This window comes from Streptomyces cinerochromogenes, assembly GCF_014648635.1.
Classification (GTDB): Bacteria; Actinomycetota; Actinomycetes; order Streptomycetales; family Streptomycetaceae; genus Streptomyces; species Streptomyces cinerochromogenes.
Genome location: NZ_BMRM01000001.1, coordinates 457349 through 871294, shown reverse-complemented (window position 1 = coordinate 871294; position 413946 = coordinate 457349). Strand labels below are relative to the sequence as shown.

353 protein-coding genes, 7 tRNA genes, 1 other RNA gene, 4 pseudogenes and 1 riboswitch are annotated in these 413946 nt (G+C 72.8%); of the genes and pseudogenes, 185 read left to right on the top strand and 180 right to left on the bottom strand.

The genetic code is table 11. The features are described from left to right. Positions 1 to 100: 100 nt before the first annotated feature. Genes IEZ20_RS03780 through IEZ20_RS03760 form a run of 5 tightly spaced genes read right to left on the bottom strand, consistent with a single transcriptional unit; the run spans position 101 to position 5798 of the window. A complete protein-coding gene (locus IEZ20_RS03780) occupies positions 101 to 1411 on the bottom strand; it encodes a DUF58 domain-containing protein (protein ID WP_189294605.1) in 1311 nt (436 codons plus the stop codon). Continuing rightward, positions 1411 to 2400, bottom strand: a complete 990-nt coding sequence (locus IEZ20_RS03775) for an AAA family ATPase (RefSeq protein ID WP_189294604.1) — start codon at positions 2398 to 2400, stop codon at positions 1411 to 1413. The genes IEZ20_RS03780 and IEZ20_RS03775 overlap by 1 nt, the downstream gene beginning before the upstream one ends. Continuing rightward, positions 2400 to 3581, bottom strand: coding sequence for a DUF4350 domain-containing protein (locus tag IEZ20_RS03770; RefSeq protein WP_373303888.1), 1182 nt, complete (start codon positions 3579 to 3581; stop codon positions 2400 to 2402). The genes IEZ20_RS03775 and IEZ20_RS03770 overlap by 1 nt, the downstream gene beginning before the upstream one ends. 11 nt (positions 3582 to 3592) lie before the next feature. Continuing rightward, positions 3593 to 4381 carry a DUF4129 domain-containing protein gene (locus IEZ20_RS03765; RefSeq protein ID WP_189294602.1) on the bottom strand — a complete coding sequence of 263 codons (789 nt, stop codon included), beginning with the start codon at positions 4379 to 4381 and terminating at the stop codon, positions 3593 to 3595. Between the two features lie 4 nt (positions 4382 to 4385). After that, a complete protein-coding gene (locus IEZ20_RS03760) occupies positions 4386 to 5798 on the bottom strand; it encodes a glycerophosphoryl diester phosphodiesterase membrane domain-containing protein (RefSeq protein WP_189294601.1) in 1413 nt (470 codons plus the stop codon). A 141-nt stretch (positions 5799 to 5939) separates the two neighbouring features. Between IEZ20_RS03760 and mtnA the strand changes: the two genes are divergently transcribed. From mtnA to IEZ20_RS03725, 7 genes are all read left to right on the top strand, one after another. Then, a complete protein-coding gene (gene mtnA, locus IEZ20_RS03755; RefSeq protein WP_189294600.1) occupies positions 5940 to 7085 on the top strand; it encodes an S-methyl-5-thioribose-1-phosphate isomerase in 1146 nt (381 codons plus the stop codon). Between the two features lie 222 nt (positions 7086 to 7307). Continuing rightward, the gene (gene mtrA, locus IEZ20_RS03750; RefSeq protein WP_187279108.1) at positions 7308 to 7997 is read left to right on the top strand and encodes a two-component system response regulator MtrA; all 690 of its coding nucleotides are present in this window, start codon (positions 7308 to 7310) and stop codon (positions 7995 to 7997) included. Position 7998: 1 nt separating this feature from the next. Beyond that, the gene (mtrB, locus tag IEZ20_RS03745; protein WP_189294599.1) at positions 7999 to 10185 is read left to right on the top strand and encodes an MtrAB system histidine kinase MtrB; all 2187 of its coding nucleotides are present in this window, start codon (positions 7999 to 8001) and stop codon (positions 10183 to 10185) included. Continuing rightward, a complete protein-coding gene (locus IEZ20_RS03740) occupies positions 10175 to 12010 on the top strand; it encodes an LpqB family beta-propeller domain-containing protein (protein WP_189294598.1) in 1836 nt (611 codons plus the stop codon). Before mtrB ends, IEZ20_RS03740 begins: the two co-directional genes overlap by 11 nt. Positions 12011 to 12158: 148 nt before the next feature. Further along, complete coding sequence (locus IEZ20_RS03735) at positions 12159 to 13040, top strand: ComF family protein (protein ID WP_189294597.1); 882 nt, start codon at positions 12159 to 12161, stop codon at positions 13038 to 13040. A 313-nt stretch (positions 13041 to 13353) separates the two neighbouring features. Next, the gene (hpf, locus tag IEZ20_RS03730) at positions 13354 to 14046 is read left to right on the top strand and encodes a ribosome hibernation-promoting factor, HPF/YfiA family (protein ID WP_373303887.1); all 693 of its coding nucleotides are present in this window, start codon (positions 13354 to 13356) and stop codon (positions 14044 to 14046) included. 203 nt (positions 14047 to 14249) lie between these two features. Beyond that, positions 14250 to 14996 carry a response regulator gene (locus IEZ20_RS03725; RefSeq protein ID WP_189294595.1) on the top strand — a complete coding sequence of 249 codons (747 nt, stop codon included), beginning with the start codon at positions 14250 to 14252 and terminating at the stop codon, positions 14994 to 14996. A 3-nt stretch (positions 14997 to 14999) separates the two neighbouring features. On the opposite strand, the gene IEZ20_RS03720 is transcribed toward IEZ20_RS03725, so the two are convergent. Together IEZ20_RS03720 and IEZ20_RS03715 are read right to left on the bottom strand one after the other, a co-directional pair. Beyond that, positions 15000 to 16175, bottom strand: coding sequence for a winged helix-turn-helix domain-containing protein (locus IEZ20_RS03720; RefSeq protein WP_189294594.1), 1176 nt, complete (start codon positions 16173 to 16175; stop codon positions 15000 to 15002). Positions 16176 to 16269: 94 nt separating this feature from the next. After that, positions 16270 to 16839 carry a GNAT family N-acetyltransferase gene (locus IEZ20_RS03715; protein ID WP_189294593.1) on the bottom strand — a complete coding sequence of 190 codons (570 nt, stop codon included), beginning with the start codon at positions 16837 to 16839 and terminating at the stop codon, positions 16270 to 16272. A gap of 253 nt (positions 16840 to 17092) precedes the next feature. Here IEZ20_RS03715 and secA point away from each other — a divergent pair, with 253 nt between their 5' ends. Beyond that, positions 17093 to 19903, top strand: coding sequence for a preprotein translocase subunit SecA (gene secA, locus IEZ20_RS03710; RefSeq protein WP_189294592.1), 2811 nt, complete (start codon positions 17093 to 17095; stop codon positions 19901 to 19903). 83 nt (positions 19904 to 19986) lie between these two features. Here secA and IEZ20_RS03705 read toward each other — a convergent pair whose 3' ends face one another. Beyond that, positions 19987 to 20466 carry an Rv3235 family protein gene (locus IEZ20_RS03705; RefSeq protein ID WP_189294591.1) on the bottom strand — a complete coding sequence of 160 codons (480 nt, stop codon included), beginning with the start codon at positions 20464 to 20466 and terminating at the stop codon, positions 19987 to 19989. A gap of 334 nt (positions 20467 to 20800) precedes the next feature. On the opposite strand from IEZ20_RS03705, the gene IEZ20_RS03700 reads away from it, so the two are divergent. After that, a complete protein-coding gene (locus IEZ20_RS03700; protein WP_189294590.1) occupies positions 20801 to 21313 on the top strand; it encodes a DUF6912 family protein in 513 nt (170 codons plus the stop codon). Positions 21314 to 21370: 57 nt separating this feature from the next. Then, the gene (locus IEZ20_RS03695; RefSeq protein WP_189294589.1) at positions 21371 to 22039 is read left to right on the top strand and encodes an HAD family hydrolase; all 669 of its coding nucleotides are present in this window, start codon (positions 21371 to 21373) and stop codon (positions 22037 to 22039) included. 220 nt (positions 22040 to 22259) lie between these two features. On the opposite strand, the gene IEZ20_RS03690 is transcribed toward IEZ20_RS03695, so the two are convergent. Continuing rightward, positions 22260 to 22826, bottom strand: a complete 567-nt coding sequence (locus IEZ20_RS03690; protein ID WP_189294588.1) for a DJ-1/PfpI family protein — start codon at positions 22824 to 22826, stop codon at positions 22260 to 22262. Positions 22827 to 23406: 580 nt separating this feature from the next. Here IEZ20_RS03690 and IEZ20_RS03685 point away from each other — a divergent pair. Together IEZ20_RS03685 and IEZ20_RS03680 are read left to right on the top strand one after the other, a co-directional pair. Beyond that, positions 23407 to 28359 carry an NAD-glutamate dehydrogenase gene (locus tag IEZ20_RS03685; RefSeq protein WP_189294587.1) on the top strand — a complete coding sequence of 1651 codons (4953 nt, stop codon included), beginning with the start codon at positions 23407 to 23409 and terminating at the stop codon, positions 28357 to 28359. Positions 28360 to 28591: 232 nt separating this feature from the next. After that, on the top strand, positions 28592 to 29995 hold the full coding sequence (locus IEZ20_RS03680) for a putative glycosyltransferase family protein (protein ID WP_189294659.1): 1404 nt from the start codon (positions 28592 to 28594) through the stop codon (positions 29993 to 29995). Between the two features lie 43 nt (positions 29996 to 30038). Here IEZ20_RS03680 and IEZ20_RS03675 read toward each other — a convergent pair whose 3' ends face one another. From IEZ20_RS03675 to IEZ20_RS03660, 4 genes are all read right to left on the bottom strand, one after another. Continuing rightward, positions 30039 to 31703, bottom strand: a complete 1665-nt coding sequence (locus IEZ20_RS03675) for a glycosyltransferase family 2 protein (protein ID WP_189294586.1) — start codon at positions 31701 to 31703, stop codon at positions 30039 to 30041. Beyond that, positions 31700 to 33907, bottom strand: coding sequence for a CDP-glycerol glycerophosphotransferase family protein (locus IEZ20_RS03670; protein ID WP_189294585.1), 2208 nt, complete (start codon positions 33905 to 33907; stop codon positions 31700 to 31702). Before IEZ20_RS03670 ends, IEZ20_RS03675 begins: the two co-directional genes overlap by 4 nt. Positions 33908 to 34009: 102 nt before the next feature. Next, positions 34010 to 34909, bottom strand: a complete 900-nt coding sequence (locus tag IEZ20_RS03665; RefSeq protein ID WP_189294584.1) for an ABC transporter ATP-binding protein — start codon at positions 34907 to 34909, stop codon at positions 34010 to 34012. Beyond that, complete coding sequence (locus IEZ20_RS03660) at positions 34902 to 35816, bottom strand: ABC transporter permease (RefSeq protein WP_189294583.1); 915 nt, start codon at positions 35814 to 35816, stop codon at positions 34902 to 34904. Before IEZ20_RS03660 ends, IEZ20_RS03665 begins: the two co-directional genes overlap by 8 nt. 204 nt (positions 35817 to 36020) lie before the next feature. Between IEZ20_RS03660 and IEZ20_RS03655 the strand changes: the two genes are divergently transcribed. Next, positions 36021 to 36659 carry a TetR/AcrR family transcriptional regulator gene (locus tag IEZ20_RS03655; protein WP_189294582.1) on the top strand — a complete coding sequence of 213 codons (639 nt, stop codon included), beginning with the start codon at positions 36021 to 36023 and terminating at the stop codon, positions 36657 to 36659. 87 nt (positions 36660 to 36746) lie between these two features. On the opposite strand, the gene galE is transcribed toward IEZ20_RS03655, so the two are convergent. The 3 genes from galE to IEZ20_RS03640 are packed head-to-tail and all read right to left on the bottom strand — an operon-like array spanning position 36747 to position 40806. After that, complete coding sequence (gene galE, locus IEZ20_RS03650; RefSeq protein WP_189294581.1) at positions 36747 to 37727, bottom strand: UDP-glucose 4-epimerase GalE; 981 nt, start codon at positions 37725 to 37727, stop codon at positions 36747 to 36749. 41 nt (positions 37728 to 37768) lie between these two features. Then, positions 37769 to 39499 carry a glycosyltransferase family 2 protein gene (locus IEZ20_RS03645; RefSeq protein ID WP_189294580.1) on the bottom strand — a complete coding sequence of 577 codons (1731 nt, stop codon included), beginning with the start codon at positions 39497 to 39499 and terminating at the stop codon, positions 37769 to 37771. A 35-nt stretch (positions 39500 to 39534) separates the two neighbouring features. Continuing rightward, complete coding sequence (locus IEZ20_RS03640; protein ID WP_189294579.1) at positions 39535 to 40806, bottom strand: glycosyltransferase 87 family protein; 1272 nt, start codon at positions 40804 to 40806, stop codon at positions 39535 to 39537. A gap of 231 nt (positions 40807 to 41037) precedes the next feature. Between IEZ20_RS03640 and IEZ20_RS03635 the strand changes: the two genes are divergently transcribed. Next, positions 41038 to 42570: a glycosyltransferase family 39 protein gene (locus IEZ20_RS03635; RefSeq protein ID WP_189294578.1), complete on the top strand. Its 1533-nt coding sequence runs from the start codon at positions 41038 to 41040 to the stop codon at positions 42568 to 42570. On the opposite strand, the gene IEZ20_RS03630 is transcribed toward IEZ20_RS03635, so the two are convergent. Continuing rightward, on the bottom strand, positions 42518 to 43009 hold the full coding sequence (locus tag IEZ20_RS03630) for a MarR family winged helix-turn-helix transcriptional regulator (RefSeq protein ID WP_189294577.1): 492 nt from the start codon (positions 43007 to 43009) through the stop codon (positions 42518 to 42520). The two genes, IEZ20_RS03635 and IEZ20_RS03630, sit on opposite strands and share 53 nt — an antisense overlap. Positions 43010 to 43083: 74 nt before the next feature. Here IEZ20_RS03630 and IEZ20_RS03625 point away from each other — a divergent pair, with 74 nt between their 5' ends. Continuing rightward, entirely contained in the window at positions 43084 to 43497 is a 414-nt protein-coding gene (locus IEZ20_RS03625) for an organic hydroperoxide resistance protein (protein WP_189294576.1), read from the top strand. Between the two features lie 66 nt (positions 43498 to 43563). On the opposite strand, the gene IEZ20_RS03620 is transcribed toward IEZ20_RS03625, so the two are convergent. The 8 genes from IEZ20_RS03620 to IEZ20_RS03585 all read right to left on the bottom strand — a co-directional run bounded on the left by IEZ20_RS03620 (position 43564) and on the right by IEZ20_RS03585 (position 58129). Beyond that, complete coding sequence (locus tag IEZ20_RS03620; RefSeq protein WP_189294575.1) at positions 43564 to 45762, bottom strand: bifunctional glycosyltransferase/CDP-glycerol:glycerophosphate glycerophosphotransferase; 2199 nt, start codon at positions 45760 to 45762, stop codon at positions 43564 to 43566. Between the two features lie 6 nt (positions 45763 to 45768). After that, on the bottom strand, positions 45769 to 47970 hold the full coding sequence (locus IEZ20_RS03615) for a bifunctional glycosyltransferase/CDP-glycerol:glycerophosphate glycerophosphotransferase (protein WP_189294574.1): 2202 nt from the start codon (positions 47968 to 47970) through the stop codon (positions 45769 to 45771). A gap of 125 nt (positions 47971 to 48095) precedes the next feature. After that, complete coding sequence (locus IEZ20_RS03610) at positions 48096 to 50309, bottom strand: bifunctional glycosyltransferase/CDP-glycerol:glycerophosphate glycerophosphotransferase (protein ID WP_189294573.1); 2214 nt, start codon at positions 50307 to 50309, stop codon at positions 48096 to 48098. Between the two features lie 156 nt (positions 50310 to 50465). Beyond that, a complete protein-coding gene (locus IEZ20_RS03605) occupies positions 50466 to 51374 on the bottom strand; it encodes a carbohydrate ABC transporter permease (protein ID WP_189294572.1) in 909 nt (302 codons plus the stop codon). 91 nt (positions 51375 to 51465) lie between these two features. Then, entirely contained in the window at positions 51466 to 52809 is a 1344-nt protein-coding gene (locus IEZ20_RS03600) for a carbohydrate ABC transporter permease (RefSeq protein WP_373303881.1), read from the bottom strand. Positions 52810 to 52816: 7 nt separating this feature from the next. Further along, positions 52817 to 54196: an ABC transporter substrate-binding protein gene (locus IEZ20_RS03595; RefSeq protein ID WP_189294570.1), complete on the bottom strand. Its 1380-nt coding sequence runs from the start codon at positions 54194 to 54196 to the stop codon at positions 52817 to 52819. Then, positions 54196 to 54363 (bottom strand): hypothetical protein, encoded by a 168-nt coding sequence (locus tag IEZ20_RS03590; protein ID WP_189294569.1) that lies wholly within the window; start codon positions 54361 to 54363, stop codon positions 54196 to 54198. Before IEZ20_RS03590 ends, IEZ20_RS03595 begins: the two co-directional genes overlap by 1 nt. 172 nt (positions 54364 to 54535) lie before the next feature. Beyond that, entirely contained in the window at positions 54536 to 58129 is a 3594-nt protein-coding gene (locus IEZ20_RS03585) for an FHA domain-containing protein (protein ID WP_189294568.1), read from the bottom strand. A gap of 306 nt (positions 58130 to 58435) precedes the next feature. Between IEZ20_RS03585 and IEZ20_RS03580 the strand changes: the two genes are divergently transcribed. The 4 genes from IEZ20_RS03580 (at position 58436) to IEZ20_RS03565 (ending at position 63903) form a co-directional block, all read left to right on the top strand. Further along, positions 58436 to 60151 carry a serine/threonine-protein kinase gene (locus IEZ20_RS03580; RefSeq protein WP_189294567.1) on the top strand — a complete coding sequence of 572 codons (1716 nt, stop codon included), beginning with the start codon at positions 58436 to 58438 and terminating at the stop codon, positions 60149 to 60151. Positions 60152 to 60262: 111 nt separating this feature from the next. Beyond that, positions 60263 to 61489, top strand: a complete 1227-nt coding sequence (locus tag IEZ20_RS03575; RefSeq protein WP_189294566.1) for a serine/threonine-protein kinase — start codon at positions 60263 to 60265, stop codon at positions 61487 to 61489. 62 nt (positions 61490 to 61551) lie between these two features. Continuing rightward, positions 61552 to 62658 (top strand): peptide chain release factor 2, encoded by a 1107-nt coding sequence (prfB, locus tag IEZ20_RS03570; RefSeq protein ID WP_189294565.1) that lies wholly within the window; start codon positions 61552 to 61554, stop codon positions 62656 to 62658. Between the two features lie 294 nt (positions 62659 to 62952). Further along, positions 62953 to 63903: a hypothetical protein gene (locus tag IEZ20_RS03565; protein WP_189294564.1), complete on the top strand. Its 951-nt coding sequence runs from the start codon at positions 62953 to 62955 to the stop codon at positions 63901 to 63903. Positions 63904 to 64006: 103 nt separating this feature from the next. Here the strand turns inward: IEZ20_RS03565 and IEZ20_RS03560 are convergent, their stop codons facing one another. Beyond that, positions 64007 to 64207, bottom strand: coding sequence for a hypothetical protein (locus IEZ20_RS03560; protein ID WP_189294563.1), 201 nt, complete (start codon positions 64205 to 64207; stop codon positions 64007 to 64009). A 263-nt stretch (positions 64208 to 64470) separates the two neighbouring features. On the opposite strand from IEZ20_RS03560, the gene ftsE reads away from it, so the two are divergent. From ftsE to ssrA, 5 genes are all read left to right on the top strand, one after another. Next, on the top strand, positions 64471 to 65160 hold the full coding sequence (gene ftsE / locus IEZ20_RS03555) for a cell division ATP-binding protein FtsE (protein WP_030610589.1): 690 nt from the start codon (positions 64471 to 64473) through the stop codon (positions 65158 to 65160). A gap of 42 nt (positions 65161 to 65202) precedes the next feature. Then, positions 65203 to 66120: a permease-like cell division protein FtsX gene (gene ftsX / locus IEZ20_RS03550; protein WP_189294562.1), complete on the top strand. Its 918-nt coding sequence runs from the start codon at positions 65203 to 65205 to the stop codon at positions 66118 to 66120. 68 nt (positions 66121 to 66188) lie between these two features. Continuing rightward, the gene (locus IEZ20_RS03545) at positions 66189 to 67373 is read left to right on the top strand and encodes a S41 family peptidase (RefSeq protein ID WP_189294561.1); all 1185 of its coding nucleotides are present in this window, start codon (positions 66189 to 66191) and stop codon (positions 67371 to 67373) included. A gap of 68 nt (positions 67374 to 67441) precedes the next feature. After that, positions 67442 to 67984: an SsrA-binding protein SmpB gene (gene smpB, locus IEZ20_RS03540; protein ID WP_229895860.1), complete on the top strand. Its 543-nt coding sequence runs from the start codon at positions 67442 to 67444 to the stop codon at positions 67982 to 67984. Positions 67985 to 68097: 113 nt separating this feature from the next. Next, positions 68098 to 68467, top strand: a transfer-messenger RNA (tmRNA) gene (gene ssrA, locus IEZ20_RS03535). Positions 68468 to 68532: 65 nt separating this feature from the next. On the opposite strand, the gene IEZ20_RS03530 is transcribed toward ssrA, so the two are convergent. Further along, positions 68533 to 69765, bottom strand: coding sequence for an MFS transporter (locus IEZ20_RS03530; protein ID WP_189294560.1), 1233 nt, complete (start codon positions 69763 to 69765; stop codon positions 68533 to 68535). Between the two features lie 84 nt (positions 69766 to 69849). On the opposite strand from IEZ20_RS03530, the gene IEZ20_RS03525 reads away from it, so the two are divergent. From IEZ20_RS03525 to IEZ20_RS03515, 3 genes are all read left to right on the top strand, one after another. After that, positions 69850 to 70854 (top strand): LysR family transcriptional regulator, encoded by a 1005-nt coding sequence (locus IEZ20_RS03525; protein WP_189294559.1) that lies wholly within the window; start codon positions 69850 to 69852, stop codon positions 70852 to 70854. A 470-nt stretch (positions 70855 to 71324) separates the two neighbouring features. After that, a complete protein-coding gene (locus tag IEZ20_RS03520; protein WP_229895850.1) occupies positions 71325 to 72164 on the top strand; it encodes a hypothetical protein in 840 nt (279 codons plus the stop codon). A gap of 19 nt (positions 72165 to 72183) precedes the next feature. Beyond that, the gene (locus IEZ20_RS03515; protein ID WP_189294558.1) at positions 72184 to 74352 is read left to right on the top strand and encodes a bifunctional polysaccharide deacetylase/glycosyltransferase family 2 protein; all 2169 of its coding nucleotides are present in this window, start codon (positions 72184 to 72186) and stop codon (positions 74350 to 74352) included. Here the strand turns inward: IEZ20_RS03515 and IEZ20_RS03510 are convergent. The 4 genes from IEZ20_RS03510 to IEZ20_RS03495 all read right to left on the bottom strand — a co-directional run bounded on the left by IEZ20_RS03510 (position 74297) and on the right by IEZ20_RS03495 (position 77560). Then, positions 74297 to 74632: a hypothetical protein gene (locus IEZ20_RS03510; protein ID WP_189294557.1), complete on the bottom strand. Its 336-nt coding sequence runs from the start codon at positions 74630 to 74632 to the stop codon at positions 74297 to 74299. The two genes, IEZ20_RS03515 and IEZ20_RS03510, sit on opposite strands and share 56 nt — an antisense overlap. A 63-nt stretch (positions 74633 to 74695) precedes the next feature. Then, on the bottom strand, positions 74696 to 74827 hold the full coding sequence (locus IEZ20_RS03505) for a DUF397 domain-containing protein (RefSeq protein WP_373303880.1): 132 nt from the start codon (positions 74825 to 74827) through the stop codon (positions 74696 to 74698). 123 nt (positions 74828 to 74950) lie between these two features. Continuing rightward, positions 74951 to 76102 (bottom strand): uroporphyrinogen-III synthase, encoded by a 1152-nt coding sequence (locus IEZ20_RS03500; protein ID WP_189294556.1) that lies wholly within the window; start codon positions 76100 to 76102, stop codon positions 74951 to 74953. An 87-nt stretch (positions 76103 to 76189) separates the two neighbouring features. Continuing rightward, positions 76190 to 77560 (bottom strand): nitrate/nitrite transporter, encoded by a 1371-nt coding sequence (locus IEZ20_RS03495; protein ID WP_189294555.1) that lies wholly within the window; start codon positions 77558 to 77560, stop codon positions 76190 to 76192. Positions 77561 to 77911: 351 nt separating this feature from the next. On the opposite strand from IEZ20_RS03495, the gene IEZ20_RS03490 reads away from it, so the two are divergent. From IEZ20_RS03490 to IEZ20_RS03465, 6 genes are all read left to right on the top strand, one after another. Next, on the top strand, positions 77912 to 78496 hold the full coding sequence (locus tag IEZ20_RS03490; protein WP_189294554.1) for a CGNR zinc finger domain-containing protein: 585 nt from the start codon (positions 77912 to 77914) through the stop codon (positions 78494 to 78496). Between the two features lie 217 nt (positions 78497 to 78713). Continuing rightward, the gene (locus IEZ20_RS03485) at positions 78714 to 79298 is read left to right on the top strand and encodes a sigma-70 family RNA polymerase sigma factor (protein WP_079071569.1); all 585 of its coding nucleotides are present in this window, start codon (positions 78714 to 78716) and stop codon (positions 79296 to 79298) included. A 62-nt stretch (positions 79299 to 79360) separates the two neighbouring features. Beyond that, complete coding sequence (locus tag IEZ20_RS03480) at positions 79361 to 80131, top strand: anti-sigma factor family protein (protein ID WP_189294553.1); 771 nt, start codon at positions 79361 to 79363, stop codon at positions 80129 to 80131. A gap of 309 nt (positions 80132 to 80440) precedes the next feature. Continuing rightward, complete coding sequence (locus IEZ20_RS03475) at positions 80441 to 82774, top strand: HelD family protein (protein WP_189294552.1); 2334 nt, start codon at positions 80441 to 80443, stop codon at positions 82772 to 82774. Positions 82775 to 83144: 370 nt separating this feature from the next. After that, the gene (locus IEZ20_RS03470; protein WP_189294551.1) at positions 83145 to 84560 is read left to right on the top strand and encodes an NAD-dependent malic enzyme; all 1416 of its coding nucleotides are present in this window, start codon (positions 83145 to 83147) and stop codon (positions 84558 to 84560) included. 292 nt (positions 84561 to 84852) lie between these two features. After that, entirely contained in the window at positions 84853 to 85134 is a 282-nt protein-coding gene (locus IEZ20_RS03465) for an HU family DNA-binding protein (RefSeq protein WP_014673024.1), read from the top strand. 188 nt (positions 85135 to 85322) lie between these two features. Here IEZ20_RS03465 and murA read toward each other — a convergent pair whose 3' ends face one another. After that, the gene (gene murA, locus IEZ20_RS03460) at positions 85323 to 86663 is read right to left on the bottom strand and encodes a UDP-N-acetylglucosamine 1-carboxyvinyltransferase (protein ID WP_189294550.1); all 1341 of its coding nucleotides are present in this window, start codon (positions 86661 to 86663) and stop codon (positions 85323 to 85325) included. A gap of 276 nt (positions 86664 to 86939) precedes the next feature. On the opposite strand from murA, the gene IEZ20_RS03455 reads away from it, so the two are divergent. From IEZ20_RS03455 to IEZ20_RS03420, 8 genes are all read left to right on the top strand, one after another. Continuing rightward, positions 86940 to 87512: a YqgE/AlgH family protein gene (locus tag IEZ20_RS03455; RefSeq protein WP_189294549.1), complete on the top strand. Its 573-nt coding sequence runs from the start codon at positions 86940 to 86942 to the stop codon at positions 87510 to 87512. Between the two features lie 29 nt (positions 87513 to 87541). Next, complete coding sequence (locus tag IEZ20_RS03450) at positions 87542 to 87829, top strand: DUF3039 domain-containing protein (protein ID WP_189294548.1); 288 nt, start codon at positions 87542 to 87544, stop codon at positions 87827 to 87829. 164 nt (positions 87830 to 87993) lie between these two features. Beyond that, the gene (locus tag IEZ20_RS03445; protein ID WP_189294547.1) at positions 87994 to 89637 is read left to right on the top strand and encodes a beta-N-acetylhexosaminidase; all 1644 of its coding nucleotides are present in this window, start codon (positions 87994 to 87996) and stop codon (positions 89635 to 89637) included. Positions 89638 to 89969: 332 nt separating this feature from the next. Further along, positions 89970 to 90863 (top strand): FAD binding domain-containing protein, encoded by an 894-nt coding sequence (locus IEZ20_RS03440; RefSeq protein WP_189294546.1) that lies wholly within the window; start codon positions 89970 to 89972, stop codon positions 90861 to 90863. Next, positions 90860 to 93049: a 2Fe-2S iron-sulfur cluster-binding protein gene (locus tag IEZ20_RS03435; protein WP_189294545.1), complete on the top strand. Its 2190-nt coding sequence runs from the start codon at positions 90860 to 90862 to the stop codon at positions 93047 to 93049. Before IEZ20_RS03440 ends, IEZ20_RS03435 begins: the two co-directional genes overlap by 4 nt. Continuing rightward, positions 93046 to 95355, top strand: coding sequence for a xanthine dehydrogenase family protein molybdopterin-binding subunit (locus IEZ20_RS03430; protein ID WP_189294544.1), 2310 nt, complete (start codon positions 93046 to 93048; stop codon positions 95353 to 95355). The genes IEZ20_RS03435 and IEZ20_RS03430 overlap by 4 nt, the downstream gene beginning before the upstream one ends. Then, entirely contained in the window at positions 95352 to 95504 is a 153-nt protein-coding gene (locus tag IEZ20_RS03425) for a hypothetical protein (RefSeq protein ID WP_189294543.1), read from the top strand. The genes IEZ20_RS03430 and IEZ20_RS03425 overlap by 4 nt, the downstream gene beginning before the upstream one ends. Before the next feature lie 197 nt (positions 95505 to 95701). Then, a complete protein-coding gene (locus IEZ20_RS03420; protein ID WP_189294542.1) occupies positions 95702 to 96859 on the top strand; it encodes an SUKH-4 family immunity protein in 1158 nt (385 codons plus the stop codon). A 111-nt stretch (positions 96860 to 96970) separates the two neighbouring features. Here IEZ20_RS03420 and IEZ20_RS03415 read toward each other — a convergent pair. Further along, positions 96971 to 97045, bottom strand: a tRNA-Cys gene (locus IEZ20_RS03415). Positions 97046 to 97222: 177 nt separating this feature from the next. Here IEZ20_RS03415 and IEZ20_RS03410 point away from each other — a divergent pair. The 4 genes from IEZ20_RS03410 to dapE all read left to right on the top strand — a co-directional run bounded on the left by IEZ20_RS03410 (position 97223) and on the right by dapE (position 102780). Then, complete coding sequence (locus IEZ20_RS03410; RefSeq protein WP_189294541.1) at positions 97223 to 98680, top strand: MFS transporter; 1458 nt, start codon at positions 97223 to 97225, stop codon at positions 98678 to 98680. A gap of 154 nt (positions 98681 to 98834) precedes the next feature. Continuing rightward, a complete protein-coding gene (locus tag IEZ20_RS03405) occupies positions 98835 to 100634 on the top strand; it encodes a DEAD/DEAH box helicase (RefSeq protein WP_189294540.1) in 1800 nt (599 codons plus the stop codon). A 296-nt stretch (positions 100635 to 100930) separates the two neighbouring features. Next, positions 100931 to 101572 (top strand): IclR family transcriptional regulator, encoded by a 642-nt coding sequence (locus tag IEZ20_RS03400; protein ID WP_030347782.1) that lies wholly within the window; start codon positions 100931 to 100933, stop codon positions 101570 to 101572. 152 nt (positions 101573 to 101724) lie between these two features. Continuing rightward, a complete protein-coding gene (gene dapE / locus IEZ20_RS03395) occupies positions 101725 to 102780 on the top strand; it encodes a succinyl-diaminopimelate desuccinylase (RefSeq protein WP_189294539.1) in 1056 nt (351 codons plus the stop codon). On the opposite strand, the gene IEZ20_RS03390 is transcribed toward dapE, so the two are convergent. Further along, on the bottom strand, positions 102761 to 104458 hold the full coding sequence (locus IEZ20_RS03390; protein WP_229895849.1) for a PucR family transcriptional regulator: 1698 nt from the start codon (positions 104456 to 104458) through the stop codon (positions 102761 to 102763). The two genes, dapE and IEZ20_RS03390, sit on opposite strands and share 20 nt — an antisense overlap. A 103-nt stretch (positions 104459 to 104561) precedes the next feature. Here IEZ20_RS03390 and IEZ20_RS03385 point away from each other — a divergent pair, with 103 nt between their 5' ends. From IEZ20_RS03385 to IEZ20_RS03370, 4 genes are all read left to right on the top strand, one after another. After that, positions 104562 to 105311: a chorismate synthase gene (locus IEZ20_RS03385; protein WP_189294538.1), complete on the top strand. Its 750-nt coding sequence runs from the start codon at positions 104562 to 104564 to the stop codon at positions 105309 to 105311. Further along, positions 105308 to 106417, top strand: a complete 1110-nt coding sequence (gene menC, locus IEZ20_RS03380; RefSeq protein WP_189294537.1) for an o-succinylbenzoate synthase — start codon at positions 105308 to 105310, stop codon at positions 106415 to 106417. Before IEZ20_RS03385 ends, menC begins: the two co-directional genes overlap by 4 nt. 57 nt (positions 106418 to 106474) lie before the next feature. Further along, positions 106475 to 107266 (top strand): YlbL family protein, encoded by a 792-nt coding sequence (locus IEZ20_RS03375; RefSeq protein WP_189294536.1) that lies wholly within the window; start codon positions 106475 to 106477, stop codon positions 107264 to 107266. A gap of 67 nt (positions 107267 to 107333) precedes the next feature. Further along, entirely contained in the window at positions 107334 to 107903 is a 570-nt protein-coding gene (locus IEZ20_RS03370) for a GNAT family N-acetyltransferase (RefSeq protein WP_189294535.1), read from the top strand. A 23-nt stretch (positions 107904 to 107926) separates the two neighbouring features. Here IEZ20_RS03370 and IEZ20_RS03365 read toward each other — a convergent pair whose 3' ends face one another. Together IEZ20_RS03365 and IEZ20_RS03360 are read right to left on the bottom strand one after the other, a co-directional pair. Beyond that, a complete protein-coding gene (locus IEZ20_RS03365) occupies positions 107927 to 109249 on the bottom strand; it encodes a cytochrome P450 (RefSeq protein ID WP_229895848.1) in 1323 nt (440 codons plus the stop codon). Positions 109250 to 109579: 330 nt separating this feature from the next. After that, complete coding sequence (locus IEZ20_RS03360; protein WP_189294534.1) at positions 109580 to 110074, bottom strand: Lrp/AsnC family transcriptional regulator; 495 nt, start codon at positions 110072 to 110074, stop codon at positions 109580 to 109582. 122 nt (positions 110075 to 110196) lie between these two features. On the opposite strand from IEZ20_RS03360, the gene hppD reads away from it, so the two are divergent. Continuing rightward, a complete protein-coding gene (hppD, locus tag IEZ20_RS03355) occupies positions 110197 to 111345 on the top strand; it encodes a 4-hydroxyphenylpyruvate dioxygenase (protein ID WP_189294533.1) in 1149 nt (382 codons plus the stop codon). Positions 111346 to 111355: 10 nt separating this feature from the next. Here hppD and IEZ20_RS03350 read toward each other — a convergent pair whose 3' ends face one another. Beyond that, positions 111356 to 112834 (bottom strand): tetratricopeptide repeat protein, encoded by a 1479-nt coding sequence (locus IEZ20_RS03350; protein ID WP_189294532.1) that lies wholly within the window; start codon positions 112832 to 112834, stop codon positions 111356 to 111358. Positions 112835 to 112925: 91 nt separating this feature from the next. Between IEZ20_RS03350 and IEZ20_RS03345 the strand changes: the two genes are divergently transcribed. Further along, positions 112926 to 114332, top strand: a complete 1407-nt coding sequence (locus IEZ20_RS03345) for an FAD-binding oxidoreductase (RefSeq protein ID WP_189294531.1) — start codon at positions 112926 to 112928, stop codon at positions 114330 to 114332. Positions 114333 to 114349: 17 nt separating this feature from the next. Here IEZ20_RS03345 and IEZ20_RS03340 read toward each other — a convergent pair whose 3' ends face one another. Next, positions 114350 to 114763: an SsgA family sporulation/cell division regulator gene (locus IEZ20_RS03340; RefSeq protein ID WP_189294530.1), complete on the bottom strand. Its 414-nt coding sequence runs from the start codon at positions 114761 to 114763 to the stop codon at positions 114350 to 114352. Positions 114764 to 114998: 235 nt separating this feature from the next. Here IEZ20_RS03340 and IEZ20_RS03335 point away from each other — a divergent pair, with 235 nt between their 5' ends. Further along, positions 114999 to 116621, top strand: coding sequence for an RDD family protein (locus tag IEZ20_RS03335; RefSeq protein WP_189294529.1), 1623 nt, complete (start codon positions 114999 to 115001; stop codon positions 116619 to 116621). 66 nt (positions 116622 to 116687) lie between these two features. Beyond that, the gene (locus tag IEZ20_RS03330; RefSeq protein ID WP_189294528.1) at positions 116688 to 117395 is read left to right on the top strand and encodes an RDD family protein; all 708 of its coding nucleotides are present in this window, start codon (positions 116688 to 116690) and stop codon (positions 117393 to 117395) included. 82 nt (positions 117396 to 117477) lie between these two features. On the opposite strand, the gene IEZ20_RS03325 is transcribed toward IEZ20_RS03330, so the two are convergent. Beyond that, the gene (locus tag IEZ20_RS03325) at positions 117478 to 117714 is read right to left on the bottom strand and encodes a hypothetical protein (protein WP_189294527.1); all 237 of its coding nucleotides are present in this window, start codon (positions 117712 to 117714) and stop codon (positions 117478 to 117480) included. Positions 117715 to 118082: 368 nt separating this feature from the next. Here IEZ20_RS03325 and IEZ20_RS03320 point away from each other — a divergent pair, with 368 nt between their 5' ends. Both IEZ20_RS03320 and IEZ20_RS03315 read left to right on the top strand, forming a co-directional pair. Beyond that, complete coding sequence (locus IEZ20_RS03320) at positions 118083 to 120440, top strand: immune inhibitor A domain-containing protein (RefSeq protein WP_189294526.1); 2358 nt, start codon at positions 118083 to 118085, stop codon at positions 120438 to 120440. Between the two features lie 121 nt (positions 120441 to 120561). Then, positions 120562 to 120882 (top strand): hypothetical protein, encoded by a 321-nt coding sequence (locus IEZ20_RS03315; protein WP_189294525.1) that lies wholly within the window; start codon positions 120562 to 120564, stop codon positions 120880 to 120882. A 20-nt stretch (positions 120883 to 120902) separates the two neighbouring features. On the opposite strand, the gene IEZ20_RS03310 is transcribed toward IEZ20_RS03315, so the two are convergent. Continuing rightward, on the bottom strand, positions 120903 to 121496 hold the full coding sequence (locus tag IEZ20_RS03310) for a nicotinamidase (RefSeq protein ID WP_189294524.1): 594 nt from the start codon (positions 121494 to 121496) through the stop codon (positions 120903 to 120905). Positions 121497 to 121591: 95 nt separating this feature from the next. Further along, entirely contained in the window at positions 121592 to 122938 is a 1347-nt protein-coding gene (locus IEZ20_RS03305) for a nicotinate phosphoribosyltransferase (RefSeq protein WP_189294523.1), read from the bottom strand. A gap of 65 nt (positions 122939 to 123003) precedes the next feature. On the opposite strand from IEZ20_RS03305, the gene clpS reads away from it, so the two are divergent. The 8 genes from clpS to IEZ20_RS03270 all read left to right on the top strand — a co-directional run bounded on the left by clpS (position 123004) and on the right by IEZ20_RS03270 (position 128366). Beyond that, on the top strand, positions 123004 to 123312 hold the full coding sequence (clpS, locus tag IEZ20_RS03300) for an ATP-dependent Clp protease adapter ClpS (RefSeq protein WP_189294522.1): 309 nt from the start codon (positions 123004 to 123006) through the stop codon (positions 123310 to 123312). Between the two features lie 10 nt (positions 123313 to 123322). Further along, positions 123323 to 123928: a DUF2017 domain-containing protein gene (locus IEZ20_RS03295; protein ID WP_189294521.1), complete on the top strand. Its 606-nt coding sequence runs from the start codon at positions 123323 to 123325 to the stop codon at positions 123926 to 123928. A gap of 330 nt (positions 123929 to 124258) precedes the next feature. Beyond that, positions 124259 to 125692 (top strand): amino acid permease, encoded by a 1434-nt coding sequence (locus IEZ20_RS03290; RefSeq protein ID WP_189294520.1) that lies wholly within the window; start codon positions 124259 to 124261, stop codon positions 125690 to 125692. A gap of 209 nt (positions 125693 to 125901) precedes the next feature. Then, complete coding sequence (locus IEZ20_RS03285; protein ID WP_059249782.1) at positions 125902 to 126324, top strand: M67 family metallopeptidase; 423 nt, start codon at positions 125902 to 125904, stop codon at positions 126322 to 126324. A 77-nt stretch (positions 126325 to 126401) separates the two neighbouring features. Beyond that, positions 126402 to 126497 (top strand): putative leader peptide, encoded by a 96-nt coding sequence (locus IEZ20_RS40655; RefSeq protein WP_311737150.1) that lies wholly within the window; start codon positions 126402 to 126404, stop codon positions 126495 to 126497. A gap of 84 nt (positions 126498 to 126581) precedes the next feature. After that, positions 126582 to 126860 (top strand): MoaD/ThiS family protein, encoded by a 279-nt coding sequence (locus tag IEZ20_RS03280; protein ID WP_189294519.1) that lies wholly within the window; start codon positions 126582 to 126584, stop codon positions 126858 to 126860. A 17-nt stretch (positions 126861 to 126877) separates the two neighbouring features. Further along, positions 126878 to 127828, top strand: coding sequence for a PLP-dependent cysteine synthase family protein (locus IEZ20_RS03275; protein WP_189294518.1), 951 nt, complete (start codon positions 126878 to 126880; stop codon positions 127826 to 127828). Between the two features lie 73 nt (positions 127829 to 127901). Beyond that, the gene (locus IEZ20_RS03270) at positions 127902 to 128366 is read left to right on the top strand and encodes a hypothetical protein (protein WP_189294517.1); all 465 of its coding nucleotides are present in this window, start codon (positions 127902 to 127904) and stop codon (positions 128364 to 128366) included. 49 nt (positions 128367 to 128415) lie between these two features. Here the strand turns inward: IEZ20_RS03270 and IEZ20_RS03265 are convergent, their stop codons facing one another. Further along, positions 128416 to 128874: a type II toxin-antitoxin system PemK/MazF family toxin gene (locus tag IEZ20_RS03265; protein WP_189294516.1), complete on the bottom strand. Its 459-nt coding sequence runs from the start codon at positions 128872 to 128874 to the stop codon at positions 128416 to 128418. 238 nt (positions 128875 to 129112) lie between these two features. Between IEZ20_RS03265 and IEZ20_RS03260 the strand changes: the two genes are divergently transcribed. Further along, a complete protein-coding gene (locus IEZ20_RS03260; protein ID WP_189294515.1) occupies positions 129113 to 129865 on the top strand; it encodes an MBL fold metallo-hydrolase in 753 nt (250 codons plus the stop codon). Between the two features lie 73 nt (positions 129866 to 129938). Here the strand turns inward: IEZ20_RS03260 and IEZ20_RS03255 are convergent, their stop codons facing one another. Both IEZ20_RS03255 and IEZ20_RS03250 read right to left on the bottom strand, forming a co-directional pair. Continuing rightward, positions 129939 to 131204, bottom strand: a complete 1266-nt coding sequence (locus IEZ20_RS03255; protein WP_189294514.1) for a PTS transporter subunit EIIC — start codon at positions 131202 to 131204, stop codon at positions 129939 to 129941. Positions 131205 to 131382: 178 nt separating this feature from the next. Next, positions 131383 to 132669, bottom strand: a complete 1287-nt coding sequence (locus IEZ20_RS03250; protein ID WP_189294513.1) for a PTS transporter subunit EIIC — start codon at positions 132667 to 132669, stop codon at positions 131383 to 131385. 155 nt (positions 132670 to 132824) lie between these two features. Between IEZ20_RS03250 and IEZ20_RS03245 the strand changes: the two genes are divergently transcribed. From IEZ20_RS03245 to IEZ20_RS03235, 3 genes are all read left to right on the top strand, one after another. Next, on the top strand, positions 132825 to 133058 hold the full coding sequence (locus IEZ20_RS03245) for a PTS sugar transporter subunit IIB (protein WP_189294512.1): 234 nt from the start codon (positions 132825 to 132827) through the stop codon (positions 133056 to 133058). A 78-nt stretch (positions 133059 to 133136) separates the two neighbouring features. Further along, on the top strand, positions 133137 to 133871 hold the full coding sequence (rph, locus tag IEZ20_RS03240) for a ribonuclease PH (protein WP_189294511.1): 735 nt from the start codon (positions 133137 to 133139) through the stop codon (positions 133869 to 133871). 112 nt (positions 133872 to 133983) lie between these two features. Next, entirely contained in the window at positions 133984 to 134385 is a 402-nt protein-coding gene (locus tag IEZ20_RS03235; RefSeq protein WP_189294510.1) for a prefoldin domain-containing protein, read from the top strand. A 33-nt stretch (positions 134386 to 134418) separates the two neighbouring features. Here IEZ20_RS03235 and IEZ20_RS03230 read toward each other — a convergent pair. From IEZ20_RS03230 to IEZ20_RS03215, 4 genes and pseudogenes are all read right to left on the bottom strand, one after another. After that, positions 134419 to 135042 (bottom strand): annotated as a pseudogene (locus tag IEZ20_RS03230) (DUF1707 SHOCT-like domain-containing protein); the annotation flags it as partial. Between the two features lie 9 nt (positions 135043 to 135051). Next, positions 135052 to 136032 (bottom strand): ABC transporter ATP-binding protein, encoded by a 981-nt coding sequence (locus IEZ20_RS03225; protein ID WP_189294508.1) that lies wholly within the window; start codon positions 136030 to 136032, stop codon positions 135052 to 135054. A gap of 3 nt (positions 136033 to 136035) precedes the next feature. Then, positions 136036 to 136863 carry an ABC transporter permease gene (locus tag IEZ20_RS03220; RefSeq protein ID WP_229895847.1) on the bottom strand — a complete coding sequence of 276 codons (828 nt, stop codon included), beginning with the start codon at positions 136861 to 136863 and terminating at the stop codon, positions 136036 to 136038. Beyond that, positions 136856 to 137656: an ABC transporter permease gene (locus tag IEZ20_RS03215; RefSeq protein ID WP_189294507.1), complete on the bottom strand. Its 801-nt coding sequence runs from the start codon at positions 137654 to 137656 to the stop codon at positions 136856 to 136858. The genes IEZ20_RS03220 and IEZ20_RS03215 overlap by 8 nt, the downstream gene beginning before the upstream one ends. Before the next feature lie 901 nt (positions 137657 to 138557). On the opposite strand from IEZ20_RS03215, the gene IEZ20_RS03210 reads away from it, so the two are divergent. Next, positions 138558 to 141521: a transglycosylase domain-containing protein gene (locus IEZ20_RS03210; RefSeq protein WP_189294506.1), complete on the top strand. Its 2964-nt coding sequence runs from the start codon at positions 138558 to 138560 to the stop codon at positions 141519 to 141521. A 10-nt stretch (positions 141522 to 141531) separates the two neighbouring features. On the opposite strand, the gene sugE is transcribed toward IEZ20_RS03210, so the two are convergent. From sugE to IEZ20_RS03195, 3 genes are all read right to left on the bottom strand, one after another. After that, positions 141532 to 141852 (bottom strand): quaternary ammonium compound efflux SMR transporter SugE, encoded by a 321-nt coding sequence (gene sugE, locus IEZ20_RS03205; RefSeq protein WP_189294505.1) that lies wholly within the window; start codon positions 141850 to 141852, stop codon positions 141532 to 141534. A 36-nt stretch (positions 141853 to 141888) separates the two neighbouring features. Further along, positions 141889 to 141961, bottom strand: a riboswitch (guanidine-III (ykkC-III) riboswitch). A gap of 47 nt (positions 141962 to 142008) precedes the next feature. After that, a complete protein-coding gene (locus IEZ20_RS03200; protein WP_014672972.1) occupies positions 142009 to 142368 on the bottom strand; it encodes a GroES family chaperonin in 360 nt (119 codons plus the stop codon). Between the two features lie 22 nt (positions 142369 to 142390). Further along, a complete protein-coding gene (locus tag IEZ20_RS03195) occupies positions 142391 to 142720 on the bottom strand; it encodes a DUF3618 domain-containing protein (RefSeq protein WP_189294504.1) in 330 nt (109 codons plus the stop codon). A gap of 114 nt (positions 142721 to 142834) precedes the next feature. Here IEZ20_RS03195 and bcp point away from each other — a divergent pair, with 114 nt between their 5' ends. From bcp to IEZ20_RS03175, 4 genes are all read left to right on the top strand, one after another. Next, a complete protein-coding gene (bcp, locus tag IEZ20_RS03190; protein ID WP_189294503.1) occupies positions 142835 to 143302 on the top strand; it encodes a thioredoxin-dependent thiol peroxidase in 468 nt (155 codons plus the stop codon). A gap of 143 nt (positions 143303 to 143445) precedes the next feature. Next, complete coding sequence (locus IEZ20_RS03185; RefSeq protein WP_189294502.1) at positions 143446 to 144108, top strand: HNH endonuclease signature motif containing protein; 663 nt, start codon at positions 143446 to 143448, stop codon at positions 144106 to 144108. Further along, entirely contained in the window at positions 144105 to 144779 is a 675-nt protein-coding gene (locus tag IEZ20_RS03180; RefSeq protein ID WP_189294501.1) for an HNH endonuclease signature motif containing protein, read from the top strand. The genes IEZ20_RS03185 and IEZ20_RS03180 overlap by 4 nt, the downstream gene beginning before the upstream one ends. Continuing rightward, positions 144779 to 144862, top strand: a tRNA-Leu gene (locus IEZ20_RS03175). The genes IEZ20_RS03180 and IEZ20_RS03175 overlap by 1 nt, the downstream gene beginning before the upstream one ends. 49 nt (positions 144863 to 144911) lie before the next feature. Here IEZ20_RS03175 and rdgB read toward each other — a convergent pair. Both rdgB and IEZ20_RS03165 read right to left on the bottom strand, forming a co-directional pair. After that, positions 144912 to 145514 (bottom strand): RdgB/HAM1 family non-canonical purine NTP pyrophosphatase, encoded by a 603-nt coding sequence (gene rdgB, locus IEZ20_RS03170; RefSeq protein ID WP_189294500.1) that lies wholly within the window; start codon positions 145512 to 145514, stop codon positions 144912 to 144914. Between the two features lie 48 nt (positions 145515 to 145562). Beyond that, positions 145563 to 146897 (bottom strand): SGNH/GDSL hydrolase family protein, encoded by a 1335-nt coding sequence (locus tag IEZ20_RS03165; protein ID WP_189294499.1) that lies wholly within the window; start codon positions 146895 to 146897, stop codon positions 145563 to 145565. 196 nt (positions 146898 to 147093) lie between these two features. Here IEZ20_RS03165 and IEZ20_RS03160 point away from each other — a divergent pair, with 196 nt between their 5' ends. Together IEZ20_RS03160 and IEZ20_RS03155 are read left to right on the top strand one after the other, a co-directional pair. Beyond that, positions 147094 to 148407 carry a DUF445 domain-containing protein gene (locus IEZ20_RS03160; protein WP_189294498.1) on the top strand — a complete coding sequence of 438 codons (1314 nt, stop codon included), beginning with the start codon at positions 147094 to 147096 and terminating at the stop codon, positions 148405 to 148407. Positions 148408 to 148467: 60 nt separating this feature from the next. Next, positions 148468 to 150030 carry an MFS transporter gene (locus IEZ20_RS03155; RefSeq protein WP_189294497.1) on the top strand — a complete coding sequence of 521 codons (1563 nt, stop codon included), beginning with the start codon at positions 148468 to 148470 and terminating at the stop codon, positions 150028 to 150030. Positions 150031 to 150041: 11 nt separating this feature from the next. Here IEZ20_RS03155 and IEZ20_RS03150 read toward each other — a convergent pair whose 3' ends face one another. Continuing rightward, positions 150042 to 150533, bottom strand: coding sequence for a hypothetical protein (locus tag IEZ20_RS03150; RefSeq protein ID WP_189294496.1), 492 nt, complete (start codon positions 150531 to 150533; stop codon positions 150042 to 150044). 155 nt (positions 150534 to 150688) lie between these two features. On the opposite strand from IEZ20_RS03150, the gene IEZ20_RS03145 reads away from it, so the two are divergent. Further along, positions 150689 to 151639 carry a GlxA family transcriptional regulator gene (locus IEZ20_RS03145; protein ID WP_189294495.1) on the top strand — a complete coding sequence of 317 codons (951 nt, stop codon included), beginning with the start codon at positions 150689 to 150691 and terminating at the stop codon, positions 151637 to 151639. 30 nt (positions 151640 to 151669) lie between these two features. On the opposite strand, the gene IEZ20_RS03140 is transcribed toward IEZ20_RS03145, so the two are convergent. Beyond that, a complete protein-coding gene (locus tag IEZ20_RS03140; protein ID WP_189294494.1) occupies positions 151670 to 151975 on the bottom strand; it encodes a hypothetical protein in 306 nt (101 codons plus the stop codon). Between the two features lie 149 nt (positions 151976 to 152124). Between IEZ20_RS03140 and IEZ20_RS03135 the strand changes: the two genes are divergently transcribed. Beyond that, complete coding sequence (locus IEZ20_RS03135; protein ID WP_189294493.1) at positions 152125 to 152550, top strand: Hsp20/alpha crystallin family protein; 426 nt, start codon at positions 152125 to 152127, stop codon at positions 152548 to 152550. A gap of 368 nt (positions 152551 to 152918) precedes the next feature. Then, complete coding sequence (locus IEZ20_RS03130; protein ID WP_189294492.1) at positions 152919 to 153398, top strand: DUF2267 domain-containing protein; 480 nt, start codon at positions 152919 to 152921, stop codon at positions 153396 to 153398. 101 nt (positions 153399 to 153499) lie between these two features. On the opposite strand, the gene IEZ20_RS03125 is transcribed toward IEZ20_RS03130, so the two are convergent. Then, positions 153500 to 156643 carry a DEAD/DEAH box helicase gene (locus tag IEZ20_RS03125; RefSeq protein ID WP_189294491.1) on the bottom strand — a complete coding sequence of 1048 codons (3144 nt, stop codon included), beginning with the start codon at positions 156641 to 156643 and terminating at the stop codon, positions 153500 to 153502. A gap of 95 nt (positions 156644 to 156738) precedes the next feature. On the opposite strand from IEZ20_RS03125, the gene IEZ20_RS39485 reads away from it, so the two are divergent. Beyond that, the gene (locus IEZ20_RS39485) at positions 156739 to 157812 is read left to right on the top strand and encodes a YDG/SRA domain-containing protein (protein ID WP_229895846.1); all 1074 of its coding nucleotides are present in this window, start codon (positions 156739 to 156741) and stop codon (positions 157810 to 157812) included. On the opposite strand, the gene IEZ20_RS03115 is transcribed toward IEZ20_RS39485, so the two are convergent. After that, positions 157809 to 158822, bottom strand: coding sequence for a hypothetical protein (locus IEZ20_RS03115; RefSeq protein ID WP_189294490.1), 1014 nt, complete (start codon positions 158820 to 158822; stop codon positions 157809 to 157811). The genes IEZ20_RS39485 and IEZ20_RS03115 overlap by 4 nt on opposite strands. Before the next feature lie 340 nt (positions 158823 to 159162). On the opposite strand from IEZ20_RS03115, the gene IEZ20_RS03110 reads away from it, so the two are divergent. Both IEZ20_RS03110 and IEZ20_RS03105 read left to right on the top strand, forming a co-directional pair. Continuing rightward, positions 159163 to 160167 (top strand): permease, encoded by a 1005-nt coding sequence (locus IEZ20_RS03110; RefSeq protein WP_189294489.1) that lies wholly within the window; start codon positions 159163 to 159165, stop codon positions 160165 to 160167. After that, positions 160164 to 160877 (top strand): TIGR03943 family putative permease subunit, encoded by a 714-nt coding sequence (locus tag IEZ20_RS03105; RefSeq protein WP_189294488.1) that lies wholly within the window; start codon positions 160164 to 160166, stop codon positions 160875 to 160877. Before IEZ20_RS03110 ends, IEZ20_RS03105 begins: the two co-directional genes overlap by 4 nt. 10 nt (positions 160878 to 160887) lie before the next feature. Here the strand turns inward: IEZ20_RS03105 and IEZ20_RS03100 are convergent, their stop codons facing one another. Further along, positions 160888 to 162360 (bottom strand): glycoside hydrolase, encoded by a 1473-nt coding sequence (locus IEZ20_RS03100; RefSeq protein ID WP_189294487.1) that lies wholly within the window; start codon positions 162358 to 162360, stop codon positions 160888 to 160890. 246 nt (positions 162361 to 162606) lie between these two features. On the opposite strand from IEZ20_RS03100, the gene IEZ20_RS03095 reads away from it, so the two are divergent. After that, on the top strand, positions 162607 to 163434 hold the full coding sequence (locus IEZ20_RS03095; protein ID WP_189294486.1) for a class E sortase: 828 nt from the start codon (positions 162607 to 162609) through the stop codon (positions 163432 to 163434). 25 nt (positions 163435 to 163459) lie between these two features. On the opposite strand, the gene IEZ20_RS03090 is transcribed toward IEZ20_RS03095, so the two are convergent. Then, positions 163460 to 164851 (bottom strand): MFS transporter, encoded by a 1392-nt coding sequence (locus IEZ20_RS03090; protein WP_189294485.1) that lies wholly within the window; start codon positions 164849 to 164851, stop codon positions 163460 to 163462. A gap of 219 nt (positions 164852 to 165070) precedes the next feature. On the opposite strand from IEZ20_RS03090, the gene IEZ20_RS03085 reads away from it, so the two are divergent. The 4 genes from IEZ20_RS03085 to IEZ20_RS03070 all read left to right on the top strand — a co-directional run bounded on the left by IEZ20_RS03085 (position 165071) and on the right by IEZ20_RS03070 (position 167781). After that, positions 165071 to 165619 carry a winged helix-turn-helix transcriptional regulator gene (locus IEZ20_RS03085; RefSeq protein ID WP_189294652.1) on the top strand — a complete coding sequence of 183 codons (549 nt, stop codon included), beginning with the start codon at positions 165071 to 165073 and terminating at the stop codon, positions 165617 to 165619. A gap of 35 nt (positions 165620 to 165654) precedes the next feature. Next, positions 165655 to 165978 (top strand): DUF6412 domain-containing protein, encoded by a 324-nt coding sequence (locus IEZ20_RS03080; RefSeq protein ID WP_189294484.1) that lies wholly within the window; start codon positions 165655 to 165657, stop codon positions 165976 to 165978. Between the two features lie 98 nt (positions 165979 to 166076). Beyond that, positions 166077 to 166787: a YidC/Oxa1 family membrane protein insertase gene (locus tag IEZ20_RS03075; RefSeq protein ID WP_189294483.1), complete on the top strand. Its 711-nt coding sequence runs from the start codon at positions 166077 to 166079 to the stop codon at positions 166785 to 166787. A 136-nt stretch (positions 166788 to 166923) separates the two neighbouring features. Then, positions 166924 to 167781 (top strand): fumarylacetoacetate hydrolase family protein, encoded by an 858-nt coding sequence (locus IEZ20_RS03070; RefSeq protein ID WP_189294482.1) that lies wholly within the window; start codon positions 166924 to 166926, stop codon positions 167779 to 167781. Between the two features lie 85 nt (positions 167782 to 167866). Here the strand turns inward: IEZ20_RS03070 and IEZ20_RS03065 are convergent, their stop codons facing one another. The 3 genes from IEZ20_RS03065 to IEZ20_RS03055 all read right to left on the bottom strand — a co-directional run bounded on the left by IEZ20_RS03065 (position 167867) and on the right by IEZ20_RS03055 (position 170404). After that, positions 167867 to 168733, bottom strand: coding sequence for an LLM class F420-dependent oxidoreductase (locus IEZ20_RS03065; RefSeq protein WP_189294481.1), 867 nt, complete (start codon positions 168731 to 168733; stop codon positions 167867 to 167869). A gap of 94 nt (positions 168734 to 168827) precedes the next feature. Further along, positions 168828 to 169331, bottom strand: coding sequence for a heme-degrading domain-containing protein (locus IEZ20_RS03060; protein WP_189294480.1), 504 nt, complete (start codon positions 169329 to 169331; stop codon positions 168828 to 168830). Further along, the gene (locus IEZ20_RS03055) at positions 169331 to 170404 is read right to left on the bottom strand and encodes a Gfo/Idh/MocA family protein (protein WP_189294479.1); all 1074 of its coding nucleotides are present in this window, start codon (positions 170402 to 170404) and stop codon (positions 169331 to 169333) included. The genes IEZ20_RS03060 and IEZ20_RS03055 overlap by 1 nt, the downstream gene beginning before the upstream one ends. A 48-nt stretch (positions 170405 to 170452) precedes the next feature. Here IEZ20_RS03055 and IEZ20_RS03050 point away from each other — a divergent pair, with 48 nt between their 5' ends. The 9 genes from IEZ20_RS03050 (at position 170453) to IEZ20_RS03010 (ending at position 178523) form a co-directional block, all read left to right on the top strand. Then, positions 170453 to 171727 carry an ROK family transcriptional regulator gene (locus IEZ20_RS03050; RefSeq protein ID WP_189294478.1) on the top strand — a complete coding sequence of 425 codons (1275 nt, stop codon included), beginning with the start codon at positions 170453 to 170455 and terminating at the stop codon, positions 171725 to 171727. Positions 171728 to 172045: 318 nt separating this feature from the next. Then, a complete protein-coding gene (locus tag IEZ20_RS40565) occupies positions 172046 to 173086 on the top strand; it encodes a hypothetical protein (protein WP_189294477.1) in 1041 nt (346 codons plus the stop codon). A 184-nt stretch (positions 173087 to 173270) separates the two neighbouring features. Then, a complete protein-coding gene (locus IEZ20_RS03040) occupies positions 173271 to 174026 on the top strand; it encodes a GntR family transcriptional regulator (protein ID WP_189294476.1) in 756 nt (251 codons plus the stop codon). Positions 174027 to 174177: 151 nt separating this feature from the next. Next, positions 174178 to 175302: a TIGR03364 family FAD-dependent oxidoreductase gene (locus IEZ20_RS03035; RefSeq protein ID WP_189294475.1), complete on the top strand. Its 1125-nt coding sequence runs from the start codon at positions 174178 to 174180 to the stop codon at positions 175300 to 175302. Between the two features lie 8 nt (positions 175303 to 175310). Further along, the gene (locus tag IEZ20_RS03030) at positions 175311 to 176075 is read left to right on the top strand and encodes a phosphonatase-like hydrolase (protein ID WP_373303879.1); all 765 of its coding nucleotides are present in this window, start codon (positions 175311 to 175313) and stop codon (positions 176073 to 176075) included. Next, on the top strand, positions 176014 to 176319 hold the full coding sequence (locus IEZ20_RS03025; protein ID WP_189294474.1) for a hypothetical protein: 306 nt from the start codon (positions 176014 to 176016) through the stop codon (positions 176317 to 176319). Before IEZ20_RS03030 ends, IEZ20_RS03025 begins: the two co-directional genes overlap by 62 nt. A 73-nt stretch (positions 176320 to 176392) precedes the next feature. Continuing rightward, positions 176393 to 177172, top strand: a complete 780-nt coding sequence (locus IEZ20_RS03020; protein ID WP_189294473.1) for an HAD-IIA family hydrolase — start codon at positions 176393 to 176395, stop codon at positions 177170 to 177172. A 114-nt stretch (positions 177173 to 177286) separates the two neighbouring features. After that, a complete protein-coding gene (locus IEZ20_RS03015; RefSeq protein WP_189294472.1) occupies positions 177287 to 177847 on the top strand; it encodes a hypothetical protein in 561 nt (186 codons plus the stop codon). A 7-nt stretch (positions 177848 to 177854) separates the two neighbouring features. Further along, positions 177855 to 178523 carry a class F sortase gene (locus IEZ20_RS03010; RefSeq protein WP_189294471.1) on the top strand — a complete coding sequence of 223 codons (669 nt, stop codon included), beginning with the start codon at positions 177855 to 177857 and terminating at the stop codon, positions 178521 to 178523. A gap of 16 nt (positions 178524 to 178539) precedes the next feature. Here the strand turns inward: IEZ20_RS03010 and IEZ20_RS03005 are convergent, their stop codons facing one another. Next, positions 178540 to 179229: a FadR/GntR family transcriptional regulator gene (locus IEZ20_RS03005; RefSeq protein WP_189294470.1), complete on the bottom strand. Its 690-nt coding sequence runs from the start codon at positions 179227 to 179229 to the stop codon at positions 178540 to 178542. 119 nt (positions 179230 to 179348) lie between these two features. Continuing rightward, positions 179349 to 179422, bottom strand: a tRNA-Lys gene (locus tag IEZ20_RS03000). A 186-nt stretch (positions 179423 to 179608) separates the two neighbouring features. Here IEZ20_RS03000 and IEZ20_RS02995 point away from each other — a divergent pair. The 5 genes from IEZ20_RS02995 to IEZ20_RS02975 all read left to right on the top strand — a co-directional run bounded on the left by IEZ20_RS02995 (position 179609) and on the right by IEZ20_RS02975 (position 184917). After that, complete coding sequence (locus IEZ20_RS02995) at positions 179609 to 180688, top strand: peptidoglycan-binding protein (protein ID WP_189294469.1); 1080 nt, start codon at positions 179609 to 179611, stop codon at positions 180686 to 180688. A gap of 70 nt (positions 180689 to 180758) precedes the next feature. Further along, positions 180759 to 181892, top strand: coding sequence for an SPFH domain-containing protein (locus IEZ20_RS02990; RefSeq protein WP_189294468.1), 1134 nt, complete (start codon positions 180759 to 180761; stop codon positions 181890 to 181892). Positions 181893 to 182016: 124 nt separating this feature from the next. Beyond that, positions 182017 to 182622 (top strand): lytic polysaccharide monooxygenase auxiliary activity family 9 protein, encoded by a 606-nt coding sequence (locus IEZ20_RS02985; RefSeq protein WP_189294467.1) that lies wholly within the window; start codon positions 182017 to 182019, stop codon positions 182620 to 182622. A gap of 122 nt (positions 182623 to 182744) precedes the next feature. Next, positions 182745 to 183212, top strand: a complete 468-nt coding sequence (locus IEZ20_RS02980) for a DUF3592 domain-containing protein (protein ID WP_189294466.1) — start codon at positions 182745 to 182747, stop codon at positions 183210 to 183212. A 40-nt stretch (positions 183213 to 183252) separates the two neighbouring features. Beyond that, entirely contained in the window at positions 183253 to 184917 is a 1665-nt protein-coding gene (locus tag IEZ20_RS02975; protein ID WP_189294465.1) for an AMP-binding protein, read from the top strand. A gap of 56 nt (positions 184918 to 184973) precedes the next feature. Here the strand turns inward: IEZ20_RS02975 and IEZ20_RS02970 are convergent. The 6 genes from IEZ20_RS02970 to ehuB form a co-directional block, all read right to left on the bottom strand. After that, positions 184974 to 185047: transfer RNA gene (locus IEZ20_RS02970), tRNA-Lys, on the bottom strand. 117 nt (positions 185048 to 185164) lie between these two features. Beyond that, positions 185165 to 185917 (bottom strand): IclR family transcriptional regulator, encoded by a 753-nt coding sequence (locus IEZ20_RS02965; RefSeq protein WP_189294464.1) that lies wholly within the window; start codon positions 185915 to 185917, stop codon positions 185165 to 185167. Between the two features lie 195 nt (positions 185918 to 186112). Continuing rightward, a complete protein-coding gene (gene ehuA, locus IEZ20_RS02960) occupies positions 186113 to 186895 on the bottom strand; it encodes an ectoine/hydroxyectoine ABC transporter ATP-binding protein EhuA (protein WP_189294463.1) in 783 nt (260 codons plus the stop codon). Next, entirely contained in the window at positions 186885 to 187535 is a 651-nt protein-coding gene (gene ehuD / locus IEZ20_RS02955) for an ectoine/hydroxyectoine ABC transporter permease subunit EhuD (protein ID WP_189294462.1), read from the bottom strand. The genes ehuA and ehuD overlap by 11 nt, the downstream gene beginning before the upstream one ends. After that, the gene (gene ehuC / locus IEZ20_RS02950) at positions 187532 to 188179 is read right to left on the bottom strand and encodes an ectoine/hydroxyectoine ABC transporter permease subunit EhuC (protein WP_189294461.1); all 648 of its coding nucleotides are present in this window, start codon (positions 188177 to 188179) and stop codon (positions 187532 to 187534) included. The genes ehuD and ehuC overlap by 4 nt, the downstream gene beginning before the upstream one ends. Continuing rightward, positions 188176 to 189093 (bottom strand): ectoine/hydroxyectoine ABC transporter substrate-binding protein EhuB, encoded by a 918-nt coding sequence (ehuB, locus tag IEZ20_RS02945; RefSeq protein WP_189294460.1) that lies wholly within the window; start codon positions 189091 to 189093, stop codon positions 188176 to 188178. Before ehuB ends, ehuC begins: the two co-directional genes overlap by 4 nt. A gap of 90 nt (positions 189094 to 189183) precedes the next feature. On the opposite strand from ehuB, the pseudogene IEZ20_RS40650 reads away from it, so the two are divergent. Continuing rightward, positions 189184 to 189390: pseudogene (locus tag IEZ20_RS40650) on the top strand (DUF3830 family protein); the annotation flags it as partial. A gap of 48 nt (positions 189391 to 189438) precedes the next feature. Here IEZ20_RS40650 and IEZ20_RS02940 read toward each other — a convergent pair. The 3 genes from IEZ20_RS02940 to IEZ20_RS02930 all read right to left on the bottom strand — a co-directional run bounded on the left by IEZ20_RS02940 (position 189439) and on the right by IEZ20_RS02930 (position 192939). Continuing rightward, positions 189439 to 190410: a TolB family protein gene (locus IEZ20_RS02940; RefSeq protein ID WP_189294459.1), complete on the bottom strand. Its 972-nt coding sequence runs from the start codon at positions 190408 to 190410 to the stop codon at positions 189439 to 189441. A gap of 48 nt (positions 190411 to 190458) precedes the next feature. Beyond that, positions 190459 to 191865 (bottom strand): amidase, encoded by a 1407-nt coding sequence (locus tag IEZ20_RS02935; RefSeq protein WP_189294458.1) that lies wholly within the window; start codon positions 191863 to 191865, stop codon positions 190459 to 190461. A gap of 120 nt (positions 191866 to 191985) precedes the next feature. Continuing rightward, the gene (locus IEZ20_RS02930; RefSeq protein WP_189294457.1) at positions 191986 to 192939 is read right to left on the bottom strand and encodes a D-2-hydroxyacid dehydrogenase; all 954 of its coding nucleotides are present in this window, start codon (positions 192937 to 192939) and stop codon (positions 191986 to 191988) included. A 387-nt stretch (positions 192940 to 193326) separates the two neighbouring features. On the opposite strand from IEZ20_RS02930, the gene IEZ20_RS02925 reads away from it, so the two are divergent. Both IEZ20_RS02925 and IEZ20_RS02920 read left to right on the top strand, forming a co-directional pair. Then, the gene (locus tag IEZ20_RS02925) at positions 193327 to 194058 is read left to right on the top strand and encodes a maleate cis-trans isomerase family protein (protein ID WP_189294456.1); all 732 of its coding nucleotides are present in this window, start codon (positions 193327 to 193329) and stop codon (positions 194056 to 194058) included. 171 nt (positions 194059 to 194229) lie between these two features. Further along, positions 194230 to 195333 (top strand): LLM class flavin-dependent oxidoreductase, encoded by a 1104-nt coding sequence (locus IEZ20_RS02920; protein ID WP_189294455.1) that lies wholly within the window; start codon positions 194230 to 194232, stop codon positions 195331 to 195333. Here the strand turns inward: IEZ20_RS02920 and IEZ20_RS02915 are convergent. Next, complete coding sequence (locus IEZ20_RS02915; protein WP_189294454.1) at positions 195306 to 197111, bottom strand: putative bifunctional diguanylate cyclase/phosphodiesterase; 1806 nt, start codon at positions 197109 to 197111, stop codon at positions 195306 to 195308. The genes IEZ20_RS02920 and IEZ20_RS02915 overlap by 28 nt on opposite strands. A 376-nt stretch (positions 197112 to 197487) precedes the next feature. Between IEZ20_RS02915 and IEZ20_RS02910 the strand changes: the two genes are divergently transcribed. Beyond that, positions 197488 to 198702 carry a M6 family metalloprotease domain-containing protein gene (locus IEZ20_RS02910; RefSeq protein ID WP_189294650.1) on the top strand — a complete coding sequence of 405 codons (1215 nt, stop codon included), beginning with the start codon at positions 197488 to 197490 and terminating at the stop codon, positions 198700 to 198702. 100 nt (positions 198703 to 198802) lie between these two features. On the opposite strand, the gene IEZ20_RS02905 is transcribed toward IEZ20_RS02910, so the two are convergent. The 7 genes from IEZ20_RS02905 to IEZ20_RS02875 form a co-directional block, all read right to left on the bottom strand. After that, positions 198803 to 198876, bottom strand: a tRNA-Lys gene (locus IEZ20_RS02905). Then, complete coding sequence (locus IEZ20_RS02900) at positions 198867 to 199436, bottom strand: bifunctional DNA primase/polymerase (RefSeq protein WP_189294453.1); 570 nt, start codon at positions 199434 to 199436, stop codon at positions 198867 to 198869. The genes IEZ20_RS02905 and IEZ20_RS02900 overlap by 10 nt, the downstream gene beginning before the upstream one ends. A gap of 111 nt (positions 199437 to 199547) precedes the next feature. Then, the gene (locus IEZ20_RS02895; RefSeq protein WP_189294452.1) at positions 199548 to 199916 is read right to left on the bottom strand and encodes a DUF8844 domain-containing protein; all 369 of its coding nucleotides are present in this window, start codon (positions 199914 to 199916) and stop codon (positions 199548 to 199550) included. A gap of 150 nt (positions 199917 to 200066) precedes the next feature. Beyond that, complete coding sequence (locus IEZ20_RS02890) at positions 200067 to 201404, bottom strand: AAA domain-containing protein (RefSeq protein ID WP_189294451.1); 1338 nt, start codon at positions 201402 to 201404, stop codon at positions 200067 to 200069. Next, complete coding sequence (locus tag IEZ20_RS02885) at positions 201401 to 202990, bottom strand: amino acid adenylation domain-containing protein (RefSeq protein ID WP_189294450.1); 1590 nt, start codon at positions 202988 to 202990, stop codon at positions 201401 to 201403. The genes IEZ20_RS02890 and IEZ20_RS02885 overlap by 4 nt, the downstream gene beginning before the upstream one ends. Beyond that, positions 202981 to 204171, bottom strand: coding sequence for a hypothetical protein (locus IEZ20_RS02880; RefSeq protein ID WP_229895858.1), 1191 nt, complete (start codon positions 204169 to 204171; stop codon positions 202981 to 202983). Before IEZ20_RS02880 ends, IEZ20_RS02885 begins: the two co-directional genes overlap by 10 nt. Position 204172: 1 nt before the next feature. Further along, on the bottom strand, positions 204173 to 205117 hold the full coding sequence (locus IEZ20_RS02875) for a phosphatase PAP2 family protein (RefSeq protein ID WP_189294449.1): 945 nt from the start codon (positions 205115 to 205117) through the stop codon (positions 204173 to 204175). A gap of 200 nt (positions 205118 to 205317) precedes the next feature. Here IEZ20_RS02875 and IEZ20_RS02870 point away from each other — a divergent pair, with 200 nt between their 5' ends. Then, positions 205318 to 205914 (top strand): histidine phosphatase family protein, encoded by a 597-nt coding sequence (locus IEZ20_RS02870; protein WP_189294448.1) that lies wholly within the window; start codon positions 205318 to 205320, stop codon positions 205912 to 205914. Between the two features lie 83 nt (positions 205915 to 205997). Here IEZ20_RS02870 and IEZ20_RS02865 read toward each other — a convergent pair whose 3' ends face one another. Beyond that, the gene (locus tag IEZ20_RS02865) at positions 205998 to 207437 is read right to left on the bottom strand and encodes an NsdA family TPR-like regulatory protein (protein ID WP_189294447.1); all 1440 of its coding nucleotides are present in this window, start codon (positions 207435 to 207437) and stop codon (positions 205998 to 206000) included. Between the two features lie 265 nt (positions 207438 to 207702). Here IEZ20_RS02865 and IEZ20_RS02860 point away from each other — a divergent pair, with 265 nt between their 5' ends. Then, positions 207703 to 208173 (top strand): hypothetical protein, encoded by a 471-nt coding sequence (locus IEZ20_RS02860; protein WP_189294446.1) that lies wholly within the window; start codon positions 207703 to 207705, stop codon positions 208171 to 208173. Positions 208174 to 208220: 47 nt separating this feature from the next. Next, entirely contained in the window at positions 208221 to 209090 is an 870-nt protein-coding gene (locus IEZ20_RS02855) for a spermidine synthase (RefSeq protein ID WP_189294445.1), read from the top strand. An 86-nt stretch (positions 209091 to 209176) separates the two neighbouring features. Here the strand turns inward: IEZ20_RS02855 and IEZ20_RS02850 are convergent, their stop codons facing one another. After that, entirely contained in the window at positions 209177 to 209692 is a 516-nt protein-coding gene (locus tag IEZ20_RS02850; protein ID WP_189294444.1) for a hypothetical protein, read from the bottom strand. Positions 209693 to 209791: 99 nt separating this feature from the next. Here IEZ20_RS02850 and IEZ20_RS02845 point away from each other — a divergent pair, with 99 nt between their 5' ends. The 3 genes from IEZ20_RS02845 (at position 209792) to IEZ20_RS02835 (ending at position 213487) form a co-directional block, all read left to right on the top strand. Further along, positions 209792 to 210511, top strand: coding sequence for a response regulator transcription factor (locus IEZ20_RS02845; RefSeq protein WP_189294443.1), 720 nt, complete (start codon positions 209792 to 209794; stop codon positions 210509 to 210511). Beyond that, positions 210508 to 211908, top strand: coding sequence for a sensor histidine kinase (locus IEZ20_RS02840; RefSeq protein ID WP_189294442.1), 1401 nt, complete (start codon positions 210508 to 210510; stop codon positions 211906 to 211908). Before IEZ20_RS02845 ends, IEZ20_RS02840 begins: the two co-directional genes overlap by 4 nt. A 109-nt stretch (positions 211909 to 212017) precedes the next feature. Further along, positions 212018 to 213487, top strand: a complete 1470-nt coding sequence (locus IEZ20_RS02835) for a glycoside hydrolase family 18 protein (RefSeq protein ID WP_189294441.1) — start codon at positions 212018 to 212020, stop codon at positions 213485 to 213487. Between the two features lie 51 nt (positions 213488 to 213538). Here IEZ20_RS02835 and IEZ20_RS02830 read toward each other — a convergent pair whose 3' ends face one another. The 4 genes from IEZ20_RS02830 to IEZ20_RS02815 form a co-directional block, all read right to left on the bottom strand. Next, positions 213539 to 214969 (bottom strand): GH1 family beta-glucosidase, encoded by a 1431-nt coding sequence (locus tag IEZ20_RS02830; protein ID WP_189294440.1) that lies wholly within the window; start codon positions 214967 to 214969, stop codon positions 213539 to 213541. A gap of 97 nt (positions 214970 to 215066) precedes the next feature. Beyond that, positions 215067 to 215951: a carbohydrate ABC transporter permease gene (locus tag IEZ20_RS02825; RefSeq protein ID WP_189294439.1), complete on the bottom strand. Its 885-nt coding sequence runs from the start codon at positions 215949 to 215951 to the stop codon at positions 215067 to 215069. Then, on the bottom strand, positions 215948 to 216973 hold the full coding sequence (locus IEZ20_RS02820; RefSeq protein ID WP_189294438.1) for a carbohydrate ABC transporter permease: 1026 nt from the start codon (positions 216971 to 216973) through the stop codon (positions 215948 to 215950). The genes IEZ20_RS02825 and IEZ20_RS02820 overlap by 4 nt, the downstream gene beginning before the upstream one ends. Continuing rightward, entirely contained in the window at positions 216970 to 218301 is a 1332-nt protein-coding gene (locus IEZ20_RS02815; protein WP_189294437.1) for an ABC transporter substrate-binding protein, read from the bottom strand. Before IEZ20_RS02815 ends, IEZ20_RS02820 begins: the two co-directional genes overlap by 4 nt. Positions 218302 to 218613: 312 nt before the next feature. Here IEZ20_RS02815 and IEZ20_RS02810 point away from each other — a divergent pair, with 312 nt between their 5' ends. After that, entirely contained in the window at positions 218614 to 219669 is a 1056-nt protein-coding gene (locus tag IEZ20_RS02810; protein ID WP_189294436.1) for a LacI family DNA-binding transcriptional regulator, read from the top strand. 106 nt (positions 219670 to 219775) lie between these two features. Here IEZ20_RS02810 and IEZ20_RS02805 read toward each other — a convergent pair. The 4 genes from IEZ20_RS02805 to IEZ20_RS02790 form a co-directional block, all read right to left on the bottom strand. Next, positions 219776 to 219848 (bottom strand) — tRNA-His (locus IEZ20_RS02805). A gap of 105 nt (positions 219849 to 219953) precedes the next feature. Then, the gene (gene orn / locus IEZ20_RS02800; RefSeq protein WP_189294435.1) at positions 219954 to 220556 is read right to left on the bottom strand and encodes an oligoribonuclease; all 603 of its coding nucleotides are present in this window, start codon (positions 220554 to 220556) and stop codon (positions 219954 to 219956) included. 139 nt (positions 220557 to 220695) lie between these two features. After that, positions 220696 to 221913 (bottom strand): helix-turn-helix domain-containing protein, encoded by a 1218-nt coding sequence (locus IEZ20_RS02795; protein ID WP_189294434.1) that lies wholly within the window; start codon positions 221911 to 221913, stop codon positions 220696 to 220698. A 379-nt stretch (positions 221914 to 222292) separates the two neighbouring features. Then, positions 222293 to 222562 (bottom strand): hypothetical protein, encoded by a 270-nt coding sequence (locus IEZ20_RS02790; RefSeq protein WP_189294433.1) that lies wholly within the window; start codon positions 222560 to 222562, stop codon positions 222293 to 222295. A 315-nt stretch (positions 222563 to 222877) separates the two neighbouring features. Here IEZ20_RS02790 and IEZ20_RS02785 point away from each other — a divergent pair, with 315 nt between their 5' ends. Continuing rightward, a complete protein-coding gene (locus IEZ20_RS02785) occupies positions 222878 to 223405 on the top strand; it encodes a universal stress protein (RefSeq protein WP_189294432.1) in 528 nt (175 codons plus the stop codon). 283 nt (positions 223406 to 223688) lie between these two features. Here IEZ20_RS02785 and glmS read toward each other — a convergent pair whose 3' ends face one another. Together glmS and IEZ20_RS02775 are read right to left on the bottom strand one after the other, a co-directional pair. Next, positions 223689 to 225506, bottom strand: coding sequence for a glutamine--fructose-6-phosphate transaminase (isomerizing) (glmS, locus tag IEZ20_RS02780; RefSeq protein WP_189294431.1), 1818 nt, complete (start codon positions 225504 to 225506; stop codon positions 223689 to 223691). Positions 225507 to 225532: 26 nt separating this feature from the next. Then, entirely contained in the window at positions 225533 to 225790 is a 258-nt protein-coding gene (locus IEZ20_RS02775) for a hypothetical protein (protein WP_189294430.1), read from the bottom strand. Positions 225791 to 225955: 165 nt separating this feature from the next. Here IEZ20_RS02775 and IEZ20_RS02770 point away from each other — a divergent pair, with 165 nt between their 5' ends. Then, entirely contained in the window at positions 225956 to 227521 is a 1566-nt protein-coding gene (locus IEZ20_RS02770) for a purple acid phosphatase family protein (RefSeq protein WP_189294429.1), read from the top strand. 22 nt (positions 227522 to 227543) lie between these two features. On the opposite strand, the gene IEZ20_RS02765 is transcribed toward IEZ20_RS02770, so the two are convergent. Beyond that, positions 227544 to 228416 (bottom strand): DUF4429 domain-containing protein, encoded by an 873-nt coding sequence (locus IEZ20_RS02765; protein WP_189294428.1) that lies wholly within the window; start codon positions 228414 to 228416, stop codon positions 227544 to 227546. Positions 228417 to 228514: 98 nt separating this feature from the next. Here IEZ20_RS02765 and IEZ20_RS02760 point away from each other — a divergent pair, with 98 nt between their 5' ends. After that, positions 228515 to 230113 (top strand): beta-N-acetylhexosaminidase, encoded by a 1599-nt coding sequence (locus IEZ20_RS02760; RefSeq protein WP_189294427.1) that lies wholly within the window; start codon positions 228515 to 228517, stop codon positions 230111 to 230113. A 64-nt stretch (positions 230114 to 230177) separates the two neighbouring features. Here the strand turns inward: IEZ20_RS02760 and IEZ20_RS02755 are convergent, their stop codons facing one another. The 10 genes from IEZ20_RS02755 to IEZ20_RS02710 form a co-directional block, all read right to left on the bottom strand. Beyond that, the gene (locus IEZ20_RS02755; protein WP_189294426.1) at positions 230178 to 231950 is read right to left on the bottom strand and encodes an IucA/IucC family protein; all 1773 of its coding nucleotides are present in this window, start codon (positions 231948 to 231950) and stop codon (positions 230178 to 230180) included. After that, positions 231947 to 232474 carry a GNAT family N-acetyltransferase gene (locus IEZ20_RS02750; protein WP_189294425.1) on the bottom strand — a complete coding sequence of 176 codons (528 nt, stop codon included), beginning with the start codon at positions 232472 to 232474 and terminating at the stop codon, positions 231947 to 231949. Before IEZ20_RS02750 ends, IEZ20_RS02755 begins: the two co-directional genes overlap by 4 nt. Then, complete coding sequence (locus IEZ20_RS02745) at positions 232471 to 233748, bottom strand: lysine N(6)-hydroxylase/L-ornithine N(5)-oxygenase family protein (protein WP_189294424.1); 1278 nt, start codon at positions 233746 to 233748, stop codon at positions 232471 to 232473. Before IEZ20_RS02745 ends, IEZ20_RS02750 begins: the two co-directional genes overlap by 4 nt. Then, positions 233732 to 235198: a lysine decarboxylase DesA gene (desA, locus tag IEZ20_RS02740; RefSeq protein WP_189294423.1), complete on the bottom strand. Its 1467-nt coding sequence runs from the start codon at positions 235196 to 235198 to the stop codon at positions 233732 to 233734. Before desA ends, IEZ20_RS02745 begins: the two co-directional genes overlap by 17 nt. 122 nt (positions 235199 to 235320) lie before the next feature. Further along, positions 235321 to 236175 carry a siderophore-interacting protein gene (locus IEZ20_RS02735; protein WP_189294422.1) on the bottom strand — a complete coding sequence of 285 codons (855 nt, stop codon included), beginning with the start codon at positions 236173 to 236175 and terminating at the stop codon, positions 235321 to 235323. Between the two features lie 64 nt (positions 236176 to 236239). After that, positions 236240 to 237286, bottom strand: coding sequence for an ABC transporter substrate-binding protein (locus IEZ20_RS02730; protein ID WP_189294421.1), 1047 nt, complete (start codon positions 237284 to 237286; stop codon positions 236240 to 236242). A 226-nt stretch (positions 237287 to 237512) separates the two neighbouring features. Next, on the bottom strand, positions 237513 to 238673 hold the full coding sequence (locus IEZ20_RS02725) for an acyl-CoA dehydrogenase family protein (RefSeq protein WP_189294420.1): 1161 nt from the start codon (positions 238671 to 238673) through the stop codon (positions 237513 to 237515). A 5-nt stretch (positions 238674 to 238678) separates the two neighbouring features. Beyond that, on the bottom strand, positions 238679 to 239623 hold the full coding sequence (locus tag IEZ20_RS02720) for a hydroxymethylglutaryl-CoA lyase (protein ID WP_189294419.1): 945 nt from the start codon (positions 239621 to 239623) through the stop codon (positions 238679 to 238681). Beyond that, positions 239620 to 241533: an acetyl/propionyl/methylcrotonyl-CoA carboxylase subunit alpha gene (locus IEZ20_RS02715; protein WP_189294418.1), complete on the bottom strand. Its 1914-nt coding sequence runs from the start codon at positions 241531 to 241533 to the stop codon at positions 239620 to 239622. The genes IEZ20_RS02720 and IEZ20_RS02715 overlap by 4 nt, the downstream gene beginning before the upstream one ends. Positions 241534 to 241544: 11 nt before the next feature. Continuing rightward, on the bottom strand, positions 241545 to 243161 hold the full coding sequence (locus IEZ20_RS02710; protein WP_189294417.1) for a carboxyl transferase domain-containing protein: 1617 nt from the start codon (positions 243159 to 243161) through the stop codon (positions 241545 to 241547). 107 nt (positions 243162 to 243268) lie between these two features. Here IEZ20_RS02710 and IEZ20_RS02705 point away from each other — a divergent pair, with 107 nt between their 5' ends. The 4 genes from IEZ20_RS02705 (at position 243269) to tesB (ending at position 248053) form a co-directional block, all read left to right on the top strand. Beyond that, positions 243269 to 243868 carry an SACE_7040 family transcriptional regulator gene (locus IEZ20_RS02705; RefSeq protein WP_189294416.1) on the top strand — a complete coding sequence of 200 codons (600 nt, stop codon included), beginning with the start codon at positions 243269 to 243271 and terminating at the stop codon, positions 243866 to 243868. A 384-nt stretch (positions 243869 to 244252) separates the two neighbouring features. Beyond that, complete coding sequence (locus IEZ20_RS02700) at positions 244253 to 245845, top strand: metallophosphoesterase family protein (RefSeq protein ID WP_229895844.1); 1593 nt, start codon at positions 244253 to 244255, stop codon at positions 245843 to 245845. A gap of 147 nt (positions 245846 to 245992) precedes the next feature. Continuing rightward, positions 245993 to 247150 (top strand): acyl-CoA dehydrogenase family protein, encoded by a 1158-nt coding sequence (locus tag IEZ20_RS02695; protein ID WP_189294415.1) that lies wholly within the window; start codon positions 245993 to 245995, stop codon positions 247148 to 247150. A gap of 36 nt (positions 247151 to 247186) precedes the next feature. Then, on the top strand, positions 247187 to 248053 hold the full coding sequence (gene tesB / locus IEZ20_RS02690) for an acyl-CoA thioesterase II (RefSeq protein ID WP_189294414.1): 867 nt from the start codon (positions 247187 to 247189) through the stop codon (positions 248051 to 248053). Between the two features lie 82 nt (positions 248054 to 248135). Here the strand turns inward: tesB and IEZ20_RS02685 are convergent, their stop codons facing one another. The 4 genes from IEZ20_RS02685 to IEZ20_RS02670 all read right to left on the bottom strand — a co-directional run bounded on the left by IEZ20_RS02685 (position 248136) and on the right by IEZ20_RS02670 (position 251613). Then, complete coding sequence (locus IEZ20_RS02685; protein ID WP_189294413.1) at positions 248136 to 248324, bottom strand: hypothetical protein; 189 nt, start codon at positions 248322 to 248324, stop codon at positions 248136 to 248138. A gap of 360 nt (positions 248325 to 248684) precedes the next feature. Further along, the gene (locus tag IEZ20_RS02680) at positions 248685 to 249104 is read right to left on the bottom strand and encodes a hypothetical protein (protein ID WP_189294412.1); all 420 of its coding nucleotides are present in this window, start codon (positions 249102 to 249104) and stop codon (positions 248685 to 248687) included. A gap of 64 nt (positions 249105 to 249168) precedes the next feature. Beyond that, a complete protein-coding gene (locus IEZ20_RS02675; protein WP_189294411.1) occupies positions 249169 to 249957 on the bottom strand; it encodes a phosphatase in 789 nt (262 codons plus the stop codon). Positions 249958 to 250059: 102 nt separating this feature from the next. Next, the gene (locus IEZ20_RS02670; RefSeq protein WP_373303878.1) at positions 250060 to 251613 is read right to left on the bottom strand and encodes a PucR family transcriptional regulator; all 1554 of its coding nucleotides are present in this window, start codon (positions 251611 to 251613) and stop codon (positions 250060 to 250062) included. Between the two features lie 173 nt (positions 251614 to 251786). Here IEZ20_RS02670 and IEZ20_RS02665 point away from each other — a divergent pair, with 173 nt between their 5' ends. Genes IEZ20_RS02665 through IEZ20_RS02655 form a run of 3 tightly spaced genes read left to right on the top strand, consistent with a single transcriptional unit; the run spans position 251787 to position 255966 of the window. Further along, positions 251787 to 253247, top strand: coding sequence for a sodium:solute symporter family protein (locus IEZ20_RS02665; RefSeq protein WP_189294409.1), 1461 nt, complete (start codon positions 251787 to 251789; stop codon positions 253245 to 253247). Between the two features lie 56 nt (positions 253248 to 253303). Beyond that, positions 253304 to 254284, top strand: a complete 981-nt coding sequence (speB, locus tag IEZ20_RS02660; RefSeq protein WP_189294408.1) for an agmatinase — start codon at positions 253304 to 253306, stop codon at positions 254282 to 254284. Further along, positions 254281 to 255966 (top strand): thiamine pyrophosphate-binding protein, encoded by a 1686-nt coding sequence (locus IEZ20_RS02655; RefSeq protein ID WP_189294407.1) that lies wholly within the window; start codon positions 254281 to 254283, stop codon positions 255964 to 255966. Before speB ends, IEZ20_RS02655 begins: the two co-directional genes overlap by 4 nt. On the opposite strand, the gene IEZ20_RS02650 is transcribed toward IEZ20_RS02655, so the two are convergent. Further along, positions 255963 to 256172, bottom strand: a complete 210-nt coding sequence (locus tag IEZ20_RS02650; protein WP_189294406.1) for a DUF397 domain-containing protein — start codon at positions 256170 to 256172, stop codon at positions 255963 to 255965. The genes IEZ20_RS02655 and IEZ20_RS02650 overlap by 4 nt on opposite strands. 8 nt (positions 256173 to 256180) lie before the next feature. Beyond that, entirely contained in the window at positions 256181 to 257032 is an 852-nt protein-coding gene (locus IEZ20_RS02645) for a helix-turn-helix domain-containing protein (protein ID WP_189294405.1), read from the bottom strand. A gap of 207 nt (positions 257033 to 257239) precedes the next feature. Between IEZ20_RS02645 and IEZ20_RS02640 the strand changes: the two genes are divergently transcribed. After that, the gene (locus tag IEZ20_RS02640; protein WP_189294404.1) at positions 257240 to 257644 is read left to right on the top strand and encodes an ATP-binding protein; all 405 of its coding nucleotides are present in this window, start codon (positions 257240 to 257242) and stop codon (positions 257642 to 257644) included. A gap of 60 nt (positions 257645 to 257704) precedes the next feature. Here the strand turns inward: IEZ20_RS02640 and IEZ20_RS02635 are convergent, their stop codons facing one another. Further along, the gene (locus IEZ20_RS02635) at positions 257705 to 258061 is read right to left on the bottom strand and encodes a peptidase inhibitor family I36 protein (RefSeq protein ID WP_189294403.1); all 357 of its coding nucleotides are present in this window, start codon (positions 258059 to 258061) and stop codon (positions 257705 to 257707) included. 168 nt (positions 258062 to 258229) lie between these two features. Between IEZ20_RS02635 and IEZ20_RS02630 the strand changes: the two genes are divergently transcribed. From IEZ20_RS02630 to IEZ20_RS02605, 6 genes are all read left to right on the top strand, one after another. Further along, the gene (locus IEZ20_RS02630) at positions 258230 to 259534 is read left to right on the top strand and encodes a hypothetical protein (RefSeq protein WP_229895843.1); all 1305 of its coding nucleotides are present in this window, start codon (positions 258230 to 258232) and stop codon (positions 259532 to 259534) included. 160 nt (positions 259535 to 259694) lie between these two features. Beyond that, positions 259695 to 260618 (top strand): serine hydrolase, encoded by a 924-nt coding sequence (locus IEZ20_RS02625; RefSeq protein ID WP_189294402.1) that lies wholly within the window; start codon positions 259695 to 259697, stop codon positions 260616 to 260618. 74 nt (positions 260619 to 260692) lie between these two features. Then, positions 260693 to 261625, top strand: coding sequence for a serine hydrolase (locus IEZ20_RS02620; RefSeq protein ID WP_189294401.1), 933 nt, complete (start codon positions 260693 to 260695; stop codon positions 261623 to 261625). A 133-nt stretch (positions 261626 to 261758) separates the two neighbouring features. After that, positions 261759 to 265487 (top strand): ABC transporter ATP-binding protein, encoded by a 3729-nt coding sequence (locus tag IEZ20_RS02615; RefSeq protein ID WP_189294400.1) that lies wholly within the window; start codon positions 261759 to 261761, stop codon positions 265485 to 265487. Positions 265488 to 265596: 109 nt separating this feature from the next. After that, a complete protein-coding gene (locus IEZ20_RS02610) occupies positions 265597 to 265989 on the top strand; it encodes a hypothetical protein (protein WP_189294399.1) in 393 nt (130 codons plus the stop codon). 80 nt (positions 265990 to 266069) lie between these two features. Beyond that, on the top strand, positions 266070 to 267485 hold the full coding sequence (locus IEZ20_RS02605) for a S28 family serine protease (RefSeq protein WP_189294398.1): 1416 nt from the start codon (positions 266070 to 266072) through the stop codon (positions 267483 to 267485). Between the two features lie 8 nt (positions 267486 to 267493). Here the strand turns inward: IEZ20_RS02605 and IEZ20_RS02600 are convergent, their stop codons facing one another. Further along, positions 267494 to 269353, bottom strand: a complete 1860-nt coding sequence (locus IEZ20_RS02600) for a glycoside hydrolase family 3 protein (RefSeq protein WP_189294397.1) — start codon at positions 269351 to 269353, stop codon at positions 267494 to 267496. 187 nt (positions 269354 to 269540) lie between these two features. On the opposite strand from IEZ20_RS02600, the gene aroA reads away from it, so the two are divergent. Further along, on the top strand, positions 269541 to 270776 hold the full coding sequence (gene aroA / locus IEZ20_RS02595; RefSeq protein ID WP_189294396.1) for a 3-phosphoshikimate 1-carboxyvinyltransferase: 1236 nt from the start codon (positions 269541 to 269543) through the stop codon (positions 270774 to 270776). Between the two features lie 40 nt (positions 270777 to 270816). Further along, entirely contained in the window at positions 270817 to 271410 is a 594-nt protein-coding gene (locus IEZ20_RS02590; RefSeq protein ID WP_189294395.1) for an RBBP9/YdeN family alpha/beta hydrolase, read from the top strand. Here the strand turns inward: IEZ20_RS02590 and IEZ20_RS02585 are convergent. The 6 genes from IEZ20_RS02585 to IEZ20_RS02560 form a co-directional block, all read right to left on the bottom strand. Then, complete coding sequence (locus IEZ20_RS02585; RefSeq protein ID WP_189294394.1) at positions 271385 to 272626, bottom strand: MFS transporter; 1242 nt, start codon at positions 272624 to 272626, stop codon at positions 271385 to 271387. The two genes, IEZ20_RS02590 and IEZ20_RS02585, sit on opposite strands and share 26 nt — an antisense overlap. 86 nt (positions 272627 to 272712) lie before the next feature. Further along, positions 272713 to 273513: a sugar phosphate isomerase/epimerase family protein gene (locus IEZ20_RS02580; RefSeq protein WP_189294393.1), complete on the bottom strand. Its 801-nt coding sequence runs from the start codon at positions 273511 to 273513 to the stop codon at positions 272713 to 272715. 18 nt (positions 273514 to 273531) lie between these two features. Further along, complete coding sequence (locus IEZ20_RS02575) at positions 273532 to 274473, bottom strand: bifunctional helix-turn-helix transcriptional regulator/GNAT family N-acetyltransferase (RefSeq protein ID WP_189294392.1); 942 nt, start codon at positions 274471 to 274473, stop codon at positions 273532 to 273534. Positions 274474 to 274548: 75 nt separating this feature from the next. Beyond that, on the bottom strand, positions 274549 to 275145 hold the full coding sequence (locus IEZ20_RS02570; protein ID WP_189294391.1) for a dihydrofolate reductase family protein: 597 nt from the start codon (positions 275143 to 275145) through the stop codon (positions 274549 to 274551). Between the two features lie 64 nt (positions 275146 to 275209). Further along, complete coding sequence (locus tag IEZ20_RS02565; protein ID WP_229895842.1) at positions 275210 to 275626, bottom strand: hypothetical protein; 417 nt, start codon at positions 275624 to 275626, stop codon at positions 275210 to 275212. After that, the gene (locus IEZ20_RS02560) at positions 275619 to 276683 is read right to left on the bottom strand and encodes a LacI family DNA-binding transcriptional regulator (RefSeq protein ID WP_189294390.1); all 1065 of its coding nucleotides are present in this window, start codon (positions 276681 to 276683) and stop codon (positions 275619 to 275621) included. The genes IEZ20_RS02565 and IEZ20_RS02560 overlap by 8 nt, the downstream gene beginning before the upstream one ends. A 219-nt stretch (positions 276684 to 276902) precedes the next feature. Between IEZ20_RS02560 and IEZ20_RS02555 the strand changes: the two genes are divergently transcribed. From IEZ20_RS02555 to IEZ20_RS02545, 3 genes are read left to right on the top strand one after another with little or no spacing between them, the layout of a single operon-like run. Then, entirely contained in the window at positions 276903 to 278054 is a 1152-nt protein-coding gene (locus IEZ20_RS02555) for a Gfo/Idh/MocA family protein (protein WP_189294389.1), read from the top strand. Further along, positions 278051 to 279202: a dihydrodipicolinate synthase family protein gene (locus tag IEZ20_RS02550; protein WP_189294388.1), complete on the top strand. Its 1152-nt coding sequence runs from the start codon at positions 278051 to 278053 to the stop codon at positions 279200 to 279202. Before IEZ20_RS02555 ends, IEZ20_RS02550 begins: the two co-directional genes overlap by 4 nt. Before the next feature lie 29 nt (positions 279203 to 279231). Next, entirely contained in the window at positions 279232 to 280032 is an 801-nt protein-coding gene (locus IEZ20_RS02545; protein WP_189294646.1) for a sugar phosphate isomerase/epimerase family protein, read from the top strand. A gap of 173 nt (positions 280033 to 280205) precedes the next feature. Here the strand turns inward: IEZ20_RS02545 and rbsD are convergent, their stop codons facing one another. From rbsD to IEZ20_RS02505, 8 genes and pseudogenes are all read right to left on the bottom strand, one after another. After that, positions 280206 to 280595: a D-ribose pyranase gene (gene rbsD, locus IEZ20_RS02540; protein WP_189294387.1), complete on the bottom strand. Its 390-nt coding sequence runs from the start codon at positions 280593 to 280595 to the stop codon at positions 280206 to 280208. Continuing rightward, on the bottom strand, positions 280592 to 281581 hold the full coding sequence (locus IEZ20_RS02535; RefSeq protein WP_189294386.1) for a ribokinase: 990 nt from the start codon (positions 281579 to 281581) through the stop codon (positions 280592 to 280594). The genes rbsD and IEZ20_RS02535 overlap by 4 nt, the downstream gene beginning before the upstream one ends. Before the next feature lie 81 nt (positions 281582 to 281662). After that, entirely contained in the window at positions 281663 to 283612 is a 1950-nt protein-coding gene (locus tag IEZ20_RS02530) for an ABC transporter permease/substrate-binding protein (RefSeq protein ID WP_189294385.1), read from the bottom strand. Beyond that, positions 283602 to 285134 carry a sugar ABC transporter ATP-binding protein gene (locus IEZ20_RS02525; RefSeq protein ID WP_189294384.1) on the bottom strand — a complete coding sequence of 511 codons (1533 nt, stop codon included), beginning with the start codon at positions 285132 to 285134 and terminating at the stop codon, positions 283602 to 283604. Before IEZ20_RS02525 ends, IEZ20_RS02530 begins: the two co-directional genes overlap by 11 nt. Continuing rightward, the gene (locus tag IEZ20_RS02520) at positions 285131 to 286180 is read right to left on the bottom strand and encodes a LacI family DNA-binding transcriptional regulator (RefSeq protein ID WP_189294383.1); all 1050 of its coding nucleotides are present in this window, start codon (positions 286178 to 286180) and stop codon (positions 285131 to 285133) included. Before IEZ20_RS02520 ends, IEZ20_RS02525 begins: the two co-directional genes overlap by 4 nt. 203 nt (positions 286181 to 286383) lie before the next feature. After that, on the bottom strand, positions 286384 to 286722 hold the full coding sequence (locus IEZ20_RS02515; RefSeq protein ID WP_189294382.1) for a hypothetical protein: 339 nt from the start codon (positions 286720 to 286722) through the stop codon (positions 286384 to 286386). Between the two features lie 1066 nt (positions 286723 to 287788). Then, positions 287789 to 288672, bottom strand: a pseudogene (locus IEZ20_RS02510) (RpnC/YadD family protein). Next, positions 288672 to 289094 carry an ATP-binding protein gene (locus tag IEZ20_RS02505; RefSeq protein ID WP_189294381.1) on the bottom strand — a complete coding sequence of 141 codons (423 nt, stop codon included), beginning with the start codon at positions 289092 to 289094 and terminating at the stop codon, positions 288672 to 288674. Before IEZ20_RS02505 ends, IEZ20_RS02510 begins: the two are co-directional and overlap by 1 nt. A 202-nt stretch (positions 289095 to 289296) precedes the next feature. Here IEZ20_RS02505 and IEZ20_RS02500 point away from each other — a divergent pair, with 202 nt between their 5' ends. The 4 genes from IEZ20_RS02500 (at position 289297) to IEZ20_RS02485 (ending at position 294180) form a co-directional block, all read left to right on the top strand. Further along, entirely contained in the window at positions 289297 to 290148 is an 852-nt protein-coding gene (locus IEZ20_RS02500) for a helix-turn-helix domain-containing protein (protein WP_189294645.1), read from the top strand. Further along, entirely contained in the window at positions 290145 to 290351 is a 207-nt protein-coding gene (locus IEZ20_RS02495) for a DUF397 domain-containing protein (protein ID WP_373303877.1), read from the top strand. Before IEZ20_RS02500 ends, IEZ20_RS02495 begins: the two co-directional genes overlap by 4 nt. A 41-nt stretch (positions 290352 to 290392) precedes the next feature. After that, positions 290393 to 292648 carry an SF1B family DNA helicase RecD2 gene (gene recD2 / locus IEZ20_RS02490; RefSeq protein ID WP_189294380.1) on the top strand — a complete coding sequence of 752 codons (2256 nt, stop codon included), beginning with the start codon at positions 290393 to 290395 and terminating at the stop codon, positions 292646 to 292648. A 242-nt stretch (positions 292649 to 292890) separates the two neighbouring features. After that, positions 292891 to 294180: a citrate synthase gene (locus tag IEZ20_RS02485; protein ID WP_189294379.1), complete on the top strand. Its 1290-nt coding sequence runs from the start codon at positions 292891 to 292893 to the stop codon at positions 294178 to 294180. Between the two features lie 670 nt (positions 294181 to 294850). Here the strand turns inward: IEZ20_RS02485 and IEZ20_RS02480 are convergent. From IEZ20_RS02480 to IEZ20_RS02470, 3 genes are all read right to left on the bottom strand, one after another. After that, positions 294851 to 297139: a heavy metal translocating P-type ATPase gene (locus IEZ20_RS02480; RefSeq protein WP_189294378.1), complete on the bottom strand. Its 2289-nt coding sequence runs from the start codon at positions 297137 to 297139 to the stop codon at positions 294851 to 294853. A gap of 410 nt (positions 297140 to 297549) precedes the next feature. Then, the gene (locus IEZ20_RS02475; protein ID WP_189294377.1) at positions 297550 to 297789 is read right to left on the bottom strand and encodes a heavy-metal-associated domain-containing protein; all 240 of its coding nucleotides are present in this window, start codon (positions 297787 to 297789) and stop codon (positions 297550 to 297552) included. 93 nt (positions 297790 to 297882) lie between these two features. Continuing rightward, on the bottom strand, positions 297883 to 298533 hold the full coding sequence (locus IEZ20_RS02470) for a TetR/AcrR family transcriptional regulator (protein ID WP_189294376.1): 651 nt from the start codon (positions 298531 to 298533) through the stop codon (positions 297883 to 297885). Between the two features lie 165 nt (positions 298534 to 298698). Here IEZ20_RS02470 and IEZ20_RS02465 point away from each other — a divergent pair, with 165 nt between their 5' ends. Both IEZ20_RS02465 and IEZ20_RS02460 read left to right on the top strand, forming a co-directional pair. Beyond that, a complete protein-coding gene (locus IEZ20_RS02465; protein ID WP_189294375.1) occupies positions 298699 to 300966 on the top strand; it encodes an MMPL family transporter in 2268 nt (755 codons plus the stop codon). Between the two features lie 30 nt (positions 300967 to 300996). After that, entirely contained in the window at positions 300997 to 302040 is a 1044-nt protein-coding gene (locus tag IEZ20_RS02460) for a zinc-dependent alcohol dehydrogenase family protein (RefSeq protein WP_189294374.1), read from the top strand. A 241-nt stretch (positions 302041 to 302281) separates the two neighbouring features. On the opposite strand, the gene IEZ20_RS02455 is transcribed toward IEZ20_RS02460, so the two are convergent. Beyond that, positions 302282 to 302482 carry a helix-turn-helix transcriptional regulator gene (locus tag IEZ20_RS02455; protein ID WP_030993109.1) on the bottom strand — a complete coding sequence of 67 codons (201 nt, stop codon included), beginning with the start codon at positions 302480 to 302482 and terminating at the stop codon, positions 302282 to 302284. A 339-nt stretch (positions 302483 to 302821) separates the two neighbouring features. Here IEZ20_RS02455 and iolC point away from each other — a divergent pair, with 339 nt between their 5' ends. Genes iolC through mmsA form a run of 5 tightly spaced genes read left to right on the top strand, consistent with a single transcriptional unit; the run spans position 302822 to position 308955 of the window. Beyond that, positions 302822 to 303772 (top strand): 5-dehydro-2-deoxygluconokinase, encoded by a 951-nt coding sequence (iolC, locus tag IEZ20_RS02450; protein ID WP_189294373.1) that lies wholly within the window; start codon positions 302822 to 302824, stop codon positions 303770 to 303772. A gap of 59 nt (positions 303773 to 303831) precedes the next feature. Further along, entirely contained in the window at positions 303832 to 304716 is an 885-nt protein-coding gene (locus IEZ20_RS02445; protein ID WP_189294372.1) for a Cgl0159 family (beta/alpha)8-fold protein, read from the top strand. Between the two features lie 7 nt (positions 304717 to 304723). After that, entirely contained in the window at positions 304724 to 305563 is an 840-nt protein-coding gene (iolB, locus tag IEZ20_RS02440) for a 5-deoxy-glucuronate isomerase (RefSeq protein WP_189294371.1), read from the top strand. Beyond that, positions 305560 to 307437, top strand: coding sequence for a 3D-(3,5/4)-trihydroxycyclohexane-1,2-dione acylhydrolase (decyclizing) (iolD, locus tag IEZ20_RS02435; RefSeq protein ID WP_189294370.1), 1878 nt, complete (start codon positions 305560 to 305562; stop codon positions 307435 to 307437). Before iolB ends, iolD begins: the two co-directional genes overlap by 4 nt. 15 nt (positions 307438 to 307452) lie before the next feature. Next, positions 307453 to 308955, top strand: coding sequence for a CoA-acylating methylmalonate-semialdehyde dehydrogenase (gene mmsA, locus IEZ20_RS02430; RefSeq protein WP_189294369.1), 1503 nt, complete (start codon positions 307453 to 307455; stop codon positions 308953 to 308955). 70 nt (positions 308956 to 309025) lie between these two features. Here the strand turns inward: mmsA and IEZ20_RS02425 are convergent, their stop codons facing one another. Beyond that, positions 309026 to 309880 (bottom strand): SCO4651 family lipoprotein, encoded by an 855-nt coding sequence (locus IEZ20_RS02425; protein ID WP_189294368.1) that lies wholly within the window; start codon positions 309878 to 309880, stop codon positions 309026 to 309028. Positions 309881 to 310328: 448 nt separating this feature from the next. On the opposite strand from IEZ20_RS02425, the gene IEZ20_RS02420 reads away from it, so the two are divergent. The 4 genes from IEZ20_RS02420 (at position 310329) to IEZ20_RS02405 (ending at position 315827) form a co-directional block, all read left to right on the top strand. Then, a complete protein-coding gene (locus tag IEZ20_RS02420) occupies positions 310329 to 311792 on the top strand; it encodes an APC family permease (protein ID WP_229895841.1) in 1464 nt (487 codons plus the stop codon). Positions 311793 to 312124: 332 nt separating this feature from the next. Then, positions 312125 to 314779, top strand: coding sequence for a CocE/NonD family hydrolase (locus IEZ20_RS02415; RefSeq protein ID WP_189294367.1), 2655 nt, complete (start codon positions 312125 to 312127; stop codon positions 314777 to 314779). Further along, positions 314776 to 315630 (top strand): ABC transporter permease, encoded by an 855-nt coding sequence (locus IEZ20_RS02410; protein WP_189294366.1) that lies wholly within the window; start codon positions 314776 to 314778, stop codon positions 315628 to 315630. The genes IEZ20_RS02415 and IEZ20_RS02410 overlap by 4 nt, the downstream gene beginning before the upstream one ends. Positions 315631 to 315671: 41 nt before the next feature. Then, positions 315672 to 315827, top strand: a complete 156-nt coding sequence (locus tag IEZ20_RS02405; RefSeq protein WP_189294660.1) for a hypothetical protein — start codon at positions 315672 to 315674, stop codon at positions 315825 to 315827. 51 nt (positions 315828 to 315878) lie between these two features. Here IEZ20_RS02405 and IEZ20_RS02400 read toward each other — a convergent pair whose 3' ends face one another. Continuing rightward, positions 315879 to 316277, bottom strand: a complete 399-nt coding sequence (locus tag IEZ20_RS02400; RefSeq protein WP_189294365.1) for a rodlin — start codon at positions 316275 to 316277, stop codon at positions 315879 to 315881. A 247-nt stretch (positions 316278 to 316524) separates the two neighbouring features. On the opposite strand from IEZ20_RS02400, the gene IEZ20_RS02395 reads away from it, so the two are divergent. From IEZ20_RS02395 to IEZ20_RS02380, 4 genes are all read left to right on the top strand, one after another. Further along, positions 316525 to 316923 (top strand): rodlin, encoded by a 399-nt coding sequence (locus IEZ20_RS02395; protein ID WP_189294364.1) that lies wholly within the window; start codon positions 316525 to 316527, stop codon positions 316921 to 316923. 239 nt (positions 316924 to 317162) lie between these two features. Then, positions 317163 to 317405 (top strand): chaplin, encoded by a 243-nt coding sequence (locus IEZ20_RS02390; protein ID WP_189294363.1) that lies wholly within the window; start codon positions 317163 to 317165, stop codon positions 317403 to 317405. Positions 317406 to 317514: 109 nt separating this feature from the next. Beyond that, a complete protein-coding gene (locus tag IEZ20_RS40560) occupies positions 317515 to 318261 on the top strand; it encodes a chaplin (RefSeq protein ID WP_189294362.1) in 747 nt (248 codons plus the stop codon). Positions 318262 to 318341: 80 nt separating this feature from the next. Continuing rightward, positions 318342 to 319637, top strand: a complete 1296-nt coding sequence (locus tag IEZ20_RS02380) for a glycoside hydrolase family 26 protein (protein WP_189294361.1) — start codon at positions 318342 to 318344, stop codon at positions 319635 to 319637. Here IEZ20_RS02380 and IEZ20_RS39475 read toward each other — a convergent pair. The 8 genes and pseudogenes from IEZ20_RS39475 to IEZ20_RS02345 all read right to left on the bottom strand — a co-directional run. Further along, positions 319562 to 319975 (bottom strand): annotated as a pseudogene (locus tag IEZ20_RS39475) (GNAT family N-acetyltransferase); the annotation flags it as partial. The gene IEZ20_RS02380 and the pseudogene IEZ20_RS39475 sit on opposite strands and share 76 nt — an antisense overlap. A 551-nt stretch (positions 319976 to 320526) precedes the next feature. After that, positions 320527 to 321171: a lipopolysaccharide biosynthesis protein gene (locus IEZ20_RS02375; protein WP_189294360.1), complete on the bottom strand. Its 645-nt coding sequence runs from the start codon at positions 321169 to 321171 to the stop codon at positions 320527 to 320529. Further along, positions 321168 to 322325, bottom strand: a complete 1158-nt coding sequence (locus IEZ20_RS02370; protein ID WP_189294359.1) for a glycosyltransferase — start codon at positions 322323 to 322325, stop codon at positions 321168 to 321170. The genes IEZ20_RS02375 and IEZ20_RS02370 overlap by 4 nt, the downstream gene beginning before the upstream one ends. Further along, positions 322322 to 323083: a polysaccharide deacetylase family protein gene (locus IEZ20_RS02365; RefSeq protein WP_189294358.1), complete on the bottom strand. Its 762-nt coding sequence runs from the start codon at positions 323081 to 323083 to the stop codon at positions 322322 to 322324. Before IEZ20_RS02365 ends, IEZ20_RS02370 begins: the two co-directional genes overlap by 4 nt. A gap of 58 nt (positions 323084 to 323141) precedes the next feature. After that, positions 323142 to 325154 (bottom strand): murein biosynthesis integral membrane protein MurJ, encoded by a 2013-nt coding sequence (murJ, locus tag IEZ20_RS02360; RefSeq protein WP_229895840.1) that lies wholly within the window; start codon positions 325152 to 325154, stop codon positions 323142 to 323144. After that, entirely contained in the window at positions 325151 to 326512 is a 1362-nt protein-coding gene (locus tag IEZ20_RS02355) for an O-antigen ligase family protein (RefSeq protein ID WP_189294357.1), read from the bottom strand. Before IEZ20_RS02355 ends, murJ begins: the two co-directional genes overlap by 4 nt. Before the next feature lie 3 nt (positions 326513 to 326515). After that, complete coding sequence (locus IEZ20_RS02350) at positions 326516 to 327925, bottom strand: exopolysaccharide biosynthesis polyprenyl glycosylphosphotransferase (protein WP_189294356.1); 1410 nt, start codon at positions 327923 to 327925, stop codon at positions 326516 to 326518. Next, complete coding sequence (locus tag IEZ20_RS02345; RefSeq protein ID WP_189294355.1) at positions 327922 to 329214, bottom strand: glycosyltransferase family 4 protein; 1293 nt, start codon at positions 329212 to 329214, stop codon at positions 327922 to 327924. Before IEZ20_RS02345 ends, IEZ20_RS02350 begins: the two co-directional genes overlap by 4 nt. A gap of 513 nt (positions 329215 to 329727) precedes the next feature. Here IEZ20_RS02345 and IEZ20_RS02340 point away from each other — a divergent pair. From IEZ20_RS02340 to IEZ20_RS02305, 8 genes are all read left to right on the top strand, one after another. Then, positions 329728 to 329967, top strand: a complete 240-nt coding sequence (locus IEZ20_RS02340) for a chaplin (protein ID WP_189294354.1) — start codon at positions 329728 to 329730, stop codon at positions 329965 to 329967. Positions 329968 to 330138: 171 nt separating this feature from the next. Continuing rightward, positions 330139 to 331347: a hypothetical protein gene (locus IEZ20_RS39470; protein WP_229895839.1), complete on the top strand. Its 1209-nt coding sequence runs from the start codon at positions 330139 to 330141 to the stop codon at positions 331345 to 331347. Between the two features lie 133 nt (positions 331348 to 331480). Then, a complete protein-coding gene (locus tag IEZ20_RS02330) occupies positions 331481 to 331768 on the top strand; it encodes a hypothetical protein (RefSeq protein ID WP_189294353.1) in 288 nt (95 codons plus the stop codon). A gap of 126 nt (positions 331769 to 331894) precedes the next feature. Continuing rightward, positions 331895 to 332401 carry a DUF5949 family protein gene (locus IEZ20_RS02325; protein ID WP_189294352.1) on the top strand — a complete coding sequence of 169 codons (507 nt, stop codon included), beginning with the start codon at positions 331895 to 331897 and terminating at the stop codon, positions 332399 to 332401. Beyond that, positions 332401 to 332985 carry a vitamin K epoxide reductase family protein gene (locus IEZ20_RS02320; protein WP_189294351.1) on the top strand — a complete coding sequence of 195 codons (585 nt, stop codon included), beginning with the start codon at positions 332401 to 332403 and terminating at the stop codon, positions 332983 to 332985. The genes IEZ20_RS02325 and IEZ20_RS02320 overlap by 1 nt, the downstream gene beginning before the upstream one ends. Positions 332986 to 333085: 100 nt before the next feature. Then, on the top strand, positions 333086 to 333601 hold the full coding sequence (locus IEZ20_RS02315; RefSeq protein ID WP_189294350.1) for a hypothetical protein: 516 nt from the start codon (positions 333086 to 333088) through the stop codon (positions 333599 to 333601). A gap of 155 nt (positions 333602 to 333756) precedes the next feature. Next, positions 333757 to 334242, top strand: coding sequence for a tyrosinase family oxidase copper chaperone (locus IEZ20_RS02310; RefSeq protein ID WP_189294349.1), 486 nt, complete (start codon positions 333757 to 333759; stop codon positions 334240 to 334242). Then, the gene (locus IEZ20_RS02305) at positions 334226 to 335092 is read left to right on the top strand and encodes a tyrosinase family protein (RefSeq protein ID WP_189294348.1); all 867 of its coding nucleotides are present in this window, start codon (positions 334226 to 334228) and stop codon (positions 335090 to 335092) included. The genes IEZ20_RS02310 and IEZ20_RS02305 overlap by 17 nt, the downstream gene beginning before the upstream one ends. A 94-nt stretch (positions 335093 to 335186) precedes the next feature. Here the strand turns inward: IEZ20_RS02305 and IEZ20_RS02300 are convergent, their stop codons facing one another. The 3 genes from IEZ20_RS02300 to IEZ20_RS02290 all read right to left on the bottom strand — a co-directional run bounded on the left by IEZ20_RS02300 (position 335187) and on the right by IEZ20_RS02290 (position 337179). Next, positions 335187 to 335501, bottom strand: a complete 315-nt coding sequence (locus IEZ20_RS02300) for a chaplin (RefSeq protein ID WP_189294347.1) — start codon at positions 335499 to 335501, stop codon at positions 335187 to 335189. Between the two features lie 166 nt (positions 335502 to 335667). After that, positions 335668 to 336627, bottom strand: coding sequence for a D-2-hydroxyacid dehydrogenase family protein (locus IEZ20_RS02295; RefSeq protein WP_189294346.1), 960 nt, complete (start codon positions 336625 to 336627; stop codon positions 335668 to 335670). A 243-nt stretch (positions 336628 to 336870) separates the two neighbouring features. Next, positions 336871 to 337179 (bottom strand): hypothetical protein, encoded by a 309-nt coding sequence (locus tag IEZ20_RS02290; protein ID WP_189294345.1) that lies wholly within the window; start codon positions 337177 to 337179, stop codon positions 336871 to 336873. A 1394-nt stretch (positions 337180 to 338573) separates the two neighbouring features. Between IEZ20_RS02290 and IEZ20_RS02285 the strand changes: the two genes are divergently transcribed. Beyond that, entirely contained in the window at positions 338574 to 338921 is a 348-nt protein-coding gene (locus tag IEZ20_RS02285; protein WP_229895838.1) for a tyrosine-type recombinase/integrase, read from the top strand. Positions 338922 to 339008: 87 nt separating this feature from the next. On the opposite strand, the gene IEZ20_RS02280 is transcribed toward IEZ20_RS02285, so the two are convergent. Further along, a tRNA-Arg gene (locus IEZ20_RS02280) sits at positions 339009 to 339084 on the bottom strand. A gap of 321 nt (positions 339085 to 339405) precedes the next feature. Between IEZ20_RS02280 and IEZ20_RS02275 the strand changes: the two genes are divergently transcribed. The 4 genes from IEZ20_RS02275 (at position 339406) to IEZ20_RS02260 (ending at position 346262) form a co-directional block, all read left to right on the top strand. Beyond that, positions 339406 to 341013, top strand: a complete 1608-nt coding sequence (locus tag IEZ20_RS02275) for a dynamin family protein (RefSeq protein ID WP_189294344.1) — start codon at positions 339406 to 339408, stop codon at positions 341011 to 341013. A 753-nt stretch (positions 341014 to 341766) separates the two neighbouring features. Then, a complete protein-coding gene (locus IEZ20_RS02270; protein WP_444545252.1) occupies positions 341767 to 343689 on the top strand; it encodes a YfjP family GTPase in 1923 nt (640 codons plus the stop codon). A 406-nt stretch (positions 343690 to 344095) separates the two neighbouring features. Beyond that, on the top strand, positions 344096 to 344575 hold the full coding sequence (locus IEZ20_RS02265; RefSeq protein WP_189294343.1) for a single-stranded DNA-binding protein: 480 nt from the start codon (positions 344096 to 344098) through the stop codon (positions 344573 to 344575). 328 nt (positions 344576 to 344903) lie between these two features. Then, positions 344904 to 346262 carry a Cys-Gln thioester bond-forming surface protein gene (locus tag IEZ20_RS02260; RefSeq protein WP_189294640.1) on the top strand — a complete coding sequence of 453 codons (1359 nt, stop codon included), beginning with the start codon at positions 344904 to 344906 and terminating at the stop codon, positions 346260 to 346262. A gap of 8 nt (positions 346263 to 346270) precedes the next feature. Here IEZ20_RS02260 and IEZ20_RS02255 read toward each other — a convergent pair whose 3' ends face one another. From IEZ20_RS02255 to IEZ20_RS02240, 4 genes are all read right to left on the bottom strand, one after another. Further along, complete coding sequence (locus tag IEZ20_RS02255) at positions 346271 to 347446, bottom strand: cellulose-binding domain-containing protein (RefSeq protein WP_189294342.1); 1176 nt, start codon at positions 347444 to 347446, stop codon at positions 346271 to 346273. Between the two features lie 116 nt (positions 347447 to 347562). Further along, positions 347563 to 348240: a lytic polysaccharide monooxygenase auxiliary activity family 9 protein gene (locus tag IEZ20_RS02250; protein WP_189294341.1), complete on the bottom strand. Its 678-nt coding sequence runs from the start codon at positions 348238 to 348240 to the stop codon at positions 347563 to 347565. 359 nt (positions 348241 to 348599) lie between these two features. Further along, positions 348600 to 350555, bottom strand: a complete 1956-nt coding sequence (locus IEZ20_RS02245; protein WP_189294340.1) for an NHL repeat-containing protein — start codon at positions 350553 to 350555, stop codon at positions 348600 to 348602. Between the two features lie 26 nt (positions 350556 to 350581). After that, positions 350582 to 351070, bottom strand: a complete 489-nt coding sequence (locus IEZ20_RS02240; RefSeq protein ID WP_189294339.1) for a hypothetical protein — start codon at positions 351068 to 351070, stop codon at positions 350582 to 350584. 516 nt (positions 351071 to 351586) lie between these two features. Between IEZ20_RS02240 and ettA the strand changes: the two genes are divergently transcribed. From ettA to IEZ20_RS02225, 3 genes are read left to right on the top strand one after another with little or no spacing between them, the layout of a single operon-like run. Continuing rightward, complete coding sequence (gene ettA / locus IEZ20_RS02235) at positions 351587 to 353251, top strand: energy-dependent translational throttle protein EttA (protein ID WP_189294338.1); 1665 nt, start codon at positions 351587 to 351589, stop codon at positions 353249 to 353251. A 6-nt stretch (positions 353252 to 353257) separates the two neighbouring features. Further along, a complete protein-coding gene (locus IEZ20_RS02230) occupies positions 353258 to 353671 on the top strand; it encodes an acyl-CoA thioesterase (RefSeq protein ID WP_189294337.1) in 414 nt (137 codons plus the stop codon). Further along, positions 353668 to 354345, top strand: coding sequence for a DUF8185 domain-containing protein (locus tag IEZ20_RS02225; RefSeq protein WP_189294336.1), 678 nt, complete (start codon positions 353668 to 353670; stop codon positions 354343 to 354345). The genes IEZ20_RS02230 and IEZ20_RS02225 overlap by 4 nt, the downstream gene beginning before the upstream one ends. 10 nt (positions 354346 to 354355) lie before the next feature. On the opposite strand, the gene IEZ20_RS02220 is transcribed toward IEZ20_RS02225, so the two are convergent. The 4 genes from IEZ20_RS02220 to IEZ20_RS02205 all read right to left on the bottom strand — a co-directional run bounded on the left by IEZ20_RS02220 (position 354356) and on the right by IEZ20_RS02205 (position 362136). Then, positions 354356 to 355306, bottom strand: a complete 951-nt coding sequence (locus IEZ20_RS02220) for an ABC transporter ATP-binding protein (protein ID WP_189294335.1) — start codon at positions 355304 to 355306, stop codon at positions 354356 to 354358. A gap of 136 nt (positions 355307 to 355442) precedes the next feature. Next, entirely contained in the window at positions 355443 to 358178 is a 2736-nt protein-coding gene (locus tag IEZ20_RS02215) for an FtsX-like permease family protein (RefSeq protein ID WP_189294334.1), read from the bottom strand. Between the two features lies 1 nt (position 358179). After that, positions 358180 to 361515 (bottom strand): FtsX-like permease family protein, encoded by a 3336-nt coding sequence (locus tag IEZ20_RS02210; protein ID WP_189294333.1) that lies wholly within the window; start codon positions 361513 to 361515, stop codon positions 358180 to 358182. 216 nt (positions 361516 to 361731) lie between these two features. Beyond that, complete coding sequence (locus IEZ20_RS02205; protein WP_189294332.1) at positions 361732 to 362136, bottom strand: globin; 405 nt, start codon at positions 362134 to 362136, stop codon at positions 361732 to 361734. A gap of 95 nt (positions 362137 to 362231) precedes the next feature. Between IEZ20_RS02205 and IEZ20_RS02200 the strand changes: the two genes are divergently transcribed. Next, complete coding sequence (locus IEZ20_RS02200; RefSeq protein WP_189294331.1) at positions 362232 to 363209, top strand: methyltransferase domain-containing protein; 978 nt, start codon at positions 362232 to 362234, stop codon at positions 363207 to 363209. A 6-nt stretch (positions 363210 to 363215) separates the two neighbouring features. Here the strand turns inward: IEZ20_RS02200 and IEZ20_RS02195 are convergent, their stop codons facing one another. The 7 genes from IEZ20_RS02195 to IEZ20_RS02165 all read right to left on the bottom strand — a co-directional run bounded on the left by IEZ20_RS02195 (position 363216) and on the right by IEZ20_RS02165 (position 374017). Continuing rightward, positions 363216 to 364931 (bottom strand): FHA domain-containing protein, encoded by a 1716-nt coding sequence (locus tag IEZ20_RS02195; protein ID WP_189294330.1) that lies wholly within the window; start codon positions 364929 to 364931, stop codon positions 363216 to 363218. Between the two features lie 34 nt (positions 364932 to 364965). Continuing rightward, positions 364966 to 366309 (bottom strand): vWA domain-containing protein, encoded by a 1344-nt coding sequence (locus tag IEZ20_RS02190; RefSeq protein ID WP_189294639.1) that lies wholly within the window; start codon positions 366307 to 366309, stop codon positions 364966 to 364968. 118 nt (positions 366310 to 366427) lie between these two features. Next, entirely contained in the window at positions 366428 to 367741 is a 1314-nt protein-coding gene (locus tag IEZ20_RS02185) for a PP2C family protein-serine/threonine phosphatase (RefSeq protein ID WP_189294329.1), read from the bottom strand. Between the two features lie 3 nt (positions 367742 to 367744). After that, complete coding sequence (locus IEZ20_RS02180) at positions 367745 to 370219, bottom strand: serine/threonine-protein kinase (protein WP_189294328.1); 2475 nt, start codon at positions 370217 to 370219, stop codon at positions 367745 to 367747. Next, a complete protein-coding gene (locus IEZ20_RS02175; protein ID WP_189294327.1) occupies positions 370216 to 371496 on the bottom strand; it encodes a coiled-coil domain-containing protein in 1281 nt (426 codons plus the stop codon). The genes IEZ20_RS02180 and IEZ20_RS02175 overlap by 4 nt, the downstream gene beginning before the upstream one ends. Before the next feature lie 41 nt (positions 371497 to 371537). Further along, positions 371538 to 372569, bottom strand: a complete 1032-nt coding sequence (locus IEZ20_RS02170; RefSeq protein ID WP_189294326.1) for a glutamate ABC transporter substrate-binding protein — start codon at positions 372567 to 372569, stop codon at positions 371538 to 371540. 14 nt (positions 372570 to 372583) lie between these two features. Then, the gene (locus IEZ20_RS02165; RefSeq protein ID WP_373303876.1) at positions 372584 to 374017 is read right to left on the bottom strand and encodes a GlnX family signal transduction membrane protein; all 1434 of its coding nucleotides are present in this window, start codon (positions 374015 to 374017) and stop codon (positions 372584 to 372586) included. 244 nt (positions 374018 to 374261) lie between these two features. On the opposite strand from IEZ20_RS02165, the gene IEZ20_RS02160 reads away from it, so the two are divergent. Then, positions 374262 to 374678, top strand: coding sequence for a hypothetical protein (locus IEZ20_RS02160; protein ID WP_189294325.1), 417 nt, complete (start codon positions 374262 to 374264; stop codon positions 374676 to 374678). A 4-nt stretch (positions 374679 to 374682) separates the two neighbouring features. Here the strand turns inward: IEZ20_RS02160 and IEZ20_RS02155 are convergent, their stop codons facing one another. The 7 genes from IEZ20_RS02155 to IEZ20_RS02125 form a co-directional block, all read right to left on the bottom strand. Further along, positions 374683 to 375714 carry an N-acetylglucosamine kinase gene (locus IEZ20_RS02155; protein ID WP_189294324.1) on the bottom strand — a complete coding sequence of 344 codons (1032 nt, stop codon included), beginning with the start codon at positions 375712 to 375714 and terminating at the stop codon, positions 374683 to 374685. Next, positions 375705 to 376970, bottom strand: a complete 1266-nt coding sequence (locus IEZ20_RS02150) for a 6-phospho-beta-glucosidase (RefSeq protein ID WP_189294323.1) — start codon at positions 376968 to 376970, stop codon at positions 375705 to 375707. Before IEZ20_RS02150 ends, IEZ20_RS02155 begins: the two co-directional genes overlap by 10 nt. A gap of 7 nt (positions 376971 to 376977) precedes the next feature. Further along, positions 376978 to 377811, bottom strand: a complete 834-nt coding sequence (locus tag IEZ20_RS02145) for a carbohydrate ABC transporter permease (RefSeq protein WP_189294322.1) — start codon at positions 377809 to 377811, stop codon at positions 376978 to 376980. Positions 377812 to 377814: 3 nt separating this feature from the next. Next, positions 377815 to 378756, bottom strand: a complete 942-nt coding sequence (locus IEZ20_RS02140) for a carbohydrate ABC transporter permease (RefSeq protein WP_189294321.1) — start codon at positions 378754 to 378756, stop codon at positions 377815 to 377817. Beyond that, positions 378756 to 380111, bottom strand: a complete 1356-nt coding sequence (locus tag IEZ20_RS02135; RefSeq protein ID WP_189294320.1) for an ABC transporter substrate-binding protein — start codon at positions 380109 to 380111, stop codon at positions 378756 to 378758. The genes IEZ20_RS02140 and IEZ20_RS02135 overlap by 1 nt, the downstream gene beginning before the upstream one ends. 57 nt (positions 380112 to 380168) lie before the next feature. After that, positions 380169 to 381380, bottom strand: a complete 1212-nt coding sequence (locus IEZ20_RS02130) for an ROK family transcriptional regulator (protein WP_189294319.1) — start codon at positions 381378 to 381380, stop codon at positions 380169 to 380171. 218 nt (positions 381381 to 381598) lie between these two features. Next, positions 381599 to 382426 carry a hypothetical protein gene (locus IEZ20_RS02125; RefSeq protein WP_189294318.1) on the bottom strand — a complete coding sequence of 276 codons (828 nt, stop codon included), beginning with the start codon at positions 382424 to 382426 and terminating at the stop codon, positions 381599 to 381601. Between the two features lie 228 nt (positions 382427 to 382654). On the opposite strand from IEZ20_RS02125, the gene IEZ20_RS02120 reads away from it, so the two are divergent. After that, the gene (locus IEZ20_RS02120) at positions 382655 to 383266 is read left to right on the top strand and encodes a hypothetical protein (RefSeq protein ID WP_189294317.1); all 612 of its coding nucleotides are present in this window, start codon (positions 382655 to 382657) and stop codon (positions 383264 to 383266) included. Here the strand turns inward: IEZ20_RS02120 and IEZ20_RS02115 are convergent. Further along, on the bottom strand, positions 383256 to 383876 hold the full coding sequence (locus IEZ20_RS02115) for a Uma2 family endonuclease (protein WP_189294316.1): 621 nt from the start codon (positions 383874 to 383876) through the stop codon (positions 383256 to 383258). The two genes, IEZ20_RS02120 and IEZ20_RS02115, sit on opposite strands and share 11 nt — an antisense overlap. A gap of 133 nt (positions 383877 to 384009) precedes the next feature. After that, a complete protein-coding gene (locus IEZ20_RS02110) occupies positions 384010 to 385122 on the bottom strand; it encodes a mechanosensitive ion channel family protein (protein ID WP_189294315.1) in 1113 nt (370 codons plus the stop codon). 316 nt (positions 385123 to 385438) lie between these two features. Between IEZ20_RS02110 and IEZ20_RS02105 the strand changes: the two genes are divergently transcribed. After that, the gene (locus IEZ20_RS02105; protein WP_014672759.1) at positions 385439 to 385975 is read left to right on the top strand and encodes an HNH endonuclease; all 537 of its coding nucleotides are present in this window, start codon (positions 385439 to 385441) and stop codon (positions 385973 to 385975) included. Positions 385976 to 386044: 69 nt separating this feature from the next. Here IEZ20_RS02105 and IEZ20_RS02100 read toward each other — a convergent pair whose 3' ends face one another. The 5 genes from IEZ20_RS02100 to IEZ20_RS02080 all read right to left on the bottom strand — a co-directional run bounded on the left by IEZ20_RS02100 (position 386045) and on the right by IEZ20_RS02080 (position 390595). Further along, positions 386045 to 386647 (bottom strand): hypothetical protein, encoded by a 603-nt coding sequence (locus tag IEZ20_RS02100; RefSeq protein ID WP_189294314.1) that lies wholly within the window; start codon positions 386645 to 386647, stop codon positions 386045 to 386047. Next, positions 386644 to 388014, bottom strand: coding sequence for a hypothetical protein (locus tag IEZ20_RS02095; protein ID WP_229895837.1), 1371 nt, complete (start codon positions 388012 to 388014; stop codon positions 386644 to 386646). Before IEZ20_RS02095 ends, IEZ20_RS02100 begins: the two co-directional genes overlap by 4 nt. Further along, the gene (locus IEZ20_RS02090) at positions 388011 to 388784 is read right to left on the bottom strand and encodes an ABC transporter ATP-binding protein (RefSeq protein ID WP_189294313.1); all 774 of its coding nucleotides are present in this window, start codon (positions 388782 to 388784) and stop codon (positions 388011 to 388013) included. Before IEZ20_RS02090 ends, IEZ20_RS02095 begins: the two co-directional genes overlap by 4 nt. Positions 388785 to 388946: 162 nt before the next feature. Further along, a complete protein-coding gene (locus IEZ20_RS02085) occupies positions 388947 to 389990 on the bottom strand; it encodes a zf-HC2 domain-containing protein (RefSeq protein WP_189294312.1) in 1044 nt (347 codons plus the stop codon). Then, positions 389987 to 390595 carry an RNA polymerase sigma factor gene (locus tag IEZ20_RS02080; RefSeq protein ID WP_189294311.1) on the bottom strand — a complete coding sequence of 203 codons (609 nt, stop codon included), beginning with the start codon at positions 390593 to 390595 and terminating at the stop codon, positions 389987 to 389989. The genes IEZ20_RS02085 and IEZ20_RS02080 overlap by 4 nt, the downstream gene beginning before the upstream one ends. 161 nt (positions 390596 to 390756) lie before the next feature. On the opposite strand from IEZ20_RS02080, the gene IEZ20_RS02075 reads away from it, so the two are divergent. The 3 genes from IEZ20_RS02075 (at position 390757) to IEZ20_RS02065 (ending at position 393532) form a co-directional block, all read left to right on the top strand. Further along, positions 390757 to 391008, top strand: coding sequence for a hypothetical protein (locus tag IEZ20_RS02075; protein ID WP_189294310.1), 252 nt, complete (start codon positions 390757 to 390759; stop codon positions 391006 to 391008). Further along, complete coding sequence (gene malQ / locus IEZ20_RS02070; RefSeq protein ID WP_189294309.1) at positions 391009 to 393180, top strand: 4-alpha-glucanotransferase; 2172 nt, start codon at positions 391009 to 391011, stop codon at positions 393178 to 393180. Between the two features lie 70 nt (positions 393181 to 393250). After that, positions 393251 to 393532 carry a hypothetical protein gene (locus IEZ20_RS02065; protein WP_189294308.1) on the top strand — a complete coding sequence of 94 codons (282 nt, stop codon included), beginning with the start codon at positions 393251 to 393253 and terminating at the stop codon, positions 393530 to 393532. Between the two features lie 186 nt (positions 393533 to 393718). Here the strand turns inward: IEZ20_RS02065 and IEZ20_RS02060 are convergent, their stop codons facing one another. Both IEZ20_RS02060 and IEZ20_RS02055 read right to left on the bottom strand, forming a co-directional pair. Next, on the bottom strand, positions 393719 to 394279 hold the full coding sequence (locus tag IEZ20_RS02060; RefSeq protein ID WP_189294307.1) for a TetR/AcrR family transcriptional regulator: 561 nt from the start codon (positions 394277 to 394279) through the stop codon (positions 393719 to 393721). Positions 394280 to 394392: 113 nt separating this feature from the next. Further along, positions 394393 to 395529 carry a hypothetical protein gene (locus tag IEZ20_RS02055; RefSeq protein ID WP_229895836.1) on the bottom strand — a complete coding sequence of 379 codons (1137 nt, stop codon included), beginning with the start codon at positions 395527 to 395529 and terminating at the stop codon, positions 394393 to 394395. A gap of 225 nt (positions 395530 to 395754) precedes the next feature. On the opposite strand from IEZ20_RS02055, the gene IEZ20_RS02050 reads away from it, so the two are divergent. Beyond that, positions 395755 to 397233, top strand: a complete 1479-nt coding sequence (locus IEZ20_RS02050; protein WP_189294306.1) for an FAD-dependent monooxygenase — start codon at positions 395755 to 395757, stop codon at positions 397231 to 397233. Between the two features lie 12 nt (positions 397234 to 397245). Here IEZ20_RS02050 and IEZ20_RS02045 read toward each other — a convergent pair whose 3' ends face one another. Next, positions 397246 to 397746: a MarR family winged helix-turn-helix transcriptional regulator gene (locus tag IEZ20_RS02045; protein ID WP_189294305.1), complete on the bottom strand. Its 501-nt coding sequence runs from the start codon at positions 397744 to 397746 to the stop codon at positions 397246 to 397248. Between the two features lie 114 nt (positions 397747 to 397860). On the opposite strand from IEZ20_RS02045, the gene IEZ20_RS02040 reads away from it, so the two are divergent. The 4 genes from IEZ20_RS02040 (at position 397861) to IEZ20_RS02025 (ending at position 401378) form a co-directional block, all read left to right on the top strand. Next, positions 397861 to 398817: an EamA family transporter gene (locus IEZ20_RS02040; RefSeq protein WP_189294304.1), complete on the top strand. Its 957-nt coding sequence runs from the start codon at positions 397861 to 397863 to the stop codon at positions 398815 to 398817. 119 nt (positions 398818 to 398936) lie between these two features. Continuing rightward, the gene (locus tag IEZ20_RS02035) at positions 398937 to 399848 is read left to right on the top strand and encodes a DMT family transporter (RefSeq protein WP_189294635.1); all 912 of its coding nucleotides are present in this window, start codon (positions 398937 to 398939) and stop codon (positions 399846 to 399848) included. Positions 399849 to 399970: 122 nt separating this feature from the next. Then, on the top strand, positions 399971 to 400903 hold the full coding sequence (locus tag IEZ20_RS02030) for a LysR family transcriptional regulator (protein ID WP_189294303.1): 933 nt from the start codon (positions 399971 to 399973) through the stop codon (positions 400901 to 400903). Between the two features lie 223 nt (positions 400904 to 401126). Beyond that, positions 401127 to 401378, top strand: a complete 252-nt coding sequence (locus IEZ20_RS02025) for a hypothetical protein (protein ID WP_229895835.1) — start codon at positions 401127 to 401129, stop codon at positions 401376 to 401378. Positions 401379 to 401494: 116 nt separating this feature from the next. On the opposite strand, the gene IEZ20_RS02020 is transcribed toward IEZ20_RS02025, so the two are convergent. After that, positions 401495 to 401971 (bottom strand): DUF1203 domain-containing protein, encoded by a 477-nt coding sequence (locus IEZ20_RS02020; RefSeq protein ID WP_189294302.1) that lies wholly within the window; start codon positions 401969 to 401971, stop codon positions 401495 to 401497. A gap of 112 nt (positions 401972 to 402083) precedes the next feature. Between IEZ20_RS02020 and pepN the strand changes: the two genes are divergently transcribed. Then, positions 402084 to 404663 (top strand): aminopeptidase N, encoded by a 2580-nt coding sequence (gene pepN, locus IEZ20_RS02015; RefSeq protein WP_189294301.1) that lies wholly within the window; start codon positions 402084 to 402086, stop codon positions 404661 to 404663. 138 nt (positions 404664 to 404801) lie between these two features. On the opposite strand, the gene IEZ20_RS02010 is transcribed toward pepN, so the two are convergent. Then, positions 404802 to 405821 (bottom strand): aspartate-semialdehyde dehydrogenase, encoded by a 1020-nt coding sequence (locus tag IEZ20_RS02010; protein ID WP_189294300.1) that lies wholly within the window; start codon positions 405819 to 405821, stop codon positions 404802 to 404804. 360 nt (positions 405822 to 406181) lie between these two features. Between IEZ20_RS02010 and IEZ20_RS02005 the strand changes: the two genes are divergently transcribed. Both IEZ20_RS02005 and IEZ20_RS02000 read left to right on the top strand, forming a co-directional pair. After that, positions 406182 to 406730: an RNA polymerase sigma factor gene (locus IEZ20_RS02005; RefSeq protein ID WP_189294633.1), complete on the top strand. Its 549-nt coding sequence runs from the start codon at positions 406182 to 406184 to the stop codon at positions 406728 to 406730. A 1-nt stretch (position 406731) separates the two neighbouring features. Continuing rightward, positions 406732 to 407727, top strand: a complete 996-nt coding sequence (locus tag IEZ20_RS02000) for a hypothetical protein (RefSeq protein ID WP_189294299.1) — start codon at positions 406732 to 406734, stop codon at positions 407725 to 407727. Positions 407728 to 407842: 115 nt separating this feature from the next. On the opposite strand, the gene IEZ20_RS01995 is transcribed toward IEZ20_RS02000, so the two are convergent. Together IEZ20_RS01995 and IEZ20_RS01990 are read right to left on the bottom strand one after the other, a co-directional pair. Further along, positions 407843 to 411139 carry a S8 family serine peptidase gene (locus IEZ20_RS01995; protein ID WP_189294298.1) on the bottom strand — a complete coding sequence of 1099 codons (3297 nt, stop codon included), beginning with the start codon at positions 411137 to 411139 and terminating at the stop codon, positions 407843 to 407845. 154 nt (positions 411140 to 411293) lie between these two features. Continuing rightward, complete coding sequence (locus IEZ20_RS01990) at positions 411294 to 411836, bottom strand: CGNR zinc finger domain-containing protein (protein ID WP_189294297.1); 543 nt, start codon at positions 411834 to 411836, stop codon at positions 411294 to 411296. 123 nt (positions 411837 to 411959) lie between these two features. Here IEZ20_RS01990 and IEZ20_RS01985 point away from each other — a divergent pair, with 123 nt between their 5' ends. The 3 genes from IEZ20_RS01985 to IEZ20_RS01975 are packed head-to-tail and all read left to right on the top strand — an operon-like array spanning position 411960 to position 413755. Further along, positions 411960 to 412406 (top strand): VOC family protein, encoded by a 447-nt coding sequence (locus IEZ20_RS01985; protein WP_189294296.1) that lies wholly within the window; start codon positions 411960 to 411962, stop codon positions 412404 to 412406. A 2-nt stretch (positions 412407 to 412408) separates the two neighbouring features. Beyond that, positions 412409 to 413266 carry a pyridoxamine 5'-phosphate oxidase family protein gene (locus IEZ20_RS01980; protein WP_189294295.1) on the top strand — a complete coding sequence of 286 codons (858 nt, stop codon included), beginning with the start codon at positions 412409 to 412411 and terminating at the stop codon, positions 413264 to 413266. A gap of 9 nt (positions 413267 to 413275) precedes the next feature. After that, positions 413276 to 413755, top strand: coding sequence for an NUDIX hydrolase (locus tag IEZ20_RS01975; protein WP_189294294.1), 480 nt, complete (start codon positions 413276 to 413278; stop codon positions 413753 to 413755). Positions 413756 to 413946: the final 191 nt, after the last annotated feature.

Sequence of the window (413946 nt, the reverse complement as noted above, 5' to 3'; positions counted from 1 at the left end):
AACAATTTTTGGGAAAACCCCCGCATCGGGTCGATGCGGGGGTTTTCTGCGTTCAGGACCCGTCGACTGTCCGTGAACGGACAGCGGCGGATCACGTTCTTCAGAGCCGACCCGCCGCTTTCAAAGCCAGATAGGCATCCGCGAGCGCCGGCGCCAGATTCTCCGGAGTCCCGTCGACCACCGTCACCCCGTGACGACGGAGCTGTTCCGCGGTACGCCGACGCTCGCCTTGGGCCTGCGCTGCGGCCGCCGCCTCGTACACGGCCTCGGCGTTGCCCCGGGCCTGCGCCATGCCGGCGATGTGCGGATCGGCTACCGAGGCGACCAGAACGGTGTGGCGTTGAGTGAGCTGCGGAAGCACCGGCAGCAGGCCCTGCTCGACCGGTGCCGCGTCGAGGGCGGTGAGGAGCACGATCAGCGAGCGTCGCGGAGCGGTTCGGAGGGCCGTGGCGGTCAGGCCACGGGCGTCGGTCTCGACCAGTTCCGGTTCGAGTGAGGCCATCGCGTGGACCAGGGAAGGCAGTACATCGCCGGCCGAGCGGCCCTGGACCAGGGCGCGTACCCGGCGGTCGTAGGCGAGCAGGGCCACGCGGTCACCGGCGCGGGAGGCGAGAGCGGCGAGCAGCAGGGCCGCGTCCATCGAGGCGTCCAGGCGTGGGGCGTCGCCCACGCGGCCGGCCGAGGTACGGCCGGTGTCCAGGACCAGGAGAATGTGCCGGTCGCGTTCCGGTCGCCAGGTACGGACGGCGACGGAGGACTGCCGGGCTGTGGCCCGCCAGTCGATCGATCGGGTGTCGTCTCCGGGAACGTACTCGCGCAGACTGTCGAACTCCGTTCCCTCGCCACGGGTCAGCACGCTCGTGCGCCCGTCGAGTTCACGCAGGCGGGCGAGTTTCGACGGGAGATGCTTGCGGCTGGTGAACGGCGGCAGGACCCGTACCGTCCAGGGCACCTTGTGGGAGCCCTGGCGGGAGAACAGGCCGAGGGGGCCGTAGGAACGGATCGTGACGCGGTCGGCCTGGCGGTCGCCGCGGCGGGTGGGACGCAGCCGGGTCGTCACGCGTCGGCGTTCGCCCGGAGGAATGGACAGGCGGTGCCGGGAGGCTTCGATCTCGGTCCCCGGCTGCCAGCTGCTCGGTGGCCACGCGTCCCGCACCTGGGCACGCAGGGGGCGTCGGGACGGGTTGGTGATCGTGAGCGTGACGTCTGCGGTGTCACCGAGACGGGTGGACGTGTCGCCGGAGCGGGTCAGGAGGAGACGGCGTACCGGTGTGGCCAGGGCGTAGTCGCAGGCACAGGCCAGCGCCAGGGGGCCGTTGATCGCGAGGATGCCCGTCCAGCCCGGTTCGAGGAGGCCGACGGGGATCGAGCCGAGGGCCGCGAGGAGGGCGGCGCGTCCGGTGAGTGCCATCAGCGGGGGACCGGGACGTGGGCGAGGATCGCGTTGACGACCGAGTCGGCGGTCACGCCTTCCATTTCGGCCTCCGGGCGCAGCTGGACGCGGTGGCGCAGGGTGGGCAGGGCGAGGGCCTTCACGTCGTCGGGGATGACGTAGTCGCGGCCGGTCAGCCAGGCCCAGGCGCGGGAGGTGGCCAGCAGAGCGGTGGCGCCGCGCGGGGAGACACCGAGGGTGAGGGAGGGCGACTCGCGGGTGGCGCGGCAGATGTCGACGACGTAGGCGGTGATCTCGGGGGACACGGTCGTCTTGGCGACCGCGGCGCGGGCCGCTTCGAGGTCGGCGGGGCCGGCGACCGGGCGTACGCCGGCGGCGCGCAGGTCGCGCGGGTTGAAGCCCGAGGCATGCCGGGTGAGGACGTCGATCTCGTCCTGCCGGGACGGCAGAGGGATCGTCAGTTTCAGGAGGAACCGGTCCAGTTGGGCTTCGGGCAGGGGGTAGGTGCCCTCGTACTCGACCGGGTTCTGCGTCGCGGCGACGAGGAACGGTTCGGGGAGCGGACGCGGGGTGCCGTCGACCGTGACCTGGCGTTCCTCCATGGCCTCCAGGAGGGACGACTGGGTCTTGGGCGGGGTGCGGTTGATCTCGTCCGCGAGGAGCAGGTTGGTGAAGACCGGGCCCGGCTGGAAGGAGAACTCGGCGGTGCGGGTGTCGTAGACGAGGGAGCCGGTGACGTCGCTCGGCATCAGGTCCGGGGTGAACTGGACGCGCTTGGTGTCGAGTTCCAGCGCGGATGCGAGGGTGCGGACGAGCAACGTTTTGGCGACCCCGGGGACTCCTTCTAGTAGTACGTGTCCGCGGCAGAGGAGGGCGACGACGAGGCCGGTCACGGCGGGGTCCTGGCCGACCACGGCTTTGGCGATCTCTGCGCGCAGGGCTTCCAGGGAGGCCCGGGCGGTGCCGGGGTCTCCGCTCTGCCCGGCGTTGTCAGTGGTCGGGTCCATCATGAACGGCGTACCTCTCTTTCGAGGGCGTCGAGTTGGTCGGTGAGTGCGATGAGGGCCGCGTCGTCGCCGGGCGGCGGTCCGAAGAGGAGGGAGTGCAGGGTCTGTCCGTCGCCGGAGAGGTGGGCGGACAGGGCGGGAAGCAGGGCCTCGGGCGCGTGTGCCTGTGTGGCGGGGACGCCCACGAGGGGGGCCAGGCGGGTGCGGGTGGCGGCGCGGAGAGCGGCGGCGGCGCGGTCGCGGGCGTTGGCCTTGCGGTAGAGACGGGCGCGGCCCTCGGCGGTCTCCGAGGCGCGGATCGCGACGGGGAGTTTCTCGGGCACGAGGGGGCCGAAGCGGCGTGCCCGCCAGAAGGCGGCGAGGGCCGCCGCGATGAAGAGCTGCAGAGTGGCCCAGAGCCAGCCCGAGGGGATCAGCTCAAGGATGCTCTTCCGCTCGCCGGACTCGGTGGCGGCGGAGTCGGACAGCGAGGGGAGGTACCAGACCAGATGGTGTCGGGAGCCGAGGAGTTGGAGGGCGAGCGAAGCGTTGCCCTGCTCGTCGAGGCGGTCGTTGTAGAGGATGTCGGGCGCGCCGAGGACGACGGTGTCGCCGCCTTTGGAGGACGCGGGGATGCGCAGCAGGGTGGCGAGGCGTGCGCTGGGGTAGCAGGAGTCGGCGTCGAGGTGGGTGGTGGTGTAGCGGATACCGCCGGTGTCGGCGGTGCCCGCTCGCCGGGCCTCGGGCAGGGCGCAGTCCGGGGCGAGTGTGTCTGTGCCGCTGGTGGCGGGGTCCGCGGTGACCCCGGGGGCGAGCCGCTCGACGGACCAGCTGCCGGGCGCGACGAGGACGGTACGTCCGCCGGAGGATGCCGTCGCGGCGTGCAGCTCGGTCTGTTGACGGTGGCTCAGCAGGTCGGGCACGGCGACCAGCAGGGTGGTGTCGGGGCCGGCGGCGGCGCGGGCCGCACCGAGCGTGGTGACCACGCGGGTGGAGACGCCCCGTTCGGCGAGGAGTCGGGCGACGGCGCGGCTGCCGTAGGGGTCTGCGGAGCGCGGGTCCAGTTCGCCGTGACGGGCGGTGGAGCGTACGGAGGCCATGGCGACGGCCGCGGCAAGGAGCAGTACGGCGGCGAGCGCGATGCCGCGTGCCCGGGTCCAGAGCTGGCGGCCGGTGGGCGCGAGGGAGGTGGTGGCCGGCATGGTCTCGGTGGTCACTCGGCTGCCCCCTGGCGGGTGCTGTGGGCCGTGCCGGTGGTGCTGGCCGGGTTGTCGGCGAGGGTCGGCTTGGTGCGTTCCAGGTCGCGGTCGAGTTCGGCGAGCCGGTGGTACGACTGCTCACCGGCCCGGCGCCCGCCGTATGTGACGTCGTCGAAGTCGCGGGCGGCGGACCGCAGTCGGTCCGCGTGCGCGGGCAGGACGCGGCCGGCCTCGGCGGCTGCCTCGTCGGCGGTGCGGCCGGGGCGTACGTCGAGCAGGGCGCGTTCCTCCAGGGAGCGGACGAGGGCTCGCATGCGCTCCTGGACGGCCTGGTTCCAGTGGCCCTGGGCCGCGTGTGCCTCGCTGGCGGCGCGGTGGTCGGCGGCGGTGCGCGGTCGCTGGTCGAAGAGGGCGGCGGCTGAGGAGGGCTGTCGGCGGGGGGCGCCGAGGCGCCACCACAGGGCGGCGAGCACGGCGACGACGAACAGGACCACGACGAGCAGGCCGACCGTGCCGCCCGGGGTCGCCGAGGCCGCTGTGCTGAACAGCCGGTCGACCCAGTTCCAGAAGGCGTTCAGGGCGCGCTGGAGCAGGCCGGGGTCGTTCTCGTGGTACATCCGCTTGGACAGCTCGCGCCGTGCCGCCTCCCGGGCGGGATCGCGCGGGATGGTCACCGGCGGCTCGTCTCCCGAGCCGCCGGCCGCGAGGAGGGCTGGGTCCGACGCCCGCAGCAGCCGTCGTACGACGGTGGCGGCGGCGCCCGGTGGGGACGCCGCCGTGAGAACTTCCCCCGTGAGCCTCACCGCATCAGCTCCCGGGGACGGGGCCGGCGGTGCCGGTGCCGTAGCTCTGGACGCCGGCGGCGCGGGCCAGTTCCAGGTCGAGGGCCTCGCGGCGGATGCGCTGGTCGATGTAGAGGAGCACGGTGACGCCGGCGCTGATCGGAAGGGTGAGCGTGGTGCCGATCAGGGAGCCGATGCCCCGGATGATCAGGAAGGTCCAGCCGACGGGTTCGCCGCTGGTGCCGAGGAAGTTGCCCATGCCGTCGCCGCTCACGGCGGCTCCGACGAGGGCGAACGGGATGGTGATGATCGCCGAGATGATGTTGGCGATCAGCCAGGCGAGCAGCTGGATGCCGAGGACGCGCCACCAGGAGCCGCGCACCAGCTTGGCGGAGCGGCTCATGGACTTGGTGATGCCCTGGCGTTCCAGCATGAGGGCGGGGGCGGCCAGGTAGTAGCGGATGGCCAGCCACACCGCGACGATGACGCCTGCGAGGATGCCCAGCGCGAACAGCGCCGATCCGCCGGCGTCGCTTCCGCCGGCGAGCAGGACCAGGAAGCCGGGCAGTGCGCCGGCGACCACCACGCCGACGGTGATCAGGCCGAGCAGGATGAGCAGCCCGGCCAGCTTCGGGATCTGCGGGCGGGCCTCACGCCAGGCCTCGCCGGTGCTGACCGGTTTGCCGAGCACGGCACGGCTGGTGATGGTCGTGAGCAGGGCGGTTGCGACGATGACGGCGGCTGCGGAGATGACGGTGACGATCCCGGTGCCGATCATGGACTCGCGCAGGGCGCGGTACACGTCGTCGGGGGTGGCGGTCCGGCTGTCGAGCTGCGCAGTGCTGAGGGCGTCGTTGAGGAAGAAGCCCTGCACCAGGACGAGGCAGGTGTCCGTGACCGCGGCGACGGCCAGCGCGATGCCGAGGACGCTCCGCCAGTAGGTGCGCATGGTGGACACGGCGCCGTCGAGGATCTCACCGACGCCGAGCGGACGCAGCGGGATGACACCGGGTTTGGCCGCGGGCGGGGGGCCGCCCCAGCCGGGGTAGCCGGCCGGGTGGCCGTAGCCGCCGTGGCCGGGCGGAGGGCCGCCGTAGCCGCCGGGAGGGCCGCCGTATCCGCCGGGACCCGGGCCGCCGGGGTGCTGGCCGCCCCACCCCGGATTACCGGGCTGCTGGCCGCCCCAGCCCGGGCCGGGCGGTGGGGGCGGCGGGGCCTGGTGGGGGCTGGGGGCACCGGTGGGCGCCGACCACTGGCCGGGTGGCGGCTGCTCCTTGGACCACTTCCCGCCTGGGCTCTGCGGGTCCGTGCCCGGCTGCGGCGCGGGCTCGGCGGGGCCGGGGCGGTCGGCGGGTTCGGCGGGGCCGGACGCACCGGGTTCCCGACCCTCGGACGACGGGTCGGATCCGGGCGAGGCCCAGCCCGGAGTGTCTGTCATCGAAGCTCCTTCTCGGTGCCCGTCCGCGGTCGCGGCGGCAGGTTGGCAGCCATCGTGCCATGGGCTGGTCACCGGGGTACCGGCCGCGGTAGGGGGGCGGCCACCTTCAATTGTCCGCCGTATCCGGGGCAGACTGACGGCATGGCTGATCAGCAGGCGCGAACCAGCAGCGGGGACAAGCGGCCGACCGACATACCTGCGATCCGATGGGAGGAACCACCAGAAGGTCCCGTACTGGCCCTTCTCGATCAGACGAGGCTCCCGGCCGAAGAGGTCGAGTTGGTGTGCACGGACGCGGCGGCGCTGGTGGAGGCGATCCGTTCACTCGCCGTGCGCGGGGCGCCGCTGCTCGGGATCGCGGGGGCGTACGGCGTCGCGCTCGCCGCCGCGCGCGGCTTCGACGTCGCCGAGGCGGCGCGGGCGCTGGAGGGTGCCAGGCCCACCGCGGTGAACCTGGCCGTAGGCGTGCGCCGGGCCGAGTCCGCGTACCACGCGGAGCTGGCCAGGACCGGCGACCCCACGGCCGGCGCCGTGGCGGCGCTGGCCGCGGCGCGGGCGCTGCACCAGGAGGATGCCGAGGCCAGTGCCCGGATGGCGGCGCACGGTCTGGCGCTGCTGGACGAGCTGCTGCCCGGCGGCGGGCACCGGATTCTGACGCACTGCAACACCGGTGCGCTGGTGTCGGGCGGGGAGGGCACGGCCTTCGCGGTGGCCCTCGCGACGCACCGGGCGGGCCGGCTGCGGCGGCTGTGGGTGGACGAGACGCGGCCGCTGCTGCAGGGCGCCCGTCTCACGGCGTACGAGGCGGCCCGCAGCGGCATGGCGTACAGCTTGCTCACCGACAACGCGGCGGGTTCCCTGTTCGCGGCGGGTGAGGTGGACGCGGTGCTGATCGGGGCGGACCGGATCGCGGCAGACGGTTCGGTGGCGAACAAGGTGGGGAGCTATCCGCTCGCCGTGCTCGCCCGGTACCACCATGTGCCGTTCATCGTGGTGGCGCCGCTGACGACCGTGGACCTGGACACGCCGGACGGCGCGTCCATCGAGGTCGAGCAGCGTCCCGGCTTCGAGGTGACCGAGGTGATGGCGCCGCAGGTGCCGGTGGCGGGACCGGGTGGCGGGGTTCCGGTGGCCCCTCTGGGGACGCAGGCGTACAACCCGGCGTTCGATGTGACGCCGCCCGAGCTGGTGACGGCGATCGTCACCGAGGAAGGAGCGGCCTCACCCGTGACGGCCGAGTCCCTTGCGGAGCTGTGCGCCAAGTCGCGCCGGGTGACGGCGACCTGATCGGCGAGGTCTGATCCCACTCCGAGACAGCGAGGCGGGGAGGGTGAACGGGCGGGGGCGCGGCTGCCGCGGCTCCCTGCCCACTCTCCGTCACTCTCCCCGCAGGGGCCCGAGAAGTCCGGTGATCGGCGGACGGGGGCAGACAGTGACGGTTCCCTACGACTATCGTCACGGGCCAGTGACCTCCCTCACCAGGGCGCCTGTCGCTGTTATGAGAATGGGATGATGTCGTTTATGAAGGGACGAGTCCTTGTCGTCGACGACGACACCGCACTGGCCGAGATGCTCGGCATCGTGCTGCGTGGTGAAGGTTTTGAGCCGTCTTTCGTAGCCGACGGCGACAAGGCGCTGGCCGCTTTCCGTGAGAGCAAGCCCGATCTGGTGCTGCTCGACCTGATGCTGCCCGGACGGGACGGCATCGAGGTGTGCCGGCTGATCCGGGCGGAGTCCGGTGTGCCGATCGTGATGCTCACGGCCAAGAGCGACACCGTCGACGTGGTCGTGGGCCTGGAGTCGGGTGCCGACGACTACATCGTCAAGCCGTTCAAGCCGAAGGAGCTGGTGGCCCGGATCCGGGCCAGGCTGCGGAGGTCGGAGGAGCCGGCGCCGGAGCAGCTGACCATCGGTGACCTGGTCATCGATGTCGCCGGGCACTCGGTGAAGCGGGACGGGCAGTCGATCGCGCTGACGCCGCTGGAGTTCGATCTGCTGGTCGCGCTCGCGCGCAAGCCGTGGCAGGTGTTCACCCGCGAGGTGCTCCTGGAGCAGGTGTGGGGCTACCGGCACGCGGCCGACACGCGGCTGGTCAACGTGCATGTCCAGCGGCTGCGCTCCAAGGTCGAGAAGGACCCGGAGCGGCCGGAGATCGTGGTGACCGTCCGTGGTGTCGGTTACAAGGCCGGGCCGAGCTGACATGTCCGGGGACAGCGCCGCTTCGGCCCCCGGCGGTTCCGGGGCCCGTCCGGGGCGGCCTGTCGGCCGGCCGGCGGCGGGTGCGCGCTTGCGGGGCCTGTTCGACGGCAGGCTGCTGGAGGGCGGGGTCCAGGGCAGCCCGGTGCTGCGGCTGTTCCTGCGCTGGGTGCGCCGTCCGCTGCTGCCGGTGATGCGGCTGTGGCGGCGCAACATCCAGCTGAGGGTCGTGGCGACCACCCTGCTGATGTCGCTGGGTGTCGTCCTGCTGCTGGGCTTCGTCGTGATCGGGCAGGTGCGCAACGGCCTGCTGGACGCGAAGGTGAAGGCGTCGCAGAGCCAGGCCACGGGCGGGTTCGCGGTGGCCAAGCAGAAGGCCGACGAGGCGGCGAGCGGTACCGGTGCGGGCGCCGGTGACGGCGCGTCGACCGCGGACGGGCGGCAGTCGCAGAACGTCATCCCGTGGATGAGCGACCTCGTGGAGTCGCTGTCCAGCGGCGGTGCGGGCGCCTTCGACGTGGTGACGCTGCCCGTGGGTGACGACAGCGGCGGCGGCCGCAGCCCGCGCGGCTCCGGGAACGTCAACCCGACGTCCAGCGTGCCCGCGGCCCTGCGTGAGCGGGTGAACAGCGGTACGACGGCCGTCCAGAGCAACACGCGGATCGTCTATGACGGCGGTAAGGAGTCGCAGCCGGGGCTCGCCATCGGCAAGCAGGTCAACGATCCCAACGGCCGCCCGTACGAGCTGTACTACCTGTTCCCGCTCACGCAGGAGGAGAAGTCCCTCAGCCTGGTCAAGGGCACCCTCGCCACGGCCGGGTTGTTCGTCGTCGTCCTGCTCGGGGCCATCGCGTGGCTGGTGGTGCGGCAGGTCGTCACGCCGGTGCGGATGGCGGCCGGGATCGCCGAGCGGCTGTCCGCGGGGCGGCTCCAGGAGCGGATGAAGGTCACCGGCGAGGACGACATCGCGCGTCTGGGCGAGGCCTTCAACAAGATGGCGCAGAACCTGCAGGTCAAGATCCAGCAGTTGGAGGACCTGTCGCGGATGCAGCGGCGGTTCGTCTCCGATGTCTCGCACGAGCTGCGGACCCCGCTGACCACCGTCCGGATGGCCGCCGACGTGATCCACGAGGCGCGGGAGGACTTCGACCCGGTGACCGCGCGGTCGGCCGAGTTGCTCGCCGACCAGCTGGACCGGTTCGAGTCGCTGCTCGCCGACCTGCTGGAGATCAGCCGTTTCGACGCCGGCGCGGCGGCGCTGGAGGCCGAGCCGATCGACCTCAGGGAGGTCGTCCGACGGGTGGTGAGCGGTGCCGAGCCGCTCGCCGAGCGCAAGGGCACGCACATACGGGTGATCGGCGACCAGCAGCCCGTCGTCGCCGAGGCGGACGCCCGGCGTGTGGAGCGTGTCCTGCGCAACCTCGTGGTCAACGCCGTCGAGCACGGCGAGGGCAAGGACGTCGTGGTCAAGCTCGCCGCGGCGGGCGGGGCCGTGGCCATCGCGGTGCGGGACTACGGCGTCGGGCTGAAGCCCGGCGAGGCGACCCGGGTCTTCAGCCGCTTCTGGCGGGCGGACCCGGCACGCGCGCGTACCACCGGCGGTACCGGCCTCGGGCTGTCGATCGCCCTGGAGGACGCGCGGCTGCACGGTGGCTGGTTGCAGGCGTGGGGGGAGCCGGGCGGCGGTTCCCAGTTCCGCTTGACGCTGCCCAGGACCGCGGACGAGCCGCTGCGGGGCTCGCCGATACCGCTGGAGCCCAAGGACTCGCGCCGCAACCGCGGCCTCGACGACACCGGCGCGCCCCGCGACGGCGGGGAGAAGCGGGCGACCGTTCCGGTGCAGCAGGCCGGCGCCCAGGCGTCCGCGCTGCCGCCGCGGACCCCGATCGCGCCGCGACTGGCCGCGACGTCGGCCGCCGACCCGACCGCCCTGCCCGGCAACGGCAACGGCGCGCGCGTGGTGCCCCGGCCCACCGGTGGCGCCCGGCGTCCGGGCGACGGACCCGCCGCCCCCACCGCACCCGCCTCGTCGGCGGCGTCGGCGGCGTCGGCGGAATCCGAGGCGTCCCAGGCGCCCGAGGCGGCCTCGGGCCGGCCGGGCGCGCCCGCGCCGCAGGATTCGACAGCGCCGCAGGATTCGACAGCGCCGCAGGACTCGAACGAGCCAGGGGAGGCATTTCGTGGCCGCTGACCGCAAGGGGGGCGCGCGGCGGCGGTCGGCGCGCGCGGCGGCGTACGCCGCGTTGGGTGTCGTCCTGCTGGCCGGTTGCGCCTCGATGCCCGACAGCGGGGATCTGCGGGACGTGGAGTCCACGCCGCGGCAGGACACCGGGGTCCGGGTGTTCGCCATGCCGCCGGCCGACGGCGCCGGTCCGGGCGAGATCATGCAGGGCTTCCTGGAGGCCCTGACCAGCGACGACCCCGAGTACGACACGGCGCGCAAGTACCTGACGGCCGACGCGGCGGACCGGTGGCGGCCGGAGCAGTCGACCACCGTCCTCGCGAACGGGCCGACCATCGAGACCGACTGCCGTCCGGGCGGACGGGAGGAGACCAACAGCGTCACCTGCCTGCTGGCCGGCACCCGGGTCGCCACGGTCGACGCGCAGCAGGCCTACCAGCCCGCCGACGGCTCCTACCGCAAGAAGCTGCATCTGACGAAGGACGCCAAGAGCGGACAGTGGCGCATCGACGGGCTGCCCGACGGTGTCGTCATGGGCAAGTCGGACTTCCAGCGGAACTACACGTCCGTCGACAAGTACTACTTCGCCTCCGACGCGGCGGCCGGGGCGGGCGGGCAGCCGGTGGCGGTCGCCGATCCGGTGTTCGTGCGCAGCAAGGTCGACCCCATGACCCAGATGGTCCGCTCGCTGCTGAAGGGGCCCACCACCTGGCTCGGTCCGGTGGTCAGGTCCAGCTTCCCGACCGGTACGGCGCTGCAGAAGGGCGCGTCCGATCTGGCGCCGGACGACCAGAACAAGCTCACGGTGCCGCTCAACCTGAAGGCGTCCCGGGTCGCCGCGGGCAAGTGCACCGAGATGGCGACGCAGGTGCTGTTCACGCTGCGGAACCTGGCGCCGACGCTGGAGTCCGTCGAACTGCGCGGGACCGGCGACGACCGGCTGTGCGAACTGACCGAGGAACGCGCCGAGTCCGCGGCCTGGCACGGGTCGTCCAAGCACCCGGAGTACCTGTACTTCCTCGACGGCAAGCGCCGGGTGGTACGGATGCAGACGGGCAGCACCGGCACGGGGTCCGTCCCGGTGCCGGGGCCGCTGGGCGAGGGCGGCAAGGGGCTGCAGTCCGTGGCGGTGTCGCGGGACGAGCACACCGCGGCCGGCGTCGGCGACGAGGGCAGGTCGCTGTACGTGACGTCGCTGGCGTCGGGCGGTTCGCTCGGTGAGCCGCAGGTGACCAGCGTCGGTGCGACCCCCGAGCAGCGGCTGACCACGCCGAGCTGGGACGCCCGCGGTGACCTGTGGGTGGCCGACCGCGACCCGCACCGGCCGCGGCTGTTCGTCCTGGGCCAGGGCGTCGAGAAACCGGAGCAGGTCGCCGTCCCGGACCTTCCCGGCCAGATCACGGACGTCCGGGTGGCCGCGGACGGGGCGCGCATCGCGCTGGTCGTGGCGGCGAAGGACGGCAAGCAGTCCCTGTACATCGGCCGGATCCAGCGCGACGACGGGACCGGCCAGGGCATCTCGGTGGACGGGCTGCGATCGGCGGCACCGGACCTGGAGCAGGTCAGCGCCATCTCCTGGGCCGGCGACAGCAGGCTCCTCGTCGTCGGCCAGGAGCAGGGCGGTGTGCAGCAGATGCGGTACGTCCAGGTCGACGGCTCCACGCTCGACGGCCCGGCTCCGGGCGCGCTGACCAGCGTGAAGGCGATCGCCGCCTCCGAGGACGAGCGGGTGCCGCTGGTGGCCTACTCGGAGGACGGGATCGTACGGTTGCCGTCCGGGGCGCAGTGGCAGAAGGTCGACAAGGACGGGACGGCGCCGGTCTATCCGGGCTGACGGGCCGGAGGAGCGGAGCAGCCGAAGGAGCCGGAGGGCTGGACCGCGGCCCTTGGCCGTGCCCGTGGCGCGCGGACGCTCCGAGTTATCCACAGGGCGTTGTCCACAGGGGTGGCCGCCCGGCCCCGGCGTTGGCACAGTGGTGGTCATGCGGGGGTGGTGGCAGGACCTCACCGACCTGGTGCTGCCGGCCGACTGCGCGGGCTGCGGTGCACCTCGTACGGCGCTCTGTCCGCGGTGCCGGGCCACGCTGGACGCGGGTGTTCCCCGGCGGGTGCGGCCGGTGCCGGAGCCGGCCGGGCTGCCGGTGGTCAACGCGGTGGCTCCCTATGCGGCGGAGGTGCGTGCTCTGCTGCTCGCGCACAAGGAGCGGGGCGCGCTGCTCCTCGCGGGAGTGCTGGGTACGGCTCTGGCGGGGGCCGTTCGGGTGGGCCTCGGCGAAGGCGGAGCAGGTTCCGTCGTCGGCGCGGGGCCGGCCGGGGCGCCGGGGCGTGGGCCCGTGCTGCTGGTTCCGGTGCCGTCCAGCCGGTGGGCCGTTCGGGCGCGCGGGCACGATCCGGTGCGGCGGATGGCGCTCGCGGCGGCCGGAGAGCTGCGGCGCACCGGGACGCCGGCCCGGGTGGCGGCCGTGCTGCGCCAGCGGCGGGCCGTGGCGGACCAGGCCGGGCTGGACGCGCGGCGGCGCCTGGAGAATCTCGCCGGGGCGCTGGAGGTGGGCCCGGGCGGTGGCCGGCTGCTCGGCTCGGGCCGTGTCGTGCTCGTCGACGACCTGATGACGACGGGTGCCTCTCTCGCGGAGGCCGCGCGGGCGCTGCGGGAGGCGGCGGTATCCCGTCGCGAGGGTGGATCGGCCGTGTATGAGGCCATAACTCGGGAAGGTAGGGAGGAACGACGGATCGATGTACGGCGGGAGCGGAGGGAGTGGGTGCACGGTGCACCGGAAAAGGCGGCCCCGAACGTCCTCGGCAGGGTGCTCCATGCCGCAGTGATCGCCGCCCCGCGCGATTCTTTCGAAATAGCCAGGAACTGACCGCCGACCTGCATCGTTGCAGGTAGTGAGAGAGATAATTCAGCTGAACGGAGGTACGCCGCAGTAGAGGGTGACGACATCCGTCCGGGCGAGATATGTTCGGGTGTGAGGAAAGGCGCAGGCCACACCTCACTTATACGAATGCCGTGCTGCGGGTTTTTCCGCAATCACCCGCGCCGGTGGGATGGAGCTCTCGCCCATGGGGGAGGAGGAGGTGGAAGTCACCGAGTCCGAGGTCCGGTGATCACCGGACCTGGTGCAAAAGGGAGATGCTCCGCCGATGCGGCGGAGCGATCCGGGAACGGAGTTCTGCGTGGACATCGTCGTCAAAGGCCGCAAGACCGAGGTGCCCGAGCGGTTCCGCAAGCACGTGGCCGAGAAGCTGAAGCTGGAGAAGATCCAGAGGCTCGATGCCAAGGTGATCAGCCTCGACGTCGAGGTGTCCAAGGAGCCGAACCCCCGTCAGGCCGACCGCTGTGACCGAGTGGAGATCACGCTCCGCTCCCGCGGTCCGGTGATCCGGGCGGAGGCGGCGGCCAGCGACCCGTACGCGGCACTCGACCTGGCGGCAGAGAAGCTGGACGCCAGGCTGCGCAAGCAGCACGACAAGCGGTTCTCGCGCCGAGGCGCGCGCCGGATCTCGGCGGCGGAGGTCCCCGACCACGTCCCGGGCGCGGCGACGCTGAACGGCAGTGGCCTCCCCGTCCAGGAGGAGGAGACGGACGGCGTGCCGACCAAGAAGATCGGCTCGCTGGAGGTCAAGGGCGAAGGCCCCCTCGTCGTCCGCGAGAAGACCCACGTCGCCTCCCCGATGACCCTCGACCAGGCCCTCTACGAGATGGAACTGGTCGGCCACGACTTCTACCTCTTCGTGGACTCCGAGACGAAGGAACCGAGCGTCGTCTACCGGCGACACGCCTACGACTACGGCGTGATCCACCTCAGCACGGACCCGATGGTCGCCGAGGCGCAGCCCCCCGCGGCCGGTGGCACGCTGGGCGGTTGACCCACCCGGCTGAAGCTGAGCCGGTGCCCCTGGAGCGCGTGTGCGCCCCCAGGGGCACCGGTGTGCGACCACTTCGCGCCCCGCACGTCACCTCGGTGTCGTCCGGGCATGAAATCATGGCCGCACCGGCCCAACCGGTGGGCCGCTGCCTTGGGTTGGCGATGGCACAGGACCACAGGCCACAGCCTTCAGGGGGAGGAACGATGGCGGACACCTTCGGACCGATGCGGGACGGGGACGCCGACGACGATGTCATCGGCAGGGGCCCGGACGCGGGCTCGTCGCGCGACGAGCCGATCAGGGTCCTGGTCGTGGACGACCACGCCCTCTTCCGGCGCGGCCTGGAGATCGTGCTCGCGGCCGAGGAGGACATCCAGGTCGTCGGAGAGGCGGGTGACGGGGCCGAGGCCGTCGACAAGGCCGCCGATCTGCTGCCCGACATCGTGCTGATGGACGTCCGCATGCCCAAGCGCGGCGGGATCGAGGCCTGCACCTCCATCAAGGAGGTCGCCCCCAGCGCCAAGATCATCATGCTGACGATCAGCGACGAGGAGGCCGACCTCTACGACGCGATCAAGGCGGGTGCGACCGGATACCTCCTCAAGGAGATCTCGACCGACGAGGTGGCCACCGCCATCCGCGCGGTCGCCGACGGGCAGTCGCAGATCAGCCCGAGCATGGCGTCGAAGCTCCTGACGGAGTTCAAGTCGATGATCCAGCGGACCGACGAGCGTCGGCTGGTGCCCGCGCCCCGGCTGACCGACCGCGAGCTGGAGGTCCTCAAGCTCGTCGCCACCGGGATGAACAACCGGGACATCGCCAAGGAGTTGTTCATCTCCGAGAACACCGTGAAGAACCACGTGCGCAACATCCTGGAGAAACTGCAGCTGCACTCCCGGATGGAAGCCGTGGTCTACGCGATGCGCGAGAAGATCCTGGAGATCCGCTAGCGGCTATCCGAGCAGCCCGGCGAGTTCCCTGCCGAGGGCCTCGCGCAGCTCGGGGGCGTCCACGCGCTCCACGCGGACGTTCGTGCAGTTCACCCATGTCGCCGCCTCGACCAGGGCCTGGGCGACCGCCGGGACCGCCCTGGGGCCGTCCAGGGTGACCTGCCTGGCCACCAGCGTGCGGCCCTCCCGGGCCGGGTCGACACGCCCGACCAGCCGGCCGCCGGCGAGCACCGGCATCGCGAAGTAGCCGTGGACGCGCTTGGGCTTCGGCACGTACGCCTCCAGCCGGTGGGTGAAGCCGAAGATCCGCTCCGTGCGCGCCCGCTCCCAGATCAGCGAGTCGAACGGCGACAGCAGCGTGGTGCGGTGCCGGCCCCGCGGCGGCGTCGCAAGGGCCGCCGGGTCCGCCCAGGCCGGCCTGCCCCAGCCCTCGACCTCGACCGGCACCAGCCCCGAGTCCGCGATCACCGCGTCGACCTGCTCGGCCTTGAGGCGGTGGTAGTCGGCGATGTCCGCGCGCGTGCCGACCCCGAGCGACTCGCCCGCCAGCCGGACCAGACGGCGCAGGCACTCGGCGTCGTCCAGCTCGTCGTGCAGCAACGCGTCCGGGACCGCGCGCTCGGCGAGGTCGTACACCCGCTTCCAGCCGCGCCGCTCGACGCACACCACCTCGCCGTACATCAGCGCGCGCTCCACGGCGACCTTCGTGCCCGACCAGTCCCACCAGTCGTTCGTCTTCTTCGCGCCGCCCAGTTCCGTGGCGGTCAGCGGGCCCTCGGCGCGGAGCTGCTTGATGACCTGGTCGTAGGCGCCGTCGGGGAGTTCGTGGTGCCAGTGGGGGCGGTTGCGGTAGGCGCGGCGGCGGAACGCGAAGTGCGGCCACTCCTCGATGGGCAGGATGCAGGCCGCGTGCGACCAGTACTCGAAGGCATGGGCGTCCGTCCAGTACGCGGCCTCCACGGCCTGGCGGCCGACCGCGCCCAGCCGGGCGTACGGCACCAGCTCGTGGGAGCGGGCGAGGACCGAGATGGTGTCGAGCTGCACCGCGCCGAGGTGGCGCAGCACCCCGCGGACGCCCGCGCGCCGGTCGGGCGCGCCGAGCAGGCCCTGGGCCCGCAGAGCGATCCGGCGGGCTTCGTCCGCGGTGAGCGTGGTGGTGGGGCGCGGCTGGGTCGTCATGTTCCGGACGATAGAGGGTGCCACTGACAGCCCGCGAGGCCCTGCGCGTTCACCGGGACCGTCCAGGACGCCCGGGGCGAGGGCCGGCGAGGGCTCATGAACGCGCGGGCAGGTAGGGGGCCGTGGAGGGCAGGCCGAGGTCCGAGGGGAGCAGGGAGCCGACCCAGCAGTCCCGGCGCACTCCCTTGTTGTTGACGCCGGAGCGCAGGGTGCCCTCGACGGTGAAGCCCGCGCGCTGCGCCACCGCGCGGGAGGCGTGGTTGCCGACCTCGGCCCGCCACTCGACACGGTCGACACCGACCTCGGTGAAGACCCACCGGCAGGCGGTGAGGGCGGCCTCCGCGACATACCCGTGGCCGCGGTGCTCCTTGGCCGCCCAGAAGCCGATCTCGGCCGTGCCCAGCGAGCGCATGGTGAGCGCGAGCATGCCGGCCAGCTCCCCGCCGCCGAGGAAGAGGCCGAAGGTGAACATCGACCCCTGCGACCAGCCGTCGGGGACGATCTGCTCCGTGAAGCCGATCGCGTGTTCCGGCAGATAGGGCGAGGGGACCGTCGTCCAGCGCTGGATGTCGGGGTCCTGCACCGCCGCGTACACCGCGTCGGTGTCGGCGGGGCCGACCGGGCGCAGCAGGAGACGGTCCGTGGTGAGCGTGACGGGTTCCATCGGCCGATTCTGCTCGCGACGCCCGTCCGGGGCCATGGATTTTCGCTGGGCGTGAGCGGGTGATCACGTTTCGCGTAATTCCGTGCCTCGATGCGGCACTATCCGCATGCCCCGTCCGTTGTCCTGGGTGAAGCAGCCGTCGCGCCGCCAGGCCTCCCGGCGTGGCCGGGTCCTCGCATACGATGGCCGTTGCTCAGTACGTCAGAAGGAAAACCGACCGTCCCAGGCCCGACCGGCAAGGAGACCAGCCCCCGTGTCCGTCCTCTCGAAGATCATGCGTGCAGGCGAAGGCAAGATCCTGCGCAAGCTGCACCGCATCGCGGACCAGGTCAACTCCATCGAAGAGGACTTCGTCGACCTCTCCGACGCCGAGCTGCGCGCCCTCACCGCGGAGTACAAGCAGCGGTACGCCGACGGTGAGAGCCTGGACGACCTGCTCCCCGAGGCGTTCGCCACCGTGCGCGAGGCCGCCAAGCGCGTCCTCGGCCAGCGGCACTACGACGTGCAGCTGATGGGCGGCGCCGCGCTCCACCTCGGCTATGTGGCCGAGATGAAGACCGGTGAGGGCAAGACCCTCGTCGGCACGCTGCCCGCGTACCTGAACGCCCTGTCCGGGGACGGCGTCCACCTCATCACGGTCAACGACTACCTGGCCGAGCGCGACTCCGAGATGATGGGCCGCGTCCACAGGTTCCTGGGCCTGTCCGTCGGCTGCATCCTCGCCAACATGACGCCGGCCCAGCGCCGCGAGCAGTACGCGTGCGACATCACCTACGGCACGAACAACGAGTTCGGCTTCGACTACCTGCGCGACAACATGGCGTGGTCGAAGGACGAACTGGTGCAGCGCGGCCACAACTTCGCCATCGTGGACGAGGTCGACTCCATCCTCATCGACGAGGCCCGTACGCCGCTGATCATCTCCGGCCCGGCCGACCAGGCCACCAAGTGGTACGGCGACTTCGCCAAGCTGGTCACGCGCCTGAAGCGCGGTGAGGCCGGCAACCCGCTCAAGGGCATCGAGGAGACCGGCGACTACGACGTCGACGAGAAGAAGCGCACGGTCGCCATCCATGAGTCCGGCGTCAGCAAGGTCGAGGACTGGCTGGGCATCGACAACCTCTACGAGTCGGTGAACACCCCCCTCGTCGGTTACCTGAACAACGCCATCAAGGCCAAGGAACTGTTCAAGCGCGACAAGGACTACGTCGTCATCGACGGCGAGGTCATGATCGTCGACGAGCACACCGGCCGTATCCTCGCCGGCCGCCGCTACAACGAGGGCATGCACCAGGCGATCGAGGCGAAGGAAGGGGTGGACATCAAGGACGAGAACCAGACGCTCGCCACGATCACCCTGCAGAACTTCTTCCGCCTCTACAAGAAGCTCTCCGGCATGACCGGTACGGCGATGACCGAGGCCGCCGAGTTCCACCAGATCTACAAGCTCGGCGTGGTCCCGATCCCGACCAACAAGCCGATGATCCGCAAGGACCAGTCGGACCTGATCTACCGCACCGAGGTGGCCAAGTTCGAGGCGGTCGTGGACGACATCGCCGAGAAGCACGAGAAGGGCCAGCCGATCCTCGTCGGCACCACCTCCGTCGAGAAGTCGGAGTACCTCTCGCAGCAGCTCAGCAAGCGCGGCATCCAGCACGAGGTGCTGAACGCCAAGCACCACGAGCGCGAGGCGCAGATCGTCGCCCAGGCCGGCCGCAAGGGCGCCGTGACGGTGGCCACCAACATGGCCGGCCGTGGTACGGACATCAAGCTCGGCGGCAACCCCGAGGACCTCGCCGAGGCGGAGCTGCGCCAGCGCGGCCTCGACCCGGAGGAGCACATCGAGGAGTGGGCCGCGGCCCTGCCCGCCGCCCTGGAGAAGGCCGAGCAGGCCGTCAAGGCGGAGAAGGAGGAGGTCGAGGAGCTGGGCGGCCTCTACGTCCTCGGCACCGAGCGGCACGAGTCGCGGCGCATCGACAACCAGCTGCGCGGCCGTTCCGGCCGTCAGGGCGACCCGGGCGAGTCCCGTTTCTACCTCTCCCTCGGCGACGACCTGATGCGCCTGTTCAAGGCCCAGATGGTCGAGCGCGTGATGTCGATGGCCAACGTGCCCGACGACGTGCCGATCGAGAACAAGATGGTCACGCGTGCGATCGCGTCCGCGCAGTCGCAGGTCGAGACCCAGAACTTCGAGACCCGCAAGAACGTCCTGAAGTACGACGAGGTGCTCAACCGGCAGCGTGAGGTCATCTACGGCGAGCGTCGGCGCGTCCTGGAGGGCGAGGACCTGCAGGAGCAGATCCAGCACTTCATGGATGACACGATCGAGGCGTACGTCCGCGCGGAGACCTCCGAGGGCTTCCCCGAGGACTGGGACCTGGACCGGCTGTGGGGTGCCTTCCGGCAGCTGTACCCGGTGAAGATCACCATCGAGGAGCTGGAGGAGGCGGCCGGCGACCGGGCCGGTCTGACCGCCGAGTTCATCGAGGAGTCCATCAAGGAGGACATCCAGGAGCAGTACGAGGCCCGTGAGGCGCAGCTCGGCTCCGAGATCATGCGTGAGCTGGAGCGCCGGGTCGTGCTGTCGGTCCTGGACCGCAAGTGGCGCGAGCACCTCTACGAGATGGACTACCTCCAGGAGGGCATCGGCCTGCGCGCGATGGCGCAGAAGGACCCGCTGGTCGAGTACCAGCGCGAGGGCTTCGACATGTTCAGCGCGATGATGGACGGCATCAAGGAGGAGTCCGTCGGCTACCTGTTCAACCTGGAGGTCCAGGTCGAGCAGCAGGTCGAGGAGGTCCCCGTCGAGGAGGCCCAGCCGGTGGGCGAGGGCGTCCAGGACACGGTGCCGGCGCAGGCGGGCGCGCGTCCCGAGATCCGCGCGAAGGGGCTGGACGTTCCGCAGCGGCGGGACCTGCACTTCTCCGCGCCCACGGTGGACGGTGAGGGCGGCGTCGTCGAGCGTGACCTGGAGGACGAGGAGCCGGTGCGGTCCGAGTCGGACGGGCTGACGCGGGCCGAGCGGCGGCGGCAGGCCAAGGGCGGCCGGCGTCGGAAGAAGTAACACCGCGTTGTGAGAAGGGCCGGGTCTCCTTGAGGGGCCCGGCCCTTCTCCGTTTCAGCGCAGGCGGACAGTCGGCCCCAGCGCTACGGCGTACCCGTTTCCACCGCTGTGCAGCGCCAGCGGAGGTCCTTGCCGCGTTCCAGGCGGAAGGCCATCGCGCGGAGTCGGTCGCCGGCGGCGATGCGGGCGAAGACCTCGAGGGCGCCCTCGCTGGGGACGTAGTAGCCGATGTCGTGGACGATGGCGCGGGGGCCCAGGGCGCGCAGGGGGCTGTGTTCGGCCAGGCGGGCCAGTTCGTCGTAGGCGCGGCCCGCGGTGTGGCGGAGCATCCAGTGGACGGGGCGCTGGCCGCTCAAAACGGCCAGCAGACGCTCGGCGAAGACGTCGGTGGGCCGGGGCTGCCCCGCGGTCGTCCCGGGCGGCGTACGGACCGTCTGCGCCCGTGTGGCCGCCGGGCGGCTGGGTGTGCGGGGCGGGGCGCCGCCGGGGCGGCGGGAGTCGCGGCGGGTCGGCGGGCGGTGCCGCGGGCGGGGCTGGGCGGTACGGCTCATGACCTTGTTCATGGGGTCCCCGTTCGGCGGGGCCCGGGGATACCGGGCGGTAACTTGCTGGTGGTGGATCTTGTACGGGGTGCCGGAGGGGCAGGCAAGGAGACGGGGACGGCAGGGAGGGGGCCCGGAAGGTTCACCTATCCGAGGGATGCGAGCGGCCCGGAACCCCGTGGGCAGGCGGCGGGAGAGGGTGAAACGACGGCGCGGAGTGGACGCCTCCACGGGGGCGGGCAGGCGCCCGAAAGGGGACGGCGCACGTATCCTGAAGGCCCTTCGGGAGACGCGCCAGCCGCCCTCCCCAAGGCCCCAGCGGAGCCTTCACCAGGAACAGGAAAGAGCGGCCAGCATGCGCGTCTACGTCCCCCTGACCCTCCCCGCTCTCGCCGAGGCGTACAAGACGGGTGAGCTGGGGAGCGGTCCCCTCGTCGCGTACGCCGTCACGCCCGGGCTCCGCGAGTGGTACCTCTCCGAGGACATCGAGGAGCTGGAGTACGCCGCGCTCGGCCGGGCCGCGCTGGCCTCGCTGCGGCTGCTGGCCGCGGACCCGGGCGCGGTACGGCGCCGGGTCGTGGTCGCCGTGGACGTGTCCGACGGCGCCGTGAGCGTCGACCCCGGCCGCGGTCGCGGACCGTCCGCCCTCGGCGAGGTCACCGTGACGGCGGCGGTGCCGCTCGCGAAGGCGGCCTCCGTGCACGTGGACGCCGAGGACGCGGAGCCGGACGTCGCCGCGGCGGCGGACGCGCTGGAGGCGGCGGACGGCGGCGACGACGACGCGCAGTTCGTCGTGGACGAGACGGACGACCACGAGCTGCTGTGGTTCGCCACGCAGGAGATCCCCAACCTCGTCGGGCAGGCCTGACCTGCGCCGATGGGGGTGGCGCCGGGATTGTCAGTGGCGGCGGGTACGGTCTTGGACATGGGGATGCACGGAAGCGCGCACATCGTCTGGGACTGGAACGGAACGCTGTTCCACGACAATGACGCGATCATCGGAGCGACGAACGCGGCCTTCGCCGAGCTGGGACTCGCGCCGATCACGTTGGAGCAGTACCGGTCGCTGTACTGCGTACCGGTGCCGAAGTTCTACGAGCGGCTGCTGGGCCGGCTGCCGACCGACGCCGAGTGGGAGCTGATGGACGGGGTCTTCCACCGGCACTACGCCGAGCACCGGGTGCGGTGTTCGCTGACCGCGGGCGCCGAGGAACTGCTCGCCGGGTGGCGGTCGGCGGGGCACAGCCAGTCGCTGCTGAGCATGTACGGGCACGAGGAACTGGTGCCGCTGGTGCGGGGCTTCGGGATCGAGGCGCACTTCCTTCGGGTCGACGGGCGGACGGGGCCGTCCGGCGGCAGCAAGGCGGAGCACATGGTGCGGCACCTGGAGGCGCTGGCGGGGGTGGCGGCGCCGGAGCGGACCGTGGTGATCGGTGACGCGGCGGACGACGCGGTCGCCGCGCGGCATGTGGGGGCGCGGGCCGTGCTGTACAGCGGGGGGTCGCACAGCCGGGAGAGCCTGGAGGGAGTGGGGGCTCCGGTGGTGGACACGCTGGCCGAGGCGGTGGCGGAGGCGCGGCGGATAGCGGCGTAACCGCAGGAGGGGGCTTCAGCGGCCTGCGCTGCGGCTCCCGGGCTCCCGGGCACGCCGGGAACCGCGCGAGCGACCACGACGGACCGGCAGCCGGCGGCGCACCGCATGCCGCCACGGCACACCCCCGGCCCCCGGGGTCCGTCAGGTCACCGGTGCCCTGACGGACCCGCAGCCGGCGGCGCACCGCACGCACAACGGCGCGCCCCCGCCCCACGGTCCCTCAGGTCACCGGTGCCTTCGTCCGCAGGACGTTCAGGAACTCCCGCATCCACGCCGGATGGTCCGGCCACGCGCGGGAAGAGACCAACGTGCCGTCGACGATCGCCTCGGTGTCCTGGAAGTCCGCTCCGGCGGCCTGCATGTCCGGCTCCAGCGCGGGGTACGCGGTGACGCGGCGGCCCCGGAGGGAGTCGATCGCGGCGGTGAGCAGCGGGCCGTGGCAGATCTGGGCGACCGGCTTGTCCGCGTCGAAGAAGGCCTTGAGGATCTTGCGGAGTTCGGCGTCGTTGCGCAGGTACTCGGGGGCCCGGCCGCCGGGGATGACGAGGGCCGCGTAGTCCCCGGGGTCGACCTCGGAGAAGGCCAGGTCGGCGGGCCAGGTGTAGCCGGGCTTCTCGGTGTAGGTGTCGTAGCCGGGTTCGAAGTCGTGGACGACGAAACGGAGGGTCTTGCGGGTGGGGGCCGCGATGTGGACCTCGTAGCCTTCCTCCAGCAGCCGCTGGTAGGGGTAGAGGACCTCCAGGGACTCCGCTGCGTCGCCGGTGACGATGAGGATCTTCGTGGGCATGTCGGCTCCTCCGGTCGTACTCCGGGCTCTGCGGGTGGGACTCTGGGCACCGTGCCCCCGCCGGGCGCCCTTGCCAAGAGGGCCCGGTCCATTTCAGAGTGCGGCCGGGGGCGTGGCGGCGCGACCGGTTACGTCACGCGCCCCCAGCCCGCCGCTGTGCAGAACGTCAAACTTCACCCCCCGGTTTTGTACACATACGGCTCATGACGGGCCCCCGGTAAGTGGCGATAGCCTTGTGGCGTGATCAGCGCGATAGCTCGCGGGGGCGATCCTGCTCCTGCCCTGCGCCCGGGTTGCACGGAGCACCTCCGTGACCGGGCGGCGGTCGCTGGTCTTCGCGGGCGGGACGGAGGCGCGGACGCCCCCCGGACGCCGAGGACGCTCCGGGACACGGCGGTGCCGAGCGCGGCGTCGCAGTCGACGGGCATGCCGAGAATGGCCGAATACCCCCCGCTCATCTCACCTCGCGGCATAGCGTCGGATCGGACCGGACACCCCGGGCCGTGGCGTCGAGCCGGAGGGAAAGAGACCGTACTTCCTTCAACGTCACGCAACGGCGCGCGACAGGAGCCAGAGGACAATGCAGACCAAGCTGGACGAAGCCAAGGCCGAGCTGCTCGAACGGGCTGCCCGGGTAGCTGAGAACAGCCCGGTCGGGGGGCACCTACCGACCGGGACGACGAGCGAGGGCACCCCCGGCACCCCGGACAGCGAGTCCGTGCTCGCGTTCCTCCAGCGCTACTACCTGCACACCGCCCCGGAAGACCTCGCCGACCGCGACCCGGTCGACGTCTTCGGCGCAGCGGTCTCGCACTACCGTCTCGCCGAGAACCGCCCGCAGGGCACCGCGAACGTCCGGGTGCACACCCCCACCGTGGAGGAGAACGGGTGGACGTGCAGCCACACCGTGGTGGAGGTCGTCACCGACGACATGCCCTTCCTCGTCGACTCGGTCACCAATGAGCTGACCCGGCAGGGGCGCGGCATCCACGTCGTCGTCCACCCGCAGTTCGTCGTCCGGCGCGACCTGACCGGCAAGCTGATCGAGGTGCTGCCGACCAGGTCCACGGAGTTCATCGGCGACCTCCCGCACGACGCGCACGTCGAGTCCTGGATCCACGTCGAGATCGACCGGGAGACCGACCGCTCCGACCTCAAGCAGATCACCACCGACCTGCTGCGCGTCCTGTCCGACGTCCGCGAGGCCGTCGAGGACTGGGAGAAGATGCGGGACGCGGCGACCCGGATCGCCGACGACCTGGAGGGCGAGCCCGTCCCCGGCGACCTGCCCCGGCCGGAGGTCGAGGAGGCCCGCGAGCTGCTGCACTGGCTGTCCGCGGACCACTTCACCTTCCTCGGCTACCGCGAGTACCAGCTGCGCGACGACGACACGCTCGCCGCCGTGCCCGGCACCGGTCTCGGCATACTGCGCTCGGACCCGCACCACGCCGAGGACGACCAGCACCCGGTCAGCCCCTCCTTCGAGCGGCTCCCGGCCGACGCCCGCGCCAAGGCCCGCGAGCACAAGCTGCTGGTGCTGACCAAGGCGAACAGCCGGGCCACCGTGCACCGGCCGTCGTACCTCGACTACATCGGCGTCAAGAAGTTCGACGCGGACGGCAACGTCGTCGGTGAGCGCCGCTTCCTCGGCCTGTTCTCCTCCGCGGCCTACACCGAGTCGGTGCGCCGCGTTCCCGTCATCCGCCGCAAGGTGGACGAGGTGCTGGAGCGCGCCGGGTTCTCGCCCAACAGCCACGACGGCCGCGACCTGCTCCAGATCCTGGAGACCTACCCGCGCGACGAGCTGTTCCAGACCCCGGTCGCCGAGCTGCAGTCCATCGTCACGAGCGTGCTCTACCTGCAGGAACGCCGCCGGCTGCGGCTGTACCTGCGCCAGGACGAGTACGGCCGCTACTACTCGGCCCTCGTCTACCTCCCGCGCGACCGCTACACCACCGGCGTCCGCCTCAGGATCATCGACATCCTGAAGGAGGAGCTGGGCGGCACCAGCGTCGACTTCACCGCCTGGAACACCGAGTCGATCCTGTCCCGGCTGCACTTCGTCGTCCGGGTCCCGCAGGGCACCGAGCTGCCCCAGCTGTCGGACAGCGACAAGGAGCGCATCGAGGCCCGCCTGGTCGAGGCGGCCCGCTCCTGGGCCGACTCGTTCGCCGAGGCGCTGACCGCCGAGTGCGGCGAGGAGCGCGCGGCCGAGGTGCTGCGCCGCTACAACCACGCCTTCCCGGAGGGCTACAAGGCCGACCACAGCCCGCGCGCGGCGGTCGCCGACCTCGTCCACATGGAGCAGCTCGGCGACGGCAAGACCTTCTCGCTGAGCCTGTACGAGCCGGTGGGCGCCGCGCCCGACGAGCGCCGCTTCAAGATCTACCAGAAGGGCGGCTCGGTCTCCCTCTCCAAGGTGCTGCCGGTGCTGAGCCGGCTCGGCGTCGAGGTCACCGACGAGCGGCCGTACGAACTGCGCTGCGCGGACCGCACCACCGCGTGGATCTACGACTTCGGTCTGCGCATGCCGAAGCCGCCCGGCGGCCACAACGGCGACTACCTGGGCGACGACGCCCGCGAGCGGTTCCAGGACGCGTTCGCCGCGACCTGGACCGGCAAGGCCGAGAACGACGGCTTCAATGCGCTCGTGCTGAGCGCCGGGCTGACCTGGCGGCAGGCGATGGTGCTGCGCGCCTACGCCAAGTACCTGCGGCAGGCCGGTTCGACCTTCTCGCAGGACTACATGGAGGACACCCTCCGCAACAACGTCCACACCACCCGGCTCCTCGTCTCCCTCTTCGAGGCGCGGATGTCCCCGGACCGGCAGCAGGCCGGCCTGGAGATCACCGACGCCCTGCTGGAGGAGCTGGACGCGGCCCTGGAGCAGGTGGCCAGCCTGGACGAGGACCGCATCCTGCGCTCCTTCCTGACCGTCATCAAGGCGACCCTGCGCACCAACTTCTTCCAGGAGGCGCTCGGCGGACAGCCGCACGACTACGTCTCCATGAAGTTCGACCCGCAGGCCATCCCGGACCTGCCCGCGCCGCGCCCGGCGTACGAGATCTGGGTGTACTCGCCGCGGGTGGAGGGCGTGCACCTGCGCTTCGGCAAGGTCGCCCGAGGGGGCTTGCGCTGGTCCGACCGGCGTGAGGACTTCCGCACCGAGATCCTCGGCCTGGTCAAGGCGCAGATGGTGAAGAACACCGTCATCGTGCCGGTCGGCGCCAAGGGCGGCTTCGTCGCCAAGCAGCTGCCGGACCCGGGCGTGGACCGCGACGCGTGGCTGGCCGAGGGCGTCGCCAGCTACAAGACGTTCATCTCGGCGCTGCTGGACATCACCGACAACATGGTGGCCGGCGAGGTCGTGCCGCCGCAGGACGTGGTGCGGCACGACGGCGACGACACCTACCTGGTGGTCGCCGCCGACAAGGGCACCGCGACGTTCTCGGACATCGCCAACGAGGTCGCGAACACGTACAACTTCTGGCTCGGCGACGCCTTCGCCTCCGGCGGCTCGGCCGGCTACGACCACAAGGGCATGGGCATCACCGCGCGCGGCGCCTGGGAGTCCGTGAAGCGGCACTTCCGCGAGCTGGGCGTGGACACGCAGAGCGAGGACTTCACGGTCGTCGGCATCGGTGACATGTCCGGTGACGTGTTCGGCAACGGCATGCTGCTCTCCGAGCACATCCGCCTGGTCGCCGCCTTCGACCACCGGCACATCTTCATCGATCCCACCCCGGACGCGGCCGTCTCCTACGCCGAGCGCCGCCGCCTGTTCGAGCTGCCCCGCTCCAGCTGGGCCGACTACAACACCGACCTGCTGTCGGCGGGCGGCGGGATCTTCCCCCGTACGGCCAAGTCGATCCCGCTCAACAGCCACATCCGCGAGGCCCTCGGCATCGAGGGCAAGGTCACCAAGATGACCCCGGCGGACCTGATGAAGACGATCCTCAAGGCGCCGGTGGACCTGCTGTGGAACGGCGGCATCGGCACGTACGTGAAGGCGTCGTCGGAGTCGAACGCCGACGTCGGCGACAAGGCCAACGACGCCATCCGCGTCGACGGCGCGGACCTCAGGGTCAAGGTCGTCGGCGAGGGCGGCAACCTGGGCCTGACCCAGCTCGGCCGGATCGAGTTCGCGCTGCACGGCGGCCGGATCAACACCGACGCGATCGACAACAGCGCCGGCGTGGACACCTCCGACCACGAGGTGAACATCAAGATCCTGCTGAACGGCCTGGTCGCGGACGGCGACATGACCGTCAAGCAGCGCAACAAGCTGCTCGCCGAGATGACCGACGAGGTCGGCGCGCTGGTGCTGCGCAACAACTACGCGCAGAACACCGCCCTGGCCAACGCCCTGTTCCAGGCCAAGGACATGCTCCACGCCCAGCAGCGGTTCATCCGCCACCTGGTCCGCGAGGGACACCTGGACCGGGCGCTGGAGTTCCTGCCCACCGACCGCCAGATCCGCGAGCGCCTCGCCGGGGGCCAGGGCCTGACCGGCCCGGAGACGGCCGTCGTCCTGGCGTACACGAAGATCACGGTGGCCGAGGAGCTGCTGCACACCTCGCTGCCGGACGACGCGTACCTGCGCGGCCTGCTGCACGCCTACTTCCCGACCGCCCTGCGCGAGCGGTTCGCCGAGGCGATCGACAACCACCCGCTGCGCCGTGAGATCACCACGACCGTGCTGGTCAACGACACGGTCAACACGGGCGGTACGACGTACCTGCACCGGCTGCGCGAGGAGACCGGGGCCTCCCTGGAGGAGATCGTCCGCGCCCAGACCGCGGCCCGCGCGATCTTCTGCTCGGCGCCGGTGTGGGACGCGGTGGAGGCCCTGGACAACAAGGTCGACGCCGACGTCCAGACCCGCATCCGCCTCCACTCGCGCCGGCTGGTCGAGCGCGGCACCCGCTGGCTGCTCAACAACCGGCCGCAGCCGCTGCAGCTCGCCGAGACGGTGGAGTTCTTCGCCGAGCGGGTCGAGCGGGTCTGGCAGGAGCTGCCGAAGCTGCTGCGCGGCGCGGACCTGGAGTGGTACCAGCACGTGTACGACGAGCTGTCCGAGGCCGGTGTCCCGGACGAACTCGCCACCCGCGTGGCCGGCTTCTCCTCCGCCTTCCCGACGCTCGACATCGTGTCGGTGGCGGACCGCACGGGCAAGGAGCCGCTGGACGTCGCCGAGATCTACTACGACCTCGCCGACCGGCTCAACATCACCCAGCTCATGGACCGCATCATCGAGCTGCCCCGTGCCGACCGCTGGCAGTCCATGGCCCGCGCCTCCATCCGCGAGGACCTGTACGCGGCGCACGCGGCGCTCACCGCGGACGTCCTGGCCGTCGGAAACGGCACCTCGACGCCCGAGCAGCGCTTCAAGGCCTGGGAGCAGAAGAACGCGGCGATCCTGAGCCGCGCCCGCACCACGCTGGACGAGATCCGCAGCTCCGACTCCTTCGACCTCGCCAACCTGTCGGTGGCGATGCGGACGATGCGGACGCTGCTGCGCACGCACTCGTAGTCGTACGACGCAGCCGTACGACAACAGCCGTACGACAACGGCCGTACGACCAGCGGTACGACACGACAGGCGCCCCCGGCAGTGCACCGGGGGCGCCTGCTTTAGGGTCGACGGTGTGCACACCGCGCCGTCTGACACCGAACAGGTGAGCCCCGCGGCACCGCCGGGCGGCTCCGCGTCACGCGTCGGCCGGGAGCTGCCGCCGATCGCCGCCGCGCTCGTCGTGGTGCTGATGTTCTGGGTCGTCGTCCGCCTGCCCTGGGCGGGCGACCTCGGCATGCACGCGGCCACCGTCCAGCGCCTGCGGCACGACCTGCTGCATCCCGGCAACCCGCTGGTCGACGCCGACACGCCGAGCCCCTACTACTCACCCTGGATGGTGCTGCTCGGCACCGTCGCCAAGGTGACGGGCCTGTCCGTCTTCGTCGTCCTGCGCCTGGCCGCGCTCACCGGGCTGGGGCTGCTGATGACCGGCGTACGGCGCTACGTCCGGATCCTGACCGACCACCGCTCCGCCCCCGCGCTGGCCTTCCTGAGCCTGCTGTTCCTGTGGGGCCCGGTGCTGTTCAACTGGAGCGGCTTCCTCGGGCTGAACTCCCTGGCGCTGACGGTGTCGTACCCGAGCGTGTTCGCGCTGGGCCTCGCCTTCCACTTCTGGTCCTGGCTGACGCGGACGGTGCGCGAGGGGACGGGCGCGTGGGGGGCGTATCCGGGCCTGGGGGTGCTGTGGGCGCTGATCCTGCTGTGCCACCAGTTCACGGGCGTCGTGGCCTCGCTGGGCGGGCTGGCCATGGTGCTCGCGGCACGGCCGGCCCGCGCGGTGCTGCTGCGGCTCGGCGCCGGGCTGCTGCTGGGGCTGGGGGTGCTGTGGCTCTGGCCGTACTACGACTTCTTCGCGCTGTTCTCCGCCGGCGCGGACCTGGAGGCCATCCACCGGCCGCTGTACGAGGACCTGGCCGGGAGGTTCGGGCTCGTCCTGCTCGGGGTGGTGGCGCTGGGGTTCCGCTGGCGCCGGGACCGTCGCGACCCGCTGGTCCTCTTCTTCCTCCTCGGCGCGCTGGTGTTCGCGGCGGGGGGTCTGACCGGGCACTACTCCTGGGGGCGGGCCCTGCCCGCCGCGCTCGTCCCGGCGCAGCTCGCGGCCGCGGTCGAGGTGGTGTCGGCGGGGCGGGCCGCGGTGCGGAGGGCGTGGGCGTGTGTGCTGTTCGCCGCGCTGGCGGTGGGGGCGTGGACGCAGGCCGGGACGCTCGGGTACGTGGTGCCGCGGGACGCGCTGCCGGGGGTGGTCGCGGAGAAGTACCGGGTGCCGTGGGCGGGGTACCAGTGGATCGTGCGGGCGGGGGTGCGGTACGGGGATGTGGTGATGGCTCGCACGTTCCCGGCCCGGCAGATCCCGGCGTACGGGGCGTACACCGTGGCGCCCGGGTATCCCGATGTGTTCCTCCCGGACGCGGGGCGGAGGGAGGCGGCGGTGGAGCGGTACTTCTCGGCGGCGACGGATGCTTCGCAGCGGCGGGGGATCCTGCGGGAGTACCGGGTGAAGTGGGTCGTCGCAGGTGCGTCGGCGAAGGCACCGTGGCTCCGGAAGGCGGCCGTGGGTCCAGGCGGCCAGGTCCTGTACCGAGTGGTGCCCTGAGCCGCGGTTCCCCACGGGCGCGGGGAACCGTGCGACCGCCCCGTCACCTCAACGCACTCGCCACCAGCCGTGCGGCGTTCCGTACCCGGGGCCGGGCGATCCGGCGGACCAGGGGGCGGGTGATCCGGGCCGTGACGCCCACCGGGGTCCAGCGGAGCTGGAGGCGGCCGGGGTTGCGGCCCTCCGGTTCGACGGTGAGGTCGTGGGGGGCGGCGCCGGAGTGGTAGGGGATGCGGACCGTGCGGGTCGGGAAGTCCAGGGGGGCCAGCAGCAGGGCGGAGTTGGCCAGGCCCTGCTGGTCCAGGCGGAGCAGGGGGTGTCGTACGCCCGCGAAGCCGTGCAGCGGGACCGGCGCGGACGCGAGGTCCAGGCGGACCGTGCCTTCGAAGACGCCGGGGCGGACCGGGTCCAGGCGGAACGGGACCGTCATGCGGCGTCTGCCGGGGGTGAGGAGCAGGGACGCGCGCTGCGGGCCGACGGGCAGGCGCAGGCCCGGGTCGTAGGTGCGGATCGTCAGGGTCAGCGAGGCGCCGGGGGCGGGGGTCAGCTGCACGATCTCGTGGCGGAAGTGGGCGGTCGGGAACGGGCGCGTGTCCAGCTCCAGTTCGCTCACGTCCAGTTCGCGGCGGGCGCGGTCCGTGGACGGGACGGTGTCGCCCCAGTAGGGGATGCCCGCCTCGTCCGTCGTCACCTGCCGCGGTGCCACCGCGTGCCCCAGACCGCGTGCCGCCAGCCGGGCCTCGGCCGTGCGGCCGTCCCGCAGCAGCTCCAGCACCACCCGTTCGGCGCGGGGCAGCCGGGCGTACGCGTCGGGGGAGAGCGTGTCCAGGTAGGGGTTCATGATGTCCGCGAAGGACGCCAGCCACTCCTCGTCCCGGTACGGCAGGTCGCCCGCGTACATCCGGAAGTCGTGCTTGAGGAACTTGTAGTCCTTGTCCTCCCGCAGGGCCGCGTGCCCGCTGCTCACCAGGAAGTCGTCGATCAGCCGCTGTACGTGCACCCGGTCGCGCACGTTGGAGATCTTGTGCCGCTGGTTGGAGATGGAGGCGGAGGCCGCCGCGGCGAACGGCTCGATGTACCAGACGTACACCGGGTCCGGGATGATCGTGAACGCCTTCGCCAGGCAGTACGCCTGCGCCGAGAACAGCTGGTCCTCGTAGTGGATGCCCTCGGGGAAGCGCAGTTGGTGGCGGTCGAGGAAGGCGCGGGCGTACATCTTGCTGGTCGACAGGTGCTCGAAGAGGAGGCGGGGATCCTCCTCGATGCCCTCGACCGTGCGGCGCTCGGCGACCAGGTGCGGCATCCAGGTCGAGCGGCGGCCGTTGTCCACGCGGACCCGGCGGACCGCGCCCATGGCGAAGTCCACCTCCCGCTCCCGGTGCGCGGCGAGCAGCAACTCCACCGCACGGGGCGGCAGTTCGTCGTCGCTGTCGAGGAACATCAGGTACGGCGCCCGGGCGATCTCGATGGCCCGGTTGCGCGGGGCGCTGCACCCGCCGCTGTTCTCCGGCAGGCGGATGTAGCGGATCCGGTGGTCCTGGGCCGCGAGTTCCCGGGCCACCGCGGGCGTGTCGTCCGTCGAGTGGTCGTCGCTGATGACGATCTCGATGTTCGCGTGCGTCTGGGCGCGCAGCGAGGCGACCGCGCGGGGCAGGCGGGCCGCGTCGTTGAAGACGATGACCGTGACCGTGACGTCGGGGATGGTCATGCCGTGGCCTCCTCGGGCGTCGGGGCGGGGGTGCGGTCCTCGATGGGGAGCACGGGTGGCAGTGCCTCCTCCGGTTCGCCCAGGAACACCCGGCGTACGACCCGTTCGGCGGCGCGCCCGTCGTCGTACTCGCAGAAGCGGCGCCGGAACGCGGCTCGTGCCTTGGCCGCGCTGTCGTCGCGCCAGGCGCCGGAGACGAAGATCTCGGCCAGTTCCTCCTGGGTGCGGGCGACGTGGCCGGGGTGTTCGGCCATCAGGTCGAAGTAGACGCCGCGGGTGGTGCGGTACGTCTCCCAGTCGTCGGCGTAGACGACGATCGGGCGGTCCAGGTTGGCGTAGTCGAACATGATCGAGGAGTAGTCCGTGACCAGGGCGTCGGCCGCCAGGCAGAGTTCCTCGACGGGGTCGTAGGAGGAGACGTCGATGATCCGGCCGGAGCGGCGCAGGCCGGCCAGCGGGGAGGCGGCGCCGCCGTAGAAGTAGTGGGCGCGGACGAGGAGGACGGTGTTCTCGCCGAGGCGGTCGGCGAGGGCGGCGAGGTCGAGGCGCGGGGTGAAGCCGGCCTCGTAGTCGCGGTGGGTGGGGGCGTAGAGGACGGCGGTCCTGCCGGGGGCGATGCCGAGGCGCTCGCGGGCGGCGCGGACGTCGGCGGCGGTGGCCGTGTAGAAGACGTCGTTGCGCGGATAGCCGTAGTCCAGCGAGGTGTAGCGGGACGGGTAGGCGCGCTCCCACATGCGGGTGGAGTGGCTGTTGGCGCTGACGCTGTAGTCCCACTTGTCGATCCGGGCCAGCAGGGCGGCGAAGTCGAGGCCCTTGGCGGCGGCCGGGTGGTCCATCTGGTCCATGCCCATGCGTTTGAGCGGGGTGCCGTGGTGGGTCTGGAGGTGGATGGAGCCCGGGCGTTTGACCACGGCGTTCGGGAAGTTGACGTTGTTCGTCAGGTACGTCGCGGTGGCCAGGGTCTCCCAGTAGCGGCGGGTGCCGGGCACGACGTGGTCGGTGCCGGGCGGCAGCAGGGCCGCGTTCTCCTTGTTCACCACCCACACGGGACGGATGTGCGGGGCGAGTTCGGCGAGCTTCGCGGCGATCGCGGCCGGGTTGCAGGCGACCCCCCGGTCCCAGTAGGCCGCGAACACGGCGAGGTTCGGGTCCAGCGGGCGGCTGAGGGCGCGCTGGTACTGGTGGTCGCGGACCTTCGCGCCGAGGCGCCGCTTGCGGGTCCGTACGGCCTTGCGGGCGGCGCGGCGGGTGCGGTTGGCCGCCTGGAACGCGCGGTACTTGGTGTAGGCGCCCTCCTCCAGCAGCGCGTACCGTACGCCCTCCAGGCCCGCCGGGCGCCGGTGGCCCTCGGGGCGCCAGCGGACCGCGGCGAGGGAGGCGCGGCGGAAGAACTCGCGGGCCACCGGGTCGGGCAGGTCCTCGCGGGCGAAGGTGCGCAGGAGGTCGCGCACCATCAGGTCGTACAGCACCGTGTGGGGGGCGCGGCGGTCCCGGGTGAGCGGGAGCAGGGCCTCGTAGCGGTCGATGAGCGCGAGCCGGTCCTCGGGGGCGCGCGGCGGCAGGCTCTCGGGGCGCAGCACACGGTGCTCGTACGCCGTCTGGTTCAGGCAGGCGACGCGCTCGGCGTGCAGCAGGGCCGCGTGGGCGGCGCGCGGCTCGTCGTCGGTGTTCAGCCGCTCCTCGTGGGCCCGCCAGAAGGCGGCGCGCAGGGCGCGGTTGCCGAGCAGCGGGGTGAGCCGCAGCAGGTCGGCGGCCTCGTGCAGGGGCAGGGCGGCGCGGCCGACGGCGGCGAGGTGGCGGCCGTCGCGGGAGGGGCGGGCGGCGGTCTGCCAGGTGGTGGTGACGTGGTCGAAGAGGAGGACGTCGACGGGGTCGGAGGAACCGGTGTCGAGTTCGGCGGTCCGCTCGGCGATGAGGCGGGAGGCGCCGGCCGGCAGGCCGTCCTTGGCGTGGACGAAGTGCAGCCAGCGGCCGGAGGCGCGGGCGGCGCCGGCGGCCCGCGCCTCCGGGTCACCCGTGCCGTCCGGCAGCGGTACGACGATCGTCTCGGGGGCGTGGCCCTCGGCCGTCTCCCGGGCCCAGTCGCCGACCGCGGCGACGATCACCTCGGCGTCGGGGAGCGGGTGGGACTCCAGGGAGCCCAGCAGCTCGGTCAGATGCCCCTGTGCGTTCGGCCCGTAGACGATCACACTCAGCTGGGGCATCGCAGTGGACTCCTTCGGCTCGCGGTCTCCGGGCGCACCCTTCATAACATACTGTCACTAAGTAGATGAAAGGGATAACTGCGCTTGGCGTAAGGGCTGGACTCAGGAAGGAAGAGCGACTTTCGGCGCGTCCGGTTGCGGTGTGTCCGCTTTTGTGTCCTCAGTCTTCGTTTTCGTGGCGTCCGGCTTCGGCGCGGGCTTCTTCGGGGCCGGTTTCTTGTCGCCGGTGAAGGCCTCGTACTCCTTCATGACCTCCTCGGTCGGCCCGTCCATGCGCAGTTCGCCGCGCTCCAGCCACAGGACCCGCTCGCAGGTGTCGCGGATGGACTTGTTGTTGTGGCTGACCAGGAACACCGTGCCCGCGTGCCGCCGCAGTTCGCGGATGCGGGCCTCGGAGCGCTTCTGGAAGGAGCGGTCGCCGGTGGCCAGCGCCTCGTCGATGAGCAGGACGTCGTGGTCCTTGGCGGCGGCGATGGAGAAGCGGAGCCGGGCGGCCATGCCGGAGGAGTAGGTGCGCATCGGCAGGGTGATGAAGTCGCCCTTCTCGTTGATCCCGGAGAAGTCGACGATGTCCTGGTAGCGCTCCTTGATCTGCTCCCGGGGCATGCCCATGGCGAGGCCGCCGAGGAAGACGTTCCGCTCGCCCGTGAGGTCGTTCATCAGGGCCGCGTTGACGCCGAGCAGGGACGGCTGGCCGTGGGTGTAGATGTGCCCGCTCTCCACCGGGAGCAGGCCCGCGACCGCCTTCAGCAGGGTCGACTTGCCGGAACCGTTGGTCCCGATGAGCCCGATCGCCTCACCCTTGTAGGCGACGAACGACACCTTCTTCACCGCGTGCACCCGGCGCACGCCGGCCGCACGCTCGGTCTGCTCGCGGCGCAGGATGCGGTTGAGGGCGGCGGTGGCGGAGCCGCGGCCCGCGCCGGTGCCGTTGACCCGGTAGACGATGTCGACGCGGTCGGCGACGACGGTGGGGACCTTGTCGTTCACGTTCTCAGCCACGGCCGTACGTCTCCTCAGCCTTCCAGAAGTAGATGAAGCCGCCGATGCCGGCGAGCAGGGCCCAGCCGGTGGCCACCGCCCACACGTGCGGGGGCAGGGACCGGGCGTGGAAGCTGTCGATCAGTGCGAAGCGCATGAGGTCGATGTAGACCGCGGCCGGGTTCAGCTCCAGCAGGACGGTGACGACGTGCGGCAGGTCGTCCTTCTTGGCCAGCTTGTCGATGCTCCACATCACGCCGGACACGTACATCCACGTGCGCAGCACGAACGGCATCAGCTGGGCGATGTCGGGGGTCTTGGCGCCCATCCGCGCCATGACCATCGACACGCCGGCGTTGAACGTGAACTGGAGCACCAGGGCCGGGAGCGCGAGCAGCCAGGAGGCGGCGACCGGGACGCCGAAGCAGAGCAGGATGACGACCAGCGCGGCCATCGAGAACAGCAGCTGCTGGAGCTGCTGGAGCGCGAAGGAGATCGGCAGGGCGGCGCGCGGGAAGTGCAGGGCGCGGACCAGGCCGAGGTTGCCGGAGATGGCCCGGGTGCCGGCCATGATCGAGCTCTGCGTGAAGGTCCAGATGAACACGCCCGTGACCAGGAACGGCACGTAGTCGGGCACGTTGTGCTTGGTGCCGAGCAGCACGCCGAAGATGAAGTAGTAGACCGCCGCGTTCAGCAGCGGGGTCATGACCTGCCAGACCTGGCCGAGCTTCGCCTGGCTGTACTGCGCGGTGAGCTTGGCGGTGGCGAAGGCGCTGATGAAGTGGCGGCGGGCCCACAGCTGGCGGACGTACTCCGGCAGGGAGGGGCGGGCCCCGCTGACCGTCAGGCCGTGCCGGGCGGCCAGCGCCGCGAGGTCGTCGTCGGCCGGCGCCTGGGTCGGGGGCGGTGTGTGGAGGACCTGGCTCACATCCGCTGCTTTCGCTCGGGGGGAGGGGGTGCTGCGTCCGACTTTCGCCGGGATCGTCGCGTTCGTGGCGGTCGCCCGGCGTTTCCTTACGCTTCTCTTCACGTTCTCTTACGTCGGGACGGGACCGTATCGTCGCAACGCGAGCGTAGGCGCAATGGACGTCGGAACGCAACCGTTTCGTCGTCACGCCCTATGCTGTGCGGTATGACGACGAACGCCGCGGAGTCCGCCGACGAGCCGCCGGCGCGTGCGCGCCGCCGGGCGCCCGCCGGGGCGGCCGTGCTCCGGGAGGACGTGACCGAGGCCATCCGGGCGGCCGTCTTCGAGGAACTGGCCTCCGTCGGCTACGCCCGCATGTCCATCGAGGGGATCGCGCGGCGGGCCGGTGTCGGCAAGACGGCGGTGTACCGGCGGTGGCGTTCGAAGCTGCACCTGGTGCTGGACGTGGTGTCGGCGCTGGCGGTGACCGGGTTCCCGGTGCCGGACACCGGCTCGCTGGAGGGCGACCTGCGGCTGCTGTACGAGGTCACGTCCCGCGCCCTGCGCCACCCCGTGGCGTCCCAGATCATCCCCGACCTCCAGGCCGAGGCGGCCCGCAACCCCGACCTCGCGGACGCCTTCCAGAAGGCCCTGCGGGACGGTCAGGAGGGGGTGGCCAGCCGGATCGTGGCGGCGGCGGCGGGGCGCGGCGAACTCCCCGCGGGACTCGACCCCGAACTGACCCTGGACCTGATCTCCGGTCCGCTGTACTGGCGCTCGGTGGTCATCCGGTCCCCGAAACTGCCGAAGGGCTACCTGGAGAAGCTGGCGCGGGCCACGGCGGGCGCGCTGAAGGCCCTGTGAAGCGCCCGGAAGGGGCACGGGGAACGGCGCGACCAGCCACAGAGCGGGCGCGGTCGGCGACGGACCGCGGCTCCCACGGCGGGTGGCCTACGACCGCGCCGCCTCCGGGTGGAGCCGGAGCCAGCCCTCCCACGCCGACGTGATCATGTCCTGGACGTCGTACTTGGCGTGCCAGCCCAGTTCCGTGGCGATGCGGGTGGCCGAGGCGACCACGCGGGCCGGGTCGCCGGGGCGGCGCGGGGTGACGGTCGGGGGGCGGTTGTAGCCGGTGACCGCGTTGACGCGGTCGATCACCTCGCGGACCGACACCCCTTCACCCCGGCCGATGTTGAAGGTCAGGTCGATGCCCGGAGTGGAGCGCAGCGCGCGGGCGACGGTCACATGGGCCTCGGCCAGGTCGGCCACGTGGATGTAGTCGCGGACGCAGGTGCCGTCGGGCGTCGGATAGTCGTCGCCGAAGATCCGCGGCGCCGCGCCCTGCGTGAGCCGCTCGAAGACCATCGGGACCAGGTTGGACACGCCGGTGTCGGCGAGTTCGGGGGCGGCCGCGCCGGCGACGTTGAAGTAGCGCAGCGACGCCGTGGCGAGGCCGGTGGCCCGGCCCGTGGCGCGCACCAGCCACTCGCCGGCCAGCTTGGTCTCGCCGTAGGGGGACAGCGGCAGGCAGGGCGTCTCCTCCGTCACCAGATCGACGTCGGGCATGCCGTACACGGCCGCCGAGGAGGAGAGGACGAAGGAGGCCACCTGGGCCGCCGTCACCGCCTCCAGCAGCACGCGCAGCCCCTCGACGTTCTCCCGGTAGTAGTGCAGCGGGCGCTCCATCGACTCGCCCACCTGCTTCTTCGCGGCCAGATGGACGACCCCGGTGATCCGGTGCTCGGCCAGTACGCGGCCCACCCGCTCCGCGTCCAGGACCGAGCCGCGCACCAGCGGGACCTCGGCCGGTACGCGCTCGGCGACCCCCGTGGACAGGTCGTCGTAGACGACCGTGCGTTCGCCGGCCGCGGTCATCGCACGGACGACGTGCGCCCCGATGTATCCGGCGCCGCCGGTGATCAGCCAGGTCATGTGCGGCCATCCCTTCGTCGGTCCGTCGGCCGGCCCGTCTCTCAGTGAAGCAGGCGGCGCAGCCTGCCGCGGAGCACCGCCAGCACTCCGCCCAGCCCGGTCGCCACCCGCACCGCCAGGGCGCCGGAGTGCGTGGCGTACGGCTGGACCAGGAGCACGCCGTGCACGGCGCTCGGCACGGCGCGCCGGCGCAGCCGGCCGGCGCCTGCGAGAGCGTGCGCCGTCGCCTCCCGCTCCCCGCCGTCCGCGAAGCGCAGGGTCAGCCGCAGGTCCCAGGTGCCCGAGCCGAGTCCCGCCAGATCGACGGGAACCTCCGCCGTCCAGGAGCCGACGGTGTCCGCGCTGTCGATCGTGGCCGTGCTGTCGGTGGTGGGCGTGCTGTCGGCGGAGTCCGCGCTGTCGGTGGTGTCCGCGCCGGAGGGCGTGAGTGCCACCGTCGTGCGCCCGCGCGTACGGTCGTCGTCGCGCGCGTGCCACTCCACGTCCACCTCGCGCGGGTCCGCCTCGGCCACCCGGCCGTACAGCTCGTGCAGACGCAGGCGCAGCACCGAGGCACGCGCGCGGGGGCGCAGTTCCGCGTCCACCGCCAGCGGGAGCGTGGGGACGGGCCGGGTGAGGAGGGGGGCCAGGGAGACCTGGGGGAGTCCGGGGGACCAGACCGGGGTGCCGTCGGCCGCGCGGGCGTACGGCGGGAGCAGGCGCGCCGGGCGGGAGGCGAGTTCCCGCAGGCGGGGCAGGTCGCGCGGCTCGGGCGACTCCAGGACGACCCGGCCGATCAGGCGGCCGGGGGCGGCGGGGTTCAGCTCCCAGTCGGCCGCGTCGTAGCGCGCGAGGTGCTCCTGGGTGCGCGCCCACCACGCACGCCGGTAGGGCGCGTCGCGCAACCCCAGCTCGCGTGCGTACATCCGCACCTCGTGGTCGAGGAACTTGGCGCGCGCCGCCCGCGCCAGCTCCTTCTGCCCGGCGCCCAGCAGGATGTCGTACGCCAGCGCGCACGCCTCGACGCGCGCCGCCCAGTTGTCGACGTGCCCCCGGTCCAGCGAGAGCGACAGCCGCTCGGCCGACCGGCGCACCTGCCACACGTACACCCGGTCCGGTACGAGCGCGATGCGCGGGCCGGTGGCCAGCACGCGCGCGGTGAAGACGATGTCCTCGTAGAGGAAGCGGCCCTCGGGGAAGCGGATGCCGTGCTCGCGCAGGAAGTCGGTGCGGTACAGCTTGTTGACGCACAGCGTGTCGTGGACCAGGCGGGGGCACTGGGCGGGGCGGGCGAGGACGGTGTGCTCCGTGTACAGGGGCGCCTGCCAGGGCTGTTCACGCTCCGAGGGCAGCTCCCGGCGCACGCACAGGCCGCCGGCCACGTCGGCGCGCGCCGCCTCGGCCGCCGTCAGCAGCGCGTCCACCGCACCGGGTGGCAGCACGTCGTCGCTGTCCAGGAACATCACGTACGGCGCCGTCACCGCGTCGATCCCGGTGTTGCGCGGACTGCCGCAGCCACCGCTGTTCACCTTCCGGCGCACCACGCGCAGCCGCGGTTCGCCGGCGGCCAGCCGGGCGAGCAGCGCCTCACTGCCGTCGGTGGAGCAGTCGTCGACGGCGATCACCTCGGCGACCGCGGGCCCCTGCGCCAGCGCCGAACGCACCGCGTCGCCCACATGGGCGCGGTCGTTGTAGCCGATCACGACGACGGCGACCTGAGGCGCCGGTGCCGGTGTGGGCGCCGGTGTCGGTACCGGGTGCGGGTCTGGCTGTTCTGGATGCATGGGGTCCATGGGCCGGGAGCGTACGAATATTCGGTAATACCCCGTTAGGAGAGGCTTAGTGCTCGCTCCGGTAGACGGTCGGAACCCGGCCGGGGTTGCGTCGTGGGCGCGGACTTTCCGGCCGGCGGCCGCGAGGCCCGCCACAGCCGCGCGAAGGACAGCACGGCGGCGGCCGTCAGCAGCCCGTTGCGGGCCAGCATCAGCAGGACCCCGGCCCAGGTGCCGTCGATCACCTCGCGGTAGTACATCGGGAACACCACGGTGCTCAGCGCGGACGCCGCCAGGACCAGCACCGCCACCGGCCGCTGGCTGGTGTGCCGCGAGGTCAGGCACACGGCGGCGAGCCCGATCAGCCAGACCATGTACTGCGGGCTGATCACCCGGCTGGTGACCGTGAACAGCAGCACCGCGCTCAGCGCCGCGTCGTACGGCGTGGCCTCGGTCCAGTGCCGGGCCCGTACCCGCCACAGCACGAGCAGCCCGAAGGAGACCGCCGTCAGCGCGAGGGAGGCGGTGGCGACGGTGTGCACGTGCGGGCCGACCATCTCCATGGCGCCGTACCGGTAGCGGGCCCGGCCCGGCCAGCCGGCCCGCCGGGCCAGATTGAGCGCCGTACCGCCGAGCGACTCGATCTGCACTCCCCGGCCGCCCTGCTCGCGCAGGAAGGACAGCGGGTGGGTGAAGCAGGCCGCGAGCAGGGCGAGACACGCGCCCCCGGTCCACACCGCCCACGCCCATGCCGTGCGCGTCGGCCGTCCGCGGGGCGTGCCCAGCAGCACCAGCGCCGGCCACACCTTCACCAGCGCGCCCAGCGCCCCGAGCACGCCGCCCGCGCGCGGGGAGCGCGCCGAGGCCAGCAGGGACAGCACGGCCAGGGCGGTGACCTGGACGTCGTACCGGGCGAGCGGCAGGTGCAGCAGCAGGGGCAGGCCGCCGGTCCACAGGGCCGCGCCGAGCAGGCTGCGCCCGGGGCGGGTGCCCGCGCGGAGCAGCGCCGCCACGGTCAGCGCGTCCACGGCCAGGGTGAGCACCACGAACGCCTCGAAGTACGTCAGGCCCGGCAGCAGGCCCGGCGCCAGCAGCACCGCGCCGGCGCCCGGCGGGTACTGCCACAGCGTGTCGTGCACCGGGAACGAGCCGTGCGCGAGGACGCCGTACCAGTGGAAGTACAGCCGCCAGACCTCCCGGCTCACCGAACCGCCGCCGAGCAGCCGGGCGCCGCCGTACGCGAGCAGCCAGAGCATCAGGGCACGGGTGGTGAGCCAGATGGCGGTGAGAGTGAGGACCGGGCCGGGGGTGACGCGCAGACGGTTCATCACATGGGAGCCTAAGTCGTGCGGATGGTGTATCCCTGCTGATACGCCGTCAAGAACCGCAAATATTGGCTAATCGCAAGAGATCGGGCCATGGTGAACGTCGGGCTTCCTGCGAAACCCCAGTGGCGTCGAGCGACTGGAGCGACCACTGGCGTACCGACCGGTGCAACGAGCCAACCCCCGCATCGGGCACCGGCACCCGCCGGGACGGGGCCGAGCCGGGCCGCCGCCATGGGCGTGCCCGCGCTGGTGATGCTCGCGCTCGGGCTCTGGGGGCTCGACCGGGGCGGCACGTGGCGCGACGAGGCCGTCAGCCTCCAGGTCGGGCGGCGTACCGTCCCGCAGATCTGGCACCTGCTGCACGACGTGGACGCGGTGCACGGCCTGTACTACCTCCTGCTGCACGCCGTCCTCGCCGTCCACCCCGGCGAGGTCGCGCTCCGGCTGCCCTCGGTGTGCGCGGCGGCCGGCACGGCGGCGCTGGTGGCCGCGCTCGGCACCCGGCTGGCCCGGCCGCGGGTGGGACTGTGGGCCGGACTGCTCTACGCCGTCACACCGATGGCCGGCCACTACGCCCAGGAGGGGCGCTCGTACGCGCTCGTCGCGGCCGGGGCCACGGCGGCGACCCTGCTGTTCGTCCGGGGCGTCGGGGGCGGCACCTGGTGGCCCTACGGCCTCGTGCTCGGACTCACCTGCTGGCTGCACGAGTTCGCGGTCCTGCTGCTCCTCGCGCACGCGGGGTCGCTCGCGCTGGCGCGGGCGGGGCGGCGGGTGTGGCGGGGGTGGGGGTGCGCGGCGGGGGCGGTCGTCCTCGCGCTGGTGCCGATGGTGGTGGTGTCGCGGGGGCAGGCGGCGCAGGTGGCGTGGCTGCGGGCGCCCACGGCGGAGACGGCGGAAAGGTTGCTGCGGGGGTTTCTCGGGCCGGCGGACGAGGTGTTCTGGGTGTGCCTCGGGCTCGCTGTGGTGGGGCTGGCGGGGTTGGTGGGGCGGCGGGGGGAGGTCACCTGTGCGGGGGTGGGGCTGCCGGTGGTGGTGGTGCCGCCGGTGGTGCTGATGCTGGCGTCGCAGGTGTCGCCGCTGTACGTGGACCGCTATGTGCTGTACGCGCTTTCGGGGGCTCCGCTGTTGGTGGCGGGCGGGGCTGAGCGGGTGGCGGGGGTGGTGGCGCGCCTGCGGCCCGCTGGTCGTCGTTCGGCCGACCGCCGTCGGGCGGGTGCGCCCCCGGTGTCGCGGTCGCCGTACGTCACGCTCACCGGTGTCCTGGCCCTCGCTCTCTCCCTCCTCCACCAGTTCCCCCTCCTCCAGAAGGACCGGGATCCCGGGCGGAGACCCGATGACCTCGCCGCCGTCTCCCGCCTTGCCGCGCGCAGGCTGGGCCCCGGCGATCCCGTGCTGTATCTCCCGGTGCAGATGCGGAACGTGGCGCTCACGTATCCGGGGGCGTTCCGCGGGACCCGGGACGTGGCGCTGGCGGCGGGGGCCGGCGAGTCGGGGACGTTGTACGGGCGGGAGGCCGGGGTGGCCGAGGTGCGGCGGCGGCTGGCGGGGGTGGACCGGGTGTGGGTCGTGGCGGACCGCAGGGTGCTCGCCGGGCGCTGGGCGCCGCGCAACGCCGTGGAGCGGGCGAAGGCGGCCGTGCTGCGGCAGGAGTTCGTCGTCCGGGGGGAAGCCGTGCGGGGCGGGGTGACCGTACGGCTCTACGTCCGGCCGGTCAGCGCGCCGCCCGCGCCTCCGCCTCCGCCGCCGCGTCCAGAGCGCTGGTGAGCTGGTCCAGCCGGGCGCGCAGGTCGACGATCTCGGCCAGGTCGAAGCCGGTCGCCGACATGATCCGGCGGGGCACCTCCAGCGCCCGCTCGCGCAGCGCCGCGCCGTCCTCGGTGAGCTGGACCAGGACCGAGCGCTCGTCCTCGGCGCTGCGCTCGCGTCGGACCAGACCGGCCCCCTCCAGCCGCTTGACCAGCGGGGACAGTGTGCCGGAGTCGAGCCGCAGCTGCTCGCCGAGCTTCTTGACCGGCAGGTCGCCCTGTTCCCACAGCACCAGCATCACCAGGTACTGGGGGTAGGTGAGCCCCAGGTCCTTGAGGATCACGCGGTAGACGCCGTTGAAGGCGCGGGACGCCGCGTGCAGCGAGAAGCAGATCTGGCGGTCCAGGCGCAGCCACTCCGTGTCGTTCATGGCTCCAGGGTAGCTCTTGCGAGCCATTTAGTTGTGCACAACTTAGTTGTGTGCTCTACTTGTGGGCACAACGAACCGCACACCCGAGAGGGATGGTCTTCATGGACGCGCTCTACACCGCCGTCGCCACCGCCACCCACGGCCGCGAGGGCCGTGCCGTCTCCTCCGACGGCAGGATCGACCTCGCCCTCGCCATGCCGGTGGAGCTGGGCGGCAACGGTCAGGGCACCAACCCCGAGCAGCTCTTCGCCGCCGGGTACGCCGCCTGCTTCGGCAGCGCCCTCGGCCTCGTCGGCCGCCAGGCCAAGGTCGACGTCAGCGACGCCGCCGTGACCGCCGAGGTCGGCATAGGCAAGCAGGGCGAGGGCTTCGGACTGAAGGTCACCCTCCGCGTCGAGCTGCCCGAGACGGTGGACCAGGAGACCGGCCGCAAGCTGGTCGAGACCGCCCACCAGGTGTGCCCGTACTCCAACGCCACCCGCGGCAACATCGACGTCGACCTGGTCATCGAGTAGTCACCGGGGGAGTGGTGCGGGAGGGGGCCGCCCCCCGGCGGGGCCGGCCCCCTCCCGCACGCCGCCCTACGCCGACGCCAGCGCGTCCGGTGCCGACGCCTGCCCCGGGATCCGTACCGGCTCACCGGGCAGCGGCTCGCCCAGCAGCAGCGCCCGTACCACCCGCTCGGCGGCCCGGCCGTCCTCGTACGCGCAGAACCGGGACCGGAAGTCCGCGCGCAGCCGCGCCGACTCCTCGTCCCGCCACGCGCCCGAGGCGAACACCCAGGCCAGCTCCCGGTACGAGGTCGAGACATGACCGGGCGGTTCGGCCGTGATGTCGAGATAGGCGCCCCGGCTCGCCGTGAACGCGGGCCAGTCGTCGGCGTGCACCACGATCGGCCGGTCCAGGACGGCATAGTCGAACATCACCGACGAGTAGTCGGTGACCAGCGCGTCCGCCGCGAGCAGCACGTCGGCGAGGTCGGGTTCGTCGGTCGCGTCGACCACGAGCCGGCGCCGGGCCAGCTCCGTGAGACCCATGCCCCGCGCGGGGCCGTTCGCCAGCGACGGGTGCAGCCGGACCACCAGCGTGTGCCCCTCGCCGAGGTCGGCCGCGAACCGGGCCAGGTCGATCCGGTCCACGTGCCCGCCCCGGCGGTAGTCCCGGCGGGTCGGCGCGTACAGCACGACCGTGTGGTCCGCCGGGATGCCGTGCCGCTCCCGGAAGTCGCCGGCGGCGCCGTCCACCAGCACGTCGTTGCGCGGGCTGCCGGTGCGCACCGAGGTGAAGTGGCACGGATAGGCCCGCTCCCAGACCAGCTCGGAGTGGGGGTTGGCGACCAGGCTGTAGTCCCAGCGGTCGGCGCGGCGCAGCATCTGCGGCACGTCGAAGCCGAGCCGGGCGCCCGGCTTGTCGAGCAGGTCGGCGCCCATGTACTTCAGCGGGGTGCCCTGGTGGGTGTGGATGTGCACGCTGCCGGGGCGTTTGGCCAGCGTGCCGGGCCAGTTGACGTCGTTCACGAAGAACTTCGCGCGCGCGGTGACCTCCAGGTAGCGCCGCGAGCCGACGATCACGTGCTCCACGCCGTCCGGCAGCCGCGCGGCCGTCTCCGCGTCCCGCACCACCCACACCCCGCGCAGCTGCGGGGCGATCTCCCGGGCCTTGCGGTAGATCGCCGCCGGGTCGCCGAGCAGGCCCCGGTGCGAGGACGCCGAGTAGACCACGAGCCGCGGGTCGAGCGGCCGGTGCGCGTGCAGGGCCGTCCAGCCGGCGCGGGCCCGCCCGGCGGCCGTGCGGCGCGCCCGCTCCGCCCGCCGGGCCGCCTCCCGCCCGGCCCGCGCCGTCTGCCGCCTGATCCGGTACCCGGCCCAGGAACCGGTCAGCACGGCGACCTCCCCGTCCACCGCGGCGCCCTCGGGCCGGTGCCGGCGGAACATCTCCGCCGTACGCCGGAAGAACTCGGCCTTGTCGGCGGGCGGCAGCCGGTCCGGCTTGGCCAGGATGTCCAGGCAGTGCTCGCCCATCTTGCGGTGCAGGTACGGCCGCCAATCCGCCAGCTCCGGCCGCTCGGCCACGAACGCGAAGACCCGCTCGTACTGGTCGTGGACGTCGAAGTGCTTGCGGCTGGTGGTGGACAGGATGTTGCCCTGCCGGCGCTGCCGGTAGTTCAGGCAGATCCGGTCCAGGGCGGCGATCCGGCGGGCGCTGAGCATGACCGGGAAGGTCCAGGGGGTGTCCTCGTAGTAGCCGGGCGGGAACTCGAAGCCGCCCGCCGTGACGAAGTCCCGCCGGTAGACCTTGTTCCAGACCACCATCAGCAGGTCGAGGATCTCCGGGTACTCCGAGGCGCTGAACGTGCCCTCGCGCCTGAGGAGGTGCGCGAGGACGTTGCGGCGGGTGCCGCCCCACCAGTAGGTGCGCGCGTAGTCGAAGACGAGCACGTCCGGGTCCTCGGCCTCGGCGAGCCGGTCGGCGACGGCCCGCAGCGCGCCCGGGGTGAGGCTGTCGTCGCTGTCCAGGAAGAAGAGGTAGTCGCCGGTGGCGTGCGGCATCCCCGCGTTGCGGGCCCGGCCGAGGCCCACGTTCTCCGGCAGGTGCAGCACCCTCACGCGCGGGTCGCGCTCGGCGTACTCGTCGAGGATCGCGCCGGAGCCGTCCGGGGAGCAGTCGTCCACGGCGATCAGCTCGAAGTCGCCGAAGGACTGGCCGAGCACCGAGTCCAGGCACTCGCGCAGGAAGCCCTGCACCTTGAAACAGGGCACGATCACACTGAAGCGGGGCACGGCGGGTCAGCTCCTCACGAGGGTTGCGGCGGCGGGGGCGGGGATGCGTTCCGCGAGCGGGATCACCGGCGGGACCGCCTCCGGCGGCTCCCCGAGCAGCACCCTGCGCACAACCCGCTCGGCGGCCCGCCCGTCGTCGAACTGGCAGAACCGCTCCCGGAAGGCGGCCCTGAGCGCCCGCGCGTCCGGGCCCGCGTACGAGCCGTCGCGGAAGACCGCGGCCAGTTCCTCCGGGGTCCGGGCGACCGGTCCGGGCGGCTCGGCCATCAGGTCGAAGTACACGCCCCGGGTCTCCCGGTAGACGTCCCAGTCGTCGGCGTACACGACGATCGGCCGGTCCAGGTTGGCGTAGTCGAACATGATGGACGAGTAGTCGGTGACCAGCGCGTCCGCGGCCAGGCACACGTCCTCCGAGGAGCGGTGCGCGGTGACGTCGATGACGCGGTCCGAGCCCCGGGAGCGGCCCCGGTCGTAGAAGTAGTGGGCGCGCAGCAGGACGACGACGTCCTCGCCGGCCGCCGCGCAGAACGCCTCCAGGTCCAGGCCGGGCTCGAAGCCGGTGTGGTGGTCGCGGTGGGTCGGCGCGTACAGCACGGCCGTCGCGCCCTCCGGGACGCCCAGCTCCCGCCGGATCCGGGCGACGTCGGCCGCGGTCGCCGTGTAGTAGACGTCGTTGCGCGGATAGCCGTACTCCAGGTGCTCGTAGGAGCCGGGGAAGGCGCGCTCCCACATCTGGGTGGAGTGGCGGTTGGACGACAGGTTGAAGTCCCAGCGGTCGACCCGGCCGAGCAGCTTGGTGTAGCTGCCGGACCGGGCGGCCACCACCGGGTACGTCGACTGGTCCACGCCCATCGTCTTCAGCGGGGTGCCGTGCTGGGTCTGCAGGTGCACACTGCCCGGCCGCTTGACGACGCCCTCGGCGAAGTTCGCGTTGTTGACCAGGTACGTGGCGCGGGCCAGCAGCTCCCAGGAGCGCCGGGAGCCGATCACCGCGTACTCGACGCCCTCGGGCACGGCGTGTTCCTGGCCGGCCTCGACCAGGAACACGGAGCGCAGGTGCGGGGCGAGTTCACGGGCCTTGGCGTGGATCGCGGCCGGGTTGCAGGCGTAGCCGCGGCCCCAGTAGGCGCAGTACACGGCGAGGTTCGGATCGAGCGGGCGGCGCAGGTCGCGGGCGTAGCGCAGCCGGGTGCGCAGCATCCGCGGACGCGGCAGCCGTCCGGCGGCGCCGCCGGCCACCCGGTTGGCGCCGCGCAGAGCGGCGAACGCGGTGTACGCGCCGGCCGCCAGCAGCCGGTGCTGCACCCCGAGGCTGCCGCCCGGGACCCGGTGGCCGGCCGGCCGGTGCGTCCGGTAGAGGCGGCCCGCGCGGCGGAAGAACGCCCGATGCCCGCGGGACAGCCGCTCCGGCCGGGACGCCGTCTTCAGCACCACGGCGAACAGCTGGTCGAACAGGGGCCCGGTGCGTTCGGCGGGCAGGGACCGCTCGGCCGCCCGTGTCAGCACCCGCTCCACCTGGTCCAGCAGGGTGTGCTGGTGCGGGCCCGGCAGATTGAGCCGGCTGCCCTGGCGGCGCAGCCGGTGCCGTACGACGGTCCGGCGCAGCACCGCGATCCGCCCGGCGGCGACGGACACCAGCCCGCCCCAGCCCAGGTCGGTGAAGTGGCCCTCCGGGAAGGCGAGTTCCTGCTCGGTGAGGAAGGCGCGGCGGTAGGCGGCGCTCCACGCCGGCAGCGGGACACCGGTCAGCGCGGGCCGCTCGGCGGGGGCGAAGGCGGCCTTCGGGGCCCCCGCGAGCAGCGGCGCGGCCGGGTTCGTGGGCTCGCCCTCCCACCAGGGGGCGCGCTCGTGCTCGGCGTACAGCACGTCCACGCCGCCCGTCTCGGACAGCCGGGCGTCCAGCGCCGCGAGCGCGCCCGGCAGCAGCAGGTCGTCGCCGTCCAGGAACAGCAGGTACGTGCCGGTCGCCGCCCGGATCCCGGCGTTGCGCGCCCCGCTGAGCCCGGCGGACGGCGGCGAGTGGACGGGGGTCACCCGGGAGTCCCGCTCGGCGTACCCGGCCGCCACCTCGGCGGCCGGGGCGTCGGGGGCGTCGCAGACCGGGATCAGCTGGAGGTCGCCGAAGGACTGGCCGAGGACCGAGTCCAGCGCCTGGGACAGCCGGCCGGCGACCCCGTGGGACGGGACGATGATGCTGAAGCGGGGCATTCTGTTCTTTCTGTCGTCTTGCGGACGCGGCCGGGCCGTCCCGCCGGACGCCAGGTGGACGGCCGGCTCGGGGTGGGCCGCGTCGAGCCGAGGGGCATGGGAACTCCCGGAAGGACCAACGGTGTTCAGTGGCTCTCGGTGACGGGGAGGGGGCCGGAAGGTTGCGGCACGGTGGCCAGCGGCGACCGCGCACAGGCCGCCGGCGCCGGGGCGCGCTCCGCCAGCGGCACCACCGGGGCCGGCTCGGTCTCGCCCAGTACCACCCGCCGTACGACCCGCTCCGCGGCCCGCCCGTCGTCCCACGGGCAGAACCGTTCCCTAAACGCCGCCCGCAGCTGCGCCGAGCGCGAGCCGCACCAGTGGCCGGTGGCGAAGATGTCGATCAGCTCGTCCTCGCTGCGCGCCACCGCGCCCGGCGGGAACTCCCGCAGGTCGACGTAGGCGCCGCGGACCGCCTCGTACGCCGCCCAGTCCTCGGTGTGCACCACGATCGGCCGGTCGAGGCCCGCGTAGTCGAACATCACCGGCGCGTAGTCGGTGAGCAGCGCGTCCGAGGCGAGGCAGAGCGCGGCCGTGTCCGGGTGGCCGGAGACGTCGATGATCCGGGTGCCCCGGACGGGGACGGGGGTGCGGGCCAGGACCACGAAGCGCGGGCCGAGGCGGCGCAGGATCCGCTCCAGGTCGAGCAGCGGGCGCTGGGTGCGCAGGTGGTCGCGGCGGGCGGGCGCGTACAGGATCGCCACCGCCCCCTCCGGGACGCCCAGCGACGAGCGCACCCGGGCCACGTCCGCCGCGGTCGCCCGCTGGAGGGCGTCGTTGCGGGGCAGCCCGTACTCCAGCGTGGTGTAGCCGCCCGGGTGGACCCGCTCCCAGGTCAGGGTGGCGTGCCGGTTCCCGGACAGCACGTAGTCCCACTGGTCGACGCTCCGCAGCAGCGCCGCGCAGTCCAGGCCGCGGGCCGCCGCCGGGCGCTCCAGCAGGTCGAGACCCGCGTGCCCGAGCGGGGTGCCCTGCTGGGTCTGCACGAAGACCTGTCCGGGGCGTTTGCGCAGCCGCCGCTCGAAGGCCGTGTCGGCGACCAGGTAGCGGGAGCGGGCCAGCGCCGACCAGTAGTCGGCCGTTCCGGGCCGCAGCCGGCGCGGGCCCGGCGGCACCGCCCGCTCCTGCCCGGGCCGGGCGATCCACGCCGTGCTCACCCGCGGCACGAGCGCCCGGAACGCCTCCTCCAGCGCGGCCGGATCGCCGTACCCCTCCTCGGCGGTGAACACCGCCCGGTCCGGGCGCAGCGGCAGCCGCAGCTGGATGCCGTAGTGCAGCCGGAGGGCGCCGGCGCGCAGGGCGCGGACCAGCCGCACCGCGGCCTTCGCCGTCCGCCGGCGGACGGCCGCGGCCAGCTGGAGCGCCCGGAAGGTGCGGTGCAGCCCGAAGCGGACCAGGGTGTGCCGCAGCCTGAGGCGCGCCCCCGGCACCCGGTAGCGGCGGTAGTGGGCGCGGGCCCGGCGCAGGAACTCGCCGTGGCTGCCGCGCGGCAGCCGGCCCCGCTTGGTGAACACCGTCGCGTAGTGGTCGACCATCCGGCGGAACAACTCCGGGCGCCACCGCGCGAGTTCGGGCCGCTCCTCGACGTACGCGAACACCCGGTCGTACTGCTCGAACAGGTCGAAGTGCTTGCGGCTGGTGGTGCCGAGGATGCTGCCCTGCCGGCGCTGCCGGTAGTGCACGCACACCCGGTCCAGGGTGGCGAGCGAACCGGCGGTCAGCAGCACCGGGAAGGTCCAGGGGGTGTCCTCGTAGTAGCCCGGCGGGAACCGGAAGCCGTGCTCGGCGACGAACTCCCGCCGGTACGCCTTGTTCCAGGCCACCATCAGCACCCGCAGCAGCCCCGGCCGGTCCTCCAGCCGGAACGGCGCCGGGCCCTGCTCGGTGAGCTGGGCGGCGAGCTGGTTGCGCACCTCGCGGCCGTCCCAGTAGGTGCGCGCGTAGTCGAAGACCAGCACGTCCGGGTCGCCGGTCTCCTTGAGCCGGTCGGCGACGGCCCGCAGCGCGTCCGGGGTGAGGGTGTCGTCGCTGTCCAGGAAGACCAGGTAGTCGCCGCTCGCCTCGGCGATCCCCGCGTTCCGGGCGCGGCCGAGTCCCTGGTTCTCGGCCAGGCGCACGGGCTTCACGCGGGCGTCGCGGGCCGCGTACTCGTCGATGAGGGCGCCGCAGGCGTCGGGGGAGCAGTCGTCCACGGCGATCAGCTCCAGATCGGGGTACGACTGCGAGAGCACCGAGTCCAGGCACGCGGGAAGATACGCCTGGACCTTGTACGCGGGGACAATGACACTGAACCTGGGCAAGGGACATCCATGGGTCGGTCGGCGCGGGCGTTCTGCCCGGGAACGGCCGGTGGAGTGACTTGGTTACGGCCGGTACGGCATTCGGGGGACACCCGGTGAACGGCAGCGGGGCGGGCCGTCGAAGGCCCGCCCCGCCGAAAACGCCCTGCCCTGCCGCTATTTGACCGCGCCCGCCATCACGCCGGACACGAACTGCCGCTGGAACGCGAAGAACACGGCCAGCGGGATCACCATGGAGATGAACGCGCCGGGCGCCAGGACGTCGATGTTGTTGCCGAACTGCCGTACCTGCGTCTGCAGCGCGACCGTGATCGGCTGCGTGCCCGACTTGGTGAACACCAGCGCCACCAGCATGTCGTTCCACACCCACAGGAACTGGAAGATGCCGAGGCTCGCGATCGCCGGGCCGCCGAGCGGCATCACCACCCGTGCGAACAGCCGGAGTTCGCCGGCGCCGTCGAGCCGGGCCGCCTCCAGCAGCTCGCGCGGGATCTCCGCGAAGAAGTTCCGCAGCAGGAACACCGCGAACGGCAGACCGAACCCGGTGTGGAACAGGATCACCCCGAAGATCGTCCCGAACAGGCCGAGCCTGCCGAACAGTTCGGCGATCGGGATCAGCGCCACCTGCACGGGCACCACCAGCAGGCTCACCACCCCCAGGAACCACCAGTCCCGGCCGGGGAACTCCATCCACGCGAACGCGTACCCGGCGAGCGCCCCGATCACCACGACCAGGATCGTCGCCGGGACCGTGATCAGCACCGTGTTCACCAGGGAGTTGGTGATGTCGGGGTTCTCCAGCAGCTTCTGGTAGCTGTCCACGGTGAGCTGGGACGGCTTGGTGAACACCGTCCACCAGCCGCTGCCGCTCATGTCCTGCGGGGCGCGTAGCGAGGAGACGAGCAGCCCGATGGTCGGCACCAGCCAGAACAGGCCCACGACGATCAGGACCACCCGGACCAGTCCGCCGCCCAGCTTCTCCACGATCCGCGAGCCGACCGACCGCCCGGCCTTCACGGTCCCGGCCGGGCCGGCCTTCCCGATGCTTCCGGCGGTCGCCGTCATCGCCGCACCTCCCGCCGCAGCCTGCGGATGTTGCTGTGCCTTCCCGGGGGGCGACCCCCGGACCCCCGGCCGTCCCGGCGCGTGCTCGGCTTCATCGCCGCACCTCCCGCCGCAGCCTGCGGATGTTGAACAGCATCACCGGGATCACCAGCAGCAGCAGGAACACCGAGATCGCGCTCGCGATGCCCGGCTGGCCCTCCGCGAAGCCCTTGCGGTACAGCTCCAGCGCCAGCACGTTCGCGTCGTCCTGGGAGGAGCCCGGCGCGATGATGAACACCAGGTCGAACACCTTCAGCACGTTGATCATCAGGGTGACGACGACGACCGCCAGCACCGGTGCCAGCAGCGGCACCGTGACCTTGCGGAACACCTGCCACTCGGAGGCGCCGTCCACCCGGGCCGCCTCCAGCAGCTCCCGGGGCACGCCCGCGAGCCCGGCCGCGATCAGCACCATCGCGAAGCCCGCCCACATCCACACGTACGCCCCGATGATCGACGGCGTCACGAGCGCCGGGCCGAGCCAGTCGACCCCGTTGTACGGCTCCCTGAAGTTGCTCGCGGGCAGTCGGAGCCGGGCCCCGTCGGCCGCCGCGGGCAGCGTGAAGGTGCCGTCGGCGGAGGCCTTGGTGGAGGCGACCACCGTGCCGTCCTTCACCGCCTCGATCCGCATCCCGGCATAGCCGACCTCGGACGGGTCCGGCGCGCCGAGCCTGCCGACGCCCTTGCCGCGGGTGAAGTCCTGCCAGGTGGTGCCGGTGACCTTCCCCGGCTCCGGCTTCGCGGCGACGGCCTTCCTCACGCCGTCCGGCAGCTGGTCCGGCGCGACGCCGACGAGGGGCAGGAAGACGGGCTGCCCGGCGTGCACGGCCGCCTCGGTGACGAATCCTCCCCGGTCCGGACGGAGGGGCGAGTCGCGGCCCGGGTGCGCCTTGGGGAACGCCGACGACTGCGCGAACGTGTCGTGCACGCCCACCCACACCGCGTTCGCGACCCCCTTGTCCGGGTCCTGGTCGTACACCAGCCGGAAGATGATCCCGGCGGCCAGCATCGAGATCGCCATCGGCATGAAGACGACCAGCTTGAACGCCGTTCCCCAGCGCACCCGTTCGGTCAGCACCGCGAAGACCAGACCGAGCGCGGTGGACACGGTCGGCGCGAACACCACCCACAGGACGTTGTTCTTCAGCGCCGTGCGGATGCCGTCGTCCGTGAAGAGGGTCTTGTAGTTGTCGATCCCGGCGAAACCGTCGCCGGAGGCGTTGGAGAAGCTGCGGACCAGCGAGTACCCGATCGGGTAGACCACGAGCGCACCGAGCAGCACCAGCGCGGGCAGCAGGAACAGCGCTGCCACCGTCCTGCGGGTACCGGTCACGCTCCTGCGACTGCGGGGTGCGGCGGGGCCCGGTGGGGCCCCGGCCGCCGCTGCCGACGCCATGGCCGGATCAGCCCCCGTTCCCGTACGCCGCCGCCGCGTCCTTCTCCAGCTTCGCCTGCGCGCCCGCCACGTCACCCGGGTTCTTCAGGAAGTCCTGGAGGTCCTTCCACTCACCCTTGCCGGGCGTCCCGCCGAAGGCCTGCGGGGCCTGGTCGGACATGTCGAAGCGGAAGTCGTCGCCGGACGCGATCAGCGCCTTGGCGATCTTCTGCTGCACCGCGTTCGGGTACGCCGAGAGCGGCACGTTCTTGTTCGGCGAGAGGTAGCCGCCGAGCTTGGCCTGGATCGTGGCCGCGTCCGGGGAGGCGAGGAAGGTGGCCAGGGCCTGCGCCGCCTTCGAGTCCTTCAGGATCACCGCCGCGTCACCGCCGGAGACCACCGGCGCGCTCGCGCCGACCGCCGGGAACGGGAACGCCTTCGCGTCCGTGCCCACCTTCGCCTTGGTCTCCCCGATGTTCACCTGCACGAAGTCGCCCTCGTACACCATCGCGGACTTCGGCTGGTCGCCGCCGGTGAAGGTCTGGGTGACCGACTGCGGGAACTCCGTCTGCAGCGCGCCCTTCTGGCCGCCCGCGAGATAGTCCTTCCTGCCCCAGATCCCGGCGAGCGTGGTCAGCGCCTGCTTCACCGACGGATCGGTCCACTTGATCTTGTGCTGGGCCAGCTGGTCGTACTTCTGCGGCCCCGCCTGGGACAGGTACACGTTCTCGAACCAGTCGGTCAGCGGCCAGCCGTCGGCGCCGGCCACGGAGAAGGGGGTGACCCCGGAGTCGTACACCGCCCGGGAGGCGGTCAGCAGGTCCTTCCAGGTCTTCGGCTCCTGGGCGCCCGCGTTCTCGAAAACCTTGGCGTTGTACCAGATCAGCGACTTGTTGGCGGCCTTGTAGTAGACGCCGTACTGCTTGCCGCCGACCTTGCCGATGTCCTGCCAGCCCTGCGTGTAGTTCTTGGCCAGCTCGGCCTGGACGCCGGCGTTCAGGGGCTTCGCCCAGCCCTTGTCGACAGCCTGCTTGATGGCGCCGGGCTGCGGCAGCAGCGCGACGTCCGGCGGCTGACCGCCCGCGATCTTGGAACCGAGGAAGTTGATGATCGGGTCCTGCGCGGGCACGAAGGTGACCTTGGCGCCGGTCCGCCTCTCGAACTCGGCGAGGACCTTCTTGAAGTTGGCCTGCTCCGCGCCGGTCCAGACGGCGGCCACCTCCAGCCTGGCGCCGTTCAGCTTCGGCAGGGTCACGGTGGAGCCGGTGGCCCCGCCGGTCTTCTCCCCGTTGTCCTTCTTGTCGTTGTCGCTGCCGGAGCAGGCGGAGAGCGCGAGGGCTCCCGCGAGCAGTGCGGCGAGTGTGGCGACGGCCCTGTGTGTCCGGAACGTGCTGCTCTTGCTGCGCATCACTTCCCCGTTCGTCGTTCTCCGTTGAACGTCTTGAACGTCTTGAACGTCTTGAACGTCTTGAAGTTCTTGAACGTCTTGAACGTGTTGAACGTCAGAACTCTGTCCCGTGCGGTCCGGTGTACGCCGGGCCGCTCCGGGCGGGCAAGAGCGCCTGCGGTGTCCACGGGCTCATCGTGACCGGCTCGTGACCAGGGGTGTATGCGTCCCGATTTTCCGACAGCGGACGGCGCGTCCGGATCCCCCGCGGGCCACAGGTTCACCTGGAGGGGTGACGCGCTCGCTCGGAGAACGCGATGACGCGCTCGGTCGGAGAAGCCGGAGGCCCGCTCGGAGACGTCAGAGGAGGGAGGGCACCTCCGCCGCCGCGACCTCCCGGGCCGCCCGTTCCACCGCGCTCGCCAGCAGCGCGAGGTCGGTCGGGCCGTTGCCCAGCTCCCGCACGGGCCGGCGGGTGGGCGGGTCGCCCATGCGCTGCCAGTCCAGCGGGACGACCGTGGGCCGCTGCGTCGCGGTACGCGGGATCCGGCCCGTGACCCGGCCGCCCTGGAAGCCCACGGTCCGCCCGTCCGCGGACGCCAGCGTGCCCCGGCCCGGCGCCGGCTGGTCCGGCCCCGGCTGCGGGTCGTCCAGCGTGACCCGCAGGGCCGCCCGGCGCGCCGGCTCGGACTCCGCCGTACGACCCCCGGTCCCGGCCGCCGCGACCAGGTGCACCCCGAGCCGCTCGCCGTCCCGGGCCACCGCCTCCAGCGCCCGTATCACCGACCCGGCGGCGGGCCGGCCCGGTGAGCCGAGTGCCGGGGAGACCAGCGCGTCCAGGTCGTCGACGACCACCACCAGGCGGGGCAGCGGCGGTGCCGCCGCGGCGCGCTGCCGGGCCGCCGCGCCCGGCCGCAGCCGCAGGGTGGAGCTGGGCGGCGACTCGATGTCACCGGAGGCGGCACCGGGCGCCGGAGCACCGCGCTGGGCGGCAAGGCCGCCGGAGCCGGGGGCACGCTGGGCGACCATCCGGCCGGCCACCGCCTGCCCGGCGTGCCACCGGGCGAAGTCCGTCCGGCCCAGCAGCTCCGCCCGGCGCTTCAGCTCGGCGGCCAGCGACTGGGCGAACTCCCGCATCCGCACGGGATCGTTGGCGATCAGGTGCGTGGTGACATGGGGTATGTCGGTGCACACGCGCAGGCCCTCACCGCGTCCGGCGCCCGCGCCGATCCCGTCCCGGCCGTCGAGCAGCACCACGGCCAGCCGGTCCGGCCGCTCGGCGGCGGCCAGCGAGGCGACCACGGTCCGCAGCAGCTCGGTACGGCCGCTGCCGGCCGGGCCCTCGATCAGCAGGTGCGGCCCGTCGGCCACGAGGTCCACGGTGACCGGGCCGCGCGGACCGGCGCCGAGCACCGCCCGGGCCCGCCCGCCCGGCGACTCGGTGTCGTCCGCCGCGTCCGCCCAGCGCGCCATCAGCGACGCCGGGGTGGCCCGGGCCAGTCCCAGCTCGTCCAGCAGCCGTGCCGAGCGGGGCAGCGGTGTCGCCACGCGCGCGTGGTGCTCGCCGGCCGGGCCGTCGGGGCGCAGCGGCGCCAGCGCCCGCGCGAACCGCTCCGCCCAGGCGGCGGAGACGGCGTCGACCGTGGCGAGCGCACCGGGGCCGACGGGACCCCCCGGGGCGACCCGCAGCAACTGGATCGTGGCGGCGACGTCCCCGCTGAGCAGGGCCACGGCACCGCAGTGCCGGAACGTCGGCGTCACCGCGCACGCGGCCTCGTACGTGCGCGTCACCGGGGAGGCCGGCGAGGCGGTCTCCGTCTCGGCGAGACACACCACGTGGATCCCGGCCCGCGGCCCGGCCACGGCCAGCCGCGCGAGCCCCTCCCGCAGCGCGGCGCCCCCGGGATCACCATCCACGACGACCACGGTGTACGGCCCCGCGAACCCAAGGGCGCCGGTGTCGTCCTTGGCCCAGGAGGGGCGGCGGGCACCCGCCTCGGCGGCGGCGTCGGGGGAGTGGGGGGCGGTGCCGTGGAGGGTGCCGGCGGGGGGCCGGGGGCCGGTCGCCGCCGCGGTGGCCGCCGGGCCGGCCGGGGCTGCGGGGGCCGCCGGGGCCGTGTCCCGGGGGCGGGCGGGGTGGGCCGTCGTGCGGCCCGTCGCCGCGTGGTCCTCCAGCCGGCGGAGCAGCTCCTCCGTGCGGGCCGCCGCCTGCTCGCGGTCGTAGGCCAGCAGCAGCCGGCAGTCCTGGCCGTGGCCCGGCCGGACGTGCGGCAGCCAGCCCAGCCAGGCCCACTCGGCCGTGCGGTCCGCCACCGGCCGCGAGTGGTCCGCGCTGATCAGCACGATCTCCAGCAGGTCGGGCGAGTGCAGCGCGGCGAGCTGGGCCAGCACCGCGCGGGCCAGCCCGGACAGCCGGGGGCGCGGGCCGGCCAGGCCCAGCGCGCACGCCTCGCGCAGCGCGGCGGTCACCGGGACCGCGGGCAGCAGGCCCGAGCCGTCCGGGGTGCTCCGGTCGGCCGTGCCGAGCCGCACGGTCAGCGCCTCGGGGTGTCCGGGCCCGCGCTCCCACAGCCGGGGCCCGGGGCCCAGCGCGGTCAGCAGCAGTGCGGCCGGGTCCGGCCAGGTCTCCGGGCGCCGCGGGGCACCGGACGCCGGGGCGTGGGGCGCGCCGGCGGCCGTGCCGGCGTACGCCTCGGGGCCGGCCTGCTGCTCCCCGCGCCCGCCGGCCAGCCGGCGCGCCCAGGCGCCGAGCCCGCGCCGCCGGGCGCCCTGCGCGGAGTCGGCGCCCCTGGGCGCGCTGCCCCTGGGGTTCCCGTCGTCGAAGGGGGCGTCCTCGAGGGAGGTGTTCGCGCGCGGGGTGTCCTCGCGTCCGTACGCCCGGGTGTCCCCGCTGCCGTACGCGGCGGCTCCCGGCAGCCCGTCCGGACCGCCGACGCCGAAGCGCCCCGCGTGGGTGTCCCCGCCGGCCGCCGGACCGGGAGCGCCGCCCCGGCTCTCCACGCGCGGCGCCCCACCCTGCCCGGGCACCACGGCCGAGGGGCCCCGCCGGTGCTCCTGCGCCCCCGCGCTCCAGCCGGCGGACCCATGGGCGTCGTAGGCGTGCTGCACCCCGTCGGGGCCGGCGGCCCCGGAGGGCGCTGTGCCCGCGCCGGGACGTCCGTCGCGGCCGGACACCGTCCCGGCCGCCGGGCCCGGCCCCTGCTCCGGACCGCCCGGACCGCCCGCACCGGCCGGCGCCTGCGGCCCGGCCGGTCCGGAGGGGAAAGCGGAACCCTCCCCGCCCACGGCGACCCGGACGCATCCCTCCCCGTCGGCCACCGTCCGCACCCGTATCCCGGGGCCGCCGGCCGGAGTGACCCGCAGCGCGGACTCGCCGATCCGCAGCAGGCTCCCGGCGGGGACCCGGACCGGCCGGTCCGTCACCCGCACGCCGTCCAGGGTCGTGCCGTTCGTGGAGCCGAGGTCGGTGACCGAGACGCGGCCGTCCGTGCCGACGGTGACCGCGCAGTGCAGCCGGGAGACGTCGGGGTCGTCCAGGGGGACGTCGGCGTCGACGGACCGGCCGACGGTGATCCGGCCGCCGTGCAGCAGGTGGACCCCGCCCGCGTCGGGGCCGGCGACCACGTGCAGCCGGGTCGGCGCGTCGTCCAGCTCGGGGTGCGGCTCCGGGGCGGCGGGGGCGCCCAGCGAGAGCACCGCGCCGTCGACCAGCGGGGGCTCGCCGAGTGTGCTGCGCCGGGGGTCGAGCCGCTCGGTGCCCGCGTACAGCACCACGGACGCGCCGCCGGCCTCCCGTCCCGCGCCGCCCTCGCCGGTGACCGCCCCGGCCAGCGCCGACGCGACCGCGGCCAGCTCCGTGCCCGCCGGTGCCGTGACCAGAACGTCGCGGCTCGTGGCGCGACCCCGCTGCGGTGCCGGACCGAGCGGGTCCACGACGGTCAGCCGGATCTGCATCCCCACCCCAACACGAGCACGTCGGCAAGTACCAGTACTGGAAGGCATCCTCGCACCTGCCACCGACAGCGCGCCCCGAACCCGGTAACAAGTGATCTTGATTGGTCGGCTCTGCCCCCAAAAGTGCCTGACCAAGCGGACGCCGGCGATCAGTTGAGATCGGTCACGTCCGCTGCCGGCAACCAGCGGACCGGGCCGTGCGTCTTCCCGTCGAGCACCTGACGCCGCGAGGGGCGGCACTACAGTGGGTCGGAACAAACGGAATGCAGGCAGACAAGCAACAGCGACCAGCAGGGAGCGCGTGACGTGCGGCCAGTCGGCAGCAAGTACCTGCTTGAGGAGCCGCTCGGACGCGGCGCCACAGGCACCGTCTGGCGTGCCCGCCAGAGGGAGACCGCGGGTGCCGAGGCGGCCGTGCCCGGACAGCCGGGAGAGACGGTCGCGATCAAGGTCCTGAAGGAGGAGCTGGCGAGCGACCCGGACATCGTGATGCGCTTCCTGCGCGAGCGGTCCGTGCTGCTCCGGCTCACCCACCCCAACATCGTCCGGGTCCGCGACCTGGTCGTCGAGGGCGATCTGCTGGCCCTGGTCATGGACCTCGTCGAGGGCCCCGACCTGCACCGCTACCTGCGCGAGAACGGCCCCTTCACGCCCGTCGCCGCGGCCCTGCTGACCGCCCAGATCGCCGACGCGCTCGCCGCGAGCCACGCCGACGGCGTCGTCCACCGCGACCTGAAGCCCGCCAACGTGCTGCTCCAGCAGGGCGACGGCCAGATGCACCCGATGCTGACCGACTTCGGCATCGCCCGCCTCGCCGACTCCCCGGGCCTGACCCGCACCCACGAGTTCGTCGGCACGCCCGCGTACGTCGCCCCGGAGTCCGCCGAGGGCCGCCCGCAGACCTCCGCCGTCGACATCTACGGCGCCGGCATCCTGCTGTACGAACTGGTCACCGGCCGCCCGCCGTTCGGCGGCGGCACCGCGCTGGAGGTCCTGCACCAGCACCTGAGCGCCGAGCCGCGCCGCCCCTCCACCGTCCCGGACCCGCTGTGGACGGTCATAGAGCGCTGCCTGCGCAAGAACCCGGACGAACGGCCGAGCGCCGAGAACCTGGCGCGGGCCCTGCGGGTGGTCGCCGAGGGCGTCGGGGTGCACGCGAACGCCGCGCAGATCGCCGCCGCCGAGGGCGTCGGCGCGCTGCTCGCCCCCGACCCGGCCCCGGCCGCCGTCCCGGGGGTGCCCGGCGCCGCCGACCCCACCCAGGTACTGCCGACGAACGCGCCGCAGGGGGCGTACGGCCAGCACGACCCCAACGCGGCGACCAGCGTGCTGCCGCACACCGGCGGCCCGGCCGGTGCCGCCGACCCCACCGCCGTCCTGCCGAACACGGGCGCGGCGGACCCGACGGCCGTCCTGCCGCCGGTCCCGCAGGGTCAGCAGGGGCAGTACGGGCAGCAGGGCCAGCAGGGGCAGCAGCCGCCCGAGCAGCCGCACCCGTGGCAGACGCAGCTGCGGGCCGCCCGCGACCGCAACGACCAGACGCAGATCCAGTACCTGGACCCGGACGAGGACCCGCTGCGCCGCCGCCCCCAGCGGCAGGTGGCCCGGCCCCAGCAGCAGCCGCGCCCGGCCCCGCAGGCCCGCCCGCAGCAGCCGCAGCCGCGCGGCCGGCAGCGGGCGCCGCAGGCCCCCGGCTACGGCTATCCGCAGCAGCAGCCCCAGCAGTACGCCCCGCCGCAGCAGCCCCAGCGGCCGCCGCGGTCCGAGCGGCCCGCCCCCGAGCCGCGGGCGCCGCGGCAGCGCAGCGCCAACCCGATGAAGATCCCCGGGCTGGGCTGTCTGAAGGGCTGCCTGTTCACGATCGTCATCCTGATCGTGGCGAGCTGGCTGATCTGGGAGCTGACCCCGCTCCAGGACTGGATCGGCACGGGCAAGGGCTACTGGGACCAGATGAGCGACTGGGTCGGCAAGGTCGGCGGCTGGATCAAGGATCTCGGCGGCTCCTCGGGCAGCGGAAACTGATCGCTGGTTTAGGGATTTGTCGACATCTGCCGGGTGATTTCCGTCTCCGCGGTGAAGGTTGGCTCCTCGGACGCGTAGTTTTGGCGACAACACGCGTCTGTAGGAGCAGTCTTGGCACGGAAGATCGGCAGCCGGTACACCGCGAACCAGATCCTGGGGCGGGGGAGCGCCGGCACGGTGTGGCTCGGCGAGGGACCGGACGGCCCCGTCGCCATCAAGCTGCTGCGTGAGGACCTCGCCTCCGACCAGGAGCTCGTCGGACGCTTCGTGCAGGAGCGCACCGCGCTGCTCGGCCTGGAGCACCCGCACATCGTCACCGTCCGCGACCTGGTGGTGGACGGCAACGACCTGGCGCTGGTCATGGACCTCGTGCGCGGCACCGACCTGCGCACCCGGCTGGAGCGGGAGCGGCGGCTCGCCCCCGAGGCGGCCGTGGCGATCGTCGCCGACGTCGCCGACGCGCTGGCCGCGGCCCACGCGGCCGGGGTCGTCCACCGGGACGTCAAGCCGGAGAACGTCCTGCTCGACATGCAGGGCCCGCTCGGGCCGGGCGGCGCCCACCCGGCGCTGCTGACGGACTTCGGGGTGGCCAAGCTGATCGACTCCCCGAAGCGCACCCGGGCCACGAAGATCATCGGCACACCGGACTACCTGGCCCCCGAGATCGTCGAGGGCCTGCCGCCCCGGGCCGCCGTGGACATCTACGCCCTCGCGACGGTCCTGTACGAGCTGCTGGCCGGCTTCACCCCCTTCGGCGGCGGGCACCCCGGCGCGGTGCTGCGACGGCACGTGACCGAGACCGTCGTACCGCTGCCCGGCATCCCCGAGGAGCTGTGGCAGCTGCTGGTGCAGTGCCTGGCCAAGGCCCCCGCGTCCCGGCTGCGCGCCTCGGAGCTGGCGGCGCGGCTGCGCGAGCAGCTGCCCATGCTGGCCGGGATGCCGCCGCTGGACGTCGACGACCCGGGCCTCGCCGAGGACGACCCCGAGGAACCGGCGCCGTCGGCCCCCTCCGGGGGCGAGCCGGTACGACGCCGGGGCGCGGTCTCGCTGGTCCCCGGCGCCAAGCCGGACTCCAACCGCGACACGCACACGTCGATGCGGGTCCCGGCGCCGGACGAGCTGGCCGGCGGAGCCCACGGGACGGCACGCGCGCCCCGCGCCGCCGGCGCGCCCCGTCCGGGCTCGGCCCGCCACCGGGCCGCGGTGCGCAGGCGCCGGGTGACGCTGGCAGTGGCCGGGGTGGTGCTGGCGGCTGTCGTGGGTGTCGGCGCGTGGTGGGCGTCCGCCGACGGCGACTCCGAGCCGCCCCGGCCGTCGCACAGCACGTCGGCCCCCTGACCCGGCAGGTGCCGGGTGCAGCCCGGCCCCCGCCGCTCGGCGGAGCCGTTACGCTGGAAGGCGTGGCAGTCGTCGATGTATCCGAAGAGCTGAAGTCCCTCTCCTCGACCATGGAGTCGATCGAGGCCGTCCTGGACCTCGACAAGATGAGGGCAGATATCGCCGTGCTTGAGGAGCAGGCGGCGGCCCCGTCCCTGTGGGACAACCCGGACGAGGCACAGAAGATCACCAGCAAGCTCTCCCACCTCCAGGCCGAGGTCAGGAAGGCGGAGACGCTGCGCGGGAGGATCGACGACCTGGCGGTCCTCTTCGAGATGGCCGAGGAGGAGGACGACCCGGACACCCGCGCCGAGGCCGAGTCCGAGCTGGCCGCCGTACGCAAGGCGCTGGACGAGATGGAGGTCCGTACCCTCCTGTCCGGCGAGTACGACGCCCGTGAGGCGCTCGTCAACATCCGCGCCGAGGCCGGTGGCGTCGACGCCGCCGACTTCGCCGAGAAGCTCCAGCGCATGTACCTGCGCTGGGCCGAGCAGCGCGGCTACAAGACGGAGCTGATCGAGACGTCGTACGCCGAAGAGGCCGGCATCAAGTCGACCACCTTCGCCGTGCACTCGCCGTACGCCTACGGCACCCTCTCCGTCGAGCAGGGCACGCACCGCCTCGTGCGCATCTCGCCCTTCGACAACCAGGGCCGCCGGCAGACCTCCTTCGCGGGCGTCGAGGTGCTCCCGGTCGTCGAGCAGTCCGACCACGTCGAGATCGACGAGTCCGAGCTGCGCATCGACGTCTACCGGTCCTCCGGCCCCGGCGGCCAGGGCGTCAACACGACCGACTCCGCGGTCCGCATCACGCACCTCCCCACGGGCATCGTGGTCTCCTGCCAGAACGAGCGGTCGCAGATCCAGAACAAGGCCACCGCGATGAACGTCCTCCAGGCCAAGCTGCTGGAGCGGCGCCGGCAGGAGGAGCAGGCCAAGATGGACGCCCTCAAGGGCGACGGCGGCAACTCCTGGGGCAACCAGATGCGTTCCTACGTGCTGCACCCCTACCAGATGGTCAAGGACCTGCGCACCGAGCACGAGGTGGGCAACCCGGAGGCCGTGTTCAACGGCGAGATCGACGGGTTCCTGGAGGCCGGGATTCGCTGGCGCAAGCAGCAGGAGAAGTAACTTTGTCGACATGACAACTGCCGCCCGAGGGGCGGCAGTTGTCATTTGTCTGGGTTTTACATCACACTCACAGCTTTCATCTCCCCGCAAACGCCACCCCACCGGACATTGCGCCCGCAACGCCCTTGACGTTGCTTTGAAAAATGGGAAGGGTGAGGCGCGGCATGCGTGCTTGAGGGGCGCATGTGAACCGGGGGATCGAGTTGACGCTCTTCGTCACCAGCTGCCTCCGTCGATCACGGCACGCCCCACGCGAAGCCTCATTGACGTACAGCTACTGGGGGTAGCAACCATATGACGAAGAAGACGCGGATCCGGGTCGCGCGGATAGCCGCCGGCGCCGTGATCGCGGCCGGTGCGTCGCTGACCGCGGCCGGCGCGGCTTCCGCCCTGGACCTCGATGTCCAGGCGGGTCCGATCAGCCTCGGCGTGAGCGGTGTCGGCGCCGACGGCGGCAACACCGACGGCGGCGGCGACCCTTGCCCGATCGGTATCTGCACCGACGGCGGTACCGACAGCTCGGGCGGCGCGGCTGCCAGCGGCGGCGACGCCGCGACGGGCGGCGACGCGGCCACGGGTGGTGACGCTGCGACCGGCGGTGACGCTGCCACGGGCGGTGACGCTGCAACCGGTGGCGACGCTGCCACGGGCGGTGACGCCGCGACCGGTGGTGACGCTGCGACCGGCGGTGACGCTGCGACCGGCGGTGACGCCGCGACCGGTGGCGACGCCGCGACCGGCGGTGACGCGGCCACGGGCGGCGACGCCGCGACCGGTGGTAACGGCAACTCCGGTGGTAACGGCAACTCCGGTGGTAACGGCAACTCCGGTGGTAACGGCAACTCCGGTGGCAACGGCAACTCCGGCGGTAACGGAAACTCCGGCGGTAACGGAAACTCCGGTGGCGACAGCGGCACCAGCGGTTCCACCGACGGCAGCTCCGGCAACACCGGCAGCACCGGCGGCATCGGCGGCGGCTCCACCGACGGTGGCTCCGGCAGCACCGGCGGTAACCACACCGGGCCCGAGGGCGGCAACAACAACGTGCCGCAGGCCGAAGGCTCCTCCGCGCTGACCGCGACCGGTTCCGACGACTCGGCGCAGGGCGGCGGCAAGCAGCTCGCCGAGACCGGTGCCGGCCAGACCGCGTTCCTGCTCGTCGGCGCGGCCACCATGATCGCCGGCGGTATCGGCTTCCGTGTCCTGCCGCGTCTGGTGAGCGGCCGGGGCGGCGCCGCCGCCTGACCGTAGCCACACGGTCGCGCAGCGCACGCACAGTGCACGGCGAAGGGCCCGGAGCTTGGCGCTCCGGGCCCTTTACGACGCTTGGACGGGGTTTCTCACCCGGTCACACGGTCTGGTGCGCCAGCAGCGCCACCGCGGCGATCAGCACCGCCAGCAGCGCGATCAACGCCATCGGGTTCAGCCCGTTCAGGCCCCCGAGGAAGCCCTGCTGCTGCAGACGCTCGCGGTTGGCACGGCACACCGGGCACCGGCCCTCGTTCACGGGCGCCGCGCAGTTCGCGCACACCAACCGGTCGTACGTCATGCGCTCGCCCTCCTTGCACCGGCCATCACATGTACAACGTTCGCGGCGACGAGAACGTTCCCCCGCGTTCCCGTGCTCCTTCGTTTCCCTTCCACTGTGCCAGGTTCCCGCGGACCGTGCGCGGGGCCTGCCGGGAACGGGCCCGGAGCGGCGGCCGGTACAAAAACGTACAAGTCTTGCCCAACCTCAACCCGCGACTGCACTTGCACACCCGGTTCGCGTATGGTCACGCTCATCTACCCCCGGCGACCCGTGGTGCATCCGTGATCCGATTCGACAACGTCTCCAAGGTCTACCCCAAGCAGACCCGGCCCGCACTCAGGGATGTCTCCCTGGAGGTGGAGAAGGGCGAGTTCGTCTTCCTCGTGGGGTCCTCCGGCTCCGGAAAGTCCACCTTCCTGCGGCTCATCCTCCGCGAGGAGCGGTGCAGCCACGGCCAGGTGCACGTGCTGGGCAAGGACCTCGCCCGGCTGTCCAACTGGAAGGTGCCGCAGATGCGACGCCAGCTGGGCACGGTCTTCCAGGACTTCCGGCTGCTGCCGAACAAGACGGTCGCGGAGAACGTGGCCTTCGCGCAGGAGGTCATCGGCAAGTCCCGCGGCGAGATCCGCAAGTCCGTACCGCAGGTGCTCGACCTCGTCGGGCTCGGCGGCAAGGAGGACCGCAGGCCCGGCGAGCTGTCCGGCGGTGAGCAGCAGCGCGTCGCCATCGCGCGCGCGTTCGTCAACCGGCCGAAGCTGCTCATCGCCGACGAGCCCACCGGCAACCTCGACCCGCAGACCTCCGTCGGCATCATGAAGCTGCTCGACCGCATCAACCGCACGGGCACCACCGTCATCATGGCGACGCACGACCAGAACATCGTGGACCAGATGCGCAAGCGCGTCATCGAGCTGGAGAAGGGCCGCCTCGTCCGCGACCAGGCCCGCGGCGTCTACGGCTACCAGCACTGACCGCACCAGCACCCAGTTCCCGAAAGGCCTGAAGAACCCGCCATGCGCGCCCAGTTCGTCCTGTCGGAGATCGGTGTCGGTCTCCGCCGCAACCTGACGATGACCTTCGCCGTCATCGTCTCCGTCGCCCTGTCCCTGGCCCTGTTCGGCGGTTCGCTGCTGATGAGCGACCAGGTGAGCACCATGAAGGGCTACTGGTACGACAAGGTCAACGTCTCGATCTTCCTGTGCAACAAGCACGACGCGGAGAACGACGTGCACTGCGCCAAGGGCGCGGTCACCGAGGACCAGAAGAAGCAGATCCTCGCGGACCTCAAGCAGATGCAGGTCGTCGAGAAGGTGACCTACGAATCGCAGGACGAGGCCTACAAGCACTACAAGGAGCAGTTCGGCAACTCCCCGCTGGCGGGCTCGCTCACGCCGGACCAGATGCAGGAGTCCTACCGGATCAAGCTCAAGGACCCGCAGAAGTACCAGGTGATCGCGACCGCGTTCAACGGGCGCGACGGCGTGCAGTCGGTGCAGGACCAGAAGGGCATCCTGGACAACCTCTTCCAGCTGCTGAACCTGATGAACCGGGGCGCGCTCGGCGTGATGGCGATGATGCTGATCGTCGCGCTGCTGCTGATCGTCAACACCGTGCGCGTCTCGGCGTTCAGCCGTCGGCGCGAAACCGGGATCATGCGCCTGGTCGGTGCCTCGGGCTTCTACATCCAGGCGCCGTTCATCGCCGAGGCCGCGGTCGCCGGGCTCATCGGCGGCGGCCTCGCCTGTGTGGCGCTCGTGGTCGGCCGGTACTTCACCATCGACCACGGCATGGAGCTGTCCCACAAGCTGACGCTCATCAACTTCGTCGGCTGGGACGCGGTGTTGACCAAGCTGCCGCTCATCCTCGCGACCAGTGTGCTGATGCCCTCGCTCGCGGCGTTCTTCGCCCTGCGCAAGTACCTCAAGGTGTGACGCATGCCAAGGGGGTCGTACGGTCATCCGGCCGTACGGCCCCTTCGCGTTGCCCTAGACTCGCCGCCATGTCAGGCCGTGACCCGTTCTGTCAGCCCCGCCGCGTCCGCCGCGGGGCCGCCCTGACATTGGTCTTCGCCGGTGTGCTGATCGCCGGCGCCGCCACCGGCTCCTTCCCCGAACCCGACGGTTCCGCGCGGAAGACCGCCGTCGGTCCGGCGGGGCCGGCCGCCCGGCACGAGGCCGTCGAGCGGGCCGCCGCCGAGGCGATGGCCGACGGCAAGTCCCCGATGGAGGCCGCCGAACGGGCCGTCAGCCGCAGCGGGGACCGCTGGGCCGCGGTCTACTCCGAGGGCGAGTACGAGGAGTTCCAGGACGCCCTCGACGGCCGCTACACCGGCGTCGGCCTGTCGGCGCGGCAGGCGCCGGACGGCCGGGTCGAGGTCACGCGCGTGCAGCCCGGATCGCCCGCCGCCGACGCCGGGATCCGCACCGGCGACCGGCTGCGCAGCGTCGACGGCCAGGCGGTCGACGGGCGGCCGGTCACCGAGGTGGTCGCGTTACTGCGCGGTGACGCGCTGCGCGGGGAGGCGGCGGACGCCCCGGCCGGTACGACGGTCACCCTCGGTCTGGAGCGCGGCACGCGCGCGTGGACCAGGACCCTGCACCGGGCCAGGCTGTCCACCGACCCCGTGACCGTGCACCGGCTGCCCGGCGGGGTCACCGTCCTGAAGATCGCCGCCTTCACCAAGGGCTCCGCCGACGCGGTCCGCGAGGCCCTGCGCACCACCCCGGCCGACGGCCGGACCGTCCTCGACCTGCGGGGCAACTCCGGCGGCCTGGTCACCGAGGCGGTGGACACCGCCTCCGCCTTCCTGGACGGCGGCCTGGTCGCCACCTACGACGTCGACGGCGCCCAGCGCGCCCTGCACGCCGCTCCCGGCGGCGACACCGCCCGCCCCCTGGTCGTCCTCGTCGACGGCGGCACCATGAGCGCGGCCGAGCTGCTCACCGGCGCCCTCCAGGACCGGGGCCGCGCGGTGGTGATCGGCTCCCGCACCTTCGGCAAGGGCTCCGTCCAGATGCCGACGACCCTGCCCGACGGCTCGGTGGCCGAGCTGACCGTCGGCCACTACCGCACCCCCCTGGGCCACGCCGTCGACGGCCGGGGCATCACCCCCGACCTGGAGGCCGGCACCCACGCGCTGGAGCGGGCCGAGACGGTGCTCACCGGCCTCGGCGACCCGTCGTAGCCTCGCGTAATCGGCTGTACTCGGACCCCCTGTGTGGTGCGAAAATGGTCGGCACTATGAGCAAGGGAATGTACGTACCGAAGGAGTCCCAGCCCAAGCAGGGCGGCGGGGCCGCCAAGGCCCGGGACGGCGAGAAGGGCGGCAAGCGCAAGATCGTCGCCCAGAACAAGAAGGCCCGGCACGACTACGCGATCATCGACACCTACGAGGCCGGGCTCGTGCTCATGGGCACGGAGGTCAAGTCGCTGCGCGAGGGCCGGACCTCGCTGGCCGACGGCTTCGTCCAGATCGACCGGGGCGAGGCGTGGCTGCACAACGCCCACATCCCGGAATACCACCAGGGCAGCTGGACCAACCACTCCGCGCGCCGCAAGCGCAAGCTGCTCCTGCACCGCGAGGAGATCGACAAGCTGGAGGCGAAGTCCCAGGAGACGGGACACACGATCGTGCCCCTCGCCATCTACTTCAAGGACGGCCGGGCGAAGGCCGAGATCGCTCTCGCACGGGGCAAGAAGGAGTACGACAAACGGCAGACGCTGCGCGAGAAGCAGGACCGGCGGGAGGCGGACCGGGCGATCTCGGCGGCGAAGCGCAAGCAGCGCGGCGCCTAGCCGGCCGGCCCCCGGGAATAGGCTGGCATCGTCGGGCGTTGGTCACGTACGATGGCAGTGCACCCCACAGAGGGTGCGCGAACCCTCCACGGAGGGGATTGAAAAATCAACATGGGGATGATCGGTTTCGACAGCGGCTGTCGAAGCAGGGGAAGCGTGTCGAGGAAGCGGCAATGATCTCGTAAACCATATGTCGCAAAAAATAATCGCCAACACCAAGCGCGATTCCTTCGCCCTCGCTGCCTAAGTAGCGACTTGCGAAGTGTCAGCCCGGGGCTGTTCCCGACCCGGATCCTGGCATCAGCTAGGGAACTAAACCTCTAGGCCCGGTCACGGGGTGTAGAGGGAAATCAAACAGTGACTGAGCCCGTCGGAGACTTGTCCGCGTGATCTCCGGGGCCGAGAAAATCGCAGCGGACTGCACACGGAGAAGCCCTGATTCCGCACCGTTGGACGCGGGTTCGATTCCCGCCATCTCCACGAGGCCCCTCCGGGGGTCACACCCCATGTGGGCAAAGGCCCCGTCGCTTCTCGCGGCGGGGCCTTTGTCATGGGGTTCCCCGCACCCCGCCGGTGCGGGTGAGCGAGGCAACCCCCAGCGCGAGGGTGGCCGCCGCCACCGGCACGGCGTACGCCGAGGCGGGGGAGAGGTGCTCCGCCGCCCAGCCTCCCGCCGCCGAGCCGGCCGCGATCCCGGTGAGCAGCCCCGTCACCATCAGGCTCATCCCCTCGTTCAGCCGGTCGGCCGGGGTGCGCTTCTGCACCAGCGTCATCGCCGTCACCATCGTCGGTGCCGTCGCCATGCCCGCGACCAGCAGCGCGGCCGCCAGTGCCCAGAGCGAACCGGCGAGGCCCGCGGCGGCCCACGGCAGGGTCATGAGCGCGGCCATGGCGGCCAGGCACCAGGAGAAGCGCACCCCCTCCGGCTTCCGCGCCCCGAACGCCAGCCCCGCCGCGCACGAGCCGGCCGCCTGGAGCGCGAGCACGGCACCGGCCGCCGCGCGATGCCCCTGGGCGTCGGCGTAGGCGATCGTGACGACCTCCATGGAGCCGAACACCGCGCCGGTCGCGGCGAAGCAGACCAGCAGGGGCGGGATGCCCGGGCTGCGCAGCGGCGAGGGCCCCTGCGAGCGGGGCGTCGGCGGCGGCTCGGTCGCCCGCTGGGCGGTGAACAGCAGCATGCCGGCGAGCAGCAGCACCGCCGCGGCCAGTGTGCCCGCCTCCGGGAAGAACGCGCCGGTCAGGAAGGACGCCAGGGCCGGTCCGAGCATGAAGCACAGCTCGTCCGCGGCCTGCTCGAAGGCGTTCGCGGTGTGCAGGGCGCCCGGTTCGCCGCGCAGCAGATGGGCCCAGCGGGCGCGGGAGAGACCGCCGATGTTGGGGGTGGCCGCGGTGCCGGCATAGGCGGCGAACAGGGACCAGCCGGGGGCGTCGTAGCGGACGCACAGCAGCAGGGCGAGGCTGCCCAGCACCGAGACCACCGTGGCCGGCAGCGCGACGCGGGCCTGTCCGTGCCGGTCCACCAGCCGGGCGAGCAGGGGCCCGGCCACCGCGGTCGCCGCGAGCCCGGTCGCGGTGACGGCACCGGCGAGGGCGTACGAGCCCCGTGACCCGGCGATCATCACGACCGCGCTCACGCTGAACATGCCGATGGGGAGGCGGGCGAGGAGGTTGCCGGCGGTGAAGCGGCGGGCGCCGGGAAGAGCGAAGAGGTAGCGGTATCCGGTGGTGTGCCGAGCGGTGGGTGGTATCTGTCTGTCTTCGGCGGTCTGTTGCGGCATGGCTCCACGGTCCCCCGGAGTGGATCACCGGGTCCAACACCTTCCGCGTGCCGATTCACGCACCCGCGTTGTAAGTTCGTCGGCATGCCCGCTCCCGCTCACATAGACCCCCGCCTGCTGCGCGCCTTCGTGACCGTCGCCGAGGAACTGCACTTCACCCGGGCCGCGGCCCGCCTCTACGTCGCCCAGCAGGCGCTCAGCCGGGACGTACGGCGGCTGGAGCGGGAGCTGGGCGCCGAGCTGTTCGTCCGGACCACCCGGCAGGTCACGCTGACCCCGGACGGCGAACGGCTGCTGCCGCACGCGCGCCGGGTCCTAGCCGCCCAGGACGACCTGCTCGCCGCGTTCGCGGCCGGCCAGGCCCGCCCCCTGCTGGTCGACCTCAACTCACCCGGCATGCTCACCGGCCGCCGCGTCCTGCACCGGGCCCGGGAACTCGCCCCCGACTGCGAGCTGATGGCCCGCTACGAGAGCGGCCTCACCAAAGCCGCCGCCGACCTGCTCGCCGGCCGCCTGGACGTCTCCTTCGGCCGGTTCGCCGGCCTCGACCCGGCGCTCCGCTCCGGGCTGGAGCAGCAGCCGGTGCGGTACGAGCCGATGGCCGTGCTCCTGCCCGAGGACCACCCGCTGGCCGGGTCGGCCGAGGTGCCGCTGTCCGCGCTGGCCGGGGAGACGGTGTACGCCGGTGCCGGCAACCCGCGCACCCGGGAGTGGACCGAGCTGGCCGTACGGCTCTTCGACCGGCACGCCGTCCGGCTCGCCCCGCCCCTGCCGCTGGCCGTCGGGGACGAGGAGTTCCGCCGCGTCATGGCGAAGACCCGGCACCCGGTACTCGCCGTCGTGGACTTCCCGGCCCTCCCGGGCACGGTACGGCGTCCTCTCGTCGACCCGGTTCCGCTGTCGCCCGTCTCCCTGGTCTGGCGGAAAGGGCTGGTTCATCCCGGACTGACCGCACTGCGGACGGCGGTGGCCGAGATCGCCCGGGCGGAGGGGTGGCTGCGGCGGCCTGCCGGGGGGTGGATTCCGGCCATGGATGAGGAGGTGATGAACGACGTGCGCTACATTCATGGCCCGGGCACAGGGTGGTGATGGGGGCGCTCGGACCGGGTGGGGGCCTGGTCCATCGACGGAGGCCCGGATCGTGAGCGCACCCTTCGAACGGTCCCGTGGGGGGATGTGCGCGCGTGAAGAAATGTCCTGAAGACGCCCAACCTGAGCGGCGGGAAGTCGCGTCCGCTAGGACCGCTGCGTCTGCGGACGGGGATGAGGAACGGATGCTTTCGGCCGCGCGTTGCACGGAGCCGACGGAGCCCACTGAGTCGGCTGAGCCCGCTGAGTCGGCCGAGCCCGCTGAGACTGCCGAGTCGGCAGAGGCTGCCGTCGAGTCGGCGGGGGCTGTCGCTGAGGCCCCGGAGGCCGTTGAGCCCCCCGGGGCTTCGGAGCCGACGGAGGCTGCAGCCTCTGCCGGCCCGGCCGAGAGCGCCACCGGGTCTGCCGCGTCGACTGAAGGTGCCGAGGCAGCTGCGTCTGCCGCGCCCGCCGAGGCTGCCGGACCCGCCGTGCCCGCCGTGCCCGCCGTGCTGGCCGAGGCTGCCGCGCCCACCAAGCCGGCCGAACCTGCCGTGCCCTCCGAGCCCGCCGACGGCGCCCCTGAGCCTGCCGACGGCGCTCCCGAGTCCGCCGAGGCTGCCCCTGAGCGCCCCGAGCCCGCCGACGCCACCCCCGGCTCCGCCCAGCCCGCCGCGCTCTCCGGTCCGGACGACGTGACCGTCCAGCTGGAGGACGTCCGTATCGCCCCTGCGGGTCCGCAGACGGCCGTGCACGAGCCGGGGTCGGCCGTGGGTGAGGTCCGTCGGTCCGACGGGCCGGTGTTCGTGGATGCGTCGGGGCGTCGTAGCCGGCGTTTCCGTCGGCTCGGTGTGGCCGTGGGCGTGGCCTGTGCCGGTTACGCCGCCGTCATCGTCGCCACCCTGCTGTCCGGCAACTCCGCCGCCCCCTGGCTGCCGGTGCCGGGCCAGAGAGAGGACAAGCCGGCCGGCAAGGTGGACACCTCCCCGCTGCCCAGCGCCTCCACGACCCCGGCCCCGCCCGGAACCGGCGCGCTGACCGGACCGGCCGTGGGCGCCGCGGCGACCGGCACCGCCGTACCCGGCAGCGGGGCCCCCGCCGACGCCGCCACCGGGGCCGACGCGTCCGCTCCCGCCGAGCCGACGCCCGGCACCTCCACCGCGCCCGGCGCCACGGACTCCGCGTCCCCGGCCGCACCGACCGCCGGCGAGTCCCCGGTCCCGTCCGCCACCGGCACCGCCACCGCTCCGGCGCCCACGCCGACCCCGACGGGCCCCGCGCACACCCCGCCCGGCCGCACCCGGCACCCGCACCCCAAGCTCTCCCTCTGACCAGGCGGAACCCCCTCAGATGGCCTCACACCCCCGGCGCCGTACCCGGCTGCCGCTGCGCTACCTGCTGCCCCTCGTGGTCCTCGCCGCCACGCTGGCGATGCTGATGCTGCGCGGCTACGTGCACAACGAGATCCTCGCGGACCACCGCGTCCGCCCCGCCGCCGCGAACGACGACGTGCCGCGGCGGATCCTGGACGGCGGCCCGGTCATCGACACCCGCCACGACCGCGCCCGCAGCCTGCGCATCCCCGACCACCACATCGTCCTCACCTTCGACGACGGTCCCGACCCGACCTGGACCCCGAAGGTCCTGGACGTGCTGAAGAAGCACCACGCGCACGCGGTCTTCTTCGTGACCGGCACCATGACCTCCCGCCACCCCGAGCTGGTCCGGCGCATGGTCGAGGAGGGGCACGAGGTGGGCCTGCACACCTTCGGCCACCCCGACCTGTCGTACCACTCCACGAAGCGGATCGACTGGGAGCTGTCCCAGAACCAGCTGGCGCTCGCCGGAGCGGCCGGTATCCGCAGCTCGCTGTTCCGGCCGCCGTACTCGTCCTCCGCCGACGCGATCGACAACAGGTCCTGGCCGGTCACGCGGTACATCGGCAGCCGTGGCTACCTCACCGTCGTGGACGACGCCGACAGCGAGGACTGGCGCAAGCCGGGCGTCGAGCGGATCCTCCGCAACGCCACCCCGCACGGCGGCCGGGGCGCGGTCGTCCTGATGCACGACTCGGGCGGCGACCGGCACCAGACCGTACAGGCGCTGGACCGGCTGCTGCCCCGGCTCCAGCAGCAGGGCTACACCTTCCAGACCCTCACCGGCGCGCTGCGCGCACCGAGCGCGGACACCGAGGTCACGGGCCTCGACCTGTGGAAGGGGAAGGCCTGGGTCTTCCTGGTGCGGGCGTCCGACGACATCACCACGGCCCTCGTCGTCGGCCTGGCCGCCGTCGGCGTCCTCGTCCTCGGCCGTTTCGCCCTGATGCTGCTGCTGTCCGGCGCCCACGCCCGCCGCACCCGGCGTCCCGGCTTCCGCTGGGGCGAGGGGCCGGTCACCGAGCCGGTGTCGGTGCTCGTACCGGCGTACAACGAGGCCAAGTGCATCGAGAACACGGTCCGTTCCCTGATGCGCAGCGAGCACCCCATCGAGGTGCTCGTCATCGACGACGGCTCCGGCGACGGCACCGCGGACATCGTCGAGGCGCTCGGCCTGCCCGAGGTCCGCGTGATCCGCCAGGCCAACGCGGGCAAACCCGCCGCGCTCAACCGGGGCGTGGCCGCCGCCCGGTACGACCTGGTCGTGATGATGGACGGCGACACGGTCTTCGAGCCCGCCACGGTCCGTGAACTCGTCCAGCCCTTCGCCGACCCGCGCGTCGGCGCGGTCGCCGGCAACGCCAAGGTCGGCAACAAGAACCGGCTCATCGGCGCCTGGCAGCACATCGAGTACGTGATGGGCTTCAACCTCGACCGCCGGATGTACGACATCCTGCGCTGCATGCCGACGATCCCGGGCGCGGTCGGGGCGTTCCGCCGCTCGGCGCTGGAGCGGGTCGGCGGCATGAGCGACGACACGCTCGCCGAGGACACCGACGTCACGATGGCCCTCCACCGCGACGGCTGGCGGGTGGTGTACGCCGAGAAGGCCCGGGCGTGGACGGAGGCGCCGGAGACGGTCCAGCAGCTGTGGTCCCAGCGCTACCGCTGGTCGTACGGCACCATGCAGGCGATCTGGAAGCACCGGCGCGCGCTGTTCGAGAGGGGTCCGTCGGGCCGCTTCGGCCGCGTCGGCCTGCCCCTGGTCTCCCTCTTCACGGTCGTCGCCCCGCTCCTGGCCCCCCTGATCGACCTGTTCCTCGTCTACGGCCTCGTCTTCGGCCCGACTGGGAAGACGATCGCGGCCTGGTGCGCCGTCCTGGCCGTCCAGGCGGCCTGCGCGGCCTACGCCTTCCACCTCGACCGCGAGCGCCTCACCCCGCTCCTCGCCCTCCCCCTCCAGCAGCTCCTCTACCGCCAGCTCATGTACGTCGTCCTCCTCCAGTCCTGGATCACCGCCCTGACCGGCGGCCGACTGCGCTGGCAGAAGCTCCGCCGCACGGGCGGGGTGACGGCACCGCCGGCCTCTACTCCGGGTGGGCCACCGCTTCCTTCTGCAACTGCACCGCGGCCAGCAGACTGAGCGCCGGCTCGGCCTGCCGCAGCGCCTTGATGGCGGCGACGGAGGTGATGTCCCCGGTGAAGCCGACGTCGGCCAGCCGGGCGCGGACCCAGTCGGCCCGAAGCCGCCCCTCGCCGGCGCCGGCGGTCTCCTCGACGATGGCGACCGCCCGCTCCAGCCCGGCCCGCTCCTCCTCCGAGGCCCCGTCCAAGGCCTCGCGCAGCGCCGCCGCGACGAGGTCGGAGTCCCGGATGACCAGTACGAGGTCCTGCCGCTTGCTGAATCCCGCGAATCCCTTCATACCGATCATGCTCGCCGCCGCGGGCCGCGCTCTCCAAACCACTTGAGCAGTTCCAGAGCCTTGTCAGCGAGCGGATGCTCCGCTTTCGGCCACGTACGGCAGGAACTCGGCCCAGGCGGAGGGGGCGAGGGTGAGGTGGGGGGTGGTGGGGGTCTTGGAGTCGCGGATGTGGATGGTGGTGGGGGTGGTGGCCACCTCGACGCAGTTGGACTCCAGGTGGGGGACAGCCCGCTGGACCGGGGGCCGGGAAGCTGCTGTGGTTCGAGGTGGGGAGCCGGTGAGCCGCGCCTGAGCGGCCCCGGCCTACGCGGCCCCCCGCTACGCGTCCGCGTACTTCGCGTCCGTCGCCGGGTCCAGTGCCAGCCGGTAGCCCCGCTTCACCACCGTCTGGATCAGTTTGGGGGTGCCGAGGGCCGTGCGGAGGCGGGTCATCGCCGTTTCCACCGCGTGCTCGTCCCGGCCGGCTCCGGGCAGCGCGCGGAGGAGGTCGGCCCGGGCGACCACCCAGCCGGGGCGGCGGGCCAGGGCGCGCAGGAGGGACATGCCGGCCGGGGGGACGGGCTTGAGGTCGCCGTCCACCAGGACCGCGTGGCCGCGGATCTCGACGCGGTGGCCGGCGATGGGCAACGCGCGGGCGCGGGACGGGAGTTCCTGGCACAGGAGCTGGACCAGGGGGCCGAGGCGGAAGCGTTCCGGCTGGACCGTGTCGATCCCGCGCGCCTGGAGGGGGAGCGCGGTGACCGGGCCCACGCAGGCCGGCAGGACGTCGTGGGCCAGGGCCGCCAGCAGCTCGTCCAGCAGGCCGCGGTCCTCCGCGCGGGAGAGGAGGGAGGCCGCGGCGGGCGCACTGGTGAAGGTGAGGGCGTCCAGGCCGCGGGTGACGGCCGCGTCCAGGAGGCGGTCCAGCGGGCCGAGGTCCTCCGGGGGCATCCAGCGGTACACCGGGACGGGGACCACCTCCGCCCCGGCCGCGCGGAGCGACTCCACGAAGCCCGGGAGGGGTTCGCCGTGGAGCTGTACGGCTACCCGGGTGCCGTCGACGCCCTCCTCCAGGAGACGGTCCAGGACCTCGGCCAGGGACTCCGAGGAGGGGGACCACTCCTCCGTGAGGCCCGCCGCCCGGATCGCACCCTTGACCTTCGGGCCGCGCGCCAGCAGCCGTGCCCCGCGCAGCCGGCCGAGGAGCTGCTCACCGAGGCCCCAGCCGTCGGCGGCCTCGACCCAGCCCCGGAAGCCGATCGCGGTGGTGGCCACGACCACGTCCGGCACGTGGTCGATGATCTCCTTCGTGGCGGCGAGCAGTTCGCCGTCGTCGGCGAGCGGCACGATCCGCAGCGCGGGGGCATGCAGGACGGTGGCGCCGCGCCGCCGCAGCAGGGCGCCCAGCTCGTCGGCCCGGCGGGCGGCGGTGACGCCCACGGTGAACCCGGCGAGGGGGCCGTGCTCGCGGTGCTGCTCTTCGTCGTACATGGGGCTCTCCTAGCTGACCGGCACGCCGAACGAGCCTGTCAACGAAGCGTGACAGGCTCGGTTCGGCCCGATGTCACCGGTGTTACGTCACACCTCGGCATAACCGAGCCGGGCCTTCTCCTGCGACGCGGCCGCCGTGGCCGGAACCCGCACCGGGCGGCGAAGGTATACGGCCCAGGTGACCGCGAAGCAGACACCGTAGTAGGCGAGGAAGGCGACGAACGCGCCGGTGCCGGAGCCGTAGGAGAGGAAGGACTGGCGGAAGGAGAGGTTGATGCCGACACCGCCGAGCGCGCCGACCGCGCCGATCAGGCCCATGGAGGCACCGGAGAGGCGCCGGCCGTGGGCCACGGCCGCCTCGCCCTCCAGGCCCTTCGCCAGCGCCTTGGCCTGGAAGATGCCCGGGATCATCTTGAACGTCGAGCCGTTGCCGAGCCCGCTCAGCACGAACAGGACGACGAAGACGGACACGAACAGCGGCAGCGACTTCTGCATGCTGGCCACGACGAGGACGGCGGTGGCGGCGGCCATGCCGACGTAGTTCCACAGGGTGATGCGGGCGCCGCCGTAGCGGTCGGCGAGCCAGCCGCCGAGGGGGCGGACGAGGGAACCGAGCAGCGGACCGATGAAGGTGAGGTACGCGGCCTGGAGGGGGGTCCGGCCGAACCCGTTCGTCAGCACCTGGCCGAAGGCGAAGCTGTAGCCGATGAACGAGCCGAACGTGCCGATGTAGAGGAGCGCCATGATCCAGGTGTGCGCGTCCCGGGCGGCGTCCTTGGCGGCGCCGGTGTCGTTCTTCACCGAGGACAGGTTGTCCATGAAGAGGGCCGCCAGCACCGCGGCCACGACGATCAGCGGGATGTAGATCCCCAGCAGCACGCGCGGACCGCCGCTCGCGCCGATGATCGCGAGCGCGGCCAGCTGGATGACGGGGACGCCGATGTTCCCGCCGCCCGCGTTCAGGCCGAGCGCCCAGCCCTTCTTCCGCAGCGGGAAGAAGGCGTTGATGTTGGTCATGGAGGAGGCGAAGTTGCCGCCGCCGATGCCGGCCAGCAGGCCCACCAGGAGGAAGGTCGAGAACGAGGTCCCCGGCTCCATCACCCAGAACGCGGCGACGGTCGGCACGAGCAGCAGGCTCGCCGAGACCACCGTCCAGTTGCGGCCGCCGAAGACGGCCACGGCGAAGGTGTACGGCACCCGGACCACCGCGCCGACCAGCGTGACCACCGACGTCAGCAGGAACTTGTCGGCGGGGGTGAGGCCGTACTCCGGGCCCATGAACAGGACCAGCACGGACCACAGGGTCCAGACCGAGAACCCGATGTGCTCGGAGAGCACGGAGAACCACAGGTTGCGGCGCGCGATCCGCTCCCCGGTCGCCTTCCAGAATCCCTCGTCCTCCGGATCCCACCGCTCGATCCAGCGGCCACTGCGACGGGTTGGGGCTGGGGGTGTCATCACGCCTCCACGGTGCTCCGGCTGCTCGGTCTGCCAACCGCTGACTGAGCCCGAAGGTAGGGACGGCGCGTTTCCGCCCTGTGGCTGCGGGTGACCGGAAGGGAACGTTGCTCTCACTCGGGCGGAGAGCGGTCGGTGAGGGTACGAGGGGTTCCGGCGCTCCCCTCCGGCGGGCACTGTGGAAGCGCACGGGTGGGGCGCGGGGGGAGCCACCTCCGGGCCCACGCCCCGTTCAGCTTCCTCCACAGCCCCGCTCAGCTTCCCGTACAGCCCCGCTCACCTTCCCGTACAGCCCCGGCTCGGCTCCCCGTACAGCCCCCGCTCGCTCCCTGCCCAGGCGGTGACTCGCACATGGCACTCGGTGGCGCACACCCCGCGTACCCCCTCCGGTTCGACGCCGGGCGGGTGAGTCTGGACCTGCTCGCCACCGCCCACCCCGGCGAACGGCTGGACGGGCCGGGCGCGTTGGGCGCGTGGATCCGGGGGGCCGGGCTGGTGCCGGACGGCACGGTGCTCGACCACGCCGACGGGGCCTGGCTCGCCGGGTTCCGGGAACTGCGCACGCACATCGGGGTGTTGGTCCGGGGCGGGGACGCCCTCGCGTACGGGCGGGCGCTTCGGCGGGTGAACGAGGCAGCCCGGGACGCACCCCCCGCCCCCGTCGCCGTACCCGCGGAAGACGGCCGGCTCGTGCGGGAGTTGGCCGGGCCGCCCGGCTGCGCGGCCCTGCTCGCCGCCGTCGCGCGGGACGCCGTCGAGCTGCTCACCGATCCCGTCGCGCGGGCCGCCGTGCGGGAGTGCGAGGCGGACGACTGCCCCCTGGTGTACCTCGACACGTCGCGCGGCCGGCGCCGGCGCTGGTGCTCCAGCGAGGCGTGCGGGAACCGGGAGCGGGTGGCCCGGCACCGGCGGCGCGCCGCGCTGGCACGGGCGTGATTTCTGTTACACCAGGTTTAGTTGGGTCCTACACGGGGATCGCGGGCCGTCCTCGGCGGCGTGTCGGAAATGTAAAGATCGTGCGGCGGGTATGTGCTCCCATGTCCCGCTCGTCACGTCACCCTCGAGAAATCTGTCACTCCGGTTTGAACACCGGGCCGCCCCCGTCCGTACGGGTGGGCGAGCGACCGACTGGGGGAACCCCCGGACACCGGAGGTGGGCGTGCGCAAGGATGCGGCCGTGGCCAATGAACGTGGAACGAGGGCCCGACATCGCATGTCCTCACAGCCCTCGGAACCGGATGAGGAGCTGATGCGTGCGCTGTATCGAGAGCACGCCGGACCTCTGCTCGCGTATGTCCTGCGGCTGGTCGCCGGTGACCGGCAGCGCGCCGAGGACGTCGTACAGGAAACGCTCATCCGTGCCTGGAAGAACGCCGGTCAGCTCAATCGGGCGACCGGATCGGTACGCCCCTGGCTGGTGACGGTCGCGCGCCGCATCGTCATCGACGGCCACCGCAGCCGGCAGGCCCGGCCGCAGGAGGTCGATCCGTCGCCGCTGGAGGTCATCCCCGCGGAGGACGAGATCGACAAGGCGCTGTGGCTGATGACGCTGTCGGACGCACTCGACGACCTGACCCCGGCCCACCGGGAGGTACTCGTCGAGACGTACTTCAAGGGGCGTACCGTCAATGAGGCGGCGGAGACACTGGGCATACCGAGCGGAACCGTCCGTTCCCGGGTGTTCTACGCCCTGCGGTCGATGAAGCTGGCACTGGAGGAGCGGGGGGTGACGGCGTGATGAGCAGCGGGTACGGGGGGATGCAGGGATTCGGACCGGGTGGTCCGGGTATGTCTGGGCCCATGAACCCCAGTCAGGGATCTTCGGTGCCGAGCGAGCACGAGACCGTCGGCGCCTACGCCCTCGGGATTCTGGACGACGCCGAGGCAACCGCTTTCGAGGCCCACCTCGCCGGCTGCGAGTGGTGCGCCCAGCAGCTGGACGAGCTGGCCGGGATGGAGCCGATGCTCGCCGCGCTCGCGGACCTGCCGGGCTCCGGCAGCACGCCCGCGATCGGCGAGTCGCTGTCCGCCAGGCCCAGCCCGCGGGTGGTGGAGAAGCTGGTCGACGAGGTCGCCGAACGGCGGGCCCAGAAGCGCCGGCGCAGCATGTACATGATCGCGGCGGCGGCAGCCCTGATCATCGCCGGTCCGCTGGCCGCGGTGGCGGTGAACGGCGGCTCGGACGGCGGCGGTCAGCAGGTCGCGGCCACGCCCGCCCAGCAGACCTTCCGGACCATGTCCGCCAAGAAGTCCGCCACGGACGCGTCGACGCACGTCAGCGCGACCGTCGCCATGGCGCCGAAGGACTGGGGCACCCAGGCCGTCCTGGAGCTGAAGAACGTCAAGGGGCCGCTGAAGTGCTCCCTGGTGCTCGTCGCGAAGAACGGGCAGCGCGTGACCATGTCGTCGTGGTCGGTGCCGAACTGGGGGTACGGCATCCCGGACGCCAAGACCGAGCAGTCGAAGCAGCCGCTGTACATCGGCGGTGCCGCGGCCTTCCAGCCCGACGAGATCGACCACTTCGAAGTGGTGACCTTCGAGGGCAAGAAGCTCGTGCAGGTGCAGGCCTAGCGCCTGCCGGGGCGCCCGTCCGGCCCAGTCGCGGCCGAACGGGGCGCGCTTCCGTGTGGCGGCCGAACGGGGCGGCCGTCCGGCCGGGTGGTGGCTGAGTGTGCGCCCGTCCGGCCGTGTGGTGGCTGAGGGTCCGCCCGTCCGGCCGTGTGGTGGCTGAGTGGGCGTCCGTCCGGCCGGGTGGCGGTCGCGGGCGCGTCGTGGCTGGTCGTGCGGTTCCCCGCGCCCCGGGGAACCGCCACCCCGTAGCTTTGACGGGTCCCCTTCGCGTACGGTTGACGGCTGCCCAGCACGTCAGAAGGGGGCCCGGTGGCCGCTCAGGTTCAGCAGTCCGCGGTCGGCTCGGTACAGGACGCACACGATTCCGTCCGTGACCGGGAGATCAGCGTCGAACAGGAACACCTGGACCGGGTGTACCGGCGGCTGGAGGAGAAGATCCACGAGGCCGAGTTCCTGATGAACGACGCGGCCAAGCGCGGCCAGGTGGGCACCCCCGGCGCGCTGGCCGAGCGGGACGCGCAGGTCTTCCGGGCCGGCATCCACCTGAACCGGCTGAACAACGAGTTCGAGGACTTCCTCTTCGGGCGGATCGACCTGCTGCTCGGCAAGGACGGCAAGAAGGGGCCCGACGGCGCCTACACCGCCGTGGAACCCGCCGAGGGCGCCGTACGGGAGGACAACACCGCCGACATCGCCGAGACCCTGCACATCGGGCGGATCGGCGTCCTCGACGAGGACTACTCCCCGCTGGTCATCGACTGGCGCGCGCCCGCCGCGGCGCCCTTCTACCGGGCCACGCCCGTCGATCCGGGCCGGGTCGTACGGCGCCGGGTCATCCGCTCCAAGGGGCGCCGGGTGCTCGGCGTCGAGGACGACCTGATGCGCCCCGAGCTGACGGCCCGCCTCGACGGCCGCGAGCTGCCCGTCATCGGCGACGGCGCCCTGATGGCCGCCCTCGGCCAGGCCCGCAGCCACACCATGCGGGACATCGTCTCCTCCATCCAGGCCGAACAGGACCTGGTGATCCGCGCCCCCGCCGCCTCCATCACCTACGTGGAGGGCGGTCCGGGCACGGGCAAGACCGCCGTCGCGCTGCACCGCGCCGCCTACCTGCTCTACCAGGACCGCAGACGCTACGCGGGCGGCATCCTGATCGTCTCGCCCACCCCGCTGCTCGTCGCCTACACCGAGGGCGTGCTGCCCTCGCTCGGCGAGGAGGGCCAGGTCGCGATCCGCGCGATCGGCTCCCTGGTCGACGGCGTGGAGGCCACCCTGTACGACTCCCCGGCCGTGGCCCGCGCCAAGGGCTCGCACCGCATGCTGAAGGTGCTGCGCAAGGCCGCCCGGGGCGCCCTGGAGCTGGGGCAGGCCGCGCCGGAGGGCGAGACCGTCACCGGGCCGCCCTCCCGCCTCCGGGTCGTCGCCTTCGGGCGCCGCCTCGAACTGGAGGCCGAGGAGCTGGAACGTATCCGCCGTACCGCCCTCGGCGGCACCGCCCCCGTCAACCTGCTCCGCCCGCGCGCCCGCAAGCTGCTGCTGGACGCCCTGTGGGCGAAGTCCGGCGCCGCCGGCCGGCACACCGACCCGGAGCTGGCCGCCGAGCTGCGCTCCTCCTTCGACGAGGACGTCACCGGCGAGGACTCCTTCATCGGCTTCCTCGACGCCTGGTGGCCCGAGCTGACCCCGAAGTCCGTGCTCGCCGCCATGGCCGACGAGAGGCGGCTCGGCCGCTGGGCCCGGCGGATCCTGAACCCCGGCGAGGTCCGCAAGGTCGCCCGCTCGCTCAGGCGCGACGGCTACTCCGTGCACGACATCGCCGCGCTGGACGAGCTGCAGGCGATCCTCGGCGCGCCGGCCCGGCCGCGCAGGAAGCGCGAACTCGACCCGCTGGACCAGCTCACCGGCCTGGAGGAGCTGATGCCGGTGCGCGAGGAGACCCAGCGGGAGCGGGCCGAGCGGCTCGCGCAGGAGCGCACCGAGTACGCGCACGTCATCGTGGACGAGGCGCAGGACCTCACGCCGATGCAGTGGCGCATGGTCGGCCGCCGCGGCCGGCACGCCACCTGGACGGTCGTCGGCGACCCGGCGCAGTCCTCCTGGTCCGACCCGGACGAGGCGGCCGAGGCCCGCGACGAGGCCCTCGGCACCCGGCCCAGGCGCCGCTTCCAGCTGACCGTGAACTACCGCAACCCGGCCGAGATCGCCGATCTGGCCGCGAAGGTGCTGGCGCTCGCCATGCCCGGCTCCGAGGCGCCCTCGGCCGTACGGTCCACGGGGGTCGAGCCGCGCTTCACCGTCGTGGAGGGTGCGCTGGAGAAGACCGTGCGGGTCGAGGCCGAGCGGCTGCTCGGGCTGGTGGACGGCACGGTCGGCGTGGTCGTCGCGATGAACCGGCGCGAGGAGGCCCGGCGCTGGCTGGCCGGGCTCGGCGACCGGGTGGTGGCGCTCGGCAGCCTGGAGGCCAAGGGCCTGGAGTACGACGCGACGGTCGTCGTCTCGCCCGCGGAGATCGCCGACGAGTCGCCGGCCGGGCTGCGGGTGCTGTACGTCGCGCTGACCCGGGCCACCCAGCAGCTGACCGTGGTGTCGGGGGAGCGGGACGAGCCGGACGCGGCGGGGGTCCCGGACCTGCTCCGGGACTGAGGGTGCCGGACGGGAATGGCCCTGCCGGATCCGTTTGTTAGCCTGGGTGTGGCACCGGCCCGATCCAAGCCCCCGGGCCCAACCTTCGTCCCTGAGAGGGACCACTTGCCGCGAGGCGAGCATGGCGGGTCGGTGTCATGAGCGTAGAAGAGACCCACGTCACGACCGTGACGTGGGTCTCTTTCCTTGTCTGATCGTTTCTCGTATCGTCTCTCGTATGGTGGAAGTGGTTTTCCAAAATCACGGAACGACCGCGCACCGCCCGTGAACACAACGTCCGCAATCCGGGGCGACTACCACGTACTCCGCGGTAGGTGCGACGATCGGACGGCACAGCTCAGCGACACGGTGAAAGCAGAGGAAGTCGGCCATGGCAACGGCGCCCAGCGTCTCCTACTCGATGACGATCCGGCTGGAGGTGCCCGCGAGCGGAACCGCCGTCTCGCAGCTCACCACCGCTGTGGAGTCCTCCGGAGGCTCGGTGACCGGCCTCGACGTCACCGCTTCCGGTCACGAGAAGCTCCGGATCGACGTGACCATCGCGGCCACCTCCACGGCCCACGCCGAGGAGATCGTCGAGAAGCTGCGCGGCATCGAGGGCGTCACGCTGGGCAAGGTCTCGGACCGTACGTTCCTGATGCACCTCGGCGGCAAGATCGAGATGGCGTCGAAGCACCCCATCCGCAACCGTGACGACCTCTCCATGGTCTACACGCCCGGCGTGGCCCGCGTCTGCATGGCCATCGCCGAGAACCCCGAGGACGCCCGCCGCCTCACCATCAAGCGCAACTCCGTTGCGGTCGTGACCGACGGCTCCGCCGTGCTCGGCCTCGGCAACATCGGTCCCAAGGCCGCGCTGCCCGTCATGGAGGGCAAGGCGGCCCTCTTCAAGCGCTTCGCCGGCATCGACGCCTGGCCGATCTGCCTGGACACCCAGGACACCGACGCCATCGTGGAGATCGTCAAGGCGATCGCCCCCGGGTTCGCCGGCATCAACCTGGAGGACATCTCCGCGCCCCGCTGCTTCGAGATCGAGGCCCGGCTGCGCGAGGCCCTCGACATCCCCGTCTTCCACGACGACCAGCACGGCACCGCCATCGTCGTGCTCGCCGCCCTGACCAACGCCCTGCGCGTCACCGGCAAGGCGATCGAGAACATCCGGGTCGTCATGTCCGGCGCCGGCGCGGCCGGTACGGCCATCCTCAAGCTGCTGCTCGCCGCCGGCGTCAAGAACGCCGTCGTCGCCGACATCCACGGCGTCGTCCACGCCGGCCGCGAGGACCTGGTGAACGCCCCGGCCGACTCGCCGCTGCGCTGGATCGCCGACAACACCAACCACGAGGGCCTCACCGGCACCCTCAAGGAGGCCGTGCGCGGCGCCGACGTCTTCATCGGCGTCTCCGCCCCGAACGTCCTGGACGGCGCCGACGTGGCCGCCATGGCCGAGGGCGCCATCGTGTTCGCGCTCGCGAACCCGGACCCCGAGGTCGACCCGGCGATCGCCCGCCAGACGGCCGCCGTCGTGGCCACCGGCCGCTCCGACTTCCCGAACCAGATCAACAACGTGCTGGTCTTCCCGGGCGTCTTCCGCGGCCTGCTGGACGCCCAGTCCCGCACGGTCAACACCGAGATGATGCTCGCCGCCGCGAAGGCCCTCGCCGACGTGGTGACCGAGGACGAGCTGAACCCGAACTACATCATCCCCAGCGTCTTCAACGACAAGGTCGCGGGCGCCGTGGCCGGGGCGGTCCGCGAGGCCGCGAAGGCGGCCGGGGCGACCGTCTGATCAGGGCGTGCCGTAATGTGCAGGGGGCTGTGAGCATCACCACGGCGGCCCCCCGCACCGGCGCGTCGTGGAACCCCGCGATGCCGGGCGCGCTCTAGGGTGACGGCCGAGCAGGCGCTTTTCGTGTGACTCCCCAGGGTGTTCTCACGACTCCTACGGGTGCCGGATTGGCTTTCCCGCCGCAGGTAGGGGCAGGATGCGTCCCTGGGCGCGAGCGCATCGGCATCGCAGTGCCTCGGGCGGCTCCGCCGCGTGGCACACCCCAACGGCAAGAAAACACGGGAGTAACAACATGAACCGCAGTGAGCTGGTGGCCGCGCTGGCCGACCGCGCCGAGGTGACCCGCAAGGACGCCGACGCCGTGCTGGCCGCGTTCGCCGAGACCGTCGGCGAGATCGTCGCCAAGGGCGACGAGAAGGTCACCATCCCCGGCTTCCTGACCTTCGAGCGCACCCACCGTGCCGCTCGCACCGCGCGCAACCCGCAGACCGGCGAGCCCATCAACATCCCGGCCGGCTTCAGCGTGAAGGTCACCGCGGGCAGCAAGCTCAAGGAAGCCGCCAAGGGCAAGTAAGCGGAAGCGCTCCGCTTCGAACGCGGTCCACAGGAGCGCCGTTCGACTGCAGCGCCATGGGTGAACTGCGGGCCGGTAGTGGCTGGTCGCGCAGTTCCCCGCGCCCCTTCAGGGCGCCCCGGCAGGCGACGCCGAAAAGGGCGGCCCCCCTCCAACGAGGGGGGCCGCCCTTTTGCCGTGCGTGGCGCCTAGCCGAGCGCCTTGCCCGGCAGCTCGACCTTCGCGCCCAGCTCCACGAGCTTCTCCATGAAGTTCTCGTAGCCGCGGTTGATGAGGTCGATGCCGTGGACCCGGGAGGTGCCCTCGGCGGCCAGGGCCGCGATGAGGTACGAGAAGCCGCCGCGCAGGTCGGGGATGACCAGGTCGGCGCCCTGGAGCCGGGTCGGGCCCGAGACGACCGCGGAGTGCAGGAAGTTGCGCGCGCCGAAGCGGCACGCGGAGCCGCCGAGGCACTCGCGGTAGAGCTGGATGTGCGCGCCCATCTGGTTCAGCGCGGAGGTGAAGCCGAGCCGGGACTCGTAGACCGTCTCGTGGATGATGGACAGGCCCGTCGCCTGCGTCAGGGCCACCACCAGCGGCTGCTGCCAGTCCGTCTGGAAACCGGGGTGCACGTCCGTCTCCAGCGCGATGGACTTCAGCTGCCCGCCGGGGTGCCAGAAGCGGATGCCCTCGTCGTCGATCTCGAAGGCGCCGCCCACCTTCCGGTAGGTGTTCAGGAACGTCATCATCGAGCGCTGCTGGGCGCCGCGGACGTAGATGTTGCCGTTGGTCGCGAGCGCCGCGGAGGCCCAGGACGCGGCCTCCAGGCGGTCCGGGAGGGCCTGGTGGGTGTAACCGCCGAGCTTGTCCACACCCGTGACGCGGATCGTGCGGTCGGTGTCCATCGCGATGATCGCGCCCATCTTCTGCAGCACGCAGATGAGGTCCTCGATCTCCGGCTCCACGGCCGCGTTGGACAACTCCGTGACGCCCTCGGCCAGTACGGCCGTCAGCAGCACCTGCTCGGTCGCGCCGACCGACGGGTACGGCAGCCGGATCTTCGTGCCCCGCAGCCGCTGCGGGGCCTCCAGGTACTGCCCGTCCGCCCGCTTCTCGATGGTCGCGCCGAACTGCCGCAGCACGTCGAAGTGGAAGTCGATGGGCCGGCCGCCGATGTCGCAGCCGCCCAGGCCCGGGATGAACGCGTGGCCGAGGCGGTGCAGCAGCGGACCGCAGAACAGGATCGGGATACGGCTGGAACCCGCGTGGGCATCGATGTCAGCCACGTTGGCGCTCTCGACCCGCGTCGGGTCCATCACCAGTTCGCCGGGCTCCTCACCCGGGCGGACCGTCACCCCGTGCAGCTGGAGCAGGCCGCGGACGACCCGCACGTCACGGATGTCCGGAACGTTGCGCAGTCGGCTCGGCTCGCTGCCCAGCAGGGCGGCGACCATGGCCTTCGGCACGAGGTTCTTCGCACCGCGGACACGGATCTCGCCCTCCAGCGGGGTTCCGCCGTGGACAAGCAGGACATCGTCGTTGACGGTCATGAATCTCGCGTTCCGATGAGTTGGTCAGGGGCCGGCCGATCACTGTGCGCGGGGGCCGGGAAGACAGGGTAATCGCCGATCACCCCCCGCCCGTAAGCCCAAGGACCGCCCAGCCACGTCATAGGTGTGTCACAACACGAACCGTTCCCTAACGGACACATGGGGTCACCGGCGCACGGGCGCGCCCCCGACGCCTCCTTCGCGCCCTGAGCTGCTCTCACCCCCGCCCCCCGATTGGCTCCCCACGCCGGGGGAAGATGGGGGATCATGTCTGGCATGACCGAGGTGTCCTCGCTCACAGGGCGGCTGCTCGTGGCTACCCCCGCCCTGGCGGACCCGAACTTCGACCGCGCGGTGGTGCTCCTTCTCGACCACGACGAGGAGGGCTCCCTCGGTGTCGTCCTCAACCGGCCCACCCCGGTGGGCGTCGGCGACATCCTGGAGGACTGGGCGGACCTCGCCGGCGAGCCCGGTGTCGTCTTCCAGGGCGGCCCCGTCTCGCTGGACTCGGCGCTCGGCGTCGCCGTCATCCCCGGCGGCGCGAACGGCGACGGCGCGCCGCTCGGCTGGCGGCGGGTGCACGGCGCGATCGGCCTGGTCGACCTGGAGGCCCCGCCGGAACTGCTCGCCTCCGCCGTCGGGTCCCTGAGGATCTTCGCCGGGTACGCCGGCTGGGGCCCGGGCCAGCTGGAGGACGAGCTGGCCGAGGGCGCCTGGTACGTCGTCGAGTCCGAGCCGGGTGACGTCTCCTCGCCGGCCCCGGAGAGACTCTGGCGCGAGGTGCTGCGCCGCCAGCGCAACGAGCTGGCGATGGTGGCCACGTATCCGGACGACCCGTCGCTCAACTGATGCGTGTGAGCTTCAGTACCCTTGGCGATATGAGCACTCTCGAGCCCGAGCGCGGGACTGGTACGGGGACCCTCGTAGAGCCGACGCCACAGGTGTCCCACGGCGACGGCGACCACGAGCGCTTCGCCCACTACGTCCAGAAGGACAAGATCATGGCGAGCGCCCTCGACGGCACCCCCGTCGTGGCGCTGTGCGGGAAGGTCTGGGTGCCGGGCCGCGACCCGAAGAAGTACCCGGTCTGCCCGATGTGCAAGGAGATCTACGAGTCCATGGGCAGCGGCGGCGACGAGGGCAAGGGCAAGGGCGGCGACAAGTAGTCGTCCCCCTTCCGCCCGCGGACGGCGAGGTCCCCGGGGCGTGCGGCAGGCGCGTCCCGGGGATCTCTGCGTTCTCCGGACGATGAGTGGTCCAGACCTCTTGTGGGCGCCCGTGCCAGTCCCTAGCCTTCGAGGCGTCGCGCAGGGGAGCAGGGGAGGGCCTGATGTCCGTGGAACTGATTCCGGCGCCGCGCGCCGTCGAGGGGGCGACGGGGGCCGTCGTGCCGCTCGGCCACGGCACCACGCTGTGGGCCGGACCGGGCACCGAACGCACCGAGCGCTGGCTGCGCGCCACCCTCGGCCAGGCCCTGGGGCTGCCGCTGCGGCCCGGGCCGCCGGACGCCCCGGACGCGGTGCGGCTGCTCCTGGACGACAGCCTGGCACCGGAGGCGTACCGTCTCGCCGCCGTCGCGGGCCGGGGCGTGGAGATCCGCGGCGGCGGGCCCGCCGGGGTGTTCTGGGGCGCGCAGACCCTGCGCCAGCTGATCGGCCCCGAGGCCTTCCGGCGCGCTCCCCTGCGGCGGGACCCCGCCCCCGGGGTGCCGGCCCAGGTCGTCGAGGACGCCCCCCGCTTCCGCTGGCGCGGCCTCCTCCTCGACGTCGCCCGGCACTTCATGCCCAAGGAGGGCGTGCTGCGCTATCTGGACCTGATGGCCGCGCACAAACTCAACGTCCTGCACCTCCACCTGACGGACGACCAGGGCTGGCGGATCGAGATCGAGCGGTACCCGAAACTGACCGAGATCGCCTCCTGGCGTACCAGGACGAAATTCGGCCACCGCGCCTCGCCGCTGTGGGACGGGAAACCGCACGGCGGTTACTACACCCAGGACGACATCCGGGAGATCGTCGCCTACGCCGCCGAACGCCACATCAGCGTCGTCCCCGAGATCGACGTACCCGGCCACTCGCAGGCCGCCATCGCCGCGTACCCCGAACTCGGCAACACCGACGTCGTCGACACCACCGCCCTCTCCGTCTGGGACACCTGGGGCATCTCCGCCAACGTGCTGGCCCCCACCGACACCACCCTGCGGTTCTACGAGGGGGTGTTCGAGGAGGTGCTGGAGCTGTTCCCCGCGGACGCCGCCGAGTTCTCCGCGTTCGTGCACGTCGGCGGCGACGAGTGCCGCAAGGAGCAGTGGACGGAGTCGGTCACCGCCAAGACCCGCATCGCCGACCTCGGACTCGCCGGCGAGGACGAGCTGCAGTCCTGGTTCATCGGGCACTTCGACGCCTGGCTCGCCGCCCGCGGGCGCCGCCTCATCGGCTGGGACGAGATCCTGGAGGGCGGGCTGGCGCCCGGCGCGGCGGTCTCCTCCTGGCGCGGCTACGCGGGCGGGATCGCCGCCGCGCGGGCCGGCCACGACGTGGTCATGTGCCCCGAGCAGTACGTGTACCTGGACCACCGGCAGGCCCCGGGCGAGGACGAGCCCGTACCGATCGGCTTCGTGCGCACCCTGGAGGACGTCTACCGCTTTGAACCGGTGCCGCAGGGGCTCACCGAGGCGGAGGCCCGGCACGTGCTGGGCACCCAGGCCAACGTGTGGACCGAGGTGCTGGAGGACACCGCGCGCGTGGACTACCAGGCCTTCCCCCGCCTCGCCGCCTTCGCCGAGGTCGCCTGGAGTCCGCTGCCCGCCCCCGCCGAACGGGACTACGCCGACTTCGAGCGCCGGATGACCGCCCACTACCGGCGACTTGACGCCCTGGGCGTCGCTTACCGGCCACCCACCGGACCCCGCCCGTGGCAGAAGCGCCCCGGCGTGCCCGGCCGCCCGATCGAGGGACCGCCCCCCAACCGGTAGCGGCGCGGGGCCGTCACCGGGCGGGTACGTCACCGAACGGGTACGTCTCCGAACGGGTACGTCTCCGAACGGGTACGTCTCCGAACGGGTACGTCACCGAACAGGTAACGCAAAAACCCCGGCACCGTCGCCGAAGAGTGGCAATCGGTGCGCACCGGCGATGCCGTGCGAAAACGGACCATCTCCCTGGTGAGACGGGCGAATGCCTCCTAGCGGACCCCCGCGTTCGGGCGTTGCGAAGATGTGCCAGAGTTGCGTCGTCCGCCCTGTCAGCACGTACCGTACGGCAACACAGGCGGGACCAGGTGGGGCAGCGGGAAGGGGCAGCCGGTTTGACCACGCACGCACCGCAGGCGGCGCAGGCCGTCACCTTGCCCACGACACTGGACGAGGCCGTGGCGGCCCTGGCCGCCATGCCCACCGCCGTCCCGGTGGCGGGCGGGACCGACCTGATGGCCGCCGTCAACTCCGGCCAGCTCAGGCCCTCCGCGCTGGTGGGCCTCGGCCGGATCAGCGAGATCCGCGGCTGGCAGTACCAGGACGGCCACGCGCTGCTCGGTGCGGGCCTCACGCACGCGCGCATGGGCCGCCCCGACTTCGCGGCCCTCATCCCGGCGCTCGCCGCCGCCGCGCGCGCCGCGGGCCCACCGCACATCCGCAACGCGGGCACCCTGGGCGGCAACATCGCCTCGGCCGCCCCCACCGGCGACGCGCTGCCGGTGCTGGCCGCCCTGGAAGCGACCCTGGTCATCGCGGGCCCGGGCGGAGCCCGCCGGGAGATCCCGGTGTCGCACCTGCTGGCCGGCGTGGACATGCTGCGCGGCGGCGAACTCATCGGCTACGTGCGCGTACCGCTGCTGCACGCCCCGCAGGTCTTCCTGAAGGCGACCGGACGCACCGGCCCGGGCCGCGCGCTGGCCTCCGTGGCCCTCGTCCTCGACCCCGCCCGGCGCGGCGTGCGCTGCGCCGTCGGGGCCATAGCGCCGATGCCGCTCAGGCCCCTGGAGGCCGAGCAGTGGGTGGCGCGGCTCATCGACTGGGACAACGACCGCGCGCTCGTCCCGGAGGCCCTGCACGCCTTCGGGGAGTACGTCGCCGCGGCCTGCATCCCCGACCCGGCCCCCGAGCCCGACGGCTCGGTGAGTCCGCTTCCGCCCGCCGTACTGCACCTGCGGCGCACCGTCGCCGCGCTGGCCCGACGAGCACTGGGGAGGGCGCTGTCGTGACCGACGACCAGCACGGAGAGGGCACGCCCCAGGGCGGCGGACGCTGGAACCCGCTGCCCCAGGGCGACTACGACGACGGCGCCACCGCCTTCGTCCAGCTCCCCGAGGGCGGCATCGACGCCCTGCTGTCCGGCGACAGCCCGTTGGCCGCGCCGGGACACGGCTACGTGCCGCCGCGGATCACCGCCACGCACGCCGACGGCGCCGGGGACACCTGGCCCGCGCCCGGGGACGGCGGCCAGTGGCCGGACCCGAACGCCGCGCAGGCACCGCCGCAGGCCGCGGACGACCGGTTCACGTACCAGCCCGCCGCGACCCAGCACTGGACCTTCGAGGAGCCCGCGGCCCCGGCCGCCCCGGGCCACGACGTCACCGGGCAGTGGTCCATCCCGGTCGCCGGCGGCGACCTCCCGGACGAGTCGGGCGAGTACACCTCGTCCTCGCTGGTCGAGCAGTGGGGCGGCACTCCGCCGGCCACGCTGCCCGGCGGCGCGCCGGCGCCCTGGGCGACGGACGGCGCGGGCCACGCGTGGGACCAGGCGGCACCCCGGCCGACCGCCCCCGCGGAGGACGCCGACGACCACACGGCCCACACGGGCCACACCGCCGTACCGGACCACGGGGCCCACACAGGCCACACGGCCGACACGGGCCACACCGCCGCGCCCGACCACGCCGCCCACATCGGCCACACCGCCGCGCCCGACCACGGGGCCCACACCGGCCACACCGGGGCGCACCCGGCCGGGGACGACCCGGTCCCGGCTCCGGACGCGTACGGGTACGTCCCGCAGGACACGGATCAGCCGGACGCGGGGGAGGCCGACACGCCCGGTGGCACGGGCGAGTACTCCGCGGTGCCGGAAGCGGACGCACACGGCCTCGCGGAAGCCCCTGAGCGCCCCGCTGACGCCCCCGCGGGCCACGAGCAGCCGACGGACCCCGCCGACACTCCGGAGCCCGCCAGGACGCCGGACACGGCCGCGGCCGACGCGGGGGGCCCCGAGGCCTTCGCCGACGCCCCGGAGGCGCCCGCGTCCCCGGCCGGAGCCGCCGTACCCGGGCCCGCCGCCGAGGCCCCCGCCCCGGACGCCGCCCCCTCGGAAGGCCCCGGCGCCGACGAGGACCCCGCGCCCACGCACGAGGACGCGCCCACGCACGAGGACGCGCCCGAGGCGCCCGACGGGCCCATGGCCGCCGGTGAGCCGGCCCATGCCGCAGACGCCACCGACGCCACCGACGCCACCGAGGCCGTGGATGCCACCGGCGCCGCCGATCACACCGGGGCCACTGAGGCTGCCGATACCCCCGGAGACGCCGATGCGGCCGGGGCGGACGGGCCTGCCGAGGCGGACGAGGACCAGGACCCCGTCCCCCTGCCGCCCCACGACGACCATCCCCTCGCCTCCTACGTCCTGCGCGTCAACGGCGCCGACCGCCCGGTCACCGACGCCTGGATCGGCGAGTCCCTGCTGTACGTGCTGCGGGAGCGGCTCGGTCTCGCGGGTGCCAAGGACGGCTGCTCGCAGGGCGAGTGCGGGGCCTGCAACGTGCAGGTCGACGGCCGCCTGGTGGCCTCCTGCCTGGTCCCGGCGGTCACCGCGGCCGGCAGCGAGGTGCGGACGGTCGAGGGCCTCGCCGTCGACGGGCAGCCCTCCGACGTGCAGCGCGCGCTCGCCCGCTGCGGCGCCGTGCAGTGCGGTTTCTGCGTGCCCGGCATGGCGATGACCGTGCACGACCTGCTGGAGGGCAACCCGGCGCCGACCGAGCTGGAGACCCGGCAGGCCCTGTGCGGCAACCTGTGCCGCTGCTCGGGCTACCGGGGCGTCCTGGAGGCCGTCAGGGAGGTCGTCGCCGAGCGCGAGGCGTCCCACGCCGGCCCGGAGGGCGAGGGGGACGAGGCACGCATCCCGCACCAGGCGGGCCCCGGCGCCGGCGGCGTCCACCCGTCGGCGTTCGAGGCACCGGGCGCGTTCGACACCCCGCACGCCCGGGAGTCGTACGGCACCCACGAGGCCTACGACACGCCCGACGCGTACGGCACCCACGAGGCCTACGACACGCCCGACGCGTACGGCACGGCGGACGCCTACGACACACCGGACGGCTACGACCCGACGGACCCGTACGGAACGCCACCGGGACCGCACGACCAGCACTACGGCCAGGACGGAGGCCAGGTGTGAGCAACGAAGCCGGCATCGCGACCACCGCCGCGGAACCCGCCCCCGAGGCCGAGCCGTCGCCGCACGGCATCGGCGCCTCCCTGCCGCACGCGGACGCCCGCGCCAAGACCGAGGGCACCTTCCCGTACGCGGCCGACCTGTGGGCCGAGGGCCTGCTGTGGGCGGCCGTGCTGCGCTCCCCGCACGCGCACGCGCGCATCGTCTCCATCGACACCACCCACGCGCGCGAGATGCCCGGCGTCCGTGCCGTCGTCACCCACGAGGACGTGCCCGGCACGCCCCGCCACGGCCGGGGCACGCCCGACCGGCCGGTGTTCGCCTCCGAGGTGGTACGCCACCACGGCGAGCCCATCGCGGCCGTGGCCGCCGACCACCCGGACACCGCGCGGATGGCCGCCGCCGCCGTCATCGTCGAGTACGAGGTCCTCGACCCGGTCACCGACCCCGAGCACGCCTTCGAGGCCGAGCCGTTGCACCCCGACGGCAACCTGATCCGGCACATCCCGCTGCGCCACGGCGACCCGGAGGCGGTCGGCGAGGTGGTGGTCGAGGGCCTGTACCGCATCGGCCGCCAGGACCCGGCCCCGATCGGCGCCGAGGCCGGCCTCGCCGTGCCGCGCCCCGACGGCGGGGTGGAGCTGTACCTGGCCTCCACCGACCCGCACACCGACCGCAACACGGCCGCCGCCTGCTACGGCCTGCCCCCCGATCGAGTGAAGATCGTCGTCACCGGGGTGCCCGGCGCCACCGCCGACCGCGAGGACCAGGGTTTCCAGCTCCCGCTCGGCCTGCTCGCGCTGCGGACCGGCTGCCCGGTGAAGCTGACGGCGACCCGCGAGGAGTCCTTCCTCGGCCACGCCCACCGGCACCCGACGCTGCTGCGCTACCGCCACCACGCCGACGCCGAGGGCAAGCTGGTGAAGGTGGAGGCGCAGATCCTGCTGGACGCGGGCGCGTACGCCGACACCTCCGCCGACGCGCTGGCCGCCGCCGTCTCCTTCGCGTGCGGCCCCTACGTCGTGCCGAACGCCTTCATCGAGGGCTGGGCCGTGCGCACCAACAACCCGCCCTCCGGGCACGTCCGCGGCGAGGGCGCCCTGCAGGTGTGCGCCGCCTACGAGGCCCAGATGGACAAGCTGGCGAAGAAGCTGGCCCTGGACCCGGCCGAGCTGCGCCTGCGCAACGTCCTCGCGACCGGGGACGTCCTCCCGATCGGCCAGACCGTGACCTGCCCGGCGCCGGTCGCCGAACTCCTCCAGGCCGTACGGGACTTCCCGCTCCCGGAGCTGCCCAAGGACACGCCCGAGGAGGAGTGGCTGCTGCCCGGCGGCCCCGAGGGCGCGGGCGAACCGGGCGCGGTGCGCCGGGGCGTCGGCTACGGCCTCGGCATGGTCCACATGCTCGGCGCGGAGGGCGCCGACGAGGTGTCGACCGCGACGGTCAAGGTCCACGACGGCATCGCGACCGTGCTGTGCGCGGCCGTGGAGACCGGCCAGGGCTTCACCACCCTGGCCCGGCAGATCGTCCAGGAGACCCTCGGCGTCGAGGAGGTCCACGTCGCCCCCGTCGACACCGACCAGCCGCCGGCCGGCGCGGGCTGCCGGGGCCGGCACACCTGGGTGTCCGGCGGTGCGGTGGAACGGGCGGCCAAGATGGTCCGCGCCCAGCTGCTCCAGCCCCTGGCGCACAAGTTCGGCATGTCCACCGAGCTGCTCCAGATCACGGACGGCAAGATCACCTCGTACGACGGTGTGCTGTCGACCACCGTCAGGGAGGCGCTGGAGGGCAAGGAGCTGTGGGCCACGGCCCAGTGCCGCCCGCATCCCACCGAGCCGCTGGACGCCGCCGGCCAGGGCGACGCCTTCGTGGGCCTCGCGTTCTGCGCGATCCGCGCGGTGGTGGACGTCGACGTCGAGCTCGGTTCGGTGCGGGTGGTGGAGCTGGCGGTCGCCCAGGACGTGGGCCGGGTGCTGAACCCGGCGCAGCTGGCGGCGCGCATCGAGGCGGGCGTCACCCAGGGCGTGGGCGTCGCCCTCACCGAGAACCTCCGTACGCCCCGCGGCCTGATCCGCCACCCCGACCTGACCGGCTACGCCCTGCCGACCGCCCTGGACGCCCCCGACATCCGGATCGTGAAACTGGTCGAGGAACGGGACGTGGTGGCGCCGTTCGGCGCCAAGTCGGTCAGCGCGGTCCCGGTGGTGACGGCACCGGCGGCGATCGCCTCCGCGGTCCGCGCCGCCACCGGCCGCCCGGTCAACCGCCTGCCGATCCGCCCGCAGGCGGCGGTGGCGGCGGACCGGTGAGCGAGCGGCCGGACGGGCAGCGCCCGGACCTCCCGCCCGGCGAGCCGCGCTACGAACCCGCGCCGGGCGTCGGCAGGCTGGCCCTGTGGGTCCTGCTGTTCGCCGTGGCGGCACTGGCCGTTGTCCTCGGCGGTGTCTACTTCACCTGAGCCGCGACGGCGACCGGGTCCGCGTACGCCGGTCCCGGCGGGCAGGCAACGCCTCCGGCCCACCCGACGTCTCGTCTCGTGAGGGCCGTTGTCAGTGGGGCGGCGTAGTGTGCCGAGCGGTGGGGGCACCTGCCCGGGGGCCGCGTACGACGGTGTGCGCGGGCCCGTCACGCCCAGGGAAGCTCGCAGGGGGAGCGATGAGCACGACCGACGCCGACGTACCGGCGATCACGCTGACCGAGGCGGAGCTGGACCGCTACGTCACGCACGCGCCGACGCGCGGCCTGCTCACGGACACCGGCCTGCCCGCCGTGATCGACCTGCTGACCTTCTCCCCGCTGCGCACCCACGGACTGCGCACGCTCGCCGACGCCGCCGACGGCCCCCTGCACCTGGCGGAGGAACTGCGCGGCCGGCTGGTCATAGGCGAACTCCTCAACCCGGCCGGCATGGAGCGCGAGTCGATCCTGCTCGACGGCGCCACGGGCGAGCTGACCACGGCCTACCTCTTCGACCCGTCCGACCCCCGCCCCTTCGCGCCGTCCCTGGACACCCTGCTGCGCTTCGCCGCGGTCACCGAGGAACTGGCGGGCCTGCGCGGCCGGTTCGCCGCGCTGGCGGGCCAGTACGGCCCAAGGACGGTGACGGAGGCCTCCCGCCGCCTGCTCACCCTCTTCGAGGAGGGCACGGGCGGGCAGGTCCCGCCGTACTGGAAGGCGGCGGCCCTGATCCGCCCGCTCTCCCTCGTCGCCGGCCCCGGTACGGCGTCAGGGCTCACCCTGGACGTTCCGGCCCGCGTCCTGGACCAGGAGTTCGGGCACGGCAGGGTGGCCCGCTTCGAGGAGGTCGACTTCCCGGCGACGCTCACCCACGAGCCGACCCGCCGCTTCCTGCGCGAGACCGGTCTGCCGGAGGAGGCGGTCTTCTTCCACGCCGACACGGACGTCCCGCTGCCGACCCTGCGCGAGTACTTCTCCGAGGAGCACCCCGACGGCCCCGCTGCGGAACTCCCGGCCCACTGCGACCACTTGGTCCGCCTCGGCTGCCTCCCGGAGGACAACAGCCTGCTGGTCGACGGCAGAACGGGCGCGGTCCTCACCTTCAGCGAGCCCGAGGCGGCGCTCCACCCCCTGAACACCGACGTCTCCACCCTGGCGTTCACCCTCTGGCTCATCCACCACGAGCGCACGATCGACCAGCACCTGGGCCACGAGCTGGCGACCCACGCCTACGACCACCTCGTCGCCCTCATGGTCCACACCCTCCGGTCGATCGACCCGACGGGCACGCTCCCGGAGACGACCTGGCACTACTGGACGGAACTCTTCCAGGACGAGGCCGGCGGAGTCTTCTGAGGCCCGCGGCCCGCCGGGCTCCCCCGACGGGCCCGACCCGCCCCCGGCCGGACAGCCCGAAGGGCGGCACCCCGGGGGGTACCGCCCTTCCGTCTCGCCTGGGCGAGCCTCTGGAGGCCGTGACCGGAATTGAACCGGTGTAACTCGCTTTGCAGGCGAGCCCCTCAACCACTCGGGCACACGGCCGTGTTCGTGAGAAGAACGTACGGGCCGTGCGGCAGGGGGCTCAAGGGAAGCGGCGGGGCTGCAACGGGACTGACATGCCGCGTTCATGAAGGAGGGGTGGGAGTACGACCAAGGGCCTAGAGAGGGTGGGACTCCTGACAGGGGCCAAAGGTGGTCGTGGGCCTTACTCTGACGAACATGAGTGCCCTTGAGTCCCGTGACCCCGCTGTTCTCGATCCGGTCGCCGAGCAGGACGGCGGTGTCCTGAGCAGGGCGTACCGGGCGCTCAGTATCGGGATCGTGTCGGTCGTGGTGCTGATCGCGTTCGAGGCGACCGCCGTGGGGACCGCCATGCCGGTGGCCGCGCGGGAGCTGGACGGCGTGGCGCTGTACGCGTTCGCCTTCTCCGGGTACTTCACGACCAGCCTGTTCGGGATGGTGCTCGCCGGGCAGTGGTCCGACCGGAGGGGACCGCTCGGGGCGCTCACCCTCGGCATCGGCGCCTTCGCGGCCGGCCTCGTCGTCGCCGGGACCGCCCAGGCGATGTGGGTGTTCATCCTGGGGCGGGCCGTGCAGGGGCTCGGCGGCGGGCTCGTCATCGTGGCGTTGTACGTCGTCGTCGGCCGTGCCTACCCCGAGCGGCTGCGCCCCGCGATCATGGCGTCCTTCGCGGCCGGCTGGGTCGTCCCCTCCATCGTCGGCCCCCTCGCCTCCGGCGCCGTCACCGAGCACCTCGGCTGGCGCTGGGTCTTCCTCGGCATCCCGGTCCTCGTCGTGTTCCCGCTCGCCCTCGCCCTGCCCCAGATACGGCGCAGGGCGTCCGGCCCGGTGGACGAGCAGGCCGGGGCCGAGCCCTTCGACCGGCGGCGGATCCGGCTGGCGCTCGGCATCTCCCTCGGCGCCGGGCTCCTCCAGTACGCCGCCCAGGACCTGCGCCCGCTGTCCCTGCTCCCGGGCCTGGCGGGGGCGGCGCTCCTCGTGCCGGCGGTGTGCGGGCTGCTGCCCCGCGGTACGTACCGGGCCGCCCGCGGGCTGCCCTCCGTGGTGCTGCTGCGCGGGCTCGCGGCGGGCTCCTTCATCGCCGCCGAGTCCTTCGTGCCGCTGATGCTGGTCACCCAGCGCGGCCTGTCGCCGACCCTCGCCGGGTTCTCGCTGGCCGCGGGCGGCGGGACCTGGGCGCTGGGGTCGTTCGTGCAGTCCCGGGCGCGCGTGGCGCCGTACCGGGAGCGGCTGATGACCGTCGGGATGGTGCTGGTCGCCGTGGCGATCGTCACCGCGCCGAGCGTGCTCGTGCACTCCGTGCCGGTGTGGACCGTCGCCGCCGCCTGGGGGGTCGGCTGCTTCGGCATGGGCCTGGTGATCTCCTCCACCAGCGTGCTGCTGCTCCAGCTCTCCGCCCCGGAGGAGGCCGGCACGAACTCCGCCGCGCTGCAGATCTCCGACGCCCTCTCCAACGTCGTCCTCCTCGCGGCGACCGGCGCGGCCTTCGCCGCGCTCGGCGGCGGCAGCACCGCGGCCCCCACGGCCACCACGGCAACGGCGGCCGGCGGCGGGCATCCCGCCGCCTTCGCCGCCGTCTTCCTGCCGATGGCGGCGGTGGCGCTGGCGGGGGCCTGGGTGACCCGGCGGCTGCGGGAACGCACACCGGCGCGGTGAGTGACCGGCCGGTGATCGAGGGGCGGTTGCGGCCGCTGTGACGTGGCTCCCACCCGGGGGCGACCCGGGGCCGTTCGCGCGTGGGCGGGAGGGCGGCGCCGGTAGGGTGGCCCGGTTGTCATACGTAGCCGCCCGACCCTGATGCACGGAGACCGTGACTACTACCGCCTCCTCCTCCGCTCACTCCCACCACCTCTCGCCCGCCTTCCCGGGCCGGGCCCCCTGGGGTACCGCCAGCAAGCTGCGTGCCTGGCAGCAGGGGGCGATGGAGAAGTACATCCAGGAGCAGCCGCGTGACTTCCTCGCCGTCGCCACGCCCGGCGCCGGCAAGACGACCTTCGCCCTGACCCTGGCCTCCTGGCTGCTGCACCACCACGTCGTGCAGCAGGTGACCGTGGTCGCGCCCACCGAGCACCTGAAGAAGCAGTGGGCCGAGGCGGCCGCCCGGGTCGGGATCAAGCTCGACCCCGAGTACAGCGCGGGCCCGCTCGGCCGGGAGTACGACGGGGTCGCCGTGACGTACGCCGGTGTGGGGGTACGCCCGATGCTGCACCGCAACCGGGTCGAGCAGCGCAAGACCCTCGTCATCCTGGACGAGATCCACCACGCCGGCGACTCCAAGTCCTGGGGCGAGGCCTGCCTGGAGGCGTTCGAGCCCGCCACGCGCCGGCTCGCCCTGACCGGTACGCCGTTCCGCTCCGACACCAACCCGATCCCCTTCGTGACGTACGAGGAGGACAACGCGGGCATCCGGCGCTCCGCCGCCGACTACACCTACGGCTACGGCTCCGCGCTGGCGGACGGCGTCGTCCGGCCGGTGATCTTCCTCTCCTACAGCGGCAACATGCGCTGGCGGACCAAGGCCGGTGACGAGGTCGCCGCGCGGCTCGGCGAGCCGATGACCAAGGACGCGGTCAGCCAGGCCTGGCGTACGGCGCTCGACCCGCGCGGCGACTGGATGCCGAGCGTGCTGCGCGCCGCCGACCAGCGGCTGACCGAGGTCCGCAAGGCCATCCCGGACGCCGGGGCGCTCGTCATCGCCTCCGACCAGGACTCCGCGCGCGCCTACGCCAAGCTCATCCGGGAGATCACCGGGACGAAGGCCACGCTCGTGCTGTCGGACGACGCCGGGGCCTCGAAGAGGATCGACGAGTTCAGCGCGAGCGACGACCGGTGGATGGTCGCCGTGCGGATGGTGTCCGAGGGCGTCGACGTGCCGCGGCTGGCGGTCGGCGTGTACGCCACCACCATCTCGACCCCCCTGTTCTTCGCGCAGGCCGTCGGGCGCTTCGTGCGGTCCCGGCGGCGCGGCGAGACCGCGTCCGTGTTCCTGCCGACCGTGCCCGACCTGCTGACCTTCGCCAACGAGATGGAGAAGGAGCGGGACCACGCCCTCGACAAGCCGAAGAAGGAGGGCGAGGAGGACCCGTACGCCGAATCCGAGAAGGAGATGGAGGAGGCGAACAAGGAGCAGGACGAGGACACCGGCGAGCAGGACATGCTGCCCTTCGAGGCGCTGGAGTCCGACGCCGTCTTCGACCGCGTGCTGTACGACGGCGCCGAGTTCGGCATGCAGGCCCACCCCGGCAGCGAGGAGGAGCAGGACTACCTGGGGATCCCGGGCCTGCTGGAGCCCGAGCAGGTGCAGTTGCTGCTGCAGAAGCGGCAGGCGCGGCAGATCGCGCACAGCCGGAAGAAGCCGGACACCGAGGCGGACCTGCTGGAGCTGCCGGCCGAGCGGCGGCCGGTGGTCACGCACAAGGAGATGATGGAGCTGCGCAAGCAGCTGAACACGATGGTCAGCGCCTACGTCCACCAGAGCGGCAAGCCGCACGGCGTGATCCACACCGAGCTGCGGCGGGTGTGCGGGGGTCCGCCCAGCGCCGAGGCCACGGCGGGACAGCTGCGCCAGCGCATCGCCAAGGTCCAGGAGTGGGCCACGCGCATGCGCTGAGCGCCCGCCCCCGGCCGGGGACGGTGTGCGTATCCGGACGAATGCAGGCAGGCCGGATCTGGTCTTGCCCGGATTCTGGACCAAGACTTCCGCTCAGCGAACCCCCTTCGCTACTGTCCGGCTACGCACACGCCCCGTGGCAGCGCCGCCGCGGAGCGCAGCCGTGAAGCGACTGGGCCCGGAGCCGCCGGGCCTCCTGCCGATCGGCGGCCTCTGAGGCGCGTCGCCGACGGGACTCGGTGACGCATCCGCCACCTCGGGGACCCGCCGACCTCACCGCCGAAGGAGTGGGCGTCGTGACCGCGGAGACCTCTCAGACGCTCGACCGGGGACTGCGTGTCCTCAAGCTGCTGGCCGACACGGACCACGGGCTGACCGTCACCGAGTTGTCCACCAAACTGGGCGTGAACCGGACCGTGGTGTACCGGTTGCTCGCCACGCTGGAACAGCACGCGCTCGTACGACGTGACCTGGGCGGGCGAGCCCGGGTCGGGCTCGGGGTGCTGAGGCTCGGGCGGCAGGTGCATCCGCTGGTACGGGAGGCCGCGCTGCCCGCGCTCAGGTCGCTCGCCGAGGACATCGGGGCGACGGCGCACCTGACCCTCGTGGACGGTTCCGAGGCGCTGGCCGTGGCGGTGGTCGAGCCGACGTGGACCGACTACCACGTGGCCTACCGGGCCGGGTTCCGGCATCCGCTGGACCGGGGCGCGGCCGGCAGGGCGATCCTCGCCGCACGGCAGTCGCCGTCGGCCGACCCCGGGTACACCCTCACCCACGGCGAGCTGGAGGCGGGCGCGAGCGGGGCCGCCGCGCCGCTGGTCGGGGTGACCGGCGTCGAGGGCAGCGTGGGCGTGGTGATGCTGGCGGACGCCGTGCCGGAGCGGGTCGGGGCACGCGTGGTGGAGGCGGCCCGGGAGGTCGCGGAGGCGCTGCGCTGAGGCTGGTCGCCTGGTCGCCTGGTCGCCTGGTCGCCTGGTCGGCGCTCCGGGCTCTTTGGCCGCTCCTCTTTGTCCGCTCCTCCAACCGCAGCCGCCCGACTTTGGCCCATCGGCCCACCCCCGCCGGCCTCTCCCTCCCCATGATCGAGGGCATGACCGCCCTCGATCTCACCGCCGACGTCGTCACCCTCACCCGCGCCCTCGTCGACCTGCCCTCCGAGAGCGGGCGGGAGGCGCGGATCGCGGACGCCGTCCAGGCCGCTCTCCGCGCCCTGCCGCACCTCACCGTGGACCGCGTCGGCAACTCCGTCATCGCCCGCACCGGGCTCGGGCGGGGCGAGCGGGCCCTGATCGCCGGGCACCTGGACACCGTGCCGGCCGCCGGGAACCTGCCCTCCCGGCTCGACGGCGGGCGGGTGTACGGGCTCGGCGCCTGTGACATGAAGGGCGGCGTGGCGGTGGCGCTGCGGCTCGCGGCCACCGTGCCCGAGCCGGTCCGGGACCTCACCTACGTCTTCTACGAGTGCGAGGAGGTGGAAGGCGAGCGGAACGGGCTCGGCCGGATCGCCGCCGCCCGGCCCGGCCTCCTGGAGGAAGCCGGCCTCGCGCTCCTCATGGAGCCCTCCGGCGCCGGTGTCGAGGCCGGCTGCCAGGGCATCCTCACCGCCGACATCGTGGTGAGGGGTGCCCGCGCGCACACCGCCCGCGCCTGGCAGGGCACCAACGCCGCGCACAAGGCGGGCCGGGTGCTCCAGCGGCTGGACGCGCACGTCCCCGAGCGGGTCGAGATCGACGGGCTGGAGTACCGGGAGGGGCTCGGTGCCGTCGCCGTACGCGCCGGGGTCGCCGGGAACGTCGTACCGGACGAGTGCGTCGTCACCGTCAACTGCCGCTTCGCGCCCAGCCGTTCCGGGGAGGAGGCGGAGCGTTACGTGCGCGGGCTCTTCCCGGAGTACGAGGTGCGGGTCACCGAGGTCGTCGACGGTGCCCTGCCGCACCTGGACCGGGTGGGCCCGCTGGTCGACGCGCTCGGGGCCGAGCCCCGGGCCAAGCTGGGGTGGACCGACGTCGCCCGGTTCGCCGCGCTGGGCGTGCCCGCGCTCAACTACGGCCCCGGGGACCCGTCTCTCGCGCACACGGCGGGGGAGTACGTGCCCGTCGCACACCTCCGGCAGTGCGAGGACCGGCTCAGGGCGTGGCTGCGCTGAGCCCCGCCAGCGCCCGCAACTGCAGCCACAGCACCAGCCGTTCGTCGGGGTCGTCCAGGTCGATGCCGGTGTGCTGCCGGAGCTGCCGGAGCCGGTAGCGGCAGGTGTTGGGGTGCACGGCCAGCAGCCGGGCCGCGCCCGCCATGTCGCAGCCGGCGTCGAACCAGCAGATGAGGGTGCGCGCGTACTCGGTGCCGTGCCCGGCGTCGTACGCCAGCACCCGCCGCCACCCGCCCGCGCTCAACTCCCGTCGCCCGCCCATCACCTCGGCCAGCCGCAGCAGCGTCACCCGGGCCCGCACCTCGTCCACCACGGCCACCGGCTGCTCCGCGTCCAGCACCCGCAGCACCAGGTCCGCGTCCGCCCGCGAGTCCGCGAGCCCGTCCGCGCCCGGAACGACCTCGCCGAGCGCCGCCCGCACCGGCACCCTGAGCGCCTGCCCGGCCCGCGCCACGATGTCCTCGGCGAGCCCGCGGTGCCGCTCGCCGGGGCCCGGCAGCACCGCGTACACCGCCCCGTCCAGCAGCACGCACGCGTGCCGGCCGTAGCGGGCCTCGCACTGGAGGCGTACGACGTCCAGCAGGCGCAGCGCGGTGCGTTCGGCGTCCGGGACGCTCGCGGCGGTGTCCAGCACGAAGGCCGCCACCCGGGCCGGGCCGTCGACGCCCAGGCGGGCGGCGGCCGTCGCCGGGTCGTCCGCCGTGCCGTCCAGCAGCCGGCGCAGCAGGTCGCCGCCCCGGTGCCGGGCCAGTTCCCGGGCCGCCCGCGCCCGCAGCAGGAGCAGCGCGGCGGTGGAGGCGCCCTGGGCGAGGGTGGCCTCGGCGTCCGGGGCGAGCGTGCCGCCGTCGATCACCCACACCGAGCCGAGGGTCTCCCCGCCGGCCCGTACCGGCATCGCCAGCCGGGGCAGGCCGGTGCCGGTCAGCGCGGGCAGCCGGACCGGCCGGTCGGCGGCGAACAGCCGCCGGTACTGCTCGGTGTTCTCCGCGCTGGCCGGTACCTGCCGGCCGAGGATGCTCTCCCGGCGGTCCTCGTCCACGGGCTGGCCGGGGACGGTGGAGTAGGCGAGGAGCCGCTGACGCGGGTCCTCGACGGCCGTCGCCCCGCCCGTCGCGACCGCGATGGCGTCGGCCAGCGCGAACAGATCCCCGAGCCCCGCGTCACCGAACCCGCTTCCGCCGAGCCCCGCGTCACCGAACCCGCCTTCGCCGAGCCCGCCCTCGCCAAACCCGGCGTCGCCTTGTCCGCCCTCGCCTTGACCGCCGCTTCCGGTCCCGGCGTCGGGGCCTGTCCCCCCGCTGTCGGCCTGCCGGGTGGTGATCGCCGAGGCCAGCAGCAGATGGACCCGGTGCCAGGGCGCGTCCTCGGCGACCGACAGCAGGGCAACGCCGTGCGCCTCGGCCGTCGCGACCGGCCCGTCGGCGCCGCGCACCACCACCCCGGTCAGCCCGGCCCGCGCCGCCGCTTCCAGCAGCGGTCCCGCGTCCGCCGCCCGCACTCCGACCGCCAGCAGCAGCGCGCCGGGCTGCCGGGGGAGCGGGATGCCTCCCCCGGGGCGGCCGCCGTCGTACAGGACCACCTCGGTGACCGGGGCGCCGAGCCCGGCGGGAGCGGTGTGCAGGCGCGGCGCGGACGCGCCGGCGGCGCCCAGGAGGTCGCCGAGCGTGCAGGCGTTCATGGGAGTCCTCGCGGCGGGGGCTTGGCGGATGGTGCAACGAACGTACGCCCTGCTTGGCCGCACGGACAACACGCGCGCGCCCGGCGGCTCCGAGACTCGTCCCATGACAGCAGGAGCCACCATCCGCACCGTCCACGACGTCGCCGGGCTCGCGGCCGTCGCCGACCACTTCAGCGACGTCTGGCGCACGCCCCGCACCGCACCGCCCTACCCGGCCGAGGTCCTGCACAGCCTGGTGCACGCCGGCGGCGCGGTGCACGCCGCCCACGACGGGCAGCGGCTCGCCGGGGCGGCCGTCGCCGTGCTCGGCCCGGACCGGAGCACGTACTCCCTGGTGGCCGCCGCCGAGCGCGGTCTCGGCCCCGCCCTGAAGCGGGCCCAGCGGGACTGGGCCCTCGCCCTCGGCGCCCGCACCATGCGCTGGACCTTCGACCCGCTGGTCGGCCGCAACGCCCGCTTCAACCTGGTCAAGCTGGGGGCCGTCGGCACCGAGTACCTGGTCGACTTCTACGGCCCCATGGCCGACGGCGTGAACGACGGCGACGAGAGCGACCGGCTGACGGTCACCTGGGACCTGACGGCGCCGGGGACGCCGTACGACGGCGAGCCGCGGGGGCCCGTGCTGCGGACCGCGCCCGACGGCGGCCCGCTCGTCCGGCGGGACGGCGGGCGCCTGTGGTGCCGGGTGCCGCAGGACGCCGTCGCGCTGCGCGCCGCCGATCCCGCGCTGGCGCTGCGCTGGCGGCACGCCGTGCGCGAGGTGTTCCTGGAGGCCTTCGCGGAGGGGCTTTCGGCCACCGGGACGTCCCGCGACGGCTGGTACACCCTCGGCCGGACGGAGGAGGCCGCGTGAGGCTGGAACGCGTGGAGATCGTGCACGTGGCGATCCCGCTGGTCACCCCGTTCCGCACGTCGTTCGGGACGATGACGGCGAAGGACACCTTCCTCCTGCGGGTCGTGACGGACGAGGCCGAGGGCTGGTCGGAGTTCGCCGCCGACCCCGAACCGCTGTACTGCTCGGAGTTCGTCGCCGGCGCCGAGATCGTGCTGCGCGACTTCCTGCTGCCCCGCGTGGCCGCGCTCCCGCACCTCACCACGGCCGCGCTGGCCCCGGCCATGGCGGGGATCAAGGGGCACGAGCTGGCGAAGGCGGCCCTGGAGACGGCCGTGCTCGACGCCGAGCTGCGCGGCCACGGCATGCCGCTCGCCACCTACCTGGGCGCGGTGCGGGACCGGGTGCCCGCCGGGGTGTCCGTCGGCATCAGGGACTCGGTGCCCGAGCTGCTGGACGACGTCGAGCGCTACCTCGCCGAGGGGTACGTCCGCATCAAGCTGAAGATAGAACCCGGCTGGGACGTCGAGCCGGTGCGGGCGGTCCGCGAGCGCTTCGGCGAGGGCCTGCCCCTCCAGGTCGACGCCAACACCGCCTACACCCTCGCCGACGCCGAGCACCTGCGGCGGCTGGACGCGTTCGGGCTGCTGCTGATCGAGGAGCCGCTGGAGGAGAACAACCTGTACGCCCACGCCCGGCTCCAGGAGCGCCTCGCCACCCCGGTCTGCCTGGACGAGTCCCTGCATCACGCCCGGGACACCGCGTCCGCGATCGCCCTGGGCGCCTGCCGGGTGGTGAACGTCAAGCCCGCCCGGGTCGGCGGCTACCTGGAGGCCCGCCGGGTCCACGACGTCGCCCACGCGCACGGGGTGCCGGTGTGGTGCGGCGGCATGCTGGAGACCGGCATCGGACGGGCGCCCAACCTCGCCCTGGCCGCGCTGCCCGGCTTCACCCTGCCCGGGGACACCTCGGCGTCCAGCCGCTACTTCGCCGAGGACATCACCGAGCCGTTCGTCCTCAGGGACGGCCACCTGCCCGTCCCCACCGGCCCCGGCATCGGCGTCGCGCCCCGGCCGGACGCGCTGCGCCGGTTCACGCGGGAGCGGCGGGACCTGTACCCGGCATGAGGAGCGGGCCCCGTACACGGCACCGGGGGCAGGCGCTGGTCACGTTAGATTGAGTCCGTGCTCTCACGTCTCACACGCCCCCAGGCCCTCGCCGTCTGCGCGCTGCCCGTCGTGGCCCTGCTCGCCACGGCGGTGTTCGCGCCGCTGCCGTTCTCGGTGGCGCAGCCCGGCATGACGGCGAACGTGCTCGGCGAGAACAAGGGCACCCCGGTGATCTCCGTGTCCGGCGCGCAGACCCGCAGGACCAGCGGACAGCTGCGGATGACCACGATCGAGGCGACCGGCCCGGACACCCGGGTCTCCCTCGGTGACGTCCTCGGCAACTGGTTCCGCACCGACCGGGCCGTCATGCCGCACGACTCGGTCTACCCGAGCGGCGACACCGTCAGGGAGATCGAGAAGCACAACCAGGCGCAGATGCGGGAGTCCCAGGACGCGGCGACCCAGGCGGCGCTGACGTACCTGGGGATCGGCTCCGACAAGGTCAGGGTCACGCTGAGGCTCGCCGACGTGGGCGGCCCCAGCGCGGGGCTGCTGTTCAGCCTGGGCATCATCGACAAGCTGGACGGCGACGGCAGCGGCGGCGACCTCACCGGGGGCCGCACCATCGCCGGTACGGGGACGATCGACGCCGCCGGGAAGGTCGGCGCGGTCGGCGGGGTGGCCCTGAAGACGCAGGCCGCCCGCCGGGACGGCGCCACCGTCTTCCTGGTGCCGAAGGCGGAGTGCGCCGACGCCGGGGCCGAGCTGCCCAAGGGGCTGCGGCTGGTCCCGGTGACCACGCTGAAGGGCGCGGTCGACTCCCTGGTGGCGCTGGAGAAGGGCAAGGGCTCGGTCCCCAGCTGCTGACCGGCGGGCCGCGCCTGTCCCGGCGTGCCTCGCGGCCCCGCGGTACCCGCGGTGGTGACAATCGGGCATGGCATCGTCCTGGACCGGTGAACGGGTCCGCCTGCGTGCTGTGGAGCCCGACGACTGGACGGCGTTCGCGCGCTTCGCCGCCGACGACGGGCGGCGAGAGGGCCGGCTGGACCTGCCCCGGTCCGCCGAGAGCCACCGTGTCCGGGCGAAGGAGCAGGCGGTCGCCGAGTGCGAGGACGACCGCTTCCTGCTGGCCGTCGAGACGACGGCCGGGAAAGAGCTGGTCGGCTCGATCGGCTCGCACCGCACCGGCCGCTCTTCGGGCTGGTTCGAATTCGATGTCATGATCGGCGCCGAGCACCGGCGCAGGGGCTACGCGACCGAGGCCCTGGCGCTGCTGCTGCGCTTCATGTTCGCCGAGCGGCGCTATCACAAGTGCCTGGGGGCGGTCCTCGCGCACAACGAGGCGTCGTTGGCCCTCACCCGTCGGCTCGGCTTCACCGAGGAGGGGCGCTTGCGGGAGCACGTCTTCTTCGCCGGCCGGTACCACGACCTCGTCCTGATGGGCCTGCTCGCCGGGGAGTTCGGCGAGCGGGGTGAGCGAGCCGGGGTGAGCGACGCCGGGTGAGCAGGCCGGGGTGAGCGAGCCGGTCACCGGGGGCGGGGCTGCCCCGGGGCGCGCGGGGTGGCCCGCAGGCGCAGGCCGTCGGTCGCGAGACCTTCGAACGTGGTGACCCGGTAGCCGGGTTCCGGTCCGGGCGGCTCGCTCAGGCGGTGGCAGCGTGCGGTGTGCGCGGTCAGGAGCGTCAGCGTCGCCATGGCCAGAGCGGCACCCTCGCAGCCGTGCGGTCCGGTGCCGAAGGAGAGGAAGGCCCCGGGGTTCGCCGGCGCGTCCGGACCGTCGAGCCAGCGCTCGGGCCGGAACCGGTCCGGCTCGGGGTGCTCGCGTGCGTCCCGGTGCGCGGTGTAGGGGCAGACGAGGACGGTGGACCCGGCCTCGACGGTGTAGCCGGCGAGCTGGGTCCGCTGTGCGGTCCGCCGGGTCAGCAGCCAGCTCGGCGGGTGCAGCCGGAGCACCTCGTGCACCAGTGCCCGGGTGTAGCGCAGGTCGTCCAGGTGGGTGCTGGTCGTCGCGGCCGGGTCGGCGGGCAGCGAGGCGGCCTCGGCCGCGACGCGGTCCGCCGCCTCGGGGTGCCGGGCCAGGTGGAGGAGGATCCATCCGGCCGCCCGGGTGGGTGCCTCGAAGGTGGCCACGGTGATACCGGGGAGGGTGTCGAGAACGGCCTCTTCCGGCAGTGCGCCGTAGCGTGAGGAGGGCTGGAGCATCTGCCCGAGCACGTCGTCGCCGAGCCGGCCGGAGGAGCGGCGCCGGCGGACGACGGGCCGCAGGGCGTCGGTGAAGGCGGCCTGCTGCCGGGTGCGGAACCGCCGGGCCGGTGTGGGAACCCACCGCGGCCATTCCCAGCGCGAGGGGCGTACGAGCACCTCCCGGGCGAGGAAGAGCCGTGCGGCGAACGGCAGCAGGGCCGGGGCGTCCTCGGAGAAGAGGTAGCGGACGCCGATCTCCGCCAGGGCGTGCCGGGCCGCGGGCAGGACCTCGACGTCCCGGTCCGTGGGCCACCGGGCGGCGAAGCGAGCGGCTCCGGGCGCGATCTCACCGACCCGGGCCGCGACCGCCTGCGCGCGCAGTCCGCGCATGCGGGCGGCGTGGGCGTGCGCGCGCTCCTCCGCCGTCGGTGCTTCGTTCGACCCCTTCAGCGGCGGGAAGAGGGGCGAGGGTGCCTTGGGGAAGTCCTGCGCGCGGCGCAGCACCGCCTCACAGGCTCCGGCCGTGGCGGCCACGTAGACCCCCGGCTCCAGCTGCCAGACGTCCCCGCACTCGTCGGCGCCACGGCGTGCCACCGCCAGCCGGTCGCGGCTCCAGGCCGCGAAGCCGCCTCCGGGCAGACGCGGTGGCTCGTTCGTCCGGCCCATGAGATCGCCCCCGGTGTCGTCCCGGTCACGTCCCCCGCCTTCGTGTCGCCCCCGGTGTCGTCCCCCGCCTTCGTACCTGTCCAGGCCCATGTCGTCGGCGGTGCGGCCGGAGCCGGCGGACGCCGGGGGCGCCCGCCGAGGATGCCGTCAGACTCAGTCGCCGCCGGCGTACGCGTCCCACTCGTGGGCCCCGTACGCACCGTAGTGGCGGACGAAGGACAGCTTGCCCAGCAACTTGGCGATCATGATGTGCTCCTCTCGCCTGTCTGAGCCCTTCCGGCCGAGGGTTCCGATGAACCGCCAGCGCCTTATACCACATTGGCCATTTTCTCACGCATGCCGCGTATGTCGCGAGGGGGCGTCCGCCGCGGCCTGCTCCACCAGCGGGATGATCCGCAGCGGCACCGGGTTCTCCATGACGATCGTCGTCGAGGCCCGGACGATGCCGTCGAAGCCGACGACCCGGTCGATGACCCGCTGGAGATCGGCGTTCGAGCGGGCCACCAGCCGGCACAGCATGTCCCCGCTGCCGGTGGTGGTCAGCAGCTCCAGCACCTCCGGCACGGTCGCCAGGTGCGCCCGTACGTCGGCTCCCTGGCCCTGCCGGATCTGGAGGGTGGCGAACGCGGTGACCGGGTAGCCGAGGGCCGCCGGGTCCACCTGCGGACCGAATCCGCGGATGACCCCGTTCGACTGGAGCCGGTCCAGCCGCGCCTGCACCGTGCCCCGGGCCACCCCCAGCCGCCGGGACATCTCCAGCACCCCGATGCGCGGCTCCTCGGCCAGCAGCACGATGATCCGTCCGTCCAGATGATCGATCGCCACGGGACCCCCTGAGATGGTCATCCTGTACAGAAAGACCGCCGACACGGCCATGCCGCTGGTCAGGTTGCCCAGCGATGAAGCGAACTATTGCGCACCTTGCAGAGCGCGGCCACCCTTCCGCTATGACGCAGACCACACACCACACTCCCGACACGACCGCCCGGCAGGACGACCCCTTCCCGGTCAAGGGAATGGACGCGGTCGTCTTCGCCGTGGGCAACGCCAAGCAGGCGGCGCACTACTACTCGACCGCCTTCGGCATGCGGCTGGTCGCCTACTCCGGACCGGAGAACGGCAGCCGCGAGACCGCCAGTTACGTGCTGGAGAACGGCTCCGCCCGCTTCGTCCTCACCTCGGTGATCAAGCCGAGCAGCACCTGGGGCCACTTCCTCGCCCAGCACGTGGCCGAGCACGGCGACGGCGTCATCGACCTCGCCATCGAGGTCCCGGACGCGCGCGCCGCCTACGCGTACGCGATCGAGCACGGCGCGAAGAGCGTCACCGAGCCGTACGAGGTGAAGGACGAGCACGGCACGGTCGTCCTCGCCGCCATCGCCACCTACGGCCAGACCCGCCACACCCTGGTCGAGCGCAGCGGCTACGACGGCCCCTACCTGCCCGGCTACGCCGCCGCCGCACCGCTCGTCGAGCCGCCCGCCCAGCGCACCTTCCAGGCCGTCGACCACTGCGTCGGCAACGTGGAACTCGGGAAGATGAACGAGTGGGTGGCCTTCTACAACAAGGTCATGGGCTTCACGAACATGAAGGAGTTCGTGGGCGACGACATCGCCACCGAGTACAGCGCGCTGATGTCGAAGGTGGTCGCGGACGGCACCCTCAAGGTCAAGTTCCCGATCAACGAGCCCGCCATCGCCAAGAAGAAGTCCCAGATCGACGAGTACCTGGAGTTCTACGGCGGCGCCGGCGTCCAGCACATCGCGCTCAACACCAACGACATCGTGCAGACGGTCCGCACCATGCGCGCGGCCGGCGTCGAGTTCCTCGACACCCCCGACTCCTACTACGACACCCTCGGCGAGTGGGTCGGCGACACCCGCGTGCCGATCGAGACCCTGCGCGAGCTGAAGATCCTCGCCGACCGCGACGAGGACGGCTACCTGCTGCAGATCTTCACCAAGCCGGTCCAGGACCGGCCCACCGTGTTCTTCGAACTCATCGAGCGGCACGGCTCCATGGGCTTCGGCAAGGGCAACTTCAAGGCCCTGTTCGAAGCGATCGAGCGCGAGCAGGCCAAGCGGGGCAACCTGTAACGGCGGCCCGCTACTCGCTGGGCGGCGGCTCCTCGGACTCGTCGCCCAGCGCCTGCAACGCCTCCCGCGCCACCGGCACCCGCAGCGGCGAGAAGTACGGGTTGATGCGCAGCGCCTCCTCCAGGTACCGCCGCGCGGGCCCGTACCGCTCCAGCTCCGCCTCGATCACCCCCCGGTGGAACGCGTACAGCGCGCTGCGCACCCCGCCCCCCTTCGACTCGTCCGTCGCGGCGGTCGCGTACGTCAGCGCCTCCTGGTCCTCGCCGGACCGGTGCAGCGCCCAGCCCAGCGCGTCGGCCACCTCGATCCCCGGCTGGCGCCGCCACTCCTCGCGCAGCCGCTCCACCGCCTCCCACGGGTCCCCGTGGTCCGCCTCGAACCGCCCGATCAGCAGCTCCTCGTCCACGCCGCCCGCCACCGACCGCCGTACCGCCTCCCTCAGCCGTGCGTACTGCTCCTCCGCGGGCCGGGGCTGGTCCAGCGACTCGTACAGCTCGCCCAGCTCCAGCAGGTCCTCCGGGTCCGGACGGTGGGCGACGACGGCGCGGTACGCGGCCAGCGCCTGAGCCGTACGCCCCTGCGCGGCCAGGGTCCGCGCCCGCCCGACCGCCGCCGTCCGCTGGTCGGGGTCGAGCCGCAGCGCGGCCTCGAAGTGCCGCAGCGCGTCCGGCAGGTCCCCGCGCTCCCACGCCAGCTGCCCCACCCCGGCCAGCCAGGCGGCCTGCTCGGCGGGGGTGCGGGCGGCGGCCGCCGCGTCGGTCAGCTGGGCCACCGCGTCCTCGCGCCAGCCCCGGTCCCGGTAGACCGCCGCGGCCCGCGCCCGCACGGCCGGCCGCTCCGCCGGACCGGTGCGCAACCCCATCAGCGTGTCCAGGGCGGCCCGGGCCTTCTTGTAGTCACCGAGCCCGGTGTACGCGTCGATCAGCGGCGGATACGCCGACCACCGCTTCGGCGCCGCCTTCAGCGCCTGCTCGCCGTAGCTCTTCGCCGCCGGGAAGTCCCGGCGCGCCAGCGCCAGCGCGGTCAGGCCGTCCAGCGCCTCGGTGTTCCGGCCGCCGCGCACCTCCAGCGAGGTCCGCAGCGCCCGCTCGGCCTTCGGGTAGTCCGCCGCGTCCCCCGCCCGGCGCCCCCGCTCCACGTACGCGGACCCCAGCACCGCCCACGCCCGGGCGTCCTTCGGCCGCTCCCGCACCCGCTGCTCCTCGCGCCCGATCAGCGCCGTCAGCCCGGGCAGCGCGGCCGGCACCCCGTAGGTCACCGTGGTCAGCGCCTCCTGCCGGACCCGCGGTGCGGCCTGCGGACCGGCGGCGGGCGGGCGGACCGGCCCGGACCGCCGCTGCGGCTCCTCCGACAGCAGCACCAGCACCCCGCCCGCGAGGAAACCGCCCGCCAGCGCGGCGACCAGCACCTGCCGCAGCACCCGCCGGGAGCGGTGCGGTGCCGGGGGCTCGGGGAGCAGGGACGTACCCACGCACTGCCGGTTGTCCATGGCGCCACTGTGCGCCAGTACGACGAGCACATCCGGGTGGCCCAAGGGCGGCACGGGCGGGGTTCACACCGATGGCCGTGAGTGCCACGCTGTGATCATGAGCCGTATCGAAGCACCGCGCGACGAGCACACGGGCAACCTCACCGACCGGCTCCTGGCCGGCCTGCCGCCCGAGGCGGTCCTGACCGACCCCGACGTGACGGCCTCCTACGGACACGACATGGCGAGCTTCTGCCCGGCCGGCAGCCCCGCCGTCGTCGTCCTCCCGCGCACCGTCGCGCAGGTGCAGCACGTCATGCGCACCGCCACCGAGCTGCGCGTGCCCGTCGTCCCGCAGGGCGCCCGGACCGGCCTGTCCGGCGGCGCCAACGCCACCGACGGCTGCATCGTGCTGTCCCTCACCAGGATGGACCGCATCCTGGAGATCAGCCCCGTCGACCGGATCGCCGTGGTCGAACCGGGCGTGGTCAACGCGGCCCTGTCCCGCGCGGTCGAGGAACACGGCCTGTACTACCCGCCGGACCCCTCCAGCTGGGAGATGTGCACCATCGGCGGCAACATCGGCACGGCCTCCGGCGGCCTGTGCTGCGTCAAGTACGGGGTGACCGCCGAGTACGTCCTCGGCCTGGACGTGGTCCTCGCCGACGGCCGTCTGATGTCCACCGGCCGGCGCACCGCCAAGGGCGTCGCGGGCTACGACCTCACCCGGCTCTTCGTCGGCTCCGAGGGCTCGCTCGGCATCGTCGTCCGGGCCGTCCTGGCGCTGAAGCCCAAGCCGCCCCGGCAGCTCGTCCTGGCCGCCGAGTTCGCCTCCGCGGCCGCCGCCTGCGACGCCGTCTGCCGCATCATGGCGGGCGGACACGTCCCCTCCCTCCTCGAACTGATGGACCGTACGACCGTCAAGGCGGTCAACGACCTCGCGCACATGGGGCTGCCCGAGACCACCGAGGCCCTGCTGCTGGCCGCCTTCGACACCCCGGACCCGGCCGCCGATCTCGCGGCCGTCGGCGCCCTGTGCGAGGCCGCCGGCGCCACCCAGGTCGTCCCGGCCGAGGACGCGGCCGAGTCCGAGATGCTGCTCCAGGCCCGGCGGCTCTCGCTGACCGCGCTGGAGGCGGTGAAGGGCACGACGATGATCGACGACGTGTGCGTGCCCCGTTCCCGGCTCGGCGCCATGCTGGAGGGCGTGGAGCGGATCGCCGCCGAGTACGGCCTCACGATCGGCGTCTGCGCCCACGCGGGCGACGGCAACACGCACCCCACCGTCTGCTTCGACGCCCGTGACCCGGAGGAGTCCCGGCGGGCCCGTGAGTCCTTCGACGCGATCATGGCGCTCGGCCTGGAGCTGGGCGGCACGATCACCGGCGAACACGGGGTGGGCGTACTGAAGAAGGAGTGGCTGGCCCGGGAGATCGGCCCGGTCGGGGTGGAGATGCAGCGGGCGGTGAAACAGGTCTTCGACCCGCTGGGCATCCTGAACCCGGGCAAGCTCTTCTGACCCCTTCCGGGGGCCGTTCACCGGGCGAGCAGCTGGTCGAGCGCGTCGTCGATGCCGAGCCGCCCGCCCTCCGCGCCCGGCGGCACCGCCCGCAGCGTCCGCTCGAGCCAGGCGGACACCTGCGGGGTGGGCGCCTCCAGCAGCGCGTCGCCGTCCGGTGAACTCAGCGCCATCAGGACGACACCGCGCCCGTCCGCCTTCGCCGGCCACACCCGCACGTCCCCGTTCCCGCACGGCCGGAACACCCCCTCCACCAGGAGATCGCGGGCGAACGTCCAGTGGACGGGGTGCTCGGAGTTGATGTGGAAGGCGATGTGGACGGCGTACGGGTCGTCGGAGCGGTAACCGAGCCGGGCCGGGACCGGGACGCTCCGCTCCGGCGACAGGATGAGCCGCAGCTCCAGCTCGCGCTCCACCACGGTGTGATGCATGACCGGCGTTTCCTTTCTGGTCGGGGCCGCTCGGACCGGGCCCGCACCGGGGGAGAGGGGGCGGGGGCTGGGGCATTACGCGGGTTCGGGGAAATTCTTTTCGCCGGCGTGCGACACCCCGGTACGGCGTTGCCCGGAAAGGATTGGGTACGGCGGGACTGGCGCTGCGGGCTGCCCGGGTCTGATAGATGTGGAGGCCCCCATCCCACCCCCGAGCAGATACGGGACGACGGACATGAGCGCCCCAACCCCGGCCCCAGGTGACGACCGGCCCCGCGAGGGCTACTACCCGGACCCGTCCATCCCCGGCTACGTCCGGTACTGGAACGGCGCCTCCTGGGTGCCCGGCACCAGCCGCCCGGCGCCGAAGGACGGCGAGCCGCTCACCCCGCCCCCCGGCGTCCGCCCCGCCCCCGCCCCCGCCGTCGAGGAGACGGGCCCCCACTTCTTCGACGAGGACCCACCGGGCCTGGACCAGCAGTCCGGTGCGGACCGGCAGGGCGCCGCGGGCCCCCAGGGCGACGCGGGACAGCAGGGACCCGCGGGCCGGGGCGCCGGCCGGTGGAGCCAGCCGGGACAGGCCGCCCAGGCCGGTCCGGCGGACCAGTGGGCGCAGGCGGGCCCAGCGGGCCAGGCCGGCCAGGCGGCGCAGGGCGGTCCGGCGCAGGCCGGTCCGGCGGCGCAGGGCGCGCAGTGGAGCCGGCAGGGACAGGCCGCCCAGCCGGGGCAGTCCGGTCAGCCGGGGCAGTCCCCCGCCCAGCCCCGGCAGGGTGCCGGTGGCTGGGGTGCCGATCCCCGGGTGCCGGCCCAGGCGCCGGAACCGGCCGACGGGCAGGCCACCAGCCGTACCGACGGCACCGCGACGATCCCCCCGGCGGAGGACGAGGCCCCGGACCCCGGCACGTTCGTCTTCCGGCGCCCGATCCCCGGCCCGGCGGCAGCCGCCCGTACCGACGACGGCACGATGACCATCCGCCCGGTTCCGTCCGGCACGGAGAGCGGCGGCCCGGCCGGCTTCGGCCCACAGGGACCCGTCGGCGCGCCCGCGAACTCCGGCTTCGCCGCGGGGAAGGCCGCCGCCGCCCGTGCCGCCGCGGCGCCGACGCCCCCGGCACCCCAGCCCGCGCCGGCCGCCCCCGCCGCCGCGTCACCCCCGGCACCCCAGCCCTCGCCGGCCGCCCCCGCCGCCGCGGCCCCCTCGGTGCCGCGGCAGGCCGCCGCTCCCGCCACCCCGCTGACGAGCGGCCCCGGCGGCGGGCAGGCCTCCTGGGCGCAGCAGGTGCACCAACTGGCCGGCGGCGGTGACGAGCAGCCCGTCGCGCCGTGGAAGCCGCCGATGGAGGACCTCTTCCAGGCCGCCGCCCGCCGGCAGGCCGCCGCCCGCCCCGCCGGACTCGGCAAGCGGCTGGCGGCGCGGCTGGTCGACCTGCTGGCCATCGGCGCGATCACGTCCGCCGCGGCGGTCCCGCTCGGCATCCGCGCCGTGGACCACGTCCAGCAGAAGATCGACGCGGCCAAGGTCTCCGGCCACGAGGTCACGGTCTGGCTGCTGGACGGCACGACCGGCACCAGCCTCGGCATCGTCCTCGCCGTCCTGCTCGTGGCCGGTGTCCTGTACGAGGTGCTGCCCACCGTCAGATGGGGCCGCACCCTCGGCAAGAAGCTGTGCGGTCTGGAGGTGCGGGACATCGAGGCGCACGAGCCCCCGACGTTCGGCCCGGCGCTGCGCCGCTGGCTGGTGTTCAGCGTGCCGGGGCTGCTGGTCGTCGGGATCGTGGGCGTGCTGTGGTGCCTGTTCGACCGGCCCTGGCGGCAGTGCTGGCACGACAAGGCGGCGCACACCTTCGTCGCGGGCTGATCCGGGCGTACCCCGTCCGGCGGTCTGCCGGATGCGGAGCCGGGAGGTTCGGGTTCCACTCGGGCCATGAGCAGCGAACCGCCCCCCGGCTCCGGAGAGCAGCCGCCCCCGGAGGACGACCCCTTCAGGAAGCGGCCCCCGTCGGACCAGGGGCCGGGCTCGCCGTACGACGCCCCGCACGGCGGCGCCCAGCCGCCCCCTTACGGCGGTGGCCCGTACGGCGGTGCCCAGCCGCCCCCTTACGGCGGTGACCCGTACGGCGGTGCCCAGCCGCCCCCCTACGGCGGTGACCCGTACGGCGGTTATCCCGCCGACCCGCTGGCCGGCATGCCCCCGCTCGCCGAGAGCGGCAGGCGGACGCTCGCGCGCATCATCGACATGATCCTGGTCGGTATCGTCGTCGCGCTGCTCACGTGGGGGCTCGGGCTGACCTACTACACGGTCGCCGACGGCCGCCTGGAGGTCGGCAGGAACGTCGCCCGGGCCTTCGTCACGGCCGTGCTCTACGTCGCCTACGACACCGTCATGATCAGCAGGTCGGGGCAGACCCTCGGCAAGAAGTGGCTCGGCATGCGGGTGGCCAACCTGGAGAACGGCGCCACCCCCTCCGTGCAGGCCTCGCTGAGCCGCGCGCTGGTGCTGTGGGTGCCGTTCGCCTTCTGCTGTGCCTGTCTCTGGACGGCCGTCTCGGGCGGATGGAGTTTCTTCGACAAGCCGTACAAACAGGGCCTGCACGACAAGGCGGCCAAGACGGTGGTGGTCAGCACCGGTTGAGGGACGGCGGCCGGCGACACGGCGGGGCGGCGGGTCCGGGGCGCACCCCGGACCCGCCGCCCAGTCGTGTCGCCCTGTCGTCTCAGAGGGTCGTGGGGACCCGCTCCTCGTCCGCCGCGCGCCCGGCGGGTGCCGAGGCCGCGCGCGCTGTGGGGGAGGGGACCGTCAGGGCGACCAGCAGGCCCAGCGCGAGGGCCGCGAGGGCGATGACGGCGATCCCGGGGCCCGAACTCGTCTGGGACAGCAGCAGCATGGCGAGCGTCGAGAAGATCACGGTGCAGGAGCCGTAGGCGAGCTGTGCGGCGGTCGGACGAGGCATGGCAATCGTGTCCTCGGCAGTGTGCGGACGATTCGTGGCGTGCCGTTCGAGTCTCTTGGCCTGCATGCCCGACCCGGACGCCGGGTAAGCATGACCTAACCCACAGTACCGGTGCACAGGGGGCGCACAGAGGCACCCCTCGGTCAAACAGGCTTTCCCCGGCGTCCGTTGGCCGGGGCGACACGTGTCCGTAAAGCGAACGTCTCCTCCGCATAGTGCACTTGTCCTGCTCAAGTCAAGGTCTGTCTTTTCTGCTAAACCTCTAGTCAAATGTCGTCACTTGACTACACGCGTTGATCGTGCGCGCACGGAAACCTCCATGACCCGGAACCCCCTGTCCGTGTGCGCGACGCGGGGGAGGAACTCAAGTGACCAGCAGATCCTGGACGTTCAGAGCGGCCGCCATCGGCGTGACGCTCGCGGCGGCCTCCGCCACGTTCGCCACCTTCGCCGTCGCCGAGGCGAGCACCCAGGCCCGGACCGCCGCCGCCAACCGGCACGACCCGGCCCCGGTGAAGCAGCAGAAGCACAACCTGGACGGCCCGCTGAGCAAGACCCAGGAAGCCCAGCGCGAAGAGGCCCTGAACCAGCTCATAGCGGGCAAGGCCACCGCGCAGGAGCGCAACGGCTCCAAGGTCGTCAAGCTCAAGAGCGGCAAGGGCCGCAGCAAGTACGTCGAGCTGAGCCGCGAGAAGACCGACAAGATCTTCACCATCCTGGTGGAGTTCGGGGACCAGAAGGACCCCAAGTTCGGCGGTACGCCCGGCCCGCTGCACAACAAGATCGCCGCGCCGGACCGCAAGAAGGACAACTCGACGGCCTGGCAGAAGGACTACGACCAGAAGCACTACCAGGACCTCTACTTCGGCACCGGCAAGAAGACCGAGTCGCTGAAGAAGTACTACGAGAAGCAGTCCTCGGGCCGCTACTCGGTCTCGGGCGAGGTCACCGACTGGGTCAAGGTCCCCTACAACGAGGCCCGTTACGGCAACAACGCCTGCGGTTCGAAGAACTGCCCGAGCGTGTGGAACGTCGTCTCCGACGGCCTGAACGCCTGGGTCGCCCAGCAGAAGAAGGCCGGCCGCACCGACGCCGACATCAAGAAGGACCTCGCCAAGTACGACCAGTGGGACCGGTACGACTACGACGGCGACGGCAACTTCAACGAGCCGGACGGCTACGTCGACCACTTCCAGATCGTGCACGCCGGTGAGGACGAGTCCGCCGGCGGCGGCGCCCAGGGCGAGGACGCGATCTGGGCCCACCGCTGGTACGCCTTCGGCACCGACGCCGGCGCCACCGGCCCCGAGAACAACAAGCTCGGCGGCACGCAGGTCGGCGACACCGGCGTCTGGGTCGGCGACTACACCATCCAGCCGGAGAACGGCGGCCTCGGCGTCTTCGCCCACGAGTACGGCCACGACCTCGGCCTGCCGGACGAGTACGACACCGCCGGCGGCGACAACTCCACCGGCTTCTGGACGCTGATGTCCTCCGGCTCCTGGCTGGGCACCGGCAAGGAGTCCATCGGCGACCTGCCGGGCGACATGAACGCCTGGGACAAGCTCCAGCTGGGCTGGCTGAACTACGACACCGCCAAGGCCGGCAAGCAGTCCACGCACAAGCTGGGCCCCGCCGAGTACAACACCTGGGACAAGCAGGCCCTCGTGGTGAACCTGCCGGACAAGGCGGTCACCACCACCATCACCGAGCCGGCGCAGGGCTCGGCCCAGTGGTGGAGCGGCAGCGGCAACGACCTGAAGAACACGCTGACCCGTTCCGTGGACCTCACCGGCAAGTCCTCGGCGAAGCTGGACCTGGACGGCTGGTGGGCCACCGAGGCCGGCTACGACTACGTCTACACCGAGGTCTCGACCGACGGCGGCGCCAACTGGACCGCCCTGGACGGCACGGCGGACGGCCAGGCCCTGCCGAAGGACGCCAGCGGCAAGCCGGCGCTGACCGGCTTCTCGCAGACGCACAAGAAGCTGTCGTTCCCGCTCGACGCCTACGCGGGCAAGAAGATCGACCTGCGCTTCCGCTACGCCACCGACGGCGGTGTCGCGGAGAACGGCTTCACGGCCGACGAGATCACCGTGACCGCCGACGGCACGACGCTGTTCTCGGACAACGCCGAGAGCGCGGACGCCGGTTGGACCGCGGCCGGGTTCTCCCGCATCGGCGCGTCCTTCACCAAGGACTACAAGCAGTACTACATCGCCGAGAACCGCCAGTACGTGTCGTACGACAAGACGCTGAAGACCGGCCCGTACAACTTCGGATTCGCGTCGCGTCCGGACTGGGTGGAGCACTACCCGTACCAGAACGGCCTGCTGATCTGGAAGTGGGACACCTCCCAGGCGGACAACAACACCAACAGCGCCAACGGCCACCCGGGCACCGGTCTGATCCTGCCGGTCGACTCGCACTTCAAGGCGCTGAAGTGGGCCGACGGCACGCTGCTGCGCAACCGTGTCCAGGCCTACGACTCGCCGTTCAGCCTGTACGCCACGGACGGCATCACGCTGCACAAGGCGGACGTCGCGCTGAAGATCAAGGGCTCGAAGGGTGTCTCGGTCTTCAACGACCACGCCAGCACCTACTACGACCCGTCGAACCCGACGGGCGGTGTGAAGGTCACTGACACCAACACCAAGATCTCGATCGTCAAGGAGGCCAAGGACGGCTCCACGATCCAGCTCAAGGTTGGTCCCGCGATCAAGTAGTCGGTAAAACCGCAGGTCAGAAGCGTATCGGCGGCAGCCCCTTGGCGGGCTGCCGCCGATCGTGTTTAGGTGCGTCCTGTGGACCGCTTATTGACACCGACCGGAACGGGGATGTGACCGCATGGCCGCAGGAGGCTTCTGCAAACTGCCGAACGGCACGGTGGTCGTCGCGCTGAACCTGCCGTACGACTCCGTCGCGGTGCGGGTGCTCGTGCACGCCCAGAACCGCGCCCGCGCCCTGACCAGGCTCCGCAACCTGGGCCTGCGGGCGGTCTACCTCCGGGGCAACGCCGCGCCCCCGACACCGGACGAGATCACGGCGGTCCTGCACCACCCCGACGGGCTGATATGGCGTACGGCCCCCACGGACAACGGTGTCATCGTCAACGAACTGTGGCACCCGATCCGCGCCCTGCTCCGCGGGTCGGCGGTGGTGCGGTAGGGCGCGCGTTCCCCGCGCCCCTAGCCGCTCACCACGGGCTTGCCTGTCAGTTCCACCCCCGCCTCGCGCAGCTCCTCCAGGGCCCGCTCGGTCGTGCCCGGGGCCACGCCCGCGGTGAGGTCCAGCAGGACCTGTGTGCGGAAGCCCTCCCTCGCGGCGTCCAGGGCGGTGGCCCGCACGCAGTGGTCCGTGGCGATGCCCACCACGTCGACCTCGGTGATCTCGCGGGCGCGGAGCCAGTCGGCGAGGGGGACGCCGTTCTCGTCGGTGCCCTCGAAGCCGCTGTAGGCGGCCGAGTAGGCGCCCTTGTCGAACACGGCGTCCACCGCTCCGGAGGCGACCGCGGGGGCGAAGTTCGGGTGGAAGCCCACGCCCTCCGTGCCCGCGACGCAGTGCGCGGGCCAGGAACGGACGTAGTCGGGGTTGTCCGCGAAGTGGCCGCCGGGCGCGATGTGGTGGTCGCGGGTGGCCACCACGTGGCGGTACCCGGTGCCCGCCGCCTGGCCGATCAGCTCGGTGATGGCGGCGGCCACGTCGGCACCCCCGGCCACCGCGAGGCTGCCCCCCTCGCAGAAGTCGTTCTGCACGTCTACGACGATCAAGGCGCGGCGCATGGTGGGTGTCCTTCGACTGTGGGTGAAGTAACTGAGCCTAGAGACTTCCGGGCCCGGGCGGGAGGGGGTTCGAGGGGGCGGACGGCGGTCCCGCTCTAGCTACCCGAGCGCCCGGTGACGTACTCCGTCGGAATGACGGGTTCTCCCCTGGACAGCTGGGTGGCGGACAGCGGCAGGTTCGCGCGGGCGGCGATGTGCCGGTCCCGGGTCACGTCCAGCGGCTCGCGGGCGACCACCTCACCGCCCTTGACCAGCTGCACCAGCAGCTGCCGGTCGGCCAGCTCGGCCGGGACCGGCCCGGTGCCGACGACCTCGGCCTCCGCGACCCCGTCGGCGTCCAGCCGGCGCGCCGCCCACTTGCGCCCGCCGATGGACGTCTTGCCGCCGCTGGACTTCTTCGCGACCGGCAGCAGCGGGGCCTTCGGGTCGGTGGAGTCGGCGCGGGCGACGAGCTTGTAGACCATGGAGGAGGTCGGGTGCCCGGAGCCGGTCACCAGCTGGGTGCCGACGCCGTACGCGTCCACGGGCGCGGCGGCCAGCGAGGCGATGGCGTACTCGTCCAGGTCGGAGGTCACGACGATCTTCGTCTTCGTCGCGCCCAGCTCGTCCAGCTGCTGCCGCACCCGGTGGGCCACCAGCAGCAGGTCGCCGGAGTCGATGCGGACGGCGCCCAGCTCGGGGCCGGCCACCTCCACCGCCGTACGGACGGCCTCGGCGACGTCGTAGGTGTCCACCAGCAGCGTGGTGCCCCGGCCGAGGGTCTCGACCTGGGCCTGGAAGGCGTCCCGCTCGCGGTCGTGGAGGAGGGTGAAGGCGTGGGCGGAGGTGCCGACGGTCGGGATGCCGTAGCGGAACCCCGCCGCGAGGTCGGAGGTGGTGGCGAAGCCGCCGACGTAGGCGGCGCGGGCGGCGGCCACCGCGGCCAGCTCGTGGGTGCGGCGGGCGCCCATCTCGATCAGGGGGCGGTCACCGGCGGCGGAGGCCATCCGGGAGGCGGCCGCGGCGATCGCGGAGTCGTGGTTGAGGATGGAGAGGATCACCGTCTCCAGCAGGACGCACTCGGCGAAGGTGCCCTCGACGCGCATGATCGGCGAGCCCGGGAAGTACACCTCGCCCTCCGGGTAGCCCCAGATGTCCCCGCTGAAGCGGTAGCCGGCGAGCCACTCCAGGGTCTCCTCGTCGACGATGCCCCGCTCCCGCAGGAAGCCGAGGACGCCGTTGTCGAAGCGGAAGTTCTCCACCGCGTCCAGGACGCGGCCGGTGCCGGCCACCACGCCGTAACGGCGTCCGTTCGGCAGCCGCCGGGTGAAGACCTCGAACACGCTCCGCCGTTCGGCCGTACCGGCCTTCAGCGCGGCGCGCAGCATGGTCAGCTCGTACTGGTCCGTGAAGAGCGCCGTCGAGGGAACATCCACCGGCAGCCCAAGGTCCGCTGTGTTCATGACCAAGGATCGTACTCCCTTTTCGTCGGTGTGACGATTTATGGGGGCCGTGGCAGCATGGCTGTGTGACGTCACCCGCGCCCGTAGAGATCGAACGCACCGAGTCGGCGGAGGAGGTCTTCGCCGTACCCGAGCCCGACGTCCCCTGGGTCACGATCGTCCACAACGACCCGGTCAACCTCATGAGCTACGTGACGTACGTCTTCCAGACGTACTTCGGCTACTCCAAGGACAAGGCCACCAAGCTCATGCTCGACGTCCACCACAAGGGCCGGGCGGTCGTCTCCAGCGGCAGCCGCGAGGAGATGGAGCGCGACGTGCAGGCGATGCACGGCTACGGTCTGTGGGCCACCCTCCAGCAGGACCGGAAGTAAACGCACCCAGATGCCCGGACACTTCGAACCGCTCCCCGGCGGCGGCGCTGCCGTCGCGCTCGACGACGTCGAGATCTCCATCATCCGGTCGCTGGCCGTCCAGCTGCTGGAGCTGATCGGCCCCGGCCCGGGTGCCGACACCCCGGACGACCCGCTCGCCGAGCTGTTCGCCGAGGGCCCCAGCGAGCCGCCCGCCGACCCGGTCCTGCGCAGGCTCTTCCCGGACGCCTACAGCGACCCCGAGCACTCCCCGGGCTCCCCGGCCGAGGCGGAGGAGCGGCGGGCGCACTCCGCCGAGTTCCGCCGCTACACCGAGAACGACCTGCGGGCCGGCAAGCGGGACAACGCGCTCGGTGTGATCCGCTCGCTGGACGCGCTCGCCCCGGTGGACGAGGGCGGTGCGGTGCTGAAGCTGTCCCCGGAGGAGTCCCGGCAGTGGCTCGGCGCCCTCAACGACCTCCGGCTGGCGATCGGGGCCCGGCTGGACATCACCGACGAGGACGACACCGACCTGCTCTACCGGCTTCCGGAGGAGGACCCGCGCAAGCCGATGGTGCTGGCCTATCTGTGGCTGGGCGGGCTCCAGGAGACCCTGGTGTCGACCCTTATGCCGTAGCCCGTCCGTATTTCGCCCCACTCTGGCGTTCGCTCAGAGGACGCTCAAATCCGGATAACGATCCCGTCACCTTTGTGGCCGGTTTTGACGCGTTAGAGCGTTCTTTGTCCGCTTTTCCCTGTGGGATGCGCCACAGGCCTCCTCTGTGATCAGTATTGCGGCCGTGATAAATCTTCACGACCGCCCGGCCAACACCACCCATGTTCGGCCGGGTGCGCCACCGAGCCGACGACCGTCGGCCAGGCAGACAGCTCCATCATCCGGGGGGATCGAGACCCGATCCGAGGCCGACGAAAGGCCCGGGTCGGCATGGAGAAAGGCGCACCACACATGACCTCAGCGCAGGTCGACCAGCACCGCGACGGCAATGAGGCCGTGCGTGCGGAGGGCAGCGAGGGCGAGGGTTATCAGCGCGGGCTCGGCGCCCGGCAGATCCAGATGATCGCCATCGGCGGTGCCATCGGCACCGGCCTCTTCCTCGGCGCGGGCAAGGGTATTTCCAAGGCGGGCCCGAGTCTGATCCTGGCGTACGCCATCGCGGGCCTCGTCATCTTCTTCATCATGCGGGCCCTCGGCGAACTGCTGATGTACCGCCCGGTGTCGGGCTCCTTCTCGGAGTACGCGCGCGAGTTCATCGGCCCGTTCGCCGGTTTCGTGACCGGATGGACGTACTGGCTGTTCTGGGTGGTCACGGGCATCACCGAGGTCACGGCCGCGGCCGCCTACATGACGTACTGGTGGGACATCCCGCAGTGGGTGTCGGCCCTGGTCTTCACGGTCATCCTGTACGGCGCCAACCTGATCTCCGTGAAGCTCTTCGGCGAGCTGGAGTTCTGGTTCTCCATGGTCAAGGTCACCGCCATCATCGGCATGATCCTGATCTGCGCCGGCATCCTCACCATCGGCTTCTCCGACGCCGGTGACACCGCCTCCGTCAGCCACCTGTGGAGCGACGGCGGCTTCTTCCCCCACGGTGTCGGCAACACGCTGATGACCCTCCAGATGGTCATGTTCGCCTTCCTCGCCGTCGAGCTGGTCGGTGTGACCGCGGGCGAGTCCAAGGACCCGAAGACCGTGCTGCCCAAGGCGATCAACACCGTGCCGTGGCGCATCGCCGTCTTCTACGTCGGCGCGCTGATCATGATCCTGTCGGTCGTGCCGTGGACCAGCTTCCACCCGGGCGTCAGCCCCTTCGTGGCCGCGTTCCAGAAGATGGGCCTGGCCGCCGGCGCCGGCATCGTGAACTTCGTCGTGCTCACCGCGGCGCTGTCCTCCTGCAACTCCGGCATGTACTCCACCGGCCGCATGCTGCGCGACCTCGCGCTCAACAGCCAGGGCCCGAAGCTCTTCACCAGGCTGACGCCCAGCGGCACCCCGCTCGTCGGCACGACGGTCTCCGCCGCGCTGATGCTGGTCGGCGTCTGGATCAACTACCAGTGGCCGGGCAAGGCGTTCGACTACGTCGTGTCCTTCGCGACCATCTCCGGCATGTGGGCCTGGATCGTCATCCTGTTCTGCCAGATCCGCTACCGCGCCAAGTCCGACCGCGGCGAACTGCCCCGCTCGGAGTTCCGCGCCCCGGGCGCGCCGTGGACCAGCTGGTTCGCGCTCGCCTTCATCGGCATGGTGATCGTGATGATGGGCATCGACAAGGACGCCCGGGTCTCCCTGTACTGTGCGCCCCTGTGGGCCGTGATCCTCGGTGTCGCCTACCTGGTGCTCAAGCGCCGCAACCCGGAGGCCGCGGCCTTCCGCAAGCGCTGACCCAGACCCTCCGGACCTCCGGATCCTCCGGACCTCCGGATCCTCCGGACCTCCGGATCCTCCGGACCTCCAGATCCTCCGGAAAAGGACGTCCGGCCGCCGGGAGCTCTCGTGGCGCCCCCGGCGGCCGCCGCTCAGGACGTCCGGCATGTGGGCCGTCCCGTACCATCCCTCGGTACGGGGCGGCCCCTCTGCTTATCCTGACCCCCATGCTGACCATCACCCAGGCCCTGTACGACCAGATCGTCGCCCACGCGCGCAAGGACCACCCCGACGAGGCGTGCGGCGTGGTGGCGGGCCCGGCGGGCGCGGACCGCCCCGAGCGCTTCATCCCCATGCTGAACGCGGCGATGTCGCCCACCTTCTACGAGTTCGACTCGGGCGACCTGCTGAAGCTCTACCGCGAGCTGGACGACCGCGACGAGGACCCGGTGGTCATCTACCACTCGCACACCGCCACCGAGGCCTACCCCTCGCGCACCGACATCTCCTACGCCAACGAGCCCGGCGCCCACTACGTCCTGGTCTCCACCGCCGACACCGACGGCCTCGGCGAGTTCCAGTTCCGCTCCTTCCGGATCGTGGACGGCGAGGTCACCGAGGAGGAGGTCAGGGTCGTCGAGGCGTACTGACCGGGATGCGGTCGGCAATCATCCACGATGCGAGATCACACTCCGGGATCCGGACCGGGAATCGATACGATGAGCCCATGGTTCTGAACGACGTGAGCGACAAGGCGCCGAGCGTGCTGCTCGTGGCCCGGCTGCACGTCGACCTGTGCAGGCTGAACAGCGCCATCTGTTGACGTTCCCTGCCGCCGTACGGCCGTGGGCCGCGGCGCGCCGCCGTGTGCCCAGACCCGAACCCTTTCCGACAGGAGCCCGCAATCATGGCCATCGAGGTCCGCATCCCGACCATCCTCCGCCAGTACACCGACGGTCAGAAGGCGGTGGAGGGCAACGGCGACACCCTCGCCGCGCTGTTCGCCGACCTCGAGACCCGGCACGCGGGCATCCAGGCCCGCATCGTGGAGGGCGACCAGCTGCGCCGCTTCGTCAACGTCTACCTGAACGACGAGGACGTCCGCTTCCTGGACGGCATCAAGACCAAGCTGTCCGACGGCGACAACGTGACGATCCTGCCGGCCGTCGCCGGCGGCATGCGCTGATCGGCCGCTGAGCAGCGATGCGCTACGACTCCCCGCTGGCCGCGGTGGGCAACACCCCCCTGGTGCGCCTGCCGCGGCTGTCGCCGTCCCCGGACGTGCGGATCTGGGCCAAGCTGGAGGACCGCAACCCCACCGGCTCCGTCAAGGACCGCCCCGCCCTGCACATGATCGAGCAGGCGGAGAAGGACGGCCGGCTCACCCCGGGCTGCACCATCCTGGAGCCCACCTCCGGCAACACCGGCATCTCCCTCGCCATGGCGGCCAAGCTCAAGGGCTACCGCATGGTGTGCGTGATGCCGGAGAACACCTCGCAGGAGCGCCGGGACCTGCTCGGCATGTGGGGCGCCGAGATCATCTCCTCGCCGGCCGCCGGCGGCTCCAACACCGCCGTGCGCGTGGCCAAGGAGCTGGCCGCCGAGCACCCCGACTGGGTGATGCTCTACCAGTACGGCAACCCCGACAACGCGGGCGCCCACTACGCCACCACCGGCCCGGAGATCCTCGCCGACCTGCCCTCGATCACCCATTTCGTGGCCGGCCTCGGCACCACCGGCACCCTCATGGGCGTCGGCCGCTACCTGCGCGAGCACAAGCCGGACGTGAGGATCGTCGCCGCCGAGCCGCGCTACGACGACCTGGTCTACGGCCTGCGCAACCTCGACGAGGGCTTCGTCCCCGAGCTGTACGACGCCTCCGTCCTCACCAGCCGCTTCTCGGTCGGCTCGGCCGACGCGGTCACCCGCACCCGCGAACTGCTCCAGCAGGAGGGCATCTTCGCGGGCGTCTCCACCGGCGCCGCCCTGCACGCGGCGATCGGCGTCGGCAGGAAGGCCGTCACGGCGGGCGAGAGCGCCGACATCGTCTTCGTCGTGGCCGACGGCGGCTGGAAGTACCTCTCCACCGGCGTCTACACGGCCGCCACCACGGAGGAGGCCATCGAGACGCTCCAGGGCCAGCTCTGGGCGTAGGCCCCGGTGAGGGATCCGCGCGCGCCGGTGGTACGTCACACCCGTACCAGCACCCCGGCAGAAAGGCGGAACCATGCGCCGTACGACGCCCCTCGCCCTTGCGGCGGCAGCGCTGCTCCTCGCGGGCTGCGGCTCCCAGCAGGACACCGGGAGCGGCGGCAAGGTGTCGGCGCCGCCGCGCGGCGGGACCACCCCGTCGCCCAGCCGCTCCGCCGCTGACTGCACGGGCCACCTGGAGCTGACGGCCGCCGATCACGGCCGTACCGTGTGCGTGACCAAGGGCGGCGAGGTCCGGCTGACGCTGGACGGCACCAAGGCCCGGCCCTGGAAGCCGGTCACCGCGAGCGGCACCGCACTGGAGGCCGTCAACGCGGGCTTCGTCCTCCAGCCGGGTGACGCCACCGCCGCCTACCGGGCGGTGGCCGCCGGCACCGTGAAGCTCGCCTCGTCCCGCCCGCTGTGCGCCCAGCCCACCGCACCGGGCCAGGTCTCCTGCGAGGGCATCGAGGAGTGGACGGTCACCGTCCGGGTGAGCTAGGGGGTTTCGTTCGGATCAGCCCGGACCCGGGCCGGTCCGAAGCAGCCCCCTACCCCGCGAGGTGTCTCACCTGGTCCCACAGGACCGGGTCGACCACGCCCACCCGGCGGCGGAAGCCGCTCACCGGTACCTCGCGCAGCTCGTCGGTCTCCAGGAAGCTGGGCCGGCCCTGGGCGTCGCCGACCGCGCCCGGCGGCAGCGGGATCACGCCGCAGCGCTCGTCGTGGTACTTGCTGGTGATCTTCGCGACCGTGGCCCGGTTCCCGCGTACGGCCAGCACCAGGCAGGGCCGGTCCTTCACCCCGGGCCGGTCCTCGTAGGGGACGTCCGCCCACCAGATGTCCCCGGGGGACGGCCGCACGGCGTGGCCCGTCCGCGGGCCCGGACGGCCCGGGGGACGCAGGCGCCGCCCGCCGGGCCGGTGCCCGCGGCCCCAGCCGTCGACCAGCGTGGCGACCAGCGCGAGCAGCACCACCGCGGCGAGGGCCAGCCACCAGGACGTGTCCATACGACGACGTTACCGGCGCGCGCCGTACATCGCGCGCCCTCTGCTTATCCCTGTGCGCCCCACGTCCAGCCGAACCGGTGACAGCACAGGTGAGTTCGCCCACAACGGCCCCTGGCGGAGGAGCGACCCGTGCTTTTGCGCCTTACGCTCGACAAACCGCACGACCCCCGACAGCCCTCCTTCCCGAGTGGTTCCTCGTCCCGATCATCGCTCTCCCGCCAACGGAGGTTTCTGCTTCATGAAGCTCACCGTCGTCGGCTGCTCGGGGTCGTTCCCGTCCGCGGAATCGGCCTGTTCGAGCTACCTCGTCGAGGCCGACGGCTTCCGGCTGCTCCTCGACATGGGCAACGGCGCCCTGGGCGAGCTGCAGCGCCACTGCGGTCTCTACGACCTCGACGCGATCTTCCTCAGCCATCTGCACGCCGACCACTGCATCGACATGTGCGCGTACTTCGTGGCGCGCTACTACCGCCACGACGGCGGCCGGTGCGCCCCCATCCCGGTCTACGGCCCCGAGGGCACCGAACACCGCCTGACCACGGCCTACGCGGACACCCCCACCGCCTCCTCCATGAGCGAGGTCTTCGACTTCCACACGGTCAAGCCGTCCACCTTCGAGATCGGCCCCTTCACCGTGCACACCGAGCGGGTCCGCCACCCCGTGGAGGCGTACGGCATCCGGATCGAGCACGGCGGGAAGTCCCTCGCGTACTCCGGCGACACGGGCGTCAGCGAGGCGCTGGACGCGCTGGCCCGGGACAGCGACCTGTTCCTGTGCGAGGCGGCGTTCACGCACGGCAAGGAGAGCATCCCCGACCTGCACCTCACCGGGCGCGAGGCGGGGGAGACGGCCGCGCGCGCGGGTGCGCGGCGGCTGGTCCTCACCCACATCCCGCCGTGGACCGACGCCGAGGTCAACCTGCGGGACGCGCGCGAGGTGTTCGGCGGGCCGGTGGAGCTGGCCGCTCCGCGGGTGACGTACGAGATCTGACCCCGGACACACGCGAAGGGCCCCGGAACCTCGCCGGTTCCGGGGCCCTGTCGTCGTCCGTGGCGCGGAGCTGTTACTTGGCCTCCGCCTTCTGCAGTTCCGCCAGTTCCTCGTCGGACTCGCGGCCCGGGGTCGGCAGGTTGAACTTGGTGATCGCGAAGCGGAAGACCACGTAGTAGACCGCCGCGAAGCACAGGCCGACCAGGACCAGGCCCCATGGATTGCTCGCGATGCCCAGGTTCAGACCGAAGTCGACCGCGCCCGCCGAGAAGCCGAAGCCGTCCTTCATGCCCAGCGACCAGGTCAGCGCCATCGAGACACCGGTGAGGACCGCGTGGATCGCGTACAGGACCGGCGCGATGAACATGAAGGTGAACTCGATGGGCTCGGTGACACCGGTGACGAAGGACGTCAGCGCCAGCGAGAACATCATGCCGCCGACGACCTTGCGGCGCTCGGGCCGGGCACAGTGCACGATCGCGAGGCACGCGGCCGGCAGGGCGAACATCATGATCGGGAAGAAGCCGGTCATGAACTGACCCGCGTGCGGGTCGCCGGCCAGGAAGCGCGCGATGTCACCGCTCTTGCCGTGGTACTCGCCCGCCTGGAACCACGGGAACGAGTTGAGCAGGTGGTGCATGCCGATCGGGATCAGCGCACGGTTGGCGACACCGAAGATGCCCGCGCCGACCGCGCCCGACCCCACCAGCCACTCGCCGAAGTTGTGCAGCCCGGTGCCGAGGACCGGCCAGATGTAACCGAAGACGATCCCGAGGACCAGGCCGGCGAAGGCCGACAGGATCGGGACGAGCCGGCGGCCGCCGAAGAAGCCCGCCCAGTCGGGCAGCTTGGTGCGGTAGAAGCGCTGGTACAGCAGGGCCACGACGATGCCCATCACCACACCGCCGAGAACCTTCGCGTCCACCGGGGCGCTCTGCATGACGATCTTGCCGTCGACGACGGTCGCGACCTTCGGCAGGTTCTTGTCGGTGAACGTGCCGAGCACGTTCTTGAAGACCAGGTAGCCGACGACCGCCGCGAGGGCCGTGGAGCCGTCCGACTTCTTCGCGAAGCCGATCGCGATGCCCACGGCGAACAGCAGCGCCATGTTGTCGAGGATGGCGTTGCCGCCGGCCGCCATGAACGACGCTATCTTCGTCAGGAAGGCCGGGAAGGACGGGCGGCCCAGCATGTCGGTGTTGCCCAGGCGCACCAGGAGGGCGGCGGCGGGCAGCACCGCGACCGGCAGCATCAGGCTGCGGCCGATGCGCTGGAGCACAGCCATCGCCCCGGCGCCCTTCTTCTTCTCGGCCGCGGGAGCGGCGCTGGCCGTGGTCACAAGTTCCTCCATCGGGCAAGGCGCCGCCCGGGAACCAAGGAAGGGACGGCAGCGTCTCTGGTCTACACCACCTGTGGTGTAGACCTGTTGTAGCACGATGAAGGCGGCATAAGGAACCCACGGATCCGCTACCACGGCACTACGCGCTGTGCGTCCCGCCGCGCCGGGCCGGGCGCCCTCAGACCTTCGTGACGTCCTCCACCTCGTCCACCGGCTCGCGCCCCGGTGTTCTCAGGTCGAACCTCATGATGGCGAAGCGGAAGACGGCGTAGTACACGGCCGCCAGGCACAGGCCGATCGGGATGACCAGCCAGGGCCTGGTCGCCAGGTGCCAGTTGATGACGTAGTCGATCAGGCCCGCGGAGAAACCGAAGCCGTCGTGCGACCCGAGCGCCCAGGTCACCGCCATCGACACACCCGTGAGCAGCGCGTGCACCGCGTACAGCGCGGGCGCGACGAACAGGAAGGAGTACTCGAGCGGCTCGGTGATGCCGGTGACGAACGACGTCAGCGCGACCGACAGCATCAGCCCGCCGACCTCCTTGCGGCGCTCCGGCCGGGCGCAGTGCGTGACGGCCAGCGCGGCGGCCGGCAGCGCGAACATCATGACCGGGAAGAAACCCGACGTGAACTGCCCGGCGTCCGGGTCGCCCTGGAGGAACATGTTGATGTCGCCGTGCACCACCGTGCCGTCCGGCTTGGTCCAGCTGCCGAACTGGAACCAGAGGGGCACGTTCAGGAACTGGTGCAGGCCGACGACGAGCAGCGCGCGGTTGGCCACCCCGAAGACGCCCGCGCCCCAGGCGCCCGCGTCCCTGAGCCACCCGCCGAAGCTCTCCAGCGCCGCGCCGACCGGCGGCCAGACGAACAGGCACACCACGGCGAACAGGATCGCGACGAAGGCCATGACGATCGGCACCAGCCGGCGCCCGTTGAAGAAGCCCAGCCAGTCGACCAGTCTCGTGCGGTGGTAGCGGGCCCAGAAGAAGGCGGTCAGCAGACCCATGACGATGCCGCCGAAGACACCCGGGTTCTGGTAGACGAACGAGGTCACCGTGCCGTCCGCCGCCTGGCAGCCCGTGACGACCACCTTCGCGCCCGCCGGGCACTCCTGCGGGAACTGGCGCAGGACGCCGTAGTAGACGAGGAAACCCGCCAGCGCCGCGAGCGCCGTCGAACCGTCGGCCTTCTTCGCCATGCCGATCGCGACGCCCACGCAGAACAGCAGCGGCAGCCCCAGCTGCCCGTCGAGCAGCGCGCCGCCCGCCCCGCTCATCACCCGGGAGACGTTCGTCCAGCCCAGGCCGTCCTCGCCGAACAGGTCCGGCTGCCCCAGCCGGTTCAGGATGCCCGCGGCCGGCAGGACCGCGATGGGCAGCTGGAGGCTGCGGCCCATCTTCTGCATGCCCTGGAACAGGCTGTTCCAGCGGGCCCTCGCCGGACGTGCCGCGCTCTCTGCACTCATGGGTTTGGCGACCTTCCCCACGGTGGTGTAGACCAGTCGACGGACGGTTCCGCAGTCGTGATCGCCATCATCCGGCACGCACGGCATGACCGCTCGCGAAGAGGGGCCGACTGTGGGTTACTGCGACAAAGCGGTTCGGATCAGGGAGAGGGAACATGGCCAGCAAGGCTGAGAAGATCGTCGCCGGCCTCGGCGGCATCGACAACATCGAGGAGATCGAGGGCTGCATCACCCGGCTGCGCACCGAGGTGTCCGACCCCGACCTGGTCGACGAGGCCGCCCTGAAGGCCGCCGGCGCCCACGGCGTCGTCAGGATGGGCACCGCCGTCCAGGTCGTCATCGGCACCGACGCCGACCCGATCGCCGCGGAGATCGAAGACATGATGTGAGCCGGCCGGCTCACCGGAACAGGGGCTCTTCCCGACGCGGGAGGAGCCCCTTCCGCATGGACGGCTAGGCTCGTCCGCATGTCTCGCATCGACGGCCGTACCCCCGAACAGCTCCGCCCGGTCACCATCGAACGGGGATGGAGCAAGCACGCCGAGGGCTCCGTCCTCGTCTCCTTCGGCGACACCAAGGTCTTCTGCACCGCCTCCGTCACCGAGGGCGTCCCGCGCTGGCGCAAGGGCAGCGGCGAGGGCTGGGTCACCGCGGAGTACGCCATGCTGCCCCGCGCCACCAACACCCGCGGCGACCGCGAGTCCGTCAAGGGCAAGATCGGCGGCCGCACCCACGAGATCTCCCGGCTCATCGGCCGCTCCCTGCGCGCCGTCATCGACTACAAGGCGCTCGGCGAGAACACCATCGTCCTCGACTGCGACGTCCTCCAGGCCGACGGCGGCACCCGCACCGCCGCCATCACCGGCGCCTACGTCGCCCTCGCCGACGCTGTCGCCTGGGCCCAGGGCAAGAAGCTGATCAAGGCCGGCCGCCAGCCGCTGACCGGAACGGTGAGCGCGGTCTCGGTCGGCATCGTCGGCGGGGTCCCGCTGCTCGACCTCTGCTACGAGGAGGACGTGCGCGCCGAGACCGACATGAACGTCGTCTGCACCGGCGACGGCCGCTTCGTCGAGGTCCAGGGCACCGCCGAGGCCGCGCCCTTCGCCCGCGACGAGCTGAACGCCCTGCTCGACCTCGCCGTGGCCGGCTGCACCGACCTGGCCGCGGTCCAGCAGGCGGCGCTGGCGGGCACGCGCGCGTAAAGAAAGCTTCAAGACCCGGGCAACCCGCCGGGTCCTTCCGGCGTCCCTCTGGGTACGGGCGCGCGGCTCACCGCCGCGCGCCCGGCCAGCCGTACCAGGGGAGGAACCCACCATGGCCGCCAGCCGACGCCGAGGCAGGCTCACCGCCGTCGCCGCCGCCGTAGCGACCGCCGCGCTCACCGCCGGCCTCACCACCGGCTGCGACGCCGTCGGCAAGGCGCTGGACTGCGTCCAGACCGCCGACGCCATCGCCGACAACGTCACCGACCTCCAGCAGGCCGTGGAGAACGCCGCCAACGACCCCTCCCAGGCCGACGCCTCGCTCGACTCCATCGACAAGAGCCTGCGCAAGATCGGCGACAAGACCGACGACGCCGACGTCAACAAGGCCGTGGACGACCTGAACAAGGCTGTCGACAACGTGCGCACAGCCATCAAGAACGGCGACGAGACACCCGACGTGAGCCCGGTGACGGACGCGGCGGGGGAGCTGACGAAGGTGTGCGCGTCGTAGGGACGTCTACGCCGTTCCGCGCCGCTTCGGGCCGCGTTTCGCCCGGGGGAGTCCGCGTTCCACGCCCACCCCGCCCCAGAACGCGAAACCGGTGACGACCACGCGGGGAGCACCCGGCTCCGGTGGGCCGTCGTCCCTCGGGTGTTCGAAGGCACCCATCACGCCGATGCCGCGGACGACGACCTCGACGCCCGGCGGGACCGTCACCTGCACCCCGCCCATGATCGCCACACAGTTGATCACGACCTCACGGTCGGCGAAGTCCGCCTCACGCAGGTCGAGTTCGCCACCGCCCATGAAGGTGAAGCAGGAGAACCGCTTCGGCACCGTCCAGTGGCCCCTGCGCTCGAACCCGGACAGGACGGCCACCGCGCCCGTCGAGGTCCCCCCGCCACCGGTGACGCGCCCCGCCCAACCACCGCTCACCGCGGGCTCCTTCGCGAAGGAGACGCGCGGGGCCGCCGCACCGGCCACCGGCAGGTCACGGGTCAGCGGAGCCAGCTGTCCGTACGTCCGCGCCCTGTACGCCGACTCCAGCCGCTCCTCGAACTCCGCCATGTCGAGCCGCCCCTCGGCCAGAGCGTCCCGCAGGACCTCGGCGACCCGGTCCCGGTCGGCGTCGGACGCCCGGAGGTCCGGCACTGCGTCGTCGCTCATGACAGCAGCCTACGAGACCGCCTTCTCCGCGTACATCCTGGCGATGACGGCCTCGATGTCCGGCTCCCGCACCGACAGGTCCACCAGCGGATACCGCGCCGCCAGATGCGCGACGAGCGGCGCCGCCGACTGCCCCGCCGGGAACGCCAGCCACTGCCGCGGCCCCTCCACCCGCACCACCCGCGCCGACGGCACCTCCACCGGCGGCAGCTCCCGCTCCAGGTCCACCACCAGCGTCCGCTCGCTCTCCCCGGCCTCGTGCAGCCCCGCGAGCGAGCCGTCGTACACCAGCCGCCCGTGGTCGATCACCATCACCCGGGAGCACAACTGCTCGATGTCCTGCAGGTCGTGCGTGGTCAGCAGCACCGTCGTCCCCCGCTCGGCGTTCACCTCCTTGAGGAACTCCCGCACCTTCGCCTTCGACACCACGTCCAGGCCGATCGTCGGCTCGTCCAGGTACAGCACGTCCGGATCGTGCAGCAGCGCCGCCGCGATGTCCCCGCGCATCCGCTGCCCCAGCGACAGCTGCCGCACCGGCACGTCCAACAGGGCGCCCAGCTCCAGCAGTTCCACCAACCGGTCCAGGTTCTGACGGAAACGGGCGTCCGGGATGCGGTACATGCGGTGCGCCAGCCGGTAGGAGTCGATCAGCGGCAGGTCCCACCACAACGTGGTCCGCTGCCCGAACACCACCCCGATCCGGTGCGCGAGCCGCGACCGCTCCCGCGCCGGGTCGATGCCCGCCACCCGCAACCGCCCGCCGCTCGGCGTCAGGATCCCGGTCAGCATCTTGATCGTGGTCGACTTCCCGGCACCGTTCGGCCCGATGTACCCGACCATCTCCCCGCGCGCCACGGTGAACGACAGCGCGTCCACCGCCCGCACCTCGCGCCGCTCCCGCTTCAGGAACCCGGTCTTCCGGCGCACCTCGAAGACCTTCTCGACCCTCTCCAGGGCGATGAACCCATCGCCGGCGACGACGTCAGCCACGTCTCAGCTCCCTGTGCTGCGGTACGAACGAAGTCCCGCCCGCCAGGCCAGCCCCGCGAGCGCACAACAGGCCACGGCCACCAGCGGGGGCGTGAACGCCGTCCACTCCGGCAGCCCCAGCGGGTACGGCCGCCCCAGCACGTAGCTCGCGGGCAGCCAGTTGACGAAGGCCAGCGGCAGCACGAACGTCACCCCGCGCACCAACTCCTTCGCGAACACCGTCGGCGGATACTGCAGCAGCGTCGTACCGCCGTACGTGAACGCGTTCTGCACCTCGGCGGCGTCCTGCGCCACGAACTGGAACGCCCCGCCCGCCACGAACACCGCGCAGAAGATCCCGCAGCCGCTCACCACCATCACCGGCATCAGCAGCACCCGGTCCACCGTCCAGCCGATGTCCACCCGGGCCAGCGCCCAGCCCAGGACCAGCCCGCCCTGCGTCACCCGGCCCAGCCTGCGCAGCGCGAACCGGTCAGCCGCCATCTGCGCCAGCACCGGCGCCGGCCGCACCAGCAGCGTGTCCAGCGTGCCGTCCCGGACCCGCCGCCCCAGCCGGTCCATCGACCCGATCACCAGGTCCGCGAGCCCGAAGGAGGTCGCGGACAGCCCGTACAGGAACGCCACCTCCGGCAACGGCCAGCCGCCCAGCGCGTCCACCCGGGAGAACATCAGCATGATCGCGACGAAGTCCAGGAACGTCGCCGCGAAGTTCCCGAACGTGGTCATGGCGAACGACGCGCGGTACGCCATCGTGGACCGCACCCACATCCCCGCGACCAGCCGGTACGCCCGCACACCCGCGACCAGCCGCTCGGCCCGCCCCTCAGCCACCCTGCACCACCACCCGGCGCGTCGCCGCCGACTGCACCAGCCGCCCGGCACCCAGCAGCACCACCGCCCACGCGGCCTGGAAGAGATAGGTCGGTAACGGATCCGCCCGCCCCAGCAGAACGTCCGCCGGCGCCTGCAGCAGCGACGACCAGGGCAGCACCCGCACCACCTCGCCCAGCGCGCCCGGGAACACGTTCAGGGGCAGCAGCATCCCCGAGCAGAAGAACCCCAGCAGCCACGCCATCTGCGCCACCCCCGTGCCGTCCAGCAGCCAGAACGCGCTCAGCGCGACCAGGTAGCGGATGCCGAAGCCCACCAGCATGGCGAGGACCACGGCGATCAGGAAGGCCGCCCAGGTGCCGGCGTCGGCCGGCAGGTACGCCGGGAAGCAGAGCGCGCCGAACAGGAACGGCAGGACCCCCCGCCCCAGCAACTGGAAGAACGCCCGGCCGATGTCCGCCGCCAGCCACCACGCCTGGAGATCGGCGGGCCGGTACAGGTCGATCGCCACGTCCCCCGTACGGATGCGTTCCATCAACTCGTCCTCGACGCCGCCGCCCCCGATCGCGAGGGTCGACAGAAAGGCCTGCCCCAGCCAGACATAGGTGACGGCCTGCCCCTGGTCGTACCCGCCGAGGTGGGGCCTCTCGTCCCACAGCGCGCGGTACGTGCAGACGAGAATGAGACCGAAGACGGTGTTCGTGAACACCCCTGCCGCAGTGGCGGCCCGGTAGGTCGCGTACCGTCGGAACCCCCCTGCCGCGACGGCCGCGTACAACCGTCCAGCGCCCACGCCAGTCGACCTCCTCGGACTGCTCGACACCGAAGCGCAGGAGCCTAGTCCGGAGGCCCGGCGGCCGGCCACGCGTTTTCCGCCGGAAGCGTGCCGGAATCCGGGAACGGAACGCCGGGTGCGAGAGTCTTCAAGCAGGGGGAGCGCAGAAGCGTACGAGGCGTACGGGAACGTACGACGCTGAAAACAGGAGTCCGTGCACGACATGAGCGACGAGCCGCAGCCGCAGCAGCCGAACGACGGCGTGCCACCGAAGAGGCCGCTGCCGGCTGAAGGGCCCGGGACCCCGGGGGGCCGCAAGCCGCACAGCCCGGCACCGGAATCCCCCGACCGACCTCAGCACCCGAGGAGCCCGGGGACCGACACCACCCCGGCCGAAACCGACAGGCCCACCGGGGACGCCCCGCAGCCTGGGAAGGCCGGGGACACCAGGGGCACCGGGGACACCAGGGGCACCGGGGGCACCGGGGGCGCGCAGGGCACCGAGCGGGCCGAGCGGGCCGAGCGGCCTGAGCGGCCTGAGGGTGCCGACCGTGCCGGGCGGGCTGAGCGGCCCGGTGGCGCGTCCCGTGACGGCTCCGGCGCCCCGGACCGGACGGCTTCGGTGGCACGGGCCCGTCAGGCGGCCCGTGGTGCCCGCACGGAGCAGACGGGACCCGTCGGCGCCGGTTCCGGAGCGGCCCCCGGCGGTGCTTCGGCGTCCGGGCGTGGCACGGCCACCGGTCGCGGCTCCGTCCCCGGCCCGGGTTCCGAGCCCGGCAGTGCCGCAGGCACCCCCTCCGGCTCCGGTGCTGCCACGGCCCCCGGTAAGGGAGTCGCAGGCAAGGGTGCCGGCGGCAGGAAGCCGGCCGGCCCCAGTGGCCCGGGTGGGAGCGAGCAGACGCCGGCCGAGAGTACGCAGGTGCTTCGGCGTATCACCCCGCCCAAGGGGCCGAAGGCCGAGAACGCTGGCGACGCCGCCCCGGCGCCCGAGACCACGCAGGTGCTCCGGCGGGTCACCGCGCCCCGCGCGGGTGAGCCCGGCGCTCCCGGTGCCGCCGCCGCGAAGCCGGACCCCTCCGGTCGTACCCCTCGCCCCACCGTGCCCCGCCCCGGCGGCGAGAACCGCGCCACCGGTGCCGGTGCCGGGTCCGGTGCCGCCGCGTCCGCTTCCGGTGCCGGCGCCGCGTCCGCAGCGGGTCCTGCCGCCGGCTCCTCCCCGGCCGCCGCCCGTGCCGCCCGTGCCGCGCGTGCGGCCGGCGCCGCCGGTGCCACCGCGTCCGCGTCCGCGTCCGCTTCCGGTGCCGGCGCTCAGGCCGCCGCCGCGTCCGCAGCCGGTGCTGCCGCCGGTTCCTCCCCGGCCGCCGCCCGTGCCGCCCGTGCCGCGCGTGCGGCCGGTGCCACCGCGCCCGGCGCCGCTGCCTCCTCACCCTCCGGCCCCTCTTCGCCCTCCGGCCCCTCCGCCCCCTCCGCCCCCTCCCCCGAAGACAAGACCACCCTCCTCGCCGCAACCGACGCCGACACCCCCGCGGGCAAGGGGAACGGCAAGGCCAAGGCCAAGAAGGGCAAGCGGCCCAAGCGGACCGGGTGGCGGCGGATCTTCCCGACGTGGCGGATGGTGCTCGGCACCCTCTTCGTCGGCGTCCTGCTGGTCATCGGGCTGTTCTTCCTCGGCTACTCCCTGGTGAAGATCCCGCCCGCCAACGCCTTCGCGACCAAGCAGAGCAACGTGTACCTGTACGCCGACGGCTCGCAGCTCGCCCGGGACGGCGAGGTCAACCGGGAGAACGTCAGCCTCGCCCAGGTCTCCAAGGACGCCCAGCACGCCGTACTCGCCGCCGAGGACCGCGACTTCTACTCGGAGTCCGCCGTCGACCCCAAGGCGATGATCCGCGCCGCCTGGAACACCGCGACCGGCAAGGGCAAGCAGTCCGGCTCGACGATCACCCAGCAGTACGTGAAGAACTACTACCTGGCCCAGGAACAGACGGTCACCCGCAAGGCCAAGGAGTTCTTCATCTCGATCAAGCTCGACCAGAACAAGTCCAAGGACGAGATCCTGGAGGGCTACCTCAACACCAGCTACTTCGGCCGCAACGCCTACGGCATCCAGGCCGCCGCCCAGGCCTACTACGGCAGGGACGCCGCCGACCTCGACCCGGCCCGCGCCGCCTACCTCGCCGCGCTCGTCAACGCGCCCAGCGAGTACGACGTCGTGGCACACCCGGAGAACAAGAAGGCGGCCGTCGCCCGCTGGAACTACGTACTGAACGGCATGGTCACCAAGGGCTGGCTCAGCGAGTCCAAGCGCGCCGGCATGAAGTTCCCCATGCCGAAGGAGCAGACGATCTCCACCGGCATGTCCGGCCAGCGCGGCTACCTCGTGGAGGCCGTCAAGCACTACCTGACCACCAACAACATCATCGACGCCGACCACCTCGCGGCCGGCGGCTACCGCATCACCACCACTATCCAGAAGCACCGGCAGGACGCCTTCGTCAAGGCGGTCGACGACCAGCTGATGTCCAAGCTGGACAAGAAGAACCGCAAGGCCGACACCTACGTCCGGGCCGGCGGTGCCTCCGTCGACCCCAGAACGGGCAAGGTCGTCGCCATGTACGGCGGCATCGACTACGTGAAGCAGTACACCAACGGCGCCACCCGCGGTGACTTCCAGGTCGGCTCCACGTTCAAGCCGTTCGTGTTCACCTCCGCCGTGCAGAACGGGTCCACCACCCAGGACGGCCGGACGATCACCCCGAACACCGTCTACGACGGCACCAACCAGCGTCCCGTCCAGGGCTGGAGCGGCGGCGCCTACGCCCCCGAGAACGAGGACCAGCGGTCGTACGGCCCCATCACCGTCCGCAAGGCCACCGACCTGTCGGTGAACTCCGTGTACGCGCAGATGGCCGTCGACGTCGGCCCCGCCAAGGTCAAGCAGACCGCGATCGACCTCGGCATCCCCTCCGACACCCCGGACCTCCAGCCGTACCCGTCCATCGCCCTCGGCACCGCCACCGCCAGCGTCCTGGACATGGCGGAGGCCTACGCCACGCTCGCCAACCACGGCAAGCACGGCACGTACACGCTCGTCGAGAAGATCACCAAGGAGGGCACCGAGCAGGTCAGGCTGCCCGACGAGCCGGCCAAGCAGGCCGTCAGCCGGGAAGCCGCCGACACCACCACCTCCGTCCTGCAGAGCGTGGTGCAGAGCGGTACCGCCACCGCCGCCCAGGCCGCGGGCCGTCCGGCGGCCGGCAAGACCGGTACCGCCGAGAGCGACAAGGCCGCCTGGTTCGCCGGCTACACCCCCGACCTGGCCACAGTGGTCTCCGTCATGGGCCAGGACCCGGTGACGGCCAAGCAGCAGCCGCTGTACGGGGCACTCGGCCAGGCCCGCATGAACGGCGGCGGCCCGCCCACCCAGATCTGGGCGCAGTACACGCGGAACGCGCTGAAGGGCAAGCCGGTCAGCGACTTCGACCTCCAGCTGGAGCAGGGCGCCGACGTCGTCCAGGAGCCGCCCGCCACCAGCAGCGCCACGCCGGGCACCGACGGCGGCACGGACGACGGCGGCGCCACCGCCACCCCGACCGCCGGCGGCGCGACCGCCACCCCGACCGACGGCGGCGCCACGAGCACCCCGGCCGACGGCGGAGCCACCACCGGCGGAGGCGCCACCACGGACGGCGGTACGGCCACCGACGGGGGCGCCACCACCGGCGGGAACCCGACGACCGGCGGGGGAACCACCACCGGCGGCGGGACACCGGGCGGCGGCACCAACGGCGGCGGGGCGACGACCGGCGGCGGGACGACCGCGGACGGAGGCGGCGGAACCACCGGCACCGACACGGGCTCCGGAGGATTCCCCGGCACCTGACGTCCCGCTGTCAGTGGCCGCTGGTCGCCTTCAGCCCCACCACGGCGACCAGCAGCAGACACACGAAGAAGATCCGGGCGGCGGTGACCGGCTCACCGAGCACCACCATGCCGAGCACCGCCGCACCGGCCGCGCCGATGCCCACCCACACGCCGTACGCCGTACCGATGGGCAGGGACTTCGCGGCGTACGACAGCAGGACCATGCTGGCGACGATGCCGGCACCGGTGAACAGGCTGGGGACGAGACGGGTGAAACCCTCGCTGTACTTCATCCCGACCGACCAGCCGACCTCCAGCAGACCGGCGACGACAAGCAGAACCCAGGCCATGACAGGCACCTCCGAGACACAGTGACTCTTCTTGGGGGTGCGTCGTCTTTGCCTTCGACCCGGTACGGCGCGTCTCGTCGGGTTCCTTCCGAACATAACAAAGGCATGCCGAAGAGGGCCGGTGACGATGGTCACCGGCCCTCACGCTGTGCGGTCCTACAGGTACAGCCCCGTGGAGTCCTCCGACCCCTCGAACCGGTCGGCGGCGACGGCGTGCAGATCACGCTCGCGCATCAGCACGTACGCCACGCCCCGCACCTCGACCTCCGCCCGGTCCTCCGGGTCGAACAGGACACGGTCACCCGGCTCCACCGTCCGGACGTTCTGACCGACGGCGACGACCTCGGCCCAGGCCAGCCGCCGCCCGACCGCCGCGGTGGCGGGAATCAGAATGCCGCCCCCCGACCGCCGCTCGCCCTCACCCGTCTCCTGCCGCACGAGAACCCGGTCGTGCAGCATCCGGATGGGGAGCTTGTCGTGGTGGGGAGTGCTGTGCTCGTTTCTGTTGGCGCTCACGCCTCGAACCTACCTGCCCCGGTCAGTCCCTGCGCCGCCGGGCCCCGAGGGCCAGCAGCCCCACGACCCCGACGACGACGAGGGCGACGGGCACGACCCGCTCCAGGCGAGGCGCCCCCTCGTCGTCCACGAACCGCGTCCGTACCTCGCTCACGACGCGGTTGACCTGCACGTACGCCCGCCCGACCGTGTGGTCGACATGGGCGACGACCCTGGCCTTGGCGTCTCCGACGACGGTCTTCGGATGCACGCGCACCCCGATCTCGTCGAGCGTCTCGGCCAGCACTTCACGGCGGCGTCTGATGTCCGCCTCGATCTGCGCCGGGGTTCTGGTGTCCGACGTGTCCGCCACCGTACGGCCTCCGAAGTCTGCCGAAGTCTGCTGATGCTGGTTGATGGTGTTCTCGAACAGTCTGTCAGCTCGCGGCCGGACCGCACCGCAAGGCCCCCCGGTTACGCTAGTCCGATGAGCGAGCGACTCCAGCCCGGGGACGTGGCCCCCGCCTTCACCCTCCCCGACGCCGACGGCAACGAGGTGTCCCTGTCGGACCACAAGGGCCGCAAGGTCATCGTCTACTTCTACCCCGCCGCCCTGACTCCAGGCTGCACCAAGCAGGCCTGCGACTTCACCGACAACCTGGAGGTCCTGGCCTCCGCCGGCTACGACGTCATCGGCATCTCCCCGGACAAGCCGGAGAAGCTCGCCAAGTTCCGCGAGAAGGAGTCCCTGAAGGTCACCCTGCTGGCCGACCCCGACAAGCGGATCCTGGAGGCGTACGGCGCCTTCGGCGAGAAGAAGCTGTACGGCAAGACGGTCGTCGGCGTCATCCGCTCCACGGTGGTCGTGGACGAGGACGGCAAGGTCGAACGCGCCCTGTACAACGTCAAGGCCACCGGCCACGTCGCCAAGATCATCAAGGACCTGGGCGTCTGAACGGCCCGCTGCACGAACGGCCCGCACCGGGAGCCCCCGGCGCGGGCCGTTTTCCGTTCCCGTGCTTCCGGGCGTGACTGTCCGATAACCGGTTCGTTACTCCGTACGGGCGACGAACGCACGCCCGGAACGGAGGGGACGCGATGGGGGCCGGCACATACCCGAAGGAGCGGCTGGAGGCAGCGGCTCGCGGGGCACGGACGCTCTCGGAAGCGCTGGAGAGGCTGGGGGTGGATCCGAGGAGTCCGACGCGGCGGTACGTGCTCGGGCGGATGAAGAAGCTCGGAGTGGACGTCTCGCACTTCGAACGGGAGGGGGTGAAGTGGACGAGAGAGGTCCTTGAGCAGGCCGTGGCCGCCTCCACCAACCTGTGCGAGGTGCTGCGCCACCTCGGCCTGGAGGTCGTCGGCGGCCATCACACGCACATCAGCCGCAGGATCAAGGCGTACGGGATCGACACCTCGCACTTCACGCCCGTGGTCCGAACCGAACGGATGCGGCACAACCGGCGCCGCCGAACTCCCGAAGAGATCCTTGTCGAGGACACGTCGGCGCACGCGCCGCGCATCCCGAGTCAGCGGCTCAAGAGGGCGATGATCGAGTTGGGCGCGGAGGAGCGCTGCGCCCTGTGCGGTACCGAGCCGATCTGGCTCGGCGAGCGACTCCCGCTGGAGGTCGACCACCTTGACGGCAACTGGCGGAACAACCGCGTCGAGAACCTGCGGCTCCTCTGCCCCAACTGCCACTCGACCACCGACACATACCGAGGGCGCGGCAAGGGCCGTGCCCGGGCAGGTGCCGTATGAGCAGCGGAGTGCAGTACACGCGCGAGCGGTTGGCTGAGGCAGCCGCGCAGTGCGCCGACATTGACGAGGTCATCGCCTTCTTCGGCACCCGGCCGTACGGTCGGCTGCGTGGGTACCTCGTGCAGCGATTCGCTCACTTCGGCATCGACATCTCGCACTTCTCACCCACTGGCAGGCAAGCGCGACCCGCGCCGGACGAGCTGCGGGCGGTGGTCAACGAGTCCGCATCCATCGCCGAGGTGCTTCGTCGCATTGGCCGCACTGACAACGGTGACCAACGTGCGATGCTTCGCAAGTGGATCGCCGAAGACGGCCTCGACACCGCTCACTTCCTCGGCCAGGCGCATCAGCGAGGGAAGCCGGGCACGAATGCCAAGCGGTCGGAAGCTGTCCTGGTGCGGCATGACGGTGCGCACCGCATCGCGACCACACGCCTCCGGCGTGCGCTGCGTGCAGTGGGCGTTCCCGAGAAGTGCGCCAGGTGCGGGGTCAGCCCTGAGTGGCACGGCAAGCCGATGACGCTGGAGATCGACCACATCAACGGCGACTGGCGCGACAACCGGCGGGAGAACCTGCGGTTCCTGTGCCCCAACTGCCACGCGATCACGAGTACCTGGTGCAGGGGCGGCGGAAGGCGGCGAGCAACTCCCGGTACGATGGCAGGCGGCTAGCGGCGGTGGCGCAATGGCGACGCAGCAGACTTAGGATCTGTGGCCCTTGACCGGGCTTGAGGGTTCGAATCCCTTCCGCCGCACATAGGCGGCCTGCGAATCGAAGGATGACTCGCAGGCCGTTTTGTGTCCTCAGCCCAGCAACTCCCGCACCACCGGCACCAGCGCCCGGAACGCCTTCCCCCGGTGGCTGATCGCGTTCTTCTCCTCGGGGCTCAGCTCGGCGCACGTCCGGGTTTCGCCCTCCGGCTGGAGGATCGGGTCGTAGCCGAAGCCGTTCGTGCCGGCGGGGGCGTGCCGCAGGGTGCCGAGCAGCCGGCCCTCAACCACCCGTTCCGTGCCGTCCGGCAGGGCGAGTGCCGCCGCGCAGGCGAAGTGGGCGCCGCGGTGTTCCTCGGCGATGTCGGAGAGCTGGGCCAGCAGCAGCTCCAGGTTGGCCCGGTCGTCGCCGTGCCGGCCGGCCCAGCGGGCGGAGAAGATGCCGGGGGCGCCGCCCAGGACGTCCACGCAGAGGCCGGAGTCGTCGGCGACGGCGGGCAGGCCGGTGGCCTGGGCGAGGGCGTGGGCCTTGAGCAGGGCGTTCTCGGCGAAGGTGACGCCGGTCTCCTTGACGTCGGGGACGTCCGGGAAGGCGTCCGCGCCGACGAGTTCGTGGGGGAGTCCGGCTTCGGCGAGGATGGCCCTCAGCTCGGTGATCTTTCCGGCGTTGCGGGTGGCGAGGATCAGGCGGGTCATGTCCGCCAGTATTCCTCGCCGCCCGGCTGCGGCCGTGCCCCGCCCCGGTTACAGCTCGGCCTGGCCGGCGCCCTTCAGTGTGCGCAGGTCGAAGACGTCGGCCATGGTGCGGTAGCCCAGGTCGCTGGGGTGCAGGTGGTCCCCGGAGTCGTATTCGGGGCGCAGGCGTCGCGGGTCGTAGGGGTCCCGGAGGGCCTTGTCGAAGTCGACGACCGCGTCGTAGACGCCGCCGGCCCGGATCTCGGCGTTGACCTGCTGTCGTACGGCCTCTCGGGCGGGTGTGTAGCCGCGGTGGCCCTGGAAGGGCATCAGGGTGGCGCCGACGACCTTCAGGCCGCGGGCGTGGGCCTGGCGGACCAGTGTGCGCAGGCCGGTGACGATGCGGTCGGGGTCGGCGAGTTTGCGGTTGCGGAGGATGTCGTTGACGCCGAGGTCGATGACGACGACCTTGGCGCCGGTGCGGGAGAGCGCGTCCCGGCCGAAGCGGCCGAGGCCGCTCTGGTTCTCGGCGGGCCGGCCGAGGCCGTCGGCGAGGACCTGGTTGCCGCTGATGCCCTCGTTGACGACGCTGTAGCGCGGGAGTTGCTGCCCTTCCTCCAGGGCGCCGCGCAGTCGTCCGGAGAGGACGTCGGGCCAGCGGCGGTTGGTGCCGGTGGTGGAGGTGATGCCGTCGGTTATGGAGTCGCCGAAGGCGACGATGGTGCCGGCGGCGTCGTTGCTGAGGACGTCGAGGGCGGTCAGGTAGCGCCAGTAGGGGGTCTGTCCGGTGTACGGCGTGCCGGTGGTGTCCTCGGTGCGGTCGCCGTCGGCGGTGTAAGAGACCTGTCGGGCGTGCGGGTGGTAGGTGACCGGTCCGGAGGGGGTCGGGGAGTACGTCGTGACCAGGACGTCGGCGCCGTGCGGGACGGTGACGCGTACGGCGTCGCTGACGGTCTGTCCGCCGGCGGGTATGACGACGCTGGTGCTGCCGCCGAAGGTGAGGCGCCGCATCGTTTCCGCGTCGGCCGCCGCGGTGCCGTCGCCGGTGGCGAGGGCGAGTGAGGCGTGGGTGATGGTGAGGGCCGACTGGCCGTAGAGGTTGGACAGTGTGACGCGGGCACCCGTACCGCCGGCGCTGGTGTGCACCACGTTGCGGATCGAGCGGCCCGCGAGGCCCGCCGTCTCGGTGCCGGGTTCGCCGCCGACGGGGGCGGTGGCCCAGGCGCCGACCCAGGTGCCGGTGGAGGCGGGGGCGGCGTGGGAGTCGCGGTGCGGACGGCCCGTGGCGAGGGTGCCGCGGGGGGTGCCGTCGTCGGCGGCGACGGTGACGTATATGCCGGCGGACACCGCGATGACCAGGGCGACCAGCGCACCGAGCACCGCGTAACCATGACGCTTGGCCACTCTTGTGTTGTTCTCCTCGGGAGATGGGAGCCTGGGGCTCCGATCTTGTTGGGCCCATGATGCGTCATGGGCCGGAGGGGCCTGGCAGGACCCTGCCACTGCCCCCCTCCAGACAGACGCCGGGAACTCCCGTTCCGTTCCGGGAGTCGGTCAGGAAGGGACAATTGTGTGCGGGATCACCGAACGGGTGGAGCTGATGGAACCTAGCGAGACGGGAACACCGGAGCGGGTCGCGTCGTACAAGACGATGACGGCGTTCACCCCGGCCGACGAGGAGCGCCGGCGCGGGGTACGGCGGATGAAGCTCACGGCGACGGGCCTGCTGTTGTTCGTCGCGGTGGTCTACGTCCTGGCGAAGACGGCCGGCGGCGCGGGTGCCGGGCCGTGGGCGGACTATGTCGCGGCGGCGGCCGAGGCCGGCATGGTCGGCGCGCTCGCGGACTGGTTCGCGGTCACGGCCATCTTCCGGCATCCGCTGGGGCTGCCCATCCCGCACACCGCGATCATCCCGAACAAGAAGGACCAGCTGGGCGTCTCGCTCGGTGAGTTCGTGGGGGAGAACTTCCTGTCCGAGGAGGTCGTGCGGGAGCGGTTGCGCGCGGTGGGCATCGGCGGCCGGCTCGGTGCGTGGCTGGCGGAGCCGGAGCACGCGGACCGGGTGACGGCGGAGCTGGCGACGGCGTTGCGCGGGGCTCTGACCGTCCTGCGGGACTCCGATGTGCAGGCGGTCGTCGGCGAGGCGATCACCCGGCGGGTCGGCGCGCAGGAGATCGCGCCGGGTATCGGCAAGACGTTGGAGAAGATCGTCGCCGACGGCGGGCACCGGCGGGTGGTGGACCTGGTGGTGTCCCGTGCGCACGACTGGCTGGTGCTGCACCGGGACGACGTGATGGTGGCGGTGGAGGGCGGGGCGCCGGGCTGGACCCCGCGGTTCGTGGACCGGAAGGTCGGCGAGCGGGTCTACAAGGAGTTGCTGCGGTTCGTCACCGAGATGCGGGACATGCCCACGCATCCGGCGCGCGGTGCGCTGGACCGTTTCCTCACCGATTTCGCCTCCGACCTGCAGTCGGACACGGACACCCGGGCCCGGGTGGAGCGGCTCAAGGGGGAGGTGCTGGGCCGTGGGGAGGTGCAGGACCTGATCGCGTCGGTGTGGACGGCCGTACGGTCGATGATCGTGGCGGCGGCAGAGGACGAGCGCAGCGAGTTGCGGCAGCGGGTGCGGGCGGCGCTGCTGTCGCTGGGTTCGCGGATGGCGACCGAGCCGAAGGTGCAGGACAAGGTCGACAGCTGGGTCGAGGGCGCGGCGGTGCACGTGGTGACGACGTACCGTGCGGAGATCACCTCGCTGATCACGGAGACGGTGGCGGGCTGGGACGCCGAGCACACCACCCGGAAGATCGAGGCGCACATCGGCCGTGACCTGCAGTTCATCCGGATCAACGGCACGGTGGTGGGGTCGCTGGCGGGCCTGGTGATCTACGCGGTGTCGCGTGGGCTGGGGGTCTGACCGGAGTGTTCCGGTGCGCTCCGGGCACCCGATAACCCGCCTCGACGTGGAGGGAGCCCCATGAGTGCAGCAGCCGAAGCGCCGTCGCCGGAGACCGGCCGGACCATCACCACGAACATCCCCGCCCGACTCGACCGTCTGCCGTGGTCCCGCTGGCACTGGACGATCGTGATCGGCCTGGGGACCGTCTGGATCCTGGACGGCCTGGAGGTCACGGTCGTCGGTAACATCGCCAGCCGGCTGTCGGAGCCCGGCAGCGGCCTGTCCATCACGTCCGGGCAGATCACCGGTGTCGCGGCCGCCCTGTACGTGGCGGGCGCCTGTGTGGGCGCCCTGTTCTGGGGCCGGCTGACCGACCGCTTCGGCCGCAAGAACCTCTTCATGATCACGCTGGCGGTGTATCTCGCGGCGACGGCGCTGACGGCGGTCTCCTGGGAGGCGTGGTGGTTCTTCCTGTTCCGCTTCCTGACCGGCTTCGGTATCGGCGGTGAGTACGCGGCGATCAACTCCGCGATCGACGAGCTGATCCCGGCGGCCTACCGCGGCCGGGTCGACCTGGTCATCAACGGCAGCTTCTGGCTGGGGGCGGCGGGCGGGTCCCTGCTGTCGATCGTCGCGCTCGACACCGACCTGCTGGCCGCGAACCTCGGCTGGCGTCTGACGTTCGCGCTCGGCGCCGTCCTCGCCCTGGTCATCCTGCTCGTACGACGGCACGTCCCGGAGAGCCCGCGCTGGCTGCTGATCCACGGCCGGGACCAGGAGGCGGAGCAGATCGTCTCCGGCATCGAGCGCCAGGTGGCCGAGGAGAAGGGGGCACCGCTGCCGGAGCCGCAGGGCGAGCTGGAGATCCACCAGCGGGGGAGCGTGACGTTCCTGGAGATCGCCCGTACGGTCTTCGGCCGCTACCGCAGGCGGGCGGTGCTCGGCTTCTCCCTCTTCATCGGCCAGGCGTTCCTGTACAACGCGATCACGTTCGGCTTCGGCGCGATCCTGACCACGTTCTTCGACGTGCCGTCCGGCCACACCGGTTACTACTTCGCGGTGATCGCGGCCGGCAACTTCTGCGGCCCGCTGCTGCTCGGCAAGCTCTTCGACACGGTGGGCCGCAGGGTGATGATCTCCTCGACGTACCTGTTGTCGGGCCTGCTGCTGTTCGGTACGGCGTGGCTGTTCGACCGCGGTTCGCTGAACGCGGCCACGCTGACGGCCTGCTGGTGCGCGGTGCTGTTCTTCGCCTCGGCGGGCGCCTCCAGTGCCTACCTCACGGTGTCCGAGATCTTCCCGATGGAGACGAGGGCGATGTCGATCGCCTTCTTCTACGCCCTCGGCACCGCGGCCGGCGGTATCAGCGGCCCCCTGCTGTTCGCCGACCTCACCGGCACCGGCAGGGTCGGCGACGCGGTGCTGGCCTTCTGCATCGGCGCGGCGCTGATGTGCGCGGCGGGTCTGGTCGCGGTGTTCCTGGCGGTACGGGCCGAGCGCCGCTCCCTGGAGGACGTCGCCCGCCCGCTGACGGCCGTGGCGGAGCGGGCCAGGTCGACGGCGCGGAACGCCCGCCCCGGTAACCGGGGAGGTACCCGGGGCGGCGGCCCCGCGGCACCGCCGGCGGCGAGCAGGCCGTGACGTCGTAGCGGTCAGGCGCCGGTGGTGGAGCCCGGCCGGACGATCATCAGGACGGTCACGGCGGCCCAGAGCAGGTTGAACAGCCCGGTGACCATGGCGAGCCGTGCGGTCGGTGCGGGCTTCCCTTCGAGGAGGGCGGTCTGCGCCGGCAGCACCAGCGCGACGAGGACGAGGGCGGCGAGCGCGGTGAGGGCGATCGACACGATCAGCCAGGGACTGCCGAGCACGCCCATCTCGCCGGCGGTGGCGAACCCGAAGACGGGGACGACGACGCCTACGACGGCGTAGACGCGGCAGATGCGGTGCAGCAGGCGCAGCGTCCCGGTGGCGTCGGGGGCGTCGGGGGCGTCAGTGGCGTGAGCGGCGGCTGTGGCGTCTGTGGCGGCGGTATTGGCGGCCAGGGCGTGGCGGGCGGCGGGCGGGAACATGCTGGCGGCGACGGCGACGGGACCGATGGCGAGGATCGCGGCGATGACGTGGACGGCGAGGAGGAACTTGGTCACAGGGGGACGGTAGGAGCGGCGGAGACCGCGGAGGAGTGGCAGGAGTGCCAGCTCCCGACGGATTCTCGCCAGGGGGGGTTGAGAGGAAGCCCTACCGGCAAGGCCCTGAGGGACCCCGCGGTGGCGGGATCCTGCCGCCCCCCTACGCTCTCGCCATGCACACCGTGGCCGTACTCGCGCTGGACGGCGTCATCCCGTTCGACCTCTCCGCCCCCGTCGACACCTTCGGCTGGGCCCGGCTGCCGGACGGCCGGGAGCCGTACCGGATCCGGGTGTGCTCGGTGCGGGAGGAGGTGAGCGCGGGTGCCTTCACGGTCCGGGCGCCGTACGGTCTTCAGGCGCTCGCGGAGGCCGACACGATCATCCTGCCCGGGGTCGCGGACCCACCGGAGACCCTGCCGCCCGGGGTCGCCGAGGCACTGCGCGCGGCGGCGGCGAACGGCACCCGTATCGCGTCGATCTGCGTGGGCGCGTTCCTCTTCGCGGCGACGGGCCTGCTGGACGGGCTGCGCGCGACGACGCACTGGATCGCGGCCCCGGACCTGGCCCGGCGTCACCCGGCGGTGACGGTGGACCCGAACGTCCTCTACGTCGACAACGGCCAGTTCCTGACGTCGGCGGGCGCCGCGGCCGCCCTGGACATGTGCCTGCACATGATCCGCAAGGACTTCGGCTCGGCGGTGGCCGCACACGCCGCCCGGATGTCGGTGATGCCACTGGAACGGGAGGGCGGCCAGTCCCAGTTCATCGTCCACGACCTGCCCCCGGCCCCCGCCGGCGCGACCCTCGAACCCCTCCTGGCCTGGCTGGAGGACCACTGCGACCGCGATCTGACCCTGGCGGAGATCGCGGCGAAGGCCGGCATGAGCACGCGTACCCTCAACCGCCGCTTCCGGGAGCAGACGGGCACCACACCACTGCAGTGGCTGCACCGGACGCGGGTACGGCGGGCCCAGCACCTGCTGGAGACGACGGCGCACCCCGTGGAACGGATCGCCGTCCAGACGGGCTTCGGCTCGCCGACGGCCTTCCGGGAACGGTTCCGGAGGGTGGTGGGGACGAGCCCGCAGGCGTACCGGAGGTCGTTCCGGCCCGGGGTGTCGTAGCGGCCGGGGTGTCTTGGCCGGCGGGTCGGTTCAGTCGCCCCGGCGGTCGGCGACGGCCCAGGAGGCGAGGGCGACGGCGCCGGCGACACCGAGGACGGACGGCCAGGCGCCGACCTTCTTGGCGAGCGGGTGGGACCCGGCGAACGCGGCGACGTACGCGGCGCTCAGCGCGCCCGCCGCCTTGCCGCCGGCCCGCGCCCGCCACTGCTGCGCGGCGGCGACCCCGGCGGCGGCCAGGACGACTCCGCCCAACTGCCGCTTCTTGGTCCAACGGGCGACGCCGTAGCCGCCGACGAGTCCGGTGGCGGCGACGACCGCGCTGGGAACCTTGGCCATGGTTGCCTCCTCGTATCCGAGGTCGAGGCTAACGCGCAGGGGGACAGCGGCACGGCCCTGAGTCGAGGCTTGTCAACTTTCCGGCGCAGAGTTATATAAGAAGTCGTAGGGCATCGCACCCCAGTCCCTGAGGAGAGGAGTGACCTGTGATGCTCATGCGCACGGACCCGTTCCGCGATCTCGACCGGCTCACGCAACAGCTCTTCGGAGCGAACGCCCGCCCGGCCGCGATGCCGATGGACGCGTACCGCTCGGGTGACGAGTTCCTGGTCCACTTCGACCTTCCCGGCATCGACCCCGAGTCGATCGAACTCGACGTCGAGCGCAACGTCCTCAACGTCCGGGCCGAGCGCCGCGGCCCCGCTCCCGAGGACGCGGAGATGCTGGTCGCCGAACGCCCCACGGGCACCTTCACCCGCCAGCTGTTCCTGGGCGAGACCCTCGACACGGAACGCATCGACGCTTCGTACGAAGCCGGCGTCCTGACCCTGCGCATCCCGGTGGCCGAACAGGCCAAGCCGCGCAGGATCCAGATCAGCGGCGGGGGCGGCGACCGCAAGCAGATCAGCGGCTGAGCCGACAGGCCCTGACAGGGGTCGACCACCGCCGGTCCGGCCGGAACGCCGGCCCGGGCCGACCACCGCCGGCCCTGAGCGTGACCCCCACGCAGCCCATGCACCCACACGCACGCATGCACACGCACGCGTCCCGGGACCCGCGGGCCCCGGGACGCGGCGGCCTGCCGCGACGCAGCAACACGCACGGGCCGCAGGACGACGGGGACCTCACAGCCCGCACAGACGACCGCACCCCACCCACCAGACCCCCACCACCCCCACGACCCCACCGGCCGCACGTTGGCCGAACTGCCGCTCATGCCCGCTGCATTACGGGGTAACCGGCATCCGGTGCCCCGAAGTGTCCCGGAGGAGGAGCCACCACGATGACCGTGACGACCCCGCAGCCGAGAATGACCATCCCCACCCCGTCCCCGCGTCCGCGCGCCAAGGCCGAGGCGGAGGACGCCGACTGGCTGGAGCTGACCGAGGCGGTGCGTGAGGCGGGCCAGTACCCGACGAGAGCGGAGGCGGAACGCGTCACCCGCATCGTCCTCTCGGCCCTCGGCGGCCACGTCACCGGCGACGAACGCGTGGCCCTGGCCCAGGCGCTCCCCCGCGAGGCGGGCCGAGTGATCGCCTCCCAGATCCCCGCGACCCACCCCCTGACAGCCCGCGAGTTCGTCGAATCGGTGGCCACCCGCATAGAGGGCTCGACCCCCGCAACGGCCCGCTGGGACGTCAGCTCGGTCCTCAGCGCCCTGTCGACCCACATCGGCGAGTCACTGACCACCCGCGTCCTGGACCAACTCCCCCCGGGCTACGCCCTGCTGTTCGGACGGGCGGACCTGGCACCGACGGCCTAGCACGCGACGGGCGCCGCACATGGTGGGGCGGCGCCCGTCACACGCGACCGCGGCTTTCCCCAGTACCTTTGAGGCCTACAGCAGCCCCAGGTCGTAGTCGGTCAACGCGCGGTGATGGCTGAGTACGTCCACACATCGGCCGGAAGCTCGTGCTTGAGGCGCCACGTGATGGCCATGGGCTTGCTTCCCGTGTGCGTCTCATACGTCGCGGGGCCAAGGAGCATCCACGGTTGTGGCTTGCCGGTGTCCGTGTTCTTGTAGCGGCGCATGAACAACAGGACTTCACTGCCGCGCTGCGCGTGCTCTTGGTATCGCTTGCCGGTACTGGAGTCAGCGGCTGTCGAGTTCTGGGACTCCCAGTGGAAGAGTGTCGGGCTCAGCGCGTAGTCCTTGTACCGGACAGTTGGCGAGAAGTCCTTCTCATTCTTCTCCAATGTGATGAGCAGGGCGTCCGTCTGCAACTCCTCGACCCACTGCACGCCCTGCGCGAACGACCTGGGCATTTGGCCGCCGAAGCGCGCCACGCCCAGCGCGGCGAGGATCTCGGAGCGGTTGTAGGCGCTGTGGACCATCATCGGAACGTGGCTGAGGCGGCCCGACAGAGGGATGGGGAAGTGGTCGGCCTGTTCGATGACGTACGACAGCACCTGCCGTAGTTCATCACGGAACGGCCGCTGGGATCGGAGCGACTCCAGGCCTTCCGCGAAGCTGGTGAAACCGCCGGCGTTGTCCCAGATGTTGAAGAACAACATGCGGGCGTACGCCTGGTCGGTCGGCCCCAGATCCGCGTACGGCGGGGCGTTGTCTTCCAGGAGGCGGAGGTAGGCCTGGGCGCGCTCGGGATCGTCCACGTGGAGAAAGGCGTGGACTCTCTTGAGTAGTGCCGCTTCGCCTGCCGGTGCGGCATCCTCGAGTAGTCCGGCCCGGCGGAGGATGGTTGTCCAGGAGCTGTCGTTCCTGTATAGCTCTTTGATCCCCCGTCGGCTCTCGTGGAGGTAGTCCGCGAGGCGTGGCGTGCTGTAGGCCTTGACCTCGCTCACTAGTGTGCGGACATTGGCTCCCAGCTGGCTCCGGATGTTGTCGAGAATGAGGTCCTTGGATTTGCCTTCTAGGAGGATTTGGCAGCCAGACGGCAGTTGGGGAAAGCCATGCTGGATGTGCTCGATCAGTCGGTTCCGTGACAGGTTCGTTAGGGCTCGGAACTGTTCCTCGAAGCGGAACTCCGCTCGGTGCTGTCCGATGAAGTCGAGGACCGTGAGTACCGGCTTGGTCTCCGTACGTCTCAAGCCCCGCCCCAGCTGCTGAAGAAAGATCGTCGCGCTGTTGGTCGGACGGAGGAGGAGAAGGGTGTCGACGTCGGGGATGTCGAGGCCTTCGTTGAACAAGTCAACGGAGAAGATCACCTGTAGCGTGCCGTCACGTAGGTCTTTGAGCGCCTGAGCGCGCACGTCGGCGGGTGAGTCGCTGTCCAGCGCCACGGCCTGGAACCCGGCTCTGGAGAAGAAGTCCGCCATGAAGCGGGCATGCCTCTTACTGACGCAGAAGCCCAGCGCGCGCATCACCGCCGGGTTCGAGACCTTGTCTCGGATCTGTTTCACCACAATCCGGGCCCGCGCGTCGTTGCCCGTGTAGACGTTGTCGAGGTCCTGATCGGCGTACGTACCCTTCCGCCAGCCAAGGTTCCGCAGATCTGTACCGTCCGGGATGCCGAAGTAGTGGAACGGGCACAGCAAATCGTTCTCCAGGGCTTCCCACAGTCGCATTTCGGCGGCGATGCGTCCCTCGAAGAACTCATCTTGGACGTTGCGCCCATCCATCCGCTCGGGGGTCGCTGTCAGGCCGAGCAACTGCTGTGGCTTGAAGTGATCGATGACTCGGCGATACGTGGCGGCGGTGGCGTGATGAAACTCGTCGATGACGATGATGTCGAAGTGATCGGGGGCCAGCTGCTCCAGCCGCCTGATGTTCAGCGACTGAACGCTGGCGAAGACGTGGTTCCCCTCCCGCGGATCCTCCCCTGCGTGCAGCAGTTCCCCGAAGGAGGCGTCGTCCAGCACCTCCCGGTAGGTGCGCAGGGATTGGTTGAGGATTTCCTTGCGGTGGGCCACGAACAGCAACGTGGGCTGCCCGTTGGGTGACTTCTTGCACAGGCTGCGGTAGTCCAGTGCGGCCATCACCGTCTTCCCCGTGCCAGTGGCGGCAACAAGCAGGTTCCGGTTCCGCCCGCGCAGCTCTCGCTCGACGGTCAGTCGTTCGAGCATGTCCCGTTGGTGCGGAAACGGGCGTACTTCCAGACCCGAAAGGTTGATCTTCAGACCCGTGGTGGGGGCGGTGCCGCCTGCCTGAGCGAGTGCGCCATCCAAGCGTTCGCCGTGGAGGTGGGGGTCGTACGTTTCGAAGGCGATGTCGTTCCAATACGCGTCGAACGTCGCCTCGAACTTGTCCAGGACAGCTGGTGTGGTGACCGATGACAGACGCACGTTCCACTCCAGGCCGTCGAGGAGCGCGGCCTTGGACAGGTTCGAACTGCCCACGTAGGCGGTGTCGAAGCCGGTATGGCGACGGAACAGCCAGGCCTTGGCGTGCAGCCGCGTGGAGCGGGTCTCGTAGTTGATTTTGACCGTAGCCCCGAAGTCACGGACGAGGCGGTCAAGCGCGTGGCGGTCCGTGGCGCCCATGTACGTGGTCGTGATGACCCGGATTTCCACGCCCCGGTCTTTCGCGGCGCGGAGAGCGTCCTCCAGGACCCGTATGCCGTACCACTTCACGAACGCGCAGAGCAGGTCGATGCGGTCCGCCGTGGCTAGTTCTGCCCTCAGTTCCGCTCCAAGACTGGGGTCATCCGGAGCGTTGGTGATCAACGCAGTCTCCGACAGAGGAGTGAGCGGGCGAACGGCGAAGACACCCGGAGCTTCTTGCTTGGCCAACGCGAGCAACTGTCGAGGCCCATCCGCGATGGCTTCCACCACCTCGCCCTCCTTGGGGCCAGCAGTGTGGGACGCCAGCGCGCGCATGATCGCGTTCGCTGCGTCGACCTGCTCGTCACGCGGGAGCTGGCTCAGCTGGTTGCGGATCGCTGCGCCGATGTGTCGGGCGAGAACGTGGGCAGTGGACTCTTCGCTCACCTCCGCCTCCACGGCCTTCCAGCCGGCCGCGTCCAATTCCTGCAAGCGGTCCTGCAAGCGACGGGTGACGAGCTCCTCGTACACACCCGCCACCGGCTGAATCTGTTCTGACTGCGCCACGCCCGCCCCCTTGGTCCCGTTGCGACACGACCAGTTGTAACAGGGGCCACTGACAGCCTGTGCTTGCGTCACATTGCGAATCGAGAGTGACACAAGTGATCGATTTGTTTCAGTATGGCGTCGTGGGAGAACGAAAGATCGGTCACATCGACGGCATCGCTCCGGGCGCGGAGTTTCACCGCCGCGTGCAGGTGAAGCGCAACAACCTGCACGGCGACACCGTAAGGGGCATCTCAACCCTTGTAGATGACGATGGCAGTCACATAGCTGATGCCATCGTCCTGCACGGAGGGTACGAGGACGATCACGACGACTGGGACAGCATCCGCTATACAGGCGCCTCACCTGACGTGGACAAGTACAAGATCAAGGGGGTGCCAAGGCTTCGGCGCAGCCAATCCTGGGACTACGCGGACAACGCCGCTCTGAAGCGAAGCTACGAACGGGGCCATCCGGTACGGGTCATCCGCGGTTGGAAGGGTGACAAGCGGTACTCACCGATCGACTGCTACAGGTACGACGGCCTGTACCTGGTCACAGACATCCGCACCGCCGTGGCACACTCGCCCGCCCCCGACGGCTCACCGGTCGACATCTGCCAGTTCGACTTGAAGCGCCTCCCTGAAGATGGTCAGGATCCGACCTCTCTGGAGCACCAGATCGCCGACTTGCTGGAACGGCGCGAGGAGGCGCCCGCCGAAAGCGCAGATGGCGAAGGGACCGCGGACGAGCCAGATGAGGAGGCGGAGACCGAGGAAGAGGCGGTCCAGGGTGAGAAGTTCCCAGAGACGCGGACGGCCCGGGTCCAGCGCCTGGTCCGAGACGACGCGGTGATACGGAATGTGAAAAGGCTCTACGCCGGAGAGTGCCAAGTGTGCGGCCTTCGCTTGCTCGGCCCGGACGGCAAGCCGTACAGCGAAGGCGCCCACATCAGGCCTCTGGGTAAGCCCCACCGGGGCCCTGACGTCGAGCCGAACGTCCTGTGTCTCTGCCCCAACTGCCACGTCCGCCTAGACATAGGCGCCATCGTCATCGAGGACGACTGGTCGATCGTCGTACGGGCAGGGGCGTTCGGCATGGACGTTCGGCCGAAGCTCAAGCGGCACCGACGGCACACGATTCACCTGGACTACCTCCGCTACCACCGGGAGTGGTGGCTGGGCCGCTAGTCCACCCCGTGACACTCCCCGTAACCCAACCCCGCCCCACACCAACACCCCGCCCCCTTCCCCGGCGGCCAAGCCACAGCCCGCCCCCGGGCCGCCAACGTCGTCGCGTACTGGGGGAGCAGGGTGGGGTCGCTCGGTGAAGTGCCCTCCGACGCCGCGAAGGCCTCGTACGACGGGACCGTGCCCGTGACGATGCCGAGGTTGGGGGTGCCGGAGGCGGAGAGTTCGCGGAGGGAGGACTCTATGGTCGACAGGTGTTCGGCGTGGGACGGGTACTCCGCGGACAGGGCGGGGTACGCCGACAGCAGCTCCGACAGTTCCGGGGCCGGCCAGTGCAGCACCGCCACCGGGAACGGGCGGGAGAGGGCCTCGCGGTAGGCGCCCAGTTCGGCGCGGAGGCGGGAGATCTCCGCCTCCAGCTCCGCCGGGTTGTCCGAGCCCAGGGACCACACGCGTTTCGGGTCGTGGAGTTCGTCCAGGGTGACGGAGGACGTGTGGAGGGTGTCGGCGAGGGTGTCCCAGTCGTCGTGGGGCAGGCCCAGCATGCGGCGGACGCGGTGGCGGCCGTAGAGGACGGGGTGGGTGGCGGGAGGGGGTTCCTCCGCGGAGCCCAGCAGGAGGCGGGCGGCCTCCGTGAAGGTGTCCGCCGCCGCCTCCAACTCGTCGTGGGACTCCAGGGCCTCCGCCACGATCACCCAGGGGGCCGGGTCCCGCGGGGACGTCGTGCGGATGCCCTCGATGATCGCCCTCGCCTCGGCCTCGTGGCCGTACTCCCACAGGTTCGACGCCTTCAGGGCGCGGACCAGGGCGGGGTTGTCCAGGCCTTCGGCGGAGGACAGCAGGCGGTCGTAGAGGGCCGTCGCCGCGGGGCGGTCGCCGGACAGTTCCAGGTGGGCCGCCGCCCGGAGGAGGAGGGTCTCGGCGTCCTCCGGGTAGAGGCCGGCGGTCCGCTCCAGGCGTGCCGCTTCGGCGGTGTGGTCGACGTTCTCGGCAGGCGTGTCGGGGCGCATGGGGGACACCGTACTGCCGGGCGGTGACAAAAGTGAGGTGCCCCGGAACCCCGGGGGCGTGCGCTCCGGTGCGGGTATCCGGATATCTTCGGTGCCGACGTCTACACGGGGTGGAGCCGGCATGCGGGAGACGGGTGCGCTGGTCGCGGGCGATCAGGGGGCTGCCGTAGGAGAAGGTCCAGTCGCTGCCGGAGAAGGTCCAGCCGCTGCCGGAGAAGATCCAGCCGCTGTCATAGGAGATCCAGTCGCTGCCGTAGAAAGCGATCAGGTGGCCGGCGGAGAAGACGGTCCGGTGGCCGGCGGAGAAGACGGTCCGGTGGCCGGCGGAGACGGCGATCCGGTGGCCGGCCATAAAGACGATCACGTGGCCGCCGTGGAAGCGGGGGCCGAGCCGCCCCGGTACTGGCCCCTGCTGCTCGTCGGGGCCGCCGTCGTTCCCGGTGCGCTCCTCTTCTTCCTCGGGCGCTGGGGGGACGCCCCGGCCGTCGAGGCGTGGCGGACCGTGTGTCTGGCCGTCGTCGTGCAGGCCCTGCCGTTCCTGCTGCTCGGGACGGCCCTGTCCGGCGCGATCAACGCCTTCGTGCCGGAAGGGGTGTTCCAGCGGCTGCTGCCCCGGCGGGCCGTGCTCGCCGTGCCCGTCGCCGGGGTCGCGGGGGTCGTGCTGCCGGGCTGCGAGTGCGCCTCCGTGCCGGTCGCCGGCAGTCTCATCAGCCGCGGGGTCACCCCGGCCGCCGCCTTCGCGTTCCTGCTCTCCGCGCCCGCCGTCAACCCCGTCGTGCTGACCGCCACCGCGATCGCCTTTCCCGGGAACCCCGCCATGGTGCTCGCCCGGCTGCTCGCCTCCCTCGCCACCGCCGTCGTCATGGGCTGGCTGTGGCTCCGGTTCGGGCGGGCCGAGTGGCTGCGGCCCGTCGTACGGCACACCGGGCACCGGGAGGGAAACAGCCGCCTCGACGAGTTCCGGCGCGGGTTCCAGCACGACTTCCTGCACGCCGGCGGCTTCCTGGTGCTCGGCGCCATCGCCGCGGCCACCTTCAACGTCGCCGTCCCGCGCTCCGTGCTCGACACCTTCGCCGCCGCGCCCTGGCTGTCGGTGCTCTTCCTCGCCGGGCTCGCCGTGCTGCTCGCGGTGTGCTCCGAGGCCGACGCCTTCCTGGCCGCCTCGCTGACCGGGTTCCCGCCGGTCGCGCGGCTGGCGTTCATGGTCGTGGGGCCGATGGTCGATCTCAAGCTCGTCGCCCTGCAGGCGGGGACCTTCGGGCGGGCCTTCGCGGTACGGTTCTCCGCCGCCACCGTCGTCGTCGCCGTCGCGTGCAGCGCGCTGATCGGAGGGGTCCTGCTGTGAAACGGTCACTCCAGGCGGGGCTGCTCGTCCTGTGCGGGCTCGGACTGCTGCACGTCTCCCTCTTCACCGACCTCTGCCTGCGGTACGTCAAGGAGGGCATGCGGCCCCTGCTCATCGCCTCCGGTGTCGTCCTGCTCCTGCTCGGGGTCGCCGGCGCCCTCCTCGACCGGGGTCAGGGGGCGGGTGACGGCCACGGGCATGACCACTCCGGTGTGCCCCGGGTCGCCTGGCTGCTGCTTCTGCCCGCGCTCAGCCTGCTCTTCTACGCCCCACCGGCCCTCGGTGCCTACACCGCCGCCCGGCAGCCGGCGAAGGCCGTCGTCCACGACAGCGACTTCGGTCCGCTGCCCCGCAGCTCGCCCCTGCCCATGACCCTCTCCGACTTCACCAGCCGGGTGCGGCAGGACCGGGGGCAGGCCGTCAAGGGGCGCACCGTCCGGATGACCGGGTTCGTCACCCCCGGGGACGGCGGAAGCTGGGAGCTGACCCGGATCATCCTCAACTGCTGCGCCGCCGACGCCCAGTCCGTGAAGGTACGGGTCTACGGCGGGGCCGCCCTGCCCGCCGACACCTGGGTGACGGTCACCGGGACCTGGCACCCGGGCGGGACCCTGGGCACCGGCTCCGCGGCGGTCGCGCTGGACGCCCGTACGGTCACGAAGGTGCCGCGGCCGACGAACGGCTACCAGGACGCCCTGCCGCTGGGCTGAACCCGGCGGTTCACACCGTCACGCCGTCCACCTGGAGCGTCTGCACCGACTTGGCCGCGAAGGGGACCGCCACCGACTTCCCGCTCAGGTACGTGTCCGAGTGGGCCGTGTAACGGTCGCCGCCCGTCGTGACCGTGTTCCAGCGGGGGACCAGGCCGCCCGGGCCGCCGGTCACGGCGGAGAAGCGGGAGAGGTCGAAGGTCAGGGTCTGGGCGGAGGAGGAGGTGTTCGCGGCGACGATCACCAGGCGCTTCGCCGCGCGGTCCAGGGCCGCCGCCGCGTAGCTCACGCCGGTGTCCAGGATCGTCATGCCGGGGCGGATGTGGCGGGTGAACTGGGCCAGGACGTAGTACTTCGTCTGGACCGCGCCCGGCCGGCCCGTGTTCGGGTCGTAGGCGATCGTCGCCCAGCCCGCGCTCGGGTCCATCACCTGCCAGTACACCCAGGCGGTGGGGTGCAGCCAGCGGAAGTCGTAGAGGAGGTTGCTCGCCGTCGTCAGGCCGGTGGCGTCGCTGTCGCCGGTCTCCGAGTTCCACAGGGCCTTGCCGGCCGTGGTCACCACGTCCGTGTAGAGCAGGTCGCGGCGGCCGCCGGAGCCCTGGTAGCCGTGCACGTTGACCCGGTCGACGTAGCCCTTCGTGGTGGCGGAGAAGGAGTTCCAGGTGGTGCGGGCCAGGTCGTAGCTCGTCTCGTCCGACGCGGAGATCCGCGTGCCGGTCAGGCCGCGTCTGTCCAGTTCGCTCCGCAGGTACGGCAGTACGGCCGCCTGTGTGCCCGCGTCGATGTGGCAGCCCTCCTGGGTGCCGGTGGCCGTCCACCAGGACGAGGACGGCTCGTTGAAGGCCTCCACCGTCGCGAAGGTCACGCCCCAGTGCTGCTTGGCGTACAGGGCGACGGCGGCGAGGTGGGAGGCGTGCTGACGGTGGTTCCAGGACTGGAGGTTGGTGCCGCCGTCGGCCGCGCCGGAGGGGTTGTGGTTGGAACACATCCACCACATGGGGGAGTTGGCGAAGAGTTCCGAGACGGCGCCGCGCTGGACGGCCTTGACGAGCATGGCCCGCTGGTTGGCGTCCGCCGTCCACTTCCAGGCCGCGGAGGCCGGGTCCTCGTTCGTCCAGTCCTGCCAGTAGCCCTCGATCTGCTTGAAGGCGGGGATGTTCGGGGAGACGGCCATCGACTCGCCGCCCACGCTGTTCCAGCTGCACGCGCCCAGGTTGTAGCGGGCGATGTTCAGTCCGAGGCCGGGCAGTGAGGTGCCGTTGTACGTCGTGTTCCTGGTCGTGAAGAAGATGTCGGCGAAGTCGTCCCGCGCGCCGAAGACGTTCGCCCACCAGGCCAGGGAGGTGCCCCAGCCCTCCCACGTCCCGTAGCCGGCGGCCGGGTTCACGGCGATCGTCGCGTCCGCCCGGGCGGTGCCGGTGGCCAGCGCGCCGCCGAGGACGCCGCCGCTCGCGGCGGCCAGCAGTGTTCTGCGTCGGATCATGGGTCGTTCGCTGCCTCTCCGTGCGGCTCCCGGCACCGCGTACCTGGGCGCGGTGCCGGCTCGTCGTCCCCCCGGCATGCCAACAGGAAGCATCGGGGGTGCCGTACGGCGTTGTCGAGGGGTGGGACGGCCCTTTCTCGAACCCCTTTCTCAAACCCGTTGAGAAAGCCTGACCGCCCCTTGTGTATGGCCAGTTGAGGGCGCTGCGCCTAGGGTGCGGGCGGCTCCGGGTGGAGGTGGGCGCGGATGCGGGTCGTGACGGGCGTGCGGGTCGTACGGCACAGCGATCGGCGCAGGAGCGCCCGGCGCAGACGGGTGCTGTGGACCGGTGGCGAACTGCTCGTGACGGCCGGGCTGGTGCTCCTGCTGCTGGTCGTGCACCAGGTGTGGTGGACCAACCGGGAGGCCCGGCGCGGGGCCGAGCACACGGTGGCGGCGCTGGAGCGGGAGTGGGGGAGGGGAAGCGGAAGCGGTACGACTGCCGTCCCGGACGGCGACTCCCCCGGCGACTCCCCCGGTGACTCCGCCACGGCGCCGGTCGTGGCGCCGGGCATCCCCGCGGCCTCCGGCACGCCGTCCCCCGCGCCCCGGCGCCCGTACACCCCCGCGGCCCCGCCCCGGCGCTCCCAGGCGTACGCCGTGCTCACCATCCCCCGGCTGCGTCTGCGCGTCCCCGTCGCCGAGGGCGTGAGCAGGGCGGAGGTGCTGAACAAGGGGTACGTCGGCCACTACCGCGGCACCCAGCAGCCGGGCCGGGCCGGGAACTTCGCGCTCGCCGGGCACCGGAACACGCACGGCGAGCCCTTCCGCCGGCTGCCCCTGCTGCGGCGCGGGGACGCGGTCGAGGTGGAGACGCGCTCGGCGACGTACACCTACGACGTCGACCAGGTCCTGCCGCGCACCTCGGCCGGGGACTCGGGGGTCCTGCGGCCCGTGCCGCGCTCGCTCGTCCGGCCCCGGTACGGGTACGACGACCCGGGCTACTACCTCACCCTGACCACCTGCACCCCCGAGTTCACCTCCCGGTACCGGCTGGTGGTGTGGGCGAAACTGGTGTCCGTGCGGCCCAGGTGAGCCCGGCCCGTCGTGGCGTGTCCCGTCACGCCCGCTCCCGCAGCGCCGGCACGCTCACCGCGCCCGCCGCCGCCAGCCCCGCCGACACCAGCAGCGCGATGTCCGCGCCCCGGGTCAGGCTGCCGGCCGAGGTGGCGACGGCGATGGTCAGGGCCACGCCGGCGCAGGAGCCGACGTAGCGGAAGGTCTGCTGGGCGCCGGAGCCCATCGCGGCCCGCCCCGGCGGCACCGACTCCACGGCGAGCAGCGGCAGCGCGCCGTTGAGCAGGCCGCTGCCGAGGCCGCCGAGGATCAGGCCGGGCAGCAGGCGGGGCCAGGAGCCGGAACCGAGGGCGCCGAGCATCGTCACCACGGCGACCGTGTGCAGGGCGAAGCCGGCGGCGAGCTGGGTGCGCGGGGCGATCCGGCCGGCCAGGTGCTTGACCTGGAGGGCGACGGCGAAGCTCAGCCCGGACCAGAGCAGGAACAGCCAGGCCGTGGCGAGCGCGGACAGGCCGAGCACCTGCTGGAGCAGGGCCGGCAGGAAGCTGAACAGGCCGATCACGGCGAGGCCGGTGAACAGACCGCCCGCCGAGGAGGCCAGGAAGCGGGGGTGGCGCAGCAGCCCCAGGTCGATCATCGGGGTGCCGGTCCGGCGCTCCACCGCGACGAACCCGGCGACCAGGACGACGGCAGCCGCGAACAGCAGGCCGACCGGGGCGCGCAGCCAGCCGTCCCGGCCCAGGGTGAGGGCCGCGACCAGGGCCACCAGGGCCAGGCCGAAGGTGAGCGCGCCGAGCGCGTCCGGCCGGCCGCCGCGCGGGGCGCGTGACTCGGCCAGCGCCCTGGTGCCGAGGGCGGCCACGACGAGGGCGGCGGCGCCGAGGACGACGTAGCCGACCCGCCAGTTCGGCAGTGCGCCCGCGAGCAGCGGGCCGACGGCGATGCCGCCGCTGACGAAGGCGCCCCACACCCCGGTGGCGTGCAGCCGGCCGCGCGGGCTGGGGAAGGCGTGCACGATCAGGCCGAGGGCGCTGGCCAGCAGCGCCGCGCTGGCCGCGCCCTGGGCGATGCGGGCCAGGGTGAACTGCCAGGTCGAGGTGGTGAGGGCGCCGAGGGCGGTGGTGAGGCCGAGGCCCAGGGTGCCGGCGAGGAAGATCCGCCGCCGGCCGTGGTCGTCGGCGAGGCTGCCGGCCACCAGGAGGAGGGCGGCGAGACCGAGGGGCGCGCCGTTCAGCAGCCAGGCCTGGGCGGAGAGCGGGGTGTGCAGGGACCTCGCGGTGTCCGGCAGCGTGACCATCGGGGCCGTGTACGTCATGAGGGCCACGGCGGTGGCCGCGCTGGTCAGGGCGAGGGTGGCGCGGGGGCGTACGGGGGTGTCCCGGGTGGTGACGGTGCGTACGGCCGCCGGGGTGGCGGCGGAGTCGAGCCGGGGCATGGCTGTCCTGTCCTGTCGTGTCCTTCCGGGCCCCGGCCTGGTCCGCCGGGGACGGGCGGTCATACGGGTTCTTTCGGGTCGGTCACACGGTCCGGTCGGTCGTGCGGTGCGGTCGGTCGTGCGGTGCGGTCTTACGGTTCGGTCATTGAACTGACCCCGTCTCCGTCACCGTAGCACCGAAGGTTCATTGAATGAACCCTTGCGCGGTCGGTGGCTACAGTGGACGTCATGGCACTGGGCAAGGACTACGTGACGCAGGAGTGCTCCATCGCCCGCGCGCTGGAGGTCGTCGGCGAGCGGTGGACGCTGCTCGTCGTCCGCGACGCGATCTACGGCGTCCGGCGCTACAACGACTTCCTCGTCCACCTCGGCATCCCGCGCGCCGTCCTCTCGGCCCGGCTCCGGACGCTCACCGAGGAGGGCATCCTCGAAAAGCGCCGGTACCAGCAGTCCCCGCCCCGGGACGAGTACGTCGTCACCGAGCGCGGCGCCGCCCTCTGGCCGGTGCTGCGCGCCCTCGGCCACTGGGGGCGCGAGCACGTCGACGCGACCCGGCTGCGCTCCTTCCGGCACGCGGACTGCGGCGGGGAGGTCGAGCCGTACGGAACATGCGCGGCCTGCGGAACTCTGGTGGCCGTCCGGGACGTTGTCATGGTGCCGGGGCCGGAACTCGACCCTGACCCGGCGGATCCGGTCAGCAGGGCGCTGCTGCGGCCGAAGCGGCTGCTGGAGCCCCTGGAGACCGATCCGGCGCATCTGGCAGACTGACGGACAGTCATACGAAGCAGGAGGGGGGAGCGGTGATGACCGGCCGTGTCGGCGCCGTGCGCGCCCTCGCCCCCCTGCTGCTCCTGGCGCAGCTGCTGCTGCTCCAGGCCGCCCTCCTCGGCACCGGCGGCCTCAGCACCGCCGTCGCCCTCGCCGCGACCTCCACCGTGGCCGCCGCCCTCGCCGCCTGTGCCCTGCTGTCCGCGCGCGGCGTGCCCGCCGTACCGCCGACCCGCGTCCGCACGGCGATACGCGACCGGGCCCGCCGTACGGCGTTCCTGCCCCAGCGCGATCCCGACGCGCCCGGTCGGCGGCGGCCCAGGGCACCCGGACTCGCCGCTCCGGCGACCGCCGCGTAGGGCACCTCCGCACACCTTCCGAGCGCGTGACCCCGCGCGGGTCGTCATGCCGTCTTCCGCTCACTTCCGGCACGACGAGACCCCCGGAGGGCTCACCCATGTCCGTTTTCGCCCGTCTGGTCGAGCAGCTGGCCGACCTGCTGACCCCGCTCTTCCACGCCTCCGCGGCAGCCGCCGCGATCGTCCTGTTCACCGCGCTGGTACGGCTCCTCGTCCACCCGCTGTCCCGGGCCGCCGCCCGCGGCCGGAAGGCCCAGGCCGCGCTCCAGCCGAGAATCGCCGAACTGCGCCGCAAGCACGCCAAGGACCCGCAGCGGCTCCAGCGGGCGGTGCTGGAACTGCACACCCAGGAGAAGGTCTCGCCGCTCTCCGGCTGCCTGCCCAGCCTGCTCCAGGTGCCCGCGTTCTTCCTGCTCTACCACCTCTTCTCCAGCTCCACGATCGGCGGCGAGGACAACGGCCTGCTCGGCCACCGGCTGCTCACGGCCCCGCTCGGCGGGCGCTGGGCCGATGCCCTGACGGACGGCGGGCTGTTCGGCCAGGCCGGACTGGTCTACCTCGGCCTCTTCGCCGTCGTCGCGGCCGTCGCCACCGTCAACTTCCGGCGCGCCCGGCGCACGACGGCCGCACAGCCGGCTCCCGTCGGCCCCGCGGGAGAGGTGCCCGCCCTGGCCGCGGTCACCCGGTTCGCGCCGTTCCTGTCCTTCTTCACCCTCGTCACCGTGGCGGTGGTCCCGCTCGCCGCGGCGCTGTACGTCGTCACCAGCACGGCCTGGAGTTCGGCGGAACAGGCCCTGCTGTCCCGCTGAGCGGTGACGGCCGTCCGGTTACGGTCCAGTACGTGAACAGGGTCTTGCGGACTGGACGGGGGAATTGGAGGATCGGCCAGTCCTCCGATGGCTGCACCCATCGGTCGGGCGCCCGCGATCGAGGGAGATTGTGACCATGAAGCTGCTGCGAGTCGGTACGGCAGGGGCGGAGCGCCCCGCGCTGCTCGACGCCGGGGGAACCCTCAGGGACCTGTCGGGCGTCGTGGCCGACATCGACGGTGCGCTCCTCGCCGACGACACCGCGCTGGACCGGGTACGGGCGGCGGCCGGAACCGGTGAGCTGCCCGCGCTGGACGCGGCCGGCCTCCGGATCGGCCCCCCGCTCGGCCGCATCGGCAAGGTCGTGTGCATCGGCCTCAACTACCACGACCACGCCCGCGAGACGGGCGTCGAGCCGCCGCCCGAGCCGGTCGTCTTCCTCAAGGCGCCGGACACGGTCGTCGGGCCGTACGACACCGTGCTGGTGCCGCGCGGCTCGGCCAAGACCGACTGGGAGGTCGAACTCGCGGTCGTCATCGGCCGTACGGCCCGCTACCTGGACTCCGCCGAGGAGGGCCTCGCGCACGTCGCCGGGTACGCGGTGGCGCACGACGTCTCCGAGCGGGAGTTCCAGATCGAGCGCGGCGGGACGTGGGACAAGGGCAAGAACTGCGAGACGTTCAACCCGCTGGGCCCGTGGCTGGTGACGGCCGACGAGGTCCCGGATCCGCAGCGGCTGTCGCTGAGACTGTGGGTGAACGGGGAACTGAAGCAGGACGGCACGACGGCCGAGCAGATCTTCCCCGTGGGGGAGGTCGTGCGGTACCTCAGCCAGTTCATGACGCTGTACCCCGGGGATGTCGTCAACACGGGGACGCCGGCGGGGGTGGCCATGGGGCAGCCCGAGCCGAAGCCGTACCTGCGGGCCGGGGACGTGGTGGAGCTGGAGATCGGGGGGCTCGGCCGTCAGCGGCAGGAACTCAAGGACGCCTAGAGGGGCGGGAACCGCGCGAGTGCGGCGGCTCCGGGCCGTCGTGGTCGCTCGCGCGGTTCCCCCGCGCCCCTTCGGGGCGATGCGCTCACGCCAGGAGTGAGGCGAGCCTGCGCCATTCCTCCCTCGGCAGGGTGTCGCCGGTGCCGCCGTTCACCACCTGGAGTGCGACGTGGTCGGCGCCCGCCTCGTGGAAGGCGGTGATGCGCTCGCGGATCCGCGTCTCGTCGCCCCAGGCGAAGACGGCGTCGATGAGCCGGTCGCTGCCGCCGTCGGCGATGTCGGTCTCGGTGAAGCCGAGGCGGAGGAAGTTGTCGGTGTAGTTGGGCAGCCGCAGGTAGCGGGCCAGGTAGGCGCGGGCCGTCTCCCGGGCACGGGCCGGGTCGGACTCCAGGACCACCTTGAACTCGGGGGCCAGCAGCGGCTGTTCGCCGAGGATCTCGCGGGCCCGGGCGGTGTGCTCGGGCGTGACCAGGTAGGGGACCGCACCGGCCGCGCGGTCGCCGGCCAGGCCCAGCATCCTGGGGCCCAGTGCGGCGAGCACCCGGCGGTCGGCCGGGACGCCCGCCTTGTCCAGCTCGTCGAGGTAGCCGACCATCGCGGAGTACGGGCGGCGGTAGCCCTGCACCAGCGGGCCGTGGCTCACCCCCAGGCCCAGCACGAAGCGGCCGGGGTGGGCCGTCTCCACCTCGCCGAAGCCGGCCGCCGTGGTGGCGGCGTCCCGCTGCCAGATGTTCTGGATGCTGGTGCCGACGACGATGCGCCGCGTCGCCCCGATGAGCGGGACCGCGTGGTCCAGGGTGCTGCTGCCGCCCAGCCAGACGGCGCCGAACCCGAGTTCCTCCAGTTCGGCGGCGCCCTCGGCGAGTTCGCCGCGCCGGTCCGGATCCTCCGAGCGCAGCTCGTGGCTCCAGATGCCGTAGCGGCCGACGGTCTCCTTCGGTGAAGCGGTCATCGGGGTGGTCCCTCCGGTGGGTGACTGCGCCATGATCATCAGGTCTTCCGCCACAGCCAACCGGAGGGAGTCCCGGCTGATTCCCGCCGTCCGCTCAGCGGGCCGAACGGTCCAGGAAGACCTCCAGCGCTTCCACCACGAACCGGTGGTCCTCCAGCTGGGGCAGGCCGGAGACCGTCACCGCGCCGATCACCCCGGCGCCCTCGACCGTGATCGGGAAGGACCCGCCGTGGGCCGCGTAGGTGTCCGGGTCGAGGCGGGATGACTCCTCGAAGGTCGTGCCCTTCGCGCGGAAGCGGGCGCCGACCAGGTAGGAGGGGGCGCCGTAGCGCTCCACCACCCGGCGCTTGCGGGCGATCCAGGCGTCGTTGTCCGGGGTCGAGCCCGGCAGGGCCGCGTGGAAGAGCTGCTGGCCGGCGCGGTGGATGTCGACGGCGACCGGCGCCTGGCGTTCCCGGGCCAGCTCCACCAGCAGGGAGCCGAGGGCCCAGGCGTCCTCGTGGGTGAACCGGTCGAAGACCAGACGGCGTTGCTGCGCCTGAAGCTCCTCGACGGACGGGACCGGTTCGGGCGTGGTCCGGGGTGTGGTCTGGGACATCAGAGGGTCACCGTCACCTTGTCGCGGGCGGACCTGCGGGCCGCTTCCAGTACGTCGAGCGCGGCGGCCGCCTCCAGGGCGGTCACCGGGTTGGGGCCGGTGCCGCGCAGGGCGGCGGCGACGGCCGCGTAGTAGGCCGGGTAGTCGCCGGGGAGGGTCGGCACCGGGGTGCCGCCGCCGGTCAGCGGGGACTCGCCGGAGCCGATACGACCCCACAGGGACTGGTCCTCGGCGCCCCAGTCGGCGACGGTGCCGGGGCGGCTGCCCTCGCGCAGGGCCGCTTCCTGGGGGTCCAGGCCGTACTTGACGTAGCCCGCGCGGGAGCCCAGCACCCGGAAGCGGGGGCCGAGCTGGGCGGCGGTCGCCGAGACGTAGAGGTGGGAGCGGACGCCGCTCGCGTGGGTGAGCGCGATGAAGGTGTCGTCGTCGGTCTCGGCGCCGGGGCGGCGGACGTCCGCCTCGGCGTAGACCTCGGTGACCGGTCCGAAGAGGACCAGGGCCTGGTCGACGACGTGGCTGCCGAGGTCGTACAGCAGACCTCCGATCTCTGCCGGGTCGCCGGACTCCCGCCAGCCGCCCTTGGGCTGGGGGCGCCAGCGCTCGAAGCGGGACTCGAAGCGCCAGGCGTCGCCGAGTTCGCCGTCCGTGAGGAGCCGGCGCAGGGTCAGGAAGTCGTTGTCCCAGCGGCGGTTCTGGAAGACCGAGAGCAGCAGCCCGCGCTCCTCGGCGAGGGCGGCGAGCGTGCGGGCCTCGGCCGCGGTGCCGGCGACCGGCTTGTCCACGACCACCGGCAGACCGGCCTTGAGGGCGGCCGTGGCCAGCGGGACGTGCGTCTTGTTCGGGGAGGCGACGACGACCAGGTCCAGCGCGTCCGCGCGGTCGAACAGCTCCTCGGCGGTGGCGGCGAGCGTCACGTCCGGGAACTCGGCGCGGGCCTGCTGCTGCCGCTCCGGGTTCGAGGTGACCACGGTGTCCAGGGCGAGGCCCTCGGTGGCGGCGATCAGCGGGGCGTGGAAGACGGAGCCGGCGAGGCCGTAGCCGATCAGGCCGACGCGGAGGGGGGTAGCAGTCATGGCTCCCACTTTGGCAACGCTGTTGCGAAAGTGCAAGCGGTGGGGAGAATGGGGGCTGTGAAGAGGGTGAACGCACCGAGGACAGCGCCAGGGACTGCAGGCACGGCAGGGACCTCAGGGGCAGGAGGGGCCGGAGGGGCTTCGGGGGCGAGGGGCGGTGGGGCCGCCGGGGTGAACCTGGGGGCACTGCGCAGTCACAACGCGGCACTGGTGCTGGGGCTGCTGCGGGACGCCGGGGCCGAGGGCATCAGCCGGCTGGAACTGGCCGAGCGCACCGGGCTGACCCCGCAGGCCGTCAGCAAGATCACCGCGCGGCTGCGGGAGCGGGGGCTCGCCGCGGAGGCCGGACGGCGGGCGTCGACCGGGGGCAAGCCGCGGACCGTGCTCCGGCTGGTCCCGGAGGCGGGCCACGCGGTCGGGGTGCACCTGGACCGCGACGAGCTGCGGGTCGTGCTCGTGGACCTGGACGGGGCCGTGGTGGCGGAACGGTGCGCCGAGCTGGACCTGGGGGCCGGGGCGGAGGCCGTGCTGGGGGCGGTGTCCGCGGCGGTGCGGACCGTGGCCGCGGGCTCGCTCGCGGGCAGCGGTTCCCCGGCTGCCGGAGGGAAGGGTTCCACCGGCGGTGGCGGGGGGCTCGGCGGGGCCGGGACGCTGGTGGGGGTGGGGGTCGCGCTGCCCGGGCCGTTGGACCACGCGCGGGGCGTGCTGCACCGGGTCACCGGGTTTCCCGAGTGGGACGGCTTTCCGCTGCGGGACGCGCTCGCACAGCGGCTGGCGGTGCCGGTGGTGGTGGACAAGGACACCAACGCGGCGGCGCTGGGGCTCGCGGTCTGCGGGGAGACGGGCGGCGCGGGCCGGTCCTTCGCCTATCTGCACCTAGGTACCGGGCTCGGGGCCGGGCTGGTGATCGGCGGGAGCGTGCACCGGGGAGCGCGGACCGGGGCGGGGGAGTTCGGGCACCAGGTGATCCAGCTGGACGGACCGCTGTGCGAGTGCGGGAACCGGGGGTGCGTGGAGGTGCTGTGCCTCGGGGCGGTCGCGCGGGGGGACGTGGGCGAGGCGGCGCGGGTGCTGGGGGTCGCGGCCGGGAATCTGGTGGGGCTGCTGGACATCGACGTGGTGCTGCTCGGGGGGCGGACCGTGGCCGGGGCGCCCGAGGCGTATGTGCGGGGGGTCGGAGAGGTGTTGGGGGCGCGGGCGCGGCGGGAGGGGGTGCGTGGGGGCGCGGTGCCGGTACGGGTCGCTCCGCGGGGTGAGCGGGTGGTGGCCGAGGGGGCCGCCCAGCTGCTGTTGGCGCCGTTGTTCGGGCGGGGGGACGCGTGACGGGGCTTGTACGGCGGCCTGCGCCACGACTGCCCGCGGCACGGGGTGTGACGCCTGCGACCACGTGGGTTCGGTGGAGTGGCGCGCCGTAGCGGCGGGCGGCGTCGCTGAGCCGACGAGCTGCCCGAGCCGACGGAGCCGTACTTCTCCAGAGGCGCGGGGAACTGCGCGACCAGCTCCACTGCGGGTGCGCCCGGCCGGTACCCCTACGGCACTGCCGGCCGCCGACCCCACCCGCTCCGCTGATCGAGCGGACTTCGCCCCACACCCGGAGCGCCGCCGCTCCTCGCCCGCACCGACCGGCATGGTTATGTGTTCATGCGACCGCGCACGCCCCCGTCCCCCCGCCGCACCGCATCCGTCACCGCAGCCCTCGCCGCCGCAACCGTCGTCGTCCCCCCGTCGGCTGTTCCCGCCCTCGCCGCCACGCCGCCGCCCCCCTCCTGCGTCGGCGGCGACGCGCGGGCCTTCCCGCTGTCCACCCGGATCCGCGGCGGCCCCGGCTCCTACGAGGCCGGCGGCGGATACGGCACCTGGTACATCGACCTCACCAACACCACCCCCCGGACCTGCGCCGGCATCCACCCGGTCGTGGTGCTGGTCGACGACAAACGCGCGCTGCGGCCGGACCAGCCCCACCTGGACTTCTACGACGGCGCCCGGAACCGGCCGGTGACCTTCGAGAGCACCGACGAGCAGGAGCTGGTCGGCGTGCTGGACGGCGCCGGCTTCGGCGGGTTCACCGTGCCACCCGGCCGGACGGTGAGCGTCCGCGTCCGGCTGGCGCTCCCCTCCGACGCCGTGGCCGACCAGGTCACCGCCAACGCGGCCGTCGTGCAGCGGCGGGGCGAGGACGGGGACTGGGTCGGCGAGTCCAACGCGTACCGCTTCTCGATCGGCGAGGAGGGGGAGGGCGGGGAGGGCGAGGAGGAGACGCAGGAAGCCGTGCGGGAGGACCAGGCCGTCCAGGAGGCCGAGAACGCCCAGGAGACCGAGGGCCTGCCGACCACCCCGTCCAGCAGCGCACCGGCCACCGACTCCGGCACCGCGGACACGGACGGCACCGACGGTACCGGCGGCACCGGCACGAACGGCACGGATGGCCGTGACGACCCGGATGGCAGTGACGGCCGCTACGACCCGGACGACCCGGACGATCCTGATGGCCCCTATGACCCGGACGACGTGGACGACCAGGACGACCAGGACACCTCCCTGACCCTCGCCCAAGGAGCACGCGAGCTGGCCCGCACCGGCCTCGGCGGCCCCGGCGCCCTCGCCCACGGCCTCCTCGCGGCCCTCGCCGCCCTCGGCTGCGTAGGCGCCGGCGCCTATCTCCTCGTCCGCAACCGCCGCTGACCCCGCGACCACTGGAACCACTGGCCCCGAACCGGTGCGCCCCCGAACCACCGGCCTCCTCCGCCCACCGGCCCCCGACCACCGACCCCTAACCACCGACCCCTAACCACTGACCCCAGACCACCGCCCCCGAGCCGAAAGCCCCCGCCCACCACCCCCGCCCCCCGTCTGCGACGATCCCCCCGTGGACTACCCCAACGACCAGGCCCCCGGCGCCCCCGTCCGCTCCGGTATCCCGGAGCACGGGCGCATCCCCAAGTACTACGCGGTGAAGGCGCGGATCGCCGCGCTGCTGGAGGAACTCGGGGACGGCAGCGTCATCCCCACCGAGCGGGACCTCGCCGAGCGGTACGACGTCGCCCGGGAGACCGTGCGCCAGGCGGTACGGGAGCTGGTGCTGGAGGGCCGGCTGCGGCGGCGCGGCCGGGGGACCGTCGTCGCCGGGCCCAAGCTGGCGCAGCCGCTGTCCCTCGCCAGCTACACCGAGGGCGTGCGCCGGCAGGGGCGGCAGCCCGGCCGCACCCTCGTGACCCTCGACCGGTTCCCGTGCCCGGAGCCGCTCGCCGCCGAGACCGGCCTCACCCGGGGCGAGCCGGTGTGGCACCTGGAGCGGGTGCTGCTCGCCGACGAGGAGCGGGTCGGCCTGGAGAGCACGTACGTCGCCGTCGCGCGGGTCCCCCGGCTGGACTCCGACTTCGACCCGGACTCCTCCTTCTACGGCTATCTCGCGGCCCAGGGCATCACCTTCGGCGACGCCGACGAGCGGATCGAGACCGTGCTGGCCACTCCCCGCGAGGCCCTGCTCATCGGCACCCCGCCCGCCCTGCCGATGCTGCTGATCCACCGGATCTCCCGCGACGCGGAGGGTGCCCCGCTGGAGCGGGTGCGCTCGCTCTACCGCGGTGACCGGTTCTCCTTCACCACCCACCTCCAGGGCTGAAGACCCCGGAAAGCAGGCCGAATCACCCCATCAGGACCTCATTCATTGGTCACGAAAAGATAACGGGTCTAGCCCAAACGCGGTACCTGGTTCACGCTCTCGTTGTCAGCCGGACGTTTCCGGTTCCCGAATCGCGAGGAGCGTTGCCGCCGTGAAAGTGACAGTCGTCGGAGCCGGCGTGGTGGGCACCCTGCATGCCTGGCAGGCAGTGGAGCGCGGCCACCAGGTCGTCCAGATCGAGCGCGAGAGCGAGGCGCGCGGCGCCTCGCTGCGCAACTTCGGGCAGATCTGGGTCAGCGGGCGCGCCGGCGGGGAAGAGCTGGAGACCGCGCTGCGGGCGCGGGAGCTGTGGGAGGCGGTCGGCGGACGGGTGCCGGGGCTCGGCTTCCGCGCCAACGGGTCCCTCACCCCCGTCCGCGGGCCGCTCGAACTCGCCGTCGCCGAGGCCGCCGTGGCCCGCGCGGACGCCGCCGCCCGCGGCTACGAGCTGCTCGCCCCGGGCGAGGCGCGCGCCCTCAACCCCGCCCTGCGCGGCGACTTCACCGCCGCCCTGTACTGCGAGCGGGACGCGGCCGTGGAGCCCCGCACCGCCCAGCTCGCGCTGCGCGAGGAGCTGCTGAAGTCCCCGGACTACACGTTCCTGCCGGGCCGGGAGGTGCGCGAGGTGACCGGCGCCGGGACCGTCCGCGACGACCACGGCGAGGTGCACCGCGCCGACGTCGTCGTCCTGTGCACCGGTGCTTGGCTCGGCGGACTCGTGCGCGAACTGGCGGGCCCGGAGCTCCCCGTGCGCCGCGTCCGGCTCCAGATGATGCAGACCGACCCGCTCGGCGAGCCGCTGCCCACCTCTGTCGCCGACGCCGACAGCTTCCGCTACTACCCGGCCTACGCCTCCCCGGCGCTGGACGACCTCAACGCCCGGCAGCCGCAGGCGGACACCGCCGCCGCGCACCGGATGCAGCTGCTCATGGTCCAGCGCGCCGACGGCGGCCTGACCATCGGCGACACCCACGCGTACGAGCACCCCTTCGCCTTCGACACCGTCGAGGATCCGTACGAGCACCTCACCGGGGTCGTGGAGTCCCTCCTCGGCCGGCCGCTGCCCCGCATCCGGCGCCGCTGGGCGGGGGTGTACGCGCAGTGCACCGAGCCCGGCCGGGTGGTGCACCGGCAGCAGGTGCGCGAGGGGGTGTGGCTGGTCACCGGGCCCGGCGGGCGCGGCATGACCTGCGCCCCCGCGATAGCCGAGACCACCGCGAACGAACTGGGCTGGTGAGCCACCCGATGAACACCCCGAACACCCCGAACACCCCGACGGACACCCCGGACACGCCGATGGAGCCTTCCACCGACCCCGCGGACATCCGGCTCGTCGTCCTCGACATGGCCGGTACGACCGTCGCCGACGGCGGTCTGGTCGAGCGTGCCTTCGAGGCGGCCGCCGCCGAGCTGGGTGTCGAGCCCGGCTCCGCCGAGCACACCGAGCACCTGGCCTACGTCCGTGCCACCATGGGCGAGTCCAAGATCTCCGTCTTCCGGCACCTGTTCGGTGACGAGGACCGCGCCCGGCGCGCCAACACCGCCTTCGAGAAGGCGTACGGCGACCTGGTCGGCGCCGGCCTGGTCGCCCCCGTCCCCGGCGCCCGCGAGGCCGTCGAGGAACTGACGGGCAGCGGCCGTACCGTCGTCCTGACCACCGGTTTCGCCCGTGTCACCCGGGACGCGATCCTCGACGCCCTCGGCTGGCGGGACCTCGTCCCGCTCACCCTGTGCCCGGCCGACGCCGGCGGGCGCGGGCGGCCGTACCCGGACATGGTGCTGGAGGCGTTCGTCCGGACGAAGGCGGCGCAGGACGTACGGCAGGTCGCCGTGGCCGGTGACACGTCGTACGACGTGCTCAGCGGCGTACGCGCCGGAGCGGGCCTGGTCGTCGGCGTGCGTACCGGCGCCCACGGCGACGCGGAGTTCGCCGCCGCGGGCGCCACCCATGTGCTGGACTCCGTCGCCGGCCTGCCCGCCCTGCTCGCCCGGCCCGCCGGGGAGCGGTGAGACGGGCATCCGCTTCGACTCCGTCACGGCCGCCGGCGCCGACGCCCGCGCGCCGGCCCGGCTGGTGGACGGCGTCGAGGTCTTCGAGCCCGACCGGGACGACATCGCGGAGAACCTCACGGCGTACGTCGAGGACCGGAAGGCCGCCACCGGCGGCCGACCGGGGCGCGGAAAGGCCGTCCCCGGTCAGCTGACCGGGGAGAACGGGAGATCGACGGGGTCGGGAACGGCCGGTCCTGACTAGGCTGGGGGCGTCGGTACGCCGTGGTTCCGGCGCCCCCGCTCCCCGACCGTACGTACGCCAGGAGACGCACAGCATGGCAGACCGCAAGCCCATAGAGTCATGGCTCACCGACATGGACGGCGTCCTGATCCACGAGGGCGTCCCGATCCCCGGCGCCGAGGCCTTCCTGAAGAAGCTGCGCGAGTCGGGCCGGCCCTTCCTGGTCCTCACCAACAACTCCATCTACACCGCCCGTGACCTGCACGCCCGGCTGCGCCGGATGGGTCTGGACGTGCCGGTGGAGAACATCTGGACCTCGGCGCTGGCCACCGCCCAGTTCCTGGACGACCAGCGGCCCGGCGGCACCGCCTACGTCATCGGCGAGGCGGGCCTGACCACCGCGCTGCACGACATCGGCTACATCCTCACCGACCACGAACCGGACTTCGTGATCCTCGGCGAGACCCGCACCTACTCCTTCGAGGCCCTGACCAAGGCGGTCCGGCTGATCAACGACGGCGCCCGGTTCATCGCCACCAACCCCGACAACGTCGGCCCGTCCACCGAGGGCGACCTGCCCGCCACCGGCTCGGTCGCCGCCCTGATCACCGCCGCGACCGGCAAGAAGCCCTACTTCGTCGGCAAGCCCAACCCGCTGATGATGCGGGCCGGGCTGAACGCGATCGGCGCCCACTCCGAGACCTCCGCGATGATCGGCGACCGCATGGACACCGACGTGCTCGCGGGCCTGGAGGCCGGGATGCGCACCTTCCTGGTGCTCAGCGGCGTGACCCAGCCGAACGACGTGGACCGCTACCCCTTCCGCCCCTCCCAGGTGGTCGACTCCATCGCGGACCTCGTCGACCTGGTCTGAGCAGGGAACAGACCCCGCCGAAACCCGGCATCACCCGTTCGGAGCAACAAGGCGCCTCCCGAGGATGCGGAGGCGCCTGGGGCGGGGGAGCCTCCAGATAACTGGAGGTTCACGATGGGCTCACTACGCCTCACTGTCTGTACCGGACTCCTCGCCGTCGCCGCCGGCGCCACGGTCGCCCCGGCCGCCCACGCGGCGGACGGCGGCGCCGTCACCGTGACCCCCGCCACCCCGGCGCCGGGCGACGACATCACCCTGCGGGTCAGCGGCTGCACCGGCGCCCAGGGAAGCGCCGCCTCGGCCGCCTTCGTCGCCGACGCCCAGCTGACCGGCGCCCAGGGCAGCCTCACCGGCGAGACCCGGGTCCGCTCCGCCCTCGCGCCCGGCGCCTACACGGTGAAGATCAGCTGCGCCGGTTCCGTGCGTACCGGCACCATCACCGTCACGGAGGCGGGCGGCGCCGGCCGCCCGGCAGAGCCCATGGAGCCGCCCGCCCAGGCCGCCTCGCCGGTCGCCCCGGTCCCCGCGGGCGGCGGCGGCACCGCGCACTTCGCCACCGTGGCCGGCAGCGGATCCGGCCCCGACACCGGGCAGGCGGTGACCGGCCTCGCGCTCGCCGGGGTCGCCGCGGTCGCCGTCGGGCTGCGCGCCCGCCGGAGCCGCGGCCCCCGCTGAACCCGCCATGGCCGACGAGGGGCGCACCACCGGCACCGGGCGGCTGCTCACCGTCCTGACCTGGGCGCTGCTGCTGTGCGGGCTGTGGCTGTGGGGGCGCGGGGTGACCGGCGTACCGGAGGGCACGGGCGGCCCGGCCGCCGGCGGTGTCCTCGCCCTCGGCCGGGACGCCGGCCCCCTGTGGCTGCCGAGCCCGGCGAAGCCCCTGGCCGGCGCGGTGCCCCAGCGCGTCGACATCCCCCGGCTGGGTGTCCAGGCCCCGGTGGTGGCCCGCGGTCTGGACGCCCGTGGCGCGGTCGACCCGCCGCCGTACGACCAGCCGGGCGTGGTCGGCTGGTACGGCGCCGGTCCCGAGCCGGGCGCCGCCGGGCCGGCCCTGCTGGTGGGCCATGTCGACACCGAGACCCGGCCCGCCGTCTTCTACCGGCTCAGCACGGTCAAGCGCGGGGAGACGGTCCGGGTCTTCCGCGCGGACGGCAAGGTCGCCGACTTCACCGTCGACGACGTCCGCGTGCTGCCCCGCGACGGCTTCGACGCCCGGCAGGCCTACGGTCCCCGCGAACCCGGCCGCGCCGAGCTGCGCCTGATCACCTGCGGCGGCTCCTTCGACCGCGCCAGCCGCAGCTACACGGCGAACGTCGTGGTCTCCGCCTACCTCACCGGGACGCGCGGCTGAGCGCCCGCGCGGTGGCTCACCGGTGGGGCACGGCCGCCGGGGTCAGCCGGCTGCGCAGGTTGCCGAAGTGGTCCCGTATGGCCCGCTCGGCGCGCAGGGAGTCACCGGAGCGCACCGCGTCCAGGATCTCCCGGTGCTGGCGGCAGGTGACCCGCGGGTCCTGCGCGACCTCCACGAGGTCCTGCTGCACCCGGTGGAAGGCCTCCCAGAACGCCTCCAGCACCTCGCCGAGCAGCACGTTGTCCAGACCCCGGTACAGGGTGGCGTGAAAGGCGCGGTCGGTCCCGGCGAGCCCGGTGCCCTCGGCGGCCTCCCGTTCCATGCGCTCCACGAGCGCCTCCAGCTCCACCAGGTCCGTCTCCGGCAGCCGCCCGGCCAGCCGCGACACCAGCCCGGTCTCGACGGCCTCGCGCAGCTCCAGCAACTGGAGCAGCGAGTCCTCGCCGCGGTAGTGGCCGGCGACGGTCCGGAAGGCCAGCCCCTCGATCATCGGCGCGAACGACATCGAGCCCACGTACGTCCCGAACCCGTGCCGGATCTCCACGATCCCCATCGCCTGGAGCGCCTTCAGGGCCTCCCGCACCGAGTTCCGGCTCGCCCCGAGGAGCCGCATCAGCTCCGGTTCGGTGGGCAGCGGGGCGCCCGAGGGCAGCCGCTGGTCCACGATCAGCTTCTTGATCCGCTCCTGAAGGTCCCGGGCTGCCATGGCGAGAGGGTATCCGGCCATTCGGGCGGAAGGGATGGAGCGGGGGCGTGCGAGTGCGGGTGTGGGGGAGCCGGGACATGCGGAAGGCCCCCCGCTTTCGCGAGGGGCCTTCCGGTCGGTGCGCCGCCAGGGACTCGAACCCCGGACCCGCTGATTAAGAGTCAGCTGCTCTAACCAACTGAGCTAGCGGCGCCTGCTGACAGGGAAAACTCTACCGGATCTCGAAGGGTGCTCCCGACCACCGGGAGGCGGCGGGAGGGGGCCGCGGAGGGCGGCGTACATCATTCGGACCGTCAAAATGCGCGTTCTGTGCACAGTTGGGAAACTGATCAACGTGCACACTCGCGGACAAAACACCCCCGAATGTGAGGCAGATCGCATGACCGCTCCCGTGTTCGAGGACGTCGACCCGGCGAGCGACTGCGGCTGTCCAGGCTGTGTCCACGGACGGCGGGCGGCTCCCCGCCCGCCGTCCGGCCGCGGCCGGCCGGCGGCCCGCGGCGTGGTGGTCGTGGCCGCCGCGTCCGCCGCCCTCGCCGCCGTCCCCCCGGCCGCCGCCCTCGCCCCCGACCACTCCCCGCACCGCCAGGCCCTGCCCGGCGACGGCGCACCCGACACCCCGCAGGGGGCCAAGGCTCCCCTGCACGGCCAGGCGGGCAGGCCCGGCGGACCCGCCACCGCCCCGATCCCCGCCACCACCCGCACCCAGATCATCAACCGGGCCAAGGTCTGGGTGGCCGCCCAGGTGCCGTACAGCATGTACGCCTTCTGGTCCGACGGGTACCGGCAGGACTGCTCCGGCTACGTCTCCATGGCCTGGGGCCTGCCGAACAACGAATGGACCGGCAGCCTCGGCCAGTTCGGAGTGAAGATCACCAAGGAGGAGCTCCAGCCCGGCGACATCCTGCTGTACCACAACCCCGACAACCCCGAGAAGGGCTCCCACGTCGTGATCTTCGGCGGCTGGACGGACCACACGCACACCTCCTACACGGTCTACGAACAGACGCCCCCGCACACCCGCCGCCAGGCCACCCCCTACCCCTACTGGAGCAACGCCGACAAGTACGTCCCCTACCGCTACAAGGGAGTGACCAAGGCCGCGGCCGTCGCGCCGCCGGCGGCCGGCGGGAAGGCGGTGGCGGCGGCCGGCGGGAAGGCGGTGGCGGCCCACCCGGGCGCGGCCGGCTCCGGTCCCGGCGCACCCGCCTCGCACGGGGTGCCCGGCTATCCCGGCCGGCGGTACTTCCGTCCGGGCGCGGCCAACGACCACGTCACGCGCCTGGGCGCCCAGCTGGTGAAGAAGGGGTTCGGCCGGTTCTACGACCTCGGTCCGGGCCCGCACTGGGGCGATGCGGACCGGAGGGCCGTGGAGGCCTTCCAGCGCGCCCAGGGCTGGCGGGGCGGCGCGGCCGACGGCTACCCGGGCCCGGAGACCTGGCGCCGTCTGTTCGCCTGACCGGCCCGGGCACCGGCCCCCCCATCCACCCCCTGTTCATGACGCGTCTGGCGCGGAGGCTGGAGCACGCATGAGTACGACCACATCCCACACGCCGCCCGAGTCCGAGGGGCAGTCGGACGGCGCGGGCACCGGCCCCTGCGCCCGGCCGGCCCGCCTGATCCAGAACGAGGCGACCACCGAGATCCCCGTCCACCTGCTCTTCCGGGACGACCCCGACCCGGTGAAGGTGCCGCTGCGGCCGGCCGTGGTGGCCCGCCGGCAGGGCACCGGTGAGCAGCCCCGGCTGCGCCGCCCGGTGCCGGTGCGCCGACGTCCGCTGCCGGAGGTCGATCCGGGGCTGGCGGAACGGCCGGCCAGGGTGCTGCCCGGCGCGGCCGGGGTGCTCGCCGGGGCCTGCGGGGTCACCGGCTGTCTGGCCACCACCTGGTGGGCGGGGCTGCTGCCGCCGCTCGCCGCCGAGGCGCTGCGGCTGCCGGCGTCCACGGGCGGTCTCGGTCCCGCGCAGTGGGCCGCGTACGCCGGGGCCGGGATGCTCGGGGCGCTGGGCTTCGGCGGGCTGGCCCGGGGCCGGACCGGTGGGGCCTGGGTGCTCGGGCTGTTCGGGCGGTACCGGGGCACGGTCCGGCGCACCGGGCTGCTGTGGGTGAACCCGCTCGTGCCGCGCCGCCGGGTCGATGTGCGGCTGCGGCACTGGCGCAGCGAGGCGATGCCGGCGACGGACCCGGACGGGGTGGCGTTGCGGGTGGTGGTGCTGGTGGTGTGGCGGGTGCGGGACACCGCGCGCGCCCTGCTCGGCATCGACGACCACGAGACGTACCTGCGCGAGTGCGTGGAGGCGGCGCTGGCCCGGGTGCCGGTGGAGCACGCGGGCGGCGCGCGGGGCGGGACGACGGCGGCCGGGGACGCGCTGACCCGGCTGGTGGCGCAGGAGACCGCGCCGGTCGGGGTGGAGGTGTTCTCGGTGCAGCCGGTCCGGGTGGACTACGCCCCCGAGGTGGCCGCCGCGATGCACCGGCGCCGGATCGCCGCGCTGGACGCCCGGCAGCGGGCCAGCATGCTCAGCTCGGTGGTGGACTCGGTGGAGGACACGGTGACCCGGCTGACCATGCGCGGGCTGGTCGAACTGGACGACTACGAGCGCAAGGTGCTGGTCCGCGACCTGACGGTGGCGTTCTGCTCGGGGCGCTCCGAGCCCGTGTAGGACCGGTCCGCAGCCGGCCTGCGATTGGTATGGACATGTTCAATTCCCAGCAATAATCTGAGACTTGGTCTAGACCTACTCTGCACGGCTCACCGAACTCCCCACGTTCCCCAGGAGCGGCAGTATGCGCACCAAGACCAAGTTGTCCGCGGTCGTGCTGGGCGCGGTGACCGCCGGAGCGTTCGCGCTCTCCACCGGCGGCGCCAGCGGCCACGGCTACACCGACCTCCCCATCAGCAGGCAGAAGCTCTGCCAGAACGGCACCGTCGCCGGCTGCGGCCAGATCCAGTGGGAGCCGCAGAGCGTCGAGGGCCCCAAGGGCTTCCCGGCCGGCGGGCCCGCCGACGGCCAGATATGCAACGCGGGCCTGGGCCAGTTCGCCCAGCTCAGCGCGCCGAAGACGCCGTCCGGCGCGGCCTGGCCGACCACCAAGGTGACGGGCGGTCAGTCGTACACCTTCCGCTGGCAGTTCACCGCCATGCACGCCACGACCGACTTCCGGTACTACGTCACCAAGCCGGGCTGGAACCAGAACCACAACCTCTCCCGCTCGGACCTCAACCTCACCCCGTTCCTGACGGTGCCGTACAACGGGCAGCGCCCGCCGGCCACCCTCAGCCACAGCGGCACCCTGCCGACCGGCCTGAGCGGACACCACGTCATCCTCGCGGTGTGGACGATCGCCGACACGGGCAACGCGTTCTACGCCTGCTCGGACGTCACCTTCTGATCCCCCTCCGGGTACAGCACGGAAACTGAGGTTCCCTTGAGGCCGGGCGCCCCGCGCGGCGGGTAGGTTCCCGCCACACCGCTCGACCAGGAGCGGCGGACCGACCTTCCTCGGGGGACCTCATGTTCGAGTCGCTCTTCTACGCCGTGCCCGGAGTGATGCTGGCGGGCTTCGTGTACGCCGCGTACCTGCTGGTCCGCCGTGCCCGGCGGATCAGCAGGACGTGGGCGCACGGCCTGACCGCCGAGGCGCGCTGCCTGCGGATGTACACGACGACCAGCGGGGGCGGCGGGGACACCTCCGTGCACACGACCCTGCACCACGTCTACGAGTTCACCACCCGCGACGGCCGCACGGTCCGCTTCGAGGAGGAGGACGGCCCCGCGACCGTCCTGGAGGGCGACTTCGTGACCGTCCGCTACCTCCCGGAGCTTCCCGAGCGGGCCACCGCCCGCCCCCCGGCGCGCGGAAGGCTCGCCGCCGGCACCGGCGTCGGGCTGGTCCTCCTCGGTGTGGCGTGCGCCTTCTGCGTCGGCTTCATGGCCGTGGCCCACATGATGTTCACCGAGTCGGGCGGGATGATGCCGTAGCCCTCCTCATCTGACGGCTCGTCAGTTAGCGTGCTGGGCCATGGAGACCACGACGGTCGCCGCGCTCGTCGCGGCGCGCTGGGGCGACCACCGGCCGGGGCTGTGGTGCGAGGACCGGGTGCTGACCCACCACGAGGCGGCCGCCGGCGCCGCGGCCCGCGCCGCGCTGCTGGCCGACCTGCTCCCGCCCGGTGCCGTACCGCACGTCGGGGTGCTGCTCGACAACACCGAGGAGTTCCCGCTCTGGCTCGGCGCCGCGGCCCTCGCCGGAGCGGCCGTCGCCGGGATCAACCCCACCCGGCGCGGCCCCGAACTGGCCCGGGACATCCGGCACACCGAGTGCCCGGTCCTGGTCACCGAGAAGGCCCGCCTGCCGCTGCTGGCCGGGCTCGACCTGCCCGGGGTGCGGTTCCTCGTCACGGACACCCCGGAGTACGGCGCCCTGCTGGCGCCCTACGCCGGCGCCGTGCCCGACCCGTCCCGGGCCGCCCCGGCCGACCGGCTGCTGCTGTACTTCACCTCCGGCTCCACCGGCGCCCCCAAGGCCGCGCTCTGCTCCCAGGGCCGGCTGGCGGCGGCCGGGCAGGCCCTGGTCCGGCAGTTCGGGGTCCGCGCGGACGACGTGCACTACGTCTGCATGCCGATGTTCCACGGCAACGCCGTGATCGCGGACTGGGCGCCCGCGCTGGCCGCCGGGGCCGGCGTGGCCCTGCGCCGGCGCTTCACGGCCTCCGGTTTCCTGCCCGACGTGCGCCGCTACCGAGCGACCTACTTCACCTACGTCGGCCGGGCGATCCAGTACCTCCTCGCCACCGAGCCCCGGCCCGACGACCGGGACCACCCGCTGCGCCTCGGCTTCGGGACGGAGGCGGGCGCGCTGGACGCGGCGGCCTTCGAACGGCGCTTCGGGGTGCGGCTGGTGGAGGGGTACGGCTCCTCGGAGGGCGGCGCGGCCGTCCAGTGGGCGCCCGGGACCCCGCCGGGCGCGGTGGGTCCGGCCGGCCCCGGCCTGGTGGTCCTGGACCCGGCCACCGGGCGGGAGTGCCCCCCGGCCGTCTTCGACGGCACCGGGCGGCTGCTCAACGGCGAGGAGGCGATCGGCGAACTGGTCAACCGGGGCCCGAACCCCTTCGAGGGCTACTGGCGCAACCCGGCCGCCGAGGCCGAGCGGCGCCGCGGCGGGGCGTACTGGACCGGCGACCTCTTCTACCGGGACACCGGCGGCTACCTGTACTTCGCGGGCCGGACCGACGACCGGATCCGCGTCGACGGGGAGAACCTCGCCGCCGCGACGATCGAGAACATCGTGGCCCGGTACCCGGGCGCGGACGCCGTCGCCGTGTACGGCGTGCCCGACCCGGTGACCGGGGACCAGGTGATGGCGACGATCGCCGGGACCTTCGACCCGGCGGCCTTCGCCGCGTTCCTGCGGGCCCAGCCGGACCTCGGCACGAAGATGGCTCCCCGGTTCGTGCGGGTGGTGGAGCGGATGCCGGTGACCGCGACCCACAAGATCGAGCGGGCCCGGCTGCGGCGGGAAGGGTACGCCTGCGCCGACCCGGTGTGGTGGCGGCCGCCGGGGGAGGAGTCGTACCGGCGGCTGACCGCGGAGGACGCCGAAGGGCCCCTCGCTTCCGCGAGGGGCCCTTCCGTAGGGGGTGTGGGTGGCGGAGCCCCCACAACGCGCGGCGAAGCCGCGCAATAACAGAGATGGCGAGCCAGGTCCGCGCTTTCTGCGGACGTAGCTCGCCATCGTCATCGTGCGCCGCCAGGGACTCGAACCCCGGACCCGCTGATTAAGAGTCAGCTGCTCTAACCAACTGAGCTAGCGGCGCATGACTCCCGCCTGCCTCGGATTTTTCCTCCGCGGCCGGCGACGAAGAAAATACTACCTGGTCCCGGGGGGTGCTCGTGACCACCCGGGTGGCACCCCGCGCGGCGGCTGGATCGTCCTAGATCGTCAGTGAGAGGACCACCGGGGTCGCGCTCCGGTTCAGGGTCTCCGCCGCCCGCTTCAGCCGGTGCGCGTGCTCCACCGGGAGCGAGACGGCCAGGCAGCCCACCGCGGAACCCGCGGTGAGCGGTACCGCCGCGCAGACCGTGCCGACCGCGTACTCCTGGAGGTCCAGCACCGGCACCGTCGCCGGCTGCGACTCCAGCCGGGACAGCAGCAGCTTGTCGCTGGTGATGGTCCGCGAGGTGAGGCGGGCCATCTTGTACCGGGAGAGGTGCTCGCGGCGGGCGTTGCGGTCCAGCTGGGTCAGCAGGCTCTTGCCGACGGCGGTGGCGTGGGCGGAGCAGCGGAAGTCCACCCACTCGTTGACCGCCGGGGCGGTCGGCCCGGCGGCGTACTGGGTGACCCGGACCTCGCCGTCGAGGTACCGGCTGAGGTAGACCGCCGCGCCGACCGAGTCGCGCAGCCGGTCCAGGGTGTGCTGGAGCTTGTCCCGCAGGGCCCGCTCCCGGTCGTGCGCCGAGGTGAGCCGGCGCAGGGTGTCGCCGGTGACGTACGCGCCGTCGCCGACCTGCTCGACGTAGCCCTCGCGGCGCAGCATGCGCAGCAGGGCGGTGAGCCGCTCGGCGCCGAGGCCGGTGCGGCGGGCCAGCTCGGTGTCGGTGGCACCGGCGGGGTGCCGGGCCACGGTCTCCAGCACGCGCAGCGCGTCCTGGGCGGAGTGGTACGGGGCGGTCGGCTCGATCCTCATGTCGGTCCCCCTCGGCCACGATCCGGGTCGGCGGATCGTTACCACGATAGCCGTCAAAGGCTGCACGGGGAGAGGGTGTTGGCGAGATTGCGCCCGTGCGCCCCGGCCCCCAACTGGGGCGGTGATCCTCTGGCATATGCCACGGTCATGCCCCAGTCAGCGGACCTCGGCTCTTTCCGCCCGCACGCCCCGCCGTCACAGGACCGCGCTGATGAACTCCCGGGTCCGCTCCCGCTCCGGGTCGCCGAAGATCTTCTCCGGCGGGCCCGCCTCGATGACCCGGCCCGCGTCGAACATCAGCACCTGGTCGGAGATGTCCCGGGCGAACCCCATCTCGTGGGTCACGCACAGCATCGTGATGTCGGTGCTGCGCGCGATGTCCCGCAGCAGGTCGAGCACGCCCGCGACCAGCTCCGGGTCGAGCGCGGAGGTCACCTCGTCCAGCAGCAGCACCCGGGGCCGCATCGCCAGCGCCCGGGCGATCGCCACCCGCTGCTGCTGGCCGCCGGAGAGCCGGGTCGGCTTCGCGTCGCACTTGTCGGCCAGGCCCACCAGGTCCAGCAGCTCCCGGGCCCGCGCCTCGGCCTCGTCCTTCGACAGGCCGAGCACCCGGACCGGCGCCTCGGTGAGGTTGCGCAGCACCGACATGTTCGGGAACAGGTTGAACTGCTGGAAGACCATCCCGATCTTCTTGCGGACCTCCCGGACCTGCCGCTCCGGCGCCGGGAACAGCCGCTGGCCGTCGACGGTGATCGTGCCCGCGTCCGGCTCGGCGAGGGTCATCAGCAGTCTGAGGATGGTGGTCTTGCCGGAGCCGGAGGGCCCGATGAGGGTGACGTGCCGGCCCGCGTCCACGGACAGGTCGAGACCGTCGAGGACGGTGTTGTCCCCGAACCGCTTGGTCACCCCCTCGATGCGGATCAGCTCGGTCGTCGGGGTGCCGGTCACGGCCGGCTGCTTGCTGGTCTCAACGGACAAGGCGTCGCTCCAGGGTGCGCAGACAAACGGAGGCCAGGTACGAGACGACGACGAAGGCGACCCCGATCACCGTCAGGGGCTCGGTGAACTGGAAGTGCTGCTGGGAGACGAGCCGCGCCCGGCCCAGCATCTCCAGCACGCCGATCGTCATCAGCATCGGCGTGTCCTTCAGCATCGCGATGACGTAGTTGCCGAGCGGCGGCACCACCCGGCGGACCGCCTGCGGCAGGACCACCGCCGTCCAGGTGCGCCGCACCGGCAGGCTGAGCGCGGTCGCGGCCTCCCACTGCCCGGCCGGCACCGCCTCGATACCGGCCCGGTAGACCTGCATCGTGTACGTCGAGTAGTGCAGCCCCAGCCCCAGGACGCCGGTGGTCAGCGGCGACAGGGTCACGCCCGCCTCGGGCAGCACGTAGAACAGGAAGAACAGCTGCACCAGCAGCGGGGTGTCCCGCACGAACTCCGTGAGGATCCCCACCGGCCAGCGCACCCACCGGGTCGGCGTGCGCATCAGCAAGGTCCACACCAGGCCCAGCGCGAACGAGATCAGCGACCCCAGGGCCAGCGCCTCCAGGGTGACCAGCAGGCCCTTCCAGAAGTACGGCATGAAGTCGGAGACGGCTCCCCAGTCCCAGTTCACCGGGCCACCTCCGCCTTCAGCCGGCGCTCCAGCACCCGCATGCCGCGGGTGAGCAGGAACGCGATCACGAAGTAGATCAGCAGCAGGTAGGCGTAGATCTGGCCGCTCTGCTGGAGGGCCAGGCGGACCAGGTTGCCGCTGAAGGCCAGGTCGCCCATCCCCGTGATGGACACCAGCGCGGTGCCCTTGAGCAGCTCGACCAGCAGGTTGGAGAAGGACGGGATCATCTCCGGCACCGCCTGCGGCAGCAGGATCAGCCGCAGTCGCTGCCAGGGCGAGAAGCCGAGCGCGATCCCGCCCTCCCGCTGGGCCGGGTCCACCGCCGCGAGGGCGCCGCGCACGATCTCCGAGCCGTACGCGCCGTAGGTGAGGCCCAGCGCGAGCGTGCCCGCCCACATCGGCACCAGCTGCCAGCCGAAGGCGACCGGCAGTACGAAGAACACCCAGAAGATCATCACCAGCGCCGAGATGCCGCGGAACACCTCGGTGTAGCAGGCCGCGAGGAAGCGGACCAGGCGCGAGCGGTGGGTGCGCGCGGCACCGACGGCGAAGGAGACCACCACGGTGAGCAGCGCGCCGTACACCAGCAGCTGGAGGGTGATGCCGATCCCCTGGAGGACGAGTTCCCACAGTCCCGCGGTCATGAGCCGCACAGCTCCTTCGCGGTCAGGGTCGTCATCTCGGCCTTGGTGAAGCCGAAGGGCCGCACGATCCGGTACAGCTCCCCGCTGCGGCGCAGCTTGTGCAGCTCGGCGTTGAAGGCGTCCCGCAGCCGGGTCTCGTTCGGCCGGAACGCGAACGCCCCGCCGTCCGCCTTCGGCTTGCCGTCGACGAGCGCGACGAACGGCTCGGTCGACTCGGCCTTGGCGGAGCCCCGGGCGACCAGCCGGGCGGTGACGGCCGTGGCCGCGAACAGGTCGACCCGCCCGGACTCCACCGCGTTCAGCCCGGCGACCTGGTCGGGGACGATGACGAGGTCGTTCTCCCGGTAGCCCGCCTCCACGGCGTGCTGGATCTGCGCGTAGCCGGTGCCGGTGGCCACCTTGGCGTGCCGGCGCAGTGCGTCCGCGTAGGTGCGCAGGCGCAGCGGGTTGCCCTTGGGGACGATGAAGGCGTCCGGCATCCGGTAGTCGGGGTCGGCGAAGATCACCTGCTCGCAGCGGTCCGGAGTGACGTACATCCCCGCGGCCACCACGTCGAACTGCTGCGACTTCAGGCCGGGTATCAGCGAGCCGAACTCGGTCGGCACCGGCTGCACCCGGTCCACCCCGAGCCGCTTGAAGACCGCCTTCGCCAGCTCGGGCGCCTCCCCGGTGAGCTTGCCGTCCCGGTCGATGTACCCGAAGGGAATCTCGCCGGCGATCCCCAGCCGTACGACACCCAGCGCGCGCAGCCGCTCCAGCAGGTCGCCGCCGTCCTTGCCGGAGGCCGACGCCACCCGGGTGCAGCCCGCCGCGCCCAGCGCGCCGAACGCGGCGAGGCCCGCCAGTACCGAGCGCCGGGTGTGTCTGTGTTCCGACCGGATCGTGTGTACGTCGTTGCCTAGTGGTGGAGCCATGGCGGCGCGGCTACCCAAGCGGAACCGGGCTATGCACCCCGGTTTTCCCGGCCGGACGACGCGTCAGCGTCCCGCCCGACCCGGCGCGATGTGCGCGGCCCGGCAGGCCCGTTGACCGACCACGCGCCCCTGACCTGCGCGAGAACGGGGGAGGTGCCGCCTCTCGCGGGCGAGGTCTTCCCCGCCCCGTTCACGCGTGCCGTGATCTGCGCCCGCTTCCCGCCCTTCGCCTCCACGGAATCCCCACCGGAGAACCCGACGGTCACCCCGATCCCCGGCGGCCTCCGTCACTTCTCCCTCACCGGCACCGAACCGGGCGGGGGCCCCGGCGTCGCCGGCCCCCTGCTAAGGGACCGGCTGCCAGTCGGGCTGCGTGTTGCGCGTGCTCTCGCCCGGCCCGCTGGTCAGGCGCTGCTCCGAGGTCCCGTCCAGCTTCCTGGCGTAGATGTCGGCGTTGCCGAGGCCGTTCCACGAGCTGTACACGACCCAGGCGCCGTCCGGTGAGAAGGCCGGCTGCCAGTCCTCCGACACGTCGTTCGTCACCTGCGTCACCCCGGTGCCGTCGGTGTTCATCACGTAGATGTCGGTGTTGCCGCCCCGGTTGCTCTGAAAGGCGATCTTCGTCCCGTCCGGGGAGAAGGCCGGCCAGGAGTCGTTCGACGGTCCCGTGGTGAGCCGTCGTGTGTCCAGACCGGAGCACCCCATGACGTAGATGTCGCGGTTGCCGCCGGCGCGCTTGCTGGAGAAGGCGATCTGACAGGCGGTCGGGGACCACGCCGGCTCCGTGTCCAGCTCGGGGTCGAAGGTGAGCTGCATGGCCAGCCGGGCGCTCTCCGGATCCAGCCGGTAGATCTCGTAGTTGAAGGGGTGCGCGGCGGACACGTCGCGGGTGCTCGTGAAGGCGATCGTCTGCCGCGGCCGGGTGAACCCGGGGGCGAAGGTGGGCTGGAACTCGTTCGACGCCTCGGTGGTGATCCTGGTCTCGTCCGTGCCGTCGGCGTTCATGGTGTAGACGTCCCAGTTGTCGTCGCGCAGGCTCGCGAAGGCGATCTTGCTTCCGTCGGAGGAGAAGACCGGGTCGCGGTCGGGCACCGCGTTGTTCGTGAGCCTCCTGAGCGAGGCGCGGTCCGCGGGCGTCGTCCCGGCGTTCATCGTGTAGATCTCGTCGTTGCCGTCCCGGTCGCTGACGAAGACGATCCGTCCGTTGCGCCCGGGGAAGGCGTCGGGTGGTGCCGCGGACGCGCCCGGTGCCGACCAGGGCGCGAGCACGACGACCGTCAGTACACCGGCCGCCCTGCACCGTAACCGCAGGCTCATGGCCACCATCTCCCCGAACCGGGTGCTCCTTCGAGGCTACGCCCGGCGTCACGGTCCCGCAGGACCCGGCCCGGCGACACCGGCCGCCCCGGCCTGGTACAGGGCGTGCGCGGCCCGCAGCACCAGGTCGTCCCGGTGCCGGGCCGCGGCGATCTGCATCCCCGCCGGCAGCCCCGCCCCGTCCACCCCGACCGGCACGCTCGCCGCCGGCTGCTGGGTCAGGTTGAAGGGGTAGGTGAACGGCGTCCACCCCGTCCAGCGCCGGTGGGCGGAGCGCTCCGGCACCTCCCGGCCCGCCGCGAACGCCGTGATCGGCAGCGTGGGCGTCACCAGCAGGTCGTACCGCTCGTGGAAACGCCCCATCCGCCGCCCGAGGTTCGTCCGGACGTCCACCGCGGCCAGATAGTCCAGCGCGCTCATCCGGGCGCCCCGCGCGCAGATCTCCCGCAGCCCGGGGTCCAGCGCCTGGCGGCGGTGCGGCGGGAGGTTCCGGGTCAGCCGGGCCGCGCCGGTGAACCACAGGGTGTGGAAGGCGTCCACCGGGTCGCTGAAGTCGGGATCGGTCTCCTCGACGTACGCCCCCAGGCCCGCGAGCGCGGTCACCGCCCGCCGTACGGCCGCGGCCACCGCCGGTTCGACCGCCACCTGCCCGCCCAGCGACGGCGAGTACGCCACCCGCAGCCCCCGCACGCCCCCCTTCAGCGCCTCCCGGAAGGAGCCCGGCGCGGGCGGCAGCGCCGACCAGTCCCGCGGGTCGGGCACGCCGATGACATCGAGCAGCAGGGCCGCGTCGGCCGCGTCCCGGGTCATCGGGCCGGTGTGCGACAGCGTGCCGAACGCGCTCGCCGGGTACAGCGGCACCCTGCCGTACGTCGGCTTCAGCCCGAAGACCCCGCAGAACGCGGCCGGGATCCGGATGCTGCCCCCGCCGTCCGTGCCCAGCGACAGCGGACCCGCGCCGAGCGCGACGGCCGCCGCGCTGCCCCCGCTGGAGCCGCCCGCGGTGCGCGTGGGGTCGTACGGGTTGCGGGTGATGCCGGTCAGCGGGGAGTCGGTGACGCCCTTCCAGCCGAACTCGGGCGTGGTGGTCTTGCCGAGGAACACCGCGCCGTGCGCGCGCAGCCGGGCCACCGGCGGCGCGTCCTCGTCCCAGGCGCCCTGCTCACCGACGGTCCTCGAGCCGCGCAGCGTGGGGTGGCCGCGCAGCAGCAGGACGTCCTTGACCGTCACCGGCACCCCGTCGACCAGCCCGGCCGGCTCCCCGCGCCGCCAGCGGGCCTCTGACTCCCGGGCCCGGGTGAGCGCGTCCTCCTCGGTGAGCCGCACGAACGCGTTCACCTCCGGCCGGCCGTGCCGCGCCCGTTCCAGCGCCGCCCCGGTCACCTCGACCGGGCTGAACTCGCCCGTGCGGTAACCGTCGAGGAGCCGAACGGCGGTGAGGTCGGTGAGCTGCATGCACCCTCCAGGGGTTCGGTGACAGGCCCTTCGACGGCAGACCCTTCGGCGGCGGGCGCCTCGGCGGCGGGCACTTCGGCGGCAGGCGCCTCGGCGGCAGACCCTTCGGCGGCGGGCGCTTCAGTGCCCGGGCACGTAACCCCGCGTCTTGTCGACCACGTTCGGCAGCGGTCTGCCCGCTTCCCACCGCTCGTACAACTCCACGAACTGCGCGCCCAGTTCGTCCCGCCAGCCGACCGTGTCACCGCTCATGTGCGGGGACACGACCAGCCCCGGCAGCTTCCACAGCGGGCTGTCCTCGGGCAGCGGTTCCGCGGTGAACACGTCCAGGGCCGCGCCCGCGATCCAGCGCCGGGTCAGGGCCTGCGCGAGGGCCTCCTCGTCGACCAGGCCACCCCGGCCGACGTTCACGAAGAACGCCGACGGCTGCATCACACCGAAGCGGTGGGCGTCGAACATGCGGTACGTCTGCGCGGTCAGCGGCGCCGCCGCGATCACCCAGTCCGCGCGGGAGACCAGCCGGTCCAGTTCGTCGGGGCCGTGGATGCCCGTCCGCGGCACCCGCCCCACCAGCGCCGTCGTCACCCCCAGGGCCTTCAGCGTGCGGGCGATCGCCCGGCCGATCGGGCCCGAGCCGACCACGCACGCGCGCGTGCCCGCCACCCGCCGGGTCTCCCGGTGCCGCCAGACCCGCTCCCGCTGGTGCTCCAGCGTCCGCGGCAGATCCTTGGCGACCGCCAGCACCAGGGCCGCGACGTACTCGGCGATCGGCTGGTCGAAGATCCCGCGCGCGTTGGTCACGACCGTGTCCGACGCGGCCAGCTCCGGGCACATCAGATGGTCCACGCCCGCGCTCGCCGTGTGCACCCAGCGCGGCCGGGGCCCGCCGCCGGGCCACGCCTCGCGCACCGCGTGCGAGGTGAAGTCCCACACCAGCAGCACGTCCGCGTCCGGCAGCCGCTCGGCCAGGTGCGCCGCGTCCGTGTGCACGATCCGGGCGCGGCCGGTGAGGCGGCCGAGCCGGGGCGGCGGATCGGCGTCGAGGACCACGACGGTGGGGGGTGTCGGCGTCATGCAGGGCGGCTCCCGGCGTCTGACATGCGCGGATCGTGCGCGGATTGACCACGCTCGCACCCGGACCCCCCTTCGTCAACACGGGCGTCCCCACGATCCGTTGCCCACGCGTGGCCCAGCGTGAGGCCGGTTCCGGCCACGGTCGGCCGGTGTCGGCCGGTTCCGGCCAGGCCCCGCGGCGCGCCTGCCGCCCGACGCCTGGCACGCGCGCCTCCCGCGGCCTCGTCGGCGGGAGCGCCCGGGAACGCGGTCCCGGCCAACCCGGCCACGATGTGGGCGGCACCGCGCCGACTGGGTACCCGGGACCGTGGGGCCGTGTCAGGCGCTGCCGGACGCGGCTGCCCGCGCTTGGTCCGTACTGCCGGAAGAACAGCAGGAAGGCTGGACATGACCGCACTCGGATTCCTCTACCCGGGCCACTCCGCCGAGGACGACTATCCACGCATCGAGCAGCTCCTGGGCAGCGACATCCGGGTGGACCTGTTCCACACCGACCTCGGGGAGGACGCGCACCGGGTGGCGGCCCTGCGCGAGATGGGCTCCGCCGAGCGGCTCGCCGCGGGCGTGGAGGGGCTGCGGCTGGCCGGCGCCGAGACGGCGGTGTGGGCCAGCACCAGCGGGGGCTTCGTCCACGGCTGGGAGGGCGCCCAGGAACAGGTGCGGACCCTGGCCCGGCTCGCCGGCATGCCGGCGTCCTCGACCTCCTTCGCCTTCGTGCACGCGGCCCGCGAGATCGGTGTGCGCCGGGTCGCCGTCGGCGGCACCTACCCCGAGGACATCACCGCGCTCTTCGCGGACTTCCTGCGGGCCGGCGGCCTGGAGGTGACCGGGACACGCTCCTCCGGGATCGTCACCGCCGCCGAGGTCGCCACCTGGGGCGAGGAGGACGTGCTGACCCTGGCCCGCGCCGCGGACACCCCCGACGCCCAGGCCGTCCTCCTCCCGGACACGGCGCTGCACACGGCCGCCCACCTCGGTCTGCTGGAGAAGGCCCTGTCCAAGCCGGTCCTCACCGCCAACCAGGTCACGGTCTGGGAGGCCCTCAGGCTCACCGACCGCCGGGTGAACGCGCCCTCCCTGGGGACGCTGTTCACGCGGGAGCCCCTGGTGCAGGTCTAGGGGGTTCCGTCCGGATCGGGCCGGACCGGCCCGGACCGGCCCGGACCGATCCGGACGGAACCCGGCGGTCCGGGGCCGGGGGAACCAGGGCCGGCCCCGGGGGAATAAACGGAGACACCCTCCTGTTAGCAGCGCGAGGACAGCTCACGCTCGAAACAGGAGGCCCACACCGTGGCGGCAGACGAGGCAGACGAGATCCGGGGAACCACACACGGCACCGCCCCCGTCCCCCTCTCCGTACTGGACCTGGCCATCGTCGGCGCGGGCGGTACCGCGAGCGACGCCATGCGCACCGCCGTCGCGCTCGCCCGGTTCGCCGAGTCCCGCGGCTTCCACCGCTACTGGGTCGCCGAGCACCACTCCATGCCCGGCGTGGCCTCCTCCTCGCCCGCGGTGATCCTCGCCCACCTCGCCGCCCACACCGACCGCATCCGGCTCGGCTCGGGCGGCGTCATGCTGCCCAACCACGCCCCGCTGGTGATCGCCGAGCAGTTCGGCACGCTGGAGGCCATGGCGCCGGGGCGGATCGACCTGGGCCTCGGCCGGGCGCCGGGCACGGACGGGGCCACGGCGGCGGCGCTGCGCCGTACCGACACCCCCAACGAGGGCGCCGACGACTTCCCGCAGCAGCTCGCGGAGCTGACGCGGTTCCTGGACGACGACTTCCCCGACGGGCACCCCTACGGCCGGATCCACGCGATCCCCGGCCCGGTGCAGGGCACCACCCCCGGCGGCGTGCAGTCCCCGCACCGGCCGCCGATCTGGCTGCTCGGCTCCTCCGGCTACGGCGCCCGGCTGGCCGGTCTGCTCGGCCTGCCCTTCGCCTTCGCGCACCACTTCTCCGCGCAGAACACCATCCCGGCCCTGGACCTGTACCGGCAGAGCTTCCGGCCCTCCGCCGTCCTGTCCGAGCCGTACGCCCTCATCGGCGTCTCCACCCTCGCCGCGGACGACGAGCGGGAGGCCCGCCGGCAGACCCGGGCGCTGGCGCTGAACATGCTCCGGCTGCGCACCGGCCGCCCGGGCCTCTACCCCGCGCCGGAGGAGGCCGAGCACCACCAATTCAGCCCGATGGAGGAGGAGTTCGTCGACTCCTGGACGGCCAATGTCGTGCACGGCACCGCCGACGAGGTCCGCACCGGCCTGGACGACCTCCACAAGCGCACCGGCGCCGACGAGCTGATGCTCGTCGCCCACGCCCACAGCGGCGAACTGCGCCTGCGCAGCTACGAGCTGATCGCCGACGCCTACGGCTTGCCGACCGCGCAGGCCTGAGCCCCCAGCAGCTCGGAGATACGATCCGGCGACACCGGGCGGGAGTACAGCCAGCCCTGCCCGGTGTCGCAGCCGATCCGGCGCAGCCGGGTGGCCTGGGCCGAGGTCTCCACGCACTCCGCGGTGACCGTCAGCCCCAGCCGGTGGGCCAGCTGGATCATCGCCTCCACGATCACCTCGTCGGCCGGGTTGGGCACGCCCCCCTTCGCGGCCTCCTCGTACTGGAAGCCCCGGACGAAGGAGCCGTCCAGCTTCAGCGCGGAGACCGGCAGACGGCTCAGGTAGGCGAGGTTGGAGTAGCCGGTGCCGAAGTCGTCGATGGCGATGTGCACACCCATGTCGCTGAGGGCCTGCAGCGCCTGGAGCGGCCGGCCCGCCGAGCCCATCACCGCCGACTCGGTCAGCTCCAGCTGGAGCAGGTGCGGGGCGAGCCCGGTCTCCGAGAGGGTCTCGGCCACGTCGGCCACCAGATCCGAGTCCCAGACCTGCCGCACGGCGACGTTCACGCTGACGAAGATGGGCGGTTCGCCGGGGTGGTCCAGCTGCCAGCGGCGGGCCTGCCGGCAGGCGGTGGCCAGGGCCCAGCGGCCCAGCTGCACGATCGAGCCGTCCTCCTCGGCCAGTCCGATGAACCGATTCGGCGTCAGCGTGCCGAACTGCGGGTGATGCCATCGGATGAGGGCCTCGACGCCGTTGAGCCTGCCGTCCTCCATCGCCACCAACGGCTGGTACTCCAGGGCGAACTCGCCGCGCTCGATGGCCGGGCGCAGGGTGGAGGACAGCGCCTGGCGGGTCATGCGGTGGGCGTTGCGCTCGGGGTCGAACAGCGTCCAGCGGCCCTTGCCGTCGGCCTTCGCCCAGTACAGCGTCGTATCGGCCGCCTGCATCAGACCCGTCGCCGTGGTGCCCGCCGCGTGCCGCTCCACGACCCCGATGGACGCGGTCAGCGACAGTCGCTGCCCGGCCAGGTCGAAGGGCTGCTCCAGCGCCTTCAGCGCGGACTCGGCGAGGTCGGCGAGCTGTTCGGTGCCGGTGGAGTCCTCCACCAGCAGGGCGAACTCGTCACCGCCGAGCCGGGCCACCAGGGGAGTCGCGGCGCGGGCGTACCCGGCCTCGTCGGCGACCCTGGTCAGGCGCTCGGCCACGGCCGTCAGGAGCCGGTCCCCGATCCGGTGGCCGAGGGTGTCGTTGACGGCCTTGAAGCCGTCGAGGTCCAGGTAGCACAGGCCGATCCGGCCGGTGCCGCCCTGCTCGTACGACTCCGCCTCCAGCGCGGCCGAAAGTCGCTCGAAGAACAGCGTGCGGTTGGGCAGCCGGGTCACCGGATCGTGCATCTGCAAGTGCCTCAGCTGTGCCTGGAGTTCGCGCCGGGAGCTGATGTCGGCGACCGACAGCAGGACGCCGGGCTCACCGTCGGCCAGCGGGGCGACGGTGACCTGCACCCACAGCGAGTGGCCCCCGGGGTGCTTGAGGCGGCGGGTGCAGCGCAGGCGGGCCTGCCGGCCGCGCAGCACCTCGTGGTAGGCGTGCCGGCTGCGGGGGTCGGAGGTCAGGTCCACCAGGTCGGCCGCGGCCCGCCCGACGAACGTGTCCGGATCGGCACCGAGCAGCTCGCCGAGCGCGGCATTGGCGCTGATGACGAGTCCCTCCGGGGCCACGACCGCCATGGCGAGCGGGGCCGTCGCGAAGACACGGTGGTAGGTGGTGTGGTGACTGTCTGTGACGGCTGACCGGTCGAGGTCTGCCGCGGGCGTCGGCCCTTCGGACGTTCCGCTCACCGCTCGCTCCCGCAGTGCACTCGATCTGTGTCCGTGCCTGTCCGTGCCGGAAAGTGTGCCGATCATAGAGGCTGGCCCCGGGCCCTTCCAGCCACTGTCCAGTGTCCCGGACGGAGTACAGGTTCTGACAGATCGTTTCTGCCCGCACCTGGACGGCTTCTGGAGGCCCTCGACCAGTTGTGACGTTCCGTGAGTGTTTCGGGGTGTCGGGCGCCGGGGCGCGCCGAAGTGCGCTGGGGGCGCGCTCACCCTTCTGGTGCATGCAAACAGGGCAAAACGCGGTGAATACCAGCAATCTGGGTGCGGGTCCCGCGAACCGCATCCGGAGGTCAAGTCCGTGCCCAAGCTGCGCAGCACCGCCGCCGTGTTCACCACGATGTCGGCGCTCGCCGCGACCTCGATCCTCACCGGCCCCTCGGCCGCCGAACCGTTCTCGACGGCCCCCTGCGCCCTGCACCGCAGTGAGGCCCACCACTCCGAGGGCGTGGATGGCTGGAACCCCTCCTACACCCGCCCGACCGGTGCCCTCGATGCCGTGATGGTCTTCCTCTCCTTCCCGGACTCCACCCCGCGCACCACCCCCGCCCAGCTGGCCGCCGACCACTTCCCGGCCACCAGCCGCTTCTACGAACAGGCGTCCTACGGCAGGTTCACCCTGCGCCCGCACCCGCTGGGGCACTGGCTGCGCATGCCGCGCCCGTCGACGGCGTACGCCATGAGGCGGGACTGGAGCGCCGAGGACCGGGCCGCCTACCTGCGGGACGCGTTCGCCGTGGCCGACAAGGAGGTCGACTTCTCGCGCTACCCGGTCGTCTACCTCGTCGCCGACCCGGACGCGCCCGGCGTCGACTCGGACGCCACGAAGGTCGTGAACCTGGACACGCCCGTGCACGTCGACGGCACCGACGTCCAACGGGTCGTCACCGTGTTCGAGCACCATCCGCCGGACCGGCTGGTCCTCGCCCACGAGACCGGCCATGTCTTCGACCTGCCCGACCTCTACCACCGGCCGGTCGACGGCAAGGGCGATTGGGACACCTACGTCGGCGACTGGGACCTGATGGGCAGCCAGTTCGGGCTGGCCCCGGACCTGTTCGGCTGGCACAAGTGGCGGCTCGGCTGGCTGGACCCGCGCCAGGTGGTCTGCGTGCGCGGGGCCACACCGACCCGGCTCACCCTGGAGCCCCTCGCGGCCGGGCCGGGCGTCGCGGTGCCGGGCGTGGGCGGCGCCCCCGCCTTCGGCCTCGGGCACGGCGTCAAACTGGCCGTCGTGCGGACCGGCGAGGACAGCGCCCTCGCCTTCGAGGCGCGCGGCGCGGCCGGCAACGACCGGCTGTCCTGCCGGCAGGGGATCCTGGTCTACCGGGTGCGGGGCGGCGCCCCGTCCGGCGACGGCCCGGTCCAGGTCGTGGACGCCCACCCGCGCACCGAGTCCTGCTGGGAGAACTCCGTCTACCCGCCCCTCGCCGACGCGCCGGTCTTCCTCGGGGAGAGCTTCACCGTGCCCGGGGGCGGCGTGAAGATCGAGGCGGAGGGGCGGACGGCGTCGGGGGCCTGGACGGTGAAGATCACACCCGGGGTGAGTGACTGACGCTTCACGGGGGAAGCCGCGTGTACTTCGCGGGGAAGCCCCGTGTATACGAAAACGGCGGGCCGGATTCTTTCGAACCGGACCCGCCGTTTCCTTCAGGTGCGCCGCCAGGGACTCGAACCCCGGACCCGCTGATTAAGAGTCAGCTGCTCTAACCAACTGAGCTAGCGGCGCCTGCTGACGTCGTAGACATTAGCATCCTGGTCGGCGGGAGGAAAAATCGAAATCCGTACGGCGGCCCGGGCGGCCCGTACGGCCGCCCAGAGCAGCACCTCGGGGCCGGGCAGCCAGGGGCGGCGGGTCTCCGGGGCGACTACCCAGCGGGCGGTGCCGACGGAGTCCTCGCAGGTCAGGGCCGGCACGGTCACCGCGTCGCCGGTGCCGTGGCACAGCAGGGGCGGCACCTCCCGGGCCCGCTGTGAGCCCCACTCCTCCCAGTCGAGCAGCGAGGGCAGCCGCTGGGCCGTGCCGAGGGCGGCGAACAGCAGCATCCGGCCCCGGAACACCGCGACCGGGCCCGAGCCCGCGCCTTCGTCCCACAGCCGGTCCAGCATGCGGCGCCCGAAGACGACCGGGGCGCTCACCACGTCGAAGACGGTGCCGCAGGGCAGGACGACCGGGGCGTCCGGGCGGTCCTGCCACAGGGCGAGGGTGCTGCGGGGGAACGGCGCCGCCGAGGCGAGCCAGGCGACGCCGTCGGAGCTGACACGGGAGATGTTCGGTGCGCTGCTCATACCACCCAGGTGTACAGGCAGTGAGCGGGTCGTTCTTCTGAGTTGCGGAAAACCGGGACACGGGCGGCAGGGGAGGAGTATCTTGCCCGCCTGGCATATGCCGCGTGGGTGCTACACCGGGTCCGCGGTCGTCCGCCCGTCCTGCTCCCCGCGCAGCAGGTCCCGGCCGAACTCGACCATCTTCTTCGCGTAGTCCTCGGTCCACTCCGCGCGCTCGGCGATGTCCGCCGGGGTCAGCCGGTCGAAGCGGCGCGGGTCGGCGAGCTGGGCCGCCGCGACGGCCTGGAACTCCACGGCCCGGTCGGCGGCCGCCCGGAACGCCTGGGCCAGCTCCGTCGCCCGGGCCAGCAGCGCCCGCGGATCCTCGATCGACTCCAGGGCGAAGAAGTGCTCGGGGTCGGAGGCCGCCTCCGCGGGCTCGAAGAGCAGGGGCGCGGGGCGTAGCCGCGGTTCGTTACGACGCGGCGTGGGCTCCGCCATGTCTTGTCTCCTCCTCGTACGGGTCCGGCACCGCCAACAGGTGGGCCACCGTCCATTGTCCCGCGCCGACGCAAGGGGCCGTCCGGCCCGCGGAACCACCCGGGGCTTGTCCACGCCGCGCGCCTGCGGACTCCGTCCGGCGGGGGTCGCTCACACCCGCCAGCTCACCTTGTGCTCCGCCAGGTGGGACAGGACCGCGTGGTTCGCCTCCCAGCCGTCCGGGAACTTCACCAGCGTGCCCAGCTGGACCGGTTCCGTGGACGGGTAGTCGTCCAGGAGGTCGGTGACGCCGGCGCGGCAGACCATGATGCAGGCGTGGCGGTGGCGGGAGGCCAGGACGCACAGGCGGCCGGTCTCCAGGTGGAACGCGGTGGCGTCGGGGCGGCCGGAGAGCGGGTGCAGGACGACCGTGACGTCGTACTCGCGGCCCTGGAGCCGGTTCGCGGTGTCGACGGTCACGTCCGGTACGCCCAGCTCGGCCAGGGCGGCGCGGACCGCCGCCGCCTGGTCGCGGTGGGCCGTGCCCACGGCGATGCGGTCGGCCGTCAGCGGGGCGGGGTGCGGACCGCGCTCCGAGACGGCCGCGCCACCCCGGTCCAGCAGGCGGCGGACCACCGTCGCCACCGCCCGCACCGCCTCCGGGTCCGTGCGCGGGGTGTGCCGGGCGGGCAGCTCCAGCAGGCCCCAGCCGGACTCCGCCGCCTCGTCGATCACCCGGTCCGGGCCCGAGCCGTCGGAGGGGACCGCGAAGGTGAGGCGGCGGTCGCCGTGGTCCGTGCCGCTGCGGAAGGGCGTGTACGGGTAGAACGCGTCCGACACCAGGGGCGCCGCGGAGGCCGGCAGGCGCCAGGACACCGGGAGGCGGTGCTGGGGCAGGCCCGGGTTGTGCGCGAGCAGGGTCGTCACCGCGGAGGCCGACGGGTCGTACGACAGGCCCGCCCACTGCTCGCTGCCGACGATCGCGAACGGGTCCAGCTGGCCCGGGTCGCCCACGAACAGCGCCCGCTCGAACAGGCCCGCCACGGCCAGCAGCGAGTCCGAGCGCATCTGGTACGCCTCGTCCACGATCGCGTGCCGCCACGGCTCGTCCACCTTCACATGCGCCCACTTCGCGGCCGTGGACAGGACCACCGGGAGGCCCTTCAGGTCCGCCGCCTTCGCCGACGTGCGGACCTGGGGCAGGGCGTCCAGCGCCTTGTCGTACGCGTCGGCGTCGCTGCTGTGCAGGCGGCCCACCGGCAGCTCGGGGTTCTTCTCCGCCAGCCGCAGGACCAGGTCGTCCACCTGGGCGTTGGTCTGCGCCACCACCATCAGCGGGCGGCCCGCGTCGGCCAGCTCCAGGGCCGCGCGGACCACCAGCGTGGACTTGCCGGCACCGGGCGGGGAGTCGACCACCACGCCCCGCTCGCCGCCGTGCAGCGTGTCGTGCAGGATCGCGCCGGTGGCCCGGGCGGCCGCGGCTCCGGGGTCGACGTCGACGGTCGTCACAGCACGTCCTCCTCGGTCACGGGATCGGGCGCCTCCGGCGCCGGCTCGCCCGGCGGGCCGCCGTGCGTCCAGGGGGTCTCCTCGGGATCGGGCAGCTTCGCGCCGCCGCGCTGCTCGTGCTCGAAGAGGGTGAAGCAGACCCGGTCGCCCTTCTCCGGCACCGACCCGGGCTCGGGCTCCTTGCCGCGGCCCATCTTGTCCAGGATCCGCAGCACCAGCGCCCCGTCGTCCTCCTGCCCGACGAACTCCGCCGACTGCGGCCGGCCGCCCAGCGAGCGGTACGCCTTCGCCCGCTCCGCCAGATGCGGCCGGTCCTCCGTACGGACCGTCACCAGCGGGCGCGGACTCGGCCGCCTGCCCTCGCTGTACGCCATCACGACGTCGGTCACCTCGCCCGCGAACGCCTCCCCGGCCAGCCGCCGCTCCGCCATCACCAGCGGGTCGTCCAGCGCCTCCTGCGCCTCCAGCCGGGCCTGCTCCCGCTCGCGCGTGGCCAGCTTGTTCGCCGCCGTCACCGCGTCGTCCCGGCGCGGCTGCGGGGGCTCGCCGGCCAGCACCCGGTCCCGGTGCGCGGTGAACGACCAGCGGTCCCGGGTCCAGCGACCCTCCACATGCGCGCCGGCCGGCAGCGCCCGCAGCAGGTCCAGGCCCCGCCACACCGCGTCCCAGGTGGGCCGGGTGCGGCTCTCGACCAGGTCCCGGACCTCCCGCTCGGCCCGGGTGAGCGCGGCCAGCAGGTCGTCGGCCTCCACCGGGTCCTCGGCGGCGGCCAGCGCGGTCCGCGCGCGGTCGTAGCGCTCGATCGCGGGGGCCAGCAGCTTGTTGTCGAACGCCGGGTCGGTGGCGGGGCCGGCCGGCGGACACAGCAGCTGCCCGTCGGCGTCCCGGGCGAGTTCGGCCCGGCGGGCGGCCTCGGCGCCGGTCGTGCCCTCAGGGGGGTCGATCCAGGCGAGCAGCGCGCCCAGGTGCTGGTCCTCGAGGCCGGACTGGCCGGTCGCCCAGTGCCGGGACAGCACGTCGGTCAGGGCGAGCAGCAGCGAGGAGCCCGGGACCCGGGCCCGCTCGCCGTAGTGGGTGAGCCAGCGGCCGAGCAGCGGCACGCGGGGCGGCGCCGGATAGGGCGCGTCAGGGTCCTGCTCGGCGGTGCGCCGGAACCGCATCGAGCGGCCCAGCAGCCGTACGAAGTCCAGGCCCGTGCGGCTCGGCACGATCAGCTGGGGCGCGTCCGCGCACAGCTCGGCCTCCACCTTGACCCGCTTGCCGGTCTCCGGGTCGGTCTCGGTGCGCTCGGCCGCCTCCACGGAGTCCGCGTACGCCTCGATGTGGGGCAGGACGACGTCGGCCAGGTCGGCGAGGAAGGTGAAGCGCAGGTCGCGGTCGCGGGGCTGGGGGACGACCAGCAGGCGGGGCGCGTCCCGGTCGGTGCCGACCAGCGCGCCGAGCGGGGCGCCGGTCTCACCGGCCGTGGTGAGCGGCACGAACACCAGCGGGTGGTCGGACAGGTGCCGGTGCCGGACGGTCGCGACCGGCTGCGCCCGGCCACTGCCGACGGCCTCCAGCCGGGCGAGGGTGGTGATCAGTGACACGCGGTCGCCTCCCGGGCCGTCGCGGAAGCGTCTTTGGCCGTCGGTGGTGTCTCCGTGCGCGGGGCCGTGACTCGCGTGGCCGTCGGCGGGGTCGCCGTGCCGGCCGTCCGGAGGGCTTCCTCGCGGAGGGCCGCCGCGCGGCGCAGGGCGGCCACCGCCGGGTCGTCCGGGTCGCCGCTCTCGCCGCGGGCCGCCGCCAGGACCTCCCCGACCGTGGCCAGACCGCCCAGTTCGGCCCGCAGGGGCCGGCCGAGGCGGGTGACCGCGCCGGCCGCGCGGGCCCGGTCCCGGCAGTGGAAGGCCAGCTCGCAGGCGGACAGGCACTCGGGCGCGTACGTCGCCGGCACCGCCTCCACGGCCGCCGTCAGTTCCTCGGCGGGCCGGTCGGGCGCGAAGCAGGTGCCCTCGGGCAGCGCGTCGGTGAGTTCCTCGATGCGGGTGAGCCGGGCCAGTTGGCGCGCGGTGACGGCGCGCTGCTTGCGGACGTCCACGGCGGAGCCCGCGGGCAGGTTGGAGAAGTCCTTCGGACACACCAGCAGCACCCGGTGACGCACCCGCGGAGCGGGGACGCTCCCCTCCGGTTCCGAGCCGAGCCGGGCCGCGACCTCCTCCAGGGCCAGCACGTAGACGGCCGCCTGCCGGGCCGCCGCGCCCACCTTCGCCGGGTCGGCGGAGCCGTCCACCATCGGGAAGGACTTGATCTCCACCACCGACCAGCTGCCGTCCGGGTGCACCACCACCGCGTCCGGCTCCAGGAAGGCGAGGGAACCGGCGACGTCCAGGGCCAGCATCGGGTGGTCCAGCAGCGTCCAGCCGCCGGCCCGCACGGCCTCGCGCAGCGCCAGCGCCGTACGCGCCGTACGCCCCTGCGGGCCGTGCGCGCTCAGGTCGGGCACGGCCGCCCCGGCGGGTGGTTCGGCGCCCGGGTCGAGCCGGGCGTGCGCCAGCCGCAGCAGCTCCGCGCCGCCGTCCGCCTTCACCCGCGCCTCGAACGCGTTGCCCCGGGTCAGCGCGAACTGCGACTGCCCGAAACCGGACGGCGCGCCCAGCGCGGTGGCCAGCCGGGCCTTGTCCACCCCGGCGCCGTCCAGGACCGCCCGCCGGGCGCACCCGGGGTTGGCGGCGAGCGCCGCGAGGGCGCGGGCGTCCAGGGCCTTGGCCGGTACGTCGGGACCGCGCAGCTCAGCGAGCCGGTGTCGGAGCCTCCTCGCCGACGTCGGCGGGGGAGGCGTCCGGTCCGGCCGCGGGGTCGAGCCGCGACTCGCGCTGCCGTGGAATTCGCTCACCCGCGGAAGTCTGGCATCCGGCACTGACAATCGGGGAACCCGTGCCGTCCGGGGCCGGTGCGGCACGGCGCGCCGACCGGGTCCGGACGAGGTCCACGGCCCGCATCACGCGCGGTGCCAGCAGGAGGCCGACGCCCATCGCGGCGACGCCCGCGACCGCGTCCAGCAGGTAGTGGTTGGCGGTGCCCATGACCACGAGCGCGGTCACCAGCGGGTAGACGACACCGAGGACCTTCGTCAGGCGCGTGCCGCCGTGCCGCCACAGCATGACGCCGCACCACAGCGCCCAGCCCACGTGCAGGCTCGGCATCGCCGCGTACTGGTTGGTCATGCCGCCCATGCCGCGCGGGGCGCTGGCCGCGCCGCCCCACCAGCCGTACGAGCTGTACTGCGCCATCGTGTCCACGAAGCCGTGGCCGGCGGAGAGCAGCCGGGGCGGGCAGGTCGGCAGCAGGGTGAAGCCGATCAGCCCCAGGAAGGTGGACGTCATCAGCCAGGTGCGGGCCGCCCGGTAGTGCCGGGCACGCGCGTGGAACAGCCAGACCAGGATGGCGGGCGTGACCAGGTAGTGCAGGGAGGCGTACCAGAAGTCGGCCGGCACCCCGAGCCAGGGCTCGCGCGTGAACAGCCGGTTCAGCGGGTGCTCGGCGTTGAGGTGCAGGGCCTTCTCGACGCGCAGGATCGCCAGGCCGTGGTCGACGGCGCTGGTGACGTCACCGCGGGCGAGGAGCCGGCCGACCGAGTAGCAGCCGTAGACCAGCAGGATCAGGGGCAGCTCGGTCCACCAGCGCAGCCGCGGCCGGAGGGCCACCTCGGTGCCCGGTATCTCGGTCTGCGGCATCCGATCGCCCTCCCCCTTCTGCTGTGCGGCGCCCCGGCGGGCGACCGTGCCACTTTACGGTGTGCCTACGGAGCCCCTGACGGGTGCTCCGATCACGCCGGTGCGTCAGCCCTCCAAGACGCGGAGATCGCCCGGCCGGTTGCCTCGGACCGGGGTGCGCGATGATGGAAGAACCGCATCCCCTCACCGAGAGGTCCTCCATGGCACCGCGCATCCTGCTGGCCCGGCACGGACAGACGGCCTGGTCGCTGTCCGGCAAGCACACCGGCAGGACCGACGTGCCGCTGCTGGAGGAGGGCCGGCGCGGGGCCAAGCTGCTCGGCGAGCGGCTGCACCGGGCTCCGCTGGACGGGCTGGCCGGGGCGGAGGTGCGCACCAGCCCGCTCTCCCGCGCGCGCGAGACGTGCGAACTGGCCGGCTTCGGCGACCGTGCCACGGCGTGGGACACGCTCATGGAGTGGGACTACGGCGCGTACGAGGGCATGACCCCGGCGCAGATCCAGGCCGTCCGGCCCGGCTGGCTGATCTGGCGGGACGGGGTCCCGGAGGGCGAGACCCTCGCCGAGGTCACCGCGCGCGCGGACGAGGTCGTCTCCTGGGCCCGCTCCGCCGACCGTGACGTCCTCGTCTTCGCCCACGGCCACATCCTGCGCTCGATCGGCGCCCGCTGGCTGGGCCTTCCCCTGGACTTCGCCGCCCGCATCCGCCTGAACCCCACCTCCCTGTCCGTCCTGGGCTGGGCCTACGGCGAACCGGCGATCGAGAGCTGGAACGACCTGGGGCACTTGGCCGGCTGAGGCGGCCGGCTGAGGTCTGTGGGCGCGACCGGCCCCCATCCGCCCCCGGTCCGACGGCTGCGGCCCCCCGAGCCGGAACGGCCCTACACCCGCCGCGGCAACGAAGCGTGACGGTCCAGAAAGGCCGACACCCCCGAAGCCCGCCGGTGCGGCAGCAGCACCCGCGCCGTACCCGCGAGCATCGTCTGGATGCGGGAGGACTGGACCTGGTCCAGCAGCCCCAGCACCCGCAGCCCCGCCTCCGCCGCCTCGTCGGGACGGCCCTCGCGGGCGAGGTCGTCGGCCAGCTCCGCCGTGTAGAGCGCGATGTTGCGCGTGAAGTGCGGATCCTGCAGGTGCGCCGCCCGCCGCGCGTGCCGGGACGCCCGCCGCCAGTCGCCCAGCGTGGACCAGCACTGCGCCTCCAGCCCCTCCAGCTCGGCCTCTCCGTAGAAGCTCATCCACTCGGGGTCGGCGTCCGAGCGGCCCCGGTCGAAGAGGGCCTGCGCGCGGACCAGCGCCTGCTCGCAGCCGGTGCGGTCGGCGAGCCCCGCCCAGCCGCCCGCCTCGCGCAGCGCGAGCAGCGACATCAGCCGGTGCGAGCCGAGCGGCCGGGCGGCGCGCTGCGCGGCCTGCGCGGCCCGGACCGCCTCCCGGGGTCGGCCGGAGTCCCGGGCCAGGAACGCGGTGTTGCAGAAGGCGTGTGCCTCCAGTGCCGGGTCGCCGGTCATGCGGGCGGTGGCCAGCGCCTCCGCGTAGTGCGAGCGCGCGTCGTCGAAGCGGCCGGAGTCGTGGGCCAGCCAGCCCACGGAGATGGCGAGTTCACCGGCGCCCGCGTGCAGCCGGTCGGCGGTGGTCTGCCGGGTCGCGCCGGCGTCGAGCAGCGCGTAGGCGGCGCGCAGCGGAGCCGCCGCGCGCCGGTACAGTCCGTCCGCGCCGTGCCGGTCGTCGAGCAGCCGGATCCGGCGGACGGCCTCCTCCAGCGCCGTCGCCTCGGGGGTTCCCGCCCGCCGCAGCGGCCGTTCCGCCGCCGCGGCGGGGGTGTTGAGCCCCAGCGGGGCCAGCGTGGCGGCGGCCACCGTGGCGCCTCCGCCGGTCATGAATGCGCGACGCAGCACGTCGCTCTCCTCGTGGTTCAGGGGGTCTTTCTCGTGGGGGTCCTGCGGGTCATACGGATCGGGGATCCCGCCCGACTCACCGGACCCCGCGTCGGGGGCGGGCACCTCCGGCGCCTCCCCGGCGGTACGCGCCGCCCGTCCGCGCACGGACGAGCGGGGCGCGAAGCCGAGGTCGGTGAGCGTGCGGCCGGGGAACATGTGCAGGAACACCCGTTCGTACGCGTAGTTGGGGCAGCGGATCTCGCCCGCCTCGACCCGGCCGACATAGCGCGCGTCACAGCTCACCCGCTCACCGATCTCCCGTGCCGCCCGCCGTACCAGCGCCGCGAACTCGGCCGGTGAGCGCCGGCCGCGCAGTTGCCGGAAGGCGAGGTTCGGCCGGACTGGCCGTTCGGGTTGTGACGAGGTCACGGTTGACGACGCCATGGCCGGGTCCTCTCGTGCGAACCGTCGAACCATGCCGGGACCCAGGTCATTTCGGGATGAGTTGCCCGTGTGGCGTCCTGGTTCCGGCGGGCATGAACGTACCTGCTGTGAAGGACCCGCCACGCGGTGTTTGGCTACAAACCGGATATCTCATGCACGATCTGCCATGAAGTGCCATCCTTTGCGGCGCACTTGTGCCGTAGCCGTTGACGGGCTCGCGCGTTGGACCCCATGGACCGCAACAGGCTGTGTGGTGGAGGCCGGCATGGAGACCAGCCAGAGCAACGATCCTTGTACGTCACCGTCGCTGTCGTCGTCGCTGTCACCGTCGTCGCCGCTGTCGCTGTCGTCGCCGTCGTCGCTGTCGCCGTCGTCGTCCGCGGCGGGTGACACGGCATGCGACCTCGTGACGGTGCCGACCCGGCAGGGGCTGGAGGCGGTCGACATCCTGCGGCGGGGCGCCGCGGACGCGGTGGGTCCCGTCCTGCACGACGACGGCTGCGGCACCCTCGGCTTCCTGGTGCCGGCCGGTACGGCCGCGGGCTGGGACCTGCCCGGCAGCACCTGCACCGAGACGAACGGGCGCGGGCTGCGGCTGAACCCCGAGCCCCCGGTGGAGGGCTCCGACTGGCTGCTGCCCCCCGGCGAGGCCGACCTCGCCACCGACCCGGTGGTCCTGCGCCGTGCCCTGGGCGAGGCGGCCCGCCTGATCGAGGCGGCCGACAACTGCCGCTGAGCGGCTCCGGCGCGGCGACCGGCCCCCGGAGCTGCGAAAATGGGCGGATGGGCAGGTCCAGGAACACGCGCCGCAGGTCGGCCGCCGCAGCCGTCGTCGAGGAGCCGGTCGACGGCGGGCTCGCGCGGCTCGTGCCCGATCCGGACCGAGGCCGGGCCTGGACGCTGCTGATCGACGGCGCGCCCCAGTCGCACGTCGACCTGGACGACCCGGCGTACCTCTCCTTCGAGTACCAGCGCCGCCTCGGCCATGTCATCGACCTCGTCGCCCCGGCCGGCAAGCCGGTGCACGCCGTGCACCTCGGCGGCGGCGCGTTCACCCTGGCCCGGTACGTCGCCGCGACCCGGCCCCGCTCCACCCAGCAGGTCGTGGAGCGCGACGCCCGCCTGGTTCAGCTGGTCCGCCGGGAGCTGCCGCTGGACCCGAACGCACGGATCCGGGTGCGGACGGCCGACGCCCGCGCGGGGCTCGCCAAGGTGCCGGACGGCTGGGCCGACCTGGTCGTCGCGGACGTGTTCAGCGGCGCCCGCACCCCCGCCCACCTCACCTCGACCGAGTTCCTGGACGAGGTCCGCCGCGCGCTGAAGCCCTCCGGGGTCTACGCCGCCAACCTCGCCGACGGCCCGCCGCTCGCGCACCTGCGCGGCCAGATCGCCACCGCCGCCGCCCGGTTCGGCGAGCGCGCGCTGATCGCCGACGCGGCCGTGCTGCGCGGCAAGCGCTTCGGCAACGCGATCCTGGTCGCCTCCGACCTCCCGCTGCCGCTCGCCGAGCTGACCCGCCGCGCCGCCTCCGACCCCCACCCCGGCCGGGTCGAACACGGCCGGCAGCTCACCGACTTCACCGGCGGCGCGGTGCCGGTGACGGACGATGCGGCGGTGGCCTCCCCGGCCCCGCCGCCCTCGGTGTTCCGCTAGAGCCCCGCTCCGGGCGCCGGACCGCTCGCCCGCCGGTCGCCGGGCCGCGTCGGGAACCGCCGGTTCCGTGAAGCTCATCCCCGAGGTCAGTACGTCCCCACCTCCACCCGCGGCGGACCGTCGTGCCAGGTGCAGAACACCGACACCCGGTCCGCGCCCCGGCTGAACTCCACCCGGATCCAGCTCTCCGTCTTCCACACCTGCATCGCCCAGCCGGTCCCCGGGGTCGCCGAGACCAGGGTCCCGCTGGAGGCGCCCAGGTCGAACACCGCCCGGCCGCCGTCGGTGTCGTAGGACCTGACCCGGCCGGAGGCCGAGGCGGTGGGGGAGGGCTTCTGCGTGCGGGCCGGGCTGCGCGTCGGCGTCGGCGGCGGCTGCCGCCGCTCACGGGACGGGGACGGGGACGGAGTGGGGGACGGAGCGGGCCTGCGGGAGGCGGAGGTCACGTCCCGGGTGTCCGCGTCGGCCGCCGTGACCGGCAGGGCGCGCGGCGGTTCGTACGCCGTCCCCGCCATCACCGTGTGCACACCCCACCACGACAGCGTGACCGCCGCTCCGGTCGCCAGCAGCCACGCCAGTACGTGTACGAGTCCTCTGCGCATCGCGGGCCATACTGCCCCAGGGGCACGGCCGTACGCACATGCCCCGGGTTATCCACAGGCCCCCGCCCGGTGTTGCCCGCATGGCGTACGGTGCGGCGCATGGCAAGTGTGCTCGTGGTCGAGGACGACCAGTTCGTACGCTCGGCGCTCATCCGGCACCTGACCGACGCCGCCCACACCGTGCGCAGCGTCGGTACGGCCCTGGAGGCGCTGCGCGAGGTCGCCCATTTCCGCTTCGACGTGGTCGTCCTGGACCTCGGACTGCCCGACCTGGACGGCTCCGAGGCCCTGAAGATGCTCCGCGGCATCACCGACGTTCCCGTCATCATCGCCACCGCCCGGGACGACGAGACGGAGATCGTCCGGCTGCTGAACGCGGGGGCGGACGACTATCTGACCAAGCCGTTCTCCGTCGAGCACCTCTCCGCCCGGATGGCGGCCGTGCTGCGCCGGTCCCGTTCCGGCGGCGCGGAGCCCCCGCCCTCGTCCGTGCTGCGCGTCGGCGGGCTCACCGTCGACCCGCTGCGCCGCCAGGCCGAGCTGGACGGGGTCCGGCTCGACCTCACCCGCCGCGAGTTCGACCTGCTCGCCTTCCTGGCCGGCCGCCCCGGGGTCGTCGTCGCGCGCAGGGAACTGCTCGCCGAGGTCTGGCAGCAGTCCTACGGCGACGACCAGACCATCGACGTCCATCTGTCCTGGCTGCGCCGGAAGCTGGGGGAGACGGCCGCCCGGCCGCGCTACCTGCACACCCTGCGCGGTGTCGGCGTGAAGCTCGAACCCCCCGCGGAGCCCTCGGCGGACGGGCGGGCCCCGCGATGAGATGGGCCCTGGTCAAGGTCTGCCTGGCGGTCACCACGATGGTCGTGGTCGCCTTCGCCGTGCCGCTCGGCCTGGTCGTCAGGGAGATGGCCCGCGACCGCGCCTTCTCGAACGCCGAGCGGCAGGCCGCCGCGGTCGCGCCCGCGCTGTCCATCACCACCGACCGGGACCAGCTGGAGCGGGTGGTGGCCTCGGCCGGCGCCGGCTCCGGCATGGCCGTCCACCTGCCCGCCGACGGCGGCCGGGCCGCACTCGACCTCGGCCGGCAGCGTGCCCCCGGCCGCGACATCCAGGCCGTGCGCAGACTGGGCCGCGCCTCCACCACCTCCGTGCCCGGCGGCTCCACCCTGCTCCAGCCGGTCGCGCTCGGCTCGGGCGTCGCGGTGGTCGAGGTGTACGTCCCCGAGTCGGAGGTGACCAACGGCGTCGGCACGGCCTGGGCGGTGCTCGCGGCCGTCGGGCTCGCGCTGATCGTCGGATCGGTCGCGGTCGCCGACCGGCTCGGGGTGCGCATGGTCCGGCCCGCCCGGCGGCTGGTCGAGGGCGCGCACGAACTGGGCGAGGGCAAGCTGGGCGCCCGCGTCCCGGAGGAGGGCCCGACCGAACTGCGGCTGGCCGCCGTCGCGTTCAACTCCATGGCCGACCAGGTCGTCCAGCTCCTCGCCAACGAGCGGGAACTGGCCGCCGACCTCTCCCACCGGCTGCGCACCCCGCTCACCGTGCTCCGGCTGAACGCGGCCTCCCTCGGCGCCGGACCGGCCGCCGAGCAGACCCGGACGGCCGTGGCCCAGCTGGAGCGCGAGGTCGACACCATCATCCGGACCGCCCGGGAGGCCAAGCCGCAGACGGCCGCCGCCGGACCGGGCGCCGGCTGCGACGCGGCCGAAGTGGTCCGCGAGCGCATGGAGTTCTGGTCCGCGCTCGCCGAGGACGAGGGCCGCAAGTGGCGGGTGGCCGGCGTGGACCGGCCGGTGCGCGTACCCGTGGCCCGCGCCGACCTCGCCGCCGCCCTCGACGCGCTGCTCGGCAACGTCTTCCGGCACACCGCCGAGGGCACCGCCTTCGCGGTCGACGTGCACAACGGCGAGGACGCGGTGATCGTGCTCGTCTCCGACGCGGGCCCCGGCATACCCGACCCGGACGCGGCGATGGCCCGCGGCCGGGGTTCCGGACACACCGGCTCCACCGGGCTCGGCCTGGACATCGTCCGCCGGCTCGCCGAGTCCACCGGCGGGGACGTCCGCATCGGCGGCTCGGTGCTGGGCGGCACGGAGGTGCGGATCTGGTTCCAGCTGGACGGCCGCAAGACCCTGGGCCGCCGACAGCGGGGAGCCGTACGAAGACGCCGGACGGGTAAACCGGTCTCGACCTTTAACCGGCCCCGATCGCTTCCTTAAGCGAACCCTAAGGTCTGCGACCGGAGCCGGGAACGGGCGGTTCGTCCCTTTCCTGATCGCTAGCGTGCTGCCGCACCCCACCCCGTGAACAGCGAAGGCAGGCACGCGCATGAGCACGCACCGGCGCAGGATCAGTGGCAGGAACAAGGCGATAGGCGGCCTGGTCGCCGCGGCCGTGATCGGCGGCGGCGCGGTCCTGCTCACCGGCACCGCGAACGCGGCCGGGGTGAACGCCGCGTACACGAAGACCAGCGCCTGGTCCTCCGGTTACACCGCCCAGTACGTCGTCACCAACAACACCGGCCAGGCCGAGAAGACCTGGACGCTGGAGTTCGACCTCCCGGCGGGCGCCACGCTCTCCTCCCTCTGGAACGGCGAGTCGAGCGTCAGCGGCCGGCACGTCACCGTCAGGCCCGCCAAGTGGGACACCGACGGCCTGGCCCCGGGGAAGTCGGTGACCGTCGGCTTCGTGGTCAACGGCAGCGGTGACCCGACCGGTTGTCGTGTCGACGACACCCAGTGCTCCGCGGACGGCGGGGCGACCCCCGAGCCGAGCGGCCGGCCGACGCAGACCACCCAGCCGTCGGCCCCCGCCCCCACCAGGACGACCACACCGACCCAGAGCGCGACCCAGACCGCGACCCCCGCCCCCACCGGCAGCACCGGCACCGGGACCGGCACCACCTCCTCCGCCGGCTTCGCCCCCTACGTCGACACCAGCCTCTACCCGGCCTTCGACCTGCTCGGTGCCGCCGACGCGACCGGCGTGAAGGACTACAACCTCGCCTTCCTCACCGACGGCGGCGGCTGCACCCCCAAGTGGGGCGGTGTCACGGACCTCACCGGTGACGCCGTGGCCGCGCAGATCGGCGCGCTGCGCGCCAAGGGCGGTGACGTCCGCGTCTCCTTCGGCGGCGCCTCCGGCTCCGAGCTGGCCACCACCTGCTCCTCCGCCGACGCGCTGGCGGCGGCCTACGGCAAGGCGATCGACGCCTTCAAGCTGACCAAGGTCGACTTCGACGTCGAGGGCGGCGCGCTGCCCAACACCGCCGCCAACACCCGCCGCGCCCAGGCCATCGCCAAGCTCCAGGCCCAGCACCCGGGCCTGGACGTCTCCTTCACCCTGCCGGTGATGCCCGAGGGCCTCACCCAGGACGGCGTGAACCTCCTCGCCGACGCCAAGGCCAACGGTGTGAAGACCACCACCGTCAACATCATGGCGATGGACTACGGCCCCGCGTACAGCGGTGACATGGGCACCTACGCCGAGCAGGCCGCGACCGCCACCCAGGCCCAGGTCAAGAGCGTGCTGGGGCTGTCCGACACCGCCGCCTGGAAGGCCGTCGCCGTCACCCCGATGATCGGTGTCAACGACGTCTCCTCCGAGGTCTTCAAGGTGGAGGACGCCACCCAGCTGGTGGAGTTCGCCAAGTCCAAGGGCCTCGGCTGGCTGTCCATGTGGTCCGCGGCCCGCGACAAGGAGTGCGCGGGCGGCGCCAAGCCCACCGCCGACGCCACGTGCAGCTCCGTCACGCAGGAGAAGTCCGCCTTCTCGAAGGCGTTCGGGGCGTACAAGTAGGCACGTCCCGGTCCGGCGCGGCCCGCCCCCACGACGGGCCGCGCCACCGGGTCACGCGGCGGAGTCCGCCGGCGGCAGCACCCCCGTGCGGGCCGCCTCCGCGTACCACCGCGCGCTCGACTTCGGCGTCCGCTCCAGCGTGGCGTAGTCCACGTACACCGCGCCGAACCGCTTGCCGTAGCCGTACGCCCACTCGAAGTTGTCCATCAGGGACCACAGGAAGTAGCCGCGGACATCGGCGCCGTCGGCGATGGCGTGGCGCACCTCCGACAGGTGGCCGTGCAGGTAGGCGATGCGCTCGGGGTCGTGCACCCGGCCCTCGGGGTCGGGCTTGTCGTCGTAGGCCGCGCCGTTCTCGGTGACGTAGAGCGGCAGGCCCGGTGCCTCGCGCGTGTAGCGCATGATCAGGTCGTACAGGCCCGTCGGGTCGATCGTCCAGCCCATCTCCGTGCGTTCGCCGGGGGTCTGGTGGAAGACGATGTCGTCGCCGGCGGGCCAGGGCGAGTGGTCGCTGCTGCCGTGGCCGTCCGCTCGCGGTCCCTTGACCTCGCCGGACGCGGCCGAGACCAGGGTCGGGGTGTAGTAGTTCAGGCCCAGCGCGTCCAGCGGGGCGTTGATGGTGCGCACGTCGCCGTCGAGGACGTACGACCAGTCGGTGACCGAGCGCGTGGAGTCGAGCAGCGACGACGGGTACGCGCCGTGCAGCATCGGGCCGTGGAAGACACCGTTGGCCAGGTCGTCGATCCGGCGGGCCGCGGCCAGGTCGGCCGGGTCCTGGGTGAGGGGCCGCACCACCGAGGAGTTGAGGCTGACCGCGATCTGGTTGCGGGAGGGCATCGCCGTCCGCAGGGCCGAGACGGCCAGCCCGTGGCCGAGGTTGAGGTGGTGGGCCGCGCGCAGCGAGGCCGCCGGGTCGGTCCGGCCGGGCGCGTGCACCCCGGAGCCGTAGCCCAGGAAGGCGCTGCACCACGGCTCGTTGAGGGTGATCCAGTGCTCCACCCGGTCGCCCAGCGCCTCGCCGACGAGCTGCGCGTACTCGGCGAACCGGAACGCGGTGTCCCGTACCGGCCAGCCGCCCGCGTCCTCCAGCTCCTGCGGCAGGTCCCAGTGGTAGAGGGTGAGGGCCGGCTTGATGCCCCGTGCCAGCAGTTCGTCGACCAGGCGGCGGTAGAAGTCCAGGCCCCGCTGGACCGCGGGGCCCCGGCCCGTCGGCTGCACCCGGGACCAGGAGACGGAGAAGCGGTACGCGCCGAGGCCCAGCTCCGCCATCAGCGCCACGTCGTCGCGGTAGCGGTGGTAGTGGTCGACCGCGACGTCCCCGGTCTCGCCGCCGGCCGTCCTGCCCGGCGTATGGCTGAAGGTGTCCCAGATGGAGGGGGTGCGCCCGTCCTCCCGCACCGCCCCCTCGATCTGGTACGCCGAGGTCGCGGCGCCCCAGAGGAAGGCGGGAGGAAAGGTCACGGGCGAAACGGAGTCAGGCATGGAAGCGCTCCCATGAAGGGTCTCAAGAGCCGGTGGATGCGTGCGGAGAAGGGGCCGGGACGGCGGTGACCCGGCCCCCGTGAAGCGGACGGGCGGATCAGCCCTTGATCGCGCCCTGCATGATCCCGCCCACGATCTGCTTGCCGAACAGCAGGAAGGCGACCAGCAGCGGCAGCGTGCCGAGCAGCGCCCCCGCCATGATCACCGCCTGGTCGGGGACGTACCCGGTGCCGAGCGAGTTCAGGGCCACCTGCACCGTCGGGTTCTGCTGGTTCAGGGCGATGATCGGCCACAGGAAGTCGTTCCAGGCGAACACGAACGTCAGCAGGCCCAGCACCGCCATCGCGGGCCGCGCCGCCGGGAAGACCACGTGCCAGACGATCCGCAGACTGCTCGCCCCGTCCACCCGGGCCGCCTCGATCAGCTCGGTCGGCAGCGCCTGCACCAGGTACTGCCGCATGAAGAACGTACCGAACGCGGTCACCAGGCTCGGCAGGACCACCGTCTGCAGCTGGTTCGACCAGCCCAGGTCCGACATCCACAGGTACAGCGGTACGACGGCGAGCTGCGGCGGGATCATCATCGTGCCGATGGTCAGCAGCAACAGCAGACCGGAGAACCGGAACCGCAGCTTGGCGAAGGCGAAGCCGGCCAGGGTGGAGAACAGCACCGTGCTCACGGTGATCGTGCCCGCCACGATCACCGAGTTGACCATCGCGGTGCCGAGCCCGGCCTCGTCCCAGGCCGCCTGGAGGTTCTTGAACAGGTTGCCGCCGAACCACAGCGGCGGCGGGGTCTCGGCCAGCCGGTGGTCCGTGCGGGAGGCCGCGATCGCCGTCCACACCAGGGGGGCCAGCGAGACCAGCGCGAACACGGTCAGCACGACATAGGTCACCGGGCCCGCGTGCAGCTGCTTGCCCGCACCCATCCGGCCCCGGCGCCCGCCGGTCTTCCGGGGCAGCGTGAGTTCAGTGGTGGTCATTGGGACTTCCTCAGCCGTCGGGTGAGCAGCAGGTTGACCGCGGCGATGATCAGCAGGATGAGGAACATCGACCAGGCGATGGCGGACGCCTTGCCGAGGTTGCCGATGATCCAGCCCTGGTCGTACATGTACAGGCCGAGGGTCTGGTACTGGTGCTCCGAGCCGCCCTTGGACCCGCTGACCCCGCCGAACAGCAGCGGCTCACCGAAGAGCTGGGTGGCGCCGATGGTGGAGACGACCACCGTGAACAGGATCGTCGGCCGCAGCTGCGGAATGGTCACGTGCCGGAACTGCTGCCAGCGGTTGGCGCCGTCGATCGCCGCCGACTCGTACAGATCGGCCGGGATCGCCTGCATGGCGGCCAGGTAGATCAGCGCGTTGTACCCGGTCCACCGCCAGATCACGATGGAGGACACCGCGAACTGTGAACCCCAGTCGGACTCCCGCCAGTTGACCGGACCGACCCCGAAGAAGTCGAGGAACCAGTTGACCATGCCGCCGTCCCACGAGTACAGCAGCGTGAACACCAGGGTCGCCGCCGCCACCGAGGTGGCGTACGGGGTCAGCATCACCACGCGCCACACGGTCGAGCCGCGCAGCTTGTAGTTGAGCAGGTGCGCGAGCGCCAGCGCGGCCAGCAGCTGCGGCACGGTCGAGATGACGCCGATGGAGAAGGTGTTCTTCAGCGCGTTCCAGAAGAAGTCCGAGGACAGCAGGTTCCGGTAGTTGTCCAGGCCCGCCCAGGTCTGGTGGTCGAGGGCGGACAACTGCACGTTGTGCAGCGAGTACCAGGCCGTGTAGAGCAGCGGGACCAGGGAGAAGGCCCCGAAGAGGAGGAAGAAGGGGGCGACGAAGGCGTACGGCGACGCCTTCATGTCCCAGCGGTACAGCCGGCTGCGCCAGGAGTCGGCGTCCGCCGGCGCACCGCGACCGCGAGCGCCCCGGGCCGCGCCCGGCGTGGAGCCGGGCGCGGCCTCGGCGCTCGACGCGGCACGCGCGAGAGCCTGCTTGGAGCTGCTCACTGGCCGAGCACGTCCTTGATCTCGTTCTTCGCGGCGTCCCAGCCCTGCTCGGGCGACTTGCCCCGCTGCTCGACCTGGAGGATGCCGACGTCGGTCAGCGCGCTGTTGATCGGCTGGTCCTTGACGCCGAAGTACTGCACCGGGATGGTCTTCGCCGAGTCGGCGAAGATCTGCGTGATCGGCGCGTTCGAGAAGTACGCCGTGGTGTCGGAGGCCGGCTTCAGGCTCGCGTAGGCCGACGGGGTCGACGGGAAGCTGGCCTGCTTGGCGAAGACCTTCGCCTGCTGCTCCGGCGCGGTCAGCCACTTCACGAACTCGATGGCCTCCTTCTGGTGCTTGCCCGCCGTCGGCACACCGAGGAAGGAGCCGCCCCAGTTGGCCGCGGTCGGTGCCGCCGCCACGTCCCAGTTGCCCTTGCCGGAGTCACCGGCCTTCTCCTCGATCTGGCCGAGCATCCAGGCCGGGCAGGCCACGGAGGCGAAGGTGCCGTTGGCGAAGCCCTGGTCCCACGGCTTGTCGAACTGCTTCAGCTTGGCCGACATGTCGCTGGTGGCGACCGTCATCGCGGCGTCCCAGGCCTTCTTCACGCCAGCGGACTTGTCCCAGACGACGTTGCCGTCCTTGTCGTAGTACCGGGTGTCGGCGCCGCCGAGGGCCGCGTTGTAGACGGAGGAGGCGGAGTCCACGAACTTGGTGCCGTCGGGCGCCTTCTTCATGTACTGCTTGCCGAGGTCGACGTACTTCGCCCAGTCACCCTTCCACTGGGCGGCCAGCTTGGTGCGGTCCGTCTCCAGGCCGGCCTTCTTGAACAGGTCCTTGCGGTAGCAGATCGCCATCGGCCCGATGTCGGTGCCGAGCCCGATGAGCTTGCCGTCCTTCGCGGTGGCCTGGGCGTTCTTCCAGTCCAGCCACTGCGACTTGTCGACCTCCTTGCCGAGGTCCACGAACTTGTCCGCCTGGGTCTGCACGGCCTCGGTGATGTTGCCGACCTCGATGGCCTGGACGTCGTCGGTGCCGGAGCCGGCCTGGAGGCGGGTGAGCACCTTCGGCCAGTACACGTCTGTTCTGGTGGTGACGTTCTCCTTGATGTTGATGTCCTTGTGCAGCCTCATGTACTCGTCGTACAGCCCGGCCTGCTTGTAACCGAAGACGCCGAAGGTCCCGATGGTCAGCGTGATCCTGCCCTTGCCGCCACCGCCGTCGCCGCCCGAGTTGTCGGACGTGCCGTCGTCCGAGTCGTTGGCGCAGCCGGCCAGCAGCCCCGTGGCCAGTGCGGCCACGGCCGTGAGGGCCATCAGCCGATGGGACCGGCGGATGCTCGTGCGCATTGCGTCCTCCTGTTGCCTGACGTGCCGACCCCCCGGCCAACTGCATGGAAAACGGGCCCGTTCGTACTCGCTGCGGCTCGGGCGGGGAACGTGCGGGATGTGTAGGTGTCAGGTACTGTGGGAGCGCTCCCACAAGTGATGTGTTGAAGAGTCGTCGGTTCCCGGCGGGGTGTCAAGGGAGCGGACGGGGCGAACCGCGTTCAGTTATCTGCCTGTTAACTGCGCTCACGGGTCCCTTCGTACCGCTCGTCACGCCGGCCAGGACTGTTAGATTCCAGCCATAAGCAGGACGCGGCGAGAAAGGCGGAGCCCATGGCAAGCCACGGAGGGCGGGGCCGGAGCGGAGGGCGGCCCACGCTCGAAGAGGTCGCCGCCCGGGCCGGGGTCGGACGGGGCACGGTCTCCCGGGTGATCAACGGCTCGCCCCGGGTCAGCGACGCCACCCGCGCCGCGGTCGAGGCGGCCGTCGCCGAGCTGGGGTACGTCCCCAACACCGCCGCCCGCGCCCTCGCGGCCAACCGCACCGACGCCATCGCCCTGGTGGTCCCCGAGCCGGAGACCCGCTTCTTCGCGGAACCGTACTTCTCGGACATACTGCGGGGTGTGGGCGCCGAACTCGCCGACACCGAGATGCAGCTGCTGCTGATCTTCGCCGGCAGCGACCGCGAGCGGCAGCGCCTCGCGCAGTACCTGGCGGCCCACCGCGTGGACGGCGTCCTCCTGGTCTCCGTCCACGCCGACGACCCCCTCCCCGACCTGTTGTCCCAGCTGGAGATCCCGGCCGTGATCAGCGGCCCGCGCTCGGCGGCCGAGTCGCTCACCTCGGTGGACTCCGACAACTACGGGGGCGCCCGCTCGGCGGTGGAGCACCTGCTGGGCCGGGGCCGCCGCCGGATCGCGCACATCACCGGCCGCCTGGACGTCTACGGCGCCCAGCGCCGCGTCGACGGCTATCGCGACGCCCTGCGCGACGCGGGCCACCCGGCGGACGAGCTCCTGATCGAGCCGGGCGACTTCACCGAGGAGGGCGGCCGCCGCGCGATGCGGCTCCTCCTTGCTCACCACCCCGACCTGGACGCGGTCTTCGCCGGCTCGGACGTGATGGCGGCCGGTGCCCGGCAGGTGCTGCGCGAGGCGGGCCGCCGCATCCCCGACGACGTCGCCCTGGTCGGCTACGACGACTCCGCCATCGCCCGCCACATGGATCCGCCGCTCACCAGCGTCCGCCAGCCCATACAGGAGATGGGCCGCGCGATGATCGACCTCCTCCAGACGGAGATCGCCGATCGCCGCCCGCCCGCGTCCCGCGGCCTGGACCGCCGCCGGGCGGTGCTCCCCACGGAACTGGTGGTGCGGGCCTCGTCGTGAGGGGGCGGGGCGCTCCGGAAACGCCTCCCCGGCGGCCCGGCCCTCCGGGGAAAACAGAATCAGCCGGTGACCCGTCTTGCGACGGAGTCACCGGCTGATTACTCAGGGTGAGTGACGGGACTCGAACCCGCGACATCCTGGACCACAACCAGGTGCTCTACCAGCTGAGCTACACCCACCACGACCGGTTGTTCGAGGAGTGTTTTCCCCGACCGGCCGAGAAGAAGTCTACAGGGTCCGAAGGGGTGCTCGCGCACAGGTTTTCGCGCGGCCCCGCGCGGCGGCTACTGCGCGGGCAGGACGTGCCGGGCGGCGATCGTCCTCGCGGTGTCGGAGTCCGGGCCGGGCTGCGGCACGAAGATGGCCTCGCGGTAGTAGCGCAGCTCGGCGATCGACTCGCGGATGTCGGCGAGGGCCCGGTGGTTGCCGTTCTTCTCCGGGCTGTTGAAGTACGCCCGCGGGTACCAGCGGCGGGCCAGCTCCTTGACCGAGGACACGTCGACGATGCGGTAGTGGAGGTAGTCCTCCAGCGTGGGCATGTCCCGCAGGAGGAAACCGCGGTCGGTGCCGACGGAGTTGCCGCACAGCGGGGCCTTGCCGGGTTCCTTCACGTACTCCCGGACATAGGCGAGGACCTGCTCCTCGGCGTCCTGAAGGGTCGTCCCGCTCTCCAGCTCGGCGAGCAGTCCGGACGCGGTGTGCATCTGACGCACCACCTCCGGCATCGTCTCCAGCGCCCGGGCCGGCGGCCGGATGACGATGTCGACGCCGTCGCCCAGCACGTTCAGCTCGGAGTCGGTGACGAGGGCGGCCACCTCGATGAGAGCGTCGTCGGACAGCGAGAGGCCGGTCATCTCGCAGTCGATCCACACCATGCGATCGTTCATGCGACCACCCTAAAGCGGACCTGAGCTTTTGGGTGCCCCCTGTGACGGGGGCCGCCGGTACGGGGATGCCGCCGGAACGCGGAGTCGCCGGTACGGAGAAGAGGGGGCGAGCACGCGCTCGCCCCCTCTTTCTCCGCGCTCAGCTACCGCTGCGCGGTCCCGGCAGCAGCCCCACCGCTCCGGCGGCGGCCCGGCGGGTCTGCATCGGCACCCCGCCGTCCCGGTGCTCGTACGCCAGCGCGGGCGGCGGACCGCCCACCGGACCGGACAGGCCCGCGGGCGCGCCCTGCTGTCCGGGCTGTGGCACCGCCGGCTCCGTCTCGCCCGGCCTGTCGCCCTGCGGCCGGCGGGCCCGGTAGGCGGCCCGGTAGGCGGCGGGGGACGAGCCGAGCTGGCGGCGGAAGTGGCCGCGCAGGGCCACCGGCGAGCGGAAGCCGCACCGGCCCGCCACCTCGTCCACGGAGTAGTCCGACGTCTCCAGCAGCCGCTGCGCCTGCAGCACCCGCTGGGTGATCAGCCACTGAAGGGGTGCGCTGCCCGTCAGCGAGCGGAACCGGCGGTCGAACGTACGGCGGCTCATGTAGGCGCGTGCCGCCAGTGTCTCCACGTCGAACTGCTCGTGGAGGTGTTCCAGCGCCCAGGCGACGACCTCGGCGAGCGGGTCGGCGCCGATCTCCTCCGGTAAAGACCTGTCGAGGTAGCGCTCCTGTCCGCCGGACCGGCGCGGCGGGACCACCAGGCGGCGGGCCAGCGCGCCGGCCGCCTCGTTGCCGTGGTCCGTCCGCACGATGTGGAGACAGAGATCGATTCCGGCCGCCGTACCCGCCGACGTGAGCACGTCGCCGTCGTCGACGAACAGTTCCCGCGGATCCACGTGGACCGACGGGTAGCGCTTGGCCAGCGTCGGTGCGTACATCCAGTGGGTGGTCGCCGGGCGGCCGTCCAGCAGTCCGGCCGCCGCGAGCACGAACGCGCCCGTGCACAGCCCGACGATGCGGGCGCCTTCCTCGTGTGCCCGGCGCAGCGCGTCGAGCGCCTCCTCCGGTGGCGGTGAGGTGATCGAACGCCAGGCCGGTACGACGACCGTCCCGGCGCGTGAGATCGCCTCCAGCCCATGCGGTGCGGTGAGTTCCAGGCCCCCTGTGGTCCGCAGCGGGCCTTCCTCGCCCGCGCACACCAGCAGGCGGTAGCGCGGCACGCCGGCGTCCTGGCGGTCGATCCCGAACACCGACAGCGGAATGGAACTCTCGAAAATGGGGCCGCCGCTGAACAGCAGCACCGCGACGATCTCCTTGCGGCGTCGCCCGGACAGTTTCCGGGCTGCGGCGTCCGGCGAGGCAGTGGAGTCGTGGCTCATACTGCTAAGCCCCCCTCGGTGGTCGCGGCTCCTCGGTTGTGTCGCTCCTGCACGTTTCCCCTCGGTCCTGCACGAGTCCCCCGCCGTAAAGACAGTCAAGATCGAATTTACTGGCTCCCGCAATCGCGCGGTGACCAGTTCCCCACGCGGCACATTGTCGACATGACAACTTGGCGTGAAGCATTCGATCACGAAGCGTTGCACTCGCGAGGCGTGCAGGGAAGTGCGCCTTGTCGCAGTGGCCAAACCGCGTAGGGTGCGCAGCGGCTCGTAGACCCTTTCCGTGCAGGTGGAACGGGGGTTGGAGGGTGGTTCGGACCCCTCCTGGCCGATATCGAGAAGTTGGCTGAAAAGCAGCGTTCAAAGGCGCGGAAACAGGTCAGTCGACCGGTGTCTGCTCCCGGGTGTGACGTCCGCCTCTTTGCGCCTCGCAATGCCGGGCGCACCGCTCGGAACGGCGCAGCAGCACCCGGCAGGCCGCCGTGACGGCGGCGAGGCCCAGCGCGGCGCCCGTGGCGCCGGCCAGCGAGGTGCCGTACCAGACGAGCACCACGGGGACGAGTACGCAGCTGAAGGCCGCCCAGCGGATCACATCACTCGCGGTGTCCGGCGCGGGGCGCGGGTCGCTGCTGGGGCGGGGTGCGGGCATCTCGTACTCCCTGTGGCGGTGGCTCACCCCGATTCAACGCCCGTCCGACCGCTCGGTCACCGCAGGCGCATCTGTGAACGCCGTGCAAACCGCCTGTACGGGGCAGCAACCATTGCGTTACGGGCGCGGCTCGTGCATGCTCCGGTGAACCCCTACGGACGTCGGGGGGCCGCTCACGGAGCGTGCGCGGTGTCTGGGCTCGGGAGGCGTGCCGCCGTACCCTTGGGGGTATGGGCTTGGGAAGATGTTTCCCGGACACAGCTCCGCCGCACACTGTCGTCCCACCCGATCAAGGATCACAACGCCGAGACAGCCATGGCCGGTCACGAATTCTTCGAACCCGCGGACCGCAAGCGGCCGGTCGCCGACCCCACGGCGGCCGATCCCCTGGCGGCGGAAGAGGCACGTCCTTCCTGCGACCCCGCCTTCCGGCACGGAGTCGTCGTCGGCTTCGACGGCTCCACCTCCAGTGAGCGCGCCCTCGCCTACGCGATCGGCATGGCCCACCGGTCCCACTCCGGCCTGATCATCGTCCATGTCGCCAACCGGCTGCCCACCACGGTGTGGGCCGGCTGCGAGCCGCCGGTCTTCGTCGACGTGCCGGACCACCGCACGGAGGTCCTGGGGCTGGAGCTGGCCTGTGCGGACTATCTGGCCGAGGTGCCGTGGATCCTGGTCGAGCGGGGCGGTGACATCTGTCACGAGCTGGAGGAGGTCGGGCGGGAGTACGAGGCGGACGCGATCGTCGTCGGCTCCACGCACGGCATCGTCGGCCGGATCTTCGGCTCCGTCGCGGGACGGCTCGCCAAGCGGGCGCAGCGGCCCGTGATCGTCATTCCCTGAACCCCCTCGCCTTCCCGACTCCCTGAGCCGCGCCCGGAGTTGGTGCAGCGCGGAACTACTCGCGCGTAGAGGTGGTTCGCGCCGTCGCGAAGGGCATATAGCGCTTACCGCACAGCTGCATCCGCACGAAGGGAGCCCGCCGTGGACGGCGTGGCCGCGTCCGGCGGCCCTTCCGGGGCGTGCTGCGGGCCGGGGGGTGACGGCCGCCGGCCGATGAGCGGCAGCACGGAAAGGACCCCCGCGCAGAAGGTGGCCGCGCGGGGGCCCGTTCTTTTCCGGCGTCCTACTCCACCGTCACCGACTTCGCGAGGTTCCGCGGCTTGTCGATGTCCCGGCCCAGGGCCTTGGCCGTGTGGTAAGCCAGCAGCTGGAGGGGGATGCCCATCAGGATGGGGTCCAGTTCGTCCTCGTTCTTCGGGACGAGGATCGTCTGGTCGGCCTTCTCCTGGTGCTGGTGGGCGACGGCGAGGATCTTGCCCTCGCGGGCCTTGATCTCCTCCAGGGCCGCGCGGTTCTTCTCCAGCAGGTCGTCGTCGGGGACGATCGCGACCGTGGGCAGGGCCGGCTCGATGAGGGCCAGCGGGCCGTGCTTCAGCTCGGAGGCGGGGTAGGCCTCGGCGTGGATGTAGGAGACCTCCTTGAGCTTCAGGGAGGCCTCGCGGGCCACCGGGTAGCCCCGGACGCGGCCGATGAAGAGCATCGAGCGGGCGTCGGCGTAGGCCTCCGCCAGCTGCTTGATCTCCTCTTCCTGCTTGAGGATCTCGGTGATCTGCTCGGGCAGCCTGCGCAGGCCCTCGATGATCCGCTTGCCGTCGCGCACGGAGAGGTCGCGGGTGCGGCCGAGGTGCAGGGCGAGCAGGGCGAAGGCGACCGTGGTGTTGGTGAAGCACTTGGTCGAGACGACGCAGACCTCCGGGCCGGCGTGCACGTAGATGCCGCCGTCGGCCTCGCGGGCGATCGCGGAGCCCACCACGTTGACCACGCCGAGGACCCGGGCGCCCTTGCGCTTCAGCTCCTGGACGGCGGCCAGGACGTCGTACGTCTCACCGGACTGGGAGACCGCGATGTACAGGGTGTCGGGGTCGACCACCGCGTTGCGGTAGCGGAACTCGGAGGCCGGCTCGGCGTCGGCGGGGATGCGGGCCAGCTCCTCGATCATCTGGGCGCCGATCATGCCCGCGTGGTACGAGGTGCCGCAGCCGAGGATCTTCACGCGGCGGATCTGCCGGGCCTCGCGGGCGTCCAGGTTGAGGCCGCCGAGGTGCACGGTGGAGAACCGGTCGTCGATGCGGCCGCGCAGCACGCGGTCCACGGCGTCGGCCTGCTCGTGGATCTCCTTGTGCATGTAGGTGTCGTGGCCGCCCATGTCGTACGACGCCGCCTCCCACTCCACGGTGGTCGGCTCGGCCGAGGTGCGGGTGCCCTCGGTGGTGTACGTGCGGAAGTCGTCGGCCTTGAGGGTGGCCATCTCGCCGTCGTCCAGCGTCACTATCTGGCGGGTGTGGGCGACCAGCGCGGCGATGTCCGAGGCGACGAACATCTCCTTCTCGCCGATGCCGAGGACGACGGGGGAGCCGTTGCGGGCCACCACGATGCGGTCGGAGAAGTCGGCGTGCATGACCGCGATGCCGTAGGTGCCCTCGACCACCCGGAGGGTCTCGCGGACCTTGTCCTCCAGCTTCTCGGCCGTGGAGCGGGCGATCAGGTGGACGAGGACCTCGGTGTCGGTCTCGGAGAGGAACTCGACGCCGTCCGCCTCCAGCTTGCGGCGCAGGTCGGCGGCGTTGTCGATGATGCCGTTGTGGACGACGGCCACCTTGCTGTCGGCCGACATGTGCGGGTGGGCGTTCACGTCGGAGGGGGCGCCGTGGGTGGCCCAGCGGGTGTGGGCGATACCGGTGGTGCCCTTGAAGCGCGCCGGGACCTTGGCCTCCAGGTCGCGCACCCGGCCCTTGGCCTTGACCATCTTCAGGCCGGGCGTCTTCGGGGAGGTGACGACGATGCCCGCGGAGTCGTAGCCGCGGTACTCCAGCCGCTGGAGGCCCTCCAGCAGCAGGGGCGCCACGTCACGCTTCCCGATGTATCCGACAATTCCGCACATATACAGGTATCTCTCAGCCTGGCGTCTCAGCCGTAGACCATGCGGCGCAGCTGCCTGAGCGTCAGCTCCGGCGGCGCCACCGCCCGGTATTTCAGGTCCGCCCCGATCCGTTCGAAGATCTCCGCGTTCACCAGGCCCTGGGTCTGGAGTTCGCGGTGGCGGCGACGGACGAAGTCCTGGGTCGTCTCGTCGAAGTAGGCGAGCACGTCCTGGATCACCCGCAGCGCCTCGCCCCGGTTCAGGGGCGTGGAGCGCGTCAGATGATCGACAAGTTCCTCGTGCACCCGGTAGATCCTGGAGTACCGGCGCGTCTTTCGCAAGAATCGTGCCCGATTCCGGGCAAGCGCCTGTTGAATCTCTCATGGTGCGCTGTTCGCACGTTGTCCATCCTGCGTCTTGTGTCCCGTCGCCCTGGCGGACGAGTTTCAGACGCCATGGACATTCCTCGTATGGGAGTACCCGAGAAGCTGGCCGCGCGCATGAGCATGGCCGAGCAGCATGAGTACCTGCGCGCCAGATTCTCGCGGCGCACCATGATCAGGGGTGGCGCCGTCACCCTGGGCGCCGTCGCGGGCGGCGCGTTCGTGCCGGGCGCCACCGCCCAGGCGGCCGTGCCGGCCCAGCGGACCGTCACCTCCGCCGCCACGGTCGACGGTTCGCTCGTCGCCCCCTTCGGCCGCCACCTGGCCTGGGGCAACGACCCGCGCACCGAGGTCACCGTCTCCTGGCAGGTCCCGGTGGCCGTCAAGAAGCCGTTCATCCGCATCGGCGCCCACCCCTGGGACCTCTCCCGCAGGATCGAGGCCGAGGTCCGCACCCTCTACACCCCGGCCGGTGTCGGCGCGAGCGGTGACCACACCCAGTACTACCTGCACGCCAAGCTGACCCACCTGCGCCCCGGCAGGACGTACTACTACGGCGTCGGCCACCAGGGCTTCGACCCGGCCCAGCCGCACCTGGCGGGCACCCTGGGCACCTTCACCACCGCCCCCGCCCACAAGGCGCCCTTCACCTTCACCGCCTTCGGCGACGAGGGTGTCGGCTACCACGGCCTGGCCAACAACGCCCTGATCCTCGGCCAGAACCCGGCCTTCCACCTGCACGCCGGTGACATCGCCTACGGCGACCCGGCCGGTGCGGGCAAGACCACCGACGCCGGGTTCGACTCGCGCACCTGGGACCAGTTCCTGTACCAGACCGAGTCGGTCGCCAAGCAGGTCCCGTGGATGCCGGCCTACGGCAACCACGACATGGAGGCCTGGTACTCGCCCAACGGCTACGGCGGCGAGGAGGCCCGCTGGACGCTCCCCGACAACGGGCCGGACCCGAAGAACCTGCCGGGCGTCTACTCCTTCGTCTACGGCAACACGGCCGTCATCTCGCTCGACGCCAACGACATCTCCTTCGAGATACCGGCGAACCTGGGCATATCGGGCGGAACCCAGACCAAATGGCTGGAACGACAGCTGAAGAAGTTCCGCGCCGCCAAGGACGTCGACTTCGTCGTCGTCTTCTTCCACCACTGCGCCTACTGCACCTCCACCGCGCACGCCTCCGAGGGCGGCGTCCGCCAGGAGTGGGTGCCGCTGTTCGAGAAGTACACGGTGGACCTGGTCATCAACGGCCACAACCACCAGTACGAGCGCACCGACGTCATCAAGGCGGGCAAGGTCACCCGGAAGCTGCCGATCGGCGGAACCGCCTACCCCGAGACCGACGGCGTGGTCTACGTCACCGCGGGCGCCGCCGGCCGCAGCCTGTACGCCTTCTCCGCCCCCGACTCCTACGAGGGCCACGAGCACGAGACCGACTCGGTCGCCTCGTTCGTGAACACCAAGGACGGCAAGGTCGACGAGACCGTCGCCTGGTCCCGGGTGCGCTACCTCAACTACTCCTTCCTCCGCGTGGACGTCACGCCCGCCCCGAAGGGCCGGCAGACCACGCTGAAGGTGTCGGGCATCGCCGAGACCGGCGACCGCATCGACCACTTCACGGTCTCCCGCAAGGCCAAGTAGGCCGTCCGCGGGCAGGCGGTCCTCACATGCGCTTGAGGACCGCCTGTTTGGCCAGCGCGAACTCCTCGTCGGTCAGCACCCCGTCGCGGTGCAGCTCGCCCAGCTCCCGCAGCCGGCGCAGCAGCACGTCGTGGTCGTCCCCGGCCGGCTCCGCGGCCCGCTGCGGCGGGATCCGCGGCACCATCGGCCCGGCCGCCGAGGGGTGCGGCAGGCGCGCCTGCACGGCCGCCGCGACCAGGGCCATCAGCGGGTCCTTCCTGAAGCCCCACAGCTCGACCGCGTTCGGGTCGTACTTGGGCGGCACGGCGGCCGGGGCGCCGCGCACCAGGAACCGCAGATGCCCGTTCTCCAGCCCGGCCGCCGGCTGCCACTCCACACCGGTGATCTCGTCGAGGGGGATCGTGCGCGGACCGGACGAGGCCTTGGCGTCCTCCGTCTTCCAGTTCCACTCCAGCCGCACCCGGTCCCCGTCGAAGCCCGCCGTGCCGTCCCCGGCCGAGACGGACACCGGCACCGGCGGGCCCGGCAGCAGGTAGGCGGTGACCGGGTCCGCGGACACCCCGTCCAGCAGCAGGGCGTTGCGCACCTCGTCGGCGACGTACTCGGCGACCCCGTACCGGTCGGGCTCCACGGCCAGCTGATACGGGTCGTGCGCCCCGGCCAGCCGGCCCGCCGTGGCCTGGAGGAGGGGATCGGCGCCGTCGCGCAGCCGCAGCCTGAGCCGCCCCGCCTTCCGGCCCTGCTCGAACGAGATCCCGGCCAACGCACCCAGCGGCACGACCAGTTCGCCCAGCTCGCGGCGGAGCAGGCCCACGTTCTTGTCCCGGCCCGGCGTGAGGCGCAGGGCGTCGCCGTCGAAGGCCCAGGTGCCGTCCTTCTGGATGATTTCCGCCATGCGGGGATTGTTCCACCCGATCTGCGGGACAGTTGGTCTCGACCACGTCGGGCGGTCGGTACCCGTCCGACGGTCGACCCCATCCGAAGGGAGCGCATGTGAGACGGAACCACAGCACGACTCCCCGAACGCCCCGCGTCCTCGCTGCCCTGCTGCTGCTCGCGGCGGCCGGCGCCTTCACCCTGGGCGCGGCCCCCGCGGCCGAGGCCGCCCCGACCCCGCTGAACCGGGTGGTCCCGGCACCCGCCTCGGTCACCCCGGGCGGAACGCCGTACCGCATCACCCGCGCCACCGCCGTCCGCGTCGACGCCTCCGCCGAGGTCCGCGGCATCGGCGCCTACCTGGCCGGCCTGCTGCGCCCCGCCACCGGCTACCCGCTCCCCGTCACCGACCGCGGCACCGGAGGCATCCGACTCCACCTGGCGAGCGGTGACTTCGGCGCCGAGGGCTACCGGCTGCAGAGCGGCGCCCGCGGGGTCACCCTCACCGCGCGTACCCCCGCCGGCCTCTTCCACGGCGTCCAGACGCTGCGCCAGCTCCTCCCGGCGGCCGTCGAGAAGAGGACCGTCCAGCGCACGACCTGGCAGATCGCCGGCGGCACGGTGCAGGACCGCCCCCGCTACGCCTACCGCGGCGCCATGCTGGACGTCTCCCGGCACTTCTTCACCGTCGCCCAGGTCGAGCGCTACATCGACCAGCTGGCGCTCTACAAGGTCAACGAGCTGCACCTGCACCTCAGCGACGACCAGGGCTGGCGCATCGCCGTCGACTCCTGGCCGCGCCTGGCCTCCTACGGCGGCTCCACCCAGGTCGGCGGCGGCCGGGGCGGCTTCTACACCAAGGACGACTACCGGGAGATCGTCCGGTACGCGGCCTCCCGCTACCTGGAGGTCGTCCCCGAGATCGACATGCCCGGCCACACCAACGCCGCCCTCGCCTCCTACGCGCAGCTCACCTGCGACGGCGTGGCACCCCCGCTGTACACCGGCACCCAGGTCGGCTTCAGCTCGCTGTGCGTGCCCAAGCAGGTCACCTACGACTTCGTGGACGACGTGGTCCGGGAACTGGCCGCCCTCACCCCCGGCCGCTACCTGCACATCGGCGGCGACGAGGCGCACTCCACCAGCCACACCGACTACGTGAGCTTCATGGACCGCGTGCAGCCGGTCGTCGCCCGGTACGGCAAGACGGTCATCGGCTGGCACCAGCTCACCGGGGCCCACCCGGCCCGCGGCGCCCTCGCCCAGTACTGGGGCCTGGACGGCACCAACGCGGCGGAGAAGGCCCAGGTCGCCCAGGCCGCCCGGAACGGCACCGGTCTGATCCTGTCCCCGGCCGACCGGATCTACCTCGACATGAAGTACACGAGCGGCACCCGCCTCGGCACCAAGTGGGCGGGCCTGGTCGAGGTCAGACGGTCCTACGACTGGAACCCGGGCGCCTACCTCGCCGGAGCACCCGCCTCAGCGATCAGGGGCGTCGAGGCACCGCTGTGGTCCGAGACCCTCACCCGGTCCGCCGACATCGAGTACATGGCGTTCCCGCGGCTCGCCGGCGCGGCCGAGCTGGGCTGGTCCCCGGCGGCCACGCACGGCTGGAACGCCTACAGGGTGCGGCTCGCGGCACAGGGCCCGCGCTGGGACGCCCTCGGCATCCACTACTACCGGTCGCCGCAGGTGCCCTGGCCGGCGCGCTGACCCGGAAGCCGGCGGGCACCGCGGAGGACCGTACTCCGGGGTGCCCGCCGGGCCCGTGCCGCCGTCAGAACCCGGCGATCGGGTTCTTCAGGGTGCCGACCAGCTGGAGCGCGCCGGAGGGATCCGCGAGGTCCACCATCTGCCTGTTGTCGCGCAGCTGGAGCCGGTTGAGGCAGGACAGCGCGAACTCGGGGGCGAACATGTCGTATCGGCGGAACTTGTCGGCCAGCTGAGGGTTCGCCTCCTGGTACGCGCGGGTGACCTCGGCGACCGTGCGCCAGAAGTCGTCCTCCGCCAGGACGCCCTCGGCGGCGAGGTGGGCGGCGAGGAAGCGGAAGAAGCAGTCGAAGACGTCCGTGAAGACCGACAGCAGCTTCTTGTCCTCGGGGACCTCGACCCGGATCCGCCGCACCTCCGGCGGCAGGGCCGCGTCCGGGTCCATGACGGCGATCTCCTCGGCGATGTCCTTGTAGATTGCCCGCTGCACGGCACCGTCCTTCAGCACCAGGACGACGTTCTCGCCGTGCGGCATGAACACCAGGTCGTAGGCGTAGAAGCTGTGCAGCAGCGGGGTGTAGTAGGCGCGCAGGTACCGCCGCAGCCACTCCACCGGGGTCAGGCCCGACCGCTCGATCAGCGCGCCCGCGAGCGAGGCGCCGTCCTGGTCGACGTGCAGCAGGGAGGCCATGGTCGCGAGGGTCTCGCCGTCCTGGAGCGAGGGCACCGGGCTCTCCCGCCACAGCGCGGCGAGCATCTTGCGGTACGGCGAGTAGCGGTCGGTGGCCGCCTCGTACTCCAGGTGCCGGTAGCCGACGGCCGCCCGCTCCCGGATGATCGACAGGCCCGTCGACTTCAGTACCGGGTCGCTGTCGATCAGCCGGGCCAGCCAGTCGTTGATGGCCGGGGTCGCCTCCATGTAGGCGGCGGACAGGCCCCGCATGAATCCCATGTTGAGGACCGACAGGGCCGTCTTCACATAGTGCTTGTGCGGGTCGCTGGTGTTGAAGAAGGTCCGGATCGACTGCTGGGCCAGGTACTCGTCGTCGCCCTCGCCGAGGCAGACCAGCAGCTCACGGGCGACCTCGGCGGCGAACGTGACGCTCAGCTTGTTCCACCACTGCCAGGGGTGGACCGGAATGAACAGGTAGTCGGCCGGGTCCAGGCCCCGGCCCGTGAGGACGGCACGGAACCGTTCCACCGCCTTCTCGCCCAGCTCCGCCCGCAGGAAGGACTCGTACTCGATGCCGGCACCGGCGGTGAACGCGGCCCGCGAGCGGTGCGCGGCCAGCCACACCAGCCGCACCGGGCTCGCCGTCTCCGGCGCGTACGACAGGTACTCGTGGATGCCGAACCCGAGCCGTCCGTTGTTCGCGACGAAGCACGGGTGGCCCTCGGTCATCCCGGTCTCCACGGCCTGGAAGCCGCTGCGGGCCAGCTCCGCGGAGGTCACCCTCGGCTTGGTGAGCTTGTAGCAGGTGCCCGACAGGGTGGAGGAGATCTCCTCCAGGTACACCGGCAGGATCTCGTCGCTCAGTCCCAGCGACTCCTTCAGCTCGATGAAGAAGTCGAGCGCCGCCAGGGGGAGTTCGGTGCCGTCGCGGTGCCGGGTGACGGAGTCCGGGTCGATCTCCCAGTGGTCCAGGGCCCGCCGTACGGCGCGGAACCGGTAGCTGGTGAGCCCGTCGTCGCTGCGGACGGCGTACCGGCCGTCGCCCTGCTCCTGCGGGGTGATCAGCCGCTCGTGCGCGAACTCGGCGAGCGCCTTGCGCAGCAGCAGCCGGTTGGCGGTCGCCCAGCGCCCGGGGGACAGATGGGCCACGGCGTCGGCGAGGGTCATGCGGCAACCGCCTTCTCGAACTGCTCGCGGGTGCAGAAACTCAGCAGCGCCCGCTTCTCCGGCTTGTCGATCTCCCGTTCGGCCACGAAGCCGACGGCTGCGTTCAGGGCATGCACGGCCGTGTTGCGGACGTCCGGCTCGACGACGATCCGCCGCACCGACGGGTCCTCGAAGAGGTGGAACATCACGGCGGTGATGACCGACCTGGTGAAGCCGTGCACGGGGGTGTCGGTGGCCGGCACCAGGAAGTGCATGCCGACGTCTCCGGGCCGCGCCTCGTACAGCCCGGCCAGCTCCCGGTGCGCGGGGTCGTACCTCTCCATCAGGAACGCGGGCGTGCCGTCCTCGGCGAGACCGAGCAGCGCGTCGTGGTGCTCGTCGGCCGCGATCTCCATGTAGGCCCGCTCGACGTCCACCGGTCTCGCGTCCCGCATCATCCAGAACGCGGCCTTGGGGTGGGTGACCCACGTGTGCAGGAGCCGGGCGTCCTTCAGGGGGTCGACGGGCCGGAAGGTGAAGGTCATACGGCGAACTCCTGGAAGGCGATGGTCTTCTCGACCGGGTAGTACTCCGTGCCGAGCAGCTCCCGGATGATGTACGCGTTGCGGTACGCGCCCATGCCCAGGTCGGGGCTGGTGATGCTGTGCGTGTGGACGCCGGCGTTCTGGAGGAAGACGCCCCGGCCGGTGACGTCGACGGCGTAGTTGCGGGCGACGTCGAAGTTGCCCCGGGAGTCGTAGACCAGGCGGTCCTTCACGGGGGCCAGGAACTCCGGTTCGGCGTATCGGTAGCCGGTGGCCAGTACCAGGCCCTGCGACTGGATCTCGAAGTCCTTCTCCTGCTCCTCCTGGCGGAAGGAGAGGGTGTACGTGCCGTGTTCGTACGTCGCGCCGCGCAGCGAGGAGTTGGTGAGCAGACGGGTGGGGACCGGGCCGCCGAGGCTCTTCTGGTAGAGCAGGTCGAAGATCTCGTCGACGAGGTCGCCGTCGATCCCCTTGAACAGGCCCTTCTGCTCGGCCGTGAGGCGGTAGCGGGTGGCCTCGGGAAGCCCGCGGTAGTAGTCGATGTACTCCGGGGAGGTCATCTCCAGCGTGAGCTTGGTGTATTCGAGGGGGAAGAAGCGGGGGGAGCGCGTCACCCAGTTCAGCCGGTAGCCGTGGACGTCGATCTCGCCGAGGAGGTCGTGGTAGATCTCGGCGGCCGACTGCCCGGAGCCGACGAGGGTAATCGACTCCTTCTTCACCAACTCGCTCCGGTGCTGCACGTAGCGGGAGTTGTGGATGAAGTCGCCGCCCAGGCCCTGGCAGGCCTCGGGGACGTACGGCGGGGTGCCGGTGCCGAGCACCAGGTGGCGGGCGCGGTACACGTCACCGGAGTCGGTGCGCACGAGGTAGTGCTCGTCCTCGTACGTCACCTCCGTCACCGTCGTGCCGAAGCGGACGCTGCTCAGCTGGTGCGCGGCCCAGCGGCAGTAGTCGTCGTACTCGACCCGCAGCGGGTAGAAGTTCTCCCGGATGTAGAACGAGTACAGTCTGCCCTTCTCCTTCAGGTAGTTCAGGAAGGAGTACGGCGAGGTCGGGTCGGCCAGGGTGACCAGGTCCGACATGAACGGGGTCTGGAGGTGGGCGCCGTCCAGGAACATGCCGGCGTGCCACTCGAAGTCGGGCTTGGACTCCAGGAAGACGCCGTCCAGTTCGGCGATCGGCTCGGTGAGGCAGGCGAGCCCGAGGTTGAAGGGGCCGAGCCCGATCCCCACGAAGTCGTAGGTCGTGGTCGGGGCTTCAGGACGCGCGGTCAAGGGACTCTCCCAGGTACTGCTCGGCGTGGCCGGCGATCAGATCGAGGACGGCGGCGATGTCGGCCGCGCTTGTCTCGGGGTTGAGCAGGGTGAACTTCAGGTAGTGGCGGCCGCCCACCTTGGTGCCCGCGACGACGGCGTCACCGGAGGCGAACAGGGCCTTGCGGGCGTGGAGGTTGGCGCGGTCGATCTCGGCGGGGTCGGTGACGGCCGCCGGGATGTAGCGGAAGACGAGGGTGGACAGCGTGGGCCGGACGACGACGTCGTAGCGCGGGTCGGCGGCGAGCAGCTCCCACCCCTGCTGCGCCAGGTCGCACACCTCGTCGAAGAGCTGCCCGATGCCGTCGGCGCCCATGGTGCGCAGGGTCAGCCACAGCTTGAGGGCGTCGAAGCGGCGGGTGGTCTGGAGGGACTTGTCCACCTGGTTGGGGATACGTTCCTGCACCATGCGGCGCGGGTTGAGGTACTCCGCGTGGTAGGTGACGTGCCGCAGGGTGGCCGCGTCGCGGACCAGGACGGCGGAGGAACTGACCGGCTGGAAGAAGGACTTGTGGTAGTCGACGGTGACCGAGTCGGCGCGCTCGATGCCGTCGATGCGGTCCCGGTGCTTCAGGGAGGCGAGCAGTCCGCAGCCGTAGGCCGCGTCCACGTGCATCCACACGCCGTACTGGGCGCACAGCTCGGCGATCTCCGGCAGCGGGTCGATGGAGCCGAAGTCGGTGGTGCCGGCGGTGGCGACGACGGCCATCGGGACCAGGTCCTCGCTCCTGCACCGCTCCAGCTCGTGGGCGAGCGCGACGGTCTGCATGCGCTTGTCGTGGTCGACGGGGATCACGACGACGGCGTCCGGCCCGAGCCCGAGCAGTTTGGCGGACTTCTTCACGCTGAAGTGGCTGACCTCGGAGGCGAAGATCCGCAGTTTCGCGAGCGGGGCCCCTTCGTCCCACCCGGCCGTCCCCGGCTTGGCCTCCTCCCGGGCCAGCAGCAGCGCCTGGAGGTTGGACTGGGTGCCGCCGGAGGTGAACACGCCGTCGGCGGCGGGCCCGAGGCCGATCCGCCGGGCCGTCCAGTCGATCAGCTTGCGCTCGATGAGGGTGCCTCCGGCCGACTGGTCCCAGGTGTCCAGCGAGGAGTTGACCGCGGAGAGCACGGCCTCGCCGAGCACCGCGGGGATGACGACCGGGCAGTTGAGGTGGGCGAGGTAGCGGGGGTGGTGGAAGTAGACCGCGTCCCGGAGGTAGACGTCCTCCAGTTCGTCCAGCACGGAGGCGGTGTCCCCCAGCGGCCGGTCGAGGTCGATCGCGTCGATGCGGGGGGAGAGGGCGTCCACGGTGACGCCGCTGAACGGACGGTCGGTGGTGGCGAGTTTCGCCGCCACCCGCTCGACTCCTTCGGTCACGGAGCGGCGGTAGTGCTCCGTGGTGAGGCCATTGAGCAGGTGCGAGCGCATGTGGGGGTCCTCCGAGGGGACGGTCCGTGCGGGATCAACTTAGGTTAGCCTAACCTAAGTTAGCTGGGTCGGGACACACCTCTGCCGCGACCGGGGTCACGAGCAGGGGAGCGGGCCGGCGGCTACTCGGCGGCCCGGAGCTGTTCCTCCGTCATCCCCTGCCGCCAGTACCCGACGAAGGTGACCCGCCGCCGGTCCACTCCGCGTTCGCCGACGAAGTGCCGCCGCAGCGCCCTCACCCGGCCGGACTCGCCCGCGAGCCACACGTACGCCCGCTCGGTGTCCGGCAGTTCGGCGGCCCGGACGGCGTCGACGGCCATGGGGGACCCGTCGTGCCGTACGAGCCACGTGATCTCCGCGTCCGCCTCCGTGCGCACGTCCTGGATGTCACCGGCGTGCGGCACCTCCAGCCAGACCCGGGCCCGGGTGCCGGCGGGGAGGGACTCGAGGATCGCGGTCGCGGCGGGTACGGCGGTCTCGTCGCCGCACAGCACGACGACGCCGGTGTCCTCGGGCGGGCGGAAGCGGATCGCCCGGTTGTCGGCGAGGGCCGGCCCGAGCAGCAGCACCCGGTCGCCGGCGGCGGCTCGCGCGGCCCAGCGGGAGGCCGGCCCGGCAGGCGTGGCGGCGCCCGGCTCGACGCCGTGCAGGGCGAAGTCGATGTCGATCTCGGCGGTCTGTCCCAGGGCGTCGTGGCGCAGTGCCCGCAAGGTGTACGACCGCATCACGGCCCGTACGTCATCCGGGAGTTCCCGCCATCCCTGCCACCAGCCGTCACCCAGCTCCAGCGGCACGACGGGCTCGCTCTGCCCCGGATGGGGCAGGAACAGCGACAGGGACTGGTCCCGCCCCAGCGAGTGGAAGGCGTGCAGGTCGGGCCCGGCGAAGGTGACCCGGACCAGAGACGGACCGAGCCGCCTCGTCCGCACGACCTGGAGGGAGAAGAAACGGAACGGGGCGGCTACGGCCGTCGTCATCTGTGGCTCCTGAGGGTGGGGTTCAGGGCTTTGTCGAAGGGCTTCGTCGGGTGCTTCGCCGAGGTCAGCTGACCTTCTTGGCCTTCTCCAGGGCCTCGGCCAGGTTCGTCAGCAGCGGCACGCACTTGTCGTACGACAGGATCGGCTCGGGGGAACGGGCGATGACCTGGCCCGCCTTCACCGCGGGCAGCTTCTTCCAGGTGGCCTTGGTGATGTCGGCGGGCTGGATGGCCGAGGTGCGGTCGTCCATCATGATGATGTCGGCCTTGTACTTGTCGACGTTCTCCCAGCTGAGCGACTCGAACCAGCCGCCGCCCTGCTTCTTGGCGCTCTCCGGCGGCTCCACGAAGTTCACGCCGAGGGCCTTGAAGTACTCCAGGTCGATGGAGAGGTCGGTGCCGGAGACGTAGAACAGCTGGTCGCTCGCGGAACCGGCCATCACCGTGATGTCGGGCTTGGCCTTGGCGGCGGCGCGCAGCCGGGCGGCCGCGTCCTCGAACCGCTTCCTGGCGCCGGTGACCTCGGCGGCCTTCATGTCCGCGCCGAGCGACTCGGCGAGGTCCCACATGCGCTGGAGGGACTGGGTCAGCCGGCGGTCGTAGACGGAGATGCCGACGCTGGGGGCCAGCTGGGCGATCTTCTTCTTCGACTCCTCCGGGACGTACCAGAGGGTGCCGGCGTCGTCGAACATCGTGCTGATGAGCACGTCCGGGGCGAGCGAGGCGTACTTCTCGATGCTGAACTGGCCCCAGGCGTTGCCGAGGACCGTCACCTTGCTGATGTCCATGTCGCCGGCCTGGACGTCGGCCTTGCCCGCGGTGGTCCTCGTGGGGCCGAAGACGCCCTTGACCTGGATGCCGTAGTCGTACAGCGCGGCGCCGACACCGGTGAACGCGACGATGTTCGCGGGGACCCTGTCCAGCTTCACGGTCGTGCCGCGGTCGTCCTTGAAGGACCAGGGCCCGGACGCGCCGGCCTTCCCCGCCGAGCCGGAGCCACTGTCTTTGCCCTTGTCGTCCCCGCAGGCGGCGAGCGCGGCACCGAGTCCGAGGGCGCCGCCGGCGGCGAGCAGGCCGCGGCGAGAGAGGTGGGTGGCACGGGCAAGGGGCATGGGTATGACTGCTTTCGACCGGGGCGAAGCGCCCGCCGGACACGTTCCAAGGTAGGTTAGCCTAACCTCAGCTGATGTCCAGGGGTCGGGGGCGCTCCCGGGCGGCCCGTGCGCGGTCGGCGGACGACCCGCGCCCTGCCGGGAGTTGGCGACGACGGCGACGACGGCCGACGACGCGGGGCCGGCAGCACACGGCTGCCGGCCCCGCGACGGGTCGGGCCGGTGGTCAGCTCACCAGGCCCAGTTCCCGCGCGATCAGCATGCGCTGGACCTCGCTCGTGCCCTCGCCGATCTCGAGGATCTTGGAGTCGCGCCACATGCGGGCCACCGGGTACTCGTTCATGAAGCCGTAGCCGCCGTGGATCTGCGTGGCGTCGCGGGCGTTGTCGACGGCGACCGTGGAGGAGTAGAGCTTGGCCAGGGCCGCCTCCTTCTTGAAGGGCTCGCCCGAGACCAGGCGGGACGCGGCGTCGCGCCAGGCCAGGCGGGCCGTGTGGGCCTTCATCTCCATGTCGGCGATCTTGAACTGGATGGCCTGGTTGGCGCCGATCGGCCTGCCGAAGGCCTGGCGCTCCTTGGCGTACTTCACCGACTCGTCCACGCAGCCCTGGGCCAGGCCGGTGGCGAGGGCCGCGATGGCGATGCGGCCCTCGTCCAGGATGCGCAGGAACTGGGCGTAACCGCGGCCCTGTTCGCCCACCAGGTTGGCCGCGGGGACACGGACGTCGACGAACGACAGCTCGCGGGTGTCCGAGGCGTTCCAGCCGACCTTCGAGTAGGGCGCCGCCACCGTGAAGCCCGGGGTGCCGGACGGGACGATGATCGCCGAGATCTCCGGGCGGCCGTCCGGCTTGCGGCCCGTCACGGCGGTGACGGTCACCAGGCCCGTGATGTCCGTGCCCGAGTTGGTGATGAAGCACTTCGTGCCGTTGATGACCCATTCGTCCGTGTCCGGGTCCAGGCGGGCCGTCGTCCGGGTCGCCCCGGCGTCGCTGCCGCCGTCCGGTTCCGTCAGGCCGAACGCGCCCAGGATCTCGCCCGAGCACAGGCGGGGCAGCCACTGCCGCTTCTGCTCCTCCGTGCCGAACAGATGCAGCGGCATCGCGCCCAGCGAGACGCCCGCCTCCAGGGTGATCGCCACCGACGAGTCCACCCGGGCCAGCTCCTCCAGGGCGATGCCGAGTGCCAGGTAGTCGCCGCCCATCCCGCCGTACTCCTCCGGGAACGGCAGTCCGAACAGGCCCATGCGGCCCATCTCGCGGACGATCTCGTACGGGAACTCGTGCCGCTCGTAGAAGTCGCCGATCTTCGGCGCCACCACGTCGTGCGCGAACTGCTCGACCGTACGCCGGAGTTCCTCCAGCTCGGGGCTGAGACGGTGGTCCATGCTGATCACTGGTCCTTGTGGGAGAGAGCGCGGACGGTACGGGACGGGCTGGGCCGGTCCAGGTGGGCGGCCATCCACACGCTCGTGGCGGTCAGACGGCCGAGGTCGACCCCGGTCTCGATGCCGAGGCCGTGCAGCATCCAGACGAGGTCTTCGGTGGCGAGGTTGCCGGTGGCGGACTTGGCGTACGGGCAGCCGCCGAGGCCGCCGGCGGACGCGTCGACCGTGGTCACGCCGTGCTGCAGCGCGGCCAGCGTGTTCGCGAGCGCCTGGCCGTAGGTGTCGTGGAAGTGCACGCCGATCTCGTTCGTCGGCACCCCGTTCTCGTTGAGCAGCGAGAGCAGTTCGAGGACGTGCCCGGGGGTGGCCACCCCGATCGTGTCGCCCAGGCTCAGCTCGTCGCAGCCCATGTCCCGCAGCGCCGTGCAGACCCGGGCCACCTGGTGCAGGGGGACGGCGCCCTCCCAGGGGTCGCCGAAGCACATCGAGACATAGCCCCGTACGTGCACGCCCTCGTCCTTCGCCCGCCGCACCACCGGCGCGAACACCGCGAGGGACTCGTCCAGCGTGCGGTTGAGGTTGGCCTTCGCGAAGGACTCGGTGGCGCTGGCGAACACGGCGACCCGCTCGGCACCGAGGGCCAGCGCCCGGTCCAGGCCCCGCTGATTGGGGACCAGGACCGGGAGTTCCACCCCGGACAGGCCGCTCACCAGCGGGTACAGCTCCTCGGCGTCCGCCAGCTGGGGCACCCACTTGGGATGCACGAAGCTCGTCGCCTCGATCGTCGTCAGGCCCGCGTCGGCCAGCCGCCGGATGAACTCCGCCTTGACCGACGTCGGTACGGCCATCTTCTCGTTCTGCAGACCGTCCCGCGCCCCCACCTCGTGGATCCGCACCCGCGCGGGCAGGTCCGGGGCCGGTACGACCATGGGCAGACCGTCGACGCTCATTCCGCTGCCTCCTTGGGGGCGATGACGGCCAGCACCTGGTCCATGGCGACCGTCGTGCCGGGCCTCACGTCCAGCTCGGCGACCGTGCCGGCGTGCGGGGCGGAGATGACGTGCTCCATCTTCATCGCCTCCACCACCAGCAGGCTCTGTCCGGCGACCACCTCGTCACCCACGGCGACCTTCACCACGGTCACCGTGCCGGGCATGGGGGCGGTGAGGGAGTCGGCGCCCGCGTGGGCCGCCTGGTTCAGCGACGCGGCCACCGGGTCGTGGTCGCGCACCAGCCAGGCGTCGCCGTCCCGGCCGATCCAGTCACCGGCGCGGCGGAAGGTGTGCCGTACGCCGTCCAGGGTGACGCTCACCCGGTCCTCGGTGACGGTGTGGCTGCCCCGGGGGGTGTACGCCAGGGGTTCCTGCACCCGGAGGTGGAAGGCGGGCGGCTTCGGGGTGCCGCCCAGGCGCCAGCCGCTCGGCACCGAGAACGGGTCCGTCCAGCCCTCCGCGCGCGGCTTCAGCGCCTGGAGCCGGACGGCCGCCGCCGCCTCGTACACCTCCTCCGGTACGTCCGTGTCGACCAGCTCGTCCACCACCCGCTCGACCAGGCCCGTGTCCAGCTCGCCCGCGACGACCGCCGGATGGGCCAGCAGCCGGCGCAGGAAGCCCGCGTTGGTCGGCACGCCCAGCGTGACCGTCTCCGCCAGGGCCGAGCGGAGCTTCCTGAGCGCCGTCTCCCGGTCGGGGCCGTAGGCGATCACCTTGGACAGCATCGGGTCGTACAGGCTGCCCACCTCGGTGCCCTCGGTGAGCCCGGAGTCGGTGCGGACGCCGTCGCCCTGCGGTTCGTCCAGCAGCAGGACCGTGCCGCCGGAGGGGAGGAAGCCGCGTGCGGGGTCTTCCGCGCAGATCCGGGCCTCCACCGCGTGCCCGGTCAGCCGCAGCTCCTCCTGCGCGAAGCCCAGCCGCTCCCCGGCCGCCACCCGCAGCTGCCACTCCACCAGGTCGAGGCCGGTGACGAGTTCGGTGACCGGGTGCTCCACCTGGAGACGGGTGTTCATCTCCATGAAGTAGTACTGCGTGGGGTCGCCGCCCGGGACGATGAACTCCACCGTGCCCGCGCCCCGGTACCCGCACGAGCGCGCCGCCTGCACGGCCGCCTCGCCCATCGCCGCCCGGGTCCCGTCGTCGAGCAGGACGGAGGGCGCCTCCTCGATGATCTTCTGGTGCCGCCGCTGGAGGGAGCACTCGCGCTCGCCGAGGTGCACCACGTTGCCGTGGCCGTCGGCCAGTACCTGGATCTCGATGTGCCGGGGCCGGTCGATCCACCGCTCCACCAGCAGGGTGTCGTCACCGAAGGAGGCGCGGGCCTCGCGGCGGGCGGCCGCGATCTCCTCCTCCAGGAGCGACAGGTCCCGGACCAGCCGCATGCCCTTGCCGCCACCGCCGGCGGAGGGCTTCAGCAGCACGGGCGCGCCCAGCTCACGGGCCGCCTCGGCCAGCTCCGGGTCACGGCCGCCGGGCACCACCGGCACCCCGGCCGCCCTCACCGTCTCCTTGGCGCGGATCTTGTCGCCCATGAGGGCGATCGCGTCCGCCGACGGGCCGATGAACACCAGCCCCGCCTCCTCGCAGGCGCGCGCGAAGGCCGCGTTCTCCGCGAGGAAGCCGTACCCGGGGTGCACCGCCTGGGCGCCGGTGCGGGCGGCGGCCTCCAGCAGGCGCTCCACCGACAGGTAGCTCTCGGCGGCCGGTGCCGGACCGATCCGTACCGCCGTGTCGGCCTCCCGGACGTGCCGCGCGTCGGCGTCGGCGTCGGAGAAGACCGCCACCGAGCGCACGCCCAGCGAGCGGAGCGTACGGATGACGCGTACGGCGATCTCGCCCCGGTTGGCGACCAGCACTGTGTCGAACACGGTTCCCCTCCTCACATCCGGAAGACGCCGAACTGGGGGTCTCCCAGAGGCGCGTTGGCACAGGCCGTCAGGGCGAGTCCGAGCACCTGACGGGTCTCCAGCGGGTCGATCACGCCGTCGTCCCACAGGCGGGCGGTGGCGTAGTAGGCGTTGCCCTGACGCTCGTACTGGGCGCGGACGGGGGCCTTGAAGGCCTCCTCGTCCTCGGCCGGCCAGTCCTCGCCGCGCGCCTGAAGCTGGTCGCGCTTGACCGTGGCGAGGACGGACGCGGCCTGCTCGCCGCCCATGACGGAGATCTTGGCGCCCGGCCACATCCACAGGAAGCGGGGGGAGTAGGCCCGGCCGCACATCGAGTAGTTGCCCGCGCCGTAGGAGCCGCCGACGACGACCGTCAGCTTCGGCACGCGCGTGCAGGCCACCGCCGTCACCATCTTGGCGCCGTGCTTGGCGATGCCGCCCGCCTCGTAGTCCTTGCCGACCATGAAGCCGGAGATGTTCTGCAGGAACACCAGCGGGATGCCGCGCTGGTCGCACAGCTCGATGAAGTGGGCGCCCTTCTGGGCGGACTCGGAGAACAGGATGCCGTTGTTGGCGACGATCCCGACCGGGTGGCCGTGGATCCGGGCGAACCCGGTGACCAGGGTCTGCCCGAACTCGCTCTTGAACTCGGCGAACCGGGAGCCGTCGACCACACGCGCGATGATCTCGCGCACGTCGTAGGGGGTGCGGGAGTCGACGGGGACCGCGCCGTAGAGCCCGTAGGGGTCGACCTTGGGCTCGACGGCCGGCCGGACCTCCCAGGGGAGGGACTGCCGGGCGGGCAGGGTGGCCACGATGTTCCGGACGATCCGCAGCGCGTGCGCGTCGTTCTCGGCGAGGTGGTCGGTGACCCCGGAGACACGGGAGTGCACCTCGCCGCCGCCCAGCTCCTCCGCGGTGACGACCTCGCCGGTGGCCGCCTTCACCAGCGGGGGACCGCCGAGGAAGATCGTGCCCTGGCCCCGGACGATCACGGCCTCGTCGCTCATCGCCGGGACGTACGCCCCGCCGGCCGTGCACGAGCCGAGGACGGCCGCGATCTGGGGGATGCCCGCGCCGGACATCCGCGCCTGGTTGTAGAAGATCCGGCCGAAGTGGTCCCGGTCCGGGAACACCTCGTCCTGCATCGGCAGGAAGGCCCCGCCGGAGTCGACCAGATAGACGCACGGCAGCCGGTTGTCCAGGGCCACCTCCTGGGCGCGCAGGTGCTTCTTCACCGTCATCGGGTAGTACGTGCCGCCCTTGACGGTGGCGTCGTTGGCGACGATCACGCACTCGCGCCCGCTGACCCGCCCGATACCGGCGATCACGCCGGCGGCCGGGGCCTGCCCCTCGTACATCCCGTCGGCCGCGAGCGGGGCCAGCTCCAGGAAGGGCGAGCCCGGATCGAGCAGCGTGTCCACCCTGTCCCTCGGCAGCAGCTTGCCGCGCGCGGTGTGCCGGGCCCGTGCCTTCTCGCCGCCGCCGAGGGCCGCCGCGGCCAGCTTGGCGCGCAGCTCCTCCACGAGCGCGAGATGGGCCCGTTCATTGGCTCGCCAGGCCTCCGACGCGGGATCTGCCGCGCTCTGAAGCTCCGGTGCCTCGTGCATCCTGCGGTCCCCTCACCCGGTGATCGAACCTGTGATCCGCTGTTAATGAGCGTTAACCATTGCCACCAGGTTAACGACCGCTAACCTCGCTGTCTAGAATTGTCTGCATGGCCAGCAGAACCGACGCCCCCACCCGCCGCGAGCAGATCCTCAAAGAGGCCGCGCGGCTCTTCGCCGAGCGCGGTTTCCACGGCGTCGGCGTCGACGAGATAGGTGCCGCGGTCGGCATCAGCGGCCCCGGCCTGTACCGGCACTTCCCGGGCAAGGACGCGATGCTCGCCGAGCTGCTCGTCGGCATCAGCGGGCAGCTGCTGACCGGGGCCAAGCGGCGCCTGGCGGAGTCCGACGGCCACAGCGGCCCCTCCGCCGTCCTGGACTCGCTGATCGAGGGCCACATCGACTTCGCCCTGGACGACCGCCCCCTGATCACCCTGCACGACCGCGAGCTGGACCGCCTGCGCGACAGCGACCGCAAGCTGGTGCGGCAGCTCCAGCGGCAGTACGTCGAGCTGTGGGTGGAGGTGGTCCGCGAGGTGTACCCGGGCCTGACCGAGCCCACCGCCCGCTCGGCGGTCCACTCGGTCTTCGGCCTGCTGAACTCGACCCCCCACCTCGGGCGCGCCGGCACCCTGCCCGGCCGCGGTGCCACGGCCGAGCTGCTGCACCGGATGGCGCGGGGGGCGTTCGCGGCGGCCGGGGCGGCGTGACCGGGCGGACGACGACGAGAACGCGCCCCCTGGCGTGCGGGCCGACGGGGCACCGGGTGCGCCGGCGGGTGCGGGTGATGCCGGCCGGGTGCAGGTGACGCCGGCTGGGTGTCGGTGAGGTCGGCTGGGTGCAGGTGATGCCGGCTGGGTGTCGGTGAGGTCGGCTGGCTGTGGGTGATGCCGGCTGAGCGCGGGTAATGCCGACCGGTTGTGGGTGACGTCGGCCGGGTGCGGTGGGCCGCGGTGGCTGTGGGGTGCAACGCGGCGAGGGGTGTAGGCCGTTCGCCTCCGTGGCGGTGCGCGCCGCACGGGGCTCGCTCACGATTCCAGGTGCGACCTCGGCGTTCGGACGGGCCGGCGTCCGGGGCGCGCGAACGGAGGAACGTGAGCGCGAAGTACTGGAAGGCCGCCCTCGCGATGGCGAGCGTGCTGGCCGTGACGGTCCCGACGGCGGAGACGGCCACGGCGACGGCTGCGACGGCGACCGCAGCGACCACGGCGACGGCTGCGACGGCCACGACGACGGCCATGGCGGCCACGGCGGCCCCGGCCGCGGCGGCGTCCGGGCGGACCGCGCCCGACCGCGCGGGACCACGGCCACCCGGGCCGACCCCACCGCCCGGAGGGGGCGGCGGCGAGGCCTGGTCGTGGACCCAGCTGACCGGCCAGGGAACCCGGATCCGCTATGTGTCCACCGACCCGAGCCACAGCTGTCCCACCGTGCGCTACACCTACGGCGGGGTCAGGGCCGGGCACCAGCTCCAGACGGTGAGCACCCCTGCGGGGACGAAGTTCCCGACCACGGTCTGCGAGGTGGGGGTGCCCCTCACGGCCTCCGGCGCGGTCCTCGACGCGTCGACCGTCCAAGCGGCCACGGTGCATCCCGGGAACCTTCGGCTCCCTCTGCCGGAGTGGACCGCCACCACGCGTCCCGCCAGGATCGCGGTCGTCGGCGACACCGGCTGCTCGGTCCCGAAGAGCGGGCCCGTGCAGGACTGCGCGGACCACCAGAACGGCTGGCCCTTCGCACGCATCGCGACCAGCATCGTCGGCAGGACGCGGCCGGACCTCGTGATCCACGTCGGTGACTTCCTGTACCGGGAGGACCCCGGCAGGGAGAACGACAAGCCGGCGAACCCGGGCTGCACGACGAGCGCCGACGCCGCCGGCTGGGCCTGTGTGGTCGCGGACTTCTTCCGGCCCGCCGAAACGCTGCTGGCCGCCGCACCGCTCGCACTGACCCGGGGCAACCACGAGGACTGCAACACCGCGCATACGGGCGGCGCGGGCGGTGCCTTCTACCGTTACCTCGCCGACCAGCTGCGCAGCGACGGGAAGTGCATCGACTATCCCGACCCCGTGGTGATCGACGCCGGCGCCCTGGGCCTCGTCGCCCTGGACTCCGCGTTCGCCGACCCGAAGGACAGCGGCAGCACGGCAGGGCAGAGCATCTACACCCGCCAGTTCGAGACCGTGAACCAGGCCGCGCGGAACAATCCGGCCAGGGACTACTTCCTGTTCACGCACAAGCCGCTGTGGGCGGTGAGGAGCACCGCGACGACACCGCCGACCTGGTGGACGCACGTGCTCGCCGGCGCCGTGGCCGGCACGAACCTGGGCCGCCTGGCCGACAACGTGCGACTGGTGCTGTCGGGGCACATCCACCTCTACCAGATGATCGACTTCAACACGCGCCGCCCGCCCCAGCTGACGGTGGGGTCCTCCGGCGGGACCCTGGAGCACGGCCCGGACGACAGCAAGGTCGTCGGAACGCCGATCGGCGTCCCGCCGCAGCCCGTGCACCAGTCCGTCACCCAGGAGCAGGCCGGCACGGGAGGGCTGGGGGTCTTCGGGTTCGCGGACCTGCGCTACGGCGGGGGAACCTGGAGCGTCGCCTTCCGCAACAGGAACGGCGACGTGCGGGGCCGGACCTGCACGCTGAGCGGGAGCCTCACCCAGAAGTCGTTCAGCTGCTGAGGCACCCGGCGTGCGGCGCGCGCGGCGGCGCCGCACGCCAGGGTGACGAGCGTTACTCCCGTCCGCCCCTGGACCACTGCGCGTACTCGCCGGTACGGTGAATCTGAGCAAGCGCTTAGACATGCCGAGGTACGTGGAGGTGGCGGCGTGCGCCGTACGGTGTTCAACGAGGATCACGAGGCGTTCCGGGAGACCCTTCGCGCCTTCATCGAGGCCGAGGTCGTGCCGGTCTACGACGAGTGGTTCGCCGCCGGCCAGGCGCCGCGCGACTTCTACTACAAGCTCGGCGAGCTGGGCATCTTCGGCATCAGCGTGCCGGAGGAGTTCGGCGGCGCGGGCCTGGACACCCACAAGTTCGAAGCCGTCATGTACGAGGAGACCGCCCGCGCGGGCGTCCAGTTCGGCGGCTCCGGCGTGCACGTCCTGCTCGCCCTGCCCTACATCAAGATGCTCGCCACCGACGAGCAGAAGAAGCGCTACCTGCCGAAGTTCGTCACCGGCGAGGAGATGTGGGCCATCGCCATGACCGAGCCGGGCACCGGTTCGGACCTGGCGGGCATGAAGTCCACCGCCAAGCTCTCCGAGGACGGCACGCACTACGTGCTCAACGGCGCCAAGACCTTCATCACCGGTGGCGTCCACGCCGACCGTGTGATCGTCTGCGCCCGCACCGCCGCGCCCACCGCCGAGGACCGCCGCCACGGCATCTCCCTGTTCGCCGTGGACACCAGGTCCGAGGGCTACTCCGTCGGCCGCAAGCTGGACAAGCTGGGCCTGCGCACCTCCGACACCGCCGAGCTGGCGTTCGTCGACGTCAAGGTGCCGGTCGAGGACCTGCTCGGCGAGGAGAACAAGGGCTTCTCCTACCTCGGCCACAACCTGGCCTCCGAGCGCTGGGGCATCGCCTTCGGCGCCTACGCCCAGGCCAAGGCCGCCGTCCGGTTCGCCAAGCAGTACGTGCAGGACCGCACCGTCTTCGGCAAGCCGGTCGCCCACTTCCAGAACACCAAGTTCGAGCTGGCCGCCTGCCAGGCCGAGGTGGACGCCGCCGAGGCGGTCGCCGACCGCGCCCTGGAGGCCCTGGACGCCGGCGAGCTGACCCCCGCCGAGGCCGCCTCCGCGAAGCTCTTCTGCACCGAGGTCGCGCACCGCGTGATCGACCGCTGCCTCCAGCTGCACGGCGGCTACGGCTACATGAACGAGTACCCGATCGCCCGCCTGTACGCGGACAACCGCGTCAACCGCATCTACGGCGGCACCAGCGAGATCATGAAGACGATCATCGCCAAGGACATGGGCCTGTAGGACGCCGGTAACCACTGGCCGGTACAACTACCACCCATGAGCCAGGCACTCCAGGATCTCCTCGATCTGCTCGACCTGGAGCAGATCGAGGAGGACATCTTCCGCGGCCGGTCCCGCTCCGCCGTCGTCCCCCGCGTCTTCGGCGGGCAGGTGGCGGCGCAGGCGCTGGTCGCCGCCGGGCGGACGGTCCCCGCGGACCGGCCCGCCCACTCCCTGCACGCGTACTTCCTGCGCCCCGGCGACCCCGGCGCGCCGATCGTCTACACCGTGGACCGCATCCGTGACGGCCGGTCCTTCACCACCCGCCGGGTGGTCGCCGTCCAGCACGGCAAGCCGATCTTCCACCTCTCGGCGTCCTTCCAGACGTACGAGGAGGGCCTGGAGCACCAGGCGCCCATGCCGGCCTCGCCCGACCCGGCGACCCTGCCCACCTCCCAGGAGCGGCTGCGCGGCTACGGCCACCTCGCGCCCGAGGTGGTGGAGCGGTTCCTGGAGGCCCGCGAGGCGATCGACCTCCGGTACGTGGACGAGCCGCCGTACGGGCAGTTCGGCGCGCCGCGCGAGCCGCACAGCCAGGTGTGGTTCCGTACCAACGGCAAGCTGGACGACGATCCGCTGCTGCACGTCGTCCTCGCCACCTACGTCTCCGACATGACCCTGCTCGACTCGGTGCTGCTCGCCCACGGGCGCGGCGGCTGGGCCGTCGGGGACGTCGTCGGGGCCTCCCTGGACCACGCGATGTGGTTCCACCGGCCCTTCCGCGCCGACGAATGGCTGCTGTACGACCAGGAGTCGCCGTCCGCGCACGGCGGCCGCGGCCTCGGCCAGGCCCGCATCTACACCCAGGACGGGCGGCTCGCCATCTCGGTGATCCAGGAGGGCGTGGTCCGCGTCCCCCGCTGACGCCCCCGGCCCCGCCGCACACGCCAGGAGGCGGACGGCAACCCCTCTCGGGGTCTTCGTCCGCCTCCTGGCGTGCGGCGGATCAGCCGACGTGGGCGCAGCCCGCGTCGCCCCACAGGGCGTGCGTGTCACCGGCCGAGGCGGCGCCGCCGGACTGCCAGCAGTAGCCGATGTCGAAGCCGATGTCGCCGTCGTGCGCCGCGGCGGGAGCGGCGGCCACGAACCCGGCCGCGAGCAGACCGGCGAGAGCGAGGGATATGCGCCTGAGCATGGGGTGTCTCCTTGTCGTCGGGGGACCTGCCCCGACTCTCCGGCAGGGGGCGCCGGCCCGCACTCCGGAAGGTACGACCGGGTGGTGCCGCTCCGGCCTGCCCCGGTCCGCTTCTGCCCTGCTTCGAGATGACGTGTGACGCATGGGGGACTAGGCTCTTCGAGTGAAGGCCGCAGCGAACGGCGTGCCCGGTATACCCCGGTATACGAGGAGCCCCAGACCGTTCCGTTCAACCGGCTGCGGCAACACCTGAAGACCGAGCGCCGCGCTCTTTTCCCACGTGGAGCGGCGACGGCCATCACCTCGTGTCTTCCCCGGGAGCCGCGAGAGACGATGGAGATAGAAGGTATTCCCATGCGATCACAGCGCACGAGGCGTCTTGTCGCGTTGTCCGCCTCCGGCTTGCTGCTGGCGGGCGGAGCCGCGATCGGCACGGCCGGGACCGCCTCTGCCGCGGACCACGGCGACCACAGCTCCTACAGCAGCAACTGGGGAGACCACGACAACGGACGTCACCACGGCGACAACGGCTGGGGCGACGATGACGACGACTACGGCTACGGCGGCGACCACGGCGGCTATGGCGGAGACCACGGCGGCTATGGCGGAGACCACGGCGGTGGCGGAGACCACGGTGGCTACGGCGGAGACCACGGCGGTGGCGGAGACCACGGCGGTGGCGGCGGTCACGGCGGTGGCGGCGGCGGTCACGGTGGTGGCGGTCACGGCGGCGGTGGCGGCGGCCACGGCGGTGGCGGCGGAGGAGGCGGCCACTGACACGACCAGCCTCTGAACCGGATGTGCGGCCCCGACACCGGGGCCGCACCTCTTGTGTGAGGCCCCGTCAGGCCAGGCCCGCCTCGGCGAGCAGGTACGCCGTCATGGGGTCGTAGTAGCGCGGGCTGACCACGTGGTCGTCCAGCGGCACGACGACCTGCACGGTGCCCTCCGACTCGGCGAGGAAGAGCGCCGGGTCGTTGCTGTCGGCGTACCCGACGGAGTCCACGCCGTGCTGACCGGCGTACCCGGCCCAGCCGTGGTCGGCGACCACCAGGTCCGGCAGCGGGCGTCCCTCCCGCTCGAGTCCCGTCAGAATGGCCCGCATCGGCTCGCCCGAGTGGGTGTGCCACAGCGTCGCCCCGTGCTCCAGCACGGCGACGTCCGCGAACTGCATGACATACCCCTCGTCCGTCTGCAGCCCGTCCGGGATGACGACGATCTCACAGCCGGCGGCGCGCAGCGCGGCGGCCGTGGCCCGGTGGACGTCCAGCAGGCCGCCCGGGTGCCCGGTCGCGAACAGCACCCGCTGCCGTCCCTCGGCCGCCTTGCGCAGCCGCGCCGCCATCCGGTCCAGCGCGTCCACGGTCAGCTCGGGGTCGATGGTGTCCTGGCCGTACCGGTACTCGGGGTCGTCGTTGACACCCACCCGCTCGGCCATGACCGCGAGCACGTCCTGCTCGTCCGTCCAGCGGTCGCCCAGCTCCAGGCCGAACCAGTAGCCCCGGACACCGTTGGCGAGCTGGCGGTAGTGGGAGAGGTTGTTCTCGCGGGGCGTGGCGACGTCCCCCGCGATTCGGGTGCGCACCAGGTGGTCGACGAGCTGGGCGCGGCTGGGTGTCCCGGGTATCGGCATGCCTCTCATTGTGAGGCAGCAACCGGCCCGCGTCCTCGGCATATCGCCCGCTGGGACGGGGGTCACTCGGCCGTGCCCCCGGTTGCGCCGACGGCCGTGCCCTCAGCTCCGCCGCAGCGCGAACCACAACTCCATGCGCACGTCCGGGTCGTCCAGGTCTGCGGCCAACAGGGCGGCACAGCGGGCGATCCGCTGCCGCACGGTGTTGCGGTGCACGTCCAGCGCCACCGCCGTACGGTCCCAACTGCCGTGCAGGGACAGCCAGATGCGCAGGGTCTCGGCGAGCGCGGGCCGCTCGGCCAGCGGCGCGAGCAGCGTACGGGCGTGTGTCTCGGCGTCCGCCCGCGGCACCAGGTCCTCCAGCGCCGGGCGGGCGGCGTGCCGGACCAGCGGGGTCCGGGTGGCCCGGGCCCGGGCGAGGGCACGGGCGGCCTGGCTGTCGGCGGCCGGCCACTCCCGCGGCCCGGTCGCGGCACTCACCCCGAGCGTCCAGCCCGGCTGCGGCCCCGGATCCCGGTCCGCCGGCACCAGCACCCGTACGACGTCACCGGCGAGGTCGACCAGCGGCGAGCCCAGGGCGGCGCCGAGCGCGGAGGCGGCGACCGCGTCCGGGGCCTGCGCCTCCGGACGCGCGCGGACGACGAGCCACTCGCCCGGGCCGAGCAGGGGGGCCACCTCCTCGGGCGGGGCGCCCAGCAGGAGCCGTACGAGCGCGGAGGACCGGGCCGCGCCGGTCCCGCTCTGCTGCTCACCGGTCAGCAGGGACAGCAGCACGGCGGCGACGGAGGCGATGGTGTGGTCACCGGGCTCCCGGCGGGGGGTGGCCACGCCGAGCACGAACCCCTCACCGGCGCCGAGGGCGTAGACGGCGAGGTGGACGGCGCCGTGGGTGTCGGTGGCGGAGGTGGGGGTGGCCGGTGCGACCGCGGAGCCCGGTGAGGGGCTCGGGCGGCCGGTCCGGTCCGGGGCCGTCGCCGCCCTGCTCGCCGGCCGCACCACCCCGGCCAGCTCCGCCAGTGCCGCGAGCGCGCTCTGCGGTGTCTCCCGGCCCGCTCCCGCGATCTCCGTGCCGTCGGGCCCGTACAGCACCGCGCGACCGCCCAGGCGCTGGGCCAGCTGGCGCAGGACCGAGGGGACCGGGTCCGGCCGGGACGCGGCCGCCGCCAGGCTCTGCTGGGCCTCCGTGACCCGGCGCAGCTCGGCCAGCCGGGCCTGCGCCATCAGCTGCCACACCGCGCGGGCCACCCCGGAGAACGTGGTCTGCGGCGGCACCTCCAGCAGCGGCAGCCCGTACCGCTCGCAGGCGGCGACCAGGGCACGCGGGACCGTGTCGTGCACCGGGGCGAGACCGAAGCCGAGGGCCGCGCCGCCCGCCGCCACGATCCGGGAGACGTAGTCGTCGAAGTAGGTGCCCGAGCCGGCGGCCTCCGGGATGTGCACCCCGGCGGTCAGCAGCAGCTCGCCGCCCAGCAGGTACGGGTACGGGTCGGCCATCTCCGAGGTGTGCGCCCAGTGGATCACGGTTCCGGGATCCTCCGGCCCGGCGATCTGCCGCAGCGCGAGGTCCTCGCGGGCCAGCAGCGCCTGGAGGGGTACCGGTGGGGTCGGTGGGACCGCTGGGGTGATCGTCTCCGGCATGGTGTGCGTTCCCTCCATCCCACCCCGTGCATATGGATGAAACGTACACTTCGCAGTCGCTTTCCGGCCACCTACTGTCAAGTGAGCACGGCAGCCGCGGGTACGGGCGGATGTCCCCGCGAGCCGCTGCCGACCACCCCGAAGCACCTGCACGACACGCCACCGGACAGTGAGCGAAGGAGGGCCGCCCCATGGCCGTCGACTACACAGTGATCGTCGTCTATCTCGCCGGCATGCTGGCGATGGGCTGGTGGGGCATGCGCCGCGCCCGGTCCAAGAGCGAGTTCCTGGTGGCCGGCCGGCGCCTCGGCCCCGCGATGTACTCCGGCACCATGGCGGCGATCGTCCTCGGCGGCGCCTCCACCATCGGCGGGGTCGGCCTCGGCTACCAGTACGGCCTCTCCGGCGCGTGGATGGTCTTCACCATCGGCCTCGGCCTGCTCGCCCTGTCGGTCTTCTTCTCGGCCCGCATCGCCCGCCTGAAGGTCTACACCGTCTCCGAGATGCTCGACCTGCGCTACGGCGGACGGGCCGGCGTGATCTCCGGCGTGGTCATGTGGGCGTACACCCTGATGCTGGCCGTCACCTCGACCATCGCCTACGCCACGATCTTCGACGTCCTCTTCGACCTGAACCGCACGGTCGCGATCGTCCTCGGCGGTTCGATCGTCGTCGCCTACTCGACCCTCGGCGGCATGTGGTCCATCACGTTGACCGACATGGTCCAGTTCGTGGTCAAGACGATCGGCGTGCTCCTGCTCCTGCTGCCGATCGCCGTCGTCAAGGCGGGCGGCTTCGGCGAGATGAGGGCGAAGCTGCCGACGTCGTACTTCGACCCGCTGGGCATCGGCGGCGAGACGATCTTCACCTACGTCCTGATCTACACCTTCGGCATGCTGATCGGCCAGGACATCTGGCAGCGCGTGTTCACCGCCCGCAGCGACAGGACCGCCAGGTGGGGCGGCACGGTGGCCGGAACCTACTGTCTCGCCTACGCCCTGGCCGGCGCGGTGATCGGCACCGCCGCCAAGGTGCTCTACCCGAAGCTGGGCAGCCCCGACGACGCCTTCGCCACCATCGTCAAGGACGAACTCCCCGTCGGCGTGCGCGGCCTGGTGCTGGCCGCCGCCCTGGCCGCCGTGATGTCCACCTCCTCCGGTGCCCTGATCGCCTGCGCCACGGTCGCCAACAACGACATCTGGTCCCGGCTGCGGGGCATCGCCGGCCGGTCCGTGGACCACGACGAGGTCACGGGCAACCGCGCCTTCATCCTGGTCATGGGCGTCGGGGTGATCGGTACCGCGATCGCGCTGAACAACGTGGTCGAGGCGCTCACCGTCGCCTACAACCTCCTCGTCGGCGGCCTGCTCGTGCCGATCCTCGGCGGCCTGCTGTGGAAGCGCGGCACGGTCCAGGGCGCGCTGGCCTCGGTGATCGTCGGCGGCCTCGCCGTGATCGGCCTGATGGCCGGCTACGGCATCCTCGCCAACGAACCCGTCTACTACGGCCTGCTCGCCTCCCTCGCGGCCTACCTCGCCGTCTCCCTGGCGACCCGGCCCACCGACGAGACGGTCCTCGCCACCTGGCGCGAACGCCTCGCCGGCGGCCCGTCCTCCGAACTCCCGTCCGAACCGGTCCCGGCTCACCAGTAGAGTCGTAGGGATAGCAGTACATGCGCGACGAAGCGCAGGAAAGAAGGCATTTCATCATGAGCAGCAACGAGACGCCCCGCGGCCCCGTCGACTCCTCCCGCGTCCCGCGGTACGCCGGACCCGCGACCTTCGCCCGGCTGCCCCGCCTGGACGAGGTCGGCACCGCCGACGTCGCCGTGGTGGGCGTGCCGTTCGACTCCGGCGTCTCGTACCGGCCGGGCGCCCGCTTCGGCGGCAACGCCATCCGCGAGGCGTCCCGGCTGCTGCGCCCGTACAACCCGGCGCAGGACGCCTCCCCGTTCGCCCTCGCGCAGGTCGCGGACGGCGGCGACATCGCCGTGAACCCGTTCAACATCAACGAGGCCGTCGAGACGATCGAGGCCGCGGCGGACGACCTCCTCGGCACCGGCGCCCGCCTGATGACCCTGGGCGGCGACCACACCATCGCGCTGCCCCTCCTCCGCTCGGTCGCGAAGAAGCACGGCCCGGTGGCCCTGCTCCACTTCGACGCCCACCTGGACACCTGGGACACCTACTTCGGCGCCGAGTACACGCACGGCACCCCGTTCCGCCGCGCGGTCGAGGAGGGCATCCTCGACACCTCGGCCCTCTCCCACGTCGGCACCCGCGGCCCGCTGTACGGCAAGCAGGACCTGACCGACGACGAGAAGATGGGCTTCGGCATCGTCACCTCGGCCGACGTCTACCGCCGGGGCGCCGACGAGGTCGCCGACCAGCTGCGCCAGCGCATCGGTGACCGCCCGCTGTACATCTCCATCGACATCGACTGCCTGGACCCGGCGCACGCGCCCGGCACCGGTACGCCCGAGGCCGGCGGCATGACCTCGCGCGAACTGCTGGAGATCCTGCGCGGGCTGGCGTCGTGCAACCTGGTGTCGGCGGACGTGGTCGAGGTGGCGCCGGCGTACGACCACGCCGAGATCACCTCGGTCGCGGCCTCCCACACGGCGTACGAACTGACCACCATCATGAGCCGCCAGATCGCGGCGGCCCGGAAGGACGCGGAAGCGAAGTGACTCACGACCACGACCTGGTACTCCGCCCGACCGACCAGCAGACGGCGGCCGCGCTGAACCCCCCTCCCGGCCGGAACGGCGGAGACCTGGTCGTGGAGACACTGGCCGGGCTCGGCGCGACCACGGTCTTCGGCCTGCCCGGCCAGCACGCGCTGGGCATGTTCGACGCCCTGCGCCGCTCCTCCCTCCGCTATGTGGGCCTGCGGGTGGAGAACAACGCGGGCTTCGCGGCGGACGCGTACGGCAGGATCACGGGGGAGGCGGCACCGCTGCTGCTCTCGACGGGCCCCGGCGCCCTGACCTCCCTGGCCGCGCTCCAGGAGGCGGCGGCCGCCTCCGCCCCCGTGCTGGCGATCAGCAGCCAGATCCCGACGGCGGGCCTGGGCGGCGGCCGCCACGGCTACCTCCACGAACTCCCGGACCAGGCGGCCTCGTTCCGGGGCGTGGTGAAGTCGGTCCACACGGTCCGCACCCAGTCCCAGATCCCGTCGGCGATCGCGGCGGCCTGGAAGTCGGCCCTGACGGCCCCGCACGGCCCGGTGTGGGTGGAGATCCCGCAGGACGTCCTGCTCGCCGAGGCGTCCCTGCCGGTGGTGACGGCGATGGACGCGACCCCGGAAGGCCTGGTCCCGCGCCCCGAACTGACGGCGCTCGCAGCGCACTTGCTCTCGCACGCGGCCCGCCCGGCGATCATCGCGGGCGGCGGCGTCGTACGCGCGGACGCATCGGGCAAGCTGAAGGCGCTGGCCGAGAGGCTCCAGGCGCCGGTCGTGACGACGTTCGGCGGCAAGGGCGCGTTCCCCTGGAACCACCCCCTGTCGTTGCAGTCCTGGCTGGAGGACCGGCACACGACGGACTTCCTGGAGGACGCGGACGTCCTGCTGGTGGTCGGCTCGGGCCTGGGTGAACTCTCCTCGAACTACCACACGTTCAAGCCCCGCGGCCGAGTGATCCAGATCGAGGCCGACCTCGGCAAACTGGAGTCCAACCACCCGGCCGTGGGCATCCACGCGGACGCCCGCCTCGCGCTCCAGGCGCTGCTGGAGACGGTGGAGGAGCGCCCGGACGACAGGGCGCCGCAGCGGGTGCGGGACCTGCTGGCCCGCGTCTCGGAGCGCATCGCCTCCCAGGACCTGGCCCTGGAGCAGCAGGTCCTGGCCTCGGTCCGCCGCGCCCTGCCCTCCGACTCCCCGTCCTTCTGGGACATGACGATCCTGGCCTACTGGGCCTGGTCGGCCTTCGACGCCCAGGGCCCCAACACCATGCACTCGGCCCAGGGCGCGGGCGGCCTCGGCTACGGCTTCCCGGCGGCCCTGGGCGCGGCGGCGGCGGACCCGAGCCGACCGGTGCTGGCGGTGTCGGGAGACGGCGGAGCGCTCTACTCGATCGCCGAACTGGCCACGGCCCGCCAGTACGACCTCCCGGTCACCTGGCTGATCGTCGACGACGGCGGCTACGGCATCCTCCGCGAGTACATGACGGACGCCTTCGGTCAGGCGACGGCGACGGAACTGACCCGCCCGGACTACGTGGCCCTGGCGGAGTCCTTCGGCGTACCGGGGGTGCGTACGACGCCGGAGGCGCTGGAGGAGGACCTGACGAAGGCCCTCGCCACGCCGGGCCCGTCGGTGGTCGTCCTCCCGGCGGTGCTGCGGATGTTCGCGCCGACGCACCTGGGCTAGGACGGAGACCCCACGCCGGTGGAAGGCTCCTTCAGGGCTTCGACGAAGTGGCTGAAGGAGCCGGCGGGGAAGACGAGGGTGGCCCTGGCCGGGGCTTTGGAGTCGCGGACGGCTATGTGGGCGTCGAGGTCGGCCACTTCGACGCAGGCGTTTCCTTCGCCACCGCCGGAGAAGGACGACTTCCGCCATATCAGGGGGGTGGTCATGGTGCGCCTCACAGCTCCTTGGCCAGCTTGTGGATGAAGTCACGAGAACGCTCGGGTTCGAGCGACACAGCTTTTACCCTACGGAAGAGCGTTCGAAAGCGGTCCAGTTGGGCTTGGGCGTCGATGAAGACCGTTCCGTTGGGGCTGTCGCGCACCACGGTGTCCAGCTGGGGAACGGGGCCGCCCGCGTACACCATGGCGCTCCCCGCACCTGCGAAGGCGTCCAGCTCGAAAGGGATGACCCGCACGCTGACGTGAGGGGCGTCGGTCAGGTCCAGTATGCGGCTGAGCTGCGCCCGGGTCGCGGCGCGGTCGCCGACCCTGATGCGCAGCGCCGCTTCATGGATCACGGTGTCGTACGGGATCGCGTCGGGACGCTCGATGATGATCCTTCGCCTCATGCGGTGCTCCACCCGGCGCTCCAGATCGCTCTCCGGAAACTCCGGGTTCACGTACGAGAAGAGGGCGCGTGCGTATTCCTCGGTCTGGAGGAGGCCTGGGACGTGCAGGAAGTCCACGTCCCACCGGCAGGTCGCGTGATGCTCCAGTTCGGAGAGGTCCAGGAAGGAGTTGGGTAGCGAGCCCCGGTACTCCTCCCACCAGCCACAGGTCCGGTCGCCGGCCATGGCCACCAGCGCTTCGATCAACGCGGCGTCCGTGCAGGCGTAGTGCGCGGCAAGTCGACGTACACGCTCACCGCTCACGCCTGCCGTGCCGAACTCGATCTGACTCATCTGAGCCGAGTCCGTCCCGAGCAGCGCAGCTGCCTCGCGCCCCTTGAGCCCTGCGGCTTCGCGTAGTTTCCGCAGCTCCGCACCCAGACGCGCTTGGCGTGCGGTGACTTCTTTCCTGCGCGCCATGTCCTGCCCTCTCGTGCTCAACTGCCCCGAGGACGAACCTCGTTCGTGGGTAGGTTACGGCAATGACTTGCGCGGTCCCAAATTGTGGCCCTACTGTCGGTGACGTAGCGCACACGCAGCGGAAGCGCACCGCCCCGTCCTGCCATGACGGCCGCGGCAGAGCCACCGCGTGCGGACATCCCACCCCACGACCGGAGTTGACGACGCATGCCCGAAACCTGGGACTACACGCTCTACATCCCCAACGACCTCAGAGCCGTGACCGTCAGCCGCGGCACCCTGCGCCTGATCCTCACCCTGCACGGTCTGGCCGGCCTGGCCGACACGGCGGAGCTCCTCGCGACGGAGCTGGTGTCGAACGCCGTACAGCACACGAAGGGGCCGGCCGCGCTCAGGGTGCGCCGCACCCCGGAGGGCGTGGTGTGGATCGGCGCGTGGGACACCGACCCCGCACCGCCGGATCCGCCCCGGCCGCTGGACCAGGTCGCGGAACTGGAGGGAGGGCGGGGGCTGGGGCTCGTGAAGGCCTGCGCGGACTACTGGGGCTGGCAGCCGTCGGCCCGGTTCGGGGACCGGGGGAAGTACGTGTGGTGTGAACTGGGCGCTGCCTGAGGACGTCACCGAGGCCTGCGGCGGACGCTCCGCCCCAGGCCTCGTCGGCTGTCGAAGGGCTCAGCAGCCGCCCGGCCCCACCCCGTCCATCCGGCCGCCGAAGTCGCCCCCGTACTGGGAGCGCCAGTCGCCGTTGAAGACGTCGCGCTTCTCCACCGGGCCCCAGTTGATGAAGCAGGCGCGGGTCGAGGCGACGAAGGAGCCCACGTTGTCGTGGAGGTTCGGCGGCAGGTCGCGGTAGCCGCTGCGGGCCGTCCACTCCCAGTAGTCGCCGCCGAAGCCCTCACCGCTCCAGAAACAGACGGAGCCGTCGGGGCAGGCGGGCTGGGCGGCGCGGGCCGACGCGGTGTGCGCGGGCAGCAGTACGGCGGTCAACGCGAGGGCGGCGGCCAGCGTCCAGGAGCGGAGCTGCTTCATGGCTCTCCAGAGGGGGAGTCGGGGCGCCCGGCCGTGCACCGGGCACCGCCATGGTGGGGGCCGGCCCCCGGGACACGCCCGGGAGCAAGATCGCCGTCGCTGGTGTGAGGGAAGAAGTGGGACTAGTAGGACCGCGGACGCCCCTCGCGCGTACCTATCCTCGGCGGCATGAGCATCTCAACCAGACCTCGGTCGCCCAGAGTTCACCTGGCGGTCGGGCTCACCTTCGGCCTGCTGTTCCTCATGCTGGTCCGGGCCCAGCCCGCCGCCGCGGCCGGCACCCTGGACCCGATCGCCGACCCGGGCAGGATGTCGCTGGTGGCCGGGGACTTCGAGAGCCGCTGGCGGGCCGTCGACGCCATCGAGTCGAGCGGTGCCGTGACCGCGTACGACTCGCTGACGCCCCTGCTCGGCGGCAGCGGTCACAGCGGCTATCCGTACCTCTGCCACGGCAACCAGAACCTCAACACCTCGTACCGCGTCGACGGCTTCTGCTGGAACCAGGCCGACGACACGACCGGCAACTGGGTGCCCCAGGGCATCACCGGCTCGCACGACGCCCAGCCCGGCGGCACCTGGCTGAACAAATACGTGTACATCGCCTCCTGGCACAGCCGGAACACGGGGTCCGACGAGTTCGCCCGGATCTCCGTCGTGGACAACAACGGCGGCGACTCCACGATCTACAACCACATCATGCTGGTCGACCCCTACTGGGACACCGACACCACGGCCAACTTCCGCGCCGTCGGCAAAGCCGGCACCGCGCTCGCCGGCCACGCCGACGGGATCTCCTGGTACGGCAACAAGCTCTTCGTGGCCAGCGGGCACCAGATCCAGGTCTACGACCTGCGCCACCTCTGGCGCATGTCGGACAACTCCCAGGAGTCGGTCGGCATCAGCGGCGGCAAGTCCTCCGCCCGCTGGCACAACTGGGCCCTGCCCATGATCGGCCTGTACGTCAACGGAGCCAAGGGCGACCCCTGCACGGACCTCAACCCGTGCATGAACTCCCTCAGCCTCGACCGCACGGGCACGGACGGGCTGATCACCACCGAGTTCCGCCGCTCGACGGGCGGCGCCCCGGTCGTCCGCTGGCCGCTGGACAGCACGGACGCGCTGCTCGACACCGACGGCACCACCAACTACCGGGGCAGCGTCCACGCCACCGCCGGTTACCGCACCCCGGTCTGGGCGGTCCAGGGCGCGGCGACCGACGGCACGTACTTCTACTTCAGCGGCACCTGCCCCGAGTACGCCGACCGCGACCCCAAGGACTCGGCCACCGCCGACCTCCCGTACTGCATCCACTGGGCCAAGCCCGGCGCCTCACCGCACGTCCTCACCTACGGGCCGCCCCTCATCCAGAACCTGTCCTGGGCGCCGTCCTCGGGCCGGCTGTGGGGCATCAACGAGCGCATAGCCGCGGCCCCCGGAGTCCGCTCCGTCTTCTCCCTCGATCCGCCCAACTAGCCCACGGGGGGCGCGGGGTCGGTGAGAGTCGGGTAAGGAACTCCCTTTCGGCGAACACGCGTACAACTATCGAGCATCGTGGCGAGTCCGATCAGACAGCGCACGGGTGCGCTCAACGGCGTTCAGGGGGACGCCCGTACGACGTTCAAGGGGACTTTCCATGACTTACCGGACACCCGGCCGGGCGGGCGTGCTCGCCACCGCCGTCAGTGCCGCGCTGCTCATACCGGCCGTGACCGCCGCCACCCCGGCCGCCGCGACCACGCCCACCGTGACCTGTACGTCCGCCAAGGCGGGTCTGGCCGCGAAGCTGAAGAAGGACATCACGGCCGCCCTCGCGAACCGCAGGGGCACCGTCGCCGTCGGCCTGTACGACCGCAGCACCAAGACCACCTGCACCCTGCGGGCCACCAGCGCCTACGACTCGGCCAGCACCGTGAAGGTCACCGTGCTCGCCACGCTGCTGTGGGACGCCAAGAAGCACAACCGGTACCTGACGAGCACCGAGCAGTCGCTCGCCAAGGCCATGATCACCCGGTCCGACAACGACGCGACCAGCAAGCTGTGGAAGCAGCTCGGCGTGACGAAGATCAAGGGCTTCCTGGCCGCCGCCGGGATGACCAAGACCGTGCCCGGCTCGGGCGGCTACTGGGGGCTCACCCAGGAGAACGTCACCGACGAGCAGAAGCTGCTGAAGCTCGTCACCGCCAAGAACAGCGTCCTGAGCGACAGCGCCCGCGCCTACATCCTGAAGCTGATGGGCCAGGTCGTCTCCGACCAGCGCTGGGGCACCCCGGCCGGAGCGCCCTCCTCGGTCTCGGTGCACGTGAAGAACGGCTGGCTCCAGCGCTCCACGCACGGCTGGCGGGTGCACAGCCTCGGCACCTTCAACGGCGCCGGCCACGACTACGTGATCACCGTGCTGACGCAGGACAACAGCACGATGAGCTACGGCGTGACCACGATCCAGAACGTCGCCAAGGCGATCCACAAGGACCTGGTGCCGACCACGTCCGGTGTCACCCGCTACACCCCGACCAGCCAGCCGCGCGAGGCGTTCGTCGCCGTGCCGCCGCGGGGCTGAGCCCCGGGCGCCGCCGGGACACACCCGGCGGCGCCCGCAGGACGACCGAAAGACGTTCAAGGGGGAAGCACTTCATGACCCACCGGACCCACCGGACATCCGGCCGGACCGGGGCGCTCGCGACCGCCCTCGGTGCCACCCTGCTGGCCTCGGCCGGCACCGCCCTCCCGGCCGCGGCGGCACCCACGACCGGCGTCAGTTGCACGTCCGCGAAGCCGGGGCTGGCCGCGAAGCTGACGAAGGACATCACGGCCGCCCTGGCCGGCCGCACGGGCACCGTCGCCGTCGGCCTGTACGACCGTTCCACCGGCACGACCTGCACGCTGAACGCCGCCACCGCGTTCGACTCGGCCAGCACCGTGAAGGTCACCGTGCTCGCCACGCTGCTGTGGGACGCGAAGAAGAGCAACCGGTACCTGACCGACACCGAGGACGAACTCGCCACGGCCATGATCACCGAGTCGGACAACGACGCGACCAGCAAGCTGTGGAAGCAGCTCGGCACGGCGAAGATCCAGGGCTTCCTGACGGCGGCCGGGATGACCAGGACCGTGCCCGGTGCGGACGGCTACTGGGGGCTCACCCAGGAGAACGTCACCGACGAGCAGAAGCTGCTGAGGCTCGTCACCGCCAGGAACAGCGTGCTGAGCGACAACGCCCGCGCCTACATCCTGAAGCTGATGGGCCAGGTCGTCTCCGACCAGCGCTGGGGCACCCCCGCCGGGGCCCCCTCCTCGGTCTCGGTGCACGTGAAGAACGGCTGGCTCCAGCGCTCCACGCACGGCTGGCGGGTGCACAGCCTCGGCACCTTCAACGGCGCCGGCCACGACTACGTGATCACCGTGCTGACGCAGGACAACAGCACCATGGACTACGGCGTGACCACGATCCAGAACGTCGCCAGGGCGATCCACGACGACCTGGTGCCGACCGCGCCCGGCATCACCCGCTACACCCCGACCGACGCGCCGCGCGAGGCGTCCGTCGCCGTACCACCGCAGGGCTGAGGCCCCCCGGACGGGCCGCGCCGCGGTGTCACCGGGGCCGGGCCCGGCGGAGCGGTTCGTTACGGAGGGATGAAATCCGCTTCTCGGGGCGTTGGTGTCTTCCGGTAGAGCAGGTCGAAAGGAAGGCACCGGCGTGGCAGCGGAACGGGGATGGGCCAGACGTCTGGCGGCATACGCCTGGCGGTATCCGAAGGACGTCGTCCTCGCCCTCGGCTCCTCGCTCGCCGGCATGGCCGTCATGGCCGTGGTCCCGCTGATCACCAAGGTGATCATCGACGACGTGATCGGCGGCCACACCCGGTCCATGGCCCCCTGGGCCGGCGCCCTCATAGGCGCCGCCCTCCTCGTCTACGCCTCCGCCTACACGCGCCGCTTCTACGGCGGCCGGCTCGCGCTCGACGTCCAGCACGACCTGCGCACCGAGATGTACGGCACGATCACCCGGCTGGACGGCCGCCGCCAGGACGAGCTGTCCACCGGGCAGGTCGTCGGCCGCGCCACCAGCGACCTCCAGCTGATCCAGGGCCTGCTCTTCATGCTCCCGATGACCATCGGGAACGTCCTGCTCTTCCTGATCTCCCTGGTGATCATGGCGTGGCTGTCGCTGCCGCTGACCCTGGTCGCCCTGGCCGTCGCGCCCGCCCTCGGCTGGATCGCCGGACGCAGCCGCCGCAGACTGCACCCCGCGACCTGGTACGCCCAGGCCCAGGCCGCCGCCGTGGCCGGTGTGGTCGACGGCGCCGTGAGCGGCGTCCGCGTGGTGAAGGGCTTCGGGCAGGAGGACCAGGAGACGAACAAGCTGCGCGAGGTCGGCCGCCGTCTCTTCGCCGGGCGCCTGCGCACCATCCGCCTGAACAGCAGGTACACCCCGGCCCTCCAGGCCGTCCCGGCGCTCGGCCAGGTCGCCATGCTGGCCCTCGGCGGCTGGCTCGCCGTACGCGGTCACATCACGCTCGGCACCTTCGTCGCCTTCTCCACCTACCTGGCCCAGCTCGTCGGCCCGGTCCGCATGCTCGCGGTCGTCCTCACGATCGGCCAGCAGGCCCGGGCCGGCACCGAGCGCGTCCTGGAGCTGATCGACACCGAGCCGATCCTGAAGGACGGCACCAAGGAGCTGCCCGCCGACGCGCCCGCGACCGTCGAGTTCGACGGCGTGTCCTTCGGCTACGACCACGAGCGCCCGGTACTGGAAGGGCTCAGCTTCGAGATCCGGCCGGGCGAGACCCTCGCCGTCGTCGGCTCCTCCGGCTCCGGCAAGTCCACCCTCTCCCTGCTCCTGCCGCGCTTCTACGACGTCACCCACGGCGCCGTCCTCATCGGCGGCCACGACGTCCGCGAGCTGACCCTGGACTCGCTGCGGTCCGCCATCGGACTGGTCCCCGAAGATTCGTTCCTCTTCTCCGACACCGTCCGCAGCAACATCGCCTACGGCCGCCCCGACGCCTCCCAGGAGGAGATCGAGGCCGCCGCCCGCGCCGCCCAGGCGGACCGTTTCATCGCCGAGCTGCCCGACGGCTACGACACCAAGGTCGGCGAGCACGGCCTCACCCTCTCCGGCGGCCAGCGCCAGCGCGTCGCACTCGCCCGCGCCCTGCTCGCCGACCCCCGCCTGCTGGTCCTGGACGACGCCACCTCCGCCGTGGACGCCCGCGTCGAGCACGAGATCCACGAGGCGCTGAAGCACGTCATGCAGGGCCGTACGACCCTGCTCATCGCCCACCGCCGCTCCACCCTCAACCTCGCCGACCGCATCGCCGTCCTCGACGGCGGCCGGCTCGCCGACGTCGGCACCCACGAGGAACTCCAGCAGCGCTCGGCCCTCTACCGCCGCCTGCTCACCGACCCGGACGAGCTGGGCGGGGTCTCCCCGGGCCACGCCCGCCCGGCCGGGCCGCCGGAGGACACCTCCCTGCGCGACGAGCTGGACGCCGAGTTCGACGCCGAGCGGGGCGTGACCCCGCGGCTGTGGAGCGGCGACCGCGAGCCGAAGGACCAGGCGCTGGCCGGCACCCCGGCCACCCCGGAACTCCTCGCCCAGGTGGCGGCGCTGCCCCCGGCCACCGACACCCCCGACATCGACGAGGGCCGCGCGGTCCTGCCCGAGGACTCCTACGGCCTGCGCCGCCTGCTGCGCGGCTTCGGGGCGCCGCTGCTGGTCAGCCTGCTGCTGGTCGCCGTGGACGCGGGCGCCGGGCTGCTGCTGCCGGTGCTGATCCGGCACGGCATCGACTCCGGTGTGACCAAGGCGGCGCTCGGCGCGGTCTGGTCGGCGTCCCTGCTCGGCCTGCTGACCGTCCTCGTGCAGTGGGCCGCGCAGATCGGCGAGACCCGGATGACCGGCCGCACCGGCGAACGCGTGCTGTACACGCTGCGGCTGAAGATCTTCGCGCAGCTCCAGCGGCTCGGCCTGGACTACTACGAGCGCGAGCTGACCGGCCGGATCATGACCCGGATGACCACGGACGTCGACGCGCTCTCCACCTTCCTGCAGACCGGCCTGGTCACCGCGTTCGTCTCGGTCGTCACCTTCTTCGGGATCATGGTCGCGCTGCTGGTGCTCGACCTCCGGCTGGCGCTGGTCGTCTTCACCACCCTGCCCCCGCTGATCGTGGCCACCTTCTTCTTCCGCCGGGCGAGCGTGAAGGCGTACGAACTCGCCCGCGAGCGGGTGTCCGCGGTCAACGCCGACCTGCAGGAGACCGTGGCCGGGCTGCTGATCGTGCAGGCCTTCCGGCGGGAGCGGGACGGCCGGCGGCGGTTCGCCGAGCGCAGCGACGGCTACCGGCGCGCCCGCGTCCACGGCCAGCGGCTGATATCCGTCTACTTCCCCTTCGTGCAGATGCTCTCCTCGGTCGCCGCCGCGGCCGTGCTGATCGCGGGCGCCGGCCGGGTGGAGGCGGCCACGCTGACCACGGGCGCCCTGGTGGCCTACCTGCTGTACATCGACCTGTTCTTCGCCCCCGTCCAGCAGCTCTCCCAGGTCTTCGACGGCTACCAGCAGTCCACGGTCTCGCTGCGCCGCATCCAGGAACTGCTGCGCGAGCCGACGTCCACGAAGTCCGCCGACGAGCCCCTCGACGTGCTGTCGCTGCGCGGGGACATCGCCTTCGAGGACGTGCACTTCGCCTACGGGTCCGCCGACGAGGCCGAGGAGGCGCTGACCGGGATCGACCTGCGCATCCCCGCCGGGCAGACGGTCGCGTTCGTCGGCGAGACCGGCGCCGGCAAGTCGACCCTGGTCAAGATGGTCGCGCGGTTCTACGACCCGACGGCCGGGCGGGTCACCGTCGACGGCACCGATCTGCGCGCCCTGGACCTCACCTCGTACCGGCACCGGCTCGGGGTCGTGCCGCAGGAGGCGTACCTCTTCCCGGGCACCGTCCGCGACGCCATCGCCTACGGCCGCCCCGACGCCACCGACGCCGAGGTCGAGGCGGCGGCCCGCGCGGTCGGCGCGCACGAGATGATCGCCATGCTGGACGGCGGCTATCTGCACGAGGTCGCCGAGCGCGGCCGGAACCTCTCCGCGGGCCAGCGCCAGCTCATCGCCCTCGCCCGCGCCGAGCTGGTCGACCCGGACATCCTGCTGCTGGACGAGGCCACGGCCGCCCTGGACCTGGCCACCGAGGCCCAGGTCAACCAGGCCACCGACCGCCTGGCCGGCCGCCGTACCACCCTGGTCGTCGCCCACCGGCTCACCACGGCCGCGCGGGCGGACCGGGTGGTGGTCATGGACCACGGCCGGATCGCCGAGGACGGCACCCACGCGGAGCTGCTGGCCCGCGGCGGCCGCTACGCCGAGCTGTGGCGGACCTTCCTCGGCCGGTCCGAGCCGGAGGAGCCGGTGGGCGTCTCCCGCTGACCCCGGCTGACTCGTCCTGGTGACGGTCGTGCAACCATCCGGCACAGGTGTGCGTCCGTACATCAGTGCGGGCACAGGGACCGTGACCGCGGTGACGGGGAGGACGAAAGTGGACAGTGGTGCGATACGCCGGCGGTTGGCGCTCGGTGCGGCCGTGCTGGCCGCGTCCGGCGCGTTGGCGTTCACGGCGGCGGGTACCGCGCAGGCCGGCCCGGCCGGCGGCTGCGCCGGGCGCGAGGTGAAGACCCTGCCCTTCAAGACCGGGATCACCCACGTGTACAGGAGCAACGGCTACGTCTGCGCCGTCACGGTCGCCAGGAAGCCCGGTGCCGTCCAGACCATGTCGGTCAGTGTGCAGGCCCGCGGCAGCCGGCCGGTCGTCGACAAGGGCCGCTACCGCCGGCTCGCCGGCCCGGTGACCGTGCTCGCCGGCCACCGCTGCGTGTGGATCAAGGGCGCGGTGGGCCGCTACTCGAAGGACTCCGGCTGGATCCTCTGCTGAGCGCCCCTCACCTCCCCCTGGTGGGACGGCAGTTGCTGGGATAGCTTCCGGCGCACATCCGTCTCACAGGGAGAGTGCGCATGCGCAAGGCGCTCAGATGGCTGCTGGCGCTCACGGTCTTCATAGGCACGCTGAGCACGGCGGCCGGCGCGGCCACCGCCGCCGGGTCCGAGCCCACCGACATCAAGGACCGGCTCCTGTCGATACCCGGCATGAGCCTGGTCCAGGAGAAGCCGTACCCCGGCTACCGCTACTTCGTCCTGAACTACACCCAGCCCGTCGACCACCGCCACCCGGACCGGGGCACCTTCCAGCAGCGCATCACCGTGCTGCACAAGGACGTGAGCCGCCCGACCGTCTTCTACACCAGCGGCTACAACGTCTCCACCACCCCCTCCCGCCGCGAGCCCACCCAGATCGTGGACGGCAACCAGGTCTCCCTGGAGTACCGCTTCTTCACCCCGTCCCGGCCCGACCCGGCCGACTGGTCCAAGCTCGACATCTGGCAGGCCGCCAGCGACCAGCACCGCGTGTACGAGGCGCTGAAGCCGGTCTACTCCGCCAACTGGCTGGCCACCGGCGGCTCCAAGGGCGGCATGACCGCCACCTACTACGAGCGCTTCTACCCCCGCGACATGGACGGCGTGGTGGCCTACGTCGCCCCCAACGACGTCGTGAACGACGAGGACTCCGCCTACGACCGCTTCTTCGCGCGGGTCGGCACCAAGGAGTGCCGGGACCGGCTGAACGCCGTCCAGCGGGAGGCGCTGGTGCGCCGCGAGCCGCTGGAGAAGCGGTACGCGCAGTACGCCGCCGACAACGGCTACACCTTCACCACCATCGGCGGCCTGGACCGGGCGTACGAGGCGGTCGTCCTGGACTACGTCTGGGGTTTCTGGCAGTACAGCCTGCTGAAGGACTGCGACACCGTCCCGGCGCACGCGGCCACCGCGACCGACGACGAGATCTGGAACTCGGTCGACACCATCTCCGGCTTCTCCGCCTACACCGACCAGGGCCTGGAGACGTACACGCCGTACTACTACCAGGCGGGCACCCAGCTGGGTGCCCCGACCATCCACTTCCCCGCCATCGAGGGCAAGCTGATCCGCTACGGCTACCAGCCCCCGCGCAACTTCGTGCCCCGCTCCATCCCGATGCGCTTCCAGCCGCAGGCGATGCGCGACGTGGACAGCTGGGTCCGCCACCACGCCGCGCACATGCTCTTCGTCTACGGCCAGAACGACCCCTGGGGCTCCGAGCGCTTCCGGCCCGGCAAGGGCGCCCGTGACTCCTACGTCCTCACCGCGCCCGGCATGAACCACGGCGCCAACGTCGCGGGCCTGGTCCCGGACCAGAAGGCCCTCGCCACGGCCCGCATCCTGACGTGGGCCGGCCTGTCCCCGGCCACCGTGGCGCAGGCGAAGCCGCTGGCCCGGTACGACGCGAGGCTGGACGTCCGGGACGTGGAGCGGGAGCCCGCGCTGCGGCCCTGAGACGCCGGCTAGTACGTCAGCCCGTACCCGATCGGGTACAGCACCTCGGCCGGGTCGTCCGCCCGCTGCACCGGCACCGGCAGCTTCCCGCGCGGTGCGACCCGGCCGGCGATGACCCGTGCGGCGGCGCGCAGTTCGACGTCCGTCCAGCAGTACGCGGCCAGGCAGGCCCGGACGGAGGGGAACTGCGCGACGTCGTACGGGTTGCGGATCGCCACCACGGCCACCGGCCTGCCCGTCGCCAGCAGCCGCTCCACCAGGGTCCGCTGGGCGTTGCCCGCCGTCACGTTGTACGTGCCGACGACCACCGCGTCCGCGTCCCGCGCGGCCGTGACCGCCTTGTCGATGGCCGCCGCGGAGGGCGCCGTGCCGGTGGACAGGGCGGTGGCCTCGAAGCCCAGCTCGGTGAGGGCGGCGGCCAGGACACCGGTGGGCGGGCCGGTGGTGCCCGACGGGGAGGCGGGGTCGGCGCCGACGACCAGCAGCCTGCGTTCCCTGCGGCTGTCGAAGGGCAGCGTGCCGTCCTCGTTGACCAGCAGGGTGGTGGTGCGCTCGGCGATGCGGTCGGCCGTGGCCAGGTGGGACCTGGTGCCCACCGTGCGGTCGACACCGGCGTGGCTCGCCCAGGGGTGGTCGAACAGTCCGCGCCGGGCCTTCAGGCGCAGGATGCGCAGGATCGATTCGTCCAGCCGGTCCTCGGTCAGCTCGTCCTCCTGCACCGCCTTCAGCACCGCGTGCCAGGCCACGTCGAGCGAGGGCGGGTTGAGCAGCTGGTCCACGCCGGCCTTGAGGGCGAGCACCGGCACCCGGTCGTCGCCGTACTTCGTGCGCACGCCCTGCATGCCGAGGGAGTCGGTGATCACCACCCCGTCGTAGCCGAGTTCCTCGCGCAGGATCCCGGTGAGGATCGGGTGGGAGAGGGTCGCCGGGTCGCCGGAGCCGTCCAGCGCCGGGAACTGGATGTGCGCGGTCATGACCGAGTCGATCCCGGCCGCGATCGCCGCCCGGAAGGGCACCGCGTCCAGCCGCTCCCACAGCTCCCGGCTGTGCGTGATGACCGGGAAGCCGTAGTGGCTGTCGACGGCGGTGTCCCCGTGGCCCGGGAAGTGCTTGGCGGTCGCCGCCACCCCGGCCGACTGGTAGCCCCGCACCTCGGCGGCCACCAGGGCGGCGACCGCTTCCGGGTCGGCGCCGAAGGAACGGACGCCGATGACCGGGTTGGCCGGGTTGACGTTCACGTCGGCGTCGGGGGAGTAGTCCTGGTTGATGCCCATCGCGCGCAGCTCGGCGCCCGAGATCCGGCCGAGCGTGCGGGCGTCGGCGCGGGAGCCGCCCGCCCCGACCGCCATCGCGCCCGGGAACAGCGTGGCGGGCTTGCCGACCCGGCACACCGCGCCGTGCTCCTGGTCGGTGGCGATGAGCACCGGCAGACCGCGCGGCTGGTCCAGCGAGGCCTGCTGGATGCCGTTGGACAGGTCGGCGATCTGGTGCGGGTCGCGGGTGTTGTGCGCCCAGGAGAAGTAGATGATGCCGCCGACCCGGTACTCGGCGATCAGCTCGGCCGCGGTGCGGACGCCGATCTCCTTGAGGTTGGCGTCGACGTCCGCCTGGTCGGGGGCGGTGGCGGAATGGCCGTACACCCGCATCACGAAGAGCTGGCCGACCTTCTCCTCCAGCGTCATGCGGGAGATCAGGGCGTGCAGCCGGCGTTCGCCGGGGATGCCGTGGGCGGTGGCGTGGGCGGTCGCCGGGACGGTCAGCGCGGCGGTGAGGCCCGCGGTCGCGGCGAGGACGGCGCGTCTGGACGGCCGTGCGGTGTTTCCCGTGCTGTCCGTGCCGGTGTCGCTTCCCGTGCTGGAGTCGTGCACGTGCGCTCCTTCCAGAGGAGAACCGCTGAAGGAAACTTCCGAGGAGTCACCAATATCCGGGAAGTTTCTTTCCGTCAAGGGAATGCACAGTAACCAGGAAGGGGCCCGTCACCGCGCATTCACGGGGGCGCGTCCAGCCCCTGGAATCCGGCCCCGGCGCTCGCGACGGGCCGTCATGATGGCTGTCATGCCCGCAGTCGACATCCCCGGATCCAAGTCCATCACCGCCCGCGCGCTCTTCCTCGCCGCCGCGGCCGACGGCACCAGCACCCTCGTGCGCCCGCTGCACTCCGACGACACGGAGGGCTTCGCCGAGGGCCTGACCCGGCTCGGCTACCGCGTCGTCCGTGAGCCCGGCTCCTGGCGGATCGACGGCCGCCCGCAGGGACCGGCGCACCCGGAGGCCGACGTCTTCTGCCGCGACGGCGCCACCACCGCCCGCTTCCTGCCCACCCTGGCCGCCGCCGGCCACGGCACCTACCGCTTCGACGCCTCCCCGCAGATGCGCCGCCGCCCCCTCGGCCCGCTCACCCGCGCCCTGCGCGACCTCGGCGTCGACCTGCGGCACGAGGACGCCGAGGGGCACCACCCGCTCACCGTCCACGCGGCCGGCGTCGAGGGCGGCGAGGTCGTGCTCGACGCCGGCCAGTCCTCCCAGTACCTGACCGCGCTGCTGCTGCTCGGCCCGCTGACCCGCACCGGCCTGCGCATCCGGGTCACCGACCTGGTCTCGGCGCCGTACGTGGAGATCACCCTCGCGATGATGCGCGCGTTCGGCGTGGACGTCGTCCGCGACGGCACGGTGTACGACGTCCCGCCCGGCGGCTACCGCGCCACCACCTACGCCGTCGAACCGGACGCCTCCACCGCGAGCTACTTCTTCGCCGCGGCGGCCGTCACCCCGGGCCGCGAGATCACCGTGCCCGGCCTCGGCACGGGCGCCCTCCAGGGCGACCTGCGCTTCGTGGAGGTGCTGCGCCGGATGGGCGCGCACGTGGAGACCACCGAGGACGCGACGACCGTACGCGGCACCGGCGAACTGCACGGCCTCACCGTGAACATGCGGGACATCTCCGACACCATGCCGACCCTGGCCGCGCTCGCGCCCTTCGCCTCCGGACCGGTCCGCATCGAGGACGTCGCCAACACCCGGGTGAAGGAGTGCGACCGCCTGGAGGCCTGCGCGGAGAACCTCCGGCGGCTCGGCGTGGACGTGGCCACCGGCCCCGACTGGATCGAGATCCGCCCCGGCACACCCGCCCCCGGAACCGAGATCAAGACCTTCGGCGACCACCGCGTCGTGATGTCCTTCGCCGTGACCGCCCTGCGCACCCCGGGCCTCACCTACGACGACCCCGGCTGCGTACGCAAGACCTTCCCCGGCTTCCACGAGGCGTTCGCGGCCCTGCCCGCCGCCGGCTGACGGCGGCCCCGGCACCGGCGCGGAGGAGAGGCTCACCCCCATGACCGCACGCTCGTACCTGATCCTGCACGGCTGGCAGAACCACCGCCCCGAGCGGCACTGGCAGCACTGGCTCGCCGACCGGCTCACCGCCGCCGGCCACCGCGTCGGCTACCCGCAGCTGCCCGACGCCGACGACCCCGACCTGGAGGTGTGGCTGGCCGAACTCGCCCGCCACCTGGAGGAGCTGGACGGCCCGGGGGAGCGGGTCGTGGTCGCGCACAGCCTCTCCGCCGTGCTGTGGCTGCACGCCGCCGCCCGCGGCATGAAACAGCAGCACCACGCCGACCGGGTGCTGCTGGTCGCACCCCCCTCCGGCTCCGTCCTCGCCCGCCACCCGGAGGTGGCCGCCTTCGTCCCGCCCGCGCCCGGCTTCACCCTGCCCGGGCCGACCCGGCTGGTCGCGGGCGACGACGACCCGTACTGCCCGGAGGGCGCGGGCCCGCTCTTCGCCGAACCCCTCGGCATCCCCGCCGACATCCTGCCCGGCGCCGCCCACCTCGACCTGGACGCCGGGTACGGCTCCTGGCCGGCCGTCCTGGACTGGTGCCTCGAAGGCACCGCACCGCTCACGGTCCGTCCGGCACCCCGCTAGCCCGGGCCCGCAGCTGAGGCGTCGACGCCGCGACCGCCGCCACCGCGAGGACACACAGCACACCGCCGCTGATCAGCGCGGTCGTGCCCGAGGTCCAGCCGGCCAGCAGACCGCCGCGCACGTTGCCGAGGCTCGGCCCCGCCTGACCGACGATCTGCTCGGCCGCCGTCACCCGGCCGAGCAGCGCGTCCGGGGTCCGGGTCTGCACGATCGTGGAGCGGGCGACCACCGCCGTGGCGTCCGCCGCGCCGGCGACCGTCAGCAGGGCGAGACCGAGCCACGGGCCGGGGACGAGACCGAACAGGACCAGCGCCGCTCCCCAGGTGGCGGACGCGCACAGCATCACCGGTCCGGGCCGGGCGAGCCGGGTCAGCGGGCCGGACAGCGCGGTCGCGGTGACCCCGCCCACCGCCAGCGCCGACAGGAACAGGCCCAGGGTGCGCGGATCGCCGCCGAACCGCTCGGCGTTGACCAGCGGGAACAGGCTCACCGGGAACGACAGCACGGTGGCGGCGAGGTCGGTGGCCAGCGCGCCCCGCACCACCCGGTGCCCGGCCAGGAACCGCAGCCCGTCCAGCACCCCGTGCACCCCGGCCCGCGACGGCTCCCCCCGCGGCGGCAGCGCGGGCAGCCCGCGGGCGCCGTAGAAGGCGAGGCCGAAGCTGAGGGCGTCCAGCAGATAGCAGACCCCGATGCCGAACCAGCCCAGCAGCAGCCCGGCCAGAGCCGGCCCGAGCAGCATCATCGACTGGCCGGTGACCTGCTGGAGCGCCAGCCCGGCGGCCACCTGCTCCTTGGGCAGCAGCCGCGTCACGAACACCCCGGCGGCCGGAGCCCCGAGCGCGCCGAAGCCCGACTGCACGGCGACGAGCAGCAGGACGACCACGACCGGCACATGCCCGCCGAACCCCTGCACGGCGAGCAGCAGCGAGCACACCGCCTGCCCGACGGTCGCCGCGAGGAAGACCCGGCGCCGGTCGGCCCGGTCCGCCCACGCCCCGGCGAACAGTCCGAACACCACCAGCGGCAGCGCCTGCGCGAGCCCCACCGCCCCGGTCCAGGCGGTGCTGCCGGTCATGTCCCACACCTGGTACATGACCGTCACCATGGTCATGAACCCGCCGAGCACGGACACGGTCCGGCCGATCAGCAGCCGCCGGAAGACGGGCGAGGTGCGCAGGGGGCGTACGTCGACGAGCGAGCGGGCGAGGCTCATGACCGGGGGCGGGCGCGGGGCGCCGGGGGCTGGACCACCGGGGGAGGCTAGCCGCCGGCCCGGCGTCCGGCCAGTGATTTTCCGCGCTACGCCGCCTCGCCCAGCAGCCGCACCAGATGCTCACGCCCTGCGTCCAGCAGCCCGGGCAGCGGTTCGGCGGTCTCGTACCAGCGCTTCTCGTACTCCCAGCACAGCCAGCCGTCCCAGCCCCGCCGGGACAGCACGTCCACGCACTCGGTGAGCGGCAGCACGCCCGCGCCGAGCGGCAGGGGGGCGGTGTCCTCGGCGGAGGCGATGTCCTTGACCTGGACATAGCCCAAGTGCGGGGCGAGGGCCGCGTAGCTGTCCGACGGCTGTTCACCGCCCAGCCAGGTGTGCATCAGGTCCCACAGCGCGCCCACCTGCCGGTGCCCGACCGGGCCGAGGATCCGGATCGCGTCGGCGCCGGTGCGGTGCGAGTCGTGGGTCTCCAGCAGGATCCGCACGCCCAGCGCGGCGGCGTCCTCCGCCGCGGTGCCGAGCCGCCGGGCGGCGACCGCCTCCGACTCCTCGCGGGGCCGGTCCGGGTCGGCGCCGGGGAAGACCCGGACGAAGGGCGCCCCCAGGTCGTGGGCCAGCCGCAGGAGGTCCCGGATCTCCGCCAGCACGGGCGCGTCCTCGCCCGGGGCGGCGACGCGCGCGTACCCGGCGAGACCGAGCACCTGGACCCCCGCCTGCCGGAACAGCGCGGCGGCTTCGGCGCGTTCGGCGGGCGTCAGGCCCGGGTGGACGGGTTCCTCGGGATGGGCGCGCAGTTCGACGCCGTGGTAGCCGTGCGCGGTCGCGAGCGCCAGGACTTCCGGGACGGGCAGACCGGGGACACCGAGAGTGGAGAACGCCAGCTTCATGGAATCGGAACCTACCCTTCAGTCACCGGGGGCATGCAGCTCCAGCCGCCAGTCCTGGCCGACCAGGTCGTGGCCGAAGGAACGGTGGGGGCGCTCCGCGGTCAGGACGAAGCCGTGCCGCTCGTACAGGCGGCGGGCGCCGGTGAGGACGTCGTTGGTCCACAGCACCAGCTCGCGGTAGCCGGCGCCGCGGGCGAAGTCGACCACCGCCCGCACCAGCCGGTCACCGATGCCGTGCCCGCGTGCCTGCGGCTCCACGAGCAGCAGCCGCAGCCGCGCGGTGCCGGGCGCCTCGTCCCGTACACACATCACACTCCCCACGGGCCGCCCCGCCAGCTCGGCGATCCACACCCGCTCCAGATGCGGATCGTGATCCTCCGCGAAGTCGGCGACGATCCGGGCGACCAGCCCCTCGTACGCGGCGTTCCACCCGAACTCGGCCGCGTACAGGGCCCCGTTGCGCTGCACGATCCAGCCCAGCTCCCCGGCCCCCGGCTCCCGCAGCACGACGTCCTCGGCCGGCTTCTCCGCGGGCGGCTGCGCCGTCCCCAGGATGTCCCGGATCGTGCGCATGGCCTCGGCCAGCCGGGGCCGGTCCGCCGGGGCCACGCCGTCCAGCAGCGCGCCGACCATGTCCTGCGCCCGCTCCTCCAGCAGCGCCGCGGTCGCGCGTCCGCGTGCGGTCAGGGTGATGCGGCGGCGCCGCGGATCGCTGTCCGAGGGGCCGCGCGCGATCAGCCCGCTCTCCTCGAACCGGTTGAGGATCCGGCTCAGGTACCCGGCGTCCAGACCGAGCCCGCCGCGCAGGTCGACCGCGTCCAGGTGCGGGGCGTGCGCGAGTTCGTACAGCACGCGGGCCTCGGTGAGGGTGTAGGGGGCGTAGAGGTGGCGCTCGTAGTCGAGCGCGCCGATCACTCCCGTGTAGAACCGGTTGAAAGCGCGAACGTCCTCGACGGTCATGGTCGCCCCCGGACACTTGACCCCGTCAGAGATCCTGCTTCCGAGCCTAGGCCGCCCGCGCCGCCGCGTCCACGCCTACGACCGCCCCGCGGGCCGGTAGACGTTCACCTGCGCGCCGGTCTTCGCGGTGTCCGACGACACCAGCTCCCAGGTGCGCCTGCCCCCGTCCGCCGGGAAGATCGACTTCCCGCCGCCGAGCAGCACCGGCATGACGACGAGCCGCACCTCGTCCACCAGGTCCGCCTCGATCAGGGCCCGCACCAGCGTGGGGCTGCCCATCATCGCCAGGTCCCCGCCCTCGGCGGCCCGCAGCTCCCGCACCTCGTCCAGCGCCCGCGCCCCCGGGATCCGTACGGTGTTCTCCCAGGTCAGCTCGGAGTCCTCCAGGGTGTCGGTCACGACGTACTTCCGCATGGCGTTGAGCCGGTCGGCGAAGGGGTCCCCGGCCCGGTCCGGCCACGCCGCGGCCATCGTCTGGTACGTCCGCCGCCCGTACAGCAGCGCCTCGGCCTTCTCCAGCCCCGCGGCGAAGGCCCCGCCGACGACCTCCGGGTCGAAGAACGGATGCGACCACCCGCCGTGCGCGAACCCCCCGTCGGTGTCCTCCTCGGGTCCGCCCGGGGCCTGCACGACCCCGTCGAGACTGATGAACTCGGTGACGACGACACGCATGGGTTGCTCCCGTTCCGTTGCCTACGGTTCCTACGGTGGTGAAGACCGGCCCCGCCCGCAAAACTCATCGCTCCCGAGACACCGGCCCCGAGCCCGCCGCGCCCCGCACGGCCACGGCGTCGACCCCCGCCTCCCGCAGCCGCCGCGCGAGCAACTCGGTCTCGGGCAGCGTCCCGCCGTATCCCCGCTCCAGTACGGCCCGGGCCTCCCCGAGCCCGATCCCCAGGGTCCGCCGCAGCACCCGCATCACGGCCACCCGGTCGGCCGACGGCCCCAGTCGCAGCTCCGCCCGGCCGTGCTCGGCGAGCAGCCGCTCCCGCATCCCGCCGGGCACCCCGGCGCCGCATACCGCCGTCGCGGACCCGCATACCCGGCACACCATCTCGGTGTCCCACCGCAGCGCGTCGTCGTCCAGCAGCACCTGCACGCCGTGCCACTCGGCCGGGGCAGCGCAGTCCGGGCAGGGAACGAGGTCACTCACCGACGCGGACGGAACCACGCGGCACCCCCGTGGACCCCCGCACCATCAACTCCCCCCGCACCGAGGCGATCCCCCCGGGCGGCGGCTCCTCGCGGCCCATCGCGATGCGGCCCGCGCGGGCGCCCGCCTCGGCCAGGGGCAGGCGGACCGTCGTCAGGGACGGCACCGCGTCCACGCTGAACGGCAGGTCGTCGAAGCCGGCCACCGAGACGTCCTCCGGGACGCGCAGGCCCGACTCGCGCAGGGCGGCGCAGGCGCCGAGGGCGACGGAGTCGTTCGCGGCCACGATCGCCGTCAGGGACGGATCGCGGCGCAGCAGCTCCAGCGTGGCCTCGTAGCCGGACCGGCGGTCGTAGCGGCCGTGGACCGTCCCGTGCGGGTCCTCCTCGATGCCCGCCGCCGAGAGCGCGGCCCGGTGGCCCTCCAGCCGGTGCCGGGTGGTCGTCCGTTCCTCGGGGCCGGCGATGTAGCCGAGCCGGCGGTGGCCGAGGCCGATCAGGTGGTCGGTCAGCGCGCGGGCGCCGCCCCGGTTGTCGAAGGTGAGCGCGATCGCCTGGGTGTCCGGCGCCGGCGGGCGCCCGCACAGCACCACCCGGGTCCCCGCCTCCGCGAGCTTGCGCAGCTTCGCCGCGACCGCCGTCGCGTGCGGTTCCTCCTCCACGGCCCCGCCGGTCAGCACCACGGCCGCCGCCCGCTGCCGCTGGAGCAGTGTGAGGTAGGTCAGCTCGCGCTCCGGCGAGCCGCCCGTGTTGCAGACGACGGCCAGCCGCTCGCCCCCGGCCCGCCCGCCCGGCCCGCCGATCTCGGACTGGATCGCGCTCGCCATGATCCCGAAGAACGGGTCGGCGATGTCGTTGACGAGGATGCCGACCAGATCGGAGGTGGCGGCGGCGAGCGCGCTCGCGGGGCCGTTGAGGACGTAGTCCAGCTCGTCCACCGCCCGCAGCACCCGCTCGCGCGTGGACGCGGCGACCGGGTAGTTGCCGTTCAGTACGCGCGACACCGTCGCGGGAGAGACCTGGGCGCGGGCCGCCACGTCCGCCAGGGTCACCGTCATCTCGTCCTCCGGTCACGCGTCATGTCGTACGCCCTCGTAGACAGCCAGGCACGCGTCCTGGTTCCGAGCAGACCTTAAGGCCACGACCCCCGGTTGTTCGCCCCCTCGAACAACTCGAAGCGGACACGGTCTTGTACAGACCACGCCCAGAGGCTAGCTTCTCCTCATGTAGAAAGCGCTTGCTACAGCTTGCCACACCGGCCCACGAAGGGGACTCACGTGACACGCAAGACGGTGCGTATCGCCATGAACGGCGTCACCGGGCGCATGGGCTACCGCCAGCACCTCGTCCGGTCCATCCTCGCCCTGCGCGAACAGGGCGGCCTCGGCCTCGGCGACGGCACCGTGCTCTGGCCCGAACCGATCCTGCTCGGACGCCGCGAACACGCCCTGCGCGAGATCGCCGAGCGGCACGGCCTGGACCAGGTCTCCACCGACGTGGACGCCGTCCTCGCCGACCCGACCGTCGACCTCTACTTCGACTCCCAGGTCACCTCCGCCCGCGAGGAGGCCCTCACGAAGGCGATCACGGCCGGCAAGCACATCTACACCGAGAAGCCCACCGCCACCGGCCTCGACGGCGCCCTCGCCCTCGCCCGCCTCGCCCACGACAAGGGCGTCCGGCACGGCGTCGTCCAGGACAAGATCTTCTTGCCGGGCCTGCTGAAGCTGAAGCGGCTCGTCGACGGCGGCTTCTTCGGCCGGATCCTCTCCGTGCGCGGCGAGTTCGGCTACTGGGTCTTCGAGGGCGACTGGCAGCCCGCCCAGCGCCCCTCCTGGAACTACCGCGCGCAGGACGGCGGCGGCATCGTCGTCGACATGTTCCCGCACTGGGAGTACGTCCTGCACGAGCTGTTCGGCCGCGTGAAGTCCGTCCAGGCCCTCGCCACCACCCACATCCCGCAGCGCTGGGACGAGAACGGCAAGCCCTACGACGCCACCGCCGACGACGCCGCCTACGGCATCTTCGAGCTGGAGGGCGGCGCCGTCGCCCAGATCAACTCCTCCTGGGCCGTGCGCGTCCACCGCGACGAGCTGGTGGAGTTCCAGGTCGACGGCACCGAGGGGTCCGCCGTCGCCGGCCTGCGCACCTGCCGCGCCCAGCACCGCAGCGCCACCCCCAAGCCCGTCTGGAACCCGGACGTCCCCGCCACCGAGGTCTTCCGCGACCAGTGGCAGGAGGTGCCCGACAACGCCGAGTTCGACAACGGCTTCAAGGCCCAGTGGGAGCTGTTCCTCAAGCACGTCTACGCCGACGCCCCCTACCACTGGGACCTGCTGGCCGGCGCCCGCGGCGTCCAGCTCGCCGAACTGGGCCTGAGGTCCTCCGCCGAGGGCCGCCGCATCGACGTACCGGAGATCTCGCTGTGACCATCCGACTCCCCGACGCCCACGGGGCCTTGCAGGCCTACGAACCGCGCACCGAGCCGCTCGCCCTCACCCCGGGCGCCCCCTTCACCTCCCGTACGGTCTTCTCCGCGGCCCACGTCGTCGCCGACCCGTACGCCGACACCACCCCCGACGGGCCCGCCGCCGTCGACTGGGACGCCACCCTCGCCTTCCGCCGCCACCTGTGGTCCCACGGCCTCGGTGTCGCCGAGGCGATGGACACCGCCCAGCGCGGGATGGGCCTGGACTGGGCGGGCGCGGCCGAGCTGATCCGGCGCAGCGCCGCCGAGGCGCGCGGCGCGGACGGCCGGATCGCCTGCGGCGTCGGCACCGACCAGCTCACCGGGGGCACCCTCGCGGAGGTCCGGGCCGCGTACGAGGAGCAGCTCGCCGTCGTGGAGGAGGCGGGTGCCCAGGCCGTCCTGATGGCCTCCCGCGCGCTCGCCGCGGCGGCCCGGGGCCCCGAGGACTACCTGGAGACCTACGGCCACCTCCTGCGCCAGGCCGCCGAACCGGTGATCCTGCACTGGCTGGGCCCGATGTTCGACCCCGCCCTGGAGGGCTACTGGGGCTCAGCCGACCTCGACGCGGCCACCGACACCTTCCTGGAGGTCGTCGCCGCCCACCCCGACAAGGTCGACGGCGTCAAGATCTCCCTGCTCGACGCCCGGCGCGAGGTCGACCTCAGACGGCGGCTGCCGCAGGGCGTGCGCTGCTACACCGGGGACGACTTCCACTACCCCGAGCTGATCGCGGGAGACGACCAGGGCTTCAGCCACGCCCTGCTCGGCGTCTTCGACCCGCTGGGCCCGCTCGCGGCGCAGGCCGTACGGGTCCTCGACACGGGCGACGCACAGGGCTTCCGGCACCTCCTCGACCCCACCGTGGAGCTGTCCCGCCACCTCTTCCAGGCCCCCACCCGCTTCTACAAGACCGGCGTGGTCCTCCTCGCCTGGCTGGCCGGCCACCAGGACCACTTCACGATGGTCGGCGGCCTCCAGTCGGCCCGCTCCCTGCCACACCTCACCCGCGCCTACGAACTCGCCGACCGCCTCGGCCTGTTCCCGGACCCCAAGCTCGCCGAGGAACGGATGCGGAACCTGCTGTCCCTGTACGGGGTGGACCAGTGACCGGCCTCGCGCGTTTCTCCGTCAACCAGATGACGGTCAGGCAGCTGCCGCTGCCCGAACTCGTCGACGCCTGCGGGCGGTACGGCATCACCCACGTCGGCCTGTGGCGGGAGCCCGTCCGGGCGTACGGCCTGGAGGCGACGGCGAAACTGGTCCGCGACGCGGGCCTCACCGTCACCACGCTCTGCCGCGGCGGCTTCCTCACCGCGGCCGACCCCGTCGAACGGGCCGAGGCGCTCGGCGACAACCACGCGGCCATCGAGGAAGCGGCCGCGCTCGGCACGGACACCCTGGTCCTGGTCTCCGGCGGACTCCCCCACGGCAGCAAGGACCTGCACGGAGCCCGCGAGCGCATCGCGGACGCCCTGGCCGTCCTCGCCCCCTACGCGGCCGACCGCGGCGTCCGCCTCGCCATCGAGCCCCTGCACCCCATGTACGCCGCCGACCGCTGCGTGGTCTCCACCCTGGCCCAGGCCCTGGACCTCGCCGAACGCTTCCCCGCCGAGCAGGTCGGGGTGACCGTGGACACGTACCACGTCTGGTGGGACGACCAGGCCCCCGCCCAGATCGCCCGTGCCGGCGCGGCCGGCCGCATCCACTCCTTCCAGCTGGCCGACTGGACCACCCCCCTGCCCGCGGGCGTCCTCAACGGCCGCGGCCAGATCGGCGACGGCTCGATCGACATGCGGGAGTGGAAGGGCTACGTGGAGGCCGCCGGCTACACCGGCCCCATCGAGGTCGAGCTGTTCAACGAGGCACTGTGGGCCCGGGACGGGCGGGAGGTGCTGGCGGAGACGGCGCAGCGGTTCGTGGAGCACGTGATCCGCTAGCGGGAAACACCGGAACGGGTGCAACCGATCGCCCGCCCCCGGTGTCGTAACTGTCGTCGGAACCACGGGGGACCCGGGGGGATCGGGGTTCCGGCAGGGGTGGGAAGCAGAGGGGGCGTACCCGGGCCGTCGGGCCGGGAACGCCCCCTCGCAGTGTCCGCGGGCCGGCGAGGCTAGAAGAACACCCCGCACCGCAGCAGCACGTTCGCGTACGGCCGGGCCTCCCCGGTGCGCACGACCAGCCGGGCCCCCGCCGACAGCTCCTTCAGCCGCTCGTGCGGGACGAGGACCAGCTCCTCGAACCGGTCCGCCAGCAGCCCGGCCGCCGCCGGATTGGCCGCCCGCACCTCCTCCGCCGCCGTGGCGCCCTCCACCACCAGCTCGGCCAGCAGGCCGTCCAGCACCTCGGCGAAGGACGGCACACCGGCGCGGAACGCCAGGTCCACGACCCGGGGCCCGTCGGGTATCGGCATGCCCGCGTCGCACACCAGCACCCCGTGCCCGTGGCCCAGCTCGGCCAGCGCACCGGACAGCCCGCGGTGCAGGATCCCCGCCTTCTTCACACCGCGTCCCCTCGCTCGTCGGTTCCGGGTGCGGCCTCCGACTCCCGGCCGGGGGTCCGGGGGCCGTCCCCCGGGAGGGCACAGCACAGCGCCTCGACCTCCGCAGCCGTCGGGTACGACTCCTGCGCGCCCCGCCTCGTCACGGCCACCGCGCCGACCCGGGCCGCGTAGGCCGCCGCGTCCGCCGGATCCGCGCCCGCGCCCAGCCTCCAGGCCAGGGCCGCCGTGAACGCGTCCCCGGCGCCCGTGGTGTCCACCGCGTCCACCTTCACCGACGGCACCCGGGTCACACCCGAGCCGTCGGCCACCAGCGCACCCTCCGCGCCCAGCGTCACCACCACCGACCGCGGGCCCTTGGCCAGCAGCAGCCGGGCCCAGTCCGCCGGCTCCTCGCTCACGCACGCGTCCCCGAGGATCACCCGCGCCTCGTGCTCGTTCACGATCAGCGGGTCACAGGCCGCCAGCACCTCGGCGGGCAGCTCCCTGGGCGGAGACGGGTTCAGCACGAAGCGGCTGCCCGGCGCCAGGCTCCGCACGACCTCCACCACCGTCTCCGACGGGATCTCCAGCTGCGCCGACACCACCCGGGAGGCGTGGAACAGGCTCGCCGCCGCCCGCACGTCCGCCGGCAGCAGACGGGAGTTGGCGCCCGGCGACACCACGATGCTGTTGTCACCGGAGGGGTCCACGGTGATCAGCGCCACGCCCGTCGGGGCCCCGCCCACCAGCACACCCACCGTGTCGACCCCGGCCGCGCGCAGGGAGTCCAGCAGCAGCCGGCCGTGGCCGTCGTCGCCGACCCGCGCCAGCAGGGCCGTACCGGCACCCAGCCGGGCGGCGGCGACCGCCTGGTTGGCGCCCTTGCCGCCCGGGTGCACGGCCAGGTCGCCGCCGAGCACCGTCTCACCGGCGGCCGGCCGCTGCTCGACACCGATCACCAGGTCGGCGTTGGCCGATCCCACGACCAGGAGGTCGTAGTCGTACATCAGTTGACTCCCCTGAGAGATGACGTCAGGCGGGCCGGCCCCGGAAGTGCTCCCGGGGCCGCCCGCCCGACTCGCCCGTTGTCAGCCGCCGAAGCCGGCCACGTTGTCCTTCGTGACCACCTTCACCGGCACCTTCACCGTCGGCCCCACCTTCTCGCCCCGGACCGCCTTGAGGGCGTTGTCCACCGCGATCCGCCCCAGCTGGCTGGGCTGCTGCGCGACGGACGCGTACAGCGTGCCGTCCTTCACCGCCGTCAGCCCGTCCGGGGTGCCGTCGAAGCCGACGACCTGCACGGACTTCCCGGCCTTGGAACCGAGCGCCTTGATCGCGCCCAGGGCCATCTCGTCGTTGGCGGCGATGACGCCCTGCACGTCGGGGTGGGCCTGGAGCAGGTTCGACATCACGTCGAGGCCCTTGGTGCGGTCGAAGTCGGCGGGCTGCTGGGCCAGCACCTGGATGCCCGGGTAGGCCTTCAGCCCCTTGGCGAACCCGGCCGCCCGCTCCCGGGCCGCCGACGTGCCCGCCTGCCCCTGCAGGATGACGATCCTGCCCTTGCCGCCCAGCTTCTCGGCGATCGTCTTCGCGGCCAGCTCGCCGCCGGCGACGTTGTCCGAGGCCACCAGCGTGTCCACGGACGCGTGGTTGACACCGCGGTCGACGGCGACGACCGGGATCCCCGCCTTGTCGGCGGCCTTCACGGAGTTGCCCGCCGCGTCCGAGTCCACCGGGTTGACGATGACCGCGCCCAGCCCGGAACTGGTGAAGTTCTGCAGCTGGTTCGCCTGCTGGGAGGCGTCGTTCTGCGCGTCGGTCACGGTCAGGTCCACACCCAGCTTCTTCGCCTCGGCCTGGGCACCCGCCCGGATCTGCACGAAGAAGGGGTTGTTGAGGGTGGACAGGGACAGACCCATCCGCGGGGTCGTGGACGACGGGGAGCCGCCGTGCAGGAAGGAGGTCGCACCGACGACCGCCACGGTGACCACCGCGGCGAGCGCGTACGTCACCGCCTGCCGCCCCTTCGGCCCGCCCGCACCGGCGGCCACCGGGGTCGCCCCGGCCTTGCGGCGCACGGTGTCCAGCAGCACCGCCAGCGCGATCACGACACCGATCACGACCTGCTGCCAGAACGCGGAGACGGACAGCAGGTTGAGGCCGTTCCTGAGCACCGCCAGGATCAGCGCGCCGATCAGCGTGCCGGACGCCTTGCCGGTGCCGCCCGCCAGCGAGGCACCGCCGATGACGACCGCGGCGATCGCGTCCAGCTCGTAGCCGTCGGCGGCCTGCGGCTGCGCCGAGGACAGCCGGGCGGCGAGCACGATGCCCGCGACGGCGGCGAACAGACCGGACAGGGCGTAGATGACGAGCTTCTGCCTCGGCACGCGCAGGCCCGACAGGCGCGCCGCCTCCTCGTTGCCGCCGATCGCGTACATGGACCGGCCGATGTACGTCCGCCCCAGCACCAGCGCGGCGACCAGCCCCATCACCACCATGACCAGCACCGGCACCGGCAGCCAGCCGCCCAGGGTGTCCCCGAGGTGGGAGACCGAGTCCGGGAAGGCGATGGGGGAGCCCTGTGAGATCACCAGGGCGAGACCGCGGCCCACCGACAGCATGGCCAGCGTCGCGATGAACGGCGGCAGCTTGCCGTAGGCGATGAGGAAACCGTTCACCAGACCGGCGACGACACCCGTGGCCACCGCCAGCAGCACCGCGAGCGCCACCGGCACGCCGTGCTGCGTGGCGCTCCAGGCCAGCATGGTCGCCGACAGCGCGGCCACCGAGCCGACCGACAGGTCGATGCCGGCGGAGACGATCACGAAGGTCACACCGAAGGCGAGGATCGCCGTCACGGCCGCCTGCACACCGATGTTGAGCAGGTTGTCGGTCGTCAGGAAGTCCCCGGACAGCGCCGACAGGGCGATGACCAGGACGATCAGCGCGGTGAGCGCGCCGTTGTCGAGGAGCAGGCGGCGGAAGGCCCCCGGGGCGCCACTCGCGCCCGCCTTGCTCGTGAGCGTGTCAGTGGCCACGGACGGCCTCCTTCTCGGTGTCCTTCTCGGTGGTGGGAACGGAGACGGCGAGGGACATCACCGCGTCCTGCGTGGCCTCGTCGGCGGAGAGTTCACCGGCGATCCGGCCCTGGGCCATCACCAGCACCCGGTCGCTCATGCCGAGCACCTCGGGCAGATCGCTGGAGATCATCAGGACGGCGGCACCGGCGGCCGTCAGCTCGTTGACCAGCTGGTAGATCTCGACCTTCGCGCCGACGTCGATACCGCGCGTCGGCTCGTCCAGGATCAGCACCTTGGTGTCGGCCAGCAGCCACTTGCCGATGACGACCTTCTGCTGGTTGCCGCCCGACAGGGTCCGCACCTGCTGACCCAGGCCCGCCATGCGGACCCCCAGCTGCCCGGCGATCCGCTCGGCGGCCGCGTACTGCCCCTTGCGGTCGACGAGCCCGGCCCGGGTGGCCGCGCGCAGGGTCACCAGCCCCAGGTTCTCCGCGACGGAGGCGTCCAGCACCAGCCCCTGGCCCTTGCGGTCCTCCGGTACGAGCCCGATCCCGGCCGCCATCGCGGCGTTCACGTCATGCCGCCGGACCGCCTCCCCCGAGACCCGCACGACCCCGTGGTCGTACGGGTCGGCCCCGAACACGGCCCGCACGACCTCGGTCCGCCCGGCCCCGACGAGGCCCGCGACACCCACGACCTCACCGGCGTGCACCTCGAAGCTGACGTCGTGGAAGACGCCGTCCCGCCCGAGTCCCTCGACGGACAGCAGGGCCGGCCCCTTCGCGGGCCGTTCCCGCGGGTACTGCTGCTCGATGGACCGCCCGACCATCAGCCGGACAAGCTCGTCCTCACCGGTGGAGGCGGGCACCTGCCCGACGCTCCTGCCGTCCCGGATCACGGTGACCCGGTCCCCCAGGGCGGCGATCTCCTCCAGATGATGGGTGATGAAGACGACCCCCACACCCTCCTGCCGCAGCGCCCGCACGATGGTGAAGAGCTTCTCCACCTCCTCCGAGGTGAGCACGGCGGTCGGCTCGTCCATGATGAGTACGCGCGCGTCCAGGCTGAGCGCCTTGGCGATCTCGACCATCTGCAGCCGCGCGATCCCGAGTTCCCGCACGCGCGCGCGTGGCGAGACATCGACCCCGACCCGCTTCAGCAGCGCCTCGGCCTCCGCCTCCATCCGCTTCCGGTCGATCAGCCCGAACCGGCGCGGCTGCCGTCCCAGGAAGATGTTCTCGGCGACGGTCAGATCGGGAACGAGGTTGAACTCCTGGTAGATGGTGGCGATCCCGAGGCGCTCGGAGTCCTGCGCCCCGTGGATGCGCACCTCCTCACCGCCTACGAGGATCCGGCCGGCGTCGGGGGTGTAGGCCCCGGAGAGCATCTTGATGAGCGTGCTCTTGCCGGCGCCGTTCTCACCGAGCAGCACATGGACCTCACCCCGGCGCAGGTCGAAGTCGACGCCGTCGAGCGCGACCACGCCGGGGAAGGTCTTGCGTATGCCCTCGATGCGCAGCAACTCGTCCGGGTTGCTCACGACGTGCTCCTTTGCACTGGGGAGGGGGACTGCGTGGGGGGTGTGGCTGCGGGGGCGGCCTCTCCGCACGAGCGGCGCACGACGAGCCGCGCGGGCAGCGTCACGGACTGCGGGGTACGCCCCTCGATCCGGTCGACCAGGGCGCGTACGGCGGCCCGCCCCAGCTCACCGGTGGGCTGGGCGATCGCGGTGACCGGCGGGTCGGTGTGCACGAACCAGGGGATGTCGTCGAACGCGGCCAGCGCGAGGTCGTCCGGCACCCGCAGCCCACGCGCGCGTACGGCGTCCAGCGCGCCCAGCGCCATCAGGTTGTCGGCCGCGAAGACCACCTCGGGCGGCTCCGGCAGATCGAGGAACCCCTCAGTGACCCGCCGCCCGCTCTCGGCCTGGAAGTCACCCTGCCCGATGTAGGCGTCCGGCAGCAGAAGCCCGTACTCCGCGAGCGCCGCCCGGAAGGCCTCGACACGCTCGCTGCCGGTGGTGGTGGCAGCGGGTCCGGCGATGATGGCGAGCCGCCGGTGCCCGAGCCGGTACAGGTGCGCGACGAGGTCCCGCACGGCCTGCCGCCCGTCGGCCCGCACGACGGGCACGTCCACCCCGGGGATCCACCGGTCGACGAACACCATGGGCGTCCCGGCCCGGACGGCATCGAGCATGAGGGGCGACCCCCCGTCGGTGGGCGACACGAGGAGCCCGTCGATCCGCCGGTCGAGCAGATTCCGCACGTGGTGGTCCTGCAGCTCGGGCCGCTCGTCGGCGTTCCCGATGATCACGCTGTACCCGAGCGCCCGCGCCTCCTCCTCGACGGCCCGGGCCAGCTCGGTGAAGTAAGGATTCAGCACGTCGCTGATCACGAGTCCGAGGGTGTGCGTCTGATCGGTCCGCAGAGACCGGGCGACGGCATTGGGCCGGTACCCCAGCTCCGCCACGGCCCCCCTCACCCGCGCCCGCGCCTCGGCACTGACGGACGGATGCCCGTTCAGCACCCGCGACACGGTCGCCACGGACACCCCCGCCGCAGCGGCGACATCCTTGATGCTCGCCATCGCCGGCCCCACCTCCTCGTGGAACTCGTGGAATCGATTACATCCCGCTTCGTAGGGAGGATTGGAATCGATTACACGGGGCGCGGGCAAGGGGCCGGGGGTGGCCGAAACCCAATCGTGACCGGCGCGCCGATCACCACCGACGGGTGGCGCCCGGGCGGGCCCGGCGGCCAGCGGGCGTGCGCGGTCCACCCGCCGCCGGTCTACGCGGACGGGGAGGAGGAGGGGACCGGAGCCTTGAGCGACCAGAAGTCGGAGTGGAGGTAGGGAAGTCCCTCGGACTTGAACGCCTCCGGGTCGACAGGCTTGCGCGAGGGCTCGGTGACCTTGGATTCGGTGACGCACGGAGAGGTCACGTCGAAACTGGCCTGCCCCGCGTAACCGAATGCGAGACTCACCTGGAAACCGTCGGGCGCGGTGGCGAAGATCGCCGGCATCTCCTTGTGGTTCCGCACCGATGTGATGGCGTAGCCGTGCTTTTTCCAGTAGCGCTCCACCAGGCCCAGGAAGTTGCCCCGCCGCTCGCTCGAGATGATCGTCACCACGGCTCGCCGGCGCGTCACCGATCCGGTGCCGGTGGCCGGTTGGCAACCAGTGCCGCAAGGTTGGCGGCGGACCTCGGATCGTCTTCCGGATCGAAGTAGTCGGAGTGGGCCGGTGTCGGACCCTGTCCGTCGATCAGCGGCACCCCAGGTCGTCAGGGGAGCCGCCGTACCCACAGGCTCGACGGCGTTGATCCACTCCTCAAAAGGAGGCTACGTCCCCGGTATTCGGGGCCCATCCGTACCGAGCACCAACAGCCCCTGAGTACCTGTACTCAAGCGGTATCCGGCCACCCGCCAGCCGACCCCGACCACCACCAACCGTGTGCCGCCGCTTACGTGGTGCAGGGGTGCACGGCCGATGACCGGCGGGCTGCAATCCGCCCGTGACGCAGCGACCGGGGTCGCGCTGCCAGCCCCTCACGTCACCCGACTGCGGTGACTGGCAGATGCGTTCCACCCCCGCCGACTGCCCCACCCCCCGACCAGCCCCTTAGCCACGCCCCCTGGAACAGATCTGCCAATCACCACCCGGAGGCGGAGACAGAGAGGCCTACGAGTCCCGCCAGTCCCGCCAGTCCCAGGGAAGTGGCCCATCCGGCCCGCCACGCTGACGAAGCGCCCGCCCCCCACCGACCGCGAGCCACCCAACCGCCCGGCATCCCCGCGATACGCCACCGCGCGCCCGCCACTCACCGGCCGCGAGCCGCCAAACCCACCCGGCGCCCATGCCAGACGCGACCGCGCCCCGCCCCCCGCGCGCCCCCACCCCCCACCGGCGGTTCGCCGCCAATCCCCACCCGGCGTGCCCACGACGTGAGACCGCGCCCCTCACCCACCCCACGAACGCAGCCGGCCTCGGGGCCCGACGCCGCCCAGGGCCACCGCCTCTCCGGGCCGCTCGCTCGCTTCTTCCCCGGGGTGGAGCGAGGTGTGTCAAGGGTGGGCCGGAGGCCCATCGGCGGAGCCGACGCGGGAGTGGAGCGCAGCGGAACGGGAGCGCCCTTGACTCACCTCGCGGAAGCCCGACTCTGGCCGAGAAGCGAGCGGCCCCACAGCCACTTCTTCACTCGTCGGTGAACAACTCCGTGGCCTTGGTGGCGTGCACGGCTCGCTGGGCCCAGGACTCCAGCCTGTCCAGGTCCGTACAGCCCTCGACGCGCTCGCGGACGTCCTCCGGCACAGGGACACCGCGCCACTCCAGGATGCGGAGGATCATCTCGGCCTTGGCCTCGGCCCGCCCCTGCTCCCGGCCTTCCTCGCGCACCTGCTCGGCCAGCGGGTGTCGCCAGAAGTACTGGATCGCCGTCATCAGGTCCCTCCACATCTGCTTCGCCTGGGGGTCGGCCAGGCATGAGTCGACGAACTGCACGAAGACCGCGGCGCTGTCGGGGTCGAGGGTCCGCAGGGCGGATGCCAGGGATTCCAGTATGGCCGGTGCCTGCGGGCCACGCCCGTGCGTCATCGCCGACAGCACCGCAAGGGGGACATTGCGTTCGGCCTGCCGCTCGTCCGCGATCACCGGCACGTTGTCCGGCCCAGCACCAGCGGACGTACCGTCAGCGAGTCCCACCCCGGGAAGCCGAGCCGGATCGGGCGCGAGGCCCACCTCGCCGTCGCACTGCTCTGGGTGATGACGATGAGCACGGGCTCGCAGCGGTACTTCTCGTACAGGTACGACAGGTAGTACGGCCAGCTGCCCCGCTTGCGGTCGTCCGCCTTGCCCTGCGACTCGACCACGAGCAGGTACGTGCCCTCGTCCGTTTCCGCCCGCAGCAATGTGTCCACCCGGCGCTCGACCGGCTCGATCTCCGTCAGGTCCACGTTCAGCGCCGCGATCTCCCGCGGCTCCGGGAACGGAACGTGCAGCACCTTCTGTAACGCCTTCGTCAGCAGCGTCGGATCCTTCTGGAAGATCCGGTGCAGCGCCTCATGCGACGAGCCGACCATCACGCCACCCCCAGCTCACACCACACGTACTTCCCCCGGTCCCCGAACCGGGCCGACGGCTGCCATCCCCAGTACTGCGCGCAGGCCGTCACCAGCCCCAGCCCCCGGCCCTCCTCCGACTCCAGCACCTGCTCCAACGGCACCGGGGGCTCGGGCGGCTCCGGGTCCGTGTCCCACGCCCCGATCCACACCAGCCCCTGCGCCGACCTGCGCACCCGCAGCGCCGCCGGCCCCTTGGTGTGCCGTACCGCGTTCGACACCAGCTCCGTCGCCAGCAGCTCCGCCGTGTCCGCCAGCCCGGTCAGGCCGTGCAGGGCCAGGATCACCCGCAGGGTCTGGCGGCAGACCGTCACCGCTCTCGGGTCGTTGGGGACGTAGAGCGTGTAGTCCCAGGTGTCCCCGGTTTCGGGGTTCTCGGGCATGCGTCATCAACTCCGGTTGGTGAGGGAGGGATTCGCGCGCGGTGGCATTGCCGCAGCCGTCATGGCAGGACGGCACGGTGCGCTTCCGCAGCGTGTGCGTTACGTCACCGACGGTAGGGCTAATTGTTTAACCACGGCAAGCGCATCCCGTAGTGTGACCCCCGAACGAGTCACGTGCACCAGCGCGTTGGGAGATCCGCCGATGGCGTTGAGAAGCGAGCCGACAGCGCGTCAGCTGCGCCTGGCGATGGAACTGCGAAGGCTCCGTGACGCGGCAGGCCTCACCGCCCGGCAGGCGGCTGCCCTGCTCGGGGTGACGGCTCCGGTCATCAGTCAGATCGAGTCCGGTCTCGCAGGCGTGAGCGAGCAGCGGTTGCGCCGCCTCGCCTCCCATTACGCCTGTACGGACGAGGAGTTCATCGACGCACTGGCGGCGATGGCCACCGATCGGACGCGCGGTTGGTGGGAGGAGTACCGGGGGCTGCTGCCCACACCGTTCCTCGACCTCGCCGAGCTGGAGCACCACTCGACGCACCGGTGCGATGTGGAGTTCCTGTTCATCCCGGGCCTGCTCCAGACACCCGAGTACGCCCGCGCCGCGTTCTCCTCCAGGATCCCTGAACTCCCCGATGAGGAACGCGAACTACGCGTCCGTCATCGCATGCAGCGCAAGGTGATTCTCACGGGGCCCGATCCCACGCCCTACGAGGCGGTCGTCCACGAGGCGGCACTGCGGATCAGGGTCGGCGACCGAGGTGGCGCACGGGCGCAGCTCTTCCGCGTCCTCGAGCTCTCCGACGCCGATCACATCACTGTGCGTGTCATCCCCTTCGACCTGGACGGCTTCGGCGGAGCGTGGAGCCCCATGATGCTGGCGGGCGGCCGAGTGCCCAGGCTGGACACAGCGGTCCGCGACGCGCCTCACGGCACCGGATTCATCGATTCGGAAGCTCAGCTCGCGGTCTTTCGAACGCTCTTCCGCAGGGTAGAAGCTGTGTCACTCGACCCCTCTCGTTCACGTGACTTCATCCACAGAGTGGCCAAGGAGCTGTGAGACCCACCGTGACCACCCCCGGCAACTGGCGAAAGTCCTCGTACTCAGGCGGCGGCGACGGCAACAACTGCGTGGAGGTCTCGGCCTCGCCCCTCCGCACAGCCGTCCGCGACTCCAAAACCCCCACCCGCGCCCCCCTCACCTTCCCCACCCCCGCCTTCACCGCCTTCCTCCAGGCCCTCAAGGCGCACCCCCGCCCCTGATCCGGTAACCCGTTGTCACACCCCACCGGTACCGTCGGATCATGGCTCGACAGGCGGGGACCCAGACCGGTGAGCGGCAGCTTGCCGTGGTCGAAGGTGTGCTGGAGCGGATCACGTACGCCAATGAGGAGAACGGGTACACGGTGGCCCGGGTCGACACCGGCAGAGGTGCCGGGGACCTCCTCACCGTGGTCGGCGCGCTGCTCGGTGCGCAGGTCGGGGAGTCCCTGCGCATGGAGGGCCGCTGGGGGTCGCATCCGCAGTACGGCAGGCAGTTCCATGTCGAGAACTACACGACCGTGCTGCCGGCCACCGTCCAGGGCATCCGGCGTTATCTGGGATCCGGGCTGGTCAAGGGGATCGGGCCGGTGTTCGCCGACCGGATCACCCAGCACTTCGGGGTGGACACGCTCAGGATCATCGAGGAGGAGCCCAAGCGGCTCGTCGAGGTCCCCGGCCTCGGCCCCAAGCGCACCAAGAAGATCGCCGAGGCCTGGGAGGAGCAGAAGGCGATCAAGGAGGTGATGCTCTTCCTCCAGACCGTCGAGGTGTCCACCTCCATCGCCGTGCGGATCTACAAGAAGTACGGCGACGAGTCCATCTCCGTCGTCAGGAACCACCCCTACCGGCTCGCCGCCGATGTCTGGGGCATCGGGTTCCTGACCGCCGACAAGATCGCCCAGTCCGTCGGCATCCCTCACGACAGCCCCGAGCGGGTGAAGGCCGGCCTGCAGTACGCGCTGTCGCAGTCCGCCGACCAGGGGCACTGCTTCCTGCCGGAGGAGCGGCTGATCGCCGATGCCGTCAAGCTGCTCCAGGTCGACACCGGACTGGTCATCGAGTGTCTCGCCGAGTTGGGCAAGGAGCCGGAGGAAGGAGCCGATCCGGGGGTCGTACGGGAGAAGGTGCCGGGGCCCGACGGTGGGGGTGACGAGCCCGTCAGTGCCGTGTACCTCGTGCCCTTCCACCGCGCCGAGCTGTCCCTGTCCGCCCAGTTGCAGCGGCTGCTGCGCACGGACCAGGACCGGATGCCGGGCTTCCGGGAGGTGGACTGGGGGAAGGCGCTCGGGTGGCTGAAGGCCCGCACCGGCGCGGATCTCGCACCCGAGCAGGAGGCGGCGGTCAAGCTGGCGCTGACGGAGAAGGTCGCCGTCCTCACCGGCGGGCCGGGGTGCGGGAAGTCGTTCACCGTCCGGTCCGTCGTGGAGCTGGCCCGGGCCCGGCGCGCCAAGGTACTGCTGGCCGCCCCGACCGGGCGGGCCGCCAAGCGGCTGGCCGAGCTGACCGGGGCCGAAGCCTCCACCGTGCACCGGCTGCTGGAGCTGAAGCCGGGCGGGGACGCGGCCTACGACCGGGACCGGCCGCTCGACGCCGACCTGGTGGTCGTGGACGAGGCCTCCATGCTGGATCTGCTGCTCGCCAACAAGCTCGTGAAGGCCGTACCGCCGGGGGCGCACCTGCTCTTCGTGGGGGACGTGGACCAGTTGCCCAGCGTGGGGGCGGGGGAGGTGCTCCGGGATCTGCTCGCCGACGGGAGTCCGGTCCCGGCCGTCCGGCTCACCCGGGTCTTCCGGCAGGCCCAGCAGTCCGGGGTCGTCACCAACGCGCACCGGATCAACGCGGGGCAGCATCCGCTCACCGACGGGATGAAGGACTTCTTCCTCTTCGTGGAGGACGACACGGAGGCCGCCGGCCGGCTGACCGTGGACGTGGCCGCGCGGCGGATTCCGGCCAAGTTCGGGCTGGACCCGCGCCGGGATGTGCAGGTGCTCGCGCCGATGCACCGGGGTCCGGCCGGTGCGGGCGCGCTGAACGGGCTGCTCCAGCAGGCCATCACGCCGGGGCGGCCCGACCTGCCGGAGAAGCGGTTCGGCGGCCGGGTCTTCCGCGTCGGCGACAAGGTCACCCAGATTCGCAACAATTACGAGAAAGGGAAGAACGGTGTCTTCAACGGCACCGTGGGCGTCGTCACCTCGCTCGATCCGGTCGACCAGCGTCTGACCGTGCTGACGGACGAGGATGAGGAGGTTCCGTACGAATTCGACGAACTGGACGAACTGGCGCACGCGTACGCGGTGACCATTCACCGCTCGCAGGGCAGTGAATATCCCGCCGTGGTGATTCCCGTCACCACCGGGGCATGGATGATGCTCCAGCGGAACCTGCTCTACACGGCGGTCACCCGGGCCCGGCAGCTGGTCGTCCTCGTCGGGTCGCGCAAGGCGATCGGGCAGGCGGTGCGCACGGTGTCGGCCGGACGGCGGTTCACGGCCCTGGACTTCCGGCTGCGGGCCTGAGTCCCGGGCTCGGCACCGTCAACCGCGGGTCTGTACAAAAAATGATCGATCAAATGAGTCACGAAGGTCACAGAGCACTTCCAGATGCCCCTCAGAGGGGGCAGGATGAGCAGGTTGACGGCACTGAGTGCCGCCAATAGGCCCAATGGTCGACCCCGAGTGCACTCTGCTGAGCCAAATGGGGGATGGTAGAGACAGTCAGGGCACCTCGAAGATGAGGCACTACGTCGGTGAGGGAAGACGTGAGCGACAACTCTGTAGTACTGCGGTACGGCGACGGCGAGTACACCTACCCGGTGGTCGACAGCACCGTCGGTGACAAGGGCTTCGACATCGGGAAGCTCCGCGCCCAGACCGGTCTGGTGACCCTGGACAGCGGCTACGGCAACACGGCCGCCTATAAATCCGCGATCACCTACCTCGACGGCGAGGCGGGCATCCTCCGCTACCGCGGCTACCCCATCGAGCAGCTGGCCGAGCGCTCCACCTTCCTTGAGGTGGCGTACCTGCTGATCAACGGCGAGCTGCCGACCGTCGACCAGCTGACGGCGTTCAAGAACGACATCACGCGGCACACGCTGCTGCACGAGGACGTCAAGAACTTCTACCGGGGCTTCCCGCGCGACGCCCACCCGATGGCGATGCTGTCCTCGGTCGTCTCCGCGCTGTCCACCTTCTACCAGGACAGCCACAACCCGTTCGACGAGACGCAGCGCAACCTCTCGACGATCCGGCTGCTCGCGAAGCTCCCGACGATCGCCGCGTACGCGTACAAGAAGTCGATCGGCCACCCGTTCGTCTACCCGCGCAACGACCTCGGCTACGTCGAGAACTTCCTGCGGATGACCTTCTCGGTCCCGGCGCAGGAGTTCGAGCTGGACCCGGTCGTCGTCGCCGCGCTGGACAAGCTGCTGATCCTGCACGCCGACCACGAGCAGAACTGTTCGACCTCGACGGTCCGCCTGGTCGGCTCCTCGCAGGCGAACATGTTCGCGTCGATCTCGGCCGGCATCAGCGCGCTGTGGGGCCCGCTGCACGGCGGCGCCAACCAGTCCGTGCTGGAGATGCTGGAGGGCATCCGCGACTCGGGCTCCGACGTCGACACCTTCATCCGCAAGGTGAAGAACAAGGAGGACGGCGTCCGCCTGATGGGCTTCGGCCACCGGGTCTACAAGAACTTCGACCCGCGCGCCAAGATCATCAAGGCCGCCGCGCACGACGTGCTCTCCGCGCTGGGCAAGGAGGACGAGCTCCTCGACATCGCCCTGAAGCTGGAGGAGCACGCGCTGTCCGACGACTACTTCGTCGAGCGCAAGCTGTACCCGAACGTGGACTTCTACACCGGTCTGATCTACCGGGCCATGGGCTTCCCGACCGAGATGTTCACGGTGCTGTTCGCCCTCGGCCGCCTGCCGGGCTGGATCGCCCAGTGGACCGAGATGATCAAGGAGCCGGGCTCCCGCATCGGCCGCCCGCGCCAGATCTACACGGGCGTCGTCGAGCGCGACTTCGTTCCGGTCGAGGAGCGCTGAGCATACCGAGCGGACGGGCCTGCCTGTTCCGGCAGGCCCTGAAGCGGTGATCCGGCAGCCCCTGGCGCTGCGATCCCCACAGCGGGATCCGGCAGCCCCGGCGCCGCGATCCCCACGGCGAAAAGCGGAAGGCGCCCTGAGTCGCCGGTCCCCCCACGGGCCGACGACCAGGGCGCCTTCCCATGTCCCGGTGCGGATTCCCCCCACGGGATCCGGCCGGGCGCTTGGAGAGGACAGCGCCTGAATCGCTGTCTGGTGAGCACAACGAGCACAACTCGCCGTACTCCAGTGATGCGGTGCGATCTGCCGGGACAGCGCACGCTGGGAGGGCCGCTCAAAGCTTCCCGGTGTACGTGCCCCGGCAACGCATCTCTGAGGAAGTCCCCCAAGACATCCTCAGATGCCAGTCAGCGCCCCCCAAGACGCTGGTCTGACATCGCCAACTTAGACCTTCGAACCCCTTCGATGGTTACGTTCGCATCACTGTGATCTGCGTCTCTTGCATATGTCCCTTAAGTGCGCAAGAGCCCCGATACGGCGATCGGGACTCAAGCGTAAGGATGATGCGCGAGCCTTGTGAAGAGCTTATGTGAGGTGCGCGCCGGACTCCAGGGGGGCTCACGCATCGGTCACGGCGGCCGCCGCCGGTCGCCGCGGCTTCACCGCCGGCTCACCGGAAGGCGCGCAACCGCAGGCTGTTCGTCACCACGAACACCGAGGAGAAGGCCATGGCCGCCCCCGCGATCATCGGGTTGAGCAGCCCGGCCGCGGCCAGCGGCAGCGCGGCGACGTTGTAGCCGAAGGCCCACACGAGATTGCCCTTGATGGTGGCGAGCGTCCGGCGGGACAGCCGGATCGCGTCCGCGGCCACCCGCAGGTCACCGCGGACCAGCGTCAGGTCGCCGGCCTCTATCGCCGCGTCCGTGCCGGTGCCCATGGCCAGGCCCAGGTCGGCGGTGGCGAGCGCGGCCGCGTCGTTCACGCCGTCGCCGACCATGGCCACGGAGCGCCCCTCGCGCTGCAGCCGTCGTACGACGTCCACCTTGTCCTCGGGCAGCACCTCGGCGTACACGTGCGCGGAGTCGATGCCGACGGTCCGCGCGACCGCCTCGGCGACGGTCCGGTTGTCGCCGGTGAGGAGCACCGGCGTCAGCCCCAGCGCGCGCAGCTCGCGGACCGCCTCGGTGCTGGTCTCCTTGACCGCGTCGGCGACGGCGAGGACCCCGCGGGCCCGCCCGTCCCAGCCCGCCACGACGGCCGTACGGCCCTCCTGCTCGGCCTCGCGGGCCGCGCGGGCCAACTCCTCCGGCAGTACGTCGTACAGGCGCCCCACGGCCACCTCACGGCCCTCCACGCGACCGCGTACGCCCCGACCCGGCACGTTCTCGAAGTGCTGCACGGCCGGCAGGACCCCGGCGCTCCCCCGCTCTCGGCTGCGCTCGAGCGGGGGGACCCCCATCTCGGCGCCCGCGGCGATCGCGCGGGCCACCGGGTGTTCGGAGGCGTGCTCCAGGGCGCCCGCGAGCCGCAGCAGCTCCTTGTCGTCCTCGCCCTCGGCGACGTACACCGCCTGCAGGCTCATCCGGCCGGTGGTGACCGTGCCGGTCTTGTCGAGGACCACCGTGTCGACGCGTCGCGTGGACTCCAGTACCTCCGGGCCCTTGATCAGGATGCCGAGCTGGGCGCCGCGGCCGGTGCCGACCATCAGCGCGGTCGGGGTGGCGAGGCCCAGCGCGCAGGGGCAGGCGATGATCAGTACGGCGACGGCGGCCGTGAACGCGGCGGCCGTGTCGCCGGTGACCCCCAGCCAGGCCCCGAAGGTGCCGAGCGCGATGAGGATGACCACGGGGACGAAGACGGCGGAGATCCGGTCGGCGAGCCGCTGCACCTCGGCCTTGCCGTTCTGCGCGTCCTCCACGAGCCGCGCCATCCGGGCGAGCTGGGTGTCGGCGCCGACCCGGGTGGCCTCCACGACCAGCCGGCCGCCCGCGTTGACCGTGGCGCCGGTGACCCGGTCGCCGGGGCCCACGTCGACCGGCACGGACTCGCCGGTCAGCATGGAGGCGTCCACGGCGGAGACGCCCTCGGCCACGGTGCCGTCGGTGGCGATCTTCTCGCCGGGGCGTACGACGAACCGGTCGCCGACGGCCAGGGACGACACCGGAACCCGCACCTCGCGGCCGTCCCGCAGGACCGCCACGTCCTTGGCGCCCAGCTCCATCAGGGCCTTCAGGGCGGCGCCCGCGCGGCGCTTGGAGCGGGCCTCCAGGTAGCGGCCGAGCAGGATCAGCGCGACGACTCCGGAGGCGACCTCCAGGTAGATCGTGGAGGCGCCGTCCATGCGGGAGACGGTGAGGCGGAACTCGTCGTGCATGCCGGCCATGCCCGCGTCGCCGAAGAACAGCGCCCACAGTGACCAGCCGAAGGCGGCCAGCGTGCCGACCGAGACGAGGGTGTCCATGGTCGCGGCGCCGTGCCGCAGGTTGGTCCAGGCGGCCCGGTGGAAGGGGGCGCCGCCCCAGACGACGACCGGTGCGGCGAGGGTGAGCGAGAGCCACTGCCAGTTGTCGAACTGCAGCGCCGGGACCATCGCGAGCAGGACCACGGGGGCGGCGAGCAGCGCGGAGACGAGCAGGCGGTGGCGGAGGGCGCCGAGTTCGGCGTCCGGTGCGGGGGCTTCCGGTTCCGCTTCGGGCGCGGGCTCGGGCGGCGGGGGTTCCTCGGCGGTGTAGCCGGTCTTCTCCACGGTGGCGATCAGGTCGGCGACCTGGACGCCGCCGGCGTAGGTGACCTTGGCCTTCTCGGTGGCGAAGTTGACGGTGGCGCTGACGCCGTCCATCCGGTTGAGCTTCTTCTCCACCCGGGCGGCGCAGGAGGCGCAGGTCATTCCGCCGATGAGCAACTCGACCTCGCCGGTCGTACCCGCGTCGGCGGCCGTCTCTGCGGTGGTGCTGGTCATGTCCGGACTCCAGACATCGGACCGGGCCGTACGGATCCAGTATGAGCTGGTCGGTACGGCCCGGTCGGGGGATCGGAGGGTGTTGCCGGGCTCTTCCCGGGGGTTCCCGGGCCGGTCCCGGGTCTTCGGGCCCTTCCGGGCCTTCCGGGTTCGTTCCCGGGTCTTCCGGGCCGCTTTCCGGCCGGTTTCCGGGCCTTTGGGGGTTCATTCCGGGGTTTCCCCCGGTTCGCCCCCGGGCCCTGCCCGCGTACGCCCCGGGTCTTCGCCGAGTACGTCCCGGGTCTTCGCCGAGTGCGTCCCGGATCTTCACCGAGTACGTCCCGGGTCTTCCGGGGCTCGTTCCGGGGTCTTCCGGGGTTCCGCCCCGGGGTTTTCCCGGCTTCTTCCCGGCTTCTCCCGGTGTCTTCCTCTCAGGCCTTGCCGGCCAGCTCGAAGCCGGCCTCGTCCACGGCGGCGCGCACGGCCTCCTCGTCCAGCGGGGCCGCGGAGACGACGGTCACCTCGCCGGTCGACGCGACGGCCTTCACCGAGCTGACGCCCGGGATCTGCGAGATCTCGCCGGAGACGGACCCCTCGCAGTGGCCACAGCTCATGCCGGTCACCTTGTAGACGGTGGTGACGGGGCCCGGGGTGTCGGTCTGAGCGGTCATGTCGTTACTCCTCGTCGAGGCGTGTGGGGCCAGTGGGGCCCGCGGAGTCCCGCGGGGGTTCCCACGCTTTCCACACTATACCCCTAGGGGGTATTAATCCACCGCAGGGGTGCCGGTCCGGTCGCCGGCCAGCGGCTCCAGGTAGCGGATCAGGACGTCCTTGGTCTCCTGGACGTAGGCCGCGCGCTCGGCGCCCTCGTGGGCCAGGACCAGCTCCAGGCCGGCCTTGTAGATGCCGAGGCAGACGTGGGCGGTGCGGGTGACGTCGGCCGGGCCGGCGTCCGGCATGAGCGAGCCGAGCAGCGCCTCTATCCGGCCGATCACGGTCGTGTGCAGCTGGTCGTGCGCCTCGGCCATCCGGCCGGGGATGTCGGGGCCGTGCATGAGCGCGAAGAAGACCGGGTGGTCGGTGTTGAAGGCCATGAACCGGTCGACGGCCGAGCCGATCGCCTCCTCCAGCGGGGTGGCGGGGTCGACCGGTGCCAGCGCCTCGCCGTACGCCTCCCGCATCTCGTGCATCAGGCGGTCGCCCAGCTCGATCGCGATCGCTTCCTTGTTCGGGAAGAACTGGTAGAGCGTGCCGGGTGAGACGCCGGCCTCGCGGGCGATGGCGTTGGTGCTGGCGGCGGTGTAGCCGCTGGTGCAGAAGACCTGGGCGGCGGCCTGGAGCAGCTGTGCGATGCGGCGCTCGCCGCGGGCCTGGCGGCGGCGCGGCTGCGGCTCCTTCTCCGTGGTGTCGGACACGCGTTATCCCCAGCTCTCCGAACGCGATTGACAAACACGAGCGGCCGCTCGCATTCTGGTGAAACGCGAGCGATCTCTCGTGTTTTTCAGTCTATGGCCATGACTGATCCATGCTGCCGTGCTCGGGCGCGGCCGCGCTGGTCAGGGTGAAGGGGACACCGCACGATGACCGAAGTCAACAAGGCGCCGCGGCCCGCGGACGCACCACCCCGGATCGGCGGCTGGACGCGGTTCGTCACCGCCCGGCCCCGCCTGTCGCTGCTGGTGGTCCTGGTGCTCACCGCCCTCGCCGTGCTGGCCGGCAGCGGGGTCGCGGACCGGCTCGGCAGCGGTGGCTGGGAGGACCCGGCCGCCGAGTCGACGTACGCGACGAAGGCACTGGAGCGCGAGTTCCCCGGCTCGCAGCCGAACCTGCTGCTCCTGGTGGACGCGGGCCGTGCCTCGGTCGACGACCCGGCGGTGGCCGCGCAGGCCCGCGCGCTGGCCCGGCGGCTGGCGGGGGAGCCGGGCGTGACCGGTGTCGGCTCCTACTGGCAGGCCGCCCCCGCCCAGGCCCCGGCCCTGCGCGCCGAAGACGGCCATGAGGCTTTGATCGCCGCCCGCATCACCGGCGACGAGAGCGCGATGGGCCGGACCCTGGACCGCCTGGCGCCCCACTACCGGGGCACGCACGGCCCGGTCCGGGTGAAGCTCGGCGGCATCGTCGCGGTGCGGCACGAGATGCAGACGATCATCAAGGAGGACCTCACACGCGCCGAGCTGATCGCCCTGCCGATCACCCTGGTGCTGCTGGTCATGGTCTTCGGCAGCGCGGTCGCGGCCCTGCTCCCGCTGGGCATCGGCGTCGTCGCCATCCTCGGCACGAACGCGGTGCTGCGCGGCCTGACCGCCTTCACCGACGTCTCCGTCTTCGCGCTGAACCTCACCACGGCCCTCGGCCTCGGCCTCGCCATCGACTACGCGCTCTTCATCGTCCGCCGCTACCGCGAGGAGCTGTCCACCGGCGCCGACCCGCTGACCGCGGTGGGCACGACCCTGCGCACGGCCGGCCGCACCGTGCTCTTCTCCGCCCTGACGGTCGCGGTCTCGCTGGCCGCCATGATGCTCTTCCCGCAGTACTTCCTGCGGTCCTTCGCCTACGCCGGCATCGCCGTGGTCCTCCTGGCGGCGGCCGCCGCGCTGATCCTGCTCCCGGCCGCGCTGGTCCTGCTCGGGCACCGGGTCAACTCCCTCGACCTGCGCCGCCTGTTCCGCCGGGGCCGCGAGCCGAAACCGGCCGAGGGCACCGCCTGGGCACGCGCGGCCGGCCTGGTGATGCGCCGCGCCCCGCTCTTCGCCCTCGGCACCACGGCTCTGCTGATGCTGCTCGGACTGCCCTTCCTGGGCGTGAGGTTCGGCACGGCCGACGACCGGCAGCTGCCCTCGGCCGCCGAGTCCCATGTGGTGCAGCAGCACATCCGTGAGGGCTTTCCCGGCAGCCCCGGCGGCGGCCTCGAAGTCCTCGCCGAGGGCCGGGCCACCACCGCCCAGTACGCCGCCTACAAGCAGCGGGTGGCCGCCCTGCCCGAGGTGGTCCGGGTCGAGGGCCCCCTGGTGAAGGGGGACACCGCCTACTTCACGGTCCAGCCCAGGGGCGAGGCGGTGGACGACGCCGCCCAGCGCCTGGTCGGCGACCTGCGCGCGCTGCACGCCCCCTTCGACACCGAGGTGACCGGCACGGCCGCCGTCCACGTGGACACCAAGCACGCGATAGCCGAACGCCTGCCCTGGGCGGCCGCGTTCATAGCCGTCGTCACGCTCCTGCTGGTCTTCCTGCTCACCGGCAGCGTGCTGATACCCCTCCAGGCCGTGGTGCTCAACGCGCTCAGCCTGACGGCGATGTTCGGCGCGGTCGTCTGGGTCTTCCAGGACGGCCACCTGTCCGGCCCGCTCGGCTTCACCAGCCCCGGGTCCATCGAGACCACCCTGCCCGTCCTGATGTTCTGCGTGGCCTTCGGCCTCTCCATGGACTACGGCGTGTTCCTGCTCTCCCGCATCAAGGAGGAGTACGACCGCACGGGCGACCACGAACGAGCGGTCCGTCTCGGCCTCCAGCGCACGGGCGGCCTCATCACGGCGGCGGCGGTCATCCTCGCGGTGGTGATGGTGGCGATCGGCACCTCCCGGGTGACCAACACCAAGATGCTGGGCCTCGGCATCGCCCTCGCGGTGCTGATGGACGCGATGGTGGTCCGCAGCCTCCTGGTCCCGGCCGTCATGCGGCTGACCGGGAGGGCGACCTGGTGGGCGCCGGGGTGGCTCAGGCGCTTCCACGAACGGTTCGGCCTGAGCGAGGGTGAGCAGCAGTCGCCCCGGAGCGGCGCGGGGACGGGCGCGAGCGGTCAGGACGAACCGGTACTCGCCGCACGCCCCGGCGGCGCCCGGAGCGTCTAGCCTGCGCGCAGGTTTCCGAAGGGAGCAGGCATGCGAGCCGTGGTGTTCGAGGAGTACGGAAAGCCGGCCGAGGTGCGGGACGTACCCGACCCGGAGCCCGCGGAGCACGGCGTGGTCGTCCGTGTCGAGGCCACCGGCCTCTGCCGCAGCGACTGGCACGGCTGGATGGGCCACGACCCGGACATCACGCTGCCGCACGTGCCCGGGCACGAACTCGCCGGTGTGGTGGAGGCGGTGGGCGCGCGGGTGACCGGCTGGCGGCCCGGTGACCGGGTCACCGCGCCGTTCGTCTGCGCCTGCGGCGGCTGCCCGTCCTGCGCGGCGGGCGACCAGCAGGTGTGCGAACGCCAGACGCAGCCCGGCTTCCACCACTGGGGCTCCTTCGCCGAGTACGTCGCGCTCGACCACGCCGACGTCAATCTCGTCGCGCTCCCGGACGACATGGCGTACGCCACCGCCGCCGCCCTCGGCTGCCGCTTCGCCACCGCGTTCCGTGCCGTGGTGCAGCAGGGCCGGGTGGCGGCCGGGGAGTGGGTCGCGGTGCACGGCTGCGGCGGGGTCGGCCTGTCTGCGGTGATGATCGCGGCGGCCTCGGGGGCCCGGGTGGTCGCCGTCGACGTGTCGCCGCGAGCGCTGGAGCTGGCGCGGACGTTCGGTGCCGCCGTGTGCCTGGACGCGACCGGCGTGTCCGACCCGGCCGCCGCCGTCCGGGAGCTGACGGACGGCGGGGCCCATCTCTCCCTGGACGCCCTCGGTTCGCCCGCCACCTGCGCGGCTTCGGTGAACAGCCTGCGCCGCCGCGGCCGGCACATCCAGGTCGGTCTGCTGCCCTCGGCCGACGGCACCACCCCCGTGCCGCTGGCCCGTGCCATAGCCCTGGAGCTGGAGTTGCTCGGCAGCCACGGCATGGCCGCCCACACCTACCCCGGCATGCTCCGTCTGGTCCGCTCCGGCGTCCTGCGCCCGGACCTCCTGGTGACCCGGACGATCACGCTCGACGCGGCCCCGGCGGCGCTCGCGGCGATGGACACGGCGCCGGGCGCCGGCGTCACGGTCATCGAGCCCCGGAGCTGACCACCGCCCCCGCCGTCCGCCCGGCCGCAGCCCCCGGGGCCCGGCACCTGGCCGCAGTCCCCCTCGGGCCCGTCGCCCGGCGGCAGCCCCGGGGGCCGTCACCTGGCCGCAGTTCCCCGGCGCCCGTCGCCCGGCGGCAGCTCCCCGGCGCCCGTCGCCCGGCGGCAGCTCCCCGGCGCCCGTCGCCCGGCGGCAGCTCCCCGGGGCCCGCCGTCCGGCCGCCGCTCCCCGGGGACGGAGGTCAGTCGTCTCTGCGGCCGCGGTTGCCGGGGCGGGAGGCGACCCAGGCGCGGACCGTGTCGGCGTACCAGTAGGGCTTGCCCCCCTCGACGTGGTCGGGCGGGGGCAGCAGCCCGTGCTTGCGGTAGGACCGTACGGTGTCCGGCTGCACCCGGATGTGCGCCGCGATCTCCTTGTAGGACCAGAGCCTTCGGTCGGCCATGCGTTGCACCTCCCCGCGCGCACCACGGCGACGAGCCGGGAACGGCCGCCGGGGGGACCGGGCGCTGCGCTGATCACCCACCCTGTGCCCGATGAACGACGCAGAGTGACCAAGGGGCCACGCCTGTTGATCGGCTGTGACGGAGAGTCCGCGTACGTGCAACATGTGTGACAAGGAGGAGGTGTTTGTGACAGGGGAATCACAAAGCGCAACATCCGGCACCTCGGCAGGCGCCCCATCCGCCTCGAAGAGTACTGGTCCGAATGTCTGGACAAAATATTGACAGCGCTCGCCGTGCGGGACTAGAAAGCCGGGGAGAGCCACGACGAAGGGAAGCCGATGGCCTACGACCTGATCACCATGGGGCGGATCGGAGTGGACCTCTACCCGCTGCAGACCGGTGTCCCGCTCGCCCAGGTGTCGTCCTTCGGCAAGTTCCTCGGCGGGTCGGCGACGAACGTCGCGGTCGCCGCCGCCCGGCTCGGCCGGCGCACGGCCGTGATCACCCGCACCGGCGACGACCCGTTCGGCGTCTACCTCCACGAGGCGCTGCGCGGCTTCGGCGTCGACGACCGCTGGGTCACCCCCGTCCCCGGCCTGCCCACCCCGGTCACCTTCTGCGAGGTCTTCCCGCCGGACGACTTCCCGCTCTACTTCTACCGGCAGCCCAAGGCCCCCGACCTGGAGATCGACGCCCACGAGCTGGACCTGGACGCCATCCACGAGGCCCGGATCTTCTGGGTCACCGGCACCGGCCTGAGCGAGGAGCCGAGCCGCACGGCGACCCTCGCGGCCCTCGCCCACCGGGCCAAGGCGGGCATCACCGTCTTCGACCTCGACTGGCGCCCCATGTTCTGGGCCGACCCCGGCACCGCCCGCCCCTTCTACGCCGAGGCCCTGCGCCACACCACCGTCGCCGTCGGCAACCTGGACGAGGTGGAGGTCGCGACCGGCGTGCGCGAACCGCACGCCGCCGCCCGCGCGCTGCTGGACGCCGGTGTCGAGCTGGCCGTGGTCAAGCAGGGACCCAAGGGAGTCCTCGCCGTCAACCGGCAGGGCGAGAGCGCCGAGGTGCCGCCGCTGCCCGTCACCGTCCTCAACGGACTCGGTGCCGGAGACGCCTTCGGCGGCTCCCTCTGCCACGGCCTGCTGGCCGGCTGGGACCTGGAGGCGGTCATGCGGCACGCCAACGCGGCCGGTGCCATCGTCGCCTCCCGCCTGGAGTGCTCCTCCGCGATGCCCACCCCCGACGAGGTGGCCGCCGCGCTCGACGCCGGAGCGGTGCTGTGAGGGCCGGCCGTGTCACGGGCACGCATGTCGAAGGAGGCTCGGGCGGCCGGACCCCCCGCGTGGACGTCGCCGAACTCGTCCGCCTCCGCACCCGCCACCCCGAGGCGATCGCCGAGGCCGCCGCCCGCCGGGCGCGCAGGCCGCTGCTGAACGAGACCGGCCGGCTGATGATCGTCGCCGCCGACCACCCGGCCCGCGGCGCACTCGGTGTCGGTGACCGCAAGCTCGCCATGGCCAACCGCGCCGACCTGCTCGAACGGCTCTGCCTCGCGCTGTCCCGGCCCGGCGTCGACGGCGTCCTCGCCACCGCCGACATCCTGGACGACCTGCTCCTGCTCGGCGTCCTGGACCACAAGGTCGTCATGGGCTCCATGAACCGCGGCGGGCTGCAGGGCGCCAGCTTCGAGCTGGACGACCGGTTCACCGGCCACCGCCCGGAGGACATCGAACGCCTCGGCTTCGACGCGGGCAAACTGCTGCTGCGCGTCGACTACACCGACCCGGGCTCCCTGACCACCCTGGAGTCCACCGCCCGGGCCATCGACGCCATGGCCGAGCGTCGGCTGCCGGTGTTCGTGGAGCCATTCATCAGCCGCCGCACCCCGGAGGGAAAGGTGGCGAACGACCTGTCCGCCGAGGCGGTCACCCGGTCCATCGCCATCGCCTCCGGCCTCGGCGGCTCCTCCGCCTACACCTGGCTGAAGGTGCCGGTCACCGAGAACCCCGACGACATGGCCCGGGTCATGGAGACCTCCACGCTGCCCGCCGTCCTGCTCGGCGGGGACATCGGCGACTCACCCGAGGACCAGGTCGCCGCCTACGAGAAGTGGCGCGGCGCACTCCGACTGCCCACCGTGCGCGGCCTGGTGGTCGGCCGCTCGCTGCTGTACCCGGCGGACGGCGATGTGGCCGCCGCCGTGGACACCGCCGTAGGACTGCTGTGAGGGCCGTATGACCAGCACCGATCTGCATCTGCCCAGGGGCGCCGCCGCGAACGCCCCGTACGCCGTCGACATCGGTCCCGAGCAGGCCGGCTGGACACACAGCAGCCTCAGGGTGGTCGAGTTGGCGCCCGGTGGCAGCCATGGGTTCACCGCCGGGGACAGCGAGTGGATCGTGCTTCCGCTGGAAGGCGGATGTACCGTACAAATTGAAACTGCGTCAACCGAGCAGTGCGAGTTCCAACTCCTGGGCCGGGAGAGCGTGTTCGCGAACGTTTCCGACTTCGCGTACGTTCCCCGGGACGCCCGGGTCCAGATCGCCTCCGGCGCGGGAGGCCGCTTCGCCCTGGCAGGAGCGAAGTGCGAGCGACGACTCCCCGCCCGCTACGGCCCCGCGCCGGAGGTCCCCGTCGAGGAACGCGGCAGCGGCACCTGCGCCCGCCGGGTGCGCAACTTCGCCTCCGCGGACTCCTTCGACTGCGACAAGCTGATCGCCGTGGAGGTGATCACCCCGGGCGGCAACTGGTCCTCGTACCCGCCGCACAAGCACGACGAGCACCGGCCGGGCGAGGAGTCCGAGCTGGAGGAGATCTACTACTTCGAGATCGACGGGCCGAACGGACTGGGCTACCAGCGGGTGTTCCCCTCGCGCGAGGGCGGGGCGGACGTCCTCGCCGAGGTCCGCTCCGGCGACGCCGTCCTCGTACCCGACGGCTGGCACGGCCCGTCCATCGCCCAGCCCGGGCACGACATGTACTACCTGAACGTCATGGCGGGCCCCGGACAGACCCGGGAGTGGCGGATCTGCTTCCACCCCGACCACACCGACACCACAGGGGGGTACCGATGACGATCCGGCTCACCGTCGCCCAGTCACTCGTCCGCTTCCTCGCCGCCCAGTACACCGAACGGGACGGCGAGCGGCGGCGGCTGATCGGCGCCACCTGGGGCATCTTCGGGCACGGCAACGTCGCCGGCATCGGCCAGGCGCTGATCGAGTACGGCGACGTCATGCCGTACCACCAGGGCCGCAACGAGCAGTCCATGGTGCACGCGGCGGTCGGCTACGCCCGCCAGTCGAACCGCCTGTCCACGCACGCGGTGACGACGTCGATCGGGCCCGGCGCGACCAACCTGGTCACCGGCGCCGCCCTCGCCACCATCAACCACCTGCCGGTGCTGCTCCTGCCCGGCGACGTCTTCGCCACCCGCCCCGCCGACCCGGTCCTGCAGCAGCTGGAGGTGCCGTACGCGGGCGATGTGTCGGTCAACGACACGCTGCGCCCGGTGTCGAGGTACTTCGACCGCATCACCCGGCCGGAGGCGCTGATTCCGTCAGCTCTCCAGGCCATGCGGGTCCTCACCGACCCCGTGGAGACCGGCGCGGTCACCCTCGCCCTCCCGCAGGACGTGCAGGCGGAGGCGTACGACTGGCCGGAGGAGTTCTTCTCGACGCGCGTGTGGACCGTACGGCGGCCGGGCGCGGACCCGACCGAGCTGGCGGAGGCGGTCCGGGCGATCCGCTCCGCCGCAAGGCCGCTGGTGATCGCGGGCGGCGGGGTCCACCACAGCCGCGCGGAGGAGGCCCTCGCGGAGTTCGCGTCGGCGACCCGCATCCCGGTCGCCTCCACCCAGGCCGGCAAGGGCTCGCTGCCCCACGACCACCCGCAGGACGTCGGCGGGATCGGCCACACCGGGACCGCGACCGCCGACGGGCTGGCCCGCACCGCGGACCTGGTGATCGGCGTCGGCACCCGCTACACCGACTTCACCACGGCCTCCGGCACCCTCTTCGAGAAGGCGGACGTCCGCTTCCTGAACCTCAACATCGCGCCCTTCGACGGCCACAAGCTGGCCGGCCACCCGCTGGTCGCCGACGCCCGCAGCGGCCTGGGAGAACTGACCGAGGCGCTGGTCATGCACGGCCACACCGTCGCCGACTCCTACGTCGACGAGTACAGCGAGGGCAAGGCACGCTGGGAGCAGCGCGTCGACGCCTGCTTCGAGGCCGCGGAGCCGGACGTCCGGCCGTCCCAGACGCAGGTCATCGGTGCCCTGGACGCGCTGGTGGACGAGTCGGACATCATCGTCAACGCGGCCGGTTCCCTCCCCGGCGACCTGCACAAGCTGTGGCGGGCGCGGTCCCGGGACCAGTACCACCTGGAGTACGGCTACTCCTGCATGGGCTACGAGATCCCGGCCGCCCTCGGCGTGAAGCTCGCCGCACCCGAGCGGAACGTGTGGGCGCTGGTCGGGGACGGTACGTATCTGATGATGCCGACGGAGATCGTGACCGCGGTCCAGGAGGGCATCGCGATCAAGATCCTGCTGGTGCAGAACCACGGGTACGCCTCGATCGGCGGGCTCTCGGAGTCGGTGGGCGGCGAGCGGTTCGGCACCGCCTACCGCTTCCCGACCGAGGAGGGGACGTACACCGGCGCCCCGCTGCCCGTCGACCTCGCCGCCAACGCGGCCAGCCTGGGCATGCGGGTGCTGCGCGCGAAGACCGTACGGGACCTGCGCGCGGCGCTCGCGGAGGCGCGCGCCGCCGACACTCCCACATGTGTCTACGTGGAGACCGAAACGTCCGACACTGTGTCGGGCGCGCCTCCCGCGCAGGCCTGGTGGGATGTTCCTGTGGCCGAGACCGCGACCCGACCGTCCGCGGTCACGGCACGTGAGCTGTACGAACGGCACGTCTCGACCCGACGCCGCCATCTGTAGAAGGAGTCTTAGGGCATGACGAAGATCGTCAACCACTGGATCGGCGGCAAGACCGTCGAAGGCGCGTCGGGTACGTACGGGCCGGTCACCGACCCGGCCACCGGCGCGGTCACCACGAAGGTCGCGTTCGCGTCGGTCGAGGAGGTGGACGCGGCGGTCGCGGCGGCCAAGGACGCCTACCTGACCTGGGGTCGGTCCTCGCTGGCCCAGCGGACCTCGATCCTCTTCAGGTTCCGGGCGCTCCTCGACGCCCACCGCGACGAGATCGCCGAGCTGATCACCGCCGAGCACGGCAAGGTGCACTCGGACGCGCTCGGTGAGGTCGCGCGCGGCCTGGAGATCGTCGACCTGGCCTGCGGGATCAACGTCCAGCTGAAGGGCGAGCTGTCCACGCAGGTCGCGAACCAGGTCGACGTCTCCTCGATCCGGCAGCCGCTCGGTGTCGTCGCGGGCATCACGCCGTTCAACTTCCCGGCGATGGTCCCGATGTGGATGTTCCCGATCGCCATCGCGTGCGGCAACACCTTCGTGCTGAAGCCGTCCGAGAAGGACCCGTCGGCCTCCGTCAGGATCGCCGAGCTGCTGGCGGAAGCCGGCCTGCCGGACGGCGTCTTCAACGTCGTCCACGGTGACAAGGTGGCCGTCGACCGGCTGCTGGAGCACCCGGACGTCAAGGCCGTCTCCTTCGTCGGCTCGACCCCGATCGCCCGCTACATCCACACCACCGCCTCCGCCAACGGCAAGCGCGTGCAGGCGCTGGGCGGCGCCAAGAACCACATGCTGGTCCTGCCGGACGCCGACCTGGACGCGGCGGCCGACGCGGCCGTCTCCGCCGCCTACGGTTCCGCGGGCGAGCGCTGCATGGCCATCTCGGCGGTCGTCGCCGTGGGCGCCATCGGCGACACGCTGGTGGAGAAGATCCGCGAGCGGGCCGAGAAGATCAAGATCGGCCCGGGCAACGACCCGACGTCCGAGATGGGCCCGCTGATCACCGCCGCCCACCGCGACAAGGTGGCCTCGTACGTCTCCGGTGCCGCCGCCGAGGGCGCCGAGGTCGTCCTGGACGGCACCGGCTACACCGTCGAGGGCTTCGAGGACGGCCACTGGATCGGCATCTCGCTGCTGGACAAGGTGCCGACCAGCGCGAAGGCGTACCAGGACGAGATCTTCGGCCCGGTGCTGTGCGTGCTGCGCGTGGACACGTACGAGGAGGGCGTGGCCCTCATCAACGCCTCGCCGTTCGGCAACGGCACCGCGATCTTCACCCGGGACGGCGGCGCCGCCCGCCGCTTCCAGCTGGAGATCGAGGCCGGCATGGTCGGCGTGAACGTCCCGATCCCGGTGCCGGTGGGCTACCACTCCTTCGGCGGCTGGAAGGACTCGCTCTTCGGCGACCACCACATCTACGGCAACGACGGCACGCACTTCTACACCCGCGGCAAGGTCGTCACCACCCGCTGGCCCGACCCGGCCGACGCCCCGGCGGGCGTGGACCTGGGCTTCCCGCGCAACCACTGACGGCCGGACAGCACGGTGCCCCGCCCTCTCCTCGCAAGGGTCGCGAGGGGAGGGCGGGGCACCGTCGCGTTCAGCCCTGCTGCTGCTTCTGCTGCTTCTGCTGCTTCTGCTGCTTCTCGATGACCTCGGTGAGGTCGGCGGTCCGCGCGGCGGGCGGGGCCTTGACGGTGACCGCCTTGCCGAACTTGTCGAAGTCCATGCTGATGGTCATGACGCCGATCTTCTCCTTGAGCCGCACCGGCAGGTCGTCGGGGCCGACCCACACGTCCATGAGGATCGACTTCGCACCGGTCGCCTTGCTCATGGGGCTGCCCTCGCCGTAGACGTCCTTGAGCTTGCCCATGTGCGCGCTGTCGATCACGCCGCGGTAGTGCGTGGTGCGCCGGCCGTTCACGGTCTGCGTGCCGAGGTTCTGGACGTCCTTGGCGTACTTCAGGCCCTTCATGGAGGCGGAGGGGCTGCCGTTGTCTCCGCTGAGGGCCTGGGCGCCCTTCTTCCCGAAGAGGACGGAGCTGTCGATCTTGATCCAGTCCTTGCCCTGGTACGGGCCGGAGGGGAAGGGGTCGACGTCGTAGTAGTAGTCCCCGTCGACGAACAGGACGTGTGTCGTGGGGGAGTGGTTCACGGCCTGCATGTTCGCGGCCCGGGTGTCCATCCGGACGTCGAAGACGTAGCCGTCGCCCCAGGAGTAGGTGCCCTTCATGGCGATCGGGCCGCTGGTGCCGGTGTCGGTCGTCATCCGCACCTCGGCCGACCCCAGTGCCTGCGTCCGGTCCGTCGCCCGGGCCAGGGCCGCCATCGCCTTGGTGTTGGCCTTGTCGACCGCCTTCACGGCCGTCTTCGCGCTCTCCGTCCCGCAGCCGGAGGCCGCGACCAGCGCCGCCGTCGTGAATGCCACCCAGGCGGCGGTGTGCCGCTTCGTCATGTCCCACCCCGAGAGCCGTGTGTCCAGAGCTGTGTCTCTGCTGTGCGGGGCGCACTCTATCGGCCAGCGATGACATGGACGCGACCGGTTTACCCGTCCGGATAGCGGACGGTTGACATTTTTTTGAAACGTTGACTGCGGTTCCCGTTCCGGGCGGACGAAACGGGTGGCGAAGGGGTTGCTCGCTGTTGACCTTGGAAACCAAGGTCACATTCGCCCTGGGCTTGATGGATGCGTCTATAGGGCGTTGCGACCTGTGAAAGTGATACTCCGACCGGCCGCCCGGAGCTGCGGATTCCGAAGGTAAACGGCCATTGACGTGGCGGTTTTCGTCGGGGTTCTCTATGCAGCGCCGGGAGCGGACAAGACGAACGTACGACGATCCGCCGGAGGCGATAGCGCTCCCGTCCCCCCACTCTCAGTCGCACGAGTCGATCGGAACCGCCGTATGACCGACACGCTCCAGAAGTCCGTGGCAGACACCGCTTCGGCCCCCGCCCCGGGGCTCAAGCGCTCCATCGGTGTCGTCGGCGGCACCCTGCTGACGCTGTCCTGCGTCACCCCCGCCTCCACGCTCTTCGTGGTCGTCCCCGATCTGTTCGGCTCGCTCGGCACCGCAACCGCCCTGACCATCGCCATCGGCTCCCTCCTCTGTATCGCCGTGGCGTTCTGCTACTCCGAGCTGGGCACCCTCATCCCCAGCGCGGGCGGCGAGTACGCCATGGTGTCGACGATGGCCGGACGGCTCGCGGGCTGGCTCGTCTTCGTGCTCTCCCTGCTGGTCGTGATGATCGTGCCGCCGGTGATCGCGATGGGCACCGCGGACTACCTCGCCCCGATCGTCCACCTCGACCCGTCCATGACCGGCGCCGGTGTGATGCTGCTGGCCACCCTCGCCGGCCTGCTCGACCTGCGCGCCAACGCCTGGATCACCGGCATCTTCCTGGTCCTGGAGGTCATCGCCGCCGGCGTCGTCGCCCTGCTGGGCTTCTCGCACGGCCACCGCGGGGTCGGCAGCCTGGTCTCGATGCAGGTGGCCGGCGCCCACGGCCACACGGACACCGTGACGGCCATGCTGGTGGTCTCCGGCCTCGCCATCGCCCTCTTCGTCACCCAGGGCTTCTCCACCGCCGTCTACCTCTCCGAGGAACTGGAGAACCCGCGCCGCAACGTCGCCCGCACGGTCCTCGCCACCCTCGCCATCTCCACCGTGGTCATCCTGGTGCCGGTCGCCGCGATCACCATGGGCGCCTCCGACCTGAAGGAACTGACCGGCGGCGACATCAGCTCCATGGTCACCGCCTGGTCCAACTCCGCGGTCGGCACCTTCGTCAGCCTCTGCGTGGCCCTCGCGATCATCAACGCGGGCATCGTCATGGTCATCCAGAACTCCCGCGTCCTGTTCGCCTCCGCCCGCGACAAGGCCTGGCCCGGCCCGGTCAACGCCGTCTTCTCCAAGCTCGGCCGCTTCGGCTCCCCCTGGGTGGCCACCCTCGCGGTCGGCGTCCCCGGCGCGGTCCTCTGCTTCGTCAACCTGGACACCCTGTACGGCGTCACCGGCGTCTCGGTGACCGGCATGTACCTGCTGGTCGCGGTCGCTGCCCTGCTCGCCCGCCGCGGCTCCCACCAGCACACGGCCGCCTGGCGGATGCCGCTGTGGCCCGCCGTGCCGGTCCTGCTCATCGCCGTCCTGGCGTACATCCTGACCCAGCAGGAGAGCAGCTACCTGCTGTGGACCGGCGGCATCACCGCCACGGCCACCCTCTACTGGGCTCTGTACCTCCGCCCGCGCCGCGAGACGCACTGGCTGGTGTCGATCCCGGAGGACGCGCAGGTTCCGCAGGGCACCGTGCACATCCCGGCCCAGGCCGGTCCGGCGCCCGCCCCGGTCGCCGGCGAGGCCCGGGACTGAGCCGCGGCCGGGGTGTTCCCCCGACACCTCCGGCCCGCAGCCGCCGCCCCCGTCACCCCCTGCCAGGTGGGGTGCCGGGGGCGGCGGCGTCACCGCGGCCCGTACGGACGCGGCCCCGGCACTCCCACGTCACCACGGTGCACGTTCCCTCGCCCCGCCCGCCCGGCCGCCCCCACCGCGGCAGGCGGCGAGGGCGACCGGCGGTGGTGAGGAAACGCTCCGCCCGTACCACGGGCGAAGTACGCCGGGACGGGCCCGTACACCCCGGGGAGGGCGCACGGCTCCGCCCCACGGCAGCAGCGCTTGTCGGTGGCGGCCCGTACCGTTGACGCATGGATCTTCGACCCCCCGCCCTGCGCAGCCTGCTGCGGCGGCCCCGCCGGCTCCTGGCCGCCGGTGCCGCCGTCGTGGTGCTCGCCGGTGCCGGGACGTGGACGGCGGCCGTCGCCTCCGACGACACACGGTCCGTGCGCCGCAGCGACCAGGTCATGGCGGTCGACGGGGTGCGCCTGGACACCTCGTACTTCACCCCGGCCGGCGCCGGCCGCCACCCCGCCGTCCTCCTCGCGCACGGCTTCGGCGGCAGCAAGGACGACATGCGCCGGCAGGCCGAGGACCTCGCCCGGGACGGGTACGCGGTCCTGACCTGGTCCGCGCGCGGCTTCGGCCGCTCCACCGGGAAGATCGGCCTCAACGACCCGAAGGGCGAGGTCGCCGACGTCTCCCGGCTCGTCGACTGGCTGGCCCGGCAGCCCCAGGTCCGGCTCGACAAGCCCGGCGACCCGCGCGTGGGCGTGGCCGGCGGCTCCTACGGCGGCGCGATCTCCCTGCTCGCCGCGGGCCACGACCAGCGGGTCGACGCCGTCGCACCGGCCATCACCTACTGGAGCCTCGCGGACGCCCTGTTCCCGAACGGCGTGTTCAAGAAGCTGTGGGCCGGCATCTTCTTCAACACCGGCGGCGGCTGCGCGAAGTTCCAGCCCGCGCTGTGCCGGATGTACGACCGGGTCGCCGAGTCCGGCACCCCGGACCAGGCCGCCCGGAAACTGCTCCAGGAGCGCTCGCCGTCCGCCGTCGGCGACCGCATCAAGGTGCCCACCCTGCTGGTGCAGGGACAGACGGACTCCCTGTTCACCCTGGACCAGGCCGACGCGGCCCAGAAGGCGATCCGTGCGAACGGCGCGCCCGTCGACGTCGACTGGATCGCCGGCGGACACGACGGCGGCGACATGGAGACGAGCCGCGTCGAGGCACGCGTGCGTGCCTGGTTCGACCGGTACCTGAAGGGCGACAAGGGCACCGACACCGGCCCGGCGTTCCGGATCACCCGCACCGGAGGCATCGACTCCACCGACGGCACCGCCCAGCTCCGCGGCGCGAGCGCCGCCGCCTACCCGGGCCTGGGCGACCACCGACGCGCCGTCGCCCTCACCGGCGGCACCCAGCACGTCGCCAACCCGGCCGGCGCCAGCCCGCCCGGCGTCTCCGCGCTGCCCGGACTCGGCGGCTCCGGCGGCCTCGCCCAGCTGTCCGCGCTCGGCGTCGGCGTCTCCCTGGACTTCCCCGGCCAGTTCGCGAAGTTCGACTCGGCACCGCTCACCCGCGACCTGCGCATCACCGGTACCCCGACCGCCACCGTCCGCATCACGTCCACCCGCGACGACGCCGTCCTGTTCGGCAAGGTCTACGACGTCGGCCCCGACGGCACCCGGCAGGTGCTGCCCGCCCAGCTCGTCGCCCCCTTCCGGGTGACCGGCGCCAAGGCCGGCAAGGACGTCACCCTCACCCTCCCGGCGATCGACCACGAGGTGCAGAAGGGCCACCGGCTCCGCCTGGTCCTCGCCTCCACCGACCTCGGCTACGCCTCACCGGCCGCCCCGGCCGACTACACCGTCTCCCTGAAGGGAGACCTGAGCGTGCCGACGGCGCCCGCCGTCACCACCGCCGCCGCACCCCTGCCCGCCTGGGTGTGGTGGCTGCCCGCGGCCGGCGCGGCCGTCGCCCTCGCCCTGCTGCTCACCGCCCGCCGCCGCACGGCCGCCCCCGCACCCGACCCCGACCTGGCCGACGTCCCGCTGGTGATCAAGGACCTGAGCAAGCGGTACGCGAAGTCCACCGACAGGTACGCCGTGCGCGAGCTGTCCTTCCGCGTGGACAAGGGCCAGGTCCTCGGCCTGCTCGGGCCCAACGGCGCGGGCAAGACGACCACCCTGCGCATGCTGATGGGCCTGATCCGGCCGGACGACGGCGAGATCCGCGTCTTCGGCCACGCCATCCGGCCCGGCGCGTCGGTGCTCTCCCGGGTCGGCGCCTTCGTGGAGGGCGCCGGCTTCCTGCCCCACCTGTCCGGCCGGGAGAACCTGGAGCTGTACTGGCGGGCCACCGGCCGCCCGCCCCAGGACGCGCACCTGGACGAGGCCCTGGAGATCGCCGGCCTCGGCGACGACGCGCTCGCCCGCGCGGTGCGCACCTACTCCCAGGGCATGCGCCAGCGCCTCGCCATCGCCCAGGCCATGCTCGGCCTGCCCGACCTGCTCATCCTGGACGAGCCCACCAACGGCCTGGACCCGCCCCAGATCCGCGAGATGCGCGAGGTGATGGTCCGCTACGCGGCCGGCGGCCGTACGGTGATCGTCTCCAGTCATCTCCTCGCCGAGGTCGAGCAGTCCTGCACCCACCTCGTGGTCATGGACCGCGGCCGGCTGGTGCAGGCGGGACCGGTCCGGGAGATCACCGGCTCCGGCGACACCCTGCTGGTCGGCACCGCCGTACCCGTGCAGGAGCCGGTGGTGGAGAAGGTGGCCGCGCTGGCCGGCGTCGCCTCCGCCGTGCGCACCGACGACGGGCTGCTGGTCCGGCTGGAGCCCGGCGGCACGGCCGAGCGGCTGGTCGTGGAGCTGGTGCGGCTGGAGGTTCCGGTCGCCTCGGTCGGCCCGCACCGCCGCCTGGAAGACGCCTTCCTCACCCTGATCGGAGGTTCCGCATGAGCACGCTCACCGAGGTCGCCTCCGGCTACCGGGCGGGGCGCACCCTGCCGCTGCGGGTCGAGCTGGCCCGCCAGCTCAAGCGGCGCCGCACCCTGGTCATGGGCGCGGTCCTGGCCCTCCTGCCGTTCGTGCTGCTGATCGCCTTCGCGGTCGGCGGCGACCCGGCCGGCCGGAACAACCAGGTCACGCTGATGGACACGGCCACCGCCTCCGGCGCCAACTTCGCCGCCGTGAACCTCTTCGTCTCCGCGGGCTTCCTGCTGGTCATCCCGGTCGCCCTGTTCTGCGGGGACACGGTCGCCTCCGAGGCGAGCTGGTCCTCGCTGCGCTATCTGCTGGCCGCCCCCGTGCCCCGGGCCCGGCTGCTGTGGTCCAAGCTGGTCGTCGCGCTCGGGCTGAGCCTCGCCGCGATGGTGCTGCTGCCGCTGGTGGCGCTCGCCGCCGGCACGGCCGCCTACGGCTGGGGCCCGCTGGAGATCCCCACCGGCGGCGCGCTGGACACCGGTACGGCGGCCCAGCGGCTCCTGGTGGCCGTGGCGTACATCTTCGTGTCCCAGCTGGTCACCGCCGGGCTGGCGTTCTGGCTGTCCACGAAGACGGACGCCCCGCTCGGCGCGGTCGGCGGCGCGGTCGGCCTGACCATCGTCGGGAACGTCCTGGACGCCGTCACCGCCCTCGGCCACTGGCGGGACTTCCTGCCCGCGCACTGGCAGTTCGCCTGGGCCGACGCCGTCCAGCCCCGCCCCGAGTGGTCCGGCATGATCCAGGGCACCGCGCTGTCCCTCACCTACGCCCTGGTGCTGTTCGCGCTGGCCTTCCGGGGTTTCTCCCGCAAGGACGTCGTTTCGTAGGCCGCCGGAGTGCCACCGACCGGTCACGGCGGGCCGCTGCCGTGGCCGTCTCCCGCGCCGAGTCGATCCGCGCGTTCGCGCTGGTCGAGGGGGAGTTCACGGAGGAGAACGGGCTGCTCACCCCGTCCCTGAAGGTGAGGCGGCACGCGGTGACGGCCGCGTACGCCGAGCAGATCGAGGCGCTGTACCGCCGCTGACACGACGAAGCGGGCCGCCGGACCACCCGGCGACCCGCTTCGGACGGAGGGTCAGCTCTCGCTGTTCTGGGACAGGATCGACACGTCCTCCAGCAGGTGCGCCAGCGCGCCGTCGCGCTTGACGTTCGAGGAGTTCTCGGTGCACTGCTGCTGCATGTGGTCCGACAGGATCGGAATGTCCTGGACATTGACACCGATCAGGGCGCCGACACCGATCGGAATGTCGTTCACGGCGATGCACGGCTTGTTGAAGGAGCCCTGGATCAGGGCGATCTGCGGGCTCATGTTCCCGTACGTGGCCGAGTTGCCGTAGCTCTGCCAGGCGCCGTTGCCGTTGGCGGCGGTCGGCCCGCTGTCGTTTCCGATCGCCAGCGCCTGCGGTGCCGCGGCAGCGGAGGCGCCCATGGCCGAAGCGGCGACGGCCGCAGTGGCAACAATCTTCTTGATCACTGGCCAGTCCTTTCTGAGGAAACCCCGTCCACCGGAGCGCTTTGGTCAACTCCCCGGACTCCTCTTGGTTTCTGCCGTTCACTCCGTCGGCCGATCCGCTGGACTGGTGGTGTGTTTGTCCGATTGATGCTTTCTCGTCACCTCTCAGGCGTTTGGGCTCCAACCGAGTGAATCGGCGGAACCATTCCCGATGCACCGGGTTGATTGGGCCGTAGGGCATGCGTCGCTACGAGGAAAGGAACGCGAAGTGCTCAAGAAGGCAATGGTCGCCGCCGCGACCGCCGCTTCTGTCGTGGGAATGGCGGTGGCGGCCGCGCCGCAGGCGCTTGCCATCGGCAACGACGACGGACCGACCGTCGCGAATGGCAACGGCGCCGCGTCGTCGTGGGGCAACTCGGCGACGAAGGGCGACATGAGCCCGCAGCTCTCGCTGGTGCAGGGGTCGCTCAACAAGCCGTGTGTCGGCATCCAGGACGTGGACGTCGCCGTCGACGCGCTCATCGGCGTCACGGTCCAGGACATCCCGATCCTGTCGGACCACCTGCAGCAGCAGTGCAGCGACAACTCCACCAACGCCAAGCGCGACGGTGCGGTCTCGCACGTCCTGGAGGACCTGTCGGTTCTCTCGGCCAACGGCGAAGGCTGAGCCGATCCGGCGTGGCCCGGGCCGTCCGCTGCACCGTCTGCGGGCTGCCCGGGCCTTTTTCCACGGAATTCAGGCGAGGGGAAACGCGTGACGAAGCGGTGCGATCGAGTGATTATCACGCGGTCCGTGTTCCGCGGTCTCCTGTTGTGTCAATCCCTCGTTCCGTGCCGCGACCGTTCACGTCGTGCTCGCACGGTTCTGGCCGTCATCGGGGCGTGGCCCCGGAGAAGGGAATACACATGAAGAAGACCGTCTCAGCCGTTGCGGGTGCCATCCTGGCCCTGAGCCTGGCCGGACCCGCCTTCGCCGACTCCACGGCCAATGGCACCGCCGCGAACTCCCCGGGCTTTCTGTCCGGAAACGTCGTCCAGGTTCCGATCCACATTCCGATCAACCTGTGTGGCAACACGATCAACGTTGTCGGTCTGCTGAACCCGGCTGCCGGCAACACCTGCATCAACGGCGACATCGACAAGAACTGACGACGCGGCACAACGCACCAGCCCCGGCTGAGTACAGGCCGGCCCCGGACCGTCGATTCTCCGTTCCGGGGCCGGTCTTCCCACTTCTTCGAGCAGGAAGACCACGAGATTGCGACAGACCCTCAGCAAGGGCATGGCCGTGGCCGCCGCCGCGACCGGCATGCTGTCCTTGTACGCCGGCGCCGCGCTCGCCGACTCCCGTGCGGACGGGGCCGCCCAGGGCTCCCCCGGAGTTCTGTCCGGGAACAACGTCCAGGCCCCGGTCACCGTCCCGGTCAACGTCTGCGGCAACTCCGTCGACGCGGCCGCGGCGCTGAACCCGGCGTTCGCCAACTCCTGCGCCAACGTCGGACACGCGGCGAACACGAACGGCCAGGCGGGCGGCGAGCACCACGAGGAGTACGGCGCCCCCGGGGACCACTCCGATTACGGCTCCCCGGTCGACCACTCCACCCCACCGACCGGCGGCAGCACGACCGCACCCCCGTACGGCGGTAAGGAGACGACCCCGCCTCCGTACGGCGGTAAGGAGACGACCCCGCCTCCGTACGGCGGTAAGGAGACGACCCCGCCTCCCTACGGCGGCGGGTACGGCAGCCCACCCGGCGGCGGTCACAGCACGCCCCCCGGCGGGCACACCACACCCCCGTACGGCGGTGACGAGAGCACGCCCCCGGGTACGGGCCACACCCCGCCCCCCGGCGGCGGTGGTGAGGAGCACCCTCCGCAGCCGCCCGTGCTCGCGCACACCGGTGGTGACGGCCCGGCGATGATCGCGACCTCGGCCGCCAGCGCCGCGCTGATCACGGCCGGAGCGATCCTGTACCGGCGGGGCCGGGCCACCGCCCGTCGATGACGCGCCGGGTGCCGGACCGAGCGCCCGGCACCCCGCCGCGCCCTGCTCGCCGGGACGCGACCGGGAGGAAGGGAGCGGGCATGGCCGCACGCCGGTGCAGGGCGAGGTCCGGGCGGCTCGCCGTCCTCGCGGGATCCCTCCTCGCGTCGGTCGCCCTGGCGGTCGGCCCGGGCGCCGCCGCGGGACCGGCGACGGCGCCGACCACCGAACCGCCGCCCTTCGGGGCGTTCCTCGACTCCGGGCCCCTCGCGGTCGCGCGGATCGCCGAACTGAGCGACTGGCTCGGCGGCACCGAGGTGAAGGTCGCCCACACCTACCTGCCCGGCGGCAGCTGGGAGGACATCGAGGGCCCGCCCGGCTTCCTGGACGCGTGGGCACAGTGGCGGCGCCAGAAGGCGGACCGGATGCTCGTCCTCAACGTGCCGATGCAGGAGCGCAACGAGGAGAACCTCCCCGACCCCGAGGTGCGGTCGCTGCTGGCGCAGGCCGCGGCCGGCGCGTTCGACGGCCACTTCCGGGCCCTGGCCGAACAGCTGGTGCGGCTGGGGGTGCCGGACACGGTGATCGTGCTCGGCTGGGAGATGAACGGCACCACCTACACCCACCGGTGCGGACCGGACCCCGAAGCCTGGAAGACGTACTGGAACAGGATCGTCGCCGCCATGCGCTCGGTGCCGGGCCAGGCGTTCCGGTTCGACTTCACGCCGAGCCGCGGCCTCGACGCCGTGCCCTGGACCGAGTGCTACCCCGGGGACGACACGGTCGACATCGTCGGCATGGACGCCTACGACCAGCCGAGCGGACTGTCGTTCGAGGCACAGGTCACCGAGCCCTACGGCCTCCAGCAGCACGTGGACTTCGCCAAAGCCCACGGCAAACCCCTCTCCTATCCGGAATGGGGGCTGTACCGCAACGGGGACAACCCCGCGTACATGGGGCGGATGCTCGCCTGGATCGAAGCGCACAGACCGCTGTACAACACGGTGACCGACTACTGCCCGCACGGCGTCTGGCAGTGCTCGGACAACCCCCGCTCCTCGTGGATCTACCGGGCCGCCCTCTTCGGCCGCACCTCCGCGCCCCCGGCCGACTGCCCGCCGCCGCGCTCGCGCCACCGGTGCAGCAGCTCCCTGCCCCGCTGCCGGGCGGTGGCGTCGCCCAGCGCGGCCGTCAGCAGCGGGGCGGTGCGCCGCCGGGCCATGAGCAGCCGCCGGTTGACGACCCGTTCGGGCCGCCAGTGGTGCTTGTACGGCTCGTCGCCGCGCAGCAGGCTCAGCGTGCCCCGCTGCCCGTCGCCGCTGTGCTCGGCGCACGCCTCCAGCAGCATCACCGCCACGTCCGCCTTCCGCTCCCGCAGGCACGGGTGGGCGCCGTAGAGGTAGCCGCCGGCCATGCTGCCCGACAGCAGCGTCAGGTCGACCCCCAGCACCTCGCCGTCGACCAGGAACTCGGTGACCACCGCGTTCCCCGAACGCACCATCCGCCCCGCCGCGCGCACCAGGTGCTCGCGGAACCGGGACCGCAGATGCTCGTCCGTCACCTTCCGCCCCTGCCACTGCAACCGGTGCAGCTCCAGCAGCCGGCCGAGCGCCGCGTCCACCTCCTCCGGGTCCACCGTCCGCCGCCGCACCCCCAGCGCGGCCAGCCGGCGCAGCTTGGCCCGCACCCGCTGCCCCGACTTGCCCGACGGCAGCCGGGCGATCAGCTCCTCCATCGGTACGGCGGGCAGCTCCAGGCACAGCGAGTCGCCGACCGTACGGCGCGGTCCGGGCCAGCGGTCGTAGACCCGTTCCACCGCGCCGCCCGGGCGCACCTCGCGGAAGTCGACCAGCGCGGTGCGCGCCGCGACCGCGAGCGCCTCGGTGAGCGCGCCGGCCACGCGCCCGTCGTCGGTGTCGTCCAGCAGCACGTCGGTGTAGTCGGAGATCGCCCCGCCGAGCGGCACCAGCGCGGGCCACGGCCGACGGACCAGCATCAGCGGCGCGACGGCCACCAGTTCGGGGCCGGCCCGTACCACCAGCAGCCGGAGCCGGCCGCGCCGGCCGTACGACAGCCACCACGAGTGCAGCCAGGCGTGGCTCTGGAAGGGGGTGGCGGCTGCGCACCGCCGGAACAGCCGCCCCCAGGCGGGGGCCAGCGCCGCGAAAGCCTCCTCGTCCGTGATGAGTTCGGTGGTGAGTTCGGTGGTGGGCGCGGGGCCGGTGACGGGGCCGGCGGGCCCTGCCTCGGTGGCGGGGCGCGCGGTGCCCGCCGGGTAGAGGGCGGTCACCGCCGGCCGTGCGCGTCGGCGGGGACCGCCGGTCCGGGCACCGACGGCGGCAGGAAGGTCTCCCGCTCCGGGCGGCGTCTCGGCCTTACCAGCAGGGCGAGGGCGCCGAGCAGACCGCCCGCGCTCGCGCCGACCAGTCCGGTCACCCCCGGCGACGGCGAGGACGGCTCGTCCGGCCGCACCGCGCGGGAGAACTGCCGCAGCTCGACGTGCGTGTCGGCCTCGGCGGCCGTGGCGTGCCGGGTCAGCGCGCGGGCGACCGCGTCGGCCATGGCGGCGGCCCGGGCCGGGCGCTCGGAGGTGGCGGAGACGGCGACCATCGGGGCGTCCGGCGAGGTCGCGGTGCGCACTCCGGCACGCAGGGCGCCCACCGGCACCCCGGCCTCCTCCTGGGCGTCGCCGAGCACCGCGATCTGGGTGGCGACCCGGCCGTAGGCCTGTGCGAAGCCGAGCGCGGTGGCGGTGTCGGCCCCCTTGCCGGGGACGGCCACGACATAGCTGGTCGCCGTGTACTCGGGGGGCTTCAGCACGCCGTACCCGCCGCCCAGCAGCCCGCCGGTGAGGACGCCGGCCGCCACCAGCGACCAGGGCGGGAGCGCGCGGAGCCCGAAGGGGCGGGAGCGAGGGTGGTTCTCGGTCATGACGGGGTGACTCCCTGGGGGGATCGGGACGGGGGGACCGGGTGGGCGAGCGCCGCCGTGTAGACGTCCATCAGCCGGGCGGCGCTGCGGGTGACGCTGTAGTGGCGGGCCGCCTCGGGGGCGGTGCGCGGGCGGGGCCCGGCGGCGCGGACCTCGGCGAGCGCGCGGGCGTAGGCACCGGCGTCGCACGGGACCCGGACCGCGTCCGGGGCGGCCCCGGGCGGCAGGTCCTCCAGGGCCGGGCAGGAGGCGTAGCGCACCGGAAGCCCGGCCGCGAGCGCCTCCACGACCGCGAGACCGAACGCCTCCTCGGGGGAGGGCGAGGCCAGCACGTCCATCGCCGAGGCCAGCGCGGGCAGGTCCGGGCCCGCCGAGCCGTCGGGCAGGTACGGCCGCTCCCCGGCGAACAGCACCCGGCCGGCCACCCCCGCCTCCCGCGCGGCCCGCCGCAGCGCGGGCTCCTCCGGGCCGCCGCCGACCAGCAGCAGCCTGCAGTCGGCGGGCAGGGCGGCGAGGGCGCGGATCAGGACGTCGAAGCGTTTGCCGGGGACGAGCCGGCCGATGCCGCCGATGACGAACGCGCCGTCGGGCAGCCCGAGGCGGGCGCGGGTGCGCAGCCGGGCCGCGGGGTCGTGGGCGAACCGCGCCAGGTCGATGCCGTTGGGTACCACCGCGATGCGCTGCTCGGGCACCCCCCAGCGGGCGAGCCGGCCGGCGACCGTGGGGGAGACCGCGACGGTGCGCCGGCCCAGCCGCTCGCCCAGCAGGTACAGCGCGCGCACCCCGGCGGTGAGCGGCCGGCCCTCCATCTGCGAGTCGCCGAGGGAGTGTTCCGTGGCGACGACCGCGCGGACCCCGGCCAGCCGGGCGGCGATCCGGCCGTACAGGCAGGCCCGGTACAGGTGGGTGTGGACGAGGTCGTACCGGCCGCGCCGGACGATCCCGGCCAGCCGGGGCAGCGCGGCCAGGTCGCGGTTCCCGGCCATCCCGAGGTGGGTCACCCGCACCCCGTCGGCGGCCAGTCCGTCGGCCACCGGACCGGGGTTGGTCAGCGTCACCACCTCGCACTCGACCGGCAGATGCCGCAGCAGCAGCCGGAGCTGCTGTTCGGCACCGCCCACCCCGAGCCCGGTGATGATGTGCAGGGCCCTCACCGCAGCCCCTCCACGGGCCGCCGCCGCAGCCGGTGCAGCCGGTGCTTCAGGAACAGGCGTACGGCGGTGTCCTGCTCCCCGATGTACACGCGCGGCAGCACGTGCGGACCGCTCAGCCGGCCGGGGTCGATCGCGCAGGCATAGCCGTAACCGGCCTCCCGTACGGCCGCCACGGCGCGCCGGTCGACCGTGCCGTACGGGTAGCAGAAGCCGGTGACCGGGGCGCCGGTCAGCTCCTCCAGAGCCGCCCGGCTCCCGGCGGTCTCGGCCCGCAGCAGGGTGTCGTCGGCCCGCGTCAGATCGACGTGGGTGAGGCCGTGCGAGCCGATCTCCACGCCCGCGGCGGCGGCCTGCTGGATGCCGTCGGCGGTCAGCAGCGGCTTGCGCGGACCCAGCGGGTCCCAGACGTTGTCGCCGCCGAGCCGGCCCGGCAGCACGAACAGGGTGGCCGTGCACTCCCAGCGGGACAGCAGCGGCAGGGCGTTGCCGAGGAAGTCGGCGTACCCGTCGTCGAAGGTGAGCCCCACCAGGCCACGCCCCTCGCCCCGGGCCCGGGCGGCGAGCAGCTCGGCCACCGACACCCCGCGCAGCCCCCGCCGGCGCAGCCAGCACAGCTGCCGGTCCAGCCGGCCGGGGCTGACCGTGACGCGGTACGGGTCGTCGGAGCAGTCGCCGACCGAGTGGTACATGGCGATCCACGGGACGGGACCCGGGGCGGAGGTCCGGACGCGGGCCGGGGACTCGACGGAGGACGGCATGGGCGAGCCTTCGGGAGAGGGGGTACGGAACGGAGTGCGGGGACGGGATCCTGTCGTCTCATTTCCGGCGCCCGCCCGGAGGACGGGCGCGGCGGCGTCCGGTGCGGGCTATCGCGAGGCGCCGGAGCGTCCACCTGCCGGAGCCGGTCGCGCGCTCCGGCACCGCGGCCGGGGATCCCCCCGCCGGGGAGGTGCCTGCCGGGCGTCGCCGAGCGGACGGGAACGGGACGACAGGGGCCGGTCCCCGCGTGCCCAGGGACCGGCCGAGCAGGACGAAGACGACGGCGACCGTGGCACCGCCCGCGGCCAGCCCGGCGAACGGGGCCGACGGCAGGCCCGCCACCAGCCCACCGGCCACGGCGGCCACCACCGCCGCCCGCAGCGGCCGGCCCAGCTCGCGCAGCACCGGCCCGGTCCGGATGGGCACGCTGCGCCCGCGCATCCCGGCGAGCAGCAGGACGGCGGTGAGAGTGATGCCGGTGGCGTTGGCCGCGGCGATCCCGGTCACTCCCCAGGAGCCGACCGTCCCGGCGCCGATCCAGCAGGTCGCGGCGATGCCGACGGTCATCGCGGCCACCGGGTACCAACTGGCCCGGCCCGCCGAGAAGTAGGAGCGGACCAGGACGCCGGTCAGGGTCTGGCCGAGCAGACCCAGCGCGTAGACCCGCATCACACCGGCGGTCGCCGCGGTGTCCTCGGCGGTGAACGCGCCGCGCTGGAACAGCAGCGCGATCAGCTGCGGGGCACAGGCCACGATCGCGGCCGTGCCGAGCAGCACCACGCAGCCGGCCACCGCCAGGTCCCGCTCGACCCGGTCCCGGGCCCGCTCGGTGTCGCCGTCGGCCAGGGCCCGCGCCACCGCCGGGAAGGTGACCGTGCACAGCATCGTCGACAGCGTCATCGGGATCTGCGCGACCTTCTGCGCGTAGTTCAGGTGCGAGATGGCCCCGGCGGGCAGGCCGGCGGCGAGGAACCGCTCGACCAGCACCTGCGACTGCCGGCACAGCGCGAACAGCAGGACGGTGGACAGCAGCGGCACGTCCAACGGCTGCGTCCCGGTGACCGCCCCGACCTCAGGACCGCCCGCCCGCCACAACCGCCTCACCAGCGAGGGAACTTGCACCGCCACCATGAGGCAGCCGCCCGCCGCGACCCCGAACGCGGCCGACCGCACGCCCCAGCGGTCGCCGAGCGCGTACATCGCCGTGATGATGCCGACGTTGTACGCCAGGTAGATCGCGGCCGGCGCCAGGAAGCGGCGGTGGGCGCGCAGGGCCGCGCTGCAGTACCCGGCGAGGCCGAAGCTCAGCACACAGGTCGCGGTGAGCCGCGTGCAGTCCACCGCGAGCGCCCGGTCGGGCAGGCCCGGCGCCAGCGCGGCCACGAACTGCGGGGCGGCCAGCGCCAGCAACGCCCCGACCGCCGTGAACGCCAGCGCCAGCCGGGGCAGGGTCCCGGCGACCAGCGCCCGCACCGGGTCCCCCGGCGCCCCCTGCGCCCGGCGGGCCAGAGCCAGGCTGAACGCCGGGACCAGCGCGAAGGCCAGCCCGTCCTCGATCAGCAGCGTCGCCGCGAACTCCGGCACCGTCCAGGCGACCAGGAAGGCGTCGGTGTCCCCGCCGGCCCCGAACAACCGGGCCAGCGACTGGTCCCGCACCAGCCCGAGCAGCGCCGCCGCGACGGAGAGGGAGGCGGTGAGGAGGGTGGCGCGGGCGAGGAAACGGGGGGTGAGGAGGGCGGGTTCGGGGGGTGGGGTGGGGGGTGCCGGGGTGGTGGGGTGGGCTGGGGTGCTGGGGGCTGTCGGAGCAGGGGGGTGGCTTGAGGTGATCGGGGCGGTCGGGGTGGTGGGGGTGGTGGGGCGCGTCGGGGTGGTCGGCGCTGCCGAAGGGGTGGGGCTTGTCGGGGTGGTCGGCGCTGCCGGGGTGGCTGGGTGGGGTGGGGTGTGGGTCGGTTCCGTGGGCCGGAGGGCGGGGCGGGGCGGCGGGGATGCGGCCCGCCGGGCGCCCGGCAGGGGGAATCCGCCGGTGCCGGCCTCCGGTCCCGGCACCTCGCCGGCCCTGGGGTGCGTCATCCCGCCGGCCTCCGGCTGGGGCGGGACACGGGCCTCCGGCTCGGGCGGGACGCCGGCGTGGGGGACACCTGGTCGGCGCCGGCCAGGGCCCACCAGGTGACCAGGCCGAAGGAGACCGCCGTCAGGACGGTCGCGGGTCCGCCGATGTCGGCGTAGGCGAAGTCCACGAGCTGCCAGACGAGGAGCCCGCAGGCGACCAGCGCGCAGTCCAGGCCCTGGCCGCCGGCCGCGCGGGTGCGCCACAGCCCGCGCACCGCGCACACCAGCAGGGCGAGCCAGCAGCCCGCGAGGCAGAGCAGCCCGATCAGGCCCTGTTCGCTGAGGACCAGCAGGTACATGTTGTGCGGGGAGAGCAGCGGCTGCCGGCGGAACGCGGCGCCCGCGCCCTCGGTGTCGCTGCCCGAGGACAGCGCGAGCGAGGCGTGCCCGTCGCGGTACTCCGGGAAGCCCTTCAGACCGACGCCGGTCAGCGGGCGGTCGCGCCACATGTCGGTGGCCGCCGCCCACATCGTGTACCGGTCGGTGACCGACTGGTCGGGCGCATCGGTGACCCGGGTGATGCTGTCGATCCGCTCCTGGAGCATCGCCGTACCCACCCCCACCCCGCCCACCAGCACCACCCCCGCGGCCACCGCGGCCGCCGCGACCCCCAGCGCGCGACGCGGACCGGCCAGGACCAGCTGGACGGTGAGGGTGACCACGGTGGCGATCCAGGCGCCCCGGCTGAAGGACAGGGCGAGGGGGACCAGCAGGGCGAGTGCGCAGCAGGCGGCGAGCGTCCGCTGCCGCGCCGGGGCCCGGCCGAGTGCCAGGCCCACCGCGCACACCAGCCCGAAGGACACGACCGTGGCCATGCCCATCACGTCCGACACCCCGAAGGTGCCGACCGCGCGGATGTCCTGCCCCTGGTACGAGGCCCCGGTCCCGGTGACGTACTGGTGCACGCCGACCGCCCCCTGCCACCCGGCGAGGGCCACCAGCGACCAGGCCAGCAGCCGGAAGTCGGCCCGGTCGCGGACGAGGAGCAGCACCGCGGCCGGGACCAGGACGAAGACCTGGAGGTAGCGGCCGAAGCCGGTGATCCCGGCGTCCGACGAGACCGCGTGCAGCGCGGCCGGCGCCAGGCCGGCCACCGGCAGGCCGAGGAGCAGGGCGGCGGTCCGGGTGAGCGGGCGGCGGCGCGCGCGCAGCAGTCGTACCGCGCAGAACACGACGACCAGCGCGGACAGCGCGTCGGCGGGGCCCGCGCCGCCCTCGCCGCCGGGGGCGACCGGCAGCGCGAGCAGCGCGACCACGGCCAGCACCGGCAGCACCGGGGACAGCCGGGCGGGGCGACGCGGCGGCAGGGTGAGGGCCATCGGTCAGCTCCCCGTGGAACGCACGAGCGCGGCGGCCGTGCGCAGCAGGATGCAGACGTCCTGCCACAGCGACCAGGTGTCGATGTAGGCGTTGTCGAAGCGGGCCCGGTCCTCGATGGAGGTGTCGCCGCGCAGACCGTGGATCTGGGCCAGCCCGGTGATGCCGGTCTGCATGCGGTGACGGGCCGCGTAGCCCGGGTAGGCGTGGCTGAACCTGCCGACGAAGTACGGTCGTTCGGGGCGCGGACCGACCAGGCTCATGTCGCCCCGGAAGACGTTCCACAGCTGGAGCAGCTCGTCCAGTGAGGTCTGCCGCAGCAGCCGGCAGAAGGGGCTCATCCGCGACTCGCCAGCCACGCTCCACCGGGTGGCCGCCTCCTGCGGGTCGGCCGGGCGGTGGGTGCGGAACTTCAGCAGCGTGAAGGGGCGGCCGTCCTTGCCGATGCGCTCCTGCCGGAAGACCACCCCGGGCCCCTCGGTGAGCCGCAGCACGACCGCGCATCCCAGCAGCACCGGGCTGACCAGCACCAGCAGCGCCCCGGACACCGAGACGTCCAGCAGCCGCTTGGCGACGTCCGTACGCCGCGGCAGGCCCGGATCCAGCCGGCGTACGGCGAACCCGGCGAGCTGGTCGCGCATCTCGTACGCCGGGCTGTCCGCGTCCACCTCCCACAACGCGCAGCCGGACGCGGCGAGCGCCCGGAGCAGCGGCCCGTGCGCGGTACGCACGGCCGGGTCGACGGTGAGGACGACCCGCACCCCGTTCTGGACGAGCGCCCGTTCCACCTCCTCGCCGGTGGTGAGCACCGGCAGCCCGCCGGTGCCGTCCGGGCGCTGCGCGACCACGCCCACCGGCCGCACCCCGCAGCGCGGGTGCCGCAGCAGTGCGGCGGCCACCCGTTGCGCGGTCGCCGCGGGCCCGATCACCAGGGCGGTGCGCGGGTGGCGCCGCACGAGCACCCGGCTCCGCCAGTGGACCGCGCCGCGGGCGGCCCCGGCCGCCGCCGTGTGCAGCGCGCAGCCCAGGAGCAGGGTCCGGGCGGTGAGGGCGCGTCCGGGGTCGTACGCGGCGAGCAGCGCGGCCAGGGCCAGCCAGGCCACCACGATCCGCCCGCACACCACGGGCAGTTCGTCGAGCACACCCGGCACCGGGCGCGTGGCGCGCGGGCGCAGCAGCAGTGCGCCGGACAGCAGCGCGGCGACCAGCACCGGGCTGCGGGTGGCCGCGTCCAGCGCGGCCGTGCCCGCCAGCGCGGCGAGCAGGTCGGCGGCGAGCAGGGGGAGCGGTGGTGCGGCGCGCCGCGCGGGCGGCCGCCGCAACGGGAACCGGAAGCTGCCGGCGGTGCGGGCCGGCAGGACGGAGACCGCCGGGAGCGGCGAGACGGAGGAGGGGACGGTGCTTTCCGCGGTCACGAGGGGATGGACTCCCTGCACTCGGAGGGCACGTCGGCCGCCGCTTCCCTGCACTCGGAGGGCACGGGCCGGGCCGTTCCGCCGGCCTCGTCCGCCGCCAGGGCGCCGCGGCCCGGGCCGGGGGCGCCGAGGAGTTCGCGGTAGAGGTCCGCGACGCGTTCGGCGGTGTGCCGCACGTCGTGCGTGGCCAGGACGTGCCGGCGCCCTTCGCCGGCGAGCGCCGCGCGCAGCGGCGGATCGGCCAGCAGCCCCGTCACCGCCGCGGCCAGCGCCACCGGATCCTCGGGAGGCACCAGGCAGTGCGCGGCGAGCGCGGGCGGCAGGCTCTCCCGCGCGCCGTCGACGTCGGTGAGGACGACGGGTGCCCCGCAGGCCAGCGCCTCCAGCGGGGCCAGCGCCATGCCCTCCCAGCGCGAGGGCAGCACCACCAGGTCGGCGGCCCGGTACCACGGCGCGGCATCGGCGACCGCGCCGGTGAACCGCACGGAAGGGGGCGCCTGCCGACGTAAGACCTCGCGGTCGGGGCCGTCGCCGACCAGCACGAGCCGTGCCCGCGGCAGCCTCACGAGGATCTCCGGCCAGGCGGCGAGGAGGACGTCCTGGGCTTTCTGGCGGCAGAGGCGGCCTACGCAGACGACGAGGGGGTTTCCGCCGTCGGCTGCTTGCGGGCCGTGTGACCCCTGTGGGTCGTGAGCTCGCGGGGGTCGGGGCGCCTGGGGACCTTGGGGGCCTTGGGGGGCGAGCGGGGTGAAGCGGGTGGTGTCGATGCCGTTCGGGATGACCGCGTACGCGGCGCGCACCCCGGCGCGTAAGCCCGTCGTGCGCTCCGCCTCGCTGACGCACACCACCCGGTCCGCCCAGCGCGCCCCCCACCGCTCCCAGCCCAGGGCGAGCGCCGCGGTGAGGCCGCCGACCGCCTCGAAGGACCAGGCGTGCGGCTGGAACACGGTCGGAACGCGCCCGCGGACGGCGAGCCGCGCGGCCAGGCCGGCCTTCGCGCTGTGCGCGTGCACCAGTTCGGGCCGTACCTCGTCGACCAGACGTGCGAGCCGTCGTACCTCGCCCGGCAGCCCGGGACCCGGGGACCTGCCCGCGCGCCAGTCCCGGACGTCGGCGCCCAGCTCCCGCAGGCCCGCGGCCAGCGCGCCGCCGGGACAGGCCGCCGTGACGTGCAGGCCCGCCGCGAGCTGGGCCCGGGCCAGGTCGAGCACGACCCGGGCGACACCGCCGTCGACGGGTTGTGCGAGGTGCAGGACCCGGGGTCGATGGGCGGGTGCTGACTGGTGCATTCGCGGGTTACCTCGCTCACGGGGGCGCTCGGGCTGCGGTCGTGAACGCGCCTTCCGGTTCCGGGCGTCCACGGCGGCGAGGAGCACGCCGGACCACGCCGCGTCCGCGTGGGGAACGAGCCGGCGGCCCGGCTGGTCACCGTCGCTCCGCGGAGCCGGGCCGACATCGCACACGTCGGAGACGTGGCCGAGCGCGTTGGCGCAGGCAGGAGCCCGCGGGACGGTACCTCACCCGGTTCGCAGTGCGTGAAGTTCCCTACGCCGTCCGCAGGATGGGCGGGAGCCGCTTGGTGCGACGGGCGTACGCCGGGGTGGGGGGGAGAGTGTGCCGGAGAGCGTGGAGGCGAGCGTGAGCGAGGCGCCCGGGGCGGGGAGGGAGCAGGAGTGAAAGCGCGCCGCGCCCCCTGCGCAGATCACTCCTTTGGCGGCACAACTCCCGGGTGTGCCGCGCGTTGACACAGCGCCGGGTATCCCGCCCGGATGTTTGTGTCGATCCCCAAGGAGCACCTCTCCATGTCGCGTATCGCGAAGGGCCTGGTCCTGACCTCCGCCGCCGTCGCGGCCGTTGCCGGCGGTGCCGGCGTGGCCTCCGCCGACGCCGGTGCGGGCGCCGTCGCCGCCAACTCGCCGGGCGTTCTGTCGGGCAACGTCATCCAGGTCCCGATCCACATCCCGATCAACCTGTGCGGCAACACCGTCGACGTCATCGGGCTGCTCAACCCGGCGTTCGGCAACACCTGCGTCAACGACTGACATCGGGACGCAACCCGTCGGCCGGCCGTCCGCCCCCGTACGCATCCGTCGCGGGGCGGACGGCCGGTTTTCTGCCTCGGACGGATCACGGTGAGTGGGTGAGCGGTTGCGCAGGGCGACCGGTGAACTGACGGTGGGCTCAGGTCCCACTGTTCACCGAAAGGAACACCCATGCGTGATCTGCCTGCCCGGCGTCTCGCGTCCACCGTCCTCTGCGCGGCCGTCCTGGTCGGCATCACCGGCCCGGTCGCCGTAGCCACGGCCCGGGAGCACGACCGCGCCGCCTCCCGGGCACCTGTCCCGGCGGCGGAGAAGGAGAGGCTGCTCGCCCAGGTCAGAGCCCTGAGCACCACCGATTCCGTCCTCAACCCGGTCATCGACCTGCTCAACCAGTCGCTGGAGAAGGGCCAACTGCCCGCCGGCGAGGCCAGAAGGCTCGGCGAGGCGGCCAAGGCAGCCATCGCCAAGGCGGCCACCGCCCCCGTCCAACCGGCAGCGCCCGTACGGCCGGCGTCCCTCACCGCGCCCACGACGCCTGCGACACCGACAGCGTCTGCGGCACCGACAGCGTCTGCGACGCCTACGACGGCGGCGAAGCCCGGGGTGTCCGCGTCTCCTACGGCATCTGCGGCACCGGCGTCACCTGCGGCGGCGAAGCCCGCGGCACCTGCGACGTCCGCCTCCCCCGCGTCCCACACGGCGCCTGCGACGTCCTCGACGTCCGCGAAGCCCGCGGCGTCTGCCGCCCCTGCCACCGCTGCGGCTTCCGCCAAGCCTGCGGCACCCGCGTCGTCCGCCTCCCCCGCGTCCCACACGGCGCCTGCGACGTCCTCGACGTCCTCGACGTCCGCCAAGCCTGCGGCACCCGCCGTCTCCGGCACGCCCACCGCGTCCGCCGCGCCCGCCGCTGCGACCGCGTCCGCCAAGCCCGCGGCCCCCAGCCGGCCCGCCGCACCGAGCGCCCCGGCGGCCTCCGCGTCCCCGGCCACCTCCGCGTCCCCGTCGACCCCCGCCTCACCCGCGGCGCCCGCGTCCCCGGCGGCCCCCGTGGCCTCCGCCGTCCCCGCGGCCCTCACCGCGCAGGCGGCGATGCGGCACGCGGACATCGTCCACCAGCCCTTGGCCCGCGACGCCGCCAGTGACGCGCTCTCCGCGCTGCGGACCGCGATCGACAATCTGGTGAAGGCGGTCACCGACCAACTCGACCAGATCCTGTCGTCCGCCACCGACGTGGTGTCGGGCCTGCTCGACCTGCTCGGCGGCACCCTCGGCAAGGACGTGGCCGAGCCCGGTGTCGAGTCCCTGCCCTCCCTGCCCTCGCTGGCCGCCCTGCCCTCCCTCCCGGCGGACCCGACCCAGTCCGCGACGACGACCGGCTGACCGCCGACCGCGTCCGGCCGGTGCACGGGGATCTCATATGTCTTCTCGGTGCCGGGTTTCCGGTCCGGCCGGAACTCGTTAGGCACGGCGTCAGAAATCCGGGGTGACGTGAGTTGCCGAAGAAAGGAACACGATGAAGTCCCTCAAGGCTGCCGCCGTTGTCGCTGGTTCCGTGGCCCTCGTCGGCGTCGCCGCACCCGCGTTCGCCTACGACGCCCAGCACCTGCCGCCGATGAGCCTCAACGGCGGGCTCGCCCAGCTCGCCCAGACGCCGCCCACGGTGAAGGACCTGCTGCCGGTGCAGCACCAGTCGGACGCGCTCGACACCGAGAACAAGGACTCCGTGCTGAGCAGCCTCAAGGGTGCCACCACGACCCTCAACAAGCACGGCCTGCTCGGGGGCCTGCCCCTGCGGCACTGAGCAGCCCGACACCCGGCACCCCCGCCCGGGACCGCGTCGCTCGTTCGTGTGGCGCGGCCCCGGGCACTGCTCCGGAAGGGTGAGAAGCCGCCGGGCGGCGCCACGGCCCGTCGATATGGTCGCGCGGTGACCTCAGTATCAAGCGAACCCCGCCTTTTCCGCCCCGCCGACCTGGGAACACTCGCCCTGCTCGCCTGGATGGCCAGGAACGAGGAGGGCGACGGCAGGACGCCCTGTCTGCTCGCCTGTTCCCTGGGCGACGGCCCCGACGGCCCGGAGGCCGCGTCCGCCGCCGTCACCCACCTCCTGGAGGACATGGGCCTGACCACGGGCGGCGAACCGGTGGACGGCACCACCCGGCCGAGCCTGAAGGTCAGCATGCTGGTCGTCGCCGGGCAGATCGTCCTCCAGCTGCCCCACAACATCAGCAGCCAGGTCACCCCGCCGGCGGACTGGCTGGAGGCGGTCCAGGAACTCGGTTACACCTACTTCATGTTCACCACCCGGGTCTGCCCCTCGACCGGCCCCCGCCGGCCCGCGCAGGGCCCGGAGCTGGCGGAGTTCGCCGGCTCCCCGGAGACCACCGACGCCGCCGCGCACGTCTACCTGCCCGCCCGCGGCCTGCGGGTCTGATGCGCCGGTACGCGGGCGCCGGCCGCGGCCTCGCCCTGCTGACCGTGCTCACCGGGGCGGCCGGACTGCTCGCCTCCTGGGTCATCACCCTGGACGAGTTCAAGCTGCTCAAGGACCCGGGCTTCGTCCCCGGGTGCAGCCTGAACCCGGTGGTGTCCTGCGGCAGCGTGATGAAGAGCGACCAGGCCTCGGTCTTCGGGTTCCCCAACCCGATGCTGGGCCTGGTGGCCTACGGCATCGTGATCTGCGTCGGCATGAGCCTGCTGGCCGGCGCCCGCTTCCCCGGCTGGTACTGGCTGCTGTTCGAGGCCGGCTGTGTGTTCGGCGTCGGCTTCGTGTCCTGGCTGCAGTTCGAGTCGCTGTACCGGATCAACGCGCTGTGCCTGTGGTGCTGCCTGGCCTGGGTCGCGACCATCCTGCTCTTCTGGTACGTCACGTCCCTCTGCGCACGCGAGGGGTTCCTGCCCGCGCCCGCCCCGGTGAAGGCGTTCCTCGCCGAATTCACCTGGGTGCTTCCGCTGCTGCACATCGGGGTGGTCGGAATGCTCGTGCTGACCCGCTGGTGGGACTTCTGGACGAGCTGACTATTACGGCACTCGGGGGAATTGTGAAATGCAGGCGTTTTCCGCTCGTTACGCGGTAAGGACGTCGAACCCCCGCATCCTGAAAGGGACCGTACCTGACATGAAGCCGACCACCCGAGGAACCCTTGCCGCCGTCGTCACGGGCGTCGCGGCCACCGTGGGGGCCGCCGGTCCCGCCGCGGCGGCCGGTACGGTCCCCGTCCCCGTGCCGCTGGGCGGCGTCTCGAAGGCGCTCGACATGGAGCTGCCCCGGCTCGGCGCCGAGCTGCCGCTGATCAAGCCCGGTGCCCCCGAAGGCCCCCGGTACGTGACGGGCCGGCTCCTGCCCGACCGGGCCCTGCCCCAGCTGCCGGTGAGCAGCGGGCTGCCCGGTCTGGACGCCAGGGCCCCGCTGCCGCACATCCTCGGCGACAACGCCTTCGACCACCTCGACGTGGACGGGCCCGGCGGCGACATGCGGGCCCTCGCCCCCGGCCTGTCCGTGGACGCCCCCCTGACCCAGCCCGACGGCGGCAACTTCGGCCTGCCGGCCACCAAGCTCCCCGAGGCCGGCGTCATCGCCCCGGCCGCGCAGACGGTCATCGGCGGCAACCTGGGCTCGGGTCCGGGCCTGTAGCGGGGTCGGCCGTATCCGCCGTACGGCTTTCCCGTCTCCCCGAACGGGTTCTTCCCGGTCCCCGAATGGCTCCTCGGCCGGCCCTTCGGCGGTGACCGTGCGCGTCCTCGATCCGTTAGCCGGTACGGACATCCGAACCCGGACGAGGAGCGAGCATGGTCGTCGGTGTCGACGGAGTGACGGTCGGTGCGGAGCAGCAGGGCAAGGCGGGGGCCAGACCCTCGCGGAGGGAGGTGGCGCGGGGACTGCTGGCCTCGGCCGCCGCGCTGGGGCTGGCCCCGGTCGTCGCCGCCTCCCGGCCCGTGCGACAGGCCGCGGATCCCGGGGGCGGCTCCTTCGACGAGACGTACCGTGGCCGCCGTATCCAGGGAGTGCTGGTGCCCACCACGGGGCGGAAGGCGGCCGGCGGCGAGTGGCGGATCACCGTCGACGGCCGCCCGCTGCACCTGATGCGCCGGGCCGACGGCACCTGGCTGAGCATGGTCGACCACTACACGTCGTACCGGACACCGCTGGAGGCGACCCGGGCGGCCGTGGACGAGATCGGTCCCCGCCAGCGCCTGCGCGACCTCGCACCGGGCCGGCTGGACGGCGAGCACGGCGGCGCGCACACGGGGGGCCGGCATGGCGTACGTGCGTAAGAACGTCAGCAGCCTCACCGCGGGCGAGCGGCGACGGTTCGTCAACGCCCTGCTGGCCCTCAAACGGCGCGGCGAGTACGACGAGTTCGTGCGCATGCACATCGACTTCTACACCGCCGACGGCGAGGACGGGCTGCGCACCGCCCACATGGCGCCCTCCTTCCTGCCCTGGCACCGCAGGTTCCTGCTGGAACTGGAGCGGGCGCTGCGCCGGGTCGACTCCTCGGTGACGGTGCCGTACTGGGACTGGACCAGGGACCGTACGACGACGTCCGTGCCGTGGACGAAGGACCTGCTCGGCGGGAACGGGCGGCACTCCGACCGGCAGGTGATGACCGGGCCGTTCGCCTACGCGGCGGGCCACTGGACGATCAAGGAGGGCGTCACCGACGGCAGGTTCCTCACCCGGGACCTGGGCCGCTCCGCAGCGCCCCTGAAGCTGCCCACCCGCAGCGAACTGCAGTGGGCCCTGGACGACCCCGTCTACGACGCGTCGCCCTGGGACTCGACCGTGCGCAAGGGCTTCCGCAACAAGCTGGAGGGCTGGGGCGCCGGCAGCGGCAGCGCCTCCTGGAAGAACCACAACCGGGTGCACCGCTGGGTCGGCGGCGCGATGCTCGGCGGCGCGTCCGTCAACGACCCGGTGTTCTGGCTCCACCACGCCTTCCTCGACCTCCAGTGGTCGCGGTGGCAGCGGGCCCACCGCAGCCACCGCTACCTGCCGGCCCGGCCGCCCGGCGCCGCCGACGCCCAGCACCGGCGGGTCGTCGCCCGGTACGAGAAGCTGCCGCCGTGGGACGAGACACCGGACCAGCTGGAGGACATGAGCCGCGTCTACCGGTACGTGTGAGGCCGGTGAGCGGGCGGGCTCCCGCCGCCCGCCGGACACGGGAAGAGCCCCGGCGCTCGGAGGGCCGGGGCTCTTCCTGGGGGTGCCGGTCGGCTCAGTTGCCGTAGCCGCCGTTGCCGTAGCCGCCGTGGCTGGGGCCGGGGTTGCCGTGGGCCTCCTTGCCCTTGCCGCTGACGTTGACGCAGGTGTTGCCGAAGGCCGGGTTCAGCAGGGCGATGATGTCCACGGTGTTCCCGCACACGTTGACCGGGACGTGCACCGGAACCTGGATGACATTGCCGGAGACCACACCGGGCGATCCGGCAGCCGTGCCCTGGGCACCCGCGTCGGCCAGAGCCAGCCCGGCCCCGCTGACCACCACAGCGCCGGTGCCGACAGCGACAGCGGCCGCCTTCGCGATGCGAGACATCACGTTCTCCTTTTTGTAGCTCGGAAAGCGCAGCGGCAGACCAGCCGCCGCACTTTCCGTTCAACGGTGCTACGCGGGCGTGGTCACGGTGATCACCCGGGGATCACCCTTTTAACGGCAGGACCGGCGGACCCACGGGGCGGACGCGGCTCGGGCGGGCCGGACCTCAGGGCAGCCGCCGTACCGGGGAGCCCGCCAGGTAGGCCTGGATGTCCTCCACGGCCTGGCCGTAGTACGTCGTGTAGTTGGCGTGGGAGACGTAACCGAGGTGGGGGGTGGCGAGGAGGCGGGGGGCGGTGCGCATCGGGTGGCCGGCGGGCAGCGGCTCGATGTCGAACACGTCGACCCCGGCGCCGGCGATCCGGCCCTCGTGCAGCGCGGCGAGCAGGGCGTCCTGGTCGACGATCGCGGCGCGGGAGGTGTTGACGAGGTAGGCGGTCGGCTTCATGAGGGCGAGTTCGGCGGCGCCGAGGAGGCCGCGGGTGCGGTCGCCGAGGGCGAGGTGTACGGAGACGAAGTCGCTGTCGCGGAGCAACTCCTCCTTGAAAGCGGCGAGTTCGACACCCACCTCCTCGGTCCGCTCCTTGGTGAGGTTCTGGCTCCACGCGCTGACCCGCATCCCGAAGGCGAGACCGACCTGGGCCACCCGGCTGCCGATCTTCCCGAGGCCGAGCAGGCCCAGCCGGCGGCCGTGCAGATCGGCGCCGACGGTCGACTGCCACGGCCCGTCGCCGCGCAGGGCGTTGCTCTCCTGGACGATCCCCCGGGCGAGACCGAGCAGCAGCGCCCAGGTCAGCTCCACCGGCGGAGTACTCGAACTCGCCGTACCGCACACGGTGACGCCGTGCGCCTCCGCGGCGGCGTAGTCGATGACGCTGTTGCGCATCCCGGAGGCGATGAGCAGTTTCAGCCGGGGGAGCCGGGCTATCAACGATCCGGGGAAGGGGACGCGTTCCCGCAGGGTGACGACGATGTCGTAGTCGGCGAGCGCCGCGGCGAGGGCCTCCTCCCCGTCGAGGTGCTCGCGCAGCGCGACGACCTCCACCCGCTCCTCGATCACCGACCAGTCGGCCAACTCGGTCGCCACACCCTGGAAGTCGTCCAGCACCGCACAGCGAAGTCGCACGTCGTCTCCCTTCCTCGGGCCGACTCTAGCGAGCCCCGCCGCACCCTCCTGGACCGAGCCGATCCACCGCCGCTCTGGCGCGAGCCGGCGGCCGCTCGGCACCCCCCTCGGATCACCCGATGAACACCGGGCCAACCGCGCCCCGGTGGTGCTCGTTGCGGGGCGGCGGGGCGGCGGGGCGGCGGTAGGCTTCACGCGAGTGAGAGTTCAAGCCGGGGGTGCAAACCGGGCGTGCGCCGACCCTCAGGCCGTCTGCGCGCTGGACGCCTTCATCACCAGGACCACCACTCCGGCGATCATGACGACGACGACCGTCCCGATGAGGATGGGTGTCGCGTAGGTGACGAGGAACGCGGCGACGGCCTGGGCCGACGCGGCGATCGCCGTGCCCGTCGCGACGGCGATGGTGCGCGCGGCGTTCTTCAGGGCGCCGGGGTGGTCGGCGAGGTACTTCTGGACGGCGTCGAAAGCCATGTCGGTGACGCGGCTGCCGAACTTCTGGGCAGCCCCCACGCCGACCGCTGTGCCGATGACGCCAAGGATCTTGTTCATGTGAAACCTCCCGCCGTCGTTCTCCCCCCTTACGGGTCAAAAGAGGCGGCGCGTTGAAGCGCCGGGGGAGTGCATCCCGTGTTCGCGCGCCCACAGGGAGCAGCAAAAACGCCCTCCCACTGGGGAGGGCGGAGACAAGCGGGTCCGTGGGGCAGAACCTCAAGCGGAGCCTGTGACCCTCACTCGGTCAGAGGCGATTGGATCGATTCTTCTTACGACGCTTGCGTGAAGCAGTGCATCCACGCCGCTGTGGTGTGGAAAAAACGGATATCGTCCATTGTTTATCCGGAAGGTCGTCATGAAACGCACCCGCCTCGTAGGTCTGGCCGTCGTGACGCTCGGCGTCGGCGCAGGAGTCGTCGCTGTAGTTCCACTGGCGTCTGGCCAGGCAAGCGCTCAGGGGGCCGCCGTAACGCACGTGGTCTCGGGCTCGGCACGGCTGGGGCCTGGGCAGACCGGGTTCGCCCAGACCGGTGAGTGCCCGCCCGGGGAGCTGGTTACCGGGGGCGGCAGTTTCGTCTCATCGAGCACCGGCAACGCGGACAGCACCTTCGTCCTGAGCCGCAGTAGCCCTCGGTTCCCCCGTGATGGTCTGCCCCTGCAGTGGTCGGTCGCGGGCAAGAACACCGGTAACTTCCCGGTGGACATCACTGTCTTCGGCCTGTGCTCCCAAAGTACCCTCGGCGCTGCGATCAAGGGGTCGAGTGCGAGCCTGCCGCCGGTCCCGCCCGGGAAGTCACCTGGCACACACTGACCGCGCAGGCATCGTGTGGCATGCGCACACTGCAACAGGGGCACCTGATTATCAGGGCCTGACTCGTGAACCGGTGCCATACGCGGCTGCTGGTTGTTGTCGCCGTCCGGGGTCGTTGATGTCAACGTTGGATGTCAGCGGAACAGGCCCGGGACGGGGCAGATCTCCGCCACTCGATTCGCTGGCGTCCGTGACGCTGCTGAGCGATGGGGCGACGCGACTTGTCAACCGCTTCGAACTCGCTGACCGGGGAGAGGCGTTGGCCGTCCTGTCCTCCTGCGGGCCGGATGAGTTGATCCGCCGTGTGCCTGAGGCTGAGGGTGGTGACCCGCACGGTCGCCGCTGTGCGCGCGGGAAGACGCACGACGACGCGTCCGTCCTGCACTGGACCCTGCCGTAACGCGTTCCCGCGAGCGCGAGCCAACACGTATACCTTTCGGAGAAGTTGAGTGGTCGACTCCCTGTGCTGTTTTGGGGGATATCCAGCCGGGACGGTGAGATCGCTGAGGGCGCCGACAACTCAGTGAGGTGCTGATGCGAGTCACTCCCGTAGACACCTCGGCCGCCACGCTGCTCGTCACCAAGCCGCCCGAGGAGGAACTGATCCAGCGCGACGTCGCCTCGGGTCTGCGTCGACGCGTTGCGCCGGCATCGTGCGCGGCAGGACGCGGAACGCGCCGGTGCGGGGGAGCGGTGGCGTGACACGGGACTGGTCTTCACCACGCGGCTCGGTACGGCCATCGAGCCTCGGAACCTCAACCGGCACTTCTCCCCGATCCGCGAGCGGCTCGGCCTGGACGTCCGCTTTCACGATCTCCGGCACACCTGCGTGACCCTGTTGCTCGGCCTCGGTAGCCCGCCGCATCTCGTCCGGGACATCGTCGGGCACAGCGCGCTGGACGTGACCATGAACATCTACGCGCACGCCGACATGACCGAGAAGCGGGCTGCCCTCGGCAGGCTGGGGGATCTGCTGGCCGAGGAGTGACGGGCTCGTTGCCGTCAGCGCTGCCGTCAGAGACGTGAAACGCCCTGGAGGGAAGATCCCCTCCGGGGCGTTCTTGCTGGCAGGAGGTGGCGCCCCCGGCAGGACTCGAACCTGCGGCCAAGCGCTTAGAAGGCGCCTGCTCTATCCACTGAGCTACGGGGGCCGGTGGGGTGGCCTCGTGTTCGGGGCCCTGGTGTGGGCTGACCCGTGACGTTGCCGGGGACAAGGATAGGGCTCCCGGTTCCTTGACCCTGTCGCTTCCCCTCCGTGGCTCGATGTGGAGGTTCGGTGAAGCGGTCCTGATAATCGCAGGCGGGTACGAATCGTGCACCGCTTTTGGCGTCCGACGCCCCCGGGTGTTGTGCACTCGTTATGCCTGGCCTGTGCCCTTGTCCCGGTCGTCCCTTCCATCCGTTCTGTCCTGTCGGCGCGCAGACATGTCTATATGCTTCAGAATTCCCCTAAAATTGGGCATTCTTCGCATGTGGTGACCTTGGACGTACGGCCTCAGCTGCTCGACACACTTTCCGCTCTGCGCGACCGTGTCGCCGCCGCACGCTTTCCGCTGCCCCTCGCGGGGGCGCCACGCGCGCGTGCCAACCGCGACGAACTCCTCGCGCAGCTCGACGACTATCTCGTACCCCGCCTACGGGAGCCCGAGGCGCCGCTGCTGGCCGTCGTCGGCGGCTCCACCGGCGCGGGCAAGTCGACGCTCGTGAACTCCCTCGTCGGTCGGCGGGTGAGCGAGGCCGGCGTGCTACGGCCGACCACCCGGACACCGGTCCTGGTCTGCCATCCGGAGGACCATCACTGGTTCAGCGGCATGCGCGTGCTCCCCCAGCTCACCCGCGTGTGGGTGCCCCACCAGGACCCCGCCGACGAGTTCCTGCTCACCGAGGAGGACCCCGCGCGCGTGCTGCGCGTCGAGACCGCCGACAGTCTCCCGCGCGGGCTCGCCCTCCTCGACGCCCCCGACGTCGACTCCCTGCTCGCCGACAACCGCGTCCTCGCCGCGGAACTGATCTGCGCCGCCGACATCTGGATCATGGTCACCACGGCCGCCCGTTACGCCGACGCCGTCCCCTGGCACCTGCTGCGCACCGCCAAGGAGTACAACGCGACCCTCGTCACCGTCCTGGACCGGGTACCCCACCAGGTCGTCTCCGAGGTCTCCCGGCAGTACGGCGCCCTGCTCACCAAGGCCGGGCTCGGCGACGTACCCCGCTTCACCGTGCCCGAGCTGCCCGAGTCCGCCTGGGGCGCCGGCCTGCTGCCCGCCACCGCCGTCGCACCCCTGAAGAGCTGGCTCGTCCACCACGCCCAGGACCCCGCCGCCCGGCAGCAGGTCATGGCCCGCACCGCCCACGGCCTCCTCGACTCGCTCAGATCCCGCATGCCCGAGCTGGCCGGCGCCGCGGCCGCCCAGTACGCGGCGGCCCTCCGGCTCACCTCCGCCGTGGAGGCCGCCTACGACAAGGAGCACGCGCGCGTGCGGGCCCGCCTCCAGGCCGGCGCCGTCCTCGCCGGGGACGCCCTCAAGCGCTGGCGCGCCTTCCCGCTGGACTGCACCGCCGGGGAACTCCTCGACGCCCTCGTGGAGAGCCTGGCCGCCCTCCTGCTGTGCGCCGTCACCGCCGCGGACGAGCGTGTCGACGACGCCTGGCGGCGCGAGCCCGCCGCCGACGCCCCGGAACTCGCCGCCCGCGAGATCTCCCTGGAGAGCGCCGAGCACCGCATCGGGCTCGCGGCCCGGCGCTGGCGGCGCGAGCTGGAGGAGTACGCCGAGGACGAGGTACGGGTCCTGGAACGCACCGGCGCGCCCGACCCCGAGGTCGTCGCCGCCCTGGTCGCCACGGCCGTACTGGGCGGGCGCCGGGCCCGTACCGCGGGCGAGGGGCTCGCCGAGCGGCTCGGCGCCCACGGCGTGCTGCGGCTGCGCGACCGGGCCGGACGGCTGCTCAGCGAGCACGTGGACCGGGTCATGCAGGCCGAACGCGAGCGTCGCCTCGCTCCCCTCGACGCCCTGGACGTCCATCCCGAGCCCCAGGCCGAACTCATCGCCGCGCTGTCGGTACTGCAGAAGGAGAGGTGACCGGTGACCGCCGTCACTGACCAGGACCACACGGATCACACCGAGCACATGAGGCGCGACCACGGCAGCGCGCACAGCAGCGACCACGGCAGCAACACCGGTGACCGGGGCGAGCGCCGTGACAGCAGGGGCCTCGAGCAAGCGCGGTCGAGCCTCCTGAAAGGGGAGCGCGGCGAGGACGAGGCAGGCCGTTCCACCGCCTTCTCCCAGGACGCCGGCAAGAAGGACAACGGGGAGAAGAGGGACGAGGGGGAGGAGGGCGTCGGGGGCGGGGACGCGGGTGGCAGCACGCGCGAAGGCGCGGGGGCGGACGCCGCCGACGGGCGTCCCACGCACATGAGGAACGGCAGCAACCAGAGGGGCGAGAGAGAGCACAGCGACCTGACGGACCAGGGATACCAGAGATACCAGGGGGACCAGGGGGACCAGGGGGATCAGAGGGGCCTGAAGGATCTGAGGGACGAGAAGGCCGGTCCCGGCGCCGAACGCGAGCACCCTGCGCGCGGGTACAGCGCCGAGGAGAGCGGTGGTGTCTCCGTCCCCCGGCCGCACACCTACTCACCGCAGAAACCCCGCCCCGCGGCCGACGACACACCTTCCCGGACCGGTCACGCCATCGGTTCGGACGCAGCTCCTTCCCGGACCAGCCGCACCCTCGACTCGGACACAGCTCCTTCCAGGACCGGCCACTCCATCGGTTCGGACGCAGCTCCCTCGCAGACCGGTCACGCCACCGGCTCCGACGCCACACCCCTGACGACCGGCCACCGCTCCGGCCCCGACGCCGCGCCTCTCAAGCCCGTCGCCGGAGCCCATGCCGCGCCTCCCCAGCCCGCCACCCGAGCCGACGCCGCGCCCCCCAAGCCCCCCGCCGGCTCCGACGCCGCGCCTGGCAGACCCGGCACCGACGCCACGCCTCCCAAGTCCGGCACGGACCCCGACTCGGACGCCTCCGCGGAGGCCTGGGACGACGGTCTCATCGCGCGCCGTGTCACCGAGGCCAACGCCGCCGCTCTCGCCGCCGAGCGCGCCTCCGCCGCAGAGCCGGCGCACCGCGGGCCCGGCAGCCACGCACCGGCCCCGCTGGCGTACGACGGCCCGCTGCGCTCCCGCCTGGACGCCCTGCGCGAACTCGTGGGGCTCTCCCGCACCCGCCTGGACAGCCGTACCCTCGCCGAGGCCGGCCGTGTCCTGGACGAGGCCGCCGCGCGCCGCAAGCTCTCCGGCCGGCACACCGTCGTCGCCCTCGCCGGCGCCACCGGCAGCGGGAAGTCCCAGCTGTTCAACGCCCTCGCGGGCGTCCCCATCTCGGAGACCGGCGTACGACGGCCGACCACGGCCGCGCCCATCGCGTGCAGCTGGAGCGACGGCGCCGCCGGCCTCATCGACCGGCTGGGCATCCCGGGCCGGCTGCGCCGCCGCCCGCTGCACGGCCCGGACGCCGAGGGGCAGTTGCGCGGGCTGGTCCTGGTCGACCTGCCCGACCACGACTCCGCCGCCGTACAGCACCGCGAGCAGGTCGACCGGATCCTGAAGCTGGTCGACGCCGTGATCTGGGTGGTCGACCCGGAGAAGTACGCCGACGCGGTCCTGCACGAGCGCTATCTGCGGCCGATGGCCGGCCACGCGGAGGTCATGTTCGTCGTCCTCAACCAGGTGGACCGGCTCCCCGGGGACGCCGCCCACCAGGTCCTGGACGACCTGCGGCGGCTGCTGGACGAGGACGGCATCGCGCTCGGTGAGTACGGCGAACCGGGCGCCACCGTGCTCGCCCTGTCCGCGCTCACCGGCGAGGGGGTCGGCGATCTGCGTGAGGCGCTCGGCCAGTTCGTGGCGGAGCGCGGCGCGGCGGCCCGGCGCGTGTCGGCCGACGTGGACGCCGCCGCGGCCGAGCTGCGGCCCGTCTACGCCACCGGGCGGCGGATCGGCCTCAGCGAGGAGGCGCGCGAGGAGTTCGCCGCGCGCCTCGCGGACGCGGTGGGTGCCACCGCGGCGGGCGAGGCCGCCGAACGCGCCTGGCTGCGCAACGCCAACCGGGCCTGCGGCACGCCCTGGCTGCGCCTGTGGCGCTGGTACCAGGGTCGGGGCGACTCCACGACGGGCCGCCACCAGGTGCGCAACCAGACCGACGAGGAGGCCACGGCCCGCCAGCGTGTCGAACAGGCGGTCCGTACGGTGTCCGACCGGGCCTCGGCCGGGCTGCCGGTGCCCTGGGCGCAGGCAGTGCGCGAGGCCGCCGTACGCGGTTCCCAGGGGCTGTCCGAGGCGCTGGACGAGCTGGCGGCGCGGAGCGGGCTGCCGACGGGCCGCCCGCCGCGGCCGGGCTGGTGGCCGGTGGCCGTGCTGGTCCAGGCGGCGATGACCCTGTTGCAGGTCGCGGGCGGGGCGTGGCTGGCGGGGCAGATCGCCGGGTTGGTGGCACCCAACCTGGGGGTCCCGGTGCTGTTGATGGTGTGCGGGATCATCGGCGGGCCGCTGGTGGAGTGGGCCTGCCGGATGGCGGCACGGGGCCCCGCACGGCGCTACGGCCAGGAGGCGGAACGGCGCCTGCGGGAGGCGGCGGCGAGCTGCGGCCGGGCCCGGGTGCTCGATCCGGTGGCGTCGGAACTGCTGCGGTACCGGGAGGTGCGGGAACAGTACGGCCGGGTCGTGCGGAGCGGGGCCGCCGTGGGTTGAGGGGTTGCGGGGCGGCGCCGGTGCGGGCTGAGGGGATGTGCGGGGCGGCGCCGGTGCGGGCTGAGGGGGTGTGCAGGGCGGGGCCGGTGTGGGCTGAGGGGGTGTGCGGGGTGGGTGGGTGAGGGGCGTGGGGACGCGGACTCACCCGAACGGGTGGCGGAGTTTTCCACAGGCGGGGGGCCGTCCACAGCGCTCAGCGGGCTCGGCCCGACGGAGGCAGTCTGGGGCCACGGCGATCGCACGGCGGGTCCGGCCGGAAGGACGGCGGGCGGTGCGGGCGGTCGCGGGCAGGTGCGGCGCGTACGGCAGGTCGTGCGCGCCGCACGGCAGACGCAGCAGCCGTACGGGACGGGCCCGTACGCGTGCCGCCCGGCCGGAAGGGCGGGCGGGGGAGGGGAGCGAGGACATGAACGAGACCATCGTCTGTGTGGTGGGCAACGTGGCGACCCAGCCGGTGTACCGCGAGGTGGCGGCGGGGCCGTCGGCCCGGTTCCGGCTGGCGGTGACCGCGCGCTACTGGGACCGGGAGCGCGGTACGTGGACGGACGGGCACACCAACTTCTTCACCGTGTGGGCGAACCGGCAGCTCGCGACCAACGTGGCCGCGTGCGTGGAGGTGGGCCAGCCGCTCGTGGTGCAGGGCCGGTTGAAGGTGCGCACGGAGGTGCGGGAGGGGCAGCAGCAGTGGGCCTCCGCCGACATCGACGCCGTGGCGATCGGCCATGACCTGTCGCGCGGCACGGCGATCTTCCAGTGCGCCGTCAAGCCCGAGGCGCCACCGGTGACGGCGGCCCGGCCCGAGCCGGCCTGGGAGACACCGCGACCGGCCGACCCGCAGGACGCCGACGTGCGGCAACAGGCGGAAGCCGTAGTCGCTGTGACGTGACATCAGGTCAGCTCCGCGCGCCGCCGCCTTCAGGGCCGCTGCCGCTGTGGCGGAGCCCTCTGTGCGAACACGCCGTACGAACCGGTTGATTTGTCGATATGGCCAGCTCAAGGAGGGCCGTGGCGATAACGATTGCGGATCGGATCGGCCATCGGATGATCCGACCGGCGGGTGAGGCTCCGGCTGATCCATAGGATGCCGGGCGTGCCCCTAGGGGCTGCTGATTCTGCTGGTGGGACCGTCCCCCACGTCCAACGGGTCCTGCTCGAAGGGGAATTCTGTGCTTGCTGCGCTCTCTGGGTTCCGCCGGTCCACCGGACCGGCCCGCCTGGCCACCGCCGCCACGGTGTCCGGCCTCGTGGCCGCCGGCGTGCTCTCCGGCGCCGGTACGGCCCTGGCGGAGGACAGACCCCAGACGCAGGGCGGGGCCACGGCCACGATCAACGGCCTGAAGACCTACGGCGAGGCCGTGATCCACGAGGACGGCGGCGACCAGCGGGTGTCCGCGGGCCTGTTCGAGATGTCCGTGGACGGCGGCGGCACCCTGCAGACGTACTGCGTCGACCTGCACAACCCCACCCAGCGGGACGCCAGGTACCAGGAGACGCCCTGGAGCGGCACCTCGCTGGGCACGAACAAGGACGCGGGCCGGATCCGCTGGATCCTGCAGAACTCCTACCCCCAGGTCAACGACCTCGCCGCACTCGCCCGGCGGGCGGGCACGAGCGGGCTGACCGAGCAGGACGCGGCGGCCGGCACCCAGGTGGCCATCTGGCGCTACTCCGACCGCGCGAAGGTCGACGCCGTGGACCCGCAGGCCGAGAAGCTCGCCGACTACCTGGAGAAGAGCGCCCGGGGCGTCGCCGAACCGCAGGCCTCGCTCACCCTGGACCCGCCCGCCGTCTCCGGCCGGCCGGGCGACCTGCTCGGACCGGTGACCGTGCACACCAACGCGGACGCGGTCACCGTGAGCCCGCCGGCGGACGCGGCCGCCGACGGGGTGCGGATCATCGACAGGACCGGCAAGGTGATCACCTCGGCGAAGGATGGCAGCCGGCTGTACTTCGACGTCCCAGAGGACGCCGCGGACGGTACGGCCCAGTTGACCGTGCAGGCGTCGACCACCGTCCCGGTGGGCCGGGCCTTCGCCTCCGAGAGCCGTAGCCAGACCCAGATCCTGGCCGGCTCCAGCGAGTCCACGGTCTCCGCGACCGCGACGGCCGGCTGGGCCGCCGACGGCGCCATACCGGCGGTCTCCGCCCGCAAGAACTGCGCCAAGGGCGGCGTGGACATCACCGCGGCCAACACGGGCGACGAGCCGTTCACCTTCCGGCTGATGGGTGCCGAGCACACGATCCCCGCGGGTGCGTCCCGCACGGTGAGCGTGCCGCTCCAGGAGGACCAGGCCTACGACTTCACGATCACCGGCCCGCACGGCTTCAGCCACCGCTTCACCGGCGTCCTGGACTGCCGGAATCAGGGCACGATCACCACGGAGACGGCCCAGCTCCGCAACGAGCCCAGCCCCGCCACGGTCGGCGGCAGCTCGGTCCCCGACACCAACCTGGCCGAGACCGGCGGCTCCGCCATCACCCCCCTGATCGCGGGCGTGGCCATCGGCCTGGTGGTGATCGGCGGCGCGGTGCTGGTGGTGCTCCGCCGCAAGGAGACGCCGCCCGGCGCGTGAGCGGCCGGTCAGCAGCCGATCGGCGCGGAGCCGGCGGCCACGTCGTCGAACCACAGGGTGTCGTCGCCGGTGCCGTAGCTCTCCCAGCCCAGCCGCAGCGCGGTCGGCCGGGGCGGCACGGTCCGGGAGAGCCACTGCTGGTCGACGTCCTGCGTCGGCACCCCGTCGGCGTGCAGTCCGGGCACCTGCTCGTCGCCGAGCCAGGTGTCCAGCTTGGGCGCGGAGGTGTCGACCGCGAACCGCAGGCACTGCCAGCTCCCCGTCGGGAGCGGCCTGCTCAGCGCCACCCCGGCCGGGCTCTGTGCGGGGAGGGTGGCGTCGTCGCTCTCCCGGTTCCACTGCAGGGCGCCGTTCTGCCCGCCGACCCGCAGCGCCCGGCCGCCCTGCGAGGTGTCCGGCATCGACACGAAGGTGACGTGGGAGGAGGGGAGGGAAGTGGTGTGCCGGACCCACATGCGGACGTACAGCACCGGGCCGACCGAGGACAGGTCGGCGGTGGCGGCGACGAAGGCGTGGTTGCAGTAGCCGGCCCGCCCGTCCACCCGCAGCGACCTCGTGCCGCTGTGCGCGACCGACGTGTCGACGGCGGCCGTGCCCGTGCCCTGGCAGTCGGGCGCGGTGAACCGCCAGCCGCCGGAGGGTGAGGGACCGGTCTGGTCCTCGAAGTCGGTGCAGAGGACGGCATCGCCGCAGCCGGCGGGTGCGGGGGTGGGAGCCGGAGTGGTGGGAGGTGTGGTCGGCGGTACGGTCCCGTCGCCGGCGCAGGGCACGCCGTTGAGGCTGAAGTCGGTGGGCGCGGGGTCGGCGGACTGCCAGGTGCCCTGCAGGCCGAAGTCGGTGCCGGCGCCGCCGGCCAGGACGGCGTTCCACTCGGTGCTGACGGCGGTCACGGAGCGGCCGGTCTGGGTGACGGTGGCGTTCCAGGCGGAGGTGACGTGCTGGTCGCCGCCGTAGGTCCAGGTCAGCCGCCAGCCGTTCAGGGCGGCGCCGAGGTTGGTGACGCGGATCTGGGCGGTGTAGCCGCCGGCCCACTCGTGGACGGTGTGGTCGACGCGGCAGCCGGGGGCGGCGGCCCCGGCGTCGCCGGCGGCGACGAGGAGGGACACGGCCAGCGCGAGGGCGGCCGCGAGCGCGCCCCAGGGTCCGCGTGTCCAGCGCGGGCAGAGGGTGAGCAGGGGGGACATGTGCGCTCCTGAGGGGGAGGGGGCGGGCCGTACCGGGAGCGCTCCCAGTCGGAGGCGGGCGCGGCCCGGTGGTGTCGGGCCGCGCCCGGTGGGCCGGGGTGGGCGGCGGGAGCGGATCAGCGGAAGTTCACGTCACTGCACAGGAAGTACGTCTGGTCCATGTGTGAGGCCTGCCAGATGGTGTAGACGACGTGACGGCCGCTGTAGCCGGAGGTGCTGACGGGGATCGAGTAGTTCTGGCTGGGCGCGTACTTGCCGGTCCGGGCGACCAGTTGCAGGTCGTTCCAGGTCAGTGGCTGCTTGGTGGGGTCGAAGCCCTGCCGGGTGACGTAGACGAGGAAGTAGTCCGCGCCGTGGCTGGCCTGGTCGTACAGCTTGACGGTGAAGTCGGCGCCGATGTCCGTGGTCTTCCAGGGGCCGACGGCGTCGAGGGAGTTGTAGCGTCCGCCCTCGGTCTGGCCGCCGCTGCACAGCTGTCCGTTGGGGATGACGGCCTGGAAGTTGCCAGCGGAACCGTTGCGGTAGAGGCCGTTCCAGTTCCACATGGCGTTGGGGTTGGCCTGCCACGCCTGCCAGCACATGGGGTCCTGTTGCGCCATCGCCGGGTTCTGGAAGTCGCTGCCCCAGCGCTGCCAGCAGCCGTAGTTGCGCGAGGCCGGGTCGATCACCGAGCCGTGGGCGGACGCCGTACCGCCCCAGGTGATCAGGCTGACCAGTACCGCGACGAGAGTGCCGAGAACGAGCGCCAGACGGCGTGAGCCCGACCAGCGGTGTTCATGCTCATGACAATGCATGGCGAAGTTCTTCCTGTGGGGGAGTCGGTTCATTGTGGGGGTGCGACGGCCGTGGGAGCGCTCCCGCAGCCGCGGTTCCAGGCTGCTCGGCGGACCGCAAGGGGGCAACGGCTCGTTTCCGCCAAACCTGGAAGCCGTCGAGTCCGCCAGACCTGGAAGCGCCGAGGCCGCCAAACCTGGGACCGTCGAATCCGCCAAACCAGGACCGCCGAATCCGACGAACCTGGAAGCCGCGGAATCGGGCGAACACGGAAGCCCCCGCGAACGTGACCTCGACGATCGACGGTCACAGTCCGCGAGGGCTCCGTTCGGCAGTCCGCGAGGGCTCCGTTGGGCGAGGCGCAGGCGGCTCGCGCGGCCTACTTCGGGCAGGCGGTGGTGGTCGCCGACGACGGGCGCGCCGGCAGGGGGGTCAAGGGCGTGCAGACCGGGGTGGCGACGCCGACGAGTTCGACCAGGCCCGTACCGCCGGTGGGCGGGACGAGCTTCGACCAGTTGTTGGCCACCCAGGCGTTGCCGGAGGAGTCGATCTGTACCGCGGTGAGGTGTTGGATCGCCTTGTTCCGGAAGCCGTCCGCGGGGGACAGGACGGTGCCGGCCGACGCACCGGACGGGCAGGCCGCGCTGTTCACCCCGCACAGGAGTGTCACCGAGGAGTTGCCGAAGCCGGCGACCCACACGCGGTCCTGGCCGTCGACGGCGACCGACCAGGGGAAGACCCTCTTGGGCAGCCGGTGCACGCCCGCGACGGTTCCGTTCGGCCGGATCTCGGTGACCGCACCGCTGAAGAAGCTGGCCACCCAGGCGTTGCCCTTGCTGTCCAGGGCGAACCCGAGGGGCGCTTGGAGCGACTTGTCGGTGGTCGAGGAGACCGGCTTGAAGTCGGGGCCGATGATGGTGACGCTGCCCCCGATGTCGCTGGGCCGGCCCGCTTCCCTGACCTCCTGGTAGGAGAGGTGGCTGTTGGTGACCCAGGCCCGCCCCCGGCCGTCGATCTGCACGGCGAACGGGTGGTTGAAGCTCTTGTCGGTGATCGTGACGGCCTTGCTCGGATCGCCATGGGGGTAGACCACGACGCTGCCCGCCCCGGGCTTGCCCTTGAGGCCGTGGGAGTTGGCGATCCAGATGTTGCCCCGCTGGTCGACGGCGACGCCCTGCGGTTTGACGAGATCGCCGTCCTTCCACCCGGCGGAGGGTGACAGCGGTGTGCCGGAGGACGAGTACTTCGACATCGCGTTGCCGCCGTAGCTGGGTGCCCACACGGATCCGTCGTGATCGATCGCCAGGCCCCAGGCCCCGCCCTTCATGCCACCTCCGCTGATGGGGCTGCCCAGGACCGACCGGCCGGTGGGATCTTGCACGGTGACGTAGGGACTGGCATCCCTCGTGCCCGGCTTCCAGTTGTTGCTGGCCCACACGTTGCCCTTCGCGTCGAACGCGATGCGGCCCGGTGCGTAGACCTGGGAAGCGGTGAGGCGCACCGCCAGGACCCAGGACCGGGGTGCCGCCGTGAGAGCCGGAGTGAACGTTTTCGCGGTACGGGCCAGGGCCTGCAGGCGGTCCGGGGACTGCGTCGGGTTCTGCACCAGACCGAGGACCGCCTGCACGGTGTCGGCCGGCGTGCTGCCGCCGGACGGTGTCGCCAGCCGGATCAGCTTGTCGCATCCGGCGTTGTCCGTCGCGCAGAGCGAGACGAGGTTGGCCAGCGTGTTCTGCGTGGCGAGCGTCTCGCTGTTGGCGCTGTCACCGGTGAGGGGTCTTCCCGGCTTGCCGGTCGTCGGGTCGGCGAGGTTGAACGAGGTCGCGGCAGCGTTCTGGAGCCCCGGGGCGGGGCCCGCGACGCCGCGTCGGCCGCTGAACCGGGCGAGGGCGTACGTCGCGGCGACGGTGGTCAGTTCGTTGACCGTCACCTTGGTCGCGGTCCGCTCGTGCACCGCGCCTCCCGCGCCGAACCCGACGACCGAGCGCAGCCGGAGCCGGTGCGCCTGCCGGGACGCGGCCTCGACGTAGAGCACACCGCCGGCGGGCTTGGTGTACGTGATCCGGAAGGAGCCGTGCGCGTCGGCCGTGGCCCGGCCCAGCTCCGTGGCTCCGGAGCGCGACCCCGCCATGAGCGTGACCTGGGAGCCCTGGAGCGGCTTGCCCGCCCCGGTGACGGTCCCCTGCAAGGACGCCTGCGCGGCGCCCGGCGCCGGTGCCGGCAGGGCGAAGGCGGCACAGGCCGCTGCGACGGTGGCCGACGCCAGCCGCAGGGCCCCGGCCCTCGCCGTGCCGTGGCGGCGCCCTGTACGGGCCGGCAGCGGACGAACGTGCATGCCAGAAATACTCATGGATTTTCCCTTTAAGCGGACTGCCCGCCGGCGGCCTGCTCGGCCTCGAAGCCTTTGGACCCGGTTTCCGGCACTCTCAGCGTGAACCAGCCGACCCGGACGCCCAGCAGCCAGACCACGCCCAGATAAAGTCCCGGGCCGACTTCACGCATCTCGTCGCGGACGCCCCGAGCCACCAGTGAAATCCTGGAATAGTCGATGACGATGCAGTCCTGGTCGTCCATCAGGCTCGGCCCGTTGTACACCTGAGCCACAATGGCCAGCACGTCGAACGAGGTCATCCGGTTGCTCAGGTAGCCCTCGTGGTCGAAGACCTTTCCCCGCCAGACGGCCAGGCGTACCAGCCGGGCGAGCGGCTCGGCCACCCACCTGCCTCCCCACCGGACGATGCCTGTGCCCTCCAGCGGGCCGTGCGGAATGTCGCCGGGCGGACTGGCGCGGAAAAGTTCCACCAAGCCCGCGTCGCCCATTTTGAGCAGATCCGTCTCGGTGAGTGCCACGATGGGTCCTCCCGGCAGTCGTTGTGAAACGTCATACGCGCCCGACGCAGCCTCGACCTGGTCGTTGCCCGGAAAATTCGCCGGCTCGCCCGGATGCCTTCGGAACGGCTCTGATGGATTGTCGGGGGCGAGAAAGAAAGGGCGGCGGAAATCCCACCCGATGTGCCGCGTACGTCAGCGCTCGCACCTCGGCGCTGGATCACTCGACAGGGAACCGGGCCGACAGTCACCATTGTCGGCGCCCTCGGGGGGAACGGCCACCGCGGCGGGAAGCCGCCGTGCCCCGGCCGGCGAGATCGTGGTGATCACCTCTGGCCGTCCCTGGGCCGTCCGTGGCCGTCCGTGAGCGCACAGGCCGGCCGGCAGCGGCCGGATGTGGCGGACACACCTCAGCCGCCACCGAGAAAGCGCAGGTCAGGGCGCTCGAACCAGACGGGTTTCCATCCAGCCCTGGCGGTCAGGCAAGATGGGGTGTATCTGCCCACTGCCAGATTTCAAGCTGCCGGACGGTTTCTCTTGGCTGAGTTCATTTACACCATGCGCAAGGCGCGCAAGGCGCACGGCGACAAGGTGATCCTCGACGACGTCACCCTGAACTTCCTCCCCGGGGCGAAGATCGGCGTCGTCGGCCCGAACGGTGCCGGTAAGTCGACCGTGCTGAAGATCATGGCGGGGCTGGAGCAGCCGTCCAACGGTGACGCCTTCCTCTCGCCCGGCTACACCGTCGGCATCCTCCTTCAGGAGCCCCCGCTCAACGAGGAGAAGACCGTCCTGGAGAACGTCCAGGAGGGTGTCGCCGAGATCAAGGGCAAGCTCGACCGGTTCAACGAGATCGCCGAGCTGATGGCCACCGACTACTCCGACGCGCTGCTGGAGGAGATGGGCAAGCTCCAGGAGGAGCTGGACCACGCCGAGGCCTGGGACCTGGACGCCCAGCTGGAGCAGGCCATGGACGCGCTGGGCTGCCCGCCCGGCGACTGGCCCGTGACCAACCTCTCCGGTGGTGAGAAGCGCCGCGTCGCGCTCTGCAAGCTGCTGCTGGAGCAGCCCGACCTGCTGCTCCTGGACGAGCCCACCAACCACCTCGACGCCGAGTCGGTGAACTGGCTGGAGCAGCACCTGGCCAAGTACCCGGGCACCGTCGTCGCCGTCACCCACGACCGGTACTTCCTGGACAACGTCGCGGGCTGGATCTGCGAGGTCGACCGCGGCCGCCTGCACGGCTACGAGGGCAACTACTCCAAGTACCTGGAGACCAAGGCCTCCCGCCTGAAGGTCGAGGGCCAGAAGGACGCCAAGCGGCAGAAGCGGCTCAAGGAAGAGCTGGAGTGGGTGCGGTCGAACGCCAAGGGGCGGCAGGCCAAGTCCAAGGCGCGTCTGGCGCGGTACGAGGAGATGGCCGCCGAGGCCGAGAAGATGCGGAAGCTGGACTTCGAGGAGATCCAGATCCCGCCGGGCCCGCGCCTGGGCAACGTCGTCGTCGAGGTCAACAACCTCAGCAAGGCCTTCGGCGACAAGGTCCTCATCGACGACCTGAGCTTCACCCTGCCGCGCAACGGCATCGTCGGCGTCATCGGCCCGAACGGCGCGGGCAAGACCACGCTGTTCAAGATGATCCAGGGCATCGAGGAGCCCGACTCCGGTTCGATCAAGGTCGGCGAGACCGTCAAGATCTCCTACGTCGACCAGAGCCGCGAGAACATCGACCCCAAGAAGACGCTGTGGGCCGTCGTCTCCGACGAGCTGGACTACATCAACGTCGGCCAGGTCGAGATGCCGTCCCGGGCGTACGTGTCGGCCTTCGGGTTCAAGGGTCCGGACCAGCAGAAGCCGGCCGGTGTCCTCTCCGGCGGTGAGCGCAACCGCCTCAACCTGGCGCTGACCCTGAAGCAGGGCGGCAACCTGCTGCTCCTGGACGAGCCCACCAACGACCTCGACGTCGAGACGCTCTCCAGCCTGGAGAACGCCCTGCTGGACTTCCCCGGCTGCGCCGTCGTCGTCTCCCACGACCGGTGGTTCCTCGACCGCGTCGCGACGCACATCCTCGCCTACGAGGGTGAGTCGAAGTGGTTCTGGTTCGAGGGCAACTTCGAGTCGTACGAGAAGAACAAGGTCGAGCGGCTCGGCCCGGACGCCGCGCGTCCGCACCGCGCCACCTACAAGAAGCTGACCCGGGGCTGATCGGTCTTGCGTCACGTCTACCGCTGCCCCCTGCGCTGGTCCGACATGGACGCGTACGGTCATGTCAACAACGCGGTCTTCATCCGCTACCTGGAGGAAGCCCGGATCAACTTCCTGTTCCGCCCGGACAAGGAGTTCAAGCAGGGGTCCGTGGTGGCGCGCCACGAGATCGACTACAAGCGGCAGCTCGTGCACCGGCACCACCCGGTCGACATCGAGCTGTGGATCACCGAGATCAAGGCCGCGTCCTTCACCATCGCCTACGAGGTGAAGGACGACGACCTGGTCTACGTACGGGCCTCGACGGTCGTCGTGCCGTTCGACTTCGAGACCCAGCGGCCGCGCCGGATCACCGCGGAGGAACGCGAGTTCCTCCAGCAGTACACGGACGAGGCCGACGAGGAGGCCGTCGCGGCATGACCGTGCTGCACCTGGCCGACGAGAGGGAGGCCGCCGACCTCGCCGCCTTCCTCTCCCGGCTGCTCCACTACGACCGTGGGGCCGCGGTGCGGCTGCAGGCGGCCGGCACCGCCCTCGCCGTCTTCGGCCGGCCGCCGTCCTTCGAGGTGCTGGCCGTCCGCGCGGTGCGGCTGGCGAAGCCGTACGAGGACGGGCTCGACGTCACCCTCGACGTGACCGTCTCCGCGGGGGAGTTCCTGGAGTCCGTGGACGAGCGGGCGGCCACCGCCGCCGTCCCGGGCGCGGTCACCGGACCCCCGTGGGCCGGGGTGCTGCCGCCGCGGACCGGCTGGCGGCCGGAGCCGGGGCTGCCGGCGCCGGACGCGCTGCGCGCCACGGTCGGTGCCGCGGTGGCCGAGTTCCGCTCACGCACCGGGGAACTGGGGCCCGAGGGCCGTACCCGCGCGGAGCTGGACCGGATCGGGCGGGACATCTGGTCCCGGCAGATCAAGGGCACCCGGCTGCCGGTGCGGGCCGTGCACGCCGCCCAGTCGCTGGGCTTCCTGCGGCCCGGGACCGGACCGGACGGGATCGGGCTGTTCTCCTCGGGTGCGTGGCTGCGGCTGCGTACGCCGTACGGGTCCGTGGCCGTACGAGAGGCAGGGCTCGGGTCCTTCGGGCTCAGCGTGCGCTGAGCCCGCCCCCTCACTCCGTGTCGTCCGGCCACACGCCGATGTGGTCGGACTCCAGTTCCAGGGCCACCCGGTCACGCATGTCCAGGGCGCGGAGGTAGTCCGCGGGCAGCTGGAGGCGGCCGGCGCGGTCGAGCATGGCGTACTCGCGGGCCACGACCGTCTCGTGGCCGGTCGTCGCGTCGATCTCGCTGCGGCGCAGCACCTCGGTGGAGGTACGGCCGTCACGGATCGCCACGGTACGGCGGACCTCGCTCGCCACCGCCTGGTCGTGGGTGACGATGACGATCGTCGTGCCGAGGGTCTCGTTGGCCGTGCGGAACGCGTCGAAGATCTGGGCGGCCGTCTGGGAGTCGAGTTCGCCGGTGGGTTCGTCGGCGAGCAGCACCGCGGGGTCGTTCGCGAGGGCCACGGCGATCGCCACGCGCTGCTGCTGTCCGCCGGACATCTGCCGGGGGTGGCGGTCGCGGCAGTCGGCCACCTGGAGCAGGTCCAGGAGTTCCAGGGCGCGTTCGGTGCGGGCGCGGCGGCCCTTGCGGGTGCCGGCGAGCTGGAGGGGCAGGGCGACGTTCTGGGCCGCGGTGAGGTAGGGCAGGAGGTTGCGGGCGGTCTGCTGCCAGACGAAACCGACGACGTCCCTGCGGTAGGCGAGGCGGTCGGCGGCGGTCATCGTGAGCAGGTCGCGGCCGGCGACGCGGGCCGCGCCGGCGGTGGGGGTGTCCAGGCCGGCGAGGATGTTCATGAGGGTGGACTTGCCGCTGCCCGACGCGCCCACCAGGGCCATGAGTTCGCCCTCGCGGACGAGGAGGTCGAGGCCCTGGAGGGCTTGGACCTCCGTGCCGTCCGTGGTGAAGACGCGGACCAGGCGGTCGCAGGTGATCAGGGCGTCGTGGCCGTAGGCGGGGTTCGCCCTGGCCTCGGTCACCCGGTTCGCCAGCTCCGTGAGGCTCGGGTCGGTGGTCATCGGCTCTCCTGCGTGGGTGCCCGGTGCGAGGGCTGGGCGGGGGCGGGGTCGCTTGTTCGCGCTCGCGGGGTGCAGTCTGCGCCCACCCGTGCCGCCCCGGGCGGCACGACTGCCCGCGGGCCGGGGAAGCGGACGTTCATCGGCCGTCTCCCGCTCTCAGTTCCGTCACCGAGCCCCGTCGTCCCGTCCACCACGCCTGGAGGGCGGCCACCCCCACGGCCACCGTGACCACCGCCACGGCCGGAACGGTGAGGGACCAGGTGTCGGGGCGCAGTTCGGCTGCGGTCGGGGGTGCCTGGGCGGACGGGAGGGAGATGACCGTCAGGTCGATGCCGGGGGAGAGCAGGGTGATCGCCGACCAGCCGGTCAGGGCTCCGCCGGCCGCGGCGAGGACGGCCTGGGGGAGGGATTCGAGGATCAGCAGGCGGCGGGACCCGGCGCGGGTGAGCCCCATCGTGCGGAGGCGGGCCAGGAGCGCGGCGCGTTCCGGGGCCGCCCGGAGCAGTGACAGCAGCAGCGCCAGGACGGCGAAGCCGGCCCCCGCGGCCACCGCCGCCGTGTACACGTGCTCGGCGCCGGACTGGAGGGGCGAGTCGGCGTACCGGGCGCGTTCCTCGGCCCGGATCCGGACACCGGCCGTACCGCCCACCGCGTGCCGCAGCGCTCCCGCGTCCAGGTGGTCGCCGGTCAGCAGCAGCGTCGTCGGACGGTTCGCCGGGGCCGGGAGGCCCGCGCGGTGCACGATGAGGAAGTCGGTGCCGGAGACGGCCGGAGTCCGGTCGCGGACCAGCACGATGCGGACGGTGACCGCGCTGCCGTCCTCCAGCCGGACCGGGAAGGGCCGCCGGGTGCCGTGGGCGGAGGCCACGGCAGGGGAGGCGACGGCGGGCAGGGGGCGGGAGGGGCGGCCGGTCAGGCGGTCGGGCGGGAAGGCGCCCAGGCCGGTGCGGGCCGACAGCTCGGCGTAGCCGCGCGGGTCCACGCCCAGCAGCGGCACCTCGTCCTGGCCGCCCTCCGGCCTCGCCTGGTAGGAGATGCCGACGGCGGTCACCGCGCGCACCCCGGGCAGCGAGCGGACCCGGTCGGGGGCGCCGGCCGGCAGGGGCGCGCCCGCGTCCGCGCGGGCGTCGGCGCCCACGGTGAGCAGGGCCGCCCGGTCCCGGGCCTCGGCCACCCCGGCCAGGACCGAGCCGCCGAACGCCGCCGTGGTCAGCGCGGTCAGCAGGGCGAGCAGCGGGAGCACGGCGGAGGCCTGGGTGCGTCCGGCGCGGGCCAGGGAGAGGTGGCCGACCACGCCGCGCAGCCGTCCGGCGGGCCCGGAGAGGCGGCGCAGCAGCAGCGGGTAGAGGCGGAGCAGCAGCAGCGCGGCGATCACGCCGACCAGCACGGGGGCGACCGCCACCAGCTGGTCGCCGCTGGTGCCGCGCCGGCGCAGGGTGGCCACCGCCCCGGCGGCCAGCACCAGCAGGGTCAGCTCGGCGACCGTGCGGCGCCGGGAGGGCCGTACCGAGGCGGCGTCCTCGCGCGGGGGCGCCAGCCGTACCGCGCGGTGGGCGGCTACGGCGCGCACGGGCAGGGCGGCGCAGGCGGTGAGGGTGACGGCCAGGGCGGCGAGGACGGCGGGGGTGACACGGCCGGCGGGGACCGCGAGCAGGGCCGCGGCCAGGCCGAGCGCGCCCGCCGGTACGGCGACCACGGCCGTCTCGGCCAGCAGCCGCCCGGCGAGGCCGGTCACGGAGGCGCCGCGGGCGCGCAGCAGGGCGAGTTCGGTGCGGCGCCGGTCGGCGGCCAGGGCGCCGGTCATGAGCAGCACCACGGCGACGACCGTCGCGGTGCCCGCGGCGGCCACGGCGACCAGCGGGGCGATGCCGGACCGCAGCCGGGAGAAGGAGGCGAGGGCGTCGTCCAGTTCGGTGTCGACGCCCGCACCGTCGTCGGTGAGGGCGCGGGCGCGCTGCAGCGCGGGCCCGGCCTCCAGGGCGGCGACGGCGGACTTCAGCCGGTCCAGGTCGTGGGCGTGCAGGCCGCGCAGGTCGGGTGCGAGGTGCCAGTAGCGGTCCGGGGCGGTGCCGGTGCCCAGCAGGGCGGGGGCCGCCTCGGGGGCGAGCAGCAGCGCGCCGAGCCAGTACTTGTCCGGGTCAGGACCGGGGTCGGGCAGGGTCACCAGGGTGGGGGTGCGCAGCAGCGGGACGGTGGACCAGTAGGCGCCGTCGGGGTCGCGCGGCAGGAGGATGCCGGTGACCCGGACGGCGAGCGGCCGGCGGCCCGGCGCCGGTACGTGGATGACCGAGCCGACCCTGATGTGCAGGCTCCTGGCGGTGGCGGCGGTCACCGCGGCCTCCACCTCGGCGGCGGTGCCGTCGACGGGGTGAGCGGCACGCGGCAGCCGTCCGGTGCGCACGCGCGCGTGCTCGGCGAGGCCGCTCCGCGCGGTCAGCGAGACACGGGCGGGCAGCCCGGTCGGCCGGGGCAGCCAGGGGTCGGGCACCGCCGGGGTGACGGTGCCGGCGACGCCGTACGCGGACTGGGCGCGGTCCACGGCGAGCGGGCTGCCGACCGTGCCGAGCACCTTCTCGTACTGCCGTTCCAGCGTGGCGGGGCGCAGCGCCTCGGCGCGCCGCCCGGGCGGCAGCCCGAGGTCGGGCTGGGGCGCCGACAGCCGTACGGTGGTGTGCTCGGGCCGGGCCAGCCGCAGCGCCCGGTCCAGGCCGGCGTCCTCGTACCGGTCCACCGCGCGCGGGTAGGCGCCGGCCAGGCACGCGGTGAGCGCGACCAGCAGCGCGAGCGCGGCGGCGGCCCCGGGCGCGGTCCGCAGCCGGGTCCGTACCCAGGGCGCGACCACGCGCGCCACCGGCACCGGCCGGCCCGCCATCTCACTCACCTCCCGGGGCGCGCAGCGCCGCCGCCGGATCGGCCCGGCGGACGGCCGGCACCGCCGCGACCACCAGGGGTGCCGCGGCGACGGCCGCGAGCAGCAGCGCCACCCGGCCGGGCGGCAGCTGCACGAGCAGGTCGGGCACGGGGCGGGTCGCCTCCCCGGTCAGGACGGTCAACGGCAGGACGGCACGGGCCAGTACGGTGCCCAGCCCCAGGCCCACCGCGAGGGCCAGGCCCACCAGGACGGCCTGCTCGGCGGCGACCGTGCGGGCCAGCTGGCGGCGCGGCACGCCGAGCGCGCGCAGCACGGCGAACTCGGCGTTGCGGGCCCGCTGCGCACCGGCGGCGCCGACGGCGAAGCCGACCGCGGCGAGCGCCGCCGCCACCACGGCCGCCGCCGTGAACGCGGCCGCGGGTCCGGCGCCGAACGGGTCGTCGCGCAGCTCGGCGGCGATCTCGTCGCGGACGACGACCTGCCCCGGTCCGACGTCCGGCAGGGCGCGTACGGCGGCGGCCACGCGGGCGGTGGCGCCGGGTGCGGTGCCGAGCCACCACTCGGTGGGGGTGGCGCTCTCCCCGTACCGGGCCTGGAGGAGCTGGTTCAGGGCGCGCAGGTCGAGCAGGACGGCGCCGCCGTCGCGGGCGCCGGTGTTCGCCGGGTCGGTGGTGGCGGGCAGCGCGCGGACGGCCCGGACGATCCGCACCGGCACCCTCCGGTCGCCGACGGTGAGGTCGACCCGCTGCCCGGGGCGGGCGCCGGCCGCGGCCAGATAGCGGTCGGTGGCGACGGCCGGCACCGCCGCGGGCGCGGCCTGGGTGACCTGGAGCCGGAGGGTGACGGTGGCGATCGTCCAGATGCCGGCGTCCGGGAGGTAGCCGGTGCTGTAGGCGAAGGTGAGCGGGCCGGTGCCGGTGAGCCGGGGGCGGGTGGGGCTGGTGGCGGCGCTCGGCACGGCGGCGCCGCCGGTCTCCGCGGTGGTGGTCCAGCGGGCGGGCAGCGTGAGCCGGTGCTCCGTTCCGTCCGTCCCCGACGCGGTCAGCTTCTCCAGGGCGAGCCGGTGGTGCTCGGCGTGTTCGGCGGGCTGTGTGAGGTCCAGGCGCAGTCCGGTGAGGGTGGCCGGTCCGGAGGCGGCGGGGAGGGTGAGGGCCAGGGCGTGCGGGCGGCCGTCGGCGGGGAGCTGCCCGAGCGGCCGCTGGTACGGCACCCCGTACCGGTCCGCGAGCGTCACCGTCACCGCGGTCGTGGTGCCGGGCCCGGTCGAGCTGTGCAGACGGGCCGTCAGCGTCAGCCGGGCGGTGCCCGCCGGGACCCGGGCCCCGGCCGGGGCGCCCTTCGGCGTGAGCCGGCCGAGCAGCGGCCGGACCGGTTCGTCGGCCAGGTCGGGGCGCATCAGGACCGCGTCGGCCGCGTGCGCGGTGTCGAGGGCCAGCACGGTCGCCGTGCGGTCGCCGGACAGCGGCTGGGCGCCGCGCACCGCCGGGGCGGCCCCGCGCACGTCCGGCAGGCCGGTGTACAGGTCCGTACGGCCGAACCCGTCCTCCCCGCCGGCCAGCACCCGCACCGGCACCCCGGCCCGGAAGTCGGCCTGGTCGTCCTGCGAGCGGTCCCAGGAGGCGGCCTGCCCGATCGCGAGCATGCCGAGGGCGACGGCGAGGACCAGCAGCAGCACCGGGCCCGCCCCGCGCGCGGTGCGCCGGCTGAACTGCCAGCCGGCGAGCGCCACCGGCAGCCCCCGCCCGCGGGCCGCCCACCGCTCGGCGAACCGCGCCACGGGCGGCAGCAGCCGCAGCGTGAGGACGGTTCCGGCGAGCAGGGCCAGCGCGGGCGCGGCCACGAGGAGGGGGTCGATGCCGAGGGTGCCGGACCGATCCGTGCTCACGCCGCCGGAGTCCTGCCGGCCGAGCTGCCAGTAGGCCACGCCGGCGACGGCGAGCAGGCCGAGGTCGGCGCCGGTCCGCAGCGGGGCCGGGACGGCGGTGCGGGCCGGCTTCGTACGGGGCCCGCGCGGCTTCGGCGGCAGGGAGCGGCCGCGCCGGGGCCCGGACCCGCGGACCCGGGCCCGCACTCCGTCCCCGGTTCCGGTCACCGCCGGTACGGTCACCGCCAGCGCGCAGCCGAGGGCCACCCCGGCCGCGACCAGCCAGACGGCGGGACGGCCGGCCGGCGGGAGGTCCAGGCGCAGGCCGAGCCGGGCCAGCGGGCCGTGCCCGGCGAGCAGCGCGGTGAGCGGGCCGGCGAGGAGGGGCGCGCACACGGCGGCGGGCAGCGCGAGCAGCAGCGCCTCGGCGGCGGCGAGGGCGGCGATCCGGGCGCGGGAGGCGCCGCGGGCCCGCAGCAGCCGGGTCTCGTCGGCGCGTTCGGTGCTGAGCAGCCGGGCGACCAGCAGCAGCGCGTAGCCGGCGAGCAGCACCAGCTGGAGCGCGATGATCAGCAGGGTGGAGCGGGCCACGAGCAGCGAGCGCTCCACCCGGTCCAGCACGTCCGGCAGCGCGGTCTGCGCGAGCGTCGTCCCGCTCAGCGCGGCCGGCCGGCGCAGGGCCGCGCTGCCGTGCCGGGCCGCCGAGCGCAGCTCGCCGATCCGTCCGGTCGTCACCGAGGCGAAGTCGGCCGACGCCAGCCAGCCCGTCGCCCCGGCGCTGACCCAGCCGCCGGTGAGCACGGCCGGGTCGGCGAGCAGCGGGCCGTACGTGGTGAAGCCGGACTCCTTCACCCCGCGGCCGAGCAGGTCGTCCAGCCGCCAGTACGGTTCCGTCTCCGAGGCGGGCCGGTACACGCCGACGACCCGGACCCGCACCGCCGGCCCCCGTAACCGGTCGGCGAGGGTGAGCCGGGCACCGGGCGTCAGCCGCAGCGCCCGGGCGGCGGCCTGCGGGAGCGCCACCTCCACCTCGCCGGCGGCAGGGCCGCGGTGGCGCGGGAGGCGGCCGGCGGCGAGCCGCAGCCGGCCCGGGTCCAGTGCCGCGAAGTACGTCAGGTCCGGGTCGCCCGACCTGCGCGCGGGCGGCTGGAGCGAGCGGGGCAGCGCGTACGGCCCCGAGCGGCGCAGGGTCCGTACCGTCACCGGTAACCCGGCGAAGGTACGGCGCGCGCCCCGGCGTACGGCGGTGTCGGCGGCGGCCCGTTCGGCCGGGGGCACGTCCGCCTTGACGATCAGTGCGGTGTCGGCGGCGTTGCGCGGGTCGCCGAGCACGTGGCGCAGCGCCGCGTCGCCGATCGCGCCCGAGTACGCCGTGAGCGTCGCCAGGACCGCGGTGGTCAGCGCCACCGTCAGCAGAGCGGCGCCCAGCAGCAGGCGGTGCGCACGCGCGCGTGAGAAGACGAACCCCGTCACCCGGCCCCCGTGTGTCCGGACTTCCAGACCTGCGGGCGATGCTGGCAGAGGGGACGGCCTGCCGGTAAGCGGTTGTCGGCCCGTCTATACCGGATTGTGATCGGAATGCGGGGTCGAGCGACCGGAATCCGACCTTCAGTGACGACCTGTCAGTGCTGCGTGGTCAGGCACGGTGGTTCAGCGGGGTTCAGGGGGGTTCAGGGGGCCCAGGGGGGTTCAGTCGGGGGTGTTCACCATCGACGCGGCGGCGTACGTCAGGTAGTTCCACAGTGTCCGCTCGTGCTCCTCGGACAGATCCAGCTCGTCGACGGCCGCCCGCATGTGCCGCAGCCAGGCGTCGTGCGCCGCCCGGTCCACGGTGAACGGGGCGTGCCGCATGCGCAGCCGGGGGTGGCCGCGGTTCTCGCTGTACGTCGTGGGGCCGCCCCAGTACTGCATCAGGAACAGCGCCAGCCGCTCCTCGGCCGGACCCAGGTCCTCCTCCGGGTACATCGGCCGCAGCAGCGGGTCCTCGGCGACTCCCTCGTAGAAACGGTGGACGAGCCGGCGGAAGGTCTCCTCCCCGCCGACCTGCTCGTAGAAGGTCTGCTCCTGAAGCGTGCCGCGCCGAATCTCATTCACCCGTCCATCGTCTCAGACCGGACGGCCCAGGACCCAAGGCCTAGGACCGCTCCCGCCCGCCCCTGCGGCGGCCCGCCCGCCCCTACTGTGGACCCATGGGCTCCCACGACACGGAGATCGAGGTCCTCGCCGACGCGGCACGGGCCGCGCTGGTCCGGGAGATCGACGCCGACGGGGCCTGGGCCGGGGACCCGGTGTGGCGGGAGGCGTTCGCGGCGGTGCCCCGGCACCTGTTCGTGCCGTACTACTACGTCCCCGGACCACGCGGCTACGAACGCCGCTGGCGCGAGAGCCCCGAGCGCGCGGCCCGGGAACGCTGGGTGCGCGGCGCCTACGCGGACGTACCCCTGGCCACCCGGCTGCGCGACGGCGAGCTGCTGTCCTCCAGCAGCCAGCCCTCGCTGATGGCCCGCATGCTGGTCGCCCTGCGCGTCCGCGAGGGCGACCGGGTCCTGGAGGTCGGCGCCGGCACCGGCTACAACGCGGCCCTGCTCGCCCACCGGCTCGGCGACGACGACCTCGTCACCACCATCGACCTCGAACCGGAGATCACCGAGTCCGCCCGGCAGCACCTCGCGGCCGCCGGCCACCACCCCACCGTCGCCACCGGCGACGGAGCGCGCGGAGTCCCCGAACGCGCCCCCTACGACCGGATCATCGCCACCTGCGAGCTGCCCACGGTGCCGCGCGCCTGGCTCGCCCAGTGCCGTCCCGGCGCGCGGATCCTCACCCCGCTCGCCACCGGACTGCTCGCCCTGACCGTGTACGACGCGCGGCACGCCGAGGGCCGCTTCCTGCCCGGGGCCGCCTTCTTCGTGCCGCTGCGCGGCGAGGGCAGGCCGGAGCCCGGGGGAGTCCCGACGGCCGGACTGCCGGGCCGGGCCCGCCGGCAGGAACCGTTCCGCTTCCTGCTCGCGCTGACCCGGTCCACCCTCGACCCGCAGGAGGCGTACGCCCTGTGGGAGCGCGAGCAGGAGCCGGGCCGCGGACGCTACGGCGTCACAGTCGACGGCGAGCGCACCTGGGCATGGCTGGACGACCCCGAGGGGCCGTACGCCTGGTCCCTGCCCTGAGCCCGGTCAGCCCCGGCGGACGGTGATCGTCGTCCAGGCGCCCACGTGCACCCGGTCGCCGTCCTGGAGCGGAACCGGCACGAACGGCTGGATCGGCTCCTCCGACATGTTGACCGTGGTGCCGTTGGTCGAGTTCTGGTCGACGACCGCCCAGCTGCCGTCCGGCTGCTGCACCAGCACCGCGTGCTGGTGCGAGACGCCCGGGTCCTCCGGCGGCACCGACAGGTCGATGTCGGGGGTGTCGCCGGTGGAGTGCCGGCGGCGGCCGATGGTGACCTGGTTGCCGGTGAGCGGGCGCTGCTGCTCGGGCGAGTACGCGGGCAGGTTCAGGCCCGCGGCCTCGGGACCGGAGCGCTGCATCATCGCCATGAAGTACTCGCGGTCCGGGCCGATGGTCGCGGTCCAGTTGCCCGGCTGCGACGACTGCGGCGCCTGCGGGAAGCCGCCGCCCGGTCCGGGCGGGGCCTGGGTGGCACCGGTCTGCGGGTAGCCGTAGCCGCCGCCCTGGCCGCCGGGGCCGGAGGAGGGCGGGGAGATCACCCAGTCGTCGTCCCCGGCCGGCGGCCGGCCGGCCTCACGCGGGAACGCGGGCGGGGCCGACGCCCCGGCCTGCTGGAACGCCTGCGGGGCACCGCCGGGACCGGGCGGCGTCGGCCCGGGCGGGGGCGGCACCGCACGGGAGGGGTCGCCGCCGAAGCCGGAGGGGCCGGGAGGTGTGGGACCCCCGGGGCCGGAGGGGCCGCCGGGGCCCTGCCCCGGGCCGCCGCCGAAGCCGGAACCGGGACGCTGGTTCTGGGCGCCGCCGAACCCGGACGGACCGCCCGGACCACCGGCCCCCGGACCCTGACCGCCACCGAAGCCGGAGGGACCGCCGGGACCCTGCCCCGGACGGTCACCGAAGCCGGAGGGACCGCCGGGACCCTGTCCCGGGCCGCCGAACCCGGACGGGCCGCCGGCCCCCGGGCCCTGGCCCGCACCCTGGCCCGGCCCCTGACTCTGCCCCGGCACACTGCCGAAGCCGCCCGGACCCGACGGGCCGCCGGGACCGGGGCCCTGCCCCTGTCCCGGACCCTGGCCGGGCCCACCGCCGAAGCCACCCGGACCCCCTGGACCCCCCGGACCACCAGGACGCTGACCAGGTGCCGTGCCCTGACCCGGACCCTGACCCTGGCCGAAGCCCTGAGGCGGCCCCGGGGGGCGCTGGCTGCCCTGGCCGAACGGGGGCGCGCCCGCGGGGCCGGGGGAGGTCTGCGGGCCGGAGGGGCCGCGGTCGGCGCCGAACGGGGTCGGGGCCGACGGCTCGCCGCCGAAGGACGGGATCGGCTCGGCCGGGCGGTTCACCTGCGAGGGCCGCGAGCCCTGGTACTCGTACCCGTCACCGCCGCCGTACGTCGCGCTCGGCGGCTGGAACCGCGGCTGCGGCGGACGCGGGGCGGCCGGGGTGTAGGAGGTCGCCGTGTTGGTCAGGAAGTTCCACCGGCACTCCTCGCAGAACGGCGCGCCGCCCTCGCGGGGCGTACGGCACTGCGGGCACAGCTCCGGCTCCGGGTCCGGCCCGGCGGCCGGGTGCGGGCGCCCCCCGCCGGGCTGCGGGTAGCCGTAGCCGCCGGCGGCCGGGGGCGGCGGCGGAGGGGGTGGAGGTACGGCACCGGCCATGCGGTGACCGCAGACCTCGCACCAGTCGTCGGAACCCGACTGGTGTCCGTTCGGGCAGGTCGGCATGTCGGCGCTTCCCCTTCTCCTACGCTTCCAAGGGTCACTTCTTTACACGAACAGTCTTGGTGGACCGGGTCTCCAGCGTCATCTCGTCCGCCTCGGCGACCCTCGTCTTCAACCGCACAGTACCTGTCGCGGCGTCGACCACGTCCACCACCTTCGCAAGCAGTTTCGCAGTATCGGCGTTCCCCGAGGCGCTCGCGAGCTGAACAGCGCGCCCCAGTTTGGCCGTTGCTCCATCGAAATCGCCCGCTTTGCGAAGGTCGAGACCCTTCTGGATGGCCTGCGCCAGTTCGGCCTGCCCGGTGTAGTGCGCGACTTGGGGGTTGATCGAGGTGGAGGCGGCCATGTCGTCGGTCCACACCGCCCGTACGAGACCCTGAGCGCCGAGGTTCTGCACCGAACCGTCCGCTTGCGGGACGACGAGCGACACCCGGGCGGCGAGCATCTCCTGGCCGAGCCCGGCCGGCGGGACCGTCACGCACAGGTGGTAGTCGCGGGACTCGTCCCCCCAGGAGCCGGTCGGGTAGTCCCCGGCGCGCGGTCCGGCCTCGGTGCGGCGGGCGGTCAAGTCCGCCACGGTGGGCGCGACTTGCTTGACGAACCGGATCGTCGTGCCGACCGGCGTCCACACCCGCAGCAGGACGTCGGCGACCTCCTTGCCCATCGCCGTCTCCATCATCCGCGTGAAGTCCGCGGCGAGGCCCGCCGGGTCGGCGACGATGTCGGCGGTGCCGAGCAGCGCCGAGGCGATCCCTGTGACTTCTTTCACTTCCCAGTCGGTGCCCACGCCCCGCGCGTCACAGGTGAACCGCCCCGCGCACTCGTCCAGCGCGGCCCGCAGCTCCTGCGGTGACTCGTGTTCGTTGCGGCCGTCGGTGAGCAGGATGCCGTGGCGGATGGTGACGTCCGCCGCGGACAGCAGCCGGTCGGCGAGCCGCAGCCAGGTGCCGATGGCCGTACCGCCGCCCGCGCTCAGCCGGCGCAGCGCCTGCTTGGCCTGCTCACGGGTGGTGGCGTCGGCGACCGCGAGCCGCCCGCCGCCCGGATAGACCTCCTTGGCCACGTGCGTACCGCCGATCACCGCGAACCGGGTGCCGTCGCGCAGGGCGTCGATCGCGGCGGCCGTGGCGTCGCGGGCGCCCCGCATCTTGGCCGGCGGGTAGTCCATCGAGCCGGAGCAGTCGACCATGATCGCGACCGCGGCGGAGGGCTGCCGGCCCGGCGCGTGGACGGGCGCGGAGACCGCGCTGCCGATGGTGCCGCCGCCGGTCGCGGTCACGGTGACGACGGCGTTGACCTCGCTGCCGCCCTCGGGCAGGTACTCGTTCTGGTAGACGTCCACCGAGAACCGTGGCACGTTCGACTTCGCGAAGTTGGCCATGCTTGATCGCATCCCCCTCGGACACCTCGCTCACACGAGGCGATGACTGTCGGCGGACCGGTCCCCTCCGGTCCGCCGCGGCTTCCCCGTGCCGTATCCCCCCGGTCGGGTACGGCCCTCAGGCCGATCCTGCCCCCTGCGGCGGCACCGGGAACGGCAGGACCGCCACTGTTACGTTGTCGTGGCCCCCACCGTCCAGGGCGTGCCCCACCAGCACCCGGGCGCCGTGCAGCGGGCGGTCCGCCACGTCCGCGGGGACGACCTCGGACATCTCCTCGGCCGACTCGGCGTAGTTCCACAGCCCGTCGGTGCACACCACGACGGCACCGGGCCGGTCCGGCTTGAACGCGGCGGTGTGCGGCTCCAGTTCGTAGGCGTCCGCGCCGAGCCAGCCGGTGATCGCGTGGGCCCGCTCGTCGGCGTACGCCTCGGCCTCGCTCATCAGGCCGGCGGCGACCATCTGCGCGGCCCACGAGTCGTCCTCGGTGAGCCGGGCGGGCGGCGCGGTGCGGTCGGTGGGCACCCAGTAGACCCGGCTGTCGCCGACCCAGCCGACGACCAGCAGCCCGGAGGTGACGATCGCGCCGACGATCGTGCAGGCCGGCGCGTTCTGGTGCGGGGCGTGCTCGCGGGCCGTGGCGGGCTCCTCCGCGAGCGCGTTGACGGCCTGCGAGGCGGCGACGATCGCCTCGTGCATGGCCGCCTGCGGGTGGGTGCCGCGCGGCAGCGCGGCCAGCAGGGTGTCACCGGCCGCCTGGGACGCGGCCAGGGACGCGTCGTCGGGGCGGGTCGCGGAGGACACGCCGTCACACACGATCGCCACCGCGGCCGGGGTGCCGTCGGGCAGCGTGGTGTGGCCGACGGCGAAGGCGTCCTCGTTGCGGTGGTGGCGCAGCCCGCGGTCGCTGACGGCGGCCACCGGGCCCGACTCCCGCTCCACGTGGTCGCGTTCGCGCGGCTGGGCGTGCCCGCAGTTCTCGCAGTAGCCGTCGCTGTCCACCCGGCCCGTCCGGCAGGCCACGCAGAGCTGCGCGGGCTCGGCCGGGGCGGCGGTCAGCCGCGGGTCCGGCGCCTGCAGCGGGTACTCGTCCGGCTCGTCCGGCCGGTCGAACCGCACCCCGGAACCGGGGGACCGCCCGGCGCCGGACTCGTGCCCGGGCAGCGGCGTGTCACCCGAGTCGGTGCCGGGCAGGTCCGTCGGCAGGTGCGCCGCCGACGGCATGTCGGAGCCGGCCGGGCCGGGATCGGGCCAGGCCGTGCCGTCGTCCGCTCCCGCGGAACCGGTCATGGTCAGCGTCGGATGGTCCTGCGGCGGAGCGGGCACCGCCGAAAGGTCGTATCCGCACGCTCCGCAGAACAGGTCACCCGGCTCCACGGGCTCCGTGCAGCTCGGGCACTTGGGCAGTGCGGCCTGCCGGGGCATCTGCGACATCGACTACACCCACGTCCGGGGGCGGTAACGGTTGGCCCGTTCCACCAGCTCGATCCTCTCCTTGCCGCCGGGCGCCAGCCGGGCCAGCGTGCGGTAGGCGCGCTCCAGGCCGAAGCGGAGACTCCGCTCGTCCAGACCGCTGCCCAGCAGCACCCGGCCGCCGGCGGCGGACCCGGTGCGCTGGCCCCCGGAGAGTATCCAGTCCAGCGCACATCCGAGCACCTCCGCCGACAACAGCTCGCGCCGCGCCGGATCCAGGCCGTACGCCTGGAGCACCTCGACCTGACCGGCGGCGGCCGTCAGGTCGTCCAGGAACGGTACGTCACCCGCGCCCGCGGTGCGTTGTCTCAGCCGGGCCCGGACGGCGGCGACCCGGGCGGCCGTGTAGTGGATGGAGGACTCCGGCACCGACTCCAGCGTCCGTACGGCGCCGCCGCGGTCCCCGGCCGCGAGCCGCACCCGGGCCAGCCCGAACGCGGCGCTCACGAAGGCCGGATCGGTCGACCACACCAGGCGGTAGTACTCGGCCGCGTTGTCCAGCTGGCCCAGAACCTCGGCGCACAGGCCGAGCGCCAGCTTGGGCGCGGCCTCACCGGGGAAGGCGTCGTAGATCGCGTCGAACGCGAGCGCGGCACCCTCGAAGTCCCCGGTGACCAGCGCGGCCACACCCCGGTACCACACCACCCGCCAGTCGTCCGGCTGTTCCTCGTCCAGCTTCGCCAGGCTCATCAGCGCGCCCTGGTGGTCGCCGCTCTCCAGCCGGGCGCGGATCTGCCTGAGCCGGGTCTCCACGGTCTGCACGGGCGCCGCGGCCAGCGCGGTCATCAGCTCGGCCGGCGCGGAGGCCATCAGGCCCGCGAGGAAACCGGCGTTGGGGTCGGCCGGGTCGACCAGCGGCACCGGCAGGGCCAGCGCGGCGGCCGCGGTGCCGACCGGCTCGACCAGCGCCGGCGGGAGCGAGGCGGGGACGGCGGGCGCCCTCCCCACCGGGCGTGTCCCCAGCCGGGACACATCCCCGTCCAGCCGCGGGAACAGCTCGGTGTCGGTGACCTTCACCTCGGGCCCGAACAGCGTCGACAGCGCGGGCCGCGCCTGCCCGGACTGGAGCGAGACGACCTCCCGCAGCACCCCCGTCAACTGCTCGGCCATCTCCTGCGCGGAGGCGAACCGGCGGGCCGGGTCGGGGTCGGTGGCGCGGACCAGGAGCCGGTAGAAGGACTCGTACCGGCGGAAGACCTCGATGCCGTCGGGGTCGGGCAGGGAGTCGGCGTAGACGTTCGTGTAGCCCTGGAAGTCGAAGGTGAGCACCGCGAGGGTGCGGCCCACCGTGTACAGGTCGCTGGCCACCGACGGGCCGGACTCGGCGACCTCCGGGGCCTGGTAGCCGACCGTGCCGTAGATCGCGGACTCGGCGTCGTCCATGCGGCGGACCGCGCCCATGTCGATCAGCTTGAGCTGGTCCTCGGTCTGGATGGCGTTGTCGACCTTGAAGTCGCAGTAGAGGAGGTTGCGGCTGTGCAGGTGGCCGAGGGCCTCCAGCGCCTCGATGCCGTACGCGCACGCCTGTTCCACCGGCAGCGGGTCGCGCCGGCCGTCGGGCGCCCGGCGGGCGTTGGCGATCTCCTTCAGGGACTTGCCGCCGACGTACTCCATGACGATGTAGCCGTCGAGGGAGCCGGTGCGCTGGTCCAGGTGCTCCACGAAGTTGTAGATCCGCACGATGTTGGCGTGCTCGATCTCCGCGAGGAACCGCCGCTCGGAGATCGCCGCGGCCATCGCGTCCTCGTCACCGGTGTCCAGCAGGCCCTTCAGGACGACCCAGCGGTCGGAGACGGCCCGGTCCACGGCGAGGTAGATCCAGCCGAGCCCGCCGTGCGCGAGGCAGCCCGCCACCTCGTACTGGCCGCGCACGATGTCCCCGGCCTTCAGCTTGGGCACGAAGGAGTAGGGGTGCCCGCACTTGGTGCAGAACCCCTCCGTGCGGCCCGGCCGCTCACCCCGGGCCCGGCCCACCGGAGCCCCGCAGTCCGCGCGCGAGCAGAACCGCTTCCGCTCGGGCACCTCCGGGTTCTCCAGCACCATCGCGCGCGGGTCGGGCCGCGGCACCTGCGGCACCGAGACCAGTCCGGCGCCCAGCCGGCCGCGCGAGGAGGTCCCGGACGAGGAACCGGAGCTGCGCACCGACACCGAGCGGCCCGTGGAGTTCCCCGACAGCGACCGGGAGAGCCGCCCGGACACCGAGCGGCGCGACCTCGACGACTGCGAGGACGTCCGCGCGCTGCGCGAACTGCCGCTCTCGGAGGCGCCCTTGGTGATCCCGGTGGCAGGCGAGGCCACCATGCCTCCCCCGGCGGGGGGAGCCCCGGCCGAGACCACGGGGGCGAGCCCGCACGTGTCGCAGTACAGCTCGCCGCCGCCGACGTCCTCGTACGTCCCCGCGCAGCCCGGCCGCTGGCAGGTCTGCCCCGGCTGACTCATGACGCGTCCCCCTTGCGGTCCTCCGGAGCGTTCGCGCCGCCGAGGAGTTCGGCCGCCGTCTGCTGGTAGCGCAGCACGGCCTGCTCCGCCACCCGCAGGTCGCAGGGCGCGCTCCACAGCATGCGACGGGCCGCGTCGTACCGCTCGACCAGCAGCGGGTCCTCGGCGAGGCCGTGCCGGGCCACCTTCGCCTTGTAGGCGTCGAGCCGGCCGCGCAGCTCGGCGCGGACCGCGAGCGGCGCGGTGACCGCGGTCAGCGACTCGCGGGCGCGCAGCAGCTCGTCCTCGGCCTTCTCCTCCAGCGACTCCAGCAGCGGGGAGAGCCGGTGCCACTGGGCCTGCCTGCGGTACTCGGCCGCGGTCGCCAGCTGCTCCTGCAGCGCGGTCGGCGGGCCGCTCACCACCGGCACCTCGGTCGCGGCGATCTTGGCGAGCACCTCGCCGCGCGCGGTACGGGCCTCGGCGAGGGTGCGGTCCGCGCGCGAGAGCACGTCCCGCAGCCGGATCAGCCGCGCCTCCGCGTCCTGGCGCACCGTCAGCACGGCGTCGATCTCCCGCCGCACGTCCTCCAGGGCGCGCGCCTCACGGTCGTACACCGTCGTGTCCGGACGTCCGCCGCCGGGCGCCGAACTGCCCTCGGCCGGCACCCAGAAGGCGAGCGGGTCGCGGACGACGTCCTCGCGCAGCTGGGTCAGCGTGCGCGTGATCCGCTCCAGGTCGTCACCGGCCGGGTGCTCGCCGGGGCGGACCCCGACGGAGTGCGCGAGGCCCCGGGTGCGCTGGAGTTCCGCGGCGAGTAAATCGATCCGCGCGGGCAGCGCCGACCACACCGCGTCGGCGGCGACGATCACGTCCAGGCTCGTCGCGTACAGCTCGTTCATCCGGTCCACCAGCGTGGACAGCGAGTACGTCTCGCTGAGCCGGCCGGTGCCCCCGCCGGGCACGGTCACGGACTCGCCGCGCAGCAGCCCGGTCAGCTCCGCCAGGTCCTCCCGGCTGGACCAGCGGCGCCGCGCGCGGATCTCCCGGGCGCCGCGCAGCGCGGCCGTGTAGGCGTCGAAGTACGCCCACAACCGGGTGATCCGCGCCTCCGTGGCCTGCCAGCGTTCCCTGGTGACGCCGGTCAGGTCGGCGCCTTCGAGGAGTCTGCGGCCCGCGTGGTCCTGCAGGGCCAGCAGCGAGGTCTCGATCGCCTCGTGCTCCTGGCCGAGCCGCGCCAGCGCACGGTCCACCTCGTCCCGGTCCATCACCGGCCCGGCGGGGTCCGTGACGCCCATCGATCACCTCTCGCTTGCTGTCTGTTCCGGTCGGGTGCGGCTCAACTGCCGCGCAGGTACTGCGGCGCGGGCGGTTTCGACGCGGCGGAATCCTTGCCCAGTGTCGCCGACAGCCAGTCGTCGTACGACGTCTGCCAGCCCTGGGCGCGGTAGTCCACCAGGACGCGGTTGACCCGGCGCACCAGATCGTTCGCGTCCTTCTTCATCGCCACTCCGTAGTACTCGGTCGTGAAGGCCTTGCCCTTGAGTTCGACCGTCGGGTCCTGCGCGGCCTGGCTCGCGGCGAGCGCGCCGTCGGTCACCACCGCGTCCACCTCGCCGAGTTGCAGCCGCACCAGGCAGTCCAGCTGGTTCGGGACGGTGGCGGAGATGTCGGTGGAGGCGGGCAGCCGGCCCGCCGTGCGGTCGGCGGCCAGCTTGGCGTGCGCGGTCGAACCGGCCGCCGTGCACACCCGCTTGTGCGCCAGCGAGTCGTCGTAGCCCGTGATCGAGGACGACTTCGGCGCGAGGACCTGCTGACCGGTCTTGAAGTAGGGCGCGGAGAACGCGACCTGCCGCAGCCGGGCACAGGTGATCGTCATCGTGCGCACCACCATGTCGACGCGCCCGTCCTCGATCGCCGGTATGCGCTGGCTGGTCGGGATCGCCTTGAACTGCACCGCGTCGGCGTCCCCGAGGATGTCCTCGGCGATCCGGTGCACGAGGTCGATGTCGAAGCCCTCCAGGCGCGCGCCCTCGGTGTTGGGGTTGCGGTAGCCCCAGCGGTAGCTGTTCTGGTCGACGCCGACGACCAGCTTGCGCTTGGCGCCCGTACGGGCCTTGATGGCGTCGATCGTCGTGCCGTCCGCACCGGACGGGGCGAGCGTCTGCCGGTGCGCGTCGGCGTCCACGCAGCGGTCGGCGCGGGCCTGGATGCCGGTGGCCGTCTTCTGCCCGGCCCGCTCCGGGGCCCGCGGCGCCCGCTGGGTGCACGGCAGCAGCAGGGCGAACGCCAGCGCCACCGCGCACAGCACCGCCATCGCGGCGACCCCGCCCCAGCCCCGCAGGGACGGCCGTGCGCGGCTCACGTCCATCACCTTGCCCCCTGTCACCGGTACTCCGAAAGTCTGCGGCCGATGCCGGCGACGGCGCCGGCCGCGCCCAGCACCGCGAGGACGGCGACGCCCACCGGCAGCCCGGTCATGGCGTCCCGGCCGTCCCCGGCGGCCTGCTGGAACTCGGCCCGCTCATGCTCGATGGCCCGGGCGAGACTGCGGTCGACGCCGTCGAAGCACTCGGCGGTCGCGCCCTTCGCGCCGATCACCTTGTCCAGCGCCTGCTGGTAGTTGCCGTTCTCGTCCTCGCTGCGGGCCTCGGCGTGTCGCTGCTTCCACACGGCCATGTTGCCCTCGGCCGCCTTGACCGGTGCGGTGCCCCCCTGGTCGTCGGCGAGCCGCGCCGCCTCGGTGAGGCCCTTGCCGAGCACGGCGATGTCCTGGTCGAAGTCGTAGTAGTAGGTGTCGTACGGCTTGCCGTCGACCGTGACGGTCTCCGCGCCGCGCGCCACCAGGCTCAGGTTCTCGTTGCCGCGCGCCTTCAGGGAGGCGATCCGGGCGTCGTGGAGGACGTTGAGCGAGCGGATCCCGTGCTGGTAGGAGCCGTCGAGGCCGGAGCGGGCGACCGCGTGGCCCACGACCAGCCAGAGCAGGGCGACGGTGGTCGCCGCGCTGGCGGCGACCAGGCCGTGGTTGAGGACGCGGTTGGTGCGCCGGTACATGCGGTGCTGGGCCCAGCCGAGCGCGGCCAGGGCGAGCAGGCCGAGCGTGATCGCCGCCCACGGGTACGGCGTCGCGTCGCCGTAGTCGGCGTCGAGGCGGCGGTTCTCCGTGGTGTAGAGGTCCTCCGCCGCCGGGAGCATCTGCTTCTGCATCTTCTCGTTGGCGTACCGCAGATAGGCGCCGCCGACCGGATAGCCCTGCCGGTTGTACGTCCGGGCGCGCTCGATGAGGCCCTTGTACTCGGGCAGCAGCCGGTTCAGCCGGGTGATGGTCGCCTCGGCGGCGGAGCCCGGCTCGGCGTTGGCGGCGGCGGTGACGAGGCCCGCGGCGGCGGTCCGGACGTCCTTCTCGTACCGGTCCCTGGACTGCGCGTTCTCCTGGCCGCCGGCGAGGAACCCGCTGGAGGCCGCGGTGTTGGCGTCGGCCAGCGAGCGGTAGATGGCGGCCGCGCCGGAGCTGAGCGGCTGGCTGCGGTGCAGGACGTCGTCGGCGGCGGCCGAGCGGGCACTGGTCTGCCAGGCGGTGACCACGCCGAACGTGACGACCAGCAGCGCGAGTACGGCGCCGATGATCCGCAGCCGGCCCGGCTCGGTCGTCGCGGCGGCCCGCAGCCGCTCGACGCCCTCGGCGAAGGCGGTCCGGCGCGCGGGCGGCACACCGGGAGCGATGGCCGCGGGGGGTCCGGGCTGTGCGGGGATGCCGGGGGCGGCGGGCACACCGGAGCCCACCACCGGTGGTGCCGCGCTCTTCGGCGGGTGTGTCACTTGACCTCCCCCATGGTCATCCGTTCGCCGCCAAGTATCGCCGCCGGCACTGGCCTCCGCACCGGCCTTCACTCGATCTTGATCGGATCGCAGTGTGCCCGGGGGCGCACGGCGCCCGACGCACCACCCCTTGCCGATGAACACGCCGGTCTGGACGGATCGGTTCCCCGCTGTGCCAAGTAGGCTGCCGGGGAGCGGAGTTCGGGGTGGAACGGCGGGGAGCGACGGAAGCGGAGGTGGCGGTGTGGAGGCCGAGCTGACGGCGTTGGCCGTGTCCGGGGCGACGACCCTGGTGCAGCTGATGGCGGGGGACGCGTGGGCCACGGCCAGGAGCCGGGTCCAGGCGCTGTTCGGGCGCGGACGGGAGGAGGAGGCGCGGGCGGCGGCCGGGGAGCTGGACGAGGCGCGCGGCGCGGTGGTCGTCGCCCGCGCCGACGGTGACCGGGCGGCCCTCGCCGAGATCGAGTCCCTGTGGCAGGCGCGGCTGCTGCTCCTGCTGCGCGACGATCCGGCGGCGCGGGACGAGCTGCGCGCGCTGGTCCAGGACGCACGGCGCGCCCCGGAGCGGGGCGGCACCGTGCAGCACACCATCAGCGGCGGCGACTTCCACGGCCCGGTCATCCAGACCGGCACCATCAACGGCGACCTCCACTTCGGCTGACGCCTCACGGGGAGGCCGGTGCCTCCCCGTGCCCGGGTCGGTGGGCGGGCCGTGCCGGCTCCCAGTGGCTCCGCGCCCGCTCCTGCGCCCGTGGGTCCGAGCCCAGCCGGTCCAGGCCCAGCAGGGCCGCGCCCAGGACCGGGCTCGCCGTCACCACACGGACGTCGGCCTTGGGGGCGCGGGCCGCCAGCAGGGTGCGGATGCCGTCGTCCAGCTGGGTGTGGCCCGCGGTGAGGACGCTGCCGCCGAGGAGGACCGGGGTCTCCTCCTCCAGCAGCTCCAGGCGGGTCAGGGCGACCGTCGCCATCACCGTGACCTCTTCCGCGAGCCGGGTGACGATCGCCCGGGCCACCGGGTCGCCGTCGGCCGCCGTGGCGAACAGGACGGGGGTCAGCTCGTGCCGGCGGTCCTGGCCGAGGTGCTCCAGGTGGAGCGCCTCGATGAGGGCGTACATGCTCGGCAGGCCGAAGTGCGCGGGAAGGGTACGGGCCAGCGAGGTCGGCTTCCCACGGCCGTCCTCCGCGCGGGCCGCGTGCCACAGCGCCTCCTCCGCCAGCCCCCAGCCGCCGCCCCAGTCACCGGAGATACGGCCGATGGCGGGGAAGCGGGCGGTGCGGCCGTCGGGGCGCATGCCCACGCAGTTGATGCCCGCCCCGCACACCACCGCCACCCCGCGCGGCTCGGCGACGCCCGCCCGCAGGATCGCGAAGGTGTCGTTGCGGACCTCCACCGACGCGCCCCACGCGCGCGCGTGCAGCGCGCTCGCCAGCTGCTCCTCCTCCACCGGGAGGTCGGCGTTGGCCAGGCAGGCCGAGACATGGCCGACGGAGCCGACCCCGGCGTCCGCGAACGCCCGGGCCACCGGCTCCGCCAGCGCGTCCAGCGCCGCCGCCACGCCCACCGCGGGCGGACGGAAGCCGCTGCCGCGGGCCGTGGCCAGGACCTCGCCGGCGCCGGTGACCACGGCCACGTCGGTCTTGCTGTTGCCCGCGTCGATGGCGAGGACGATCGGGGGTGCGGGTGCGGTCAGGCCCACGCGAGGTGCTCCCGGTTGTGTGCGACCAGCTGGTCGGTGAGGGCGTCGGCGTAGGCGTACTGGCCGATCAGCGGATGGGCGAGCAGCGCCCGGAAGACGCGGTCCCGGCCGCCGCGCAGGGCCGCCTCCAGGGCCAGCTCCTCGTACGCCGTCACGTTCGCGACCAGGCCCGAGAACAGCGGGTCCAGCTCGGGGACCGGCAGCGGGACCGGGCCCGCCGGGCCGACCGCCGCCTGCACCTCGATCACCGCGTCGTCCGGGAGGAAGGGCAGGGTGCCCCGGTTGAGCGTGTTCACCACCTGGTACGGGCTGCCTCCCGCGCCCAGCAGGGCCGCCGCCAGGTCCACGGCCGCCTCCGAGTAGAAGGCGCCGCCCCGCTTGGCCAGCAGCGCCGGCTTCTCGTCCAGGGCCGGGTCGCCGTACATCGCCAGCAGCTCCCGTTCCATCGCGGCCACCTCGAAGGCGCGCGACGGCTTGGTGCGCAGTTCGCGGACGACCTCGTCGTGCGCGTAGTAGTAGCGCAGGTAGTAGGAGGGGACGACACCGAGGTGGTCCAGCAGGGCGCGGGGCAGGCGGACGTCGTCGGCGATCGCCCCGCCGTGCTCGGCCAGGAGCTTCGGCAGGACGTTCTCACCCTCCGGGCCGCCCAGCCGCACACCGGTTTCCCAGGTGAGGTGGTTGAGGCCCGCATGACCCAGGTGCACATCCGCCGGGGCCACACCGAGCAGGGCCGCGAACTTCCGCTGGAAGCCGATCGCCACGTTGCACAGGCCCACCGCCCGGTGGCCCGCCTGGAGCAGGGCCCGGGTGACGATGCCGACCGGGTTGGTGAAGTCGATGATCCACGCGCGCGGGTTCGCACGGCGGACCCGTTCGGCGATGTCGAGCACGACCGGGACCGTGCGCAGTGCCTTCGCCAGGCCGCCGGCGCCGGTGGTCTCCTGGCCGATGCAGCCGCACTCCAGCGGCCAGGTCTCGTCCTGCTCCCGGGCCGCCTGGCCGCCGACGCGGAGCTGGAGCAGCACGGCGTCGGCGCCGTCGACGCCCGCGTCCAGGTCGGAGGTGGTGACGATCCGGCCGCCGTGGCCCTGCCGGGCGAAGATCCGGCGGGCCAGGCCGCCCACCGGTTCCAGGCGTTCGGCGGCCGGGTCGACCAGGACGAGTTCCTCGACGGGCAGGGTGTCCCTGAGGCGTGCGAAGCCGTCGACGAGTTCGGGGGTGTAGGTCGAGCCTCCGCCGACCACAGTGAGTTTCATGTGTGGTTTAACCCTTCACTCCGGTGAGCGTGACGCCTTCGACGAACGCCTTCTGGGCGAAGAAGAACACGAGGATCACGGGGGCCATGACCAGCACGGTGGCGGCCATGGTGAGGTTCCAGTCGGTGTGGTGGGCGCCCTTGAAGGACTCCAGCCCGTAGGACAGGGTCCAGGCGCCGGGGTTCTCGGACGCGTAGATCTGCGGGCCGAAGTAGTCGTTCCAGGCGGAGAAGAACTGGAAGAGGGCCACGGCGGCGATGCCCGGCCTGGCCATCGGCAGGACGACCCGCAGCAGGGTCCTCAGGTCGCCGCAGCCGTCGACCTTCGCCGCGTCCAGGTACTCGTTCGGGATCGTCATCAGGAACTGGCGCAGCAGGAAGACGGAGAACGCGTCCCCGAACGCCATCGGGACGATCAGCGGCCACAGCGTGCCGGACAGGTCCAGCTGCTTCGCCCAGAACAGGTACATCGGGATGACGACCACCTGCGGGGGCAGCATCATCATCGAGATCACCAGCATGAGCGACAGGTTGCGGCCCCGGAAGCGGAACTTGGCGAGCGCGTACGCCACCGGGACCGAGGAGACCACGGTCAGCACGGTGCCGAGACCGGCGTACAGCAGCGTGTTCCGCCACCAGGTGAGGAAGCCCGGCGTGTCGAGGACCTTGCGGTAGTTGTCCCACTCCCAGGTGTGCGGGATCAGGTCCCGGCTGAGGGCCTGGCTGTCGCTCATCAGCGAGGTCAGGAACACGAAGGCGAAGGGGAGCGTGAAGAACAGCGCGGCTGCCACGCCCAGGGAGTGGACCGCCACCCACTCCAGAGATGCCTTGCGGCGGTTCATACGTCAGTCACCTGCCTGGATCAGGCCGCCCCGGCGCCGCATCAGCAGCGCGGTGAACGCCGTCGACAGGGCGAACAGCACGAGCGCCACCACGCACGCCGAGCCGTAGTCGAAGCGCTGGAAGCCGAGGTTGTAGACGAGCTGGGGGAGGGTGAGCGTGGACTTGTCGGGGTAGCCGGGCTCGAACTGGGTGCCGGCGCCCTGGATCACTCCGGAGGCGACCTTCCCGGCCACCAGCGGCTGGGTGTAGTACTGCATGGTCTGGATCACGCCGGTGACGACGGCGAACATCACGATCGGCGAGATGTTCGGCAGGGTGACGTACCGGAAGCGCTGCCAGGCCGAGGCGCCGTCCAGCTGGGCCGCCTCGTACTGCTCGGCCGGTACGTCGAGCAGGGCGGCCATGAAGATCACCATCAGGTCGCCGATGCCCCACAGGGCCAGCAGCGTCAGCGCCGGCTTGGACCACGCCGGGTCGTTGAACCAGCCCGGCGCCGGCAGTCCGGCCTTCTCCAGCAGGGAGTTCACCGGGCCGGTGCCGGGGTTGAGCAGGAACGCGAACGCCATGGTCGCCGCGACCGGCGGGGCGAGGTACGGCAGGTAGAACAGGGTGCGGAAGACACCCGTACCCGTCCTGATCCTGGTGATGAGCAGCCCGACGCCCAGCCCGAACACCACCCGCAGACTCACCATGACCACGACGAGCCACAGCGTGTTGCGCAGCGCGGGCCAGAACAGCGGGTAGTGCTCGAAGACGTACGTCCAGTTCTTCCCGCCGCTCCACCGCGGCGGCCGGAAGCCGTCGTAGTGCATGAAGGAGAAGTAGACCGTGGAGATCAGCGGATAGGCGAAGAAGACCGAGAAGCCGACGATCCACGGTGACATGAAGGCGAGGGTGCGCAGCGCCGCGCGCCGGCGTTTCGACGCGAGGGTGACGGTGCCCATCACCGGGCCTGCGCGATGTCCGTGTCGATCTGCGCGGCCGTCTTCCGCAGCCCGGCCCTCAGATCGGTGACCTTGCCGCTCTCGTAGTCGTAGCCGAACTCCTGGATCGTCACCAGGTACACCCCGCCGTTGACCGAGGCGGGCGTGGTGGTGGAGTGCGGGTCGGCGGCGATGTCCAGGAAGGTCTTGAACCGCGGGTCGTACGTCAGCTTCGGGGACTTCAGCGCGGCGAGCGTGGAGGGCACGTTGTGGATGTCGTTGGCGAAGCCGACCACCGCGTCCGTGTCCGTGGTGATGTACCTGAGAAACTCCCAGGCCGCGTTCTGCTTGCGGCTGGTGGCGGCGATTCCCGCGATGGTGCCGGTGATGTAGCCCTTGCCGTACTGGTCGGCCTGGTCGTCCGGGACGGGCAGCGGGGCCACCCCGATCTCGAAGCCGGGCTTCGCCGCCTCGGCCATGCCGAGCCGCCACTCGCCGTCGAGCTGCATGGCGACCTGGCCGGTGTGGAAGGGGTGCTTGGGGCCCCACTCGTCGCCGAGGGTGGCGCGGAACCTCTCCAGCCGCGCGAACCCGCCGAGTTCGTCGACCAGTTTCTTCTGGAGCGTGAAGCCCTTTTCGAACGCGGGGTCCTTGGCGAGGTTCGACTTGCCGTTCTCGTCGAAGTACGTCGGCGAGAACTGGCCGAGGTAGTGCTCGGTGGTGGATTCCCAGCCGTGGTAGTCCGGCATGAACCCGAGCTGCCGGTACCCGCTCCCCTGGGGGACGGTCAGCTTCTTCGCGTCGGCCTCGAACTCCGACCAGGTCTTCGGGGGACCGGCGATGCCCGCCTTCTCGAACGCCGTCTTGTTGTAGTAGAGCCCGTACGCGTCGCCGAGCAGCGGTACGGCGCAGCGGTTGCCGTCGAACCGGGTGTACTCGTTCATCGGCTTCGGGAACGTCTTCTCCGGGTCGATCCCGGACTTCTCGAAGAACGGGTTCAGGTCGACCAGCGCTCCCGAGGAGCAGAACCTGCCCACGTTGTTGGTGGTGAACGACGAGATCACGTCCGGGGCCCGGTCGCCGCCGGCCCGCAGCGCCTGGTTGATCTTGTCGTCGGTCATGTTGCCGACGATGTCCACGTGGATGGTGGGGTGCGCGTTCTCGAAGCCGGCGACCAGGGCCTTGACGGCCTTCACCTCGCTCGGCGAGCTCCAGGCGTGCCAGAAGGTGATCGTGGTGTCCTTCGAGGGGTCGTCGGTGGCGCCCGAGCCGGACTGGCCGGTACAGGCGGTGGCGAGGAGGGCGAGGGAGGCGGTCAGGACACAAGCCGCTTTTCGGGCGGTCGTGGGTATGGCTCGGGACAGGGCTGTGGGCATGGCGAGGTCTCCCGGGGACAGGTGCCAGGGGCAGGTGCTGCCGGTGTGGGGGCGGGCTCAGCGCGAGGTGTCGAAGACCTCGTCGCGGGTGGCGGCGAGCGCGGACTCCAGCGCGCCGCGCAGTACGGGGTGTTCGCGGACGTCGCCGACGACCAGCCGGGGCCGGGCCGCGGCCAGCTCCTCCAGCTCGGCCTGGACGAGGGCGCGCAGCACCTCGCCGCCGGCCGTCAGCGTGGAGCCGCTGAGGACGACGAGTTCGGGGTCGAGCACGGAGACGAGCGAGGCCAGACCGGTGGCCAGCCGGGTGGCGTAGGCCTGGAGCAGCTCCCGGTGCGGGCCGCTCGCGTGGTCGGCGGCGCGGGCCACGAGCGTGGTGGCCACGTCGTGGTGCGGCCCCGACGGCACGTCCGGGACGCCGAGTTCCCGGGCCAGCCGCGGCAGGGCCTGGGAGCCGGCCAGCTCCTGGTAGCCGCCGCTGTTGGCCTTGGTGACCTGCCGGACCAGGGGGGTGCCCGGCACCGGCAGGAAGCCGACCTCGCCGGCGCCGCCGGTCCAGCCGCGGTGCAGCCGGCCGCCCAGGACCAGGGCGGCACCGAGGCCCTCCTCGTTCCAGAGCAGCACGAAGTCGTCGTGGCCGCGGGCCGCGCCGAGCCGCTGTTCGGCGAGGGCGACGAGGTTGACGTCGTTCTCGTACTCGACCGGCATCGGCAGCGCCGCCGCGAGGTCGTCGAGCAGCGCGGGGGAGTGCCAGCCGGGCAGGTGGGAGGCGTAGCGCAGCCGCCCGGTGGTGGGGTCGAAGGCGCCGGGCGTGCCGATGACCAGCCGGTGCACGTCGGAGCGGGCGAGTCCGGCCGCCTTGACGGCGCCGTCGAGGGCGTCGGTGACCTGCTGGACGACGGACCGTGCGGGGCGCCGGCCGGGGGTGTGCAGTTCGTGCTCGCCGACCGTGCGGCCGGTGATGTCGGCGACCGCGGCGCGGATGCGGTGCGGGGTGACGTCGAGTCCGGCGGCGTACGCGGCGGTCGGGTCGACCGCGTACAGCTGGGCGCTGGGACCCGGGCGGCCCTCGCTGGTGCCGGTGAGCCGGACCAGGCCGGCCGCCTCCAGGCGGGCCAGCAGCTGGGAGGCGGTGGGCTTGGACAGACCGGTGAGCTTGCCGATCCGGGTGCGCGACAGCGGCCCGTGCTCCAGCAGCAGGTCCAGGGCGGCGCGGTCGTTCATGGCGCGCAGGACGCGCGGGGTGCCCGGCGTACCGGCGGTTCCTGCCATGGGGGTCGACACCTGCCTTTCCAGCCGCCCAGCTTTTCAGTGACCTGGGCATGACGTCCAGTTGTGATCACCGGGCGCCGGGAGATCACTGTTAGGAAACTTTCCTATTGGGTTGGGAGGAACGTAAGCCGAGGACGAAGGGGGCGTCAATAGACAACGCCCCCGGGGCAACGGAGTCGTTACCTCGGGGGCGTCGCGGTACGGTGCCGGACCGGCGGCTACTTCACGGTCACGTGGTCGCCGGCGGAGGTCTTCGCGGCCGTGGTGGCCGTACCGGCGAAGACGAAGCGGTAGGTGCCGCTCCGGCCCGCCTTCACGGTGGTGGACAGGGCGCCCCCGGTGCCGGAGGTGACCGTCCTGACGTCGGCGTACGCGCCGCCGTCCGCCTTGAACTGCAGGACCGCCTTCTGGTCCCGGTAGCCGGTGTACGTGCCGGTCACCCAGTTCGCGCGGGTCAGCCTGCCCTTGACGGTCAGCGTCCTGCCCTTGGCCACCGGCTCCGGGGCGGCGTCCGTGGTCAGCCGGGACGCGCGCTGCACCTTCGCCGAGGCGAGGTTGCCCCACAGGGTGACGTCGGACTCGCTGTGCAGGTAGTCGTCCGAGGCGCTTTCGTCGCTGTGCGCGTAGAGGCCCGCGGCCTTCCAGGTGCCGGCGTCGGCGGCCTCGTACAGCGTCTCGTCCGGAGCGGCGACGATCGTCTCGGTGCAGCTCTCGGTGACGGTCGTGTCCGTCGTGGCGGTGGTCGTGCAGACCGGCGCCCTGCGCGGGCCCAGGTCGTTGTCGAGCGACTTCAGGGTGCCGCGGTAGAGGATGACCGCCTGCACCGTCTTCTCCTGGTCGATGACCAGGTTCTTCGGCCGGGTCAGGGTGTACGACACCGGCACGCTCACGGCCTTGACGGTGCCGACCACGACCGGCTTGCCCTTGTTCACGGTCACACCGGAGAACGTCAGGTCCGGTGTACCGGCCGCCGACGCGGCGGGCGCGGCCAGGCCGGCCAGGGCCAGGGCGCCGGACAGGGCGGCGCCTATGGCGAGCTTTCGCATGTTTCCCCACATTCGAGACGGTCCCCCGGGCGACGTCGCGCTCCGGATCAGGGGGCCGTGGTGGAGTGACCCTAGAGGATCACCGGATGCGGGGGGAATGCGGGGTTCCTGTGAAGGTGATCTCGGACCGCGCGGGGTCCGAGGGCGCGTCACGAGTGTGCAACGGGTGTGGTTTTCCCTGGTCACAGCGCTTACATTCGGGCGGCGCGCGAGACGGGGAGAGACGACGTGAGAAGAGGCCGTACGACGGTGGCGGCCCTGCTGCTGGGAGCGGTGGCGGTGGCGTGCACGGCGCAGCAGCCGCGGGGGGTCCGGGCGGCGCACCCGGCGAAGCCGTCCGCGCAACCGTCCTGCGGCTCCGGCGCGTTCCGCTGGGGCGCGGTACGGCAGGAGACACGGCTGACCGGTGTCTCCCCGGTGGTTCAGGTCGGCGAGGACGACGGCTGGACCACGTTCCGGAACGTCCCCGTGCGTACGGTCGTCGCCTCGGTCCGGACGAACGGCGCGCGGGTGTCCCCGCGGCGCGCGCTGGCCTCGCTGGAGAAGCGCCTGGGCTACGACACCGGCGACCTGATGGCTCCCGGCGAGGACACGGCCCACCGTCCCCGGCACCCCGACCGCATCGACTTCGACGGAGCCGGCCGCTTCGTCACCGCGGAGGCCGTGCAGGTCGTGGACGCGAGCTTCGCCGTGACCTGCCCGGACGGCACGCACTACGGCAGCGTCACGACCTGGCTGAACGCCGACCAGGGCGCGTCCCTGGCCTGCGGGGCCGACCCCGGCGAGGAGGCGTGGGTCCGCGAGGCCTACCAGCTGGCCTGCGGGTCGGTCAGTCGGTGAGGAACGGGGTGGTGTCGAGGGTGGGGTAGGGCGCCGGGAGGGGGAGGGGGTCGCCGAGGGTGACCTTGGTGTCCGTCTTGTAGTAGGCCTCGGTGGGGTCGTCGCCGGGGAGGACGGGGTCCGTGTAGCAGTGGGCCGTCCGGGAGTGGCGGTCGATGAGGACGTAGACGGGGATGCCGGCGGCGGCGTAGGTGCGGAACTTGGGGCCGGTGTCGGTCTCGTGGTTGGTCGACGTGACCTCGCCGACGAGGGCGATCATGTCGATGGGGTACCAGCCCTTGTTCGCCTTGCGGTACGACTCGTCGAGTTCCGTCGGCCTGCGGCGGCGGACGTAGAGGTCCGGAATGATCAGGGCCATGGTCCTGCCGTCCTTGTGGGCGGCGCGGTAGCCGTTGCCCATGCCCACGAGGCGGTGTCCGGCGGCTCGGAACTGGAAGCTCAGCTCGAATGCGCCGTCGTTGTGGTTGTCGTTCGGTTGCGGCGGCACGAAGGCGGTCCCCTCGACGTACTCGGGTCGAATCGGCATCGGTGCTGCCTCTTCGATCGCACTCAACAGGTCGATGGGGTCCACCTGCGTCATGACCGGCTCCAGGATCGGTTCGGCGCTCATCGCTTCTCCTCGTCACGCTGCTGCCAGGCTAAGCCCGCACTGGGCGCCCCGGCAGAACGATGGGGCACCCCCCGCGCGCCCCGCGCCGGAATGCCCCGCCCGTTCACTCGAACGTGTGTGCCGAACCGTTCCGCTACTTCGCCGGCGGCGCCGAGCGCTGCGGGGTGATCGGGGAGGCCGCCGCCGTCTGCGGGGAGTCCGCGTTGGAGTAGACCGAGGGGGCCGCGACCGTGGCCGTCGGGTCGGGGGCGTCCACCTGGTCCTCGACGGCCGTCGCGCCGCCCACGATGCGGATGCTCGCCGCGTCGAACGCCCGCTTGATCCGCCAGCGCAGCTCCCGCTCCACGGTGACCGACTTGCCGGGCATCGTCCTGGCCGAGACGCGGACCACCATGGAGTCGATCAGCACCGAGTCCAGGCCGAGCACCTCGACCGGGCCCCACAGCAGCTCGTTCCAGGGCTCTTCCTTGCTCAGCCTCTCGGCGACCTCGTCCAGGGTGGCCTTGACCCGGTCCAGGTCCTCGCTCGCCTTCACGGTCACGTCGACCCCGGCCGTCGCCCAGCCCTGGGACAGGTTGCCGATCCGCTTGACCTCGCCGTTGCGGACGTACCAGATCTCCCCGCCGTCCCCGCGCAGCTTGGTCACGCGCAGCCCGACCTCGATCACCTCGCCGGTGGCCACACCCGCGTCGATCACGTCCCCGACGCCGTACTGGTCCTCCAGGATCATGAACACGCCGGACAGGAAGTCCGTGACCAGGTTCCGCGCGCCGAAACCGATCGCCACGCCCGCCACACCGGCCGACGCCAGCAGCGGCGCCAGGTTGATCTTGAAGGTGCCCAGCACCATCAGCGCGGCCGTGCCGAGGATCAGGAAGCTCGCCACCGACCGCAGCACCGAGCCGATCGCCGCCGCCCGCTGCCGCCGCCGCTCGGCGTTGACCAGCAGCCCGCCCAGCGCACTGCCGTCCACGGCCTGCACGGTGCGGTTCATCCGGTCGATCAGCTTGGTGATCGCCCGCCGCACCACCGCGCGCAGCGCCACCGCCACGACCAGGATCAGCAGGATCTGCAGCCCCATCGCAAGCCACGTCGACCAGTTCTGCTCGACCCAGCTCGCCGCGTTCGTCGCGCTCTCCTGGGCGTCCTGGAGCGTCGGCACGGCCGGGGCCGTGGAGCCCGACGGCGACGGGGACGGGGACGGCGATGCCCCGGCGGCCAAGAGGGCGGCGGGCAGGGACGACACGGCAGGTACCTCCCAGGTGCTGCACGGTCCGTACCGGCGGGCGGTCAAGGTCACGAAAAGGTCACCGGACGGACAGGACCACCACACTAACGGGGCATTGTGTGTGCCTCGTGCCGATCCGCACAGGAGGCGCGCAGGAGAGACACGGCTCACGCGGGCTTGAACAGGCCATGATCCGGGGGATGTATCGGATGTGGTCGAAAACACTCCCAGCCCGTTACCGGGACATGGTGGCGCGTTCACCAGGCATGAGGGGAGACTGACTGCAGATCGTCCCGGCGCGAGCCACGCGCCGCCGACGCCCAAGGAGGCACCCGTGCCGCATGTCCTGGTCCTCAACGCGTCGTACGAGCCGCTCGGCGTCGTACCGCTCCGCCGCGCGCTCGTCCTCGTCCTGGAGAACAAGGCAGTCTCCCTGGAGGAGTCCGGCGCCTATATGCACAGCGCAACCGTCACCCTCCCCGCACCCAGCGTGGTCCGGCTCAAGCGATTCGTCCGGGTCCCCTACCGAGGGCCCGTCCCGCTCACCCGCCGTGCGCTCTTCGCCCGCGACGGGGGCCGGTGCATGTACTGCGGTGGCGTCGCAACCAGCGTCGACCACGTCATCCCGCGCAGCCGCGGGGGCAAGCACGTCTGGGACAACGTGGTGGCCTCGTGCCGCCGCTGCAACCACGTCAAGGCCGACCGCCACCTGGTGGAACTGGGCTGGCGGCTCCGCCACAAACCGGCTCCGCCGACGGGGCTGGCCTGGCGGATCATCGGCACGGGACACCGCGACCCGCGCTGGTTGCCGTACTTGCAGCCCTACGGCGCGGACGATGCTCTGGCCCGGATCGACGGTATCTCCGCCTAGTCGACCCGGGCCCGTTGCGTGTCCGGGGCGGTCGCGGTCGTCAGGCGCCCGCGGTCGCCCGGGGACCTGTCAGCCGCGCGGGCCCTCCGGGCGTGCGCCGCGCACGGCGTACAGCGCGGCACCCAGCACGAACGCCGTCACCGCCGTCGCCCACGCGCCCGTCGCCGCCCCGGGCTGCATCGGCCACGCCCAGATCGTGGCCGCCCGGCCGCGTGCCGTGTTGGAGCCCAGGTAGACGGCGGTGACGTAGGCGAACGCGGGGAGCCAGCTCAGCCGGGCCCCCAGGAGTACGGCCGCCGTGGCGGTGAGACCCGTACACCCGAGGGTGTTGCGGAGCACGGCGGGCGGGCCGAAGGTCTCGGTGTGGCCGAGGACGGCCGGGGTCACCAGCAGGGCGGCCAGCGCCGTCAGGCCGGCCAGCTGCGCCAGGCGGCGCGGCCACCAGCGGCGTACGGCCGTGCGGTCCAGCTCGTCCGAGGGCGTGTAGAGGCTCGCTCCGATCACCGCCGACGCCAGCAGCGGTGCCATGGCCACGATCGGCACCCGGCGGTCGGGATCGAGGTAGGCGTCCAGCCGGCCCGCCGCCCAGACCGCGAAGGCGGCCGTCGCGGCGAGCGCGGCCAGGGTGGCGGGCAGGGCGCGGGAGCGGGCGTACAGGAGGAGTCCGGTCACAGGGCCGGCACCCCCTTCGGGTCGCAGGCCGCGCGGGCCGCGAAGTACGCCGACAGCCAGTCGCGGCGCTCGTCCTCCGCCATCCCGGCCAGCCGGGCGCGCGCGGCACGGCGCTCGCGCAGTTCGGCGCGCCGGGTACGGTCGCCCCGGGCGTCGTCCTCGTCGAGCGCCTTCTGCACCCGGGTCGGCGCGAGGTAGTGCTCCACCGCGTCGTCCGCCCCCAGCACCCGGGCGGTCCGGGTGCGCTCCGGGCAGTCGTCGCCCTCCAGGGCGGCGACGGCCTCCCACGCGAACTGCTCCGGATCGGTCAGCCGCCCCCGTACGGCCGACCAGCCGAGCGGGGTGATCGCCGGCAGCCGGGCCTCGTCCGCGCGCAGGGCACCGTCGTGGTCCGCCCAGCGCGCCGGGAGGTTCCGCACGCCCGCCAGCTTGTCCGTCACCCCCGACAGGGCGTCGCCGGCCTGCGGGAGCATCCCGGCGTACCGGGCGTTGACGCACACCGCCGGGGTGGTGGAGGTGTCGCACACCTGGCGGCGGGTGAGCGGATCGGTGTGCCACAGGCCGTCCCCGGCCTGCACCAGCAGCGCGCCCGCGGCCAGCGCGGCGGCCAGCGGCAGCAGGGCCGTCACCCGGCGCCGTGCCGCGTACGCCAGCGCGGCGGCGCACGCCAGTCCGCCGGTCCACACCGCCATGGCCCACGGCTGCCACCACACCGGCAGCTGCCCGACCATGAGGACCGTGGCCGGGCTGAGCGGGCGGCTCACGTCCGGGCCGTCGACCGACAGCACACCGAGCCCCACGTACCCGGCCGTCGCCAGCAGCGGGGCCGCCAGCCGGGCGGGCACGGCCCGGCCCAGCACGTGCCCGGCCAGCGCGCCCGCCGCCATGGCGACCGTGTCTCCCGGGAGCAGGGCCAGGTGCGGGTGGTCGCCCTGGGCGTAGGGCCAGGTGGCGAGCAGCGCCAGGAACGCCGTGACCAGATAGCCGGCGGCCACCCAGAACGCGACCGGCAGGGCCGGGGCGAGCAGACGGGCCAGCGGCGGCCGTACGGTCGTCCGCCACAACTCCTCGGTACGGCGCCGCCGTTCCCGGCCGCCCTGCCAGCAGCCCGCCGCCGCGGCCAGCGGAAGGGTGATCAGCATGGCCGTGTGCGTCTCGGTGGCGGTCTCCGCCCACCCGCCCTGCCAGCGGTCCGCCGTGCCGGCGAGCGTCGCGCCGAACGACAGCAGCACCGCGGCCCCGGTCCAGGGCGCGAAGCCGCGGACGGCCTCGGCACGCAACGGGTGCGGTGCGCGCGCGGGCACCGCGGGGCGGCCGGCGGAATCCATGGTGTCGGTGGTGTCCGTGGGACGCGCGGCGAGGGTCATCGGACCGCCTCCCGCGCACCGGGCGCGCGGTGGGCGCGCAGCGCCGCCGTGTACCCGCGCTCGATCGGATGGTCCCCCGGCCCGCCGGCCCGCTCGCCGAGCAGCGAGAGCGCCTCCGGCGTGCCCCGGTACGCGATCCGGCCCCCGTCCAGCAGGGTCACCTCCGTACAGGCGGCGGCCACGTCCTCCACCAGGTGGGTGGAGACCACCACGGTCGACGAGGTGCCCAGCTCACGCAGCAGCTCGCGGAACTCCACCCGCTGCTCCGGGTCCAGACCGGCGGTCGGCTCGTCCAGCAGCAGGACGTCGGGGTCGTTCACGATCGCCTGCGCGATCCCGACCCGGCGGACCATGCCGCCGGACAGCGTTCGCACCTTGGCGTCGACCCGGTCCGCGAGGCCCACCCGGGCCACCGCCCGTTCCACGGCCGCCGGCACCCGCGCGGCCGGGACCTCCTTCAGCCAGGCCACGTACGCCACGAACTCCCGCACGGTGAAACCCGGGTAGTAGCCGAACTCCTGCGGCAGATAGCCCAGCCGACGCCGCACCCCGGCCAGGGCGCGGTGGCCGGCGATGTCGTCGCCGAGCAGCTCCACCCGCCCGGAGTCCGGCCGCGCCACCGTGGCCAGCACCCGGATCAGCGAGGTCTTCCCGGCCCCGTTCGGCCCCAGCAGCCCGTGCACACCGGTGCCGAGCGCCAGGTCGAGCGAGTCGAGGGCAAGCGTCTTGCGGTGCCGGACCCGCAGGCCGGTCACACGTAGGGAACTCATGGTCTCTCCAGGGCAGGACGGAGGGAGTGAAGGTGAGGGGGTGGAGAAGGGGAGGGAGCGGAGGGGTGTGAGGGGGCGGAGGGGGGGCGGTGCCTGGAGTCGTCTGCGCTGGTCCAGGGGCCGGCTCGGCCCCGGCCCCCCGGGGGAGGGGGCCGCAGGCCGTCAGGGGCGCAACGGGCGGTCGTACGCCGGGCGGCGCAGCGCCAGCAGGGCCGCGCTCAGGACGGCCGCCGCCGCCCACGCGGCCTGTGTCGCGGTGCCGTCCAGGCAGCGGGAGAGCTGCTCGGACAGCCGTGCGGTCACCGCCGCGCCCGGCGCCACCGCCACCGGTGCCAGCACGGCGCACAGCCAGCCGCCCCCCGTCACCCCGGCCGCGACCCGGCACCCCACGAAGGAGGCCAGGGCCATCGAGGCCAGCGCCAGCGCCAGTCCCGGCAGCAGCCAGGCCGCCGCGGCCGGCGCGCCCGAGGCGGGCAGCAGCAGCCCGGCCAGCGTCAGCAGCGGCACGCACACCGCGAGCACGGCGACCGTACGGGTGAGCGCGAGCCGCAGCCCGCCGCCCGGAGTGGCCGCGGCCACCTCGTGCAGGGGGTCCGCGTGCGGGCCGTAGGACAGGGCGACTCCGGCGACGGGCATCACCGGCGCGACGGCCAGCAGCAGCGCCCGCGCTCCCGCGAACCCCGCCAGGTAGGAGAGGGACAGCGCGGCGGCGGCCACGACCAGCACCGCCGGCAGCCAGGCCCCGCGCACGGCGGGCCCCGCGGCCCACAGCAGCCGGGCGAGCCGGGACAGCGCGGGCCGTGCGGCGGGGGCGGGGGGCGCCGGCGGTGCCGGTGCCCGTGTGGGTGCCGGTGTGGGTGCCGGTGCCGGCCGTCCCGCAGGTGCGCCGGATCCGGCAGGCGCCGGTGAGGCCGCAGGTCCTCGGGAGGCCGCGGGCGCCGGTGACGCCCCAGGTGCTCGGGGTGCCGTCGGCGCCGGGGACACGGCCGGTGCCGGCGCCGACTCCAGGACCGCCGCCCGTACCCGCGCGAGCACCGCCCCCGCCGCCGTACCGCGCACCGCGGCCGACACCCGGGACGCGCACCCCGCGCAGTCCTCCACGTGCTTCTCCAGGGACCACGCGTCCGGCTCGGGGAGGTCGCCTGCCGCGTAGCGGGTGACCAGGTCGTCGGAGACGTGCCAGTGCCGCCGTTCGCGCCGTGTCATGCCGTACCTCCCAGCGGGGACGGGTGCAACCGGTCGAGTGCCTCCCGCAGTTCGGCGCGGGCGCGGCGGGCCCGGGACTTGACCGTGCCCTCCGGGATGCCGAGCAGCCGGGCCGCCTCCCGCGTGCTCAGCCCGTCGACGACCGTCGCCCGCAGCACCTCCCGCAGCTCCGGGGAGATCCGGTCGAGCGCGGTGCCGACATCGCCGTACTCCAGACCGGCCAGCACCCGGTCCTCGGCGGACGGCGCGGCGGCGGACTCGTACCGCCCGGGGGACTCGGGCTCCGGCAGCGGTTCCGCGACCCGCGCGACCCGCTCCTGCGCCCGCCGCGCGTCGACCAGCCGGCGCGCGGCGATCGTCCACAGCCAGCCGCCGGCCTCCTTCCCGCGGTGCCCGGCCGCCGACCGCCACACCGTGACGAACGTGTCCTGCAGCACCTCCCGCACCAGCTCCGGGTCGGCGCACCGCCGGGACAGCCGCGCGTGCAGCCACCCGGCGTGCCGGTCGTACAGCTCGGCCATCGCCGCCGCGTCCCCCTGTGCGACGGCCCGCAGCAGGGCGGCGTCCGCGCCGCTCCCGTCGTCCGTCTCCCGCTGGCCCCCCATGGGGCGGAACAGTCTCACACCCCCTCTATCGATCACCGGACCGGCGCCGGATCACCCCGGCGCCGGATTTTGCCCGGCGTGGCGCGGGGCTCACGGGGTAGGCCTGCGGTAACCCGACCCGTCCGAAGCCGCAGCACCCCCGCACCGACAAGGAGGCCCCCGTGGCCGCACCGGCTCGACTCTCCATCCCGGCCCAGTCCCAGTGGAAACCCGTGGCGGAGCCGTCCGCCGACACCGACCACGCGGCGCTGTGCGTGTTCAGCGCCGAGAGCGCGTGCGCCCAGGCACCGCTGACCAGCGAGCCGCCGCTGCCCGAGGCCGCCCCCCTGACCAGCGAACCCCCGCTCGCCGAGGCCGCCCCGCTGACCAGCGAGTCCGACCCGGTCCCGGACTCCTTCGCGTCGGGGCTGTAGATGGCCGCGGCGCCCGACGAGCCCCCAGCGGAGGACCTCGCCCGGCTCGCCGAGCTGCACGGGGTCGCCACCTCCTACCGCCCCGCCCCGGACCGTACCGTCCAGGTCCCCGCCTCCGCCGTGACCGCCGCCCTGGCCGCCCTCGGCGTCGACGCCACCGGCCCGGACGCCGTACGCACCGCCCTCGCCGCCCGGGAACGCGAACTGCGCGAGCGCCTGCTGCCGCCGACGGTGGTCCAGTGGTCCGGCGCGGAGCCGGCCGCCACCCTCGCCGCCCTGCCCGCCCCCACCGGTGTTCCCGCCCCCACCGGTCTTGCCGCCCTCACCGCCCTGCCCGCCGGCACCCGGCTCCGGGTCGAGACCGAGGACGGGGAGGAACGGGCCGGGGAGGAGGGGGCCCTGCCCGCGGACCTTCCGCTCGGTGTCCACCGGCTGACCGCCACCGCACCCGACGGGCGCACCGGTGAGGCCTGCCTCGTCGTCGCCCCGGACCGGCTGCCCGCCCCGCCCGGCCGCTCCTACGGCCTCCTCGTCCAGCTGTACTCCCTGCTCTCCCGCCGCTCCTGGGGCATGGGCGACCTCGGCGACCTCACCGAGCTGGCCGGCTGGGCCGGACGCACCGCGGGCGCCGGGTTCGTCCAGGTCAACCCGCTGCACGCGGCCGTACCCGGCGCCCCCACCGACCCCTCCCCGTACCGCCCCTCCTCCCGCCGCTTCCCCGACCCCGTGCACCTGCGGATCGAGGACATCCCCGAGTTCGCCTACGCCGAGGACCGCGAGCGGCTGAGCGCGCTGCTGGAGCGGGCCGGGCGGCTGCGCGCCGACGTCCTGGACAAGGGCGCCCTCATCGACCGGGACGCGGTGTGGGAGCTGAAGCGGGAGGCACTGGAGCAGATCCTCGCCGTACCCCTCGGCCCCGGCCGCCAGGCCGCCTACGACGCCTTCCGCGCCGCCCACGGCCGGGCCCTGGACGACCACGCCACCTGGTGCGCCCTCGCCGAACTCCACGGACCCGACTGGCACCGCTGGCCGGACGGGCTGCGCGACCCCCGCTCGGACGCCACCGCGCGCGCGAGGTCCGAGCTCGCCGACCGCGTGGAGTTCCACGCCCGCCTCGCCTGGCTCACCGACGGCCAGCTCCGCGCCGCCCAGCGCGCCGCCCGCGAGTCCGGCATGCCCGTCGGGATCGTGCACGACCTCGCCGTCGGCGTGCACCCGGCCGGCGCCGACGCCTGGGCCCAGCAGGACGTGTTCGCCGCCGGCATGTCCGTCGGCGCCCCGCCCGACGCCTTCAACGCCCGCGGCCAGGACTGGGGCCTGCCGCCCTGGCGCCCCGACCGGCTCGCCGCCACCGGCCACGCCCCCTACCGCGACCTCCTGCGCGCCCTCTTCCGCTACGCCGGCGCCCTGCGCATCGACCACGTCATGGGCCTGTTCCGGCTCTGGTGGGTCCCCCAGGGCAGCCCGCCCACCGACGGCACCTACGTCCACTACGACGCCGAGGCCATGCTCGCCCTCCTGGCCCTGGAGGCGACCCGCGCCGGGGCCGTCGTGATCGGCGAGGACCTCGGCACCGTCGAGCCCGGCGTGCGCGAGACGCTCCAGCGGCGCGGGGTGCTCGGCACCTCCGTGCTCTGGTTCGAACGCGACTGGGAGGGCGACGGCCGCCCCCTGCCGCCCGAACGCTGGCGCGCCGACTGCCTGGCCACCGCCACCACCCACGACCTGCCGCCCACCGCCGCCCGGCTCACCGGCGACCACGTCGACCTGCGCGACCGCCTCGGCCTGCTCACCCGCTCGGCCGCCGAGGAACGCGCCGAGGCCACCGCGGACGCCGCCGAGTGGCTCGCCCTGCTCGGCAGCCTCGGTCTGCTGGACAGCCCGGCGGCCGGACCGCCCGGCTCCGACGAGGAGGAGGAGATCCGCGCCGTCCACCGCTTCCTGCTGCGCACCCCCGCCCGGTTGATCGGCGTCTGGCTCCCGGACGGCCTCGGCGACCGCCGTCCGCAGAACCTGCCGGGCACCTGGGACGAGTACCCGAACTGGCGCCTGCCCGTCGCCGACTCCGACGGCCGGCCCGTGCCGCTGGAGGAACTGGTCGCCTCGCCTCGGCTACGGGCCCTGCTGGACGTACTCCGGCCGCCCGGCGCCGGGCCGGCGGCCCGGCGCTGACCGCCCGGGGGTGGCCCTGTTGGGCACCCCGGGCGCGCGGCCCCGACACCGGTTCGCTAACTTGATTTCCGTGGACAAGAAGAACGCCCTGCGCGCCGGCGCCCTGGCCGCCGGTACGACGCTGATGATGCTGCTCATGTCGTCCCCCGCGCTCGCGCTGACCCGCGACGACGGCGACGACCCCGGCAAGGGCCTGAGCGTCATCGAGACGCTGGGCCTCTACGTCATTCTCCCGGTCGTGCTGTTCCTGGTCATCGCCGGACTGGTGATGGTCCTCGACCGCTCCCGGGCCAAGAAGGACACCACCTCGTCCAACATCAACGTCAAGCCCGAGGCCCGCGCCAAGGCCTGACCGGGCCATCGGCCCGACCGGCCCATCGGCCCGACCGGCCCGGCGTTCCGTCGGGCCGTCGGGCCATCGGTTTCCTCGCCGGGGCGCCGCTCACCCTCCCGCCGGTACGCGCACACGCCGTACCCGGGGGGTGACCGGCGCCCCGGCTTTTCGGGCTGTGCCCGTCCGCGGCGCCGGGCGGGCGGCTCAGGGGTTGGGTGCCGTCAGATAGCGCTGGACGGTCGGCCCCAGCCACGCCAGCAGTTCCCCGCGGGCCAGTTCCCGGGCCGGCGGCAGGCGCAGCACGTAGCGGGTGAGGGCCAGGCCGAGGAGCTGGGCGGCGCACAGCGCGGCCCGCGCGGGGACCTGCTCGGGGTCCGGGCACACCTGCCGGGCCACCGGCAGCAGCTGCTCCCGGAACACGCCGTGCATCCGCTCGGCCCCGGCCTGGTTGGTGGCGCCGACCCGGAGGACGGCGGTCAGCTCCTCGTTCTCCTCCCACAGATCGAGGAAGTGGCCCACCAGCGTGCGGCCCACCTCGTCGCGGGGGATGCGCGTCAGGTCGGGCAGCCGCAGATCGAGCGCGACGGCCGCGGCGAACAGTCCCTCCTTGCTGCCGAAGTACCGCATCACCATGGACGGGTCGATCCGCGCGTCCCTGGCGATGGCCCGGATGGTGGCCCGCTCGTACCCGTCGGCGGCGAAGCGTTCGCGGGCGGCGGTGAGGATGGCGGCACGGGTGGCGTCGGAGCGGCGTGGCGGCGGCATGCCAACAAGCGTAGGCCTACGGGTGTTGACCGTACAAGCGTAGGCCTACGGGTGTTGACCGTACGAGCGGTGGCCTACGCATGGTGGCCTACGGGCGTTGGGCCGCACCGCGCTCAGTGCCGTCGGCAGCGGTCCCGTAGCTCGGCGATGACCGCCTTCTCACGCGCGTTGGGCTCCCCGTCGACGGCGGCGACCCGTTCGGCGGCGTCGACGACGTCACCGAGATCCCCGGGCTCGGTGTCGATGCGCTGCCAGACCTCGGCCGGGTCGATGGTGACGACGTTGGCGAGTTGCTCGTCGTCGACCCGGTGCCGTTCCCGGGCGAGCCGCGTCAGCCACTGGAACAGCAGGACCTCGGAGTCGGCCATCGTGCCGTCCGCGTTGATGACGAGCCATGCGACCCACAGCATCAACCGCGGGTGCCGCGTGCGCCGGACCAGCGTGTCCGCGAGTTCGATCACCTCTGCTTCGCCACGGAACACGGACCTGGCGTGGCGTCCCGCGGCCAGGGTCGTGTAGCGGTTCACGAGGACGGTGAGGGGGATTCCGACGCCGGGGACGGCGAACTTGATGATGTTGCGCTGGAGGAGGTGCTTCCCGACGAACGGGAGGCTTTTCGCGGCGGCGAGGACCGGGCCGGAGTAGTACTTCTTGAGGACTTGCCGGACCATGCCGGGTACGAACTTCAGGCCGCCGCGGGCGACCTCGCCGGCCTTGATGCCGAAGGCCACCCGGACGAGCTTCATCACGTCCTCGGGGTCCTCCACGTCCAGGGGGACCCGGTAGAGCACGGCGATGTCGTAGGCCAGGCGCATCTGCAGCTGGCTGAGGTACGTCAGGTCGACCATGAACGTGACGAACCCGGCCGGAGCGGTGGCGGGGCTGGCGCCGCCCAGTGAGCCGATGGTCGCGACGATCGCCCCGTTGTAGAGGCTGGCCGTGATCCCGCCCTCGACCATGGCGTTCTTCGCCGCCAGCCTGATCTGCTTCTCGACGATGCCGTCCGCGGGCACGCCCCTGTACTTCTGCTGGAAGTACTCCCAGGTGGCCTTCTGCGCGTACGACCGCAGCGCCTGGGCGCAGAGCTTCGTGAACCAGCCGCCCGAGTCGATGTCGTCCGCGCTCAGTCCCTTGACGAACTCCCGCAGCTTCGCGCGCTCCTTCTCGACGGCTTCGCGGTCGGCGTCGTCGAGGTCGGCGTTGTCGCTGTCGGCGTCGACGGAGTCGGAGTCGAGCGGCACTTGGGTCACGGCGGGTCCCCTCCCTGATGGTTCAGCGAGCTGCCAGGTTGCCAGAGGCGGGTGTCGGGTCGGGGTGTCTTGGGGCACGACGTAACACCCGTGGGGGTCCACGGCTGTTGGCCCACGTATGTTGGCCAACAGGTGTTGACACTCCTCGATCGCCCGCCCTACCGTTGCCAACAAGCGTTGACCAACACGCGTTGGCCAGCAGGCGTTGGCACCCAGGAGGCCACCATGACCGGCACCACCGGCACCCCCCGCGTCCTGATCGTCGGCTCCGGTCCCACCGGCCTCCTCCTCGCCGGCGACCTCGCCACCGCCGGCCTCCCCGTCACCGTCCTGGAGAAGCGCCCGCAGCGGATCAGCAACCTCTCCCGCGCCTTCGTCCTGCACGCCCGCACCCTCGAACAGCTCGACGCCCGCGGCCTCGCCGACGGCCTGGAGTCGGTCGGCCGGCCCCTCGACCGGCTCCGCCTCTTCGGCCGGCTCACCCTCGACCTGTCCCGCCTCCCCTCCCGCTACCGCCACCTCCTCGTCCTCCCGCAGTACGAGGTCGAGAAGGCGCTGCTGCGGCGGGCGGTCGAGGCGGGGGCCGAGTTCCGGTACGAGACCGAGCTGACCGGGCTCGGCCAGGATGCGGACGGGGTGACGGTGGAGGTCCGGGGGCCGGAAGGACGGCCGGAGACGCTGCGGGCCGCGTACGTCGTGGGGGCCGACGGCATGCGCAGTGCCGTACGGCAGGCGGTCGGGCTGCCCTTCCCGGGCCGGTCGGTGATCCGGTCCGTCGTGCTCGCCGACGTCCGGCTCGCCGAGGAGCCGCCGACGGTGCTCACCGTCAACGCGGTCGGTGACGCCTTCGCCTTCCTCGCGCCCTTCGGCGACGGCTACTACCGGGTGATCGGCTGGCACCGGGGCCATGACGTCCCGGACGGCGAACCGCTGGACCTCGACGAGATCAAGGAGATCACCCGTCTCGCCCTCGGCCGGGACTACGGCATGCACGACGCCCGCTGGATGTCCCGCTTCCACAGCGACGAGCGCCAGGCGCCGGCCTACCGGGCCGGGCGGGTCTTCCTCGCCGGTGACGCCGCGCACGTGCACACCCCGGCCGGCGGCCAGGGCATGAACACCGGGCTCCAGGACGCCGCCAACCTGAGCTGGAAGCTCGCCGCGGTGGCCGGCGGTCACGCGGATCCCGGGCTGCTCGACACCTACGAGGCCGAGCGGCACCCCGTCGGCCGGGCGGTGCTGCGCAGCAGCGGCGGGATCGTCCGCCTCGCCATGGCCAAGCAGCCCTGGACGCTGGCGGCGCGCGCGGCACTCACCGCGCTCCTCGGCCGGGTCGGCCCGGCGCGGCGCAAGGCGGTCGGGCAGATCACCGGCATCGGCTACCGCTACCCCGCACCGCGCGGCGCCCACCGCCTCACCGGCACCCGCGTCCCGGACGTCGCCCTCGCGGGCGGTGGCCGGCTGTACGAGGCGCTGCGCGGCGGACGGTTCGTGCTGATCACCCCGGAGCCGTACGAGGCGGACGCCGGCCGCGCGGACCGGCTGGCCGTGGCCCGCTGGGCGAGCGGCCGCCGCACGACCGTGCTGGTGCGCCCCGACGGATACGCGGCCTGGGCCGCCGACGCGGCCGCCCCCGCGGAGACCGAGGCGGCCCTCGCCCGCCACCTGGGCCCCGCCGGCCTCAGCCGTGAGGCGGTCGGCTGAACCCCGCGACGGCTACTCCGCCGTCGCGTCCAGCAGCTTGCGCAGCAGGCCGGCCAGGTGGCCGGCCTCTTCGGCGTCCAGGGCGGACAGGGCTGCGCTCTCCGCCGCCAGGCCGGCGCCCACCGCCTCGTCGATCAGCCGCAGCCCCTCCTCGGTGAGGGTCACCTTCAGGCCGCGCCGGTCGTGCGGGTCGGGGGAGCGGCGCAGCAGTCCGGCGCGCTCCAGCTTGTCGAGCCGGCCGGTCATCCCGCCGGTGGTGAGCATGAGGGTGGCCGACAGCTCGCGGGGCGAGAGGGTGTACGGCTCGCCCGAGCGGCGCAGGGTGGCCAGGACGTCGAACTCGCCGCGCGAGATGCCGTAGGGCTTGTACGCGCGCTCCATCCGGTCGCCCATCGCGCGCGAGAGCCGGAAGATCCGGCCGAAGACCTCCATCGCCCGGGTGTCCAGGTCCGGCCGCACCCGGCCCCACTGTTCGATGATCGCGTCCACCGCGTCCGCTGGCTGTTGCTGCATACGGAGAGTATCGGCGCCCTTCCGCTCACCCGCAAGAAAGTCACTTGCAAATAAGTAGCTTAGCGCTAAGCTACTTAGCGCTGACCCACTAGCGACTCCCGGAAGGGTCCCGCCATGACCACCACCCGCACGGCCGGCGGCGGCACCACCGCCGCCATAGCCGTCACCGCCCTCGCCCCCGTCTCCTGGGGCACCACCTACGCCGTCACCACCGAGTTCCTGCCGCCGGACCGCCCCCTGTTCACGGCCCTGATGCGGGCCCTGCCCGCCGGTCTGCTGCTGCTCGCCCTCACCCGGGTGCTGCCGCGGGGTGCCTGGTGGGCCAAGGCCGCCGTGCTCGGCGCGCTGAACATCGGCGCCTTCTTCCCGCTGCTGTTCGTGGCGGCGTACCGGCTGCCCGGCGGGATGGCCGCGGTCGTCGGCTCGGTGGGCCCGCTGTTCGTCGTCGGGCTCTCCGCGCTGCTGCTCGGGCAGCGGCCGCAGCCGCGGACGCTGCTCACCGGGCTGGCGGCCGCGTTCGGGGTCAGCCTGGTCGTGCTGAAGGGGGCGGGCGCGCTCGACGCGGTCGGTGTCCTCGCGGCCCTCGCCTCCACGGCCGCCATGGCCACCGGCACCGTGCTGACCAAGCGCTGGGGGCGGCCGGAGGGCGTCGGTCCGCTGGCGCTCACCGGCTGGCAGCTCACCGCGGGCGGCCTGCTCATCGCGCCGGTCGCCCTCCTGGCCGAGGGTGCCCCGCCCGCCCTCGACGGCCCTGCCGCCGGCGGCTACCTCTACCTCGCCCTGGCCAACACGGCCGTCGCCTACTGGCTCTGGTTCCGCGGGATCGGCCGGCTCACCGCCACCCAGGCCGGCTTCCTCGGCCCGCTGTCCCCGCTGACCGCGGCGGTCGTCGGCTGGGCGGCCCTCGGCCAGGCGCTCACCCCCGTGCAGGTGGCGGGCATGGCGCTGGCGTTCGGGGCGACGCTGGCGGGGCAGCTCGGCGGGGACCGGAAGCCACGACCGTTCAGCTCAGCTGAAAAGAATGATCGCAAAGATTCGATGGACCTGACGGGTGTGGCGCTGCGACGGTAGCGACGACAGAGGCACCACCGACCGAAGACGCCCCGGAAAGGCCCCTTGTGACCGCAGCCGCGCCCCAGACCCCCGCCGCCACCGCCCCCGCGGCCCACGCCCCGGCCCGCCCCGCCCCCCTGGCCCACGCACCGGCCCGCCCGGCCGCCCGGCCACGGTCGCGGCGGGCCGCCGCCCCGCTCCTCGGTCTGGCCTGTGCCGCGCTCGCCACGGTCGTCTGGTCCGGCAGCTTCGTCACCTCGCGCGGGCTGCACGACAGCGTCCCGCCCGTCCAGCACGCCTTCTGGCGCTGGGTGATCGCGCTGGTCGCCGTCGCCCCCTTCGGCGCCCGGCAGGCCTGGCGGCAACGGCACCTGTTCCGCCAGCACGCCCGGTACGTCCTCCTCGCCTCGTTCCTCGGCGTGGCCGTCTACAACACCCTCGTCAACCAGGCAGGCCTGACCACCCCGGCCGCCACCATGGGCATGATCATGGCGGCCTCGCCGGTACTCATGGCGCTGCTGGAGCGGCTGGGCGGCGTACGGCTGGGGGCGCGCCGTACCACCGGGCTGCTGCTGGCCTGCGCGGGCGTGGCCCTGCTCCTCGGCGGCGAGGCGGACTTCACGGCCGGCGGACTGTGGATGCTCGCCGCCGCCTGCTGCTTCGCCGGCTACAGCGCGCTGCTGCGCCGCCGTCCCGCCGAACTCGGCGGCACCGCCTTCCTGTTCACCACGTTCCTCGCCGGCACCGTCCTGCTGCTGCCCGCGCAGGCCGTCAGCCTCGCCGTGCAGGGCGGCTTCCGCCCCGCCCCCGGTACGGTCCTGCCCCTCCTCTACGTCGGCGTGGCCTCCTCCGCGCTCGCCTTCTTCGCCTGGAACAAGGCCGTCGCCCTGATCGGCGCCACCCGCGCCGGCATCGTCTACCACCTCCAGCCGGTGTGCGTGGCCCTGCTGTCCTGGGCACTGCTCGGCGAGCGCACGGGATGGCCGCACCTGCTCTGCCTGGCACTGATCCTGGCCGGGGTCGTGCTGGGCGCGGGCTCCCGTCGCTGACGGCGTCCGGGAGGCCGCGCCCCGGCGTCCGCGAGGCCGCGCTCCGGCGTCCGCGAGGCCGCGCTCCGGCGTCCGCGAGGCCGCGCTCCGGCGGCCGTGGCGGCGGCGGGTACGGTGCGTGCATGGCCGAGTGGGACCTGAGGAAGCTGCGGATCCTGCGCACCCTGCGCGAACGGGGCACGGTCACCGCGACGGCCGAGGCCCTGCACATGACCCCGTCCGCGGTCTCCCAGCAGCTCAGCAACCTCGCCGCCCAGCTCGGCGTGCCCCTGCTGGAGGCGCAGGGCCGCCGGGTCCGGCTCACCGACGCGGCCCGGCTGGTCCTCGCCCACACCGAGCCGGTGTTCGAACAGCTGGAGCGGGCCGACGCGGCCCTCACGGCGTACGCGCACGGCGAGGCCGGCGAGGTCCGCGTCGGCGCCTTCCCGACCGCCGTCCCCGCCCTGGTCGTACCGGCCGTACGGGCCCTGCGCGCCACGCATCCGCAGGTGACGGTACGGGTCCGGGAGGCGGAGGCCGCCGAGGCCTACGACCTGCTGGCCGCCGGCGACGTCGACCTCGCGCTGTCCCTCGCGGCCGAGGCCCCCAGCGCGGCCGACCCCCGCTTCACCCACGTCCCGCTCCTCGCCGACCCGCTGGACGTCGCCCTGCCCCCCGACCACCCCCTGGCCTCCGCCCCCGGCCTCACCCTCACCGATCTGGCCGCCGAGTCCTGGATCTTCGGCGGCAGCGGCCCCTGGTCGGACATCACCCGGCGCGCCTGCGAGGCGGCCGGCTTCAGCCCCCACCAAGGGCACTCGGCCTCCGGCTGGACCGCGATCCTGGCCATGGTGGAGGCGGGGATGGGCGTCGCCCTGGTCCCGAGGACGGCGGCCGGCCGGCGAGCGGGCGTGGTCCTCCGGGAACTCGGCGCGGGCCGCCCCGTACGCCACGTGGTGGCGGCGGTACGCCGCGGCGCCGCCGACGCCCCGGCGACCGCCAGGGTCCTGGAGGCCCTGCGCCACGCGGCCGCCCCGGCCCTTGGGGACCGAGCGCGTTCGGGCCCGAGATGCTGAGTCACCGAAGGGCGGCTAGCGTGAAGGGAAAAGGGCCGCGATCAGGGGTGTGCCCGCCGCCGGCGGCGAGTGCCCCGTCCCCCGGGGCCGACAGCCGAAGTGGCGCAGGCCCGCTGTTCGTCCCCCCGCGGCAACACCTACGACCGCGCCGCCCGATCCCCGCGGCCGCGGCCATCGCCCCGCACCGGAAACCCCCGCGAGGGCGTGGAAGGAAGGTAGGCCCATGAAAGCACAACGCGTGAGGCGTCTCCTCGCGGCCACCGCGACCGGCGTCCTCCTTGCCGGTGGCGCCGCGATCGGCACGGCGGGCACGGCCTCGGCCGCGACCCCGGACCAGGCCCCGACCCACGGCTGCTTCAACCGCGGCTTCGGCGGCAACTGCTTCTTCAACAACGGCTTCCGCAACGGCTTCGGCGCGGGCTTCGTCCCCGGCTTCGGCTTCGGTGGCGGCGTCGTGGTGGTCGTCGTCAACTGAGCGCCGCACGCGGCACCGCACCCCTGATTCCGCCGCCGCTGCCGGACGGGCCCCGCTGCCCGTCCGGCAGCGGCGTGCCGGGGGCTTCCTCCCCGCCGCACCTGCTCCCGCCGTACCTATCCCCGCCGCACCTCGTACAGAAAGCACCCGTACTCCACCGCCCGCACATGCACCAGCGCCACCTCCGGGTCGGCGAAGGCCTCGGCCAGGGCCGGCCGGAAGGCGTCCGCGTCCGTCACCAGGCGGCCGCCGAGGATGCGGCCGGCGGACGAGTAGCGGCGCAGGACGCGGTGGGCGTCGGTGAAGGGCAGGGCGTCCCCGGCCGGCCCCGGGCACTCCTCGGCGTGGACGAAGACGGGGCCCTGCTCGTCGTAGGCACCGGGGTCGGCGCCCGTTCCGGCCGCCCAGCGGCGCAGCGGCGCGTAGGAGACGAGGGCGATCCGCTCGCCGGGCTCGCTGCGGCGCAGGCAGCAGCGCAGCGGGGCGCCGCCCTCCTCGTCGGTCACCGCGGCCACGGGGCGGCCGGCGTCGTCGGCGGTCCGCAGTTCCTTCAGGACGGCGGGCTCGATGGGACGTGCGATGTGGGTCGTCATGCCCCCAGCGTCCCGCCCCGGCGCCACGCGCACCGGCGGGAACCGGACATCGCGTTCCCCGTCGGTCCCATGGAAGGATGGCGCAACCGACACATAACGAGGAGATGACCGCGTGCCTGGCACAAACCTGACTCGCGAAGAGGCGCAGCAGCGGGCCGAGCTGCTCACCGTTGACTCGTACGAGATCGATCTCGACCTCTCCGGCGCGCAGGAGGGCGGTACCTACCGGTCCGTGACCACGGTGCGCTTCGACGTGGCGCGCGGTGGTGCCCAGTCGTTCATCGACCTGGTGGCCCCGACCGTCCACGAGGTGGCCCTCAACGGCGACCAGCTGGACCCCGCCGAGGTCTTCGCGGACTCGCGGATCGCGCTGCCGGAGCTGCTGGAGGGCCGCAACGTCCTGCGGGTCGTCGCGGACTGCGCCTATACCAACACCGGCGAGGGCCTGCACCGCTTCGTCGACCCGGTGGACGAGCAGGCCTACCTGTACACGCAGTTCGAGGTGCCGGACGCCCGCCGCGTCTTCGCCTCCTTCGAGCAGCCCGACCTGAAGGCCACCTTCCAGTTCACCGTGAAGGCGCCCGAGGGCTGGACCGTCATCTCCAACTCCCCGACCCCGGAGCCCAAGGACAACGTCTGGGTCTTCGCGCCGACCCCGCGCATGTCGACGTACGTCACCGCGCTGATCGTCGGCCCGTACCACTCCGTGCACAGCGTGTACGAGAAGGACGGGCAGTCCGTGCCGCTCGGCATCTACTGCCGGCCCTCGCTCGCCGAGTTCCTGGACTCCGACGCGATCTTCGAGGTCACGCGGCAGGGCTTCGACTGGTTCCAGGAGAAGTTCGACTACGCCTACCCGTTCGAGAAGTACGACCAGCTGTTCGTGCCCGAGTTCAACGCGGGCGCCATGGAGAACGCGGGCGCGGTCACCATCCGCGACCAGTACGTCTTCCGGTCCAAGGTGACCGACGCGGCGTACGAGGTCCGCGCGGAGACCATCCTGCACGAGCTGGCCCACATGTGGTTCGGCGACCTGGTCACCATGGAGTGGTGGAACGACCTGTGGCTGAACGAGTCGTTCGCCACCTACACCTCCATCGCCTGCCAGGCCTCCGCGCCCGGCTCCCGCTGGCCGCACTCGTGGACCACGTTCGCCAACTCCATGAAGACCTGGGCGTACCGGCAGGACCAGCTGCCGTCCACGCACCCGATCATGGCGGACATCCGCGACCTGGACGACGTGCTCGTCAACTTCGACGGCATCACCTACGCCAAGGGCGCCAGCGTGCTGAAGCAGCTGGTCGCGTACGTCGGCGAGGACGAGTTCTTCAAGGGCGTCCAGGCCTATTTCAAGCGCCACGCGTTCGGCAACACCCGCCTGTCCGACCTGCTGGGCGCGCTGGAGGAGACCTCCGGCCGTGACCTGAAGACCTGGTCGAAGAAGTGGCTGGAGACGGCCGGCATCAACGTCCTGCGCCCGGAGGTGCAGACGGACGCGGACGGTGTGATCACCTCCTTCGCCGTCCGCCAGGAGGCCCCGGCGCTGCCCGCCGGCGCCAAGGGCGAGCCGGTCCTGCGCCCGCACCGCGTCGCCATCGGCCTGTACGACCTCTCCGACGCCGGCAAGCTGGTGCGCACGGAGCGGATCGAGCTGGACGTCGACGGCGCGCTGACCGCCGTACCGCAGCTGACCGGCAGGCCCCGCCCCGCGGTGATCCTCCTCAACGACGACGACCTGTCCTACGCCAAGGTCCGCCTGGACGAGGACTCCCTGAAGGTCGTCACCGAGCACCTCGGCGACTTCGCGGAGTCCCTGCCGCGCGCCCTGTGCTGGGCCTCGGCCTGGGACATGACCCGGGACGGCGAGCTGGCCACCCGCGACTACCTCTCCCTGGTGCTGTCCGGCATCGGCAAGGAGTCCGACATCGGTGTGGTGCAGTCCCTGCACCGCCAGGTCAAGCTGGCCATCGACCTGTACGCCGCCCCGGCCGCCCGCGAGTCCCTGCTCACCCGCTGGACCGACGCCACGCTGGCCCACCTGCGCACGGCCGAGCCCGGCAGCGACCACCAGCTGGCCTGGGCCCGCGCCTTCGCGGCCACCGCCCGCACCCCGGAGCAGCTGGACCTCCTGGAGGCCCTGCTCGACGGCACGCAGACCATCGAGGGCCTGGCCGTCGACACCGAGCTGCGCTGGGCGTTCGTCGAGCGGCTCGCCGCCGTCGGCCGGTACGACGAGACGGAGATCGCCGGCGAGTACGAGCGGGACAAGACGGCGGCCGGCGAACGGCACGCGGCCACCGCCCGCGCCTCCCGCCCCACGCCGGAGGCGAAGGCGGAGGCCTGGTCCTCGGTCGTCGACTCCGACAAGCTGCCCAACGCCGTGCAGGAGGCCGTGATCGGCGGCTTCGTCCAGACCGACCAGCGGGAGCTGCTCGAGCCCTACGCGGACAGGTACTTCGAGGTCGTCAAGGGCCTGTGGGAGTCCCGCTCGCACGAGATGGCCCAGCAGATCGCCGTCGGCCTGTACCCGGCGGTCCAGGTCTCGGAGGCCACCCTGGCCAAGACCGACGCCTGGCTGTCCTCGGCCGACCCGACCCCGGCCCTGCGCCGTCTCGTCTCGGAGTCCCGCTCGGGCGTCGAGCGCGCCCTGAAGGCCCAGGCGGCGGACGCGGCGGCGGACTCCGCCGAGTAGCCGACGCCACGGCGACGAGGGGCGCCCGGCCGCTGGGCCGGGCGCCCCTTTTCCACGCGCGCTGCGGGCCGCTGCGGGGACGCGGGGGGCATGCGAAAGGGGCGGCCCGGCGGGGCCGCCCCTGGTGGGAGGCGCGGGTTACTTCGCCGACAGCTCCGCCGCCACCAGCTCCGCGATCTGCACCGCGTTCAGCGCGGCGCCCTTGCGGAGGTTGTCGTTGGAGATGAACAGGGCGAGGCCGTTGTCCACCGTCTCGTCGCGGCGGATGCGGCCGACGTACGACGGGTCCTGGCCGGCCGCCTGGAGGGGGGTGGGGATCTCGGAGAGGGCCACACCGGGGGCGCCGGAGAGCAGCTCCGTCGCGCGCTCCGGGGAGATCGGGCGGGCGAAACGGGCGTTGACCTGGAGGGAGTGGCCGGAGAAGACCGGGACGCGCACACAGGTGCCGGACACCTTCAGCGCGGGGATCTCCAGGATCTTGCGGGACTCGTTGCGCAGCTTCTGCTCCTCGTCGGTCTCGTTCAGACCGTCGTCGACGATCGAGCCCGCCAGCGGGAGCACGTTGAAGGCGATGGTGCGCTTGTAGACGTTCGGCTCGGGGAAGTCGACCGCCGCACCGTCGTGGGTGAGCTTGTCGGCCTCGGCGGCCACCTTCTGCACCTGGCCGTGCAGCTCGGCCACGCCCGCGAGGCCCGAGCCGGACACCGCCTGGTAGGTGGCGACGACCAGGGCTTCGAGGCCGGCCTCCTCGTGCAGCGGCTTCAGCACCGGCATCGCGGCCATCGTGGTGCAGTTCGGGTTGGCGATGATGCCCTTGGGGCGGTCGGCGATCGCGTGCGGGTTCACCTCGGAGACCACCAGCGGGACCTCGGGGTCCTTGCGCCAGGCCGAGGAGTTGTCGATCACGACGGCACCCTGGGAGGCGACCTTTTCGGCCAGCGCCTTGGAGGTCGCGCCGCCCGCCGAGAAGAGCACGATGTCCAGGCCGGTGTAGTCGGCGCTCGCCGCGTCCTCCACCGTCACGCCGTCCAGCACGGTCCCGGCCGAGCGGGCCGAGGCGAACAGGCGCAGCTCCGTGACCGGGAAGTTCCGCTCCGTGAGGATCCCGCGCATGACCGTGCCGACCTGACCGGTGGCTCCGACGATTCCGACCCTCACAGCGACTCCCTCTATGTGTCTCGTGCCCGACCGGGGCGTTTCCATCATGCGGCCGACCCCGGCCCACCTGTCCAATTCTTTGCCGCTCGTGCCCGAGGAATGGGACACGGTCACTCGGCGGACGGTTCCACACCTCCGCCGGGCACCCCGTCGAGCTGCAGGAATTCTCCCCGCGGCGGGCCCGCGCCGGAAGCTGTGCTGTCCCGCCCCTGCCCGTCCGGACCCGGGCCATACGAGGGTGTGACGTACGCCTCTGCGCCGCCCAGCCCCTGTGACGCACCTCACAGTGCACCCGTGGCGCCGGCCGAACGTTCCGGCCCGCTGCCACGTCGTAGGGGCAGACGCGTGAGGGGGTGGCTCGTGCTGCGCGGAAGGACGCGCCGCGACCAGGGGGCGTACGCCGCCGGTGCGGATCGTATCGGCGGTGATCCGCTGGACGCGGCCCAGGAACGCCGGGTGCGGGCGGTGCTCGCGCTCGGCGGGGTGCCGCAGTCGGACCTGCTGGACGGGGTACAGCAGGTCCGGCTGCGCCTGCTGGAGCGGGCCGCGAGCGGTCGCGAGGCGCCGCGGGACGTGTCGGCGTGGGCGGCGGTGGTCGCCTCCAACCTGGCCATGGACTGGCACCGGGCCAAGCGGCGCCAGGAACGGCTGGGGGAGCGGCTGGCCGCGCTGCGCGCGCCCGCGCACCCCTCCGGCGAGGAGACCAGCCTGCTGTCCCTCGCCGTCGCCCGGGGCCTGGACGAACTGCCCGCCGCGCAGCGGCAGGTGGTCGTGCTGCGCTTCTTCGCCGACCTGCCGGTGCGGGACATCGCCGCCGAGCTGGGCATCCCGGAGGGCACGGTCAAGAGCAGGCTGCACACGGCGGTCCGCGCGCTGCGCGACCGGCTGCACGAGGACGAGGTGGTGTGACATGACCGCCGAACACGAGGGCGCGCGGGGCGCCGGCAGCGCCGGTGGGCACGGGGGCCGGGGGGAGTACGACGGCATGGACGCCCTCATGGCCGCGATCACCGGCGACCCCCTGCCGGAGGAGGCCCGGCGGGACCCCGCCTTCCTCGCCGAACACCGTGCGGCGGAGGCCGACGTCGCGGTGCTGCGGGACCAGCTGTCCCGGCTCGCGGACGCCCTGACCGGGGCGGAGGACACCGGGGCGGAGGACACCGGGGCGGAGGACACCGGGGCGGAGGACACCGGGGTGGAGGACGCCGGGGAGGAGCGGACCAAGCAGGAGGAGGCCGGGCAGGGGGAGAACGGGGACGGGAAGACCGGGGGCGAGGGGAGCGGGGTGTCCCGCGTCGCCGTACCGGGGCCGCGGCCCGCCGGCCGCCCCCGGGGCCGTACCCGACCCGCCGGACGGGACCGGCCGCCCCGGCCCCCGCGGCCGGGCCGGCCGGGCGGGCCCCGGCGGGCCCTGCGGATCGTGCTCGGCTCGTTCGCCGGGGCCACGGCCTTCTCCCTGGCGCTGGGCTTCGGCTGGCTGGTCACGCACGGCGGCGGCGGGGACGACATGGGCGGGGCGTCCTCGGGCGCCGAGAAGCAGAACGCGGGGGCCGGCGTGCGGCCGCCGGACCCGGAGCGCGAACTGGCCTGCTCCCGGCTGGTCGTGGAGGGCACCGTGGCGAGGGTGGAGCCGGCACAGGACGCTGCCGGAAGCCGCGTCACCCTGACCGTGACCCGCTCCTACAAGCCCGCGCACGGTCCCGCCGAGGTCGCGTTCCTGCTGGACGCGGGCGCCTGGCCGGCCCCGCGCCGGGGACAGCACGCGCTGGTCCGGGTCCCCCACGGCGACACGTACGCGAGTCAGTGGACCGTCGGAGACGTCCGGGTGGCCGCCGAGCGCGACTGGATCACCGACGCCCTGCCCGGCTCCCGGACCACGCTCTGCCCCTCCGGCGACGCCTCCTGAGGGACAGGGACAGGGACAGGGGCAGGGGCAGGGGGCAGGGGACAGGGGACAGGGGACAGGAAAGGAGGGGCGGGAGTCCGTCAGGACGCCCGCCCCTCCCCTGCGCGTCACCCCGTTACGGCGTGACCTTCTCGATCTTCACGCTGCCGGTGCCCGCGACCGTGCCGCGCGCGTTCACCAGCTGGACCCGCCCGAAGAACTCGCGGCCGGCCGGGGCCTGGGCGGCGGCCGTGACCTGGCCGGTCACCGTCGCCGAGTCACCCGTGTCCAGCTTCACCGGGGCCGAGCCGTCGACCGTGACGGAGCCGAGCGCGGTCGAGAAGAACACGTCCCGGTAGTCGTAGTCGGTCGAGCCGGACGGCACCGAGTAGCCCACGACCTCGATGGTGTAGGTGCCGGCGGCCGGGGACGGCACGGAGACCGCCTCCTCGGAGTCACCGTCGGCGGACTTGCCGACCTCCTTGCCGGCGGAGTCGTACACCGCGAGGTCCAGGTCGGCCGCCGTGTCCGAGACGCCCCCGATGGCGACGTCCAGGGAGGTGGCGCCGGCCGGCACCTCGACCGTGCTGGTCTGCGTCTCGCCCTCCTTGATGGCGGGGCGGGTGGTCCTGGCCGAGCCGAGCGGGCCGCCGACCAGCTTGCCGTCGAGGGCGGCGTACGTGTCGGTCACCTTCCAGCCGGCCGTGGCCGGGGTGCCCACCTTGGCCTCCGGGACGGTCACCGTCGCCGGGTCGAAGGCCGCGCCGAGGACGGTGACGTCCAGCCGGTAGGGGTTGTCGAGCAGCGGGGAGGTCCGCCGGGACTCGACCTCGACCTCCCAGACGCCGGTCTGCGGGTCGGCGTAGGAGCGGACGTCGGGCTTGCAGCCGTTGCCGTCCAGGTAGTTGTTGTAGCAGTACGGCGTCGAGGTGTTGTCGGACGGGACGCCGTAGGGGTGGACGGCGATGAACCGGGTCTGGCTCTTGTCCTTCAGCCCGCCGAGCGCGACCTCCAGCGACGTCGCGCCCTCCGGCACGGTCAGGAAGTAGGACCGGGTGCTGTTGCGCTGCACCGAACCGGACGCGGAGTAGGTGTACTTCACCGGGGCCGCGACCACGACCGTGGTGAGGATCTGCTTGTCGACGCCCTCGGTCCTCGGGTCGTCGACCTCCAGGATCGCGCTCTTGATCCCCTCGGACCCCGGGGCCGCCTGCACCTTGACGGTGACCGGCTGGTTCAGCGGGAGCCGCACGTCGTCGTCGCCGACGATCCGGAAGGTGCCGCCGGCGTTGTTCGCGAAGCGCAGCTCGTGCCGGACCGCCTTGTCCGGGCCGGACGTACGGGTGACGGTCACGTCGTACGTCTTCCTCTCGCCCGCCTTCAGGCCGCCCTCGCGGTCGTAGAGGCCGGTGCCGAAGCCCGGGGTCTTCAGGGCGTAGTCGATCGCGGTGTCGACCGGGGCCTTGACCGTGTAGTCGTGCGCGGAGGCGTCGTCCTTGATGGCGTCCCACGCGTCCACGATGTCGATGAGGCCCGCGCCCTCCTCGTACGCCTGCACGCCCTTGATGTGGTCGGCGGTCGAGGTCAGCGCCGTGCGCAGCTTGGCGGGCGTCAGGTCGATGCCCTTCTGCCTGGCGGCGCTCAGCAGCAGCGCGGAGGCACCGGTGGCCTGCGGGGAGGCCATCGAGGTGCCCTGGAGCATCGAGTAGCCGGCCGGCAGGGAGTAGCCCGCCTCGGCGACCGGGGCGCCCGGCAGCCAGGTCTGGGTGGTGTTGATCGCGGCGCCGGGGGCGGTCAGGGTCGGCGTGAAGCCGCCGTCCTCACGCGGGCCGCGCGAGGAGAACGGCATCATCGCGTACTTCTTCTCCACGACCGAGCCGTAGTTGGCGGCCCAGGTCTCCTTGGAGATCGCCGCGCCGACCGAGATCACCTTGTCGGCGAGGCCGGGGTCGCCGATGGTGTTGGCGCCGGGCCCGGAGTTGCCGGCGGAGATCACCAGCTGGACGCCGTAGGTGTCGATGAGCCGGGTGTACAGCTCGGCGCGCGCGTTGTTGCCGTCGTTCAGCGCGGGCAGGCCGCCGATCGACATGTTGACGATGTCGACGCCGCGCTTGGTGACGAGGTCGATCATGCCCTCGGTGAGGGCGACGTTGGTGCAGCCGCCGGTCCAGGTGCAGGCCCGCGAGGAGACCAGCTTGGCGCCCGGGGCCGCGCCGTTCATCCGGCCGCCGAACAGGCCGTTCGCGGCGGTGATGCCGGCGACGTGGGTGCCGTGCTCGGACTCGATGACGCCGATGTTGACGTAGTCGGCCTTGGCGCCGGAGGAGTTGTAGACGACGTCCTTGCGGGTCTCGACCACGAACGGCACGCGCTCGGCGACATCCGTGGCGGGGTCGTCGGTGCCGAAGTAGCCGACCTGGAAGCCGTCCTTGTACGGCTTCATCGCCGGGTCGTCGGTGAAGTCCAGGTTGTCGTTCGTGTCGACGCGGACCGTGCCGGCGGCCGGGTCGTACAGCACGCCCCAGGCGTCGGTGGTGTCGCCGTCCCGGTTGAGGTCGCCCTTCTCGTCACCGCCGGCGGTGGCGGACTCGTACATGTAGTTGAACTTGTACGAGCCCTCGGGCGCGGTGAACTTCTCGGTGCCCTGGGAGGCGGTGGTGATGGAGAAGGAGGGACCCGAGACCCCCGTGGTCATCCGCCGCCAGGTGCCGTCGCCGTCGGCGACCGGGTCGGTCGCGGTCACCCAGTCGACGATCTTCCGCTCGCCGGTGGTGGTCTTCTGCAGCGCCGGGTGGCCGAGGTCGATGCCTGAGTCGAGGATGCCGATGGTGATGCCGCGGCCGTCGGCCTTGGGGTGGTCCTCGACGAAATCGACGGCACCGGTCTCGAAGGACGGGTTGTACGGGTTCTCGGCGGGGGTCTTCCTGCCCGGCGCGGGGTAGGTGCCCTTGCCGGCGGCGGCCCGGGTGCCGCTCGGCGCCGGGTCGTCCAGCGGGATCTCCTGCTTGAGGTCGATGGCCCGCACCGAGGAGAGCTTCACGGCGGCGGCGATCGCCGAGTCCGCCCGGCCCGTCGGGACGGTGGCGCGGACGTAGCCGAGCTTGTCGTCGGTGCGGCCCACCAGGCCGCCCTCGACCGCGTCCAGCTCCGCGGCGACCCGCTCCGTCTGGCCGGGCGAGGTCGCGATCATCATCGTGACGTTCTTGTCGCCGTCGGCCTTGGCCTCGGCGAGCAGGGCCGCGTCGTCCGACCCCAGCTTGTCGGGGGCGGACTTGACGCCGGGGCCGGCGGCCGGGGCGGGGACCGGGTCCGCGGCGAGGGCCAGGGGCACCGGCCCCACGGCGGAGAGGGCGGCCACGACACCCACGGCCACCGCTGTGCGGGCCAGGCGTCTCGGGCCGGATATGGGATCACGCTCGGGCGTGTGGGTCATCGGCATCCCTCAGGTAAAGGAACGAGCGGACGAGAGCGCTCAGCCTTACCGAAGGGGCATGGGTTTGGGGACCGTTGACCTAATCGAGATGAACGTATGGGGAAAACCCGCGATGGGATGTGAGCGGATCCGGTGGCGATAGTCCGGTATTTGCTCAGTTCTCCTTCGAACGCGCGTAATGCCGGGAGGCCTTGGCCCGGTTGCCGCACGCGGCCATCGAGCACCAGCGGCGGGTGCCGTTCCGGGACGTGTCGAAGAAGTACAGGATGCAGTGGCCCCCGGCGCAGCTGCGGATCCGCTCCGGGGCCCGGGTGAGCAGCTCCAGGTAGTTCCGGGCGGCGAGCCAGGCCGGGCCCCAGGCGGGGTCGGCGAACTCGGGCTCCTCGGCCGGGCCGGCGGCGGTCAGCCGGGCCCGGATCCGGCCGTGCTCCAGTACGGCGTCCACGAGCGGTGCCGCCTGTTCCGGTGCCCCGTCCACCGCGGCCTTGATCGCCTCGCGGGCCGCCCGCAGGTGGTCCAGCGCCGCCGCGCCGGACGGGTGGGTTCCGGCCAGCCCGTTGGCCGCGAGCCACACCGCCAGCCCGTCGGTGTCCGCGAGCAGGTCCTGGACGACCCCGTCCCTGTTCCACCGGGTGTTGAGCAGGTCGAGCGCGAGCGGCTCGCCGGTCAGCGGGCGGGGGTCGCGGGCGGTGGACATGGGGCACTCCTCCTCGGCTAACCAGTCAAGCGTACGTGACCGGTTGACCGGGTCCCCTATAACCCCTAACGTGAGAGACAACGGTTAGACGCGCCCGGCGAGGGCACACCGAAGGGAAGAGCCATGACCTTGAGCACCGGCCACACCGGCCTGAACGTCACCGACCTCGACCGCTCGCTCGCCTTCTACCGGGACGTCCTCGGCTTCGCCCTGCTCGCCGAGGGCAAGGAGGACGACCGGCGCTACGCCTTCCTCGGCGACGGCGGCGAGCGGCCCGTCCTCACCCTCTGGCAGCAGGCGCAGGGGGCGTACGACCGCGGCCGGGCCGGACTGCACCACCTCGCCTTCACCGCCGACTCGATCGACCGGGTCCGGGAGTACGAGACGGCGCTCCGGGCCGCCGGTGTCGACTTCGCCCATGACGGCGTCGTCGCCCACCGGGAGGGCGCCTCCTCCGGCGGGATCTTCTTCCACGACCCGGACGGCACCCGCCTGGAGATCTCCGTACCGCACGGCGCCGAGAGCGCCCCCGCCCCGCACGCGTCCGCCCCGACCTGCGGTTTCTTCTAGCCATGGGCGTGTACCACGCGGGTTCGCGAGCGCTGCAGGACCGGGCCGGCGTCCGCGACCGCGCCGACCACGTGGGCCGCTCCCTCGGCCAGGACATCAAGCCGGTCGCGGCGGCCTTCCTGGAGCAGCAGCCCCTCCTGGTCGTCGGCGGGCCGGACCCGGAGACGGGGAGGGTGTGGGCACACGCCCTCACGGGCACGCCGGGTTTCGTGCGGGCGACCGGGCCCCGGCGGGTGTCGGTGGACGCGGCTCACGCCTTCGGCCGGGGGACAACCGTCGGCACCATCGCCCTGGACCCCCGGACCCGCCGCCGCATGCGCCTCAACGGCCGCCTCACGCCCACGGCGACCGGCTTCGCCGTCGACGCGGACCAGGTGTTCTCCAACTGCCCCAAGTACATCCAGCGGAGGGAGTCGTACGAGACGGTCGACCGCACCCCCGGCGCACCCCGCCGGCTCACCGAACTCGGGCCCGGTGAGGCGGACTTCATCGCGGCCGCCGACACCTTCTTCCTCGCCACCGTCCACCCCGCCGGCGCCGACGCCAGCCACCGCGGCGGCAGCCCCGGCTTCGTCCAGGCCGTCTCACCGCGCGAGCTGACCTGGCCGGACTACCCCGGCAACGCCATGTTCCTCAGCCTCGGCAACCTGTACGCCGACCCCCGCGCCGGACTGCTCTTCCTGGACTGGGAGACGGGCAGCACCCTGAAGCTGACCGGCGAGGCCCGCACCGGGTTCGCCGAGGACGGCACCCGTACCGTCCGCTTCACCCTCACCGAGGCCCTGTGGACCCCGGACGCCCTGCCGCTGCGCTGGTCCGCGCCGGAATATTCGCCCGCCAACCCGGAGCCCGCGCGTTAACGTCCGCCCATGCGACGGAAACTGAGGGTGGCGGCCTACGCCGTGTGCGTCCGTGACGGACAGATCCTGCTCGCCCGGTCACCGGCGCCCGACGGCAGGCCCGAGTGGGTGCTGCCCGGCGGCGGCATGGAGCACGGCGAGGACCCGTACGACACGGTCCGCCGCGAGGTCACCGAGGAGACCGGCTACCGCATCGAGGTGACCGGTCTCCTCGGCGTCGACTCCCGCCGGCTGGTCGGCGATCCCCGCGTCGGCCGCCGCACGGACCACCAGGGACTGCGCCTCGTCTACGAGGGCGAGATCACGGGCGGTGAACTCCGCTACGAGGTCGGCGGATCCACCGACCTCGCCGCCTGGCACCACCTCGACACCGTGCCCGGTCTGGTCCGGGTGCCGATGGTAGACATCGCCCTGCGGCTCTGGCGCGAACGCCCGGCCCACGGACACCTGGAGGACGTACCCGTACCCCGGCAGATGAACGAGGAGTGACCGGCCCCCGGCCGGCCGCGATCGGCTCCGTGACCGCACCCGGTACCCCGTGATCCACGTACGGTGTTCGGCGCTGCGCGTTGCGGCCGTGTTCACGCGCAGGTCATCCCCGGTGCCAACGATCCACAGTGAGCGGGGCGTTCGCGCGTGCGACGGCCCGCGACCACTGCCGACGCGTTCGCACTCGGGGA

Bases quoted from the DNA above. Each gene is read 5' to 3' on its own strand.
- IEZ20_RS02125 (WP_189294318.1), bottom strand. From the start codon at position 382,426: ATGCGAAAGCTCGCCATAGGCGCCGCCCTGTCCGGCGCCCTGGCCCTG.
- iolD (WP_189294370.1), top strand. From the start codon at position 305,560: ATGACGATCCGGCTCACCGTCGCCCAGTCACTCGTCCGCTTCCTCGCC.
- IEZ20_RS02875 (WP_189294449.1), bottom strand. From the start codon at position 205,117: ATGCCGCAGACCGAGATACCGGGCACCGAGGTGGCCCTCCGGCCGCGG.
- IEZ20_RS03625 (WP_189294576.1), top strand. From the start codon at position 43,084: ATGGACGCGCTCTACACCGCCGTCGCCACCGCCACCCACGGCCGCGAG.
- IEZ20_RS02190 (WP_189294639.1), bottom strand. From the start codon at position 366,309: ATGGCCAACTTCGCGAAGTCGAACGTGCCACGGTTCTCGGTGGACGTC.
- IEZ20_RS02050 (WP_189294306.1), top strand. From the start codon at position 395,755: ATGACCGGCACCACCGGCACCCCCCGCGTCCTGATCGTCGGCTCCGGT.
- IEZ20_RS02505 (WP_189294381.1), bottom strand. From the start codon at position 289,094: ATGCCCGAGAACCCCGAAACCGGGGACACCTGGGACTACACGCTCTAC.
- recD2 (WP_189294380.1), top strand. From the start codon at position 290,393: ATGGCTCGACAGGCGGGGACCCAGACCGGTGAGCGGCAGCTTGCCGTG.
- IEZ20_RS03115 (WP_189294490.1), bottom strand. From the start codon at position 158,822: ATGCGCCCCGACACGCCTGCCGAGAACGTCGACCACACCGCCGAAGCG.
- IEZ20_RS03090 (WP_189294485.1), bottom strand. From the start codon at position 164,851: ATGCCCCGGCTCGACTCCGCCGCCACCCCGGCGGCCGTACGCACCGTC.
- IEZ20_RS02845 (WP_189294443.1), top strand. From the start codon at position 209,792: ATGGCAAGTGTGCTCGTGGTCGAGGACGACCAGTTCGTACGCTCGGCG.
- IEZ20_RS03770 (WP_373303888.1), bottom strand. From the start codon at position 3,581: ATGCCGGCCACCACCTCCCTCGCGCCCACCGGCCGCCAGCTCTGGACC.
- IEZ20_RS03010 (WP_189294471.1), top strand. From the start codon at position 177,855: ATGGCCGACGAGGGGCGCACCACCGGCACCGGGCGGCTGCTCACCGTC.
- IEZ20_RS03390 (WP_229895849.1), bottom strand. From the start codon at position 104,458: ATGAACGCCTGCACGCTCGGCGACCTCCTGGGCGCCGCCGGCGCGTCC.
- bcp (WP_189294503.1), top strand. From the start codon at position 142,835: ATGAGCGAGCGACTCCAGCCCGGGGACGTGGCCCCCGCCTTCACCCTC.
- IEZ20_RS03490 (WP_189294554.1), top strand. From the start codon at position 77,912: ATGGCACTCGGTGGCGCACACCCCGCGTACCCCCTCCGGTTCGACGCC.
- IEZ20_RS01975 (WP_189294294.1), top strand. From the start codon at position 413,276: ATGCGACGGAAACTGAGGGTGGCGGCCTACGCCGTGTGCGTCCGTGAC.
- dapE (WP_189294539.1), top strand. From the start codon at position 101,725: ATGACCGCCCTCGATCTCACCGCCGACGTCGTCACCCTCACCCGCGCC.
- IEZ20_RS02305 (WP_189294348.1), top strand. From the start codon at position 334,226: ATGGCGTACGTGCGTAAGAACGTCAGCAGCCTCACCGCGGGCGAGCGG.
- IEZ20_RS03250 (WP_189294513.1), bottom strand. From the start codon at position 132,669: ATGAGTGCAGAGAGCGCGGCACGTCCGGCGAGGGCCCGCTGGAACAGC.
- desA (WP_189294423.1), bottom strand. From the start codon at position 235,198: ATGCGCTCGCACCTGCTCAATGGCCTCACCACGGAGCACTACCGCCGC.
- IEZ20_RS02185 (WP_189294329.1), bottom strand. From the start codon at position 367,741: ATGTCGCAGATGCCCCGGCAGGCCGCACTGCCCAAGTGCCCGAGCTGC.
- rph (WP_189294511.1), top strand. From the start codon at position 133,137: ATGTCTCGCATCGACGGCCGTACCCCCGAACAGCTCCGCCCGGTCACC.
- IEZ20_RS02685 (WP_189294413.1), bottom strand. From the start codon at position 248,324: ATGCTCAGGCGCATATCCCTCGCTCTCGCCGGTCTGCTCGCGGCCGGG.
- iolC (WP_189294373.1), top strand. From the start codon at position 302,822: ATGGCCTACGACCTGATCACCATGGGGCGGATCGGAGTGGACCTCTAC.
- IEZ20_RS02265 (WP_189294343.1), top strand. From the start codon at position 344,096: ATGAACGAGACCATCGTCTGTGTGGTGGGCAACGTGGCGACCCAGCCG.
- IEZ20_RS02710 (WP_189294417.1), bottom strand. From the start codon at position 243,161: ATGCACGAGGCACCGGAGCTTCAGAGCGCGGCAGATCCCGCGTCGGAG.
- ehuB (WP_189294460.1), bottom strand. From the start codon at position 189,093: ATGGCTCCACCACTAGGCAACGACGTACACACGATCCGGTCGGAACAC.
- IEZ20_RS01995 (WP_189294298.1), bottom strand. From the start codon at position 411,139: ATGACCCACACGCCCGAGCGTGATCCCATATCCGGCCCGAGACGCCTG.
- IEZ20_RS02535 (WP_189294386.1), bottom strand. From the start codon at position 281,581: ATGTACGACTACGACCTCCTGGTCGTGGGATCGGCCAACGCCGACCTG.
- mmsA (WP_189294369.1), top strand. From the start codon at position 307,453: ATGACGAAGATCGTCAACCACTGGATCGGCGGCAAGACCGTCGAAGGC.
- IEZ20_RS02345 (WP_189294355.1), bottom strand. From the start codon at position 329,214: ATGCACCAGTCAGCACCCGCCCATCGACCCCGGGTCCTGCACCTCGCA.
- IEZ20_RS02965 (WP_189294464.1), bottom strand. From the start codon at position 185,917: ATGAGGATCGAGCCGACCGCCCCGTACCACTCCGCCCAGGACGCGCTG.
- IEZ20_RS03060 (WP_189294480.1), bottom strand. From the start codon at position 169,331: ATGTCCCAGACCACACCCCGGACCACGCCCGAACCGGTCCCGTCCGTC.
- IEZ20_RS02590 (WP_189294395.1), top strand. From the start codon at position 270,817: ATGACCGCACGCTCGTACCTGATCCTGCACGGCTGGCAGAACCACCGC.
- IEZ20_RS03500 (WP_189294556.1), bottom strand. From the start codon at position 76,102: ATGTACGACGAAGAGCAGCACCGCGAGCACGGCCCCCTCGCCGGGTTC.
- IEZ20_RS03275 (WP_189294518.1), top strand. From the start codon at position 126,878: ATGCGCTACGACTCCCCGCTGGCCGCGGTGGGCAACACCCCCCTGGTG.
- IEZ20_RS02000 (WP_189294299.1), top strand. From the start codon at position 406,732: ATGACCGCCGAACACGAGGGCGCGCGGGGCGCCGGCAGCGCCGGTGGG.
- IEZ20_RS02720 (WP_189294419.1), bottom strand. From the start codon at position 239,623: ATGAGCGTCGACGGTCTGCCCATGGTCGTACCGGCCCCGGACCTGCCC.
- IEZ20_RS02980 (WP_189294466.1), top strand. From the start codon at position 182,745: ATGTTCGAGTCGCTCTTCTACGCCGTGCCCGGAGTGATGCTGGCGGGC.
- malQ (WP_189294309.1), top strand. From the start codon at position 391,009: ATGGCCGCGGCGCCCGACGAGCCCCCAGCGGAGGACCTCGCCCGGCTC.
- IEZ20_RS02460 (WP_189294374.1), top strand. From the start codon at position 300,997: ATGCGAGCCGTGGTGTTCGAGGAGTACGGAAAGCCGGCCGAGGTGCGG.
- IEZ20_RS02095 (WP_229895837.1), bottom strand. From the start codon at position 388,014: ATGACCCTCGCCGCGCGTCCCACGGACACCACCGACACCATGGATTCC.
- IEZ20_RS02310 (WP_189294349.1), top strand. From the start codon at position 333,757: ATGGTCGTCGGTGTCGACGGAGTGACGGTCGGTGCGGAGCAGCAGGGC.
- IEZ20_RS03185 (WP_189294502.1), top strand. From the start codon at position 143,446: ATGGGGGCCGGCACATACCCGAAGGAGCGGCTGGAGGCAGCGGCTCGC.
- IEZ20_RS03295 (WP_189294521.1), top strand. From the start codon at position 123,323: ATGCCCGGACACTTCGAACCGCTCCCCGGCGGCGGCGCTGCCGTCGCG.
- IEZ20_RS02640 (WP_189294404.1), top strand. From the start codon at position 257,240: ATGCCCGAAACCTGGGACTACACGCTCTACATCCCCAACGACCTCAGA.
- IEZ20_RS02725 (WP_189294420.1), bottom strand. From the start codon at position 238,673: ATGGACCACCGTCTCAGCCCCGAGCTGGAGGAACTCCGGCGTACGGTC.
- IEZ20_RS02195 (WP_189294330.1), bottom strand. From the start codon at position 364,931: ATGCCGACCTGCCCGAACGGACACCAGTCGGGTTCCGACGACTGGTGC.
- IEZ20_RS03700 (WP_189294590.1), top strand. From the start codon at position 20,801: ATGCGCGTCTACGTCCCCCTGACCCTCCCCGCTCTCGCCGAGGCGTAC.
- IEZ20_RS02860 (WP_189294446.1), top strand. From the start codon at position 207,703: ATGGAGACCAGCCAGAGCAACGATCCTTGTACGTCACCGTCGCTGTCG.
- IEZ20_RS39470 (WP_229895839.1), top strand. From the start codon at position 330,139: ATGCGTGATCTGCCTGCCCGGCGTCTCGCGTCCACCGTCCTCTGCGCG.
- IEZ20_RS02355 (WP_189294357.1), bottom strand. From the start codon at position 326,512: ATGGCCCTCACCCTGCCGCCGCGTCGCCCCGCCCGGCTGTCCCCGGTG.
- IEZ20_RS02020 (WP_189294302.1), bottom strand. From the start codon at position 401,971: ATGACGACCCACATCGCACGTCCCATCGAGCCCGCCGTCCTGAAGGAA.
- ehuC (WP_189294461.1), bottom strand. From the start codon at position 188,179: ATGACCGCGGGACTGTGGGAACTCGTCCTCCAGGGGATCGGCATCACC.
- IEZ20_RS02060 (WP_189294307.1), bottom strand. From the start codon at position 394,279: ATGCCGCCGCCACGCCGCTCCGACGCCACCCGTGCCGCCATCCTCACC.
- IEZ20_RS02090 (WP_189294313.1), bottom strand. From the start codon at position 388,784: ATGAGTTCCCTACGTGTGACCGGCCTGCGGGTCCGGCACCGCAAGACG.
- IEZ20_RS03080 (WP_189294484.1), top strand. From the start codon at position 165,655: ATGACCGGCCGTGTCGGCGCCGTGCGCGCCCTCGCCCCCCTGCTGCTC.
- IEZ20_RS03130 (WP_189294492.1), top strand. From the start codon at position 152,919: ATGACCGTGACGACCCCGCAGCCGAGAATGACCATCCCCACCCCGTCC.
- IEZ20_RS03470 (WP_189294551.1), top strand. From the start codon at position 83,145: ATGGCAACGGCGCCCAGCGTCTCCTACTCGATGACGATCCGGCTGGAG.
- IEZ20_RS03565 (WP_189294564.1), top strand. From the start codon at position 62,953: ATGACGAAGAAGACGCGGATCCGGGTCGCGCGGATAGCCGCCGGCGCC.
- IEZ20_RS02135 (WP_189294320.1), bottom strand. From the start codon at position 380,111: ATGCCCACAGCCCTGTCCCGAGCCATACCCACGACCGCCCGAAAAGCG.
- IEZ20_RS02630 (WP_229895843.1), top strand. From the start codon at position 258,230: ATGAGCATCTCAACCAGACCTCGGTCGCCCAGAGTTCACCTGGCGGTC.
- IEZ20_RS03030 (WP_373303879.1), top strand. From the start codon at position 175,311: ATGAACACCCCGAACACCCCGAACACCCCGACGGACACCCCGGACACG.
- IEZ20_RS02475 (WP_189294377.1), bottom strand. From the start codon at position 297,789: ATGACCGCTCAGACCGACACCCCGGGCCCCGTCACCACCGTCTACAAG.
- IEZ20_RS02865 (WP_189294447.1), bottom strand. From the start codon at position 207,437: ATGGCGTCGTCAACCGTGACCTCGTCACAACCCGAACGGCCAGTCCGG.
- IEZ20_RS02830 (WP_189294440.1), bottom strand. From the start codon at position 214,969: ATGCCTGACTCCGTTTCGCCCGTGACCTTTCCTCCCGCCTTCCTCTGG.
- IEZ20_RS03705 (WP_189294591.1), bottom strand. From the start codon at position 20,466: ATGAACAAGGTCATGAGCCGTACCGCCCAGCCCCGCCCGCGGCACCGC.
- IEZ20_RS02810 (WP_189294436.1), top strand. From the start codon at position 218,614: ATGGCAAGCCACGGAGGGCGGGGCCGGAGCGGAGGGCGGCCCACGCTC.
- IEZ20_RS02900 (WP_189294453.1), bottom strand. From the start codon at position 199,436: ATGAGCAGCGCACCGAACATCTCCCGTGTCAGCTCCGACGGCGTCGCC.
- IEZ20_RS02850 (WP_189294444.1), bottom strand. From the start codon at position 209,692: ATGCGCAGAGGACTCGTACACGTACTGGCGTGGCTGCTGGCGACCGGA.
- IEZ20_RS02635 (WP_189294403.1), bottom strand. From the start codon at position 258,061: ATGAAGCAGCTCCGCTCCTGGACGCTGGCCGCCGCCCTCGCGTTGACC.
- IEZ20_RS03635 (WP_189294578.1), top strand. From the start codon at position 41,038: ATGGGCGTGCCCGCGCTGGTGATGCTCGCGCTCGGGCTCTGGGGGCTC.
- IEZ20_RS03005 (WP_189294470.1), bottom strand. From the start codon at position 179,229: ATGGCAGCCCGGGACCTTCAGGAGCGGATCAAGAAGCTGATCGTGGAC.
- IEZ20_RS03455 (WP_189294549.1), top strand. From the start codon at position 86,940: ATGACCGAGGTGTCCTCGCTCACAGGGCGGCTGCTCGTGGCTACCCCC.
- IEZ20_RS03450 (WP_189294548.1), top strand. From the start codon at position 87,542: ATGAGCACTCTCGAGCCCGAGCGCGGGACTGGTACGGGGACCCTCGTA.
- IEZ20_RS03680 (WP_189294659.1), top strand. From the start codon at position 28,592: ATGTTCTGGGTCGTCGTCCGCCTGCCCTGGGCGGGCGACCTCGGCATG.
- IEZ20_RS03780 (WP_189294605.1), bottom strand. From the start codon at position 1,411: ATGGCACTCACCGGACGCGCCGCCCTCCTCGCGGCCCTCGGCTCGATC.
- IEZ20_RS02985 (WP_189294467.1), top strand. From the start codon at position 182,017: ATGCGCACCAAGACCAAGTTGTCCGCGGTCGTGCTGGGCGCGGTGACC.
- IEZ20_RS03670 (WP_189294585.1), bottom strand. From the start codon at position 33,907: ATGCCCCAGCTGAGTGTGATCGTCTACGGGCCGAACGCACAGGGGCAT.
- IEZ20_RS03640 (WP_189294579.1), bottom strand. From the start codon at position 40,806: ATGAACCGTCTGCGCGTCACCCCCGGCCCGGTCCTCACTCTCACCGCC.
- IEZ20_RS03370 (WP_189294535.1), top strand. From the start codon at position 107,334: ATGGCATCGTCCTGGACCGGTGAACGGGTCCGCCTGCGTGCTGTGGAG.
- IEZ20_RS02420 (WP_229895841.1), top strand. From the start codon at position 310,329: ATGACCGACACGCTCCAGAAGTCCGTGGCAGACACCGCTTCGGCCCCC.
- IEZ20_RS02665 (WP_189294409.1), top strand. From the start codon at position 251,787: ATGGCCGTCGACTACACAGTGATCGTCGTCTATCTCGCCGGCATGCTG.
- IEZ20_RS02480 (WP_189294378.1), bottom strand. From the start codon at position 297,139: ATGACCAGCACCACCGCAGAGACGGCCGCCGACGCGGGTACGACCGGC.
- IEZ20_RS02575 (WP_189294392.1), bottom strand. From the start codon at position 274,473: ATGACCGTCGAGGACGTTCGCGCTTTCAACCGGTTCTACACGGGAGTG.
- IEZ20_RS02425 (WP_189294368.1), bottom strand. From the start codon at position 309,880: ATGACGAAGCGGCACACCGCCGCCTGGGTGGCATTCACGACGGCGGCG.
- orn (WP_189294435.1), bottom strand. From the start codon at position 220,556: ATGAACGATCGCATGGTGTGGATCGACTGCGAGATGACCGGCCTCTCG.
- IEZ20_RS02755 (WP_189294426.1), bottom strand. From the start codon at position 231,950: ATGACCCTCGCCGACGCCGTGGCCCATCTGTCCCCCGGGCGCTGGGCG.
- IEZ20_RS02390 (WP_189294363.1), top strand. From the start codon at position 317,163: ATGAAGAAGACCGTCTCAGCCGTTGCGGGTGCCATCCTGGCCCTGAGC.
- hppD (WP_189294533.1), top strand. From the start codon at position 110,197: ATGACGCAGACCACACACCACACTCCCGACACGACCGCCCGGCAGGAC.
- IEZ20_RS02925 (WP_189294456.1), top strand. From the start codon at position 193,327: ATGACCGCACTCGGATTCCTCTACCCGGGCCACTCCGCCGAGGACGAC.
- IEZ20_RS03290 (WP_189294520.1), top strand. From the start codon at position 124,259: ATGACCTCAGCGCAGGTCGACCAGCACCGCGACGGCAATGAGGCCGTG.
- IEZ20_RS03480 (WP_189294553.1), top strand. From the start codon at position 79,361: ATGAACCCCAGTCAGGGATCTTCGGTGCCGAGCGAGCACGAGACCGTC.
- IEZ20_RS02170 (WP_189294326.1), bottom strand. From the start codon at position 372,569: ATGGACGTGAGCCGCGCACGGCCGTCCCTGCGGGGCTGGGGCGGGGTC.
- IEZ20_RS03145 (WP_189294495.1), top strand. From the start codon at position 150,689: ATGCACACCGTGGCCGTACTCGCGCTGGACGGCGTCATCCCGTTCGAC.
- IEZ20_RS03155 (WP_189294497.1), top strand. From the start codon at position 148,468: ATGAGTGCAGCAGCCGAAGCGCCGTCGCCGGAGACCGGCCGGACCATC.
- IEZ20_RS03530 (WP_189294560.1), bottom strand. From the start codon at position 69,765: ATGCCGCAACAGACCGCCGAAGACAGACAGATACCACCCACCGCTCGG.
- IEZ20_RS02580 (WP_189294393.1), bottom strand. From the start codon at position 273,513: ATGAAGCTGGCGTTCTCCACTCTCGGTGTCCCCGGTCTGCCCGTCCCG.
- IEZ20_RS03315 (WP_189294525.1), top strand. From the start codon at position 120,562: ATGGCCGCAGGAGGCTTCTGCAAACTGCCGAACGGCACGGTGGTCGTC.
- IEZ20_RS03510 (WP_189294557.1), bottom strand. From the start codon at position 74,632: ATGAAGGGATTCGCGGGATTCAGCAAGCGGCAGGACCTCGTACTGGTC.
- IEZ20_RS03695 (WP_189294589.1), top strand. From the start codon at position 21,371: ATGGGGATGCACGGAAGCGCGCACATCGTCTGGGACTGGAACGGAACG.
- IEZ20_RS02785 (WP_189294432.1), top strand. From the start codon at position 222,878: ATGGCCGGTCACGAATTCTTCGAACCCGCGGACCGCAAGCGGCCGGTC.
- IEZ20_RS02605 (WP_189294398.1), top strand. From the start codon at position 266,070: ATGCGCAAGGCGCTCAGATGGCTGCTGGCGCTCACGGTCTTCATAGGC.
- IEZ20_RS03685 (WP_189294587.1), top strand. From the start codon at position 23,407: ATGCAGACCAAGCTGGACGAAGCCAAGGCCGAGCTGCTCGAACGGGCT.
- IEZ20_RS03135 (WP_189294493.1), top strand. From the start codon at position 152,125: ATGCTCATGCGCACGGACCCGTTCCGCGATCTCGACCGGCTCACGCAA.
- IEZ20_RS03305 (WP_189294523.1), bottom strand. From the start codon at position 122,938: ATGAACACAGCGGACCTTGGGCTGCCGGTGGATGTTCCCTCGACGGCG.
- IEZ20_RS02455 (WP_030993109.1), bottom strand. From the start codon at position 302,482: ATGGCCGACCGAAGGCTCTGGTCCTACAAGGAGATCGCGGCGCACATC.
- IEZ20_RS03690 (WP_189294588.1), bottom strand. From the start codon at position 22,826: ATGCCCACGAAGATCCTCATCGTCACCGGCGACGCAGCGGAGTCCCTG.
- IEZ20_RS03280 (WP_189294519.1), top strand. From the start codon at position 126,582: ATGGCCATCGAGGTCCGCATCCCGACCATCCTCCGCCAGTACACCGAC.
- IEZ20_RS02180 (WP_189294328.1), bottom strand. From the start codon at position 370,219: ATGAGTCAGCCGGGGCAGACCTGCCAGCGGCCGGGCTGCGCGGGGACG.
- IEZ20_RS02940 (WP_189294459.1), bottom strand. From the start codon at position 190,410: ATGAGCCTGCGGTTACGGTGCAGGGCGGCCGGTGTACTGACGGTCGTC.
- IEZ20_RS03075 (WP_189294483.1), top strand. From the start codon at position 166,077: ATGTCCGTTTTCGCCCGTCTGGTCGAGCAGCTGGCCGACCTGCTGACC.
- IEZ20_RS02620 (WP_189294401.1), top strand. From the start codon at position 260,693: ATGACCCACCGGACCCACCGGACATCCGGCCGGACCGGGGCGCTCGCG.
- IEZ20_RS02255 (WP_189294342.1), bottom strand. From the start codon at position 347,446: ATGTCCCCCCTGCTCACCCTCTGCCCGCGCTGGACACGCGGACCCTGG.
- IEZ20_RS40655 (WP_311737150.1), top strand. From the start codon at position 126,402: ATGGTTCTGAACGACGTGAGCGACAAGGCGCCGAGCGTGCTGCTCGTG.
- IEZ20_RS03245 (WP_189294512.1), top strand. From the start codon at position 132,825: ATGGCCAGCAAGGCTGAGAAGATCGTCGCCGGCCTCGGCGGCATCGAC.
- IEZ20_RS02375 (WP_189294360.1), bottom strand. From the start codon at position 321,171: ATGACCGAGAACCACCCTCGCTCCCGCCCCTTCGGGCTCCGCGCGCTC.
- IEZ20_RS03340 (WP_189294530.1), bottom strand. From the start codon at position 114,763: ATGCATCACACCGTGGTGGAGCGCGAGCTGGAGCTGCGGCTCATCCTG.
- IEZ20_RS02085 (WP_189294312.1), bottom strand. From the start codon at position 389,990: ATGACACGGCGCGAACGGCGGCACTGGCACGTCTCCGACGACCTGGTC.
- IEZ20_RS02140 (WP_189294321.1), bottom strand. From the start codon at position 378,756: ATGGGCACCGTCACCCTCGCGTCGAAACGCCGGCGCGCGGCGCTGCGC.
- IEZ20_RS02175 (WP_189294327.1), bottom strand. From the start codon at position 371,496: ATGGGCGTCACGGACCCCGCCGGGCCGGTGATGGACCGGGACGAGGTG.
- IEZ20_RS03615 (WP_189294574.1), bottom strand. From the start codon at position 47,970: ATGCCCCGCTTCAGCATCATCGTCCCGTCCCACGGGGTCGCCGGCCGG.
- aroA (WP_189294396.1), top strand. From the start codon at position 269,541: ATGCCCGCAGTCGACATCCCCGGATCCAAGTCCATCACCGCCCGCGCG.
- IEZ20_RS03100 (WP_189294487.1), bottom strand. From the start codon at position 162,360: ATGATCCGACGCAGAACACTGCTGGCCGCCGCGAGCGGCGGCGTCCTC.
- IEZ20_RS03025 (WP_189294474.1), top strand. From the start codon at position 176,014: ATGTGCTGGACTCCGTCGCCGGCCTGCCCGCCCTGCTCGCCCGGCCCG.
- IEZ20_RS02220 (WP_189294335.1), bottom strand. From the start codon at position 355,306: ATGACCACCGACCCGAGCCTCACGGAGCTGGCGAACCGGGTGACCGAG.
- IEZ20_RS02650 (WP_189294406.1), bottom strand. From the start codon at position 256,172: ATGACCACCCCCCTGATATGGCGGAAGTCGTCCTTCTCCGGCGGTGGC.
- mtnA (WP_189294600.1), top strand. From the start codon at position 5,940: ATGGCTGATCAGCAGGCGCGAACCAGCAGCGGGGACAAGCGGCCGACC.
- IEZ20_RS02410 (WP_189294366.1), top strand. From the start codon at position 314,776: ATGAGCACGCTCACCGAGGTCGCCTCCGGCTACCGGGCGGGGCGCACC.
- IEZ20_RS02340 (WP_189294354.1), top strand. From the start codon at position 329,728: ATGTCGCGTATCGCGAAGGGCCTGGTCCTGACCTCCGCCGCCGTCGCG.
- IEZ20_RS02080 (WP_189294311.1), bottom strand. From the start codon at position 390,595: ATGGGGGGCCAGCGGGAGACGGACGACGGGAGCGGCGCGGACGCCGCC.
- IEZ20_RS03265 (WP_189294516.1), bottom strand. From the start codon at position 128,874: ATGGACACGTCCTGGTGGCTGGCCCTCGCCGCGGTGGTGCTGCTCGCG.
- IEZ20_RS03385 (WP_189294538.1), top strand. From the start codon at position 104,562: ATGACAGCAGGAGCCACCATCCGCACCGTCCACGACGTCGCCGGGCTC.
- ftsX (WP_189294562.1), top strand. From the start codon at position 65,203: ATGCGCGCCCAGTTCGTCCTGTCGGAGATCGGTGTCGGTCTCCGCCGC.
- IEZ20_RS02815 (WP_189294437.1), bottom strand. From the start codon at position 218,301: ATGCGCACGAGCATCCGCCGGTCCCATCGGCTGATGGCCCTCACGGCC.
- IEZ20_RS03140 (WP_189294494.1), bottom strand. From the start codon at position 151,975: ATGGCCAAGGTTCCCAGCGCGGTCGTCGCCGCCACCGGACTCGTCGGC.
- IEZ20_RS02365 (WP_189294358.1), bottom strand. From the start codon at position 323,083: ATGCCGTCCTCCGTCGAGTCCCCGGCCCGCGTCCGGACCTCCGCCCCG.
- IEZ20_RS02735 (WP_189294422.1), bottom strand. From the start codon at position 236,175: ATGACGACGGCCGTAGCCGCCCCGTTCCGTTTCTTCTCCCTCCAGGTC.
- mtrB (WP_189294599.1), top strand. From the start codon at position 7,999: ATGTCCGGGGACAGCGCCGCTTCGGCCCCCGGCGGTTCCGGGGCCCGT.
- IEZ20_RS02975 (WP_189294465.1), top strand. From the start codon at position 183,253: ATGGAGACCACGACGGTCGCCGCGCTCGTCGCGGCGCGCTGGGGCGAC.
- IEZ20_RS03735 (WP_189294597.1), top strand. From the start codon at position 12,159: ATGCGGGGGTGGTGGCAGGACCTCACCGACCTGGTGCTGCCGGCCGAC.
- IEZ20_RS02250 (WP_189294341.1), bottom strand. From the start codon at position 348,240: ATGCATTGTCATGAGCATGAACACCGCTGGTCGGGCTCACGCCGTCTG.
- IEZ20_RS02290 (WP_189294345.1), bottom strand. From the start codon at position 337,179: ATGAACAAGATCCTTGGCGTCATCGGCACAGCGGTCGGCGTGGGGGCT.
- IEZ20_RS02560 (WP_189294390.1), bottom strand. From the start codon at position 276,683: ATGACGGTGACCCTGGCGGACGTGGCGGCCCGCGCCCAGGTCTCTCCC.
- IEZ20_RS03675 (WP_189294586.1), bottom strand. From the start codon at position 31,703: ATGACCATCCCCGACGTCACGGTCACGGTCATCGTCTTCAACGACGCG.
- IEZ20_RS03330 (WP_189294528.1), top strand. From the start codon at position 116,688: ATGAGCAGCGAACCGCCCCCCGGCTCCGGAGAGCAGCCGCCCCCGGAG.
- IEZ20_RS03050 (WP_189294478.1), top strand. From the start codon at position 170,453: ATGGGGGCTGTGAAGAGGGTGAACGCACCGAGGACAGCGCCAGGGACT.
- IEZ20_RS03055 (WP_189294479.1), bottom strand. From the start codon at position 170,404: ATGACTGCTACCCCCCTCCGCGTCGGCCTGATCGGCTACGGCCTCGCC.
- IEZ20_RS02625 (WP_189294402.1), top strand. From the start codon at position 259,695: ATGACTTACCGGACACCCGGCCGGGCGGGCGTGCTCGCCACCGCCGTC.
- IEZ20_RS02990 (WP_189294468.1), top strand. From the start codon at position 180,759: ATGAGTACGACCACATCCCACACGCCGCCCGAGTCCGAGGGGCAGTCG.
- IEZ20_RS02765 (WP_189294428.1), bottom strand. From the start codon at position 228,416: ATGGCGGAAATCATCCAGAAGGACGGCACCTGGGCCTTCGACGGCGAC.
- IEZ20_RS03270 (WP_189294517.1), top strand. From the start codon at position 127,902: ATGCGCCGTACGACGCCCCTCGCCCTTGCGGCGGCAGCGCTGCTCCTC.
- IEZ20_RS02995 (WP_189294469.1), top strand. From the start codon at position 179,609: ATGACCGCTCCCGTGTTCGAGGACGTCGACCCGGCGAGCGACTGCGGC.
- IEZ20_RS02870 (WP_189294448.1), top strand. From the start codon at position 205,318: ATGGCACCGCGCATCCTGCTGGCCCGGCACGGACAGACGGCCTGGTCG.
- IEZ20_RS01990 (WP_189294297.1), bottom strand. From the start codon at position 411,836: ATGTCCACCGCCCGCGACCCCCGCCCGCTGACCGGCGAGCCGCTCGCG.
- IEZ20_RS02315 (WP_189294350.1), top strand. From the start codon at position 333,086: ATGAAGCCGACCACCCGAGGAACCCTTGCCGCCGTCGTCACGGGCGTC.
- glmS (WP_189294431.1), bottom strand. From the start codon at position 225,506: ATGTGCGGAATTGTCGGATACATCGGGAAGCGTGACGTGGCGCCCCTG.
- IEZ20_RS02040 (WP_189294304.1), top strand. From the start codon at position 397,861: ATGACCACCACCCGCACGGCCGGCGGCGGCACCACCGCCGCCATAGCC.
- IEZ20_RS03365 (WP_229895848.1), bottom strand. From the start codon at position 109,249: ATGGGCCGGACGAACGAGCCACCGCGTCTGCCCGGAGGCGGCTTCGCG.
- speB (WP_189294408.1), top strand. From the start codon at position 253,304: ATGAGCAGCAACGAGACGCCCCGCGGCCCCGTCGACTCCTCCCGCGTC.
- IEZ20_RS02930 (WP_189294457.1), bottom strand. From the start codon at position 192,939: ATGACGCCGACACCCCCCACCGTCGTGGTCCTCGACGCCGATCCGCCG.
- IEZ20_RS02750 (WP_189294425.1), bottom strand. From the start codon at position 232,474: ATGACCTTCACCTTCCGGCCCGTCGACCCCCTGAAGGACGCCCGGCTC.
- IEZ20_RS02030 (WP_189294303.1), top strand. From the start codon at position 399,971: ATGGCCGAGTGGGACCTGAGGAAGCTGCGGATCCTGCGCACCCTGCGC.
- IEZ20_RS02825 (WP_189294439.1), bottom strand. From the start codon at position 215,951: ATGACCACCACTGAACTCACGCTGCCCCGGAAGACCGGCGGGCGCCGG.
- IEZ20_RS03600 (WP_373303881.1), bottom strand. From the start codon at position 52,809: ATGGCGTCGGCAGCGGCGGCCGGGGCCCCACCGGGCCCCGCCGCACCC.
- IEZ20_RS03655 (WP_189294582.1), top strand. From the start codon at position 36,021: ATGACGACGAACGCCGCGGAGTCCGCCGACGAGCCGCCGGCGCGTGCG.
- IEZ20_RS03630 (WP_189294577.1), bottom strand. From the start codon at position 43,009: ATGGCTCGCAAGAGCTACCCTGGAGCCATGAACGACACGGAGTGGCTG.
- IEZ20_RS02380 (WP_189294361.1), top strand. From the start codon at position 318,342: ATGGCCGCACGCCGGTGCAGGGCGAGGTCCGGGCGGCTCGCCGTCCTC.
- IEZ20_RS03260 (WP_189294515.1), top strand. From the start codon at position 129,113: ATGAAGCTCACCGTCGTCGGCTGCTCGGGGTCGTTCCCGTCCGCGGAA.
- IEZ20_RS02675 (WP_189294411.1), bottom strand. From the start codon at position 249,957: ATGCCGATACCCGGGACACCCAGCCGCGCCCAGCTCGTCGACCACCTG.
- IEZ20_RS02300 (WP_189294347.1), bottom strand. From the start codon at position 335,501: ATGTCTCGCATCGCGAAGGCGGCCGCTGTCGCTGTCGGCACCGGCGCT.
- IEZ20_RS02705 (WP_189294416.1), top strand. From the start codon at position 243,269: ATGGCCAGCAGAACCGACGCCCCCACCCGCCGCGAGCAGATCCTCAAA.
- IEZ20_RS03020 (WP_189294473.1), top strand. From the start codon at position 176,393: ATGGCAGACCGCAAGCCCATAGAGTCATGGCTCACCGACATGGACGGC.
- IEZ20_RS01980 (WP_189294295.1), top strand. From the start codon at position 412,409: ATGGGCGTGTACCACGCGGGTTCGCGAGCGCTGCAGGACCGGGCCGGC.
- IEZ20_RS02225 (WP_189294336.1), top strand. From the start codon at position 353,668: ATGACCGTGCTGCACCTGGCCGACGAGAGGGAGGCCGCCGACCTCGCC.
- IEZ20_RS02520 (WP_189294383.1), bottom strand. From the start codon at position 286,180: ATGGCGAGCATCAAGGATGTCGCCGCTGCGGCGGGGGTGTCCGTGGCG.
- IEZ20_RS03095 (WP_189294486.1), top strand. From the start codon at position 162,607: ATGCGGGTCGTGACGGGCGTGCGGGTCGTACGGCACAGCGATCGGCGC.
- IEZ20_RS03720 (WP_189294594.1), bottom strand. From the start codon at position 16,175: ATGACGACCCAGCCGCGCCCCACCACCACGCTCACCGCGGACGAAGCC.
- IEZ20_RS02670 (WP_373303878.1), bottom strand. From the start codon at position 251,613: ATGGAGGGAACGCACACCATGCCGGAGACGATCACCCCAGCGGTCCCA.
- IEZ20_RS40565 (WP_189294477.1), top strand. From the start codon at position 172,046: ATGCGACCGCGCACGCCCCCGTCCCCCCGCCGCACCGCATCCGTCACC.
- IEZ20_RS02730 (WP_189294421.1), bottom strand. From the start codon at position 237,286: ATGCCCCTTGCCCGTGCCACCCACCTCTCTCGCCGCGGCCTGCTCGCC.
- IEZ20_RS03325 (WP_189294527.1), bottom strand. From the start codon at position 117,714: ATGCCTCGTCCGACCGCCGCACAGCTCGCCTACGGCTCCTGCACCGTG.
- IEZ20_RS02320 (WP_189294351.1), top strand. From the start codon at position 332,401: ATGCGCCGGTACGCGGGCGCCGGCCGCGGCCTCGCCCTGCTGACCGTG.
- IEZ20_RS02570 (WP_189294391.1), bottom strand. From the start codon at position 275,145: ATGCGTGTCGTCGTCACCGAGTTCATCAGTCTCGACGGGGTCGTGCAG.
- IEZ20_RS02795 (WP_189294434.1), bottom strand. From the start codon at position 221,913: ATGAGCCACGACTCCACTGCCTCGCCGGACGCCGCAGCCCGGAAACTG.
- IEZ20_RS03495 (WP_189294555.1), bottom strand. From the start codon at position 77,560: ATGACACCCCCAGCCCCAACCCGTCGCAGTGGCCGCTGGATCGAGCGG.
- IEZ20_RS02245 (WP_189294340.1), bottom strand. From the start codon at position 350,555: ATGCACGTTCGTCCGCTGCCGGCCCGTACAGGGCGCCGCCACGGCACG.
- IEZ20_RS02935 (WP_189294458.1), bottom strand. From the start codon at position 191,865: ATGCAGCTCACCGACCTCACCGCCGTTCGGCTCCTCGACGGTTACCGC.
- IEZ20_RS03545 (WP_189294561.1), top strand. From the start codon at position 66,189: ATGTCAGGCCGTGACCCGTTCTGTCAGCCCCGCCGCGTCCGCCGCGGG.
- IEZ20_RS02415 (WP_189294367.1), top strand. From the start codon at position 312,125: ATGGATCTTCGACCCCCCGCCCTGCGCAGCCTGCTGCGGCGGCCCCGC.
- mtrA (WP_187279108.1), top strand. From the start codon at position 7,308: ATGATGTCGTTTATGAAGGGACGAGTCCTTGTCGTCGACGACGACACC.
- IEZ20_RS02840 (WP_189294442.1), top strand. From the start codon at position 210,508: ATGAGATGGGCCCTGGTCAAGGTCTGCCTGGCGGTCACCACGATGGTC.
- IEZ20_RS02215 (WP_189294334.1), bottom strand. From the start codon at position 358,178: ATGGCGGGCCGGCCGGTGCCGGTGGCGCGCGTGGTCGCGCCCTGGGTA.
- IEZ20_RS03420 (WP_189294542.1), top strand. From the start codon at position 95,702: ATGAGCACGACCGACGCCGACGTACCGGCGATCACGCTGACCGAGGCG.
- IEZ20_RS01985 (WP_189294296.1), top strand. From the start codon at position 411,960: ATGACCTTGAGCACCGGCCACACCGGCCTGAACGTCACCGACCTCGAC.
- IEZ20_RS03070 (WP_189294482.1), top strand. From the start codon at position 166,924: ATGAAGCTGCTGCGAGTCGGTACGGCAGGGGCGGAGCGCCCCGCGCTG.
- IEZ20_RS03465 (WP_014673024.1), top strand. From the start codon at position 84,853: ATGAACCGCAGTGAGCTGGTGGCCGCGCTGGCCGACCGCGCCGAGGTG.
- IEZ20_RS02835 (WP_189294441.1), top strand. From the start codon at position 212,018: ATGAGCACGCACCGGCGCAGGATCAGTGGCAGGAACAAGGCGATAGGC.
- IEZ20_RS03350 (WP_189294532.1), bottom strand. From the start codon at position 112,834: ATGGACAACCGGCAGTGCGTGGGTACGTCCCTGCTCCCCGAGCCCCCG.
- IEZ20_RS02790 (WP_189294433.1), bottom strand. From the start codon at position 222,562: ATGCCCGCACCCCGCCCCAGCAGCGACCCGCGCCCCGCGCCGGACACC.
- IEZ20_RS02500 (WP_189294645.1), top strand. From the start codon at position 289,297: ATGGCGTTGAGAAGCGAGCCGACAGCGCGTCAGCTGCGCCTGGCGATG.
- IEZ20_RS02465 (WP_189294375.1), top strand. From the start codon at position 298,699: ATGACCGAAGTCAACAAGGCGCCGCGGCCCGCGGACGCACCACCCCGG.
- IEZ20_RS03180 (WP_189294501.1), top strand. From the start codon at position 144,105: ATGAGCAGCGGAGTGCAGTACACGCGCGAGCGGTTGGCTGAGGCAGCC.
- IEZ20_RS03335 (WP_189294529.1), top strand. From the start codon at position 114,999: ATGAGCGCCCCAACCCCGGCCCCAGGTGACGACCGGCCCCGCGAGGGC.
- IEZ20_RS02150 (WP_189294323.1), bottom strand. From the start codon at position 376,970: ATGAAACTCACTGTGGTCGGCGGAGGCTCGACCTACACCCCCGAACTC.
- IEZ20_RS03605 (WP_189294572.1), bottom strand. From the start codon at position 51,374: ATGACGGCGACCGCCGGAAGCATCGGGAAGGCCGGCCCGGCCGGGACC.
- IEZ20_RS03585 (WP_189294568.1), bottom strand. From the start codon at position 58,129: ATGCAGATCCGGCTGACCGTCGTGGACCCGCTCGGTCCGGCACCGCAG.
- IEZ20_RS02145 (WP_189294322.1), bottom strand. From the start codon at position 377,811: ATGAACCGCCGCAAGGCATCTCTGGAGTGGGTGGCGGTCCACTCCCTG.
- IEZ20_RS03015 (WP_189294472.1), top strand. From the start codon at position 177,287: ATGGGCTCACTACGCCTCACTGTCTGTACCGGACTCCTCGCCGTCGCC.
- murJ (WP_229895840.1), bottom strand. From the start codon at position 325,154: ATGACGCACCCCAGGGCCGGCGAGGTGCCGGGACCGGAGGCCGGCACC.
- IEZ20_RS03595 (WP_189294570.1), bottom strand. From the start codon at position 54,196: ATGCGCAGCAAGAGCAGCACGTTCCGGACACACAGGGCCGTCGCCACA.
- smpB (WP_229895860.1), top strand. From the start codon at position 67,442: ATGTACGTACCGAAGGAGTCCCAGCCCAAGCAGGGCGGCGGGGCCGCC.
- IEZ20_RS03410 (WP_189294541.1), top strand. From the start codon at position 97,223: ATGAGTGCCCTTGAGTCCCGTGACCCCGCTGTTCTCGATCCGGTCGCC.
- IEZ20_RS02545 (WP_189294646.1), top strand. From the start codon at position 279,232: ATGACGGTCAGGCAGCTGCCGCTGCCCGAACTCGTCGACGCCTGCGGG.
- IEZ20_RS02330 (WP_189294353.1), top strand. From the start codon at position 331,481: ATGAAGTCCCTCAAGGCTGCCGCCGTTGTCGCTGGTTCCGTGGCCCTC.
- murA (WP_189294550.1), bottom strand. From the start codon at position 86,663: ATGACCGTCAACGACGATGTCCTGCTTGTCCACGGCGGAACCCCGCTG.
- IEZ20_RS03445 (WP_189294547.1), top strand. From the start codon at position 87,994: ATGTCCGTGGAACTGATTCCGGCGCCGCGCGCCGTCGAGGGGGCGACG.
- IEZ20_RS03285 (WP_059249782.1), top strand. From the start codon at position 125,902: ATGCTGACCATCACCCAGGCCCTGTACGACCAGATCGTCGCCCACGCG.
- IEZ20_RS03560 (WP_189294563.1), bottom strand. From the start codon at position 64,207: ATGACGTACGACCGGTTGGTGTGCGCGAACTGCGCGGCGCCCGTGAAC.
- IEZ20_RS02770 (WP_189294429.1), top strand. From the start codon at position 225,956: ATGGGAGTACCCGAGAAGCTGGCCGCGCGCATGAGCATGGCCGAGCAG.
- IEZ20_RS03775 (WP_189294604.1), bottom strand. From the start codon at position 2,400: ATGGACCCGACCACTGACAACGCCGGGCAGAGCGGAGACCCCGGCACC.
- IEZ20_RS02130 (WP_189294319.1), bottom strand. From the start codon at position 381,380: ATGGCAGGAACCGCCGGTACGCCGGGCACCCCGCGCGTCCTGCGCGCC.
- IEZ20_RS03760 (WP_189294601.1), bottom strand. From the start codon at position 5,798: ATGACAGACACTCCGGGCTGGGCCTCGCCCGGATCCGACCCGTCGTCC.
- tesB (WP_189294414.1), top strand. From the start codon at position 247,187: ATGAGCCAGGCACTCCAGGATCTCCTCGATCTGCTCGACCTGGAGCAG.
- sugE (WP_189294505.1), bottom strand. From the start codon at position 141,852: ATGGCCTGGGTTCTGCTTGTCGTCGCCGGTCTGCTGGAGGTCGGCTGG.
- IEZ20_RS02200 (WP_189294331.1), top strand. From the start codon at position 362,232: ATGGGCTCCCACGACACGGAGATCGAGGTCCTCGCCGACGCGGCACGG.
- IEZ20_RS03515 (WP_189294558.1), top strand. From the start codon at position 72,184: ATGGCCTCACACCCCCGGCGCCGTACCCGGCTGCCGCTGCGCTACCTG.
- IEZ20_RS02025 (WP_229895835.1), top strand. From the start codon at position 401,127: ATGAAAGCACAACGCGTGAGGCGTCTCCTCGCGGCCACCGCGACCGGC.
- galE (WP_189294581.1), bottom strand. From the start codon at position 37,727: ATGACCTGGCTGATCACCGGCGGCGCCGGATACATCGGGGCGCACGTC.
- IEZ20_RS02895 (WP_189294452.1), bottom strand. From the start codon at position 199,916: ATGGCGGAGCCCACGCCGCGTCGTAACGAACCGCGGCTACGCCCCGCG.
- IEZ20_RS03645 (WP_189294580.1), bottom strand. From the start codon at position 39,499: ATGGACCCCATGCATCCAGAACAGCCAGACCCGCACCCGGTACCGACA.
- IEZ20_RS03310 (WP_189294524.1), bottom strand. From the start codon at position 121,496: ATGCGCCGCGCCTTGATCGTCGTAGACGTGCAGAACGACTTCTGCGAG.
- IEZ20_RS03065 (WP_189294481.1), bottom strand. From the start codon at position 168,733: ATGACCGCTTCACCGAAGGAGACCGTCGGCCGCTACGGCATCTGGAGC.
- IEZ20_RS03160 (WP_189294498.1), top strand. From the start codon at position 147,094: ATGGAACCTAGCGAGACGGGAACACCGGAGCGGGTCGCGTCGTACAAG.
- IEZ20_RS02585 (WP_189294394.1), bottom strand. From the start codon at position 272,626: ATGAGCCTCGCCCGCTCGCTCGTCGACGTACGCCCCCTGCGCACCTCG.
- iolB (WP_189294371.1), top strand. From the start codon at position 304,724: ATGACCAGCACCGATCTGCATCTGCCCAGGGGCGCCGCCGCGAACGCC.
- IEZ20_RS03525 (WP_189294559.1), top strand. From the start codon at position 69,850: ATGCCCGCTCCCGCTCACATAGACCCCCGCCTGCTGCGCGCCTTCGTG.
- IEZ20_RS03715 (WP_189294593.1), bottom strand. From the start codon at position 16,839: ATGGAACCCGTCACGCTCACCACGGACCGTCTCCTGCTGCGCCCGGTC.
- IEZ20_RS02910 (WP_189294650.1), top strand. From the start codon at position 197,488: ATGTCGGCGCTCGCCGCGACCTCGATCCTCACCGGCCCCTCGGCCGCC.
- rdgB (WP_189294500.1), bottom strand. From the start codon at position 145,514: ATGACCCGCCTGATCCTCGCCACCCGCAACGCCGGAAAGATCACCGAG.
- IEZ20_RS03725 (WP_189294595.1), top strand. From the start codon at position 14,250: ATGGCGGACACCTTCGGACCGATGCGGGACGGGGACGCCGACGACGAT.
- IEZ20_RS02045 (WP_189294305.1), bottom strand. From the start codon at position 397,746: ATGCAGCAACAGCCAGCGGACGCGGTGGACGCGATCATCGAACAGTGG.
- IEZ20_RS03235 (WP_189294510.1), top strand. From the start codon at position 133,984: ATGGCCGCCAGCCGACGCCGAGGCAGGCTCACCGCCGTCGCCGCCGCC.
- IEZ20_RS02115 (WP_189294316.1), bottom strand. From the start codon at position 383,876: ATGAGCGCCGAACCGATCCTGGAGCCGGTCATGACGCAGGTGGACCCC.
- IEZ20_RS02855 (WP_189294445.1), top strand. From the start codon at position 208,221: ATGGGCAGGTCCAGGAACACGCGCCGCAGGTCGGCCGCCGCAGCCGTC.
- IEZ20_RS02645 (WP_189294405.1), bottom strand. From the start codon at position 257,032: ATGGCGCGCAGGAAAGAAGTCACCGCACGCCAAGCGCGTCTGGGTGCG.